This window comes from Agrobacterium fabrum str. C58, assembly GCF_000092025.1.
Classification (GTDB): Bacteria; Pseudomonadota; Alphaproteobacteria; order Rhizobiales; family Rhizobiaceae; genus Agrobacterium; species Agrobacterium fabrum.
In genome coordinates this window covers 343,914-796,314 of sequence record NC_003062.2, presented here as the reverse complement: position 1 = coordinate 796,314, position 452,401 = coordinate 343,914, and the positions used below count along the sequence as shown (strand labels likewise).

Here is a 452,401-nt window from a genome sequence, read left to right as displayed (position 1 = left end):
CCGCCCGCTTTCTGAAGGCTTCGGTGATCAGAGCAGCTTGTCGATGACAGCCGACATGGTTTCAACCGACATGTCTCCTGCGTATTTCTTGCCGTTGATGATGAAAGTCGGCGTGGAGTTGACGCCGAATTCCGTCGCACCGCGTTGCATGGTTGCGTTCACATCATCCAGAAGTTTCTGGTTCGTCAAGCAGGCCTCGAAAGACTCCTGTGAGAAACCGGCCATTTTCGACATTTGCAGCAGGGCGGCACGCGCATCCTGGGCGACAGCCCAGCTCTGCTGCTGTTTGAACAGCATGGAAACGAAGGGGAAATACTGACCTTCCGGCGCGCAGCGCGCCAGCATGAAGGCGGCAGCGGCGCGCGGATCGAACGGGAATTCGCGCAGCACGAAATAGACCTTGCCGGTATCGATGTACTTCTTCTTGATTTCTTCGAAGGTCTTGTTGTGGAAGTTGGCGCAGTGCGGGCAGGTCATCGACATATATTCGACGATCTTGACGGGTGCGTTGGCATCGCCGAGCGCTGCTTCCGGCAGCGGGCCGGGCTTCATCACCGCAGCCATATCCACGTCACCGGTGGATTCAGGCAGTTCCTGCGCTTCGGCAATGCCGGGCGTGAAGGCAAACGGCAGGGCCGTGGCAATGGCGGCAAGAGCAACACCGCCGAGAAGGCTGCGACGGGAAATGGTCAGTTCGGGAAAATGCATGAAAGCACCTGTTGGTAATAGACTCTATTGTCCGTTGATTCCGATATAGCGACGGCCTGTTCATCACAAGCGGAGTTCTGGACTCTTCTTGTCAAAGAATTGTGACCAGTCAAGGACAACCGCACCGATCAAATGCTTCGGCCACGCGGCTTCTTCTGCAAGACCGCCGTGCCAAGCCGTTCCACCGCCTTGCGCAATGCCTCGCTCTCGAGGCCTTCCATCATGTCATCGAGACGTTTTGCCGCATCACCACGCAGGGGCTGCGGTTTGCGACGGCGGGTGATGGCCTGCGACACCGGCTTCTGCACGATCCTGATCTGGCGCACGGCCGGAAAGCCGAAAAAGCCGTTGATGCGGGCGATGAGTTCGCCCTGGGCATGGGTGAGAAACAGGGCGCGCGCGCCTTCGCAGGCGATCGTCAGCACGCCGGGCTGGTAACCGCCGCGATCCGGGCCCTCGTCGCGGCGCGGCCAGGTGATCTTTTCCGGCCGGGTGCAATCGGCAAAGTCATCACCTGCGATCTCATCCCAGGAGCCGAGCAGCGCCGTGTTGATGCCCGCCCGCTTCGACAGCACGGGGTCCATGATGCCATTGGCGACCTCGGCGATCTGGACGACGCCCTTCCTCTGTACAACGCCCTTCTGGGGATAACGCATGTTTCACTCACGTTTTGGGAGCCGGCGAATCCACATGTTCTTGATCGCCTGCTTCTTATGTCCCAACTATAGGCCAAATCGAACAGAAACGGCAAACCATGCTTCAAAAAACCGCCCCGTCGTCTTATGCGCAGATGCTGCTCGCATGGTACGACCGGCATCATCGCGAACTGCCGTGGCGCACCTCCCCGGCCATGGCGGCACGAGGAAAACGTGCCGATCCCTACCACGTCTGGCTTTCAGAAGTGATGCTGCAGCAGACGACGGTGCAAGCGGTAAAGCCCTATTTCCTGAAGTTTCTTGCCGCCTGGCCACGTGTTGACGATCTGGCGACGGCACCGGTCGAGGATGTCATGGCCGCCTGGGCGGGACTTGGCTACTACGCCCGCGCCCGCAACCTTAAAAAATGCGCGGAAGCCGTGGCGCGCGAGCATGGTGGCGTCTTTCCGGACACGGAAGAAGGTCTGAAGCAGTTGCCCGGCATCGGCGATTATACGTCCGCCGCCGTCGCGGCCATCGCCTTCAACCGGCAGGCTGCTGTCATGGACGGCAATGTCGAGCGCGTGATTTCGCGGCTCTTTGCCATCGACGCGCCCCTGCCCGGCTCCAAACCGGCGATGAAGGCGAAGGTGGCGGAATTGACCCCTGCCGAGAGGCCAGGGGATTTTGCGCAGGCGATGATGGATCTCGGCGCAACGATCTGCACGCCGAAACGGCCGGCCTGCGCGCTCTGTCCCTTCAATGGCGCCTGTCTGGCGCTTACCCGTGACGAGCCGGAACGTTTTCCGGTGAAAGCCGCAAAAAAGGCAAAGCCGGTGCGGCTCGGGGCTGCTTTCGTCGCAGTGAATACAGAGGGCGAGATTCTGCTGCGGCGGCGCATCGACAGCGGGCTCCTCGGCGGCATGACCGAGGTGCCGACAACGGCGTGGACTGCGCGGATGGATGGCGGCACGGAGGTGAGCCATGCACCCTTTGCTGCCGGCTGGCAGATGGCGGGCGTGATCGGGCATGTCTTCACCCATTTCGAACTGCGTCTGACCGTCTATCGCGCGCAGGTTCCGGATGGCCTTCAAACCGGACCGGATGACGGATGGTGGGAGCCGGTTACAAATCTTGACGCGCAGGCGCTGCCAACGGTGATGAAAAAAGTCATTGCAGAGGCTATTCCATCCGCATTCGATAAAAGCAGGAAGTTTCGATGACCAAGATTGACCATATCGTATTCGACATCGGCAAGGTGCTGATCCATTACGATCCGCATATTCCCTATAGCCGCCTCATTCCCGATGCCGATGAGCGCCAATGGTTCTTCGAGAATGTCTGCACCCATGACTGGAACCTCGAACAGGATCGCGGCCGCCGCTGGGAAGATGCCGAGGCGCTGCTGCTTGAGCGGTTTCCCGAACGGGAAGAGCACATCCGCGCCTTCCGCAAGTTCTGGCACGAGATGGTCTCGCACTCCTATGATGACAGCGTCGCGATCATGGTTGCCCTGATCGACAGCGGCCATGATGTGACGATGCTGACCAACTTCGCCTCCGACACTTTTCGCGAAGCGCAGAAGATGTTCCCCTTCCTCACCCTGCCGCGCGGCGTAACGGTCTCCGGCGACGTGAAGCTTTTGAAGCCGGATGTGGCGATCTACCATCTGCACGCCAAAGAATTCGGCCTCAATCCGGCCACCAGCCTCTTCATCGACGATACGCTCGCCAATGTCGAAGGCGCCAAGGCCGCCGGCTGGCAGGCCGTGCATTTTACCGGCGCGGAAAAGCTGAAGCAGGATTTGCGGGCCTATGGGGTGGAGGTGTAAAGACATTCGTAGTCTCTACACCCATCGGCTGTAACTTGAGGGCTGGCCATGTCTGCGATATCGCGACATATTATTGATCGAGGTGATGGCGCGGCCGTTGAACTTTTCCAGGCTCAAACCGCATTTCCACCGAAGGGAGCGATACTGTTTGTTCATGGCAATCAGGGCGGGCTTCTTCTGGGGGCGAAAGAGGCTGTCGATAACGGAATGCTGCTCCGTTTCTCATCCCGCCTGAACGTCACGGCGGCGGCGGTTTCGCAGCCCGGATTTGGCGCATCCGAAGGCCCCACAGACTTTTGCGGTCCAACCACCCAGCAGGCGATTATAGCTGCCTTGGGTTTTCTTCAGAAGCAATCTTTAATCGATCCCGAACGAATCATTCTTTACGGCAATAGTCGCGGGGCAGTCGCGTCGGCGATGGTTGCCACCCAGATGCCCGATCTGCGCGCTGTCATTCTATCGAGTGGCGTTTACGATCTCAAACGAGCTTATCAAAGCAGTCCGCGGGGTTTGCAGTTGGCAATTGAGAAAGAGGCTGGACTTACGAATACAGCTTTCTTGGATCGTTCTGCTCTGTTTCATTCACACAAAATTCGCGCAGAAACACTTCTCTTGCATGGTAAACATGACGATCGTGCACCGGTGGATCAAGCCGAGAGATTCGCAAATGCGATTTCGGAAGCAGGACTATCCGTCGACCTTCAGACTTTTGAATGTGGGCATCGTATCGCGGGCGAGCTTACCGCTCCAGTCCTGCGCAATTTCCTGACGAGGATACTTGCCCCTGCTGCCACTTTTCACTGATCTTATAACCGTTAAGCCGAAGCGAACAAGGCCTCCTGCGAGCGATCGCCAATGCCGCTCTGCATCTCCTATGAAGACAGCGTGCAGAATTTGGCAAGGTTTTTCAAAACGGATGGGGAAAAGAAATTGGCGCAGGCGGAAATGGCGGTCTCCGGCCTGCGCCAGTCCTGCCGCAAGCGGCATCGGACGCAATGTTTTTGTGAGCTTTCCGAACCGGATTTTCACAACCACTGCTCTGATTTGAGACAGTACTGCGCGTCTCTTGCGCGAAACTTGTCTAGCTAAAGTTTTATATTCGAAAATACCAACGCCCGACACCAGGGTGCCGGGCGTTGGTCGTTTCTCTATCCGGGACTGAAGGTACTAAACCGGACAGAGACGTATTCTGACAAGGGCGGGCGGTGGATCGTCCGTCTCCAGCCTCTACGGCTCTCGACTATTCAGCCTTTGCCATTTCACTGCGGATGATGGTTCTGAGATCATCGATCGGCTTCAGCGCGTCGCCGTCCTCGAAATGCCAGAACGTCCATCCATTGCATGCATCGAGACCCTGCACCTTCGCGCCGAGGCGGTGAATGGAGCCGGCGGTCCCGCCGGATGCGAGCGTACCATCGGCACGAATAATGGCGCTATAGCGACGTCGTGCATCCGTCAGCACCTGGCCGGGGCGGACGAGGCCGCTTTCCACCAGCGTGTTAAAGGCCACGCGCGGCTCGGCCTTCTTGCCGGTCATGACGGTCAGTTCCGCCTTGCCGAGCGGCTCGACGGCGGTGATGCGGGCGGATGCCGCATCGATATAATCCTGTTCGCGCTCGATGCCGACGAAATGGCGGCCAAGGCGTTTTGCAACGGCACCCGTGGTGCCGGAACCGAAGAACGGGTCAAGCACGATATCGCCCGGCTTGGTCGATGCCATGATGATGCGCGCCAGCAGGGCTTCCGGCTTCTGTGTGGGATGCACCTTCTTGCCGTCGTCGCCTTTCAGCCGCTCATGGCCGCTGCAAATCGGGAACAGCCAGTCCGAGCGCATCTGGACATCGTCGTTGGAGGCCTTCAGCGCGTCGTAGTTGAAGGTATAGCTCTTGGCTTTCGGATCGCGACTTGCCCAGATCATCGTCTCATGGGCGTTCTGGAAACGGCGGCCCTTGAAATTGGGCATGGGGTTGGTCTTGCGCCAGACGATATCGTTGAGGATCCAGAAATCGAGGTTCTGGAGCATGGCGCCGACGCGGAAGATATTGTGATAGGAGCCGATGACCCAGATGGTGCCGTTCGGTTTCAGCACACGGCGGCAGGCGAGCAGCCAGGCGCGGGTGAAGGCGTCATAGGCGTCGAAGGAGGCGAACTGGTCCCATTCGTCATCAACGGCATCGACCAGCGACTGATCGGGCCGGTGCAGCGTGCCGCCAAGCTGGAGATTATAGGGCGGATCGGCGAAAATCGCATCCACCGACTGGCTCGGGAGGGCATCCAAGGCAGCGACACAATCACCTTTGATGATGCTGTCTTTCCAGGCGTCACTCTCGCCCGCACGATCAAAACCGGCACGCCGAAAATCGGCCAGCGGAAAAACTGCTGCCATTGGTACTCGCTCCATACGCTTACTCTCTACTGACGCTTATGGTTACCGAAGATGGTTATCAAAGCCTGAACAAGTCACGGAAAATGCGAAATAAATGGCTGTTGCAGCGCGCCGGCCGGATTTACGGCGGCAGGCGGGGAACCTGAAGTGCGGCAAAAACGTTGTGCACAACGGGTTCTCCTGTTCCGCGAATTGCGAGCTGCGGGAGCAACGATTCTGGCAGGGGGTAATCCGCAATGGGGTCCGTGATGAAAATGGCTTGTTTTTCCATGAATGTCGTCTGTGCCGCTTTTTTCGCAACGGCGCTACCGGCGCTGTCGCAGGAACCGGCTCCGACCCCGCAGTATAACGTCGTTACCGACGCGGTGCTGTTCGACGGCGGCCCCTCGCTTGGCAACAGCGACAAGGTGCGTTGGGATTTTTACAAGGCCGACCGAACCGGCGCACGCACCGAGACCAATGCCGGCGGTTCCTATGACGCCACCTTCGAAGCAAAATTGCCGGCCGGCAGATATGTCGGCGTGGCGGCGCTCGGCAATGTGACCCGCGACGTGCCCTTCGAGGTGAAGGACGGAAGCATCGCGCGGCCGAAGGTGAATTTCGACGCGGCGGAACTGACTGTGGTGCCGAAGCGTAGCGCCGGCGGCGAGGTAGAAACCCAGGCGAAAACCGAAATCACCAAGGGCGATTTCAAGGACAGCGTCTATGGGCAGAATACGGTCTTCGTGCCGGCTGGCGAGATTGTCCTCACCGGCAGCATAGGGCCGGCGCGGGCGCAGGAAACGCTTGCCATCAAGGCCGGCGAAAAGATCAGCCACGAGTTGGTCATTCCGAGCGGCGTTGTCGTCGCCAAGGCGGTTTATGCGCAAGGCGGCAAGGCTGTCGAGACGGACGACATCCGTTTCGAGGCGATGTCGGCCAAGGAAACACTGGATGGCACGCGCCAGACCATCAGCGGCGTTTACGGCACCGGCAAGATGATGGAAATGCCCGCAGGCGATTTCGTGATGCGCGCCCGTCTCGGCAAGGTGACGGCGGAACAGCCATTCACGGTAACCGCCGGACAACGCTCGGAAATTACCCTCAATCTCGATGCCGGCGTTCTTGCCATCACCGCCCCCGGCGCGGAACGGATCGATATTGTTGAAACGACCAAGGACCTTCAGGGCACGCAGAAGGAGATTTCCGGCCGTTACGGCACGAAACATCAGGAAACCCTGCATCCCGGCGATTATTCGGTGAAGGTAAGCTACGACAAGAAGTCCGGCCGCGACCCGAAGGAGATCACGGCGACCGTCAAGGCGGCGGAGCGGACCGAGACGACTGTGGCGGAGTAATTGCCACGGGGCGGTTGTTCCCCGCATCCTCATTCCTCCTGCCCCTCCCTCATTCCTGTGCTTGTCACAGGAATCTAGCCAGCCCAAGTCCTTGGGCTGAAAGGAGTCTCCCCGTCGCGTGGACGCGCGCCGGCTGGATCCCTGTGACAAGCACAGGGATGAGGGCCGGCGGAATTTAGAACATCACAATTTCCGGCCGGACGGCCCATATTTGGGCCTGAGCATCGGATGGCGCGTTGCATCCTTCGGCACCACCTGTGACGGCACGCCGATTTTCACGCCGGCAAATCCCGAAGCCGCGATACGGTCGCACAGCTTGATCCACTGGCAGCCGCGACAGGCCTGCCGGATGTCTCCGGCGGCGAAAGCCAAGCGCATCTTGGCGAGAAAATCCGGCGTCACCCGCAGCCTTTTACCGGCAATCAATGTTTCGCCAAGAAGCGTCGAAACCGACAGACGGGCCGTCTCGTCCCGTTGCACAATACCGTCGTTGAAACAGTGGGCGTGGCTTTCGCAGAGCAGACCTTCGCAGACGTCGTCCGCCCCCTCCACCAGCTCGATATCTTCGCCCGCATTCAGCCGGAAGGCAACGCGGTCGTAATTTTCCACGAAGCCCGATGTGTAGCCCTTGCCGATATAGGTCAGCATACAGAGAAGGTGGTGGGGCCGCAGGCGGACGGTCACGGCTCCGCCCTATCCAACGATGGCGAAGGCGTCACGCACCGAGCCGGACGAGGTGCGGATCGCCTTGCGGCCAATCCATTGCACATGTCCATCGAGAATGCGCACCGCCTCCTCGGCGCGGCCGCCACGAAGCGCATCCAAGATTGCGCGGTGATCGGTATCGGTGCGGCGTTCCCAGCCGGCCCGCCAGGCGGAGAACAGGAAACGGGCGCTCGCCGCATGCAACCCATCGATGGCCTCCATCAGGCGCGGCATGTTGCAGGGCGCGGTGATGAGGCGGTGGAAACGACGATTGGCCTCCTCCCAATGCTGAACATCGACGGCGCTATCGCCTTCAAGGGTGGCCGCTTCCGCCTGATCGAGAATGGCAGGGGTCATGTTGGGAATAGCGTGGCGCAGCGCCAGCACCTCGAGGGCCGCGCGCATTTCCGCAACCTCGCGCACATCGTCGAGCCCGAAATCCGCGACCCGCACACCCCGGCGCGGAATGCTGGCGGCCAGCCCCTGCGCTTCCAGCCGGCGGAAGGCCTCGCGCACCGGCACATGCGAAGCGCCGAATTCGGCGGCGATATGATCCTGCCGCAGACGTTCGCCCGGCGACAGCTCACCACGAACGATGCGCTCGGCCAGAGTGCGGCTGATGCGTGCGGCGATGGTGTCTTCGGGCGTGGTTTTTTCTGGCTTGGGCATATTATCCCTTAACGCAAATGCCGCGGCCCTGTGTAGCGGTTTTTAGGGACGTCAAACCGAATATTCGAAGCCCGGCAGCCGCTAACCCATTCCTCGCCAAGCTATGAGCCCGGCGGGACCGACCCTTGCGGGCGAACCGGTTGAGCTTGGCGCGGACATGGTCTAAAAGCCCGGCATCATTTTCTTCCGAGCAAATCCGATAAAGGGAGCGCCCATGAGCGGCTTCGACCTCATTATTTTCGACTGCGACGGCGTTCTGGTCGACTCCGAAATCATCGCCGCCCAGGTGGAATCCCGCCTTTTGACCGAGGCCGGTTACCCGATCTCCGTCGAGGAAATGGGCGAGCGCTTCGCTGGCATGACCTGGAAGAACATCCTCCTGCAGGTGGAAAGCGAAGCCAGCATTCCGCTCTCCGCATCGCTGCTCGACAAGTCTGAAAAGCTGCTCGACATGCGGCTGGAACGCGACGTGAAGATCATCGACGGCGTAAAGTTCGCGCTCTCGCGCCTGACGACGCCGCGCTGCATCTGCTCGAACTCCTCGAGCCACCGCCTCGACATGATGCTGACGAAGGTGGGCCTGAAACCCTATTTCGCGCCGCATATCTATTCCGCCAAGGATCTCGGCGCCGACCGCGTGAAGCCGAAGCCGGATATCTTCCTGCATGGCGCGGCGCAATTTGGCGTCTCGCCCGATCGGGTCGTCGTGGTCGAGGATTCCGTGCACGGCATTCACGGCGCGAGAGCCGCCGGCATGCGCGTCATCGGCTTCACCGGCGCATCCCACACCTATCCGAGCCACGCCGACCGGCTGACGGATGCGGGTGCGGAAACGGTGATCTCGCGCATGCAGGACCTGCCGGCCGTGATCGCGGCGATGGCGGAGTGGGAAGGCGCTTTTTGAGGAGGTAAATGTGGTCACATCCCAGACGCAAAAGGAATTCCGACCCGGCTGTGGTTATACCGAAGCGGACTGGGATGCGATCGACTTTCCTGAGATGACGGATGACGAGTTGGACAATTTGCGTCCTGCCAGGGACGTTTTGCCGCCTGCCTTTTTTATAGCCATGGACGAGTATCGAGAGGCCCGGCGTCGCTGATGGCTGCTTACCAACCGTGGCAGAACAGCCGATGAAACGCAAAACCCTCCCCTGCGTCATGTGCTCGGGGCTGTCCCGAGCATCTGCAACCGATTGATTTTATTCGACGTAATTAGATCCTCGGCACAGGGCCGAGGATGACGTCGCGGATGGGTAGCGGTTTGTAGTCCACTTGAGCCAAAGCATGCAAAAAGAGGCTCCGGCTCGCCAAATCACCGGCGCTTGGTCTTGGCCTTCGCACCCTGCTCGGCAAATCCGATATAGACGCTGACAGACCGCGCCGCGCCGCCCGGTCCGTTGGGAATGGCGACGTGGTCGTTGTTGAAGATGAACTGTGTGCCCGCTCCGCCTGCCGAAACGTCGATGGCGAAATTGGTCGTTTCGCCGAAAATCTCGCCGTCGCCGTCCTTCACCGTCACGCGGATCGGTACGGTGACGCGGCCGGGCTTGGCCATCGGTCCGGGAACGAGGCGGCCCTGCGCCAGGACGTTCACCGTCAGCGTCGATTCATTGGCGGAGCAGGACCGTGTCGTATCTGACAGCGACACCTGATAGGCGAGTTTCTGCGGATCGTCCTTGGCGCCACCGGCGTAAACGCGATGCACGGCATTGGCGTCGAGAACCGTCACCGTCGGGCAGTTGGCCTGCACCACCGGGGTGACGGCATTGGCCTGCGCGGCCGGAGGATTGACGGCAAGCGAGTCCGACGGATTGGAGGAATTACATCCTGCAACGACGGCCAGAAGCGACATCGCGGCGGACAAACGCAAGAAATTCCCTGACACTCTTCTAATTCCCTCTCCATTGTCCCGGAACCGAACCGGAGACGCTGTTTATTGACCTTTCACGCAGGTTGGCGATGGTCTATAGCAGCGACGCCGGAAAAAATCGATTGGCATGTTCGGTTTTGCTTGAATTTTCAAAAAAGCCCTTCATTACCTCGCCAATCGCCTCATTCCGGCGGGATGCTGCTGATAAAGAGCCGGTAACGGCACGGACAGACCGGTTAAGGACAAGGGACTATCTCGTGAAATATGTATCGACCAGGGGTGCGGCCCCTTCGCTTGGTTTCTGCGACGCGCTGCTGGCAGGCCTTGGCCGTGACGGCGGGCTTTACGTGCCGCGCGAGTGGCCTTCCATGTCGAAGAAGGAAATCCGCAACCTGCGCGGAAAATCCTATCAGGACGTCGCCTTCGAGGTTCTCTACCGTTTCACCGGCGGCGAAATTCCGGCCGACAAGTTCAAGGCGATGATCGACGACGCCTATTCGACGTTCCGTCACCCTGCCGTCGTGCCACTGACGCAGACCGGCCCGAACACCTTCGTGCTGGAGCTTTTCCATGGCACCACGCTCGCCTTCAAGGATGTGGCGATGCAGCTTCTCGCCCGCCTGATGGACTATACGCTGACGGAACGCGGCGAGCGCGCCGCCATTGTCGGCGCCACATCGGGCGACACCGGCGGTGCGGCGATCGATGCCTTTGCCGGGCGCGAACGCACCGATATCTTCATCCTTTTCCCGAACGGCAAGGTCTCGCCGGTGCAGCAGCGCCAGATGACGACATCCACCGCTTCCAACGTGTATGCGCTGGCGATCAACGGCAATTTCGACGATTGCCAGACGCTGGTCAAAGAGATGTTCAACGACGTGAAGTTCCGCGACGGCGTGAAGCTTTCCGGCGTCAACTCCATCAACTGGGCGCGCATCATGGCGCAGGTGGTGTATTATTTCACCGCCTCGCTGTCGCTCGGCGGCCCGGACCGGAAGATTTCCTTCACCGTTCCGACAGGCAATTTCGGCGATATCTTCGCCGGTTACGTCGCCAAGAAGATGGGGCTGCCGATCGACAAGCTGGTCATCGCCACCAATGACAACGACATTCTGGCACGCACGCTGAAGACCGGCCGTTACGAGATGCGCGGCGTCAAGCCCACCACCTCGCCTTCGATGGATATCCAGATTTCGTCCAACTTCGAACGCCTGCTGTTTGAAGCCTATGATCGCGATTCCGCTGCGGTGAAGGCGTCCATGGATGGCCTGAAGCAGTCCGGCGCGTTTGAAATTCCGCCGAAGGCACTGAAATTCATCAAAAAGGATTTCCGTGCCGGCCGCGCCACCGAAAAGCAGGTTGCGGCGACCATTCGCGACACACTTGAAAAGACCGGATACCTGATCGACCCGCATACGGCGACCGGCGTTTTCGTGGCTGAGAAGCACGAAAAAGCGGGAAGCCCGATGGTGGTTCTGTCGACCGCCCACCCGGCTAAATTCCCGGCCGCTGTAAAATCCGCTTGCGCAATCGAGCCTGCGCTTCCAGTATGGCTAGCTGACATTATGAACCGGGAGGAGCGTTTCGACATTCTGGACGCAGAGCTGAAAGCCGTGGAAACCTTCATCGGCCAACATGCACGCGCCGGCAAATAGAGACGCGGAAAGACGTTGAGTATGAGAGTTAATGTGACCCGGCTTTCGTCCGGGTTGACCGTTGTTACGGAAAGAATGCCACATCTCGAAAGCGTTGCTCTTGGGGTGTGGATCAAATCCGGGTCCCGCAACGAGACGACTGCCGAGCACGGCATCGCCCATCTTCTCGAACATATGGCCTTCAAGGGTACGGCGCGCCGCACCGCCCGGCAGATCGCCGAAGAGATCGAAAACGTCGGTGGCGAAGTCAACGCCGCAACATCGACGGAAACAACCTCCTATTATGCCCGCGTCCTGAAAGACCATGTTCCTCTCGCGGTCGATATCCTTGCTGATATCCTGACGGAATCGCTGTTCGACGAAGACGAGCTGGAGCGCGAGAAAAACGTCATTCTCCAGGAAATCGGCGCTGCGACCGATACGCCTGACGACGTGATCTTCGACAATTTCTCCGGCGTCGCCTATCGCGACCAGACCATTGGCCGGCCGATCCTCGGCACGCCCGACACCGTGCAATCCTTCACGAGCGGTGAGATCAGGCATTATCTCGCCCGCAATTACACGACGGACCGGATTTTCGTCGTCGCCGCCGGCGCGGTCGATCACGAAAGCTTTGTGAAGCAGGTGGAAGAGCGTTTTGCCTCGCTGCCGCTCGTGCCGGCGGCACCGCCCGTCATGGAAAAGGCGATCTATACCGGCGGGGAAATCCGCGAGACCCGCGACCTGATGGATGCGCAGGTGCTGCTCGGTTTCGAGGGCAAGGCCTATCACGCCCGCGACTTCTATTGCTCACAGATTCTCGCCAATATTCTCGGCGGCGGCATGTCATCGCGTCTCTTCCAGGAAGTGCGCGAGGCGCGCGGCCTGTGTTATTCCGTTTATGCCTTCCATTGGGGTTTTTCCGATACCGGCATTTTCGGCGTGCATGCGGCGACCGGCGGCAATGACCTGCCGGAACTGATACCCGTCATCGTCGATGAATTGCGCAAGTCTTCTGAGACTATCCATCAGGACGAAATCAACCGCGCCCGCGCACAGATTCGGGCGCAATTGCTGATGGGACAGGAAAGCCCGGCTGCCCGCGCCGGCCAGATTGCCCGGCAGATGATGCTTTACGGCCGCCCCATCCCCAATGAAGAAATGATGACGCGCCTCGAGGACATCACCCGGGAGCGCCTGACCGATCTTGCAGGCCGGCTATTTTTCGATACAGTTCCGACATTGTCTGCCATTGGCCCGCTGGAACAGCTGCCGCCGCTTTCAGACATCACTGCCGCGCTGTCCGCGCAGCAGCCTGCAAGGATAAAGGCGAACGGATAAACCACTATGAGAGCGGGACTTAAAGGCGAAGACCGCTCATCTTTTTCGCCGTCCCGCTTGCGGATGGCGATATCTGCCGCCCAGGGATCGTGAATGCTGCGTTTTCTTTCCCGACATAACGACACGCCGGAACTGCGCAGCGCCGATCATCTCCTCAGACTGCCGCGTTACAGCGATTTCAAGCAATGGCATGTGCTACGCTCGGAAAGCCGGCAGTTTCTTCAGCCCTGGGAGCCGACCTGGCGCCCGGATGAGCTGACCGAAGGCGCCTTCCGCATGCGCGTGGTGCGCAACGGCCAGGAATTTTCCTCCGGCACCGCCGTCTCGTTTCTGCTGTTCGAAAAAGAAACCCTGCTCGTCGGCGGCATCACCATCGGTTACATCCGCCGGGGCGCCGCACAAAGCTGCATGATCGGCTACTGGACAGGCGAACGGCACGCGGCACGAGGCCATATGTCTGCCGCATTAAAATTGGTAATACCCTACATCTTTAACGGACTTCAGTTGCACCGTATCGAGGCAGCCTGTATTCCGGAAAACTTCAAAAGCATCCGGCTTCTCGAAAATGCCGGGTTCCAGCGGGAAGGCCTCTTGCGGGAATATCTGAAAATCAATGGCCAATGGCGGGATCATATGATGTTTTCCCTTCTTGCCGACAAGCAAAGCTCCGGCGGAACGAAGTACGATACATGACCTACAATCACACTGCGCCGTGCCTGTCGAAACGTCTGGCGGCAATCGCACTGGCTGTGCCGTTTTTCCTTCTTTTCGTGCTTTTTGCCTCTCATTCCTACGCTTTCGAACCGGTGAAGATTTCCCGTGACGACACGGCGCTCGATCTCACCGCAACGACCGATATCTATGCCAATCAGGGCGAAGCCTTTCAGGTCTCGACCGCACCCGGCCCTGACGGCATCCGCCGCCGTATCGAAGTGCGCGCCAGTTCCGAAGACCATCAGGGTGACTGGGCTGTCTTTGCGCTCGCCAACGTCTCCGAGGAGCAGCTGGAGCGGGTGATCGTCGCGCCGCATTTCCGTCTCGTCAATTCCAAGCTGTTCTGGCCCGATCTCGGCTCGCAGCGCATCATCGCCATCACCCCGAGCGAAGGCTTCGCACTCGACCGGCAGCCGAGCCCGGATGCCGACGTGTTCCGCATCACGCTCAATCCCGGCTCCGTCATCACATTCGTCGCCGAGCTTTCCACGCCGCAGTTGCCGCAGATCTATCTCTGGGAACCGGAAGCCTACAAGGACACGATCAACGCCTTCACGCTCTATCGCGGCATCGTGCTCGGCATTGCCGGCCTGCTGGCCGTGCTTCTGACCATCCTTTTCGTGGTCAAGGGCACCTCGGTCCTGCCGGCATCGGCCGCACTGGCATGGGCGGTGCTCGCTTATATCTGCGTCGATTTCGGTTTCCTCGAAAAACTCATCACCGTCACCTCAAGCGATCAACGAATATGGCGGGCGGGCGCCGAAGTGGCGCTCGCCTCCAGCTTCGTGGTCTTCCTCTTCACCTATCTCAACCTGAACCGATGGCACGCGCATCTGGGCTACGCGACGTTTGCGTGGGTGGTGGGTCTGGCGCTGCTGTTTGGCGTGGCGATCTACGATCCTTCGGTCGCCTCGGGTATCGCCCGCGTCTCCTTTGCGCTGACGGCGACGGCCGGTATCGCGCTCATTATCTATCTCGGCTTCAACCGTTACGACCGGGCGATTTTGCTCGTGCCCTCCTGGGCACTCATTCTCGTCTGGCTGTTCGGCAGCTGGCTGACGGTAACGGGACAATTGGACAACGACATCGTGCAGCCCGCACTTGGCGGCGGGCTGGTGCTGATCGTGCTGCTGATCGGCTTCACCGTCATTCAGCATGCCTTTGCCGGCAGCGCCTATCAGCAGGGCCTGTTCTCCGATCTCGAGCGCCAATCGCTGGCGCTGACGGGCAGTGGCGACACCGTGTGGGACTGGGACGTGACACGTGACCGCATCGTCACCACGCCTGACATTTCCAACCGACTGGGGCTGGAACCTGGCACCATGCATGGCGCGGCCCGTAACTGGCTGCCACGTCTGCATCCGGACGACCGCGACCGGTTCAAGGCGACGCTTGACGTGCTGCTCGATCACCGCAAAGGCCGCCTCAACCACGAATTCCGCATTCGCGCCGAAGACGGCCATTTCCACTGGCTGCAAATCCGCGCCCGTCCGGTGCTTGGCTCCAACGGCGAAATCATCCGCTGCGTCGGCACCATCACCGATATCACCGAACAGAAAAATTCGGTCGAGCGGCTGTTGCAGGATGCGATGAACGACAATCTGACCGGGCTTCCGAACCGTCAGGTCTTCCTCGACCGCCTGCAATCGATCCTCAACCTGTCCCCCGATAGCGAGGGCGTGCGGCCGACCGTGATGGCGATCGATATCGACCGTTACAAGCTGGTCAATGACACACTCGGCATTGCCGCCGGCGACAATATTCTGATTGCGCTCACCCGGCGCCTGCGCCGCCTGCTGAAACCGCAGGATACGCTAGCGCGTCTCGGTGGTGATGAATTCGGCCTGATCCTGACCTCCGAGCGCGATCCGCAGCGGGTTGCCGATTTCGCCGATGCGGTGAACAAGGCGATCATGGTGCCGATCAATTTCGCCAATCGCGAAATCATCCTCACCGCCTCCATCGGCCTCGTCTCGTGGATCGACCAGCAGGAAAGTGCGGCCGGGCTGCTGAGCGACGCCGAACTGGCCATGTATCGCGCCAAGCGCGCCGGCGGAAACCGCGTCGAGCCGTTCCGCCCCGCCTTCCGCACGTCCGGCACCGACCGCCTGCAGATGGAAAGCGACCTTCGCCGCGCCATCGAGCGCAAGGAGCTGTCCCTCGCCTATCAGCCGATCGTCAAGCTTGACGATGGCGCGCTGGCCGGTTTCGAGGCCCTGATGCGCTGGGAACATCCCAAGCGCGGCAATATTCCGCCGAGCGAGTTCATTCCGATTGCGGAGGCTTCCGGCCTGATCGAGCCTCTCGGCATGTTCGCACTGGAACGGGCGGCGACCGACCTGATGGACTGGCAGCATGCCATCGACAAGATGCCGATCTTCATTTCTGTCAATATTTCCAGCGCGCAATTGCTGAACAACGAATTGTACAACGATGTGCGCGGCATGCTGACCCGCACCCGCTGCAATCCGCAACAGCTGAAGCTGGAACTGACCGAATCCGTCGTGATGGAAAACCCGGAACAGGCGCGGCTTGTGCTTTCCAAACTCAAGGAAACGGGCCTCAGCCTCGCCATGGATGATTTTGGCACCGGCTATTCGTCGCTCGCCTATCTCACCCGCTTCCCCTTCGACACCATCAAGCTCGACAAGGCGCTGGTGGCCAATACCAGCGACAAGCGCAACGTGCTCCTGCGCTCGGTCATCGCCATGGCGCGCGCGCTCGATATGCAGGTGGTGGCGGAAGGCATCGAAACGCCCGAGGATGCGGCGGAACTGGCGCGCATGAACTGCCATTTCGGCCAGAGCTTCATGTTCGGCACCCCGGTTTCCGGCGATGCAGCGCTGAAGCTGCTGCGGGAGCGGTTCCAGCCGACGAAGCGGGCGTCTTGAGCGAAGGGGTGCGGTGATGTGTCTGCCCTAGACGAGTACGACGTCATCCTCGGGCTCGTCCCGAGGATCTAATCACGCATCCTAAAATGACCATTGGCAGATCCTCGGGACAAGCCCGAGGATGACGGAGGAGAGATTATTCCTTCTCCTCAAAAGTCTTGGATTTCTCGCCAAACGATCACTGACCCATCGCCATCTGCGGCGCGTCCGCCGCCACCGTCCCATGCAGGAGGTCGTGAACGAACTCCATCTTCGCCACCACCGGCGGCGTCAGCACGAAGGGATAAAGGTCCGCCTCCCCCATGCTACGCTGAATGGAATTGATGGCGACGCTGAGCGGAATCCAGGCCTTGACCAGCTGTGCGGCACTGCGGGCCCTATAGGGATCGAAGGTCACCTCCGCCGCCATTTCCTCATGTCCGTCGGGGTCTATCGCCACACCGAAGGCGCGCGCCGTCTCCAGCGTATCGACGATATGCAGATAATGGGCAAAACATTCGGCGAAATCCTCCCATGGGTGGACCGAGGCATAGGAGCTGATGAAATTCTCCTGCCAGTCTGGTCGCGGCCCGCCCTCGTAATTGCGCTGCAGGGCGGCAGCGTAATCCTCGCGCTCGTCGCCGAAAACGGCGCGGCAGGCTTCCAGCCGGTTCGCGTCCCGCACCAGCTTGTTCCAGATAAAATGCCCGACCTCGTGGCGGAAATGGCCGAGCATGGTGCGATAGGGCTCATTCATATTGGCGCGTACCTGTTCGCGCGTCGCATCATCGGCCTCTGCGGCGCGAATGGCGATCAGGCCTTCGTCGTGACCGGTCATGGCGGGAATGATGGAGCCATCGGGTGCCACCTCATCCACCAGAAAGTCAAAAACGAGACCGCCGGCGGGATCAGCATCACGGTTGGGATGCGGCAGGCCAAGCTTCAGGATCGAATAAAACAGGTGCCGCTGGGCCTGGCTGATGCCGCGCCACTGCTCGATCCCCTCTTCCGTTGCAATGTCTGGCACCAGGCGATTATGGCTACAGGCCGGGCAAAAGGCGCTGGCGCTTTCCGCCGGCACCGACCAGTTGCAGATATCGTTCACCTCATTGGCGCAGAACCGCACCTGCCTATCCGGCTCCGCGATGATCTGCCAGTTCGGTTCACCCGCAGGTGCGAGCGCTTCCATGGACAGCCGTTCCGGCACGAAGGCCAGACGGTGGCCGCAGGCGACACAGAAGCGATTGTCGAAATGAACAGGTTGGCCGCAGGACGCGCAGGAGAAAAGCTTCACGGGTGACACCCTTGCAATGGTCGGAGGAGGAAAGGCAGACATAAGATACCGGCATGACGAACGTGTCAGCCTTGGCCCACGCACGACAAGAGCGCATGTGCCATAACACATGCGCTCCACGCGCCCTGTTGTGGGAGGGGCGCATCAATTCATGCAATATTACATGCGGTCGACGGCGCCCTTGACGGCATCCTTCGCCTTGCCGACAGAAGTCTGCACCTTGCCCTTGGTTTCCTGGGCGGCACCCTTGGCGCGCAATTCATTATTGCCCGTCGCTTCGCCGACGTTCTTCTTCACCTTGCCGGCAACTTCATTGGTTTTACCGGCGATCTTGTCAGATGTGCTACCCATTTTACTTCTCCCTAGTTAAGCCGTACTTTCTGTTCGGCTTTCCGGGTGAGTAACGTCAGGGATCAGGATTTGGTTCCAGCAAAAAACAATCGAGAACAAAATGGGCTCAGGCGTGCCCGGCATCCGTGGAGAGCATACGGGCATCGACGCCCATCAGGGCCAGCGCCCGCTCATATTTATTGTCCAGACCACGGTCGAAGATCAGCTCTTCCGCCGCCGGGCAATTCAGCCAGCCATTATTGGCGATCTCGTTTTCCAGCTGGCCCGGACCCCAGCCGGCATAACCGAGCATCATGGTCGCCTTTTGCGGGCCGCGGCCATTGGAGATGGCTCGGACGATATCGAGCGTCGCCGTCAGCGAAATATCATCGCTGACCGGAATGGAGGATTCGCTCAAATAATCATCCGAATGCAGCACGAAACCGCGGCCGGATTCGACCGGGCCGCCGCACTGGATCGGAAATTCGCGGGTGCGGTTGGGCAGCATGATCGCGTCGTTGCTATCCACCAGCTTCAGATGCAGCAGAATGTCCGTGAAGGTAATCTGCTGCGGGCGGTTGATGATGAAGCCCATGGCGCCGGCGTCCGAATGGGCGCAGATATAGATCACCGAACGGGCAAAATTGCCATCGTCCAGCCCCGGCATGGCGATCAGGAACTGGCTATCGAAAGAGCCACGTTCGCGTTTGTCCATCAGGGTTGAAAAGCTCACCGGCGCCTCCAGCAGACCGAATTCCATCCTTGCACGGAAAACGGCGTTCGCACTTCGACAGTGCGTAGGATGCGGCATAGCGCCCGATCAATCAACCGAAAATGATGAACCGCACGAATTCGTAACTGGTCCACTGGCCGATGTTGGGTTAGACGGGAAGCATGAGCGTCAGGATATTCTTTCGATTTTCACATCTTCGCCTCGCCGTCGTATTCGCCGCCCTTCTCGGTGGCGGGCAAGCCGCGCAGGCCGAAATTACCGACTGGGCAAGAAGCGAAGGCGGCCAGATGCGGGTGGCAAGCCTTGCCATGGATGCTGACGGCGTGGTGCGCGGCGTGCTGCAGATCGAGCCAAAGGACGGCTGGATAACCTATTGGCGCGAACCGGGCGAAGCCGGCATACCGCCGCAGATCACCCCCGATCCGGCAAGCGGCGTCAGCCTGACCACCATGGCCTATCCCGTCCCGAAACTGATCGAGAACGGCGATATCACCGATATCGGTTATGACCACGCCGTCAGCCTTCCCTTTCAGTTGAAAGCCACCGATCCGGCGGCAAGCGGGACGATCGACATCACCGCCTTCATCGGCGTGTGCCAGAATATCTGCATTCCCTTCGAGGCGAAATTTTCCATCAGCCGCGGCAATGCTGCCGATGATGACAGTGAGGAACGCCGCCTTCTCGAAGAGGCGCGCGAAACCCTGCCCGAAGCGGCTTCCGACGATTTCAAGGTCATCGATTTCCACATCACCCCTGACAAGACCATGCTTGGCGTGCAGCTGCAGCTCCCGGAAAATGCGCCCAAGGAGACCGAAATCTTCATCGCCGGCCCTTCCGGTTTTGCCTATTACGAACCGCAGAACCTGGTGCGCGACAAGCGCAAGCTCTCCTTCTACATGAACATCAAAGGCCTTCCGAAAACCTACCAGGTGCCGGGAAACAGCTGGCCCATCCTGGTCAAATCCGGCGACCGGGCGATGGAAACGGTGCTGAATTTTCCCAAGCCCTGAGCGGGTGTCTGGCATACGGCATTTCAAACGAAAACCGCATGACAGATTTCATGTCCCTGCTCTATAGTCGCGCGAACCGAACGACCAGAGGAGCACGGACATGACCATCAAGATCGGCGAAAAACTACCTTCCGCAACTTTTAAGGAAAAGACGGCCGATGGCCCGGTGGAAACCACCACCGACGCGCTTTTCGGCGGCAAGAAGGTGGTCCTCTTTGCCGTTCCCGGCGCCTTCACCCCCACCTGCTCGCTGAACCATCTGCCGGGCTATCTCGAAAATCGCGACGCCATTCTCGCCAAGGGCGTGGATGATATCGCGGTCGTCTCCGTCAATGACTGGCATGTAATGGGCGCCTGGGCGCAATCGTCGGGCGGCCAGGGCAAAATCCACTTCCTCGCCGACTGGGACGCTTCCTTCACCAAGGCGCTCGGCCTCGATGCCGATCTTTCCGGCGGTGGTCTTGGTGTGCGCTCTAAGCGTTATTCCATGCTGGTGGAAGACGGCGTGGTGAAGTCTCTGAACGTCGAAGAGAACCCCGGCCAGGCGACCGTTTCGGCAGCCGCGGCAATGATTGAGCAGCTTTAACAAGCCCATTCTTAAGTACACAACTTGATACATCAAATATTAATCAGGCCCGCGGACTTATCGTTCGCGGGCCTTGACGAATCACGAGCACTTCAGACAAATTACTCAAGAGATAAATCTTTATTTACTTATATATATACATTATTAAGTTATTTACATAAAAAATACTTAAATTTATCTACATAATAAACTATGAAGAACAGATAATCCATATTCAATACTTAAATTCATTCATTTATTCACAAATGGGCATGATGCGCCATCCACAAAATATTCCAGCCCTTAGTCCGCTGAACCCTGTCTAGGTTCGTCACAGGGTACGACACCGGAGAAAGGGTGGGTATGCGCAGCAACACGTCAACAATCTTCCAGCCTCACTCGATTTTCGTTTCACACAAAAACTTGATCGGAGCCTTAGCGCTGAACGCCCCGGTGCCGCGCCGCCCTGCGGCTCAGTCGTCGCGCCTGATGACGGGCTGGCTATCCCCGAAACCTCTGACATTTCTCTTCACCGTTCCAATGTTACTCGGACTGAACTGTGTCGCCACAGCAGGTGACATTCCGGGCTTCCCCTACGTTCGCTGGCTCGAAGGAGCAGGAACGAATTTCGTCAACGGCATCAGCGGAGACGGGTCTGTCGCGGTCGGATATTCGATTTCCAGCAATGGCCCGCGACCTTTTCGCTGGGAGGCGGCGACGGGAACGCTGCGCTATATAGATGGTGGGATTGAAGCAAATGGTGGCCGCCCCGAGAAGACAAATGTGGACGGCTCCGTGATCGTGGGCACCTCCAGTAGCGACCAGGCGTTCCGCTGGACCGCGAGAACCGGAATGAGGACACTTGGCACCCTACAGGGGATCGGCAAATCCTCCGCCACGGGCGTGAGTGGCGATGGGTCGATCATCATTGGTGTATCCGAAAATGCTGATGTGCAGCGAGCATTTCGCTGGTCAGCGGCCACCGGTGTCATGACAGCGATTGACATGCCCGCGGATGTAACCTCTTCCGTTGCCAATGACGTCAGCCTCGATGGAAGAGTTGTTGTCGGGGAATACTTTACCGCGGCGAACGTGCACGCCTTTCGTTGGACCGCAACAGATGGTGCTGTCGATATCGGAACACTTCCCGGTTCGTACGGTGCGCGTGCGTTAGCGACCAATACGGACGGCACGATTGTCGCGGGGGTCTCCAGATTCGTCGTGCAAGTGCCGATCGAAGTGTTGGAGGACAGGGCGGGAAAGTTCGACGGAACTGACATCAAAGACGGTCCCGTCAACCCCGACGTCAAAATGTTCATTGATGAATGGCATGCCTTCCGATGGAACGCTGCCACTGGATCAATGCAGCCGCTTGAGGTAATTCCGAACGGAAGTGGCTCTATACCCTATGCCATGAGCGCGGACGGTTCGGTCATTGTCGGGAATTGGCAATCCGCCAGCGGTCAGCGCGGCTTCCGCTGGACCGAACCTGGCGGAATGCTGTCCGTTGAGGACTGGTTGCGGAACAATGGTGTCCCTATCGCCAGCGACTTCACAAGTACCGCTACGGACGTAAGCGCCGATGGCAACATCGTTGTGGGCCGAACAAGAAATAACACATCTTACATCGCCCGAATCGTGCTTGCTGTCTCCGCCACAGCGGACCCGCGCACCAATCTTGACAATGTGGATACGGTGACACCTGCAGATCCCCGAAGTAGCGGAAGACAACCGCGAGGAATCGATCCCACCAATAGAGCGGTAACCTCAACTACTCCTTCGGCATCGTCCGGCACCACCTCCTCCTCTCCATCATCTACCTCATCTGCATCCGCCTCGCCCTCCGGCTCTTCCAATACTTCCACATCGCCCGCAACCACGACATCTGGCGCAGCGTCGACACCTACTGCATCTTCTGTTTCCTCACCCGGTTCCGCCGCCAAAACTGGCCATTCCATCCTTCCTGCGCGTTCGGGCATCATCGATCTGGATCAATATGCGGGGACGATTGCAGCAAGGCCGAATGCGGGTGTCGGCCTCAACATTGCCAATATCGTTCTCGACGGCGCGCATGGCATGCCGATGCGCAGCCTGCTGGAGCCGGGCCGTCAATCTTTTTCCATCGTCAGCGATGTTGGTCACAATGACGGCCGCGATGCGGCTGGCGCTTTTGGTATTGCCGATATCGGTTATGGTTTCGGGCTCGACGGTGGCGCGACGGCGCGCATCGCCTTTGGCGGCCTTTACGACCAACGCGATATCAATACCGGCGGAGACTTCATCCACAGCGGCTTCTACATCGCTCCCGAGATCAGCCTGCCGCTCACTGATGGCCTTTATGCCACCATTGGCGGTTATTATGCACCCGGCAGAATGTCGATCGAGCGGGGTTACCTCAATGGCGGCACGATGGATTATTCGCGCGGCGAGACCGATCTCAATGTCTGGGCAGCGAAACTGCGCTTTGACTGGCTGGATGCGCTCACAATCGGCGAATGGAACCTGACACCCTATGCCGGCGTGACCTATGCAAAAGCCGAGATGGGCGCTTATGCGGAAACCGGCGGGGCGTTTCCGGCCGGTTTCGATGCGAGCGGCGAGCAATCCACCATCATTCGCGCGGGTCTCGACGGCGTCACCAATTTCAGCGACTCGATCCGCTTTCTGGCAAGGGCCGAGGCGGCCTACCGGCTGGAAAAGAAAACAGCAACAACTACGGGCACCATTGATGACTTGATGGGGTTTTCCTTCGCCGGGCAGGATATAGACCGCTTCTGGCTGCGCGGTGGCCTCGGCGCGGAATTCGATATAGCGGGCGGGACGGCATCACTGAACGTCAACGTCACCACCGAGGGCAACGATCCCGGCCTATGGGTTCGGGCCGGCTGGAAGATCACTTTCTGACCGGCAACCAGCCTTTACACATTCATGTCGAACACCAGAAGCCCGGCGAGGCCGCCATCGGTCAGCGACACCAACCGTTCCCCCACTTCCACATGCTGGGGATGGGCGAGATAGCCATCGCGGGCTTCGGGGCTTTCCAGCGTGACGATGAAGCCATCGACAAAACCGCCATTCAGGCCTTCGGGCGAGATGTTCTGGCCGTATTTAACATCGACGATCCCCGGTATCTCGTCCTTCAGGGCCGCAATCGCCTCGAAAACAGCGTGTTTTTCAGAGGATGCCGTCGCAGCCTTGAACCTTAGAAATACACAATGCAGGATCATCCGAATGTCTCCTCCGCTGGAACGCCGCCCAAGCTGTTTGACGACAAGATAAGTCGGGTTTCAGTTTTCACAACCCCCAATCGGGCCGCAAATCGATCTCTCAATCGGACCCCCAATCGGGATTGAGCGTCGCGCCCGCCCAGAGCCAGTCACACCGACAAGACAGCAGGCCTGCGTTACCGGCGTTTGAAAGGCTCCATGCCCTTGCGCGCCAGCTCATCGGCACGCTCGTTTTCCGGGTGGCCGGCATGGCCCTTCACCCAATGCAGGGTGACCTTGTGGCGCTCCTGCGCCGCCTCCAGCGCCTGCCAAAGCTCGACATTCTTGACCGGCTTGTTATCGGCGGTTTTCCAGCCCTTCTTTTTCCAGCCGAAAATCCACTTGGTGATGCCGTCCTTCACATAGGCGCTGTCGGTATAAAGATCGACCTCGCAAGGGCTCTTCAGCGCGTTGAGCGCCGAGATCGCCGCCAGCAATTCCATGCGGTTGTTGGTGGTGTCGGCTTCGCCGCCGGAGAGTTCCTTTTCGGTCTCGCCATAACGCAGCACCGCACCCCAGCCGCCCGGCCCGGGATTGCCGGAGCAGGCGCCATCGGTGAAAATATCGACGTGTTTCATTCGCCCGCCAGCCCATATTCGGCGACATTGGCGATCGTGCGGTGGAAGCGCAGCTTGCGCAGATATTCCAGCGGATCCTTCTTCACCACCAGCGCGCCGGCCGGCGTCGTCAGCCAGTCGTAAAGCCGGGTCAGGAAGAAACGTAACGCCGAACCGCGTGACAGCAGCGGCAGCGCTTCCAGCTCCGCTTCGCTCAGCGGTCGAACCGACTGATAACCTTCCAGCAGCGCCTTGCCCTTGGTGACGTTGTAAGCGCCATCCTTTTCGAAGCACCAGGCGTTCAGGCAGATCGACACGTCATAAGCGAGCAGGTCGTTACAGGCGAAATAAAAATCGATCAGGCCGGAAAGCTCGTCTCCGAGGAAGAAGACATTGTCCTGAAACAGATCCGCATGGATGACGCCTGCCGGCAAATCTTTCGGCCAATGGGCGGCAAGATAATCGATCTCCGGGCGAATCTCTTCCCTCAACCCCTTCTCCACCTCATCGGCACGCTCTTCGGATTTGTCCCACAGCACTTTCCAGCCATCGACCGAGAGCGCATTGGGCCGCTTGATCTCGAACCCTTCGCTCGCCAGATGCATGGCGGCCAGCGCCTTGCCGACTTCCCGGCAATGTTTCGCTTCCGGTTTTCTCAGCCACATGCCTTCGAGGAAGGAAATGAGCGCTGCCGGCCGGCCCGACAATTCGCCCAGCAATTCGCCATCCTTGCGCGGCAGGGGCAAGGGGCAGGACAGACCCTTAGCGGCCAGATGCTGCATGAGGCCGAGGAAGAAGGGCAGATCGTTTTTCTCCACGCGCTTTTCATAAAGCGTGAGGATCAGCGGATCTTTGGTGGTGTGCAGCAGGAAATTGGAGTTTTCGACACCCTCGGCAATGCCCTTGTAGGAGGTGAGGCTGCCGACGTCATATTGCGTGAGGAAATTCCTCAGTTCGTCTTCGGTAATATCAGTATAAACTGCCAATTTTATATCTCTTGATGAAGGAAGGACTAGAAATCTAGGGGGAGCATGCCAAAGGTAGGACGAAAACCGCCCTTGCTCAGCGCCACCCCGCTTCAGATACCGGCGGTGGCTTTTGGCGGCAGCGCGTTGCTGGCATTGCCATTAACGAAGGCCATGTCATCCGTCGTCAACTCGATGCTGCGCAGCTCGCGGTTGACGAGGAAATGTTCCGTTTCCTCAACCGTCACGGCGAGATCGAGCGTGGTATCGAAACGTGCCTTGAAGGCCTCGATGATCTCATCAACGATGACCTCCGGCGCGGAAGCACCGGCCGAAAGGCCGACCGTGCGGATGTCGCCGATCTCATTCCAGTCGATTTCCGACGCCCGCTGCACCAGCACCGAGTGTTTGGCGCCGGCGCGCAGCGCCACTTCCACCAGCCGCTTTGAATTGGAGGAATTGGGGGCGCCAACGACGATGAAGAGATCGCAGCCGGGGGCTGCCTGCTTCACCGCATCCTGACGGTTGGTGGTTGCGTAACAGATGCTGTCGGCGGCAGGCGCCTGAATGGCGGGAAACCGTTCCTGAAGCCTGGCGATGACGCCGGCGGTATCATCGACCGACAGTGTCGTCTGCGTGACGAAACCGAGGTTTTCACGGTCGACCGGTTCGTAAACACCCGCATCTTCCACCGTCTCGACCAGCGAGACCGTACCTTCGGGCAGTTGGCCCATCGTGCCAATGACTTCGGGGTGACCGGCATGGCCGATCAGCACCACATGACGGCCGAGGCGCTGGTGGCGCATAGCCTGCTTATGGACCTTGGAGACCAGCGGGCAAGTCGCGTCGAGATAAAACAGGTTACGTGCCTGCGCGTCTTCAGGCACGGATTTCGGCACACCGTGGGCGGAAAAGACCACCGGCTGCTCGCGATGCTCGGCAGGAATCTCATGCAGTTCCTCGACGAAAATCGCGCCCTTGGCTTCCAGGCCTTCAACAACGTAACGATTATGCACGATTTCGTGGCGAACATAGACCGGTGCGCCATAGGCTTTCAGCGCCAGCACGACGATCTGAATCGCCCTATCCACGCCCGCGCAAAAGCCGCGCGGTCCGCACAGCCTTATCGTCAAAGGGGGTTTGGAAACGGCGATGTTCATTCGTGCTCCTTGGCGCGCTCCTTGGCCTTGCCCGGCAAGCTACCGGACGGCGCGCTCTTCATTCACCCTGCGCCTTACCGTTCCGGAAATAGGCAAAACCGGCGACGATGACAAGGGCCGCCGCCAGACCATACCACGTTATCGCATATTGCAGGTGATTGTTGGGCAAATCTATCAGCGTCACACCGCCCTGCGGCCAGCCGCCGGGATTGGGCGCATTGTCGGCATCCACAAAGAGTTTGACCAGCCGCTCGGGCGGCACCTCGGCGCTGGACGCCATCGCCGCCAGATCCTTCCAGTAGAAGATATTCTTGGCGATATCGTTGTCCGGCAACAGCGAGGATGGTTTTGCAACCAGCGGCGCGCGCGCCAACCCCGTTATCGTCACCTCGCCGCTCACCTGGCCATCGGGCCGTTTGGCCGCTTCCTTCATCTCGAAGGGCACGAAGCCACGATTGACGAAAAGAATGCGGCCATCGGCGAGTGTCAGCGGCGTATAGATATAATAACCGGTCTGGCCCTGATGGGTGGCGAAGAAATGCCGCTCGCGCGTGTGATCGAAAGTGCCTGATAGCCTGACCTTACGGTATTCTATCTCGCCGCCGCTTTTTACGATGGCCTCGATATCGGAGAGCGTGGCGGGACTTGCGTTGCGCCTTTCCTCGATATCGGCCATTAGGGCCTCTTTCCAGTAGAGCCGTTTCACCTGCCAGGTGCCGAGCCCGAGAAGAATGGCAAGCGCCAGCAGCACCAGCGGCGCGGCGAACCAGACCCGCCGTTGCGCCGCCTTCATGTGGGAAACGTCATTCACGATCAAGCCTGCCTTCGCTTGCATTGTTGCGGTATTGCAGCGCAATCATGATCCCTTTCAGCTTGCGCAGCAGCACGAGAGAGACAATCACCGTAAACGGCAACCAGAGCATGACATGCGCCCAGACGGGCGGGGCAAAACGCTGATCGACCCAAAGCGCCATCCCAACGACCAGAAAACCGACGATCAGCATGACAAAAACGGCCGGGCCATCCCCCGCATCGGCAAAGCCGTAATCCAGTCCGCAGGCGCTACAGGCGGGTTTCGGTGTCAAAAAACCATCGAACAGCCGGCCATTGCCGCAACGGGGGCAGCAGCCTTTCAAGCCTACCTTGATAGGATCGACAGGCGCGAAATTGCCGTTTGATGGTTCAGACATGAGGACCTCCCGCTCCCGCTGGCAAAAACCTCGAGAATACATAGCGCTTCGGGTAGTCGCATAGGCCCTCGGGGTTGCACCTTGTTTCTTCTCCCCGCCGGGGAGAAGGTGGCCCGAAGGGTCGGATGAGGGAGGTAAGGTCCCCGGATATCTCTACCCTTGCCGCCTCGTCCCGCTGCCGCGACCTTCTCCCCGGCGGGGAGAAGAAATACGTGGCGCTCGCTCATCTCAGAAGCAACGTGGTGGGCTACACGGCGTAAGTTAACCGTGCAGCGGTGCGCCCCAGCCACCCCAGATATAGATGGCGAAGAACAGGAACAGCCAGACGACGTCAACGAAGTGCCAATACCAGGCGGCCGCTTCGAAACCGAAATGCTGTTTGGGTGTGAAACCGCCGGCGATGGCGCGGAACAGGCAGACCAGCAGGAAGACAGTGCCGACGAAGACATGGAAACCGTGGAAACCGGTGGCCATGAAGAAGGTAGCGCCGTAGATCGAATTCTTGAAGTCGAATGGTGCGTGAATGTATTCGTAAACCTGCACGGTGGAGAACAGGACGCCGAGCGCGACGGTCAATGCCAGACCCGAGATCAGGCCCTTGCGATCATTATGCAGCAGGGCATGGTGCGCCCAGGTGACGCAGGTGCCCGAGAGAAGCAGGATGACGGTGTTGTAGAGCGGCAGATGCCAGGGATCGATGACCTCGATGCCCTTCGGTGGCCATTGACCGCCGGTATATTCGAGGCGCGACGCCTGAATGGCCTCATGCGGGAAGAGGCTGGCATCGAAATAGGCCCAGAACCAGGCGACAAAGAACATCACCTCGGAGGCGATGAACATGATCATGCCGTAACGCAGATGCAGCGAAACCACGCGGGTATGGCTGCCCTCATTGGCTTCCTTGATCGTGTCCGCCCACCAGGCGTACATGACGTAAAGCACGATGACGAGACCGATATAGAACAGCCAGGGGTTGGCCAGTTCCGCACCGAACAGCTTGAAGGAGCCGCCCGACAGGTAACGCATGTAGCAGACGCCGCCGAAAGTCATGATGAAGGCGCCGATGGAGGCCAGAAGCGGCCACGGGCTCGGGTCTATGATGTGGTAATCGTGGTTCTTCTGATGCGTGTCTGCCATTGCGACAATCCCCTGCTATCTCTTCCCTGATCCGGCCCCCTCAAAAGACCCGGATCTCCTCTTACAATTTGCTGTCGCCAGATTCTGTCTTTACCGGCAAGGACGCAACCGGTTTTTCGGTTTTGGCCGGATAAAACGTATAGGACAGCGTTAAAGTATGGACGCTCTTGGTTTCGCGCGCCGTGGCGATGTCAGGATCGACAAAAAACACCACCGGCATTTCCAGCGTTTCGCCCGGCTGCAGCGTCGTTTCGGTGAAGCAGAAACACTCCACCTTGTTGAAATAGGCACCGGCTTCCATCGGCGTGACGTTGAACACCGCCGTGCCCGTGGTCGCCACCGGTGAACGATTGGTCGCCTTGAAGGTCACCTTTATCGTTTCGCCGATCTTCGGCTTGACCATCTTGTCAACAGGGCGGAAATCCCAGTTGAGGCCGTTCGACGTATTGGCGTCGAAGGTGACGTTGATGGTCTTGTCGAGAATGACGTCGGAATATTGCTCCACACGCTGCGTCGTGCCGTTGTAACCGGTGACGCGGCAGAACAGGCTGTAGAGCGGCACAGCGGCATAGGCCATGCCGATCATGGCGCAGAAAAACACCAGACAGAGCACGAGGATGGAACGGTTGCTCACCCGCTGCGAGCCGGCCCGCGCTGTTTCTGCTTCCATATTCGCCATGTCCTCCCCTCCTCCTATGCTCAGACCGTCAATGCGAGCCGATCTTGATGATGGTGATGACGTAGAACAGCACCACCAGACCGGCGAGCAGGACGCCGAGTGCAATATTGCGCCCACGTCTCGATTTTTTCTGCGCCGCGCTCAGTTCCACCGTTTCCATTACAGGACTCCCGAAATCACGGCCTTCAGGGCCGGCGCGAAATGATCGGCCAGAAGGCCGGAGAAAATCGCGAAGAGATAAAGCACCGAATAGGCGAACATCTTCTTGGCGGGCAACATCTTCTCGTCGCCTTCAGGCATGCGCCGGACATCGAACGAACAGTAGACGAAGATCGCGCTCAGCACGGCGGCGAAAATGCCGTAACCGGCGCTCGCCAGACCCGTGAAAAAGGGCGCAACGGCGGCCGCCGCGGTCAGCACCGCATAAACGATCATCTGGTTCTTGGTGGAGCGCTCGCCCGCTACATTTGGCATCATCGGAATGCCGACCGCGCCGTAATCACGCATCTTGAACAGCGCCAGCGCCCAGAAATGCGCCGGCGTCCACAGGAAGATGATCAGGAACAGGATGACGCTATCAAGCGAAACGCCGCCGGTGACGCAGGCCCAGCCGAGCATGGGCGGGAAAGCGCCGGCAGCACCGCCGATGACGATGTTCTGCGGCGTCGAGCGCTTCAGCCACATCGTATAAACGACGGCATAAAAGAAGATGGTGAAGGCAAGCAGGCCGGCGGAGAACCAGTTGACCGCAAGGCCGAGGATGACGACCGAGAAGGCCGACAGTGTCAGGCCGAAGGCAAGAGCTTCGCGCGGCGCGATGCGGCCCGACGGGATCGGCCGCTTGGCGGTGCGGGTCATCACGGCATCGATATCGGCATCGTACCACATGTTGAGCGCACCGGACGCGCCGGCGCCGACCGCGATACAGAGAATGGCAATGAGCCCAAGAATAGGGTTGATTTCACCCGGCGCCAGCACGAGGCCGGCAAAGGCCGTGAAGACGACGAGCGACATGACGCGCGGCTTCAGCAACTCGAAATAATCGCGTGCGCCGGCTTCCGAAAGTTCGGAGCTTTCTGCGCCCATCATGTCGCGATCGTCGATAACGGTCATTTCCTGTCCTGTTTCCTTCAGATGCCGCCTGCCGCGACACCCCTTGCACCGGCCCGAAAAACGAAACGGATTTCTGGCATGCGCGATGCGTCAATTCATGGGTCCCGAACGTCCTGGCAGGCGCGGCACCGGACCAAACCGATGCCAGCATGTGCCGGCCAATCGCCGCGCCCTGCCGCCATTCGTCTGCGCTTGCTTTTCATAAAGGCCAGATTTGGCATTTATCATGTCCGGGCATGTATCACGTCGGACAGAAAGCATCGCTTGGACAAAATGTCACGCAGCAGGAGAAGCTGCCCGTTCGGGAAACGGCACGGACCCAACCGCGCCGTCCCTCTTTTTCAGCAGCCGGAATGCGCAAGCCGAGCCTGCGCCGTCCGGCCCGCGCATCAGCGGATGCGCGGAAGCTGTTCCCACTGGTGGTAAGGCGGCGGCGAAGACAGCTGCCATTCAAGCGTCGTCGCACCTTCACCCCAGGGATTGTTACCGGCGATGCGCTTCTTGGCGAAGGCTTCCCAGACGCCGAAGAGGAAGATGCCAACGGCAACGGCCGAGATATAGGAACCGTAGGACGATACCATGTTCCAGCCGGCGTAAGCATCGGGATAATCGATGTAGCGGCGCGGCATGCCGGCGAGACCAAGGAAGTGCTGCGGGAAGAAGATCAGGTTCACGCCGATGAACATGACCCAGAAATGCAGCTTGCCGATGAACTCGTTGTACATGTAGCCGGTGATCTTCGGGAACCAGTAATACCAGCCGGCGAAGATCGCAAAGACGGCGCCGAGCGACAGCACGTAGTGGAAGTGAGCCACGACGTAATAGGTGTCGTGCAGCGAACGGTCGAGACCGGCATTGGCGAGCTGCACACCGGTGACACCACCGACCGTGAACAGGAAGATAAAGCCGATTGCCCAGACCATCGGGGTCGAGAAGGTCAGCGAACCGCCCCACATCGTCGCGATCCACGAGAAGATCTTGATCCCCGTCGGCACCGCGATGACCATGGTGGCGAAAACGAAGTAGCGCTGTGCCTCGAGCGACAGGCCGACCGTGTACATGTGGTGGGCCCAGACGATGAAGCCGACCGCACCGATGGCGACCATGGCGTAAGCCATGCCGAGATAACCGAAGACCGGCTTCTTGGAGAAGGTGGACACGATGTGGCTGATGATGCCGAAACCGGGCAGGATCAGAATGTACACTTCCGGGTGACCGAAGAACCAGAACAGATGCTGGTAGAGGATCGGATCACCGCCGCCCTCCGGCGAGAAGAACGCCGTGCCGAAGTTACGGTCGGTCAGAAGCATGGTGATGCCACCTGCCAAAACCGGAAGCGAAAGCAGGAGCAGGAATGCGGTGACCAGAACCGACCAGGCAAACAGCGGCATCTTGTGCAGCGTCATGCCCGGCGCGCGCATGTTCAGGATGGTGGTGATGAAGTTGATGGCGCCGAGGATCGAGGATGCACCGGCGACGTGCAGCGAGAAGATCGCAAGATCCACCGCCGGCCCGGGCATGCCACTGGTCGACAGAGGCGGATACATGGTCCAGCCGCCACCCACGCCATAAGCACCCGCCGGACCTTCGACGAAGAGCGACAGGAGCAGCAGGATGAAGGCCGGAACGATGAGCCAGAAGGAAATATTGTTGAGGCGCGGGAAAGCCATGTCAGGCGCGCCGATCATGATCGGGATCATCCAGTTGGCAAAACCGCCGATCATCGCCGGCATGACCATGAAGAAGATCATGATCAGCGCGTGCGCTGTCGTGAACACGTTGAACATGTGCTTACCGCCGTCGATGGCGGCATCGCCCTCGAAGCCGTAGACCATGGAAGCCAGACCGTGGAAGATCTGGATGCCCGGCTCCTGCAGCTCCATACGCATGACGACCGAAAGCCCGCCGCCGATGATACCCGCCATGATGGCGAAGATCAGGTACAGCGTGCCGATGTCCTTGTGGTTGGTGGACAGGAACCAGCGGGCGAAAAAGCCCGGCTTATGGGAATGATCATGCGAATGATCGTCATGCGCATGCGCGTCATGTGCGGATTGACCATGCGAGTGATGATCGTCGTGTGCGGAAGGTCCAGCCATTGTCGTCACTCCAGGTCTCAGTTGGTTTCGTTGGCGGCAACGTCGACCGTGCGCGGAGCGCCATCGACGGAGGCCATCAACGCCCGGTTCGCGCCGTTCAGATCTGAAGCGGCGGCGGCGTGCCAGGTGTTGTACTGCTGTTCGGAAACCACCCGAATGGCGATCGGCATGAAAGCGTGGTCCTTGCCGCAAAGCTCGGAACATTGGCCGTAATACAGGCCTTCCTTCTCCGGCTTGAACCATGTTTCATTGAGGCGGCCCGGAACGGCATCGATCTTGACGCCGAAGGCGGGCATGGCGAAGGCGTGGATGACATCCGTCGGAGCCGCCGTCACCAGAAGGCGAACTGTCTTGCCGACGGGAACAACCATTTCATTGTCGACCGCGAGAAGGCGCGGATAGCGGGCCTTGTCTTCCTTGCCGGCAGCGGCGCGATCCTGATCCTTCAGCAGGTAGCTGTCGAAGGAGAGCGGCTCTGCGCCCTCGGCGGCCTTGTATTCATAGCTCCACAGCCACTGCGTGGCGGTCGCCTTCAGCGTCAGGTCCGGGTTTTCCGGCTGCGTCAGCTGCGCGTTCAGAAGATTGAACGAGGGGAAAGCGAGGAACAGGAGAATGAGCACCGGCGCCAGCGTCCACACCACCTCGATCGCCGTGTTATGGCTGGTCTTGGAAGCCACCGGATTTTTCGCGGCGTGGAACTTGACGGCAACGATGATGAGCAGCGCAAGAACGAAAAGCGTGACCGGAACAATGAACCACAGTGTATATTGTTCGAACCAGCGTATTTCGTGCATGATCGGCGTGGCGGCCTCCTGCATGCCCATTTGCCAATGCACCGGCTGATCGGCGTGGGCGCCGACAGCCGTGAGCAGACAGGTCATCCCCGCCAGTGCTGCGTAAATCCTATTCGTCACGGTACCCTCTCCCTCACGCGTCTGATCTAGATCAATCACAGACGCAGAATCCATGCTTATGGTACTAACTTAAAACCACAGTTTGCCCTCTGCCGCAATATGCGTCGGGACACGGATGCGCCCCAATTTTGCCATTGATCAATCCACGACCGACTTTCCCGCACCCTGTGTCCAAGCTGACCCGCTGAACGCGATTTCAAGCACCCCAAATGCGACAAAGCCCCGTCTTCCAGCCGGTTTGAATGCCGGATAACAAATGACGCGCCCGGCAAATCAGATGGCTATGCGTGCCAACAGGTCCTATTTCCGCCCAACTCCGCTGGAATTGAAAGCACTAGGCTTTTTTTTCCGGATTATGGCGTCAAAATAGCCGCACTGATTCGAATCCCAGAGGTATCCATGCGTCTTTCCCCGCTCGCGCGCACTTTTCTTGCCGCCGCCGGTCTTGCCATCATCGCCCCCGCTGCCGCGGCGCTGGCGCAACAGCAGCCGCCCGGCACGCCGAAGTCGACGCATGGCGCATGGTCGGTCATCTGCGACAAGCCGGCAGGCGCATCCGAAGAACAATGCGCGCTGATGCAAAACGTGATTGCCGACGACCGCCCGGAAGTCGGCCTTTCGGTTGTCATCCTGAAAACCGCCGACCGCAAGTCGCGTATCCTGCGCATCCTCGCACCGCTCGGCGTGCTTCTGAAGGACGGCATGGAGCTTTACATCGACAACAACAATATCGGCCGGGCCTATTTCACCCGCTGTTTCTCCGAAGGCTGCTATGTGGAAGTCGATATTGATGACGAGCTGCTGAAGGTGCTGCGTGCCGGCAAGAACGCCGTCTTCGCGCTGCGCGAATCCGTCGATCAGGACCGGGTGGGCATTCCGATCGAGCTTTCCGGCTTTGCCGAGGGCTACGACGCGCTTCCCTGAGGCATCGTCGTAACGGGCAGCCTTGCGTCTGCCCGTTCCAGTGCCTAAATCGGTCATGAACGATCATGACTGGAGCCTGAGATGACCGACGACCTTGTAAAACTCTTCGATTGCGATGAAACGCAATTGCGCAAGCTCGTCGGAGAGGCGCTTGCCGGTGCTGACGATGGCGAATTGTTCATCGAGCATGCCCAGGCCGAATCGTTGACCTTCGACAATGGCCGCCTGAAGGGTGGGTCCTTCAACACCGACCAGGGTTTTGGCCTGCGCGCCGTTGCCGGCGAGACGGTGGGTTACGCCCATGCAGGCGAGCTTTCCGAAGGGGCGCTGAAGCGCGCTTCGGACGCGGTCGGCGCTGTCACCCGGGGTTATTCCGGCTCCTATGCCGCCGCACCCCAGCGCACCAACAAGAAGCTCTACGGCGACGAAAACCCTATCGGCAGCCCGAGCTTTGAAGAGAAAGTGAAGCTGCTCACCGACATCGACGCCTATCTGCGCGACAGGGACGACAAGGTCCGGCAGGTGACGGCGACGATTTCCGCCAGCTGGCAGGTGGTGGATATTCTGCGTGCCGATGGCCATCGCGTCAGCGACATCCGCCCCATGACCCGCATCAACATCTCCGTGGTGGCGGGCGAAGGCGACCGGCAGGAGAGCGGCTCTTATGGCATTGGCGGGCGCGTCGGTTTCGGCGATTTCATCACCACGGAAAACTGGCAGCGCGGCGCAGATGAAGCGCTGCGGCAGGCGCTCGTCAACCTTACCGCCATCGATGCACCGGCCGGCACCATGGATGTCGTTCTCGGCTCAGGCTGGCCCGGCGTCATGCTGCACGAGGCGGTTGGCCATGGCCTTGAAGGCGATTTCAACCGCAAGAAGACCTCGGCCTTTGCCGGCCTGATGGGAGAAATGGTCGCCGCCCCCGGCGTGACGGTCGTGGATGACGGCACGATCGACAGCCGCCGCGGTTCGCTGACCATCGACGACGAAGGCACGCCCTCGGCTTATAATGTGCTGATCGAAAATGGCAGGCTCGTCGGATATATGCAGGACCGCCAGAACGCCCGGCTGATGGGCGCGAAGGCGACCGGCAACGGCCGCCGGCAGGGTTATGCCTATGTGCCGATGCCGCGCATGACAAATACCTACATGCTCTCCGGCGACAAGACGCCGGAAGAAATCATCTCCTCCGTGAAGAAGGGCATCTACGCCGTTTCCTTCGGCGGGGGCCAGGTGGATATCACCTCAGGCAAATTCGTGTTCGGCTGCACCGAGGCCTACCTTATCGAGAATGGCAAGATCGGCGCGCCGGTGAAGGGCGCGATGCTGATCGGCAACGGGCCGGATGCGATGAAGCGCGTCTCAATGATCGGCAATGATTCCAAGCTCGATACCGGCATCGGCAATTGCGGCAAGGCCGGGCAATGGGTGCCGGTTGGTGTCGGCCAGCCGCATCTGCGCATGGACCAGATCACCGTGGGTGGCACGAAGGCGTAGGTCAACGGCGCAGGCGCGGCAACGGAAGCAGCGACAATTCTCACCCGCAGCGTCGCAGCCACCTACCAGCCCATAGCCTCACACATGGCTGCCATGATGAGGTTTCCTCTGGTGTGCAGACCGGAAGACGATAAGATCATCGTTTATGGCAGGCCATCCTCCCATCGCCCGGCCTGCGCGACAAAGGAGACCCTGACCATCATACGAAATGCCCTCGTTCCCGAGCTTGCCGTCAGCGACTGGCAGAAGAGCCGCGCATTTTATTGCGATCTGATCGGTTTTCATGTGGTTTATGAGCGGCCCGAAGAGGGGTTTGCCTATCTGGCGCTGGGCGATGCGCAGCTGATGATCGACCAGATTGGTGCCACCCGGACCTTTGTTTCGGGCAATGCTTCGCTCGAGCCGCCGTTTGGCCGCGGCATGAACCTGCAGCTCGCCGTTCCTTCCCTGCAGCCCATTCTTTTCCGGCTCGAACGGGCCCTGATCGGTCTTGTGCTCGAGCCTGAGGAAAAATGGTACAGGCGCGGCACGGTCGAAGTGGGCAACCGGCAATTCATCGTCGCCGATCCGGATGGGTATCTGATCCGCCCGTTCGAAAGCCTCGGCGAACGTGCCTTCCGGTTCGGTTGAGCGACCATGCTGCCTTTTCTGCCGCATGCCGTGGTCTTCGACATGGACGGATTGCTGATCGAAAGCGAGACGCTCTATCGCGATTCGTTTCTGGCGGCCTCTGAGGAAGGCGGCCATGGCATGAAGGTCGAGACCTATCAGAAGGTTTGCGGCAGCCCGTGGGATGTCATCACCGGCACCATCTTTGCCGATTATGGCGCGGATTTTCCGATGGCGACCTTCCGTGACGCCTGGCTCCGGCATCTCGGCCTGATGATGGCGGACGGCGTAGCGCTGAAACCCGGCGTCGTCGAAATCCTCGATCTTCTCGACCGGCTCGATATCCGCCGCGCCATCGCCACCTCGTCGCGGCACGATTCGGTGACGCGCCATCTCGGCCCTTACGATCTTCTCAGACGTTTCGACACCATCGTCGCGCGTGGCGATTATACCGAGCCGAAGCCTGCGCCCATGCCCTATCTCACCGCCGCACGACGGCTAAGGCTCGATCCGGGCCGTTGCCTTGCGCTCGAGGATTCCTATTCCGGCGTCCGCTCCGCGACATCGGCGGGCATGATGACGATCATGGTGCCCGATGTCGCACCGCCGACCGAGGAAATGCGGAAAAAGTGCGTTGCCGTCGCAAGCGACCTTCACGACGTGGCGGCCATGTTGGAAAAGCTGGAGCCTTCACGGTTTTGACGGCGCAAAGCGCCACTTGCGCTCGATCGCTCCTTCAATATCGAGACCGTTATAATGGGCCAGTAACAGCACATGGCCGAGGAGATCGGCGGTTTCGTCGGCGAGATCCCGCTTCATCTCTTCTTTGCTCCTACCCTTTATGCGCCCCCGTCCCGTCAGCCGGTTCCAGGCCTGTGTCACCTCGCCAACTTCTTCTTGAAGCTTCAGCATGTACCAGTCCGGGTCGCGGAATATTCCGTTTTCAGCGGCATATTTTTGCGAGGCCTCTTCAAACCGAGGCATCATGTCAGCAAACATTTGTTCATCCTTTGTTCCTGCCCTACAACTCTAATCATGATTCTCTGACCGCGTCGACCTGTCAGGCGTCACGCAGCCACGAACCGAAATTTCCGCGACATGCGCCCGCAAGCGAGATAGGGAAAAGATATTCGAACAAACGTGCCATCACCCATGTCCCATCTCGACTTCCTGTCGTCGCTCATCACCGCGCATAGTCCCATGCTGCTTGCCATGTTTGCCGGGGCCGCGTGCCTTGCCGGCCTTGCCCGCGGTTTTTCCGGTTTTGGTGCGGCGCTCATCTTCATTCCGCTTGCGAGCGCCATTGTCGGCCCGCGCATCGCCTCGGCGGTGCTGCTGGTGGTTGACGGCGTCCTGACGCTCGGCATGATCCCGCCCGCCTTTCGCATGGCGGACCGGCGCGAGGTTTTCATCATGGCCGCCGGCGCTTTTGTCGGCGTGCCCATTGGAACCCTACTGCTTTCAAAGGGTGATCCGCTGACTCTGCGCTGGCTCATCTCCGGCGTGGTCGTGGTGCTGCTGGTGTTTCTGGTGTCCGGCTGGCGTTACAGCGGCCGGCCGAAAACGCCGCTCACCCTCTTCACCGGGCTTCTGGCCGGGCTGTTTTCGGGGGCCGCGCAGCTGGGCGGCCCGCCGGTTGTCGCCTATTGGCTGGGTGGTGCGCTGAAAGGCGCTTTTGTGCGCGCCAATGTCATTCTTTATTTCGCGGTTTCGACAGTCTTCTCCATCGCCAGCTATTTTGTCAGTGGCCTGTTCACCGTCGATGTCTTCGTGTTTTTCCTGCTGGCCCTGCCCTTTTATGCGGTGGGCCTTTATGCCGGCGCGCGATTGCATGGGCTTGCCGATGAAGCGGCGTTCCGGCGCATCTGCTACGGTCTGATCGCCATTTCCGCGGTGATCGGCCTGCCGCTGTTTGATTCGCTGCTGAAATAGGCAGGCCGCGATGGCCTGCCCTGATGGCGTTCAGGGATACATGCGGACCTTGGACCAGGCACCGTCGGGCGTCTCGCGACGGAATTCGATGCGGTCGTGCAGGCGAAACTTGCGGTCGTGCCAGAATTCGATGCTGACGGGGCGGATGCGGAAACCGGACCAATGGGACGGGCGCGGAATTTCGCCGATCGCATATCTGGCGGTATATTCGGCCACCGCTTTTTCCAGCGCGAAACGGCCTTCCAGCGGCCGCGACTGTTTGGAAGCCCAGGCGCCTATGCGGCTGCCGCGCGGGCGCGAGGCGTAATAGGCATCCGCCTCCTCGTCGCTCACGATCTCCACCTCACCGCGCAGACGCACCTGCCGGCGAAGGCTTTTCCAGTGGAAACACATGGCCGCTTTTTTCTGGCCGAGAATCTCTTGGCCCTTCTGGCTTTCGAAATTCGTGTAGAAAACAAAGCCGCGGTCATCGACACCTTTCAGCAGCACCATGCGCACATTCGGCAGGCCATTTTCGTCCACGGTCGCGAGCGCCACCGCGTTCGGATCGTTGATTTCAGAAGCCGTCGCATCCTTCAGCCATTCGGCAAAAAGCGCAAAAGGTTCATTTTCTTCCGTGAAGTCACTGGATGTTAACCCCGTTTCCGACATATTGACTAAAATGCTCCCGAGCTGATTTGGACCCCAGAGATGATCTCTGGCGATAGATGGTGACCGTCATAGCAAAGTCGAACAGTCGAACAAAGAGCCTCCTTTCGTCGGTAGCGGAAGTTTCCGCCGTCGTGTCGATGCTTGTGGTGCTGAGCGGTTGCGTCAGCCTTGACCTGTTCGGCGGCGACAAGGTCGACCGCTCGCTTTCCACCGCCTCCGTTCCCAACCAGCAGAATGGCAGTGTCCAGACCGACGACGTGACCATCCGCAACGCGGTCACATCGGCCGATCTTGCCAAGCTTGCCGACCAGCCGCTGCCCTGGGCCAATGCCGCCACCGGCAGCGCCGGCGTCGTCACCACTATTCATGAAGACAAATCCAGCGGTTTCGTCTGCCGCAATTTCAAGACGACACGCCACTCCTTCGAGGGCGTGGCAGCTTATTCCGGACAGGCCTGCCTATCGGAAACCGGCGAATGGTTGATGACCCGCTTCGAGCAGAAATAATCTGTTTACCCTTCCATATGGAATAAAACCGGCCCTGCCCCGGCACACTCCTTCCGTAAAGGAGTGATTAGCAACTTATTGCAACAGTCGGCGTTGATTAAACCGAGGGCGTGCAGGCGAATGATCGCAGGCATCCCTTTTCGGAGGGGTTAGTTTCAGGATTGCGCCATGAGCGGCGGCAGACTGAGCCAACGTAACTGGTGTTTCGCATGCGCGATCCTTATTCTATCCTCGGTGTGAAACGTGACGCCCGTCACGAGGACATCAAGGCCGCCTGGCGCACGAAGGCGAAAACCGTCCATCCGGACGCCAATCGCGACGATCCCGATGCTTCGGCGCGATTCGCCGAGATCGGACAGGCCTACGATCTTCTGAAAGATTCGAAAAAGCGCGATCTCTACGATCAGGCCCGACAGGCGGCTGAGAAGAAAAAGCGCGGCGAAACCATCATGCAGCAGCGGGAAGCCGCGCGTGAAGCGGCAGAGCGCGCCAAGGCCGCCGAAAAGCTGATGGAAGAACTGGCCCGCGCGGATGCCCGCAACCGGGCGCAGACCGGCCAGAAAACCGACGCCAAGCCGGAAACCGCCGAAGATATCGTCGAGCGGATCTTTGGGGCGGACGCCCAGAACGACCCTAAGGTGCAGCAGGCTGCGGAAGCGGCGAAGGCTGCGGCAAGTGCCGCGAAAGGCGACATACCCGCCGCCGGTGACACTGCCCAGTCTGCCGCCGGCGATGACAGGACCGCGCCCGCCTCACTGGCCGTCAATCTCTTCAACGCCCTCGTGCGCCGTTTCCGCCCCGCGCAGCCGGCCGCGGAAAAGGTGCCCGATATCACGGCGGAAGCCACCGTTACGGTCGCCGATCTTCTGGAACACAAGTGGGTCACCCTGCAGCTTGCCGACGAACGCGAAATCCGCTTCCAGCTCGAGGCCGGCATGGCGGATGGGCATATCGTGCGGCTGAAGGGACAGGGACTGAAGCTTCCCAACCTGGCGCGCGGCGATCTTGCCGTGACATTGCTGGCCGCCCGGGATGACGCCTTTTCCCTGCGTGGCTTCGACATCCATACGACCTTGCCGATCTCGCTCAGCGACGCGGTTCTCGGCTGCGAAGCGAAAGTCGCGACACCGCTCGGCGAAGAAAATATCACCATTCCGGCATGGTCCGGCTCGGACCGCGTGCTGAGGCTTGCCGGCAAAGGCCTTGCCGATGGCAAGGGCGGTTCGGGCGATCTGGTCATAGAATTGCGCATCGTCCTGCTCGAAAAGCCGGACGAGAAGGTAACCGACCTGATGCGTCACATGCGCGAAGGCCTGTATTTGTGAAAGTTTTGCGAATAGCCGGGACAAAGCACCCTTTGTTACGCTCCCTAACAGTTGATGATCTTTGGCAATCTTGAACAGGATTGCAGCCTATGCCATAGGCAGGACCGATCAAAAGTATTAGGGAGCACAAAATGGCTCAGGCATCCGGCCTCATGGCTGGCAAACGCGGCCTCATCATGGGCGTCGCCAATAACCGTTCAATCGCTTGGGGCATTGCAAAGGCCTGCGCGGATGCAGGTGCGGAACTCGCACTCACCTGGCAGGGTGACGCATTGAAGAAGCGCGTCGAGCCTCTCGCGCAGGAACTCGGCGCTTTCATGGCCGGCCATTGCGACGTGACCGATCTCGAGACGATCGACTCCGTTTTTGCCTCGCTGGAACAGCATTGGGGCAAGATCGACTTCGTCGTGCACGCCATTGCGTTCTCCGACAAAGACGAGCTGACCGGCCGTTATCTCGATACCAGCCGCGACAACTTCAACCGCACCATGGATATTTCCGTGTTCTCGCTGGCCGCCGTTGCAAAGCGCGCAGAGCCCATCATGAATGACGGCGGTTCGATCATCACGCTTACCTATTACGGCGCCGAAAAGGTCATGCCGAATTACAACGTGATGGGCGTGGCCAAGGCCGCTCTTGAAGCCAGCGTGCGTTATCTCGCCGTCGACCTCGGTAATCGCGGCATCCGCGTCAACGCCGTTTCCGCCGGCCCGATCAAGACGCTTGCGGCTTCCGGCATCGGCGATTTCCGTTACATTCTGAAGTGGAACGAATATAATGCGCCGCTGAAGCGCACCGTTACCATCGAGGAAGTCGGCAAGTCGGCGCTCTACCTGTTGTCCGACCTTTCGACGGCCGTGACCGGTGAAATCCACCATGTCGATTCCGGCTATCACACCATCGGCATGAAGGCAGTGGATGCGCCTGACATTTCGGTCGTTAAGGACTAAGCCTGCGACGTTTGAAAACGGGGTATCGCCTTGCTCGTCTATGTGATCCGACACGGACAAACGGACTGGAATGCGATACGCCGGCTTCAGGGCCAGAAAGACATTCCGCTCAATGATTTCGGCCGCCAGCAGGCGGTCGGCAATGGCAGGATTCTCGCCCGCCTTTTGGGTGAACGGGCCACGGATTTCGATTATGTGGCAAGCCCGCTCGGGCGCACGCGCGAGACCATGGAACTGATGCGCGGCGCGATGGGTCTTGACCCTCTCGCCTACCGCACCGACGACCGTTTGATCGAAGTCTCCTTCGGCGACTGGGAGGGGCAGACCCTGCCCGACCTCAAGAAGGAATTCCCCGACCGGGTGAAGGCGCGCAAGGCCAATAAATGGGATTTCATTCCCCCCGGCCAGGATGCTGAAAGCTATGAAATCCTCTCCTGGCGCATCGGCGCATGGCTTTCCTCCGTGGAGGTGCCGACGATATGCGTCTGCCATGGCGGCGTCATCCGCTCGATCTTCCGGCTTGTTTCAGGCATGGATAAGGACGAGGCGTCGAGGACGCAAATTCCGCAGGACCGGATTTTGAAGGTCGAGATGGACCGAAACAGTGCGGAATGGATTTAGTGAGGGCTCAAGAAGCATAACCCTCGGCATTATCATCCCTGAGACGCTTTTATTTGGCTGAACGCCGCCGCTTCTTTCTTCTCCCCGGCGGGGAGAAGAAACGGATGATATCGCTCGTTTCTCAACGGCGTTTTAACGTCATGACTGAGTAAGAGGGCGCAGCTTACTCAACGACCTGGAGATCGTCGACCACGCGTTTCCCATCCACTTCCGTGTAGAAAACCACGACTTTCACGCCCGCTTTCAGACCTTCGAAATTGAACTCTTCCGGTACGCGATAGGTCTTGCCGTCATTGAGCGTAATGCTCAGCCCATTCGCATCGATCTTGCTGATCGTGCCTTCCACGTCGACGCTCTGGGCGAAGCTGTTGATGGGCATCAGGAGGTTGGCGGTGGCCAGAAGGGCGGCAATCATCATACGCATCGATCTAGCTTTCGTGAATTTGCGTGAAAACCTTACATGCATGAAGAATTGCCTTTCGAATGTGGCGGAAATTGCCCGCAACCATGACATTTTCGGCCCAATTGATGAACGGATTTCAAATCCTGTTCAAGCCGTTAGTGATTTTTACACCGCATTTTCCGGCAATATTGGAAAACTCGGGTTTAAGGTGGAAAACCTCGGCTCTTTTACAATTTCGTCACCTCGGAAAATCCGTCGACACCGTCGAATCGCTTTCCACCGCCCATGTCTGAGACTGTCGTTTTTCGTCGTTTCCCAAGTCGTGAACGGTACGTCACCTTCTTATCCCGTTTGCGATGAAAGAAAGGCTTTTGCCTTGCCCAGATTTTCCACTAAGACAAATCCGCTTGTTTTAAACGGCGCCGTCCACAGGCGCCCTGTTTCCGGTCTTGAGAACTATGTCGCATAACAGTTTCGGTCATCTTTTTCGCGTTACTACCTGGGGTGAAAGCCACGGGCCGTCACTTGGCTGTGTGGTGGATGGTTGCCCGCCCGGCATCCGCTTTACCCTTGCCGAGGTGCAGCACTGGATGGACAAGCGCAAGCCCGGCCAGAGCCGCTTCGTGACCCAGCGCCGCGAGGATGACATCGTGAAGGTTCTGTCCGGCGTGATGCTGGACGAGGACGGCGAGACGATGACGACGACAGGCACGCCGATTTCCATGCTGATCGAAAATACCGACCAGCGCTCCAAGGATTACGGTGAGATTGCCAGGCGTTTCCGCCCGGGCCATGCGGATTTCACCTATGACCTGAAATATGGCATTCGCGATTATCGCGGCGGCGGGCGTTCTTCTGCGCGCGAGACGGCGGCGCGTGTCGCCGCCGGCGCAATCGCCCGCAAGGTGGTGCCAAGCCTCAATGTGCGTGGCGCGCTGGTGCAGATCGGCAAACACAAGATCAACCGCGACAATTGGGATTGGGATCAGGTCGACCAGAACCCGTTCTTCTGCCCTGATCCCGAGATGGTGCCCGTCTGGGAAGAGTATCTCGATGGTATCCGCAAGTCCGGCTCCTCCATCGGCGCGGTGGTCGAAGTGGTGGCGGAAGGGGTTCCGGCCGGCATCGGCGCGCCGATCTATGCCAAGCTCGATCAGGATATCGCCTCCAGCCTGATGTCGATCAACGCCGTCAAGGGCGTGGAGATCGGCGAAGGTTTTGCCTCGGCCGAGCTTTCCGGCGAGGAAAATGCCGACCAGATGCGCATGGGCAATGACGGCAAGCCGATTTTCCTCTCCAACCATGCCGGCGGCATTCTGGGCGGCATCGCGACCGGTGAGCCTGTTATCGCCCGCTTCGCCATCAAGCCCACCTCCTCCATCCTGACGGAGCGCCTGTCCATCGATACCGATGGCAACAATGTCGATGTGCGCACCAAGGGCCGCCACGACCCCTGCGTCGGCATCCGCGCCGTTCCGATCGGTGAAGCGATGATCGCCTGCACCGTTGCCGACCATTACCTGAGAGACCGCGGCCAGACCGGCCGACTGAAATAAGGGGATATCGCCATGGCCTATGACCAGAAACGCGTTGTCGACGCCATCCGCGCATTCGAAGCCGGCGAAATCGTTGTCGTGACCGATGATGACGACCGCGAGAACGAAGGCGATCTGATCATTTCGGCGGTTCACTGCACGCCGGAAAAAATGGCGCTGATCGTGCGCCATACATCCGGCATCGTCTGCGCGCCGATGCCGCGCGAAGAAGCGAAGCGTCTGAACCTCAACGCCATGGTGGCGGAAAACGACAGCGCCCACACGACGGCCTTCACCGTCAGCGTCGATTTCAAGCACGGCACAACGACCGGCATTTCCGCCGATGACCGCACCCTAACGGTGCGCAATCTTGCCAATCCCAATGTCGGCGCTTCCGACTTCACCCGGCCGGGCCATATTTTCCCGCTGATTTCCCGCGAAGGCGGCGTGTTGATGCGTTCCGGCCACACCGAAGCGGCCGTCGATCTCTGCCGGCTCGCCGGCCTGCCGCCCATCGGTGTCATCAGCGAGCTTGTGAATGATGATGGCAGCGTGATGCGCGGCCCGCAGGTTCTGGATTTCGCCGACAAACACGGCATGAAACATGTGTCGGTTGCCGACCTCATCGCCTATCGCCAGCGCAAGGAAACACTGGTGGAGATGGAATCCTCCTTCACCATCGAGACGCCCTTCGGGCCGGCCATGGCGCAGACCTATTCCCTGCCCTGGGACCCGATGCAGCATATGGCGGTGATTTTCGGCGACATCAGGGACGGCGTCGACATTCCCGTTCGCCTGCATACGGAAAATGTCGCCGACGACGTATTCGGCGACCGTCAGCCAGTGCGGCATTACATGCAGAAGATCGCTGAAGAAGGCCGCGGCGTCATCGTCTATCTGCGCGAGGGCTCCGTCGGCGTCGGCCAGGTCGCCGGACGCCGCAAGGCGCGTGATCCCGATGAAGCGCATGCGCAGGCCCGCTCTCGCGAGAATGAATGGCTGGAAATCGGCCTTGGCGCACAAATTCTCAAAGACCTCGGCATCAGCTCCATCAAGCTGCTGACAACCCGCGAACGCCATTATGTCGGGCTTGAAGGGTTCGGCATCCAGATTTCGGCGACGGATATCTGCTGATTTTAAGCTTCACTGACGCTGAGCATCAATTCGCCCATCGGTGAATATGGAGCGGGCGGATATCGCTTGTTTCTTCTCCCCGGCGGGAGAAGAAATATGCCGCAACCGAAAATGCAGCATTACGGATTGGTAACCTTGTGTCAGGGAGGCACCCGCCTCGCAATCATCCGTGTGAAAACCTCAGCTTTCCCCCCGCCATCCCTCAAGATAATTCACGCTCTCCACCCCTGTAAACCGCGCCAGCCTCACCAGTTCCGCATCGAGCTTCTCCAGTCGCCCGGCCGAAGCGCGCACACCGGGTTCGAGCCACAGGCGGCGTACATCCAGCGTGCTGCGCTTGCGATCTGCCTTCATGTCGATGCGTCCAATAACACGGTCGCCCTCCAGAAGCGGGAAGACATAATAGCCATATTGCCGCTTCGGCTCCGGTACGAAGACCTCGATACGGTAATAAAAGCCGAATAGCCGTTCGGTGCGATTGCGGTCGCGCAGCAGCGGATCGAAGGGGCTCAAGACCCGGACGCGGGAAGACGGTTCCGGCACATCCGTCAGGTCAGCTGTGAAATCGGCGAAGGCAAAAGACGGGCGGGCAGTTTCGCCATCGCTGGAGAAAAGCGAGACCTCACACAATTCGTCGCGATGGCTTTTGACCCAGTCCCTCGCCTCCTGCGGGGTGACGAGATCGAAAAAGGCGGCGATTTCGCCGTGAGTGGCGAAACCCAGCCGCTTCAGCGCCTGACGGCAGGCCCAGTCGACGAATTCGGCGTGCTCCACCTCGGTTTCGTGATGCTCGCCGGGAATGACCCGTTCGGCCAGATCATAGACCTTCTGGAAATTCACGCGGCCGGCAATTGCGAGCTTGCCGGTGTGCCAGAGATATTCGAGGGCGGTCTTGGAGGGATGCCAGTTCCACCAGCCGCCGGACTGGTGCCCCTCCTCTTTCAGCTCCCGCGCCAGAACCGGACCGGTTGCCGCAATGCGCTCCAGCGTTTCGCCGAAAGCCGCATCAAAGCCCTCACCGTGCCATTTGCGCCAGCGCTCCTGAATGATCGGTTCGCGGCGGCGGAAGCGATGTTTCCAATAGGGATAAAATTCCGTCGGCACGATGGAGGCATCATGCGTCCAGTGCTCGAAAAGCGCGCGGTCCTTTTCCAGCAGCGTGGTCAGATGGTCGCGCCGGTAGGTCTGGTTGCGGGAGAAAATAATCTGGTGGTGGGCGCGCTCCACCGTGCCGATGCTATCCACCTGCACAAAACCGATATCGGTTATGAGCTGCAACAGGTCGCTCTTGGAAAGCGCCTTGCCGGGCGGCGAGGAAAGCCCCTGCCGCGCCAGAAAAATTCGTCTTGCCGCTTCGTTCGAAACCTTGATCACCATGGTGGCGAAGGTAGAACGGCTTTTTCAGGATTGCAATGTTCTTTTTTTGTTCCTTGTTTCACTTCTGTTGATGACGGGGTATAGAACCGGAAACGAGCGCGAGGATAAAAGCTTGGAAATCCGTTTCGACGCCGCCGGTGTCGCTTTCGAGGGCCGGCAGGCCCTGCAGCCGCTGTCCTTGACATTGATCGAACGGCGTATCGGCGTGATCGGCCTCAACGGCTCGGGCAAGACGACCTTTGCGCGGCTGATCAACGGGCTGAACAAGCCAAGCCAAGGCAAGGTTTTGGTGAACGGTCTCGATACCGTGGCGGACGCCAAAGCGATCTTGCAGATGGTCGGCTTCATCTTCCAGAATCCACAGAACCAGATCATCCTGCCGATCGTACGCGACGATGTCGCCTTCGGTCTCAAGCGGCTCGGTCTCGGCAAAACGGAAATCGAAAACCGGGTGAAGGCCGTTCTCGCCCGGCTCGCTGTTTCCCATCTTGAGGAACGGCGCGCGCATGAGCTTTCCGGCGGGGAGTTGCAGCTTGCGGCGCTGGCCGCGCTGCTGGTCACCGAACCGCAAATCCTCATCCTCGACGAGCCGACCAACCAGCTTGATCTCAAAAACCGGGCTATCGTGGAAAAGACCATGGCGGCGCTGTCGCAGTCCTTGATCGTCATCACCCACGACCTGCCGCTGCTTCAAGGCTTCGACCGTGTGCTTGTTTTCCATGGTGGCGCGCTGGTTGCCGATGCCGGCCCCGAAGAGGCGGTGGCACGCTATCTGGAGGTGGCGGCGCAATGAAATCGCTGCATGTGGAAGGCACGGGATGGTTCTACCGCGTCTCGCCGCGCCTCAAACTCCTGACGCTCATGGGCTTCAGCATCGCGCTGTTCCTCACCCGCGACCTCGTTCTGTTGGGATGCGCCGCTATTCTGGCCGCCGTAATCCTGCGCGAAACGCGGCTGCCGTTCCGGGAAATCGGCGTGCGGTTGCGGCCGGTGATGCTGACCATTTTCCTTGTCGCGGCCTTCAGCTATCTGCTGCTGCCGGCGCAGGATGCGAGCGTCAATCTCCTGCGGCTGACGGCGCTGGCGCTGCTTGCCACAGCCGTCACCATCACCGTGAGCATTTCAGCGTTCATGGATGAGATTACACTTGCCACCGCGCCGCTGGAAAGGCTGGGGCTGGTGAAGGCTGCCGATATCGGGCTTGCGGTCGGGCTCGTCGTGCGGTTTGTGCCTGAGATCGTCAACCGTTACCATGCGGTGCGTGATGCGCATCGCGCGCGCGGCCTGCCCGTGCGGATGGCGACCATCATCGTGCCACTGGTGATTATGACGTTGAAGGATGCCGATGCCATTGCCGACGCCATTGACGCGCGTGGTTTCAGAGGCCAAAGCTTTCGGCCAGACAACCATCCGGAGTTTTGAGCGCCATGACGACCCGCGACCTTGTGCTGATTTCGCTGTTTTCCGCCATCATCATCGCACTTGGGCTGCTGCCGCCGATCACGCTCGGTTTCATTCCGGTGCCCATCACCGCGCAGTCGCTTGGCGTCATGCTTGCGGGCGTCGTGCTGGGGGCAAAACGCGGCACGCTCGCGGTTCTACTGACGATCCTGATTGCCGGCATCGGCCTTCCTGTCCTTTCCGGTGGACGCGGCGGCCTTTCCATCTTCACCACCCCGACGACAGGCTTCCTGATCGGCTGGATCGCAGCCGTATTCGTCACCGGTTTCCTCTCGGAGAAATTTGTCCATAGCGGCCAGTCGGCCCTGGCGCAGGGCGTCGGCTTCTTCGTCGCCAGCCTGATCGGTGGCGTGGTGGTGCTTTATGCTTTCGGCATCACCTATCTGGCGCTGGTCGTCGGGCTTGGTTTCGAAAAGGCCTTCATTGGCTCGCTCCTCTTCATTCCGGGCGATGCGCTGAAGGCCGTTCTTGCCGCACTGGCCGGCCGCGCCGTCATGGCCGGTTATCCGCTGCTGCCGCAGCGCGCCTGATCGAGCTTTCTCCGGGAGGACAAGAATGGCGACCCGCCTATACGAACATCCGATCTTCCTTGAGCATATCACGCCCGAAGGCCACCCCGAGCGGCCGGACCGTCTGCGGTCGCTGAACATCGCGCTTGAACATCCGAATTTCGAGCGGCTGGACCGGAAGGAAGCGCCGCAGGCCAATGAGGATGCGGTGCTTCTGGCGCATCCGGAAGAGCATCTCCTTGCCGTCATGCGACAGGTGCCGGAAGAAGATGGCGAGATCAACCGCATCGAGTCCGACACCTATCTCTCCCCGAAAAGCCTGCAGGCGGCGCTGACAGGCATCGGCGCTGCCATGGCAGCGGTGGATGACGTGTTTAGCGGTGCGGCCGACAATGTCTTCGTCGCTGCCCGCCCACCCGGCCACCACGCGGAAACCGCCAAGGCCATGGGTTTCTGTCTCTTCAACAATGTGGCGATTGCCGCCCGCCATGCGCAAAAGGCGCACGGTGCAGAGCGCATTGCCATCATCGACTGGGACGTGCATCACGGCAACGGCACGCAGGATATCTTTTGGAACGACATATCCGTGCTGTTTTGTTCCACACATCAGATGCCGCTTTACCCGTGGAGCGGCGATAAAAACGAAACCGGCGTAAAGAACAACATCGTCAACGCGCCGCTTTCGCCCAATACCGGCAGCGACCATTTTCGCGAAGCGTTCAAATCGCGGGTTCTGCCGGCAATCGCCGATTTTTCGCCTGACCTCATCCTCATCTCCGCCGGTTTTGACGCGCATCACCGCGATCCGCTGGCGCAGATCAATCTGGTGGGCGAGGATTTTGACTGGGCAACCGGCCGGCTTCTGGAAATGGCCGATAAATACGCCTCCAACCGGGTCGTCAGCCTGCTGGAAGGTGGTTATGATCTGGAAGGGCTGGCGGAATCGGCAGCCATGCATATTTTGAGAATGATGAAGGGTTGAACATGACGGAAAATGCCAACACAGCCGATGTCAGCGGTTATTCTTTCGAAAAAGCCGTCGCCGAGCTGGAAAGCATTGTCGCACGTCTGGAACGCGGCGACGTGGCGCTGGACGAATCCATCGCCATCTACGAGCGCGGCGAAGCCCTGAAGAAACATTGCGAAACGCTGCTGAACGCCGCCGAGAAGCGGATCGAGAAAATCCGTCTCGATCGTGCGGGCAAGCCGCAGGGCGTGGAGCCGCTGGACGGGGAGTGACTGGCCCTTCCCTCATTCCTGTGCCTGTCACAGGAATCTAGCCAGACCAAGTCCTTGGGCTGAAAAGACTCTTCCCGCCGCGCAGACGCGCGTCGGCTGGATTCCTGTGACAAGCACAGGAATGAGGGAGGTTGGGAGGAGACGATCAATTACCGCCCTCGCATCCAGTGACAATGCACAAACACAGCGTTCGACATCCCGACACTCCCCCTCGCCGTCCGTTATGATAAACTCCCGCCTGACGATACGAGGAGCTGACCATGTCCTTCTTTCCCGGTAACGATCCCGTCGCGGGTGATGCCTTTGCCTGCGATGCCATCGAGAACCTCATCATTCCCCGTACCAGCGATATTGGCGGCTTTGCCGTGCGGCGTGCGCTGCCAACGCGGCAGCGGCGGCTTGTCGGGCCGTTCATCTTTTTCGACCGCATGGGTCCGGCGATCCTGAAGGCCGGTGAGGCGCTGGATGTGAAGCCGCATCCGCATATCGGGCTTTCTACCGTCACCTATCTGTTCGACGGCGAAATCAAGCATCGCGACAGTCTCGGTACCGAGCTCGTCATCCGCCCCGGCGATATCAACCTGATGACGGCCGGGCGTGGCATCGTGCATTCGGAACGCACGCCGGAAAACCTGCGTGGTCATCCACTGTCCATGTCCGGCCTGCAGACCTGGCTTGCGCTTCCCGACCATATGGAAGAAATCGCCCCGGCCTTTGCTCACACGGCGAAAGAAGACATGCCGCTGATCGATATCAAAGGTGCGTCGGGCCGGGTGGTGATCGGCGAATTCGAAGGGCTCACCTCCCCCGTTTCGGCCTTTACCGATACGCTTTATGTCGATCTTTCGCTGGAGCCGGGGGTAAAATTCCCCTTCTCTGCCGATCATGAGGAGCGGGCGATCTATATTCTGTCCGGTTCACTGGATGTGGCCGGGGATATCTTCGCAGCCGATCAGCTGCTTGTCTTCCGGCCGGGCGACGACATCACGCTGCAGGCCGGCAGCAATGGCTGTCACATCATGATTTTTGGCGGGGCAGCACTCAATCAGCGCCGTTACATCTGGTGGAACTTCGTTTCGTCATCAAAAGAACGCATAGAACAGGCCAAACAGGAGTGGAGAACCGGACGCTTCGATATCGTTCCCGGCGACGAAGAAGAGTTTGTCCCTTTGCCGGAAGGTTGAAATTCTATAGAAGTATACGACATGCAGGGCTCACCCGCCGGCTTTCGTGATAGAGGGCACCCTGCGGACCACCAGAAAAGGCCGAACGATTGACCGGAATGCCACAGACACCATTGCTCGACCGGGTGAATTTTCCCTCCGATCTCAAGGAGATCGATGATCGCGACCTGCCGGAACTGGCACGGGAACTGCGCGACGAGATGATTGACGCGGTGTCGAAGACCGGTGGCCATCTGGGTGCCGGCCTCGGTGTGGTGGAACTGACGATTGCCATTCACAAGGTGTTCAACACGCCGGAAGACCGGCTGATCTTCGATGTCGGCCACCAATGTTATCCGCACAAAATCCTGACCGGCCGGCGTGACCGCATCCGCACGCTTCGACAGGAAGACGGGCTTTCCGGTTTCACGCGGCGGGCCGAAAGCGAATATGACGATTTTGGCGCCGGCCATTCCTCCACCTCCATTTCCGCCGGTCTCGGCATGGCGGTGGCGGCGGGGCTCGATGGCAGCGACCGCAAGGTCATCGCCGTGATCGGCGACGGTTCAATGTCGGCCGGCATGGCGTTCGAAGCGCTCAACAATGCCGGTGCACTCGATGCGCGGCTGATCGTCATCCTCAACGATAACGACATGTCGATTGCGCCGCCGACGGGTGCGATGAGCGCCTATCTGGCGCGGCTGGCCTCCGGCCGCACCTATATGGGCTTTCGCGATTTCGGCAAGAAACTGACCGCCTATCTCGGCAAGACCATCGATCGCGCCATTACCCGCGCCGTGACCCATGCCCGCGGTTATGTGACCGGCGGCACGCTGTTCGAGGAGCTTGGTTTCTATCACATCGGCCCGATCGACGGTCATTCCTTCGATCACCTTTTGCCGGTGCTTCGCAATGTGCGCGACAACCAGAAAGGCCCTGTCCTGATCCATGTGGTGACGCAGAAGGGCAAGGGTTACGCCCCGGCGGAAGCGGCAGCGGACAAATATCACGGCGTCAACAAGTTCGACGTCATCACCGGCGCGCAGGCGAAAGCCAAGCCAAATGCGCCGAGCTATACCAGCGTGTTTGCCGAAGCGCTGATCCAGGAAGCGACCCTCGACGAGAAGATCATCGGTGTCACCGCTGCCATGCCGAATGGTACCGGGCTGGACAAGATGGCCGAGCTTTTCCCGTCCCGCACCTTCGATGTCGGCATTGCCGAGCAACACGCAGTCACCTTCGCGGCGGGACTTGCGGCCGATGGTTACAAGCCGTTCTGCGCGCTTTATTCCACCTTCCTGCAACGCGGTTACGACCAGCTGGTGCATGATGTGGCGATCCAGAGCTTGCCCGTGCGTTTCCCCATCGATCGCGCCGGCTTCGTCGGCGCCGACGGACCGACCCATGCCGGCTCCTTCGACACGACGTTCCTCGCCACCCTGCCCGGCATGGTGGTGATGGCGGCGGCCGACGAGGCGGAGCTAAAACATATGGTCCGCACGGCGGCGGCTTACGATGAAGGCCCGATTTCATTCCGTTATCCGCGCGGCGAAGGTGTCGGCGTCGAAATGCCGGCACGCGGTGAGATTCTCCAGATCGGCAAAGGCCGCATCATCAAGGAAGGCACCAAGGTTGCCCTCCTCTCCTTCGGAACGCGGCTTGCGGAATGCCTTGCGGCCGCCGAAGATCTCGATGCCGCGGGCCTTTCGACTACGGTTGCCGATGCGCGCTTCGCCAAGCCGCTCGATCTCGATCTCATCCGCCAGCTTGCCGCCCATCACGAGGTTCTGGTAACGATCGAGGAAGGTTCTGTCGGCGGTTTTGGTGCGCATGTGCTGCATTTCATGGCCAGCGCCGGCCTACTCGACCATGGCCCGAAGGTTCGGACCCTGACCCTGCCCGACCAGTGGGTGGAGCAGGCCAAGCCTGAGACCATGTATGCCAATGCCGGCCTCGACCGCGCCGGCATCGTTTCCACCGTGTTTAATGCGCTCGGCCAGCGTCAGGCCGGCGTCGGTTTCGCCGGCTGACAAGATTGCCGGGACAGGAGGCGGGACTATCCCGCCTCTTTCTCAGGATACAGCGCCATCGAGAAAACCGACGACATTGTCGATCCGTCCCTCGGTATTGAGGCTGACGACATCGGTACCACCCGCAACATCATCCCCATCAGGCGAAATGAGCCGCCATGAGAAACGGGTGAAGTTGCCGTGGCCATCCGGGGTGCCGGCAAGAACGAAACGATATCCCGGAAATTTCTGCCGCGCCGCCTCGATCATCGCGGCAATCCCCTGCTGGCCTTCGCCCTGCATCAGCGGATCGACATAGCGCGTATTTTCTGCCCATGCCTGACCGACGAGATGCCTGCGGCGTTCATTGTCCTCTTCGTTCCAGGCTGCGAGATAGGTCTGGGCGATTGTGAGATGTTGCGTCATGGTTGCGCTCCTTCTGGTTGACGGCCCAAACATGCCGGCGGTCGGGAAGCGGAACAATTACCTCAGAGGTAATCGCATTGGCGATGTCTTCTGCTAGGCTGCGGGACATGACACATCATCGCGAACATGTCGGCCAGGTGCTGAAAGAATGGCGAGCCCGCCGCAGGCTGAGCCAGCTCGATCTGGCGATAGAGGCGGACATATCGGCGCGCCATCTGAGCTTCGTGGAAAGCGGGCGTTCATCCCCCAGCCGCGAGATGCTCGCGAAACTGGCGGAGCAGCTTTCCATGCCCGCCCGCGCCGCCAACCGGCTGATGCTGGCGGCGGGTTATGCACCTGTTCATTCTGAACGGTCACTGGATGCACCTGACATGGCGGCAGCCCGGCAAGCCGTCGAAACCGTGGTGCATGGGCACATGCCCTTCCCCGCCCTTGCCGTCGACCGGCACTGGAACGTGGTTCTCGCCAATGATGCGATCACATCGCTGCTCGCCGGCGTTTCCGCCGAGCTGCTTCAGTCGCCGCTCAATGCCTTGCGGCTGAGCCTACATCCCGACGGCCTGAGTTCCCGCATCGTCAACCTTGCCGAATGGCGGCACCACCTGCTGGAGCGGTTGAAACGCCAGGTGGAAGAAACCGGAGACGACGTGCTTTCCCGCGTGTATGCGGAGCTTGCGTCCTATCCCGCACCGAAGCTTTCTGCCCATGCCGACGGGGCCGATCCGCTGGCGATACCGCTCCAGCTTCGTGATCCGTCTTCGGGCGCTACCCTCAGCTTCATTTCAACCACCACGGTTTTCGGTACCGCGACCGATGTCACACTGTCCGAACTGGTGCTGGAATGTTTCTACCCCGCCGATGCGGCAACCCGCGCGGCCCTGATGCAAGGCACCCAGGAGTAAGACCCGTGCACACCACCTATCTCATCGGCTTTCAGGTGCGCCCCGGCCAGCGCGAGCGTTTTCTCGAATTGCTGAACGCGCTGCTCGACGCCATGCGACACGAAAAGACCTTCGTGAACGCAACCCTGCACCGCGATGGTGAAAACGAGAACCGCTTCCTGCTGCACGAAACCTGGAGCGACCATCAGGACGTCATCGACGTTCAGATCAACCGCCCGTATCGACAGGCATGGCACGATGCCCTGCCCGATCTTCTGGATGCGCCGCGGGATATTTCCGTCTGGCATCCCATGCGGGCCGACTACGCCACATAACGAAATGGACCGTGAAGAAGCCCCGCGCACGAGACGCGGGTCCTCTGCGCATGCTAGGATTTTTGCGACACTATCCGCGGCTCGCCGATCTTGAACCAAGCCTTGGCGATCCTGCCGTTTTCGACTTCATAGATGCAGGCAACGTCGACCTCTCCCTTTCCTTCCGGAAAGTTCCGCGTGACGGTCTCATGGTCGATGACGACATTTCCAACAATAACGCGCGTCAGCAGTTCCCCGTATAAATCCGGCTCCTTGAAGCGCTCGATGTGGCGCACTCGTATCTCGGCCGCGTTTCCTGCCAGAAGCGTCGCCGGGAACGCATAATACTGACAATCATCCGCCCACCAGGCCATGAATGCATCGATGTCGCGGGCATTATAGGCCTCCAGCTGCTTTTGCACCGGGAGTTCGATTTCACTGTTCAAAACGCACCTCTTTTAGAAAAGCCGTCGTGGCGAAATAGATTTTTAAAGGAGTGAATGCCCTGCATTTGCCAGCAGGTCGGCTGTTTTCTCCAGATCATTGGATCTCACCAGCAGGTGGTCACCGTCGAAAGTCGAAACCACGAATATTCCTATTCCATTGGTCGACAACGGCGAGATGACCGACAGAACGATGCCGGTCTCATCAAAGGCAAACGGACCCTGAAACTTGAAACACGACCAACCGGGATCAACCCGCACATCCTGCGGTATACGATCTATCAGGCAGACGATGGAAAGTTCGTCATCGGTCCGGGTGATGCTGACAAAGCCGCCACCATCGGCCCATGCCGGAATGGCCTCGGACGCGGAAAGCCGGGCTATCCCGTAGGAACCATTCAGGATTTTCAGTTTAATGCGAGGCGCCATCTGGAAATTACCTTTCTGAAAAACCGCGACGGTTCCGGTTAAAGCCGGATCGCCGTTTCTTCTTTCGCCGTCTTGATGACGACCATGGTGAAGAAGCGCGCGACATTGTGCTGGTCGCGGAAAAGCCGGTCACACAGGGCGTCGAATTCCTCCATATCGCGCAGCCGCAGCATCAGCACGACATCGGTTGCGCCGGTGACCGCATAGGCGTGGGATACGGCCTCTTCGGCGCTCGCAATGTCCAGAAAGCGGCGCATATGCTGCTCGCCGTGCAGTTTCAGCTCCACCGTCACCAGCGCCTTGAGGACGCGTCCCGCCTTGGCGGGGTTAAGGATCGCGACAATGCGGTCGATCACGCCGGATGCGCACAGGCGCTGGAGGCGGCGCAGGCAGCTGGAAGGAGACAACCCCACCTCATCGGCCATATCCACATTGGTGCGCGAGGCATCGCCCTGCAGAATGTTCAGTAGTTTCCGGTCGATCCCATCCATGTTGGCAGCTTAGCTCTCTTGAGTTCATTTGCAATAAAATTGCAAGAGAATGCAATCTTTGACCACAAATGCGAAAGGCTTCGGCCTAGAGAAGAGGGGCGATCTTCAGGGAGCCTCAAATGCCATTTTCAACAACCGTCCGGCAGAAAACGCGGGAAACGCTCGGAATTTACTGGGTACTCGTCCGGATTACCGTTCCGATCGCCATATTGACCGAAGTTCTATCGAGAATGGGGGCAATCGAGGCGGCTGCACCGGCCTTTGCGCCCGTCATGAACCTCATCGGACTTCCCCCGGAACTCGGTCTTGCCTGGCTGACGGCGATGCTGGTCGGCATATGGGGGGCGGTGCCGCTCATCTTCACACTCGTCCCAGCATCATCATTGAGCGCTGCGGATATTACCGTTTTTTCGGCGCTTATCCTCTTTGCCCACGGTCTGCCTGTCGAGCAGAAGATCATTGAAAAGGCAGGACCGGGCATGCTCGTTTCCACGGTGCTGCGCATCGGCGGCGGGCTGCTTTATGCGTTTCTGCTGCACCAGCTTCTGGAGGCGACTGGATGGTTGTCTGCACCGGTGAACCCTGCCCGGATTGCGATGAGCACTACGCCTGAATGGACCGGCTATTTCCTCGGTCTCGGGGAAACCATGGTCTGGATGTTTGTCATCCTCCTTGCCCTGTCGTTCGGACTTGAAATCCTTCGCGTCACCGGTCTGCTGGCGCTGATGATGAAGGCGCTTTCTCCGCTCCTGCGTCTTGCCGGCATTCGCGGCGAGGCGGAACATCTCACCGCCATCGGTCTGTTCCTGGGGATTTCCTATGGTGCGGGTTTCCTGATCCGCGAAGCGCAGTCGGGGACGATCTCACCACGCCAGGTGTTTCTATCCTGCGTGTTCATGGGTTTTGCCCATAGCGTGATTGAAGACACGCTGGTGGTGATGTCGCTCGGCGCCGATGTCTATGGCGTTCTCATCGGGCGGCTTGTTTTCGCCATTGCGGCGACCGCCGTCATTGCCGCCCTGCTGCACCGACTGTCCGATGAGCAGTTTTTTGCCCGGATGTTCCGAGTGCAGGGAACATGATATCTCAAGTGATGATGCAAAAACGGGGCCCTGCGGCCCCGTTTTCCGTTATTCAATCTGAAAACGGTCTCAGAATTCCGTCCAGTCCTGATCCTTGGCAGCCGGTGCTTCGGCAGCGCCGCCGAAGGCGCGGGCGAGGCTCTGGCCAAGCGCGCGGGCGGGAGAAGCGACCGGCCGTGCGGCTGCGGAAGCCGACTTGACCGGGGCCTTGCGAACCGGTGCGGCGGGCGCGGGCTGGAAGGCGGGCTTGGCGGAAGACTGGCGCGGCGCGGAATATCCGCCGGCACCGGCGACGGCGGCGCGCGTGCCGCCCATCCGGAACTGGCCAAGCAGGCTGTTCAGCGCTTCCGCTTCGCGGGCCAGAGAATGGCTGGCGGCGGTCTGCTGTTCCACCATGGCGGCATTCTGCTGGGTGCCCTGATCCATCGTGTTCACGGCCGTGTTGATTTCCTGCAGGCCGGTTGCCTGTTCGCGGGCGGCAACGACGATGGCGCTGACATGGGCGTTGATCTCTTCGACTTCCGACACGATGAGTTCCAGAGCCTTGCCGGTCTCATCGACCAGATTGACACCGTTTTCCACCTGCTGGCTGGACGCGCCGATCAGCGTCTTGATTTCCTTGGCAGCATTGGCGGAGCGCTGGGCGAGTTCGCGAACTTCCTGTGCGACAACAGCAAAACCCTTGCCGGCATCACCGGCGCGGGCCGCTTCCACACCGGCATTCAGCGCCAAGAGGTTGGTCTGGAAGGCGATATCGTCGATGACGCCGATGATATTGCCGATTTCACCCGAGGATTTCTCGATCTCGCGCATGGCGGCAACCGCCTTGCGGACCACGACGCCCGACTTCTCCGCACCGGCGCGGGCGCGCTGGACCAGATTGCCGGCATCCTCCGCACCGCGGGCGCTATCACGCACCGTGGTGGTGACTTCTTCCAGAGCCGCAGCGGTTTCTTCGATGGAGGCCGCCTGCTGTTCGGTGCGGCGCGACAGGTCGTCGGCGGCAGAGAGCATTTCCGAAGCGCCGGCATTGATGGCGGCGGCGTTTTCACCCACCGTGCGCAGCGCCTGCTGCAGCTTTTCGACCGCGCTGTTGAAATTCACGCGAACCGGATCGATGGCAGGCACAAAAGGCGTTTCGATGCGATAGGAAAGATCGCCGTCGGCGAGAGCGGCAAGGCCCTTGCCAAGCTCGGCGCTGGCGAAGGCGCTGGCGGCTTCGTCGCGCGCCTTTTCTTCCTCGTTGCGGCGGCGTTCGGCGTCCGTTGCGGAGCGCATGCGGTCAGTCTCCCCGGCAAGGCGGGATTTTTCGAGACCGGCTTCCTTGAAGACCAGAACGGCCTTCGCCATCTTGCCGACTTCGTCGCCACGATCCGTGGCGGGAACTTCCGTCGTCAGGTCGCCATCAGCAAGCCGGCTCATGGCCGCCGTCATGCCGACGATCGGCGTGACGATGGAGCGCGACAGCGCCCAGATCAGGAGAACGGCGAGAAGGCCGGCGACGGCACCGCCGCCCAGAAGCGCGTATTCCAGATTGCGGGCGGCAGCCTGCTGTTCAGCAGCGTAGACGGTGGACAGGCCGTTCAGCTGTTCCTTGATCTTGGCGGCGGCAGCGCGGAAGCCATCAAGCTGACCTTTCGCCTGGTTGCGGCCGATCTCGATGATTTCAGAAATCGGCGCTTCCGTCGTCTTGCGGGCGGCGATCTGCGGCTCTGCCAGTTCCTTGAAGAACACGGTGGCGGATTTTTCCATATCGTCGATGGACTTCAGGATATCAGGCTGGCCGGCGGCCAGGGCGCGGGCGTCGCTGAGCTTCTTCAGCATCAGTTCGCGCTGTGCGAAGACATCATTATAGGTGCTGTCGCTGCGGAACAGCAGGAAACCGCGCTGGTTGACGGCCTGTTCCAGCATGGCCGCCGTCGCACCATCCACAGCCTGGATGATGTCCTTGGTGCGGTTGTTTTCAATCGTGACACGCTCGCTCCCCCGGGTCTGCCAGAACACAACCGCAGACGCGAGCAGACACACGCCCATCAAGGCACAGAAGGTGGCTATGAGCTTCAGGTTAATGGGGAGATTTTTCAGCGACATCGCAAACTCTCTCGGCGACCCGATGCCACGGAGCAAACGTCTGCGCTGCAACGGCCGCAATTTCTGGAAAATGGGGGAGACGCCGTCATGGCAGGTTCCGACCGGCCACACGGGCCTTGCGGACAAAGTGCATTACAAGACTTTATATTGGATTAATCTCATATGTCGTTTTCATGATACCCGCGGCATATTTCTTATGCCTTCCGGAGGGCCTGTGGGGTGGTTCCAGCGATAAATCGCTTGCATCTGCGGGGTTTGGCGGTCATTGACACGGGATCATGTCCAAAACATCTGAAAATGAACGGCTAGACCAGCTTCTTGTGTCGCGTGGCCACTTTGCCAGCCGCTCGCGTGCGCGCGACGCGGTTTCGCGCGGCACCGTGAGCGTGAACGGCAAAATCGTCACCAAACCGAGCCAGACCGTTGCTGCGAACGTCAAGATCGCCATCACCGATCCGGCGCAGGCTTACGTCTCGCGCGCCGCCCTGAAGCTCACAGCCGCGCTCGATCATTTCAAGCTTGATCCGAGGGGCCTTGACTGCCTCGACGTTGGCGCATCGACGGGCGGCTTTACCGAGGTGCTGCTGCATCGCGGCGCGAAACATGTCGTCGCCATCGATGTCGGCCACGGGCAGATCCATCCAAGGATCGAGAACGATCCGCGCGTCACCAGCCTGGAAGGGCTGAATGCGCGCTTCCTCACCACTGATGATATCGATGAACGACCCATCGGCTTCATCGTTTCCGATGTGTCCTTCATTTCGCTGAAGCTTGCGCTTGCCCCGGCGCTCGAGCTTGCGGAACCGGGTGCTCTGGCGGTTCTGCTCGTCAAGCCGCAATTCGAGGCGGGGCGTGATGCCATCAGCAAGGCAGGCCTTCTGAAGGAGCCGGAAACGGCGCCTGCCGTGGCGGCCGAGCTGGAACGCTGGCTGACCGAGGACATGGGCTGGAAAAGCCTCGGCCTCATTCCCTCGCCAATTTCCGGCGGTGACGGCAATGTCGAATTTCTTCTCGGAGGCGAAAAGCCATGAGCACACAGACCGTCACCATCAAGAGCCTTGGCGCGCAGGGCGATGGCATCGCACACTGTCCCGACGGCCCGGTCTATGTGCCTTTCGCGCTGCCCGGCGAAACGGTCGCGATTGCCAAGGTCAAGGATCAGGGCACGGTCATGTCGATAACGGAAGCTTCGGCTGACCGCCGTGACCCCGTCTGTCGCCACTTCGGTCCCGAAGGCATCAACGGCACCTGCGGCGGCTGTTCGTTGCAGCATCTGGCTGATCAACCCTACCACGCCTTCAAGCGGGAACTGGTGGTTTCGGCACTGAGATCGAAGGGCCTGACCCCGCCAGTGGACGATCTCGTCATCTGTCGCCCCGGCGAGCGCCGCCGTGCGGTGTTTGCCGCCCGCAAGACGGAAAAGGGTCTGCTGCTAGGCTTCAGCCAGGCGAACAGCCATCACATCGTCGCCATCGAGGAATGTCCCGTTACCTCGCCGGGCATTGTCTCACGGTTCGATGCCATCCGCGCCATCGGGCTTTCCATGGTGGCGAATGCCGAGCCGTTCCGCATCACCGTTCTCGAAACGCTCTCCGGTCTCGATATTTCCGTCGAGGGCATCAAGTCGGTCAACGACAAGCAGCGGCGCACGCTCACGGAAACGGTGCTGGCCATGCGCGGCATTGCCCGCGTTTCGCTGTCGGGTGAAATCCTGATCGAACCGCAAAAGCCGATCATCGAATTCGGCGGCATTCCGGTTTCGCCGCCGGCCGGCGGTTTCACGCAGGCGACGAAGCAGGCCGAAGATGCCATGGCGGAGCTGATGCTTGCCCATGTCGGCAAATCCAAACGCATTGCCGATCTGTTCTGCGGTTCCGGAACGTTTGCACTCAGGCTCGCGCGCATCGGCAGGGTGCATGCGGTGGAGGCCGAAGACAAAGCGCTGAAGGCACTGGATTTCGCCGCCCGCAACACGCAGGGCCTGAAACCGGTCAGCGTCGAAAAGCGCGATCTCTTCCGCCGGCCGCTGATGACAAGCGAACTCAAGAATTACGATGCCGTCGTGTTCGATCCGCCGCGCGCCGGTGCGGAAGTCCAGTGCAAGGAACTTGCCCGCAGCACGGTGAAGAAGATCGTTGCGGTGAGCTGCAATCCGCTGACACTCGCACGCGATCTCGCCATCCTCACGGAAGGCGGCTACCGCGTCACCCGCGTCACGCCGGTCGACCAGTTCCTGTGGTCGCCGCATGTGGAAGCAGTGGCGGTACTGGAGAAATAAGCAGTCTGGACGCTGGGTCGTTCACGCGAAGCTGACGCAACGGTTCATAGGCCCGCAAGCCCAAAGGCCCTCATTCCTGTGCTTGTCACGGGAATCCAGTCGACGCGTGTCTGCGCGGCGAGAGGAAATCTTTTCAGCCCAAGGACTTGGGCTGGCTGGATTCCTGTGGCAAGCACAGGAATGAAAGCGGGGGGACGCCTGAAAGTTCTTACCAGGCCGTATCGACAGTGCCGCTGCCGACCACACCCGAGCAGCGGCAGGAGCCACCGACTCGCCCGCGCTCCAGCGGGCAGATATAAGGACGACGGCGATTGGCGCTGTCCGGCGGGGTGATGACGCAGATAAATTGGGCGCGGCGCTGGCGGTCGCGATTATTGCGGGAATAAAAGTTCGGGCTGTCCTCGTCCGAAGACTGCGCCAGAATGACGTCGTTACCCGTAGCCGGCAAGGGCGTGATCGCTGCTGCCTGTGTTACAGTCGTGACGGAGATGAGGACGAACAGGGCAAAACCGAATTGACGCATGCGGGTGGCCTTCCAAAGGGTGGACGGTGCATGATTTAACACAGCGCGTATTGCCCGGCACTTAACCGCAACTATTTCCTGCTGGAACGCTTAACGGCGCATGAAGGCTTCGAAGGCAGCGCGGGCTTCCGCACTCTGCAGCTGCGCGATGAAGTGGCGGCCTTCCTCTTCGATGCGGGCAAGTATGTCCTGCGGGTTACCGCGAACCAGATCACGCGCGATCTTCAGCGCCTGCTGCGGTTTGGCGGCAAGGCGGGTGGCGAGCGCCAGCGTTTCGGTTTCTACGTGTTCCGGAGCGACAACCTTCCAGATCAGCCCGGCCTGCATCGCCTGTTCAGCGGAAAAACCCTCGCCCATGGCAAGCAGCGCAAAGGCGCGCTGATGGCCAATGAGTTTTGGCACAAGCAGGCTGGAGGCCGCTTCCGGCACCAGTGCCAGATCCACGAAGGGCGTCTTGAACAGGCTGCGGCTGGAGGCGACCGTCAGGTCACAATGCAGGTTCAGCGTCGTGCCGATGCCGATGGCGAGCCCGTCCACGCCCGAAACCAGCGGCTTTTCGAAGGCGACGAGCGCTTTCAGAAATTCGAGTGCCGCAAGCTTGCCCTTGCCGCCCGACATGGCGAAGGCGAGGAAATCGGCCATGTCATTACCGGCGGAAAAGCAGCCTTCCGTGCCGAGAAATGCGACCACCCGAATTTCGGTGTTCGCATTGGCGGCATGCAGGGCTTCGGCCATGCGCAGATACATGGCATCGGTGATGGCATTTTTCTTCTCCGGCCGGTTGAAGCGGATGGTCACAACCTCAGGCGCATGACCAACCGGCTCAACAAGAATATGATCGTCCGACATCTGAAACTCCTCAAGCCAACAGGGTGCGGGCGGCGGCAAGGCTTGCCGCCCCTGATATAACGCGATCCTTCAGCGCCGCCGTTTCCGCCAGCAGGTTTTCCGCCGTGAACCGGCAAAGTGCTGCGCGATGCCCGCTCCGGCCATCATCGACGGAGACCAATGCGCCCTTGGCGAGATAGGCACCGGTGAGCGCCAGACCGAAGAGCCGCTGATAGGCCGTGGCACCAGCAAGCGCGGTTTCGGTTTCGCCCGCCTTGATGCGGGAGAGCAACCAGTCGGTCGTCGTTTCCAGATCGTTGAGGCTGGCTTCAAGATAACGGGCGGTCTCGCCAAGATCATCGCGGTTAGACGCGGCCGTCCGGGCGGCAATCTCACGCAGCTCAGCGATGAAACCGCGCACCTGCGCGCCCTCGGAGAGCGGCAGCTTGCGCAGCACCAGATCGATGGCCTGAATGCCGTTGGTACCCTCGTAGATCGGCGCGATACGGGCATCGCGCAGATAACGCGCAGCACCTGTCTCCTCGATGAAGCCCATGCCGCCATGCACCTGAATGCCCATGGAGGCGACATCGACACCGGCATCGGTGGAGAAGGATTTGGCAATCGGTGTCAAAAGGGCAGCTCGTTCCTGCCAGTGAGCGCGCTGGGAGGCGTCTTCGGTCGCATGCGCCATGTCGATGGCATGGGCGCAGCTGAAGGAAATCGCCCGCGATCCTTGCGTCAGCGCCTTCATGGTCAGAAGCGTCCTGGCGATGTCAGGATGTTCGATGATCGGGCTCATGCCGGAACCCTGCCAGCCGGGCGCCTTGCCCTGCGTGCGCTCTTTCGCGTATTCGATCGCCTTCTGGGTCGCCGCTTCGCAGATCGCCACGCCCTGCATGCCGACCGCAAGGCGGGCGTTGTTCATCATGGTGAACATGCAGGCGAGGCCCTTGTTTTCCTCGCCGATCAGCCAGCCGAGAGCGCCCTTTTCGTCACCGAATTTGCCGTCGCCGAAGATCATCGTGCAGGTGGGTGAGCCGTGAATGCCGAGCTTGTGCTCCAGCGAATGGCAGAACAGGTCGTTGCGGCTGCCCGGTGCGCCGTTTTCATCGGGCAGGAATTTCGGCACCAGGAACAGCGAGATGCCGCGCGTACCGGTCGGCGCATCCGGCAGACGGGCGAGAACGAGGTGGATGATATTATCCGCCGCGTCGTGTTCGCCCCAGGTGATGAAAATCTTCTGGCCGAAGATGCGGTAGGTGCCGTCACCATTACGCTCCGCCCGGGTCTTCAACACGCCCAGGTCCGATCCCGCATGGGGTTCGGTGAGGTTCATGGTGCCGGTCCACTCGCCGGATACGAGTTTCGGCAGATAGATGCGCTTCAGATCATTGCTGCCGTGGGTAACGATGGCTTCCACCGCGCCCATGGTGAGCGTCGGCGCCAGCGCAAAGGCCATGGAGCCGGAATTCCACATTTCGAGTGCCGCGACATTCAGCATGTGCGGCAGGTTCTGGCCGCCGAATTCTTCGGGCGCGGTCAGGCTGTTCCAGCCCGCTTCCGCCCAGCGGCGGTAAAGATCGGCCCAGCCATCCGGCGTCGTGACCTTGCCGTCTGCGAGCTTCGCGCCCTGACGGTCGCCAATATCGGCGAGCGGGGCTACCTCTCCGGTGGCGAAACGGCCGGCTTCCTCAAGAATGGCATCAACGAGATCTTCGCTCAGGTCTCCCAGCACACCCTGTGAGAGCGCGTCTTCAAGACCCGCCACATGCTTGAGTGTAAAGGCGATATCATCCACCGGCGCGCTATACATGCTGCCTCCTCCCGAAGCTCTTGCATCTTGCTAATGCCCTCGGGCTAAATGATTTTTACGTAAACGTCAATTTGAAAATTCCCACGATTTCGACAGGTTTGTTATAAAACTGTCATGTGAATTTGCTCAGCATGCGCAGACATGCGCCTCGCCGCTGCGGAACGACGGACGCCTCCCCTCCTCCCATCCCGCCGGTCAGGACTGCCACGATGGATCTCATAACGCCCACCATTCCCGGCCTTGTCTGGGCCTATCATTTTCATCCGGGCACAGCCCCGTGCCGCCGGCTGGCGCCCGATGCTGGTTTCGAGGACATGGCAGGATATGAGGGGTTCTACTGGCTGCATCTCAATCTCGCCGACCAGCGGGTTGCCGGCTTCCTCGAAACAATCGTCGGCCTCGATCCGGCGGCGCGGGCAAGCCTCACCACCCATGAGACGCATCCTTCCATCGTGGTCGATGAAAAATCGCTCTACGGCACGCTGGTCGATTTCCAGCGGGAATTCGACAAGGAAACGCGCGATTTCGGCTGGCTGCATTTTGCGGTGGGCGACCGCTTCATCATCACCACCCGCCTGCAGCCGCTGCATTCGGTGGACCGGCTGAAGGCGGCAGTCGACAAGAATTCCAACCGCTACCTCACGCCATCGCATGTCTTCGAAGGTCTCGTTGCTGAATTCCAGCGCTCGCTCATCAATCTGGTGATGGAGACGACGGAAGAACTCAATGCCATCGAGGATATGGTTTATGACAGCGAAAACCGCGACGAGCGGCGCCGCCTTGCACCGCTACGCCGCACTGTCGTGCGCCTGCACCGGCACTTGCGCACCGTACTCACCCTGATGCGGCGTGCATCGGCCGCCGATGACGACGAGATGCCTGACGGTTTCGAGGATGTCGCTTCGCGCCTGATGGGACGGCTCGAAGCCGTCGATCACGACGTCTATGCGCTGCAGGAGCGCGCAAGGCTGCTGCATGAAGAAATCGATTCCAAACTCTCGTCCGAAACCAACCGGCACCTTTATATCCTGTCGCTGATGACGGCATTCCTGCTGCCGCCATCGCTGGTGACCGGTTTCTTCGGCATGAATACGGATGAGTTGCCGTTCACCGTCGGCACTGGCGGCACCATGGCAGCCAGCATCTTCATCGTGATTTCGGTAGCGCTTGCCTGGTTCGTGCTGAAGCGCGCGCGTATCTTGTGACAGCAAAAAGCCGTCCGGTGGTGACCGGACGGCTCTGTCGATCTCAGCCTGTTATGTCTATCAGCCGTATGGCGAATAGCACTGCTGGCGCGGGCCGTTATAAGGTTGGAACGTGTTGCTATAGGCATCGTAGGAACGATAGCGGCCATAGCACCAGTTCACATGCGCCTGGCTCATACCCCCACGGCGGACTGGGCGGTATTCGCGATACACGGGACGCGGACGATATTCCGGAACCGGGCGATAGACTTCACGTGGCTGCGAGAGAGCGCCACCGATGATCGCACCCGTCGCAAAGGCTGCGAGCGGGAACCAGTAGCCGTCATGATGACGATAGCCCGGGCGGTAATCACGATAACCGCGATGGCCGCCATACCAGCCGCGACGGTCGCCCCAGTCGCCACGACCACCGCGGTCGCGCCAGTATTGAACATTCACGACATTGTTGCTGGCATCATTGCCTGCGGTCTCAACACTCTTCGGCGCGGCCGGCAATGGCATTGCGGCTTCTGCCGGAACAATCGCTCCCGCAACCACGATCGCAGAAAGACCGACAGCCATGATATTCTTGATATAGCTTTTCATCTGACTTCCTCCATTCACGACGGTCAACAGGCCGTTCTCCGTGAATAATAACACTTTTTTCTTCTCATTCGGCCAGTTTTTCAGTCTGGCTGGACATTCCAGGTTGCAGGCTAGGCGTTTTCGCCTGAACCCAGCATTAACAATCCCATCACGCTTCGTTTACCCGATCCGGCAGCTGGAAAACGAAAGCCCGGATCGAAATCCGGGCTTTCAAAATTACTGTTAGCGGCTGTAGGGCGAGACGCAGATGCGACGCGGACCGCTGTTCGGCTGATAGGTGTTGTCATAGGCGCGATACGAACGCCAGCGGTTCTGACACCAGGAAACATGGCTGCCGCCATAGGCTGGACGCGGCTGCTGCATGGCACCGCCGATGATGGCGCCGGTGGCAAAAGCGGCAAGCGGGAACCAGTAACCGTTGTGATAACGGTAACCCGCGCGACGGTCACGGTAGCCGCGGTGGCCGTTGTAAAAGCCGTCGCGGTGCGGGGGCGGACGACGCATGTGACGACCATCCCAATTGCGGCGGCGATCCCACTCGCGGTATTGTACAGGCACGACGTTTTCGGTCGCTACCGCCGGCTTGGTGATAGGCACCGGCGCTTGAAACGCCTGAGATGGCGTGAAGCTAGTGAAGAACACGATAATCGCTGTAGCGACACTCGTTGTCCGGAAATTCAGCATGATCTTCCTCCATTTGCTCTGACGCCTTTAACAGCGCCTTTCACCGTGCTCTTGTCGGAGGTCAGGGCAGCCCCTCGCCCGAAAAGAATTCGATGACGTGCAAACGAGTTTGCTAAAATTTAGTTCCAGACAGCTATTCGGCGAAGGAAAATTAGAACGTGACGCCGTTGGACGTCACGCCTCCACCTTGATGTCGGTCAATGGCCGTGAGCAGCAGGCAAGAATATAGCCTTCCTCGATTTCCTCATCGAGAATGCCGCCATTGTGGTTCATCTCCACCTCGCCGGAAAGCTTCAGCACCCGGCAGGTGCCGCAGATACCGGATTCGCAGGCGGCGCCGATGCGGACGCCGGCAGCACGCGCCGTCATCAGAACCGTCTGGCCTGGCTGGCAGGGCAGCTCTTTTCCAGAAAGAGTGAAGCCCACCATGGACAACGCTTCGCCGTCGGCACCGGTGAGAACTGTTTCACCCACGCTGACCGGAGCGGCCGGCGCAAAGCTTTCCTGATGATAGCGGCTCATATCGAAGCCGGATGCGTCGAGCATGGAGCGGACGGCGGCCATGAACGGCTCCGGACCGCAACAGAAGACGGTGCGATCCATGAAATCATGCGCGAGCAGCGCGATCTTGGCCTTGTCGACCATGCCCCTCAGTCCGGACCAGAGATCGGTACGACCGCATTTCTCGACAATGAAGCCGAGCGACAGGTTAGGCATGAAACGGGCGAGATATTCCAGCTCGTGACGGAAGACGATATCGCCGGGGGTGCGTGAACAGTTGATGAAGGTGATGTCGCTCTGCGGCGCGCGGTCGCTCATGTCGCGCACCATCGACATCATCGGCGTGACGCCGGAGCCTGCCGAGATGAACAGATATTTGTCGCCGGGATGTTTGACGTAGGAGAAGTCGCCGAGCGGTCCGAGCGCCCGGACTTTCATGCCGGGCTTCAGATTATCGAACATCCAGCGCGTGCCGATGCTGGTGGCCTGCGCCTTGACCGTGACCGACAGCGCATAGGGCCGCGACGGGCTGGAGGACAGTGTGTAGGTGCGGTAAATCGGCTCCGAACCCACGGGCAATTCCAGCGTGACGAACTGGCCCGGCAGATAACGGAACCAGTTCTGGTCCTCGGAGCGGAACAGGAAGGTCATCACGTCCGATGTCTCGGGCGTCACTGAAATGCATTCCAGCAGCTGGAGCTTGTCGCTCCACGGCTTCATCTCGTCTATGTGCTTGTAGGTCACAACCATATTCATCTTCGCATCACGCTACGGCCGAGAGCCGGGCCTTGTCGCCGGAGAGGCGATCGACCATGAAATCGGAATACCAGTTGACGAACTGCATCACGCCACCTTCGTCTTCCATGGAATAGGGACCGGGCTGATAGGCCGGCGAGCGAATGCCGAAGGCATTTTCCTCGACGATGCGACGGTCCTGGTCGTTGGTCTCGTTCCAGACGTGGGTGAGGTCTTCGAGATCGTAATCCACGCCTTCGACGGCATCCTTGTGCACCAGCCATTTGGTGGTGACCATGGTCTCGTTGGCGTTGAGCGGCAGCACCCGGAAAGAAATAGTGTGGTCGCCGAGGAAATGGTTCCAGGTCGTCGGGTAGTGGAACAGAAGCAGCGCGCCGATATGGCTGATGCTGACATCCTCCGACAGCGGCCGGCGCACGGCGCGTTTGCCCGACATGGTGTAGCTTTCCGCCTCGCCGATCAGCGGCATCCGGGCAACACGGAACTGGCCCTTCGGATCGATCTTGAAGCGGCTCGGCAGGCCGGCCGCCTCGCAGCGCGCCCAGTGACCGCCGATCTCGGGATCGCTCGCGCCGCCATCCGTTCCCGTCACGCTCGGGTTTTCGGGATAGGTGCGGCAGAGTTCGGGGTGGTTGGCGGCGCAATGGTAGCACTCGCGGTTGTTTTCCCAGACGAGCTTCCAGTTGCCCTTTTCGATGATGGTGCTTTCATGCGCGACCTTGGCTTCCCAGATGCGGTGCGGGGCCATGTAGCTTTCGACCTCGGCGCGCATCGGCGCGAAATCGGCGGGCTGGTCGGCAAGGCAGATGAAGACGTAACCGGCAACGGTCTCGCAGGCGACCGGCTTCAGGCCAAATTCCGCCTTGTCGAATTCCTCGCCCATATGGCGTGCGAACAGCAGCTTGCCATCCAGATCATAGGTCCACTGGTGATAGGGACAGACGAGACGGGCGGCCTGGCCCTTCTGCGCGCTGCAGACGCGCGAACCGCGATGGCGGCAGGAATTTTGCAGGGCGCGGATCTGCCCGTCGCGTCCGCGAACGATGACGACCGAGTATGCGCCGACCTGAACGGTCATGTAGTTGCCGGACTTGGGCACCTCGCAATCATGGCCGACGAACAGCCAGTCGCGATACCAGATCGTCTCCATATCCAGCTTGAAATAATCCGGGTCCGTGTAGAACGGCTGCTCCAGGCTGAAGCCTTCGCGGCGGTTTTTTAGCTGGCGCAATACGGTGTCACGCAATTCCATGGCCAAATCCTCGATCAAACCGCCCGCCCGGCACCATTTGCGGGGTTGCGGAAGCATGTCCTCATCTAAACACCGGCGGTCATTTGCGGCAGCACAAACAGCGACATTGGCTTCCGCATTGGCGACAAATTGCGACATGCGCAATTCGCCCTCGCTGCCCATTCCGCTGGGAAATCCAACGGCTATTCAGCGCCGGACGTGACGTCGCAATATGACGCATGATAGCGCTTGCCCTCCTCTCCACCCATTAAAAAACGGGAGGTGCGGCGCAACGGAGTTTTAACGTGCCCTAAACTATATTGAAGGAACGACAGCAACGGAGGCGCTCCTGGTGGAGAAGGCGACACGCATACGCTATTTCGATGCGGCAAGGCACTCGGTCACGCCGATACGATCGAAGACCGCGCATTCCGACTTCCTGCGCACGGGCCGTATCAGCCGTTATGAAGAGCGCTGGCTGCCCAGGGAACGTGTCTATTACAGCCATGACGATGTGGCTGCGCTGACCGGGCGGAAGCTGGAAGCCGCCGCCGATGCCACCCACAGCCGTCTCAACACCTTTCACCAGTCCATCCGTTTCCCGAAGATGGTTTTTCACCATCTGCTCAATGACCGACCGCATCTTGGCTATTGCCATGTCACGGCGGCGAGAACCAGTTTCGATGCCGAGCGCCATGTGATGTGGTCGTTTTACTTCGCGAATTTCTTCGCCGAGCTGAGCGGGGCCGAAAACTTCTTCGAAAATATCGATGCGCGTTACTCGCGCATGTATTTCGCCGTCGCCATCAATGCGCTTCCCGATCGGGAGGTCGCCATCGACACCTCCTTCCATCGCGGCGGCCTGCTATTCCAGACGCACGATCCGCGCGTGGCGCTGAAAAACGTGCTCTTGCTCGGCGCGCGCTCGGCGGAGATGCGCAAGATCATCAGGGCGATATAAAGCGCGATAGCACTTTCCATCCCCGCCTGAAATACGCTATTGACCGCCCTGAAAGGCAGCATCATGGCGCGTCATATCAACATTGAAACCGAGCGGGAAACAGCCCTGCAGGCATCCGTGGCCGAGCTTGCGGACGGCAGGCCCATCGCGCTGCCGACGGAAACCGTCTATGGCCTTGCCGCCGACGCCACCAATCCCGCTGCCATCACCCGTATTTACGAGACCAAGGGCCGGCCGCAATTCAACCCGCTGATCTGCCATATGGCCGATATCGCCATGGCCGAGCGTTACGCGGTTTTCGACCCGATATCGCGGAAACTCGCAGAGGCCTTCTGGCCCGGCCCACTGACATTGGTTCTGCCGCTGAAACCGGAAAGCGACATTCATTCGCTGGCGACGGCCGGGCTCGATACCGTCGGCATTCGCGTGCCGCAGGGTTTTGCCAGCGATCTTATCCGCCGGTTCGGCAAACCGCTCGCCGCCCCCAGCGCCAATAGTTCCGGCAAGATCAGCCCGACAAGTGCGGCCCATGTGGAAGCCGATCTCGGGCAGAAGATCAATCTCGTTCTCGATGGCGGTGCCGCCGCCGTGGGTGTCGAATCCACCATCGTCAAGGTGGAGCAGGATGGCCGGGTGCGGCTGCTTCGCCCCGGCGGCATCGTCACCGAGGAAATCGAGCGCCTAGCCGGCGTCAGGCTCGAACGACCGAAAAAAGCCTCCGCCGCCATCGAGGCGCCGGGAATGCTGGCCTCGCATTATGCGCCGGGCGCCACTGTCCGCCTCGGCGCCACGTCGGTTCTGCCTGATGAAGCGCTGATCCGATTTGGTGGCATCGCCATATCAGGCGAAGAGACCGCGCGCACCATTCTCGACCTCAGCCCTTCCGGCGATCTTGCCGAGGCCGCCGCCAACCTCTTCGATTACCTGAAAGCTGCCGATGCGAGCGGTGCGGACACCATCGCCATCACCGCAATTCCCACCCATGGTCTTGGAGAGGCGATCAACGACCGCCTTTCCCGCGCCGCCGCGCCGCGAGGCTGACGGCACTCAACCCTTTCGCCCATGTTTCAAAAGACAGCGAGACGCCGCCCATGACGCCCATGACCGCCATCCCCTCCTCCGATATCCTTGACCGCTTCACCGCCATCGTTGGCGAAAAAAATGCGGTGCGCGACCTGGCGGAAATGGCACCGCGCCTGGTGGAAAATCGCGGACTTTATCGCGGCGCTTCCCCCCTGCTCCTCAAGCCCGGTTCCGTCGAGGAGGTTGCCGCCATCCTGAAGCTCGCCAGCGAGACCGGCACGCCCATCGTGCCGCAAACCGGCAATACCGGCCTTGTGGGCGGCCAGACGCCGCGCGCTGACGGCACCGATATCATCCTATCGCTGGAGCGCATGAACCGCATCCGCGACATCGATCCCGTTGCCAATATCATCGTCGCCGATGCCGGCTGCATTCTTGACGACATTCACAAGGCCGCCAGCTCCGTGGAGCGCATGTTCCCGCTATCGCTCGGTTCTCAAGGCTCCTGCCGCATCGGTGGCAATCTCGCCACCAATGCAGGCGGAACGGCGGTGCTTGCCTATGGCAATATGCGCCAGCTGTGCCTCGGGCTCGAAGTGGTCCTGCCAACCGGCGAAATCTGGAACGGGCTGCGCCGGCTGAAAAAGGACAATACGGGTTACGATCTGCGCGATCTCTTCATCGGCTCCGAGGGCACGCTCGGTGTCATCACCGGCGCGGTGCTGAAGCTTTTCCCCAAGCCGCTCGGCCATCAGGTCGCTTTTGCCGGTCTTGCCTCCACCGAGGATGCCCTGAAACTGTTCGAAATGGCCTCCAACCTCTGCGGCACGGCGCTGACCGGCTTTGAACTCATGCCACGAATCGGCGTCGAGTTCACCGCCAGGCACATTCCCGGCGTGCGCGACCCTCTGGGGCAGCCGCATGACTGGTACGCGCTCATCGATATCTCCACCTCCGATTCGGCCGAGACGGCGGACACGATGATGCAATCGCTGCTGGAGCGTGGTTTTGAGGCCGGGCTGGTCGAGGATGCGGTGATCGCCTCATCGGAAGCGCAGCGTCAGGCGCTGTGGCACATGCGTGAAAGCATGTCGGACGCGCAGAAGCCGGAGGGCGGATCGATCAAGCATGACGTTTCCGTTCCGGTGTCGAAAATACCGGAATTCATGACTACTGCGGAAAAGGCCGTGCTCGCCGCCATTCCCGGCGCCCGCATCTGCGCCTTCGGCCATCTCGGCGACGGCAACATCCACTACAATATCTCCCAGCCAGTCGGTGCCGACAAGGCCGAATTCCTCGGCCGCTGGCGAGACATGAACGAGATCGTGCACGGTATCGTGCTGTCGCTCGGCGGCTCGATTTCGGCCGAACATGGTATCGGCCAGCTGAAGCGCGACGAACTGGCCGCCATCCGGCCCGGCATTGAAATGGAGTTGATGCATCGCATCAAGCACGCCTTCGACCCTGCGGGTATCATGAACCCCGGCAAGGTTTTGGTGGGGTAAGATTGCCGGCCTCAGGCCGGCGTTCGCAAAGCCCAGGCCGGCACCATTTCCGCATTCAAGCGGCGCGGCTTTTGCCCGCCAACCAGCTCCTTAAGGCTCATGCCCGATTTTGCGATTGCAAGGGCCTGTGTCTTTGGCAGGAGGTATCCGTGTTCCAGCGGCGGTGCGCGGTGCACCATGCGGCTGAAGATATTCCGCCGGTGATAACGCGAGGGCGAAAAACGTGCGGGATCAGGGCAGATCGCGACATATTCGAGGATTTCGTCGATCCAGCCCGCCTGCGGGCGCGCACCGGGCTCGATCAACAACAGCCAGCCGCCACGCGCGGATTGCAGGATTTCCTGAATGTCCCACTGCCCATAAAAGCGGCAACCGGCGGCATCGGCCACGCGCGACGATCCATCGCGCGAACCGTGATCGAGAATCACCACATCGCTCACAAGCCCTTCCACTGCACCGGTCACAAGCGCGGACAGCGTGTGCGCCAGTTCCGGTTCCTGATCCCGGCATTCCATTAAGACTGTCAACATAGGCATAGCTCTAACGCATCGCACAATAAATTGCCACTGGCCTCTTTGCGATGGAGAATAGCCCGATGCGTGCGGCACATTGCACCGGCGTCGATAGCCATCCGGCTTCCGCCGTTTGTGCCGCAGGCCGGCGACCCAGTCGTAATCTCATAATTTTGTTCTTGTATTGTTCTCATTCCTGATGTAGGAATTTAATCATTCGGACGGCGAGCAAACGCCGCTCCAGATGGAAACGGTTTAGGGCGTTGAGCGTGCCTTGATGGCGTGCGGCGCTCTGGGAGCATCCAGATGAGAAACCATACGCTTGACGGGCAGGCCACCTTTCAGCCGAGCCATATGCCTGATATTGCCAATGCGCTTGCCGATGCATCCGGCCTGCGCATCGAGATCGACCGTCGTCGCGGGCGGGGCGCCGGGTTGAACCCGGACGGGCGCTTCGAGGCCTTGCAGCGCGAGGTTTTCGACGATGGCTGGCAGACGCTTGAGGATATGCCGGAATTCCGCACCGAGGTGCAGGTCGAAAAGCCGCGCAGCATTATAACTCACAACGAATCTCCAGATATCCCGTTCGACCGTTCCATCAATCCCTATCGCGGTTGCGAACATGGCTGCATCTATTGTTTCGCAAGGCCTAGCCACAGCTATATGGGGCTTTCGGCCGGGCTCGATTTCGAGTCGAAGCTTTTCGCCAAGCCGGATGCTGCAAAGCTGCTCGAACGGGAATTGGCGAAACCGGGCTACAAGCCGCGGGTGATCGCCATCGGCACCAATACCGATCCTTATCAGCCGATAGAGCGCGAATGGCGTATCATGCGGCAGATACTGGAAGTGCTGGCCAAGGCCGATCACCCCGTCGCCATCGTCACCAAATCGGCGCTGATCAGGCGGGACATCGACATTCTGGCGCCAATGGCTAAAAAGGGTCTCGCCAAGGTCGGCATTTCCGTAACCACGCTGGACCGCAAGCTCGCGCGCAACATGGAACCGCGCGCTGCCACGCCGGAGAAACGGCTGGAGGCAGTGAAGGCATTGACGGAGGCTGGCGTTCCGGTTGCCGTGATGATGGCGCCCGTCATTCCGGCCCTCAACGATCATGAGATCGAACGTATTCTCGAGGCCGGCAAGGCAGCGGGGGCGACCGAGGCTTCTTATGTGCTGCTGCGTCTGCCACTGGAGGTGAGCCCACTGTTTCGCGACTGGTTGTTGCGCAACTATCCGGACCGTTATCGCCATGTCATGTCGCTGGTGCGCTCCATGCGTGACGGCAAGGATTACGACGCGGAATTCGGCAAGCGCATGAAGGGCGCCGGTCCCTACGCCTGGCAGATCGGCCGGCGTTTCGAGATGGCGACGAAAAGGCTTGGCCTTATCCGCCGTGGCATTCATCTGCGCGACGATCTCTTCGTGCCGCCGGGGGGTGCCGGGGTCCAATTGTCACTGCTTTGAAACCGGCGCTGAAAGCGTCGCTGTTGATTACGGCTGTCTTACCGACGTGCCGATATCAGGAAGAATATTATTTGGAGCGCCGGTCCTTCGTTTAACCGGCATGCTCCTGACGAAATGCCCGGCGGGTTTTCCCTGGCCTGCCGGACATTGCCCCCGGAACCCGCCGCCTCGCGTGCGATCGTTTTTCCTCCGCCGCCCCGCTGGAGGATCAAAGGTCATGACGACCTAAGGGGCACGGTGAGCCACGCCCCTCGACCCCGGCTCACCGCGCCTGTCATCGCCCGCTTCCGGGGGCTTGCAGGAGATCGGGTGTGTATGCGAGTTTCGCCGCATGAAACGCACCGCCACACCCGATTCTCCTGCTCTTTTCGACCTTGTCGATACCGGCCCGGACTTCGCGTTCGAACTGGAAGCCAAAAAGAAGGGCTTCTGGCCCGTGGCCGGCACGGATGAGGCAGGCCGGGGGCCACTTGCCGGCCCGGTGGTTGCGGCGGCCGTCATTCTCGATCCGGATAATATTCCCAAAGGCATGGACGATTCCAAGAAGCTGACCAGGCAGAAACGGGAAAGCCTTTTTGTGCAGATCATGGAAACCTCGATCGTGTCGGTCGCCTCCTCCGGCCCCGGCCTGATCGACAGCGTGAATATCCTGCGTGCCAGCCTCGACGCCATGCGCCGCGCCGTGCTCGGCCTCGAAATCCCCCCCGCCCTCGTGCTGGCCGACGGCCGCGACAGGCCACCGGGCATCCCCTGCGAAGCCAAGGCCGTCATCAAGGGCGATTCCCGCTCCCTCTCCATCGCCGCCGCCTCGATCATCGCCAAGGTGACCCGCGACCGGATGATGGAACGGGCCGGCGTGGTGCACACCTCCTACGGCTTCGAAGGGCATGCCGGTTACGGCACGCCGGCCCATCTGCGCGCCATCGAAAGCCATGGGCCTTGCGCGCTGCACCGGATGAGCTTTCGGCCGCTGAAGCGGGATTGAGCGGCGAATACGGGACTTTTAATCTTCTCCGCTTTCAAAGCGGGTAGTTAAAAATGTTGCGTTTCTATTGAACCAATCTGAGCGCGGCAATATCGCCGCTATCAAGCGCCCCTAGATTGGCCTCGATTTTATCGATCGGCCAGTCCCACCAGGCAAGATGAAGTAGTTCGCTGACAACTTCGCTGGAGTAACGCATTCGGATGATGGATGCCGGGTTTCCTCCGACGACTGCGTAGGGTGGAACATCGCGAGCAACAACCGATGCAGCGGCGACAATCGCACCGTGGCCTATGCGAACCCCCGGCATGATTGCCGCGTTCTGGCCAATCCATACATCGTGATCAACAATCGTGTCCTTAACGGGCAGGTCTTTGTAACCAAAGGTCTCTGGTTTGAAGATGCGAAACGGATAGGTCGTGAAGCCAGTCATCGGATGGTTTGCCGAACTCGTTATGAAGTAACTGCCTCTCGCGATTTGGACAAATTTGCCGATCACCAATCGCTCGCGAACGCTATGCCCCAGATAAGGCGCAAGGATCACCGCTGTATCTTCTAGTCTTCCAGAATGCGTGTAATAGGTGAAATCACCTATCTCCATGCGTGGATGATCCACAACGTTCTTCAGATATACCGTATCCCGATACAAGCAACCGTCGGGTAAAGTAATCGGATAAACCGCATTCCTGTCGAGAAGAGCCATGATGAACCTTTTTAAGTGCATCGCTAGCTAGGCTGATGAGATGCAGCATTCTGCAAAACCCTGCGGGCGACTGTGTTGCGACGAGACTAATGTCACACAGCATGGAAATCCATTGCGGCCCACGTATCGTTCCAATGAAGATTTTTGATATCAAAGCGTCTAGACAGGCTGGACCCCATAGGTCGCATAAGCGCTCTGCATTCTCTCATTCTCGCTGCGCTCGGGAAACAGCTTGTAGCTCGGTGCCCATATGCGGGAAACGCTTTCGATTTTGACAGCAATAATATTCCGTATCGGAAAATCCGCGCCCGCCATATGCAGTAGGTCGGCACCGAACGCCTGAAAATCCGCGTTGCCGGGTGCCAATATTCTGGCATTGCCGGTGAGTTTGAATCCCTTCTGTCGAAATACATCAACGAAGCTGACGCAGACTTTCGGGCGGGCGATGGCGTTGTGGACGCTGTGTGACGAAGCAATGTCAGCGATGACAATATGTTCCTCGCCGTAGCTGGTGAATATCTCCTTCGGTGTCACACTGGGAGTGCCATCATCATCGACGGTCGCAAGCCAGCAGAGTACCGAGTTTTCCATATCGGCCCTGATCGCGTCGTTGATCTTCATAATGTTCCTCCCTTTCAATCCAGCGCCGACGTGAGCCGATCTTTTGCAACTCAATCAATCATTTCCGCCACCCCATACACCAACCTTCCGGCGAAGCTATCGCTGAACCTCAATATGTTGCAACCATTATTGGCGGTGGAGAGATACTTGTCTGAAGTGGAAGGGAGCCATACGGCGCCCGTTCAAAGGCGAAGCCGCCTTACAGGCAGAAAGAAAAAACCCCTCACAGCGGACTGGAGGGGTTTCAGATTACAAGACCACGGAAGGTCTGATGTAAAATCTCAGTTCAGCTTCGACTTCACTTCGCCGATCGTGGCAGCGAAAAGCTTGGCCTTTGCGGCGGCCGTGGTCTTTTCCGCCAGCAGCTTCTCGGAAGCGGCGATGGCAATGTCGACGGCGGCGGCGCGGACGGCGCCGATGGCGTCTTCTTCGGCCTGCTTGATTTTCTGTTCCGAAAGGGCCGTGCGGCGGGCGACGAATTCTTCCGTCTTCTGCTTGGCTTCTTCGGTGAGTGCGGCTGCCTCGCGTTCGGCGGCGGCAACGATGCCGGCGGCTTCCGCTTCAGCTTCCTTGCGCTTACGCTGATATTCGGCCAGCAGATGCTGGGCCTCTTCGCGCAGACGCTTGGCTTCGGCCAACTCGTCCTGAATGTTCTGTGCGCGCTCGTCCAGAGACTTGGAGAGCATGCCCGGAACCTTGAGATAGGCGATCAGGACAAAGAAAAGGACGAGACCGACGAGAGCGAAAAATGATGCATCAAATGCCATGTCAGGCTCCCTTCACGGCAGAAGCGGCGGCAATGGCGGCCTTGACGTCGGTATCCTTGACCTTGGCGCCAACCAGCTGGTCGACGATTGCGGTCGCGGTTTCCTCGGCGATTGCGCCAACATCCGCGAATGCATGATCCCTGATACCCGCAATGCGCTTTTCGGCGGCGGCGAGCTTCTCAGCAAGACCGGCTTCGATTGCGGCGCGGTCGGCATCGGCCTTCGCCTTGGCGGCGTCACGTGCCGAGGCGCCGATCGAGCTTGCCTTGGCGCGGGCTGCCGCGAGTTCTTTTTCATAGGTTTCGACGGCTGTGTCGGCTTCGGCTTTCAGCCGCGCCGCTTCGTCGAGATCCTGTGCGATGCGTCCGTGACGGTTTTCGAGAATGCCGCCGACGCGCGGAACGATGACCTTCTGCATGAGCAGGTAGAAAAGGCCGAACGTGATCGCGAGCCACAGGACCTGCGATGCATAAGTAGACTGGTCGAACGGCGGGAAAACGCCGGAAGCACCGTGTTCGGCGCCATGCGCTACACCGGTTTCCGTGTGCGTGGCTTCCGGTTGCGGCTGGCCGACGGCCGGAGTTTCCGTATGCGTTTCACCTACGGTCGGTGCTGACTGGGCATAAGCCTCGGTCACGAACATGCTCACCTCCAGGGGGACTGCAAATGCGAAGGATCACGGCACGCCATTTGCGGGCCGTGATCCAGACCTGATGCCGTTATCAGACAGCGAACAGGAGAAGGAGAGCAACGAGCAGCGAGAAGATGCCCAGAGCTTCCGTAACGGCGAAGCCGAATACCAGACGGCCGAACTGGCTGTCGGCAGCAGAGGGGTTGCGCAGTGCGCCGGAGAGGTAATCACCGAAGATACGGCCGAGTGCGAGGGACGTACCAGCCATGCCGAGGCATGCGAGACCTGCGCCGATGTACTTTGCTGCTTCCGCTTCCATGTGAGACTCCTTGAGATATAGGTTGTTGCGGCTATCTTTTGGCGCCCGTTGCCGGGGCCAGCGACTTTACTTCTCAGTGACCACCATGCACGGCATCGTTCAGGTACATGCAAGTCAGTACCGCGAACACATAAGCCTGCAGGAAGGCAACGAGAAATTCGAGAGCGGTCATTGCGACCGTCATGATGAGAGGCAGGACAGCGCCGCCGACGCCGAGTGCGCCGAGCGCACCCATGGAGGCGACGAAGCCTGCGAAAACCTTGAGCGTGATGTGGCCAGCCAGCATGTTCGCGAAAAGACGAACCGAAAGGCTGATGGGGCGCGACAGGAACGAGATCATTTCAATCGACGCGACAAGCGGCAAAAGCGCCTTCGGAACGCCTGACGGGGCGAAGATGCCGAAGAAATGCAGGCCATGCTTGTAAAAACCGTAAACGATGACCGTGCCGATGACGAGGCAGGCAAGCGCGAATGTGACGATGATCTGGCTGGTCACCGTGAAGAAATACGGGAACATGCCGAGAAGGTTTGCCGTCAGCACGAACATGAACAGCGAGAAAACGAATGGGAAGAACACCATACCCTTCTTGCCGGCGCCTTCGCGCAGCATGGAGGCGATGAACTCATAGGACATTTCAGCAACGGACTGCATGCGGGTCGGGATCAGACCGCGGTTCGACGTTGCGAAATAAAGAAAACCGGACGCAGCAGCCACGGTCGCAACCATGAACAGCGACGCATTGGTGAAGGAAAAATCGACGCCGCCAATTTCGATCGGAATGATCGGCTGCACCAAGAACTGATGGGTCGGATCGTTTGCCACCGGCTGCCCTCTTTACCTGTCGCCGCGCATCGCGGCATCTCAACTGCAAGAAAAAACAGCTTAAGCGCCGCCTTTTCCACCCTCGTCCTGTCTGTCCGCCTTCTCCAGCAGCGGCGGCTTGGCCACCGCGCCCGTCGAGCGCAACACATTCAATACGCCTGCGCAGAAACCGAGAAGAAGAAGAACGATCATCCCCCACGGCGTCGTGCCGACAAAATAGTCCAGAAGATAACCCAGCATAGCGCCGACCACGATGGCCGAAATGAACTCCGATGAGAGCTTGACCGCCATCGCAAAACCTTTCCGGTTTTCCGCAGCGTTGGTCTCCGCCCTCACGTCCGCCTCATCCTCCGCCTTCACCTTTGCCAACTCATCAGCAAGGCGCTTGCGACGCTCGTCCAGACTATCGTCACGGTTGCCAGTCATCTTAAAATCCCACCCATTTTCTCCGTTCCAGCCATGCCAGAACCCTTTGGAGTTGTAAACGGTGACGGATTAAGCCTGTTCCAGCCCGCTCTGAAGTCGCGCGCAACATAGTTTTAGGGGCTTCGCTAGTCAAGGCACTGGCGCAGCTTGTTTCGATACAAATTTATTTTTTTATAACAATAACTTAATGCCAAATCACGGTTTGGCGGCGATGTTTCGCCAGGGAATCGGCATTTTTGACACGCAAAATGCGACAAATTGGCGGTGGTATCAGCTCCAGCCGCCACCATAGGTACGATAAAAGACGTGCAGGCCGATCCTGCCGACCTTCTTCATGGATTTTCCCCAGGCGGGGCGAACATAAACGGCATGATAATGAGTCGCAGAGCCGACTTCCGTCAGCCAGATCTTGCCGGCGGTGGTGGCCATGGCCACTTCGCGCGCCATTTTCCAGTGACGTTCGGAATTCACCCGGTCCTTGATATTGTCGCAGGCGAAGGAAAACTGGCAGCGGTTGCGCCAATCCTTGTTCTGATAGACCACACCGCAGATGGTTTTCGGATAGGCGGGGTTGCGCACGCGGTTGAGGATGACCTGCGCCACCGCCGCCTGGCCTTTCACCGATTCACCGCGTGCCTCGAAATAGATGCCGGAGGCGAGGCACTGCTGCTCGGCTGCGGAGAAGACTTCGGCCGGCAGCGGGGTCGCCGCCCAGGCATGATCGTCCGCACTGATCTGCGGCACGAAACGGCCGGCCTCCGGCTTTTTGAGAATGGCGTCGAAAGGCGATTCTCGGGCGAAATCGGGGGCAGCCGGCGCATAGGCCGTGGCGAGAATGTCCGGAGTACGGTTGGTGACGAGTTCCGCCAGCATCGGCGAGACGCTCTTATCCGCCTTCTTTTCGTCGCGGCGGAAATAGAAGGAGGCGAGTTCGACGTCCTTGCCGCGTTTCGGCTTGACGAAGGCCGTGCGGTCCTTGCGCTTCAGCGGTTCGATATCCAGCATGCTCGTGCGTTGGAGGACGGAACCGGCAGTGAAGGCCTTGGGCGGTTGCATGATTTCGGTTGCGACGATGCGGCCTTTCTTGGCGGCGCGGTTGACACGCTCGCTATCCGGCGTCGTTGCCTCACCCTTCTTGTTGGTGACGAAAGCGACCTTGCTGCCATTTGGCAGGGTCATGCCGCTGCCATGCAGCGCCGCATCGCCTGCCGCGTCATTGAAGGTGAGCGAGGCATTGTGCACCGAACCTGCCGGAGACGCGGTCAGCACCATGCGCCATTGCTCACCGCCATTGTCCAGCCCCGCCAGAAGCGAGGCCAGATCCGCACGGGCGGCAAGAGAAGGAAAGACGAGCCAGGCGGCAAGGCCGAAGACGACGGGCGAGGTCCATTTTGACGCCCACCCCTCTCGGGACATGGCGGACCGACGACGCATTACACTTTTCGAACGCAAAACCAGCACTCCGAACACCGACAACCGAATTTTCTACAGGTGTTCAAGAATCTCTTATTAACCTTGATGCTTGGTTAACGCCGCGCAGGAAGGTGCCTTCACGTTAGTGTGTGAACATATCCTAATTGGCGTGGCGGGTGCATCGGGTTTGCATATGCCGGCTATAATTGTCCCACAGGGCATCTCCCACATCCGTCATTTCGGCCTCGAGCCGGAATCGAGCCGACGCGCGTCTGCGCGGGGGAAGACTCCCTTCAGCCCAAGGACTTGGGCCGGCCGGATACCGTCTCGAGGCCGGCATGACGGAGAAAACAGGAACCGGCGCGCCGCCGGATGGCTCCATCAGACGACGACGTGAGAGCCGAGTTCCACCACACGGTTTGCAGGCAGGCGGAAATAGTCGGAGGGATCGGCAGCGGTTTCGGCAAGCGCGATGAACAGACGGTTCTGCCAGCCCGGCATGCCGGATTTCGGATCCGGCACCAGCTTGCGGCGGCCGAGGTAAAACGAGGTCGACATGATGTCGAACTTGTAGCCGGTGCGTCTCAGATAGCCCAGCGCCTGTGTAACGTTCTGGGTTTCCATGAAGCCGAAATGCAGCTCGACCACGGCAAAACGATCGCTGAGTTTCGTCAGCGTGTATCTGTCCTCCGGACGAACGCGCGGCTGGTCCTCGGTGCGGATCGTCAGGATGACGTTCTTGTCGTGCAGGACATGGTTATGCTTGAGATTGTGCAACAATGCCGCCGGTGCTGCCTCCGGATCGCCGGTGAGGAAAATCGCGGTGCCGGGCACACGCACCGGCGCATGGGCGCTTTCTTTTTCCACCGAAGCGACGAAGGCCTTCAGCGGCACATCCCCGCGGCGGGTCTTGGCGAAAAGGATTCTCGAGCCGCGCTGCCAAGTGGTCATGATGACGGTGAAGGCGATCGCCAGCAGCACCGGCACGTAACCACCATCGTGGATCTTGAGCAGGTTCGCGCCAAGGAAGATCAGCTCCAGCAGCAGAAGCGGGGTCAGCACAGCAAGCGCCAGCCAAATCGACCATTGCCAGCGTTTGCGCACGAATTCGAAGAACATCAGGCTGGTGACGACCATCGCGCCGGTAACCGAGATACCGTAGGCGGTGGCCAGCGCATCCGAACTTTTGAAGGTGAGCACCAGTGCCACGACGCCGAACAAAAGGATGGTATTGACGGCCGGCAGATAGATCTGCCCGGTATTGGTTTCCGAGGTGAAGAGGATTTCCATACGCGGCAGGTAGCCAAGATGGATCGCCTGACGAACCAGCGAAAACGCGCCTGTTATCACCGCCTGGCTGGCGATGATGGTAGCGGCGGTCGCCAGAATGACGGCCGGCAGGATCGCCCATTGCGGGAACATCAGGTAGAACGGATTGGACATGGCTGCCGGGTCTTTCAGGACCAGCGCGCCCTGCCCGAGATAATTCAGCGTCAAAGCCGGGAAAACCAGACAGAACCACGCCCACTGGATGGGGCGGCGGCCGAAATGGCCAAGGTCTGCATAAAGTGCTTCAGCACCTGTTATCGTCAGGAAGACCGCACCGAGCACGACGACGCCGTAAAAGCCTTCATTGGCCAGAAACTCCACCGCATGCCAGGGATTGAAGGCAAAAAGAATGCCGAAATCATCGGCTATATGAATAAGGCCGGCCCCGCCCATCACGAGAAACCAGACCGCCGTGATCGGGCCGAAGAACTTCGCCACCGTGCCGGTGCCATGCGACTGGATTGCGAAGAGGCCGATGAGGATGCAGACGGATATCGGAATGATGAAGTCGTCCATGGCAGGCGTGACGAGCTTCAGACCTTCCACCGCCGAAAGCACCGATAGCGCCGGCGTGATCATCGCGTCACCCAGGAACAGGGCGGCGCCGATGAGACCGAGCACGATGAGAACGCTGCGATGCGTGCCCGCCGTCTTCATAAGCAGCGCCAGAAGCGACAGCGTGCCGCCTTCGCCGTCATTGTCGGCACGCAGCAGAAGCGTGATATATTTGAAGGTCACGATGATCGTCAGCGACCAGATCATCAGCGATGTGAGACCAATGACCTCCTCCCGCGTCACGCCATCATAGGCGATCGGCTTCAGGGCTTCGCGAAAGGCATAAAGCGGACTGGTGCCGATATCACCGTAAACGACCCCGATGGAACCAAGGATGGCAGCATAAAGCCCCTTGTTCTTGTGCGAGTCATCGGCATCCGGTTTCTCGGCAACGTCCTTGTCTGCGATTTGAGACATGATGATCCTGGCTCTTCAGAGCCAGCCCTTCCAGCGGAAAAAGAGAAACGGGATGATGGCGGACATCAGCATGACGACCAGCGCAAGGGGATAACCAAATGTCCAGTTCAACTCCGGCATGAGCTGAAAGTTCATTCCATAAACCGAAGCCACCAACGTTGGCGGCAAAAACACCACCGAAGCGATCGAGAAAATCTTGATGATGCCGTTCTGCTCGATGTTGATGATGCCGAGAGAGGCGTCGAGCAGAAATGTCAGATTGCCGGAAACGAAGGAGGCATGTTCGTTCAGCGATTGTATATCGCGCCCGACAGACTTACCCTGTTCCTTTGCCCCCTTGTCCTCGCGCGCTTGGTCGCTGGTGGACAGGAAGGTCTGCAGCCGCGCCAGCGATGCGAGGCTGACGCGAAGCTTCGAGATCAGCCGGTGATAGGCGGCGATGTTGGTCAGGCGATCTTCGAGATAACGGGGTGCCTTGCGCTTGCTGCGCGCCTGACTGCCGAGAATGTCGGCGGCGAGATTGTCGATGCCCGTAACTGAATTTTCGAGAATTTCCGCGGTCCGGTCGACGATGGTTTCCAGCAGTTTCAACAGCAGCGCCGTGCCGCTGCGCATCTCGTGCGGCGCGCGGGTGATGGCGGCGATGAAAAGATGGAATGATTTCGGCTCGGCATAACGGATCGTCACCAGACGCTTGCCGATCAGAATGAAGGCGATATCGGTCAGGCGCGGATCGTCCGAATCCGCCTTCCACACCAGAGAAGCGGTCATGAAGACATTGCCGTCTTCCATATAGAGGCGGCTGGAAGGCTCGATATCCTTGAGGTCTTCGCGCGTCGGCAGTTCAACGCCCAGCAGCTTTTCCACACGCTGCTCTTCCGCCCTGTCGGGATTGACGAGATCGATCCAGACGATGTCGTCGGGAATCGGTCCGGAGCCGTCGTCTGTCGACAGGCTGATCGCCTCGCAATTGGCGCGATAGGCTTTTATCAATCCGTTTCTCCGCTCCACATCGCAGGCATCAGCCGCAATGCTGCTTAACATATCCTGTTTGCGGTCGGCAAACCTCTGGACGACACTTCGAGAGTACTCCGGAACGCGCAGGACAGACTATCCCACCAGCCCGACGGACCAAGAGCCAAACGGCGCAGGCGTATGCGCCCAAAGCGGGATGCAATCAAGCAATATTTTTTCTCGACAGCATTGCAGGCGAAGCATCTCTGGAGTTCAAACCCCGAAAACATGCCCGATACTGGCGATTAATCTTCTGTTTTAAAAGGACTATTCGGAGCCCGCCGACGCACATCCATTTGCACCGGGGGCATACCGCTCTATTCGAAAACGATCTTCGGCGCGGCTTTTCTCTCGTCAGCACCCATCCGCGCCCAGACTTTTTCCGCGATCTCGCGGTAGATCGCGGCCTGCGGGCCATCCGGCTCGGCGACGACGACCGGGGTTCCGGCATCCGACATTTCACGGATGGAGATGGTGAGCGGCACTTCGCCGAGAAACGGCACGCCGATCCTCTCCGCTTCCGCCTTGGCGCCGCCATGGCCGAAAATATCGTAGCGCGCACCAGTATCCGGTGCGATGAAATAGCTCATATTCTCGATGACGCCGAGCAGCGGCACCTCCACCTTCCGGAACATGGTGATACCCTTGCGCGCATCGAGCAGCGCCAGGTCCTGCGGCGTGGAGACGATGACCGCACCGGCAAGCGGCACCTGCTGGGCGATGGTAAGCTGGGCATCGCCCGTGCCGGGCGGCATGTCGAGCACCAGCACATCGAGTTCACCCCAGGCCACCTCGCGCAACATCTGCATCAGGGCAGACTGCACCATCGGCCCGCGCCAGATCATCGCAGCTTCCTCATCCACCAGAAAGCCCATGGACATGACCTTCAGTCCGTAATTCTCCATGGGAAGGATGATGCGATCTTCCTGCTGCTTCGGACGGCCGGAGATTTTCAAGAGCCGCGGCAGCGAGGGGCCGTAAATATCGGCATCGAGCATGCCGACCTTGAGGCCGAGCGCCTGCAGACCAAGCGCCAGATTGACGGCCGTCGTTGATTTGCCGACGCCACCCTTGCCCGACGCCACGGCGATGATGGCGCGGACGCCCGGCACGCCCACCTTGGACGAGCCCGGCTGCGGTGTCGGCCGACCGGGCGCGGCGGCGGGCCGGCCGGTTGCTGCGGCGGGACGCGCGGGGGTGGGACCTGCGGGGGCGGGCTGCTGCTGGCCGGGTTTGCGATCGGCCGTCAGCGCAACGACCGCGCCGGCAATGCCTTCCACGCTTTTGGCCGCCCGTTCGGCTGCAAGCCGCAGAGGTTCCATTTCAGAGGCCTTGTCGGCCGGAACGGTGATGGAGAAATAGGCCTTCGCGTCGGCGATGAAGATTTCCGAGACCATGCCGAGCGCGACGATGTTCTTGCCGCTGCCGGGATAGATCACCGTTTCCAGCGCCTTTTCGACCTGGTTCTTGCTGACCTCTGCCATGTTCATCCTCCGCTACATCATTCCAGGGTATTGCGTGCATCCATAGCCAAGCCGGAGCGCTTCGCCAATGCCAAAGCGCAGGCGGCAGGTATTCGCGACGATTTAACGCTGCGGTTTCAGATTTCGTCGTCCATCTCGAGCGTTTCCGGGTCGAAGACACGGCCGTCGAAAAAACAGTCGGGGCCAAGGACGAGGCCGGTGCGCGAGGCGCCGACATGGACAGGTTCCTTCAGCGTGCCTTCAAGCTTCAGATTGGCGCCCGGCACGGGTACGAAAAGCGGCTTCATGGCCTTGCGGAAAATATCCGGCCGATAGGCATTGCGCGCCGCCTCCGCCATCGTTGGTTCCAGCCGTCGCTCAGCGGGAACTTCGCCCCAGCGCAGCATCTGGCTGAAGAACCATAGCGCCTGGCTCTGCCATGGAAAATTGGCCGCCTTGGCGCTCGTCACGAAGAATTCCTGAAAACGCTGCATGTCCCGTTGCGAAGTGGAAATATAGCCGGTCAGCGCCGGCAGCAGGAATTCACCGTTTTCATCGATGTATTGAGGGGCGGCGAGAATGCCGGCCAGCTCCTCGATATTGGCGTCGTTCGCACACCATTCGCCGGCACGGTAGAGCGCCCGCAGCAATCCTTCCAGCAAAGTGGCATTTTCCTCCGCCCAGCCTTTTTTCACGGCCAGTATCTTTTCCGGCGCATTATGCCAGATCAGGGCGCCCGTGGTGACGATCCGCCCGGCGCCGCCGAGCACCACGGCGCTGCCGGCCGGTTCGGCGGTACAGAGTGCATCGACTTTGCCGCTTTCCAGAAGTGCGGGCATTGCTTTCGGCAGGGCCTCGATGATTTCCATGTCCCGGCCGAGCAGGACGCCGCAGCTTCCGAGCAGATAACGCAAGGTATAAAAGGGCGTGGAGACAATATCCTCCACAGCAAAGACCGGCGGATTTTTGCCCGCCGCCCGCCGCGCGGCGCAGACGCGGGCCATGGCCCGCCCGAAGGCAGCCGGATCGGGCAGCTTCATCCCTTCGCGGTAAAGCTCATCGTAAAATCCATGGGAAACCGCCGTTGCCGATCCGCCGAGGGAAAGCGTGAAAACGCCGACAATATCGGCCGGCAGATCATCGAGGCCGACAGCGGAGCCGACCGGAACCGGTGCGGGCAGATGCCCTATGTGAATGTCATCCCCGCCAAGTGCGGCGAGAACGGCGCGCGCAGACTGCTCTCTGAAAAGTTCCAGTTCTATGCCTTCATCGGCAGCAAAACCTTTTTCGGCAGCGGCTATCAACACGGCGCAATCGATAGTCGGAGAAAATCCCGCTTTAACCTTATGCCGTTCCGGCAAACGATTTCTCCTTTCCGGTGATTCGAAAGGAGGATCGCCCAGGTAGCGGTTTATCACAATGATAAAATTATGATTTCGCTATTTTATCAGGCCGACCCGCAGCGCTTTCGCGACAGCCTGGGTGCGGTTGACCGTGTCGAGTTTTTTGGTCGCGCGGTTCAGGTAGTGATTGATGGTATGTTCCGAGAGCATCATGATCTCAGCGATTTCAGCGCTCGTCTTGCCAGCGGCGGTCCAGTTCAGACAGTCGATCTCCCGCTCGCTCAGTGTTTCGGGAACCCTGAGGTCCAGGCGGCGGATTTCAGATAGCCGGGCAAAGACATGGCAGGAAATATACAAAAGTTCGGCAAGCCGGGTGGTTGGCAGAACCGCCTTATTGCCTGAAAAGGATATGGCGCCGCGCCTCATGGTGACGTCGTGAACGGGAAACCAGACCGAATTCACCATCTCGAAGCGCTCGAACAGACCTATCACCGTTTTATTAGCGATATGCTCCTCGCCGTTGACCAGAAAATCCATGGAGACGGAGAAGGGTATGGTCGATTTTTTCAGCTGCGCCATCACCCGGCTGTTCTGCAGCATGCCCTCTTCATCATAACGCTGCAAAAGCTCGGCCGGCCAGCTGGTGATAACAGTATATTGCGACAATTCGCTCGCCAGTTCCGACGACAGGTCGAGCACCATGAAGGCGCGAAACTCCCAGACCTCCGTCAGCCGTTTCAGGAAGCGGAATATATCGAATTGCGTGTTGAGACCGGCGATCTCGCGAACGCAATCCACACCAATCGACTGAACGGCGGCCGTTTCTGTTTTCTGCATCAAAGCTGTTCTTCGAGAATGAGAAAATGCCGCCGCAAAAGCCCCGCCCCTGCCCGGAATTGTGGGGGATGTTACTCAGCAAATCGATTCATGCAAACAAAAGTTGAAAGTTTAATTCCGAATAGTCGAAAATAATTACTAACACACATGTATGAGTGTCCTCACGGCCAATTCTGGCGGAGAAACCCGACGGGGCGCGCCGTTTTTCTCTCAATCATCCGCAACCGGGGATAATCTGCAGGCGAGTTCCGCAGAGATTTTATCGGCCGTTTCGCGCACCAGCGGCGCCCAGTTGCGCAGCTGTTCCGCATCCACCCGGTAGGCGGGACCGGTGACCGAGATCGCCGCCACAAAATTGCGGCCCCGCGCCCGGACCGGTGCGGCGACGCAATGAATTCCGATTTCATGTTCCTGAAGATCGAAACCGTAACCATTGTCGCAGATGGCGGCGACATCGGCCATCAGGGCTTCCGGCGTTATCAGCGTCGCCTCCGTGAAACGGTGAAACTCCATTCCTGCGGCAAGTTCCGCCAGCTCATCGACGGGCAGCAGCGACAGCGCCGCCTTGCCCACCCCCGTGCAATAGGCCGGCGAGGTTTTGCCGACCTGCGAATGCATGCGCAATGTATGGCGACCCTCCATCTTGTCGAGATAGGTGACCTGCCCGCCGTTCAGAACGGCGAGATGCACGGATTCCTGCGTCGCTTCCTGCAAGGCCGAAAGATGAGGTGCTGCGACGTTGCGCAGATCATTGCCGCTCCAGGCCTTCGCCGCCAGTTGCAGGAGCCTCAGCCCCACCGCATAGGTCTGATCGGCGGCATGATCCACCAGGCCCTCGGCAACCAGATGCGCGAGCTGGCGGTGAACCGTGCCGCGAGGCTGACCGCTTGCCTCGACGACATCGGTAAAACGCATCGGCTTTTCGGCAAGGGCGATCAGTTCCAGCAGCGAGACGACCTTGCCGAGCGTGCCGGTGGCGTTTTCGGTTTTCTGGTGTGAGGGCGGAACCGCATCGGGCTTTCCGCCATTGGCTTTTTTATCATCAGGCATGCGCCATCCACCGTCATCGGTCTTGACATCATCGAGACGCCAAGAGAATAATTCCACTTAGTAAAATTTAGTTCCAAATAATGGAACAATCAAGCCTTTCATGAACGAGATGACGCCAATGATGCAAGCCCAATTTCCAGACCTCAAGGATGCGGGCGTGCTCGTTACCGGCGGCGGTTCGGGCATCGGGGCATCGCTGGTCGAAGCCTTCGCGATGCAGGGGGCGAAGGTTTCGTTCATCGACATCGCCGAACAGCCGAGCATAGCGCTTGTCGAGCGGCTTGCGGCGACGGTGCCTCACCCGGTCCATTATTTCAGGGCCGACCTCAGTGATATCGACGCGATCAAGCGTACGGTGGATATGGCCGCCTCCGCCACCGGCGGCATCAAGGTGCTGGTCAACAATGCCGCCTGGGACGACCGTCACGACATCGACAGCGTCACAGAGGCCTATTGGGACGCCAACCAGGCGGTCAATCTCAAGCAGATGTTCTTCACGGTTCAGGCTGCCCTTCCCCATCTGCGACAGGCGAAGGATGCCTCGATCGTCAATTTTTCGTCTATCTCGTTTTTGCTGAACATGGGCGAGTTGCCTTCCTATGCAGCGGCGAAAGCCGGCATTATCGGTCTCACCAAGAGCCTTGCCGGCAGGCTGGGGCCGGAAAATATCCGCGTCAACACGCTCCTGCCGGGCATGATCGTGACGGAGCGGCAGAAGGAACTGTGGCTGACGGATGAGGGCATTACGGCCACCACGGCGCGGCAGTGCCTGAAGCGCACGCTCGTCGCTGCCGATCTTTCCGGGCCGTGCCTGTTTCTCGCATCATCGGCATCGAGCGCCATCACGGCGCAATCCATTATCGTAGACGGAGGCCTGTTATAATGTCCGAACCCGCTTTCATCGCCGTTGACTGGGGCACGACCAGTTTCCGGCTCTGGCTTCTCAGCCGATCGGGCGCGGTGCTTGCCGAACGGCGCAGCGCGGAAGGCATGACCACCGCCATGCGGACCGGTTTTGCCGACGTATTGCAGGCGCATCTCGACGCCATCGGCGCACCCGCGGATTTGCCGGTTCTCGTCTGCGGCATGGCGGGCGCACGGCAGGGCTGGGTCGAGGCGGGTTATATCGACGTGCCGGCCTCGCTTTCGGCGGTTCTGGAAGGTGCTGTCCGCGTGCCGGGTCAGACACGGGATGTGCGCATCCTGCCGGGTCTCGCACAGCGGGACAAAGGCGCGCCCGACGTGATGCGCGGCGAAGAAACGCAATTGCTCGGCGCTCTGTCTTCGGGAGATAGTGGAGAGAAACTCGTCTGCATGCCCGGCACCCATTCCAAATGGGTGACCGTCAAGGATGGCGGCGTGACACGCTTCGCCACCTTCATGACCGGCGAACTCTTTGAGGCGATCTCCAAACAGACCATTCTGTCACACGCGGTGGCGGAGGCCGAAGCCTTCACCGGCGAGCACGAGGCTTTCACGGCAGCCGTGCGCGATATCTACGCCCATCCCGAGCTTGCGACCAATCGCCTTTTCACCCTGCGATCCGGCCAATTGCTGCACGGGCTTGCCGCGACCGACGCCAAGGCGAGGCTTTCCGGCATCATGATCGGGCTGGAAATCGCCGGCGCTCATTCGCAGGCAAAGCGCGAGACGCCGGTGGTGCTCATCGGCTCCGGCGCACTCGGCGCGCTTTATGAAGGTGCCTTCACCGCCCTTGATATCCACTATACGGTCATCGACGCCGACGACGCCGTGCGGCGCGGATTGCTGGCCGCTGCAAATGCCATCTGGCCATAGGAAGAAAGATCGACCATGCGTATTCCCTTCCCTTCCATCAAATATCCGCTGATCGCCATTCTGCGCGGTCTGAAACCCGAGGAAACCGAAGGCGTCGTCGGCGCGCTGATCGAGACCGGCTTCCGCGCCATCGAAATTCCGCTCAACTCGCCCGATCCGTTCCGCTCGATCGAGATCGCCGCCAGGATGGCCCCGGCCGATTGCCTGATTGGCGCCGGCACCGTGCTCAGCGTGGAAGACGTGGCATCGCTGGATGCGGCAGGCGGCAAGCTGATGGTGAGCCCCAATGCCGATGCCGAGGTCATTACCGCCGCGCGTGAAAAAGGCATGGTAACGATGCCGGGTGTTCTCACCCCCACCGAAGCGCTGGTGGCCGCAAAGGCCGGAGCGACGGGGCTGAAGTTTTTCCCCGCCAGCATCATCGGCCCTTCCGGCATCAATGCCATCAGGACGATCCTGCCGAAGGAGCTGATCATCGCCGCCGTCGGCGGTGTCTCGGACAAGAATTTTTCCGACTATACCTCGGCCGGCATTCGGGCTTTCGGTCTCGGGACCAGCCTTTACAAGCCCGGCATGACGGCGGCGGAGGTGCGTGAACGCGCCACTGTCACACTCGCGGCCTATGATGCAGCCATCGGAGGATAAGAGCTTGGCGACCGTTTTTCCCTTTGCAGGACGTGTTCTGGACGAAACGCCGATGCTGCTTGGCGAAGGCCCGACCTTCGACCCCGCCAGCGGCACCGCCTGGTGGTTCAATATTCTCGAGCGCGAACTGCATGAGCTGCATCTCGCCTCCGGCCGCAAGACCGTACATGCCCTGCCCTTCATGGGCAGCGCGCTCGCCAAGATCAGCGACAGCAAGCAGCTGATCGCCTCCGATGACGGGCTTTTCCTGCGCGACACCGCGACCGGCGTGCTGACATTGCATGCGGAGCTGGAAAGCGACCTGCCTGGCAACCGTTCCAATGACGGGCGCATGCACCCATCCGGCGCGCTGTGGATCGGCACCATGGGTCGCAAGGCCGAAACCGGCGCCGGCAGCATCTATCATGTCGCCAAAGGCAAGGTGACGAAGCTTTTCGCGGATATCAGCATTCCGAATTCGATCTGCTTCTCCCCCGACGGCACAACGGGTTATTTCGTCGATACCAAGGTGAACAGGCTGATGCGGGTGCCGCTCGATGCGCGGACCGGTCTTCCCACCGGCAAGGCCGAAGTCTTCATCGATTCCACCGGTATCAAGGGCGGTATGGACGGATCGGTCTGCGATGCCGAAGGGCATATCTGGAATGCCCGTTGGGGTGAAGGTGCGGTTGATCGTTACGATACCGATGGCAATCACATCGCCCGATACGAGGTGCCCGGCAAACAGACGACCTGCCCGGCCTTCATCGGCCCCGACGCTTCGCGCCTGCTCGTCACCTCCGCCCGCGAACATCTCGATGACGACGCCATTACCGCAAATCCGCAGCATGGTCTGACATTCGAACTCGGTATCGAGGTGAAGGGCAGGTTCGAGCCGCTTTACAGGCTCTGAGGCGCGGCAGCGGCCTGCCGCAATAACAGCGCCTGGGGCGCCTTTCAGGTAAGGGCGCTATAGCCCACCTCCCTCATTCCTGTGCTTGTCACAGGAATCCAGTCAGCCCAAGTCCTTGGGCTATAGGGACTCTTTCGCCGCGCAGACGCGCGTCGGCTGGATTCCTGTGACAAGCACAGGAATGAGGGTTGGGGATGTGCCGGCACATATAGTGCTCGGCTTGGCTAGACAACGCAACGGAATGATCAGCAAACGTTGCGGCAAAGCTATGTTACATCAGGAAATATCCGACAATATCTCGCGATAATTCTCGTGCAGGTAACGCTGGGTTGCCGCAGCGTCGACGGGGCGGCCGTAGAAATAGCCCTGCCCCATGGCGCAGCCAAGCGCACGCAGTTTTTCTTCTTCCACCCGCTCCTCGATCCCCTCGGCCACAACCTCGAGATCAAGCCCCTCGCACATGGCGACGATGGCCTTGATGATGTGTTCGGAGGGGCGGTCGCTGCTGATGCGCGAGACGAAGGCGCGGTCGATCTTCACCTTGTCGAAGGTGAAGTCACGCAGGCGGCCGAGGCTCGACTGGCCGGTGCCGAAATCGTCGAGCGAGATGCGAACGCCGGCACTCTGCAATTCGCTGATGATGCGCTGCGCGGTATCGGCTGACGTCATGACCGCCGTTTCGGTGATTTCCAGCTCCAGCCGGTGCGGATCGAGGCCGACACGCGAGAGAATGGAGAGAATATTGTCCGATGTGCTCGGGTCCATCAATTGCGCGGAAGACAGGTTGAAGGACAGGAACAGCTCACGCGGCCAGAACAGGGCCGCTTCCGCCGCTTTGCGCAGCAGGGCTTCCGACAGCGCATCGATGAAACCGCGCTCTTCGGCTAGCGGCACGAAGACTGCGGGCGACACGAAGCCGAGATCGGGATCGTTCCAGCGGGCGAGCGCCTCGAAACCGATGACCTTCGCCTCCTCCAGCCGAACGATCGGCTGGAAATGCACGTCGATCGCATCGGTGATGATCGCGTTTCTGAGCGCCTGTTCCAGCTGCGTGGCGCGCTTCATTTCCTGCGCGATCTCACGCGAATAGACGGTGATCTGGCCGCGGCCGCGACGCTTCGAGCGGTAAAGCGCGGTCTCGGCGCTTTTCAGCAGATCCTCGTATTCATCACCGGCGAAGGGATAAATGGCGAAACCGAAAGAGGAGGACAGGCGGACATTGCGATCGCCGAGATCGTAAGGGGCCGACAGCACGTCCTTGATCATGTTGCCAATGCGCTCCGCGCCGATGCGCTCGAAAATCAGCGGCAGCACGAAGGCGAATTCGTCGCCGTCATGGCGCGTCACGATGGCGCCATCGGGAATGCAGGCCTTCAGCCGGTGCGCCACCTGGCACAGGATTTCGTCACCCGCCTGGACGCCGAAGAGATCGTTGATGGGTTTGAAACCGTCGATATTGGCAATGCCGACCGTAAAGGGTGCCGGATCGCTGGATCGTTCACTGGCGAGCATGCGAATCTTGTCCCGCAGACGGTAGCGGTTGCCGAGCCCCGTCAGCGGATCACTGTAGGCCATCGCCTGCAGCTCGTTCTGGCTGACCTGCAACGATTGCGGCTCTGCCCGTTTCATTCCTGCATCTCGTGAATCCTGTGTCGACCGCGCTCACAATGCAGGGCAAGTATTAAAAAAGCCATAGCCTCCCGACAATGGAAATTTCAGGCCTGCAGCCGCAGGACATCCTTGCCGATAAGCCGCAGGAAAACCGCCTCGACCATGTCAGGGCTTACGGGTTTCAGCAGCATGTCGTCCATGCCGGACGCCAGGCATTTGTCGAGATCGCCCTCGAAGGCATGGGTGATGACACCGACGATGGGAATATGTTTGTCGCCGGCGAGATCGCGCATGCGTTGGGCGACCTCGAAACCGTCGATATCCCCGAGCGTCGTATCGAGAAGGACGACGGATGGCGACTGTTCGACAAAAAGGCGCAAGGCCTCCTCGCCGGAGGTGGCGAGCCGCCAGGAAAGTCCCAGCCCCTCGAGGATTTGCGAAAAGACGATCTGGTTGACCCTGTTGTCCTCAACGAGAAGGATATCGCAGACGCTGCCGGTTCTGAGCATTTCCGGCAGGTCGTCGGTCATGATCTCCCAGTCCTCGTCCTCGGCTTTCTCCTTCGGTGAGGATTTCAGCCCGACGGCGAGATAATGCATGAGCGATGCATCGATCTCCTCTTCCTCGATGGTGACGACGGGCAGGCCGTGGGCGGCGGCAATATCAAGGCATGCGACGCTCATCTGGGCGTCGACGACGACCACGTCGATGCCCACACCGGCGGAGGCAGCGACATCGATGAAGGCGCGCTGTTCGTCCTCGCTCATCACCGCCGCATGATCCATGCCGCCGGCAGCCAGCCGCTGGCCGGCGGCCTCCGCAAAACGTGTGTTTTCGGAGACGATCAGCACCGCCTTGCTCTTCAAAAGCCCGCTGCGGCCGTCCGTTTCCTCATCCTTGCCATAGGTGGAGGCCACGAAGGGAACATGTTCGAGCGAGGGGATGACAGGCATGCCGTTCGCATCGATGGTGGCGAGAGCGGTCACGTCCTCCATCGTCGTTACCAGAAAATATCGGCCGGGCCTGCCCACGCGCTGCTTGCGGGTGATCGTCAGAACCTCTTCGCCATTCAGGCGTCTCACTCTTTCAGGAATGATGCTCGGCGTGCCGCTATCCAGGACCATGCGGTCCGCGGCATCGATCCGGCGGGCGACCTTGCGCGAATGCAGATCAAAAACGGTGCGGCCGAGAATGCTCTCGGCGCTGGTTTCAACCATGGTGCAGGCGGCTTTGTTGACGGCCGCATAAGCGAGGTTTCGATCCTTGACGAGAACCGGAAACGGCAGATTGTCGAGAATGTCCTCAATGAGCTGGACACGCTCGAGGTCGAGGCGCCATTGCTCTTCGCGTTTCTTCTGTTCGGAAATATCGGCAACCACGCTGATGCCGAGACCAGACGGCAGACGGTTCATGACGAAGCGCAGGAAGCGCTCTCCCTTCAGCCGCTCGGTCTTTTCCGACCGTTCCTTCCAGTGCAGCGCCAGCCGCTCGCCGATCCATTCCTCCCGGCCGAGCTGGCGGGCATTGCTGGAGAGACTTTCCGCCTCCAGCAGATAACAATCGTAAAGCGCGCTCAGATAGTCGCGCAGGCGCGCGCCCGGACTGGCGACGGCCTCTTCCAGCGGGAAAAAGCTCAGGAGTTTCCGGCTTGCGAAAATAATGTGATCGTTTCGGTCGTAAACGACGATCGCCGCGCCAAGCGCGTCGCAAAGGGCATCAAGCATCACCGTATGAACGCCCGCGCCAGAGGACGCCAAATCACTCAACTGCAAACTCCCACCTGTTTTTCTGGATCAGGCTTATGTTTCTATTGGAATCGTCCAGGGCAGATGCCGGGATGAAACGACAAATTCCGAAAAAGAGACATCAGGGTTCGCCACTTGAAGCAGTCGTGAGGAGAAGATGACGCTCACCCATAGTCGACGTCACACACCACCCGGCGAAGGGGGCCTCGTTTCTGCGGTCATTTCAAGCTGCCCCACCATATTCATGGCCGATTAAAGGCGGATTAACGCTTAGCCGTCTCTTGACCGAAATGATCAAATGCCCGGAAACCTGCAAAACATGTGCAAATGTCCGCCACCCCGGTTTTTTGCTTTCGAAGCTGCAGCGAATCCGCGAAAATGACGATCATGGCCATCAAGCAGCTTTCAGAAACCCTCATCAACCAGATCGCCGCCGGCGAGGTCATCGAAAGACCGTCCAGCGCCACGAAGGAGCTTGTCGAAAACGCCATCGACGCGGGCGCTACGCGGATCGAGATCGCCACGGCGGGCGGTGGCAAGGGGCTGGTGCGGATTACCGATAACGGCTCCGGCATGTCACCCGCCGATCTGGAGCTTGCGGTCAGGCGTCATTGCACCTCGAAAATTTCTACGACGCTGGATGACATCCGCACGCTCGGATTTCGCGGCGAGGCCCTGCCCTCCATCGGCTCGGTCGCAAAGCTGACGATCACCAGCCGGCAACAGGGGGCAGAACAGGGTTCGGTGATTTCGGTTACCGGCGGCAAGGTGTCTGACGTGCGACCGGCAGCTTCGAATGCCGGCACCATCGTCGAGGTGCGCGACCTGTTCTTCGCCACACCGGCGCGGCTGAAATTCCTGAAGACGGAACGGGCGGAAGCGGCCGCCATCACCGAAGTCGTCAAACGGATGGCGATCGCCTTTCCGCATATCCGCTTCGTGCTCTCGGGCACCGACCGTTCGACGCTCGAAATTCCCTCGACCGGCGACGACCACCTTGCCCGCATGGCGCAAATTCTCGGCGCGGAGTTCAAGGATAACGCGATCGAAATCGATGCCGGGCGCGAGGACGTGACGCTGACAGGCTTTGCCGGCGTGCCGACCTTCAACCGTGGCAACTCGTCGCATCAATATGTCTTCGTTAATGGCCGCCCGGTGCAGGACAAGCTGCTTTTATCGGCCATTCGCGGCGCCTATGCCGAGACCGTGCCGCATGGGCGCTATCCGGTCGCGGTGCTGTCCATCACGCTCGACCCTGCCTTTGTTGATGTAAATGTGCATCCGGCGAAATCCGACGTGCGGTTTCGCGATCCCGGACTCATTCGCGGGCTGATCGTCGGCGCGATCCGCCAGGCGCTGACGCGTGACGGCGACAGGGCGGCAACGACGGGCGCCAGCCAGATGATGAACGCCTTCCGCCCCGGCTACAGCCCGTCCGGTCTAAGACCCTCCCCCTCCGCGACATGGTCCGCCGCCACCTCGCCGTCGCGGCCGCTCGCCGTTTCCGGGGACATGCAATTTGCCGAAGCGGCGCAATCGCGCTTCTCCGACATCACCATGCCGACCGCACGGGCGGAACCTCGCGAGGCTTATGAAGCTTCCCAGAGCCCTTCGCCGGAACCGGTGCTTTATCCGCTTGGAGCGGCACGGGCGCAACTGCACGAGAACTACATCATCGCGCAGACGGAAAACGGCCTCGTCATCGTCGACCAGCATGCCGCGCATGAGCGGCTGGTGTTCGAGGAAATGCGCAATGCCCTGCATTCGAGGCGTCCGCCCTCACAGGTGCTGCTCATCCCTGAAATCATCGACCTGCCCGAGGAAGATTGCGACCGGTTGATGGATCACGCAGCCGGTTTCGACGCGCTTGGCCTCGTCATCGAACGTTTCGGGCCGGGCGCAATCGCGGTGCGGGAAACGCCGGCCATGCTCGGCGAAGTCAACGTGCAGGGGCTGGTGCGCCAGCTAGCCGATGAGATCGCCGAATGGGACGCCGCTTCCACGCTTGCCAACAAGCTGGAATATGTGGCTGCGACCATGGCCTGCCACGGCTCGGTGCGCTCCGGCCGGCGCATGCGGCCGGAGGAGATGAACGCGCTTCTGCGGCAGATGGAAAACACGCCGGGTTCGGGCCAATGCAATCACGGCCGACCGACCTATATCGAACTGAAACTTTCCGATATAGAACGGCTCTTCGGCCGCAGCTGACGCCTACATTGAATGGCAAGGCAGGCGGGGGTGGCCTTGCGCCGCGCCGAGCTATATAAATTTGGGACATTGGAGCATCCGGATTGTTCAGGAAAACGCTACGCCGTTTCGGACTGGGTGCCCTTGCAGGACAGAGCAGGAGACGAAAACGGATGAACAGATTTGAAGGAGGCGGCAACCGCCTCGCCGTCATCGAATATCTCGACGGGGACTTCCGCATCGTCCAGACCGGCTCGCATGTCCTCTGCGCCGTCACGGGAAAGACTATTCCGCTCGATGAGCTGCGCTACTGGAGCGTGGCGCGTCAGGAGGCCTATGTGGACGCGGCGGCTTCGCTGGAGGCGGAGCGGAAGGCTGGCGATTTGCCGGCCTCAGTCGGGCTCTAAGTTGACGACCGTGCGTTGTCCCGCAGCAGGCGCGCGCGGCAGTTCACCACCGCCGTCTCGATAACAGTTCCGGCCGCATTGGGATCGTCGAATACCATGTCGATTTCGATCACCTGACTGTTCCACAGCAGCTCTTCCGCCCGGCCGTGATGTCCGTTGAGCCGCACCGCATCCTTGGCGGTCGTCACCAGCTGCAAATTCTCCTTGCGGGCATCCTTGAGGAGATCGTCGATTTCATCATCGCTGAAATGATGATGATCCGGAAAGGAGCGGCTCAGCACGATGTCGCCGCCAAGCGCCTCGACGGTGCGATAGAATTTCGCCGGATCGGCGATACCGGCGAAAGCCAGCACGCGCTTTCCCCTGAAATCCTCCGGCTCCTGCGGCATGATCGCGGCGACGAAGACGGGTTTGGCGGCCTTTGCCGCCTGCCTCACCAGCGGATCGGCCGCGTGGCCCTTGCCGACCTTCAGCAGTCCGGTCATCTGCCGCATCTGTTCTGCCAGCGGCGCCCTCACCGGGCCGCCGGGCACGAGATGGCCATTGCCGATGCCGCGCACCGTATCAATAACAACGAGCGCGTAATCCAGCGTCAGGCGGGCGCTCTGGAACCCGTCATCCATGATGATGAGATTGACGCCTTCCTTTACCAGCCGGTGTGCGCCCTCCACGCGTCTGCGCGAAATGACCGTTACCGCCTCGCGCGCCAGGAGAAGAGGTTCATCTCCGACAGCGGCGGCGCGATGGTGCTGCGCATCCACAAGAGTGGTGACGTCAAGCGTGCCGCCATAACCGCGGCTGAGGAAGCCGGGCTTCATTCCCCGTGCGACGGCGGCTCTGGCGATGGCTATCGCCGTCGGTGTCTTGCCTGCCCCGCCGACCGTGAAATTGCCGATGCAGATGACCGGAACGGGAACGTTTGCCCGTTTTGCCGTGCGCATGCGCCGGCCGGCGACCTTGCCATAAAGAAGCGAAAAAGGTGACAGGAGCCATGCCTGCCAACCTGCTTTCTGCCACCAGAAGGGCGGCGCTTCAGAAACCATCTATTCCTGCTCCCGGCCGCGTCGCCCACGGCATTCCGTTCGCTATTCACATCTGGGAGGTTGTTTGCCAGAAAAAACCGTAAATTGCAAAAATGGAATAAACGGCTTTCCACGTCTTGCGGCGGGAAGGACTCTTTTTTCAGCAAAGGACTTGGGCGGGCTGGATTCCGGCACAAGCCCGGAATGACGGAAGCTGAGCTCTTCTTAGACCGCCCGTTCCGGCAAAAGGGCCTCAAGTCCGGTGATGTCGTCGAAACAATAATGCGCATCCGCACCAAGGCTTTCGCGCGAGCCGGTCCCCGTCAGAACGGCGATCCGCAGACCGGCGCCGGCATTTTTGGCCATGTGCAGATCGTGATTATTATCCCCGACAACAGCCACGCGTTCCGGCGGGAAACCGATCGCCTCGCAGAAACCGAGAACCATGCCGGGCTGCGGTTTGGTGCCGTAACCGCTGTCATAACCCGCTACAAAATCGATATCTTCTTCGAAACCGAAGCGGATGGCCGTCTGGCGGATGGAATTTTCATTGTCGCTGGAGGCGATGCCGAGCTTGTAGCCGCGCGCCTTGAGCCTTGCGAAAAAGGCCTTGAGATCAGTGACCGGCACGGATTTATCCGCGGCCTCGGTGAACAGCCGGTCGAGGCGTTGCGTCAGTTCGACAACATCGCAGGATGAACCGGCGGCGACCAGGCCGGCGGCGATTTCCGCCGTGTTGCCGGCGGCGAGCAGGCTGTCCGGCACCACATGGCCGGTGACGGGGTCCATGCCGCAGGCTGCGAGAAGCCGGTCGGCGAGTGCTGCGTCACCCTTGGCGGCAATCGACGCGAGTTCGCGGTTTACCGGTCCCCAGCTCGCGTCGTAACCTAACAGCGTGCCGTCCTTGTCGAAGAGCACAGCGGCGATCGACTGTGCCGCATCAAGTTCGATATCCGCTACCATGAACCGATGGCGCTCCGCGGTTGCAGCTTGGCCGAAACGGTGAGCGGGTTGATATAGGGCTCCAGCGCCTTGACGGTGGAGGAGAGCGCGCCGCGCATATCCTGAATGACCCGGTTGCCGGCGTCGATCATCTTGTACCGCTCATTGTCGTTGACCAAGAGATAATGCACCGCCTTGGCCAGCATCTCGACATCACGGATGATGCGACCACCGCCGGCGCGAATCAGCTTCTGATAGGCCTCGCGGAAATTCTGCACATGGGCACCCGACAATACGGCGCAGCCGAGCATGGCCGGCTCCAGCGGGTTCTGCCCGCCCTCGGCCGTCAGCGAGCGGCCGACAAAGGCAAGTTCGGTCAGCCGCAGGTAAAGCCCCATTTCGCCGATGGAATCGCCGAGGAAAATATCGGTTCCCGGGGTGATCACATCATTGCGGCTGCGGCGGGCGACGGAAAGGTTCATGCCCTTCAGCATGGCCTCCACATCATCGCCACGCTCAGGATGGCGCGGCACGATGATGGTCAGCTGGCCGTTGCGCGACTTGATCGCCGCGTGAACTGTAGCGGCTGCCTTCTCCTCGCCGTCGAAAGTGGAGATCGCCGCCCATGTCTTGCGATTGCCGACCTGTTTGCGATAGCTCTCCAGTAGCGCCTCGTCGCAGGGCGGCGGGTCGGTGTCACCCTTGAGGTTGCCCGAAATCACCACCGGCCAGGAGCCGAGATCGCGGAAACGTTCGGCATCGAGATCGGACTGCGCGACCACCAGCGCCAGCTTGGAAAACAGCGATTCCGCAATGTCGTGGCGGGCTTTCCAGCGGTCGAAGGAACGATCGGAAAGGCGCGCATTGACCCTTATCTGCGGGATGTGCCGACGCTCCAGTTCCATCATCGTCACCGGCCAGATTTCCGATTCCGCCGTTATGGCCGCATCCGGCGCCCAATAGGTCAGGAAACGGTTGACCGCGATCTTGATGTCGAGCGGCACATATTGGTGGATCACGTCGTCGCCAAGCCGGGTGCGGGTCAGTTCAGCGGAGGTGACGGTGCCGGTGGTCAGAAGCACGAAGATATCGCGCTTGCGGATTTCGCGGATCAGCGGGATGAGGGCAAGGGTTTCGCCAACACTTGCAGCATGGAACCAGACGAGCGGGCCACGCGGGCGCTCGGCGCTGGCGTAACCGAAACGTTCAAGCCGGCGGCGCTTGTCTTCCTTGCCTTTTGCCGCCCGATAAGAAAGGTAGGGTCTGGCAAAGGGATAGGCGGCGATACCGGCGATCCGGTAACCCGAAAGAGCGAAGCGTGCGAGACGGCTGCTCATGACATTCTGTCCTTGATCATTCCGCGCAATGCCTGCCCCTGTTCTTGTTGTTGTCGCCGCCTACTTCTTCTTAAATTGCGTCATTTTTTGTCATGGCAAATGAAAGCGCGATCACATTTTCTCGCTCCGTTATTCCCGGCCTGCGCCTCTTGCGCAGGAATCACGGGAAAAACCGCCTTCACCCAATAGTATTACAACGCAAGGGGAAAAGGACTCAAATTTTGTCGTCAGGATTGAGAAGACGGTGCATATGCACGATAAAATAACGCATATGGGCGTTATCAACCGTCATCTGCGCCTTGGACTTCCATGCGGTCAGCGCGGAAGCGTAATCCGGATAGATGCCGACGATATCGAGCGCGTTCAAATCCCGGAACTGAACATCCTGAAGGTTTTCAAGTTCGCCGCCGAAGACGAGGTGCAGCAGCTGTTTCGGTTTGCCAGTTTCCGTCATGTCTTTATCTCTTTCTTAAACGCTGAGAGAGGCCTTCATCTGCGGGATTTCCCGGCAAACGTCAACCGTCAGACAGATGTGAAAACGCTTTCAAAAGTGCAGGCAGCGCATAATCTGCTGCGGCGCACAATGCGGGGTGGTTCACCTCGCGGCGATTATACATCAGAGGTTTGCCATCGAGGCCGACAAGCTGGCCGCCGGACCGCTCAAGGATGAGATCGGCGGCGGCGAGATCCCACTCATGCGAGTTCGCCTTGACCAGCGTTCCATCGATGCGGCCATCCGCTACCATCGCCAGCCGGTAGGCAAGCGAAGGGACGTGCGGAATGCGCTCGACGGTGTTGCGCAACGCTTCCGGCAGGTGCGCGATCGCTTCCGCCGCTGCGGCAAGATGGAAGGTTCCGCCATTGTCACGGGTTGCCGAGATGGCGGCTCCGTTCTTCAACGCCATGCCGCCTTCCACCGCGGTGAACTCCTCCGCCAGCGCCGGCGCGACGAGCACGCCGACGACCGGCCGACCCTCATGGACCACCGCAACGCTGACGCACCAGGTATCCCGACCGCCGATGAAGGCGCGGGTTCCGTCAATGGGATCGACGACGAAGACGGTGGAGCGCGACAGCCTCTCCGTATCGTCATCCGTCTCCTCGGAAAGCCAGCCATAGTCAGGCCGGGCGGAGCGAAGAATGGTTGCGAGAATGTCGTTGGCGGCATAATCCGCCGCGCTGACCGGCGAAAGCCCGCCATTCTTCCACCAGACCTCGGGGTCCTTGCGGAAGAAACCCAGCGCCGTCTCGCCCGCCTTGCGGGCGGCTCCGAGAACCAGCCTCAAATCGGAGGCCCAGCGGGCCTCAGCCATATCGTTCATTTTGCCGTCTTTTCCGCGCGCCTCAAACGGCGCGCCCGTTTTTCTCTTCGCACTTGCACATAAAGTGCCCGCGAAAACAACCCGCAGGCCGCATCACTTGCCGGCGATCGTCATGCCTTCGATGGCGAGCGTCGGTGCCGCGACACCATATTTGCGGTCGATATCATTGGCAGGCGTCACCCGCATGAACATGTCCTTCAGGTTGGACGCGATGGTGACTTCGGACACGGGGAAGGATTTTTCACCGTTCTCGATCCAGAAACCGCTGGCACCGCAGCTATACTCACCTGTCAGCATGTTGGCGCCGTGACCAATCAGTTCGGTGACGTAAAAACCGGTTCCGATCTGCACCAGCAATTCTTCCGGTGAGAGATCGCCCGGCTCCAGCGCCAGGTTGGTGGAGGCAGGCGAGACCGAGGTGCCGCCGCGCACGCCGCGGCCATTGGTTTCAAGGCCAAGCTCGCGCGCCGCCGAGGTGGAGAGGAACCAGTGTTTCAAAACACCATCCTCGATCATCGTCATCTTCTCACCCCTGATACCCTCGCCGTCAAAGGGACGGGAGGACGGGCCGCGCACGATCTGGGGATCGTCGGTGAGATAAAGGCCTTTTTTCAGAATCTGCTGGCCCATCTTGTCGCGCAGGAAGCTGGTCTTGCGGGCAACCGAAGCACCATTGATCGCACCGGCAATGGCGCCGACGAAACCGCGGGCGATACGGGGATCGAACACCACAGTGATATTGCTGCCGGTATCGACCTGACGCGGGCCGACGCGCCGCACCACTTTTTCCCCGGCGCGGCGACCGATCTCTTCGGCTGTATCCAGATCAGCATAATAAAGGCGGCTATCGTAATCGTAGTCGCGCTCCATCTTCGTGCCTTCGCCGGCGATGACGCTGACGGAGCGGCCGAAGCGGCTGCCCATATAGCTGCCGGAAAAACCGTGTGAGGTGACGAGCACGAGCCCGCCCATGCCGCTCGATGCGCCGGCACCGGAGGAATTGCTGACGCCCTTGACCGCCAGCGCCGCCTCTTCCGAGGCAAGTGCCGCTTCCCGAAGCTGATCCGCCGAGACTTCCGTCGCGTCGAAAAGCTGGAGATCGTCATAGGATGTCGCCAGCCGTTGCTTGTCCGCAAGGCAGGCAAAGGGGTCTTCGGGGGAAACCTTCGCCATGGCGACGGCCCGTTCGGCAAGGGTCTTCAGATCAAAACCCGGATTGGCCGAAACGCTTGCCACCCGGCGGCCAACGAAGACACGCAGGGAAAAATCATCGCTTTCGGAGGATTCGGTGCTTTCCACCTTGCCAAGCCGCACGCCGACCGATTGCGAACGGGAGCGCACGACAACGGCATCCGCCTCATCCGCACCGGCGGCACGGGCGAGATCGACAAGCTGGCTGGCGCGATCGAGAAGTTTGGAAGAATCTATTTCTGAGGACATGAGTTGGCCTTTCATTCCTGTTCCATTTATTGTGCCAGCAACCCTGCATCAAGGGCGAAACGCCGCTTTCTCCATTCAGACGGCTCCATCGCCACCCTATTTGAAAGTCCGCCCGCATGACCGAGCACGACGCTCTCTTTTCCGAACCATTGCTGCTTCTGGCCGGCGCGGTCATCGCGGCCTCCGTTTTCCGCAAGCTAGGTCTTGGCACCGTGCTCGGTTATCTGGTGGCCGGCATCATCATCGGGCCGTTCCTGCATCTCGTCACGGATGCGAAGGACATCTTCAATGTCTCGGAACTCGGCGTGGTTTTCCTGCTCTTCATCATCGGGCTGGAACTGAAACCCTCGCGCATCTGGCAGATGCGGCGCGATATTTTGGGCCTCGGGCTGGCGCAGGTGCTGGTGACGGGTAGCGCGCTGGCGGCGATTGCCTGGTGGGCGGGGCTGATCGACGCGCGGGGAAGCGTGGTTGCGGGTTTCGGCCTTGCGCTTTCCTCCACCGCTTTTGCGCTGCAGATTCTGGAAGACGACGGCGACATGAATACGCGCCACGGCAACCGTTCCTTCTCGATCCTGCTGTTTCAGGATCTTGCCATCGTGCCGCTTCTGGCGCTCGTGACCATTCTCTCCAACCGGCCGGATGTGCCGACGGATTCGATGGCTTACGATCTCGTCGCCTCGGTCGTTGCGGTGGCAGGCATGGTGCTGGCCGGACGCTTCCTGCTGACGCCGATGTTCCAGATCATCGCCCGCACGGGTGCGCGCGAAGTGATGATCGCGGCCGCCCTTTTTGTCGTCATCGGCGCGGCCGCCATTATGGAGATGGTGGGCCTGTCGATGGGCATGGGTGCGCTGCTGGCAGGGCTGATGCTGTCGGAATCCTCTTACCGGCATGAGCTGGAGGCCGATATCGAGCCGTTTCGCGGGTTGTTCCTGGCGCTGTTCTTCATGGCCGTCGGCATGTCGCTGCATATCAATATCGTCTACGAGCACATCGTCCTCATCCTCATCGCCGTGCCTGTCATGATGGCGGTGAAGGCGGCCCTGATCTATGGTCTTTGCCGCATTGCCGGTTCGTCGCGTTATGCGTCGAGCCGCATCGCGCTGCTTCTGGCGCAGGGCGGCGAATTCGGTTTCGTGCTTTTCACCACGGCCGCCGCGTCCGGCCTGTTTCCGCAGGCCACGGCCTCGATCCTCGTCGCCGTCGTCACGCTCTCCATGGCGCTGACGCCGGTTCTGGCAGTGATTTCGCGGCGGCTGACCGCGGAGGATGCGGAAGAGGACAAGCTGGAAGAGGATTTCGACGGGGCGGGTGCGGATGTGCTGATGATCGGCTTTTCCCGCTTCGGCCAGATCGCCTCGCAGATCCTTCTTGCTGGCGGCCGCGACGTGACTGTCATCGACAGTTCGGCCGACCGTGTGCGTCAGGCCGCCCGTTTCGGGTTCCGCATCTTTTTCGGCGATGGCACCCGCAAGGATGTGCTGATCGCAGCCGGTATCGAACGCGCCGATCTGGTGGCGGTCTGCACCCACAAGAAGGAGGTCACCGACCGTATCATCGACATGATCCAGTCGGAATTTCCAAGCGTGCGCATCTATGCCCGCTCCTATGACCGCATTCATTCCCTCGACCTCAGGAAAAAGGGCGTGGAATATGAAATCCGAGAGACGCTGGAATCCGGCCTGCTGTTCGGCAGGCGCATTCTGGAAGGGCTGGATATGGACGCTGAAAGGGCACTTGCCATTTCCGACGACATCCGCGAACGCGACGAACAGCGACTGGAGCTTCAGGCCGTCGAAGGCCTCGCGGCCGGACGGCAGATGCTGCACAACAAACCCGTGCGCGAAGTGAAGCCGGAACCGCTGATGAAGCCGAAGAACAAGGCGGAGAAGCGGGAGGAGGAAGAAGAGGATATGGAGGAAAGCGAGACGGAAGTTTTACTGTAGTGTCAAATAAGCGGCCCCCGCTCGGCTTCCTATTCAGGGTGTAACGCTCAAGCCTCCACGCCCTGCCCGCGGTGAAACAACTCCACCTGCATCTCGATCTGGCGTTTCAGATCATCCTTGATGCTGGCCGACGCATTGAGCACCTCCTCCGACTTCAAAAAATCCAGCACGCCGAAACGGTGCACCGGTGGGCGCAGGAAAATGTGCGGCGGGCGCAGCCTCAGTTTTAGAGCAATCGCCGCCTGCATCATCAGCTGGCTGGCGCCGAACAGGCTATCCAGCCGGTTCGGCATGGTGCTGCCATCGCCTTCCGGGCCGCCGACCACATCGACACCGATGACGATATCGGCGTGTTCAAGCAGATGCTCATAAGGGACCGGATTGAAAATGCCGCCATCAATCATGATACGGCCATCGATACGAACAGGCATGAACAGCGCCGGTATGGCGGCGGATGCGGCGAGTGCCTGGATGATCTCGCCGCTTTCCACCACCACTTCGGTCTGGGCGTAATAATCTGTCGTTATCACCTTCAGCGGGATGGCAAGCTGCGAAAAATCCTTCGGCAGGGCCTGCGGCATCAGGGCATGAAGGATGAGTTCGAGATTGAACTGGCCGAGGCGAAAACCGTGGGCCGCATGGCGCATCGATGCCGGGCCGAGGCTCCAGAGCCGGTGTGCCACCGAGCCCTTCCGGCCCATGAGTTCAAGCGTATATTCGCGGATTTCGCGGCCCGACATGCCGGCTGCCATGCCCGCACCAATGATGGAGCCGATGGAGGAACCGGAGAGCATCACCGGCCGGATGCCGAGTTCATCCAGCGCCTCGACGATGTTGATGTGGCAGATGCCGCGGGCACCGCCACCGCCGAGCGCCAGTCCGAATGTCGGCTCGTGGCCGCTGCCGCCAGCGCCCTTGAGGACGTCCTCCCCCGCGCGGACGATCGTGACGCTGTCGTTGCCAGCCTGCTCCATGCGAAACACCCTAAAAGATTACCACGGCAAAGGCTCTGCCTATTGCGCAAACAAGACAAGACCGTGGCGTGACGGGAAGGCTCCCGTCAGGGCTCGTAGCGGTAGAAATGCATCTTGGTATCACCGAAAATCCGGCTTTCGAGCAGCTTGAATACCGGCTCGACCGTGACCGTCACATCGCCGCGCTCTTCCAGAATGGCGAGCGCGCCTGATGTCAGCCAGCCGCCGGCATGGGCTGCAGCGAAAGCCTTCTCGCCATGGCCATGGCCATAGGGCGGATCGGCGAAGAGAAGATCGAAGGGCTCGATATTGTTGACGCCACCGAGCTTGGTGGCGTCACGCCGCAGGATACGGGCGCGGCCATGCAGGCCGAGCGCATCGATGTTTTCCCAGAGCAGTCCCCTGCCCTCGACGCCGTTTTCGACGAAGAGCGCCACCCGACAGCCGCGCGACAGGGCTTCCAGCCCCACCGCGCCGGTTCCGGCAAAAACGTCCAGCACGCGCGTACCGTCAAGACTTTCCGGATAGGCGTGGCTCAGGATGTTAAAGAGGCTTTCCCGCGTCCTGTCGATGGTTGGACGAATGGAATTCGATTTCGGCGCGGCCAGTGTCCGGCCGCGGAACTCACCGCCTACGATCCGCATTACGTGTCATTCCCCTGCCACCAGAAGGTTTGCCACCCGGGCCTTTGCCGCCCGGCTTGCCGCCGCCGGGGCCATTGCCACCGGGGCCTTTACCCTTGCCCGAAAAACCGGAGCGTTCGCCACGCTCGCCGGATTTGCCGAAGGACGGCTTGCCCGATGCGGGCCTGCCGCCGGGTTTACCGCCTCTGGGCTTGTCGCCGAAAGGCCGGTCACCGCGCGGACGATCACTGCCGGGACGATCTCCCTCTTCGCGGGGCTTGTCACGGAACGGGCGTTCGCTGAATGGCTTTTCGCCACGCGCGGTACGATCGCCAAAACTCTTCTCGCCACGCGGACGGTCGCTGCGTGGGCGATCGCCGTCTTCGCGAGGCCGGTCACGGAACGGACGGTCACCGAAGGGTTTGTCGCCGCGTGCGGGGCGATCACCGAAGCTCTTTGTTCCGCGTGCAGGTCGATCCCCACGGGGGCGATCGCCGTCTTCGCGGGGGCGATCCCGGAATGGCCGGTCGCCGGAGGGTCTGTCGCCAAAAGGTTTGCCGCCGCGTCCACCGCGATCGCCAAAGCTCTTTTCGCCGCGGCCAGGACGGTCACCGCGTCCGCGGCCACCTTCTTCTTCACGGGGGGAGTCCGAACGAATCCACTCGCCTTCGGCGTCAGCATGCCGCACGACGTTACGGCGGGCTTCATCCTGCGCAGACGGCTTCTTGAACAGGCTTTCAGCTTCAGCGCGGGCTGACGACTTGCGTTCCTTGCCATCGCGGGTGGGCTTTGCGCCAGGTGCCATCCAGACATTGGCGGTGCGGCTGGTGCCGGCGGGCGGGCGGGGGCGACGATCATCGCCCTCGTCGTCATTGCGGCCCTTGCCACCGAATTTTCCGGCAGGCTTGGCGCCAAACTTGCCAGCGGGCTTGTCGCTGCGCTTGGTATCCAGACGGCCGAGCGCCTTTTCGCGGCGGTCTTCCGGCTTGCCGGCTGCTTTTTCAAAACGCGGCTTGCCCTCAGGCGCGTCGCTCTTTGCCCATTCGGACTTGGCGCGCTTAGCCGGCGCCTCTTCCTCATCGTCGACAGATGTATTGTAGATCGGCGCGTCGAAATTGGCGCCGGCCTCTTCGATCAGGCGCGGGCCAAGCTGGTCACGCAGCATGCGGCCGCGCACTTCCAGCACCTTGCCCTCGGGCAGATCACCCAGCTGGAACGGGCCATAGGAAATGCGGATCAGGCGGTTAACCTCAAGACCGAGCGCGCCGAGCACGTTCTTGATTTCGCGGTTCTTGCCTTCGCGCAGACCCATGGTGATCCAGACATTGTGGCCCTGGGTACGGTCGAGCGTTGCGTCGATCGCGCCATAAAGCACGCCGTCAACGGCAATGCCGTCCTTCAGCTTGTCCAGTGCTGCCTGATCGACCTCGCCATGGGCGCGCACGCGGTAACGGCGCAGCCAGCCGGTGGTCGGCAGTTCCAGCACGCGGGAAAGGCCGCCATCATTGGTGAGCAGCAGCAGGCCTTCTGTATTGATATCGAGGCGGCCGATGGAGAGCACGCGCGGCAGTTCACCCGGCAGATTATCGAAAACGGTCGGGCGGCCTTCCGGGTCGGAATTGGTCGTCACCAGGCCGGCGGGCTTGTGGTAGAGCCAGAGGCGGGTGCGCTCCGCACCGCGAATCGGCATGCCGTCCACTTCGATCTTGTCGGAGAGCGTGGCGTTGACCACCGGCGTATCCAGCAAGACGCCGTTCAGCGACACGCGGCCTTCCATGATCATGCGCTCGACATCGCGGCGCGAGGCAACGCCGGCGCGCGCCATGATTTTCGAGATACGCTCGGGCTTGCCGGCACCAACCACTTCGGCCGTGGCGGCAGAAGCGGGCGCAGCCTTGGCTTGCGCCGGTTTCTTTTCACGCTCTGCAGCGGGTTTGCCGGGGCCTTTCGGCTTCCTGTCGCCGCCAAAAGTTTTGCCGCCGTCACGCTTCGGCTTGTCTTTAAAAGTCATTTGCTATTTGCCTGTTGTTTGGGCTGTCCTATCAGGTCCAAGCACAAGGGTTAAGAGGAAATTGAACCGCAATGGCCGAAAGGACGCATTTCATGGAACTGGCGCTTGTCGAAGCCCGTTCCGCCGGCGAGCGGGATGAGGTTCCGATCGGCGCCGTGCTTGTTCTGGATGGCCGCGTCATTGCCCGTTCCGGCAACCGCACCCGTGAATTGAACGATGTGACCGCGCATGCCGAAATCGCTGTGATCCGCATGGCCTGCGAAGCGCTGGGACAGGAACGCCTGCCCGGTGCCGATCTTTACGTTACGCTGGAGCCCTGCACCATGTGCGCGGCGGCGATTTCATTTGCCCGTATCCGCCGCCTTTATTACGGCGCGCAAGACCCGAAGGGCGGCGCTGTGGAGAGTGGCGTGCGCTTCTTCAGCCAGCCAACCTGCCACCATGCACCGGATGTCTATTCAGGACTGGCGGAAAGCGAAAGTGCTGAAATCCTGCGGCAATTCTTCCGCGAGAAACGTCTCGACGACTAAGCGGCCGGCGGGAGGCACAAGCTTTCCCGCAGGCCCATCAGCCCGTCATTTTTCTCAGAAGGGGTTCCACCAGCTCTTGCCGGTGTTGGCGACAGCCGCTTCTTTCTTGCGGCGCTTTTCCTTTTTCTGTTCCGGCTCACCGAGATCGGTCAGCTGATCCTGCGGAACGCTGCGATATTCAGCCGGCGGATCGGTCAGGAACTTGCGCTGGGCATTAACGACGGAACCGCCCTGGGCATCGGCCTTGGCCTTGCGGAAGGCTTCCCACTTCTGGCTTTCGGTCATCTGGCCGGCGGTGCCGTTGCCGGCGAGCAGCGGCGAGCGGTAATGCGGGTTGTTCTTGTTGGCATCCGCCTCATCGCGCAGACGTTCGCGGGTTTCTTCCGGCGATTCGACCCATTGCGGGTTGTTTTCGCGGTTGGCCATGTTCTGCTGCGGCGTGGTCAGCTGTTCGGCACGGGCCTGGGCGGGAACGACGAGACCCGGGCGGGGGCCGTATTTCAGGTTGCGCTTGCTCTGGTCGCCGGTGATCGAGGTCGCGTTGCCGAGATCGTCGACGAGCTGTTCGGCAGCCGTCTTGCCCGTACCGTAGGTCGGGCTGGTGCAGGCGCCCAGCAGCACGCCTATCGTCGTGACGCCAACAACCGTGCGAAACATGCCCAAACCCTGCGCATTACCCTGCATCGTCTTCATTGAAACCCTTCCAGCCGTCCGTCCCACTTCGCCAGACATCGTCTTTCGGCAGGCGGCAGCCCGCATTGCCGTGCAAATCCGGCCATTTTCAGGCAGGTGTACCGGATGAAGAGGCAAAGCGCAATTCATCCGGCCATTTTCATTACTTGAGTGCGGCAAGCTCCCGCAGTGCCGCCGCATCGCGGGCCGATACGTCGGGATATTGCGGATCGGAGCCGACATCGGTGGTGATGCGCCACGAACGGGCGCATTTCACGCCTTCCGCCAGCTTCTGCTCGACCACGACCTTCGCCACTTCCTGCAAGCGGAAGCCATCGGCCGGGCCCTCATCGCCCACCACCGTGATGGCGGAGGTGATGCAGATTTCGGCAAAGTCCTGTCCTGACAGCGCCGCCAGAAGATCGGAATCGGCAATGTGGACGACCGGGGCTGCCTCCAGCGAGGAGCCGATACGCTTTTCGCGGCGCTCGACTTCCAGCGCGCCCGTCACGACGGTGCGGACCTTCCGGATTTTTTCCCACTTGGCTTCCAACGCGTCGTTCTTCCACTCCGCCGGGATTTCCGGGAACTGGGCAAGATGCACCGATTCCGCATCCGGATAGCGCGACAGCCATGCTTCTTCAGTTGTGAAGGGCAGCATGGGTGCGAGCCATGTGACGAGGCAATCGAACAGCTTGGCGATGACCGACAGCGATGCGCGACGCTTCAGCGACGACGGCGCGTCGCAATAAAGCGTGTCCTTGCGGATATCGAAATAGAACGCCGACAGCTCGACATTGGCGAAATCGATCAGGGCGCGGGTGATCTTCTTGAAGTCGAAGGCGTCGTACCCATCGCGCACAACCTTATCCAACTCGGACAGGCGGTGCAGCACCAGCTTTTCCAGCTCCGGCAGATCGGCATAGGCGATCTCCTCGCCATTGTCGTGCGCGAGCGTGCCGAGCATCCAGCGCACCGTGTTACGCAGCTTGCGGTAGGCATCGATGTTGGTCTGGATGATGGCCTTACCCAGACGCTGGTCTTCCCAGTAGTCGGTCGTCATGACCCACAGGCGCAGAATATCCGCGCCGGACTCTTTCATCACGTCCTGTGGTGCAACCACGTTGCCGAGAGACTTGGACTGCTTGCGGCCCTGCTCGTCCATGGTGAAACCATGGGTGACGACGGCGTTATAGGGCGCGCGGCCACGCGTCGCGCAGCTTTCCAGCAGCGACGAATGGAACCAGCCGCGATGCTGGTCGGAGCCTTCCAGATAGACATCCGCCGGCCACTTCATGTCCGGGCGGTCTTCCAGCGTGAAGGTATGGGTGCAGCCGCTGTCGAACCACACATCGAGGATGTCCATGACCTGCTGCCATTTGGCATGGTCGTGGTCGTTGCCGAGGAAACGTTCCTTGGCACCTTCGGCAAACCAGGCATCCGCACCTTCGGCCTCGAAGGCCTCGAGGATGCGGGCGTTGACGGCTTCGTCCACCAGAACCTCGCCCTGCTCGTCGGCAAAAACGGCGATCGGCACGCCCCAGCTGCGCTGGCGCGACAGAACCCAGTCGGGCCGGCCTTCGATCATGGCGCGCAGACGGTTCTGGCCGGAAGCCGGAACGAAGCGGGTCTGGTCGATGGCATCGAGCGAACGCGAACGCAACGTCGTGCCGTCGCCGAGTTCCTTGTCCATGTAGACGAACCACTGCGGCGTGTTGCGGAAGATCACCGGCTTCTTGGAGCGCCAGCTATGCGGATAGCTGTGCTTCAGACGACCCCGCGCAAACAGGTTGTTGGCCGCGATCAGCGCCTTGATGACGCGCTCGTTGGCATCGCCCTTCTTGCCGTTGTCGTCCATGACGCGGGCCGCACCACCTTCGGCCGACGGGCCGAAACCGGGGGCGTCTTCGGTGTAGAAACCGGCGTCATCGACCGGGAACGGGATTTTGGTATCGATCCCGCGTGCTTCAAGGGTGCGGACGCTATTCGTCCAGGCATCAAAGTCCTCGCGGCCATGGCTTGGCGCGGTGTGCACGAAACCCGTACCGGCATCGTCGGTGACGTGATCGCCATCGAGAAGCGGAACCGGGAAATCGTAGCCGAGTGATGCCAAAGGATGGGCGCAGGTGATGGCCGCCAGTTCTTCGCTTTTCACATCGCGAACGAACTTGAAGGTCAGCTTCGCCTTGGCTGCGGCCTCGTCAGCAAGTTTCCTGGCGAAGATCAGCTTTTCGCCCGTCTGCGGGCCAAAATCATTCTGCGCGCTTTCGACTTCGAAAAGGCCATATTCGACCCGCGAAGAGAACGCGATGGCGCGATTGCCGGGGATGGTCCACGGCGTGGTCGTCCAGATGACGACGGAGACGCCGGAAAGAGCGGGCGCAGCATCCTTCACCGGGAATTTCACCCAGATCATGTCGCTCTCGACATCGTGGTATTCGACTTCGGCTTCCGCCAGCGCCGTGCGCTCGACCACCGACCACATGATGGGCTTGGAACCGCGATAAAGCTGGCCGCTCCGGGCGATCTTCAGGAGTTCACCGGCGATGCGGGCTTCGGCGTGGAAGTTCATCGTCGTATAGGGGTTTTCGAAGTCGCCCTCGATGCCGAGACGCTTGAACTCTTCCGACTGAACCTTGATCCAGCCGGCCGCGAAGTCACGGCATTCCTTACGGAATTCGTTGACCGGAACCTCGTCCTTGTTTTTGCCCCTGGCGCGGTAGGCTTCCTCGATCTTCCATTCGATCGGCAGGCCGTGGCAATCCCAGCCGGGCACGTAATTGGCGTCGAAACCGCGCATCTGGAACGAGCGGGTGATGACGTCCTTCAGGATTTTGTTCAGCGCATGGCCGATGTGGATGTTGCCGTTGGCATAGGGCGGGCCGTCATGCAGCACGAATTTCTCGCGGCCGGCGGCGGAAGCGCGCAGCTTCTTGTAGAGGCCCATATCCTGCCAGCGCTTCACCGTTTCCGGTTCTTTCTGCGGCAGGCCGGCACGCATCGGAAAATCCGTCTGCGGCAGATAGAGGGTGGTGGAATAGTCCAGTTTTTCTGCGGTGTCGCTCATAATCGTACCGTTGTTGCGCGCCGTATCAGTCGCGCCATCTCAATTGCAAAGAGGGCAAATTCGGAAAGCGCCATGCCATATGTCACATGTCATGTAAGCGCCAAAATCCCGGACCTTCCGGCTCTCTCAGAGCGGGCGGAAGGCCGGGCCAATAATTCGGCCAATCTGAATTGCAAATTTCAACCGGTATTGGGACATGGACGGTTGTTTATGCGGTTTCCCAGCAAAAAGGAAGAGAAAAGCGACGGCAAGGCGCAGCCGGACGAACACGATCAGAACGCGATCTTCGCGTCCAGCTGGCTGAGCGGACGCACGCCTGATAGCATCGCCCTCGCCTCCTCTTCATCACGCCTGATCTGGGCGACAAGCGGATCGAGCCCGTCGAACTTCAGCTCGTCGCGCAGGTGCCCGAAGAAGGACACCGAACACACTTCCCCATAAAGATCGCCCGAAAAATCGAACAGGAAGGTTTCGAGCAGCGCCGCACCGTTCTCCGTCACCGTCGGGCGGTAGCCGAAACTCGCGACGCCATCGTGGATCGAACCATCGAGGCGACGGAACCGCACGGCATAGATGCCCGCCTTCAGCTCCGTCTCCGGCGCCAGCGCCATGTTGGCAGTGGGGTATCCCAATGTGCGGCCGAGCTTCTGGCCGCCGATGACCTCGCTCTCCACGGTAAAGCGATAACCGAGCAGACCGGCGGCACCCGCCACATCGCCCTCACACAGAAGCGAGCGGATACGGCTGGAGGAAACGACATCCGACCCCTCGTCGCGGAAGGCATCCACCAGCGTCACGTCGAAGCCGTGACGTTTGCCGGCTGCCATCAGGAATGCCGGACCGCCCTCGCGGCCCTTGCCGAAATGGAAATCAAAACCGGTAACGACAGCGCTGGCACCCAGCCAGTCGACCAATATGGACTGGACGAATTCGTCCGCCGAACGCTGCGAGAACTCCCGGTCGAAGGGATATTCGATGACGGAGCGGAAACCGATCGCCTCGAGAATGCGGGCTTTCAACGGCGCGGGCGTCAGACGAAAGACAGGTGTATCAGGACGGAAGACGGACCGGGGATGCGGCTCGAAGGTCAGGACCAGGGCGGGAACACCGCGGGCTTCCGCCAGTTCCAGAGCACGGTCCAGCACGGCGCGGTGGCCACGATGCACACCATCGAAATTGCCGATCGCGATAACGCCACCGCGAAGAGCTTCCGGCAACGGCTCTTTTTTTTCATTGCGATGAAAGACGGTCATGGCAGTCGATCCAATTTTTACGCCAGCTTAGGCGAGACGTTCTTAGGCAAGACTTTCTTAGGCAAGACGGGGCATCCACCAGCCGGGAGCAGCACCCTGCCCCTTCAGATAGGCATTCAGAAGCGCCTCGTCCGTCTGGCCGTTCAGCGTATATTCAGCGGCGTGAATGCCGCCGCTGATATAAAGAAGGTTGAGGCCACTCGCGATCGCACCCTTCACATCCGTCGGCATGCCGTCGCCGATGGCCAGCACACGATCCTTGGCGAAGGCGCCGCGCACGTCTTTGGCCGCCGCAAGGCAGGCTTCATAGATCGGCGCATGCGGCTTGCCGGCAATGCGGACTTCGCCGCCCAGCTGTTCGTAATAGGCCGCCATTGCGCCGGCGCAGGGGATGATGCGCTCGCCGCGCTCCACCACCAGGTCGGGGTTGGCGCAGATCATCGGCACCTTGCGGGCGATGAAGCCCTTCAGCATTTCCGTATAATCTTCGGGCGTTTCCGTCTCGTCATCAAAGAAGCCGGTGCAGACCACGGATTGCGCCTCAGCCTCGCCGACCCGCTCGACATCGAGACCTTCCAGCAGCGGCATGTCCCGCTCGGGACCGAGCAGGAAGACTTTTTTCGGGCCTTCGGCGATCAGGCCGCGGGTGACATCACCTGAGGTGATGATACGGTCATAGGCCTCGTCAGGCACGCCGAGAACACGCAGCTGGGCGATGACGCCGGGGGCCGGGCGCGGCGAATTGGTGATGAGCACCACCGTCTTGCCCGCCTTGCGCGCTTCATGCAGCGCAACAGCCGCATCCGGAAAGGCGCTGACGCCATTGTGCAGCACGCCCCAGACATCCGAAAGAACAACGTCGAACCCATCAGTGATTTCGCCGAGGGTGAGAATGCGATGGGCCATGATGTGCTTTCCGGGTGCGAAAAAAGAGTGTGCGTCACATCGCAAAGCGGGACGCCGATGGCAAGGAAAAAAGCGGTGCCAGGCCTGCCTGCGGCCTACCGGCCACCATCCGACCATAAAACCCCGCTATGCCGAAAACGAAGACTGCCCGCAAAGAGCGGTTTGCCCGCACCTCGTCAGCGCGTGGAAATTTTCTGTCATGGAACGCTGGTAACCATAGGCCGTGAAATTTTTCCGGCAGCGCGTTCTTGACTCCGGGAGAGCGCCTCCTTATCTCGGCTCTGCTGGCACTCCAACAAGGGGAGTGCTAACACCCATCACGGGGACCTTCAAAAGGTTCCTGAAGTCATTTGATCGAGGGATTAGGCAATGACAAGCACCAATTTCCGTCCGCTTCATGATCGCGTCGTCGTTCGTCGCGTTGAGTCCGAAGCAAAGACCAAGGGCGGCATCATCATTCCCGATACCGCCAAGGAAAAGCCGCAGGAAGGCGAAATCGTCGCCGTCGGTTCCGGCGCGCGCGATGAGGCCGGCAAGGTCGTCGCTCTCGACGTCAAGGTTGGCGATCGCGTTCTGTTCGGCAAGTGGTCGGGCACTGAAGTCAAGCTCGACGGCGAAGACCTTCTGATCATGAAGGAAGCCGACATCATGGGTATCATCGGCTGATTTTGCCGAACCCATCGTTTCCTTAAATTTCAAGCCGGATCAGTTCCGGCCGTTCGAAACCAGGAGTTTTGAAAAATGGCAGCTAAAGAAGTCAAATTCGGCCGCTCAGCGCGCGAAAAGATGCTCAAGGGCGTCGACATTCTTGCCGATGCAGTGAAAGTAACCCTCGGCCCGAAGGGCCGTAACGTCGTTATCGACAAGTCCTTCGGCGCTCCGCGCATCACCAAGGACGGCGTTTCCGTCGCCAAGGAAATCGAACTGGAAGACAAGTTCGAGAACATGGGCGCACAGCTCGTTCGCGAAGTTGCCTCCAAGACCAACGACATCGCCGGTGACGGCACCACCACCGCAACGGTTCTGGCCCAGGCCATCGTTCGCGAAGGTGCAAAGGCAGTTGCTGCCGGCATGAACCCGATGGACCTCAAGCGCGGTATCGATCTGGCCGTTGCTGAAGTCGTCAAGGACCTTCAGGCCAAGGCCAAGAAGATCAACACGTCTGAAGAAGTTGCACAGGTCGGCACGATCTCTGCAAACGGCGAGCGTCAGATCGGTCTCGACATTGCTGAAGCAATGCAGCGCGTCGGCAACGAAGGCGTCATCACCGTTGAAGAAGCCAAGACTGCTGAAACCGAACTCGAAGTCGTCGAAGGCATGCAGTTCGACCGCGGCTACCTGTCGCCTTACTTCGTAACCAACCCGGAAAAGATGGTTGCGGACCTCGAAGACGCTTACATCCTTCTGCACGAAAAGAAGCTCTCGAACCTTCAGGCCATGCTGCCTGTTCTCGAAGCCGTCGTTCAGACCGGCAAGCCGCTCGTCATCATCGCTGAAGACGTCGAAGGCGAAGCTCTTGCAACGCTCGTCGTCAACAAGCTGCGTGGCGGCCTCAAGATCGCTGCCGTCAAGGCTCCTGGCTTCGGCGATCGCCGCAAGGCCATGCTGGAAGACATCGCCATCCTGACCGGTGGTACCGTCATTTCCGAAGACCTCGGCATCAAGCTCGAAAGCGTTACCCTCGACATGCTCGGCAAGTCGAAGAAGGTTTCGATCTCCAAGGAAAACACCACGATCGTTGACGGTGCCGGCCAGAAGTCCGACATCGAAGGCCGCGTTGCCCAGATCAAGGCACAGATCGAGGAAACCACTTCCGACTACGACCGCGAAAAGCTGCAGGAACGTCTTGCCAAGCTCGCTGGCGGCGTTGCCGTGATCCGCGTTGGCGGTTCGACGGAAGTTGAAGTGAAGGAAAAGAAGGACCGCATCGACGACGCTCTCAACGCGACGCGCGCTGCTGTTCAGGAAGGCATCGTACCGGGCGGCGGCGTTGCCCTGCTGCGTTCTTCCACGAAGATCACCGTCAAGGGTGTGAACGACGATCAGGAAGCCGGCATCAACATCGTGCGCAAGGCTCTGCAGTCTCTGGTTCGCCAGATCGCAGAAAACGCTGGTGATGAAGCTTCCATCGTTGTTGGCAAGATCCTCGACAAGAACGAAGACAACTACGGCTACAACGCCCAGACCGGCGAATATGGCGATCTGATCGCTCTCGGCATCGTCGACCCGGTCAAGGTTGTACGTACCGCTCTGCAGAACGCAGCTTCGGTTGCTTCGCTGCTGATCACCACCGAAGCGATGATCGCCGAGCTTCCTAAGAAGGAATCGGCAATGCCGCAGATGCCCGGCGGCGGCATGGGCGGCATGGACTTCTAATCAGTCCTGTCACCGGAATACGAAAGGGCGATCTTCGGATCGCCCTTTTTTCATTGCCGCCCATGCCTTTTTGCGGGTCCGGCGTCGCAAGCGCACCAGACGGGCGGCATGGACTTCCAATCAGTCCTGCCTCTGGAATACGAAAGAGCGGTCTTCGGATCGCCCTTTTCTCGTTGCCGCCCATGCAATCCCGGCGGCCCTGCACCGAAACCAACGGGCCAAATATTGTTTCTTTTTGGGACACTGATAACTTTACCCGGCTTGTGCTGGGCAAACCGTGCAATAATGACATCACGATAGGCGAATCACAGCGCCGCGAGGCGGTCGATTCCCATTTTTCCTTACTTATAAGTGCGCTATTTAGTTGTGCTTTTTCATATCTCTCGCGATTTTGAAGAAGGAATACATAATATTTTTGATTTTCTCCCCGACTGGTTGTTGTCGGTAGGAAAAAATAAACTATAAGTCAGCCCCCGTAAGGGTTCCGCGACGGGACGGCGAGCATTGAAGGGGTTCGATGCTGGGCAAACACGTTCGACTGCGGATGGCGGTAAAGGTTAAACCTGGCAGGGTCGCTAGAAATGGTGGCACTGGCATGTGTTCATGCGGGGGCGCGATTTGTTTGAAATATCAAGACGCAACGATGCTCTGCCGGCGGCGGTGACGACCACGCCCGATCCCCGCACCCTGTCTCATTTCTTCATTTCGGAGGAATGGAGCAGCGAACTTTCCAGCGGTGTCATCCGGCTCGGCGAACACACTTCCTTCATGCACGGCCTGCCACCGGGCGAATGTGGGCTGCTCAGCCTTGTCCGCTGTTACGACCGTGGTGACCATGCCCGCGTGCTGGAGCTTTTCGAGCAGGTCTCTACCGAACCCTCACGGTTCTGTTTCTCGACAAGCGTCTCCATCTTGCCGGCGATGCGGCAACCGGTCATCTGCATGGGTGAATCGTCCGGTTTTGAAGATGGGCAGCAGGGGCGTATATCCGGGCTTTTCCTGTTCCCGCGTTTCGAAGATATTCGCTTCGCCGCCTAAGATTACGCACCGACACTCGCTTATCGTTCACAAAATGAAGACAATTTGTCGTCTGCCGTTCATCTTTCTGGATTAGTGATTTTCAGCCATTAGTATCTCCAGACATTGCCATGCAGCTCATCGGCGACACGCCGATCACTTACCGGAGATACTCCATGTCCAGCAGCCAGAACGCTCTCGTTCTTATCGCCCGCATTCTGCTTTCCTTCATCTTCATCTATTCCGGCTTCGGCAAACTCACCGATCCGGCCGGCACCGCCGGCATGATCGCGGGCGCCGGCATGCCTGCCGCAACCGCGCTTGCCTATCTCGCAGGTCTCTTCGAACTGGTGGCCGGTCTTGCCATCCTCGCCGGTTTCCAGACCAAAATTGCCGCCTGGGCGCTTGCCGTCTTCTGCGTCTTTACCGGTCTCGTTTTCCACAGCGGCACCGTTGCCGTTCCCGGCTGGCCTGAGCCTGCTCTCGGCTGGATCAACACGCTGAACGGCATCATGATGATGAAGAACATCACCCTTGCCGGCGCCTATATCCTGCTCGCAACCTTCGGCGCAGGTGCCTACTCGGTCGACGCGAAGCGCGGCTTTGTTGCCGCTCGCGCCTGAGTAAACAGGCTGTCCGACAAAAAAGCCGCCGGAGCGATCCGGCGGCTTTTTTTCTTTTGTGTTTTCAGACGGCCGCTTTTATCCGCGACGCGATTTCCTGAATCGCTGCATCGCCTTCATGCTCCGGTTTGCGGGCGCGCACGAAGCAGGCTTCCGAGCGAACGATGATGCCGTCGGAGAGGATTTTCAGGTGATTGGCCTTCAGCGTCGAGCCGGTGGAGGTGATATCGACGATGATATCCGCCTGCCCTGCCGCAGGCGCGCCCTCAGTGGCGCCAAGGCTTTCGACGATGCGGTAAAGCTGAATGCCGTGCTGGCGTGAAAAGAACTGCTGCGTCAGCCGCCAATATTTGGTGGCGATCGCCAGTCTCCGGCCATGGCGGGCGCGGAATTCGGATGCCACATCGCCCAGATCGGCCATGCTGTCCACATCGAGCCAGATTTCCGGCACCGCGACCACGACATCGGCATGGCCGAAACCGAGGCGGGCGCAGAACTCCACCTGCGCGTCGGCATTGGTCAACCCCTCGCGCACCAGGTCTTCCCCGGTCACGCCGAAATCCACCGTGCCGGCGCCAATCTCGCGGGCGATCTCGGAGGCCGACAGATAGGCGACCTCGATATCGTCACGTCCTTCGATGCGACCGCGATAGGAGCGGTCGTTACCGACTGACGCAACCTTCAGCCCGGCGCGTTCCAGAACGGCGGAGGCGTCTTCCTTCATCCGGCCTTTTGAGGGCAATGCGATGGTGATCATGGTTTGTCGCTCCCACGCACCGCTTTGATGCGATCCAGCCAGAGCGAGAAGCCCACGGCCGGTATTTTTTCCTGTGCGCCGAGAAGCGTAAGCAGCCGGTCGTAACGGCCGCCGCCGGCCAGAACGCTGTCGCTGCCCGCCTCCACCACCTCGAAAACGAGGCCAGTATAATAATCGAGCGGGCGGCCAAAGGCGGCACCATAGGTGACGGTTTCAAGATCGACACCGGCATTGGCAAGGGCCGCAACGCGTTTATCGAAAGCGGAAAGCGCGCCGTCCAGCTTCAGCTTCGCCCTTGCGGCGAAATCGCCAAGAACCTGCGAGGCCTGCGGCAGGGGCGCCTGCAAGGCCAGGAACTGTTTGAGCAGTTCGAAGCTCTCATCCGGCAGGCGCGTCGCCGCGAGCGCGAGCTTCTCCCGCAGACGGCGGGCGATTTCGAGCGGTGAGCGGCTGGCATTGGTGGAATAGCCGGTTTCCTGCATCACCGTATCGAGATAATCGACCAGCACCGCCTCGTCGCCCGTCGCCAGAAGGCCGGCGACCCGGGCGTCCAGCCCCGTCATCGGCTTGGGATGCACGAGGCTTTCCAGCAGCGCGTCGAGCTGCGCCATGTCGCCGAAAGCCTGCACCAGCCGTTTCTGCCAGCCGAGCGGCAGGCCAAGCGCTGCGACAACGGCTTCAAACACCTGCTGGTCGCCCAGCGTGACGGCAAGCGAGCGGCCGGGCAGCAGACGCTGCAGAATGGCGGTCGCGTCGATGACGACACGGGCATCGGCGGCGGCAATATCGGTATCGCCGAGGTCTTCGATGCCGGCCTGATAAAACTCGCTCGCACCCTCACGGCGCTGGCGGAAGACTTCACCGAGATAGGAATAACGCTTCGGCGTGCCGGTCGCGGTCTCGATATGGCGCAGGCAGACGGGGATGGTGAATTCGGGGCGCAGGCAGAGGCTCTCACCCGTTTCGCTCTCCGTCATGAAGATACGGCGGCGCAAATCCTCGCCGGCCATATCCAGAAACGGTTCGGCGGGCTGGATCACAGGCGTGTTCACGCGGCTTGTGCGGCGCGCGGCGAATTCTTCCAGTAGCTCTCCGGCAAATTCCGGCATGTCGATCAGGGGCATGGAACGTTACTTTTCGTCACGGTTCGAGCGGCTGCATCATTTCGATGCGGTTTCCGAAGGGATCATGGACATAAAACCGGTGATATCCTTCAAGCGGCTCATCCTCAACCACATGGCAGCCCGCTGTTTCAAGTGTTTTTCGCAGGCTCACCAGATCATCGACCAGAAAGGCCGGATGGGCTTTCCGCGCCGGGCGGAAATCCTGCTCGACGCCAAGATGCAGTTTCATCAGGCCGCAGATGAACCAGCAGCCGCCGCGCATGGCTAGATTTGCGGGTTTTGCCTGCTCCGCGAAACCGAGCAGGTCACCGTAAAACCGGCGCGCTTCTTCTTCGCGGCCCGCCGGCATCGCCAGTTGAACATGATCGAGCGCGAGGATCGCCATGGCTTCAGCGCCCTTCGGCGGCGCGGCGAACGTCCTCTGCCTGATGCTCCAGAATCTCGCGGACCTTCGCCACCAGCTCGGCTTCCGGCACGCTGACCTGTGCCACACGCGCCTCGCGCCAGCTCGCATTGTCCTCGATTTCGCCGGAGAGGCGCTTGCCTTCGATCAGATCCTTGATCTGCACGACGCCTTCGGCGCGCTCGTCACCGCCCTGGATGATGGCGATGGGAGAGCCGAGGCGATCGGCATATTTCAGCTGGTTGCCGAATTTCTTCCAGTTGCCCTGGTACATTTCGGCGCGGATGCCCTCGGCGCGCAGCGCCTGGGTGAAGCGCTGGTAACGGCCCATGCTCTCCACATCGCCGTCCATGACGGTGATGAGGACGGGTGCGAGCGGCTTGACCTGCCCAAGCTTGCCGAGGTTCTTCAGCGCCGTCATCAGGCGCGAGACACCGATGGAGAAGCCCGTGGCTGGAACCGGCTGACCCATGAAGCGCGAGACGAGACCATCGTAACGACCGCCACCGCCGACCGAGCCGAACACGACCTTTTCGCCCTTTTCATTGGTGACGTCGAAGGTCAGCTCAGCCTCATAGACCGGGCCGGTGTAATATTCGAGACCGCGAACGACAGAGGGATCGATCTTGATGCGTGTTGCGTCATAACCGGCACCGGAAACCAGAGCGCCTATGGTGTTCAGTTCATCAACGCCTTCCTCGCCTTTGGATGTGCCCGCAACCAGTTTTGCGAGATCATCAGCGCTTGCCGCATAATCCTTGATACCAACGAAGAACAGCACTTTTTCGATCTGTTCATCGCCAAGACCCGCACCCTTGGTGAAATCACCGGATTCATCCTTGCGGCCAGGCCCGAGCAGCAGCTTCACGCCTTCCGGGCCGAACTTGTCGAGCTTGTCGATGGCGCGCAGCACATTCAGGCGGCGACCGGCATTGTCCTCTCCGCCGAGACCGATGGCTTCCATGACGCCGTCGAGCACCTTGCGGTTGTTGACGCGGATGACATAGTCGCCGCGCGCGATACCGAGCGCTTCCATGGTATCGGCCATCATCATGCACATTTCGGCATCGGCCTGCACACCGGCAGCACCCACCGTATCGGCATCGAACTGCATGAATTGCCGGAAGCGGCCGGGGCCGGGCTTTTCATTGCGGAAGACGTAACCGGCGCGATAGGTGCGGTAGGGCAGCTGTATTTCGTTGAAATTTTCCGCAACATGACGGGCGAGCGGCGCGGTCAGATCGTACCGCAGGCTCATCCATTGGTCGTCGTCGTCCTGCAGCGAAAACACGCCTTCGTTCGGGCGGTCGCTATCGGGCAGGAACTTGCCGAGCGCATCGGTATATTCGAACAGAGGGGTCTCGATCGGATCGAAGCCGTAAAGCTCGTAGACCCTACGGATCTTGTCGACCATCTCATTGGTGGCATGGATATCGGCAGCCGAACGATCCACGAAGCCGCGCGGCAGGCGGGCTTTCAGTTTCTGAGGCTTTTTTGCTTTTTCGCTCATGATGCCGATCCGATATTTTCCTGAAATTATGCCGGTGTATTAGAGGATGAAGCCCTGTGCGGCAAGCCGCAAAGGCTTTGGTTTTACTGGCAGCGCAGGGCAAGCCATGCTATATGGGATGCATGTATCCCATTTTAGTCGGAAAGGACGCAAGCAATGAGCAAACAGACGGCCATTCGCCTGCCGGACGAGACCTATGAGCGGCTGAAGGCGCTGTCTGAGCGGACCGGCCGCACATCCGCCTATTATATCCGCGAGGCGATCGAGAAGCATATCGAGGATATGGAAGACCTCTATCTTGCCGAAGAGGCGACGCGGCGCATTCAGCGCGGAGAATCGAAGATTATAAGCGCCGAGGAGTTCTGGCGTGATCTGGACAATTGAATATCACACGCTTGTGCAGAAAGAGATGCGCAAAATAAATCCGGAAGTGCGCCGGCGCATCCGCAGTTTTCTCCATGAAAGGCTGGCCGCACTGGACGACCCGCGCCAGATCGGCGCTACACTGCAAGGTTCCGAACTCGGAAATTTCTGGCGTTACCGGGTGGGCGATTACCGCATCATCTGCGATATACAGGACCAAAAGCTGGTCGTTCTGGTGGTCGAAATCGGCCATCGCCGTGAAATTTACCGTTAGGCATTCATGATCCTCGAAGCCCTGCAATATGCCGCCACCCGTGCGGTCACGCCGAAAGAATTCCGGCCGCATGTCCGCTATTCCGTCAACCTCTGGGCGCGCGCCAATCGGTGCGCGAAAGCCTGGGCGGAGCATGAGAACAACAGCCGGCAATTCGTGCTGCAATCGGCGAAAAAGCTGAAGCAGCGACGGACGGCTGTCGTGCTGGGGTCCGGCCTGTTGCGGGATGTGCCCCATGATGCGCTGGTGGCGATGTTCGATACCGTCGTTATGGTCGATCTGGTGCACCTTGCCAGCGTGCAGGCGAAGCTGCGGCTCAATGCCAAAAAGAACGTCCGCATCGCCAATCGCGACCTTTCCGGCTTCGATGACCTTTTGGCCGGCCGGCCCGCGGAACCGCTCGATTTCCTGCGGCGCGTGCCCTATCTCGATTTCGTTGTCTCGGCCAACCTCCTGTCGCAGATCGGCACCGGGGCACAGCATCGGCTGGAACGGGAGAAAATTGCGAATGTGCCTGGTGATCTTTTGCCAAAACTCATTCAGACACATCTCGATGCGCTGGCCGGCCTGCCCTGCAAGGTCTGTCTGGTGACGGACACCGCCTTCGACGTCATTGGCAAGGATGGTAGCGTGCAGCAGCATGAAGACCTGCTGCATGGCATCGAGATTGCCTCGCCTGCCGCCGCATGGGACTGGCCGCTCGCGCCCTTCGGGGAGGAAAGCCGGGATTATCGCATCGTGCATCACGTCATTGCGCGGGAAATGACGTGATCGTCACGCGCCTTGCGTCTTCGGCCTACAACCCCGCAAGACCCGCCTTGTAATCCTCCGACGCCGCCCGGCTGAGGCGCTCCAGTTCCATCGCCGCGCGGCTGGTATGGCGCTCCTTGTGGCGCAACAGAGCAAAATTGCGTGCCGGCAGATCGATGCCGGCGCGGACCAGCAGGCCCTGCCGCAGAAAAAGCGACGCAACGGAAGCGGAGACGGCGGTGGCAGCGCCACCGGAGCGGGCCGCCATCACCACCGCCTCATTGGATGGCAATTCGAGCATGACGGACAGCTCAGCCGGATCCACCCCCATCTGCCGCACCGCTGCTTCGAAGGCGGAACGCGTGCCGGAGCCCTGTTCGCGCAGAACCCAGGATGTGCCGTAAAGCATATCGAGCGCGGTCAGATAACGGCCGTCAGCGAAAGGATGGGCCGAACCGGTGACGACCAGAAGCTTGTCTGACACGACCGGCTGCACCATCAATGCCGGCTCGTCAATCTTGCCTTCGATGAAACCAACCTCCGCCAGACCATCCAGCACCGCCTGCGTTACCGTCTTGGTATTGCCGATATCCAGCCGGACCGTCACGCCGGGATAGAGTTTCTTGAACTGCATCAGGATCGGCGGCAGCCAGTAGCTTGCAATGGTCTGGCTGGCGCACACGGTAATTTCGCCGCGCGTCAGGCCGCCCATCTCAGAGAGAATCAATTCGGCATTGCGCACACGCGCCAGCGTCGCCTTGGCCTCGCCCAGAAAGGCCCGGCCGCTTTCGGTCAACTCGATGTTGCGGCCGACGCGGTGGAACAGCTCGACATTATAAAAGGCCTCGAGATTCTTGATGGCGGAACTGACGGCGGAAGCCGTGAGGCCGATGGCTTCGGCGGCGCGGGTCAGATGTTCGCGTTCGGCGACGGCGATGAAAATACGGAGTTGTTCGAAGGTCATTGCGTTTCATTCGATTTTATCGAACGATATATGCCATATTATTTGATAGAATAAAACAGGCGACTACGGCATTGTCGGCCCATGGCACAACATCGCACCCTCGCTCATCCGTTTCAGTTTTCGCTCCGCTGGCTCAGCCCGCTTCTGCCGGGCATTCTCATCTGCGCGGCAGTTAGCTGCGCCGCCATTCTGGCAGAGCGTTTTCAGGTGCGGATTGCGGGTCACGCCTGGCTTGGCGATCTGGTGCTTGCCATCCTGATCGGTACGCTTTTGCGTTCGTTGGTGTCGCTGCCTGTAGTCGCGTCGGCGGGTATAAAGTTCAGTGCCAAGACCCTGCTTGAAATCGCGGTGGCGCTTCTCGGCGCATCCTTGAGTCTTTCCATTCTCAAGGGCGCTGGCGGCTTACTGATTGGCGGCATCGCGCTGATCGTGGCGCTGTCGCTGGTCTTCAGCTATGCCGCCGGGCGGATGCTAGGCCTGCCGCCCAAGCTTGCGACGCTGATCGCCTGCGGCAATTCCATCTGCGGCAATTCCGCCATTGCTGCTGCTGCGCCCGCCATCGGCGCCAAGCCGGAAGATGTCGCCGCCTCGATCGCCTTCACCGCGGTTCTCGGCGTTGTCGCCGTGTTGCTGATGCCTTTTCTACCGCAGCTGCTTGGCCTTGATGCGACCCAATATGGCATCTTCGCCGGCCTCACGGTCTATGCCGTGCCCCAAGTTCTGGCCGCCACCGCACCGCTTGGAGCCGTGGCCGTGCAGACGGGCACCATCGTCAAGCTCATCCGCGTGCTGATGCTGGGTCCGGTCATCGCCACTCTCTCCGTCATCCACGGTCAGTCCGGCAAGGGACGCCTGAAGCTGCAACAGATGGTTCCGTGGTTCATCATCGGTTTCGTGCTGATGATCATGGCGCGCTCCTTCGGCCTCATCCCCGAGGCGCTGCTTTCCCCCGTAGCCTCGCTCTCCAACATCCTCACCATCATGTCGATGGCGGCTCTCGGACTATCGGTCGATATTCGCAGTCTTCGCCATGCCGGTGGCAAGGTCATCATTGCCGCCAGCCTGTCGCTCGTGTTGCTGGGTGTTCTGAGCTTCGGCCTGATCCTGCTGACGCAGGCGGCCTGAGCAGCCTAGGTCTTGCTGCTGAGCTTTATTTACCGGTGCTGACCGTCAATATGTAATGCGCGCCGAGCCCACGCCGCGGAGAACCCAGGATCAACGTCGGGCGGATCAGCCACTCCGTATCCGCCTTCGGCGTCAGGGTTGCAACCTTGCCCTGGGAATCGCTGAAGAAGATCGCGTCCTCATCCGGCGTCGAAAAATCGAAGACAGCCATCAGCACAAATTCGCTGGAGGCTGCAAGCTCGATCTTCACCGTCTGCCCCGCCTTCACCTTCAGCCGATAGACATCGCCACGCCCGCGCCGCGTCCAGCCATCCAGCGTCAGCGGTCCCGCCGGAGGCAGGGCCACTTCCTTCAGGCTTTCACCGTCATCGAGCCAGATGCCATCGACATTGCGGCTTTCCGCCAAGGATGGATGCGGCACGGCGGCGGCGGCCATGGTGAGCGCCAGAAGAAGGGAGGTTACCTTCATGGACGTACAAACTCCCGCCGCATGACCTCTATCGGCTGGCGGCAATGACAGCCTTCGATATGGTCGTTGACCATACCCATGGCCTGCATGAATGCATAGACGGTCGTCGGGCCGACGAAGGTCCAGCCCCGCTTTTTTAAATCCTTGGAAAGGCGGATGGAGGCGGCGCTGGTGGGGTTGGCCCTTAACGTCGCATAGTCCAGCCTTTGCGGCCTTTCTGCGGCGGCGGGTTCGAAACCCCAGAAATAACGCGCGAGCGAACCGAATTCATCGCGTAGCGCCATGGCACGGCGGGCATTATTGATGGTGGAAACGATCTTGCCGCGATGGCGGATGATGCCCTTGTCGGCAAGGCAGCGCTCGATATCGGCGTCACCGAACTCCGCCACTTTTTCGAATTCGAAATTGGCAAAGGCAAGCCGGAACGCCTCGCGCTTGCGCAGGACAGTGAGCCAGGAAAGCCCGGACTGGAAACCTTCGAGGCAAATCTTCTCGAACAGGCGGCGATCATCGGTCACGGGATAACCCCATTCCTCATCGTGATAGCGGCTGTAGTCGTCCAGCCCCTGCTGCCAGAAACACCGCACGCGGCCATCCGCACCCGTCTCAAGTCCCGCTTCAATCATTCCCGCGACCACCCTTTTCCACTTCTGCCCGCAACCGGTTTGAACAACGCGCTTACCACTCATTCACCACGTTTCAAAACCGGGCGCTAACCTTAAATCCAGCTTTCCTTAACCAAGCGCTTTTTAATGAACAGCCATTTACGATTCGCTGGCGTGGAGGTGCGAACGTATCCGGCAAAGCGGGTGAATGATCCCGCGATTTCCATTGTTGCGACATCCCGCAGAGAGAGTCCACCCGATGCCGATGAAGTCCGTTTTTCTGGCGCTGAGCCTCGTTTCCACCCTCGCCGTCCCGGCCGCGATGGCCAATGAGCGGTATCGCGAGCGCCCGCCCGTCGTCGTCAGCCCGGACCTTTCCGCCCCCTGGGTTACCCAGCTTGGCGGCCGCAGCAATGTGCGCCCCGTGGTTTATCCGCGCGCGCCTGCCGCCCGCCAGCCGCTGTTCCAGCAGCGTCAGGTCGCCATGCCGCAGCGCCCCAGTTCCGGCGTCACATCGCAGCGTCCGGCGCGGGTGCAGAATGCCGCCGTGCGCCCCAACGCACCGATGCGCACTCAGATCGCGCCGCAATTCCTGCCGCAGATCGTCAGCTATCAGACCGCCGAAAAACCCGGCACCATCGTCATCGATACGCCGAACCGCTTCCTCTATCTCGTCCTCGCCGATGGCAAGGCCCGGCGTTACGGCGTCGGCGTCGGCAAGCCCGGCTTTGAATGGGCCGGAACCCACAAAGTGACCCGCAAGGCAGAATGGCCAAGCTGGACCCCACCGAAGGAAATGATCAGCCGCGAGGCGACCAAGGGACACTACCTGCCGGCCTTCATGGAAGGCGGCCCGGCCAACCCCATGGGCGCACGCGCCATGTATCTCGGCTCGACGCTTTACCGCATCCACGGCACCAACCAGCCCTGGACGATCGGCAGCAACAATTCCTCCGGCTGCATCCGCATGCGCAACGAGGATGTCACCGATCTTTACGAGCGCGTCAACGTCGGAACCAGGGTCATAGTGATATGACAGCAACGGTTCGGCCATTCCGGACGTAGTAAGGCCGGCATAAGGTCTTATCCGCTTGAATTGCTGTCTCGCAGCGGTACAATCCTCACTTGAATTAAACGAACTTGGCGGGGGACGCCAGGCGCCGGACCTCTCCGGGGGGATGATGGAACGGCCTTAAGACGGGTGGTCAGCTGACCGCCCGTTTTTCGTTTCTGTCATTCAACTGTTATCAAAAAACGGTTTGGTGCATTTCTGATATCAATTCGGATTCTCTTAAATGTCGCGCCATACTTTACTTGTTTGCGCCCTGCTCTTCAGCGGCGTCTCCTTCTCCGCCGCAACCGCAGGCGAATTTGAAATTTCCGGTTATGGCGGCTGGCAAAGCGCGCCACACAGCGATGTGACGGTGTCCGACGGGCCGGATTTCCGCGCCGGATGGGAAGGCAAGTCCTTCTCCAACCCGCCCTATTGGGGCGTGCGTGGCACCTACTGGTTCGATGAGGGCCAGCTGCGGAATTTCGGTATCTCGCTCGATTTCACCCATGACAAGGTCTATGCGGACGACGAGACGCTTGCCCGTTCCGGCTGGTCGCATTTCGAATTTACCGACGGCCTGAACCTTCTGACGCTGAATGCACTCTATCGCTTCCCGCTGGAATCCCTGCCGATCACCCCTTATGTGGGCGCCGGCGTCGGCATTAACGTGCCGCATGTGGAAGTGTACCGCCCGTCAGGCAAGACCTTCGAATACCAGTTCGGCGGCGCCACCCTGCAGGCACAGGCCGGGCTCAGCTACCGCATCACCGACAGCTGGTCGACCTTCGTGGAATATAAGGGCACCTATTCCTTTATCGACGTGGATATCGACAATGGCGGCTCGTTGAAGACCGACGTCATCACCAATGCGGTGAATTTCGGCGTGGCGTATAAGTTTTAAACCAAAAGCCTCGCCGGCTTCGGCCCGCCATAAGCCCAGTCCAGCAGTTCCACCGTGTGCAGGATCGGCATATCCGTACCGGTTCCGATCTGCGTGATGCAGCCGATATTGCCTGTCGCAATGACATCCGCCCTTGTGGCTTCGATATTTTTCACCTTGCGCGCCTTGAGCTTGCTCGAAATTTCCGGCTGCAGGATGTTGTAGGTTCCAGCCGAGCCGCAGCACAGATGCCCTTCCGCCGGATCACGCACCGTGAAACCTGCCGCTTTCAAGAGCTGTTTCGGCGCCAGCGTAATCTTCTGGCCATGCTGCATGGAGCAGGCGGAATGATAGGCGACCGTCAGCCCTTGGCTCTGCCTTTGCGGCAGATCGAGGCTGGCGAGATATTCGGTGATGTCCTTCGCAAGCGCCGAGACACGCGCGGCTTTTTCGGCATAGGCTGGATCGAGCCGCAGCATATGGCCATAATCCTTGATGGTGGTGCCGCAGCCGGACGCGGTGATGATGATGGCGTCGAGACCGCCCTCTTCCATCTCCCGCATCCAGACATCGACATTCCGCCGGGCGGAGGCGAGTGCCTCTTCCTCACGGCCCATGTGATGCACCAGCGAACCGCAGCAGCCCTCGCCTCTTGGCACCACGACCTCGATGCCGAGCCGGGCGAGCAGACGCAGCGTCGCCTCGTTGATTCCAGGGTCGAGCACCGGCTGGGCGCAGCCGGTGAGGAGGGCAACGCGCCCGCGCTTTTCGCCTTCCGCTGGGCGTGCGCCCGGACGGGCGGATGCGGAGGCCGGCGGCACCGCAGCGGGGGCAAGAGCGAGCATGGATTGCAGCGGCTTCAGCGCCGGAGACTTGGCAAGCAGACCCGAGAAGGGCCGCGCCAGCCTTGCCAGATGCAGAGCCAGCCGGAAGCGGCCGGGATGCGGCAGGACGGCAACCAGAAGATTGCGGATCAGCCGGTCCATGGAGGGGCGCTTGTATGTCTGTTCGATGTGGGCGCGCGCGTGATCCACCAGATGCATATAATCCACGCCGGAGGGACAGGTAGTGGTGCAGGCAAGGCAGGAGAGACAGCGGTCGATATGGGTGACCACTTCGCGGTCGGCCGGGCGGCTGTTTTCCAGCATGTCCTTGATGAGGTAGATGCGGCCGCGCGGGCTGTCCAGCTCATTGCCAAGCGTGACATAGGTGGGACAGGTGGCAGTGCAGAAACCGCAATGCACACATTTGCGCAGGATTTTTTCGGATTCCGCCACATGCGGATCGGCCAGCTGTTCTGATGTGAAGGATGTTTGCATGGTTCAGACCGCCCCTTATACCGTTACAGCCATCTTGCCGGGGTTGAAGATGCCCGCCGGATCGAGCTTCTCCCTGATACGCGCCGAAAGCAGCGCTTCTGCCGCAGGCCGCGGTTCGAAAGCGGCGACCGAGGCGCGCACGGCGTCGCTCGCCCTCAACAAGGTTGCATGGCCACCGCCCAGCGCCCGGATAGCACCGCGCAGCAAATCCGCCTCGGGGTCCGCTTCCATCTGCATCCAGACGAGGCCGCCCTGCCAGTCGTAAAAGGCGTCGATGCCCGCTTCCATGCGCAGCGCCGCGACCAGCCGGTGGCCGGCGGCGGGTGCGACCGAGACTTTCCAGAGCGGTTTGGCACCCTGCCCGGCATAGGGTGCGACGTCACGCACCTGCCGCCACAAAAGCCTGCTGTCCTCGCCCTCCAGCAAAGTCCATGGACCGACCCGATCCATGACCGACAGAAGTTTGGCCGCGCGCGCTTCCACCGAGGCGGCGAGCCCTTCCAGCCGCAGAATGGTTGCCGGGCCTTCCGGCAGGGCGCCATCGATGAAGTGGGAACGCACGCTTTCCGGCAGGTGCGCCGCGCCAGAGACCTCGACGCTCATCGCCATCGCCGCCGCCATGATGCGTGTCGCCGCCTCGTCATCCAGCCCGGATACGACGACGGTTTTTTCCGCCGGCGGTTTCGGCAATACGCGGAAGGTCACTTCGGTGAGGAAACCGAGCGTGCCGAAGGAACCAGCGAGGAACTTCGAAAGGTCGAGACCGGTGACATTCTTCATCACCCGGCCGCCGGCCTTGATGATCTCGCCGCTGCCATTGACGAAACGGATACCGAGCAGGCTGTCACGCGCCGCACCGGCCACGTAGCGGCGCGGACCGGAAACATTCGCGGCAAAGACACCGCCGATGGTCGGCTCGCCTTCGGTTGCCATGATCGGACGGTGGTCCATCGGCTCGAACGCCATCATCTGCCGGTTTTCCGCCAGCGCCGCCTCGACAGCGGCGAGCGGTGTGCCGGCCCTGACGGTCATGACCATTTCGGCCGCGTTGTAGGCGACGATGCCAGCCATTGCGCGGGAGGAGAGCGCTTCAGCTGCGGCCACCGCATTGCCGAAACCGGAGCGGGTGTTGCCGCCGATGATTTTCAGCGGGGTTTTTCGGGTCGCGTGGTCGCGGATGATGTCGGCGACCTGGATTTCTGCGTAGGGGGTCAGCATGGGGTGCGCTCCGAGCAAGAGATAGCGAGGTTTGCGCAAGCGATACCCCCCTCTGCCCTGCCGGGCATCTCCCCCACAGGTGGGGAGATCGACTCGCGGCGACGCCGCGCGTTTCTCTGCGGTCGAGATAGAGCGACGCGAGCGCATCTTGCCGATCTCCCTCCTTGTGGGGGAGATGCCCGGCAGGGCAGAGGGGGGTAAGCCACACCCGCAAGCGTCACAAATCCCACTCCCATCACCCTCTCCCCTCCAGCGGAAACACCTTGGAAGGGTTCATCAGCCAGCCCTCGTCAAAGGCCGCCCGCACCGCCATCTGCTGGGCAAGATCGGCCTCGCCATATTGGTGGCGCATCAGGTCGCGTTTTTCGATGCCTACACCGTGTTCACCGGTGAGACAGCCGCCGGCATCGACGCAGAGCTTCAATATTTCATTGCCAGCCTCTTCCGCGCGGGCCGCATCGTCAGGGTCATTGGCGTTGAACAGGATGAGCGGGTGCATGTTGCCATCGCCGGCATGGAAGACATTGGCAACGCGCAGGCCGAGACGGTCGGTAATTTCGCTGGTCTTTTTCAGCACATAGGAAAGCTGGGAAAGCGGCACCGTGCCATCCATGCAGATGTAATCCGCGATACGGCCGGTTGCGCCGAAGGCGGATTTGCGGCCCTTCCAGATGGCCGCAGCCTCCATAGCCGACTGACATTCTTTCACCGTCTTCACACCGTGTTTTCTGGCAATGGTGACGATATCGGCCAGCATGGCGTCCATTTCCGCCTCGGAGCCTTCGACCTCGATGATCAGAAGCGCACCGACGTCAAGTGGATAGCCCGCCTTGGCGAAGGCCTCGCAAATCTCGATGGCCGGTTTGTCCATGAATTCGATTGCAACAGGGATGATGCCGGCGCCGATGATATCGGCTACGCAGGAGCCCGCTTCTTCAGAGGTCTCGAAACCGAACAGCACGGGCCGCGCCCCTTCCGGCCTGGCGATCAGCCGCACCGTCGCTTCCGTGACGATGCCGAGCTGGCCTTCCGAACCGCAGACGAGAGCGAGAAGATCGTAGCCTGCGGCATCGAGGTGATTGCCGCCCAGTTCCAGCACCGTGCCATCCACCAGCACCATTTTCACGCCAAGCAGATTATTGGTGGTGACACCATATTTCAGACAATGCGCACCACCGGAATTCATGCCGATATTGCCGCCAATGGTGCAGGCGAGCTGCGAGCTGGGATCGGGCGCATAAAAAAAACCCTCAGCCCCGGCCGCATCGGAAATGGAAAGATTGGTGACACCCGCCTGCACCCGCGCCGTGCGATTGTAAAAATCAAGATCGAGGATCGCGCTCATCTTCGAGAGGCCGATCACGACAGCATCCTCTTGCGGAATAGCGCCACCGGACAGCGAGGTGCCGGCGCCGCGCGGCACGACGGGAATGCCGTAACGGTGGCAATATCTCATCACTGCCGCCACTTCTTCCGTCGTTTTCGGCAGTGCTACGGCCAGCGGCAGGCGGCGATAGGAGACGAAGGCATCGGTTTCGAAAGGCACGAGCTCGCGCGGCTCGTGCACAAGACAGTCCTCCGGCAGGATATCCTTAAGGTCGGCGATGATGCGGTCGCGGCTCGCGACGACCTTGGCGCGCGGCTCCAGAAACTTGATCGGCTGAGTCACCGCCCCTCCTCCATGCACGTTCCTCCAACTGGTATTCTTTCTTTACCACTTTGAAACGGCGCAATCAAATGTTATGGATTTTTTCCATTCTGGAAATAATCGGAGGCAACTATGGCAAATCTGGGTGATCTGGAAGTCTTCGCAAGCGTTGCCGCCTCCGGCAGCATGTCGCTGGCCGCCAAGGAGCTTGGCTATTCGCCCGCCGTGATTTCCAAACGCATCAAGCGGCTGGAAGAAAAGCTCGGCGCACGGCTTTTCCAGCGCACAACGCGGCAAATCTCTTTGACCGAAGCCGGGCAGGGATTTTACGAGCGGGTGCTGGCCGTGCTGGCGGGGCTTGAAGAAGCCGAGGACTTTGTGTCCGGCCGGGCCAACACCGTCAACGGCACGCTGAAGGTTTCCGCCCCCACCTCCTTCGGGCGCATGCATATCGCGCCACATCTGAAGGGTTTCATGGAGCGGCATCCTGACCTCTCGGTCAATCTGGTGCTCAGCGACGAGTTCATCGATATTATCGAAGGCGGTTACGATCTGGCGATCCGCATTGCCGATCTCAATTCCTCAAGCCTCGTCGCCCGCAGGCTGGCGCCGGTGCGGCGTGTGCTCTGCGCCTCGGCTGATTATGTTGTCGCGCACGGTATGCCCGCGACAATCGAGGATCTGAAGAAACACCGCTGCCTGCCGGCGCACAATAATGACATCTGGCGACTGGAGGGACCGGGCGGCGCGCTCAGCATTCGCCCGGAGGGCATGCTGGTCACCAATTCGAGCGAGGTGATCCGCGAGGCGGTGATATCAGGGCTTGGTATCGCGCTGCGTTCGACATGGGATATCGGCCATGAATTGCGCAGCGGGAAACTGGTACAGGTGCTGCCCGGTTATGAGGGGTCGCGCAACGTGACGCTGTCTGCGGTCTATCCGAGCCGGCAGTTCCTGCCTGCCAAGGTGCGGTTGTTCATCGATTATCTCGCCGGGCTTTATGGGCCGTCGCCCTACTGGGAACAGGGCTAAGGCGGTTAAGTCGCGCCGTCACCACCAATCTTCCCTCATCCCTGTGCTCGTCACAGGGATCCAGCCAGCCCAAGTCCTTGGGCTGAAAAGAGTCTTCCCTCTGCGCAGACGCGCGTCGACTGGTTTCCTGTGACAAGCACAGGAATGAGGGAGGTAGGGCGTCGTTCAATGTCCACCTTCCGCATGGGAGCGGCGGATGCGGCGCACGACCCACCAGACACCAAGCACCGCGAAGGGAACGGAAATGCCGGTGACGACGGCCGGATCGACCGGCAGCACGTCATGGCTGATCGCCTTGGTGAGATAACCGATGAGCCCGACGACATAATAGGAGATCGCCGCGACTGACAGGCCTTCCACCGTCTGTTGCAGGCGAAGCTGCATGGCGGCGCGCTTGTTCATGGTGTTGAGCAGCACGGTATTCTGCCGCTCCAGTTCCACGTCGATCCAGCTTCTGACGAGCGCAGTGGCGCGATAGAGCTTGCGCGACAGGTTGGCCTGCCGCTCCTCCACCGACTGGCAGGTGCGCATGGCCGGCGCCATGCGCCGTTCCAGAAAGCTGCCCATGGTCTCATGGCCCTGAACGGGCGTTTCCGCGAGCGCCCGGATGCGTTCGCGCACGATGCCGTCATAAGCGCGGCTCGCGCCGAAACGATAAAGGCTGAGCGCGGCATTGGCCTCCAGCTCGGCGGCGAGCCGGGTCATTTCGGCCAGCAGCGCATCCGCCTCGTCGCGCGCGTCGCTCTTCATTCGCTGGGTGATGCCGGTGAGGCCATCTTCGATGCGGCGAATTTCCGGCGACAGCGTCTGCGCCATCGGCAGGCCGAGCATGGCGAGCGTGCGATAGGTCTCGATATCGAGCAGCCGCTGCACCAGCGCGCCGCGGCTGTAATCACTCAAGCCCCGGTCGATCACCAATATCTGCGTCAGCCCATCGCGATCCTGACGGAAATCGGTGAGGATCGCCGCCTGCCCATCGCGCACATCGCTATGACAGAGGCTGGTCGGCTCGAACATCGCCTGCGCCTGGGAGGTGACACCGTTTTCCGGGCGGATTTCCAGCCGTACCCCCGAGATCAGCGAGCCCGGCGGCGAAAAGCTGTCGCCGAAAGGGTCGCCGGCAATCTCGCCGCCAAACTTTTCCGGCGCGGGGCCGTCCCAGAACCAGGTCGAGAATTCCGTGTGCCGCTCCCAGCGCAGCGTCCCCTGCCCCCAGGGCATGGCGTGGTGGCGGGCATCACGTTCCGGCGGCGCGACACCGCGGCTGCGCGACATTTCCGCAATGACCGAATGGTGCACGGCCGAGCCGCCATCCATCATGAAGGCAAGCTGGACGATGATGCGCGACGGGGCAAGCAGCACGGTCGGCCGCGCATGAACCTCGCCCAGAGCCAGCGATCTCTCCGGCGCGCTCGCGAATGCAAATCTACCCTTGGCCATTGCGATACCGTCCCCGCTATTGTCGCCGGATTTCTAAAACATCGATTGCAATGAAAACATCGCAATCGAAGCCGATGTAATTGTTTTGATCCACCTGGCAGAAAAATCCACCATCATCACCCTGTCCGACTCTGCTTTAACAAAAGCCAATTCGAAAAGGCAGATGCCGCGTTGCCGCAGGCACGGCACCAAGCGAGGGGGAACTGGATAGAATAATTGACCAGTACGATGCTTCGCTGATAATTTGCCGCTCATCACATACGGGGCGGCATTTCGCCGGAGAGTTCTGCGATGGACGAAACGCTTTTTGCGCGCATCGAACACAGCCGCACATCGCGGGAGGTGATCTTACGTTTCGAGGAACTGATCCTCGACGGCATATTGCGCGATGGCGACCGGTTGCCTGGCGAGCGGGAACTGGCGCAGAAGCTGGATGTATCACGCCCGATCCTTCGGGAAGCGCTGAAGGAACTCGAAAACCGCGGTCTTCTCACCAGCCGGCATGGCGGCGGCACCTATGTGGCCGATATTGTCGGCCCGGTGTTTTCCGACCCATTAAGTGCACTGATCACCCGCCACAGCCGGGCGACGCGGGATTTTCTCGAATACCGCCGCTACATTGAAGGCATGACCGCCGAACTCGCCGCCCAGCGGGCAACGGAACCGGACAGGCGCAACCTTGCGGCCATCGTCGAGAGAATGCGCGAAGCGCATGAGGCGGGCCGCTTCGAAGAGGAGCTCTCGGGCGATGTGGAATTCCACAACGCCATCGGCGAGGCGGCGCATAATATCGTGCTGATGCATACGCTACGATCCTGCTACCGGCTCCTGAGCGACGACATCTTCTATAATCGTCACCTCATTTTCACCATCGCCGGCGCCCATGATGAGGTGTTGCGGCAGCACATCGCCATCCATGACGCCATCGCCACCGGCGATCCGGCAGCGGCAAGGGCGGCGGCGGAAGCCCATATCGACTTCATCATGGAGACGACATCGAGAGCGCATCAGGCGCGCGAATGGGACCGGATTTCCCGCCTGCGACAGCAGCAACGCAGCAGCTGAAAACGCCCTCCGGCGAAATCTGCAATCCATTTTATTCCGGTTTTTATGGAACCTTTTGTGCTCTTCGGTCTTTTTACCGGGTTAATTGGAAAAATTTACCAAGATGGGACCCATGACAACCACGAGCGAAACTGAACGCTATCCGCGGATAGCTCTCATATCGACGCATGGCTATGTCGCCGCACACCCGCCCCTGGGCGCTGCCGATACCGGGGGGCAGGTGGTTTATGTGCTTGAGCTTGCACGAAAACTCGGCCAACTCGGTTATACCGTCGATCTTTACACCCGACGCTTCGAAGACCAGCCGGAATTCGACGAGGTCGATGAGCGCGTCCGTGTGGTGCGCATTCCCTGCGGCGGGCGCGATTTCATTCCCAAGGAATATCTGCACCGGCACCTGATGGAATGGTGCGAGAACGCGCTACGCTTCATCAAAAAAAACGACCTCAATTACTCCTTCATCAACAGCCACTACTGGGATGCCGGCGTGGCCGGGCAGCGGCTCTCCGAAGCACTGAAAATCCCCCATCTGCACACGCCGCACTCGCTCGGCATCTGGAAGAAGCGCCAGATGGAGACCGATTATCCGGAAAAGGCCGATACGTTCGAGCTTGAGTTCAACTTCAAGGAGCGCATCCAGCACGAGCTGATCATCTATCGCAGCTGCGACATGGTGATCGCCACCACGCCGGTGCAGCTGGACGTGCTGATCGAAGATTATGGCCTGAAGCGCAAACATATCCACATGATCCCGCCGGGTTATGACGACAACCGCTTCTTCCCCGTCTCGGATGCGACGCGTCAGATGATCCGGCAGCGTTTCGGTTTTGAAGGCAAAGTGGTGCTGGCACTCGGTCGGCTCGCCACCAACAAGGGCTACGACCTGCTGATCGACGGCTTTTCCGTGCTTGCCGAGCGCGAGCCGGAAGCCCGCCTGCATCTGGCCGTCGGCGGCGAGAATATGGACGAGCAGGAAACCACCATTCTCAACCAGCTGAAGGAGCGGGTGAAATCGCTCGGGCTGGAAGACAAGGTGGCTTTCTCTGGTTATGTCGCGGACGAGGATTTGCCGGATATCTATCGGGCTGCCGATCTCTTCGTGCTTTCCAGCCGCTACGAGCCCTTCGGCATGACCGCCATCGAGGCCATGGCGAGCGGCACGCCGACCGTCGTCACCATCCATGGCGGGCTGTTCCGCGCCATCAGCTATGGGCGACATGCGCTGTTTGCCGATCCTTTCGACAAGGAAGATCTCGGCATTACCATGATGAAGCCGTTCAAGCATGAACGGCTCTACGGGCGGCTTTCGCGCATGGGAGCCCACAAGGCACGCAGCCTGTTCACATGGACCGGAATTGCCCAGCAACTTCTCGCGCTCGTGGAAGGCAGGACCATGATGCCGGTTCTGGAAGAAGCCGACTGGGCCGAACCATGGAATGACGGCGATTGAAACCGCTTCGTCTTCTTTCCACCGATCTTGACGGAACCGTCGTCGGCGATAATGACGCCACGCGGCGGTTCCGCGATTTCTGGCACGCACTGCCGGATGATCTTCGCCCGGTTCTGGTCTTCAACAGCGGCCGGTTGATCGACGATCAGCTTGCCCTTTTGGAAGAGGTGCCGCTGCCGCAGCCGGACTACATCATCGGCGGTGTCGGCACCATGCTGCATGCAAAAAAACGCAGCGAACTGGAAACCGCCTATACACAGTCGCTCGGCACCGGTTTTGACCCGCGGAAGATTGCCGATGTCATGAACCGCATTGCGGGCGTGACGATGCAGGAGGAGCGTTATCAGCACGGCCTGAAATCGAGCTGGTTCCTGCATGACGCCGATGCCGCCGCGCTCGGCGAGATCGAGGCCGCGCTTCTGGCCGCCGATATTGACGCTCGTATCGTTTATTCCAGCGATCGCGACCTCGACATATTGCCGAAGGCCGCCGACAAAGGCGCGGCACTTGCATGGTTGTGTGGACAATTGCGCATCGGCCTCGACGAATCAGTGGTCTCGGGTGATACTGGCAATGACCGTGCGATGTTTGAGTTGAAGACTATCCGCGGCGTGATCGTGGGCAATGCCCTGCCTGAGCTTGTCTCGCTGGCGCATCAGGACAATCGCTTTTTTCACTCGACCGCGAAAGAAGCGGATGGCGTGATCGAAGGCCTGCGGCACTGGGGACTGAACCCCCGCTAAAGCAGTACCGGCCATAATTCATAGCGGATTTGCATTCTGAATGGCTTGAAGGCAGGCAGAGAGCGCGTTACCGCATCGGGCTGTCCGGCCGGGGAACCACCCGGTCGCAACTTTGTTCGCAAATCGCCCACATCCCTTGCCCAAATGCTTCATCAGCATGAAGACAGTAGTGGGTTATGGGTAAAGGGGGATTGGCGTAACTTGCAGCGTCTCTATATTAGCAATTATCACTACCCGACGAAGAGGATTTATTCGGATTGAAGATTTTGAATCGATTGGCGACAGATGTTGGCTTGATGTTGCGCAGACCGCCGCGACAGCAATATGCGGCGCTGTGCTATCGATTGTCCAAGAGCAATCCGGAGCCGGAAGTGCTGCTGCTGACCAGCCGTGACACCGGACGGTGGGTCATTCCCAAGGGCTGGCCGATGGCCAACAAAAAGGCCCATGCGGTGGCCGAACAGGAAGCCTATGAAGAAGCCGGTGTCAAAGGCACGGTTGAAAAGGCGCCTTTCGGTTATTACGAATATGAGAAGAAGCTGAACAGCGGCATCAACGTGCCATGCAAGGTTCAGGTGCATCTGCTCGAAGTTTCGGAAATGCGCGACAGCTTTCCGGAAAAGGACGCGCGACGGCTGGAATGGGTCAGTCCCAGGGAAGCCGGAAAACGCGTCAACGAGCCGGAACTGAAAGCGCTGATGCTCGCTTTCGACAAGCGGATGGCGCATTCGCAATAGCGCCGTCGCCCGAAGAGTGGCAATGTGGAGTTTGGTTCTCCGACATCTGCTCTTCCCGTCTTTTCTTTTGGAAAGATGTGCGCGATGTAACAGTCTTTCTGTAAATTGCCTTCAACCTGCGACGCTGCCGGACGAAAGGGAATGCTGGCAAACGAGGTGTGAATGGCAACGAAGCCGCCATCGAACATGAAGCCGACGCTCGACAAGGATCTCGACAAGATTACCCGTGTCGAAGAAGCGACGCTGCATGTCACGCAGCAGCTTGCCGGCCTTGGCGCGGGGTTCATGTTCGTTGTGCTCGCGGCCGTCTTCGCCGGTGCTTTCGTCACCGGCACCGCGGGCTCGGTAATCATCATCGCGGCCGTTGCCCTTGGCGCCTATATGGCCATCAACATCGGCGCAAATGACGTGACGAACAATGTCGGCCCTGCGGTCGGCGCCAAGGCGATGCCGCTAGCGGTCGCGCTCATCGTCGCCGCCATCTGCGAGATCGCCGGCGCGCTGATCACCGGCGGCAATGTCGTCGAGACGATTTCGAGCGGCATCATCAACGTTGAGACTATTCCCGACAGGACTGCATTTTCCTGGGCGATGCTTTCGGCGCTTCTTGCTGCCGGCCTTCTCGTCAACATATCGACCTGGACCCGGGCGCCGATTTCCACCACGCACACGGTGGTCGGCGGGGTTGCCGGGGCGGGCATGGCCGCCTATGGGGCAAAAGCGGTCGAATGGCTGTCGCTGGGCAGTATCGCCTTTGCCTGGGTGCTCGCGCCCTTCATCAGTGCCGCCATCGCCATCGCCATCCTTACTTTCATCAAGGAATTCATCGTTTACCGCGACGACAAGATCGACGCCGCGCGACGGTGGGTTCCGGTTCTCATTGGCCTGATGGCTGGCGTTTTCATGGCCTATCTCATCTGGGTCGGATTGCGCCAGCTGATGCATGTCTCGCTTGGTCATGCCAGTATCATAGGGCTGGTGACCGGCCTTCTCGCCTGGCGGCTCTGCGTGCCGATCATCCGCAAACAGTCGGAAGGACTGGAAAACCGCAACCAGTCGCTTCGGATACTGTTCCAGTGGCCGCTCGTTCTCGCCGCCGGCCTGATGTCCTTTGCCCATGGGGCAAATGACGTGTCGAACGCCATCGGTCCTGTCGTCGCCATCGTGCGGGCCCTGCACGATGAAGCGGTGCAGACATCCGCGCGCGCGCCGCTCTGGGTGATGCTTGTCGGTGCCTTCGGGCTGTCCTGCGGCATTCTTCTCTATGGCCCGCGCCTCATCCGCCTTGTCGGTGAACAGATCACCAAGCTCAATCCGATGCGCGCCTTTTGCGTTTCCGTGGCAACGGCGCTGACCGTTCTCGTCGCCTCGCGTTTTGGTCTGCCTGTTAGCACCACCCATACGGCAATCGGCGCGGTGTTCGGCGTCGGCTTCTTCCGCGAATGGTACACACAGGCGTCAAGGCGGCGGCAGGAACTCGTCCAGTCAGGCACGGGCGAACCCCGCCGCACCCCTAGATATCTGGACAATCCCTCCGAGGTGCGCCGCCGTTATCTTGTCCGGCGCTCGCATTTCATGACGATCATCGCCGCCTGGGTGGTCACCGTTCCCGCAAGCGCAACACTTGCGGCGCTGCTCTACTGGCTCCTGTCCTTCCTTTTCCTCTGACGCTGAAACCGAAATCCCATGCGCGCAAATTTCCGGATGCAACGCCTGTTCATCGAAGCCTCCCTTTCCGAGGGTGTGGCGCAGGAGGCGACGGGCGAACAGTTCAACTATCTCGCCAATGTGCTGCGCATGACCGACGGCGCGGAAATCCTGCTGTTCAACGGCCGCGACGGCGAATGGAAAGCGAAGCTCTCCTTTCCGAGCCGCAAGAAGATTAGCCTCGTTCCGCTCGAACAGACGCGGCCGCAACCGGATGCCGCGGAGCTGCATTATCTCTTCGCCCCGCTGAAAGTCGGGCGCATGGATTATCTGGTGCAGAAGGCGGTGGAGATGGGTGCTGGCCTGTTGCAGCCGGTGATGACGCAGCATGTTCAGGGCAAGATCCACAATAGCGAAAAACTGCGCGCCAATGCCATCGAGGCCGCCGAACAATGCGGCATTCTGTCCCTGCCCGAAGTGGCAGAGCCGGTGAAGCTGAAAGAGATGCTGGAGACCTGGCCGGAAGACCGTCGCATCATCTATTGCGACGAAGGCGATGCGGGCCAAAATCCGCTGCCGATCCTGCAGGCCGTCAAGGAACGCAAAATCGCGCTGCTGGTCGGCCCGGAAGGCGGTTTTTCCGAGGAGGAACGGGCGTTGCTGCGCAGCCTTGCCTTCGTCACCCCGATCCCGCTCGGGCCGCGCATATTGCGGGCCGACACGGCCGCCGTCGCCGCACTCGCCGTCATTCAGGCTGTTATCGGCGACTGGAACTGAGGGGCACCATTGCGCTTCATGCATCTTTAAAAGAAATTCATTTGCCACCGGATACGATCCGGCCCTATCTGCCAATCATATGCCTCGCGGCAACATTGACGTCATAACAAGGTAAGCCATGGCACGCGACACGACCGACCAGACACCCCTCTCCTCCGTCACGGAGCTTACCGACTATCTGGCGGCCGGTTGCAGGGCTGAAGCGGATTTCCGCATCGGCACCGAACATGAGAAATTCGCCTTTTTCCGCAAGGATAACAGCCCTGTTCCCTATTTCGGCGAGGCCAGCATTTCGGCACTGCTGAAGGGCATGCAGGAAAAGCTCGGCTGGGAGCCGATCATGGACGGTGAAAACATCATCGGCCTTGGCGAACAGCACGGCATGGGCGCCATCTCCATCGAGCCGGGCGGCCAGTTCGAACTGTCTGGCGCGCCGCTCGAAAACCTGCACCAGACCTGCAAGGAATCCAACCAGCATCTGGCAACCCTGCGGGAAGTGGCCGAGCCGATGGGCATCCGTTTCCTCGGCATCGGCGGCAGCCCGCTGTGGACTTCCGACGAGACCCCGCGCATGCCGAAATCGCGCTACGCGATCATGACGCGCTACATGCCGAAAGTCGGGACCAAGGGTCTCGACATGATGTACCGCACCTGCACCATCCAGGTTAACCTCGACTTCTCCTCCGAAGCGGACATGCGCCAGAAGATGCGCGTTTCCATGAAGTTGCAATCGCTGGCGACGGCGCTCTTTGCCTCTTCGCCCTTTACCGAGGGCAAGCCTAACGGTCTTCTGTCCTGGCGCGGCGATATCTGGCGCGATACCGACAATCGCCGCTCCGGCGTGCTGCCCTTCACCTTCAGTGACGATTTCGGCTTCAAGGATTATGTCGAATGGGCGCTTGATGTGCCGATGTATTTCATCGTGCGCGACGGCAAATATCACGATTGCACCCATGTCACCTTCCGCCAGTTCATGAACGGGGCGCTGAAGGGTGAAATCGCCGCATGGGAACCGACCATGGGCGACTGGACGAACCACCTCTCCACGCTGTTCCCCGATGTGCGCCTGAAGCGTTTCCTCGAAATGCGCGGCGCCGATGGCGGCCCGTGGCGGCGCATCTGCGCCCTGCCCGCCTTCTGGGTCGGCCTTCTCTATAATCAGGAGGCCCTCGACGCTGCCGATGCGCTGACCGCCGATTGGAGCTTCGATGAGGTGATCGCACTGCGCAACGCCGTGCCAGCGAAGGGGCTGGCGGCCGAGATTGCCGGCAAGCCGCTTCTCGGCATTGCCCGCCAGGTGCTCGACATTTCCCGTACCGGCCTGAAAAACCGCAAGCGGCTGAATGGCGAAGGTCAGGACGAGACCGTGTTCCTGTCATCGCTAGACGAGGTTCTGGCCAAGAAGACCACGCTCGCCGAAGACCTGCTTGCACTTTATAACGGCCGCTGGGGCGGTTCGGTGGTGCCGGTGTTCGAGGAATATCAGTATTGAGGCATTGCCGGTAAGCTGCGCCGGTGAGGTAAAGCCGGGCCATAAAAAAGCCCGGCGCGGCCGAGGGGCCTGACACCGGGCAAAGGCAGGGCTATTGGCAAATCACCCTGCGGGGAAAACCTTGCGGCTGGAAGCCACGTCCGGCAGCTGGAGGTCTACCGGAGGCGGAATTTCAAAGCGTCTTGAAACGCGTGACCGCGCGTTTGCGCGCAGCGCGGGTGAGATGGGACGTCGGATCTTCCAACAGGCCGGTATTGAGAGCATCGCTGACGTCAGACCGCACCAGACCGATATCGGCAAGAAGGCGGTCATCAAGTTCCGTGAGACCATTGGCCACGATACGATTGTAGATGCGCTGCACGAACGTTTTAACGCCGGATACACCCAGTACAGCGGCGCGACGCCAGGCGTCCCCCGGCCGTGCGGTTACAAGTTCCAGTTCCATTCTCCGTTCTGCCGTGCGCATGATACTTATCCTTCCGTAACGGCACGATGCGGCACCGCCCCCGACGCACCGCGCGCGAGAAGCTGCCTTGGGTTGGTGGCCCGACGTCTCGTCGGCCCAGGTTGATACTGATTTGCTTGGTGTCAAAATGTCGCAAGACTATTGATCAGTCCAACGAATGTTTCTAATGTGAGACATCAATCATTCTGATGGATGACACTCCATGTCCGCACCTCTCGACATCGACCAGCTGCATACCTTCATCGCCATCATCGATACGGGCAGCTTTACCAAAGCCGCTGACCGCGTTTTCAAGACGCAATCCGCCGTCTCCATGCAGATGCGGCGACTTGAAGAACGCATCGGCAAACAGCTCTTTGCAAAAGACGGCCGAGGCAATCGCCTGACCGCGGAGGGCGAAAAGCTGATGAATTATGCCCGCCGCATCATCCGCCTCAACAATGAGGCGATCGCCGCCTTCGATGACAACCGGCTGGAAGGCACGCTGCGCATCGGCACCCCTGATGACTATGCCGACCGCTACATGCCTGAAATCATCGGGCGTTTCGCCAAGACCCATCCGAATGTCGAGCTTTATATCGTCTGCGAACCTTCGGTCAGCCTTGCCGAAAAAATGGCGCGCGGCGAACTGGATATCGCGCTCGTTACCCATAATCCCCGTGCACGCTCCTCCGATGTGGTGCGAACCGAGCCGCTCTGCTGGGTCGCCTCCGCCAACCATCCGCTGAAGGACGACGCGCCGGTGCCGCTCGCCGTCGGGCGGCGCGATTGCCACTGGCGCCAGCTTGCCTGTTCGGCGCTCGATGCCGACGGGCGGGATTATCAGGTTCTGTTCACAAGCTGGTCTTCCACCGTGGTCGCCGCCGCGGTGCTGGCGGGCATGGCCGTTTCGGTGCTGCCGGAATCGGCGCTGCGCACCGGCATGAAGGTGCTGACCGCCGCCGATGGTTTCCCACCGCTGCCGCCGGTGCAGATCGGCCTGATGAAGCGCCCCGGTCTCTCGCCTTCGCTGGTGAACGCCATTACCGACCACATCACCGCCTGCCTCGATAATATCTCGCCGATGAGCGTTGTCGACGAGATGGACAGTGATGTGAAGACCTACCCCAAGATGCCGCGCCTGCGCGCCGGGCATATGCTGCCGGGATGGTGAGATGCCTAAGGCCGGATAGCCCGGCCTTTCTGTTGTCGGCTTATCGTGCCCGCAACGTTGCGACCGCCAGCAGCGTGTCGCCGCTGATACCCGCCGAGCCGCTGCCATTAAACAGCGTCATGATCGGATCGGCGACGTTCTGCTTGTTGTCATACATGATGGTGAAACGGGCAATCAGCTTCTTGACCTTATCCGGATCCTGAAAATCCTTGATATCGAAGTATTTCTTCATCATAGCCACCTGCGTATCGACATTGGCGTTGCCGAGTTCGTCCGGAATACCGAAGGTGGTCTTGATGAAGTTCTGGATCGCGGTATCGGCAAGGATCGAATAATAGGACGTCGTCCCGGCCGCCATGCGCTTGAAATAGAGCGCCAGTCGCACACCGGCGTTTTCTTCGCCGGCCTGCGATTCCAGGGTCTGGGTCAGATAATTGTCGAGCGTTTCATAGAGACCGCGCCGGGTCTGGATCGCACTGCGGTCTTCATGAAGGAGCTTGCCTTCCGTGTCGAAATTGAAGGCGGTGACAAGGCGACGGAAGACCGGGTCCATCTCCTTGTTGACGTAGCTGTTCTTGTCATCAAGGTTCGAGGTGAAGATTTTCTGCAGCTGCTCTTTGGTGACGCTCTTGGGGTCGATACCGAGCGATTCCATCGCGAATTTGGTCAGGCGGTCATTGGCCAGAAATTCACTGAGCGTCTTGATCTTCTGCATCTCGCCTGAGAAATACTTCGCCTCAGTCTGGGCGGCTTCTTTGTCCTTTTCGGTACCGAAAGCCGATTTCTTCTTGATGTAGTCGGCCGACATGGTCTGCAGCTCGATTTCCGACTGCGCCAGAATGGGTGAACCTACCGAACCGTCCTTCGTGAAGTTGAAGAGTTCGGCGAGCTTCACGTATCGGTCGTCCTTCAGCGTATAAACATAGCTCTTTTTATCCTGCAGGTCGCTGGTCAGCACTCTCTGGATATCGGAGATGTTGACCTTGGCGGGATCGAGACCGACGGCTCTCAGCGCATAGGTATAGACGGCGTTGGTTCCGAGGAAATCATTGACGCTCGTGACCTTGCTTATGCTGCTCTTGAACAGTGAAAGCGCCTTTGCGTCTGCAGCGTCGTCCGCATCGTTGTAATGGGTCATGTAACCGCTGGTGGTCGTGGCGGTCTGGGTCGTCGTCTGCGGCGTCGTGCCGGCCGCAAGCGTTCCATCTGGGAGAAAATTGAATGCGTTTTTCAGGGCGAGGTAACGTTTGTCGTTCTTGCCCATGGTCGCGATGTAATTGTTCGGATCGCTGAGATCGCTGGTGAGGATGTTCTTGATCGTTGCGGGCACGATAGTGAGGTCATTCAGGTCGAAGGCCGTTCTGACATAATTGAGAAGCCGCGCGTCCGACATCAGTTCCTCTACCGTCGTGATGGAACCAATCTTCGATTCGAAATAATCGCGGTTCAGCGTGGCGACGGTCGGTGTCACACGCGGTGCGCTGCCAATATAGGAGTCCGTGATGGCTTTCAGTTTGTCCGCCGTCTGCGCCCCGCCGGCATCCACCGTACCGTCATTCTTGAATTCGAAAGCATTGGCGATCTGCGCCATCTTGTTATATTGCGTGACGGCGTTCGACAGCGTTGTCTGCTCCGCCTTGATCGCCGCGAGCTTCGCGTCCCATTGATCCTTTGGCGGCAGAACGGCCTCAAGCTGGGTCAGCTGGTTCTGGCGGGTCACCTTTTCCGCCTCGAGCTTCGTGCGCTCCTCGGCCGTCAGACCGGTGCCGGCAAGGTCGGTATCAATCGCCGTAATGCGGGCCGTGACCTGCGCATGCAGTTCGATATTGCCCTTCATCGTCAGCTTTTCGACCGCGTCATTATAGGCCGCGCCGTAGTTCTGGTTGATGTAGCTATTGGGATCGTTGACGTCACTCGTCATCAATCCCTTGATATGGGCGTAGGAATAGGTCTTCTCATCGATGTTGAAGACCTGGAAGATATAGGCGCGCGTCCGATCGTTGCGCAGCAGCTGATCGGCATTCGTCACCGTGCCAATGATCGCCTTGTAATAACGCGTCTCTTCCGCAAGGCTGCCGTTCAAATTGGTGATCGACGTATCATAAAGACCGATCATCTTGTCGAGCTGCGCATCCGTCTGGACCGTCTTCGTCGACGCCGTGAAGTTGAAGGAGGCGGCAAATTCGCGATACCGTTCGTCGGTCAGCTTGTTGGCGAAACTGTTCTGGTCGTTCAGATCGCTTTCCAGCACCTTTTTCATGAAGGCCTTGGCATAGGTCATCTCGCCGAGACCGAAGGCATCCATGGCATAGGAATAGAGCTGGTAGTTACCGAGGAACTCATCGACGCTTTTCACATTGCCGATGTTCTCCTTGTAATATTTCGTCTGCCGCTCCACGAGCCCCTGCTGCGACACGCGCGAAATGCTTGATTTCATATCGCGGTTGATGAGGTCGTAGCTGAGAAAAGTCGATACCATCCTAATGCCCCCTGGAGCGCCGCGTATCCCCTCGGGACACCAGAAGCTCCGGTTTTAAATCCACCTCGCGCGCGCCCATCCGGACACACGGCAAGCCTTGGCAGGACTATGCATGACGCGCCTTGCCCGTAGCTTGAAAGAGCACAGTTTTGACGGCGATAAAAATCGCATTGTCTCGATCTGCTTTACCTAAGCGAAACCATGCCAAAGTGGGTTTTGCTAACCATTTGGGAATGCAAAGTTTTCTTAACCGCGATTTTTAAGCAGTCTCGAACAGGCGGCAGATATTCTCCTGACATCAGAGGACGAAAAGTCCCAATGAGAAGACCGGAAACCGGCTCTCAGGTAAAACAAGGGTAGAATAAACATGACCAAGACCGTTCTGAAGCCCGACTGGGCCGTCGCCACACTCAGGTTAGACCCGGCACGTTTTCCGCAACAGGTCACCTATGGAAAAGCCAATGGCGCGACTGATGTCGCCGTCACTCTCGATGAACGGGGCGCCGTTCTGAGAAAGGTTCTCACCTCTTCCGGCCTGCCTTTATCCTTCGCTTTGCCAGCCCGCGCCTTCAAGGGTGTTGCCGCCCGCGCCATCGACCATGGCGACGGTCAGGTCACCGTGACGCTGGAACTGCACCATGACGATCCGGACCTCTGCGTTCCGCTGCTGGTCGCTCATGATCTCTACGATATCGCCGCCGACTGGCGCAGCTGGTCCGAGGCCTACCGCATTCCCATGCTGATGGTGGAAGCCGATGGCGTTGCCCGCCCGCTGGAAGAACATCTCGGCAAGGTACGAACCCAGAATACCCGCCCGCGCCGTCGCCATTCCTATTTCGCGGATCGCCGCCCGCGCTTCCTCGTTCGCCGCTCCACCGGCTCGCTCGGCATGAGCATGAAGATCGAGGGCAAGGAAATCATCGCCCGCAGCTGATCTTCTTCAGTCCAGAACATAAAAGCCCGGTGCGGATGACGCGACCGGGCTTTTTCGTATTCCCTATTCCCGCAACTTACGCCAGCAGCAGCGGCAGGATGAGACCGGCAAAAATCAGCACGCCGACACGGTTGTTGGATTTGAACAGCACGAGGCATTGGTCGACGTTGTCGATATCGAGCACCCAGACCTGCCGGAACAGCATGATGGCGGCAGCGGCAAGGCCACTATAGGCAATAATGTTAACACCCGCCGTCCAGAACGACAGGAAAATCATGACAAGGGCTGTGCCATAAAGGACAACCAGCCAGCGATGTGTGTTTTCTCCAAACAGCAGCGCGGTCGAGCCGATGCCCACGGCCGTGTCGTCTTCCTTGTCCTGATGGGCGTAGATTGTATCATAACCGATCGTCCAGGCGATGGAACCGACATAAAGCAGGACAGCCGGCCAGGCGAGAGAACCGAACTGCCCGGCCCAGCCCATCAGCGCACCCCAGGAAAATGCGAGCCCGAGGAAAAATTGCGGCCAGTTGGTAAAGCGCTTGGCGAAGGGATAGATCGCCACGAAGACCAGCGAGGCTATGCCGGTGATAACAGCGAAACCGTTGAACTGCAAAAGCACAACCAGCCCGGCAAGCGCCTGCAGCACGATGAAGAGCTTGGCCTGCCCGCGGCTCACCCGGCCCGATGGCAGCGGCCGCGAGCGGGTGCGCGCCACGGCCATGTCGATCTTGTGGTCGGCGAGATCATTATAGGTGCAGCCCGCGCCGCGCATCGCCACCGATCCGATGAAGAACAGCACGAGATGCCAGATCAACGTGCCCCAGGAAAAGCCGCCAGTCGCCACTGCCGCATTGGCCGCGAGGGCTGCGGCCCAGAAACACGGCCACATCAGTAATTGCCAGCCAATGGGACGATCCCACCGTGCCAGCTGCGCATAAGGCCAGAGGGGCCTCGGCAAAATCCGATAGACCCAGTTGTTGGATGGCGCGTCGGAAACGCGGTCTGACAAATCGCTGTGGTGAACCATGCGATGGTTCTACAGCATTGGCAAAAAAATCGGAATGGATTTCAGCACCCCGCCCGCATGCAAAAAAGCCCCGCAGCGGCTTCGCAACGGGGCTTCACATGTGGTTATCGCCCGTCCCCTCAGGGCAGCGAGAAATTGAACTTGTAGCTGGCCTGAACGCCGACGATGAACTGGTTCTTCGAACCGCGTTCGCGCACCAGCGAGCTGTCGGCGGCATCGCCCATCAGGCGGCGATATTCCGCGAACGAGCCAACTTCCGCGTTTTCGGTGACCTTCCAGGTGATGGCTGCGCCAACGCCGGCGGAATGCAGGCCGCCGCCCGGGCTATAGGGCGAAGGCGCACCAGCCGCCGTCTGGGCGGCGCTGACGCCATAATAGCGCTCGTTATATTTGCTGCTGACCCAGGTCGCGCGCGGGCCGACGGACACCTGAATACCGGGAGCGATATCGGTGAAGACATCGGCGTTGAGATCCGCCACCACGCCGCTGTGGCTGCGGATGCCCTGACGGGCTTCGCCGCGAATGCGCAGCCAGTCGGTCGGATAGGCTTCGGCGAAACCGCCCAGCTCCCCGCCGCGCTTGATGCGGGTCATGCCCTTCAGGTCGGCCGAATCGCCTTCGTCGCGCGGGGAAACCAGCTTGCCGGCCAGACCCATGCTGATCGGGCCATTGTCCAGAAGCGAGATCGAGGCGCTGTCGTTGCGCGAGGTGAAACGTGCACCCTGCCCCTGACGGCCAAGCGAAATGATGGGCGAAAAGCCGAATTCATTCTTGTTGTCGCCCTGATATTTCGGTGCGGTGAAACCCGCGCCGCCGAGCTTCAGATACCAGTCGCCGGAAAACCAGCCTTCAGCATGGGCATTACCCACAGCAAAAAGCGACAGGACACAGGCGGCAACGGCCGCTGATGGCTTGAACATGAAAGAACCCCAGAAACGCAATACAGACAGGTGCCCGTAGAATTAGAGGGATTGTCTTTCCATTCCATTAACCAGCGTGGGGAGAAACGTACAGCGCTCCCCTCCGTCCTACCGGCCTTGAGCCGGTAGGACGGAGGGGAATACCTCCAGCGTCAGAAGGAAACCTTCTCCAGTGGCGGGCGCGTCTTTTCGAACTCCAGCAGCTTTGCCTCGTTCTGCGCGATATAATCGCGATTATGCGGCACGGCATCGCGGTCCTTGGCGAGCTGAATCTGGAAAATATGGAAGTTTTCGTGGGTGAAGGCCATTTCCGAGCCTGCCAGATAAAACTCCCACATGCGAAAGAACCGTTCGTCGTAAAGCGCGACCGCCTCTGCCTTGCGCGCCACGAAACGTTCCCGCCAATGCCGCAGCGTATGCGCATAATGCATCGGCAGGATTTCGATATCCTTCACCAGCAGCCCGGACTTCTGGATCGCCGGCAGCACCTCGGCGAGCGAAGGAATATAGCCGCCGGGGAAAATATATTTTTCGATGAAGGGGTTGGTCGCCAGCGCCGGATAGGGTTGGCCGATGGAATGCAGCACCATCACGCCCTTGTCGTCCAGCACCTCCGCTACCTTGTCGAAATAATCGCGATAATGGGTCGGCCCGACATGTTCAAACATGCCGACGGAGACGATGCGGTCATATTTCTTCGAGGCCGGCAGGTAACGGTAGTCCTGCAATTCGAAGCGAACATTGCCGGCAAGCCCACGCTTTGCCGCGCGGTCGCGCGAGACGCGCAGCTGTTCTTCGCTGAGCGTGATGCCGGTCACATCAGCACCGGCGCTTTCGGCGATATACATCGCCATGCCACCCCAGCCGGAGCCGATTTCCAGAACGCTCTGGCCCGGTTCGGTCATCAGCTTGGCGGCAATGTGCCGCTTTTTCGCAACCTGCGCCTCATAGAGGCCGATATCAGGCGGATTGAAATAGGCACAGGAATATTGCCAGTCCTCGTCGAGGAAGAGATCGAACAGCTTGGCGCTCAGATCGTAGTGATGGGCGACATTGCTCTTGTTGTGATTGACCGGCAGACGCATCTTGATGCGGGCGGCGATGATGCGGGCCATGCCACGCCAGATCATGCCGAAGGACAACGCCTCGCTCAGCGTATTGCCCTTCACCAGCGCCAGGAAATCGTAAATGTCGCCTTTCGCGACCTTCGCCCGGCCTTCCATGTACATTTCAGCGAGCTTGAGCGCCGGATCGGCGGCAATCTCCTGCATGGCGGCTTCGTCAGTAAAATTCAGAACCACTTTTTTTCCCGTGCCGTCGCCAAATGTGCGGCTACCGCCCGGGCTGTTGACGGTGAGATCACCGATCTTGATTATCTTTTCGAGAAGAACATGCAGAGACGACGCCATGGCACCCCCAATTGCTAAGTCTCACTTATCAATTTTGCTGACCGTATTCCTTTCAGCACAAGTTTCAAGATAGTCTTATTTCAAAAAAATTGAACGATTTCATCAAGCAAAAAGCCCCGCCGGCGTGTCCGGCGGGGCTTTTTGGTCAAAAAACAATTCAACCAGAGGTCAGCGTCGCTTCATGGCTTCGGCCAAAGCGGCGGCGAGAGCACCACCGGATTGCGACCCCTCGTTGCGTTCTTTCGGCTTGGCTGTCGCGTGGCGCATGGCGCCCGCATTGTTCTTTTCACGCATCGGCTGCGGCACTGCCTCACCGCCATCCTTACGCATGGTCAGCCCGATGCGCTTACGCTTCACATCCACTTCCACGACTCGCACCTTGACGACGTCGCCCGCCTTGACGACCTCATGCGGGTCCTTCACGAAACGGTCGGCGAGCTGCGAGACATGCACGAGGCCATCCTGATGCACGCCGATATCCACGAAAGCGCCGAAAGCGGCGACATTGGTGACGGTGCCCTCCAGAAGCATGCCAGGTTTCAGATCGGTGATCTCATCCACACCATCTGCAAAGGTCGCGGTCTTGAAGCTCGGGCGCGGGTCGCGACCGGGTTTTTCCAGTTCGGCGATGATGTCTTTGACGGTCGGCAGGCCGAACTGCTCGTCGATGAAGCGCTTGGGGTCAAGCGCTTTCAGCGCGGCGCTATCCCCCATCAGCGAACGCAGATCACGGCCGCAGGCGGCCACGATCTTCTTTGCAACGCCATAGGCTTCCGGGTGCACCGAAGAGGAATCCAGTGGTTCCTTGCCGTTCGGAATACGCAGGAAGCCGGCGCATTGTTCGAAGGTGCGCTGGCCAAGCCGCGGCACTTTCAGCAATTCCTTGCGGCTTGCGAAAGGGCCGGTCTGGTCACGATGGGCAACGATGGCATCGGCAATGGAGCTGCCAAGACCGGAGACCCTCGCCAGAAGCGGCGACGATGCCGTGTTGAGATCGACGCCGACGGCATTCACCGCATCTTCCACCACGGCATCAAGCGAGCGGCTGAGGCGGCCCTGATCGACATCGTGCTGATATTGTCCGACGCCGATGGATTTCGGCTCGATCTTCACCAGTTCCGCCAACGGGTCCTGAAGACGCCGGGCGATGGAGACGGCGCCGCGCAAGGAAACATCGAGATTGGGGAATTCGGCTGCTGCCCGTTCCGAAGCGGAATAGACGGATGCGCCGGCTTCCGAGACGATAACCTTGGTGGGCTTTGCGCCGGAAGCGGAAGCCGGCAGCTGGGCCAGAAGATCGGCCACCAGCTTTTCGGTTTCACGGCTGCCCGTGCCGTTGCCGATGGCGATGAGTTCGACATTGTGTTTGCGGATCAGCGAGGCGAGTTCGGCCTGCGTGCCGCGAACATCGTTCTTGGGCGGGAAGGGATAGACCGTGCTGGTATCCAGCAGCTTGCCGGTACCATCCACGATCGCGACCTTCACGCCGGTGCGGATGCCGGGGTCGAGACCCATGGTGGCGCGGGATCCGGCGGGGGCGGCCAGCAGCAGATCCTTCAGATTGCGGGCAAAGACATTGATCGCCTCTTCTTCCGCCCGCTCGCGCAACTCGCGCATCAGATCGAGCGACAGCGACATGGAAAGCTTAACGCGCCAGGTCCAGCCCGCCACCTCCATCAGCCACTGATCGGCAGGTCCGGCGCTGCGGATATCGAAAGCGGCAGCAATGGTGCGCTGCGACGGCTTCACCGGCGAGGGATCATCCGCATCGACATCGATCGTCAATGTCAGCACTTCCTCGTTCCAGCCGCGCAGCATGGCGAGCGCCCGGTGGCCCGGCACCGTTGCCCAGCGCTCGGAATGGTCGAAATAATCGGAAAACTTCTCGCCCGTCGCCTGTTTGCCATCCACGACCTTGGCGCGAAAGGTGGCGTTCCGGCGCATGTAATCACGCAGGCGGCCGAGAAGATCGGCGTTTTCCGTCATGGTCTCGGCAACGATGTCGCGCGCGCCCTCGAGCGCCGCCTTCACATCGGCCACCTCACCCTTGACATAGGCCTCCGCCAGTTTCGCCGGATCGGCAGCGCGGTTTTCCCAGATGGCTTCGGCGAGCGGGCCGAGACCGCGTTCGCGGGCGATTTCCGCGCGGGTGCGGCGCTTCGGCTTATAGGGCAGATAGAGGTCTTCCAGCTCAGCCTTGGTGCCCGCCTGCATGATCTTGACCATCAACTCGTCGGTCATCTTGCCTTGGCCGGTGATGGAATCGACGATGGAGGCGCGGCGCGCATTGAGTTCGCGCAGATAGACGAGGCGTTCCGCCAGCGTTCGAAGCTGGGTGTCATCGAGACCGCCGGTCACTTCCTTGCGGTAGCGGGCGATGAAGGGCACGGTCGCGCCCTCGTCCAGCAAGGCCACCGCCGCCTTTACCTGATCGGGGCGGGCATTGATTTCGGAGGCTATGAGCGAGGCGAGGCGGGCATTGTCTGCGGTCATGGGGTTCTCTGCTGTGGCGTCTGGAGCGGCGAACATAATGTCTGATTGTGGCGTGACAACAAGAGGTATCCACGATTCCACAGGAAAGGCTGAGTTCAAGGGAAAGACAGGCATTTGCGGCGCTTTCTCCTTGACCTTTCGCCCCCCTGCCCTTAACGCCCGTGCCACAAGGTTACTGGCGAATTTGCAGGGGTATTGACCATGAAAGTTCTGTTGATCGGTTCCGGCGGACGCGAACATGCGCTGGCGTGGAAAATCGCCCAGTCTCCCCTCATCGACGCGCTTTATGCCGCACCCGGCAATCCCGGCATCGCCGACCATGCGACACTCGTTTCGCTCGACGTGGAAGACCACGCCGCCGTCATCGCTTTCGCGAAGGAAAAAGCAATCGACTTCGTCGTCATCGGCCCGGAAGCACCGCTGGTCGCGGGTTTGGCGGACGATCTGCGCGCCGCCGGCATCGCCACTTTCGGACCTTCGAAGGCCGCCGCCCAGCTTGAGGGTTCCAAGGGCTTCACGAAGGACCTTTGCGCCCGTTACGATATTCCGACCGGGGCTTATGAGCGTTTCAAGGCGGCCGAACCTGCCAAGGACTATGTCCGTGCACAGGGCGCGCCGATCGTTATCAAGGCGGATGGGCTTGCCGCCGGCAAGGGCGTGACCGTGGCCATGACCGAAGCCGAAGCGCTTGCCGCCATAGATGACTGTTTCGACGGTGCTTTCGGCACGGCCGGCACTGAGGTGGTGGTGGAAGCCTTCCTCGACGGCGAGGAAGCGAGCTTCTTCTGCCTTTCGGATGGTAAAACGGCGCTGGCGCTCGCCACCGCGCAGGATCACAAGCGTGTCGGCGATGGCGATACCGGCCCGAATACCGGCGGCATGGGTGCTTACTCTCCCGCCCCTGTCATGACACCAGCCATGGTGGAGCGCACCATGAAGGAGATCATCGAGCCGACGATCTCAGGCATGGCCAAGGATGGGAATCCTTTCTCCGGCGTATTCTTCGCCGGCCTGATGATTACCGCCAAGGGTCCGGAACTGATCGAATACAATGTTCGCTTCGGCGATCCCGAATGCCAGGTGCTGATGATGCGCCTCAAGAGTGACCTTTTGCCGATCCTCTACGCCACGGCCACCGGAACGCTGGACAAGGTGCAGGCGGAATGGCGCGACGATGCGGCGCTGACCGTGGTTCTCGCTTCCAAGGGTTATCCCGGCGCTTATGACAAGAACACGCCGATTGCCCATATTCCCGAGGCCAGCGAAGAAGCCAAGGTGTTCCATGCCGGGACTGCGCTGAAGGATGGCAAACTCGTTGCGACCGGCGGCCGTGTGCTCAATGTCACCGCCTTTGGCAGAAACGTGACGGAAGCGCAGGCGCGCGCCTATGCGCTGGCCGACAAGGTTGAATGGGAAAACGGCTTCTGCCGCCGCGATATCGGCTGGCAGGCCATTGCCCGCGAAAAGGCCTGATCCTTAAAGCAGATGGGCTCAGCAGCGACTATTTCGTTCAATTTTTACCAAGTTTGCTGACCCGATGGAAACGAAAGACCGGTAATACTTGCCCCATTATTGCATGGCGCATTGTGTCTCGATTGCGAGGCCGCGCCGTCATTTCGGGGGTTTCGATGCAGCGTCTTTTTCTGACAGCGATTGTCGTGCTGACCAGCGGGTCGGCGATGGCGTCCTCCATCGAATATATCAATGACGTGCAAGTCACCAATGGCAGCTTCGTTCGCCTGAATTGCGCCGGCTGCCAGCCGCTGAAAAACAAACCCGCGGCGCAGGGTTATGCCGTTCCATCCATCGAGCCAGGCACGCAGCACACTGAAATGCACGAGGTCGATGGCAAACGCACGCTGGTGCGCACCGAAGCCTGGCTTGGCGGTGCGCCGGTCACCTTCGTCAGCACCAATCCCGCATGGATGACGGACCCCTCCGGCACCGTCATCGCAACCTATGACGACGCGGCACCCGAGGCACATCCCGCTGAAACGGCGTCAACGCCGGCCGGCATCGACGTGACGGCGACCACGGCAGCCGTCAACGCAATCTCCAGCGACAATGCATCCAAGCCGGCCAACGCCTCGGTGATCGACACGCCCCAGTTCCCGGATTTCCAGTTGCGCGGCAACTGATCCGCCAGCGGCGCTTTTGACGACAAACGTCAAATAATCGCGCTTTCGCTGCATTCTCCAAGAAATGCCGCAACCATGCGGGGAATATTACTTTCTCCGCCGCTTATTCAGTCAGCCCAACCTGATAAAGCCTTCGCTAATTAAATATTTATTCAAATTTTTGGCCGCTAAGTGGATTTATAGTGCAATGCAGCACAGAAAGAGGCCATAGCGCGTGCAGTCGCTTCGGCCCTTTCATCGCGCATCATGCGCCTCTCCCCTCTCCGAAACATCGGTACCGCGCGGCGTTTTTACGACGCGCGATCCCAAACCTTGCGAGCGCCCATGAAGAACCTTTCCATTTCCCGTCAACTGATCGTTCTCGTGGTGGCCCTGATGGCCGCCTTCGGCGCGGCGACCTTCTACCAGCTGAAATCCGCCACCGATGCGATCTATGAGGAACGCTACGGCATGCTGCGGACGCAGGTGCAATCCGCAATCTCCATCCTGCAATCCTTCCATGACAAGGAAAAGGCCGGGACGCTTTCGCGCGACGAGGCCATGAAACAGGCTTACGCGACCGTCAGCGCCATGCGCTTCACTCCCGATGGCTATCTTTTCGGTTACGACTACGACGTGACGATGAAATTCCATCCCGATACAAAACGGGTCGGGGAAAACTACAAGGGTAAGCCCGACAGCAAGGGCTTTGCCTATCGTGACGAACTGGTGCGGCTTGGTCGCAATGGCGGCGGGCAGACGGATTTCTACGGTCCGAAGCCTGGCATGGAAGGCAATGATTACGCCAAGAGCTCCTACGCGCTGGCCTTCGAGCCCTGGCAGGTGGTGGTCGTGACCGGCGTTTACATCGACGATCTGAATGCGCAGGTTCGTGGTGAGGTGATGAAAGCGCTGTCCATTGGCGCGCTCATCTTCGTGCTGGCGCTTGCCGCCGCCTTCTACGTCATCCGCGGCATTTCGAAACCGCTCGGCGACATTCACCGCGCGCTCGGCGAAGTGGCCAATGAGAACGTTTCGCTCGCCATTCCCCACACCGGCCTGACCAACGAAGTGGGCATGATGGCCAAGGCCACCGCCTCGCTGCAGGACAAGGTGCGCGAGCGCCATGCCATGCAGCGCCGTGAGGAAGAGCAGCAGCAGCAGCTCGATGCCGAGCGCCAGAACAATCTCGACATGCAGCGCGACGAGGCCGCATTGCAGGCGCGGGTCGTCGCCACGATCGGCGAAGCGCTGGAGAAGCTGGCCGGTGGTGATCTGACCGTGCGCTGCGGCGATCTCGGCAACCGTTATGCGGCGCTGCGCGACAATTTCAACGAGGCTCTGACGCATCTCGATGCCGCCATGGCCAAGGTGAACACCAAGAGCATCGATATTGGCGGCTCGAAGGACGAAATCCGCAAGGCTTCGAACGAGCTTTCGCAGCGCACCGAACGGCAGGCCGCAAATCTGGAGGAAACCTCCGCGGCTCTCGATGAACTGACGGTTGCGGTGCGCCAGACGGCGGAAGGTGCAGCTGACGCCGCCAAGCGCGTCACCACCGTCAGCTCGGAAGCGACGCGCAGCGACCGGGTGGTGGAAGAGGCGATCACGGCGATGAGCGGTATCGAACAATCCTCCGACCAGATTTCCAACATTATCGGCGTGATCGACGTCATCGCCTTCCAGACCAACCTTCTGGCGCTGAATGCCGGCGTGGAAGCAGCCCGTGCGGGCGAAGCCGGCAAGGGTTTTGCCGTGGTGGCGCAGGAAGTGCGCGAACTGGCGCAGAAATCCGCCGCCGCCGCCAAGGAGATCAAGGACCAGATCGCCCGCTCTTCGGCCCAGGTGGAAAACGGCGTGCGCCTTGTCGGCGAGGCTGGCGACGCGCTGAAACGCATCTCGGACCAGATCAAATCCGCCAACGAGATCGTCAGCAAGATCGCCCATTCGGCCGCCGAACAGGATACGACCCTGCGTTCGATCTCCACGTCGCTGAACCAACTCGATGTCGCCACCCAGCACAATGCGGCGATGGCGGAAGAGACCACGGCTTCGGCGGAAGCGCTGGCGGTGGATACTGAAGAGCTGCTGAACCTCATCCGCGGCTTCCGCGTCTCCTCCGGCCATCAGCTGCACGGCATGGCGCGCGAGATGCGCATGGCGGGGTGATACGCTCCGAGGCTATCAACAACGGCGCCGGGGGAAACTCCGGCGCTTTTGTTTCAACTGGTTAGCGCATCGAGCCGATCGATATCGGCCGGGGAAAAGACCGCAATACCGGCTTTTTCGAGCAGCGCCGCCGTCACGCCATTGCCTGCGTGTTTGATGCCGGAGAACGAGCCATCGTAAATCGCAACCGATCCGCAGGACGGACTGCCGTCGATCAGCAGCGCGTGGGTGCAGCCATTGGCCTCAGCAAGGGCCAGCGCCTTTTCCGCACCGGCAATAAATTCCGCCGTGACATCGCCGCCGCTCACTTCCAGCACCCGGGCGCGGCCTTCCAGCACATCGAGACCGGAGGCCCCCTTCTCGATTTCCGCCGGCGGGCGCGGCACGGGCATGCCGCCCGCCATTTCCGGACAGATAGTCACCAGCCTGCCCTCCTTCCGCCAGCGTTCGATTGCCGGGTGGGGTAGAGGTTTGCCTTTGCCGTCATAGCGGACGGGCTGGCCGAGGAGGCAGGCGCTGATGAGGATTTTGGGAGGTGTGTGGGTCATTCTAAAACGAGGCCGGCAAGCGTGGAAGCCGAAATACCCCCCTCTGCCCTGCCGGGCATCTCCCCCACAAGGGGGGAGATCGGCAAGCGGGACACTCCCCGCCAAATCCTTAACGTTGAAGATGATCGAACGGTAGCAACGATCCGATCTCCCCCCTTGTGGGGGAGATGTCCGGCAGGACAGAGGGGGGTGAAACCCAGCATTCTGCAATGCCCGTTTACCCCCAAACCCCTCACCCCGTGATCTTCGAGAAATCCGCAACCGTGCCGGTCGCCTCGCGAATGGCCTTCAACAGCGCCAGACGATTGGCGCGGATGGCCGCATCTTCGTCATTCACGAGCACATCCTCGAAGAACTTGTCGACGGGCGCGCGCAGCGTCGAAAGCGCCTGCATGGCGGAGCGGAAATCCTCACCCTCGACGGCCTTTGCGGCATCGGCAGAGGCGGTCTTGATCGCGGCGTAAAGCGCCTTTTCGGCGTCGAGCTTCAAGAGCTCTTCCGAGACGCCATCGGCCACCACGGTGCCCTTCTTTTCCTCGGCGGCCAGAAGCTGCGTGGCGCGCTTGGCGCCTGCCAGAAGGTTCCTGCCATCTTCACCGGTAATAAAGGCGGTGAGCGCCTCGACCCGGCGGGCGATCATCAGCAGATCATCGGATTCCGGTGTGAGGACGGCGTCGATCAGGTCATAACGGGCGCCGAGATCGCGCAGGTAGACCTTCAGGCGGTCGTGGAAGAAGGAGAGAAGGTCTGAATCCCGCGCAACGCTCAGCAGCGGCAGGCGGACGTTCTTCTCGAGCAGAATACGCACCACACCCAGCGCCGCGCGCCGCAGAGCGAAGGGGTCCTTCGAACCGGTCGGCTTCTCATCGATGGCCCAAAAACCGACGAGCGTATCGAGCTTGTCGGCGAGAGCAACAGTGATCGCCACCTTGTCGGCTGGCAGGCGGTCGGAGGGACCCTGCGGCTTATAGTGGTCTTCAATGGCGGCGGCGACGCTTTCGTTTTCGCCCTGCAGCACCGCATATTTGCGGCCCATCAGGCCCTGAAGCTCGGGGAATTCTCCGACTGCCTCCGTGCGCAGGTCGGCTTTCGCCAGCACCACCGCACGGTCTACCAGCGCTCCATCGGCCCCGACGACAGGGGCTAGTGCCTTTGCCAGTTCGCGGATGCGGGCCACACGTTCACCCTGCGTGCCGAGCTTGGCATGGAAGGTAACGTTCAGCGCATCCAGCTTTGCCATGCGCTGGTCGAGCGGCTTTTTCAGATCGAGGTCGAATTTTGCGGCCGAATCTTTGAGTGTTTCCAGATCGGGCAGATCGCCCTGATCGCGGTTCCAGAAATGGCGGGCATCCGAAAGACGCGCGCGCACGACCTTGCCGTTGCCATGGATGATTTCCTTGCCGCCGTCGCTTGCCTCGATGTTCGAGATCAGGATGAAGCGGTTGGAAAGACCCTCTTCCGCACCCTGATTGCGGGTAACGAAACACTTCTGGTTGGTCTTAATGGTCAGCCGGATGATTTCCGCCGGGATTTGCAGATAATCCTCCTCGAAAGTGCCCATCAGCACCTGCGGCCATTCGACGAGGCCAGAGACTTCTTCCAGCAGGCCTTCGTCTTCCACCAGCTCAAGACCGTTGGCGAAGGCTAGATCCTTGGCATCGTGCAGGATGATATCCTTGCGGCGATCGGCATCGAGAATGACCTTCGCCTTTTCAAGGTTCGAGACATAATCCTCGAAACGGCGCACGGTGATCGGGCCGGGCGCGTGGAAACGGTGACCATAGGTGATGTTGCCCGCGACGATGCCATCGATCACGAAGGGAATGACCTGGGTTTCGTCATGTTCGGGGCCGAACAGGCAGACGATGGATTGCAGCGGACGCACCCAGCGCAGGCTTTCCGAGCCCTTGCCCTCGATGCCGGCATAGCTTGAACCCTTCGGCATGGAAGCCGGGCCGGAGCGCATGGATTTCGGCCAGGGGAAGGAGCGGATGATGCCGGGCATCACCTCGGCGATGATCTCTTCCGCCGGGCGGCCGGGCTTGTTGATGATGGCGATGTAGAAATCGCCCTTCTTCGGATCGGAAACGACCTGCGCTTCCGAGATATCGTTCAGGCCGGCACCGCGCAGAAAGCCCTCGATGGCCTTTTCATTGGCATCGGTGCGCGGGCCCTTCTTTTCCTCGCGCACATCGGCGGAGCGGGCGTTGAGGCCACGAATATCCAGCGTGAGGCGGCGCGGCGTCCAATATTCGCGCGCCCCCTCATAGGTCAGCCCTCTCTCCACCAGAGCGTCGGTGACGAGTTTCTTCAGATCGCCCGCCGCCTTGCGCTGCATGCGGGCGGGGATTTCCTCGGAGCGGAGTTCAAGCAGAAGATCGGGCATGGGATCAGGACTTTATCTGTTGTCGGACGATTGCGGTCGGCTTAGCAAGCAACGCGGCAAAAGTCACCAATGCATTCGGTTAAATTACCGCCGGCGCGCATCACCAGCCGCCGCCGCCACCACCGCCGCCACCCGAGCCGGAAGAACCGCCGCCGCCACCGCCCGAAAAGCTGGAGCCGGAGGAACTGACCGGCTGGGGAATGGTGGAGGCGATGGTACTGGCCATGGAGGTGGAAAAGCCGCCGATCCTGTCGCCAAAGCTGCCGTAATTGCTGCCCGCATACCAGCCGGGCGCGTAACTTGCCACGGCGGCACCAGCGGCGGCCGTCGCAAGCCAGGTTTCGAAGGTGCGGCTCCACGGTTTTTCAACGCCAAGCGCCACGGCATAGGGCAGCAATGTTTCAAAATGCTGCGGCGACATGGCCGGCGCACCCGCCATATTCATCCGGTCCTTTTCCGCCAGCGTCAGATAGGTTCTGAGGCCTTCGATGCCGTCCATCAGCTTGCGGCCGAGCGGCGTCGGCGCGCCCATCAGGAACAGGAACAGCGCATTGGTGAGCACGATGCCGCCGATGGCCGCCAGTGCCAGCGACTTGGTGTCGTGTGTTACATCCAGCAGGATCTGCGTGGCGATGCCGCCAATGACTGAAAAAGCCACAAAACCGGCAAAGGCCAGCATGACGATGCCGCCGATGCGCTTGCTCAACGACGCGCCGCGCGAGAACTGCCGGCCGATGCCGATCGACAAAACGCTGAAGAAGAAACCAAAGAAGCCGAATACCATGACGGCGACAATGGCATTTTCATCGAGGTCGCCAAACACCAGCGTCGCGACGATGATGGCGATGCTGAGGAGGATGCCGAAAACGATGTAACCGGCATTGCTGCGATAATATTTGCCGCGGTGCTCTTTCTCTATCGCTGCACGAAACTGCTTGCCGACCTTTTCGACTTCCGTTCCATGCGCCTTGTCGATGGTGAGCGTCTCGCCCGGACTACCGATGGAGGACAACAGCGTCTTTTGCCCGCTGGGCAACTCGGCCCCCGCCTGCTTTTGCGTGCGGCGGATGACGATGGAGTTCTTCAGATCCTCCAGAACGACATAACCCTTGACTGCCAGATCAAGTGCGGAGGCGGAGAGCGCCGTCCAACCCGCGCCGGAAAAACCGCGGTTATCGACATAATTGACCAGAGCCGGTGAAAGACCCTCCGGCGCATCCCAGCGTGGCACGACCACGCCTTTGGCCGGATCGCGGCCCACCGCGAACCAGGCCCTGAGGTAATAAAGCAGCACGACAAAAAGCCCGCCGCCCGAAAGCAGGATGGCGAGATTATCCCGCAGCCACCAGCCCGCCTCCTGCGAGGTATCAGGGGCAGCGATGGCTCCTTTGGGCAGCTTGACCGCAACCGTCATGCCCTCACCCACCGAAAACGGGCGGGTGGTGGCGAAAAAGACTTCATTGCCTTCGCTAAGGATCCGGGCATCCCTGCCTTTCGCGCCCAGCGGACCGGTAAAGACGGCGGTATCGGTGGCCTTGACGCCCCGCGGCAGCGTGATGGTCGCGGAAATCTCGCCCATCGGAAACTGCCAGCCATTGCCGGTGACGTTCCAGGTCAGCTCGTCATAATCGCTGAAAAAACGGATTTGCCGGGCGGTGGTATAGGTGATCTGGAAGATGTGTTCGCCGGTTGGCAGAAAATGCTCGGCGCTGCCCGTATAGATGCGGATGCCGCCGTCGATATTTTCGGTGCGCCAGTTCTCCGGCGCACCATCGCGCTCCACGGATACGACGTTGAAATCCACCCGGGTGCGGCGGTTATTCGCATCAAGCGCATAAAGCGGGAAATCGCGGAAGATGCCGCGCTTGATGTTCTGGCCTTCGGCACGGGCGGTGATGGTTTCCGTCACCGTCAGCTTGCCATCCGCCGCCACCTCGACGACGGAGTGGTAGGAGCGGATGAATTCCTCGGCAAAGGCCGGGAAGGCGACGCCCAGGAAGACGAACAGCGCGAGAAGTCTTGCGGCGATGGTCTTCACGGGTGATCCCTCCCTAATGGCTTCAGTGCTGCGGCTCGGCAGCGCTTTCCTTTTCGGTATAGTCGACGCCGAGCGAGGCAAGCGCTTTCCAGTAGCCCGGATAGGTCTTGGCCACGCAGGCGGGATTCTGGATGGCGATGCCTCCGATCTTGAGCGCCGCCAGTGCAAAACTCATGGCGATGCGGTGATCGGCAAAGGTATCGATGGAGGCATCGACCGTCTGCCCGGCGAGCGACGGATCGGCATGTACGATCAGGTCGTCACCCTCTTCATGCGCCAGACCCTCGCGGATTTCGTTGAGGCCGAGCGAGACGGCGCGGATGCGGTCGCATTCCTTGACGCGCAGATTGGCGATGCCGACGAAACGCACCGGCGTCTCGTTGAAGGCGGCGATAACCGCGATGGTTGGAATGGCGTCCTGCATCTGCGAACCGTCGATTTCGGCGGGCAGATGCGGAAACTGCGCCATGACCTCATAAGCCTTGGCATCCGGCTGAGTGAATTTGTCAGCGGGCGTGCCGATATCGATAGCACCGCCGGTCAGAAGCTCCGCGCCCCAGAGATAGGTGGCGGCGGAGGCATCCGGCTCGATGTGGAAATCGGTTGCCGTGTAACCGGTCGGATGCACGCGCCAGATGGCGTTGCTGACCCGCTCCACCTTCGCTCCGAAGGCTTCCATGGCGGATGTGGTGAGGTCGATATAGCCCTTCGCGCCGATTTCCTCACCCTTCAGGATGATATCCACGGGCTTGTCACCGCAGGCGGCGGCCATCAACAGTGCCGACACATACTGGCTGGAGAGATTGGCGTCGATGGTGACGCTGCCCTTTGGAAAACCCATACCCTTGCCACGGACGGTGACAGGCGGGCAGCCGGTTGGCGCATCCGCTTCCACGCCGAGAGCCCGCAGCGCCTGCACCAGCGGCAGTATCGGGCGTTTGCGCATATGTTCGTCCCCATCGATGATGACGGCGCCATCGACAAGTGCCCCGGCGGCAGTCAGGAACCGCGTGGCGGTGCCGGCATTGCCGAGGAACAGCGGCTTTTCCGGCTGCTGCAGCACGCCCGTTCCCTCCACCACGAAGGTGGTGGCGTCAGGCTCGGTGACCTTCACGCCCATCTCCCGCAGAGCTTCGGCCATATAAAGCGTATCGTCGCTTTTCAGGGCGCCTGACAAGTGGCTTTTGCCCTTGGCGAGGCCGGCCAAGAGAAGCGCGCGGTTGGTGATGGATTTGGAGCCGGGCGGCTCCACCTTGCCGGAAAGCGGGTGGCCGGGCGGGGTGATGGTCAGTTCGATCATGATCGTCGTCTTGTCAAAGAATGCGGCACGGAGCCGGGCTATCGGAATATCGGCGGGAGATTGGGAGCCGGTGCTTAGAATTTCACGGTCGGCACGGCGCGGTCGGCCGGGTTGTCGATCTCGAAATACGGCGCCTTGGCAAACCCGAACTGGCCGGCAACCAGATTGGACGGGAAGCTCTCCACCTTGACGTTGAGATCGCGGGCGGCACCATTGTAATAACGGCGCGACATCTGGAGTTCGCCTTCGATGGTTTCCAGCGACCGCTGCAATTCCAGAAAGTTCGTGTTGGCTTTCAGATCGGGATAGGCTTCAGCAAGCGCAAAGAGCTTGCCGAGCGCCTGCGACAGCAGGCCTTCCGCCTGGGCACGGCCTTCAACATCACCCGCCGGCACGGCCTGCGCCCGGTTGCGCATGGCGATCACCTCCTCGAAGGTGGTTTTTTCATGCGCGGCATAACCTTTGACGGTCTCGATGAGGTTGGGAATGAGATCGGCGCGGCGTTTCAGCTGCACGTCGATGCCCGACCACGCCTCTTCCTTCATCTGCCGCGCCTTGACGAGGCCGTTATAGATGAAGACGACATAAAGCGCGATTGCCGCGATGATTGCCAGCGTGATGAACATGAATTGCGATTCCCAGCTTCGATGCGCGCACGATAGCGGCTCATCGCCGCAAAGTCATGGGGCTTCGGTCATTCTCTCCCTTTTTGCGAGGAAGAGAAAACCGCACCAGCGCGCCACGTCATTTATTGTAGACGGCGCAATATAATCGCAGACCGGATGTCTTCCTTACAAAAACGGTGTGAGAGGCAAGCGTTTAGCCGCGTTCCGCCCAATAGTCCTTGTTCTCCTGCAGATGGTTCCAGCCGTCTATTCTCCAGTCGAGCATCTTCGTGTTACGCGTGTAGTGCATGCGGACGAGCGCGCTATCGACATCAAGCGATCGCTGGCCGCTGTCCTTGCAATCCATACGAGTAACGATCATCCCGAACGTCCGCAGCTTATCTGCTCGCGGAAATGCATCCTTGCCGCTCATCCATTCGGTTGTTTCGGCAGCCGCCGCGTTACTAAGAAGACATCCGAGCATCAATACGGGCAAAAAGCGTAAGCTTCTAATATTCATAATCAAATCCATGCTGATTTTTCCCTGGAACAATCAACACAAAATAAAAGGCCGTCAAGAACGGCCTTTCAAATTTATTGAAACTTTGGCGTGAAACTGCCCTCGAAAATCAGGCGGCCCTGTTCCAGTTCAGCCCGCCGGCATCCGTCAGCAGGAAGGCTTCGCCGCAGGCTTTCGCCAAGTCACGTACCCGCGCGATATACCTCTCACGCTCCGTGACCGAGATCACGCCCCGAGCATTGAGAAGATTAAAAATGTGGCTGGCCTTGATGCACTGGTCATAGGCCGGAAACACGCATTTGTGCAGGCGCTGATTATCATTGTCACCAGGCGCGCCGGCAGCGAGAAGCGCCAGGCATTCCTTTTCCGCATCGATGAAATGGCGATGCAGCATTGATGTATCGGCAAATTCGAAGTTGTGACGGGAATATTCCTGCTCGGCCTGTAGGAAGACGTCGCCATAGGAAATCTTCTCTTCGCCCTCGCGACCGTTGAAGTTCAAGTCGTAGACATTGTCGACGCCCTGAACATACATGGCCAGACGCTCCAGACCATAGGTCAGCTCGCCCGCGACCGGCGAGCATTCGATGCCGCAGACCTGCTGGAAATAGGTGAATTGCGACACTTCCATGCCGTCGCACCAGCATTCCCAGCCAAGACCCCAGGCGCCGAGTGTCGGGCTTTCCCAGTCGTCCTCAACGAAGCGCACATCATGCAGCAGTGGATCGAGGCCGATCGCCTTCAGCGAGCCGAGATAGAGTTCCTGCAGGTTGGACGGGTTGGGCTTCAGAATGACCTGATACTGGTAATAGTGCTGCAACCGGTTGGGGTTTTCCCCGTAACGACCGTCAGAAGGACGACGCGACGGCTGCACATAGGCGGCCTTCCACGGCTTGGGGCCCAGCGCGCGCAGCGTCGTGGCCGGATGAAACGTGCCCGCACCCACTTCCATATCGTAGGGCTGCAGCACCGCGCAGCCCTTGTCGGCCCAGTAATTGTGCAGCGTCAGGATCAGTGCCTGAAAGGAACGCTTCGGGTTCATATGGTCGGGAATATCGGTCATTTCAGTCATCGCGGCGTTAGGAGGACAAGTAAGCAGTGACTTACTTCGGATGCGGACTGGTGCCACGGCATGGCGTGGGGGTCAAGGTTTTATGCGTAAAGCCGCAGCCTTACGCCTCATCCTCGCGCTTCACCCGGTATTCGCCGGTATCCGGGTCCTTGATCAGCGTGCCGATGGCGCCGGTCTCGCGTTCCTTTTCGCGCTGTTTCGATTTCGCCGACAGCTTTTCCGCATCGCGAACAAAGCGGCGATAGAGGATGATGGACCCCACCAGCAGAAGAAGAATTGTAATGAGCTGCGCCATAAGGCCTTATTCCTGCGACATCATAGACCGAAACGCGACCACAATGCCTTTTCTTCGGCAACCTCCGCAAGACCCGAGACGGCGCCTGCCGCGAGCCTTTCAGCATTGAGGCCGAGCGCCATATTCACGCCAGGCACTTTTTTGCCGAACAGCGAACGCCCGCCGCTGATGAGTTGAAGCTTGACCTTTGTCCCGTAACGGCGGCGCAAAACCTCGCGCATGTCGCCCAGCCCGTCAATCAGGCCGAGGTCGAGGCCACGCATGCCGGTCCAGAACAGGCCGGAAAAGAGTGCGTCGTCGCCCTTCAGCTTCGAGCCCCGGCGCATCTTGACCATATCAATGAAGACATTGTGGATTTCGACCTGCAAGGACTTCAGGTAATCGATATCGCCTTCCTTTTCCGGCTGGAACGGATCGAGGATGACCTTGTTTTCGCCAGCGGTATAGACGCGGCGCTCCACGCCGATCTTCCGCAGCATTTCCGGAAAACCGAAGCCGCCGGATACGACGCCGATCGAACCGACGATGGAGGTGGGGTCGGCGATGATCTCATCGCCAGCAAGCGCAATCATGTAGCCGCCGGAGGCAGCCACGTCTTCCACGAAGATCAGAACCTTCTTGTCCTTTTCCTCGGCAAGCTGGCGGATACGATTATAGATCATCCGCGCCTGCACCGGCGAGCCGCCTGGCGAATTCAGCGAGATGGCAACCGCCGGGGCGTCCTTGACGGCGAAGGCCTTTTCAAGCAGCGGCGCGTAGGAGGCGAGATTGAGGGCGGGGCGGAACTGGTTGCCGCCGGCCATGATCGCGCCCTGCATGCGCACGACGGGTATGACGAGCTCTTTTTTGCGAAAGCGTTTCGGCACCAGATGCTTCAGAAAACCCACCAATCAATCCTCGCGTCAATTATCTTGTTGTCACGGATGTATGTATCGCCCGGCAAAACGCAATGGTTTGCGAATGGCGCTGCAACGATATTTATGACGCCGTCCGGATCGCCCTTACATTGCGCGCATAGGCGGCGCGGCCATTATTGAGGTCATCCACGAAGGGCGTGAAGGCATGGCTGCCGGTCTCGTGCATGATGAGCGGCGCGCGGAAAGTGAGCCGTGCGCGCGATCCCTTGATGGCCGTGACAAGCATGCGCACCGCATCCTCGCCGGGGCGGGGATGGATGAGAGTGATCTCGAGGCCGCCAAACCGACTGCCGCAGGCGGCGATTATCTCCGCCACCGATTGCGGCCGTGAAATCAGGGAAAGCTGTCCGCCTGAAACCATGATCGCGCTCGCGGTCCTGATCCAGTCCTCGAACAGGCCCTCCGTCATGGCGTGCGCCTCGGCCTTCAGGGCATCCGGCGTGCGGCGGTCGCCCGCGTCATTATAGGGCGGGTTCATGATGACGTGATGGAAATGCTCATCGGGCAATCCGGCTTCGACACGGGCTTTCGCCCGCAGCGTCACATCGGCTTCGAGAACCTCGATGCGGGCCGAAAAAGCGGCATTGTCAGGCAATTCGAGACTGCGGCGGGCAAATTCCGCCATTTCCTGGGAGCGCTCATAGAGTGTCACCTCGGCCTTTTCGAGCCGCGCCGCCACCGCCATGCCGGCGGCACCGGCACCAGCGCCGAGATCGGCGATCCGGCAGGCGCGGTCATCCGCCACCAACGACGCCAGAAGCATGGCGTCCATGCCCGCCCGGTGCCCCCTGCCCTTCGGCTGGATGATGTGAAACCGACCCCGGTGAAAGGCGTCGATCGTTTCGGAAATACCGTCGCCCACCGCCGCTCAAGCCTCTTCGTTGCGCAACTCGTCCCCCAGCCCGGCATCGACGAGAATGCGGCGGGCCTCACCGGCGCGATCTTCTTCCACCAGGAACCGTCGCGGCAAAAGGCCGAGCGATCCCTCCAGAATGCTCATCGCCTGATCAGCTATGAGGCAATGGATGCCGGCGTCCTTCATCAGGCTTTCAGCGAAGGAAAGAAGCACGGCATCGTTGGTACGGATCAGTTCACGCATGGATAGACCTAAATTCCCATCTTTTTGAATGGCTAGCGGCAATTCGCCCCTTGCCGCACAAGGCATCAGTTTTTATTGTCGAGTTCAAATTCGAATTGGAGTCCTGTCCCTTGGGCGTCGTCATACCGCTTGAAGAAAGCAAAAACAAACTCGCATCCGTCAAGCCGCTTGTCGACCTGACCCGTCCCGACATGGAACGGGTGAACCAGCTCATCCTTTCCAGGGCCGGTTCCGATGTCCAGATGATACCCGAGGTGGCCAACCATCTTATCTCCTCCGGCGGCAAACGCCTGCGGCCGATGCTGACGCTCGCCTCGGCCTCGATGTTCGGTTATGAGGGAGATAACCACATCAAGCTCGCCACCAGCGTGGAGTTCATGCATACGGCGACGCTTCTGCACGACGATGTGGTGGATGAAAGCGATCTGCGTCGCGGCAAATCCACCGCCCGCACCATCTGGGGCAACCAGGCGAGCGTTCTCGTCGGCGACTTCCTGCTCGGCCAGGCTTTCCGCATGATGGTGGATGTCGGTTCGCTGGATGCGCTGGATGTGCTCTCCACCGCCGCTTCCGTCATCGCCGAGGGCGAGGTGCTGCAGCTTTCGGTCGCCAAGAACATGGAAACGACCGAGGACGATTACCTGCAGGTGATTCGCGCCAAGACGGCCGCCCTCTTTGCCGCCGCGGCCGAAGTCGGCCCCATTGTCGCCAAGACGGACAAGGCGAGCCGCAGCGCGCTGAAATCCTATGGCATGAATCTCGGCCTCGCTTTCCAGCTGGTCGACGACGTGCTGGACTATGGCGGCAAGTCCGCCGATCTCGGCAAGAACACCGGTGACGATTTCCGCGAGGGCAAGATCACGCTGCCGGTCATCCTGTCTTATCGCCGCGGCACGCAGGATGAGCGCGCCTTCTGGCGCAACGCCATCGAAAAGGGCGAAAGCAGCGACGAGAACCTGGAAAAGGCTCTTGGTCTGATCACCAAGTATAACGGCTTGGGCGACACGATCGGTCGCGCCACACATTACGGCACGATTGCCCGTGACGCGCTTGCGCCGTTGCCGCAGAGCCCATGGAAAAATGCACTTCTCGAGGTCATCGACTTCTGCATCGAGCGTCTCAACTGACGCTCAAGCCCTAGGCATAAGGCGGATGGACAGGCCCATCCGCCCGACGTTCCGGGATGGTTTCTCCGCAAGGCGTGATTGTGGCACGGGCCATAATTTCTTGCGGGGTTGCTTCAAAAAAGCCATTCTATCGTGACCAAACAATGGAAACTGATTTTTCCGTGCATTCGCACAAAGGCAAAGGTTCCCTCATGCGGCGTAAACCAGCACTTCGTCTTCTCTGCAGCGCGGCTCTTGCCGCCGCTCTCGCAATCGGCGCGGGTGCAAGCCCCGGCTTTGCGGAGACAAAGGCGAAACCGGAAGATAAAGCCGTTACCTTCGATCCCGGCAAGGTCAACACCTTCTCCGGCGCTTTCCTCGCCGGGCGCAACGCCGATGTCGATCAGGATTATCCGACTGCGATTTCGCTCTACAAGAAGGCGCTGGAATATGATCCGGCCAATTCGGAAATCCGCCAGCGGCTGATGATTGCCGAACTTCTGAGCGGCAACTTCGAGGCCGGCGCGAAAATTGCCGATTCCATGAAGGACGATACGTCGGTGGAGCGCGTCACGACCATCGTGCGCGGTCTCGACGCCATCAAGGACAAGGAATTCACCAAGGCCGAGAAGATCCTGAAATACACCGGTCCGAACGATCTCGACCGCATGGTCAACACGCTTTTGACCGCCTGGGCGCGTGCCGGTTCCGGCAAGCCGAAGGAAGCGCTGGCGCTCGTCAATAATATGAAGGGTCCCGGCTGGATTTCGATCTTCCAGAAATACAATGCCGCGGCCATCGCCCTGGTGTCCGGCAATACCGAAGCCGCGCGCAAGAGCCTGAACGAAGCCGTGACGGACCGTGAAGGCGGGGCCACGGCCTCCGATACCTATATGCGCGCGGTCATGGCGCTTGCGCGGCTGGAAGCTTCCGCCGGTAACAAGCAGAAGGCGCTGGATGCGATCGCCGTCGGTGATACTTTCGCACCGAATTACGCGCCGCTGAAAGCGCTTCGTGAAGCGATAGAAAAGGGTGAAAAGCCGGAGCAGCAGATCACCAATGCCGTGGAAGGTGCGGCCAGCGTTATGTTCTCGATTGCCGGCGCGTTGAACCGCGAAGGCGCCGAAGAGATCGTGACCCTTTATCTGCAAACCTCGCGTGCCCTTGACCCGAAGAGCCCGGACACGCTCATTCTTCTCGGCGGCCTTGCCGAAGCGATGAAACAGCCTGAGCGCGCCATCACCTTCTATCGCGAAGTGCCGAAGGATTCGCCGATGCACCGCATCTCCGAGCTGCAGCTCGGACTGACGCTCGCGCAGACCGGCAAGGTGGAAGAGTCGCGCAAGCATCTTCTGTCGCTGCTCGAATCCGACCCGAAGGACATCCGTTCCTATCTCGCCTATGGCAGCGTGCTTTCCGACGCCAAGGACTACAAGGCGATGGCCGAGAACTACGACAAGGCGGTTGAAGTCATCGGCGCGGTGCCGCAGAAGTCCGACTGGTCCGTCTTCTTCCAGCGCGGCATTGCCTATGAGCGGCTGAAGCAATGGGACAAGGCTGAGCCAAATTTCAAGCGGGCGCTGGAACTGAACCCCGAGCAGCCGCAGGTTCTGAACTATCTGGGTTATTCCTGGGTGGACAAGGGCATCAATCTCGATGAAGGCATGAAGATGATCAGCCGCGCCGTCGAGCTTCGCCCGAATGACGGCTATATCGTCGATTCGCTCGGCTGGGCGCATTATCGCCTCGGCGACTTCGATCAATCCGTGACGGAACTGGAGCGCGCCATCGAGCTCAAGGCTGGCGATCCCACCATCAACGACCATCTGGGCGATGCCTATTGGCGCGTGGGCCGCAAGATCGAGGCGGTTTATCAGTGGAACCGCGCGCTCATCGGCGACAATGACGATGTGGACAAGGCCAAGGTGAAGGAAAAAATCGCCAACGGCCTGCCGCCTGTCGAAAAGGACGCTGAAAACACCGCCAAGAAGGACGTGGCGCCGCAACCGCCGGCCCCTCCGGCACCGGCGACACCTACGCCGGACAAGAAATCCTGACGCGGCATGCGCCTGCATGAGGTTTCCGGGGCCACCGAAACAGTCGAGGCGGCCCCGGCCAAGATCAATCTGGCGCTGCATGTCACCGGTCAGCGGGCGGATGGCTACCATCTGCTTGAAACGCTGGTGACATTCACCGCAGCCGGCGACATGATCCGCATTCGCGACGCCGCCACCGACAGTTTTTCCATTTCCGGCCCCTTCGGCGATCTTCTAAGTGCCGGCGATAGCGGCGATAACCTCGTCACCCGCGCCCGAGACATCTTGCGCGATGCTCTTGCGTCGACAGGCCAGCCCGCCCGCCCGGTCGACATTCACTTGGAAAAGAACCTGCCGGTTGCTTCGGGCATCGGTGGCGGCTCGGCGGATGCCGCTGCAACGCTGCGGGGGCTTCTGCGGCACTGGGATGCCGCGATTGCACCGGAAAAGCTTAAGTCTCTCGCACTGAAACTGGGCGCGGATGTACCGATGTGCCTTGCAAGCCGGCCGCTGATTGCGCGCGGCATCGGTGAGGACATCGAAGCCCTCACCGACCTGCCGGAACTCTCCATGGTTCTGGCCAATCCGCTGAAGGCTGTCTCAACACCGGAGATTTTCCGGCGATTGCAGAACAAGGTCAATCCGCACCTGCCCACACCTTCGACGATTGGCTGGGCGACAACTGGCTGGATGGATTTTCTCGCCCAAAGCCGCAACGATCTGCAGCCGCCGGCTCAGGCGCTGCTGCCTGAAATCGGGGAGATAACCGGGTTGCTGTCTGAGGAAGGGGCCACCCTTGTCCGCATGTCCGGTTCCGGGGCAACCTGTTTCGGGATTTTTCATTCCTTCGATGCCGCCAAAAACGCGGAAACATCACTTAGGAAAAAACGTCCCGGCTGGTATTTTCACGCAACGCGGACCATTTGAGGGCCGGATATTTCGAGGATAAGGCCATAGCAGGCGATAGACCCTTCATTCCCCTTGGCATTGCGGTTCTGACCGTTTCGGACAGCCGCACGCTGGAGAACGACAAGTCCGGCGACACGCTCGTCGCAAGGCTGGAAGAAGCAGGCCACAGGCTCGCCGCCCGCGCCATCGTGCCGGACGACAAGGCGGCGATCGCAGAGACGGTGCGCGAATGGACGCTGTCTGAAGGCGTGGATGTTGTCATCACCACCGGCGGCACCGGCTTTACCGGCCGCGACGTGACACCCGAGGCGCTGGAGCCGCTGTTCGAAAAGCGCATGGACGGGTTTTCCGCGCTTTTCCATCGCATTTCCTATGACAAGATCGGCACCGCCACCATCCAGTCACGCGCGACCGGCGGAGTGGCCAATGCCACCTTCATCTTCGTGCTGCCCGGCTCTCCCGGCGCCTGCAAGGATGCCTGGGATGGTATCCTCAAGGCCCAGCTCGACTATCGCCACCTGCCCTGCAACTTCGTGGAAATCATGCCGCGGCTCGATGAGCATCTGAAGCGCGGCAAAAGCTGAATAGTCGCCTTGCCGCATGGGATGACCCACTCTTCTGCGCACTCATAAGCTCGGCGGTCGCTGACCGCCGAGCTTGACATCGTCACGGCGGTTAACGGCGATTTCTATCGCGAAGCACGGCCGTCGGGTCGACGTACGTCGTCGTGTCGAAACGGCTGTTCGTGCGTTCGACCATGCCGTTTTTCAGGACACGGTAGGTCACCTCCGGGTTGGAGACGGAGACCGCGGTATCGCCCGGCTTGCCGTGGTTTTCGGTGATTTTGGCGACGGGCGGAGCAGAGTCGCTGAGAAGGCCGTTTGCAGAAGCGACCGAGGTTGCGGCGACTAGGGCGAAGGCGGCGATGGCGATATTTTTGATCATTGTCTTGATCCTCGTAACAGGTAACACTGCGACTTGCAGCACGGTGAAAGTAAAACGCCGGTTTTTCAGCCGCCTGTCGCCGACTATACAAATTTGTAAACCCGCCAATGCCTTAACTGCCGCAAGAAAGCCCGATTTGCGGCGTGAGCAGAAGCGGTGTGATCTTTAAGAACTGTATTTAAGACAACGTCATCGCCCATGAAAATACTTCTTGTAGAAGACGATAATACAACCGGGAACTATGTTACAAAGGGACTTGCCTCCGCCGGCCACATAGTTGACTGGGTAAAGGACGGGCGTGAGGCGCTGGCTGCCGGCCTCGACGGAGGATACGACGTCGCCATCGTGGACCGCATGATCCCCGGACTCGACGGCCTTAATCTGGTCAAGAGCCTGCGCGCGGCCTCGATACGCATACCCATCCTTTTTCTGACAGCGATGAGCGGTGTGGATGACCGTGTCGAAGGGCTGGAAGCCGGCGGTGACGACTATCTGGTAAAGCCCTTCGCTTTTTCTGAACTGACGGCGAGAATCAATGCTCTCGTCCGTCGACCGCCCATCACCACGGAGAAGACGCGCCTGCGTGTCGGCGACCTCGAAATGAACCTTGTCACCAGAACAACATCGCGCGGAGGACAGCGGATTGATCTGCTGCCACGCGAGTTCTCGCTTCTGGAACTGCTCATGCGTAACGAAGGTCGAATCCTGACGAAAACGATGTTTCTCGAGAAAATCTGGAACTTCAATTTCGATCCGCAGAGCTCCGTCGTGGAAACGCACATCAGCCGGCTGAGGGCGAAAATCGACAAACCGTTTGATCAGCCACTTCTGCATACCGTCAAAAACACGGGCTATACGCTTCATGCCCGGCGCTAGCTTTCTGAAGAGCACTGCCGTCAGACTGGCGATCATCTACATCGTCCTGTTTGTAACCGCATCGCTTGGCGCGAACATCACGGCCTATCAGATGGTCGTGCGCTTCCTTGATGAACGCCTGAACGCCAATGTCCAGGAGCGTTACCGCGAGATCGCATCGGCCTTCGAAGCACGCGGCCTTCAGGGCGCCGTGGACATGATCGACAATCACGGCCTCGCCATCAGGGGGCAGGAGACCATCTACGCCTTGCGCAACCCCGCCGGACAACTGCTTGCGGGCAGCAATCGATTTTCGAACGTCCCATCCGGCTATTCGATCCTTGAACCTGACGACCATCACGGCAGTGCGTCCCACTACAAGCTTTTCAGCGGTCCTTTGGGGCCGAACACTCTCGTGGTGGGGATCAATTCCGGGGACACGGATGAACTGGCCCGTATCGTTCTCATCAGTTTCGGATGTGCGACCGCGATCGTTCTTTCCGTAGGCATGGCGGGAGCCGCCATATTGGCGTATCGAACGCGCCACCGTATCTCGTCGCTGGCGCAAATCGCCCACGCTATCGGACATGGCGAGCTTTCGCGACGACTTCCGGTGTCATCGCGCATGGATGAAATCGACATATTGTCAGCGGAAATCAATGTGGCACTGGCAAGACTGGACTCCAGCGTCGCGGCATTGAAGCAGGTGACGATCGACGTCGCCCATGACCTCAAGACCCCAATCGGCCGCACATTCCTGGTACTGGAAGACGCGCTCAATGCGCACACGGTTGACGAAATGAGGATCGGAGTCGAAACCGCGCTTGAAGAACTGCAATCCATTGCAAATACGTTCGATGCTCTTCTACGGATCGCCCAGATCGAAGCGCGGAGCAGGACCGCCCGCTTCATCGCCTTCGATCTATGCGACGTCGTCGGCGACATCTACGAAACCTATGAGGTTATTGCGGAAGAGGAGGGCTATGAGCTGTCGATGCGCGGTGCCGCGAGCGGCTGCCGGATCAATGGTGATCCTGATCTCATTCGCCAATTGCTGGCGAACCTGTTGTCCAACGCCATGCGGCACACCCCCGCCGGGTCAAGCATTTCGCTCGGCGTATCGCGCCAGGATGGACGGATCTTGCTAGATATCGCCGATAACGGACCAGGCATATCAGATGAAGACCGGGCGCAGGTGTTCGACCGGTTCTATCGCGTTGAGAAAAGTAGAACCACGGCGGGATCCGGGCTCGGCCTGAGCCTTGTCAAAGCCATAGCGGAATTACACGGTGCCATCGTAACGCTTGCGGACAACAATCCCGGTTTGCGCGTGGTCGTTCAGTTTCAGGAATTGCGCGTCTGAGGCAGGCTTTGGTTTGCTTCACCCCGAAAGCTGGCGCAAACCGTAATGCCATGTTTGGCCCATGGTGAACCTTTCCATTTCCGGAAAAGCTGTCCCATGGAAGGCTGAACCTGAAGATTTACGCCAGATATTTTTTGAAGAAATCCGTCGTCCGGCCCCAGGCGAGATCAGCAGCGGCCTTGTCGTAGCGCGCCGATGACGTATCGTTATTGAAAGCATGGTTGACGCCGTCATAAACGAAGATTTCGAAGGTTTTGCCGTTTGCCTCCAGCGCCTTCTTATAGGCGTCGATCCCGGCATTGATGCGCTCGTCGAGACCGGCATAGTGCAAAAGCAATGGCGCCTTGATATCACGAACGTCGGCCACGGGCGGTTGCTGGCCGTAATAGGCGACACCGGCATTGAGGCCGGCCGATTTGGTGGCGAAACGATTGACCAGCCCGCCGCCCCAGCAGAAACCGACCGCACCGACCTTGCCATTCGCGCCCTGCCTTGCCGCGAGCCACACCCGGCCCGCTTCGGCATTGGCAACGGTTGCCTCCATGTCGAGCCCGCTGAACATTTCTCGTGCCTTATCCTCATCAGAGGGCGTTCCGCCCTGCGGCGAAAGGAAATCGACCGCCAGCGCCCGGAAACCGGCAAGCGCCACGCGCCTTGCCACATCGCGGATATGGTCGTTCAGACCTCGGTTTTCATGGATGACGATGACGGAACCGATCGGGCCAGACACCGATTTCGGTGTGACGAGATAGCCTTTCATCTCACCGCCTGGTGCTGGATAGGTCACGTCCTCCGCAACAATGCCCGCATCGTCAGGCGCGACGATGGCCGCGCGGGCGCTGTTGGCCGAAAGCAGCGGTGCGATTGCCGCCGCGGCCGCACCGGAGCCGGCAAGCAGGCTGAGCTTTTCCATGAACTTGCGGCGGTCGAGGCTGAGATGGGTATATTCATCGTAAGCGTCGATCATGGCCTGCGTAATCTTGGGCTTGTCCATCGCTCTTTCCTCCTTGAACCCGGATGCGAAAGGAGGATAACGCAGATCGCCCTTCGCGGAACAAGGCGGGCGGAAGCGGCGCCACACATTTGCGTGAGCGCCGCAACCGGGTTTGACGTCAGGCGGCGAGATCCACGACGATACGGCCGTCGATCTTGCCCTCTTCCATGCGATGGAAGATATCATTGATGTTTTCGAGCTTGTCCCACGAGAAGTGGGCGGCCACCTTGCCTTCACCGGCGAAGGTCAACGCCTCCTCCAGATCCTGCCGCGTGCCGACGATGGAGCCACGCACCGTGATGCGCTTCAGCACCGTGTCGAACACCGGAATGGAGATGAAGCCCGGCGGCAGACCGACAAGCGCCATCGTGCCCTTGGAGCGCAGGAAGCCATAAGCCTGCTCCATGGCCTTCGGTGAAACCGCCGTCACCAGCGCGCCATGGACGCCGCCGGTTGCCTTTTGCACTTGCTCCACCGCGTCAGGCGCGCGGCCGTTGACGACGACGTCGGCTCCGAGCTTTTTGGCAAGCGCCAGCTTGTCGTCGAAAATATCGGCGGCAACCACATGCATGCCCATGGCTTTCGCATATTGCACGGCCATGTGGCCAAGCCCGCCAATGCCTGAAATGACCACCCATTCACCGGGCCTGACTTCGGTTTCCTTCAGGCCCTTATAGACTGTAACGCCGGCGCAGAGCACGGGTGCGGCTGGGCCGAAATCGAGATTGTCAGGCAGGCGGCCGACGAATTTCGGATCGGCAAGGCCATATTCGGCAAAGCTGCCGTTGACGGAATAACCTGAGTTCTTCTGGCTCGGGCACAGGGTTTCCCAGCCGGTACGGCAGGGAATGCAGCATCCGCAGGCGGTGTAGAGCCAGGGCGTGCCGGCGCGGTCGCCCTCCTTGATGCCGGTGACGCCAGCGCCGATCTTGGCGACGTAACCTGCACCTTCATGTCCGGGAATGAAGGGCGGGTTGGGCTTGACCGGCCAATCCCCCGTTGCGGCGTGCAGGTCGGTGTGGCAAACGCCCGTCGCCTTGTAGTTGATGAGAATTTCACCGGGGCCGGGATCCGGTATTGCCACTTCCTCGATGGTCAGCGGTTTTCCAAATGCGCGGACAACCGCCGCCTTCATTGTTTTAGTCATGACATACTCCCTAATCTCTGCTCGCCTGAAATCCTCGACGGCAGGCAGAGATTAACGGGGATGGAGCGTCATGGAATTGACCCATCGCAAATCGAAGCATTTTGCGATGCTGGATTGTCTCACTTATGAAGCAACCTGACGGTGCCGCTTTACTCGAGCGCCAACCATATGGCGAGCCAACCCCACAGGCAGACCAGCAGCGCAAAGCCGATGCCGAACAGCGGCGCACGATAGCGCAGCCGGTTGCTGGTCACATGCACATAGGAATGCGCATAACGGGAGATCACAAAAAGCCAGGCCAGAACGACGGTCACCACATTGTCCGCGTCGGTGATGTAAAGCAGCAGGCAGATGGCGTGAAAGAGAACTGGAAGCTCGAACTGATTGGCGATGTTCCTGTTGACGAGGTAGCTGGCCTGCCCCTCCTCGCCTCTTTCGCGGTACTGGGTCACCGCCTCTCTGCTGGTGAGCGTGTGGTTTTTGCGCCGGTGTAAAAGCAGCGCATAAAGAATGAACACGAGAAAGGCATGGGCGATCATCGGCCAGAACATTGCGGTCGTCGGTGACATGCTTTCCCCCCATCATGAAAACGCTCCCCGATCCGGCTTGAGATCGGGGAGCGCCAAATATCTAGCCTATCTTTTTACGGATTCGGCTCGAAAGATCAAACCGCGCCCGGATAGTTCGGGCTTTCACGCGTGATTGTCACGTCATGGGCGTGGCTTTCCCGCAGGCCGGCGCTGGAAATGCGCACGAAGGTGGCGCGCTCCTGGAATTCCTTGATGTTGCTGCCACCGACATAACCCATGGCAGCCTTGAGGCCGCCGGCCAGCTGGTGCAGGACGCCGGAGACTGGGCCCTTATAGGGCACCTGACCTTCGATACCCTCAGGCACGAGCTTCAGCGTATCGCGCACTTCCGCCTGGAAATAACGGTCAGCGGAACCGCGCGCCATGGCGCCAACGGAACCCATGCCGCGATAGGCCTTGAAGGAACGGCCCTGATACAGGAACACTTCGCCCGGGCTTTCATCCGTACCGGCGAGCAGCGAGCCGATCATGACGGCGGAAGCGCCGGCGGCGATCGCCTTGGCCAGATCGCCCGAGAACTTGATGCCGCCATCGGCGATGACAGGAATATCGGCGAGGCTGGCCGCTTCGACTGCGGCCATGACTGCGGCAAGCTGCGGAACGCCAACGCCGGCGACGATACGGGTGGTGCAGATGGAGCCGGGGCCGATACCGACCTTGACGGCGTCCGCACCGGCATCGATCAGCGCCTTGGTGCCGTCGGCAGTGGCGACATTGCCGGCGATGATGCGAACCGAGTTCGACATCTTCTTGACCTGCGCCACGGCATCGAGAACCCGCTGCGAATGGCCATGCGCGGTATCAACGACCAGAAGGTCAACGCCGGCATCGATGAGGCGTTCGGCGCGCTCGATGGCATCAGCACCCACGCTGATGGCGGCGGCGGCGCGAAGGCGGCCCTGCGCATCCTTGGTGGCATTGGGGTTTAGCTGCGACTTCTCAATATCCTTAACGGTGATGAGACCGACGCAATTGCCCTTTCCGTCCACAACCAGCAGCTTTTCAATGCGGTGCTTGTGCAGCAGGCGGCGCGCTTCCTGCTGATCGACGCTGCTTTCCTTGACCGTGACCAGATTTTCGCGGGTCATCAGTTCGTAGATCTTCTGCTGCGGATCGGAGGCGAAGCGCACGTCGCGGTTAGTGAGAATGCCGACGAGGCGGCCATTCTTGTGGCCGCCGGCACCGCCGTTTTCGACCACCGGAATGCCGGAAATGCCGTGCGCCTTCATCAATGCCTGCGCTTCGGCAAGCGTCGCGTCGGGGCCGATGGTGACCGGATTGACGACCATGCCGCTTTCGAACTTCTTCACCTGCCGCACTTCTTCGGCCTGCTCGATGGGGGTAAGGTTACGGTGAATGACACCGATGCCGCCGGCCTGGGCCATGGCGATGGCGAGGCGGCCTTCGGTGACCGTATCCATGGCGGAAGAGAGGATCGGCAGGTTCAGATCGATATCGCGGGCAATGCGGGTGGCGATATTTGTCTGTCCCGGCATGACTTCGGAATGTCCGGGTTGCAGCAACACATCGTCAAATGTGAGAGCGTCCAAACCAGTGGGTGTTTGAATGATGCGTGCCATGACCAAATTCCTTCATAATGAAAATGCGTGGCCGTTCCGGAACAAAAAGTTCACCCCGGCGCCCTGCAAGGATTGCTTGGAAGTTGGCGAGGGCTGGTAACACGTTCATGACAGGAAGGGAATAGAAAAAACCCGGAATGACCTTCCGGGCTTTCGCTGTTGCTGCATTGCAGCAGAGATCAGATGTCGAACTGGTAGGACTTCGGCACGAAACGGTAACCCGTATCCAGCTTCTCCGCGTAACCGACAGAAGGGAAAGGCATGTGATAGCCGAGGAATGGCAACCGGTCGGTGGCGATCATGTCATAGACCTTCTTGCGGGTCGCAGCGGCCGCCGCCTTGTCCATGTCGAATTTCACCTCCCAGTCCGGCTTCTGCAGCGACAGGACGAAATGGTTGGCGGTATCTGCCGTCAGGATCAGCTGTTTGCCTTCCGATTCGACACGGAAGATCATATGTCCGGGCGAGTGGCCAAAGGCTGCGATGCCGGTGATGCCGGAGACGACATTGGCGCCGTCACCAATGAAGGTCGCCTTTTCCGCCAGCGGTTTGACATTGGCGAGAACGCCCTTCTGCCCACCTTCGGCAGGGGTGCCTGCGCGCTTCTCATCCGTCCAGAAATCATATTCCGCTTGGCCGAACACGTAACGCGCTTTCGAAAAAGCCGGTGCACCCTTTTCCATGAGGCCGCCAATATGGTCGCCGTGCATATGGGTCAGCACCACCACGGTCACGTCCTCGGGCGTATAACCGGCCGCAGCCATGCCTTCGGTCAGGCGGCCATTACCGGCACCGCGGCCAGCCTCGCCGAAACCGGTATCAAACAGCACGAGATCGGAGCCGGTATTGATGAGAACCGGCGAGAAGGAATTGACGAACTGATCCTTCGGCAGAAAATTGTCTTCCAGCAATTTGCCCACGGTCTCCGCCGACTGGTCCGTGCCGAAGGTTTCACCCGGATTGGGCGCGGCGCGCGCGCCGTCCTTGACGACCAGCACCTCGAAATTGCCGAGCTTGAAGCGATTGGTTTCCGGCGGCATGGCGTGTTTTATCTCCATGGAGGTCTGCGGCTGGTTGGTCTGGGCGTTCGCGCCGCGCGCCATCAACAGCGGCGCGCCGAGGACACTGGCGCCAGCCGCACCGATGAGGCCGCGTCTGCTCATGCTCAAGGATTGGGTCATTATCTTTCTCCCGATATCGCCAACTGGCCATGATCGCCAACTGAACTCACCCAACGGACAATAGAGCGAGAAAGTTGCAAGAAAACCGGCCTCACGCAGGTTTGATCGCAAGTTGAGAAATTGATAATTAACGTGTTGGCAAGCCCGCCTATCAGGCGTAGGAGGAACGGCGATATCCCTTGTCGCAGCGGAAAGCCGCAGGCAGTCCCATGAATCGCATCATTCCCCTGATCCTTGCAGTCGCTCTTTTCATGGAGCAGATGGACTCCACCGTCATCGCCACCTCGCTCCCGGCGATTGCAAAAGACCTCCATGTCGGCCCGATCACGCTCAAACTGGCGCTAACGGCCTATATGGTGGCGCTGGCGATCTTCATCCCCATCAGCGGCTGGATGGCCGATAAATACGGCGCGAAGAAAATCTTCCGCATCGCCATCGGCGTTTTCGTTGTGGGGTCGATCTGCTGCGCGGTCTCGTCGTCGGTGTTCGAATTCGTGCTGTCGCGTTTCCTGCAGGGCATGGGCGGGGCAATGATGACGCCAGTTGGCCGTCTGGTGCTGCTGCGCACGACCAAGCGCAGCGAACTGGTCTCCGCCATGGCGCTACTGACGATACCAGGGCTTGTCGGACCGCTCACCGGCCCGCCGATCGGCGGCTTCATCACCACCTATTTTTCATGGCACTGGATTTTCCTGATCAACGTGCCCATCGGCATTATCGGCATCTGGCTCTCGACCATCTTCCTGCCGGAAATCGAAACCACTAACCCACCGCCGATGGACGGCAAGGGCTTCATTCTGTCAGGCATCGCCGCCTCCGGTGTGGTGTTCGGCGTGTCGGTGGTCAGCCTTCCCGCCCTGCCGCCCGCCATCGGCATCGCCTCGACGGTCATCGGGTTTATCTGCGGTTTTCTTTACATGCGCCACGCCGCGCGTCACCCTGCCCCCATTCTGGATTTCCGCATTTTCCAGAACGCGACCTTCCGGGCGGCCTCCGTCGGCGGCACCGTTTTCCGCATTTCCACGGGCGCAATCCCCTTCCTGATGCCGCTGATGTTGCAGATCGGTTTCGGCCTCAACCCGTTCCAGTCGGGCATGATCACCTTCGCCGGCGCGATCGGGGCGATCACCACGAAATTCATGGCCAAGCGCGTGTTTGCGGCAACGGGGTTCCGCTCGACACTGATCGGGGCCGGTATCGTCGGTGCGTTCACGACGCTTGCCAACAGCTTTTTCACGCCTGAAACGCCCTATCCGCTGATCATGATCTTTCTGGTCACGGCGGGATTTGCGCGGTCGTTCTTCTTCACCGGATCGAACGCGCTCAGCTACTCCGATATCGAGGACAGCCAGGCCAGTCAGGCGACCTCGATGGCCTCGGTGCTGCAACAGATCAGCCTGGCACTGGGCGTGGCTTTCGCCGCCTCCATTCTGGAAGTCAGCAGCATGATGTCAGGCACACATTTACAACTTGCCGATTTCCACATCGCCTTCACCATCGTCGCGCTGGTATCGTTGTTCGCGATCGTGCCGATCATCCGCATGGACGCGCAGGCCGGGGCGGCCGTTTCCGGCCACCGCGGCAAGGTTTCGCAACCGGCGGAGTGATCAGTCCTCAGTCGACTCTTCGGCGTCGGCATCGATGGCCGGTTCGTGTCTGCGACCCTTGAAGTGCTTGGCAAGCAGGAACATTTCGACCGATTCCGAGCGTGACGACGCCGGCTTGATATGCAGAACCTGCTTGAAGTTCTTCTTCAGCATATCAAGCAATGCCTTTTCCGTGCCGCCCTGGAAGGTCTTGGCAAGGAAATGGCCGCCTTCCGCCAGCACCTGAACCGCGAAATCGGCTGCGACTTCGCACAGATGCATGGTGCGGATGTGGTCGGTCTTCTGGTGGCCCGTGGTGGGCGCGGCCATATCCGACAAGACCAGATCGGGCGTGCCGCCAACGGCTTCCATCAGCTGGTCGGGTGCGGTCGGGTCGAGGAAGTCGAGTTGCAGGATCTTCACGCCGGGGATCGGATCGATTTCGAGGAAATCGATGGCAGCGACGCGGATATCATCCTCCGTGGAATCCGTCACCTTGGAGGCGATCTGCGACCAGCTTCCGGGTGCGGCACCAAGGTCGATGATGCGGGTCGCACCCTTCAAAATCTGGTGCTTGTCGTTGATTTCCAGCAGCTTGAAGGCGGCGCGGGCGCGATAGCCTTCCAGCTTGGCGCGCTGCACATAGGGGTCATTGATATGACGCTCCAGCCAGCGGCGCGACGAGGCCTTGAGCTTGGTCTTCTTGACCTTCTGGCCGATCTTGCGGCCGGTGCGATTGGTGCTTGTCGGCGCCTTGCTCATGTCAAACCTTCCGTTCTGTCCTGCCGTACCATCTGCATGCGCCTTATGCGGTTGCGCCGCCATGCGCCGTCATCGGCCATCATATCCGTCAAGAGGCCTTCGCGCAGGCCGCGATCTGCCACCCGCATGCGGCGTGCCGGCCAGCGGCGGCGAATGGCCTCGAGAATGGCGCAACCGGCCAGAACCAGATCGGCCCGGTCAGGCCCGATGCAGGCATTGGCGGCGCGGCCAGCGAAATCCCAGGCCAGCAACTTGTCCTGCATGGCCGTCACCTCGACATCGGAAAGCCAGAGGCCATCCACCTTGCGGCGATCATAACGCGGCAGATCGAGATGGACTCCCGCAAGCGTCGTGACCGTGCCCGAGGTGCCGATCAGATGGAAATCCTCATGGTGCAATTGCGGCGCGAGCGGCGGGCAATGGAAGGCATCGAGCAGGCCTTCGACCTCCCGCACCATCGCCGCAAAGACATCCGGCGTCACATCGCGGCCGCCATGGCGTTCCGAAAGCGTGACGACGCCGACCGGCAGCGAGGTCCAGTGGGTGATGTGGTTGGCGAGCCGGTTCGAGCGGTTTTCACCGACCTTGATGACCGCGATTTCCGACGATCCGCCGCCAATATCGAACAGCACGACAGAGCGTGCCTCGCGCCCGACAAGCGACGCGCAGCCGGAGACCGCAAGCCGGGCTTCCGTCTCGCGGCTGATGATCTCGAGCTTCAGCCCCGTTTCCCGCGTGACACGCTCCAAAAATTCCTCGCCATTGGAGGCTGCACGGCAGGCCTCGGTGGCGATCAGCCGCATGCGCCTGATTGGTCGTCCGGCAAGTTTCGAGGAGCAGACCTTGAGCGCTTCCACGGCGCGATCCATCGCATCATCGGAGAGCCGGCCGCTCGATATCAGTCCCTCGCCCAGCCGGACGATGCGCGAAAAGGCATCGACGACGCGGAACTGGCCCGGCCGTGTCGGCTGCGCGATCAGCAGGCGGCAATTATTGGTGCCGAGATCGAGCGCCGCATACATGTCCGCCGGCGGCTCCTGACCATGCTCATGCTGGCGGCCTGCGTGGCGGGCGGAGATTTCGGATTGCGACCGGTGCGCTTCCTGCGCAGAGCCATTGGCACGACCGTTCTGCTTGCCGCCATGTTTGGGTGCGTGGCTGGGAACCAGTGGACGGCCCTGCGGGTCACGACCGCGCGGATCGCGGTGGCCGCGTTTGCGGTTACGCGATTTTCGCGCGCCAATAGGCGGCACGGAGGATGAATTTGCGCCATCGGGTGCGGCTGGAGCCTGCACTTCTCCGTTGACAGCGGCAGCAGCCTGCTGAGACGTGCCTTTGCCGCGAGAACGCCTGCGACGCTTTCTCTTGCGCGGCTCCGCATCCGGCTCGAGAGCCGATACATAGGAGGAACCGGCCGGAACATCCGCGGCAACATCATGCGACAGCACAACAGCGTCACGGGGCTTACCGTCACGCTTGTGTTTCTTGCCACGACGGGATCGCTTCGCTTTCCCTTTGTTCGCCACCGACGCCCCTTGTTCCGACGGCTTTGGGCCGTTTCCGGGGTCGATCACTGTCTTGTCCATTTCGCCGCGCACAAGCGTAGACGCTATGCTGCTGGCTTTCATAAGGTTTCGTTGGGTGGACAATACCAGCGCAGGCGATTTTAGCCAAATGGTTTTTGGCAGGCTGTACATGGGATGGTCTGATGCCGCGCCGAGGCTGGATACGGATCGTCATGATCGCGGCAATGATTTCCGTGGATTTTCGAAACCGGCAGGCAGGTATGCACGGCGCCGAGACCTGCGCGAACATCCGCAAGTGATGAACAGGTGTTAATAGGGAGAGAATATTCCCCTCTCCCGGTAAGTCATTGTGACATATAAACTTACTGGGAGAGGGGAATGGTACGGTTGAGTGGGGTCGAACCACCGACCTCAGGTGCCACAAACCTGCGCTCTAACCAACTGAGCTACAACCGCACATGAAACGCCAAAGCGGCGTCACGGGGGGTGACATAAAAGGTGTTTCCCCCATTTGCAAGTGCCTCTTCGAATTTTGCGAAAAAAGGCTGCGAAAGGCAAGTGCTTTTCGATAGGGTGACTTTTGAAGGCGAAGCGGCAACGGGCCTGTTGATGTTAACTCTATTTGGCGATTCATCCACCGGGCGGTGGACCCGGCCGCGCTGTGAAGTTATTTAAAATTCTGTTAACGTGATGCCTGGCGGGTTTACGTTTGGCGGCTTCATGAGGAAGCCGAGGAGCCCGCAAGGTCCGGTAGTGCCAGAATAGGTTTCGACATGCCCGCCGTCCAATATCCCTTTATCGATATAGCAGTGCATGAACGGGTGCGCGAAGGTTTTGGGCGCGGCGAGGCCATGGCGCTGTTTTCGCTCGATCTTCAGAATGTGCTCTGGGCCAATGGGCGCGGCGCGGCGCTGTTCGGCACGCCGATCGTTTACGATTTTCTGGAGCAGGGTCCCAAACGGCAGGATGTGACCTTCCGGCAATTGGCGGCCACGGCGGCCCGGCTTTCGAAAGCCGGCGACAGCCTGCCGTTTACCATTCGCATCACTTCGGGTTTCCGCAGCCTTGCCGTCACCGCCCGCGCGGAGATCATCGAGGCGGAACCCGGCCACCCGGCTATCCTGTTTTCCGCCCTCACCGATCAGGCAGCGCCCGACGTGGCCGAATGCGCCCGGCGCATGATCGAAGGGTTTGACGATCCGGATATTCATATGGCGGTGCTGAATGGCGACAATGAGATCATTGCCGCCTCGTCAGGCTTTTCGTCGCTCGGCATCACGCCGCATACCGCGCGCACGCTCATCAAAATGGCCGCCGGCCAGTCCGGTCATCTCGTCAAACGCCCGGTTCCAACCGGCAAGGGTTATCTGCCCGCCGCCACCGGCCAGATCACGACATCGCCCGAACTGAACCTGCTGTTCGTGGTGGAAACCGCGCTCGGGACGCTCGATCCCGTCAATGGTTTTGCCGAAGACAGGGGGTTTTCCGAAGATAGGGATGTTGCCGAAGACAGAAATGTTGCCGAAAGCAGGCCGCAGGAAATCCCGGCGGCCGCCGAGCCTGCCCTGCCGATAGCGGAGGCGGCACCCGTTATCGCAGCAACCACCTCTTTCGATTCCGTGCTCGACGCCGTTGCCGGCATAGAGGATGTGGAGGATATTCAGGAACTGCCGTCCGATTTCGAAGAGGACGTGGCAGCCGAACAGGATGAAGACGGCCTTCTGTCAATGCCTGACGACAAGGTGGAGACACCGGCAGAGCCTCCCGTGTTGGATGCTGACGCCGCCGCCGATATGGCGATGACCGACGACATTGAGGACCTCTTCGAACTCGACGCTGATGAAACGGTGGCTCCCTCGATCGAGCGAACGGTCACGGAGGATCATACGCTAGAGGCACAGGCCGAGGAAAACACTTTCGCGGACGATGAAATCGCTGAAACGGAGGCGGAAGAAGCTACTACTGCGGCGGACGACGAGCTAACGACGGAGACGGAAACGGCAAACATCGGCACTGGCGAAGAAGCACGGCCTTTTGTCTTTAATGCCGGTGCACGCGCCTCACGTTTCGTCTGGAAAATCGACGCCGAAGGGCGTTTCAGCTCGATTTCGCACGAATTTGCAGAAGCCGTGGGCGCCAAGGCGGCCGCCGTGGAAGGCATGGGCTTTGCCGATGTCGCGGCCCTGTTCAATCTCGATCCCGACGGCAAGATCCGCGAGCTTCTCGGCCGGCGCGACACCTGGTCGGGCAAGACGATCTACTGGCCGGTGGAAGGCACCTCGTTGATGGTGCCGATCGATCTCGCCGCCCTGCCGACCTATACGCGTGCCCGCGAATTTGACGGTTTCCGCGGTTTCGGCATCGTGCGCCTCGCCGATGCCACCGAAGACCCACATGCCACCGGGCTGACCTTCCTGAATAGTGAAGAGACGGAGCCCGCAGAGGTTTTGCCGCAGCAGGCCGTCGAAGATGAAAGCCATGAATTGCTGGCTTTTGTCGATGAAGACACGGAAACGGACGACAATCCTCACCCAGCGCTGCCTGATGAACCGGCGGTAGACATCGATATTGCAGGCGATGCAGCAGACGGGGTTTTGACGGAAGAACAGCTTGATGATGAGACCTCACCGGAAGTCGAATCGCCAATAGAAGCGCCAGCGCCCGAACCCTCCTATTCCGACAAGGTCGTGCATCTGGAGGACCGCCGTTCGCGCTCCCGCGAGGGACTGACCGCAGGCGAACAGGCAGCCTTCCGCGAGATCGGCCGGGCGCTTGCGCCATCCGATATGGCGTCGGAGGAAAAACACGAGGCGGATGCCGAAGGGATTTCGGCCGAGCCGGTCGTTCAGGATATCCAGCAAGACATCGCGGCGGAGACCGCAAAAGACGCGTCCTCCGACACTGGCAACGACGCAGAGACAACTGAACCGGTGGAAGAAGACGATCTTTTTGCCGATTATGTTCGCGGTGAACAGCCAGCGCCCGTTCGTGCACCCACCGATGAACCCACTTCTGCAGAAAAGCAGGTGGTCACCACCGACGAGAAGCCGGTTGCTGACATTGCCGCCTCCATGGTCAGCCCGCCCGTTCGCACCCCCAGTGCGCTGACGGCCGAGACGCTGGATCAGATGCCTGTGGCGCTTCTGGTCCATGCCGGGGACAGGCTGATCCACGCCAATCCCGATTTCCTGCGACTGACGGGCTATACCTCTCTGACTGAACTGGAAGAGGTGGGCGGGCTGGAAGCACTGCTGCAGCGGCAGGAGCTGGAGAACATGCCTGACAATGAGGGCGGCATGGTCGTCGTCAGCGCTGAAAATGACATCATTCCGGTCAAGGCGCGGCTGCAATCCATCCGCTGGGAAGAAACGAAGGCGCTGATGCTGTCGCTGGTTCCGCTGGAAGAAAAGCCGGCGGCGGTTATGGCGGCCAATGAAAACACCGCGGAAAATGCCGAGGCAGGCAGCAACCTCTCCCTGTTGCAGGGCGAAATGGAAGAGCTGCATTCCATCCTGGAAACAGCCACCGATGGTGTGGTGCTTCTGGGCGACGACGGCGAAATCCGCTCGCTCAACCGTTCCGCCAGCGCGCTGTTCAATTATGATAATGGCGAAATCGCCGGCAAGCCCTTCGTGACGCTCTTTGCCCATGAGAGCCAGCGCGCCGTGCTGGATTATCTCTCCGGCCTTGCCAATAATGGTGTCGCCAGCGTGCTGAATGACGGCCGCGAAGTGATCGGCCGCGAGGCCTCCGGCGGTTTCCTGCCGTTATTCATGACCATTGGACGGCTGAAATCCTCGCACGGCTATTGCGCCGTGATCCGCGACATCACCCAATGGAAGCGCACCGAAGAAGAGTTGCGCAACGCCAAGCGCGCGGCGGAAACCGCCAATGCACACAAGACGGACTTTCTGGCCCGCGTCAGCCACGAAATCCGCACGCCGCTCAACGCCATCATCGGTTTCTCCGACATGATGGCGACCGAACGTTTCGGGCCGATCGGCAATCCGCGTTATGTGGAATATGCCAATGATATCGGCCGTTCCGGCCGGCATGTGCTCGATATCGTCAATGATCTCCTCGATATTTCCAAGATCGAGGCCGGGCAGATGGATGTGGATTTTATCGCCGTGCCGCTGAACGAGACGGTGGCCGAGGCGGTCTCGCTGGTGCAGCCGCAGGCCAACAATCAGCGCGTCATCATTCGCACCGCGCTGGCACAATCCGTGCCGCAGATCGTCGCCGACCTGCGCTCGATCAAGCAGATCGTGCTGAACATCCTGTCGAACGCCATCCGTTTCACCCCATCCGGCGGCCAGATCGTTGTCTCCACCGCCTATGAAGCCAATGGCAGCGTGTCGCTGCGCATCCGCGACACCGGCATCGGCATGACGCGGGCGGAACTGGAACAGGCGATGAAGCCGTTCCGGCAGGTGGCATCGTCAGGCAAGCGCGTGCGCGGTGACGGCACCGGGCTTGGCCTGCCGCTGACGAAAGCCATGGTCGACGCCAACCGAGCGAATTTCTCCATCACCTCCACGCCGAATGAAGGCACGCTGGTGGAAATCACCTTTCCATCGCAGCGGGTTCTTGCCAACTAAGGCCATGCGGGCGTAGCAATGCGACGGTAGGAAGCGGGTGGTTTTCCGAAGATACCATCTCTCCCTCATTCCTGTGCTCGTCACAGGAATCTAGCCAGCCCAAGTCCTTGGGCTGAAAAGACTCTTCTCGCCACGCAGACGCGCGTCGGCTGGATTCCTGTGACAAGCACAGGAATGAGGGAAATGCTGATGCGAGAGCATAAGAATTCGTTAGGTCATACAGTGTGCCGCGGGATGCATGGCACGTTGTGGCTTTCGCAAGACAGCAGGCCCGCATGCCCATGACCGTTTCCCCTCCAGCGACAAGGCGCGTTTCAGTGCTGCCGATGACGGCAGTCGTTATCGCGGCCATTGCCGCCATGCCCATTCTGGCGATCTTCTGGCTGGCCCTGACCGGCAGCACGGAGGGGTGGCAACATCTTCTTGCCAATGTTCTGCCACGCGCCGGGTTCCGCACCTTCATATTGCTGGGACTGACGGCCGCGACAACGGCCTTCTTCGGGATCGTCTGCGCCTGGCTCGTCACCACCTTCGAATTTCCGTTGCGGCGGATATTGTCCGCGGCTCTTGTGCTGCCGCTCGCCATTCCGTCCTATCTGGCGGCCTATGCGTTTGGCGAGTTTCTCGATTTCACCGGGCCGGTGCAGAGTGCCGTTCGCGCCGCCTTCGGTTACCACAGCATTCGTGACTACTGGTTTCCCGACATCCGCTCGCTCGGCGGTGCGGTGATCGTCCTGAGTTCGGTGCTTTACCCTTATGTCTATCTTTCGGCCCGCGCCGCTCTTTCCATGCAGGGGCGGTTTGCGGCCGAAGCGGCCCGCACGCTCGGTGCAAAGCCGTTGAATGTGTTCTTCTCCGTGCAATTGCCGATGGCGCGGCCGGCCATCGCCATCGGGCTGTCGCTGGTCTTGATGGAGACACTGAACGATATTGGCGCCGTGGAATATCTCGGCGTCCAGACGCTCACCTTCACCATCTACGAGACCTGGCTCAATCGCGGCAATCTTGCCAATGCGACCCAGATCGCCGCCGTCATCCTCATCATTGTCAGTGCCCTGATCGTCATTGAGCGCAATGCCCGGGAAAAACAGCGCTTTGGCGCGCCGAAAGCGACGAGCATGGCCCAGCGCCACCGCTTGAAGGCGCTGGCCGGCTGGCGGCGCTGGTGCGCAAGCCTGTTCTGCTTCCTGCCCGTGGCGAGCGGCTTTTTCATCCCGGTCATCGTGCTTGGCGGTTATGCCGCGAAAAGGCTGGATGCGCTGTTTCAACCGAAGCTTTTGAAAGCGCTCGGGCACAGCCTCGAAGTCTCGCTTTCCGCTGCCTTCCTGACACTGATTGCGGCTTTCGTGTTCTCCTATGCCATCCGCACCGAGCGCTCGCGCCTCTCAAAAGTGGCGGCGCGTCTCGGCTCCATGGGTTATGGAGTGCCGGGAACCGTGCTTGCCATCGGCGTCCTCATTCCGCTGGCAAGTCTCGATAATGGCGTTGACGGGTTCATCCGTTCCCATTTCGGCTTTTCCAGCGGGCTGCTTCTATCCGGCACCGCCTTTGCCATCATCTATGCCCATGCCGTGCGTTTCATGACCATGGCGGAAGGCACGCTCGATGCCGGTTTCCATAAGCTCTCGCCGCATATCGACATGGCCTCACGCAGCCTTGGACGCAACCGGGCGCAGACGCTGTTCAAGGTGCTTTTGCCGAATATGCGGCCGGCGGCGCTCACCGCCTTTCTTCTGGTCCTGATCGAATCCATGAAGGAGTTGCCGGCCACCATCCTGCTGCGGCCCTTCGGTTTCAACACGCTCGCCACGCTGGTTTATGAGGATGCGTCCCGCTCCAGGGTGCAGGATGCCGCCGTGCCGGCGATCATCATCATCATGGCCGGGCTTATTCCCGTGCTGCTCGTCTCGAAATCGATGGATCATCCGGAACATCACTGAGGCATCGGCGGCATCAGCAAAAAGAAAGGCGGCCTTACGGCCGCCTGTATGAGTTGTGCTTTTCAACGAGAGAAAGGGGGGACAATCTCGCCACTTGGAAATTATCAATCCCGGCCATCAGACATATGACGGCCCTGCGTTGGATTTACTTTCCGCCAACTCCCATTAACAAGGAGTTAAAACCAAAATCGATCAATTACCCGCGAAAATTCCTATTCTGAGACCGTAAAGAGCCAAAACTAAATTACAGCTTCCTGATTTTATCGCGATTTCAATAGTAACGCGAAGAAATCGGGACGGCGTTTATTCAGTTTCGCGCAGCCGCATGTTCGTCGCGCATCCGCTGCAATTCGGTGCGCTTGGAGGCGACGGAAGCGGCAATGACGCCGATGGTCACGAGACCGATCAGGATGGTGCAGATGGCGTTGATTTCCGGCGTCACGCCCAAACGAACCTGCGAATAAATCTTGATCGGCAGCGTCGTCGCACCCGGGCCGGTGGCAAAGCTGGCGATCACGAGATCGTCGAGCGACAGGGTGAAAGCGAGCATCCAGCCGGCAATCACGGCCGGGAAAATCAGCGGCAGGGTGATGCGGAAGAAGGTCTTGACCGGCGGGCAACCAAGATCGAGCGCCGCCTCCTCAAGACTGCGGTCGAAGGTCAGGAGGCGCGACTGTACGACGATTGCCACATAACACATGGTGAAGGTCGTATGGGCGATGACGACAGTCCAGAAACCACGATCCACCCCAACGGCCACGAACAAAAGCAGCAACGACAGGCCGGTGATGACCTCGGGCATGACGAGCGGCGCATAGATCATGCCGGAAAACAGCACCCGGCCCGGGAAACGGGCAAAACGGGTGAGAGACAGAGCCGCCAGCGTTCCGAGGATGGTGCCGATGGTGGCGCTGAGGATACCGACACGCAGCGTCACCCAGGCCGCATCCATCAGCCCCTGGTTCGACCACATGGACTTATACCATTGCAGCGAAAAGCCGCCCCAGACGGTGACGAGCTTGGAGGCATTGAAGGAATAAATGATCAGGATGATGATCGGGATATAGAGAAAGGCAAAACCGAGCGTCAGGACCGTGATGTCGAATTTTCCGCGCTTCATGGCCTCACCCCACCTTCTTCTGCTGGTTCTGGAAGATGGCGATGGGCACCACCAGCAGGATCAGCAACAGCACGGCGACAGCGGATGCCAAGGGCCAGTCGCGATTGCCGAAGAATTCCGTCCACAGCGTCTTGCCGATCATCAGCGTCTGGGCGCCGCCCAGCAGATCGGGAATGACGAACTCGCCTGTTATCGGGATGAAGCAGATCATCGCCCCGGCGACCACGCCCGGCAGGGAGAGCGGGAAAGTGATTTTCCAGAAGGCCTTCCAGGGCGGGCAACCGAGATCGGCGGCCGCCTCAAGCAGCGTATTGTCGAGTTTTTCCAGCGCCGAATAAAGCGGCAGGACCATGAAGGGCAGATAGGAATAAACGATGCCGATGAAGATCGCCGTCTCGGTGCGGAAGATATTGACCTGCTGGTCTGGTCCGAGAAACCCAAGCCACTGAAACAGCACCGTCAACAGGCCTTCCGGCTTCAGAATGCCGATCCAGGCGTAAACGCGGATCAGGAACGAGGTCCAGAACGGCAGGATCACCAGCATCACCAGCGTCGGGCGCACGGAAGACGGTGCGCGCGCCATGGCCAGCGCCATGGGATAACCGATCAGCAGCAGTAGGAAGGTAGAGATGAAGGCGATGCGCAGCGACGACAGATAGGCTTCAATGTAGAGCGGGTCTTCCGTCAGGAAGAGATAATTCTCGAAATCCAGCTGCGAGAAAAATTCGCCGAGCTTCGAAAACCCTTCGAAGACAGGCGTATAGGGCGGCATGGAGATCGCCGTATCCGACAGCGAAATCTTGACGATGATGAGAAAGGGTGCGGCGAAAAACAGCAGCAGCCAGAAATAGGGAACCGCAACGACCAGCCAGCGCCAGGGGCTTTGCCGGTTCTCGGGAGTGGTGATCGCCATCGAAGCCTCCCTCAGCGTGTCAGGACAAGCCCTGAATCCGGTTTCCAGTTCAGCCACACCATATCGCCGAAAGTGATGGGGCGATCGACGAGACGCGAGACGTTCGCCTGCGCGGCGCGGATGACGCGACCATCGGCCAGCTTGACGATGAATACCGAAAAATCACCGAGATAACCGATGTCCCAGACTTCGCCATAGGCGGAATTGATGCTGCTGTCGGCGGGCTGGTCGAGCGAGATGCGGACCTTTTCCGGGCGAATGGCGTAAGCCACCTGGCTGCCGGCGGCGGCGGCACACTCCTGTTCCACTGAAACTTTCAGACCGTCGCAGTCCATCGTCACCAGACCGGGCTTGCCGATATCGGAGGCGTTGGCCACGACGTGGGCGTCGAAAATATTGATGTCGCCGATGAAGTCGGCCACATAACGGGTATTCGGCGCTTCATAGATCTCGGCCGGCGTCGCCACCTGCACGACGTTGCCCTTGTCCATGACCGCGATGCGGTCCGACACCGTCATCGCCTCTTCCTGATCATGGGTGACGATGAGGAAGGTGAGACCGAGATTGGTCTGGATATCCATCAGCTCGAACTGCGTTTCTTCGCGCAGCTTCTTGTCGAGCGCGCCGAGCGGTTCGTCCAGCAGCAGCACCTTCGGCCGCTTGGCAAGCGAACGGGCGAGCGCCACGCGCTGGCGCTGGCCACCGGAAAGCTGGCTTGGCTTGCGCTTGGCAAACTCCGTGAGCTTGACGAGCCGCAGCATTTCCTCGACGCGGGCAGCGATATCCGCCTTGGGAAGGCCATCCTGCTCGAGGCCGAAGGCGACGTTCTTTTCCACCGACATATGCGGGAAAAGCGCATAGGACTGGAACATCATGTTGGTGGGGCGCTTATAGGGCGGCACGCCGGAAATATCCTTGCCTTGCAGCAGGATACGACCCTCGGTCGGTTCCTCGAAACCGGCCAGCATGCGCATCAGCGTGGTCTTGCCGCAACCGGAAGGACCAAGCAGCGAGAAGAATTCGCGCTCGTAAATATCGAGCGTCAGATTGTTGACGGCGACAAAATCGCCAAAGCGCTTGGTGACGTTTTCAAATCGGATGAAAGGCACCGCATCGGGATTGTCCCAAGGGCTGAATTTGCGTTTGACCGGTCCGAGTGTCTTTGCCATGCCCGCCCCATTTCACCCAAGAATCCATCGTCGACATCAAGGAGAAAGAGGGTGGACAGCGCCACCCTCTCCCAAGTCCGATCAGGTGCCGGTCTTTATCTGCGTCCAGACGCGGTTCAACACACGCTGCTCCTTCGGTCCGTAGGGCGAAATGGTGAAGAGCTTCTTCATCGTTTCCGGATCGGGATAGACCCCCGGGTTCTTCGCGACCGACGGATCCATCAGCGCCTGCGAGGGAAGGTTGCCGTTGGCGTATTGCACGTAGTCGGAAGCCTTGGCGGCGACTTCAGGCTTCATCATGTAGTTGATGAAGGCATGGGCCTCATCGACATTCTTGGCATCAGCCGGAATGGCAAAGCTATCCATCCAGATATAGGTGCCTTCCTTGGGGATGACATAATTCACCTCAACGCCGTTCTTGGCTTCCTCGGCGCGCGTTTTTGCCTGAAGAATATCGCCGGACCAGCCGATGGAGATGCAAGTGTCGCCATTGGCGAGATCATTGATATAGGGCGATGAATTGAAGGTCTTCACATAGGGGCGAATCTTCGAATAGACCTCGCCGCCCGCTTCCAGGTCGGCCGTTTCCTTACTGTCGGGATTCTTGCCGAGATAGTTCATCGCAATCGCGAAAGTCTCGTCCGACGCGTCGAGAATGTTGATACCACAGGATTTCAGCTTCTCGGCATTTTCCGGCTTGAACAACACGTCCCAGCTATCAACAGGCACATCGCCGAGCGCGGCCTTCACCTTGGCGACATTGTAGCCGATGCCGGTGGTGCCCCACATGTAGTTGACGGCATATTCGTTGCCGGGGTCATATTTCGCCAGGCGTTCGGTAATGTCCGGCCACGCATTCTTGAGGTTCGGCAGCTTGGACTTGTCCAGCTTCTGGTAGACACCGGCCTTGATCTGCCGCGCCAGGAAAGGCGATGTCGGCGCCACGACGTCATAACCCGAGCTGCCGGCCAAAAGCTTGGTCTCCAGCACTTCGTTGCCGTCATACACGTCGTAGACCACCTTTATCCCGGTTTCCTTGGTAAAATCTTCAAGGATGACGGGATCGATATAGTCCGACCAGTTATAGACGTGGACGACCTTCTCCTGGGCCATTGCCGAGCCTGCTGCAACGAGCGCGGTGGTGAGAGCCAAGGTCAGGCGGAGAGAACGGTTTTTCATGATGTCTCCTGTTAACGCATCCTCACGACGGAAGCGTGATCCCCTTTTTTAGCGAGACTAGAAAGGAAAACAAAAGGGAGCAAGCGGGAAATGTGCAGCACAGCATTTTCAACCAAATGTGTTCCGGCCAGAAAAAATTGCATCGAAACGCCTACTGGAAGTCGAAAACACTAAGGCCGGTGACCATTTCATCCAACCCGAGCGGGCGCGTGAGCGGCGCTTCGGCCCGTGACAGGCAGCCCTGTCTTTCGCACAGCCGGCACGAGGGGCCGATGGCGACGGGTGCAGCACCAGAGGCGGCCGGGCCATAGACCGTTTCCCCCGCCTGGCCGAGATCGCAGCCTAAAAGCACGGCCGTGCGCCTCACCCTTTCGCCGAAACCCGCCTGCGGACCTTCCAGCGTGCGCGAAACGGTGAGGAAAGCATCACCGTCAGGCATTTCCACCGATTCCACCAGCACCTGCCCCGGCTGGGCGAAGGCGGCATGGATATTGAGCCGCGGACAGAGACCGCCGAATCGCGCCCTCGGGAAACCGCCCGCCCCTGCGAGGCGGAAACGGTTGCCGGCATTGTCGATCTCCATCAGGAAAAACGGGATCGCCGCGGTCGTTGGCCGTTGCAGGCTGACGAGCCGGTTGGCGGCCTGTTCGAACGAGACGTTGAAGCGCGACCGCAGAACATCGAGGTCATATTTCGCGCGCTGGGCGGCGGCAAGGAACGCACCATAGGGCATCATCAGCGCATGGGCGGCATAACGTGCCAGTTCGAAACGGGCGATGCGCCGCGCCTCCTCGCCTTTCAGGCCCAGCGCCTCCAGTTCCGTCCCTATCTCTTCGCGAAGCGCCAGAAGACAGGTCTCCATCGCCATTTCCCGGAGTTGATCCGGCTGGGAGAGGCGCTCGGACAAAAACAGCCGCATGGAATGGCGATCATAACGCCGTCTCAGATTCGGCATGGCGTGCACCGGCAGGGTTCTGACGACGATGCCATGATTTTTCTGTAGCCAGGCGCGCAAACCCGAGGCGAGATCATCGCCCGTCGATAATTGTTTATGCAGTTCTTCTGCTGCCGCATCGATGGCATGGAAATAAGCCGGCCGGTTTTCAAAGACGTGCCGCACCTCGTCGATCGGCAGACGGGTGGAGGACAGCGCCGTCTCATGCCCTTCCCGCGCCAGAAGATCGGAGAGGTCGGAAAGGCGCTGCGCCTGTTCCCGATAGGCCCGGTAAAGCTTGAGGACACCGCTTGCCGCATTGGGCGCGGCATCGGCAACCTCGATCAGTTCCTGCGGTGATGGCACCTCACCCACCAGCAGCGGATCGGCAAAGACCTCACGCAACTGCCCGGCGGAACCGGCGCTTTCGCCCTGAAGGTCGTCCAGATCGACCTTGTAGACCGAGGCGAGCTTCAAAAGCAGTTGCACGGTCAGCGGCCGCTGGTTGCGCTCGATGAGGTTGAGGTAAGACGGCGAGATCGCCAGCGCCTCGGCCATGGCCGTCTGCGTCAATGCGAGACCGTTACGAATACGGCGCACGCGCGGCCCGGCAAAAATCTTGTTTTCCGACACGTCCTCTCCTCAACCCGTCACTCATACAAGTCTGTTACAAACTCGTCAGGCCACAGTCTTTTACAAAATTTACAAATTTACAGCTCCACCCTGTCACGCACCCTACAGAATAACCTCTTTCAAGTCACTGTTTTTATGTTTATTCTGGCGCTTAAATCTCCAAAAATGTAAATGTAGTCACATCAAACGGTGCTTCATAAATTGAAAGCAAGCCGTTTCCGAAACCGCATTTATCATGGGAGAGAGAAGTATGACGGATTTTTACAAACTCGTTCCGGGCGCCCCGAAGGGACGTTTCGACGGCATCGAGCGCACCTACACCGCCGCCGACGTAGCGCGGCTGCGCGGCTCCGTCGAAATCCGCCATTCGCTGGCCGAGATGGGCGCGAACCGGCTGTGGAAGCTCATCAACGAGGAGAATTTCGTCAACGCGCTCGGCGCGCTTTCCGGCAACCAAGCCATGCAGATGGTTCGCGCAGGATTGAAGGCAATTTATCTTTCCGGCTGGCAGGTCGCCGCGGACGCCAACACGGCATCGGCCATGTATCCGGACCAGTCGCTTTATCCGGCCAATGCGGCACCGGAGCTGGCCAAGCGCATCAACCGCACCTTGCAGCGCGCCGACCAGATCGAGACGGCAGAGGGCAAGGGTCTTTCGGTCGACACCTGGTTTGCGCCGATCGTTGCCGATGCGGAGGCCGGGTTCGGCGGCCCACTCAACGCCTTCGAGATCATGAAGGCCTTTATCGAAGCGGGTGCGGCGGGTGTTCACTATGAAGACCAGCTGGCATCGGAAAAGAAGTGCGGCCATCTCGGCGGCAAGGTTCTGATCCCGACGGCGGCGCATATTCGCAACCTGACGGCAGCGCGGCTTGCTGCTGATGTCATGGGTGTTCCAACGCTGGTTATCGCCCGCACCGATGCGGAGGCCGCCAAGCTGCTGACATCCGATATCGACGAGCGCGACCAGCCCTTTGTGGATTACGATGCCGGCCGCACCGTCGAAGGTTTCTATCAGGTCAAGAACGGTCTTGAACCCTGCATCGCCCGCGCGGTGGCCTATGCACCCTATTGCGACCTGATCTGGTGCGAAACGTCAAAGCCGGATCTCGAACAGGCACGCAGGTTTGCGGAAGGCGTGCACAAGGTGCATCCCGGCAAGAAGCTGGCTTACAATTGCTCGCCGTCGTTCAACTGGAAAAAGAACCTCGACGACGCGACGATTGCCAAGTTCCAGCGTGAACTGGGCGCGATGGGTTACAAGTTCCAGTTCATCACGCTTGCCGGTTTCCACCAGCTGAATTTCGGCATGTTCGAACTGGCGCGCGGTTACAAGGACCGGCAGATGGCGGCCTATTCCGAGCTTCAGGAAGCGGAATTTGCAGCCGAGGTCAACGGTTACACCGCCACCAAACACCAGCGCGAAGTCGGCACCGGCTATTTCGACGCCGTGTCGCTCGCCATTTCCGGCGGCACGTCCTCGACCACCGCGATGAAGGAATCCACCGAGCACGACCAGTTCCGCCCGGCGGCGGAATAAATCGAGAAAACCGCCCTTCCCACTACAGGGAAGGGCTTGCAAACCGGATCAAAAACCCCTGACAATAATGAGAGGAGAAATGCCATGAATGCCCACAACCCCATCAAGACCCACGTCAAGGAACGCGCCGAGGAGCAATCCTCTGCCATGACGCAGGATCAGCAGGCTGCCATCCGCATGCTGGCCAATGATCTTCACCGCCTCAATCAGGCCGTCATGAAAGCCGTCGAGGCCGGTGTTTCCGTCGAGCTTGTCCGCTCGGCCCGCCACCATGGCGGCGGCGGCAACTGGGGCGATCTCCTGATCCCCGTTATCGTCGCGCAGGGAAGTGCCGCCGCCTGACCGGCAGCCATTCTTTCATGCCGGACGGCTCTTGCGTCCGGCGTAAAGATCGGAATGTCCCTTGATGAGACGGGTCATCCGATCCGCCACCGTCCTGATATCGCGGCGGTGGCGATCGTCATTGTTCATGACGATCCATTGATTGTGGCGAAGTGGTTCGATTTCGCCGCCCTCGCGAAGAAGCCGTGCATCGGCATCGCCCACGAAACAGGGAAGCACGGCGACCCCGGCCCCGGCCAGCACCAGATCGAGCAGCGCTACCGGCCGGTTAACCGTCACTGCAATATCGCTGCGGCGGTTTTCATGCGGCCAGCGCAGATAGGTGGAAATGGCGCTCTCTTCTGCCACCGCCAGCCAGCGGTCGGCAACGGCGGCGGCAACATTGCGCAGCCTGTAGGGCGCATAGGCCACCTCCCCCGTCTTGATGGCGGCAAGGTTCTTTTCCTGCGGCTCGAAAGCGCGAATGCCGATGTCGTTTTCGCGGTGGGCCAGAGACGCCCTCTGTTCGGCAATGAAAAGATCGATGCGGAAATCATCGCGGTCGGTGCAGATGGCGGAGAAGTTGCCGGTCAGCAGCCAGGCATTCCAGGTGCCGACGGCAATGCGCACGGTCGAAGAGGCCAACGAAGCCTTCTGCCATCCCTCGATATCCTTGGCCGCATTTTCCATTGCCTGAAGCCGGTCGAACAGCGCCCGTCCGTCCGCCGTCAGGGCGTATCCGGTCTGGCTGCGTAAGAAGAGGGCCTTGCCGATGCGTTCCTCCAGCTCGACCATGCGCCGCCCGACGGTCGCGGGGCTCAAACCGGTCAGCGCGGCAGCACCCGTCAGGCCGCCGCTGCGTGACACATCGAGGAAAAGCTGATAGGAATCCCAGGTGACGTTTTTCATCGGTGAAAAACGTAGCGCATTTTCTTGCGCAGATAAATCAAAAAACGGCGCGCATCATGGCCCTCCGCATTCAGAAGGAGAGCGAACATGCATGCGATTTTTGCAGCACAGGCTATCATTGACAATCAGAAGCCGCGCACGCGACGCGAAGCCATTCTGCAGGAAGAGAAGTTCTATGCTGACATGGCGGAAGCGTCCCGGGCATGGCGGCTTTTCAGCGCGCTTGCCGGTTTGATAAACGTGACGAGCCGCCGATCAATAAAAGAGAGCGATCAGGGCTGCGACGGCACCGGCTGCGATGATGCTGAGGTAGAAGGCCAGCTGCCGGCTCTCGCTTTCGGCGCGGGCGATGGCAATGGCGCGAGGGCGGCGATGTGCAGATCTGTTCATGCGCGGGCTCCTGACGAAAAACTCAACCGACCCATGCCCTGTTAAGAGCCTCCAGCAGGACATCATGTGCAGCGGGATCACTGGGTGATCCTGCCTTGCTGGCATTTGATCAGGATGACTCCATGCACCTTAACAAGGTGTTAAGGCAGGCGCTTTCAGGCGAATTCGCCTGCCGCCTGCCCGGAGGCCCAGGCCCACTGGAAATTATAACCGCCGAGCCAGCCGGTCACGTCAACACATTCGCCAATGAAATAGAGGCCTGGCACGGATTTCGCCGCCATGCTGCGGGAATCGAGGCCCGTGGTGTCCACACCGCCGAGCGTGACTTCCGCCGTGCGGTAACCCTCTGAACCGGCGGGCTTGATCTGCCAGTCCTGCACCTGCGCCGCCAGCTTTGCGAGAACCTTCTCGGACATATCGGCGAGATTGCCGGTGATGCCGGTTTGTTCGACCACATGTTGGGCGAGCCGCTTCGGCAGGATTTCGGAAAGAGCCGTTTGAGCCGACTGGCGGCCGTTCTTCTGTTTTGCTTGCCTCAGCAGCGAAACGATATCGCGTGCCGGCTCCAGTTTCAGCCGGATCGCATCACCCTCCCGCCAATAGGACGAGATTTGCAGAATGGAGGGGCCACTCAAACCGCGATGGGTGAACAGCAGCGCTTCCTCAAACGAGGTCTTGCCATGGGAAACCTCGGCCGGAACCGCGACGCCGGCAAGCGGGCTCAGCTTTTCAAGGGCTGCAGGATCGAGCGTCAACGGCACGAGGCCGGGGCGCGGCTCGATGAGCTTGAGACCGAATTGTTCGGCGATCTGATAGGCAAAACCGGTCGCGCCCATTTTCGGGATCGACTTGCCGCCCGTTGCCACGACAAGGCTTTCCGCCTCGATGACGCCGCCTGAGGTCGTGACGCGAAAACGGCCACCATCATGAGTGACGGCCGAGACTGATGTTTCGAGCCGCAGTTTCGCATTCACCGCCTGCATTTCAGCCAGCAGCATGCGGATGATGTCCTTGGCGCTGTCATCGCAGAAGAGCTGGCCGAGCGTCTTTTCATGCCAGGCGATGCGATGTTTTTCGACAAGGGCAATGAAATCGTGCGGCGTATAACGGGCGAGAGCGGATTTGGCGAAATGCGGGTTGGAGGAGAGATAATTCTTCGGTCCGGCATGGATATTGGTGAAGTTGCAGCGGCCGCCGCCGGAAATACGGATCTTTTCGCCCGGTGCCCTGGCATGGTCGAGAATGATGACGGAGCGGCCACGCTTTCCGGCGCGGATGGCGCCCATCATGCCGGCGGCGCCCGCCCCCAAAATCAGCACGTCACATTTCTCTGTCATCATTCCATCCGATCCGTTTCCTTTCCTCTTTTCCAAGTGCCGCCGCTTGTCAATGGCGCTTTCCCCCTCGCCAATTGTCAAACTACGGTTATGATGGCTCCACCAGAAACACAGACCCGGTGATACATGCCCGCCAAAAAAACCATGCTCCGCCCGAAGAAACAGGCAACCATGGCAAAGAAGTCTCCTCCCCTCGATCTCTCCTCCACCCGTGGCGTTTCCTCCTGGCGCGAAGCCGCGCAATGGCTGCGCGTGCGCGGGATCGAAGACATAGAATGCATCACGCCCGACCTTGCCGGGGTTGCGCGCGGAAAGATGATGCCGACGGCGAAATTCACGGGCGATACCTCGCTCGCGCTGCCGTCCGCGCTCTACCGCCACACGATATCAGGCGAATATCCTGATGAGACGGCGAACTTCCGTTACGAGCCGCGCGACAGCGACCTGAAACTAGTGCCGGATCTTTCGACGCTGTCCGTCGTGCCGTGGGAGAGCGACCCAACCGCGCAGGTGATCTGCGACGTTGTGGATGCCGAGGGTAATTTCGTTCCCTACACGCCGCGCAACGTGCTGAAGAACGTGCTTTCGCTCTATACCGAAAAGGGCTGGAAGCCGGTCGTAGCACCCGAAATCGAATTTTATCTCGTCGCCATGAATGACGATCCGGATTATCCGCTGCATCCGCCGAAGGGCCGCTCCGGCCGCTCCATCGTTGGCGGTCAGAGCTATTCCATCGCCGGCATCAACGAATTCGACGAGCTGATCGACGACATCTACCATTTCTCGGAAAAACAGGGTCTCGAGATCGATACGCTGATCCACGAGGAAGGCCCGGCGCAGCTGGAAATCAACCTGCGCCACGGCGACCCGATCGAACTTGCCGACCAGGTGTTTCTTTTCAAGCGCACCATTCGCGAGGCCGCGCTGAAACACGGCATCTACGCCACCTTCATGGCAAAGCCGATGCAGGGCCAGCCAGGTTCGGCCATGCATATCCATCAGTCGGTGGTGGAAATCGATGGCGGACGCAATATCTTCTCCAATGCCGATGGCAGTCCTTCGAAGGTATTCTTCTCCTTCGTCGGCGGCATGCAGCGTTATGTTCCAAACGCACTCGTCATGCTGGCGCCCTATGTGAATTCCTATCGCCGCCTGACGCCCGACATGGCCTGCCCGGTCAACAATGCCTGGGGTTACGACAACCGCACCACGGCTTTCCGGGTGCCGATTTCCAGCCCGCAGGCGCGTCGCGTCGAAAACCGCCTGCCGAGTTCGGACGCCAATCCGTACCTGGCGCTTGCCGCTTCGCTCGGCTGCGGCTGGCTTGGCATCGTCAACAATATCGAGCCGACCGAACCCACCGCCGATACGGCCAATGAAGGCTCCATCGAACTGCCGCGTGGTCTCCTTGAGGCCGTGGCGCTGCTGGAAGGCGAGGAACAGTTCGACCGGGTGTTCGGCCATGAATTCGTGGGCCTTTATGCCGGCCTGAAACGCGGGGAATTCGAGACCTTCATGCAGGTCATCAGCCCCTGGGAGCGCGAGTTCCTGCTTCTCAACGTGTGAGGAACCACGAGCATGACATGGCAAAGCCCGATTGCGCCGGGACTATCCTGGTATCAGGCAACCGTCGGCGAGCGGCCGGACTATCCCGCTCTCGACGGGTCGAAGCAGGTTGATGTCGCGATCATCGGCGGCGGTTATACCGGCCTTCAGGCCGCCTGTAACCTCGCCGAAAACGGCGTCTCGGTCGCTCTGATCGAGGCGCATCGTTTTGGCGATGGTGCTTCCGGCCGCAATGGCGGCCAGTTCGGCACCGGCCAGCGCTCCTTTCCCGACGAGATGGAAGGCGAGATCGGCTTCGAGCAATCCAAGCTGCTGTTCGACATTGCCGAGGACGCCAAGAACTACGTGCGTGATTTCGCCAGCAGCCGCGGCATCGACATGGACTATCTGCCGGGGCAGCTTTATGTGGCGCACAAGGCCGCCTACGAGGATGATTATCGCAGAAGCGTCGACGCGATGAACAACCGCTATGGCTACCCGCATATTTCCTATATGGAACGCGGAGAAGCGCGCAAACGTGTCGGCTCCACCCATTATTTCGGTGGCACGCGCGATACCGGCACCGGCCATATCCACCCGCTGAAACTGCTGGTCGGGCTTGCAAAAGCGGCGAAGGCCGCAGGCGCCGACATCTATGAAATGACGCCGGCGAAATCCATCCGGCAAATTGGCGGCAAGACCATCATCAAAACCCCCTTCGGCACCATCAGCGCGCCACGGGTGCTGATCGCCACCAATGCCTATATCGGCAATCTGGAACCGGTAACGGCCGCGCATATCATGCCGATCCGTTCCTTCATCGGTGCCACCGCACCGCTCGACGCCTATCCGGACATCATCCCCGGCAAGGAAGCGGTGGCCGACTCCCGTTTCGTGGTGCGTTATTTCCGCAAGACCACCGACAACCGGCTGCTATTTGGCGGGCGCGAGGCCTATACGGCCGATGCGCCGCGCGATATTTCCAGCCATATCCGCCGGCAGATCGCCGAAATCTATCCCGAACTGAAGGCCGTCGAAATCACCCATTCCTGGGGCGGCTCCGTTGGCATTACCCTGCCACGCAAAGTCTTCGTGCGCGAGGTCATGCCCGGCGTCACCTCCATCGGCGGTTACTCCGGCCACGGCGTGATGCTGTCGAATTATTGCGGCAAGCTTTATGCCGATCTCGTTCTCGGTAAAAAGGACATGCTGGCGCCCTTCGCGCGGCTGAAGGTGCCCGCCTTCCCCGGCGGGGCTTCACTGCGCGCGCCGCTGCTTTTCATGGCGCTCTCATGGTTTGCGTTGCGAGACAGGTTTTAGACCAATGTTTACAGACCCTTGCCGGCGGCAGACAAGTTGGCGGAAGCAAAACTCATAATTTCACATAACTGAGTCTGGCATTTTTAAATCGATTAGATTATTGATGCCCCAACCTTTGAAGATCGAGAGAATCGATATGAGCAGTCAGATCATTCCTGTTGAACCTTTTGATTGTGTCGTTTTCGGCGGCACGGGCGATCTTGCCGAGCGCAAGCTTCTGCCGGCCCTTTATCACCGGCAGGTCGAAGGCCAGTTCACGGAGCCGACCCGCATCATCGGCGCGTCGCGTTCGGTCATGACCCATGAGGAATATCGCAAATTCGCGCAGGACGCCCTGAAGGAACACCTGAAGGCCGGCGAATATGACGATGCGCAGGTGACCCTGTTCCTCAACCGGCTTTTCTACGTGCCCGTCGATGCCAAGTCCGGCAATGGCTGGGACGTGCTGAAGAAACTGCTCGATGAGGGCAAGGAACGCATCCGCGCGTTTTATCTGGCCGTCGCACCCGGCATTTTCGGCGACATCGCCGACAAGATCCGTGAGCACAAGCTGATCACCCGCTCGACCCGCATCGTCGTTGAAAAGCCGATCGGCCGGGATCTCGCATCCGCGCAGGAACTGAACGACACCATCGGTCACGTCTTCAAGGAAGAGCAGATCTTCCGCATCGACCACTATCTCGGCAAGGAGACGGTGCAGAACCTGATGGCGCTGCGTTTCGCCAATGCGCTTTACGAGCCGCTGTGGAATTCCGCCCATATCGACCACGTTCAGATCACCGTTGCCGAAGCGGTGGGTCTTGAAGGTCGCGCCGGTTATTACGACAAGGCCGGTGCGCTGCGCGACATGGTGCAGAACCACATTCTCCAGCTGCTTTGCCTCGTTGCCATGGAGCCGCCCGCTTCCATGAAATCGGAGGCAGTGCGCGACGAAAAGCTCAAGGTACTGCGCTCGCTGAAGCCAATCGATACCAGCAATGTCGAAAAGCTGACGGTACGCGGCCAGTACCGCGCCGGCGCTTCCGCAGGCGGCCCCGTCAAGGGTTATCTGGAAGAGCTGGAAGGCGGCGTTTCCAACACCGAAACCTTCGTCGCCATCAAGGCTGAAATCGCCAACTGGCGCTGGGCCGGCGTTCCCTTCTACATCCGCACCGGCAAACGCCTCGCGACCCGTGTTTCGGAAATCGTCGTCACCTTCAAGCAGATCCCGCACTCGATCTTCGACGATGCGGCTGGCAAGATCGAAGCCAACAAGCTGGTCATTCGCCTGCAGCCGGATGAAGGCGTCAAGCAGTCGCTCCTCATCAAGGATCCCGGTCCAGGCGGCATGCGCCTGCGTCAGGTCTCGCTGGACATGAGCTTTGCCGAAGCCTTCAACGTGCGCAGCCCCGATGCCTATGAGCGGCTGTTGATGGACACCATTCGTTCCAACCAGACATTGTTCATGCGCCGCGACGAGGTCGAGGCCGCGTGGGACTGGATCGACCCCATCTTGAAGAGCTGGGAAGAGCTGGGACAGAGCGTACAGGGTTACACTGCCGGCACCTGGGGCCCGAGCGGTTCGATCGCACTGATCGAGCGCGACGGCCGCACCTGGCACGATGCCGACTGAGGGCCGGGCGATGAGCGAAACGATCCACGTCTTCGACACCGCCGCCGCGCTGGCCACCGCACTTGCGGCGGAGGTTGCCAAACGCCTTGATGCGGCGACCAAGGAACGGGGGACCGCCAGCATTGCGGTCTCAGGCGGCTCGACACCGAAGCTGTTTTTTCAGGCGCTTTCCAGACACGATCTCGACTGGCCCAATATCAGCGTGACGCTGGTGGACGAGCGTTTCGTGCCGCCGGAAAGCGACCGTTCGAACCATCGCCTCGTCGCGGACAATCTTTTGCAGGACAAGGCGAAGGCGGCCTATTTCGTGCCGCTGTTCCAGCCGGCTGCCTCGCCGGAGGATGCGGCCACACTGGCGACCGTCAAGACCGAAGCGATCTGCGATCCTTTCGACGTCGTCATTCTCGGCATGGGAACGGATGGCCACACCGCATCGTTCTTCCCAGGTGGCGACAATCTCTACGAAGCGCTCGATCTCGATGAGCCGCGTGGCGTGTTGACCATGGCAGCGGAGAATGCGGGGGAAGAGCGGTTGACCTTCAACTTCTCCAGCCTGCACGATGCCGATTTTCTGGTGCTGCATATCGAAGGTGCGGCCAAGAAGGCGACGCTGGAGAAGGCACAATCGGGCGAGGATGAGGACGAAATGCCTGTTCGCGCCGTGCTGAACCGGGCCGAAACGCCCGTGGATATATACTGGGCGCCATAAGCTAACGCGGTTGCCGCCTCTGCGGCCCGCGACAAGCGCCCGAAGACATGAAGACTGAAACACGACAACCGGCCGCTCACCTCCCGGAACGCTGGTTGCCGACCAACGAACAGGATGAACGCCCATGTCCGCCGATTCCCGCATTCAGGCCATTACCGCCCGCATCGTCGAACGTTCCAAGCCCTACCGCGAGACCTATCTCGAGCGGCTGCGGCTGCAGGTTTCGAAGGGCGTTCACCGTTCCGTTCTGTCCTGCGGCAATCTTGCGCATGGATTTGCCGTCTGTTCCCCCGCCGACAAGGACATCCTTGCCGGCGACCGGGTTCCCAATCTCGGCATTATCACCGCCTATAACGACATGCTGTCGGCGCACCAGCCCTACGAGACCTTCCCGGCGATCATCCGTGATGCGGCGAAGGAAGCGGGCGGCATCGCGCAGGTAGCGGGCGCGGTTCCCGCCATGTGCGACGGCGTGACCCAGGGCCAGCCCGGCATGGAGCTTTCGCTGTTTTCCCGCGATGCCATTGCCATGGCAGCCGGCATAGGCCTGTCGCACAACATGTTCGACGCCGCCGTCTATCTCGGCGTTTGTGACAAGATCGTGCCCGGCCTCGTCATCGCCGCGCTCGCCTTTGGCCACCTGCCCGCCGTCTTCGTTCCCGCCGGTCCAATGACATCTGGCCTGCCGAATGACGAAAAATCCCGCATTCGCCAGCTTTATGCCGAAGGCAAGGTCGGCCGCGCCGAGCTGCTGGAGGCGGAATCCAAGTCCTATCACGGCCCCGGCACCTGCACCTTCTACGGCACCGCCAATTCGAACCAGATGCTGATGGAGATCATGGGTTTCCATATGCCCGGTTCGTCCTTCATCAATCCCGGCACACCGCTGCGTGATGCACTCACCCGTGAAGCAGCCAACCGCGCGCTGGCGATCACCGCGCAGGGCAATGAATTCACGCCGGCGGGCGAGATGATCGACGAAAGATCCGTCGTCAACGGCGTCGTCGGCCTGCATGCGACGGGTGGCTCCACCAACCACACCATGCACCTGATCGCCATGGCGCGCGCCGCCGGCATCATTCTCACCTGGCAGGATATTTCCGATCTTTCCGACATCGTGCCGCTGCTCGCCCGCGTTTATCCCAACGGGCTTGCCGATGTGAACCATTTCCATGCCGCCGGCGGTATGGGCTTCCTCATCAAGCAGCTGCTGAAGCAGGGCTTCGTGCATGATGATGTGCGAACCGTCTTCGGACAGGGGCTTTCGGCCTACACCGTCGATGCCATGCTTGACGAGAAGGGTGCAGTCACCCGCCAGCCCTCCCCCGAACAGAGCCATGACCCGAAGGTTCTGTCCAGCATCGAAACGCCGTTCCAGTCGACCGGCGGCCTGAAGATGCTGACCGGCAATCTCGGCAAATCGGTGATCAAGATTTCGGCCGTCAAGCCGGAACGCCACATCATCGAAGCACCGGCGATCGTTTTCCATGATCAGCAGGAACTTCAAGACGCGTTCAAGGACGGCAAGCTTAACCGTGACTTCATTGCGGTTGTCCGCTTCCAGGGGCCGAAGGCCAATGGCATGCCGGAACTGCACCGCCTGACGCCGCCGCTCGGCGTGCTGCAGGACCGCGGCTTCAAGGTGGCGCTGGTGACTGACGGGCGTATGTCTGGCGCATCCGGCAAGGTGCCGGCTGCCATCCATGTCACGCCGGAAGCCTCCGATTGCGGCCCGATCTCGCTTATCCGCGATGGCGACATCATCCGTCTCGACGCCATTTCCGGAACGCTGGAAGTGCTGGTTTCCGCCGCCGAGCTGGCAAAACGTGAACCGGCGCGTGCCGATCTTTCCGGTAATGAATGGGGCATGGGCCGCGAACTTTTCGCCCCCTTCCGCCGCAATGCCGGCCCGGCCGATCAGGGCGCCAGCGTTCTCTTCCATTGACATCCTGAAAGGCGAAGACCGATGCGGTTTTCGCCTTTCAACCCTGTTTTGCGCATCGTCCGACTGCTCTTTCTTGCCCCTGACGATCCGGTGCGGAAACCGCTTTATTTCTCATTTCTGAAACGCCAAACTTGTCATGCGGCTGTGATGATTGCCCATTAGGGCCTTCTCAGCCAGCAGGGGCGCCGCGGCGCAGTTTTGGATAATGGGGCAAGGACATGATTTTCTCGAGCAAACGCCGCGATGTGCTGAAGCTTATGGCAGGCACCGCCATGCTGCCGCTGTTGCTGACAGCCACGCCTGTTATGGCGCAGGACGTGGCGCTGCGTGCGATCATCATCTCCGACCTGCATTCGGCCTATGAACGCATCGGCCAGCTCCTCGCGGCAATAGAAACCCGCATCGCCACCGACAGGGTGCCCCATATCATTCTCCTGAACGGGGACCTGTTCGAGATCGGCAACGCAGTGGCCGCCCGTTCGGCCGGCGAAATCGAGTGGACATTCCTCACGGCGCTCGCCAGGCTCGCGCCCACAGTCATCAATATCGGCAATCATGAGCCTGATATCGATAATGACCTCGCCAATTTTGTTACCCGTGCCCAGGCGCTTGGCATCACCGTGCTTTCCAACATCATCGACAAGCGCAGCGGCAAACCCTATGCGCCTGACAGGGCCGAGGTGAAGGTTGGCGACCGGAAGGTCATCCTCGCGGGCCTCGCCACCAACGCCATCAACACCTATCCCAAGGCCACACGCGAGATGCTCGACATTCCGCAGCCGGTGGAATGGGCCAAAGTCAATCTGCCTGAAATCGTCAAAGCCGATGCGATCAATATCGTTCTGAGCCACGCAGGCGTCGTTGCCGACCGCGATATTCTGCCGCTGCTGCCTGACGGTACGCTGCTGGTGGGCGGCCATGATCACCTGAACTTCGTGCATGAACAGGGCGCGACGCGTTATGTCCATACCGGTTCCTGGTGCACGTCCATGACGGTTGCGACCATCGCCGGTCCCGGCAAGGCCGCTGCCATCGAAACGGTCACCATCGATCGTGATGCTCCTGCCTCCCCTGCCCTCAAGACCCTGATCGAACAGACGCTTGAAAAACACCTCACTGCGGAAGAGCGGGAAGTCGTCGGCAAGTCCGTCAAGGCGATGACCGTCGATGAGGCCGGCCGCCATGTGGCGCAGCTCATCGCTGCAAAGACCGGTGCCGATGTCGGCTTCGTCGCCCACACCTCCTTCGGTGCGGGCCTGCCGAACGGCGACATTCGCCGTTATGACTTCAACGCCTCGCTACGCTTCGACGGCAAGCTGATGGTGACGGAGGTGGATGGCGAGGCGCTTGCGCAAATCCTCAAACGCTGCAATCAGGACGGCGACATTCCGCTTACCGAGCGTACCGGCGACTATCTCTATGCCATGCCGGAGAAGCCGGAACAGAAAGGGCGCTACAAGCTCGTCTGCAACGACTGGTCGGCCACCAACCAGAAATCCTATTTCGGCCGTGGCGACCTGACCTTTACCGAGGTGGCGGATGTGAAGCTGAAGCAGACGGTTCTGGGCGGGCTTTCTTAAGACCCTTCGACAGCTTGGATAGGTCTCAGAACGACCGGATATCCAGCTTCCGGTCCTTGTGGGCCGGGTGCGTGCTGAACACGAAGATGCGGTCCAGTTCCTTCTGCGTCAGCATGCGCAGGAAGCGGACGTGGATGGTGTTGTTGGCGTTGACGCGCAATATCACGCAGCCAATCTTGCTGATGCGGGCGTCGGGAATATCGAGATAGAACTGGTTGGGCAGGTTATATTTCGTCAGCAGCGCCAGCACCGCTTCGGTCTGGGAAATGCGGATGACGTCGCAACGGCGCGCCGCCATGTGCATGACGGCCTTTTCAGTATATTCGATGCGCGCCGCATTCATGGTATCTTCCATGCGAAACCGGCTTTCGCGGTCATACATGAAGGATTCTTCCTTGCTCAGGTAATGGTTCCTGATCACACCCGCCCCGCTCTGCACGCCCATACTCCCATGCTCAATCGATGGGTCGAGACTAGGCCATAGTCTTTAACAATTCATATCAGGGCGCTCTTAAACAGGCCGGAAGCGGGACATTTCCGATGGTTTTCCACAGGAGGCAAAAAAGCCATAAAAACCCCGGAACAGGGATGTTCCGGGGTTTTTATTTCGGTCCCTTATGGGCGGTAAGTCTTGCCCGCGGCATCAAAGAGGTGAAGCTTTTCCTGGGGCGCGGCAAACCGCAATGTTTCTCCCTTGCCGACGGAAACAATGCCCGGCACCTTGACGATGATCGGCTCCTGCCCCTTGGGCGCTTCGAGATAAAGCAGGGTCACTTCACCCAAAGCCTCGACGATCGCGACCTTGCCTTCGAAAAGATAGTCATCGCCGGTGACAATGCTCAGATCTTCCGGCCGAACCCCGAAGCTTGCAGCCTTGCCCTGCTCGGTCGCGGGTGTCGGAACATCGACGGCCAGCGTCTTGCCACCGGCCAGTTCGATCGAGGTGCGTTCGCCGGTTCCGACAATCTTTGCCGCGATGATGTTCATGGCGGGCGAGCCGATGAACTTCGCCACGAAAAGATTGGCGGGCCTTTCGTAAAGTTCGAGCGGCGGGCCGACCTGTTCCACACGGCCCGCATTCAAAACGACGATGCGGTCCGCCAGCGTCATCGCCTCCACCTGGTCGTGGGTGACGTAGATCATCGTCGTATCGGCCATCTGTTCGTTGAGCTTGGCGATCTCGATGCGGGTGGCAACGCGCAGCGCCGCGTCGAGGTTCGACAGAGGCTCATCGAACAGGAAGACCTTGGGATTCCGGCAGATGGCGCGGCCGATGGCGACACGCTGGCGCTGGCCACCGGAAAGCGCCTTGGGCAGACGCTCCAGATATTGCGTCAGCTGCAGGATTTCGGCAGCGGCGCGAACGCGGCGGTCGATCTCCTGCTTGTTTTCCTTGGCGATCTTCATGCCGAAGGCCATGTTGTCGTAGACAGTCATGTGCGGATAAAGCGCATAGGACTGGAACACCATGGCGATGCCCCGCCGCGAGGGCGGAATTTCGTTGACCAGCTGGCCGTCGATGAACATCTCGCCGCCGGTGATTTCCTCCAGACCGGCGATCATGCGCAGCAACGTCGATTTTCCGCAGCCCGAAGGCCCGACGAAAACGATGAATTCGCCCTGTTCGATCTGCAGGTCGATGCCGTGCAGGACCTTCACCTGCCCGTAGGATTTGCGGATATCCTTGAGAACGAGACTTGTCATGGGTTGTTCCTCCCTGCTCTATCAGGCGTAACGGGCGAAGAAAGCGCCCCATGCCGGAAGTTCTACGCTTGTGCCTTCAAGGCCGCTTGCAAAGCCATGGCCTTCGAGAACCTCCCAGTTCCCTTTCGGCAGCGTGGCATTTGCCGGCGTTGCGGACAGATTGAAAAGGCACAGAATGGTTTCGTTGCCCAGCTTGCGGGTGTAGCTCAGCACGTCTCCCTCAAGCGGCTGGAATTCGATGCCGCCCTTGGCGAAAGCCGGGTGCTGTTTGCGGAAGGCGAGGAAGCGGCGGTAATGCTCCAGCACCGACGCCTCGTTGCCCTGCTGGGCGCTGACGGCGCGCTGCTTGTGCTCGGCCGGAATGGGCAGCCAGATCTTGTCCGAAGTCGAAAAGCCGGCCTGCGCATGGCCCGCATCCCACACCATCGGCGTGCGGCAACCATCGCGACCCTTGAATTCCGGCCAGAACTGGATGCCATAGGGGTCCTGTAAGTCCTCGAAAGCAATATCGGCTTCAGTGAGGCCCAGTTCCTCGCCCTCATAGATGCAGACGGAGCCTCGCTGCGTCATCAGCAGTGCCGACAGCAGCTTCGCGAAGGCATCCTTGTCCTCGACATGCTCGCCCCAGCGGCTGACATGGCGCACGACATCATGGTTGGAGAAGGCCCAGCAGGCCCAGCCCTCTGGTGCTGCGCGCGCAAAATCCGCCTGCACATCGGCAACGCGCTGGGGGGTGAGCGCATCGGGTGCGAGGAATTCGAAGGCATAGCACATCTGCATCTTGTCATCGCCGGAGGTGTATTCACCGACGATTTCGAGACCGCGCTGGCTGTCGCCCACTTCGCCAACGGCGGCGATATCGGGGAATTCGTCCAGCACCGCGCGGAAGCGCTTCAGGAAGGCGATGTTTTCCGGGCGGTTCTTATCGTAGAGATGTTCCTGGAAATTGTAGGGATTGACTGCAGGCGCGGTCGAGGCATTGCGGCGCTCCGGTGCCAGCGCCGGGTTGTCTCGTAATTCCAGATCATGGAAATAGAAGTTGATAGTGTCGAGGCGGAAACCATCGACGCCGCGCTTCAGCCAGAAGCGGGTGATATTAAGCAGTTCCTCCTGCACTTCAGGGTTATGCAGGTTGAGGTCCGGTTGCGAGGTCAGGAAGTTGTGCATGTAATATTGCATGCGGGTGGGATCCCACTGCCAGCCGGAACCGCCGAAGATCGACAGCCAGTTGTTAGGCGGTGTGCCATCGGGCTTCGCTTCCGACCAGACATACCAGTCCGATTTCGGATTGTTGCGGCTGGCGCGGCTTTCCACGAACCACGGATGCTGGTCAGACGTGTGCGACAGAACGAGGTCGATCATCACGCGGATGCCAAGCCGGTGGGCTTCGGCAATCAGCCCGTCGAAATCGGCAAGCGTGCCGAACATCGGATCGACATCGACATAGTTCGAGACGTCGTAGCCGAAATCCTTCATCGGCGAGGTGAAAAAGGGCGAAATCCAGATCGCATCGGCACCGAGACCGGCGATGTGATGCAGACGGTCGGTAATGCCCTTGAGATCGCCGATGCCGTCGCCATTGGAGTCCTGATAGGAGCGCGGGTAGATCTGATAGATCACCGCACCACGCCACCAGTCCTTGTTAGGCGTCAAAGCGGAAGTCACCGAAGCGGTCATGGAAGTGTCCTGTCTGGTATGGGCGTTCATGGAATGATCAGCCTCCCTTGACGGAGCCCGCGAGCAGGCCACGCACGAGATAACGTTGAAGGGCGAAGAAGACGCCAAGCGGCACGATGATGGTGACAAAGGCCGAGGCGGTGAGGATCTCCCAATTGCCGCCGCGCGAGCCAAGCAGCGCGTTGAGCGCACCCGTCAGCACCAGCTCGTCCTTCTGCGTGCCGAGGAAAACCATGGCGACGAGCAGGTCGTTCCACGTCCAGAGGAACTGGAAGATGGCGAAGGAGGCGAGCGCCGGGAAGGACAGCGGCAGGATGATCTTGACGAAGATTTCGAAATCACTCGCGCCATCGACACGGGCACTTTCGATGATCTCTTTCGGCAGGCCGGAAATGTAGTTGCGCAGCAGATAGATGGCGAGCGGCAGGCCAAAGGCGGTATGCGCCAGCCAGATACCGGCATAGGTCTTGGACGGCACGCCGAAGATGGTGCCGATTTCGTTATAAAGCCGCAGAAGCGGGATGAGCGACATCTGCAATGGCACGACAATGAGGCCCACCACCATGGCGATCAGCAGATTACGGCCGGAAAAGTTCATCCATGACAGGGCATAGGCGGCGAAGGCGGCGATGAGGATCGGGATGACGGTTGCCGGAACCGCCACGGTCAGCGAGTTGACGAAGGACTGGCCGATGCCTTCCGAGGTCAGGACCGTGCGATAATTATCGAGCGTGAAGACGGGTGGCGTCGCGACGGAAATATAGACACGCTTGCCGCGCGAACCCTCGAAGCTTACAGCCTTGCTGTATTCGTAGGTGCCGTCTGAATTGACGAGAAGTGTCTCGCCATCACCGATATCGGCAGCCTCCCCGGCTTTGAAGGCCGTCGGCTCCTGTACGCGGACGCCGAACGCGGCTACCTTGCCACCCTGCCCGTTTTCGAAAACGTTGCCAGCTATGACATAGCGGCTGCCGTCCTGCTTCTGCACGGAAGCATCGGCAAGGCGAACCGCCGCCGTCTGTTCCGAGCTGGAGAAAGCCGTCCACCAGCCGGATACGGTGATTTGGTCCTTGTCGCGCAGCGAGCTGACGAGAATGCCGAGGGTGGGCAGCAGCCAGAGAAGCACGACGAGCAGAACACTGGCGTGGACGATGAGGCGCGGCAAGCCGACGCGGCGAAGACGTTTGATTATGTTCATCTCAGCGGCCCTCCATCTCGCGGTTTGCCTGGCGGATGTTCCAGACCATGATCGGGGTAACGGCCGCCATGATGATGAGCGCGATCACAGCACTTCGGCCGCTATCGCCTCCACCGCGGAACATCCAGTCGAACATGAGATTGGCGAGAACCATGGTGTTCCATTGGCCGTTGGTCATGGTCAGCACGATATCGAAGACCTTGAGCACGAGGATGGTAATGGTCGTCCAGACGACGGCGATGGTGCCCCAGATCTGTGGAACCATGATCTTCCAGAAAATCTGCCAGCCATTGGCGCCATCGATGACGGCCGCCTCGATGGTTTCTTCCGGAATGCCGCGCAACGCCGCCGACAGGATGACCATGGCGAAACCGGTCTGGATCCAGATGAGGATCACCATCAGGAAGAAATTGTTCCAGAAGGGCATGGAAATCCAAACCTCCGGGCTGCCGCCGAAAAATTCGACGACGGCGTTGAGGAGGCCGATCTGCACCTGGCCCTCGGCGCGGTATTCGTAGATGAACTTCCAGATGACCGACGCGCCGACAAAGGAGATCGCCATCGGCATGAAGACGATGGATTTGGCGATGTTGCCCCACCAGATGCGGTCGGTCATAACGGCAATGACGAGGCCGAAGAAGGTGCAGGCGGCCGGCACGACGGCCAGCCAGAGGATATTGTTGAAGATCGACTGGCGGAAACCGGCATCGAAGAAGGCCCAGCGATAATTGGCAAGGCCGACGAATTCAGCGCCGGTCCTATCATAGAAGGACAGGATCAGCGTGGCGATGACGGGATAGACCAGATAAACGAGCAGCAGGATCAGCGCCGGGCCGATGAAAAGCCACGGCCGAACGGCGGCACGTCGGTTGAGGTTGCGGGATGCGTGAATGACGTCTCCCGAGCGGACGGGAAAGATCATCTGCAACGCCTTATCGGATAGCCAATAATAGGCAGCGCAGGCAAAAACGCCGGCTACCATGACGCCGATGGCGGACACGAGTTGTTGAGCCATGTTCCCTCCCTTGATCCTCTCCGCGCCGCGCTGATTTATGCGGTCGTCGGGGCAGTTCCTTCAATGAGGCCCGGCAGCAAGCCGCCGGGCCTTTTTACCGCAGATCTTGATCGAAAAACCGCAGAACGGTTTTCCGGAATTTGCCTGGCCGATGGTTACTTCAGGCCGTCCCAAGCCTTCTGGATATCGGCGGCGACCTGATCGGCGGATTTGCCGCCGACGAAATCGATCATGCCGGTCCAGAATGCGCCAGCGCCGATCTTGCCGGGCATCAGGTCGGAGCCATCAAAACCGAAGGTCGTCGCCGTGGTCAGGATTTCACCCTGACGCTTCATCTGCTCATTGGCATAGGTGTCGACATTCACACCCTTATACGGTGTCAGGAAGCTGGACTGCGCCATCCACACTTCATGGGCAATCGGGGTTTTCAGGAATTCGACGAATGCCTTGGCAGCCGGCGCTTCCTTGGTGACGGTGACCAGAGTACCCGCGCCGAGAACCGGCTTGCCGAGTTCGGGCTTGGATGCGTAAGTCGGCATGTAGAAGAAATCCGCATCCGTCCCAACCTTGGTACCCTCAGGGAAGAAGGACGGGATGAACGATGCCTGATGGTGCAGGTAGCACTTCGGCGGAATGTCGAAGAGGCCCTTCGGGCTGTCGCGGAAGTCAGTGGAGGCCACGGCCGCAACGCCGCCGCTCACATATTTCTCGTTCTTGGCGAATTTGCCGAATTCGTTGATCGCCGCAACCACGGCCGGATCGGTGAATTTCACCTCGTTGGTCGTCCACTTCTGGTAGACATCAAGCGGCTGCGTGCGCAGCATCAGGTCTTCCACCCAGTCGGTTGCCGGCCAGCCGGTCGCGCCGCCGGAGCCAAGACCGATGCACCACGGCGTGCCGCCATCGGCGACGATCTGGTCCGTCAGCTTGAGCAGATCTTCCATGCTCTCGGGCACCTTGTAGCCCGCTTCCTCGAAGTTCTCAGGCACATACCAGACGAGCGACTTCACGTCGGCCTTAAAGGGGAAAGCGAAATAGGCCTTGTTGCCGTCCTTGCCCTTGTAGCTGCCGAGATCGACCCAGGATTTGCCAGCGCCGTAATTTTCCTCAACCCATTTGGCAGTGTCGTCGCCTAGCGGCACAAGGAAACCCTTGGCGGCGAGATCGGCCAGAAGGCCGGGCTGCGGCAGGATGGCGATATTGGGCGGGGAACCGGCCTGCGTATCGATGACGATCTGCTGCTCGTAATTTTCCGATGAAGAATAACGGACATTCACGCCCGTCGCATCGGCGAAATAGGCGAGCACCGACTGGAATAGCGCCTCGTCCTCGCCACGCCAGGGCCCGAAAATCGTCAGCGTCTGGCCTTTCAGGTCGGCATGGGCCGCCTTGAAGTCCTCGTAGCTTTTCCAGTTGAACTTGGCATCTGCGCCGGGTGCGAATTTCAGATCGGCAGCAAAGACCGAACCCGACAGCAGCACCATAGAGGCCGCCGTCGCCAAAAGAGTCTTCCGCATGTGATTTACCTCCCATCACATAAAAGGCTCAAAGCGTCCTCTTCCAATCAAAGCGCTTTGGCTACCTATTCATCTCATTGTCTTCGAGATGGAGTCAAGAGGCTCTTTTGGCAGAAACGCTGTGGCGCTGCGGTAAAAGTCGTATTTATTTCGAAAGGCGGCTATCATTTTCGATTGAGAAAAGCGGATGGGACTGGTAAAAATCTAAAGCGCTTTGGGAATGTGAGGAGTGGCTTTTAGCCTTTTCCTGAGCGCGCGCATGGAGGAAATGACAGACATGAACCTGAAACAGTTGTCGCAACTGCTGGGGATTTCGCAGACGACCATCAGCCGGGCGCTCAATGGCTATCCCGAGGTCAGCGCGGAAACCCGCCGCCGCGTCATGGAAGCGGCCGAAAAGACCGGTTATCGCCCGAACGCAGCGGCGCAGCGGCTGGCAACGGGCAAGGTCGGTTCCATCGGTCTTGTCATGCCCATCGGCGAGCACCACCGCTCCGACGTGCATTTCGGTGAGTTTCTGAGCGGTCTCGGCGAGGAAGCCTCGCGCAGCGGCTTTCATCTCGTCATCATGCCGACCGAACCCGAAAATGAGCGGGACGCGCTCCGGGGTCTGGCGGCGAGCGGCAGCGTCGACGGCATCTATCTCGCCTACATGAAAAATAACGACCCCCGCATCGCCATGATGCAGTCGCTCTCGCTGCCCTTCCTCGTGCATGGCCGCTCCGTCGGCGTGGAGGAGGATTATCCCTATCTCGACGTGGACAATGAAGGCGCCTTTCACGATGCGACCCAGCTTCTCCTGCAGCTTGGCCATACGCGCATCGGACTACTGAATGGCCCGGAAGGTTATGATTTCACCTACCGGCGCTGTCTCGGGGTGGAAAAGGCGCTGGCGGCCAATGGGCTTTCCCTGCACCCGGATAATAAACGGCATAGCAGCATGACGGATGAAGAAGGTTATCTCGGCATGGAGGCGCTGCTGTCACGCCCGGAAAAACCGACCGCCATTCTCTGCGCCAGTACGGCGCTGGCGCTCGGGGCAATCCGTTCGCTCAATCAGCGGGGGTTAAAGCCCGGCAGGGATATTTCGCTGATCGCCCATGACGACGTGCTGCCGCTTTTGAAGCCCGATAATTTTTCGGTGCCGCTGACCACCACACGCTCGTCGCTGAGGGCAGCCGGGGTGCGCGTGGGTCAGCGCCTGATCAATCGCATCAAGCTCAACCAGACGGAACCGCATCAGGAACTCTGGAAGGCGGAACTCGTGGTGCGCGCTTCGACGGGGCCGGCTCCGAAGGCGTAGCCGGCCGGTCAATTCAATCAGAACTTCGGCGCGGTCTTGCCGAGCGCACGATGGGCAGCGATGACGGTGTTGGCCATCAGCATGGCGATCGTCATCGGGCCGACACCGCCAGGCACCGGCGTGATGGCGGCGGCAACAGCGCTTGCCTCGTCAAAGGCGACATCGCCCACCAGTTTCGATTTGCCTTCGCCCTTTTCCGGTGCGGCAATGCGGTTGATGCCGACATCGATGACGGTTGCGCCGGGCTTTACCCAGTCGCCCTTCACCATCGCCGCGCGCCCGACCGCAGCCACGAGAATATCGGCCGTCTTGCAGACGGTGACAAGATCTTTGGTGCGCGAATGCGCCATGGTCACCGTGGCGTTGGCGTTCAGCAGGAGCTGGCCCATGGGCTTGCCGAACAGGTTCGAGCGGCCGATGACAACGGCGTTGAGGCCGGAAAGGTCATCACCGTGAATGCCACGCACAAGCAGCATGGCGCCAGCTGGCGTGCAGGAAATGAGACCGGTGGCGAGATCGCCGGTAGCGAGCTTGCCGGCATTCAGGACGCTGAGGCCATCGACATCCTTCTCGGGCAGGATCGACTGGATGATCTCATCCGAATTGAAATGTTTCGGCAGGGGCAGTTGTACCAGAATGCCGTGGATGGACGCATCGGTGTTCAGTTCGCCGACCAGCTTCAAGAGTGCCGCCTGCGTCGTTTCTTCCGGCAGCGTGTGCTGGATGGAGTTGAAACCGCATTGCTTCGCCATCTTGCTCTTGGAGTTCACGTAAGCGTGGCTGGCCGGATCATTTCCGACGATGACAACCGCGAGGCCGGGCTTCACGCCCTTCTCCGCCTCGAGCGCTTCTGCCGATTTGCGGACCGCCTCCGTTACCGAAGCCGCCTTCGCCTTCCCGTCAATCACAACTGCCATGCGTCCTGCTCCTGCTGGGTTACGTAGGCTCCGTATGGTGCCCTCTTGGCAGGAATGCAAGCTAAAATGCGGCGTTTTCAGGCTGTTTTGCGGTAGTCTTCCCGGTGATCCGCGTAATCGGCGAGACGCTCTCTCAGGAACGCCAATTCCCGTCGCAATTCCATCAGCTCCTCGGCTTCGGCCTGCGCATGATCGAAGCGTCCCGCAAGGGCTTCGGCCAGCAGCGGCGGCAGCCCTGATGATGCGGGGTCGACCGTTCTGACGGTGCGATTGCCCATCAGCACCTGCCGCACGCGTTCGTCCAGCGGCATATCGTCGGCATCATTGGCGGCTCCGCCGTAATAGTCGGCGAAGCTGTCCTCCTCCGCCTCGACAGTCGTTTCCGCAGCGACAGGCTGCAGGTCGTCAAATACGGCCGGTTCGATCTGTTCGAATTCGGAAAATTGTGGCGCTGCGACGGAGGGTGCCGGTTCCTTGCCGGTTTCGGCGGCCGAAACAGCCTCCTCCTCCTCGTCATGACGGCGATAGCTGAGCAGATAAAGGCTGCCCAGCAGGCCGAGCAACGCGCCGCCGCCCGCCAGCATGGCGGCCTGGGTCAGGTCGCGGGACAATTCGCCCGGTGCGGCCTTCTTCGCCAGGCGGGTTTCGAGGGCAGGCGTTGCCGAGGCGGTCAGGTCGCGGCGTTCGCTTGCCTCCAGATAGGTATTTCGCGCCGTTTCCAGCTCACTCTGCAATCTCGAGAATTCACCGGGCGCGACGCCGAGGGCATTCAGGCGGTCGAGATATGCCTTCTGCTCGCCCGTGGCGGTGGCGATCTCCTGATTGAGGCGCTTTTCATCCGCCCGCAGCCCGTCGAGCAACTGGCGCAGTGCCGGGGCGGCAAGTGCCTGCGCGGCATCAACGGCGTTCTGGGCGGCGATGCGGCGGGGGTGTTTCGGGCCGTAATCCACGGAAACACCGGCAAGCGCCATGCTGGCACTCGCCTGTTTTTGCCTGACATCCTCAAGTGCCGAAAACGCCGCGCCAGCTGGCAGCGGTTTGGAATACACGTCATTCGGCTTCAGGGCCAAAGCTGACGCCAGATCGGCCTGGAGGGATTGCTGTTGCCGGGTGGCGCGCGCCAGACTGTCGTTGACGTCACGCAATTGCTGTTCGAGCTGCTGCGCCTCGGTCATGACGGCGTCGCCATGGCGCATCTGGAAACCGTTTAGAGCCGCTTCCGCCTCGTCCAGCTTTTTCCGTGCTCTTTCCATCTCTCGCATCGCCGGTGTCATGGTACCGGCCTTGCCATCCGCCATCACGCGCATCGAAAGATAATCCGTCAGCCGCATAGCCATGTCAGGCGTCGCAGCCTTGGCGGTCACAACAAGCATATTTTCATCGGGGGTCAGTTCCAGCCGGATCGCTTCGCCCACGGCGCCATTCAGCGCCTCACGCGGGGAGACCACGCGCGCATGCGCACCCGTCAGGAGATCAACAAGCAGGCCAAGCTCGCCCTGATTACGAACGCCGATCATATCGGCGGGTTTCAGCTTCAGATCGGCGGTTACCCGCTCAAGCCCGGAGGGCGAAAGCAGGGTCCGCCGCGCCATTGCCAGAAAACGGGACGCATCCGGGGCGTCGTATCCAGTCTGGGTAACCTCGATCCGGGCCTGCGACACATAACCGCGAAAACCGGAATCGATGAGCAGCAGCGGAATAGCAGCGCCGGCGAACGTTGCCGCCGCGACGCAGCCTGCCGTCAGCAACCGCAGACAATGCCTGCGCCACTGCGACACGGGCGCAGAGACATCATCCCCCTCGGGGCGGATCGCGATCATATCCGGATTGTCATCAACCATCTGAAGCCGTCTGCCGCCATCGGTGCCGCCCGCAACGGGCGACTGTCAAAACCTTACGAGAGGTTAAAGGATCGTGGCAAACAAATGGTTAACACGCCGCTTCAAGGCATGATATCGGCCCTTGATATCAGCTCTTGCCGAGCGCGATGTGCCAGGGTTCGGCACAAAGGCTGTAGAGCCAGCTCATATGCAGCTTGCGGAAAATGTCCGGCATACCCGCCACTTCTGAGGACAGGACCTTGAACAGGGGCCCGACTGCAATGGTGACACGCGCATCCTCACGGCTGACGCTGCGGTGCAGCCATGTCTCCTGATTTTCCTTGAGCATTCCTGCCAGGAGCACATCCACCTTCACGCCGGCCGCGTCCCGGTTCAGCATGACGAAGTCGTGCCATGGCGCATGGGCACGCAGCCGGGCAAGCACTTCACCGATCTGCGCCGCATCGTCGCCCGCCACGCCGATGCGTTTCGGCACAGCCATGTAGGTCAGAAGCGCCATGGTGAAGGCAACGCCATCGATGGTGGCGGGCAGAGGCTCGCCATGTTCGGCCCGCGCGGCGGCTTTCATGCCCTTGCCCTGCGGCAGAAGCAGGCAGCTTTCCAGAATTTGCCGATAGGCATTATCCTTGAGTGACAACTTTGTCTTCTCGATGGTCAGGAAGGAGAGCATCGTGTGCCCTTCACAGGCCGAAGCCTTGCCGCTGACCAGTTCCAGCGCGCCATTCCAGTCGAGATCACAGACGCGCAGCCCGTGGATATTCCGTTGCAATCCCCGGCGCGTAACACCTGACGCGAAATTCATTGCCGACCCCCAAATGCCAAACCGATCGCCACCGGCCCGGCGGATGGCCTGCGGGGCGGTGGTTCATGAGTTTGTTATACAGGTGCAGGTTGAATTTAACTTGAAAGCAATCTCTCGAATGCTCGTGAATGGAGCAAGAGATGATTAACCAGAGCGTGCCGTTTCGCCGCCGCTCCCTCTCCGTCAGTGGCTGGGTGCCGCAGCCTCTCCTGCTTCGGCTTTCTCGCCCTCGACGAGTTTGACAGAGTGGGGCGAACCATTGCCCTTCTGCTCGCGGATGTCGGCTTTCGACAGGTAATCGAGCTGCTCGATCAGCACGTCCTCGACGACCTCGTCATCGAGCCTCTTGTTCAACCCTTCGCGGATGCGCTGCTTGAAGGCTTCGGGATCGAAGGTGGAGATATTGGCAATGTTGACCATGGAAGAACCCGCCAGAAGCGTGAACAGTTCATCGGTCATCAGCTGTGTTGCCGGCAGTTCGATCTTCGCCATCTTGGCCTTGTCGACGCGCAGCGAAATCCGGCTGAGGAAATAGCCGTTCACTCCACCATCATTGATGACGGGGATCGTGATGCTTTCGCCCTTGACCAGTTGCAGATCAGCCTTTTTTGCCCCCGCCTCATCCGGCGCCGGCGCCGTCGCCATCTGGACGGAGAAATACACCGCGCCGAGCGTGACGGCGCAAACCCAGACGCCGGTGAGAAGAAGCTTCAACATCAGGAGGCTGCGCCGTAAAGGAATTGTTCCTGGGAATAGGTGCCGTCCGTATCGGCTTCCTGAATAGCGTTCTTGAGCAGATCCGCGACAGCGCGAACCGCGTTCAGATGCGCCTCGACGCGGGTGGCATTGGTGGCGAGCTTGGACTTGATGCCCTTCACCTGCTCCATGTAACCGGCGGCGATATCTTCGTGCGGTGTATCGCGGACCAGCATCGTCAGTTCATAAAGGCAACGGCTCTTATGGGCATTGGAGACCTTGAAGTCGAACTGCGGGTCCTTACCGATATTGTCGTTCTCATTGTCGATGATCATCTCGAGGCGGCCGAGAACGGATTGGATACGGTGGTCGTTCGACATAAGGTCCATGCTTGTCTCCTCGTTAAGGTTTTTCATTCTCAAGCCTCGTCCGTTTTATCATTGGAAACGCCGAGGACCTGCCGCTCGAACTCCGCCACCATCCGAATTGCAGCATTGTGGTCTTTGTCATTCATCGACACGTCGGTAATGCCTTTGCTTTCGGCTTTCCGCAGCGCATCCTTGTAAGCCTGCTCCGCAATGCCGACGCCGCCATTTCTGGAAATAGTGTCGGCAAACTGTTCCGCCATCATGCTCTTCCAGATTTCGCCGGCATTACCCTTGCCGTAAACTTCCTCGCTGTCTTTCGGCAGCATGTTGGCAACGAAGGTCTGGAGAACCGAGGCTTCATATTTGCGATATGTTTCGGGAATCTCGGTGCGTGCCGAGCGAATATTGGTATCGCCAAGGCCGGCCTTCGAGGAGGCACCGTCAAGCATATCGACGGCAGCACCAAAGCCCTTGCCGGCATCGGCCAGACTGGTTGCGGCAAAAGCCGCCTTGTTTGCCTTCAGTTTTTCCTGGGCAACCTGCACTTCCTGCGGGTCCGCCGCACGAACCACATCCATCACCAGATCGCTTATAACCGATATCGCCACGTCCCGAACTCCCGAGCTGACGAACGTGCCGGAGGAAAGCCGACGCGTTCACTCAATCAAGAAGCATCGCGAACGGTGTATTTCAGACGCCCGCGATGCAACAACGGGAAGACTATGGATCGCCAACCTTGCTGGAGGCTGGTGTGTGGGAAACATTCGTAATTTCTAACAAATCGTAGATTGCATTATCACCCGCCTCGCGATCCTCGAGATCGCGGGCAATATGCATCCTGTCCTCCAGCCTGTCAGCCTTGGTCTTTTCCTTCAGAACCTTGTTTTCCTGAAACTGCTGAACGCCTTCGAGCTGGCGGTCCTGGACGACCAGGCGGCTGTAGCGGTCCGAATAATGCTTGGAGAAGGTCTGATGCACCGGTTCCATGGAACTCATGGCCTCAAACGTGCTCTCCATGGATTGCGCCACTTCGCTGCGCACGCGAGTGGTATCGGCCAGTTCCACCTCGGCCATTTTTTCCATATGCCGCTGGACCGTTACCAGACGCTTGAGCTTTTCCGAGCGCTTGTCCGAAGCCATGGCGTTTCCTCCCGATCAAAAGCCGATAAAGACCGGGCCGAACCCATCCACGAATTGCCGGATGAGGGCCGCGACCGACAAATAAAGCATGAAAAGACCACCCGCCAGAACGAAGGGTGTCGATATGAAGAAGACCGGGATTTGCGGCGCCAGCTTGTTGATGAGACCGACCGCGACGTTGAACATCAGGCCGTAAATAACAAAGGGGCTCGCCAGCCGCAGCATGATCGAAAAGGACGCCCTGAGCGTATCCGTCAGCGTGATCAGCATCTTCTGTCCGCTGATGAGCGCACCGACCGGTGTGGCGCTATAGGAATCGACCAGCGCCTTCAGGACGATGTGGTGGAAATCCATCATGAACAGCACCAGCAGGCCACCGAAGGTGATGAAATTGGCGATCTGGTTTTCCTGCACGTCTTCGATGGGATCGGCACCGCCGGGCGCACTGAGGCCGATGGAAGCGCCGATGAGCGCACCGGTGAACTGGAAACCGAGCGTATAGAAACGGGCGATCAGCCCATACATTGCGCCGATGAGAACCTCGGAGAAGATGAGGCCAACGACCGCGCCCTGGCTCGCACCGGAAACCTTTGGGTAGATGGTGTCCCACAGGACGGGCAGAAGCGCCATGGATACCGCTACACAGAGAAGCATGCGAATCTGCGGCGAGATGCGCGAACTTGAAAAGCCCGGCATGGTCATGAAGCAGGCGCCTATGCGGCAGATGGCAAGGAACAATGCAATGATTGTTCCCTGCGGGTCGGTTATCATGAAATGGCGCCCAGAATCTTGATCTCGAGACCCTTGGCCAGTTCCACATGTGAAAGAACCGGCAGGGTCGCAAAGAGTCGCTCGATAATCATGCGCACATAGGACCGCGTTTCCGGCGAGGTTACAAGGACAAAGGGCAGCCCGCGATCCATGAATTCACGGATAACTTTCGATGCCTGCTCGGAAAACTCCTCGAGATGGCGCGGATCGATGTCAAATTCGACGATTTCGCCCTTCTGGTCGCGTTTCAGCGCCTGATGGAAGACCATGTCCCACTTGTTGCCGAGTCGCAGGACGCGCAGCACGCCATTGTCGGCAAGGTCGCCGCAGAGCTGCTGCGACATGCGAACGCGGACATGTTCGACGATCTGCTCGGTCTTGCGCACATGCGGTGCGAGTTCTGCCACCGCTTCCAAAATGAGATGCAGGTTGCGGATCGATACGCGCTCGGCCAGCAGCAACTTCAGCACCGCCTGCAGGCCGGAATAGGACATGTGCGACGAACAAATCTCGTCAGCCAGCTTCTTGTATTCGGGATCAAGCCTGTCGATGAGGATCTTGACGTCCTTGTAGGACAGAAGCTGCGGCAGATTGTTGCGGATAACCTCGCTCAGATGCGTCAGCACGACAGAGACGTTATCGATCGGGTGGAAGCCTTCGCGCTTCAGATCCTCGGTAAAGGTCTCGAGGATCGAGACGGCCGGCATGCCGAAAGCGGGTTCGCGGATTTCATCACCTGGGATGCTCGGCTTGCGCCCTGCCCCCGTCACGACCAGCACATCGCCGACGCGCAGGTTGCTGGACGCGATCGTCGTGCCGTGGACGCGGATCTGATAGGCCTTTTCCGGGATCATGATGTCGTCGGAGACCTTGATCTCCGGCACCACAAAGCCATATTGCGTGGCGAATTTCTTGCGCATCTTGCCGACGCGGAAGGCCAGTTCCTGATGCGCGCCGAGAAGGCGGGTGGAAACCTGCTTGCCGAGCGCGAGCTCGATCTCGGCGGTCTTCAGCACCTGCTTGACGGAATCCTTTTCCGCCTCGGTGGTCTGGAGAACCTTGTTTTCCTCTTCCTGGCGGCGAAGCGCGCTTTCGGCTTCGGCCTGGCGCGGAATATACCAGCTGCCAAAGGCCATGATGCCGCCGAGGAAAATGAAGGGCACGAAGGGAAGGCCCGGAATGACGGCGAGCAGACCCATCAGCATGGCCGAGACCATCAAAGCGCGGGGATAACCGCTCAGCTGATTGATGACGGCCTGATCCGTCGATCCGGCTGTGCCACCGCGCGACACCAGAAGGCCGGCCGCCAGCGATACGATCAGGGCCGGGATCTGCGAGACGATACCATCACCGACCGAAAGCTTGACGAAAACATCGGCCGCTTCGCCGATCGGCATGCCGTGGCGGAAATAACCGATGATGATGCCGCCGAAAACGTTGATCGCGGTGATGATGAGGCCGGCGATCGCGTCGCCGCGGACGAATTTCGAGGCACCGTCCATCGAACCGAAGAAAGAGCTTTCTTCTTCCAGTTCCCGGCGGCGACGCTGCGCTTCCTTTTCATCGATGATGCCGGCGGACAGATCCGCATCGATCGACATCTGCTTGCCGGGGATGGCGTCTAGGGTGAAGCGCGCGCCGACTTCGGCGATACGCGTCGCACCCTTGGTGATGACGATGAAGTTGACCGTGATCAGGATCAGGAAGACGATGAGACCGATGACGAAGTCACCGGACATGACGAGGCTGGAGAAACCCGCGATCACGCCACCTGCCGCCGTCGGCCCCTCGTTACCATGCGAAAGGATGACACGCGTCGTCGCAATGTTCAGCGACAGACGGATCATTGTGGCAATCAGCAGCACGGTCGGGAATGACGAGAAGTCCAGCGGGCGCTGGATCCAGAGCGCCACCATGAGGATGAGGACCGAAAGCGCAATCGAGAACGCCAGACCGATGTCCACCAGCATGACCGGAATAGGCAGAAACAGAACGCAAAGGATCGAAATGATGCCCAATGCGAAACCGATATCCCGCATGCTCGGACTGACCTTGGGCAAGGAGATGACTGGTGGCTGCGCCATGAATTCGTCCTGTCTCTTCATGAGAAGGGCGACGGAAAAGCCGTCGCACGGTTCCGGGCATCGGTTTTCGAAAAGCGAACGCAATTCGGGCCGATGCCTTCAGCCTATCCCTAGCCGCTGAAGCTTGCGCGAGGATGGCATCCGAAGAAAACGGGGGTCAGAAGCCCGACTGGATACGGGAAAAGACGAGGTTGGAAAAAAGCACGATCTGCGCGCCCACAAAGGGGGCGGCGACACCGAGGACGATCATGATCGTCACAATCTTTGGAACGAAGGTCAGCGTCATTTCCTGAACCTGAGTCAGGGCCTGAATGAAGGCGATGGCGACACCGACGATCATGGCGGCCAGAACCGCCGGACCGGCCGCGACGAGAACAGTCCAGACTGCCGCCTGCATGATATCAAGCGCATCGGCCTCGTTCATCGTCGCATCCTTGTTTTATAGAGGCGGCATCATGCCGCCTCACTATCAGGAACCGGCCGAGTTGTTCGAATCAGCCGTCGTTTCGTCAGATTTAGTCGTGATTGGGCCGTTGGAGAAGACCACGCCGGCCTGTAGCAGCACTTTATCACCGGCTTCCGTCACGGCGACGATGCCGTCGGAGAAGACCTGCACTTCCTTCACCACGCCGGTGACCTTGTCATCGGCGCTCATGACGGTCTTGCCGACAAGATCGGACGCGCGCGTCAGGGCTTCCGCCTGCAGCATGCTCTTCAGGTGGGTGTTGGTCTTGATCGTCTGCTCGACCTGCGAGAAGCTTGCCAGCTGCGACATCTGCTGGCCCGCATCCATCGGGCTGGTTGGGTCCTGGTTCTTCATCTGGGCGATGAGGAGCTTCAGGAAGCTGTCATAGTTCAGCGAGGCCGCATTCTTGTCACTGCTGCTCGCCCCGGCATTGGCCCAGGGGTTAGCGGCTGCCGAGTTGACTGCATCTACCGCCATGGTGCGATCTCCTTACGAATCTGTTCGATCGTTGCCGGGGTCATTTCCTGATTGCTGAGGATTTTTTCCTCGATCGTGTAGAGACCGCGAATGGCCTTCAGCGCTTCGAAAGCCTTGCCGGAGGCAACCAGCCCGTCGATCCGCTTCAGTTCCGCCAGAATCTCGTCATGCTGGAAGCAATTGAGCAGCATGCTCACGGACTTGCGGAACATGTTGGTGGATTGCTCGCGCCCTTCCGGGTTGATGAGGATCATCTGCGCGATGAAATAAAGCTGCCGGAGCGGCGTCGTCGCCTGGTCGGGCTGCAGAACGTGGTTTTCAAGCAGGAACGTGACATCGTTCAGGAATTCCAGCGCCACCTTGCGATCCACACGCAGAACCGCGCCGTTGATGAAAATCTTTTCGCCCGATTTCAGCGAGATTCGAAGTGTACTTTTCATTTCAGTCCATCCCTGATGATGGTTGTCACGTCAATTATGCCCTGGAAATTCGTCGACTGACGTTTCCGGATCAGTTCGCACTCTTTCAAAATCCAGATCGCGATGGAAATCAGATTGGCTCTCAGTTCCATGGCCAGCTGGTTGTCGGGTTGCTTGAGATCCTCAATGAAGCGGATCCAGACCCGTCGAGTGTAAAAAAGTGCTTCGATCGAGTGGCGCTGCGAAGAGGAGTCCCTTGCCTCCACCAGAAGGTCGATCGATTTTGTCAACGCCTGCCGCTCGCGATCTTTCGCGTTGGCGACACCATCCTCCATGATTTCGGCGTAGGAAAACTGGTACATTCATGTATCCTTTATCTGCCGCCACCCCTGTTCATCAGAGGTAGTTTACCAGACTCATTTTTTGCAGACGCGACGTCAGGCTGTATGCTATCTCAATCTGCTGCTGCAGCAGGTCGAGACGGGTTTTCGCCTCGTAGGTATCGATCCCCTCAATATCCAGCAGATGTGTTTCGATGATCTTCTTCTGGGCCTCCAGCGAATCATTGGCTTTTGAAACACGGCTTTCGGAAAGACCGAGCTGGCTTTGCTGCTGGTTCAGACCATTGATGGCGGTGCCGATATTCGTCACCGACTTCATGGCGACCATTTCGCGGATGCCGCTGTCCACCTTCGGATCAAGGAACGTCATCGACGTCATCGCGGTCAGTGCGAAATAGCGCATACCCTGCGAGTTGCTGTTGCTGGACGTTTCCACGATCTCGTTCTGGCTGATACGGCTCGTCATGTTGGTGTTGCTCGCTTTCGAACCGAAGGTCGTCCAGAAATCGTAGTTCTGGCCGGCCGTCAGGCTGGTGTGCGGCGGGTTCGTGACGGTGGTCGTGCCTTTAAAGACGCCTTCGATATGCGTCATGAAGCCTTCGACCTGCGTTTTCGACAGGCTTGCGAAATCGCCGACCGGCGGCGTCTGCGCCGCCATGAACGCGTTCAGTTCCGTCTCATAGGCCGCTTTCAGCGGAGAACCATCCGCGAAATAGTCATCGACGGGCTTCACATCCGTATTGATGCCGGAAAACAGAAACTCGCCATTGACCGCCGTATTGGCGAAGCTGGTGAAGTTGTTGAACGCATTCGAGATGGTCTGGGAGACCGTCGTCAGCGTCGGTGCTTCACTGCTGGTGTTGGGGACCAGCACCTTCTGGATTTCCTGCGCGGCTTTCGCCATGCCGTCCAGCGCCGTCTGCGAGGACTTGAGGCGTTGCGTCGCAATCGAATTGACGCTGACCAGCGAGGAGATGCGGTCGATGTCGCGATTGAGATCGAGGCTGCGGGCGGTATTGGCGCCCAGCGTCAGACCGAGATCGGCATGCTTGCCCGTCGTCAGCTCGGTATTGAGATTGGTCATCTCAAGCTGAGCCTTCAGGATGGTGCTGCGCATGCTGTTCTGCATTGCCAGCGATGAAATGAAGGACGTTTTCATCGTTTACCTCACCATGTCCATCAGCGACTTGAGCATCTCGTCGACGGTGGTCACAAGTTTCGTGGCGGCCTTGTAGGATTGTTCGATATCCATGAGCAGCGACAGCTCCTCATCCAGGCTGACCGCCGTATTATTCGAGTAAGACTTGGCGGAGCGCTCATAAAGCGCGCCTTTTGCTTCGTTTGCCGAAGTCGCACCGGAACGTTCCTGTTCAAGCCACCCCATCGAGTTGGTGCCGTATTTCAGGATGCTGGTATTCGTATCGATACGTGTCGACGCGGCAAAATTCATGGGCGCGTCAAAAGCAGTGACATAGCTGCGGATCAGGGCGGAAAAACCGGTTCCCCCCGAAGTTGCGGTGTTTATGACGTAATCGGTACCGTTGATGCCGCCATCACGCAACAATTCCGGATTGCCACCTTTGGAAATAATTAACGCCGGGTTGACGGTAATGCTGGCTGCGAGCCCGGGAGAGACAACTCCGTCTGGCGGAATGGTCGTCGCGGCCGGCGAGCCGTAGGTGAACAAGCCCGGCATGTTCGGCAGGCCGCTGGTCGGGTCTGCCGGCTTTTCCGCAAACATGGTGATGAGACCACGCGCGATTTCGTCGAGCTGGCTCTGCATCGTCGGCGCCAGATCGTCGCGAACCTGCATCAGGCCCTGCAGCGAACCCGCAGCCGTGGTATTGGTGCCAGTGCCGGCCTTCAGCGCCACGCCATCGATGTAAATCGCGTTGCCCGTGGTCGTTGCGTCGTAACCCGGCTGCGTCTTGAAGGTCACGCTGCGCGGCACAATCTCGAACAGCGTCGCGCCGTCAGTCGTGTAAAGCGCGACATCGTTGTTGGGGCGATTGACGACATTGATGCCGACGATGGAGGAAATGTCCTTCAGAAGCGTCTCGCGCTGATCGAGCGCATCGCTCGCATCACCGCCGATCGCTGTCTGCGCCTTGACCTCGTTGTTGGCTTCTTCGAACTTCGCAAGCAGTCCGTTCAGCTTGTCGACCTGGAGGGACATCTCCTTGTCGGCGCGCAGGCGCATCCCCTGCAGTTCGGACGAAGCGTTGTTGAGCGAACTGGCGACATCCGAAGCCGAAGTAACGGCCGTCGCTGCCAGCGCCGCATCACTCGGCTTTGCCGCGTAGCCGTCCAGGCTCTTGAGCAGTTCTTTCATATAGTTGGCTGGCGAACTCTCGTAATTGTTGCCGCCAAAAATGCTCTTTATTTCCTCGAGACCGCTCAGAACGGAGCTCTGGCCGGAAGCAAGAGAAGAGCTGGAGATAGTCTGTCGAAGAAGACTTTCATTCTGGGCACGGCCATTGGAGACGATACTCGCTCCGGCCATGGTCGTGCCGAGAATGGCGGTTCGCTTGACGTAGTTCGCATTACCGACATTGGCAATGTTTTTCGAAGTAACGTCGGTCTGCTTACCTGTGTTATTGAAAATCGATTGCGCAGTATTCATTGCTGACGTGAGCGACATTCATCTGTCCTCGTGAGAAGTATTATCTCTTCAGATTGATCAGGACGTCCATCAAATCCGATCCAGTCTGGAAGACTTTCGAATTCGCTGTGTATATACGCTGGGATTCAATCATATCGGTGAGTTCGCTGGCGATATCGACGTTCGAACCTTCCAGCGCACCCTTCTGGATGTAACCAAAGCTGCCCGATTGCGGGAAGCCAATGGTAACGACACCCGAGTCGTTGCTCGGCAGATAGACGTTGCCGTTCTGCGGGGTCAGATTGTCGACGCTCGGCACCGTGGCCAGCGCCAGCTGGTAGATGTTGCGGCGACCGCCATCCTGATAGACCGCCGTCACCAGACCATCCTTGCCGATCTCGACATCCTTGATCTGGCTCGGACCGTTACCGTTCAGCACCGCGGTGCCGGGCGTGAACTTTGCCGAGAACTGCGTCATCTGCGACAGGTCGATATTGATCGCTTGCGGCACGCCGCTGACCTGATCGTCAATGGTGATCGACTTGGGAGACGCAGTCGTGAGCTTGTTGGTGGCAGGATCGAATTCCAAGTCCACCTTTGTCTGAACAAGATTAGCTGCAGGGGTTGCCGTGTAAGGGAAACCGCCATTCGTCGACTGATCCTGACGATAAACCGCTACTTCCCAGGTATTGTCGCCGGTCTTGGTGTAGTAGAAATCGTAGAGTACCTTTGCGCCGCCGCTGTCGAATGCCGTCAACGACGTCTTGTTGCCAAACGCCGCAGTCGCGGAGTTTCCGCTCGGAAGCGGTGCCGTTGCGGCCTTATCATCGCGATTAAGATTGGCCGGGAAGCTGCCCTGTGTGGAGGGCGACGCTGTCAGGCCGAAATTATTGACATTAATGGCTTCAAGACCCGTGAAGCCATTGACGACGGCCGCAGGCGGGTTGGAACCGTAGGGGTAGCCCATCAGCTGGAAGCCAGCAGCGTTCTCCAGATAACCTTCCGAATTTTTCTGGAAGGAACCGGCGCGGGTGAGATAAGGCGTGCCCGACCCATCCTGAACCACGAAGAAACCGTTGCCCTGAATGGCAAGGTCCGTGCTCGAGGTGGTGTAGGAGAGGTTGCCCTGCTCCGAAATGCTGTAGCGAACGTTGGACTGCACGCCGCCGGAAGCATAGCTGCCCGACGACGAGGGCAGAACGAGCGAAGAGAACGACGTCGATGCGCGCTTGTAGCCGGTGGTGCTTGCGTTGGCGATGTTGTCGCCCACAGTGCCCAGCTTGTTCGCCTGCGCATTCATGCCGGACACACCGGTTCGCATAGTGCCGAAAATACTCATTCAAAAACCCTCGTGGTCATCTTTCAGGGAGAAGGTAAAGCGTTTGGCTTGCGTGAAGCTGTCTGAAATACCGCGTTTGAAAAAGACCACGCGGGTCAATGAAAATCATTGCCAATCAATGCTGTAGCCGAGGAACCGCTTGGAATCGACCGGATCGTAGCCAAGCTTCTTGCGCAGCTTCTTGCGCAGCTTGCTGATGTGGCTTTCAACGACGTTTTCTTCGACGTCATCATCGAAGATGCCGTAGATGGCATTGAAAATCTGCGACTTGGAAACGCGACGTCCGCGATTGGCAATCAGATATTCAAGGATGCGACGCTCGCGGCGCGGCAAGGCAAAGACTTCGCCGCAAACTTCAGGATCGCGACCATCGGAGAAAACCCGGATCGGTCCTGCATCGGTGAAGTTCGAGATGACCTGCAGCCGGCGGCGGATGGCCGCCGCACGCGCAAGGATTTCACGGGGGTGAACCGGCTTGCGCACGACATCATCGACGCCGCTGTCGAACAGCGCGAGCGTTGCTTCCAGCGAGGGCTGGTCGCTGACCGCGATGACAGGTGCCGTCGTGCGATCCCTGATCGCCTTCGGCAACGAAAAGCTCCGGTCGCCCTGGCCGATCAGGAAGGCCTCCACGGCCGCCAGATCGCTGTCTGCCGCCGTCGAGACCCATTCCCCGAACTCAACCGGATCGAACCCGGTCGAGGGGATGCCCTCACGCCCAAATAGAGATGTATAGCCGTCTTTAACGAGCTCGCGCTCATCAACCACTACGATCATTCGTCCGCCTCCGAATCAGTGTGGTGTTTTCCAATGAGGCATTGGTACGAATCGGGGGATTCACGAACAACTGTAGGAAATCATCGATAGTTATTAATAATTGATTAACTATTTGGTGCCGATTTGATCTATATATAGTGGGTATTAACCATATGTGGTACAAAATTTTTGTGTAAAAATTTTAAAAACCCAAAAAAACAGCTTGCGGCGCCTTTTTTCGATCAATCTATCGCCACATTTCAAATTACGAGTCCTGCGACCTTGAAAGACAATTTCAGGTTGCTATCCGTCGCAAAAGTTTTTCGCGTTGGCAGTCCATTTCCCGTACCCCGTCGCCACGAGATTGGCGATGACGCGGCAGACATATTTCTTCTGCGCGGGGTCATTATTCGGGCCGGCGTGATAGCGCGCGACTGCCATTGTCCAGGTTTCATGCCTGTTGTGGAGATTGCGCAGGAACATGGCGGCATATTCGACATTGCGGCGCGGATCGAACATTTCCCGCGCGGAGGTGAAGTTTTCGCCGTGGAAATAATGGTTTATTTGCATGCATCCGAGGTCGATCAGCTTGGCGCCGTTGCGTTTCGCCGCCTCGAAAGTCACCATCGCCTCCTCCGTAGAGGCCGCAAATACCGGTTTTCCCTCAATATTCATGGCATTGGGGTCGAGACGCCCCTTGCGGCCCGTCTCGGTCAGGCCGACGGAATAGAGAATTCCTTCCGGCACGCCATATTTGCGGGCGGCCGACTGGATCTCTCTTTCACAGACACCTGATGTTGCCGAAGCCGACGCGTTTTCAGAGGTAGACGCCATTGTCAGCAGAAGAACGGCCAGAGCCGAGAGCGCCATCCATGCCTTCATTATGCACCCCCAAATTATCACCATTGCCTTGCCGGCCATCCCGTGCGCCGGACTCGTCACGGTTGCGCCCAGCGGAGGCCTGCTGGCCCTGCTGCTGCGCCTGCTGATTTTGCTGATTGTTGCCTTGTGTGCCCGTTTGGTCACTCTTGTCGGAAGAAGCGATGCTGATGGTGATGTTGTCGACCGTCAGACCCTGCGCCTTGAGACCTTCAAGGATGCTCTTGCTGTCGTCCTGGAGCTTTTTATAGGCCGCCATGCTCTCCACCGTCATGTGAACGGCAAGCTCATCACCCGCAAGGCGCAGCGACATCGTCACCGATCCGAGTTCGATCGGCGTCATGTGCAGCTTCAGTGTATGCACGACTTTGCCCGTGCTGCTCTGGGCCGCCGCATTGGACAGCGAAGAACCCGGCTGCATGGCGCTGACCCATTCCGGATCATTGACGATGAGGCCGGTCAGAGCCGAAGCATTGGTCGAAGGCGCCAGGCCGATGAACCGCCGCGAATCGACAACAGTGACGTTATCGGCCACTTTGCCGCTGCTGTCCCGGACATCGAACTCGACACGGCCTTCACGCTGAACCGTGCCCATATCAAGCGCGCGGGCCGTGCCCGAGCGGGAGGAGGAGAAACGGAAGGCCGAGGCATCGTTGCCGCCTTCCGCGCCGGTGTCCGTCTCGTTTTTGGCGAGTTCCATCTTCGTGGGCATATCCTTCAGCGAAGGTTCCGCCTTGCCGTGCACGGGTTCGGCCCTGTCGGATTTCACCGAATCCACCTTGCCGGCAATCGCCTGCGCAATTTCCTCAAGCGGCGACTTGGCTGTCGCAATATCGCCGGCACCGATCATGACGGTCTTGAGCTCCGCGAGCTTCGGATCAATCGTGTCCGCCGCCGTCTCGGCATCCCTGTCCGTCTCATCCTTGAGCTTCTTGCCGGTTTTGCCGTTGTCAGCCGAGGTGCGCACCGTTTTCAGAGCGTTCTGAAACTCGGCCACCGTCTCGTGGTTACGGGGTTCGCCGGCATGGTCGCGAGCGATCGCATTCAGAAAAGTTGGGGGGCGTTTGACCGGAGCATCCGTCTTTTCAGGCTCGTCATCGGGTTTTGCGTGCTGCTCCTTGGCCGAACCCGCATCCTGATGCCGCGATTGCGGCGAGCGTTCGTCCCGGACCGTGGAAAGTGCATCGCCGAAGCTGCCGCCCTTGGCGTCGTCCCTTGCATTTGCGCCGCTAGCGCGGGCGTCGGGTGGTGGCGCGTTCACTATCGCGTTGATGGTTGCGTCGATCATGGTGCCCCCTCGCCTTTCTTCAACAGGCTGTCGATTTCATCGAGCTTGCTGCGGCCACTCGTCACGAGTTGCCGGACATTTTCGCCCGCATCGTCCGCCTTCTGGGTTTCAACCCGCCATATGCTTTTTGTATCGGCAGCAACCGCCGCCTCTTTTGCAGGTGCTGTGCCGCCGGGCTCGTTCGTCGCCGCAGCCTTGGCCTCGACGCCGGTCTCTGCGGAAGGGGGACGCACGACCTGGTCGGCAATCGCCCTTGCCGCATCGCGCAGGGCCCTGTCGCGATCCGACAGCTGCGCTTCGGGAATTTGGCCGATCGCCTCTATCGCGCTCACCACATCGGGCGTGCCAATGTTGGAGAGACTTTCATAGAGGTTGGCCTGAACTTCCGGTGTGCCCGGCAAAGCCGGAGAAAGCGTCTTCGCCTTCACCGCCGCCATGCGCGCCAGCGAATCCTTGCCGCTGATCGCCGCGAGGCGGGAAAGGCGCAGATAAGCTTCCTTCTGCCTCTCCGCATCCATCATGGCGAAGGTTTCCTGTATCGCCTCCTCGCCGATGGAATCGGCGCGCTTGACCACCAGCGAGACCAGAAGATCCGCAAACTGGCTGGCATAGGGCGAATGCAGGAACCGCCGCGCATAACGCTGCGCATAGTCGACACCCTTTGTCGCATCGCCGTCTTCCACCGCAATCGCGAGCGAGCGGCGCAGCGCCGCCTCCTCCACGATGGTACCGGGCGCTTCAAGCCGGGCGATGTCGTAAAAGGTAAGCGCCGCCAGCGGATCGCGGGGGATCGTCACATTGCCGCCAATCAGCGCCAGATAGGCGCCAATCCGCGTGCCGCGATATTCCGGAACCATGGCGGCGATACTCTGCGCCACCAGCGTTCCCTTGCCTGACAGGTATTTACGCAGGATATCAGCGACTCGGCTGTCGAAATTGCCGTCGACATCGCGCGCCACCAGCAGTTCCAGCGTGGCCGGGTTGCCGCCGCTCATCGCATAGATCAGCGCCGCATCGACATTGCGCGGATCCTTGAAGATGGCCGAAGGCGCGCTCTTCAGCCGTTCATCGATTGTCTGCAGCAGAAAGCGCTGCATTTCGGAGGCGGAATGATCTCCCATGGCGACCGAATCCTGCACGAATTGCAGCGACCGCAACATGGCATATGGCATAAGATTGTCTTGCGACTGCGAAAACGCCTTGCTCGGCTCGGAGCCGAGACCGCAAAGCGTCGCCGCAAGAAGAAGCCAGCGTTTCGAGGTTTTCGTCACACTCACCCCCGATCAGCCTCAAGCAGGATTTCGATACGGCGATTGGCATCCGCGAGAGGGTTCGACGGCACCTGCAATCTGCGGTCCGCAAAACCCGAAACCTGTTTCACCCGTTCTTCCGAGAGGCCGCCGCGCACCAGCATGTAATAGGCGCTATGGGCACGATCCATGGAAAGACGCCAGTTGTCATTGGCCTCACCCTTGAACTGCCGGCCATCGGTATGGCCGCGGATCACCACGCTACCGCCGCGCTCCTGCAGCAACTTGCCGATCTTTTCCATGGCCAGAACCAGCTCACCCCGGGGAACGGCCGATCCGATATTGAACATCGGCGTCTCCGCCTGGTCGGAAATGGTCAGCAGCAATCCGCCTTCGGCCGGCGTCACCACCAGTCCCTCGGAAAGCTTGCCGGTGATGCCGGATATCTGCTTCTCGATTTCTTCGCGCAGTGTATCGGCCTTTTCCCATTCGGCATCGCTGGCTTTGCTTGCCTGGTCCGGATTGGGCTTGGCAAGCGCGGCCTGCTCGGCGGCATCCGGGCGCTGCTGCGGCACCACCGCCGCGATTTCCATCGACTTGCCATCTTCCGCCTTGTCGGCGGGCTTACCGGCCTGCACGAGAGTAACTGCCTCAGCGCTCTTATCGGCCTCCTTGGCCGCCACATCCTGCTGTTTGCCATCGGCAGCCTGCGCGGCCTCTGAGGGAACCTGCTTCTGATCGGCGCGGGTGATTTTCACCTGCTGCGTCCAGAAATCCGGATCGAAGGGATCGCGATAGGCTTCGCCGCCGCTTGCACCGGTCGCCGGGCCGGAATCGGCCGCACCGCCCTCGCCCTTGGCGCTGACATTGGCCTGCTGCCCGACCTGCTGGGCGATTTCCGCCAACACGGAATAGGGGTTTTCGAAAAAGTCGGCCTCGGAGAAATTCGACTGTTCGCCCGTCTGCGATGTCAGATCTTCGCCCGTCGCCGCGGCGGAGCCCTTGGTCACCTTCTCCGCCTGGATGTTGGACTGGTCCTTCTTCTGGACGCCCTCTTCCTTATCGGCAGGCTTTTCCAGTCCCTTGGACGAGGGTTTCTCGTCGGACAGCTTTATCGGGTTGAAATAGCTGGCGACCGAGGCCTTGGTCTCCTCATTGGCGGCATTGACCAGCCACATGACGAGGAAGAACGCCATCATCGCCGTCATGAAGTCGGCATAGGCGATCTTCCAGGCGCCGCCATGGGCGCCATCGTGCCCGCCCTTGTGGCGCTTGACGATGATGATCTCGTTCTTGCCGTGGTGGTGATTTTCGCCTTCACTCATTTCATCACCTTGCGAAGACTGGATGCCCAGGCGGACATGCGCGTCACGAACACGCTTTCACCCAACTCGATCGAAAGATCGATATCGGCGGTCTCGGTAAATTTCATCGTCTCTTCTTCAAAACCCGGCTGGGTCTTCAACTGCTCGAACAGGTTTTTCGGGCCTTTCACGACAAGCGTGACCGCCTCACCATCCGGCATGGAGGCGCGCACGACATCCGCCAGCGACGACACCGCCTTGAGCGACAGCTTTTCCGTCAGAAGCGGCGCAAGAATATTGGCGGTCTGTTCGCTGAGATTGGCCGCGATTGCATCGATACCTTCACGCAGACGGCGCGAGAGAAAAACGGCTGTCTCCTCAAGATAGACAGAACGCAGTTCCTCCAGCTCGGCCGCGTGGGCGGCGAGCAGCTCTTCCCGCTCGGCCTGCATCTTTTCGGTGATCTCGCGGGTCGCATCCTCGTAACCACGGGCATAGGCCGCCTGTTTTTCCCCTTCCGCATCGACGGGTGTCAAATCGTCGAAACCGGAGGTGATATCGGCAAAACCAGAGGCGAAATCGGTATCGGCATCCGCCAACCCGTCGCCGAAGGCCGGTGAAGCCGGTTGAGCCTCACCGAAATCCTTGAGAAATCGTGCAATCGACGCGCTCATGCCTGCCCCCGGCAAAACTGGCCAACAGGGAGAGAAAGCCGTATTTCCAGACGGAAAACCGGCGTCCACTCTTCCTGGAAATGCTCTAAGCCGTTTGGCGGCACCACCGTCATCCTTGCTACCCTGCCCGTCTCTTCCATGATTCCCGGCCGGATCGCGCCATGCGATCCACCCGATCTTGCCCCGACGTTAGGTGTTCAAACTTGTGCGAGGATGAAGGCGGGCCTCATCAGGCAACCCGCGCCCATTCATCCGCTCGCCCGCGCCGGCCGAAACCCGTTACTTGAAGAGCTGGAGGATATTTTCCGCATTGGCATTGGCGATGGAGAGTGCCTGGATGCCGAGCTGCTGCTGCGTCTGCAAGGCTTTCAGCCTGGTCGATTCCTCGTTCATGTCAGCATCGACGAGACGGCCGACACCCTTGTCGATCACATCCATCAAGCTCGAAACGAAGTTTTCCTGCATGCTGATACGGCTCTGCAGCGAACCGAGGCTGGAAGCCGTGCTGGTCATTGCCTCGAGCTGCTTGTCGACGAAAGACATCATCATGTCGATGGCGTCTGCGCCGGTATAGGTCGTGCCGCCGCCAGCAAAGCCACCCATGGCTGCAGCGACGACATCGAGATTGCCGAGATCAAGGGTGGATACGGAAAAACCGAGGGAACGATTGGCAGAAGCCGTACCAGCGCTGACATCATAGAACCAGTCAGTGCTGCCGGTGTCGCGATAAGCAGGGGAAACGGTCGTGCCGCCGCTAGACGGGTTCGTCGCCGTGGCCTTGACCCAGACGTTTTCCGCAAGGCGGAGATAGTTGTCCGTGCCATTGCTATAGAGATTGGGATCCGTGTTCGTATCTGTCGTCGTGGCATTGAGCGCGCCGATCTGCGCGTCGCTCAGCTTCTCAACCACATAACCCGCTTGCGACGTCTTACCGGCCGTCGTCGAGGTCTGCATGACCTCTGTCTCCGTTTTACTGACAAAAACGGCGTTCTTATCGAGAATCCCAAGCTTCCCGCCGCTCAGGTCAAAAAGCACCGTGCTGCTGTCGAGCGTATAATCGACGGTGGTGACCCCCACATTGCCGGAGCCGGTCCTGGTGAAGGATGCGACGACTTTTTTCGTGATCGATTCCGCAACCGGCGGCGTACCGCTGTTGCTGATGCTGGCCTGCAGCCAGTTCTCGCCCGAGAAGGAAGCCGATTCGGAGATGCTCTTCAGCTGTTCCTGAAGCTGCTTGATTTCATCCTGGATTTTACCGCGGTCGGCACCCACGCCATAGGCGGCGACAAGCTTGGCCTTGATCTGCTTGACGACCTCGATGGTGCTTTCAAGCGCGTCATAGGCGGTGTCGACCTTGGCCGCGCCCAGGCCCAACGCGTCCTGCACGGCCGAAAGTGCGCTATTGTCGGAGCGCATCGTCGTCGCAATGGACCAGTAGGCCGCATTGTCCGCCGCAGTCTCGACACGAAAGCCCGATGACACGCGCGCCTGCGTCGTCTCGAGGTTCTTGTCGATCATACGCAGGGTTTGCAGCGCGGCCATCGCCGCCGCATTGGTCAAAATGCTTGTCATGGGGTCCACCCAACTCAAAATTTCAGAAAAAATCCGGCGCGGTGCCGACAACGAGCAGGAGCATCATGCGTATCGACAATGGCCTGAAACAGCCACCGCGACCTGCCGTTCGTTAACAAATCGTTAATACGATAGGTAACAAACAACGAGACTGATTTGCAAGGCGTTCCTGTCTCTCGCAGCCGGGTTTCGCATAAACCGGCAGGCTTCGGGCAAGCCCGGGCCAAAACGCGCCGGAAAAACGTCGTTGCGCCCGTGATTCAACGAGCGCAACGGACATGATGGAAATTTGTGGCGGCTGATCCGGTTAAGCCGCTTCGCCCTGACGAGAGGCCACGAATCGGGCGGCTGTCAGGCTGCGTTGGAGAAACTCGGTATTTTCATCCGGGTTTTCGGAAGGGTTCTGAAACGAGACATGATTGATCTCGACCGCCGCATGCCTGTCGGCGAGAATCAATCGCGCATAGACCGTCGCGCCCTTCGGCTTGAGTTCGAGATCGAGGACGATCTCCGGCACGCCTTCCCATTCGAGCTTATATTCGCCGCCGGCGCCGAAATTGATCGTGCCTGGATGATAATAAAGCTCCGCCGCCGACGAAACGAGATCGGCGATACTGCCATAGCACTCGAATCGGAGCAGTGAAATCAGGTCGGCCGGGTCGAGCAAGCGTAATTCAGTGGCGATCGGGTTGATCGCCTCTGCGACGATCATTTCCCGCTGTTCGGAATAGGCGGATTTTTTCATTGGTTTTATTGAACCCGTATTTTCGATGACGTCCGGGCGTAAACCCGATGAACGAGCTCCGCCACAGCCTTGTAAAAGACTGGTGGAATCACACTATCTACCGAGACTTGCGCAAACATGGAGCGTGCAAGCGGAGGGTCTTCAAAAACGGGGATGTTGTTTTCTTCCGCAATCTGGCGGATTTTCAATGCGATAAGGTCCTGGCCCTTGGCGACGACGACAGGGGCGTCACCCTCTTCGCGCACGTAACGCAGCGCTACCGCAAAGTGTGTCGGGTTGGCGATGACGAGCGTCGCACGCGGCACGTTGTTGATCATGCGGCGGCGGGCACGGTCGCGGGCGATCGAGCGCTGGCGGGATTTGACCACCGGGTCACCCTGCGACTGCTTATATTCTTCCTTCACCTCATGCTTCGTCATTTTCAGCTGGCTGAACCAGTGATGTCGTGTCCATAAGACGTCCACGGCGGCGAGCAGCGCGGTCGAGAGCAAGATGACGACCATCATTTTTTTGACGATCTCGACCACGCGCACGAAAATCACCTGCGGATCGGAAAACATCAGATCGATGAGGCTGTAGAAATCACCGCGAAGCGCAAAGAACATGATGATCGAAACGATCATAATCTTGAACACCGATTTGGCGAACTCCACGAAACCCTGCTTGCTGTAGATGCGCGTGAAACCCTTTGCCGGCGAAATGCGTGACCATTGCGGACGCACCCGTTCAAGCACAGGCGACGGCAGGTTCTGAAGAAATGACGAGGCAAGGCCGAAGACGATGAACATGATCATGGCCGGCATGAGTAGGTAAGCGACGGATGTGCCGAGAAAATAGAGCAGCGCCAGGGCATCCGGCCGGGTGCTGAGGTTCCACTGTTCGGGCTGGCCGAACAGGTCCTTCAAGGTGACCCCGAGACGGCCGGCACCCTCGGGCAGGAAGAAAACCAGATAGCAGTAAAAGGCGAGCGACGACGCAAAGATCGGCACTTCGCGAGAAAATGGCAGATTGCCCTTTTCCGCCGCATCACGGAGTTTTTTCTCCGTTGGGTCTTCTGTTTTACTGTCCTTGTCCTGATCGTCTGCCAAGGCACGTTCCCGAAATAAGAAAGGCCCGCCGATCCCGGCAGGCCGTCATTTCGAAACTAGCGTTCGTGGCCGGCCATCGCAATGGCCCGCTTCGCCCTGGGGGCGGGTTATCAACCGGCTTCCGCTTAAGCGGCGGCCGACTGTTCTTCCGCGGCGACGTCCTTCAGCTGGATCTGGCCGGAATTGGCGAGCCGGATCGCCTCCTGCGCCACCGCGCGGCGGGCAATAGCCACTTCGCGGGTGTTGAGCGAGGCCTGCGGGACCGCAAGGTCCGATTCGATCATACGACGCTGGCGCGGGCTGATGCTGGAGAGCACACATTCCTTGATTTCCACCGTGGCGCCACGCAGCGCCATGGTCAGAACATCCGCCGAAACATCGTTGAGCAGCAGGACGCGGCTGCGCTGCGGCATGAACATAAGGTCGTCGAAGAGGAAGATCTTCGGTTTGACCTTGTTGGCGGCTTCCTTGCTGAGCGTTTCGAGCGAACTCAGCAACGTGTCGACCTGCGGCTTGTCCAGTTCGTTCATCAGATCGGCAACCTTTGTGGAACCGCCGGCATTGCGCTCGGCCTCGATCTCGTTGATGAGGTTGACCACGCGCTTCTCGATGATCTGCGCGGCGGTCGGGCTGACTTCCTTCATGTTCACCGTACGGTTCATGATATCGGCGCGCTGTTCTTCCGGAATGGTCAGGAGAACCTTGGCGCCGAAGGAAGAAGGCAGCATGGAGAGAATATAGGCGATGGTCTGCGGATGCTCGCGCAGCAGGAACTTGCCGACGAATTCCGGCTCGGCTTCCTGCAGACGGTCCCAGATCGACGCTTCATAGGCCTGGAAGGCCGCGCGGCGACCGAGAAGGCTATCGACCTCTTCAGGCGTCAGCCCCTCTTCGAGAATACTTTCGATTGCCTTGGCATTGTCCATCAGGCCCGTTCCTTCGGTGAACAGGTCTTCGAATTCCGCCACGATCTGCGCGAGTTCATCCGGAGGAATGACGCGCAGCGTCTGAGCCGAGGAAATGATCATCTGCAATTCGTGCTGCGTGAAAAATTTCAGCAGCTTGCCGGCGACGCCCTTGCCCATGGCAAGAAGCACCGCGGCCGCCTTGTCGGCCTGAGACAACGGCTTGCCCGCAAGGGGATTACCGAAATCCTCGAAGTCCATCATGGTCTTTCCTCTCCGTCCCCACAGGGATCAGGCTTTTCGCGTACTCAGTACTTCAATCAATTTTACGCCGAAGCGCGTATCGTCGTCTTCCAGAACCGTTATTTCACCGCGCGCAATACGGCGGCCATTCACCATGATTTCGACGGGCTCGCCAATCTTGCGATCAAGCGCGATCGTCGCACCCTCTTCGAGGCTCATCAGCCCCGAAACGAGCATTCTGCTGGTGCCGAGAACGATCTGGACATCGATCGGGATGTCCATGATCATTTCCATATTTTCGGACAAGCCGCTGCCAAGCGGTGCCTTCACGCCCGCGACCTGCGGGGCGGCGGCAAAATCGTCCATCGCAAAATCCGCCGCTCCGCCACCGAAGGCGGAAAGGTCATTGTCTGTCGAAACCTCGTCCGTGCTTCCGAAATCGCCGAAGTCGCCAAAATCGGAGAGCGAACCTTCCGCATCCGTCTTGAGGACGCCACGCAGATCGCCGATAGCCTGGTCGAGGTCGACGCCGTCTTCAAACGACGGCAACGCCGCATCATCGGTCACAGGTGTTTTCTTCGTAGCCATGCGCTGATTATTCCCTTTGAAACTTGCGTCAGCCTGCCCAAAACCCAAAAGGCCGGGCAGGATTTAACCCATCAAATGTCGTAAGATCTCGTCGTCCGTGCTGACATTGTTCTTCACCCGAACCATGTAGCGGTCGCCTGACTTGCCGAATTCGCAATTATAGAGCTTGGAGCCGTTGGCGCTGACCTCGACGCCGATATCATCCTGCTTCAGATCCTGAAACGGAATGACATCGCCAGCCACCAGCCTGGAAATCGTCCGCAGCGTCAGCGTTTCGAGCTTGATGCGCGCCTCAAGCGTGACCTGCGATCTCTTCACCTGCTGCGAGATCATATCCATCCATTCCTCCTGCTTCTTCAGCGCCTGGGCTGAAGCCTTGGGGGCGACGATGGAGGTCTTGAGCAGCGGCCGCTGCGGCACGATGAGAGAAAATTCCGAGGATACCTTGCCGATATCGATCTTCATGCGGATGGTCACGCCGTAAAGGCCGGCGATCATCTCGTCGAAGGCGCTTTTTCCATTGGCATTGAACGGCGGATCGATCGTCGCTTCGAAGCCACCCGGCGCATTGACACCGGAGCGCAGGACACCGGCGATACGGCCGAGAACCATCGCCGCGAGATCGAGCTCGATATGGGACAGGTTGCGCTCGTCCGGGTCGCCGATACTATCGGGCGACGCACCCAGCATGCGCTCCATCAGCGCAATGACGAAGCCGTTGCCGACCGCCATCATGAAATTGGGGCACCAGTTGCGCAGCGAACAATCGGCAACCGCAACATTCTGCCCGACATTGGCGATGAGATCGGTCATCAGCCCCGATTCGGAACCGATATATTCGACGTCGATCGCAATGCCGGTCTCGCTGTGAAAGGTATCCGGCAGGAATTCGCTATAGAGATGGCCGATGTCCGCACCGATCTTCGCGATCGTCTTGCGGTCGGTGAGCCCTCCCGTAAGTTTCGCGAGCAGGGCGGTGTCGATGGTGGGGGCGGAGGCTTTCTGCGCTGCAGCTTTTGCCATGATCATGCCGCCTTGTTTTCGCCGCCGGGATTCATCATCTCCTGCTCGACGGCATCGATGGACGGCCGTTCATAGTTGGAGATGGTCTTGCGGCCATATTCAAGCGCAACCTGCGGCACCGAGCCGTTCATGTAGGCGATCAGCGTCTGCTTGACGATGATGTAGAGGCGGTGCTGCTTGGTGCGGACGATCTTGACCTGCGAAGCGAGCGGGTTGCAGATCGAATAGGACAGGATGATGCCGAGCATGGTGCCGACGAGTGCTGCGCCGATCAGACCGCCGAGCACTTCCGGCGATTCGTTGATCTTGCCCATGGCCTTGATGACGCCGAGGACCGCCGCGACGATACCGATGGCGGGGAAGGAATCGCCCATGGTGGTGATCGCGTGGTAAGGCTTCAGCTTGTCGTGCAGGATGGTCTCGATTTCCTCATCCATCAGCGCCTCGATTTCGTGGCTGCGGGCATTGCCGATGATGATGAGACGGACATAATCACAGATGAAGGAGGTGAGTTCCTTGTTCTTCAGGACCGACGGCGCGCTCTGGAAGATCGAGGATTCTTCCGGATTATCGATGTGCGCTTCGATCTCGTTGCGCGACTTCGTACGCAGGTCGCGCATCAGCGAATACAGCACGCCGAGCACGTCGAGATAGTTGCGCTCCTTCGGAACCGAATGCTTGAAGGCCTCGCCGAGCGCCTTGCCCGAATCCTTCACGACCTTCATCGGGTTCGCCATGATGAAGCCGCCGAGACCGGCGCCTCCGATGATCATCAATTCGAACGGCTGAACCAGCACGTTCAAATGACCGCCCATCGCCATATAGCCGCCGATGATGCAGCCGAAGGTGATTATAAGTCCAATTACAATATTCATTGATCGACCACGCCCGAACAGTGTTCCATGGCGCCATGTCTAGAAAATGTGGCTTGCGTGAACCTGTCCGCAATGCCTCCTGCCCCGCCCTCACCTCAGCCAGTTTCGCACAAGCAAGCCGCGACATTATGCCGACAAGGGCGGACGTGCGCCTTGAAATCGGGATCAAACGAGAGCGGCGGTTCAGTGACTTCCACCTATACCAGCTACAGACTGATCAGTCAGGATATCGGCAAATCGCTCGAGCGGGTCTCGAAGCAGCCAGACGTGGCACGCGAGACCGAATATTACCGTGAAAAGATCGGCAGCGTGAAATCCATCGACGATTTCATGGCCGATACACGTCTTTACAATTACGCGCTGAAAGCCCACGGCCTGGAAGACATGGCCTATGCAAAAGCCTTCATCCGCAAGGTGTTGACGGAAGGGGCGAGCGATAAGAACGCCTTCGCCAACAAGCTCTCCGACAATCGTTATGCCGAGCTTGCAAAGTCGCTGGATTTCGCGGGCCTGGGTGCGGCGGCAACCGCGACCGAGGCGGCCAAATCAGGTGTCATCGGCAACTACGCCCGCCAGACGCTGGAACAGGAAGCGGGCGACGACAATAACGGCGTCCGGCTCGCCCTTTATTTCGAGCGCAAGGCACCGACAATCAAATCCGGCCTCGATTTTCTGGCCGACGACGCGCTTGCGCAGGTCTTCCGCACAACGTTCAACCTGCCTGACGCATTTGCTGCTGCTGATGTCGACAAGCAGGCCGCCCTCATCGAAAAGAGCATCAATATCAAGGATCTGCAGGATCCTGAAAAGGTCGGCAAGTTGCTCGAGCGTTTCACCATCATGTGGGAAATGCAAAACCCCTCGACGACCTACGATCCCCTGGCCGTTTTCGGCTCCTCCAGCGGCTACGGCATTTCCCCCGACCTGCTGATTTCCATCAACTCCCTGAAACTCGGAGGCAAATGATATGCAATCCGGACTATATGTCGCCCTGTCCTCGCAGATCGCGCTGGAGCGCCGTCTCACCACCATTTCTGACAATATGGCGAATGTGAACACGGTCGGCTTCCGCGGCTCCGAGGTAAAATTCGACGAAATGGTCGCCAAGAACCACAATGACATGAATGCCAAGGTGGCTTTCGTGTCGCAGGGCAACGACTATCTCTCCACACGCCAGGGCGCTTTCGAGCAGACCGGCAATTCCTTCGATTTCGCCATCAAGGGCGACGCCTGGTTTGCGCTGGATACGCCGGATGGCCAGATCCTGACGCGCGACGGCCGTTTCACCATGCGCCCGGACGGCGCATTGATTTCGTCCAGCGGTTATCCCGTCCTCGACGCGGGCGGCGGCCCGATCAGGCTCAATCCGAATGGCGGCCCGATCACCGTCGGCCTCGACGGCGCCATCAGGCAGAACGACACCATCGCCGCCTCGCTCGGCATCTTCCAGGCGGATTTTTCAAAGGGCTTCCTGCGTCACCCCAATAGCGGCGTGAAGCCCGTGGCCCAGCCCGTTCCGGTCGTCAACAATCATGAGGTCGGCGTCGTTCAGGGTTATCTCGAGCAGTCGAACGTCAACGGCATTTCCCAGATGACGCAGCTCATCCAGGTCAACCGCGCCTTTGAGAGCATTTCCTCGATGATGCGCGATACCGAATCGACCTTCGGCGAGGGCATCAAGACGCTCGGCGGCGCGCGTTGAGGAACTGACGGATGACAATGCCGGAATCCATGCTCTCGGAATCCAAGCTCTCGGGCTGGGCCATTTCGCCGAAGCTCGCCCAGCTCGCCAGCCTTGCCGGGCACTATGCCGATCCGGAGTTCTCGGTGGCGCATGGCGGCCATGTCCGCACCATCGCCGCCGGGCACTATACGGTGTCCGGCCTGTCGCGGCATGTGCGGCTCGGCGAATTCGTTGCCCATCGCAGCGCAACCGGCATTCATCTCGGCGAAGTCGTGCGCGTGGAACCGGATATCTGCTATGTCTGCCCTATCGAGCCCGGCGAGCCGATCGGCATCCACGACACCGTCATCCGCAAGGGTGCCTTCCGCGTCTCGCCCGACGAGAGCTGGTGCGGGCGCACCATCAATGCGCTTGGCGAGCCGATCGACGGCCAGGGGCCGCTTGCTTCCGGCATCGTGCGCCGTTCGATTTCCAACAATGCGCCGCCCTCGATGACCCGTAAAAGGGTGGAGACACCGTTCAAGACGGGCGTGCGGGCTATCGATATTTTCTCACCGCTCTGCCTTGGGCAGCGTCTCGGTATTTTCGCCGGTTCGGGCGTGGGCAAATCCACGCTGCTGTCGATGCTCGCCAAAGCCGATGCCTTCGACAAGGTGGTGATTGCGCTTGTCGGCGAACGTGGCCGCGAAGTGCGCGAATTCATCGAAGACACGATGGGCGATAATATGAGCAAGTCCGTCGCCGTCGTCGCGACGAGCGACGAGAGCCCGATGCTGCGCAAGATGGCCCCGCTTTCCGCCGTCACCATTGCCGAGCATTTCCGCGATCAGGGCGACAATGTCCTTCTCATCATCGACAGCGTGACGCGATTTGCCCATGCGATCCGCGAAGTGGCGGTCGCTTCGGGCGAACCGCCCGTCGCACGCGGTTATCCCGCCTCGGTCTTCACCGAACTGCCGCGGCTGCTGGAACGGGCAGGACCGGGCGCGGAAGGCACCGGCACCATCACCGCCATCGTCTCCATCCTCGTGGATGGTGACAATCACAACGATCCGATTGCCGATTCGACCCGTGGTATTCTCGACGGCCATATCGTGCTGGATCGCAGCCTTGCCGAAGAGGGCCGCTATCCGCCGATCAATCCGCTCGCCTCGATCTCGCGTCTTGCCAAGAAGGCGTGGACGCCGGATCAGGAAAAGCTGGTCTCGCGCCTGAAGGCGCTGGTGCATCGTTTCGAGGAAACGCGGGATCTTCGCCTCATCGGCGGTTACCGGCCCGGAACCGACCCCGATCTCGACATGGCGGTGAAGCAGGTTCCGATCATCTATGAAACGCTGAAACAGCTACCGGACGAACCGGCGGCACAGGATGCCTATGCCGATCTGGCGACCGCACTACGCGGTGGAGCACAGAATGGCCAGCCCCAGGTCAATCCGAGAATGAGAGGCTGACCCCGTGAACAACAAGCGGAACGACAATAGCCACGATGAAGACGTGCTGTCCAAGCCGATCTTCTTTACGCCCGACCGCATTCTCGCATGGACGGGCATCGCGCTTGCCGCTGCAGCAGCCTTTTTCCCCTGGTACGTCTTCTTCAACGAGGAGAAATTCGGCATGAAGGTGGCGGGCGGCGATCGCACCCGCGATCTGCCTCATACCGGACCGCGGGAAGTCTTCAGTGTCTCGCCCATGGCCATGACCAACCGTAACAAGGAAGACACCCCGCCAGCGGCGGAGCTGCCCGACATGCTGACGACGGCGACCGTCAACGCTGGCGGCAAGGAGAGACAGAACAATGTGGCAGCCGGGATCGAAGACCAGCCCTTCCCCGGCCAGACATCGTTCCGTCTGCTACATGTCTCCAATGGCCGCGCCCTGATCGAAGACAGTTCGGGCATGTATATGGTGCGGGTCGGTTCCACATTGCCTGACAATGCCTTGCTGACGAAGATCGAGCAGCGCAATGGCGAATGGCTGATCGAGACATCCTCCGGAAAAACCTATCATCCGGAAAAATGAGAGAATTTCTCCCCGCTAAAAAGGCGCGCCACACATCCGGCGCGCTTTTTTGTTTGTGAGGGACACGCAAGCAATGCGTCTGTTTCCATTGTTCCACCCCTTCATCCTTCTCCGCAAGTCTGACGCAAGATTAACCCCGTAGGTTCGGGCCATACGAGATGGAGAAGTCTATGCAACCGATTCAACTGTTCGAACTGGCATCCCGCCAAGCGGAATGGCTGAGCGTGCGGCAGGAAGTCGTGGCGACCAACATCGCCAACGCCAACACACCCAAGTTCCACGCCAAAGATGTCAGTCCCTTCGAAGCGGTCATGCAGGCCACCAGCCAGCAGGTCGGCATGGCCAGGACAAACCCTGCCCACCTCGGTGAAAGCACACTCAGCGAGAATATCGCGGTGCGGGACAACCCGGTCAACAACGAGATCGGCATGCAGGAATCGGGCAATTCGGTCGGGCTTGCGGAAGAAATGACCAAGACCGGCGAGATCAAGCGGCAGTACGACCTGAACGCCAGTCTCGTCAAATCCTTCCATCGCATGATGCTGATGACGGTTAAGAGGTAAACCATGGATCCCTTGAGTGCGGCAAGCAAGATAGCCGGCAGCGGCCTGGAGGTGCAGTCCACACGACTGCGCATCGTCTCCGAAAACATCGCCAACGCCCGATCGACCGGCGATACGCCCGGTGCCGATCCCTATCGTCGCAAGACCGTCACCTTCGGCTCCGAGCTGGACCACGTCAGCGGCGTCGAGCGCGTGAAGGTAAAGAAGCTCGGTGTCGACCGTGGCGATTTCGTCCACGAATACGACCCCGGCAATCCGGCGGCCGATACCAACGGCATGGTCAAGATGCCGAACGTCAACGTCCTGATCGAAATGGCCGACATGCGCGAAGCAAACCGCAGCTATGACGCCAATCTTCAGGTCATCCGCCAGACACGCGACCTCGTCGCCTCCACAATCGACCTTCTGAAGGCATCGCAATGATCGACGGTATCAAGCAACTCGGTTCTCTTTCGCTCACCCGCGGCGCAAGCGGCGTCTCCTCGCTGACGGAAAGCCTTTTCGGCGGCGAGCAGCAGTCAACACCCGCCCAGCAGACGGGCGCAAGCTTCGCCAGCGTTCTCGGCAACGTATCAATGGATGCGATGAACAATCTGAAGAAGGCGGAAGTTGCTTCCTTCGAAGGCATTCAGGGCAAGGCGAATACCCGCGAAGTGGTCGATGCCGTGCTTTCGGCCGAACAGTCGCTGCAAACCGCCATCGCGCTGCGCGACAAGATCGTGTCGGCCTATCTCGACATTACCAAGATGCAGATCTAGCCCAGCAGGAATATTGACATGAGAGCTCTTGCCATCGCTGCCACCGGTATGGACGCCCAGCAGACCAATCTGGAAGTCATCGCCAACAACATCGCCAACATCAACACCACCGGCTACAAGCGCGCGCGCGCGGAGTTCACCGATCTTCTTTACCAGACCGAGCGCATGCAGGGCGTGCCGAACCGCGCCAACCAGGCCATCGTGCCTGAGGGCGCCAATATCGGTCTCGGCGTGCAGACATCCGCCGTGCGCAACATCCACACCCAGGGCAACCTGATCGAAACCGGCAACAAGCTCGATGTCGCGATCATCGGTCAGGGCTGGTTCCAGATCGAGGCAGCCGATGGTTCGACGCTCTACAGCCGCGCCGGCGCCTTCAACAAGAATGCCGACGGCAACCTGGTGACGGTCGATGGCTACAATGTCATTCCGAACATCAATATCCCGACCGACGCGCAGGACATCACCATTACCCGCACGGGTCAGGTGACGGCGCGTATCGGCAACGCTGCGGACTTCACGCAGCTCGGCCAGTTGACCATCGCCAACTTCGCCAACGAAGCGGGTCTGAAGCCGCTCGGCGACAACCTCTTTTCCCAGACGCCGGCCTCCGGCGCCCCGGTTGTCGGCGTGCCTGACGATCCGAGCTATGGCTACGTCAAACAATCCTACCTCGAAGGCTCGAACGTCGACGCCGTCAAGGAAATCACCGACCTCATCACGGCGCAGCGCGCCTATGAGATGAATTCCAAGGTCATCACCACCGCTGACGAAATGGCTTCGATTGTCAGCAAGAACCTGAAGTAAGAACGGAAAGGCAGGCGAACATGAGGTTTGGCCGGAACAATAGCAGCTGCAGAACGGCACTCGTCCGTATGTGTCTCGCGTCTGCCTTTTCACTGGGCGCCCTGGCGCCCGCTCTTGCGCAGGCGCCAATGGCGCTGGTTCCCGTGCGCACCATCTATCCGGGCGAGGCGATCTCGCCCGAACAGGTGAAGTCGGTGGAAGTGACCAACCCGAATATTTCCGCTGGTTATGCGAGCGATATCAGCGAAGTGGAAGGCATGATCTCCAAGCAGACATTGCTTCCCGGCCGCACGATCCCCATTGCGGCGCTTCGCGAACCATCACTGGTGGTGCGCGGTACAAGCGTCAAACTCGTTTTCCACATTGGCAACATGACGCTGATGGCTTCCGGAACGCCAATGAGCGACGGCTCGCTCGGCGAGGTCGTCAGGGTACGCAACATCGATTCCGGCGTGATGGTCAGCGGCACGGTCATGAAGGACGGAACCATTCAGGTGATGGCGAAATGAGAGTGCTTCGTATCATAGCCGCGGCTTTGGTCTTTTCGGCCCTGCCCTTCCTCTCCACGCCGCCCGCGCAGGCCGACACGTCGCGAATCAAGGATATCGCATCCCTGCAGGCCGGACGTGATAACCAGCTGATCGGTTACGGTCTCGTCGTGGGTCTGCAGGGTACCGGCGACAGCCTGCGCTCCTCGCCTTTCACCGAACAGTCCATGCGCGCCATGCTGCAGAACCTCGGCATCACCACGCAGGGTGGCCAGTCCAACGCCAAGAACATCGCCGCCGTGATGGTGACGGCCAACCTGCCGCCATTCGCCAGCCCCGGCAGCCGTGTGGACGTCACGGTCAGCTCGCTTGGCGACGCCACCTCGCTTCGTGGCGGCAACCTCATTATGACTTCGCTTTCCGGCGCGGACGGGCAGATTTACGCCGTCGCGCAAGGGGCGCTGATCGTCAACGGTTTTTCGGCCCAGGGCGATGCCGCGACGCTGACGCAGGGCGTCACCACGTCGGCGCGCGTGCCGAACGGCGCGATCATCGAGCGGGAACTGCCGTCGAAGTTCAAGGATTCGGTCAATCTGGTCCTTCAGCTGCGCAACCCGGATTTTTCGACAGCCGTGCGTGTGGCTGATGTCGTCAACGCCTTTGCCCGCGCCCGTTATGGCGACCCGATCGCCGAACCGCGCGATTCGCAGGAAATCGCGGTGCAGAAACCCCGCGTCGCAGACCTCACCCGGCTGATGGCGGAAATCGAAAATCTGACGGTCGAGACGGATACGCCTGCCAAGGTCGTGATCAACGAGCGCACCGGCACGATCGTCATCGGAGCGGATGTGCGCATTTCCCGCGTCGCCGTCAGCTATGGAACGCTCACCGTGCAGGTGACGGAATCGCCGCAGGTCATTCAGCCCGCACCCTTCTCGCGCGGCCAGACGGCAGTGCAGCCGCAGACGGATATCATGGCCATGCAGGAAGGTAGCAAGGTCGCCATCGTCGAAGGCCCGGACCTTCGCACGCTGGTTGCCGGTCTCAACAGCATCGGGCTCAAGGCGGACGGCATCATCGCCATCCTGCAAGGCATCAAATCCGCCGGCGCCCTTCAGGCGGAGCTCGTGCTGCAATGATGGAACGTCAGACCAAAAATCCGCTCTCAAATGGCCTCGTCCGCTTTGCGGCCGTCGCGTCGCTGCTGTTCCTGTTGCCGGTTGCCGGCGCCGAAAGCCAGCAGAACGTGGTGTCTGAACTCAGCACGCAGGACGAAATCCAGAAATTCTGCACCAATATTGCCGATGCGGCCCGCGACCAGCGTTACCTCATGCAGAAGCAGGACCTTGAAAAGCTTCAGGCCGACGTCAATGAGCGTATTTCCGTGCTGGAAAACCGCAAGGCGGAATATGAGGACTGGCTGGCGCGCCGCGAACATTTCCTCAATCAGGCCAAAAGCAACCTCGTCGACATCTACAAGACGATGAAGGCGGACGCCGCAGCTCCCCAGCTAGAAAAGATGCATGTGGAAATCGCGGCCGCCATCATCATGCAGCTGCCACCGCGCCAATCGGGCCTCATCCTCAGCGAAATGGATGCGCAGAAAGCCGCAACCGTCGCCGGCATCATGTCGCAGGCAATCGACAAAAACACTTCGAAGGATCCTTCATGAGCACGCGTCGTCTTCCGGCCCTCCTCCTGCCGCTCGCTCTCCTGGCCGGCTGCCAGAATAACCAGACCCTGAAGGAAATCGGCAACGCACCCGCGATGAGCCCGATCGGCAGCGGCCTGCAATTCAGCCAGACACCGCAGATGGGCATGTATCCCAAGCAGCCGAAACACATGGCAAGCGGCTATTCGCTGTGGAGCGACAGCCAGGGTGCGCTGTTCAAGGATCTGCGCGCACTCAATATCGGCGACATCCTGACCGTTAACATCCAGATCAACGACAAGGCCGATTTCGACAACGAGACCGAGCGTAACCGCACCAATGCCAGTGGCCTGAACTGGAAGGCAAAAGCCCAGATCCTGGGCTGGACGCCGGATGCGGATTCCAGCATCAAATACGGCTCCGACACCGACACACAGGCCAAGGGCAAGACCAAGCGCTCCGAAAAGCTGACGCTGCTGGTGGCTGCCGTCGTGACCGGCATTCTGGAAAACGGCAACCTCATCATCAGCGGCTCGCAGGAAGTGCGTGTGAACCACGAAATCCGCATCCTCAACGTCGGCGGTATCGTCCGTCCGCAGGATGTCGATGCCCAGAACATCATCTCCTACGAGCGCATCGCCGAAGCACGCATCTCCTACGGCGGTCGTGGCCGTCTGACGGAAGTGCAGCAGCCCCCGGTCGGGCAGCAGGTCGTTGACCTGTTCTCGCCGCTCTGACGCCGCACACGGGAACGGACTGACCCATGGAAAACGAACAGGCTGAGGGCAAAAAAAAATCCTCCCCTCTGGTCATGACCATCGCAGGCGTTGTGATCCTCACCCTGCTCGGTGCGGGCGGCGGCTGGCTCGTGGGCGGCATGATCGCCCCGAAAGTTGCCGCAACGGAGGCCCATGCCACCGCTGCGGCCGGCGGCCATGGCGAGAAGAAGGGCGAAGGCCTCGATAAAATCGACGCCGAAGCGAACGGCATCGTCCAGCTCGATCCCATCACCACCAATCTCGCCTACCCTTCGACCAACTGGGTGCGGCTGGAAGTGGCGCTGATGTTCAAGGGGCCGGTGGAAGTCGGGCTGGCGGAGGATATCCACCAGGACATCATGGCCTATGTCCGGACCGTTTCCCTCCAGCAGCTGGAAGGCCCGCGCGGCTTTCAATATCTTAAGGATGACATTCAGGAACGAGTTGACCTGCGCTCTCAAGGGCGCGTATCCAAGGTCATGTTCCGGACCTTTGTCATCGAATGATTCGATTTCTTGTAACCATCGCCGTCCTCCTCGCTTTGCCGGGCCTTGCCAATGCCCAGCAATTTCCGTCCGATCTGTTCAACACGCAGATCGACGGCTCCGTCGCGGCATGGATCATCCGCACCTTCGGCCTGTTGACGGTTCTCTCCGTCGCGCCCGGCATCCTGATCATGGTCACGAGCTTTCCGCGCTTCGTGATCGCCTTTTCGATCCTGCGCTCCGGCATGGGACTTGCGTCGACACCGTCGAACATGATCCTGCTGTCGATGGCGATGTTCATGACCTTTTACGTCATGTCCCCCACCTTCGACAAAGCCTGGACGGATGGCGTGCAGCCGTTGCTGCAGAACCAGATCAACGAACAGCAGGCCGTGCAACGCATTGCCGAACCCTTCCGCACCTTCATGAACGCCAATACGCGTGACAAGGACCTGAAGCTGTTCGTTGACATCGCCCGCGAGCGCGGACAGGTGGTCATGACCGACAATGTCGTGGACTATCGCGTACTGGTTCCTGCCTTCATGCTCTCGGAAATCCGGCGCGGTTTTGAAATTGGTTTCCTCATCATCCTGCCGTTCCTCGTCATCGATCTGATCGTCGCCACCATTACCATGGCGATGGGCATGATGATGCTGCCGCCCACCTCGATTTCGCTGCCGTTCAAGATCCTGTTTTTCGTGCTGATCGACGGCTGGAACCTGCTCGTGGGAAGCCTCGTCAGATCGTTCAACTGACGGCCCTTATACCCCGCTGATACAGATTAACCCTGTTTTTTAACCCCGCACGCCCAAGGCCGCGGGGTTTTCGCATTTTAGTGCTTTGGTTACCATTTTCACTAGCGACTGGGTAACTATATTTTTAAATAAAAAAGTTACTATTAAGCTAAATCAAAAAGTAACCATAAGTATTTTACAGTATTTCTTAACGCTCAAATTAATGATTGCGCAATTATTCGCTGCGAAATTCTTCCCACACGCAGCGGGTTTGGTTTCTGGAACTAAGCGTTTCTGAACCGAGTGGCATGAAGCCGAAACGTTGCGACCGGTAATATCCAACCCGGTATGTCCCCACTCCGTATCTCGTAAAAACAAGGGACACATTTATTATGGCAAGCATTCTGACCAACAACAACGCAATGGCCGCTCTCTCGACCCTGCGTTCCATCGCTTCCGACCTGTCGACCACGCAGGACCGTATTTCTTCCGGCCTGAAGGTTGGCTCGGCTTCGGACAACGCTGCTTACTGGTCGATCGCGACCACCATGCGCTCCGACAACAAGGCTCTCGGCGCAGTTTCTGACGCGCTGGGCATGGGCGCTGCCAAGGTTGACACCGCTTCCGCCGGTATGGACGCCGCCATCAAGGTCGTGACCGACATCAAGGCAAAGGTCGTTGCCGCCAAGGAACAGGGCGTTGACAAGACCAAGGTTCAGGAAGAAGTTTCTCAGCTTCTCGATCAGCTGAAGTCGATCGGCACGAGCGCGTCTTTCAACGGTGAAAACTGGCTCGTTTCCAGCGCCAATGCTACCAAGACCGTTGTATCCGGCTTTGTTCGTGACGCTGGCGGCACCGTTAGCGTCAAGACGACGGACTACGCGCTGGACGCCAACTCCATGCTTTACACGGAAGGTACACCGGGCACGATCGACGCAAACTCCGGTATCCTGAACGCGACCGGTGCAACGACCACCGTCGGCGCCAAGACCTACACACAGATCTCCGTGCTCGACATGAACGTCGGCACCGACGACCTCGACAACGCTCTCTACTCCGTTGAAACCGCTCTGACGAAGATGACCAGCGCTGGCGCCAAGCTCGGTTCGCTGTCTGCACGTATCGACCTGCAGAGCGGCTTCGCCGACAAGCTGTCCGACACCATCGAAAAGGGTGTAGGCCGTCTCGTCGACGCTGACATGAACGAAGAGTCCACCAAGCTGAAGGCTCTGCAGACGCAGCAGCAGCTGGCAATCCAGGCTCTGTCGATCGCCAACAGCGACTCGCAGAACATCCTGTCGCTCTTCCGCTAAGAGCCGAGCTTCTCATAGCCCTTCGGGGCTGGGGGATCCATTTCTTCCCACAAGCAATCGGGGGCTGACCGAACGCAGATTGGGATAGAAAGCATAAAGGTCCGAAAGGCTGAATCGGACTGAATGCATCCACGAGGCCGCATCCGGAAACGGATGCGGCCTTATCTTTTTTTTAAACTTTTGCAGATACGCGCGCGTGCGCGTGAGGGTTGCAATTTTAATTTTGCCGGGAATGAATTTCTTTCCGCGCTTATCAATTCATTAACCAAACCCGCGTTACCTAATGCTCATCGAAACGGCGAGCTAACGTTAAAAATCAGCCAGTTAGCAGGCATGATGCTGTGCGCCGTTCCCGGTGAAACCGGAATGTCCCTTCTTTAATCAGCCATTCAAGGGGCACACTACTATGACGAGCATTATCACGAATGTCGCAGCAATGTCTGCGCTCCAGACCCTGCGCTCTATCGGCCAGAACATGGAATCCACCCAGGCACGCGTCTCCTCCGGCCTTCGCGTCGGCGATGCTTCCGACAACGCTGCCTACTGGTCGATCGCAACCACCATGCGCTCCGACAACATGGCTCTCTCTTCCGTTTCCGACGCTCTCGGCCTCGGCGCCGCAAAGGTGGACACTGCTTCCGCCGGTATGAGCTCGGCAATTGACGTCGTTAAGGAAATCAAGGCAAAGCTGGTCACCGCGACTGAAGAAGGCGTCGACCGCACCAAGGTTCAGGAAGAAATCGGCCAGCTGCAGAAGCAGCTCGCATCGATCTCGCAGGGCGCTTCCTTCTACGGCGAAAACTGGCTCGTCGGCGTCTCGACGCTCGGCGCAGCAACGCCCGGCACTGACCCGGACAAGTCTGTCGTCGCCGGCTTCGTCCGCGCTTCCGGCGGTGCAGTTAGCGTTACGACCACGAAATACGCCCTCGACAACACCGCTACCGGCAACGTTCTGTTCGGTTCGGTCGACGGTACCGGCACTCCCGACGCATCCGGCATTCTCGGCACTGTTGGCACGTTCACGACGGTCGCTGCCCAGTCTGTCTACACACTGGATATCACCCAGTACGCCGCCGCAGACCGCGCCACCAACATGGCAGAAGCCCTGACGCTGGTTGAAAACTCGCTTAAGGCAATGACCAGCGCCGCTGCAAAGCTCGGCTCGCTCTCCATGCGTATCGGCCTGCAGGAAGACTTCGCTTCCAAGCTGTCCGACTCCGTCGAAAAGGGCATCGGCCGCCTCGTGGACGCTGACATGAACGAAGAGTCCACCCGCCTCAAGGCTCTGCAGACACAGCAGCAGCTCGGCGTTCAGGCTCTCTCGATCGCCAACAGCAACTCCGAAAGCATCCTGTCGCTCTTCCGTTAATCGAAAGCTGCAGCCGAAAACATCAACCGCGCCGAAAGGCGCGGTTTTTGTTTGTGCTCTTACCTGCGAAATTCACGAGATTTTTTGATTAAGAGTTCATTAACCAAATCACGGCTAAATCAGCGCATCGAAACGACTCGTTAACCAAGACGAAAAAGAGGTTAACAGGCATCAAGCCGCTCAGTCGTTTCCGGCGATCCCGGAATGTCCCTTCCCATTTAGCCAGCTCAGAGGGGCAATTATGACAAGTATTCTGACGAACACCGCCGCCATGTCGGCGCTCCAGACCTTGCGCGCAATCAGCGGCCAGCTCGAAGACACACAATCCAGAGTTTCTTCTGGATTACGCGTAAAATCGGCCTCCGATAACGCCGCCTATTGGTCGATCGCGACGACCATGCGTTCCGACAACATGGCTCTCTCCGCCGTTCAGGATGCATTGGGTCTCGGCGCGGCCAAGGTCGACGTCGCTTATTCCGCGATGGAAAGTACCGTCGAAGTCGTCAAGGAAATCAAGTCGAAAATCGTCGCGGCAACCGAAGAGGGTGTCGACAAGACCAAAATCCAGGAAGAAATCGACCAGCTGAAAAAACAGCTTGAATCGATTGCACAAGGTGCATCTTTCAGTGGCGAGAACTGGCTGCTGGGCACGGGCGCCAAGACCGTCGTTTCCGGTTTTGTGCGCGATGGCGGCGGCACCGTCAGCGTTACGAAAACGGACTATACGCTTATCGACACCACCGCCGGCACAACAACCGCCAACGTGCTTTTCGGCCTGACCGGCTCGCCCGCAACGCTTGACACAACAAAGGGTATCATCGGCCAGCCCGGCACGGCTTCCGGCATTTCCGTATGGGATATCGATCTCAAGCTGTTCAATTCTGCAACGCCGCCGACCTACACCATCGGGAACCTTCTCACCGATGTCGAAACGGCATTTCAGTCGATCAGCAGTGCATCCGCCGCTCTCGGTTCGATCAAGATGCGCATTGGCCTGCAGGAAGACTTCGTCTCGAAACTCACCGACTCCATCGACAAGGGCATCGGCCGTCTCGTCGATGCGGACATGAACGAAGAATCCACCAAGCTCAAGGCTCTTCAGACACAGCAGCAGCTGGGTATCCAGTCGCTCTCCATCGCCAATACCAGTTCCGAAAATATCCTGTCGCTATTCCGCCAGTAAGCGGCGCCCGTTGGCTACGGGCGGTTTCGTCCCGCTCTGGCAGCAACAGAATATTCGGATATGGAGACCGCGCTTCGCAAGAGGCGCGGTTTTCCATTTGACGCGGCCTGATGCAACGCGTGCGAACCGAAGCGCGACGACGCCTTCGGCGTTTGCGATTATCTAAGTATCTGTTTTATGGGAGAAAATGGTGCTGCTAGAGAGATTTGAACTCTCGGCCTCTCCCTTACCAAGGGAGTGCTCTACCCCTGAGCTATAGCAGCATCCGGTGCCGAAGCGTCTGCTTCAGCATCAAGCGTGGCGGCCTATTGCCATAGGTTTTTGACGAGCGCAAGTCGCAAAACGATATTCTTCATCCAGTGGGGCAAAAAAGCGTGCCCCCTGTTGAAAAACGCATTTTTCAGATATTGCTGAATCTATGAACGAACAACATGACAAACAGGCGAAGGCGGCGGTTTCCGTGGACATTTCGAAGGAACCGTCGGCCGTAGTGGCAAACGGCAACACGCAGGCCGGCCCCGGTGAAAAGGCGCGCCAGCGTGAGGCGGAGCGCAAGGCGCGGGCGGCGAAGAAGCTTCGTGAAAATCTTCTGAAGCGCAAACAGCAGGTTCGGGCACGCCGCGCAGGTGAAGAAGACCAGACGATTGGCCTGCCTGCCGCAAAAACGGACGAATCATCCTCATAGACAATTCACCAGCATAAAATTGAAACGCCGCGGAAATTCGTCTAAGGACGCGTCTTTCCGCAAGGCATGATAAGAAAGGCGGGCACAGGCCCGTAGGGACGCATGGATCGCATCAGAATTACGGGTGGCAACAAGCTCAACGGCGTCATCCCCATCTCCGGCGCCAAAAACGCCGCCTTGCCGTTGATGATCGCTTCGCTTCTGACCAGCGACACGCTGACGCTCGAAAACGTCCCGCATTTGGCTGACGTGGAGCAGCTCATCCGCATTCTCGGCAATCATGGCGTCGATATTTCCGTCAATGGTCGTCGCGAAAGCCAGGGCGAGGCCTATTCCCGCACCGTACATTTCACCTGCCGTACCATTGTTGACACGACAGCCCCTTACGAGCTGGTCTCCAAGATGCGCGCGAGCTTCTGGGTCATCGGCCCGCTTCTGGCGCGTGAGGGCCGCGCCCGCGTTTCCCTGCCCGGCGGCTGCGCCATCGGCACGCGCCCGGTCGACCTTTTCATCGAGGGCCTGCAGGCGCTTGGTGCGACGATGGAGATCGATGGCGGCTACATCAATGCCAGCGCCCCCAAGGGTGGCCTCATCGGCGCTGTCTACACCTTCCCGAAAGTGTCAGTCGGCGCGACGCATGTGATGCTGATGGCAGCAAGCCTTGCCCGCGGCACCACCGTCATCCACAACGCTGCCCGCGAGCCGGAAGTGGTCGATCTCGCGCACTGCCTGATCGCCATGGGCGCCAAGATCGAAGGCGCCGGCACCTCCACCATCACCATTGAGGGCGTCACTTCGCTCTCCGGCGCGCGCCACCGGGTTCTGCCCGATCGTATCGAAACCGGCACCTATGCCATGGCGGTCGCCATGGCCGGAGGTGACGTGGTGCTGGAAGGCACGCGCGCATCGCTGCTCGACAATGCGCTCGACACGCTGCGGCTGGCAGGCGTCACGATCAGTGACACCGATACAGGACTGCGCGTCGTGCGCAACGGCAACGGCATTCAACCGGTCGATATCGTCACCGAGCCCTTCCCCGGCTTCCCGACCGATCTGCAGGCGCAGTTCATGGCGCTGATGACGCGTTCGCAGGGCGTCTCGCACATTACCGAGACCATCTTCGAAAACCGCTTCATGCATGTGCAGGAACTGGCCCGTCTCGGCGCCAAAATTTCGCTCTCCGGCCAGATGGCTCGCATCGAAGGCGTTACCCGCCTCAAGGGTGCGCCGGTCATGGCGACCGATCTGCGCGCCTCGGTGTCGCTGGTCATTGCGGGCCTCGTGGCAGAAGGCGAGACCATGGTTTCGCGCGTCTATCACCTCGACCGCGGTTTCGAACGCCTCGAAGAAAAGCTTACCCGTTGCGGCGCACTGGTTGAACGCGTCAGCGATTGATACCTTCATTGCCGCTCTTCGATTTTCCACCCGTTGCACAGCGGGCCGCGACTGCTTATTTCCAGTACAAGAAATAGACATTGCGGCCCGTGTCCGCGGAAAAGGAAGAAATGATGAGCGGCCTGAAATTGCTGGCGCTGGATACCGAAGATCTCTCGATCATCTCGACACACATGCAGGACAGCGTCTTCAAGCTCAAGGATGTTGCCTTCGAACCGAGGCAGGGGCAGTTTACCCTTTCCGCCAACCGTTTCGTTTGGGAAAGCGCCAGCAAAAAGAATTTGCCCCCCGAGCGCTGCCGCAGCGTGATTTTCCTGAAGCGTGTGTCTGCCGTCCGTTCGCAGTCCATCAACTTGGCCGACAGGGAGCAGGTGCTTTCGCTTCTGGCAATACGCTTTACCCCTGATGGTGAAGGGCCGGATGGTGTCGTTGAACTGGCGCTTTCGGGCGGTGGTACCATTGCACTCGATGTCGAATGCATCGAGGCGCAGCTGACCGACGTGAGCGGCGCCTGGGAAACCGCCGCCAAACCGCATCATCCCGACAGCGAATAAACGTTGCGAGCCCTCGCAACGGTTGCCTTTCCTTGCCGTTTCGATTTATGCCACTTACCAGAGCCGTGATTATTGCGCGGCAAGTTCGTATACCTCGCGGGATCGCCCGCGGGGACAATGAAAGGGTAATGGCGTGGCAATCTGGCTGGAGCGGGCATCGGCTGATTTCGAACAGAAATTCGCTGCCTTCCTGACAACCAAGAGAGAAGTTTCCGAAGACGTCAACGCGACGGTTCGCGACATCATCAACGATGTCCGTCATCGCGGCGATGCGGCCCTTGCCCATTATTCCCAGAAATTCGACGGCATTGATTTTACCAGGGTTTCGATGCGCGTGACGGCGGATGAAATCGACGCCGCGTTTTCGGCAGTCGACAGGGCCGTCATCGAGGCGCTTGAACTCGCAGCCCGGCGTATCGAAAAACACCATGCGCGGCAGATGCCGAAGGATGACATCTACGAGGACGATATCGGCGTGGGCCTCGGCTCGCGCTGGACCGCCATCGAGGCCGTGGGGCTTTATGTACCCGGCGGCACGGCGAGCTACCCGAGCTCGGTGCTGATGAATGCCGTACCGGCAAAGGTCGCCGGCGTGGAGCGTATCGTCATGGTCGTGCCGGCCAATGGCGGTGCGGTCAATCCCGCGGTACTCGCTGCGGCACGTATTGCAGGCGTCGAGGAAATCTACCGTATTGGTGGCGCACAGGCTGTCGCCGCACTTGCCTATGGCACGGAGACCATCGCGCCGGTCGCCAAGATCGTCGGCCCGGGCAATGCCTATGTGGCGGCCGCCAAGCGGCAGGTCTTCGGCACTGTCGGTATCGATATGATCGCCGGACCTTCCGAAGTGCTTGTTATTGCCGACAAGGACAATGATCCCGACTGGCTGGCCGCCGATCTTCTGGCGCAGGCGGAGCATGATCGCGGTGCCCAATCCATTCTCATCACCGATAATGCCGACCTCGGCAAGGCGGTGGGGGCAGCCGTCGAGCGGCAGCTGAAGCTTCTTTCGCGTTCCGAGACGGCGGCGGCCAGCTGGGCCGATTTCGGCGCGATCATTCTGGTCGAAAAACTCACCGACGCCATTCCGCTCGCCAACCGCATTGCCGCCGAGCATCTGGAGCTTGCCGTCGATGACCCGGATGCCTTGATGGCCCACATCCGCAATGCCGGGGCGATTTTCGTCGGGCGTCATACCCCTGAGGTGATCGGCGATTATGTCGGCGGTTCCAACCACGTTTTGCCGACGGCACGCTCGGCTCGCTTCTCCTCCGGCCTTTCGGTGCTGGATTTCGTCAAGCGCACGTCGATCCTGCGGCTCGGGCCCGAGCAGTTGCGCCAGCTTGCGCCGGCGGCGATCACCCTTGCCCACTCGGAGGGGCTGGACGCGCATGCGCGCTCGGTCTCCATTCGCCTCAATCCGGAAAGTTAAGCGATGGCTTCAGGCGATTTCCGGCTCTGCGACGTGGTACTGGACGACAGCATCGGCCGGTCCACGCCTGATGTGGAGCATGAACGCGCCGTCGCCATTTTCGACCTGATCGAAGAAAACACCTTCGAGCCTGCCGGGCATGACGGCGGGCCGTACCGGCTGCACATATCGCTCGTCGATGCCAAGCTGGTCTTCGCGATCAAGACCGAGGACGACAAGGATGTCTCCACCCACATCCTCTCGCTGACGCCGTTCCGCCGCATCATCAAGGATTATTTCCTGATCTGCGAAAGCTATTACGAGGCAATCCGCTCCTCGACGCCAAGCCAGATCGAGGCGATCGACATGGGCCGGCGGGGTATCCACAATGATGGTTCGCAGACCCTGATGGACCGGCTATCGGGCAAGATCAAGGTGGATTTCGATACGGCGCGCCGCCTCTTCACCCTTGTCTGTGTGCTTTATTGGCGGGGTTAGAGATGAGCGATCCTGCCGCAGCGCCAAACGAGGGACGAGCACCGAAATCGGTCCTCTTTATGTGCGGTATGAATTCCATCCGCTCCCCCATGGCGGAGGTCATCGCCAAACGGCTGGTGGCATCAGGCATCTACATACAGTCGGCCGGCGTGCGGGCGGGCGAACGCGATCCCTTCGTGGATGCGGTGCTGGAAGAGCAGGGTTTTTCGCTCGGCAAACACAAACCGCGCACCCTAGACGAGATTGAGGATGATTTTTTCGATCTGATCATTACATTAACACCCGAAGCCCATCACGCCGCACTGGAGCTGACGCGCTCGAATTCTCTCGATGTGGTCTATTGGCCAACGATGGATCCGACGGTCATTACAGGTACGCGGGAGCAGATACTCGACGCCTATCGCGAGGTGCGGGATCATCTTGCAAAACTGATTGCCGAACGCCTGCCAAAGCGGCAGCAGCCGGTGGCGGATGCGCTTTCAAAAGACTGAAAACTGCCCTTACATCGGGAAAATCGGTACTGATTTTTAAGCCGATGCTTTAGAGGTTCACAAATGTGCCGGGATTGTGTAGTTTCCGCGCAATTTTCCCGGACAGGACACGTCCGGCACTATCAACAGGAAGAAAACCCTTACATGACAAAAGAAGAAGTCCTTGAATTCCCGGGCATCGTAACCGAATTGCTGCCGAACGCAACGTTCCGCGTGAAGCTTGAGAACGAACACGAGATCATCGCCCACACGGCGGGCCGCATGCGCAAGAACCGTATCCGCGTTCTGGCGGGCGACAAGGTGCTGGTCGAAATGACGCCTTACGACCTGACCAAGGGCCGCATCACCTATCGCTTCAAGTAATCCACCTTTCGCATCGGACGCCCGGGCCGCGCAATGACCAATTCAAAACAAAAGCTCGTTCTGGCATCCGGTTCGCCGCGGCGTCTGGAGCTGTTGCATCAGATCGGTATCGAACCGGCACGTCTGATGCCGATGGATATTGACGAGACACCCGTAAAGCTCGAGCATCCACGCACGCTCTGCCGTCGTCTGTCGCAACAGAAGGCGGAAGCCGCGCAGGCGGCGCTGAAGAGCGAGCAGGCGTGGAAAGACGCCTATGTTCTGGGCTCCGATACGGTGGTCGCCGTTGGTCGCCGCATCGTCGGCAAGGCGGAATACACGGAAGAAGCCTCGGCGGCGCTGCACCTACTCTCGGGGCGCAGCCATTGGGTCTATACCGGCATCTGCCTGGTGACGCCTGACGGAAAAATCCGTCAGAAGGTGGCGGAGACCAAGGTGCGTTTCAAGCGCCTCTCCACGCGCGAGATCGACGCTTACATCGCTTCCGGCCAATGGCGCGGCAAGGCGGGAGCCTATGGCATTCAGGGTATTGCCGGCGCATTCGTGCAGAAACTGACCGGTTCCTACACCAATGTCGTGGGATTGCCGCTTTATGAGACCATGTCGCTTCTGTCCGGTGAAGGGTTTGAGGTGACGTCGGGCTGGCTCGAAGGATAGTCCCATGGCAAAACCCTCCACAGAAGGCGCCGGAAAGGTCACCCCACTTCGCAAAACCCAGCCATGCCCGGAATGTCGCCGGCCGTCGACGCGGGAAAACTATCCCTTTTGTTCGGATCGCTGCCGCTCGCTCGATCTTGCCCGCTGGCTGAACGGCTCCTACGCCATTCCCGTTGCGGACGACGAAAGCAGCGCCGGTGGGCAGGACGGCGGCAAAAACAACTCCGAGTAAGAACCCGCATCGCCGGAAATTTCGGCGGTAAATTGCAAAAGATTTTTCAGAGCCTCTGCTCACACCTTATATTCACCGGGCTGCCCCCAGCCCGAAAAGCCATATCAGAATCGGCTGAGGTCTTTCTCCGAGCCCCCTTAAGGTCTTGCGATGGACGCAGGCTTGCAAAAGAGAGTGAGCTCTGGCGCACTGCTGTTTGCGGTGTTGGCCGTCTGTTTTGCCATAGGGGCGACGGTGCTGCTTGCCAATGACAAGAAGCATCTCAAGAGCCTGCTGACCTATCTCAATCTGGCGCCCGCCACACGCTTTGCCGAACCGCCACCAAAGATGAAGCACGCCAAGCGACAGAAGCTTGCAGCCAGAACGGTTTACCTGCCGCCGCACCTGCTGAAATTCGAACGGGCTGGCGATAGGCCATCTTTCGCCCGGGACTTCGTTATTTCCGGCAAAGACCTTTGCGACCGCTTCACCGCCGCCGGTTTTTCCAACCCGAAGGGATGGCAGGCCAGCCCGGTCAGCATCCGCAACTTCGAGTGCATGGCCGACCTTGCCGCGGTAAAGGCGGAAGACCCGGCACAGCGCGCATCGCTTTTCATTGACATCAGGGGAGAGGCTTCCGGCGACATTCGCTCCATCAGAATAAAGGCGGTTGCCCCGGAGACGCCTGACGGCGCCGCCATTTTAACGAAGCTTGAGAAAACGCTCACTTTGGTCATCGCGCAAACCCACTGGACTGATCTTGCCAGCATGCTTGAACCGGCTCGCAGGATGCAGGCCTATCAAGCGCAGCACTTCGGTATCTCAGTTTCCATCAAACCGGAACCAACCGCACCGCACCGGCTGAACGTGATTTTACTGGCGAGCGAGGAACCGCCGGGGGTGAAGCTGACACGCGCATTTTTCGACCGGGACCGTTGGCTTCGCCCGGCCGCACTTTCGGATCGGCCGATACCGCATCCTTCCGTCACGAAAAGCCACGTCCCGTGACATAAAGACGGCTCAGCCTATCGCTGCCAGCTTGCGCCGCATCGGCGGTATTCTGCCGCTTTGCTGGGCCTGACGCTTGGCTTCCCATTGAAGCGCAGTGCGAACGATGGTCGCCAGATCGTTGAAGCGAGGACGCCAGCCTAATTCCGACTGGATACGCGACGAATCCGCCACCATGGCCGCAATGTCACCCGGACGGCGGGGACAATGGATGACCGCGAATTCACATGCGGATTCGCGCTGTACGGCCTGGAGGACGTCCAGAACCGAATAACCGACACCATAACCGCAGTTCAGGGTTCGTGTACCGCCGCCGGCGCGCAGATGCGCCATGGCCAGCATATGCGCATCAATCAGATCGCTGACATGAATATAGTCGCGAACGCCGGTTCCATCGGCGGTCGGGTAATCCGTCCCGTAAACCTCCACCCGGTCGCGGCGGCCGGTCGCGGCTTCGCATGCAACCTTGATAAGGTTTGCAACGCCCGTCGGCGAAGGCCCGGCGCGGCCCTGCGGGTCGGCTCCGGCAACGTTGAAATAACGCAGCGCCACATAGTTGAAATCATGCGCCTGCACGACATCGCGCAGCATGATTTCGGACGCGAGTTTCGACAGGCCGTAGGGATTTTCCGGGCTCAGGATCGCCGTTTCAGGAACGGGACCATCAAAGGGCTGGTTTCCATAGACGGCGGCTGTCGAGGAGAAGATGAAATTGCGGATGCCGCTGCGAACCGCCGCGGCAACAAGCGCGCGGGTCGTGCCGGTATTGTTTTCGTAATATTCCAGCGGCTGGCTGATCGACTCGGGAACGCTGACGGACCCGGCGAAGTGGAAGATGGTCTCGATGTGGTTTTCTTCAAAAACCTGATCGAGCAAGGCGCGGTCGGCCGCATCTCCAAGATAAAAACGCGCCGCTGGCGCGACTGCCCAGCGCGACCCCGTGGAAAGCCGGTCGACGACAACGACCTCTTCCCCGGCATCGAGCAAAGCCCACACCATGTGGCTTCCTATATAACCGGCCCCACCCGTGACCAGAACAGCCATGACATTACTTCCCTGTTTGCTTTTCTTGAGCCTATCAAAGCCAATAATTCTTCATCATTGATTACTTGCACAGCGAATACACAACCGATCCCCCACCCCATTAAAAAGGTGGCTTACGATTGGTTAGCGCAATGAGTTTCTTTTTAGTGATTAGATGAAAATGTTCTCATATATGGAACAAGAAGCGCATATCACAGAAAATCCCCCACGTCGATGGTTACGCCGTGGGGTTGCAGTTTCAGGTCTCTACTGTGATTTTGTTGCCGATTTCCCTACTTCGGCGCGATGCCCTGCCCGTCAGGGGAAACCCGTTGCAGGGACGATCGAGGCTTACCTGCCGAGAATGTAAGATGCCAGCCGATCGGCCGCATCTTCTATCTGCCTGGGGTTGCGCAGGAAGCAGGCGCGCAGGAACAGTTCTCCGCCTGGGCCGAAGGCCGTGCCGGGCGCAAGGCCAACGCCGGTCTTGTCGACGATATCGAGCGCGGTGGCGCGGCTGTCGGTGACGCCGTCGATCTTGAGGAAGGCATAAAGGGCGCCATCCGGTTTCAGGGTTTCCACACGGTTGGTGGCGATCAGCGCATCACAGAGAATGTCGCGGGAGGTCAAAGCGCGTTCGTAGTTCTCGCGGATGAAACCATCACCGTGATCAAGGGCGGCGACGGCACCGCGCTGCATGAACTGCGCCACGCCTGACGTTGAATATTGAATGAGGTTTTCGATCACCTGACCGATGGCCGGCGGTGCAACAAGCCAGCCGACGCGCCAGCCGGTCATCGACCAGTTCTTCGAGAAGGAGTTGGCAAAGACGATCTTGTCGTCCGGCTCCATCACATCCAGGAAGGACGGCGCGCGGCTGCCGGCATAGTGATAAAGCGCATAGATTTCGTCCGCGACGATCCACAGATCGTGTTTGCGGGCGAGCGCCAGAACGTCACGAAGATTGTCGCGTGTTGCCGTCCATCCGGTGGGGTTGGAGGGCGTGTTGATGAAGAGCGCCTTCGTCTTGCCGGTAATCGCGCTTTCCAGCCTGTTGATATCGAGATCCCAACGACCATCGCGGAAATCGATGCCGACCGGAACCGCCTTTGCGCCGGCCACACCGATGGCTGCGACGATATTGGGCCATGTAGGCGAAAGATACACCATCTCGTCACCCGGCGAGGTCAGTGCCTGCACGGCAAGCACGATCGCCTGCATGCCGGAACCGGTGGCGTAAAAATGCTCCGGCGGCAGCGACGCCGCGAAATGCCGCTCGTAATAGTGGCTCAGCGCCTGCCGCAATTCCGGAATGCCGCGCTGCCAGGTATAGAAGGTTTCACCATTGTTCAGCCCATCGATGGCGGCCTGATTGATGAAGTCGGGGCTCGGCAGATCGCCTTCACCAACCCAGAGCGGCAGGAGATTGTCCCGCCCCCGGGCATAATTCACGACTTCGACAATACCGCTCTCGGGCGCTGCCAGAGAGCGCGCACTCAGACTGTTCAAAATGGACATTAAAGACACTCCGTTTGGTGCCTTCTTATCGCATCGGACCAGCCATGTGCATGATATTCCGTGAGGCGATCATGGATTTTCTTTATGGATCATCCCCGGCAGGAACCCGCCGACCGCACAGGCAGGCAGATCAGGCCGGGGACTGATCCGGGTCTTATCGAGTTTTCAGCAGATCGCGGATTTCGGTGAGGAGCTTGACGTCTTCCGGCGGCGGAGCTGCGTCCGGCTTTTCTTCAATCTTCTTGCGGTCAACCGAATCGCGGAGCTTGTTGACACCCTTGACCATCAGGAAAATGATCCAGGCCAGGATGAGGAAGTTAATAAGAACCGTCAGGAAGTTACCATAGGCGAAGACGGCACCCTGTTCGCGGGCGGCAGCGAGCGAGGTGGCGTTGACGTTGGAGCTCAGCGGCAGGAAGTAGTTCGAGAAGTCGAACCCGCCGAAGATTGCGCCAACGATCGGCATGATGAGATCGTTGACAACGGAATCGACGATCTTGCTGAAAGCCGCACCGATAATAACACCCACGGCCAGGTCCATGACATTGCCGCGGGCAATGAAGGTTTTAAATTCGTTAAGCATTCAGATTGTCCCTCTCTCCTGCTTCGCGAGCTGAAGCTATGTGACTGTCCCTACGTCTTCAACCATACAGATTCCCTTACACATTTGGAATTCGTCAAGATTGCATTTATTAGCTTTTTTGCACCCTCTTGCGTGTCCGGTGAAACGGCATCGGCGGACGTGCTTCAGCGCTCTTTTTCCTCGCATTTTCCGGACGTAAAACCGCCATGCATCTTTGCGGGACATGCTTTCATCTTCAACTTTATGATCAGACCGCACTCATTCTCAACGGTGCGGAATTCGCCTATGCTCATTCAAGGGAATTCCTGCATGGGGAGGATGTGTGCTTCCTGGGTGGATCATATTCGGCTCGGCCTTCGCTTATATCCTCTTGCTGTTTGCGGTCGCGAGCTACGGGGACAGGAAAAGCCGTGACAGACACGCGCCAAAAAAGGGGCGTCCGTTCGTCTATGCGCTCAGCCTGGCGATATATTGCACCTCCTGGACCTATTTCGGCGGCGTGGGGCTTGCAGCCGATAAAGGTCTAGAATTCCTCGGCATCTATACCGGTCCCATCCTTGCCTTTACCCTCGGCATGCCGATCATCCGCCGCATCGTCGATCTCGCCAAGACGGAAAAGCTGACCTCGGTTGCGGATTTCATCGCCGCCCGTTACGGCAAGAACTCCACCGTGGCGATGATCGTCGCCATCATCGCGCTGGTCGGTGCCATTCCCTATATCGCGCTGCAGTTGAAAGCGGTGTCCAGCTCCGTGGCAACAATGGTCGATCCCGGCGATTACGGTATCGGCAGCGGCAATCTCTATTTCCTCGATCTGCCGCTTGTCGTCACCCTCGTCATGGCCGGATTCGCCGTCATGTTCGGCACCCGCCACACGGATGCCACCGAACATCAGGACGGGCTTATTCTGGCAATTTCGATGGAATCGCTGGTGAAGCTGGTCGCCATGTGCACGGTCGGCTTTTACGTGCTTTTCGTGCTTTTCGATGGCCCCGCACATCTGTGGCAGCTGGCGACTGATAATGAGCAGGCCATGCGGGCCATCTCCTATCACACGCCCATCAGCCGCTGGATCGTGATGACGTTGCTCTCCGGCTTTGCCATCATCCTGCTGCCGCGTCAGTTCCACGTCACCGTGGTCGAAAATCGCACGCCGGAAGAGCTGCGCATGGCGGGGTTCCTGCTGCCGCTCTATCTCATCGCCATCAACATCTTCGTGCTGCCGATCGCGCTCGCGGGTATCCTGACGCTGGGCGCCAATGGCGATGCCGATCTCTACGTGTTGCAACTGCCGCTCAATCATCAGATGCCTGTTGTCTCGCTGATCACCTTCATCGGCGGTTTTTCTGCGGCGACGGCAATGGTGATCGTCGCTTCGGTGGCGCTGTCGATCATGATTTCCAACGATATCGTCATGCCGATCTTCCTGCGGCAGAAGCTACTCAACCGCTCGCCGCACCGGGACGACTTCGCCAAGACGCTGCTCAACATCCGCAGGACGGCGATCTTTGCGGTGATGCTTTTGGGTTACGGTTATTACCGCGCCGCCGACAGCGCCACGGGCCTTGCCTCCATCGGCCTTCTGGCTTTCGCCGCCATCGCCCAGATGGCCCCTGCCCTCTTCGGCGGGCTGTTCTGGCGTCGCGCCAATGCCCGTGGCGCAATCGCGGGTCTCAGTTCGGGCTTCTTCGTCTGGGCCTATCTGCTGTTCCTGCCGAGCTTCGGCGGGCCGGACAATTCCGAAGTCGCGGCCAATATTCTCGGCTTCCTGTTTTCCGGCAGCACGGTGTTTAACGGTCCCGAAGCCGATCCTTTCGTGAATGCGGTCATCCTCAGCCTGCTCGTCAACAGCCTCGCATTCGTGCTGGGTTCGCTCTCGCGCAATCCGCGGCCGGTGGAGCGCATCCAGTCCGGTATCTTCGTCAAGCGCCATTCGAAATCGCAATTCGCCACGCGCGGCTGGAAAACCCGTGTCAGCGTCGGCGACCTCAAAAGCGCGATTGCCCGTTATCTTGGCGAAGAGCGCATGCTGCGCTCGCTTGCGACCTATGAGAAAACGGCGGGCAGGAAACTCAATGACGACCAGCCGGCGGATATGGCGCTGATCCATTTCTCTGAGCAATTGCTGGGCAGCGCCATCGGCTCCTCCTCCGCCCGCCTCGTGCTTTCGATCATTCTCCAGAAGGCGGAAGATACCAGCGCGGATACGGCCTGGCTGCTCGATCAGGCGAGCGAGGCGCTGCAGTATAATCAGGACATGTTGCAGACGGCGCTGGCGCAGATGGATCAGGGCATTGCCGTTTTCGACAGTTCGCAGCAGCTGACCATCTGGAACCGGCGGTTCCGCACCCTGCTGGACCTGCCAGAACAATTCGGCCAGGTGGGCGTGCCGCTGACCGAAATCGTGACCATGCTGCAGGAGCGCGGCGACATGCCGCCCGGCGATACGGATGAGCTAATCACCAGTTTCCTGACCATGGACCTGCCCTTCTCGCTGGTGCTGGCGGGCGGCGAGCGCATCATCGAGGTGCGCTCCAACACCATGCCGGACAAGGGCATCGTCGCCACCTTCACCGATATCACCCAGCGGGTGGCGAGCGACCAGGCACTGAAACAGGCGAATGAAACGCTGGAGCAGCGCGTGGAGGAACGCACCGTGGAGCTGACCCGCGTCAACCGCGCGCTGGCAGAGGCGAGAGCGTCGGCCGACGAAGCCAATATCGGCAAGACGCGGTTTTTCGCTGCCGCCGGTCACGATATTCTTCAGCCGTTGAATGCCGCCCGCCTCTATTCCTCCTCGCTGGTTGAACGACTTGGCGCTTCTGGCGAAAGCGATCTCGTTCACAATATCGATTCGGCGCTGGAATCGGTGGAAACCATTCTCGGTGCGGTTCTCGATATTTCCCGCCTCGACACGGGCTCGATGAAGGCGCGGATGACATCGGTGCCACTCAATGAGCTATTGAAACGCATCGAGACCGATTTCGCGCCGATGGCACAGGAGAAGAACCTCGATCTTGTTGTCATGCCCACGTCGCTCACGGTCCGCTCCGACCCGAATCTGCTGCGGCGGCTGATACAGAACCTCGTCTCCAACGCCATCAAATATACGCTTGAGGGCAAGGTGGTCGTCGGCGCGCGTCGTCGGGGCGGCGAGGTCGTCATCCAGGTGACGGATTCGGGCATCGGTATACCCGCCTCGAAATTCCGCACGGTTTTCAAGGAATTCGCCCGGCTGGACGAAGGGGCAAAAACGGCGTCTGGCCTTGGGCTCGGCCTTTCCATCGTCGATCGGCTATCACGCATGCTGCACCATCCGGTGCAGCTCATTTCCACCCCCGGCAAAGGCACGACCTTCCGCATCCATCTGCCGCGTGAGGCGGATCGTCTTGCTCCTGCCAAGACGGAGGGCGGGACAACCAGTCCCGCAGCAAGCGACCGTCTTCATGGCATTCGGGTGCTGTGCATCGACAACGAGCCGAAAATCCTCGAGGGCATGACGCTGCTTTTGACGGGATGGGGTTGCGATGTCTTGCCCGCAGGTTCCGTGGCGGCGCTGGAAGAACCCTTCCTCACTCTGGCCGCGGCCCCGGATGTCATCATCGCCGACTATCATCTAGATGATGGTGACGGTATCAGCGCCATCCGCCTCATCAGGACATTTTACGGCAAGACGATCCCTGCCCTGCTGGTAACGGCGGATCGCAGCCCGGAAGTGCGCAGCGATGCGGAGAAATACGGGATCTCCGTGCAGCACAAACCGGTTAAGCCTGCGGCGTTGCGTGCCTATATCAACCAGATATCCGGTACGGCGCGGGCAGCGGCCGAATAAAAACTCCCGGACCTTGCGATCCGGGAGCTGCATTGACTTTCAAAAATGGAGAGATCAGGCCGCCCGGTTCAATCGACCCGAACCGGCAGCAGACCCCTGCTCCATCTGGAACCGCTGTACCAGATCGAGCAGCGCCTCCACTTCGCCGGAAAGTACCCGGCTGGCCGCGCTCGACTGTTCGGCCAGCGCTGCATTCTGCTGCGTCATCTGGTCCATCTGGTTAACGGAGCCGTTGACGTTGTGAAGGGCTGAGGACTGGTCCTGCGTCGCCGTCGCGATGGTTTCGACATGCTGGCTGACAGTCACGATCTGCCGGCTGATGGCGGAGAGAACGGTGCCCGCCTCCTGCACCAGCTTCGAACCGGAGCTGACCTCATGGGTCGACTGGTTGATGAGCTGCTTGATTTCACGGGCTGCGTCGGCAGAGCGCTGGGCAAGTTCGCGCACTTCCTGCGCCACGACGGCAAAACCCTTGCCCGCCTCACCCGCGCGCGCCGCTTCAATGCCGGCATTGAGAGCGAGAAGATTGGTCTGGAAGGCGATGTCGTCGATGACCTCGATGATCTGCTCGATCTTGCGCGAGGCGCCTTCGATACGGCTCATGGCGTCGACGGCATTGCTGACAACCGAACCGGAACTGTCGGCGCTCTGCTTGGTGACGCGTACGGCCTCATTTGCCTCCCGTGCCCGCTCGGCCGACGATCTCACGGTAGCGGTGATCTCCTCCACGGCAGCGGCGGTCTCCTCCAGCGAGGCGGCCTGATTTTCCGTGCGTTTCGACAGATCGACCGAAGACTGTTCGATTTCGATGCCACTATTCTGAATGATGAGCGTGCGCTCACGGATCTGCCCCAGCGCATCGCGAAGGTTGAGCAAGGATTCGTTGAAATCCGTGCGCAGCCGGTCGAGGCGGCCTGCAAAGGGCGTCTCGATCGTGCGGCTCAGATCGCCACGCGAAAGCCTGCCGAGGCCGGAGGCGATCTCGCCCACTGCAAACTCGATCTGGCCGTCCAGTTCCTGCTTCTCGGCATCGTTGCGGTGTCGCTCGGACTCGGCCGCGGAGCGTTCCTGCGCACTTTTGCCCTCGATCGCCAGCTTCTCAATCGCATTCTCGCGGAAAATCACCAGAGCGCGGGCGATATTGCCGAATTCATTGGTGTTGGTGGCGTAGGGGATCGGCGTTTCGAGATCGCCGTCCGAAAGCGATTTCACGGCATCTGTCAGCTTGCTAAGCGGTTGAAGCGTGCGCTTTATGACGAAATAGGCGAGTAATCCAACGCCAAGCATGGCAAGCGCGCCGCAAACCACCATCATATCACGCAGGCTGTATATCTGCGCATTGTAGAAATCCATGGGCACACCCACGAACAGGATGCCGACGGTTGCGCCGGTCTTGTTCGTGACCGGCATATAACCGGTCATGTAGCTGGTGCCGAACAGCGTGGCAGTGCCGAAATAGGCCTCGCCCTTGGAGACTTTTTCGAAAGCCGGATGATCGGTGGCAAGCTTGGTGCCTGCCGCTCTCTCACCCTTTTCATTCTTCAGATTGGTGGTCAGTCGAATGAATTCGCCGGCCTTGGCTTCGAAAACCGTGGCGATACCGCCGTTGCCCGCAGCCGTGCGGTCTACGAGATCGTTGTCGCGCATCGTGCCGATGCTGGCACGGCCTACACTCTTCAGGTCACCATCCACCATTTCGAGGGCAACGCCGCCAACCTTCATCTCGTAAAGGATGGCCATGCCCCGCATCGCGCCGTGCGTATCACGCAGCGCGGTGGTGATGATGTTGTCCTTCAAGCGAATGTAGGTCGAAAAACCAACTGCCGCCACGCTGAGCGTGATCAGGCCGATCGTCAGCGCGACGACCTTGCCAGCAACGGACTTAAAGAGCCGGTTGTGCATGAAACAGTTCCCCAAAGCCAAACTTATAAAAAGTTCTAATTGGCAACTGTTAAAAAAACGCGAAGTGCCGATGGCGCCTTTTAGCGGAGTGCAAAAGCCCAGCCGGGCGTTTGACCGGCTTAAGGGGACGGGAGAACCCCGTCCGCCATCAATGGATGTAACCGAGCCTGATGGCCTTGGCGATCGCCTGGATGCGGTTGACGGAATCGAGCTTGATCGTTGCCGAACCGAGATAGGCATTGACGGTGTGCACGGAAAGGCCGAGCTTGACCGCAATCTCTTCGCTGATACGACCATCCCCCGCCAGCTGCAGGCAGGCAATTTCCCTCTCGCTCAGGGCTTCCGAAGGGGCAACCTTGCGCTCATCGAGCGCCAGCATGTCCACCATGATTTCACAGCACTTGATATGCTGCTCGATCACGACCTCATTGTCGAGAATGAGATTGGTGCCGCAGAACACGATGTAGCCGTTGCCGATGGTGCCGAGCCGCACCGGCAGAGCCAGCCCCGCATAGGGCAATGTATCGTTCTCGATACGGCGCAGAAGCGCCGGCACATCGGGAAGATCGGCAAAGCCACCGGCATTCTTGTTGCGCCAGATGACCGGCAAAAGCGACGTCTCGATATGGTCGAGCAGAATGTCGCCGACAGCGCGGATGAACTGCGCGCTCTGTTCTGCGGCATTCATGCCCCAGTTTTCCAGCTCGCAGGTCATCTTCTTCTTGTTGGGGAAGCCGGAAGCGGCAGCCTTCGTGACAACGAAGTTGCGCGCGCCGACCAGCTTCTGCATGGCGACAAGCTTCGGAAACAAATCCGACCGGCTCGTCACGACAGGGCTGCGGTAAAACATGCCCATTCGACCTGTACCCTCATTGTCTTTCGTCTGTACCATCCGTCCGACCATTATACGAGGTTGTTGCGCACGGCGTAGGCAATTGCCTCCGAGCGGGTTTTTGTCGCGGTTTTACGCATCACGCTTGTGATGTAATTATTGATCGTATTGCGTGAAATGCCAAGGATCATCGCAATTTCATCACTTGTCTTGCCTTCCGCGATCCAGAACAGGCACTCGAGCTCACGCTCGGTGAGATCGATATCGCGCACGGTCTTTGCTTCGCTGGCGATGCCGAAGCTGACGCAATACCCCGTCAGCAGGGCGATTTCCCGCAGGCGCTCCGGTGACGGAACCGCTTCTTCCGGAAACAGCAGCAAAAGGGAAAGGCGGATGCGGCCCACACAAAAGGAGAGTGCCGAATATTGCCTGTCTATGCCATAGGGCACGGAAACATCGTCGGGAAGGAGAAGCAATCGCGGCTGAAGCAGCGAAAGGCACTTCTCCATTTCGCTCGACCGGTTCTGGCTGTTGGTGAGTTCAATGCCGAGCCTGCGGACCAGATCGAAAGGCCAGTCGGATGTGACGATGAATTTCAGCCCGGTTTCTTCGAGAAGATCATCTCGCGCCAGCAAATAATGCGAGGCGCCAGCATAGGTTACGAGCAGATCCAGTGCGCCTGCAACGTTACCGGCAGCAGCCGTGGCTGCGACGTTTTTAGCAAGCTGATCGCGCGGCAAGGGCTTACCCATGCCCTCCAGAGGCTTGGCAGACAGCCTGCGGATATCAACATCGACTTTCAATCGCCTACGCCCTCTTGCTCCCAGCGGGAGATTATACCTCGGGATGGAATCATTCCATTCAAGAAGCTTACCAAAACGGAATGGCGCGCCCCCGGAGACCGAATCACTTCATTTTATGGAACCGACCGGAGTTTGCCATTACCTGGCAACAGCCTTTCCACGTATTTCCCAGTTCGTCTATTGCTAAAAAAACATACTGAAAAGCTGTTCAATCCATAAACGGCATTCTCAGCCAATTCCCAGCAAACTGTATCGTTGCTGAATTTTTTGTAAACACTGTCCCGAAACGAGATTGCCACGATGTGCCCGCCAAGCATAGCAAAAACCCCAGAAACGGAAAAAAGGCCGGGTAAAACCGGCCTTTTTGTCATTATGCTGCTTTTTCCACCGCCCATTTGCGCAGGATCTTGGCGGCTCTCTCCTCGCTGATTTCCACCATGCGGGAGAGCCTGCGTTCGGGTCCTTCGCGAACCCGGCGGTTGAATGTGCCTTCGCCATCGCCGCCAGCCAGAAGATCGTCGGTGCTGTCGAAACCGAAATCCGCCCCGAAACCTTCCATGAGACCACCTGCACCCGCCTCCATGCCCGGAGAGAAGTCCGGCAATTCGAGACCGGCGGACTCCTGGCTGAGCTGAGCCGCAGCCGAACCGTTGGCAGTGACCGTGCGGACCAGAGGGCGTACACCGAGCCAGACTACGAGGAAGGCGACGGCGACGAAGGCGAGTGAGTTGATGATGCCGGCGGAATTTCGGCTCAGCACTTCCATGACACCCGGCCCACTGGCAGCCTCGTCAAGCAGCTGCGTTTCGAGGAAGTCCATCGCCGTCAGGGTGACAATGTCGCCACGATCGGAAGAAATGCCTGCGGCCGAGGTGACGATCTTCTGCATTTCCGCAAGATAGGCGTCGATCTTGGCCTGATCGGCCGGTTCGCCGACCATCTTGGCAATACGGCCCTTGTTGACGACCACGGCAACCGAAATCTTTTCGAGGGTATAGCCGTTCTTGACCGTGGCAACCGTCTTGGAATTGATCTCGTAGTTGGTCTGCTCTTCCTTCTTTGCCGACTGATCGGAAGACTGCGGGCCACCACCGCCGCCCTGGGGCGCGGCCTGCGGCACGTTCTGCTCCACGGTCGCGGCCGTATCCGGCTGCGTTTCCTGGGATTTCTGGTCTTCCTTCACCGTGCGAACGGAGCGTTCCACGCGCGATTCCGGGTCGTAAACGGTCTCCTGGACCTGGCGGCTGTCAGTATTGATCTGCGCCGTCACACTCGAGCGGAAATTGTCTATGCCGAGGAAAGGCGCCAGCGCCTTGTCGATATTGGTCGTAATTTCCTGCTGAACATTTTGGGCCAGCGTCAGCGACCGGTTCATCGCGGCGTTGGTGACATCATCGCCGGAGGCCAGAAGCTGGCCGGTCGAATCGAGCAGTGTCACGTCATCGACTTCGAGACCGGGAACGGCCGAGGCGACGAGATGGCGAATGGAGGCGGAGGCCTTGCGGCCTGCGGATGCGCTCGCGCGGATCATCACCGATGCCGTGGGTTTCTGTTCGCCACGGCGGAAATTGCCGACGTCAGGCAGGACGATATGAACGCGGGCAGCGGAAACGCCATCGATCTGCTGGATGGAGCGGCCGATCTCGCCCTCAAGGGCACGAACGCGCGTCACTTCCTGCATGAAGGACGTCAGGCCGAGGGAGCCGACATTGTCAAAAAGCTCATAACCCGCATTGGCACTGTCGGGTAGGCCGCGTTCAGCCAGAAGCAGCCGTGCCTTGCTGGTGAGCCCGACCGGAACCTGAAGGCTGGAACCATCGGTCCCGACCTGAAAGTCCAGACCCGATTCGGCGAGTGCAATGCTGATCTTGTTGAGGTCACTTTTTTCAAGACCCACATAGAGGGTCTCGTAAGCAGGACGGTTCACATAAAGCGCTGCAGCCAGGATGATGGCCATGGACAATACGCCCACGCCGCCCAGCATCAGCAGCCGCGTCTGGCCCAGCGCCGCGACATTCTTCAAGACCTGAGGGATTTGATTTAACAGATTCATTCTGTTCCGCACCGTCATTCATAGAGTCCGAGACCTTTTGGCCCCGTCGTGACAATAGGGTGCGAAGCTTGCGCGAGCGTTGCCTTCCTCCGCATTCAGCGAAGGAAGGAACGGCCGGAATATGTTCTAGAAGAGGTCGAAGTCGCCGGAAGCCTTGTCGAGCGGCTGGGAATGGCCGTGGCGGAAGGCCGCGCCGAGCGCCTTTTGCATTTCGGCAAGCTTGACGAGGCTGAGTGCGGTGGAGACATCCACGAACCAGTCTGCGGGGATGGAGCCGGTGATGGTATCGATGAATTCGGCAAGGCCACGGGTTTTCTGGACGGCAAGGTCGATGCCCTGCAACAGCTTGACGCCTTCGGCGGACAATTGACCGCTGGTCACATCAAGCAATTGCGGCTCGATGCGCTCGATGAGATAGGCGACGTCGTGCAGTTCCGATACCACCCGCATCAGTACATCCGGCAGGGCTTCTTCGAACGGAGTGGTGGCGGTGTGCTCTGCAAGCTGCATTGGAAACTCCGTGACTAGAAAAATTCGATGTCGTTGGCGACGGGTTTGGGTGCCGGCACCGGACGTGTTTCCATGGCAACCGTCTTCTGGGTTTCCGCACCGCTGAGCGGATGCTGACGCGCGCGTCCAGAGACCGGCCAGAACTCGATCTTGCGGCCATGATCCCCGCCCGTGGAGGAGCTGATGACCGGAATGCCTTCGTCCTTCAGGAACTGCATGGCAAAGATGGCGTTCTGCTCGCCGACATTCGAGAAGCTGGCGATCGTCTTGGCGCCGCCGAAAACCTTGGCTTCCAGCCGGTCGCGGCGGGCGCCCTGCTTCAAGAGACCGTTGATCAGCAGCTCCATGAGATGCACGCCATAACGCGTCGCATCTCCGCCGGTCACATTGCCCGTTCCCGGCAGCAGGAAGTGGTTCATTCCTCCGAGGCCGGCAACGGGGTCTCTCAGACAGGCGGCCACGCACGAACCGAGTATCGTCGTCATCACCACGTCGGGATCGCTGACAACCTTATACTCGCCCTGAATGATATGTACGCGCTTGGCCGCAGCTTCCATCATTTCAGCGATCCGAAAACCGCTTCGATGGCCGCGCGCATCTTGTCGATGGTGAAGGGCTTGGCCAGCACGTTGTTGGCGCCGAGCTGGGCTGCCTTCTGCACCAGCGCGCGGTCACCCTGCGCGGTGAGAATGATGAAGGCGGCCTTCTTGGTGGTCGGGTTGGCCCGCACCGCGTGCAGGAAACCGAGGCCGTCCATCTTCGGCATGTTGAAGTCGGAGATGACGAGATGATGGGGCTGCTGCTCCATGATCTTCAATCCCTGCTCGCCGTCGCCAGCGGAGGTGATCTGCTTGAAGCCCAGCTGTGTCAGCGCATCGCTGAGGAGCAGCCGGCTGGTCACCTGATCGTCAACGATCAGAACTTTGATCTTTTCTGCGAGAGACATTAGTCAGCACCTTCTTTGCGGGCAGTGGTTAGTTTCAGGATTTCTTCGCCGATGGAGGCCAACGGCAATTGCTGTTCCACCGCGCCAAGCTCATAGGCCACGCGGGGCATGCCATAGACGACACATGTTTTTTCGTTCTGGCCAACGGTGCGCGCACCGGCATGGCGCATTTTCAAAAGCCCGGCCGCGCCATCGCGGCCCATGCCGGTCAAGATGACACCGACGGCGTTGCGTCCGGCAAGCTCGGCCACCGAATCGAACAGCACATCGACGGAGGGGCGATGGCCATTGACGGGGTCGCGGTCCAGAAGCCGGCAGCAGGGTGCGGACCGGTTGGCGATCTGTAAATGACGCTCACCGCCCGGCGCGAGGTAGATCTTGCCGGTCTGCAGGCGCGCGCCGTCCGTCGCCTCTTCCACCACGGGGGCGCAGATGCGGTTCAGCCTCTCCGCGAAACTCTTGGTGAAGGTCGGCGGCATGTGCTGGGTAATGACTGTCGGCGGGCAATTGGCCGGGAATTTCTGCAGCACCGCGATTAGCGCTTCGACGCCGCCGGTGGAGGAGCCGATGGCGACGACCTTACGACCCGCCCGATATTCGCTCATCGGAACCGGCTGCGGTGCGGCAGCGGTTTCCGGCCGGGTGGCGCGGTAGGCGGCATGTTGCGAACGGGCGGCGGCCTTCACCTTGTCGGCCAGATCGCCGAAGGGGCGCGCGTCACCGGGAGCCGGCTTGCCGACACAGTCGAAAGCGCCGATTTCAAGCGCGGCAAGCGATGCATCCGCGCCGCGATGGGTCAGTGACGAGACCATGATGACCGGCATGGGGCGCAGGCGCATGATCTTTTCGAGAAATTCGAGGCCATTCATCTCGGGCATCTCGATGTCGAGCGTCACAACATCGGGATTGAGCTGCTTGATGGCGGCACGTGCTTCCATGGCATTGCCGGCCTGGCCGACCACCTCGACTTCCGGATCGGCCTTGAGGACGGCCGAAATCAGGCCGCGCATGGTGGGGGAGTCGTCAACGACGAGGACCCGTGCGAGTGCGCTCATGCCTTCCTCCCGGATGCGTGACCGATGAAGCGGTAGGTGGTGATGCCGGTATTGTCGAACACGTTCTTGGCGTCACCGGACACACGTTCGGAATGGCCGATATAGAGGTGGCCGCCTTCCGGCAGCAGGCCCGCGAAACGCGACCAGATGCGCACCTGCGTCGGCTCGTCGAAATAGATGACGACGTTGCGGCAGAAGATGACGTCGAAATTGCCTTTGAAGGGCCATTGCGTCATCAGGTTCAGCTCGTTGAAGGTGATGAGACGCTTGACCTTGTCATCGATGCGGAACTTGCGGCGACCGCCGGCATCGACCTCGGTGAACCATTGCTTGCGCATGGCAGGAGACACGGTTTCAAGCGCGTTGTCATCGTAAACGCCGGCACGGGCCTGCGCCAGAATCTTGGGATCGATATCGGTGGCCAGAATCTTGAAATCGTAATCGGCCGCATTCGGGAACATGGCCAGTACGGTCAGCGCAATCGAATAGGGTTCCTGCCCGTCGGAGCAGGCCGCCGACCAGATGCGGACACGCCCGCCACTCTTGGCACGAGCGATGAGGCCCGGCAGGACCTCGTCACGCAGATGTTCGAAATGATGGTTCTCGCGGAAGAAGCGGGTGAAATTTGTCGTCAGGTGCGACAGCATTTCCCGGCGCGGCTGTGCACCTTCGGACGAAGACACCAGTGCGCAATATTCGCGAAAGCCGGAAAGACCGAGATTGCGGATATGTTTCGAGAGGCGGGAATAGACCAGCGACGCCTTGGTGTCGTTGAGATAGATGCCCGCATCGGCATAGATCATCGCAGCGATCTCCGACAAATCGCGCCGTGTCAGCGGATATTCGCCGCTGGCAAGAACGTCATCGGGAGACTGTCGCTGATCGCTGAGATTAAGTGCTGCCATTGGATATCCGCCTTCAACCCGTCGCCGCGAGTGACATTTCCTGTTTCAGTGGCTGTCCGCGCGAGGCGCTGACGATGGCATCGACATCCAGAATGAGCGCTACACGTCCGTCACCGAGAATGGTGGCGGCGGCGATGCCCGGAACATGGGTATAGTTGGCTTCCAAAGATTTGATGACGACCTGGCGCTGGCCCTGGATCGCATCGACCATCAGAGCACGTTGGCCGCCGCCTTCCGATTCCACCAGAAGCGCCACACCTTCGACAGGATCGGCCTGGGTCGGACGGAAGTTCAGGACACGACCGACATCCACCAGCGGGCAGAAGGAGTTGCGGATGGAGATCAGCCGCTGGTTGGAACCGAAGGAGTGGATGTTCTTCGCTTCCGGCTGCAGGGTTTCGACGATTGCCGTCAGAGGAACGACGAGCGTCTGACCGGCCACGGTCACCACCATACCGTCGAGAACGGCAAGCGTCAGCGGCAGGCTCATGGTGAAGGTCGAGCCGAGGCCCGGACGCGACGAGATGCTGATGCGGCCGCCGAGCGCCTGAATGGAACGCTTGACCACATCCATGCCCACACCGCGGCCGGAAATGTCGGAAATCTTGTCTGCCGTCGAGAAGCCCGGCGCGAAGATCAGATTGTCGATCTCCTCGTCGGTCAGGTTCGCATCGGCGGCAATCAGATCGTTGTCGATCGCCTTCTGGCGGACGCGCTCACGGTTGATGCCGGCGCCATCGTCCTGAAGCTCGATGAGGATACGGCCCGAACGGTGCTTGGCCGAAAGCTTGATGGTGCCTTCCGGGTTCTTGCCCGCGGCTTCGCGCTTTTCCGGCGTCTCGATGCCATGGTCGACGGCATTGCGGATCATGTGGGTCAGGGGTTCGGCCAGCTTGTCGATGACCGTCTTGTCGACTTCCGTGTTCTCACCTTCGGTGACGAGGCGGATCTGCTTGCCGATCATGTCGGCGACTTCGCGGACGATACGCGACATGCGCTGGAAGACGGGCTTCACCGGCTGCGCGCGGATGGCCATGACGCTGTCCTGGATTTCGCGCGTCAGCTGCTGCAGCTCGTCCAGACCCATATTAACGGCGGAGGTGCCGCTCGCATCGTTTTCGATGACGCTCTGCGACAGCATCGCCTGATTGATGACAAGCTCGCCGACGAGATTGATCAGGCGGTCGACGCGATCGAGGTCGACGCGGATGGTCTGGCCGGCACTCGCATTGGCGGCGGCATTGGCGTTCGCCTGCGCTGCGGCCGGCGCTGCCGCCGCCTCGCGCTTTTCGATAGCGGCATTGACGCTCTGGGCGATCTGCGTCGTCGCGACGGCAGCTTCGACGGTTGCGGCAACGTAGGCATCTTCCATCGCGGGGGTCGCGACGGCGGGTTCGTCCTGCGCATCACCATCGAGAGCAGACAGATCGAACGGAACCGGGATCATCGGCAGTTCTTCTTCGTCCGCGGACGCGTCCGAAACAACTGCGGTGATTTCGAGATCGCAATCCCATTCGGCGAATTCGAAGACGCTGCGGATTCCTTCCTCACCCTTTTCGGTGGCGATGGAAACCGTCCAGGAGAGATAGGAGGCTTCGGGATCGAGCTTGTCGAGCGCCGGCAGGTCGGACATGTCGCAATTGACGCTCATGTCGCCGATGCGCGAGAGATCACGTAGCAGAAGTGCCGCCTCATTGCCCTTGGAATAAAGCGAGGCGTGCGGCTTGAACGTAATCTGGAAGGTCGGCACCTCCATCAGCGGCGTCGTCTCGTCGGCAAAATCGGAGAAAGAGAACGGGATCGGCTCGAAACCGCTTTCATCCGTCGGCTTCGGTGCTGCGGGCGCCTTGACGGGTTCCGGCGCCTTAACAGCGACAGGAGCCGGCGCGGATGCCGGAACGGCTTCGCCATTGGCCAGCGCTTCCAGTTCCTTGACGAGGCCACGGGTGCGGCTTTCATCGACGCTGCCGCCGTCTCTGGCCGCGTTGGTCAGATCCGCCAGCACATCGGCGGAGCGCAGCATGACTTTTAGAACGTCCTGTGTCGGTTCCAGCTTGTTGGAGCGAACGCAGTCGAGGGTCGTTTCAAAAACGTGGGCGAAGGCCACGAGATCATCGAGACCAAAGGCACCGGCCCCGCCCTTGATGGAATGAACGGCACGGAAAACGGCGTTGACGGTTTCCGGATCACGGTCCCCGTCATTCAATTTAAGAAGCCCCGATTCCAGTTCAGCGAGCTGTTCCTCGCACTCCTGGAAAAAGATTTCCTTGATTTCGTTCATATCCATCGTGAAATGTCCCGTATCAGGCGGTTACGCGCTCAATGGCATCGATGAGTTTTGCAGGGTCGAACGGCTTGACGATCCAGCCGGTCGCACCGGCCTGGCGGGCGCGGTTCTTCTTTTCCGCATCGCTTTCGGTCGTCAGAACGAGGATCGGGATCGCACGGTATTTTTCGTTGCGCCGCACGCCCTCGATGAAGCCGAAACCGTCGAGACGCGGCATGTTGATGTCGGTTACGATGACATCCGGGTTGCTCTGTTCCAGCACTTCGAGACCCTCGATGCCGTCTTCGGCCTGAATGGTTTCGAAACCGGCATTGTTGAGCGTGACCAGGAGCATGTTCCTGATCGTTCTGGAATCATCCACGGTAAGAACTTTTTTCTTCACTTTTGCATCTCCTTAGGGAGCAAATGGTCGATATCGACGCCTATCAGTTTCATGGTCTTGTCGAATGCATCGGAAACCCTTGCGAAACCGAAGGGCTTGCCATCCTCTTCCCAGGATTTCGCGCCGGCCATGAGGACCTGGGCGCAAAGCGCGCCAATGCGCTCCACCTCGGACGCATCGACCGACAAAGGTGCTCCTCTCAGCGTCATCAGCTTGCCGTGCAGAGCCGATGCTTCGTTGAGATCCAGCACCGGTGACAGTTTCAGCGTCGCCTCAGCTGCTTTTCTGGCTGCCATTACATGACTCCCTGACGTCTGAATTGTTGGTAATTCTGGCTGTTATCCGTGCGGTTATCCCCACGGGCCATAAATGATGAGTGCTGCCAGTCCGCACCGGCGGCGGCAGCGAAATGTTCCTGGCGGGCAATACGGAACGCGCGCACGGTGCGGCCGAGTTCCAGAATGACGGTGTGCAGCGCATCGGCCTCGGAGGCGCTGGCGCCCATGTCGGCGACATTCCGCCCGGCCTGCCGTTGCTGTTCGTCTATATCACCGGCGACCGATTGCAATTCTCCGGCGTGGTCGGCGGTGTGCCGCGAAACCTCGGCGATCATGTCGTTGATCCCGGATACCTGCCGGACGACCCCGCCAATGGCCTCCTGCGTGCGGTTCACCATGCGCACCCCACCCTCGACCTGCGTTTTGGTGGAGCCGACAAGGCTCTTGATCTCTCTTGCGGCATCGGCGGAACGCTGGGCCAATGCCCGGACTTCCTGCGCAACGACGGCGAAACCGCGTCCGCTGTCGCCGGCCCGTGCCGCCTCGATGCCGGCATTGAGGGCGAGAAGGTTGGTCTGGAAGGCGATCTCGTCGATGGTGCCGATGATCCGTCCGATCTGTTCGGCTGATTGTTCGATATCCGACATGGCGTCGATCGCCTCGCCGATCGCCCTCCCGCTTTCGACGGCCGCGTCGCGGGCGCTGGAAACCGCCTTTTCCGTCGCCGATATACGGGCGCCGTTTTCAGCCACATGCGCAATCATCACCTGGAGTGCACGGGAGGTCTCGGTAAGCGCTTCGGCCTGCTGGCGTGAACGCTCCGCAATCGAGCGGCCGATATCGGCAAAGCGGGCGCTCAGCGCCTCGGCCTCGCCTACACCGTTCTGGGCGGCTATCAGCGACGCGCCGATCGTCTCGAGCGCCGTGTTGAAGGTGGCTGCGACGTCCCTGTAAGCGTCGGGCACATCGTCCCCGATGCGGGCCTGCAAATTGCCCGCGGCAAAGGCGGTCAGGGCCGTGCCCAGCAAATTCGCCGCTTCCGAGCGGTCATTCTCGCGCTGTTCCTGGAGTTCGCGGCCATGGCGCAGGCGCAGTTCGTTGAAGCGCAGCGACACGGCAATCTCGGTATCGACCATCACCAGCCGGACGACGTTCTTCACGGCGTCCGCCAGTTCGCGGCTCTTTTTACGGTTGCCGGGCAGGATGGAGCGGGGCGCGTGTTCAGCCACCAGCCCGCCGAGCAGATGCTCCAGAACGACGGCGTGGCTAGCGATCTGCCAGCGCGGATCGAGACCCATGCGACCGGCATTATCGGAAAGAACCTTCACCCGCTCGGCATAAAGCGCATCGAAACGCGCATCCGTCAGGACGCTCCAGTGCGAGGATTGCAGATCGTGCAGGCGATCGAGTTGGTTTTCGCTTTCGAAGGACGGCGAACAGTCCGGCATGGACTGGAAACGGGTCATCACGTCGCGCAGGCCGGCCTTGACGTAAGGCTCCAGCATGCCGCGATAATTGCGCAGGAAATCGGATTGCATCTCATCAAGGCCGGCAAAGCGCAACCGTCCTGCCAGGCTTCCGCCTGCCGATCTACGCGCTTGATCTGATGGCAAATCGTGCCCCAACCGACGTCCCCAACAACATGATGGCCGGTAAAACCCGGCCAATTGGCCAAGGTTCAAAACGCCAGCACCCTCCAGGGATTTTTGAACGAACATACCCATCGTGGACGATGAGGCATCGACGCTTGCCAGACCTTCTTGAACCAAGAAACGAAAATACCGGATCGAGCCCGGTACGGCAGTGCGGCGTCATGCCTGGAAGGGGAGGAACCCCATTCCGCCGTGGAAATACCACCAATCTTTATGGTTAATTCCTTGCTTGAAAGTTAAGAAACATAAGCACCGGCCTCAAACGGTAAAATTTGTAAAAGCTTTTAGCCATTGTCGCCCTTACTTTGCCGCAAACGGGCAAAAACGAAAAGGAATCGGACGCTCCGGCCGGTTTTTCCGGCCTGCGCGCTGGACAAGCGCGTGCGGGTTCCCCTAAAACAAATCAACGGGATATTCGCTCAGCGGTGATGCTTTAGAGAGACCTTTTCGACCAAGGAGATGCCAACTTGCCACGGATGGAGAAAGGCCGCAGTTCAAGGCGCCATCCGCAAGTGCTCATCGGTCTCGTGGTCGCGAGTCTGCTTGTCATGATCGGCTTTCAGGTACCCTCGGGCGTCAAGGCACTCTCCAAGGCTAGCCGCCTCGAGCGGTTACAGACCGTCGATCTCAGCCGTTCGCTTTCCCTTCGCGATAAGGATTGCGATAGCGGCAACGATTACACCTGCCGGAGCAGCGATACCGGCCGAGGGTTCCAGCACGGGGAGTTCCCCTCACCCGCGCTCAGCATTACCGAAAATACCAAGGCCTCCCTTGTTGCTGTTGCCATCGTGCCACAAGCTTTCCGAGACTTTGCCAGCGTGGTTCCCCGCGCGCCTCCGCATATTATGTATTAGTCATCCGGCGGTCATCATCATTGGGTTCATTGTGAACCTTGAGGGATCGGAGTCGTCGGAAACCCGCCGTAGGCTCCCATTCCAGAAAGAAAACCGCCGCCGCATATGACACTTGCAACCCTTCTCCCATTTATTGTCGCATTGCCGTTTGTCGGCGCTTTCCTCACGGCCTTCATGCCGCGCGATGGTGCGGCCGCCGGTCCGGCCTCCGTCGCGGGCGGCGTCGCCCTCTTCGGCCTCGTCAGCAGCATGTTTTTATATTCCACCATCAGCGGCGGCGGCGTGCTGAAATATGATGTGGAATGGCTTCCGCAGCTCGGCCTCAATTTTACCCTGCGGCTGGACGGTTTTGCCTGGATTTTCGCGATCCTCATTACCGGCATAGGCCTGCTCGTCGTGCTTTATGCCCGCTATTACATGTCCTCCAAGGATCCGATCCCGCGGTTTTTTGCCTTCTTTCTCGCCTTCATGGGCTCGATGCTCGGCGTTGTCCTGTCCGGCAACGTCATCCTGCTGTCGATCTTCTGGGAGATGACCAGCATCTTCTCCTTCCTGTTGATCGGCTACTGGCACCAGAATGCCGGCGCGCGTGATGGCGCCCGCATGGCGCTGACCGTGACCGGCATCGGCGGTTTCAGCCTTTTGGCCGGACTTCTCATCCTCGGCCACATGGCGGGAAGCTACGATCTCGACAAGATCATCGAGGCTGGTGCTGCCATCCGTGCCCATTCCCTCTATCTGCCCGCGCTTATCCTCATTCTCGGCGGCGCGCTGACGAAGAGCGCGCAGTTCCCGTTCCATTTCTGGCTGCCCAATGCCATGGCGGCACCGACCCCCGTATCCGCCTATCTGCATTCCGCAACCATGGTGAAAGCCGGAGTTTTCCTGCTCGCACGGTTCTGGCCGGTGCTCGCAGGTACACCGGAATGGTTCTGGCTGGTGGGCGTGGCAGGTGTCATCACCCTGCTGCTCGGCGCCTATTTCGCCATGTTCCAGCAGGATCTGAAGGGGCTTCTGGCCTATTCGACGATCAGCCATCTCGGCCTCATCACCACGCTGCTCAGCCTCGGCAGCCCGCTGGCGGCGGTCGCGGCCATATTCCACATGGTCAACCACGCCACCTTCAAGGCTTCGCTTTTCATGGCAGCGGGCATCATCGACCATGAAACCGGCACCCGCGACATGCGGCGATTAAGCGGGCTTTATACCTATATGCCCGCGACCGCGACGCTTGCCATGGCGGCGAGTGCAGCAATGGCCGGCGTGCCGCTGTTCAACGGCTTCCTGTCCAAGGAAATGTTCTTTGCCGAAGCGGTCGAGACCCACGCGGATTCGCTCCTGGACCGGGCTTTGCCCTATGTCGCAACGCTGTCGGGCGCCTTTGCCGTCGCCTATTCGCTGCGCTTCATCCACACGGTGTTCTTCGGGCCCAAGCCCGTCGATCTGCCGAACCCAAATCCGCACGAGCCGCCGCGGTGGATGCGCTTCCCGATCGAGTTTCTGGTTTTCGCCTGCCTGATCGTCGGCATCGTTCCGAGCCTGTCGATCGGCCCGTTCCTGCATTCCGCCGTACTGTCCGTTCTCGGTGCGCAGACACCCGTCTACAGCCTGTCGATCTGGCACGGTTTCAACCTGCCGCTGATCATGAGTATCGCGGCGCTGATCGGCGGTGTGACAATCTATGCCCTGCTTGGCGGCTATTTCTCGCGCTGCGACGACGGCCCGCCGATCTTCCGGCATTTGCGGGGCCAGCGCATCTTCGAGCGCATTCTCGTAACCGTGTCCTGGAAATGGGCGCGGTGGCTGGAAAGCACGCTCGGCACGCGACGTCTGCAGCCGCAGCTGAGGCTTCTCATTCTCGTGGCGCTTCTCGCCGGTTTCTCGCCTCTGTTCCTTTCGGAATTTTCCCTGTCGCTGCCGCGCGTGACGACCTTCGATCCGATCTTCGCCATCCTGTGGCTGATCGGCATGATCGCGGCCATGGGCGCCGCCTGGCAGGCGAAATATCATCGCCTCGCCGCCCTCATCATGCTCGGCGTGTCCGGGCTTGTCACTTGCCTCACCTTCGTCTGGCTGTCCGCGCCGGATCTCGCCATCACCCAGCTTCTGGTGGAAATCGTCACCACGGTTCTCATCCTGCTCGGCCTCAGATGGCTGCCGAAACGCTTCGAAAAGGTCGATAGCAGCGACGAGCTGCCGGCGCAGCTTCGCCGCGCCCGGGACTTCCTGCTGGCCGCCGCCAGCGGTATCGGCATGTCCGTCATCGCCTATGCCGTGATGACGCTGCCGGTGCCGAATGCGATTGCCACCTATTTCCTGGAACGCGCCTATACGGAAGGCGGCGGCACCAATGTCGTCAACGTCATCCTGGTCGATTTCCGCGGCTTCGACACATTCGGTGAAATCGCGGTGCTGGCCATCGTCGCGCTCACCGTCTTCGCTCTTCTCCGCCGTTTCCGCCCAGCCCATGAAAGCATCGGGGTGCCGGAACAGCAGCAGATGCAGAACGCCTTCGATGCAGAACGGCCCGACCGCAGCAAGGGCGATACGGTGCGCGACTATCTCTACGTGCCATCCATCGTGATGCAGTGGATGTTCCCGGTCATCGTCACCTTCTCGATCTTCCTGTTCATACGCGGCCACGACATGCCCGGCGGCGGCTTTGCGGCCGGCATCACCATGGCGATTGCCTTCCTGCTGCAATATCTCGCCGGCGGCGCGCGCTGGGCAGAAGATCGTATCCGTATCCTGCCGCTGCGCTGGATGGGCTTCGGCCTGCTGATGGCGGCGGCGACGGGTATCGGTTCCTGGTACTTCGGCTATCCGTTCCTGACCACCTATTTCCAGTATACCGACATACCCTATATCGGCAAAATGCCGACGGCATCCGCCCTGCTGTTCGACCTCGGCGTCTTCGCGACGGTCGTTGGCTCCACCGTTCTTATCCTGATAGCACTGGCACACCAATCGTTGCGTAACTACCGCGTTCGCACGCCTGAAGCCGCAAAAGCGGAGGACGTGTAATGGAACTCATTCTTGCCATCGGCATCGGCATCATGACGGGCTCCGGCGTCTGGCTCATCCTGCGCCCGCGCACCTATCAGGTCATTGTCGGGCTCTCTTTGCTGTCCTATGCCGTCAATCTCTTCATCTTCGGCGTCGGCGGCATCAAGACCAATGCGCCGCCGGTGCTGGTGAACGGCGTGGATAGCTCAACGCTGGCCGACCCTGTGCCGCAGGCGCTCGTGCTGACCGCGATCGTCATCGGCTTTGCGACGACGGCGCTGTTCCTCGTTGTGCTGCTTGCTGCCCGCGGGCTCACCGGTACTGACCATGTGGACGGGAGGGAATCGAAATGATGTCATTCCCCTTCCACATCGTTGTCGCCCCGATTCTGCTGCCGCTGATCACCGCCGCCCTGCTGCTGTTCTTCGATGAGCGCCAGCGCGTCGCAAAGGCCGCCATCAGCTTCACCTCCACCGTGCTGTTGCTGATCGTCGCGATCCTGCTGTTCCGCGAGGTGAATTCGACAGTTAATACCGAGATCGCGGCAGTTGTCTCGAGCGGCGTCTACCTGCTCGGCAACTGGCCGGCTCCTTTCGGCATCGTGCTCGTAGCAGACCGCCTGTCCGGCCTGATGGTGCTTCTGACCGCGCTGCTCGCCATTCCCTCGCTGATCTATTCAATGGCGAAATGGCACAAGTCCGGCGCGCATTTCCATTCGCTGTTCCAGATGATGCTGATGGGCGTCAATGGCGCCTTCCTGACCGGCGACCTCTTCAATCTCTTCGTTTTCTTCGAAGTGATGCTGGCCGCCTCCTATGGCCTGCTGCTGCATGGCTCCGGCCAGCAGCGCGTGAAAGCGGGACTGCATTACATCGCGATCAATCTGGTCGCCGCGCTGTTCTTCCTGATCGGCGTCAGCCTCATCTATGGCGTGACAGGCACGCTGAACATGGGCGATCTTGCCCACCGCATCGAGGGCCTCAACCCCGACCAGCGCATGCTGCTGGAAACCGGTGCGGCCATCCTCGGCATCGCATTTCTGGTGAAGGCGGGCATGTGGCCGCTGAATTTCTGGCTGCCTTCGGCCTATGGCGCGGCTTCGGCCCCGGTGGGCGGTCTGTTCGCGATCATGAGCAAGGTCGGCATCTATGTCATTGCCCGCCTGTCATTCCTGCTCTTCGGGCAGACGGCCGGTGAATCCGCGGGCTTCGGCCATGATGCCCTGCTGGTCGGTGGCATCGCCACCATCATCTTCGGCGCCATCGGGGTTCTGGCGTCGCAGGCGCTCGGGCGGCTGGCCGGTTTTTCGGTTCTGGTGTCATCGGGAACGCTTCTCGCCGCCATGGGCACCGGCAATCCGACGGTCGCGGCCGGTGCGCTCTATTACATGGTCAGCTCCACCCTCACCATCAGCGCCTTCTTCATGCTGATCGAGCTCGTCGAGCGCGGACAGGATGCGGGCGCAAACGTTCTGGCCGTCACCATGGAGGCCTATGGCGAGGGCGAGGAAGAAGACGAGGAAGAAGAAGTGGGGGTGACCATGCCCGCCACCATTGCGGTGCTCGGCGCCTGTTTTGCCGCCTGCGGCATTCTTCTGGCCGGTCTGCCGCCGCTTTCCGGCTTCATTGCCAAATTCTCGATGCTGACCGCCATTCTCAACCCTTCCGGGCTTGGCGCCAATGACAGCGTTTCTACGCTTTCCTGGTGGCTGGTTTTCCTGATCGTGTTCGCCGGCTTCGCCTCGCTGGTCTCGATGACCCGCGCCGGCATCCGCACCTTCTGGGCCTCGATCGAAGGAACGGTGCCACGCGTTCTCGTTATCGAAATCGCGCCCATCATGCTGTTGCTCGGACTGACGCTCGCCATGACCATACAAGCGGGACCGGTGATGCGATACATGCAGGAGACGGCGCGTATTCTCGACCTGCCGGCGAGCTATATTCAGGGCGTCATTTCCGCGCCGCGAGCGGGCAGCAATCCGGAGGCAGAGCCATGATGAGCCGTCTCCTCCCCTACCCGCTCCTGACGGTTTCGTTGATCTTCTTTTGGCTGACGATTAACAGCTTTTCGGCGGGGCACCTGCTGCTCGGCACCGGCGTCGCCCTCATTGCGTCCTGGGCGATGGCGTCGCTGAGGCCCGCCAAGCCGCGCATCCGCAACTGGCACAGGCTCGTGCAGCTGATCCTGATCGTGCTTTACGATATCGTCAGATCCAATCTCTCGGTCGCGAAGATCATCCTGTTTCAGCGCGAAAGGGACCGCAAATCCGGCTTTCTAGCGGTGCCGCTCGAGATTCGCGACCCGATGGCGCTCGCCGTTCTGGCAACGATTCTCACCTCGACACCGGGCAGCGCCTGGCTCGAATATAATTCCAGCCAGGGCACGCTTCTCCTCCATGTCCTAGATGATGTGGATGAGGCGGCGTGGATAAGCCTCATCAAGAACCGTTATGAAAAACTACTGATGGAGATATTCGAATGAGTTCGATTATCCTTTTCTGGTCCTTTTCGCTGGCGCAGCTGATGCTCGCCATTGCAATGACAATATCAGTCTATCGCATCGCCATCGGCCCGCGCGCCCAGGACCGCGTGCTTGGTATGGACACGCTTTATGTCAACGCCATGCTGCTTTTGCTGACCTTTGGCCTGCGTACCGGCAACGACATCTATTTCGAGGCATCGCTGCTGATCGCCATCCTCGGCTTCGTCTCCACCGTTGCCCTTTCCAAATTCATGATGCGCGGCGAGGTGATCGAATGAACAATGCTGCAGAATTTCCGCTCTGGGCCGCCATTCTCGTGGCCTTCTTTGTGCTGCTCGGCGCTTCGCTGACGCTGACCGGCACCATCGGCTTTGCCAAGCTCAACAGCTTCTATGAGCGCCTGCATGCGCCCACACTCGGCACTAGCTGGGGCACCGGCGGCATTGTCATGGCCTCGATCATCTATTTCTCCGTTTCCGGCGACCGCTTCGCCTTCCACGAAATCTTCATCGGCATCTTCATGACGGTGACAACGCCGGTCTCCCTGATGCTGCTGGGACGGGCAGCACTCTATCGGGACCGGGCGGAGCAGAATTCGGATAATCGGGAGCATTTATGATTGCCCTGATCAGGGCCGTTTCAAACCCAGGACCTTGCGGAACGTGAGGGAAATCCTTCTGCTTCGGGCGGTCTTTACCCCGTTAACAATATCTGATTTGCGAGCCGGGATTTCATGAGTCCAATCGTAGCGGCTGGAGCCCCTGAGCAGTACGCCTGAACGAGGATGCAGAACGCTGCGTATGCCCGGTCCGCGCAAATCGCGGAAAACCATCTCGCATGCGGATAAAAGGCTTATCGATACGATCGTATCGTCAAAACAGGGGACACAATCGACATGCGCGCTGATCCCCTGCCCCAGAAGATACTCGTTCGCAATAACTTGATCCGGCACTGTCCGGCAGTAGCCATCCGCCACTAATCGTTCGGCGAACAAGCCCAGCCAGGGCGGCAAAGGCCCGAGATAGGCATCTGGCGTAACAGCGCGCACTTTATAGTCATAACGATAACCGAAATGCTGCACACGACGCTTCAGCTCCGTGCTCCACTCGCCAGCATCCAATCTGTCCGCAACGAAGGCCTCGTCCTCTGAAGAGAGAAAGCCATCAAAATACATGATGTCGTGCGGTAGAAGAGTTGGATTAGCGACGCAATCCAATTCCGGCTTGTTCTCCTCAGATAAGGCAAACAGGCTTAGCATATCGTCACCGTCAAAAGCATATGGAAGAGACGACGGCTGATCAGAATTTGCGCACCGCTAATAGCGGCACAGAAACCAAGCGACGAATTCATCAAGAAGGTAACTTGAAAGAAATGGTGCCCGGAGGCGGATTTGAACCACCGACACGCGGATTTTCAATCCGCTGCTCTACCAACTGAGCTATCCGGGCACTTCAGGTCCTTGAAGAACCTCCGCTTTTGGCGGTCAGGGCTGTTTTGGTGCCCCGAAAGTGAGCGGGGTTATAACATCTTGTTCGGACATGGCAAGCGCCATCGCGAAGTTTTTTGACAGTTTTTTCACGGCGCCTGTGGATGGCTGAAATGCGCGCCCGGCGAAAGCCGGATTGCAAGGGACTCCACCCTCGGGCATCAGCCGGAGCTGACACATCCGGTCGCCGCAGGGATCCCGCAAGGCTGCTCCGATTGAACGGAGGCTGCCGTCGCCGGCGGCGGCTATGACCCTTCGCTGCGCCGGGCGGCAAGGCCAAGCGCGAACGGCACCACGGCCACCAGCGCCGCCATGACGGGCGAAGACGCAAAGATGCGGCTGGCGAGCGAGGTGACGGCGACGGAGCGCACCACCGTCATCAGGCGGGAATTCTCGCGGTCACGCTCATGGTGCAGCTGTGCGGGCCTGTGGCGGGGATACTGCGCGGCCTCCAGCCGTTTGACGTCGCGGCGGATCTTGTCGAGCTGTTTGCGAAGCTCCTCCAGTTCGGCGCGCAGCGACGGATCGATGGCATGGGAAGCACGCGTCCTCTTGACCGCGGTTTTTTCCGTCTTTGCTTCCGCAGCTATCGCCTCAGCCTCTTCGTCCAGTTCGGCCAGATGGTCATCGAGGTCCGAGGGCTTGTCGAAACCGTGGGATCGCAGTGGTGCTTTCATCGCTGTCTCCTGAGGCGTACTGATTGTGTGGCAGCGGGCGTTTTGCCCGGTCACGCTTTTCAACGCCTCAGCCCGGCAAAGGATGCACGAAAAGCGATGGCATCCACATAATAAAACAGGCCCCGAAGGGCCTGTTCGATGATCTGGCTTGGTGCCTTATGCCGCCTTCGCGGCGCTGGCATAGGGGTCGAAGCGACCGTAGAAGGTCTCGCCCTTGGCCGCCATGTCCTTCAGGAGCGGCGTCGGCTGGAAGCGCGGGCCATAGGCTTCGCTGAGCTTCTCGGCCAGAGCGACGAAATTCTTCACGCCCATGCCGTCGATGTAGGACAGCGCACCGCCGGTATAGGGCGCGAAGCCGAAACCGAGGATGGAGCCGACATCCGCCTCACGCGGATCGGTGACGATGCCTTCTTCCACCGTGCGGGCGGCTTCGAGCGCCACGGTGACGAGGAAGCGCTGTTTCAGCACATCCATATCCACGTCTTCAGGCTTCTGCTGCGGATAGAGGTCCTTCAGGCCGGGCCAGAGGGATTTCTTGGCGGGCTTTGGCGGGTAGTCGTAAAAGCCCTTGGCGTTCTTGCGGCCAAAGCGGCCGTCGCCTTCCACCAGCTTCTTCACCAGTTCCATATGACGCGGATCGACGGCCTTTTCGCCGAGATCGGCGACAGTGGCTTTCAGGATCTTGTAGGAAAGATCGATCGCCACCTCGTCATTCAGCGCCAGTGGACCGACCGGCATGCCGGCAAATTTCGCGGCATTTTCGATCATGGCGGCGGGCACGCCTTCGATCAGCATGTCGTAGCTTTCCGCCATATAGCGCAGCACGCAGCGATTGACGAAGAAACCGCGCGTATCGTTGACCACGATCGGCGTTTTCCTGATCTTCGCCACGTAATCCAGCGCGACGGCCAGCGCCTTGTCACCGGTTTCCTTGCCGAGGATCACTTCCGTCAGCATCATCTTCTCGACCGGCGAGAAGAAATGGATGCCGATGAAATCCGCCGGGCGCTTCGAGTTCTTCGCGAGGCCCGTGATTGGCAAAGTGGAGGTGTTGGAGGCAAAGATCGCACCTTCGGGCAACACGGCTTCCACGGCCTCGATGACGGCCTTCTTCACGTCACGATCCTCGAAGACGGCTTCGATGACGAGATCGGCATCGGCGAGTGTGGCGTAATCGGATGTCGGGGTAACGAGGTCGAGCAGGGCCTTACCCTCTTCCTGCGTCAGCCTGCCCTTGCCGATGGCGGCCTTCACACTCTCCTCGCAATGGCCCTTGCCCTTGTCGGCCGCGTCCTGGTCACGATCCACCAGCGTCACGGGAATGCCGGCTGCGGCGGTGACGTAAGCCACGGCAGCGCCCATGAAGCCCGCGCCGACGACGCCGACCTTCTTGAACTCCGTCTTCGGCTGGCCTGCCGGGCGGCGCGCACCCTTGTTCAGTTCCTGCATGGAAATGAACAGCGAGCGGATCATGCCGAAGGCTTCCTTCGAGCGAAGGATTTCGGTGAAATAACGCTGCTCCACCTTCAACGCCGTGTCGAAGGGCAATTGCAGGCCTTCATAAACACATTTCAGGATGGCAAGTGCAGCCGGGTAGTTGCCGGCGCTTTCGCGGCGCAGGATGGCGGGAGCGGCAGGCCAGAGCTGGGCTGCGGCCGGCGTCCAGATGCCGCCGCCGGGGGCCTTGAAGCCCTTCTCATCCCAGGGTGCCACCGGCTTCAGGCCGTCCTTGATCATCTGCTTTGCGGTTGCGACCAGTTGATCCGGCTCGACCACCTGGTGCACCAGCCCCATGGCCTTGGCGCGCGCGCCGGTCAGGGATTGCCCTGTCGTCATCATCTGCAACGCCGATTGCGCGTCGGTCAGGCGCGATACGCGTTGGGTACCGCCGGCACCGGGGAAGATGCCGACCTTGACTTCCGGCAGTGCGATCTTGAGGCTCTTGGCACTGGAGGCCACGCGGCCATGGCAGGCAAGCGAAAGCTCAAATGCGCCACCCATGCAGGTGCCGTTGATGGCCGAGACCCACGGCTTGCCATTGGTCTCGATCTTGCGGAACAGGCCCGTCATGCGACCGACGAGTTCGAACAGCTTCGCCGCGGCAGCGTCGGGGCTTTTCGCCTTTTCGTCATTATAAAGGGCGAACATGGACTTCAGCATCGACAGATCGGCACCGCCGGAAAAGCTGCTTTTGCCCGAAGTGAAGACGACACCCTTAACCGCGCCATCGGCAACGGTGGCATCGACAATGGCGTTCAGTTCCTCAAGAACCTCTGCCGTGAAGACGTTCATGGATTTTTCCGGCATGTCCCAGGTGACGAGGGCAATGCCGTCTGCGTCCGTCTCGATGGTGAAATTGGTATAAGTGCTCATTTGGGATTCCTCTTCCCTGAATTTCGTTTCGTCGGGCTTCCCGATCCCTCATTCCTGTGCTCGTCACAGGAATCCAGTCAGCCCAAGTCTTTGGGCTAGAAGACTCTTTCGCGCCGCAGACGCGACGCTGCTGGATCCCTGTGACAAGCACAGGGATGAGGAGGTTGGGTTGCCCTCCGCAAATTCAAACGCGCTCGATAACCGTCGCCGTGCCCATGCCCGCGCCGATGCAGAGCGTGACGAGCGCGGTGTTCAGATCGCGCCGCTCCAGCTCATCCAGTACCGTGCCGAGGATCATCGCCCCGGTGGCACCCAGCGGATGGCCCATGGCGATGGCGCCGCCATTGACGTTCATCCGGTCGTGGCTGATGTCGAAAGCCTGCATGTAACGCAGGACCACGGCGGCGAAGGCTTCGTTGAGTTCGAAAAGATCGATATCGGCAATCGACATGCCGGTCTTTTTCAGAAGCTTCTCGGTCACATCCACCGGGCCGGTCAGCATCAGCGCCGGGTCGGAGCCGATATTGGCGAAAGCCTTGATGCGGGCACGCGGTTTCACGCCCATCGCCTCGCCGCCCGCCTTGGAGCCGACCAGCACGGCGGCAGCGCCATCGACGATGCCGGACGAGTTGCCCGCATGGTGCACGTAGTTGATACGCTCCACTTCCGGATGCGCCATGATGCCAACGGCTTCGAAACCGCCCATTTCGCCCGGCATCTGGAAGGAAGGGTTGAGCGAAGCCAACGCCTGCATGTCCGTGCCGGGGCGCATATGCTCGTCGCGGTCGAGGATCGTCAGCCCGTTCTGGTCCTTCACCGGAATCACGGACTTGTTGAAATAGCCGTTTTCCCAGGCATGCGCCGCACGCTTCTGGCTTTCGACAGCATAGGCGTCGACGTCGTCACGCGAGAAACCATATTTGGTGGCGATGAGATCAGCCGAAACGCCCTGCGGCATGAAGAAGGCGGGGAAGTTCACCGAGGGATCCATGTACCAAGCGCCGCCCGACATGCCCATGCCGACGCGCGACATGCTTTCCACGCCACCGGCAATGACGATATCGTCCGAGCCCGCCTTGACCTTGCCGGCCGCGAAATTGATGGCGTCGAGACCCGAGGCGCAGAAGCGCGAGATCTGCATGCCCGGGGCCCTGTTGGAGTAACCGGCCTCGAAGGCGGCAGCCTTCGGGATCACCGCACCGGCATCCATGACGGGATCGACGCAGCCCATGATGATGTCATCGACAGCAGAGGTGTCGAGCCCGTTACGATCGCGGATGGCTTCCAGCGTTTTGGCGGCCAGGCGAACGGAAGGCACCTCATGCAGGCTGCCATCCTTCTTGCCGCGTCCGCGCGGAGTGCGGACATGGTCGTAAATGTAAACGTCGGTCATAAACTCTCTCCCTGTGGCGCTCGTAAGCGCCAGATGTCTCAGAACGCTTCCGCAGCCAGTTCCATCATGGTGTCCGCGCCGGTTTCGATGCGGGCCTTGCGCAGCGCCGTTTCCGGCATGATGCGCTCCATGTAAAACTTCGCCGTGACAAGCTTGGTCTTGAGGAAATCCTCATCCGAAGTGCTGCCTGCCGCAAGGGCTTCGCTCGCAGCTTTCGCCATGAGCGCCTGCATGTAACCCAGCACCACGATGCCGAAGAGATGCATGTAGTCGGTCGAACCGGCACCGGCATTGTCGGGCTTGGCCATGGCATTCTGCATGAACCACATGGTTGCGGCCTGCAGGTCGTTCAAGCCCTTCTTCAGGCCCTTTGTGTAAAGGCTGAGCTTTTCATCAGCGCGGTTTTCCTCGCAGAAATCGCCGATTTCCTTGAACAGCGCCATGACAGCGCGGCCGCCATTCATGCCGAGCTTGCGGCCGACGAGATCGAGCGCCTGAATGCCGTTCGCGCCTTCATAGATCATGGTGATACGCGCATCGCGGACATATTGGCTCATACCGTGTTCTTCGATGTAGCCATGGCCGCCGAAGACCTGCTGCGCCATCACGGCGTGGTCGAAGCCCTTGTCGGTCAACACGCCTTTCAGGATCGGCGTGACGAGGCCGAGCAGATCATCCGCCGCCTGGCGCTGTTTCTCGTCAGCCGCGCGGTGGGCGATATCGGATTGCAGAGCGGTCCACAGCAGGAAGGCGCGGCCAGCCTCGTTATAGGCCTTGATGGTCATCAGCGTGCGGCGGATGTCGGGGTGCACGATAATCGGATCGGCCTTCTTGTCGGGGAATTTGGCACCGGACAGCGAGCGGCCCTGAATACGATCGCGCGCATATTCGACGGCGTTCTGATAGGCGATCTCGCCGACCGAAAGACCTTGCAGGCCAACGCCGAGGCGGGCCTCGTTCATCATCACGAACATGGCCGAAAGGCCCTTGTTCTCCGCGCCCAGGAGATAACCCGTCGCATCGTCATAGTTCATAACGCAGGTGGCGTTGCCGTGAATGCCCATCTTGTGCTCAATCGCGCCACAGGTAACACCGTTGCGCTCACCAAGCGTACCGTCTTCCTTCACCAGGAACTTCGGCACGATGAACAGCGAAATGCCCTTGGTGCCTTCAGGCGCGCCTTCGATGCGGGCAATCACCAGATGGACGATATTATCAGTCATGGAATGTTCGCCGGCAGAGATGAAGATCTTTTGGCCGGATATTTTATAGCTGCCGTCGCCCTGCGGCACAGCCTTGGTGCGCAGCAGGCCGAGATCGGTGCCGCAATGGGGTTCGGTGAGGTTCATGGTGCCGGACCATGTGCCTTCCACCATCTTCGGCAGATAGGTTTCCTTCTGTTCCTGTGTGCCATGCACGAGAACGGCAGCAATCGCGCCCTGCGTCAGGCCGGGATACATCATCAGCGACAGGTTGGCGGACGACATATATTCGCCGATCGCCGCATGCAACGTATAGGGAAGCCCCTGCCCGCCAAATTCGGAAGGCACGGCAAGGCCGATCCAGCCGCCTTCGCAATAGGCGTCATAGGCAGCCTTGAAACCGTCAGGCACGGAAACCGAACCATCATCGGCGCGCTTGCAGCCCTGCTGGTCACCGGAAAGGTTGAGCGGGAAAAGCCGTTCCTCTGCAAGCTTTGCGGCTTCGCCGGTGATCGCTTCGATCATGTCGGGGGTTGCATCCTCGAAGCCGGGCAGGTTGTTGTACCGCTCGAGGCCAAGAACGTCGTTCAGGATAAAAAGCGTGTCTTTGACTGGGGCCTTGTAAACAGGCATTACCGATGTTCCTCCGCATCGTGGGCGCCGGAGCCAATCCGGCTGATTGGCATGACAATATTTGACGTGCGCGTAAACGTCAAACAAATTTCCGCTGAATATCGCCCTCCCTTTTGGCCCCCACTGACACCTTGCCCGACGTAAGCGCGCCCTCAGCCGTAAAAGTTAAAAAATTCCAACCATAGTTAACCACTTCTTTACCACGTTTCGTGAATTCTCCGACAAGAGGTAACTGCTTCGTTCAGCGGCGCATTTTCCTCCAAGGGGGCAAATACCGGCTCTGGAATTGCGACATGTTGCGGCGACAGCCTGTCGAGACAGGCAACGTCGCGACAGAAAACCGGGCACGGCGGGCGGAAGCGAAGCGAGCGAAAAGATGAACGGATTGCGATCGAAAACCCAACAGCCAAGCGACAGATCGTCTCTTGATGCGCTCAATCGCACCATTGAAGGCCTTGAAGCCCGTATTGAAGGGCTGATGAGCCAGAAGTTTCCGCGTGAGCCGCGCGCTGCGAGCTCTCAGCCGGAACCGAAAAACGAGGCCTATGCTGCGCCGCGCGAGCCCCGCGCCGCCGTCACACCGCCGCAGCTCGATCCCGTCAACGAAATCCGGCAGCGCCAGCGTCTTCTCGAAGCGAGCTTCCAGCGTCCGCAGGAACCCGTTGCCCGCCCGGAACGGACGATTACCCGGCCGCTCGCACCGGAATATGGTTCAAGGGACACGCAGCAAACGGCCGCTCCCGCGCCGCGTGCCCGCGCCATTCCGCCCTATCAGGAACAGCAGCGCAATGATGCAGCCCTGCAGGAGATCGCGCAGGCGCTGGTCAACCTTCGCCATGAGCTGAAACACGATATTGCCGAGGGCGTTGCCCGCGAAGCGCAGGGGCTGCGTGCCGAAATCCGCAATATTCGCGCGGTGGCGGAAGACCAGCAATTCATCGGCGATCTGCGCGACGACATCGCACGTCTTGCCGGCAGCATCGACCAGCTCGGCAATCTGGCATCTCCTGACGCCTACGGGTTGCGTAACGAATTCGAAGACCTGCGCCTGACGATCGACCAGCTTGCGCGCGAAGACAGCGTGCACCGGATCGAAAGCCGCTGGAACAATGTGGAGGACACGCTGCGCGGTTTCGATGCGGCCTCGCTGCAGGATGAGATCGTTTCACTCGCCTATCGTCTCGATGACATCAAGACGCAACTTGGCGGTATGAGCAACAATCCCGCCGTGCGCGTGCTTGAGGAAAAGCTCATCACCATTGCCAGCGCCGTGGAGCAGCTTGGCAAGCACATGCAGCCCAACGAGGCCGCCTTTACCGAACAGTTTTCCGGTCTCGACCAGCGGCTGGACGAAATTAGCCGCGCCATTGCCGCAACCGGCACCCGCGCCAACGCTCAGGCCACGGACAACGCGCTGGCGCAGCGGCTGGAAACCCGGCTGAACGGCCTTGCCGAACAGCTCGGCGACATCAACCGCCTCGCCGCCATCAAGCCGGAACCGGCGCCCGACCTTACCGCCCGCCTCGAAGCGCTCTCCGGCAAGATCGATGAGCTGAGCACCGCGCGCGACGCCGCGCAACTGCATGACCGGCTGGACCAGCTTTCCTTGCTGCTGGAACGGTCGCAGCGCCCCACGCAGCAGGCGGAACTGACATCTTTCCTCAGCGATATCTCCCGCAAGATCGATGCGCTGGATCACGGCGCTATCAATGACGGCCTCGCCGAACGGCTCGACCTGCTCTCCCGGCGGATAGAAGATCTCGATTATCGCTACAGCCAGCCGCAACCGGCTTCGGGTCTCAGCGACAGCGCTTTTTCCCGTCTGGAAGAACGGCTCGGCACGATCGCCGCCCGCCTGGACGAGACCGCCCATGCCGCTCCTGCCGATAGCCGCGCTCTGGCAAGCCTCGAAAACCAGATCGCCCATCTGTCGACGCTGATCAGCCAGCCGGTGCAGGTGCAGGCGGCCGGCATATCTCCGGAACTCGACGTCCGCATGGCGGCGATCGAAGACTACATGGCGTCGAACGACGAATATATCATCGAAGCGGCGCGGCAGGCAGCCGAGGCCGTTCTCGACGCCTATACCCGCAACAATCTCTCGGCCGGCGCAAACCTCGCCGACATGACGATGCTGACCGATCTCGCCACCGATCTGCGCAGTCTCGAAGCCTTGAGCCGCAACACCGAAGAGCGCACGCACCGCACCTTCGAGGCGCTGCACGAGACGCTGGTGCAGATTGCCGGCCGTCTGGACAATCTCGACAGCGCGCCCGCCTATCGCCAAGACGCTCCCCGTAACGTCGCGCAGCACATGGTTGCCGCCAGCCGCGAAGACGCGGCCATGCCGGCCGCCGTTTTCCCGGCAGACGGCTATATCGCCGAAGAGCAGGCCATTCTCGATGATGTCAGCGAAAACGATGCGACCGCGATCGTACCGCCGGCTGCCGCCAAGCCCGCAAAAGCGGAACGGAAGAGCCTGCTCGCCGGCCTGACGAAGCGTTTCAAGACAAGCACGGCGAAGCCCGCAAAGGCCAAGGAAGAACCCGTATCGGCCTCCTCCGCCCGCACGCAGGTTGAGCCCGCCCCGTCGCTCGATCCGATCGACGTTCTGCCTGCTGGCCAGGAGAATGAACTTCTGGAACCGGGCTCGGGTGCGCCCGATATCAAGAAAATCCTCGAACGTGTGCGTGCCAGCCAGGTCGCAGGCGCCGGCAAGGCCGCGGATGCGGAAGGACGGACGGATTTCATCGCCGCCGCCCGCCGCGCCGCCCAGGCCGCCGCCATGGAGACATCGCCGGAGAAGCTGGATACCGGCAAGAAGAGCCGCAAGGCCGACACGTCGGCACTTTCGCGTTATCGTCGGCCGCTGCTGCTCGGCATCGGCGCCATTCTTCTGGCGATGATGGCCATGCCGCTCGTCAAGACGCTGATCGGCGGCGCTGAAGCGCCGGCACCGGTCATAGAGCAGAAGACGGACCAGGGCCCGGTCTCCGCGCTTCCCGAAACCGACGATAAGGCCGTGACCATTCCCTCCGGTCTTGCCATCGATCCGGAACAGGCTGCCTCGGCAGACAGCATCGAAAACGCCGCACCGGCGCAGAACATCATTGACAATCGCACCATCGGCGGCGCGCCGTTGCCGGACGAGCCGCCGGTTGCCGATGTTCCCGCCGTGGACCCCGCAAAGTCCGACACCGTCGCGCAGAACGAAGGACCGAAACCGACTGAGGTCGCCACCACGACTATTCCTGCGCAGGACACCATTGTGGTTCCGGCCGGCATCGAGCCCGCATCGCTTGCCGAAGCGGCCGCCAAGGGCGACACGCAGGCGCTGTTCGAGATTGCGGCACGCTACACCGACGGCCGCGGCGTAACCGCCGACCGTGCGGAAGCAGCAAAGTGGTACAAGATGGCGGCCGATCGTGGCCTTGCCCCCGCGCAATATCGTCTCGCCAATCTTTACGAGAAGGCGAATGGCGTCGAGCGCAATCTTGTCGAAGCGAAGCGCTATTACACGCTGGCTGCCGAACAGGGTAATGCCGGCGCCATGCACAATCTCGCAGTCCTGCTCGCCTCAGACGCGGCCGGCCAGCCGGATTTCGCCACCTCTGCACAATGGTTCATCAAGGCGTCCGAACTCGGCGTTCGTGACAGCCAGTTCAACCTCGCCATTCTCTACGCCCGTGGCAGCGGCGTGAAGCAGGATATCGAGGAATCCTACAAGTGGTTCGCCATTGCCGCCAAGGATGGCGATGCTGATGCCGCCCAGAAGCGCGACGAGGTTGCAGGCGCGATGAGCCCGCAGCAGCTGCAGAGCGCCAAGGCCAAGGTCGATGCTTGGAAGGTGAAGCCGCTCTCGGACGACGCCAACAGCGTCAACCCGCCTGAGGAATGGGCCGGCAAAGAGGGCGTGAAGACCGCCTCCGTGGACATGGAAAAGGCGATCCGCAACATTCAGGCGATCCTGAACAAGAACGGTTTCGATGCCGGCCAGCCGGATGGCAAGCTTGGCAAGAACACGGTGACGGCCATCAGGGACTTCCAGAAATCCGTGGGCCAGACGCCGGACGGGCGTATCACCAACGACTTGGTGACCGCGCTGCTCGCCCGCAACAAATAAGCCTTGAAGAACCGCTGAAGCGGCCGCCTTGGCCGCTTTCGCCGCACCCGGCGCGGTAATGTGGCCCCTTGCCGACACACAGCCGCTATCTTTCCTAATTATCAACGTATTTACCGTTGAATGTTGACAGGTCAGGCCCTCGCGGGCATGACGGATGAAGGCCGGGCATGCCCGGTCTTTTCAGACAGAAAGTGTAAATCGCGGCGCGGCCCCCTCACCCGGACAGGCCCTGTCGCCCGGAACCATTTGCCCGAGGTCCGAGCCGTGACTGTCTATCTGCCGATCGCAGAACTGTCGGTGAATATTTTCATCATTCTCGGCATGGGCGCGGCCGTCGGTTTTCTGTCCGGCATGTTCGGCGTGGGCGGCGGCTTTCTGATCACCCCGCTGCTGATCTTCTACAATATTCCGCCCGTGGTCGCCGTCGCGACCGGCGCAAACCAGGTGGTTGCCTCCTCCGTTTCAGGCTCGATCACGCATTTCCGGCGTGGAACGCTTGATATAAAGCTCGGCACCGTGCTGCTCGTGGGCGGTCTCGTGGGCGCCACGGTCGGCGTGTGGATATTCTCCTTCCTACGCAGCATCGGCCAGCTCGATCTCATCGTTTCGCTGCTTTACGTCATCCTGCTCGGCACCGTCGGCACGCTGATGCTGAAGGAAAGCATTTCGGCGCTTCGCCGCGCCGCTCGCAATGAAACCGTGACGCTGCGTCGGCCGGGCCATCACAACTGGGTTCATCGCCTGCCGCTGAAAATGCGGTTCAAGAAATCGAAAATCTATCTCAGCATCATTCCCATCGTTGCGCTTGGCTTCGGCATCGGCATCCTTACCTCGATCATGGGTGTGGGCGGCGGCTTCATCATGGTGCCGGCGATGATCTATCTGCTGCGCATCCCCACCAGCGTGGTTGTCGGCACCTCGCTGTTCCAGATCATCTTCGTGACCGCCTATACGACCGTCGTTCAGGCCGCGACCAACTATTCCGTCGATGTGGTGCTTGCCTTCATCCTGATGGTGGCTGGCGTCATCGGCGCGCAATATGGCGTGCGCGTGGGCCAGAAACTGCGCGGTGAACAGCTGCGCGCGCTGCTTGCCCTTCTCGTCCTTGCCGTCGCGCTTCGCCTTGCCGTCTCGCTGGTGGTGCGGCCGGAAGACCTGTTTTCGGTGGCCGTGGGGGGGCTCGGCTATTGACCTTCCGCCCGCTGCTCGCCGCTATTCTTCTGTTGCCCTTCCTTGCCTTTGGCGAAACGGCCTCGGCGCAGACGCCGCCGCTTGCCCTGCCGCCCGGGCCGCAACAGCGGCCGCTGCAGGAAAATATCGAAATCGGTGCATCGACGACCGAAATACCCATCGCATCCGATTTTCGCGGTGCGGACTTCACCCTCTTCGGCGCGCTCAACAATACCGACCAGCTGCTGCTGGCCATCGGGCAGTATGATATCGTCGTGACGCTGGAAGGGCCGAGCGACTATATGACCGTGCGCAAGAAGCAGCGTGTGGCAGGCATCTGGATCAATACCAGTGCCATTACCTTCACGCCGCTGCCGGAATCCTACTCCATGGCCAGCACGCGCAATATCAACGACGTCGCCTCGCCCGGAACGTTGCGCGCCATGGGGCTCGGCGTCGACCATCTGTCGCTCAAAAGTGCCGTTTTCTCCGGCGTGCCCGACAATGTCTTCGATTTCCAGGAGGCCTATCGTCGGCTCAAGCTTTCGAGCGGGATCTATCGCAACGACACGACCGGGGTGCGGCTGGAACGTACCGGCCTGTTCTGGGCGACGCTGCGCCTGCCTGCCAACGTGCCGAACGGGGTGCACACCGCCCGCGCCTATCTCTTCAAGAGCGGCAAATTCATCGCCCAGCGCGAATTGAAGCTGCGTGTCGTCAAGACCGGCATGGAACAGGCGATCACCGATGCGGCGCATCAGACGCCGCTTGCCTATGGCGCACTCTGCGTTCTCCTGGCGGTCGTGACGGGCTGGGGCGCCAGCATCATCTTCCGCAAGGACTGATCGGTTCCTCTCGCAAAATCGGGCGCACGCTGCCCTTTCCGCCAAAGATAGCATTCGCTTCCGCCATCGGTTTGCGGTAAAATTCAAGGCGTTACAACCGCGCGCGCCGATCATGGCAATGAGCGCGGTTGTGACCGGGATGAAAAGGAGAAATGTCATGTTCAAGCACATTCTCATTCCCACCGATGGCTCGCCGCTGGCGCAGATCGCAATCGACCAAGGGTTCGCTCTCGCCAGAGAGGCAGGCGCAAAGGTGACCGTCGTGACGGTATCGGAACCCTTTCATGTAATTGCGAGCGACGTCGAAGACATTGCCGCCATTGCCGAAGAAGAATTCCACCGCTGCGAAGAGGCGGAGCATCTGCTGCGCGATACGCAGGCGCATGCCGCCGCCATGGGGCTGGATTGCGAGGCCCTGCTGGCAAGGGCGGGACGGCCGGATGAGGCGATCATCGAAATCGCCGACAGGACCGGCTGCGACCTCATTGCCATGGCCTCGCATCGGCGCAGGAGCTTTATCGAGATGCTGCTCGGCAGCGTCACGGCAAAGGTGCTGAAGAACTCGAAGATACCGGTGCTGGTCTACCGCCAATAGGCGGCGGCTGGACGACATACGCTCAGCCGAGCAGATTTGAAAACCGCACCGAATAGATGCGATCCCTCCCCATCAGATGCGCAACGAGTGCCGTGTGATCGAAGAGACCACGCATGGCCTGGTGCCGCAGATCCAGCCCGCCGCTCATGACCCCGAAAGCGGGCATCAAAAGCCGTGAACCGTCGGTGGCGAAACAGGGCCGCCGCACCGTCTTCTCACGACGGCGAACCGTGGCGGACGGATGCAGGTGACCTGCAATTTCGCCGGCTGCCTCTCCCACTTTCGGCTCGTGGCGGAAGACGAGATTACCGTAAAACATCTCATCCACCGACGAGCCCGGCAAGTCGACCGTACCATCGGGATCGTGATTGCCGTTGATCCATATCCATTCGCGGCCGCGGGCCATTTCGCGGATGAGTTCACGCAGCGGCAGCGGCAGATGCTGCGAGCCGACGCGATCATGGAAATTGTCACCGAGGCTGACGACGATCTTCGGATCATAGCGGCTGACGAGCGAGGACAGGATTTTAAGCGTGGCAATGGTGTCGTAGGGCGGCAGCATGCGGCCGCGCCGGGCGAAAGCAGCCCCCTTCTCCAGATGCAGGTCGGAGACGACGAGCAGTGACAGGTCCGGCAGGTAGAGCCCGCCCAAAGGATCGCACCAGGCGGCGACACCATGGATGGCGGTTTCGCTGCCGAGGCATTCGAAGCCATTTGAAAACCTGTCGCTCAATGTCAGCCGGCTCAGCACTTGTGTGGTCGTTCCTTCATTCCAATTTCATGCTTCAGGACATGGCTTCCGCGATCAGCTCGTCGGCGGCTTCGGCCAGCACATCGTCCATCGCTTCACCTGCCACCGTCTCGCGGCCGATTTCCAGCATCACCGGAACGGCAAGCGGCGAGACATGCTCCAGCGCGCGATGGGTGGTGTGGCCCTTGATTCGCTTCAGCATATCGCCAAGACGGCCAATGTCCAAAAGTCCCGCCGCCGCATCCCGCCGCGTCGCTTCCAGCAGGATATGATCCGGCTCATGGCTGCGAAGAACGTCATAAATAAGATCGGCTGAGACCGTGACCTGCCGGCCGGTCTTTTCCTTGCCCGGATGGCGACGTTCGATGAGGCCAGAGATGACGGCGCAATTGCGAAACGTGCGTTTCAGCATGAAGGACTCATCCAGCCACGCCTCCAGATCGTCGCCCAGCATGTCCTCGTCGAGAAGGTCCGCCAGCGACAGGCGGCGGGATTTCAGCCGCATGCCGATATCCTCCATGGCCCATATGGCGAGCGAGTAATCGGTGGCGACGAAACCCATCGGTTTTGCGCCCGCGCGCTCCAGCCGCCGCGTCAGAAGCATGCCGAGCGTCTGGTGCGCCAGCCGTCCCTCGAAGGGATACATGACCATGAAGAAGCGTTTGCGGAACGGGAAGGTCTCGACGAGCAACTCGTCGCGCTTGGGAATGATCGACTTTTCCTTCTGGATTTCCAGCCAGTCGCGGACCTGATCCGGCAGCGCCTGCCAGCGGGCGGGATCGGCAAGCATGGAGCGCACCTGATCCGCCAAATAGGTGGAAAGCGGAAACTTGCCGCCAGCATAGGAGGGTATTTTCGGGTCCATGGAAAAGGCTTGCGACACCAGGCATTCATTCTCGCGGATGCCTTCGAAGCGCAGAACCTTGCCGGCGAACAGGAATGTATCGCCCTGCACCAGTTGCTCCAAGAAATATTCCTCGACCTTGCCGAGCGACATGCCGCCGCGTCCGACCGTGCCCTTGGCATTGCGCTTGACCATGCGGACATTGAGTTCCGCCGCCTCGACGATGGTGCCGAGGTTCAGGCGATATTGCTGGGCGACAGCCGGATTGGAAACGCGCCAGCGGCCATCCTTCATCTGGCGGATGCGGGCATAACGCTCATAGGTGCGTAGCGCGTAACCGCCTGTCGCGGTGAAATCCACCACCCGGTCGAAGGTAGCGCGCGGCAGGTTGGCATAGGGCGAGGCGCTGGTGACTTCGCGATAAAGTTCATCCGCATCGAAGGGTTCGGCGCAGGCCATACCGAGCACATGCTGGGCGAGAACATCTAGCGCGCCTTCGGCGATAGGCGGGGTATCCTGCGCGCCGATGTAATTGGCATCCAGCGCTGCCCGGCACTCCATCACCTCGAAACGGTTGGCGGGAACGAGGATCGCCTTTGACGGCTCGTCCATGCGGTGATTGGAACGGCCGATGCGCTGGGCAAGGCGGCTAGCCCCTTTAGGCGCGCCGACATGCACGACGAGGTCGACATCGCCCCAGTCTATGCCGAGATCAAGCGTCGAGGTGGCAACGACGGCGCGCAACTTGTTCTCCGCCATGGCCGCCTCCACCCTGCGGCGCTGGCCGGCATCCAGCGAGCCGTGATGCAGCGCAATCGGCAGATTGTCGTCATTGACGGTCCACAGTTCCTGGAAGACCCGTTCGGCCTGTGAGCGCGTGTTGACGAAGACCAGTGTCGTCTGATGCTGCTTCAACGCCTCGTATAAGTCCTTGCCGGCATAACGCGCGGAGTGGCCAGACCATGGAATGCGTTCTTCCGTGTGCAAAATGGAAATGTCCGGTTTTGCTCCACCCTCCACCGTGATGAGGCCGGCCGGCGGCTCACCTTGCCCCTGTGGCGCAAGGTAACGACGCAGATCCATCGGCTCCGCCACCGTGGCCGAAAGGCCGATGAAGCGCACGTCAGGAGCGTGCCGACGCACCCGTGCGAGCGCCAGCGACAGCAGGTGGCCGCGTTTGGAAGTGACGAGGGAATGCAGTTCGTCAAGAACCACATATTTCAGATCGCGGAAAAAGCGCTCGGCTTCCTTATTGGCAAGCAGCAGCGAGACCTGCTCCGGTGTTGTCAGCAGTATATCGGGTGGCTTCACCTTCTGGCGCTGGCGTTTGGCCTGCGGCGTATCGCCCGTGCGGGTTTCGATCACAATCGGCAGGCCCATTTCGGAAACGGGTCTCGTGAGATTGCGCTCGATATCCACTGCAAGCGCCTTCAGAGGCGAGATATAGAGCGTGTGCACGCCGACAAAACCGGAGCCGGGCGGCACCTTGCCGCGCTCCGCCAGATCGGTGAGCGACGCCATGAAACCGCCGAGCGTCTTGCCGGCGCCCGTTGGCGCGATCAACAGCATGTTTTCACCGCCCCGCGCCCGCGCCATCAGTTCCAGCTGATGGGCGCGCGGAGACCATCCCTTTTCTGCAAACCATTTCTGGAATGGAAGGGGCAAGGTGCCGACATGCGTGCCGGACGTGGGGGGCTCGATATGGTTCACCGCTTCAAGGTAGTGAAAAAGCTGCAAAAAAGAAGAGCGCAACGCGTCGGCTTGACAGGAAAACATAATCATGGATAAATAATATCCACGATAACAAGACAACAATGCGAGAAGACCGATGAAACTCGGAGACGGCGTCGAACAGGCCATTCACAGCGTGAGCATGCTGGCGGGACTTTCCGAAGGCGGCGTGCTTTCGGCGGCGGCGCTCGCGGAATTCCACGGCGTTTCCACGAGCTATCTGCTGAAGCACCTGCAGTCGCTATCCAACGCCGGCATCGTCACCACCGTGCCGGGACCGAAGGGCGGTTATCGTCTGGCCCGGACAACCGACAAGATTACCCTGCTTGATATTGTTCTGGCCGTGGAGGGACCACAGCCTGCCTTTCGCTGCGCAGAAATTCGCCAGCGCGGGCCGAACCCCTTGCCGGGACGTTATTTCACCAAGCCCTGCGGCATCAACGCCGCGATGCTGAAGGCGGAAAAGGTCTACCGGGCGGAACTCGCTAAAACCAGCATTGCCGACATTCTGGGTGATCTTGCCGCCAATGACGATGGTGGAATTGCCGCGCGCGGCTGCGCCTTCCTCGACATGAACGAGCGCAAGACGACGACGCGCTGAACTCTAAACAGGACCCGAATAACCACCAATCACGTTCCCGGACAGCCTTACCGCTTTCCGGACCGATGACGCATGACTTCAACCTATCCCAACCAATGGAGAGACGCATGAAAACCCGTATCAACTATGCCAAGGCATCCCCCGAAGCCTTCAAAGCCGTCATGGCTCTGGAAAACTACGTTCAGAGCAGCGGCCTTGAGCACCGCTTCATTCACCTCATCAAGCTCCGTGCCTCGATCATCAATGGCTGCGCTTTCTGCGTGGACATGCATGTGAAGGAAAGCCGCCATGACGGGCTTTCAGAGCAATGGATCAACCTGATGAGCGTGTGGCGGGAATCCCCTGTTTATACCGAGCAGGAACGGGCGCTGCTCGGGTGGGTGGATGCGGTGACGAAGATTGCCGAAACCGGCGCGCCGGATGACGCCTTCGAGACGCTGAGGGCGCATTTTTCCGATGAGGAGATCGTGAAGATCACGGTTGCCATCGGCGCGATCAACACCTGGAACCGCATCGCCGTCGGCTTCCGCTCACAGCATCCGGTCGAAGCCGCCGCAAAGGCAGCCTGAACCACCCTGACCGCAACGGCCGACCGCTACATGGCGATGTAGCGGTCGTTTCTGTGATTGACGGCAAGCGTGAGGTTCATGACCAGCGCGCCGAGAATGGAGCAGAGGATGACAAAAGGTGTGGCGACGAAGAAGGAGCAGCCGAGCACCATGCCATCAAAAGCGAGCTGGACGAGGCCGGCGCGCCAGCCGAAACGATCCTGAAGATAGAGCGCCAATATGCCGAAACCGCCGAGGCTGGTGCGGTGGCGAAACAGCGCCAGCATGCCGGCGGCGACCGTCAGTCCCCCGAAGAGTGCAGCGGCAATCGGGTTGATGCTCTCAAAAGCGAAAAAGCCCGGCATATATTCCGACAGCAGCGCCGTCGTGGCGATGGCGCAGAAGGTCTTCACCGTGAAGGCGAGGCCGAGACGGCGGAAGGCCAGATAATAAAACGGCAGGTTGGCAAGAAAAAAGACCGCACCGAAGCTGAACCCACTGGCGTAATGCGCCAGAAACGCAAGACCCACCACACCGCCGGTGAGAAGGCCTGCGGCGGAAAACAGCGTGACACCGAGTGAAATCAGCATGCTGCCCGCCAGAATAGCCTGTGCATCTTCCAGCAGCGAGTGACGATCGGGCGCGGAGGTCCAAAGATTCAATCGCCTGCGCGCACTGGTATCGTCCATGCATCTTCCCCTGACTTGCCCGATCTGGCCCGACCTTGCCCAGCTATTGCGCCCAAGCCTGACAAATTTCAAGCGGTCAGGCTTAACGCACGACGATGTATCTGTCCGAGCGATGGTTGATGGCGAGGAATATGTTGAGGACGAAAGCGCCGACAATCGAATAGGCAACGGTTGCGGGATCGATGACGAGGAAGGCGCACAGCATGACGCAGGCATCAAAGGCCAACTGGATGAGACCGGCGCGGATGCCGAAACGATCCTGAATATAGATGGCCAGAATGCCGATGCCGCCGAGGCTGGCGCGGTGGCGATAAAGCGCCAGCAATCCGTAACCCAGAAGCAGACCACCGAGCAGAGCCGCCCAGAGCGGGTTGATGCTGTCGATGACCATCCAGCGCGCTTCCACTTCCGTCAGCACCGAAACAAGGCCGATGGCGATGAAGGTCTTGCATGAAAAGGCGAGACCGAGGCGGCGGAACGACAGATAATAGAAGGGCAGGTTGACGAGGAAGAACAGCAGGCCAAAGCTGATGCCGAAGGCATAATGAAGGAGAAAGGCAACACCAGCCGTGCCGCCGGTCAAAAGACCGACCTTGGCCAAGAGATAAAAGCCGAGCGCCGAGACGATGGCACCGGTGACGATGCCCTGCACGTCTTCCACCGGCGCATGTCTGGCCGGATCGGAACTCCACATCCCGTAAACGCTTCTCGTTGTGCTCACGCTTTTTCCCTCAGGTTTCCGGCACATTTTGCACTGCAAAAAACACCTGATCAAGATGGATACGTAAGCAAGCCTGACCTATCGTAAAAAAGGCAAGAAACGGAATGTTCAGGCTTTGGCACGGGCAAGAAAAAGAATGCCGGAAAGGGGTTTTCCGGCATCCTTGCGAATGGTGGTTTTGCGGATTTCCATGGGGGAAAAGCCCGACCGTTCAAGGAGATCGATCACGTAGCTCTTGGAATGCGCGTAACGAAGGGATTCCCGCAGGACGAAACCTTGCTCATCGCCCGCATCCTCCACCGAGAAGGCGAAAAAGCCTGATGGTTTGAGCAGGGCGGAAACGAGCGGCATGACGGTTTCAAGACTCCCGAGATACATCATCACATCGGCAGCGGCGACGAGATCGGCGCGGTGCTGCGTGAGTACCGGCGTAAAGAGCCCCGAAGCCTCCGCGTCGAGCGAAAGATCGGCTTGTCCGAGATGGTCGTAAAGACTCTTTTCATCGGCCTTGGCAAGCATGTTCTGGGAGATATCAAAACCCTCGAGCCGTTTTGCCAGAGAGCGGATTTCGATGCCAAGGAGACCGGTGCCGCAACCGATATCGACAATGGTGTCAAAGGCGTCGCCTGTCGCCGCTTTGCCGATCAGCTCCGCCAGTTTCTGCGGCACGCTGTAATCCAGCTTCTCGACAAGCGAGGTTTCAAAACGGTCGGCGTAGTCGTCGAACAACCCTTCCACGTAGCGGCTCGGCGGTTGTTCGGGTGTTTCCGCGGCGCCGAGAACCGCGAGTTTCAGTTCGGCTGCAAACAGACCTTCCGCATCCAGCTCGGCGACTTTCTCGTAAGCCGCCACCGCCTTTGCGGTCTCCCCCGCCTTTTCGTGATACTCCCCGAAGCGAAACCAGCCCGCCGTCCACCGTGGCGCCAGTTCAAGCGCCTGTTCCATAAGTTCGGCGGCGGCGGGATAATCACCGCTCTCCGCCAACATGCGGGCATAGTCCGCCCGGCGGTCGGCAATGACGTCACCGGAAGAAAACTGGTTTGGGGCCATCAATTATTTCCTGAGAAGATGCCGGCTGTCATTTATCAAGACATAAAAAAACTCAAGTCCTATTTCATGGCACCCGCGTGGAATTGGCTGATATGGCGCGATATAGTGCGTGAAAACTTGCATCGAAGCGGTGCGCCCCATATGTCAGGACAAAACAGGAGACTTGCTGATGGCCGGTGAGGTCAACAAAATGCTGGGTGATACGGTGGCCCGCACCGTGGTGAAGCTGCTCGTCGTTTCATTGCTCGTCGGCTTTCTGATGGCGATCTTCGGATTGACGCCATGGAACATTATCTACAGCGCGCGCGATTTCGTCGTCGATCTGTGGCGGAGCGGTTTCCATGCGCTGGGCGCGATCGGCGACTATCTGCTCCTCGGGGCCACGATCGTCATTCCCGTTTTCATCATCCTGCGCCTTCTGAGCTACCGCCGCTGACATGACCGATACATCACTTCAGACGCTCACCCGGCGCGGCTTCGTGCTTATTTCCGCCGGCTCCGTTCTTTCCGCCTGCGTTTCCATGCCGACCAACAAGGGTCTGCCTTCGGGCACCCGCGATGAGACGGCAGCGGCACTGCCGATGGTCAATGATCTGCGCCGTTCGAAGGGGCTTGCGCCACTCGCCATCAATGGGGCGGCCAGCGGTGCCGCTGCCTATCAGGCCGGCCGCATGGTCAAGGCGCAGAAGATGGCGCATCTGATCGGCCTGACAGACAGTTTCCTCATCCGCATGAAGGACGGCAAGGTGCCGCTTCCGGCAGCGGAAAACGTGGCAGCCGGACAGGACAGCGTGGAACGGGTGGTCAAGGCCTGGATCGGCTCGCAACACCATCTCGAAAACATGCTCGGGCCTTATAATGGTCTCGGCGTCGCGGTTGCCTATGATGCCGCCAGCCGCAACCGGCCCTATTGGGCGATGGTGCTTTGCGCCTGAATTCAGGGGCGGGAGATCACCCCGCTCCTTCGCTCTTCAGCCGAGCTTACGGTCAGCCCAGCGGTCGACCGCGCTGTCGCGCAGGTCACGGATGGTCTCCACGCCCTCGCGGGCGACGAGCTTCGACATGCCCTTGACGATGGCCGAGGGCAGGCCCGGACCTTCATAGACCATGCAGGAATAGAGCTGCACGAGATCGGCCCCTGCCCGCACCTTTTCCAAAGCCGTTTCCGCAGATGAAACACCACCAACGCCGATGATCGGCAGATTGGCGCCAACGCGACGGCGCATCTTGGCGAGAACCGTGGTGGAAAGCTCAAAGAGCGGCTTGCCCGAAAGCCCGCCGGCCTCGCCCCTGTGGGGACCAGGGCGCAGGCCTTCGCGTGAGAGCGTGGTGTTCGAGACGATCAGGCCATCGAGATCGTGGGCGAGCGCCTCTTCGGCAACATCGTCCAGTCCTTCCTCAGTCAGATCGGGCGCGATCTTGAGGAAGATCGGGATGCGTTTGCCGAGGCGCTCCGCTTCCGTCTTGCGGCGTTCCAGCACGGCCGTGAGAAGGGCCGCAAGGCTTTCACGCGCCTGCAGATCACGAAGGCCGGGTGTGTTGGGTGAAGAAATATTGACGGTGAAATAGGATGCGACCGCATAAAACGCCTCGATGCCCTGCACATAGTCGGCGATGCGGTCTTCGCTATCCTTGTTGGCGCCGATATTGACACCGACGATGCCGCGCAGACGCGCCTGTGTCAGACGCTCCAGCGCTGCGGCATGGCCTTCATTGTTGAAGCCGAGACGGTTGATGACGCCCTCATCCTCGACCAGGCGGAAAATGCGTGGCTTGGGATTGCCGGATTGTGCCCGCGGCGTGACGGTGCCGATTTCGGTGAAGCCGAAACCGAGCCTCAGAAGCGGTCCCGGTACTTCCGCATTCTTGTCGTAACCCGCCGCCATGCCGAGCGGATTGGGGAAGACAAGGCCCGCCACCGTCTGCTGCAGGCGCGGATCATGCGGCACCATGCAGGTGGGCAGGAAGCCGCTTTTCAGCGCCGCAACGGAGAGCCCGTGCGCCTTTTCCGGATCGATGAGAAACAGGCCCTTGCGGCCGACAGAGGAAAATAATCCGCTCATCACAAAATCTCCGGGAACTGGTGCTGGCCATCATGATCAAGCGAGAGCGGCGTTTCCCAAAGGACCGCGCTGAAGGGAAGCGGGGCGTAAAGATGCGGGAAAAGATCACCACCCCGGGACGGTTCATAGACCAGCTTGTCGCCAAGTGCTGCACCGTCGACCGCGATCAGAAGCAGATCCACCTGGCCGGAAAAATGCCGCGCGGCTGTCTCTGCCACCTGCTTTGCAGTCGAAAAATGAATGAAACCGTCGGTCAAGTCGATGGCCGCACCTTCGAACATGCCTTCTGCCCTGGCTGCAGTCCACAACGTCTCCGGCACGATTTTATAGATGATCGCGGGCGTTTCCTGCATAAGGCTCTCCAAGGCTTTCCAGCGCTTTCCTGTCCGGGCGGTTTGCCGCAAAGCAGGAAGATTGTCCACAGTTTCCACGGCATTTTTATTACGGAGGCCCTCAAAGACCGCCTGTCCACAAGCTTTTCCTTGTAATGCCGGAGTGATTGGAGCAACCTTTGGCGGAGGAGCCGGGCGTGTTTCGACCACCGGCAAAGGGAGTAAGCCAATAGCTGCGAAAGAACCGCATAACGCCCTTGGGAGGGGGCCAGAATGTCGGAACTTGTCATTATCATTGCAGATGACCACCCGCTTTTTCGCGGTGCCCTGAAACAGGCCGTAGCCGGTCTCGACGGGCAACAGACCATCATCGAGGCCGGGGATTTCGAGGCTGCCCGACATGCAGCCACAACGCGCAACGATGCCGATCTCATGCTTCTCGATCTCGCCATGCCGGGGGTCAGCGGATTTTCCGGCCTGATGGCGCTGAGAGCGGAATTTTCCAGCCTGCCGATCGTCATCGTTTCGGCAACGGATGATGCGACCACCGTTCGCCGGTCGATTGAACTCGGTGCTTCCGGTTTCATTTCCAAATCCTCTGGTATTGACGATATCAGGGACGGCATCCGCGCGGTTCTGGAAGGCGATGTCTGGATACCGTCGGGCCATCAGGGTGAGAAGGAGCAGGATCCTGACGTGGCCGATCTGATCGGCCGGCTCAGAACGCTGACGCCACAGCAAAGCCGGGTTCTGGGCATGCTGGCCGAAGGGCTGCTGAACAAGCAGATCGCCTATGAGCTCAATGTTTCCGAAGCCACCATCAAGGCGCATGTCTCGGCAATTCTGCTGAAGCTCAAGGTCGACAGCCGCACACAGGCGGTCATCCAGCTCGCCAAGATAAACACATCGGCAATGGTGGCCTAGAGCAAGGATTTTATTCCTTTCCTTTCTTTACTCCTGACCGGATTTGGTCTAGATTCCGGTCAGTAAACGACAGGAGCTTTCCGCTATCGGCTCCACTTGCGGGCTTTCTATCATGCTGTCACACGAGACGATCTGGAGCGCCATCGATACGCTTGCCGAACGCCATCAGCTGACGCCTTCGGCATTGGCGAAGCGCGCCGGCCTCGATCCCACATCGTTCAATAAATCGAAACGCTTCGGACCGGATGGCCGCAAACGCTGGCCCTCGACCGAATCCGTCTCCAAGGTGCTGGAAGCGACGGGCGCAAGTGTCGACCAGTTTTTCGGTTATGCTTTCGGCAGGGCGCAGACAATGCAGCCTTCCGGTGCCGACAACGCCATTCCCCTGCTCGGTTTTGCGCAGGCCGGTTCCGGCGGTTTTTTCGATGATGGCGGTTTTCCGGCAGGTCAAGGCTGGGATGTGGTGGAGTTTCCCTCTTCTCCCGAGCGCAAACAGGGCGTCTACGCCCTGGAAGTGCAGGGCGAGAGCATGATGCCGCTCTACCGTGATGGCGACATCCTCATCGTGGAGCCGGGTGCGCCGGTGCGGCGCGGCGACCGCGTGGTGCTGAAAAGCCGCGATGGCGAAGTGATGGCCAAGGTGCTGGCGCGGCAAAGCCCTAAAAACATCGAGCTTCTTTCGCTAAACCCCGAACATCCCAATCGCAGCTTCGACATGGCGGATGTGGAGTGGATTGCCCGCATCATCTGGGCCAGCCAATAGGTTCGCAATTGCGGACAGAGGTTTCCGCAATATCGCCCGAGTACGCGCTGAGAATATTTCTTTACAGGCCGAGTGTCCTTGCCGCGGCATCGACCGTCATGATCTTCGCACCGCCGGACGCCGCCTTGCGGACGAGGCCCTGAAATCTGTCTTCCGGGCAGCCGTAAAAGCTTGGTGTCGGTGAAACATCATGGGTGAAGATGATGAGCCAGCCGCCTTTTTGCAAAACATCCTCAAGCCAGCGGTCGGCCGCATCGAGGTAGCTCTGATCCGCACGCAACTCGACTGCGGCAAGATTATGCGGGTCGACACTGTCCCGGTTGATGCCGGGCATGATGCCGCGTGTCGTCCTGAACCGGCGCCGCAGCAGGGGCTGCATGACCGGTGAGGCCATGCCGAAAGGAACGGAGAAATTTCGGCTGTGCCGATTTTCGTCGAACGCACCCAAAACGCTGTCATTGCGCTCGAGATCTTCTTCAAGCGCCCGTCGTGAAAAGCTCGAGAGTTTGCGATGGGAAAAGGTGTGGCAGGCAAGCTCATGGCCGGCCGCTGCCAGTTCCGAACAGCCTTTGGCGGAAATCATCTCCTGCTGTCCGTCGTGCCTGTCGATAAAGGTGCCGGCGATGTAAAACGTTCCGCAAACGCCCTCGTTTTCCAGGATGCGCGCGCCCTTCGTCCAGGCGGTGGCCGGTACATCGTCGAATGTGAAGGACACGATCGGTTCGGATTTTTCGATCCGCACCGCCGGTCCCGGAAAATACCGCACCAGCCGGTTGTTGATCCGGTCTACAAAAGTCCCGATTTTTTGCGTCATACAAAGCCCCCCGGCCTGTCTGCAAATTACTGCCCCTGTTCAAGTATGTCGTGCGCCTGATGCCTCAAACAATAGACCGCGATCAGCAGAGAAGACCAAATAGGCCCGGTTCCGGTAAAGAAATTACTCTCAAGACACGAAGAAAGTAGCGCATACACCCAAATTCGTGCAAAAAGTCGGGTCAGTCCCGGGTCCGTGCCCTTGTCCACCGCCGTGTGGAAATCATTTGCGGGTATGATGACCAGCCATATGACGGTGAGAATGAAAGCCGGCAAGCCGCCATTCAGCAGGCTTTCGACATAACCATTATGGGCATGGAAGGCCGTGACCGCCCAGGTGCCGGCAATATCGGCCTGCGACAGCAGACGGTCGCTCGTCCAGAATGCCTGGAACCCCTGCCCGAAGATCGGCGATTGCGCAAAGGTGTCGAAGGACAGGCGCCATATGTCCGTCCGGCCGGTGAACGTGGAATCGATCCCCAGGCTTTCGACAAAATTCTGTATGCTCGGGAAATAGGTGGAGCCGACGGCGACGATGTTGAGAAAGGCTAGAAGACCGCCGATCATCAGCAAGGTGCGGTGCGCATGCCTTTCCATGATCCAGACCAGCGCCAGGGTGACGGGCAAAAGCATGGCCGCGGTTTTTCCATTGGTCTTCCAGAGAAAGAACCCGGCCAGCAGCGTAATCGCGATGCCGCCCAGCGTCGACCAGGCGTTGCGCAGGTAAAGCCCGATCATGAAAAGAATAATCATGGCGGGGGCGGCGGCGTTCTTGTGATTGAAGATGCCGCGCCAATCACCCGCAAGCGCCTTTTCATCAAGGTCAAAGGGCTGATGGACCGAGCGCGACCGCAGGAAGATCACTCCCAGATAACAGAGCGCCAGCAGAATGAGGGCGAAGATGGCCATCATCCGGTCGAACTGCCGCCGATCCCTTGGCATGACGACGAGAACGCTGGTGATGAAACATAAAAGCGCGGTGAAGACCAGGCGCTGCAGCGAGGTACCGGGTTGGGTGCCTATCACGGAGCAGATCACCAGCCAGAAAAACAAAAGCAGGATGGGCAGGCGCGGCCTCAGCAAAAGCCCCGTCAGCCGGTGGCGCAGTGCGAAAACAGCCAGGATCAACGCAATCACAAGGCCGGTCAGCTGGTTTGCGGCGGCGCGCGGCACAGGCGGCGCTGCGAGATTTTCGAAGGGCGCCACGGAAATCCAGATATAAAGCATGGTGGCGACGAAAAAAAACGCGTCGCGCCGGCCGCCGGCAAGAGATATGGCGCTATCTTGCGCAGTGATGGGCTGTGTATCAGCCAAACGCGGCATGGTCGCGTGCACCGGAACTGGACAATCGGATCATGGGCCTGCCTTGTGACGAACAACGAAACCCTTCTGAAACAGGGCCATGTCCAAATAACCATAAACAGTCATTATCGTCATTATTATGCAATTGCTTTAACCCTCTCTTACCTCAAGAAGGATAAGACAGGATAAACTGCAATCCATTCGGGTTGCGGGCTTTCATAATATTGGCCGGTTGCGGCTTTTCAGTTCGCGGATTTTTAGAAAAGAAGCGCAGTCGTTGTTGGATTTGTCCGGCAATGCCGGAAAAAATGGAGAATGAGGTGTCGTTCAACACGCCGCGGTTCGGCCATCTAGTCAGACTGGGATTGACCTATATGGCGTCCGGCGGGGCGCTGCTGATGTCCAGCGCTGCCCAGCTCCTGACCTTCGCGCTGCTTGCCCGCCATCTCGGAGTCGAACAATTCGCGCTTTACGCTTCGATCACGGCCGTCACCAATCTCGGCGTGCAGATCTGCGGCATCGGCTCGCAGGAATCGCTGATCCGCCGCGTCGCACAGGATCGTAGCATGTTTCCCGTCATGCTCGGCCACAGCTATCTCCTAAGTGCTGCGACGGGCGTGGTGCTGACAATCATCGGCATGGTGACGATCCCGGTGTTTTTCCCGACCTCGGAAACATTGCTGCACACGCTGATCACCACCTTCCTGATCCTGTTCACCAACCTCGTTCTCCTGAAGGTCATCTCACTTTCCACTCAGAGTTTTATCGCCCATTCCAACTTCGCTTCGGCCAACAAGCTGGAAGTGATGTTCGCCGTCACCCGCACCATTGCCGCGGTGGTCGCCTGCCTCATCTTCAAGGTGGAAACGGTTGAGGCCTGGGCACTGTGGAACCTCGCCGCCCACGCCGTTGCGGCCGTGATTTCCGTCAAGGCGACCGGCAGGCTCGGTCGGCCGATTTTCCGGATCGTGCGCGAGGAAATCCGCATCGGCATCCTGTTTTCCACCCAGTTCCTGTTCAAGGCCGTGCGCGGCAATGCTGATATTCTCGTTCTCGGCGCCATTGCCAGCGCCGAGGTGCTGGGCAGCTATTCGATCGCCCGGCGCATTCTCGACAGTTCCTATCTTTCCGTCGAGGCGCTCAACCGGCTGATCTATCCGGGCTCCGCCTCCGCCGCCCTGCAGGGCATCACCAAGACCATAGGGCGCGCTTATAATGTGCTGAAGGCAGCACTTTTCATCGCAACCGGCAGCGCGTTGGTGATCTTCATCATCGCCCCTTTCCTGCCGCTGCTGTTCGGCGACGAATATGTCTCTCTGCCCATCATTACCCGCGTGCTTTGCTGGGTGGTTCTGCCGATGGCCGTTGCCGCCACCGCACTCGAGGCGCTTGGCGCCTCCGGGAGGCAGGATATTCGCGCGAAGATATGGAACAGCGGCAATCTCCTCGGCTCCGTCATCGTTGCCTTCTTTACCTGGTCCTTCAGCATTTCGGGAACGATCGGCAGCTATTTCCTGGTGGAAACCGCCATCGCCGCCGCCGTATGGATCGCGCTCCTACGTTTGCGGCGCGATGAACAGGTTTTCGCGCCAGCCAAATAGGACTGTCGCGACGGTCGATCAGGATTTCTAATAAAGCCCGTAAGGGAAATAACGCCGGTAAATCTCTTCCAGCCGGCCATTTCGCGAAAGGGCGGCCAGCGCCTGATCGAAAGCCGGCACCAGTATATTATCCGGATCGACCGCCATGATGGACAGGCCTTCGCCGAGAAACCGGTCGGACATATAAGGACCGCCGAAGAGCGCGCAGCAGCTTTCGGAAGCACCTCCAGAAACCCAGAAAGGCAGGCGCAGACCGTCGGCGAAGATGGCGTCCACCTTGCCTGTCTTCAACGCCTCATACATCGGCTCATAGCCATCGAACCCTTCGACCCTGGCTTTTGGAAAAAACGCTTTCAGCATCTGTTCGTGCCGCGAATTGCCAACCACACCCACCTTCTTTCCCGAAAGCGCATCCGCTCCGGAGCCGGTGAATTTCCCCGCCTTGTTCACCGCCAGCCGGGCGGGCAACAGCAGATAGGGCCGCGAGAAGGTGAAGCTCTTGCGCAGATCGGCCGTGGTGGCGAGACCGGAAATCACCGCTTCGCCCTCGCCCATTTCGAGCGCCGCTTCCAGCTCGTCGAAGGGTAGCGCCTGCACCTGGCATTTGCTTTCCACCTTCAGCTGGGCGCAGATTTCCCGCACCAGATCGACATGGAAGCCCGCAAGCCGGCCCTCCTGATCGGTGAAATTGAAGGGCGGGAAATCCACCGACATCAGAAACCTGATGCGGGGAACGGAGGAAAGATCGCCACCCGGAAACCGCTCCTGCGCGTCGAACAGCACCGGCATGCGGTTTCCATCCGACAGACCTTCGGCCTGCGTTTCACTAAAATAACCAACAAATTGTAAAGCGAAAACTAAAGTAAAATAGAGGGCTATATTCCGCGTTACATTCGCTATTCTCATCTATACTATCCGTGACAGGAAATGGGTGTTACCATGACGGCGGCGGCGATGCATGGATTGTTTCAGTCAATATACACGAGATTCGTTTCGCACGACCCCGGCAGAAGCAAAAATTGCATTTTCCCATACCGATGAAAATCCGCTTCGGGACTCTGCCGAACAAAGCCGGGCCGGACAGACCCGTTTTCTCCGTTCGCTGGGAGTGGACAAGTCGCATATTGCAGCATTCAAACAGCGGGCGCTGGAAAACGGCTCCACTGTAGACGAAGAATTGCTGATGAGCGGACTTGTCACGGCGGACGTGTATTTCAGCGCCTTCGCAGAATATCTACGATTGCCGTTTCTCCCGGAAATCGCGTCGGAACGGGTAGCGAATTTAGATAATCTCGATCTTCAGCTCACAGAGCCGAGGTTGCTGCGGCTGATCCCACAGGACGGCAAAATGGGGTTGCTGATCGTGCCGGAGCTGGCGCGGCTGGATCTGCTCACAAACATATTGGATGAGCTTCCGCATCTTTTTGACGAACTTGCCGTGACCACCCCGCAGGCCATGCGCGACGCGATCTGGAAAGCCGGCGAGGCCCGTCGCCTGGCGGAAACCCGGCAGCGGCTTTTCAACGCCGCGCCCCAGCATTCCGCCAAAATCACACTGCATGGCCAGCAGGGTTTTTATGGCGGCGTCCTCGCCACCCTGCTCGTCCTTTCGCTGCTGACTTATTCTGAAATAGCCCTAGCCTGGCTTCACGCCACCCTGTCGATGCTCTACCTCAACACCCTGCTGTTCCGGCTCTTTGCCCTCATCCATATACCCCGGGAAACCGACGTGGAAACGGCCTTGTCTCTTCGGCACGAAAACGAACTGCCGGTTTATACAATTCTGGTGGCGCTTTACCGCGAAGAGGCTGTCATCGAGCAGCTCGTCAGTGCTTTGGAGCGTCTGGACTGGCCCCGCTCGCGGCTCGATATCAAGCTCGTCTGCGAGGCCGACGATGGCGCGACGATCGAAGCGATCCGGCGGATAAATCCCGGTCCGCACATGGAGATCGTCCAGGTACCACCTTCCGAGCCGCGCACCAAACCCAAAGCCCTCACCTACGCACTTTCCGGTGCGCGCGGTACATTCGTTGTCGTTTATGATGCCGAGGACCGGCCCCATCCGCAGCAATTGCGCGAAGCCTATGCCGCCTTCCGCAACCAGCCGGAGGATATGGCCTGCGTACAGGCGCCGCTTATCATCAGCAACGCCTCTTCTTCCTGGCTCAGCGCCTGTTTCGCACTGGAATACGCAGGCCTGTTCCGCTGCATGCTGCCCGCCCTCGCCACCCATGGGCTGCCGCTGCCGCTTGGCGGCACCTCCAATCATTTCCGGACTGCCGCGCTGCGGCGGGCCGGCGCCTGGGATCCCTACAATGTCACGGAAGATGCCGATCTTGGCCTCAGGCTGCATCGGCTCGGCTATCGCTGCGGCGTCATCCGGCGCCAGACTCTGGAGGATGCACCGACATCTCTGCCCGTGTGGCTGAACCAGCGAACACGCTGGTTCAAGGGCTGGCTGCAAAGTTGGCTGGTGATGACCCGTACACCTTTTGCAACCGCGCGTACCATGGGATGGTTTGCCTATATGACCTTTCAGCTGCTGATCGGCGGCATGCTTCTGTCGTCTCTGACGCATCCCTTGCTCTTCGTTTCCCTGGTATTCATGGCCATAGCCATCCGGGAAAACGGTGTCGACCTGCTCTTCAGATGGCAGGGGGCGCTGTTTTTTATCGATGCGCTGAATATCGTCGGAAGTTACACGATCTTCGTACTGATGGGCCGCAGCAGAATGATAGCTTATGAAAGACGGCAGGTCGGAAGGCGATGGCTGGCGATGCCCTTATATTGGCTGATGCTATCCGTCGCGGCCTGGCGGGCTGTGGTGGAGCTTAAAACCAGACCTTTCGTCTGGAACAAGACGCCGCATGTGCCGGTCGCCAAAGACAAGACCTGACGCGCATTCGCGACAGAGGCCAAACGGCATAACGCATCTCTCGGTCAGCAAAAAAGGCATCCCGCCGTTTTAGCCGATGATAACCGAACACGAAGCCCGTTCGAACTCCGCGCCGCCACTGCCATCAATGCGTGTAACATCAACCCACCTTGCCGAACGAAGCTCTTCCTCCGGCAAGGTCCGTCATTTTATCTAAAGGCGGCTCAATCGCCTATTTGGCCACAAGCTTGTTCTTGATCAGGCCGACGATGATCTGGACGATCAGACCGCCGACACCGCCGCCAACGAGCTGGCCGGCAAGAGCGCCGATATCCACGCCGCCAGCGGCCGCAGTGCCCGCAGTGCCGAGCAGCGATCCAAGTACGGTTCCGCCGCCGATCCCGCCAATGGCGCCGGCAATCAGATTACCGAGCGAGCCAAGATCGGAATCCTTCAGTATCTTTCCACCAGCCGTGCCGCCCACCGCACCGCCGACAATCTGGGCCAATATCGAAGTAAGATCCATGCCATCCTCCTCAGTCGTTTCCCCGACCATTCGGGGAAACAAAGCCTCTTATTCACGTCTTCGCGGGTTGAACCGAGCCGGCATGGCCAGCCTTTTCTTCCTCGCCGAAAATTTTCCAGACCACGGCGCCAATGGCACCGCCCAAAATTGGGGCAAGCCAGAACAACCAGAGCTGCTGCAGCGCCCACCCGCCAACGAACAGGGCCTGCCCGGTCGAGCGGGCCGGATTGACGGATGTGTTGGTGACCGGAATGGAAATCAGATGAATAAGGGTGAGTGCAAGACCGATGGCGACAGGTGCGAAACCGACCGGCACCCTGCCATGCGTCGACCCCAATATGACAACCAGGAAAAACGCCGTCAGGATGATCTCGATCAGCAGCGCCGACAGGAGAGAATATCCGCCCGGCGAATGCTCGCCATAACCATTGGCGGCAAAACCGCCGATTTCGGCACCCGCCTTGCCGGTGAGAATAACATAAAGCGCCGCAGCCGCGACGACCGCCCCCAGAACCTGCGCCACGATGTAAGGCACGAGGTTCGCCGCCGGGAATTTGCCGGCAACGGTGAGGCCGACGGAAACCGCCGGATTGAAGTGACCGCCGGAAATGCCGCCAACCGCATAGGCCATGGTCAGAACCGTCAAGCCAAAAGCGAAAGCAACACCAAGGAAGCCGATGCCGAGTTCAGGAAAAGCGGCGGCAAAAACCGCACTGCCGCAACCTCCGAACACGAGCCAAAAAGTACCCAAAAATTCCGAGATAAACTTGCGACTCATAACACTTCCCCATTCATGTTACGACTGCATCAACTATTACGTGCAATTTAATCGTAGTCAAGCTAAATTGCATATACACTCGGAGAGCGGCTTGATCACGAACCTGCCCAAAGGGAGCGCGCTCCTCTTATGCCATTCAATATGCTGGCAAATAATGGCCTCAGCCTTCCAGCCAATCTGCCGATGTGATGCGACTGCGTGACGTCGATGTGTTGCCATTGGCGACTAAACCAGGCCGCAATTCTCCATAACGACGTCACACCAGTTTTCAACGAGGCATTCGCGCCAGCCCCTTCGCCAGAATTGGCCCGGTCGGTCTGCCCGTCGGCGATCCACCTGCCTGCTCGAGGGTGATCTCATAAAGCTGGTCGTTTCGCGGCTTCGGCAGCGTCGGTCCTTCGAGACTGGCCGAACGAACGCCTTCAATCAAACCAAGCGAAACAGGCCCGACCTCTCTGGAGGGCAATGTCCACACCTGTATGGTCTTATCCTGCGGTACGGCAAAATCAGCCAGCATCCGCACTGTTGCCTTTTCGTTTCCGAAATCCTCGACGACCGCCTGCACCTCTCCAGCTTCATTGACGAGAACTGCGATCACCAGCGGCTCCGTTGTGCGTGTCAGGCTGAAGGTCAGCCCCGCGGCAAGAACGAGGGTTGCGGCAATTGCGGAAACGGCGATCGACCGCCATCCGTTTTTTCTATTGTCGTTTGCGGTGCGGGTAGACTTATTGGCCGTGAATTTCGCCTGCGGCGGCAACCGGCTTTCGATATTGCTCCATAATTCACTGTTGACGGCTGCGGGCGCAACGCTGGTATCAAGCGGTAGAAAACGCTCGCGGCTTGCCGCGATTGCCGCCCGTAATTCGCCGTCCCGCTCCGTTGCCGTTTCGATAGCAGCAGCCTCGGACGCCTCGAGCAGCCCCAATACATAGTCATCGGCAATGGCGGGAATGTCTTTTTGATCATATGTCATGCCATGCACTCCCGAAGAGCGGAAAGCCCGCGCCTTATCCAGGATTTCGTCGTGCCAAGCGGAACGCGCAACCGGCCGGCGATTTCGCCATGGGAATATCCGGCGACATAAGCCATCAAAATACCCTGCCGTTTGGTCTCGTCGAGCGCGCCCAGACATTCATAAAGACGTGAATTCCTGTCGAGCTTCTGCCAGGCGGCGACCACTTCATCCGCCTGTTCGCTGTCACGCAGCGTTTCGACATCCTGCACGGTAAGTTCGCGGCTCCCGTCCCGCAGAAGATTAAGCGCCCGGTTCCTGACAATGGCGTAAATCCAGCCACGCGCCGAACCGTGGTCGGCTCGATATTGGGGCGCGTGCGTCCAGATGCGCACGAAACTCTCCTGCACAACCTCTTCTGCCAGTTCCCTGCGTTTGACGATCCGCTCGGCCACCGCGATCAGTCGCCCTGCCTCGCGCTCGAAAATAACCCGCAATGCGTTTCGGTCGCCTCTCGCGCAGGCGGCGAGCGCCCTGTCGAGATCATCAGGCGCGGAGCCCATACGCATACGAAACCTTTCAAGTTTGGACCGCAGGCACGGTCGGAATTGGTATAATACCCATCGCGGAACGAAATGGATGCATAAGCAGATATTTTTTTGCTGCCTGCATCCAAACCCACCTCCCCGCGTGTCTTCATTGATGGAAGCGTCAAAAACCAAGGGTTGGACGACTTCCAAACGGATCAACGCACGGGAGAAAGACATGAAGACTATCCAGATCACTCTGATCGCCTCCGCCGCCTTCGTGGCGACCGCAAGCGCCGCCGTTTCCGCCCCTGTCCTCGGACTGACCGGAGACAAGACGCTGGTGATGTTCGACACCGAGAAGCCGGCCGTTAGCAAGAGCATGGATGTGACCGGTGTCGACAAGCTTGTCGGCATCGATTTTCGCCCGGGTAACAAAACAGTCATCGGTGTAACGCCCGATCATCGCATCGTCACCATCAACCTTGAAACGGGCGCGGCAACCGATGTGGCTAAAATGGACAAGATGCTGACCTTGACGGAAGCTCCCGTCGTGGTCGATTTCAACCCGATGGCGGATCGTCTGCGCTTCATGACCGGCACGACCAATCACCGCGTCCACCCCGATACCGGCGCCGTGACGGTTGATGGTGCACTCGCTTACGAAGACGCCGACATGCACAAGGGAGAAACGCCCGATATCGTTGCTGCCGCCTATACCAACTCCATCGGCAAGCCCGAAAAAACGGCCATGTACAATATTGATGCCACCATCGGCGCACTGGTCCAGCAGACGAAGCCGAATGACGGCACGTTGAAAGCCATCGGCAAGCTCGGCCTGAAGGACAAGCCGGCGAGCTATGCATTCGATATCCACGGTGAGGATGGTGGCAAGAATACCGCCTATCTGGCAGCGGGCGCTACCCTCTACACCGTCAATCTCGAAACCGGCGCTGCAACCGAGGTCGGTCCGATCACCGGCGCCGATAACGGCCTTCGCGATATCACGGTGCTTCCCAAAATGTGACGCGATCTCGGGTTAAATCCCGGTGTCAGAAAATAAGGCTGGTCCCGTTCACGGGCCAGCCTTTTTATTGGACCAATCCTGTGGCCAATTACATCTTCGGTAGCAGAACCTTGTCGATGACGTGAATAACGCCATTCGACTGCTTGACATCGGCAATCGTGACATGCGCCACGCCGCCCATTTCGTCTGTCAGCGTGATCTTGTCCATGCTTTCTTTGGCCTTGAGAATGCAGCCGCCGACAGTTTTGACATCATGGGTGCCCTTGTCGTCCTTGATCATCTTTTCGATGGTCTTGGACATGGCATCGGCTTCGACGACATGGCAGGTGAGAACCTTGGTAAGCTGGGCCTTGTTTTCCGGCTTCAGCAGGTTTTCGACCGTGCCTTTGGGCAACGCCGCAAAGGCTTCATTGGTGGGTGCAAAGACAGTAAAAGGGCCCTTCCCCTGCAGCGTTTCAACCAGACCAGCGGCCTTGACGGCAGCCACCAGTGTGGTGTGGTCTTTTGAGTTCATCGCATTTTCGACGATGTTCTTGTTTTCATACATGGCAGCACCGCCCACCTTTGGATTGGCGGCAAATGCGCTGGCGGAGATGGCGGACACGATTGTTGCGAGCGCAAGCGTGCGTATAGCGGACTTGATCATCGTAAATTCCTTTTCCTCGATTGCCCCGACGCTCGATGCGCGCCTCCTCGGGCTGGCGCTCCACGATCGGAGCAGAAGAAGATACGAGACGGTCACGAAAAGAGTTTCAGCAAATGTGAAACGCTAAAGCGGTGCAGGGCAAATAAGACCCGAGACTATCAACGACGCTTATAAATCAACGCTTATTGCAGGTCATTGATCTTGTTGGAAAGGTCGCTGGAGCGGGTGAAGGGAATCGAACCCTCGTATTCAGCTTGGGAAGCTCGGTCTATGATAGGGATATCAATGCCTTGCGGGTAAAACTGCGTTTCTCGTGACGAAAATCCATCAACGTTTTCAATAGCGCTGTAAAACTTTACCGCCCCTAAACATGGCGGAAACACACCATATTGACTCTCTCCCAAAATGAGAACATCTATAGAACAGACGAGAGAGCAAGAAATATGTCTGACGCCGAAAAGATCATCGTGGTGCAGTTCAAAAAGGGGCGCTATGGGATAGTGCCGGGCGATATGCGACCCGCAACCAATGCGGCATCTGCCGAGAAAATGGCGAATGCAATGGCGCCTCGCCACATCGGCGTTGCGGCATACGCCGTCACCGTGGACGAGGAAAGCGGCAGCATGGCAAACCCGCGCCTGCTTGTCTCGCACGGCCAAATTGCCGACCTTATGCCCGACTGATTTACCGGCGCGCGAGCCTTTTCATGACAAGGAATATTTGAGCACCTGAAACAAGGGAACGATGGTAAAGGGCGAAACGATACGCCGTTAGGTCAATTTATCTGAAATCTCTGGCATTCAGCATATAAATAGATTGATAGCCACGCGCGTAAGCTTTTTTTGCCGCTTCGAGAATCGAACCGCGTGCTGCATCGAATGCCAACAGGCACTCAGAACTGATGTTCGATGAGCTTGATTGCACGAGTGCGGCAGCCTCAATGAAAAAACGTACCTCTAGTATGCCGTCATACCCCAAAAACCGAACGGCGTTTCTGGTGTCGTCGTAACTTCGACTGCGATTTGGAAAGATTAGAGTCATGGCTGAGCTTTTTACCTACTGGTGCAGCCGACTGGTGGCAGTCGGCCTTGGGAAATCAATTCGGCAGATGGGCTGATCTGGACGATGACGAAATCCGCTGGACGCAAGGAAGGTAGCCTTTCCACCTTCAGCGCGCCCTATCGGTCCTCCTAGTTCGTTGCGGCGCTCCCTAATTCGGCGTCTTTCCGTAGCGCATCGTCAATCTCCGCCGAGGACACTTGCAAGAACTGCCGTTTGACCGTTTGAGCGGAAATTGCAGGTATCTCAAGGTGGGTCGCCACTCGCCTGTAGGCCGAAAAACTCAGGCCCTCAATGAGTTCTTCGTCTACGACGAGACGATACGTGCCTGCGTCTAAAGGTGCCACGAGGCTACTTAGTACAAACGGATGCGCGAAAGTGATCTCGCTGTTTGTTGTTCTCTCTATCATGTCTCCGGTATCCTCTGTTCTATTGAGTCGCCTCTCGCTGAAAGGCGCAATGGATAATGGGACTGCCCACGCTCTTCCTGATCAAAACAGTTGTGGACGGTGATGGGGATGACCAAGGGGACGGCGTACTGCGCCGCCTTCATTTTCCCAAGACTGCTCCTCCGCTTCAATTGATCGGGCAGAGCCTTTACGGGAGAATTGAAGGACATACCTCATGTTGCGGGGCAGTCCACGAATGGCATAAGGCGCAAGCGCCGACTGGTAGGAGGGTCTATGGAAACTCGCCCTCCCAAGACGGCGTTTCAGTTGGGCTGCGAGCGCATCTGCGGATTTCTCGCCCGCGAGAAACAGGCTCATTACAAGAAATGCGGCCGTGTTGAATTGTCGCTGATCATCACCCAGCAACGCGGCGTTATAACCAGCGCTCTTCAAGACTGACTGAATTATCTCCATTTCCTCAGGAGAGATCTCAGAAAAATTGGAATCGGAAGACATCTCGTCCTCCTCTTATTGGGGCTAGGGTAACGCGCCCTAAATCAGTAGCGCCCTTGACGTGTCTACCGATAACTTAACACTGCGCCTGAATGACACCCAACGCAAGTGAATAAGGATTTCAGTTAATAATCGCGCAACACCCGGGGCGTGAATGCCGGTCCGACATTCCAACCTCTTACGTTTAGATTTCATGACCACAAAAAGGCGTTGGGCAAGGGTTGGCAGTCGAGCATCAATAGCGATCTGCGAAAGCTATCTGGTCTTCGCTGGCGACCGAAACGCAAAAAGCCGCCCGGCGCGGCACGGGCGGCTTTTTTGATAGCGAAAAATAACGTATCGATGGGGAGGCATTAAAAATATGGCCATCGAAATCAGCCGCTTACAAAATTTCATAGTCCACTAACGCCCTTGTTAATTGACCATTCATCACTAGATAGGTATCACCATGATACATAAAGCGGTCTAGACCGGTCGGAGGATGTGTGAAGAGTAATGATCCTTGGCTGCCTAATGTGGCAACCGACAAATTGAGGGCAATAGCCCGAGACCCGAAATTCACCATCGCCTACAAATTACATGCCAAAGAGCGACTTGCAGAGCGCAACCTTATCGCGTCTGACGTATTGTACGCTTTGAAATACGGGTTCGTCTACGAACAGGCGATCCCGGCGACTAGGCAAGGATTCTTCCGCTATCGCGTCGAGTGCAAAACTCCGAATAGCGGGAGCCGAGCCATAGGCGTTGTTGTTATACCCAACCACGTCGGCTGTTACATGAAGATTGTAACGGTCATGTGGATTGATGAATTCGAGCGCAGGGACGGCTCGATAATTGGAGAATGAAAATGAGTGTTGTTGAGCATCACTACACAGAATGTGGCTTGATGAACGTGTTCATCAGCGGAATCGAGGTCCAGACCGACGATGACGGCGATGAGGTAATCATCGTTCCGGCTGTGAACGAGCTTCATCACGTCATTGCTACGGGCATCGTCAATCACCCGAAGGGCATCAGCGGTGATGAATTGCGCTTTCTGCGCACCGAAATGGGTCTGACACAGTCCGAATTGTCTGGTCTCGTTCACCGAGACAAGCAGTCGATTGGCCGATGGGAACGCGGCGAAGTCGAAATCGACAGCCCGTCCGAAACGTTGATCCGCCGCCTTGCCATCGAAAAGCTTGGCTTGCAGGAAGTGGCGATTGAGGAACTGTCCAAGCGCAGCATTCCTACTGCGGAAACGCAGACAATCTCGATCCGTAAAGTCGAGAACAACAATGAGCCTTACGAACTCATTGCTGCGTAACGTACCTTTATAGAGATGGAAAAGCCCGCGTTGCGGGCTTTTTTTGTGCGTCAACCGGCCATACGCCGGTCAAACCACTTATGGAAGAGCGCTTCAACACCACGCGGCCCGAGATAGGCCAGAAGCGCAATCAGCCCGGTTGATGCAGGCTGACCAAGATCGGCGTAGGCGGCAGCACTTTCGCCGATGACCGCCATGCCGAGCGCGACAGGCAGTTCCCAAAACAGTTCAATGCCGAAGAACTTACGGCGACCTTTCCGCGCCTCATTGCCGTGCCACATGAAGCGGCCAAGCAGGGAGGCGATAATGGTGGTGAACGCACCACCAACCCACGCATTCATCAGTTCGATGAAAGAGGTGTATTTTTCCGGCATCACTCGGGCTTTCCGCAATAGAGGGCATAACGTCCGCGATGCCGGGCAATATCAACGGCGGCGGTCCGGTCGTGGGTGACAAGGTAGGTGTTTGTTTCCGGGCGCGGATTGATCGGCACAAGCAAATCGCAAGGCTCAATCGCCTTCACGGTCGGGCTGCACGCAGCCGCCGAGAAGCCCGCACAAATCAAAATCGTCAGCTTGCAGAGCGCCTTCATCGATCTTCTGTCCGTCTTTGAGAATGGTGATACGGTCATCCTGGAGTCCGACCGCGACTTCGGCTTTTCCTGCCCCCTTGCCGACAAAGTAGGCGGGCGCAGCCATGAGAGCGGCACCGATAACGATGCCGCCCCCGATCAATGCAGCGTCAAAAATCCGCATCAGAGTTTCCGCCACGCAAGATAGACGGAGATACCGACGATGAAGACGGCGATTGCCATTCGCGCCCATTCCCCGGAGGAAAGCTCGCCCTGCTGCGCCGAGACGACCTCAACAGCCTTCGTCAAAGGTTCCTGTCCAACCGGAACGGCGGTGCTGACGCCACCGCCCAAGATCGCCAGCGCCTTGGACTTGGCCTGCGTCTCGGTTTCGGCGGTATATTTCTTGCCAGCGACAGGCCCCGCCGAAGGGTATTGTTTCCACGGCAACTGGAAGTGGGGGCCATCCTTAAAGGACTTCCAGTCACCGCCCCATTCCAGCGGAATGCCGAGTTCCTTTGCCGCCTGTTTCATGGCCTTCGCGAGCTTGGCATAAAGCGGCCAGTCCCAAACCACGCTTCCGCCGACCAGCGCCGCCAGATCGACCGCATGACTGTAACCGTTCGCAGCCTTCAAATGTCGGCTGTTCATGGTCTTGGAAGCGCCGCGCGCAACCATGTCCTTCTGTTTTTCCAACGTCCGCACACCTTCGGTCACCACGAAATCAATCTCGGTGATCTGGATGGCGCGCCGGACAACACGCACGAGGTCAGGATGCACGCCGTCAAGGCGCGCAAGGCTGCGTTGGGAAAGCACGTAACCCATTATAGTCTCCAAGTTTTCAGGGGGATTGTCGGCAGGAAGCCGGTTAGTTCTCGTCCGTCCGCCCGAAGCGGCGCGGGGTCAGGAAAGAGGATGGCGTGGCGGGCGTACCGGGCGCGCTGTTTGGGGCAACCTTGCCGGTTGCTTTCGAGGCGTCCGGGGTGGCGCTGGAACCGCTGCTTTCCGTGCCGGCCGATTTTTCGGTTGCGGATTTGCCATCGTAGAGCCTGCCTGAAACCGCCACTTCAAGAGCACCGGTTTTTGTGTAGGACGTTTTGGCCGTCTTGATGATGTAGGGCACACCGTCAACGCCGGGGCGGACATCCGCGAACAGCAGCGGCAAGCCTGCGTCGATACCTGCATCGCCAATGACTGTGACAGAAACCGAGCCTTCGCCGCGCTGCAATTCCTTGGCCTTGGCCTGCGCTGCCTTGTCGGCTTCTGCGGGCGACGCATAAGGTTCCGGCAGACGATAAACGCTATCGCCGTCCGCATCTGCATCCGCATCGATTTCCACGCGTTCCGCCTTGTCGGAATCCTGATAGTAGGCCACGACCTTGCTGTATTTCGTGCGGTCGTTAATCTCGACTTTCAGGCTTCCAACCTTGATTTTCTCGGGCGTCAGGATGATCGAACCGAGCGGCGCGCCGGATGCAGACAACCCGGAACCAAGCCGCGTGAAGATCAGTCGCCTTTGTTTGACCGCGAACAGGCCGTTATGCCGCTCCGCCAGCCGCCGCAGGAAATTGATGTTGCTTTCGTCCTGTTGCGCCAGCCAGTCATATTCAAAGTCCGCAAGGTCATCATCAACGGCAGGGGTTAGCCCGCTTTCGCTGGCGATCTGTGACAGGATATCGCCGAGCTTCGATTTATCCCATGACCTTTCCTGCCGCTCTTTCAGCTTTCCGCTGCGAAGGTCCGCAGCCTTGCCGGAGATCGACATTTTATAGGGCAGGCAATCGAGATTGACTTTGTCCGCGGTGAAAACACCTTTCGGCACAAGATCGTCACCGAAACCCATCTTGACCGAAATGATGGCCCCCTTACGCGGGATTGCCAGAAAGTTCGGCGGACCGTCATTCAGTTCGATATCCACCGTGTCGGATTTCATTCCCTCTTCGTCAGTGACGGTAAGGGAAAGCAAACGCTCATAGAAATGGCCTGCCACTGGCACGCCGTCGATACTAACTTCCACGCGCGGTTTCATAGTCAGTCCCAAAGGCTGGTTAACGGCTTGGCCGTGCTGGTGGAAGGAATGTCCGGCATGGTAATTTTTGTGCCGAGCGGAAGGACAGGCCCGAGCGCGGCAAGGCCGGGATTAGCATCAATCACAGCTTCGACCACCTTGGCCGTGCGCCCATAAAAAGCGAGGCAGGCGAGGTCAACCGTCTCGCCCTGCCGTGTTGTGTAGATTGTCGCCATGTGGTCACCGGAAAAGTTCGGACAGGAAGGATGCAGCCCGATCCACCAGACCGCCCGCACTTGGCAACGTGCCAGAACCGGAGCGTTTGAGCGTGATAGAATAGGCGTTGCGCCCTGCCTCGCCCCGGCGGTTAATGTAGCTGCGATCCTCTTCGACGCTTTGGACCGTAAACATTCCTTGTATGACGCCCTGCGCGGCATCGCCGGTCACAAGCATCATTTCGGTTCCAGCCATCGACGCAGCAATAATACCGTCAAGCTGCGATTGCCCGCCGAACTCTTCGGGGAAAAGCACCCCCGAGATTGTCACTTCGTCGGACGTGGGGCCGGTCCATTGCTGCTGGTTGAGGGTTTGCCCAACAGGTATATCCACCCAAGGCGTGTTCACCTTGCGTTTGACACCCTGATATCCAAAGCCCAAACCCTCGAAGGCGAAGCCTCCGAGCATCATTGACGTTACGCCGGTCATGATCTACCTAAATTTAACGTTGGGGGACGCGGAATGACTGAGAGCCAGACGGAAACACCAGCAGCAAACGAATGGCCGAAGCGCATCATATGGGTAGCAATTATCGCAGGAGCGATATACGCCTACAGCAATTGGGATTCGGTTTCCGTCCAACTTTTTGGTGCAACGGCTTACACCTGCAAAAGCCTAGTGCCCGATGTTGTGAAAATCTCTGCCGAGAACACGAACGCTTTTCAGGTCAAGGTTGTCGGCGTTATCGATCCCAAACAGGTTTCAAAAACTGATACCCGCTTGGAATGCGAAGGCACAGGGATGCTTGCCAACGGTCAGAAAGCCCCGATCAGCTACCGCGCATACGAAGAGGGCGAACAGTGGTGGGTGGTTTACGAAGCTAAACCTTAATCACTGAATGAACCTTCGAGGTTCGGAGCTAGTGCATTCGAAATCTCGCTGATTGCCGCAGACGCAGCGGCACGCGGATCGACGACCCCTGTTATCGTAATCGGCGCATGGATCGTGATATCCGGGCGCTGCGGATTAACTACCCGCACGTCTTGCGTGCCGGAGGGCCGGTCCATTTGGGCGAGAGATGACGAGTCAATCCGAACCGTTCGAATGCCTAAATCATCCATAGTTTTGCCCGGCAGGTTGTCGGTAGACCCGCCAAAGCCCGCAGCCCGAGCCGAACGCGCTGCATCCAACGACAACTGCGCCGATGCAGAAGCTGGAAGCGCGGTTGAAGGCGGGGATGACGCGAAATAACTTCCGACCGCGTGAAGCAAGTCTTCCGGGCCGGGGAGCCACGCTTTTCCCTGCTTGTAAAAGGTGTCACCAGTATAGGTGGCCTTGCCCATTTCCCAAAGGCCAGCGCCAGCGGTTCCATAGGTGCCTATGCGGGCTAGGCCGGTAATGATCGAACCCCATCGCCCGAGCAAACCAGCCGTCGCCGCTCCACCTGCCGCCGCACCCGCCGAACCAGTTCCAGCCCCCGCAGCGGCACCACCCGCTACAGCGCCGCCGCCAACAATGGCCGCGATTGAACCGACAGTTTTCAACGCCCCAAGCAAGGTGCTCGCCCCAGAAAGCACAAACAGCGCCGCCGCGAGCTTGCGAATGGTGCCAGCCAACATGGAAATACCCATGCCCCACGCAAAAAGCTGGAAGCCGTAACCGGACATTTCCGCAAAAAACTTGGCGATAGGATTGTCCTTTATCGCATCGTTCAATTCGCGGATCGATGCGCCCCACTCTTTCGCCCGCATGAAAATTGCCCCAATGCGGTCGGCGGCGTTCGGATCGACAGGACCAAGCAACAGGTCGCCGAGATCGTTCATGAATTCCTTCATGCCGCCGGTATAGGCGATCGTGCGCGCAACACCGTCGATGGTGCGAATAATCTTGTTCGAGACCGAACCGGAGAAGCCTTCCGCCGATGCCACCACGCGGGAACGGACGCCAGCGAAGACAGGTGCCACCGGCTTCGTCACCGGAACCCCGTTTACGTTCTTGATCGTCTTCGGATCGATGATCAGGATGCGCCCGCCATTGACGGTTTTGCGGAACCGCAATGCTTCCGCATCGGTCGTATTCGGTCCAGTGATGTAAGCGCGAGCGCGGATTTTCGGGGTGATGGCGTTGAGCGCCGAAACGAACGGGTTCGCCACGTCGCCGACATTGGCAGTGGCGGCAGGCAGAACCTTACCCGCATCGGCTCCGCCACCCGTGAAGGTCAAGAGCGGAGCCGCCGACATTTTCTTACCGGGAGCGACGACCTCAACTCCAACCACCTTCTTGGCGTTCGGGCCGGTCCCCATAATTGCCTTAAGTGTCGGCAATACCTTGCCGGGGTCAGCGCCGCCACCCGTCGCCGTCACGTCAGGCACCTCCGTCAGATTGTCGCCTTCGGAAGTCAGAGATACCGAAACCACGCCGCCCTCAATCCATGCGCCTGTATCGCCTGCGGTAATAAGGACGCGGGGCTGGTAGCTCGTAATCGCCTTAGCGCGAAGCGCCGCATACAGGCCAGTTCTAGCCACAGGATCGCCGATAAGGTTATTCTGCAGGGTTGCGGCATCGGCGCTTTCGGGGACGCGGTTGACGATGCACCACGAACCGCCCTCGTTGAAAATGGTGGTCACATCTTCCAACAGGGTGCCAGCCGCGCCGAGCGCCGCCGCCTGCGGCAATGACCGAACGATGGTAGGATAATTCAGCGGAAACGCGGCGGGGTCGGCGTCGGGCGCAGTTCCGTTTACGAACGTGATGCCGCTGCGCTGGCCGCAGCGCCGAGCGTGTAGGTTGAAAGATATGTCCGGCGCGACGGCACTTGCGGATCGACAGTAACGACCGTCGCATCAGGGCTTACAACCGTGTCGCCCACCATGATGGCGGGGGTGAAGGTGTGTCGCACCGGATCGAAGCTATCCAGCGTGTATTGCGTCTGGACATGCGTGGTGGGAAAACCGAACGGCAAGCTCTTGCTGACTGCCCGCATCGTGCTGCGATTACGGGCCACGCGCGAAATCGCCTTGTCGTCGAGCTGGATCATCGGCTGCAAATCAGCCGTGCCCATCATGACCATGCGCAATTCCACCGAGGCCGGAAGCCCGACAAGCGGATTTGTCGCCGGGTCGCCATCGTCCAGTTCTGTCCAGATAGCCGAGCCGGAAGGGCGGATTTCCCATCCAAGCTGGCAACCACCCGGCACCCAACCGGCAAACAGCATGTCAATTTGTGTCATGCCATCCGCGAGGTTCAGCGCCTGCATCGGAATAACCGTGCGCGGACTGCGATAGCGTGCCGCATTCAGCTTGAAGCAAATATCGGTTTCCATCGACCCTTGCGCAAATGCGCCGTCTGTCGTGAGAAACTGCGTTCCGCCCGTGTACTTGTTCGAAGCCGAGATATGCAGCGCATGCGCACCGGTCGTCACGGTCACAAACGCATAGCGCTTCCCGCTTTCCAGCAGCGTGATCGGCAGTTCAACCTTATTCCAGCCGACCTTGATATCGGCGTGTTTCAGGATGCCTTTTGCCAGCACCGCATCAAAACGCGGAACGCCGCCTGTCGTGGTTTCCACGATCAGGACGTGCACATCACCGTCATTGCCGACACGGGCAAATGACAGTTCAAGGCTGGTCGCCTGCATGGGCTGGGCAACGAGGAAGGTCTGTCCATAAATCGAGCCGTTTAGGCCGATTTGTTCGGTGACGTACTCCCAATAGACCTCGTTATAGGACTCATATCGGATTTGCCGGACGCCATAGGTTTGATGGCCGGGACCGCCGTTGGCGCGGATATCGACAATCTGGAATTCCTCGCCGCCGATGTTGAATATCTGTCCGACACGCGCATCGCCGCCGAGAGCCGACCAGCCAGCCTGATTTTCGCAAGCCCATTGCGTCGGACCATACGTGACGCGAACGCGAGAGGCTTCCTTGCGGATGGCGGTAATCTCGGTATGCACCAACTGCGAAATCAGCAGCGTCGAATCCAAAGAGGTATTCGCGATGCGGGTCACTTCGTCAAAGGCTGGCACCATGCGCCGACCACGAAAATAAATCTTCGGATCATCTTCCGCCTGGACTTCAAGCCGGGCCTGCGCTTCGGCGGCAAAGCCAAAGCGAATACCCTCTTCAATACGGGCAAGCCAGTCAACATGCGTCATGTCCCAACGGTCAGGGATCAAGCCATTATCGAACACGTAGGCGCGTGCCTCGTCCGGCAGATCGACTTTCAGGCGAGCCGCACCAATGTCGCGCTGCATCTGGCGAATAATGACCGGACGCGGGATTTCCGTCAGCTTGGCCTTGATGTTGACGATCTGCGTTTCAATCGTCTCGGTCCGCATAAAGAGCGCGTCCAGATCGACTTCCAGCGCCGTTACGCGGCCCTCCACTTCATAGAGGGTTTTTACACGGTCGCTGTTGCCCGGCTCGATAGCGTCAATGCCCGAAGAGGTCAGCAGTACGAAGGCAATACATGCATCGGTGGAGGCAACTACCGGCTTGACCGGGACCGGGTTTGCATCGCCCGGCTGCACGATGAGTTCAACGACCCGGCGGATTGTCTTCGGCGTGGTGCGGTTCACGATAACGCTGGTTTCGGGATCATCGGAAGTTTCAAAAGGCCGGTTTGCCGTGTCCGTCACTTCCTTGCCGCGAAGCAGGACCGCAACCCAACGCTGGTCGGAAGCAGCCAACGGGATATGAAGCTGAAGGTTCATATCGGTGGGGGCTTCCTGCGCAAAGACGATTTCCCCGGCGACATAACGGCCAGCCGAAACCGTGATTTCCTGCGCCGATTTACGCGCGACGGTAAATGCGGCCCAATGGGCAGGATAGCCGATGGCATCCAGCCAAAGACCATCTGTTGCGGCCTGCGCCTGCAAGCCGATGGCTTCGAAATCTGCATGATCGGCGATTTCAGCTTCTGCAAAGGAAGTGCGCTGCATGTGTCGTTACCCTCAATCCAGCCGCTTGCGATCCATGTAACCGCCGATGGCATGGCTTCCGTCGATGAAAATGTTGTCGTTAAAGGTGATGCCGCGCCGCCATGCGAAGGAAACCGAATAGATCGTTTCCGGCGTCTTGGCGGTCTTCATGGCGTGTTTGGCGCGGCGAATAGGCTCAAGGTCGATGGCCGTCATTGCCGCCCGCCCGAAGGCGCTGCGGCCAATCTGAAAGCGGTTCTTCGGCGCTGTCAGCGTGACGCGGACAAGGTAATGCGCCACGAATGGCTGATGCGCTATCGGGGTTCGTCCGATCACCGCCCGCCCGAAGGTGAAGCGGTTCGGATGCGCAATGCGATCCACGATTTCCGCATCAACGAACGCAAGGTAGCGTTTCAGCCCGGCAAGCGTGCCTTTCAGCGCGCCCAAGGGAGACGCGGGATAGAGCGTCGAAACCCCGGCGCACTGCGCAATCATCTCCCGCTTGCGCTCTTCGGTCCAATCATCAAACCAGAGATCGACCGAATGATGCACGGCCAGCCACGGCAGAAACCGTGCGGGCGTCTGGTAGGGGTCCATCAGAACCGCGTAAGGTATCGGCAGGTCATCCGACATACCGGCGGCAAGCGCCTTTTCGAATGGCTCCGCCGATGACGGCAGCAACACACCTACGTCGCTCAATCATTCAGCGGTGCGCCGGTCTGGCCGTTTACGCCGGTTGAGCTTGCCATGGGCGCTATCCTCTTTTTCAGGGAGAACGACATTGCCGAAGGGCGGCGCAAGCTCGCGGGCTTCGTCGTCGGTCAGGGGGATGATTTCGCCAGCCGACCGCCAGCGCCCGGCGATTTCGCAGCCGGTTCGAACCTTGTAATTTTTCATGGGGCGTTCCTCAGTCCACCGCGAAGACGTGTTCCGAGCCTTCGACAATCGGCCACTTGCCCGATGAAGAACCGGACATGACATGTACAAGGTCGCCGATCCGGGCGACACGCTTGCCGCCGTCGCCGCCGAGCTGCACGTTCGGCGATTCAACAATCACCTTTGGCGACGTGACTTTCGCCTGTCCCGCTGATGCTTCAATGACGGTATCGCCGATCTTGATATGAAACGGCGTGTCACTGTTCTCGCGCGCGTTGTCGTCGCTATAGGTGGAAAAATCTATCTGGGCATCGGTCATTTCGCCGTTTTCGGAAACAACATCCACCTGTTCGCCGACGCTGTAGAGGACATCAACCTTGACGCCACCGGCAGCAAGCGTCCGCGCCTTGATCCAAGGTGTCAGATAGGGCTTTCCCGCCTGTTCGGACAGCTTCACGCGGTACTTGGATTTGTCGTCGCTGACTTCCGCAATCGTACCCTTGCGCCGCCGGTTGCGGTTCCGGCGCTCAAGTTCGGCCATCCGTACATAAAGGTCCGTGATCTGGTCCACCAAACTGGCCATCAGGGCGACCCCTCGTAAGGTGTGATCAACATGGCGTCGGCCTCGTCATAGATAAGACCGTAGCGCCGCATGGCCGTCTGCAATTCGTTGGCATCGCCTGAAAGCTGCGCTCGAATAAGGGCGATCTTTTCCGCCATGGACGGATCATTCGGAGCAAGATCACTTTCGCACTTCGCAACGAATTTGGCGAAAGGAGAGCCGGGATTGAGCGGTTGCCCGCACAACGGTTCGGCCACCATATTGGCAGTGATTTTCAGTTGGTGCGCAGCAAGCCGCACGCCGTTCGTATCGCCGCTGATGCGCGAGCGCGATGCGGATTGAAACGACGAACAGAGAGAGCGGAAGATTTCCGCCCATTCGTTCTCCGAGTCATTGAGAGCATCGCCGGTCTGACGAAGCGCCATATCAAGGTGAAACTCAAACGTCGCGTCGGTCGCGGGCATTCCGAGAATAACGCTTTCGTCCGTCTCGGTATCGGTGACGGCGTGCGCCGTGGTCACGCCAGCTTCAAAAACGATATCGAGTTGCCCCGGCGATGCCAGCGAGCGAAGCTCAAGGCCCTCTATCAATTTCGAGCCGTCCGTGTAGACGGAGATGAAAGGCTTATCTTTATCCGTCCGCAAGGAGCCATCGGCAGCGATATCAAGCACGCCGATTTCGCTGTCCAGCACGTTGGAACCGACAACCGTGTTTCCCTTGATCGCCTCCACGGCGCAGATGCGGGCAGCAAACCGGATGAAGGACATGGAGGAGGCTCCTAAATCTCTTTCAGGGCGACAGCGATAAGGTTGCTATGCCGGTCGCTGACAAAATCAACCGACCAAGCCGGTTCGCCAGCCCGGTCCATCGCGCGCACCCGGTCACCGGATTGAAGCACCGGGCCTTGGTATGTCGAGCGATCAATGAACAGAACGGCATCCGCCGCAGCGAAGCGAACGCGATGAGGGCCGCTGACGGCATTGCCTGCCGGTCGCGTTGTGTCGTCTTCCGTGTGAAGGGCCTCGCAGCGGATGACGATCTGCGGGCGGTCCGGGGCCGCCCTGCCGTTCGACATGAACGACAAGCGGACCGTTTCGCCAAAAGCGCCGCCAACCTTCCGGTCAACGGCGGCTTCCAGTTTTCGCCAGTCCACCATCTTACTGATGCAAGATGAGGTCGCCGGTCGCCGACGGATTGGCGGCGACGGCGGCGGCGTAACCGACCTTGGTATTTGCGCCAGCATTATCGGCGGTGGTCAGCTTGGTACCATCCCAATAAAGGACTGCGCCTTCGGCCCATGCCTGCGCGTTCGTCTTGGGCAGGGCGAAAATGCCCGAGCGGGAAATATTGACGCGCTGACCAGCCTTGGCGGAAAACTCCGCTACGCCGAACAGCTTGCCAACAAGAACGCCGTCGCCGGAATTGACATCGGCGGGCGCGGTGACTTCCACCGTGTCGGCGGGGCCTCGATAGTTTTTCATGGTGATCTTCCTTGCGATCAACGTGACGAAGAAAGGGAGAGCCGGGCGGCTCCCCCAACGAAGTCAGGCAGGCGGCTTACGCTTGGCCGGGGTTGTGATAGCCGAAGCGGAAATCGGTCGCACCGCAACCGAAGTCGTGTTCCACCGACATGCTGAAGCCGACGCGGACCGGCTTGACCAGCGTTACCCGCTCAATCGCGCTATCGCCAATGGCGTCGGCGATTTCACGCTGCGGGGGCCACAGCCGAACCTTGCCGGTCAGCGATGAAACGCCCTCCGGCAAATGGACGGTATGTTCAATCCAATCCGACAGCCGAAGTTTCGGCGGCGGCAACAGGCTGTCCCATACCGCTCGCCGCAATGTCGCCAGCGCCGTTGTCATCGTCCTCGTCACCAAGTTCGGTAAGCGCCGACCGGATTTCTTCACCGATCAGGTCCACATCGTAGGTCGTGAGATGCGGGAGCATCTGCCGACAGCGCGAAGGCACAGACAGAACGGCGTTGCGGATGCGTCGGCCTATCGAAACCCATTCGTTGCGCACGTCTGTCATCGAAATCAGTTCGCCGCGCATGGCTGCGTTTTTCATGGCCGTCTGGTCGGCCTGTTCGCGCGCCAGTCGGGCGCGTTCAGCAGTCAGAACATCCGCGCCGTCACCGCCACGACCGGCGGCAACACCACGCAAATGCTCACAGTAAAGCTGGATGGACTGGCGAAGATCGAAGCGATTCCGTTCTGTCTTCACCACGATTCCACGCTCTACGAAATCAGATACCGCCCGCTTCGAAACCTTCAGCAGTTCCGCCAGTTCGGACGCGGTGATTTCGATATCGAGCGAGGGCTTTTCCGGTTCGGCAGGTGCTGTTTCGTTAAGCAGCGGGAGGCTTTCGCCAGCTTCCGCATGTTTCTTGTGCGATTTGGCCGCGAAACTCGGGCTGACGTTGAACTTTGCCGCCGCTTCCCGAACCGTATGGCCCTCGTCCATGAAGGCCACAACCTGTTCACGCAACTCGTCAGGATAGCTCTTTGCCATCTGATTCCGATTCCACTGAAAGGGCGGTGGAACCCCCCTATAATTTTCTTCACAGAGCGAAATCCCGCAGTCGCCCACACCCGCTACTTGGCCTCTTTTGGGGGAGGACCCGACCGAGGGGGGTATGGGGCGGGTCAAGGGCGAGGGTCGGGGTGGCCAGTCAGGGGACCAGCTTGGCAAGGGCGGCTTCGACCCGCTCTTTCAGCAAGGGCGCTGCAATGCGCTGGAATGCTGCGGCTGTCGCACCGCTGGTCATTTCCTTCGGGATGAAGACCCCCGAGCGGGCGAAGGTGATCTTCGTGCCGGAGCGGTTGAGCCGGTAATAGGCATGGCCGTTAAACTGCGCCACCAGCTTACGGTCGGGGAACTGTCCACCACGCAGGAACGCGCCGGGATAGAGCATCGGCTTGCCGAATGGTCGCGCCACGACGCCGGCTTCGGTTTCCTTCGGGCGCAGATATTTAAGGCGAATGTTGCCGCCCCGCGTGGTCATGTCATAGACGAACCGGCCCGGCTTTGCGGTTGCCGGATTGCCGATGGCCTTTACGATGGTGGCGCGCGGCAATCCCGTCTGTTTCGTCAATTCGCGGATGACAACGGTTTTCGTCCTGTTGCCGACCTGATTGACGATGCGCGGCAGAACTGTCGGGAAGCGCCGTTTGAGTTCCGCTATACGGTCGCCGTACTCCGCAAGATTGCGGTCGGCCCATTTCATGGACAGAACAGCCATCGTCAGATTTTCCCGGAAGTTGCCTACACCCTATGCAAACGAAAAAGGCGACCGGGTTAGGGTCGCCTTTGCTCAAGTCCGCCGATGATATAGCTGTCGCACTGGCCTTGAATCGGTCTCTCTGGCGAGAGGGTCAAGACAGGGTCCGCCCCGGCTTACCAGCGTGGAGGTTTTGGAACCCCACTCGCCGGTCGAAACCGGCGCGCCTGCACAGGATCAGCAGATCATCCTGCGCTATGCATAGTCACAACTGTTCGAGCAATGCAAGAGGGGCTTCGATGGTCGAAACCTTGCCGAACACGTCCACCGCCACCACAGCGCCGGTAGCAACGCGCTCGCCGTCAACGGCCCGATCCTTGCGCAATTTCAGGATGTTGCCGCCGAAACTCGCGAAGGGGCCAAGCACGAAACGAACCTTATCGCCGCGCTTGAACTGTTCGCAGTGCTTCACGTCAGGCGCAGTCTCGTCATCGCCGAAAGCCTTGAAACGATTCATTTCCTCGTCTGATACACGATGAGGGTGAACCATCCCGCCAACGAAGCCCGCGACACCTTCCAGCCGGGCAATACCGCAGACTGCGGCGGGAGAATAGACGATGTTGACCAGTACATATCCCGGCAGAAGAGGACGCGAGACAGCAGGGATAATGCGACCGCGAACGACCGTTTCACCGATGGTTTCGAGCGGGAGAAAAACTTTCACGCCAGCTTTCCGAAGGGCGTCTTCAACAGCTTTTTCCGCCTTATGCTTCGTCTCCACCACGAACCATTCGTGTTTCCCCGGCTGATTCTCCGCCGCCATAGAAAGCATTGTGACGTTGAGTCGCTTCGTGTTCTGCATCTGGTCGAACAGAGACGCAAAACGCGACAGGTCATAAAGCTCCGGGTTGACCGGCTTGCTGGCGGCATAAATCTTCACGTTATGCATCATTGTTGCGTCCCTCGCTGATGGTGGAAAGAAATTTGGAAAGCGCGGCATCAACCGCCGCTTCAAGATCGTCAGCCCCGTCATCGACCGGGGGGAAGTAGACCCATTCGGGCGGATGTTCGATGAAAGGCCAGCCGTTGCGCTCATGCAGGTGCTTCCAAGCCGCGAACACATCGCTGTCGCGGTGCACCTGCCGGAAGCCCTGCACCAAGGGGAGAAGCGAGAGCGAGGTGTTGAAAGGCTCGCGGCGACGGGCGAGGTCTCGCATGGTGTTGACGAGTGGCCAGCCATTGTCACGGCGCTTTTCGAACATAAGCTGTTCGCGGGAAATCATGCCCTTGGCGATACGGGTTTCGTCAAAGCTGGTCACATACAGCAGGCCGGTCGGCTCTTTCGACAACGCCTCAAAACGCGTTCCCATCCAGAGCTTGCCGCAAACCTTGGCAATGCCATGGGCGTTGATCGGCTCCGCAAGAACATGTTCCGGCAGGTCGCGCCAGTGACGGTTTTTGAGGTAGACCGCTGCGGCCATCAGATCGGCAGGCTTGGCCCAACGAAGATAGGCAGGCGTCCGCTCCACGCACTCGGTCCGATCTTCCGGGGAAAGAGCGAACCACGCGTTGCGGGCATATTCGACATCACCCTTTTTCCACATCGCGAACCACAGCGTGAAAGCGTGCTCTATCTTTTTTCGATCAACCTTTTTCAAAACTCCCTCTTCCGCGCCAGCGGCTGGAGAGTTTTCTGGAATGTTAGTTGGAAGATTCTTATCTTGGTGGAACTCCTCCACCACCTTCCGGTCGTCATTTCCACCACCTTCGGGAACGATTTCCACCGCCTTGGCGACGGAACGCGGTGGAGGATTTCCACCGCCTTCGTTATCTTCGGTGCTGGCGGCATTGCCGGAAAGGTCGCGCCCCGGCCAGCGCGCAACATATTCGTTCCGCTTCCATTTCTGGCCGCGAAATCCGTGTTGCGTGACGACAATCCAACCGCTTTCTTCGGCGATTTCGAGGTGTTTCAGGACGGTTTTCTTGTCGAGGCCCGTCAGGTCCACCAGTTCCGAAATCGGCGGATAGCAGGAACCACCGGTCGCATCCATTTTCAGGCCAAGCGTATGCAGCACAAGGCGCGTGATCGGCGGAAGGCCGGATTTACCGACCGCGTGACGCCATGACCATGCGCGCGACATTGCGCCGTGATCCGGTTCCATCACTGTGCACCGCCTTTCCGCACCACGTCGCGCAGGAATGAGCGCACAGCATGGACGCCGAGAACAACCGTATGCGGCAATCCGCCATCCGGCAGGCGTGTGGCGTTGATGGCTGCAAATTCTACGTCCAGCGCGTCCACGCCGAGCGTGAAATGCGCCTCCTGCAAAACCCGGCGGATAGTGGTGTGGTCGCGGTAGATGACGCCCTGCGGCGCGCGCAAAAGCCAGTCCGCGCGCGCCGCGTCCGTCTGGCAGTCCGCCAGAATTTCAACGATGGGCATGAGGTCGGTCATCGGCTGATTTCCCGCTCAACCTTGCGCGCGAGAACGCGGTAGCTGTCCATCGCCTTGCAAAGATCGCCATGCGCCCGGCGCTGGTCAGCAGCGGCTTTTTCGGCGCGCGCGGTCGCTTCCTCGCAGGCAAGGAACGCACCTTCCACCAGCTTCGTCTCTTTCAAGAACTCGTCATAAAGCGGGTTCGAGCCAGCCGGGCCGAAGAACTGGTCGCGGACCTGCGCCACCCAATCGCGCGGCACGCCCAAATCCTTTGCCACGGCAGAATCCGTCCAGGGGGATTTATAGGCGTCCTTGGCGTAAACCTCGTCCAGCTTGTCATTGATAATGCGCCGGTCCTCGCGGCTCATTTCACGGGGCTTGTCTGCAATCGTCGCTACCGTGTCCACCATGGCTTTTTGTCCTTTACGCTTGGCAGGGGCGGCGTGGATCGGGCAGAAATCCTTGCGCGGATTGCCGCCGACCACCCATCCCTTGTTCTGGAAATGTTGTGTTGCCGCGATTGGCGGCTTGCGATTGACCCCGGTTTGATGCGGGAAATAGGCGACAGCACCGCAGCAGGCGCATGTGATCTGCATGGCCTTCGTGGACTTGTCGCCGTAGGGGATGGAAACTTCTGGAAAGATGCGGTCGCTCACCGGGAACTCCCTCTTTTCCACGCTTCGAAGTCCTTCCGAAAATGAAGGAAGGCGGCTTGCGCGCGCGGGTCGTTGTCGATTTCTTTTTTGCTGGAAATGGCGAGGATGCTTTTCAAACGCGTGTGGGCCTGCGCCTTGTCGCGCACCGGCCCGCCCGCGCCCTTGATTTCAAGGAAGCGCTGGAAGGTGCGGTCTGAAAGCAGGATTGCAGCCTGCGCCGCGTACTTTTTCCGCACGGCGGCGGTTTGCTGCGCCTCCAGCTGCTTTTTCAGGTTCCGAACGGCATCAGACGCCCGACCGATAAGGCCCAAGAGAAAGGCGAGATTTTCCGCCGCCCCGCAAATCAGGTCGCGTTCGTCCGGCAGGGCGTCGGCATGCAGCGTGCAGATAAGCGCCTCATCACCCGTCGAACGGCGGGCGATGACTGCGATATTGTTCCCGCGTGGCTCGAAAGCCCATACGTCGCCGTCGATGCGCGCCGAAAGGTAGCGGAGGCGATCAACGGCTTTTTGCTCGCGAGCGCGGGCAGGATCGACAAGCTTATTCATCGTTCAGCCCGCCATCATCGCCAGATACATCATGCTGGCACCGAGTGCGCCAACAGCGAAGCAGATCGACCCACTGACCAGATCAAGGCGGCATTCGTTGAAACGGACGCCCGCGCAAAGGCAGGTCAACAAACCGACTATGAAGAAAGCGATGGTCATCATGCCGCCTCGCTTTCCGCCGTGACGGCGGTTTCCTGCGGCTGGAAATCCTTCCAATCCACACGGCGGACCACGGTGGCGCTGCCGTAATTTCCGGACTCGTCACGCTCCCAAACAAACCACGCCGTATTCATGCGGCTGCTGGCTTTGTTTCCTTCCCATCCGTCGCGGTGCATCATCGGGAGACGGCGCTTGAAAACGTAGACGCGTGCGGGCGGGCAATCGTCCATAACGAAATTGCGGTCGTCGTCCGCGAACCCGCAGAGGAAATTCAGATTGAGCAAAAGCGCCATCTTGCGCGGCTGGTAAATCCGCAGGGCGTGGGCGACGAAGGCGTTCAGCACGTCGCCGTAGGGCGGATTGGTGACGATATCGTACGAACCCGGTTCGTCCGGCTGCGAGGTCAAGAAATCCTGCACCGCCTGCAATTCGCCGTTGCTATCCGCCGTACCGTAATCGTTGATATCGGCCAACACGACGCCGTAGTGAAACGCTTCCAGCATGCGCGAGATGGCACCGCGTCCGCAGGCGGGTTCCAGCACGCATGCGGAAAATTCTTCCAGCGCCAACAGCGTAAACATCGCTTCCGGCGGCGTCTCGTAGAGGTTCGCCCCGCGCTCTTCCTTCGTGGCGCTGGCCGTGCCGACCGCCGCACGAAGGTTAGCCTTCGTCGGTTCCAGCCCGGCGGCAAGACGCGCCTGAATTGCACGCTCTACAATGCCGGGTTCACGATGTTCCGCCGCAGCGAGCTTGCGGGCCTCAACAAGTTCCTTACTTGAGAGTCCCGTGTCAGCAACGAAAAAACCACTTCCATCGGAAGTGGTTTTCGGCCTGCCGCCGGAAGATGCAGTTCCCGCCGCTTTCGCCTCATCCCATTTGTCGGCAATGAGGATTTTCGCGCGGGCTTCGATCAAAAGCGCGTCGGCCTGCATGCGCCGAGCCTTGGCGACCAGCTTTTCGGTTGCGCCGATCTGTTCGGCGAATTGCGCGGCGGTCTTCGCCTGATTATAGGCGACCGATGCGACGATGCGGGCGTTCATAACGTCGCCTTCGTCCAGCAGCGCACGCGCCCGCTCTACCGTGGCGACCAATCCGGAAGCGTCCACGACCGGCACCACGGCGGTTTCCGTTTCGCGTTCCGGCATGTCGCCCGGCTCCGCAATGCCTTCCAGCATCGCCAGCATTTCGCGGGCGCGGTCGGTCGGGTAATAGGTCTTGGCGTCTTTCTTGTCCCGCGTCAGGTAACCGTTGCTGACGGACTTATTCGCGCTGATACCCTGCTGCTGCGATTCGACCGTCACTACACCATCGCGAACGGCTGTGGTAATGATCGCAAGAGCGTTCGGGCCGGGCTTGGGAAGCTTGACTTGCTTGTAAGGGGCCATCAGTGCGACCTCATCAAACGATCAAGGTACGCCTGCCCCAAGCCGGTAAGCTTCGCAGTCTCTCCATCGGCGGCAATGTGGAGATAGCCGCAGTTGCGGCATTCTTCGGCGACGATATGGTAAGCGAGGCCAAGAGCGGACAAATCCAACTTGCCGCCCTCGCATTTCACATGCCGCAAAAAGCCCCTTGCACGTTCGGACAAGGGGCGCTTCATCAGTTCGGTGATAGCCGGATCGGTCTGGCGCTTCATTCCGCACCCCCGACAACGCTAAGCCCGACCTTGTGACCGCCCTTGGCTTTCACACTGGCGAGCGCCTTGCGAAATGCGGCCAGACCGGCTCCCAGTTCCGCCGCGTCACGGTCCATTTTGGTCGCTTCGGCTGGCGTCACAACCATGTCGGCAATAGCAACTGCGCCGCCGGAAATCAGATCGCCAGCCTTGCGCACCATTTCGGAATAGGTGACGACGACGCACTGTTCGGCGGCGCGCTCATTTTCCGGGTCGGCCAGCCGCCGCCCGTTAAGTTCCGCCATCGCAGAGGTGACGACCGGCACGCCGCATTCGCTTTCCAGCGCATAGACAGCGTGCAGCGGCATCAATTCCGGGTCGGTCGCATTGTTCATGCGCCCGATGTGGCTTTTCGAGATCGAGGAAATTTCCGCAGCACGCTCGATACCGCCCACGAGGCGGATAAGGTCACGTTGCGCGGCTTTGATGCGGTGAAACCATGCGTTTGAAATCATGAGACAATACCTTTCCCGCGCCGGGAAAATCCCGGCGTTTTTCCCGTGGTGGGAATTGATTGGAGATGAGAGTTTCAGGGCGTCAGGAAGTTACGGAGGCCCACATGCAAAACGAGAGTTGCCCGCGCCGGGCGAGAAGAAGGAAAGCGCACCGGCGCGGGTCGCAGCAGGCCGGGAGGATTGGCCGCGCGAAACGGAAAAGACGCCGCTCATTCTGCGGCCTCCAACTCAGCGGGTCCGAACACGTCCGCGCGCTGAATATGGCGGGAAACACCGAAGGCTTTTTCGAGCTTAAGGACATGCTCTGGCGGAATTGCCTTCCACTGCGCCACCGCTTGCGGGGTTACCCCAATCGCGCGCGCAATCGCGCTAGCGCCGCCTGCGGCACCTTTTACTGCGATTAACCCATTCTGATTGAGGTTCGTTTCCATGAGCGCGATTAAAAGCACAGCTTTAAAATCGATGCAAGCTATACTTAAATGGACGAAAGATGAAAGTTCCCCTTTCATCGCGGCCATGGATCACATCGAACTTAGAAAAAAAATTGGCCAAGCCATTAGAACCGCACGTATTCGGCGCGGCTTGGTTATGCGCGATCTAGCCGAAGCGGGTGGCGTCAGCACTGGCGCAGTCGGCAACTGGGAACGCGGCGCGAATGCTATTGCCATGGAGCATCTGCAAGCCATCTCGCAAAAGCTGCGAATCGATCCTGTTGCGCTCAGCAACGGTTCGCTGCGGTATCTTGATGAAGAGGAAGCCCTCGCCGACGCCGAACAGGTCACAGATTTCGGACCTGCGCCGACAGGCCCTATGGACGTTGAGGTCTTGGGGGTAGCTGTCGGCGGAGATGACGGAGATTTCACCTTGAACGGCGAAGTGTCCGGGTATGTTCGAAGACCCCCAGGAATTGCGCATCTTAGGAAAGTCTTCGCACTCCACGTACTCAGTGACAGCATGATTCCAAGATACGACCCCGGCGAACTCATCTATGTCGGCGGGCGCGAGGCTGTAGCAGGGGATCACGTGGTTATTGAAATGTTCCCAGACGAGGGCGCGACAGTCGGCAAGGCATATGTGAAGAAGCTCAAAGGGCGGACGAAGGGCGCTATAGTCTGCGAACAATACAATCCGCCAAAGGAACTACAGTTTGACCAGTATGCCATCAAGAACATGTGGCGCATCATCCCGCTTCGCGAACTGCTTGGCTATTAATGCGCCAAGCCTCCGCCCGGATGCGGTCCGTTTCAAACGAAAATGCTGCTTGGATCGAAATATTTCGGCCATCCGATCCTTCTGATTGGCAGGCTGAGCAAACCAATCGACTGCCCAATTCCGCAATCTGCGTAGATGGGGTCACCCCGCGCAATCGGTAAAGTTCCTGCGGCTTCCGCCAGCGCATACGGCCACAATCCCCACACTCAATAGAAAGCGAAAGCACTTGGTTTAGTGTCGCACCGGCACCCGATTGCATCCTTTTCTCTCCGTTTGTTCTCTTTGTGTTCCAATAATTGATTCTTTTTCCGACCTTGTCGAATCGTTTTTTAGCGCTTTCATTTTAAAGTATGGCTTGCAAGCATTTTAAAGCTGTGCTTACTATCGCCGCCATCCGAGCCGCTAAACCTCTCTGCGGCGCGGCAGACTGCCGGGCGGCGCACCCTCGAAATGTGAACATGCCGCCCGGCTCCCTCAACGAAAGAAGGATGAAGCCTTATGCTTGCAATGTTCAAAAGCCTCGTCGGAGACAAGGCAAAGAAGTTTTCCGGCAAGACCGATTTTCTGGAAGCGGTTTGCGCCGCGTCCGCCCTCGTCGCCACCGCTGACGGCGAGCTTGACGATAAGGAGCTTCTGGCCGCCGTCGCCGCCGTGAAGTCCAACGCCGCCCTTTCTGGCGCGTTCGATGCCCGCGCCATCGAAACGACGATGGACAAAATGTGCAGCCGCGCCGTGGGCCGCGTTGGCAAGGCCGGTCTTTTCAAGGAAATCGAAGACATCAAGGCCGACCACGACATGAGCGAAACCGTGCTTCTGGTCGCGCTGGACGTGGCGGACAGTGGCGGCATTTCCGACGACGAAAAAGCAGTGCTTGCGAAAATCGCGTCCACTGTTGAGCTTGATCTGGCCAAGTACCTCTAACCATGGCGACCGCGAAGAATATCGCCTTGGCAACGGCGGCGGGCCTTCTCGTTACGATGCAGGCCCTCTTCTTTTCCTTCGCCATGGACCTCGTTTCCAGCGTCCTGCTGGTCGCAATCGGCTTCGTCGCAGGCCGCTTGTCCCGCTGAAAAGCCCTCCTGAGCATGAGGAAAAAGGCTCGCCCCACCCAATCAGGAGATACCGGAATGCGCATTAATACCGTGAACGACACCGAACTGACGCAGGCAATGGCGGACGCCATCCAGCGCGTGGGCGAAGGCTGCACGAAAGCCGACCTTCGGGAATGGTTCACCGCTGACGAAATCCACCGCTGCGGCGATGCAGCTATTGCCCGCTTCCATGACATGCGCGTTCAGGACGCACGCGAGGCCGCCTGATGCCGTTCGGCGATGGCCTTCGGGCCATCATCCAACCGCATCACCGGAGAGCAAAATGGATACCGATGTAAAGAAGATTCGGCAGCGCGCCTTGTATCTGCGTCATTGTGCAGAAGTCGCGGAACGCAACTTTGTCCCACCGACCATCACCGAAGATGAAGATGAGGACGAAACTCCGAAGCCGTTGCATGCGCGCCTGCGCGAAGCTGCGAACGAGGCGATTGCGGCGGCAAGCGCCCTCGAAATGGCGAATGACCTTTGGCAGTACGCCGACGAGTTGAACCGCGCCACAATGGACGAAGCCAAGAAGCTCGATTGGTACGACGACGCCTTCACAGGCTTCTGTGACGGCATGGCCGCAGCCTGAAACGTCCGCTCCGGTTTCCGCCTCCCGCGAGGCGGTTTCCCGAACGGATGGAGGTAGCTTTGATCCAGATTTCCCCGATGTACCCGCTTAACCGCCAGCAGCTTGGCACATTCCGCAAGGAACGCGAGCAACCCTATTGCCGCTTCTTTCTGGCCTGCGTCGCTGCGGTTCTCATCCTTTCGATCATCGGCGGCGCGGCGCTTTGCGCCACCCGGCTCGCCGAAATCGAACGCTATCACGCCGCCGCCGCGCGCGTGTGACCTTCCTCCAAACCACAAGGAACCATCCGCATGAAGAAAATACACGATGCCTCCACCATCATCGGCATGCTGGAAAACGGGCAGCTAAACCCCGCCTTTTCCGCCGAGATCGGCCAGACGCTGGAAAAGCTTTCGGACATGTCCGAAGCCAACCCCATGCAGAGCTTCAAGGGTTCAGTGACCTTGAAACTGTCCCTGTCCGTCAAGGACGGCATGGTGACGATTGCCGCCGACATGGAATCCAAGACCCCGAAGCTGCCGCGCAAGAATTCGGTCTTTTGGGTTGTCGAAGACGGCGCGCTTTCGACCGAGCATCCCCGCCAGCACGACATGTTCACGCCGCGCGAAGTCTCCGCAAGCTGATTTCCCAACTTTAGCAACCGCGACCGGCCAGTGACCGGCGCACCAACAGAGGAACTGAAATGGACCAACTCACCCAAACCGCCGTCGCCGAAATCGCAAAGCTCGCGGCTTTGACCAACGCCGCGATTGTGCAGGTTCCGGCACCTGCCGACGCCAAGGGCATTCCCTCCACCGTCCCGGCGCTGCTGGACCCGACCAGCGGCAGGCTGGCGGACGTGTCCGCGATCTTCGCACCGTGGCGCACCCGCCCGGAGCGCAAGCAGGGCACCGCCTATGCCGAGACGCTGGAATCCTTCGTCCAGCTTGTCGAGCGCCACCAGACGGAAAACAGCGTCATCTTTGCGGTGACGGACTGGCGCGACCCCACGTTCACCGCCGTCATCGACTATCACGGCGACGACCCGGACAACGGCAAGCACCGCGTGCACTATGCGTTCCCGCTTTCCGAAGAATGGAAAGCTTGGCAGAGCATCAATGGCAAGGCCCTGACGCAGAACGAGTTTGCGGAATTCATCGAAGACCATATCGCCGAACTGGCCTCGCCGGACTCTGACGAGGTGAAAGACCTCGAATTGCTGTTCAAGGCCAAAGTGGCCTATCCGAATGAACTGGTAGTGCTGTCGCAGGGCTTGCAGATCAACGCCGAAACCCGCGTCAAGACGGCTGTGAAATTGCAAACCGGTGAAAGCCAGATCGTTTTCGAGGAAGACCACAAGAACGCCAACGGCGACCCGATCACCGTGCCGGGCGTCTTCGTCCTCAATATCGCGCCGTTTTTCCAGGGTGAAAGCATTCGCTTGCCCGTGCGCCTGCGCTACCGCCTTCGCGAAGGCAAGCTTTCGTGGACCTGCATGCTTTACCGGCCCGATACCCACATCACCAAGGCCGTGACCTTCGCCCTGCACGAAACCGCCGCAGAACTTGGCCTGCCGAAGTTCGCGGGCAAGCCGGAAATGTCGGCCTGATTTCAGCCAAAGCGCGGGCGGGTGTCGCCCGCGCTCGCAATCAAAGTCACTGAGAACGGTACAACATGACCGCCGCCATACCAGCCGCTCACAGAAAACAACGTCGCCCTACCCTCCGAGTTCGCGACGTGACCGCTACGCTTGAGGCCTTGAAAAAGAACGGCATGACGCCGACCGCGCTGGACACATTGCCAGACGGCACATTTCGATGGCATTTTACGCCTCCGGCACAGAACGACGAAGACGATTTGGACCGCGAACTTGCGGAGTTTGATAAGAAGCATGGTTACAGTTGAGCTAAAGGGCATCCACACCGTAAAGGCCAAGGGCAATGTTTACTATTACGCTTGGCGCGGTGGCCCAAGGCTCGACGGCCACCCGGGAACGGCTGCTTTCATGGCATCCTATAACGAAGCCATTGCAAACCGCATGGAACCGGAAAGCGGACGCTTCCGCTCAATCATCACCCACTACAAAGCAACAGAGTTTAAGAAGCTCGCCGATTCGACGAAGCGCGTGTGGTCGCCTTGGATTGATCGCATTTCCGAACACTTCGGTAATCTGAGCATTGCGCAATTCAACCGCACTGACAAAATTCGCCCCCGCATCCGGCAATGGCGCGGCCAGTATAGCGACACACCCCGGGCTGCAGACACGGGCATGCAGGTTTTATCCCGCATCCTATCCCATGGCGTTGATCCGATGGGAAAGCTGAGTGCAAATCCAGCCGAAGGCATCAAGCATCTATATAGCTCCGACCGCTCAGAAATCATCTGGACGGACGCCGACATTGCGCAAGTCAAAGCAGAATGCTCTGACGAGGTGAAATGGGTGATTGACCTTGCCGCCCACACCGGCTTGCGCGTCAGCGATCTACTTAAGCTTTCATGGTCGCATGTCGGACCCGATGCCATCATAATTTCGACCGGCAAAAGTAGGCACAAGCGCGAAGCGATCATACCGCGTTATGATGCACTGAATGAAATTCTTGAGCGCATCCCAAAGCGCTCGCCCGTCATCCTTACCAGCTCCAAAAAGAAGCCATGGAAGCCTAGCGGATTGAATACGATGTTTTGGCGGGCGAAAGAGAAAGCGAAAATGCTCGAACGCGATCTCCACTTCCACGACCTACGAGGTACAGCCGCGACAAAATTCTATAACGCAGGCCTTTCGGTGCGCGTGATCGCCGAAATCATGGCGTGGGAGGAGGAGACAGTCGGAAAAATTATCCGCCGGTATGTGGGCCGCAATTCAGCGACATTGGAACATATCAACATGCTCAACAGTAAAAGCAAAGATAAATCTGGATGATTCACGGCGTGGGCCTGATCCAACCAAAATGAAAAAATCCTTGTTCCAATGGAAGGATTGTTCTTGGCTCGCGAAATCTAGACTGCCCATGCACCTGATGGTCCCAAAACTCTGCATAGTAGAACTTGAGGAGGAAAGAAAAAAACTCGTCCACACTAATCGGCGAGACCAGTGGAATACGACAACTGCCAATACCTATATGGATGTGCGCATCAGGATGTTCCCCAGGAGGTCTTCGGTCCTGCTCGCGCTTAGGTGGCTCAAAGTCGAACCGCATGAAGCCAAGCCGAGGCGCGTCTAGCGCCCCTGCAAGACAGGCGTCGTCGACAATGTCATAAATCGTTTCATCAGCAGTTGACCGCAAATCGAGCTTGGCGGGGCACGGAAAATAGAGATATCTATGATTGGTTATTCGCCCTTCACAGGTGCTATATTTTAGCTGCACGAGTGATCCATCAAACAATATACAGGAGTATTTTGCCTGCCGTAGACACGCGAGGTAATGGATTGTGCTTCCCTCCGCGATATCTGCGCCAGTTTCATCGCCAGAAATCTTTGATGTGTCGCCCACCTCTATAGTAGTTATGTTTGTCGTTCTTGTTGGAACGACTTGTCTGAATTCGTTAACAAACCCGACTTCTGCCAGCGTTCCTAGATATGAGGTCAAGGCCAGATGGTTCATTATTGGATGTTCCGGAAGACCGCTTGTATTTCAGGGGACAATGATGATGCGCTGATTTGCCCGCTCTTTAGTAGCAACAAAATTCTCTCAACTGCTGCTTGGTCTTGACGAAGACCATCGATCTCGTCCTGCGGCCGGTCTCTATGCAGAAGCCGTATTTTCTTCAGGTCCTCTTGGGTTGGATAAATGAAATTCAGTTCGAAGTTCGATTGCCGGATTCGGTTGAATTCCGCGATTAGGTTAGCCATTGAAGGACCAGTCCCCGTGACCCTCACCCAAGCTCTCGAGCGCGTCATAGCTGTGAAGAGCATATTTCTCTTCCGCGCTAGGCCGAAGCCCTGAGAACACGACTCAGCACCTAAGACGTAGACAAAAGGGGCTTCATTGCCTTTTGCTCTGTAGATCGACGTTATCGCCACGCTGTTGGAGGTGAAAACCTCATCAAGCGAACTGGTCACGCCGACGAGATGCCCCCCAATTCCTCGGGCACCTAAACTCTTTATAAGCTTTCCACCGATCGATCGCGAAGTGTACGGATCGGGTATGACAACTAGGATATCATCAAGTTCAAGCTCATCTTCATTTACATTCGAGGCGATCTGGTTAGCGACCCATTCAACCTCATCCCCCAATGTGTCGAACTGAATGAACCTCAAGCTTTCCTCTGGACTCAAAAGCTCGGAAAAAAATGCCGGTGTCGAAGCCTCATCACGACGGAGCCGGACATGCGATCCAGCCGTCAGCGGGCCCTGCACTATAGAATAGCCAATATCGGTCCAGAGTTCAGATCCATCGAAGAGTTGGATAAGGTTGCTCGGTTCATTCGGTGCTTGTTCGCGCGCCGTACCGAAACCGAGGCCGTGTGCGGCTGTCAGATTCCAAGGCGAGTTTCTATAGCATATCGGCAAGACAATATCGCTTCTTGCCCTGCCGGGTTCGTTTCGCAATTCAACGTTCGGTGTGCCATCTGGCCGAACGCCAAATAGGCTCTCTGCCGGGAGCATGTCGAAGTCAGACAGGTTTTGAAGTTCATCGTAGGCGTATACGATTCGCTTGGGGTCTTTCGTATATAGAAAAACCAGTTCAAAAAACTCTGCGGGGAAATCTTGGGCTTCGTCTATAAGAATTACATCGTAAATTGGACGAATCTCGCCACCAGCTTTCGATGCCTGTAGCAATTCGCTGCACGCCCCTCTAAATGCGCCATTCTGACCATATTTGCTGGACGCCTCAGAGAACGTCATTTTTTTAAGCGATGCAGCTTCCGCGAAGCTGGTGTAGAGGCCCGGTGTCGTCGCGCCACCCCAAGCATGCATCACTAAAAGCTTGGACCAGTCAGGTTCGCTTTTCGAGAACTCAAAACAGAACTGACGCACTAGCCTGCGGAATTGCTGATAAAGAGTTCTAGTCTGAAAGGTTATTACAATCTGCCAGTCGGGGTTTTTCGTGTGTAAAAAAGCAGCCTTCAATGCCAGTACGATGGTCTTACCGGAACCTGCTAAGCCACGAATGCGCTGAACGCCGGACGGAATTTCTATCGCAGCCTTTTTCTGAAAAGCATCGAGGTTAGCAATTTTCTTTTCGATCTCTTTGATTATCGCTCCACGCGATCCGGTTTTGCTGACAGCCGCCCTTTGTTTTTTAGGTCGGATAGTTGCTGTTCGCTCGATTACCGAGCACAGGCGCTCATAATACGCTCGGGGAATCTCGACACCTTGCTGCAGTGCGCTATTAACTTGGTCGATAGTTAGAAAGCGTACGTATTCGTCATCAAAAGATTGATCTACTGATAGCGTTATGACGTTGACAGGCACCTGTAGCTTGGAGCGCTTAACGAGGCCATCGTCCTCCAATAGTTTTGAATGAAGTGCGTTGTAGAGACGCTCGGTAGAGGATTCGATTTCTTCGAACTCCTCCTGTTTCCCCGGGTCATTGTTCCCGTGCTCCAAATCGAATGCCCAAACTCCGTGAAAGGGAGACACATAGAGCGCGTCAACCTTAACGTTGCCCTGTGCGTTCAGTAGTATTGGGTAACCGAGATACAGAGTGCCCGGTACGTTGCCCGCGCCAAAAACTTCAACGAGCTGGCGTTGCGCCATCGACACATGCTGATCGCCGTAGATAATCTCAGCCACGTCACTCTCCAGTCTCTGCATTCAACATCTGGATTGTCTATTTGGGAACAAGGCACCTTGCAAGCGCTGGCCACATTTACCGAACCTTTATGGGCATGTTTGAAAAGAGATTTCGAAGCCAATTTACACTACTTAAAACCTACCATCGAAGCACAAAGACAATAGGTAAAGAGGTCAAACGGTGAACACCGTGTGTAAAACAACCTGTAAAATTCGCAGCTTCTTCAACAATCATAATCGGCTAGAAGCCCTGAGAAATAAGGTGGAGCGGGTGAAGGGAATCGAACCCTCGTATTCAGCTTGGGAAGCTGCTGCTCTACCATTGAGCTACACCCGCGCAGGCTAAGACATCGGACAGTTCGCGGCGGGTGTCAAGCGGCCCGCCGGGGTTCATTATTCGGCGCGGAAATGTTTGGAGAGCTTCAGCCCCTGCGCCTGATAGTTTGAGCCGAGGCCGGTGCCATAGAGGCCTTCCGGTTTTTCCAGCATGTGTTCGTAAACCAGCCGGCCGACGATCTGGCCGTGTTCCAGGATGAAGGGCACCTCGTGGCTGCGGACTTCAAGTACGGCGCGGCTGCCGGTGCCGCCGGCCTGCGCATGGCCGAAGCCAGGATCGAAGAAACCGGCGTAATGCACGCGGAATTCGCCCACCAACGGGTCGAAAGGCGTCATTTCGGCTGCATAAAGCGGTGGCACATGCACGGCTTCGCGTGAAACGAGGATATAGAATTCATCCGGATCGAGGATCAGTTCCGCACGCCCGCGCGCGAAGAGCGGTTCCCAGAAATCGAGGACATCGTGCTGGGCCTTCTTGTCGACATCCACCACCGCCGTATGATGTTTGCCGCGGTAACCGATCAGCCCGTTCTCACCGAAACCCTTGAGGTCGATCGACAGCGCAATGCCGCCGCCCGTCACGTTCGGGTTTTCGCTAGCTACCAGCGTTTCCGTCTCGTGCAGCTTCAGCACTTCACTTTCATTGAGAAGTGCGTGGCCGATGCGGAAGCGAATCTGCGACAGGCGCGAGCCGCGGCGCACCACGATGGGGAAAGTGCGCGGGCTGATTTCCAGATAAAGCGGACCAGTATAGCCAGCCGGAATCTTGTCAAATTCCTGGGCATTGTCGGTCATCACGCGGGTGAATATATCAAGCCGGCCGGTCGAGCTTTTCGGATTGGCTGAGGCCGACATGTCCGCCGGCAGAGCAAGGCTTTCCATCAAGGGAACGATATAGACACAGCCGGTTTCCAGCACCGCACCCTGGCTGAGATCGACCTCGTGCAGGCTGAAGCGGTTGAGCTTGTCGATGACGCGGGTTCCGGGGCCAGGCATGAAGCTGGCGCGGACGCGGTAAGCTTTCGAGCCGAGCCGCAGATCGAGGCTGGCGGGCTGCACCTGGTCGACATCGAGATCGGCCTCGCTTTTCAGCTTGTCGCCCGCAAACAGCGCCCGGATTGCGCCATCCGCCAAAATGCCCGTGGTTCTCGTCCCCGTGGTTCTCGTCATGGTCATCATTCCTTTTTACGGCGACAAAACCAAAAGGAAAGCATTGACGCAAGCCGGTAACGGCAGTATGGCAAGCTTATCCCGTGGTGATTTGGCCGGTCGGCTTGCAGCCACGTTAAACAAGTGGCTAAAAAGACCGGGTGCTAGGAACCGGTCTGCTTTTGCGGCCGGTTTTTTTGTTTTGAAGGTGATCACATGAGCAATAAATGGCGCCCGGCAACCCAGCTCGTTCACGGCGGTACGCTACGCTCACCCTATGGTGAAACGTCGGAAGCGATCTATCTGACCCAGGGTTTCGTTTACGAAAACTCCGAAGCCGCCGAAGCCCGCTTCAAGGGCGAAACGGATGGCTTCATCTACGCCCGCTACGCCAGCCCGACCAATGACATGTTCGAAAAGCGCATGTGCCTGCTGGAAGGCGCGGAAGACGCGCGCGCGCTTGCCTCCGGCATGGCCGCCGTCACCGCCGCCATCATGTGCCAGCTGCGCGCCGGCGATCACATCGTTGCCGCACGAGCCCTTTTCGGCTCCTGCCGCTGGGTGGTGGAAACGCTCGCACCGAAATACGGCATCGAATGCACGCTGATCGACGGACGTGATCTCGACAATTGGGAAAAGGCGATCCAGCCGAACACCAAGCTGTTCTTCCTTGAAAGCCCGACCAACCCGACGCTCGAAGTGGTTGATATTGCCGGTGTGGCGAAGCTCGCCAACCAGATCGGCGCGAAAGTGGTGGTCGATAACGTCTTTGCGACGCCGCTTTTCCAGAAGCCGCTCGAACTCGGCGCCCATATCGTGGTTTATTCGGCCACCAAACATATTGACGGCCAGGGCCGCTGCCTGGGTGGCGTGATCCTCTCCGACAAGAAGTGGATCGAAGAAGAGCTGCAGGACTATTTCCGCCATACGGGCCCGGCCATGTCGCCGTTCAACGCCTGGACGCTTCTGAAGGGCATCGAGACCCTGCCGCTTCGCGTCAAGCAGCAGACGGAGAATGCCGCGAAGATCGCCGATTTCCTCGCCGATAGCGGCAAGGTCGCCAAGGTCATCTATCCCGGCCGCGCCGATCATCCGCAGGCGGATATCATCGCACGGCAGATGTCCGGAGGCTCCACTTTGGTGGCCTTCGAACTGAAGGGCGGCAAGGACGCAGCCTTCAAGTTGCAGAACGCGCTTGAGATCGTGAAGATTTCCAACAATCTCGGCGATGCCAAGAGCCTCATCACCCATCCCGGTACGACGACACACAAGAACCTCTCCGACGAGGCGCGTGCCGAACTCGGCATTTCCGGAGGCACCCTGCGCCTTTCCTGCGGCATCGAGGATACCGACGATCTGCTGGAAGATCTCGCAAAGGGTCTTGCGGCCGTTTCCGCCTGAAAATTCAATCGGCAAATCGCCATGGCCCGACCCAGGTGTCGGGCCATGGTTTGCCTGATCGGCCGCAAAAGTCCGCAACAAGCAACCCATATTTACCTTTATTGTTATCCCTAACGCTGGAAAACAGCGCAACAGGAGATGCCTCCTGCCCGTCAAGTCATTCATTTTCTTGACGATAGCCAGAGCCTATAGTGTAGGATGTGGCGGCAGGCATAATATTGAGGTGTGGCGCGTATGTATCGTGCTCTGACAAGGGATATCGAGGTGACGGTCGATCCGTATTATCTCGAGGAACAATCCGACCCGGATGACGATCGTTACGTCTGGGGCTATAAAGTCGTGATCGCGAACAATTCCGATGTCCCCGTAAAACTCGTCAACCGTTATTGGCATATCACCGATCAGAACGGACAGGTGGACGAGGTCTACGGGCCGGGCGTCGTGGGTGAACAGCCGCAGCTCAAACCAGGCGACAGCTATGAATATTCCTCGGGCTGCCCGCTGGATACGCCTTCAGGCCTGATGTTCGGCCATTATGAGATGGAAACGGAAAATGGCGAGGTGTTCAATGTCACCATACCCGCCTTTTCGCTGGATTCACCCGGCCTGATGCGCGTCCTGAACTGACGACATCCGCCCGGCAAAGGAAAAGCCGCGCCTGTTAGAGCGCGACTTTCGATTCAGGCATTCTCAAAAGATTCAGGCATTCTCAAATTCGCTGACATCGTAGCGATAGGTGGTGGAGCAGAACTCGCAGGTTACGGCGATGGCGCCGTCTTCCTCGCTCGCCTTGATCTCCTCGGCGGTGAAGCCGGAGAGCACACCCTTGATCTTGTCTCGCGAGCAGCTGCAACGGTCGAAAATGGCCTGCGGATCATAGATGCGCACGCCGCTTTCGTGGAAAAGCCTGTAGAGCAGGCGTTCCACCGGCACCTGCGGATCGGTCAGCTCATCGGTATCGATCGTGTTCAGCAGCGTCACGGCTTCGGTCCAGGCATCGTCCTCCTGCACCTCGTGGCCACCTTCGTCACCATCGCCACCATGCAGATCGCGCATGCGCAACCGCTCGGGGGCCTGCGGCAGGAACTGCGCGATCAAGCCACCTGCACGCCAGCCGTGGCGCGGCTTGCCTTCACTGTCGCGGTCGAAGAACTCCGCGACGCCAAGGCGCACGCGGGTGGGAAGCTGTTCCGACTGGCGGAAATAGACCCCGGCAATGTCTTCCAGCGAGGAGCCATCGAGCGGCACGATACCCTGATAGGGCTGCATGCCCGCGCCCTGATCGATGGTGAAGGCGAGAATACCATTGCCCAGCAATTGCTCCGGCGAGGTTTCACCGGCCGCAACCGCTTCCGCCAGCCGCTCCTCATCAAAACGGGCGTAAGCGCGCATGCTGTCCGGCGCGGAGAAATCCGCGACCAGCAGGTCAACCGGGCCGTCGCCCTTGGTCTGGACGGTCAGCTTGCCGGAAAACTTGAGCGAGGTGCCGATCAGCGCCGTGAGGACCGTCGCTTCCGCCAGCAAGCGGGCAACCACGGCGGGATAGTCATGCCGTTCGAGGATGGCGTTCAGCAGCGGCCCGACCTGCACGCCGCGGCCGCGTACATCCAGACCTTCGACCTGAAAAGGCACAACCTTGTCGTCGCCAGCAAAATTGAGATCGTCCAGTTCAACCGTTACATCTGCCATGTTGATACTCCTTGGCGCAGCCGTGGCGCCGCTACCGTCCAAAAGTCCGGCTTTCAAATGTGGTTTTTGCTTGTCGCACAGAGACCCGGGAAGCGAAACCGCCTCCGGAGAAAAACGTGCAATTGTGATGATGGCCCGCCAGCAAACCGACGCGTCTCTTCGAAGCCCCACAGATGGTAATCGATGCGTGTCAGTTCAAGCACCCGGCCCGAAGACGATCAGGACGGGTGAATTTCTCAGATCACGCCCATGCACCATGCGATGACGGATTTCTGCGCGTGGAGACGGTTCTCCGCCTCATCGAAGACCACCGATTGCGGGCCGTCGATCACGGCGTCCGTCACTTCTTCACCGCGATGCGCCGGCAGGCAGTGCATGAACAGCGCGTCCTTCTGCGCCTTGGCCATCAGGGCCTCATTGACCTGATAGGGCTGGAAGATGTTGTGGCCGCGCGCCTTGTGCTCCTGGTTCATGGACACCCAGGTATCGGTGACGACACAATCCGCACCCGCGACCGCCTTGTCCGCATCATGATACAGCGCGATCTCGCCGCCATTGTTGCGGGCCCAGTTCATGAACTTGTCATGCGGTTCGGAACCCATCGGCACCGCCATCGTCATGCGGTAACCGAAACGTGCGGAGCCCTCGACGAAAGAGTGCAGCACGTTGTTGCCGTCGCCCGTCCAGGCAATGGTCTTGCCTTTGACCGGACCACGATGTTCCTCGAACGTCATGATGTCGGCCATGATCTGGCAGGGATGGGTATCATCGGTCAGGCCGTTGATAACAGGCACCGTCGCGTGTTCGGCAAGCTCGAGCAGGCGCGAATGATCCGTGGTACGGATCATGATGGCATCCACATAACGCGACAGCACCTTGGCGGTATCGCCGATCGTTTCCGCACGACCGAGCTGCATTTCAGTGCCCGACAGGAAAAGGGTCTCGCCGCCGAGCTGGCGCATGCCCACATCGAAGGAAACGCGGGTGCGGGTGGACGGCTTTTCGAAGATCATGGCCAGCATCTTGCCGGCCAGCGGCTTTTCCGCCGTTCCCGCCTTCGTGGCGACCTTGCGCGCGCGCGCATCGTCAAGAATTGTCCGCAGGTCCTGCGGGCCAACGGCCGACAGGTCGAGAAAATGTTTAGGTGAAGCCATTTCAAACTATCCCATGCTCGCGAGCCTCCAGGAAGAGGCCCGCTTTTATTGTTTCCTCAGGCGATTTTCGCCTGCTTGGCGGTCAGGGATGCGGCTGCCGCTTCCACGCGTGCCAACCCTTCGCGAGCCTCTTCCGCCGTCGTAACGAGTGGCGGCAGAAGGCGGATGACGTTGTCTCCCGCCGGTACGCCGAGCAGATGTTCCGCACGCATGGCCTGCAGCAGCTCACCCGAGGGAACTCTGGCCTTGATGCCAAGCAGCAGGCCTTCGCCGCGAATTTCCTCGATGACATCGGGATAACGATCCTTCAGCGAGGCAAGCCCCTGGCGGAAAACCAGTGCGACATCACGGACCTTTTCGAGAAAGCCGTCAGCGAGAACGACGTCGAGCACGGCATTGCCGACCGCCATGGCCAGCGGATTGCCGCCATAGGTGGTGCCGTGCACGCCGGCCGTCATGCCGGAAGCGGCATCCGCCGTTGCAAGGCACGCGCCGAGCGGGAAACCGCCGCCGATACCCTTGGCAACCGCCATGATGTCAGGCGCGACACCAGTCTGCTCATAGGCAAAAAATTTGCCCGTGCGGCCAACGCCGGTCTGGACCTCATCGAAAATCAGGAGCAGGTCGTGCTCATCACAAAGCGACCGCAGCAGCTGCAGGAATTCCTTGGCCGGCGCGCGGATGCCGCCCTCGCCCTGAATGGGCTCGATCAGAAGTGCGGCCGTCTCGGCCGTGATGGCAGCCTTCAGCGCATCGACATCACCGAACGGCACCTGGTCAAAACCTTCGACCTTGGGACCGAAACCTTCGAGATATTTCTGCTGGCCGCCGGCGGCGATCGTCGCCAGCGTGCGGCCATGGAAGGCGCCTTCAAATGTGATGATGCGGAACTTTTCCGGATGTCCCTTGGAATAATGGTAACGGCGCGCGGTCTTGATCGCGCATTCCAGCGCTTCCGCGCCGGAATTGGTGAAAAAGACCTTGTCCGCAAATGTCGCTTCCGTCAGTCGCTTTGCAAGCTTTTCCTGTCCGGGCACTTCATAGAGGTTGGAGACGTGCCAGACCTTCTCGGCCTGGGTCTTGATCGCTTCCACGAGGTGCGGGTGGGCGTGGCCCAGCGAGTTGACCGCAACGCCGGCCGCAAAATCCAGATATCGCTCGCCGCTTTCCGTGAAAAGCCAGACGCCCTCGCCTCGCTCAAAGCGCAGGGGGGCTCTTGCAAACGTATCGAACAATGGCGCGGCGGCTTCGGCCATGGCTGTATCACTCCTTGCGCGGACGCGCTGTCAGACGGTTGTCAATAGGCTCTGAGGGTTATCCCTCGCCTGAAAATCAAAAATGCCGCCTTGCGGCGGCACCGGCACTATTGTCAGTTCGCCTGCCGATGTCAACAAAAGTCCGCATTTGCCGGGCGTCTCAAGCAGTAGTAGATGGAAGCTTTCGAGGCCCAAGGTGTTGCCTTTCAGACTCAACTCACCAGCAAGTTGGGGAAAACCGGAAAATCGATTCCAGATGATTCCCCCGACTCTTGCCACGGAGTCGGGCTGGCACTAGGTTAATCGCTAATTACTAGACTGCATTGCGGCGGAACTAGTCACCGAAAATCTGGCGGAAACCACGCTTGCGGCACGCCCGCGGGGCGGAGAGGGATTCTGCCGACAATACACGCGAAAAGCGGAGAAGCGGCATGAACTGGACAGACGAGCGAGTCGAGAAACTCAAGAAATTGTGGGCCGAGGGACTTAGCGCCAGCCAGATAGCAGCGCAGCTGGGCGGTGTCAGCCGTAATGCCGTTATCGGCAAGGTTCACCGTCTCAATCTGCCGGGACGCGTCAAGGCCGGCGGTCCGGTCACTTCGGCGCGTTCCGCGCCCAAGCGCGCCGCCGCCCCTGCCCCGCGCGCGACGAATTTCGCCGGTCGTGTCGGCACGGCACCGGCCCGGATCCTGACGCGTTCCAACGCGGCAACGGCTCTTCAGGAAGAGATCGGCGTCGAGACTGCAGAAGTTCTCGATTACGTTCCTTCCAGAAACGTCGTCACCCCGATTTCCCGTCGCCTGACGCTGACGGAACTGACGGAGCGCACCTGCAAGTGGCCGGTCGGCGACCCCTTGAAAGATGATTTCCATTTCTGCGGTTGTGAAGCGCTGGAATCTTCGCCCTATTGCAAGTTCCATGCGAAGCTCGCCTACCAGCCGGTTAGCGAGCGCCGTAAGGCTTGAGTGTTGCGGCACGCATTTGACACTCAAAAACTACGGGCTTTCGGGCCCGTTTTTTTGTGACAAAAGTATCGCGCTTCCCGGTCAGCGACAGCAGAGCGTCAAGGCTTTCCTCACCGCCGTCGGGTTTCGCCCGGCAATCCGGATTTCTGCGAGCCATCGGCAAGTTGTCAAAGGGATGATGCTGTCGTCTTTGCGGAAGGTTCAAAATGAAAAGGCCCGACACCATTCCGGTTTCGGGCCTTTCGATTTTGGAGTATGTCGCGCTGAAAGGAACCGTCAGTTCGGTTCCTCTCAGGCTTCCATCGAATATCCGGCACCACGCACGGTGCGGATGACATCCTGCATATGGGAGAAATTGAGCGCCTTGCGCAGGCGTCCGACATGCACGTCAACGGTACGCTCGTCGACGTAGATATCGTGGCCCCAGACGCCATCCAGCAATTGCGAGCGGGAGAACACCCGGCCCGGCGAGGTCATCAGGAACTCCAGCAGGCGGAATTCCGTCGGGCCGAGGCGCACTTCGCGGCTTTTGCGGTGAACGCGATGGGTCTCGCGATCCAGTTCGATATCACCACATTTCAGCACCGAAGACAGAACCTCGGGACGCGCCCGGCGCAGCATGGCCTTGACGCGGGCCATGAGTTCCGGCGTCGAGAACGGCTTGACGACATAATCGTCGGCGCCGGTGGCAAGGCCACGAACGCGCTCGCTCTCTTCGCCACGCGCCGTCAGCATGATGATGGGCAGGCGTTCCGTTTCCGGCCGCATTCTGAGCCTCCGGCAAAGTTCGATGCCGGAGACGCCAGGCAGCATCCAGTCCAGGATGAGAAGATCCGGAATACGCTCCTGCAACCTGATTTCCGCCTCGTCGCCACGGGGTATCGTGTCGACGTCGTATCCCTCAGCCTCGAGATTGTAACGAAGCAGGACGCTCAGCGCTTCCTCGTCTTCCACAACTGCAATCTTCGGCACCATATGCTAACTCCGCACAAGCCTCTGCCTGTCTGTTACTCGGTCACCGAACCGAGCGTGTTGGAACTGTCGTCCTTCGGACGCTCGCCCTCCGGCTGGCTGCCGGTGGCCATGTAATAGATCGTCTCGGCGATATTGGTGGCGTGGTCGCCGATACGCTCGATGTTCTTGGCGCAGAACAGAAGATGCGTGCAGGTGGTGATATTGCGCGGATCTTCCATCATGTAGGTCAGAAGCTCACGGAAGAGCGACGTATACATGGCGTCGATTTCCTCGTCGCGCTCGCGGATGGCATTGGCCTTCTCGGCGGATCGGGTGGAATAGACGTCAAGCACTTCCTTGAGCTGCACCAGCGCCAGTTCCGACAGATGCTCGATGCCACGGGCGAGCTTGCGCGGAACGCCGGTTCCGGCAACCGCAATGACGCGCTTGGCGGTATTCTTGCCGAGATCACCGACGCGCTCCAGGTCAGCGGCAATACGCAGGGTGCCGATGATTTCGCGAAGGTCAGCCGCCATCGGCTGGCGTCTGGCGATGGTGACAATCGCCTTGTCGCCGATTTCGCGCTCAGCGTGGTCAAGAATGGTATCGTCCGAAATGACTTTCTGCGCGAGCGCAGCATCGGAATTCACGAGCGCACGCACGGCGTCGCCGCACATCTGCTCGGCAAGACCGCCCATTTCGGCGATACGACGCGTCAGAAACTTCAGTTCATCATCATAGGCAGACAGAATATGCGAATGGGTCGTTGTCTGTGTCATGGTCTAGTCCTCCGGCTTGGCCTGCATGCGCGTGCCCGGAAGCGGGCACGGCAGAGGCACCAGTCTTGTTCGGTTTCGAGAAAGCGCCGGCCAGGATCAGCCGAAGCGGCCCATGATGTAGTCCTGCGTGCGCTGGTCGTCCGGATTGGTGAACATCTTGTCGGTTTCGTTTTCTTCGACAAGGTGACCAAGGTGGAACATGGCCGTGCGCTGGGAAACACGCGCCGCCTGCTGCATGGAGTGCGTGACGATGACGATCGTGTAATTGGTGCGCAGTTCGTGGATCAGTTCCTCGACCTTGGCGGTCGCGATCGGGTCCAGCGCCGAGCACGGCTCGTCCATCAGGATCACTTCGGGGCTGACGGCAACTGCGCGGGCGATGCACAGACGCTGCTGCTGACCGCCGGAAAGGCCGGTGCCGGATTCCAGCAGACGGTCCTTCACTTCGTTCCAGAGACCGGCCTTCTGCAGGCTATGCTCGACGATCTGGTCCATATCCGCCTTGTTGCGGGCGAGACCGTGGATACGCGGACCATAGGCGATGTTTTCGTAAATCGTCTTCGGGAAGGGGTTCGGCTTCTGGAACACCATGCCGACGCGGGCACGAAGTTCCACGACATCGATCTGCTGATCGTAGATATCGTCGGTGTCGAGCGTGATCTTGCCGGTTACCCGGCAACCGTCGATCGTGTCGTTCATGCGGTTCAAGGTGCGCAGGAAAGTGGATTTACCGCAACCGGACGGGCCGATAAGTGCAGTCACCGTGTTTTCGCGGACATTGAGGTTCACGTCGTAAAGCGCACGCTTTTCGCCGTAATAAACCGAAACGTCCTTGCCGATCATCTTGTATGAGACTTCATTCATTTTCTTGTCCAGCGCCTTTTCAACTGCTGCTTCCGACAACATGTTCATTGCTCAATCTCCCTCTACCAGCGCCGTTCGAAGCGGCGACGCAACAGGATTGCGCCAACATTCATGACGATGAGGAACAGAAGCAGGATGATGATAGCGCCAGATGTCCTTTCGACAAAGGCGCGCTCGGCTTCGTTCGCCCACATGTAAATCTGCACCGGCAGGGCCGTGGACGGATCCATCGGCGTTGTCGGATAATTCGCAACGAATGCCACCATGCCGATCAGCAGCAGCGGCGCCGTTTCACCCAGAGCGTGGGCGAGACCGATGATGGTGCCGGTCAGGATGCCGGGCATGGCGAGCGGCAGCACATGATGGAAGATCGTCTGCATCTTGGAAGCGCCAAGCCCGAGGGCTGCGGCACGGATCGACGGCGGCACGGCCTTGAGGGCAGCACGCGTCGCGATGATGATCGTCGGCAAGGTCATCAGCGTCAGGACGAGACCGCCGACCAGCGAGGCCGAGCGCGGAAAGCCCATGAAGTTGATGAAGACGGAAAGCCCGAGCAGACCGTAAACGATCGAGGGAACAGCCGCGAGATTGTTGATATTCACCTCGATGAGATCCGTCAGGCGGTTCTTCGGGGCGAATTCCTCGAGATAGATGGAGGCCGCAACACCGATGGGCAACGCCAGCACCAGCACGATCAGCATCATGTAGAAAGAACCGATCAGCGCCACGCCGACACCCGCCGCTTCCGGACGGCTCGAGGCGCCGTTGATGAAGATGCCGGTGTTGAAATGTTTGCCGAGCTGCCCGCTTTCGGCGAGCTGGTTCATCCAGCCGAGCTGCTGGTTCGAGATGCGGCGATTGGCTTCATCTGCCGTGAGATCGACCTGGCCCTTGAAGGCGCTGTCGACATCGCCCGACGCCAGAAGCGTAACGGTACGGGTGGTGCCGATGACGGCCGGATCGGCGACGACGATGTCACGCAGCTGCGTGCGCACGCTGTCGGAGATCAGGAGGTTGACGGCACGAAGACCGGCACGGTCCGTCGGCGCAATGCCGAGAACCTTAGCGACCGCATCGCGGGCAACGACGGGATAATTGGCCGTCATCAGCTTCGCCGGGTTGGTGGCGCGCTCATTCTTCGGATCGATGATCTGTTCGGAAAACTCGACCGGAACGGTAATCATCGTCTGCTGGAAAGCGGTGTAACCCTTGGAAACAACCGAAAAGAGCAGCAGGAAGAGGAAGAGAAGGCCAAAAGAAATCGCTGCCATTCCGTAGGCACGGAAGCGACGTTCGGCGGCATAGCGGCGCTTGATGCCGATATCACGGCGCGTGGCTTTGTTCACGGCGCTACCGCCGGCTGCGGGAGAGACGATGTCGGTCATTCATATTGCTCCCGGTATTTGCGCACAATGTATAGCGCGTAGATATTCAGGCAAAGCGTGATGGCGAAAAGCGTGATGCCGAGCGCGAAGGCGACCAGCGTCTGGGGCGAGGTAAATTCAAGGTCACCGGTCAGCTGGCTGACGATCTTCACCGTCACCGTTGTCATGGGCTCGAAAGGATTGAGCTGCAGGCGGGCAGCAACGCCGGCCGCCAGAACCACGATCATGGTTTCGCCGATGGCGCGCGAGGCCGTCATCAGCACGGCGCCGACGATGCCGGGAAGAGCGGCGGGAACGATGACCTTCTTGATGGTTTCGGACCGTGTGGCGCCGAGACCCAGCGAACCGTCACGCAGCGAGCGCGGAACGGCGGTGATGATGTCATCCGACAGCGACGAGACATAGGGGATCAACATGATGCCCATGACGAAGCCGGCGGTGATGACGCTCTGCGCCTGAATGAAATTGGCGTAGTTGCCCGTCGCCAGACCGTTGATCTGCGTGGAAATGTCTCTGAGGAAAGGACCGACCGTCGTCAGCGCGAAGAAGCCGTAGACGATGGTGGGGATGCCCGCGAGCACTTCGAGCAGCGGCTTTACCACCGAGCGAAGGCGTGGCGTTGCATATTCCGACATGTAGATCGCCGAAAACAGCCCGACCGGCACGGCGACCAGCATGGCGACGAAACCGATATAGAGCGTGCCGGCGAGCAGCGGGATCAGGCCGAACTGGCCGGAAGAGTCCGTCGCGCCGGCCGCGGCAAAACGCGGATCCCAAACCGTTCCGAAGAAGAACTGGTGCGCCGGAACCATGGTGAAGAACTGGATCGCTTCCGTGAGCATCGAAAGGACGATGCCGATGGTCGTGAGGATGGCGATGGACGACGCGACGACCAGAGCCGCGAGAATGACCCTCTCCACCCTGTTGCGCGCCCGAAAACGCGGCGCGATTGAACGCAGTGCATAAGCGGCACCGGCGAATGCGACCAGCAGCACGGTGGCGATCATACCCAGGCGGCTGGTGGAGGTCATCGCGTTCAGCGTCTGGGCCGCGTCGACCATGAAACGCTGCGGTTCACCGGCGATCGCGACACCTTTCGATGCCAGAAGCGGCCGGACCGCTGCCGTGTCGGCCTCAACCTGCGCGGTTTCTTCCGGCGCCAGCCGTTGGAGGCCACGGGCAATGGAGGTCACCATGCCATAGGTGAGGCTCTGCTGTGCCTCGGATTGCGCCCGGACATCCTCCGGAAAATCACCGCGCACCGCGGAAGTGACGAGCAGCGGGCTGATGACCAGCCAGGCACAGAGAATGAACGCCGCGGGCAAAACAGCCCAGACGACCGCGTAAGAGCCGTGATAACCGGCACGGGAATGCATGCTGGAGGGACGGCCACCAGACAGGACAACAGCGCGGCGGCGGCCGAGCAGATAACTGCCGATGCCGATGAGCGCCAGTATCAGCAAAAGGATCGATGTGTTCATTAGAGTTCCCTCGGCGTGCCTCAAGAGCACGGTGCGATATCGGGCAAATCAAAAAGTCATCAAAACGAGACCGCTGGACCATCCGGAGATGCTTGCCGCCTGACTGTAATAAAGTCTGGCAAGCGTCAAGGTTGATACATCCTATCCATCTGTAATCCATCAATAATCATGTGGATGGCGATGAATGGGAAATGTCAACCGGAGACAATCACCGAGACGAATGGCGCCGAGGCGGAATGGCACCGAAGCGGAACGAGGGGCGCGGCAGGCAGCACCCCTCTTTCTTTATTACATCGAAGCGCCGGCGGCGAACTTGGAGCGGATTTCTTCGCGCTCTTTGTCCGGAGCGGCAACGAGGCCATAGTTTGCGAGCGGGGAGTCAGGGCCGATCATTTCGTCAGAAACGAAGAACTCGACATATTCCTTGAGGCCCGGGATAACGCCCAGGTGAGCCTTCTTCACGTAGAAGAACAGCGGGCGGGAAACCGGGTACTTGCCGCTGGCAACGGTTTCGGTGGACGGAACGACGCCGGAAACAGTCGCAACCTTCAGGCGGTCAGCGTTGTTTTCATAGAAAGCGAGGCCGAAAACGCCGAGGCCGGTCTTGTTGGCATCGATACGAGCAAGCGTTTCGGTGTAGTCGCCGTCGATGTCGACTGCAGCGCCGTCCTTACGGACTGCAACGCACTTGGCAGCAGCCTGCTTGGCATCGGTGATCAGCGCCTTGATGGCGTCGGTCGCCTTGGCTTCCTTGCAGCCGTCAGCCATGATCTTCTCTTCGAAGACTTCGCGTGTGCCGTGCTTGGAACCCGGGATGTAAGCAGCGATCGCGACGTCAGGCAGTTCCTTGTTGATTTCCGACCACTTCTTGTAGGGGTTGGCAACGAGCTTGCCGTCCTTGACGATTTCAGCGGCGAGCGCAAGGTACAGATCCTTCGGCTCGAGCTTGATGTCCTTGTTGGAAGAGTCCATTGCGAAGACGATACCGTCGTAACCGATCTTCACTTCCTGAACGTCGGCAACGCCAGCAGCCTTACAGGCGGCCAGTTCGTCGCTCTTGATCGGACGCGAAGCATTGGCGATGTCGATGGTGCCTTCGCCGACGCCGGAGCAGAATGCCTTCAGACCGCCGCCCGTACCGCCGGACTCAACAACCGGAGCCTTGAAGTTCGGGAAAGTCTCGGCAAAAGTCTCAGCAACGATCTTGGCGTAAGGCAGAACCGTGGACGAACCAGCAACCTGGATCTGGTCGCGAGCAGCGGCGGCGCCAGCAAAGGCGACAGAAGCCACCAAGGCTGCTGCGGAAAATTTAACGAAGTTCATTTGTCTCTCCCGTCGTGGGCTTGTTTGTGGACGCAGCCGATAGCGGCACTCGCTCTAAGCATGCGCTCGGCGACCTTTTCTTAACCACCGTAGCCACATCCTTTTATGTCACTTTGACGAAAGATTTGTGACAAACTAAATTATTGATTTAATTTATATATTTCTGCAATGTTTAAAAACGGCCAGTCGTTCATGTCAAAATCTGACGGTGAAGTCCGTGCCGCTGCCCATTTCCGATTTAATAATGAGCCTGGCGCGGTGGCGGGTGAGGATGTGCTTAACGATGGCAAGCCCGAGACCCGTGCCCTTTTTCGAACGGCTGTCGGCCACGCTGACGCGATAAAAACGCTCGGTCAGCCGCGGCACGTGTTCGGCGGGAATGCCCGGCCCCTTGTCGATGATGCTGACCTCCACCGGCTTGCCGGGTTCGGCGCGCAGCCAGACATCCACGACCTTGCCTTCCTGCCCATATTTGCAAGCGTTTTCAACGAGGTTCTGGAATACCTGCACCAGCTCGTCGCGGTCTCCCTGCACTTCCGCCGGCCGGTCGGGCAGATGCAGCGTGATGGTTACATCAAGCTCATCGGCAAGCGGCAACAAGGCATCACGCACATGGCCGATGACGGGCACGAGATCGACCTTCTGGTCCGGCGCGATGTTTGCCCGCAGCTCCAGCCGTGAAAGGGACATTAGATCGTCCACCAGCCTGCTCATGCGGGTTGCCTGATCCAGCATGATGGCAAGGAAGCGCTCTTGCGCCTTGGGGTCGTTGCGCGCCGGCCCCTGCATGGTTTCGATGAAACCGCGCAGTGAGGCGAGCGGCGTGCGCAACTCATGGCTCGCATTGGCGACGAAATCGCTGCGCATACGGTCGATGCGGCGGAGCTCCGAGACGTCGCGGAAGGACAGGATGTAGAATGGCGGGCTGGCGCCCTCGCCCACATCCGCACGGGCGATGCGGACGATGAAGACCCGTTCGGAAGGGAAGCGTTCGGAATGTTCGACCTGATTGGGCTGGCCGGTGGTGATGGTTTCGCGAATGACATCAAGCAAGCCGGGCGAGCGCAGCCTTGCGGAAATATGCGCACCGGCGGGAAGCTGGCCGAAGGCGCGCTCGGCTGCACCGTTCTGAAACAGCACGCTGGCATTCTTGTCGAGAATGAAAACGGGCGTATCCAGTACTGCAAGGCCCGCCCTTACGCCGGAAATGACGTTTTCACCCGGCACATCCGGCTCATCCACATCCGCGGCTGTCTCTTTATCCTTTTCGGGCGCCGCCGGTTTTTCCCGAACGGCAAGAATGGCGATGATCGCACAGAGCCAAAGAGCCGCGGGCATATAGGGCGTGTGCAGCTCGGTAACGGCCACCACGGCAAGCATGCTGACGATGAGAACGGGCAACCAGTTCCGGCCGAGCTTCTTCCCCAAAAGCCTCAATCCACTCTCGCCTTCCCTCACTGCCATTTCAGCCTGCTCTCCACTTTCATCTGACAGCACATCGAAATCTCATAGGCCAGCTTCATGACAGAGATTCATCATCGCGCATTTTCCACAACGTATATGCGCGAAATCCGCGCCGCAATCGTCAGCGCCGTCGCAGCCCGGCTCGCCGGTCCTGTTTCACTTGAATTCCGGCAATGGATGTGAACTCATTGGCGGCGAGTTGCCTTTACACAACAACATCCGGAGGAAACCATGGGCGAAGAAAAAAAGAAGCGGACGGTCGAGATCACCATTGGCGGCAAGTTGCGCAGCTTCGACATCGATGACCCGGTTCTTCCCGATTGGGTGGAGGAAAAGAAGCTTTCCGCCGGCAATTTTCCCTATGACAAGAAGATGAAGCGGGAGGATTACGACGCCACGCTGGAAGCGCTGCAGGTGGAACTGGTCAAGGTGCAATTCTGGCTGCAGGCGACCGGCAAAAGGGTCATGGCTGTTTTTGAAGGCCGTGACGCGGCGGGCAAGGGCGGCGCGATCTTTGCGACGCACGCTTATCTGAACCCCCGTTATGCCCGCGTGGTGGCGCTGACCAAACCAACGGAAACCGAGCGCGGCCAATGGTATTTCCAGCGCTATATCTCCCATTTTCCGACCGCTGGCGAATTCGTTCTCTTCGACCGTTCCTGGTATAACCGCGCCGGCGTGGAACCGGTCATGGGTTTCTGCACCCCGGACGAACACAAACGCTTCCTCAAGGAAACGCCGCGTCTGGAAAAGATGCTCGTTCACGACGACATTCACCTTTTCAAATTCTGGCTCGACATCGGCCGCGAAACGCAGATCGAACGCTTCCATGACCGTCGCCAAAGCCCGCTGAAATGCTGGAAGCTTTCCGACATGGACATCGCTGCACTGACGAAATGGGACGATTACACGCAAAAGCGTGACGAGATGCTGGAAAAAACCCACACCGATGCCGCGCCCTGGACGGTGGTGCGCGCCAATGACAAGCGCCGCGCACGGGTGAACCTCATTCGCCATATTCTTCTTGCGCTCGATTATGAGGGCAAGGACAGACAGGCCATCGGCGAGATCGACGACAAGATATTGGGATCAGGACCAGATTTTCTCAAATAAGACCGGGAGACGATCACAAGCGCCCCATCCGAGGCGCTTGTGCTTTCCCTTATTGACCCGGCAGAATGCGCACCGAATAAAGATTGATCGGGCGGCCGCTGCCATCAATATCGCTGTTGATGAAAATCTTGCCCGGCGCATTGGGAGCGAGAGACCGCTCGAATGTCGTGTTCAGCAGCATATCTGCACGCTCGGCCGTCGCGGTGAAGCGGTGGCGGGAACAATCGCCCAGCGTGGCGAAATCGCAGGAGACGGACACCTGTGTCTGGCGATCACTGGAGGATTGCAGCGTGATCGATATGGTCGAGGACTTGCCCGCCATGTCCCGCATTACCTCCACCGGAACCTCGACGCTGACGGCGCCATCCTGCGCCACACTTTTCGAGGTCACCCGTATTACCTTGCCGGCGGGCGTGGCAACGTTTTCAACATTGGCGCGCGGGCCGGCCGAAACACCGGAGCTGCCGCGCTCCGCATTAAAGACCTCGACCCAGTCATCGGAAAAGCCGCGGCCGGCAGAAAGGCTGGGCGCGGGCTCCGTGCCGTTGAAATCTTCCGCCTGCACCTGTGCGGGCGGATTGGGCACGCTGGTATCGCGCTGTTCCGGCGACAGCAGCAGGCCGGAAGAATAGACCCACCAGGCGCCGAAGCCGATAAAGGCCAGCAGCGTCACATAGATGAAAAGCCGGGCAAACAGCCCGCGGCGCTTGCGGCGGCCAACCGCGCCCTCCGGGCGGAAAGCAAGTGACGCATCGGCCGCGCTGGAGCTCCGCTTCGATGGCTTTCCGTTGCGCTGCCCCGCGCTCGACGTCTCCGGAGCAATGGCAGCAGCACCCGGCCGCACATCGCGCGTTTCCCCGCGCAGCTCCGGCTCGACTGCCATATGGTCGTGATGGGCTGGCTGCGAAACAGGATCAACCCCGTGATCATGTTCCACCGGACTTTCAGACGCAGGCGGGCGCAATTGCTGCTCCACCCTGTCCAGGAGACGGTTGCGCTCTTCATTTTCAATGAGATGAATGAGGCTCTCGAGCCGCTGACGCTGCTGGGCAACGACTTGCGGATCGTCTATGCCCTGCTTGCGAAGGCCAGCTTCCAAGGCCTGACGGGAAGATTGGTAAATCCGTGCACGAACTTCGGCGTTCGATCTGTCCGATTTTTCCAGAGCATTTCTGATTGCCGTTTCCAGTCCGCTCACGACCGATCCTTGTTCTATTGCGCTGTGCAAAAATATGCGGCGCTGCGCCATGTCTTCACGATTCGGTAACGGCTATGCCGCCCCTCCGCAAGCATCGTTTATGATAAAGACCGGATTGCCTTGAGGAAAATCGATCCATTGTGGCGTTACAAACGCAGGTTCGGCAGGTCAATGCCGCGCTGTTTTCGCTTTCAATCCGTGGCCGAACGCGTTATTGACTTACGTGCGCGTAAACGTAATCCGTGGGAGGAGACATGCTACCGTCCGTGCTGAAAGACAATCTGCGTCTTCCGGTCATAGCATCACCGCTATTCATCATTTCGCATCCGCAACTGACGCTGGCGCAATGCAAGGCCGGCGTCATCGGCGCTTTCCCGGCATTAAACGCGCGACCTGAAAGCCAGCTCGACGAATGGCTGGCGATGATCACCGAAGAGCTAGCAGCGTATAACCGGGCCAATCCCGAGCGTCCGGCGGCACCCTTCGCGGTCAATCAGATCGTACACATGTCCAATCGCCGGTTGGAACATGATCTCGGCCTTTGCGTGAAATACAAGGTGCCGGTGGTAATTTCGTCGCTCGGCGCCGTGCCGGAGGTCAATGCCGCCGTGCATTCCTATGGCGGCATCGTGCTGCACGACGTCATCAACGATCGCCACGCCCGCTCCGCCATCCGCAAGGGTGCCGACGGGTTGATCGCGGTGGCGGCGGGTGCGGGCGGACATGCGGGCACGCTTTCGCCCTTCGCCCTCATTCAGGAAATCCGTGAATGGTTCGACGGTCCGCTGCTTCTGGCCGGCGCCATCGCCAATGGCGGCTCCATCCTCGCGGCACAGGCCATGGGCGCTGACATGGCCTATATCGGCTCGCCCTTCATCGCCACCGAAGAGGCGCGTGCTTCCGACGGTTATAAACAGGCGCTCGTCGACGCGCAGGCGAAGGACATCGTCTATTCGAATTATTTCACCGGCGTGCACGGCAACTATCTGAAAAGCTCAATCGTTGCCTCCGGCATGGACCCCGACAACCTGCCCGAAGCCGACCCTTCAAAAATGGATTTTGAGACCGCCACCGGCGGTGCCAAGGCCTGGAAGGACATATGGGGCGCGGGCCAGGGCATCGGCGCCATCAAGGCGGTGGAACCGGTGGCCGCACTCGTCGATCGGTTGGCCGCGGAATATGAAGCAGCGAAAGGCCGGATTTGCGCCAAGGCCTGACGCCTTGTAAACAATGGACAGGCAAAGCTTTTTGCGGAAATTTCAAAACCAGCACATTCAAGGCTTGAAATCCGTCAGCATTGCCTGTATCAGCCCGCCAAGAAGCTGATCCGCAACAAGCGGGTCATAATCGGGCCGCTTTAGCTCAGTTGGTAGAGCACGTCATTCGTAATGACGGGGTCACGTGTTCGAGTCACGTAAGCGGCACCATTTCGTCTTCCCAAGTTGCAATGACTCCTCGATCAACGCCTCCACGCGATTGATCTTCGCATTGCAACGACCTTGCCGGTCAAAGCGAGATTTGAAACCAAATTGTGGTTATACACGTTGACTGTCCAGTTATCGCAAACTGGAAAGCCAATCATCGTGGACGTCATTCGTATCCTCATCGCCATCATCCTCCCGCCCGTTGGCGTGTTTCTTCAGGTCGGCCTCGGGCTGCAGTTCTGGCTGAATATTCTTCTGACGCTGTGCGGTTATGTTCCCGGCATCATTCACGCCATCTGGGTTATCTTGCGCAGATAACATCCGCCGATCATCTGCGATCAGGCGTCTGCAATATTTTAGTACGTGATTAAATTATCAACGGCTTCTGGAACCCGACCTTCTCCTTCACGTTATGGTGATGACATAGCCAAGGAGAAAATCATGAACCAGATCATCTATATTGTCGGCCTCGTCGTCATCGTTCTCGCGATCCTGTCGTTTTTTGGCTTTCGTTGATCCCCGTTGTCAATTCGATTGCTTGCGCATATCCTAAGCAACAGTGACACACGACTGCGTTCATGGGTTACTTCGCTGTCGGGTGTATTTCGGGATCGCGTTGCTCTGGGAGGTGCACGATGAAGAACGAGAGATGGACAGAACCTGTCGAGGTCAATCTTGAGGCGAAGGGCAAGAGTGTCGTCGCCGGCCCCTTTGAAGCGCTGACATTGTTGACCGAAGGCTGGCCCAGGACTGGCGGATTGAGCTTCGTGAAAGCCAGAAGCGCCTGCCGCGCCGCCCTTGACGGGCGCAAATCGCCGGAGGAAGCGCGCAAATGCTTCACCGATGCGGTTTCCGAGATGCAGAAAAATCCGCACTGACAAGCCCAACAGAAAACGGCTCCCAAAAGGGAGCCGTTCTTTTTGGCTGGCGCTTGCGATGATAGAATGGCCGGAAGCGCCTTTTCAGACCCTTACATCCAATAGGGTGCAACGCCGTAGTAGTCGTAGACCTTGCGGTCCTTGGCGTAGAGCAGGTCGTCATCATCGAGATTGGTGAAGTGCGGCGCGTTCTCGATCTGCTCCTTGGTGAGATCGATACGGTAACCGTCGAGCTCTTCGTCATAGTGAAGCTTTTCCCAGGGCAGCGGGTAATAATCGTCGCCAATGCCGAGAAAGCCGCCGAAGCTCAATACCGCGTAAGCCACACGACCGCCGCGTTTTTCCAGGATGATGCGTTGGATCGAACCGATATGCTTGCCGTCGGCACCATAAACGCGGGTACCTTCCACCTTATCGCTGGCGATGAGGCTCGGCGTGTCCTTGACATAGGGGTCCTGTCCGGCGCGGGGTTCCTGATGCAACATGATAGTTTCCTCCATCGATTTCTTCGTTGGTGTCACGTCTGGTAAACCCCGGCACCCAGCAAATCGTTCCGAAGGATTTCCGGCTCCGTGACCGGAATTTTTTTAAAGCAGGATGGAACGAAACCGTGCCTATTGGCGGTTTTTTTGCCAGACGGACGGGGAAACGCCGACCATCTTGCGGAAGACGCGGGAAAAATGCGCCTGATCTGAAAAACCGGCGGCGATGGCGATATCGGTCAGCGCCATGTCTGGCCGCATCATCAGTTCCTTGACGCGATCGATGCGTGCCTGCATCTGCCATTGGTGCGGCGGCACACCGGTTGACGCCTTGAAGGCGTGGCTGAAATGGGATTGCGACAGGTTAGTGAGTTCCGCCAGTTCCTCCAGCCGGATCGACCGCAGGCAATGTTCACGGATATAATCGGTCGCCGCCCGCAATTGCCAGGCGGCAAGCTTGCTGCGTTTCCTGACCGGTTCCCGTTTCACCTTGAGGAAGTCCGTCAAGAGTGCCAGGACGAGGCTTTCGCCGTAGAGGTCATGCAGCGGATCCGGATTATCGCATTCCGCGGCGATCAGCCGCGCGAGCGCCAGCAGCCGTTCATCCTCGAACATCAGATGCGGATCGAGAAGCGCGTGCGGATCGAAGCCCTGCACCAGCCGCGCACCCAGCAACCCCGCATCGAAATGCAGATCCAGATGGCGCACGAAGGAGACATTGCTGAGTTCGGCATGTACATCGATATCGGCGGGCACGAAGGAAATCCGGTTCGCCCTGGACGAGCCGCAAGTGTCGCGGCGGCAGCGGTTCATCATGAAACGGCCGTCATCCGTCCCCTCCATGTCCAGCAGGAAAACGAACCGTGGATCCTTGCCGACATAACGGCCGCCCGCCTTCGGCGCGCAACGCACATCCCAGAGATCGGCAACGATGCCGTTCCACACCCGTGAGCGCGGGCCGCCGATAACGGCGAAACCCTCGATCTCATTTTCCATCCGAACGCGGAAAGCCATGGCCTCTCGATCCCGCAAAGCGCCATGGCGCCACTATAAACATGATAAATCTATTCATGTTTATAGTGGCAAACTATATTTCCCGCAACTGCCGGCCATAGGCCCGGTGTCACCACTTCTTGGAAAGCTTGAGGGTGATGGTGCGACTATCGCCCCAGCCGCAGACGGAGACCCCGGCGCAGCTCTTGACATATTCCTTGTCGAAGACATTCGCGACGTTGACTGAGGCCGTCCAGTCGTTCTTCTCATAGCGGATCGCGGCATCGAAGACCGCAGCGTCTGAAACACGCAGCGTGTTTGCCGCATCCGCCCAGGACTTGCCCTGATAACGCACGCCGCCGCCAATGCTGAGGCCTTCAAACGTCTCATCGGTGAAGGCGTAGTCTACCCATAGCGACGCGGTGTGAGCGGGCACGATCCACGGCGATTTGCCGATCAGGTTGGGATTGGCATCCTTCGTGATATCGAGATCAGTATAGGAATAGGAGGCGAGCGCCTTCCAGTTCTCGTCGAGATTGGCCTTGGCTTCCAGCTCGAAGCCGGTGGATTCCACCTGCCCGAACTGACCACTCGTGGTCACGCCGCCCGCCGTATAGGAAACGATGGCATTGTCCTTGACCAGCTTGAAGACGGAAGCCGTGATGCTGCCGTCGAAGAAGCTCGGCTCGTATTTGATGCCCGCCTCGAACTGGTGTCCTTCCTCCGGGGAAGCCGGGGTGCCGTCGGCAAGCGTATCAATAAGCGGATTGAAGAAGGTGGCGGCCGAAACATAAGGGGTCAGGCCATTGTCGAACTCATAGGCCAGACCGGCGCGGCCGCTCAGCGCGTCATCATTGGAGCGGCGCGAGACGCCCGCCGGCAGCCGGTTGTTCAGCTCCGTATCGACATAGTCATAACGCCCATTCAGCGTGACCAGCCAGCCATCGCCAAACCGCAGCTGATCCTGGGCATAGATGCCGATCTGCTGCTGGGTGACGATATTGTCGGCATAAACGAAGTTCGTTCCCTGCGTCGAGCCATAGACCGGCTTCAGCGCGCCGATCGCATTCGATCCGCAGCAGGCCTGCACCTGATCCAGCCGGTAATATTTATAATCGAGGCCGAACAGCGGCGAATGGTTGACCGCGCCGGTATCGAACTGGCCTTCGATGCGGTTGTCGACGCCGAAGCTGTCCACCTTCGACAAACCGTCATAACCGAAGCGGGTCAGCATATAGTCGTTGGTGATCGGATCGAGGATCGGCTGGCCGTTGGCATCGGCATTGGCCCAGCCGCCCGGATAGGGCCCAGTCTCGTGCTTGTAGAGATGGCCGTAACGGGCATTCTGGCTGATCTTCCAGCCATTGTCGAATTCGTGGCTGACGTCGTAGCCCACCATCGACTGATAGACACGGCCATTATCAATGTCCGGTTCGCCATAAAAGGCCTTGCGATCAAGCTTGCCGAACGGTGCGTCGACCACGGTGCCGACATAGGGCAGGAAACCGTTGCCAACATGGACCTGATCGAGTGCCGAGAAATAACCGTAGAGCGTGGCGCTCGTCTGGGCATCGGGCTCGAAGGTGATCTGCGGCATGATGAAACCGCGCAGATCCTCGGAATAGTCAGTGTAATTATCGCCGCCCGAGACCTTGCCGGTGACGCGATATTTCCACACGCCCTCGGCGTCGACCTTGTCGCCGAGATCGAAACCGAAGAACGCATTGCCGAAATTGTTGATGCCGATTTCCGTTTCGCGGACCGGGGTATCCTGCGCGCGCTTGCTGACCATCTGCACGATGCCACCCGGATTGGCACCGCCATAGAGCACCGAGGCGGGGCCTTTGAGAACCTCCACCCGCTCCAGACCGTAGGCATCCATCTGGAAACCGCCGAAACCGTAGCTGAACAGGTTCAGCCCATCCAGGAACACGCCGGTCTGGGTGGCCTGGAAACCACGGATGTAAAACCAGTCCGTGTCAGGGTCTGTGCCGAAGGGTTCCGCCGTCACGCCGGGCGTATAACGCAACACCTCGTCGATTTTGGTCACCGCACCGCGGTCGTCCATTTCCTGACGGCCGACGACCGATACGGACTGGGGAATGGCTTTCGTTTCCGTCTCGGTTTTCGAACCCGTCGCGCTTTTCTTCGCGACATACCCCCGAACCGGTCCCGTCGCGTTTTCCGCGCCCTGTCCTTCAACGGTAATCTGCTTCAGGACGGTCGTTTCCTGTGCGTGGCCCATCACAGGCCCCATCAGAACAACGGCAGCCGTTCCCAAAGCCAGACGACTCAAAAACATCCCATGCAAATTTTTCAAAATATGCCCCGAAACAGATAGCGGCTGATGTTCATATCCGACAGGCCGCAGCACCTCAATTAAGATGAGTGTTTACATCAGGATTAAGACAGGATGCTTGTCGTTTTCGGGGCGGATTTGAAGCTTATTGGCTTCTCGCACAGTTTCAGACCCGTCATTTGTGAGGGCGGAAGTGGATATCAGCCCTTGCGCCGGCCGATCCTCGCAAGCAACACCACGGGAAGCATGCCGATGACGACAATCGCCAGTGCTGCGATAGACGCCTCCTCATAGGTGCCGCGCGCCGCTTCGCCATAAAGATGGGTGGCGAAGGTTTCGAAATTGAGCGGGCGAAGGAGAAGCGTGGCGGGAAGTTCCTTGACGCAATCAACGAAGATCAGCAGTGCCGCCGCCGCCAGCGAGGCCTTGGAAAGCGGCAGGTGAATCTGGCGGAAGGTCTGGGTCGCGGATCGCCCAAGCGTGCGTGAGGCATGATCGAAGGAATGCGGGATGCGGCTGAGCCCCGCATCGACACCGCCTGCGGCTATGGTGAGGAAACGGGCGGAATAGGCATAGATGAGGGCCGCACCACTGCCGATGAAGATGAGGCCGGTGGAAATGCCGAACCAGTCACGCATGGTCTGGTCGACGAAACGGTCGAAACCGCCAAGCGCTATCAATACGCCGATGGCGATCACCGTGCCGGGGGCCGCATAACCGACCGTCGAGAGGCGGTAAGACCAGAGCGACAGACGCCCCGGCGCAAGGCGCATGGCATAAGCGACCGCAAGGCCGAGGATCAGGGTGATCAGCGTCGCCAGCCCGGCAAAGACGATGGTGTTCACTGCTTCATCAGCAAAACGGACCGACAGACCACTGAAACGGAACCGCTTCCATGCCTCGATGACGAGATAACTCGCCGGCCCCACAAAGCCGATCAGGACCGGCAGGCTTCCGAGCGTAAAGGCGGCCCAGCCCCTAGGGCCAGTCAACCGCAGCGGCTCCAGCTCCCTGCTTTTCTGCGCGGAAACCGAATAACGCTGCTTGCGCCGCGCCCAACGCTCCAGCGCCACAAGCGCGACGACGATGAACAGCATGGAAAGAGCGATCTGCGCCGCCCCCGGCAGGTCCGATTTCGTGACCCAGGTCGTGTAGACCGAAACCGTGAGGGTGCGCACGCCCAAAAATTCCGAAGCGCCGATATCGTTCAGCGCCTCCATCAGCGCGAGACTGACACCAACGGCGATTGCCGGGCGCGCCAGCGGCACCGCGACCTTGAAAAAAGCCGCACGCCGGGAAACGCCGAGCGTGCGAGCCACTTCCAGCAGGTTCCCCGCCTGCGTCAGGAACATGGCGCGCACGGGAATATAGACATAGGGAAACAGCACGAAGCCGAGAAGGACAATGCAGCCCACCGTCGACCTTATGTCCGGCAGCCGGAATTCGCGCGGGCTGGAATAACCGAGCAGCCACCGTATCGCGCCCTGCACCGGCCCGATCGGATGCAGAATATCGAGATAGGCGTAAGCGACAATATAGGTGGGCATGGCCAGCGGCAGCAGCAGCGCCCATTCCAGCACTCTGCGCCCGGGAAAATCATAGGCGGTGACCAGCCAGGCGGCAGAGGTTCCGACCACACCCGCCAGCAGCCCGACGCCGGCAAGAAGGATGGCCGTATCCGGCAGGGCCGTCCAGAGCACGGTCGCGCCGAGATGATCCCACAGGCCTTCCGAGCCCTGCACCGCCTGCGAAACAAGCGCCAGAACCGGCACCATGGCGCCACAGACCGCCAACAAAGAAAGGCCCAGCCACCAGAAGGTGGAGGAAAACCTGGCTCTCGTCCGGGGGGGCAATGGCTGGATGGTGTCTGGATTCATGTGCTTCTGGAAAATACGCGGAAAGGCGTCCGCAGGTGCGAACGCCTTCCACCTTGTTATCGTCGACTGGACTTACTTGTCGAAACCGACCTTGTCGACCAGTTCGCTCGCCTGCTTGCGGTGCGAGACGATTTCCGTGAGCGGCTTGTTGTCGATCTTCAGTGTGCCGAAGGAAGCGACGATCTCGTTGAGAGCCGCACCCTGCTTGACCGGATATTCATAGTTGGCTTCGGCATAGATCTTCTGGGCTTCGTCAGAGACGAGATATTCCAGAAGTTTGACGGCTTCCGCCTTGTTCGGCGCGTTCTTGGCCACGGCCGCGCCGCTGATATTGACCTGCGTGCCGCCATTCTTGAAGGTCGGCAGAACCACCTTGATAGCATCGCCCCACTTCACCTGCTCTTCGCCGCCCTTGCCCGAGCGCATCAGGCCGACATAATAGGAGTTGGCAATACCGATATCGCAAATGCCGCCGAGAATATCCTTGGCAACGTCACGGTCGCCGCCGCCGGCCTTGCGAGCAAGGTTTTCCTTGACGCCAGCAAGCCACTTTTCGGTGTCCGCCGCGCCGTAATGGGCGATGTAGTCGGCAAACAGCGCCGTGTTATAGGGATGCTGGCCGGCGCGAATGCAGACCTTGCCCTTCCACTTCGCATCCGCCAGATCTTCATAATTGAAGGAAGCGAGATCGAGGTCCTTCGCCGCATAAAGGACGCGGGCGCGCATGGAGAGCGCGAACCAGTGACCCTTGGCATCGCGAAGCTCAGCGGGAACAGCCTTGGTCAGCGTCTCGGATTCGACCGCCTGGGTGACACCCTTTTCGGCGAGATCAACGAGATTACCGGCATCGACAGTCATCAGAACGTCGGCAGGAGAGCTGGCACCCTCGCTCAGAACACGCTCAGCAAGACCATCCTTGAGGAAAACGGTGTTGACCTTGACGCCACTCGAAGCGGTGAAGGATTCCAGCAGGGGCTGGATCAGGCCCGGCTCGCGGGTCGTGTAGATGTTGAGCTCAGCGGCGCTCACCGTTCCGGCGGCAAAGGCAACCGTGCTGGCAAGCAGGGCAAATCGAGTAAATTTCGTCATATAGTGTTCCCTCTCCGATAGCGGCAATAAGGGGAGCAAACATCATACATGACGGCGCAAATCAAGTTTTATTTCTCGGTTTTTTACGCGTCTTGGATCACCAAGAGTTGAAAACAGGGCGGGTAATAAAAACAACAATCCGCTAATTCAACTTCAGGTAAATATGAGGACCCCCTTGGGATCGATGCCAAAACGCACGGCCTTGGTTCTGGCGGGCGTGCGCTGCATCGTCCTGACGCGCAGATCGGAGGGCAGTCCGGGCACGGCTATGCCAAGCTGCTCGATCTCGCCGAGGAAGACACGGCTCGATATTTCGCCGGCAATGCCTTCTCTCGCGGCGCCATCCTCGATGATCGAAATCGCATTGGGGCGAACATAGGCGATCGCGGCGAGGCCATCAGGCAGATCGGAGGCATCGCCCAGCAGCCCAAGCGGCGTTTCGACCCGGCCCTGTTTCACCCGGCCTTCGATCTTGTTGAAGGCGCAGAAAAAATCGGCGGCATAGCGGCTTTTGGGATTGTCATGGATTTCGTAACCCGTACCGCTCTGGACGATGCGCCCGCGCTGCATCAGCACTACACGGTCACCTGCCGATAGCGCCTCTTCCGGGTCATGGGTAACCATGATCGCCGTGGTGCCCAGTTGCCGCAGAAGGCCGAGTGTTTCCTCACGCACATTGTCGCGTAATCCGCGGTCCAGGTTGGAAAAGGGCTCATCCATCAGCAGCAGGCCGGGCTGCGGGGCGAGCGCGCGGGCGAGTGCCACGCGCTGCTGCTCACCGCCCGAAAGTGTGTGCGGATAACGTTTAGCCAGATCCTGCAGATGAACATGTTCGATCATTTCCGCTGCACGGCGACGCGCCTCTGCCTTCGGCAGCGCCCGGAGGCCGAACATGACATTCTGCTCCACGGTCAGATGCGGGAACAAAGCGTAATCCTGAAAGACAAAACCGATATTGCGCTTTTCCGGCTCGACAAAGGCGGCGGGCCCGGCAACAACATTGCCATTGAGGGAGACGCTGCCGCGATCCGGCGTCTCCACGCCGGCCACGATACGCAGCAAAGTCGATTTTCCACAGCCTGAACGTCCAACGAGGCAAATAATTTCGCCACGCTCAACGGAAAGATCAATATCGGACAGAACATCCGTATCGCCGAATCTTTTTCCCACCGATTTCAGTTCAAGCGCTGCGCTGCCTGCCATTTCCAATCCTGCCCTGCTTTGCGAATTATGTTGATCGCTCAAATCAGGATTAAAGTCAAAAGCTGCGCCGGATACGGTTTCCATTCACGACGTTGCGAGATGTGCGGCAGCAATATTGACGTTTACGTTAGAGTTAAATAGGCTTTGCCGATGCGATGGACGTCAAGGGATTACGCGTCTATCATTCGTCACCGGGGAGCGAGAGGAGCGGTCGATCCGGTGACGCCACATGAAGTTCCCTCAGCCCGGTCGGATATGCCGGTTGATGCGGGAGCCTCGTGAATATCAGGCAGCACAAAGCGCCTCTTCGCGTTTTAATGGAACGCGCGGCGCGATAAAGACTCTGGGAGGAGCAACATGAGTGAATTGTCCCTGGGACATCCGGAAAATGTCAGCGTTGCCAAGCGCTGGCTGGCATCCTATCCGCCGGGCGTGCCTTCAGAGATTCCCGCCTCGGCAAATGCCTCCCTCATTGACCTTCTCGAAAAGAGCTGCAAGCAATTTGCCGACCGCAAGGCCTTTTCCAGCATGGGAAAATCCCTGACCTACCGGGAACTCGACGCTGACACCCGTGCGGTCGCCGCATGGCTGCAATCCAGAGGACTGGAAAAAGGCGACCGGGTTGCGGTGATGATGCCGAACATCCTGCAAAATCCCGTCGCGGTTTATGGGATTCTGCGGGCGGGCATGGTCGTGGTCAATGTCAACCCGCTCTATACCCCGCGCGAACTGGAGCACCAGCTCAAGGACTCCGGCGCGAAAGCCCTGTTCGTGCTGGAGAACTTCGCCCATGTGGCGCAGCAGGCTGTACCGAAAACCGCCGTCCGGCATGTGGTCGTCGCAGCAATGGGCGATCTTCTCGGCCTCAAGGGACATATCGTCAATCTGGTGGTGCGCAAGGTCAAGAAGCTGGTGCCCGCCCATGCCATTCCCGGCTCGATCAGCTTCAAGGCCATGCTGAAGGAAGGCCAGGGGGTTTCCCTGAAACCGGTCGGCCTTACGGCGCAGGACATCGCCTTCCTGCAATATACCGGTGGGACGACGGGCGTATCCAAGGGCGCCGTCCTCACCCATGCCAATCTCCTTGCCAACAAGGCGCAGATCAGCCTGTGGCTCGACGCTGCCTTCAACGGCCGCAAGGACCGCCCCGAGGTTCTCAACTTCATCTGCGCGCTGCCGCTCTACCATATCTTCGCACTGACGGTGAATTCACTGATGGGCATTGCGCTGGGCGGCCATAATCTGCTGATCGCCAATCCGCGCGACATTCCCGGCTTCGTAAAAGAGCTTTCGCATTACCAGCCGCATATCTTCCCTGGCCTCACCACGCTTTTCAACGCGTTGATGAACAATGAAGAGTTCCGCAAACTTGACCTGTCGTCGCTCATCTTCGTACTCGGCGGTGGCATGGCAGTGCAGAGGCCGGTGGCCGAACGCTGGGTTTCCGTGGTCGGCTGCCCTATCACCGAAGGTTACGGGCTGTCGGAAACCTCGCCCGTCGCCACCGTCAATCGGCTCGATGCTGCGGAATTCAGCGGCACCATCGGCCTGCCCATCTCCTCCACCGAAATCGATATTCGCGATGAGGACGGCAACAGTCTGCCAACAGGCGAAGTCGGCGAGATTTGCATTCGCGGGCCGCAGGTCATGGCCGGTTACTGGCAGAGGCCGGATGAAACCGCGAAGGCGATAACGGCAGACGGCTTCTTCCGTTCCGGCGATATGGGCTTCATGGACGAACGCGGTTACACCAAGATCGTTGACCGCAAGAAGGACATGATCCTTGTTTCCGGATTCAACGTCTATCCGAACGAGGTGGAAGAAGTGGCCGCCAGCCATCCTGGTGTCCTCGAATGCGCCGCGATCGGCGTTCCGGACGAACATTCCGGCGAAACCGTCAAGCTTTTCGTGGTCAAGAAGGACCAGTCCCTGACGGAAGCGGAGCTCAAGGCCTTCTGTGCCAAGAACCTGACGAATTACAAACGGCCGAAAATCATCGAGTTCCGCACCGACCTGCCGAAATCGAATGTCGGCAAGATTTTGCGGCGCGAATTGCGCAATCTGAACTGAACGAAGAGAGAGCCGGGCGACCGGCTCTTTTCTTTTCTCCCGGCCCTTTTCTTTTATCGAAGTCGCCTTGATTTGGCCGCCGGAAAAAGAATAGTTTCCTCATCCTTCCACGGAAGCCGAGGAGCATAAGATGCAGGCCACCATCGAAAAACTGAAAGCAACGGCAAGCAGCACAGCCGCAACCGATCTGCGCGCCGCTTTTGCGGCCGACGACCAGAGATTCAGCCGTTTCAGCGTCAAATTCGATGACCTGCTGATGGATTACTCCAAATGTGCCGTCAACGAAGAGATCGTCACGCTTCTCGAACAGCTCGCGCGCGAAGGCGGTGTCGAGGCCAAGCGCGAGGAGATGTTCTCCGGCAAGGCCATCAACTTCACCGAAGACCGCGCCGTGCTGCATACCGCCCTGCGCAATCGTTCCAACACGCCCGTTCTCGTTGATGACAAGGACGTGATGCCTGATGTGAACGGCGTTCTGGCAGCCATGGGCAAGTTTGCCGATGCGATCCGTTCCGGCTCCCTGAAAGGTGCGACCGGGAAAAAGATTACCGACGTCGTCAATATTGGTATTGGCGGTTCCGATCTCGGCCCTGTTATGGCGACGCTGGCGCTTGCGCCCTTCCATGACGGCCCGCGTGCGCATTTCGTTTCCAATATCGACGGCGCGCATATTGCCGATACGCTGAAGCTTCTCGATCCGGAAACCTCTCTCTTCATCATCGCATCGAAGACCTTCACCACCATCGAGACGATGACGAATGCCGCCACCGCGCGCCGTTTCATCGCCGAAAAGCTGGGCGAAGGCGCCGTCAAGCATCACTTCGCCGCCGTCTCCACCGCGCTGGACAAGGTCGCCGCCTTCGGTATCGAAAGCGACCGCATCTTCGGTTTCTGGGACTGGGTGGGCGGACGTTATTCGATCTGGTCGGCCATCGGCCTGCCGCTGATGATCGCCATCGGGCCTGACAATTTCGGCAAGTTCCTGGATGGCGCGCATGCCATGGATCGCCACTTCCGCGAGGCGCCGATCCGCGAAAACCTGCCGATGCTACTCGGCCTCATCGGCTTCTATAACCGTAACGTGCTGGACTATCCGACACGCGCGATCCTGCCCTATGACCAGCGCCTGTCGCGTTTCCCGGCCTATCTTCAGCAGCTCGACATGGAATCGAACGGCAAGGGTGTGACCATCGACGGCACGCCGGTCGAAGGCCAGTCCGGTCCGGTCGTCTGGGGCGAGCCCGGCACCAATGGCCAGCACGCCTTCTACCAGCTGATCCATCAGGGCACGAGCGTCATTCCGGCCGAATTCATGATCGCCGCCAATGGCTTTGAGCCCGAACTGCGCCATCAGCACCAGCTTCTTATCGCTAATTGCCTGGCGCAGTCGGAAGCGCTGATGAAGGGACGTACGCTTGCCGAAGCGAAGGCCCAGCTCACCTCCAAGGGCATGGAAGACAGCCAAGCCGATTTCATCGCGCCGCACCGTGTCTTCACCGGCAATCGCCCCTCCATCACCTTCGTTTACGACAAGCTGACGCCCTTTGCGCTCGGCCGGCTCATCGCGCTCTATGAACATCGCGTTTTCGTGGAAGGTGTGCTGTTCCGCATCAACTCCTTTGATCAGTGGGGCGTGGAGCTTGGCAAGGAACTGGCCACCGGCCTGCTTCCCGTCGTGGAAGGCAAGGAGAGCGCCGCCGGCCATGACAGCTCGACACAAGGGCTGGTGAAGGCGCTGGCGGGTCTCGCCGGCTGAGGCTATCCTTTAAAAAAAAGCCGGAGCTGTCTCCGGCTTTTTTAATGCGCTTCGCTCAAATATAAAGTGCCGCCATCTTCCGCCACGCACCGGCACGATGGGCACGCCCTTCCCAGACATGCATCTGATGGCCCACCTGCTTGTCTGAAAGCAGACGGCTCAGATGTTGGTTGTTGTCGAGAAACGGGTCGGCATCGCCGATGGTGAAGACCATGTCGATGCGGCGCAGCTGTTCCAGCCGGAAGGGGCAGGCAAGGCCGGGCAGAAAATGGCTCGGCATGTGGAAATAGACGTCGTCGTCATAATAGCCGTCGAACAGATCGCCGAAGGATTCCACCCTCATCGTCAGGTCGTAGCGGCCGGAAAAGGCGACAAGCTTGGTGAAGAGATGTGGGTGGCGGAAAACGAGGCTGGCGGCCTGAAAGGCACCGAGGCTGCAGCCCTGCACAATGGTGCTGCCATCGGGATTTTTCTCGGCCATCAGCGGCAGCACTTCGTTGAGAATATAGGCCTCAAGTGCGGCGTGGCGGCGCACACGGTCGGCGGGGTGGTGATGGCCCGCGTAAAAACTTTCCCGTGCCAGACCCTCGATACAATAAAGCTGGAGGTGGCCGGCCTCCAGCTTGTCGGAAAGGCTCGCGACGATGCCCAATTCCTCATATTCGAAGAAGCGTCCGTCGCGTGTCGGGAACATCAGCACCTTCGCACCGGCATGACCAAATATCAGGAGTTCCATGTCGCGATGGAGCCTGTGACTGTACCAGCGGAGATATTCGCGTTTCATGGCACCTTTAAAAACCGTCTGATCTTGTCCTTATGGACCGCATCTTGCGATGCGCTGTCAGGGTATTCGAAATGGCCCGCGTCTAGGATGAAGATTTCATTAAATTTTGATTGCGGCACGGCATTGGCCACCGCGAACTGGCAGGGCGGCGCCACTGCCGGATCAAAAAGCGCGGGCGCGACGAGCATTGGCACCTTTATGCGGGCGGCGGCGCAGGCGGCATCGAACAGGCGCAGGGTTTCGAGCACCTTGGCGTGGGTCTTCTGATAGGTCTGAACCGCATCCGCGCTGCCAACGGTGGGCAGCGTCAACCAGAACGGCCGGTGGCCGAAGGTCGGCACGACAAGATGACCGCGGTCGATGCGCGCGTCGAAGGGGATGGCCAGGGCACCGATGCCGCCGCCGAAGCTGATGCCGCTATAGCCCACCTGCCCTTCCAGCCAGGGATAAAGGCTGACGAGCGTCGAGACGGCGACCCACAGATCATCAACGCAACCGCCGATGATGTAGTCATCCTTCCTGTCGATATTGTAGAGAACATGCAGGGTCGGATCGGACGAGATCGGCGGGCAGGCACTGAGTGAAAGCCCACGAAAACAGGGAAAAAGCACGGCTGTCTCTTCCACGGGCAAATCGAAATCGGGCTCTCCGCGTCCGCCATAACCATGGCCAACGACGAGACCGCGCCGCACCTGTCCCTCCCGCGGCAAAAGCAGCCACCCGCCGATACGGAAACCGTCAGTGGATGTATAGGTCACATCGAGGACCTGCCAGCGGGGGTGGGTTAACTTGCTCCGGCGCAGCACCGGTCGCGGATCTGTCGCAAGCGCACGGCGATAGCGTTTCTTCCAGAAATCATCAAAACCCGGCGGCGCTTCCGGCGGGGTAATGGCGAGCAATTGCTCTCGCTGCATGCCATAAGTGGGGTCGAAATCGAAAGGATGGGTTTTAGGAATGCTCATGCGACGCTTGTTTCGTGAAAGAACAGCGGAGACAAGCTTGATAATCGCGAAATTACGGTTTTTTACGGCTCTAGCGCCGGGAAGAGTGTTGAACCACCTTTTCAAAATGGCTCAACCGTGCCCTTCACAAACCGATTTCATGCGCGAAAGGCGGATTTGCGCCAGCCCGCGAGACAGTGACCGCAGCGGCTTTCGCGCCAAGCGCCAAAGCTTTTCTGATCTGCTCTTCGCTCAGCGAAGCCACCTGCGCTTTGGTCAGCAGGCCCTGCATTTTCAGCGAAGCAAGAATGCCGGCATCGAACGTATCGCCGGCGCCGACCGTATCGACCACTTCGACGCGCTCGGAGGCCACTTCCACCTTGAGATTGGCGCTGTAACCCACGGCACCCTTGGCGCCACGGGTGACAACGACGAGTTTTGCACCGTGGTGCAGCCAGTGGCGGGCAAGCGTGTCCTCGTCGCCTTCCAGACCGAACCACGCCAGGTCCTCATCCGAGAACTTGACGATGTCAGACATCGCCGCCATGCGGCGGATGCGGGCCATGTGCGACTGCTTGTTCTGGATGAAGCCGGGACGAATGTTCGGATCGAGCGAGATGACGCGGGTCTCATGCTCGCGCGTCATCAGCGCCTCATAGGTGCTGCCGCAGGGTTCGGGAATAAGGCTGATGGCGCCGAAATGCAGCGCTTCGCAATCCGCTCCCAAGGCCGGAAGTTCGGCCTCGGTGATCATCCGGCCGGCGGTGTTCTCGTCGTAAAAAGCGTAGGTCGCATGGCCATCAACCAGCTTAACGAACGCAATGGTGGTGGGGCGCGACAGGGTGGCGCAATAGCTGAAATCCACCTTGCTGGCCCGCAGGGTCTCCCGCAGGATATCGCCCATCATGTCGTCGGAAAGACCGGTAAAAAAGGCTGAAGGGACGCCAAGACGCCCCAGCGCAATTGCCGTGTTGAAGACCGCTCCGCCTGCGTAAGGGGCAAAGCCCGCCTCACCCAGCGTCGTCTGCCGGGGCAGCATGTCGATCAGGGCTTCACCACAACACAGGATCATTACGGTCCTCCTCAAAACAGCAAATCAAATGAACTTAAATCGATTTAGACGAAGATCGATCGGAAGGCCAGCCACAAGCTGGACTGGCCGCATCCGAAATCACGATTGCGGCAATTCGCTGACACCGCCGTGCTTCGCCGACCAGGGCAGCGGATTATCGAGGAAGGCTTCAACCCCCGACAGCGTCTTTTCATCGAACAGTTTTTCAGCCCGGGCGACAGCCAGAACATCGCGCCAGGTCGTCAGATAGTGCAGCTTGACATTGCCGTTGGCGAAACGCGCTTCGGCTTCTTCAAAGATGCCGTAATAGAAGAGCGCGATACCATGATCGACAATGCCGCCAGCCGCGCGGATGGCGTCGATGAAGGTGAACATCGAGCCGCCAGCCGTCGTCAGATCCTCGATAACGAGAACGCGAGCACCATCAGGCATATGGCCTTCGATCTGGGCGTTGCGGCCGTGACCTTTCGGCTTTTTGCGGCAATAGATCATCGGCAGGCCAAGACGCTCGGCAAGGAAAGCGGCGAAGGGAATGCCGGCCGTTTCACCACCGGCCACACAGTCGAATTTCTCGAAACCGGCCTCCCGCATGACAGCCGCTGCCGCAAAATCCATGGCTGCGGAGCGGATGCGCGGGAAGGAGATGAGCTTGCGCATGTCGATATAAACGGGGCTCTTCATGCCCGAAGCGAAGGTGTAGGGGCTTTCGGAATTGAAATGGACCGCCTTGATTTCCCACAACATCTTCGCAACCAGTTCCGCGACGACGGTGCGGTCAGTGAATGTGAAATGGTTCATAGGCGTTCTCCTTTTTCGGCCTTGGTTTATCGCTCCGAAACCCGCATCGGTGTTCGGAAAGCACGACATCTTTGTTTGGTATTTCGTACCCCCGCAGGCCAATGCCCGTGGATCATAACAAAACCGCCGGCAGTGCCGGCGGTCATAAAAATCAGTTTACATCCCAATGAAGCGGGAACATCGGATCGAATACGGTCACCGGCCCGGCGCCCGTTTCGATCTTTTCGGGAAACGCCACCGCTTCCTCGCGCTTGACCAGCGTGATCGTCTCGTCGTTCGGCGCAAGACCATACCAGGCCGGGCCGTTGAGCGAGGCGAAGGCCTCCAGCTTATCGAGGGCATTCTCATCCTCGAAGACATGGGCAAGGCAGCTCATGGTGTTGATGGAAGTATAGATGCCAGCACAGCCGCAGGCGCATTCTTTCAGCGGGTCCACATGTGGGGCGGAATCCGTGCCGAGGAAGAAGCGGGCATCACCCGACGTCGCAGCAGCCCGCAGCGCCAGACGATGCTCCTCGCGCTTGGCGACGGGCAGGCAATAATAATGCGGCTTGATACCGCCGACCAGAATGGCGTTGCGGTTGATGATGAGGTGGTGCGTGGTGATGGAGCCGGCCAGATTGGCATTGGAAGACTTGATGTAGTCCACGCCATCGCGGGTGGTGATGTGTTCCATCGTCACCTTCAACTCTGGCAGGCGCTGGCGCAGGGGCTCCAGAACCGTATCGATGAAGGCCTTCTCGCGGTCGAAAATATCGACGTCTGGCGTCGTCACCTCGCCATGCACGCAGAGCGGCAGGCCGATCTTTGCCATGCGTTCCAGCACCGGCATCGCCTTGTTGAAATCGCGCACGCCGCCATGAGAATTGGTGGTCGCACCCGCAGGATAGAGCTTTACGGCGGTGATGAGGCCGCTTTTTTTGCCCTCTTCCACGTCATCAGCAACAGTATCCTCAGTGAGGTAGAGGGTCATCAGCGGCTCGAAGCGGTCACCCTCCGGGATCGCCTTGAGGATGCGTTCTCGATAGGCGCTGGCATCGGCCGTGGTGACGACGGGCGGCACCAGATTCGGCATGATGATGGCGCGGGCGAAATGGCGGCTCGTATCCCCGATCACCCCTTCCAGCATGGCGCCATCACGAAGATGCAGGTGCCAGTCATCAGGGCGGCGCAGGGTGAGCGACTTCATCGGGATACCTCGGAACATGATGGAATTGCGCCCGCTTAGCATCTTTTGTCGCGGGAAAACAGCCGCCAGAGACCATCCGGCAGCTGTAAATGTCATTTTTTTGAAGCGTGCGTCAGATGTTGCCCGCTTCCGGACCCCAGACATCGGTCATGGCGAAACCATCGCCCAGCGGGTCGAAGGGATCGAGGCCAACCTGATGCAGACCGAAGGTGAAGCCGCGCCCGGCAATGGTGGGAATGACGGCCGGACGGCCGGCCACTTCGGTAACGGCGGAAAGGCCGACATCGAATTCCGACCCGATGATCGAGCGGGATTTATATTCGTCTCCCACCTTCACCTTGCCGCGCGCATAAAGCGTGGCAAGATTGGCGGAATTGCCGGTGCCACAGGGCGAGCGATCCGCGCGGCCCGGCCACATGGTCGTGCAGGTGCGGATCGAGCCGTCGGCATCAACATCCCGGAACATGACATAAGCGACGCCTGATATGGCAGGGATTTCCGGATGAACGACCGTCATTTCACGGTTGACGAGGTCCTTCAGAGTCATACCGGCGGCAACGAGTTTCGCAGCATTGGCCTTCTCAATGGTGAGACCGATCTGACGGACATCGACGAGTGCGTAAAAAATGCCGCCATAGGAAATGTCCATCGTCACCCTGCCCCATTCGGGCGTATCGATGCTGACATCCAGCTCATGCACGAAGGACGGCACCATGGTCAGCTTGACCTTTTCGCAGCGTCCGTCCCGGCAGGTGGCCGTCGCTTTGACGAGGCCGGCGGCCGTTTCCAGAATAATGACGGTTTCCGGCTCCTGCATCTCGACCATGCCGCTTTCCAGAAGCGCGGTCGTCGCGCAAATGGAATTCGAACCCGAACTGGCATGCGCCTGATCCGGCTGCAGAATGACGAAGGCGGCATGCGCATCCGGATGTTTCGGCGGCAGGAGGAGATCGACCGACCCCATGGGCGTGCCGCGCGGCTCCAGCGTCAGGAAGCGGCGCAAGGCTTCTCCTTGCGGATCGGTGTTCATCCAATGCAATTGCTCGGCCACCGTGTTGCCGGGTATTTTCGGTGCGCCGCCGGTGACGACACGGCCGATTTCGCCTTCGCAATGAACATCGAGAAGCTGGAGGGTGCGTTTCCAACGCATGGGGGTCTACTCCGGAAGTTGGGTTGAAGGCCCGACCATACAGATAAAAATACAAGCTGTATACAAATCTGCGGAAGGGCAATGACAAAAACGCCTGACGTTCCGCTACCCTCAGCCGCATCATGGCTTTAGCGACTGCGGCACTCCACCCGGTTTCGATTGGCGACGGCATCGCAGTTGACCCTTGACGACTGAAGCGCCTGATCGTCCACTACGGAACCGGCCGTATCACCCACCGACCCGACAGTGTTTTCGACGGAACGCCCAAGCCGCTCCACCTGCCTGCCATAATTTTCCCGCGTGCGTGGATCGAACACCGCAATCGGCGCGCTGACCACCACGCTGGCCGCTGTTCCAACCGTTTGCGCCGCGCCGATGCTGACAGCACCCAGCGCTTCGCCCAGACCGACGTCGGAATCCGTCACCGTCTGGCCGGCAATGAGACGGTCGCCGATCAGGCGGACGACCTCGGGGCTCTCGGCAAATTTACCGTGGTTCAGACGATCACCGGATTGCAGCTTGGTGAGATCGAGAACCGTTATCCCGGCCTTTTCCAGCTGGCTGCGATAGGGCTCGACGGATGGGTCGATCTGGCCCAGCCGATCGACATTGCCGGAAATGCGGCGCGACAGGCTGAGCGCACGGTCATCCTGTGAGACGAAGAGCGTGAATTTAGGCGGCGTCTTGCCGAGGCTGGTGAACTGCCGGCTGAACACATCCACATCGAGATCAGGCGCAGCCAGAATGACATTACCGATCTTCGGATCAACGCGGCCGTTGCGGATCGCCATCTGGCGCAACGCCTCAACCGCAAGCCAGGTGCCCATGGAATGCGCCATCACGGTGACCTCACCGATCGACTTGTCTCGTGCGAGGCGGGTCAACATTTCCTCAAGCGCATCGCGCGAGTAATTGGTGCTTTCCTTGTCGTAATTATAATCGAAAATACTGGCTCGCGACGGCCAGGTGAACACCACAGGTACGACATCCGAGCCGGAATCATAGACGATCTGGGCAAAGCGATAGACGGATTCCTCGTAACGATTATTAAAACCGTGTACGAAGACCAGCACGCGGCGGTCCTTCTTGATATGTTTGCTGATCCAGCTTTTCGTCTCCGCTTCGGAACGAATAGGCTCTACGGCAACCGTGGTGAAATCCTTCAGCGGGTTGGGCGGCAGCTTCTTCGGCCATTGCACCTGTCCGACCTTGCGGTTGGCCTTGGGCGGAATGGAGATCGTGACGGCATCGACTTTCAGGCCCGTTCCGCGCTCGCCGCCAAAAAGTACGGCGGCATTTTCCGATGGCGCACGCGTGGTGGCAACGAGAAGATTGACCGGCGTTGTACCCGCCACCGTCTGCCCCGTCGGCGTCATGACCCCGATGGGACGCCCGCCGCAGCCCGCAAGCAGGGCGACAATAGCGATTACGGCCACGAAACGAATGGGCATCACATCACTCTCCTACAACCCAGAGGCAGCCGGATAGCGGCCAGGGGGAGAGGATTTTCTACCGGAGGCGGAACTGCCGCGCCAGCAACCAACGCGGATCAGCGACACTTTCCGCCCCGGTGTGTCCGAACGGACCCAATTGCCGGGCGACAGGCCGGAAAACGCCCGCCTATCGCTGCGGCAGCATGGTGCCTCTTTCCCGAAGCGCATTGTGCCATGACAGCGCTTCTTCGATGAGATGCGGCGTGTGCCCGCCCCGCGCCGCTGCTCGCTGGTAATAATCCGTCAGCGCATCGCGATAGCTGGGATGCACGCAGTTTGCGATGATGACCGCTGCGCGCTCGCGCGGGGCCAGACCGCGCAGATCGGCTAGGCCCGTTTCTGTGACGAGAATATCGACATCGTGTTCGGTATGGTCGACATGGCTGACCATGGGCACGACGCTGGAAATGGCACCGCCCTTGGCGATGGATTTCGTCACGAAGATGGACATGTAAGCGTTGCGGGCAAAATCACCCGAACCGCCGATGCCGTTCATCATGTGAGTGCCACCGACATGAGTGGAATTGACATTTCCGTAAATATCGAATTCCAGAGCTGTGTTGATGCCGATGATGCCGAGGCGGCGGATGACTTCCGGATGGTTGCTGACCTCCTGCGGGCGAAGGATCAGTCTGCTCTTATACTCGGACAATCGTGGCATGACCTGCTCGTTCATGGCGGAGGAGAGCGTGATTGACGAACCGGAGGCGAAGGTCAGCTTGCCCGCATCGAACAGTTCGAAGGTCGAATCCTGCAGGACCTCCGAATACATTTTGAGATCGTGAAACGGCGTATCGATGAACCCGTGCATCACGGCATTGGCGATGGTGCCGATGCCTGCCTGCAACGGCTGGAGTTCATGCGTCATGCGGCCATGACGGACCTCATTCAGCAGGAATTCGGTGAGATGGCCGGCAATCGCCTTCGTCTCGTCATCCGGCGGCAGCACTGTCGAAAAACTGTCGCTCTTGTCGCTCAGCACAATGGCAGCGATCTTTTCCGGCGGCACCGGAATGAAAGGCAGGCCGACACGGCTATCCGTCGCCACGACGGGGATGGGCATACGGGTCGGGCGCTTGGCGGGAATGAAGATATCATGCAGCCCTTCCAGCACCTCGGGCTGCGACAGGTTGATCTCGACGATGACCTTATCGGCCAGAATGGCGAAACTTGCGGAATTACCAACCGAGGTGGTGGGTACGATGCCGCCTTCCGCCGTGATTGCCACCGCCTCGACAATGGCGATATCAACGCCATGGATCTGACCGCCGCGCAATTGCTCGACCGTTTCGGAAAGATGCTGATCGATGAACATCACCCTGCCGTCATTGATCGCCTTGCGCAAAGCCGGATCGGACTGGAACGGCATGCGGCGCGCCAGCATGCCGGCCTCGACCATGGTCTTGTCGAGATCGTTGCCGAGGGAGGCGCCGGTCATCAGGGTGATTTTCATGGGGTTGGTCTTGGCGCGCTCGGCCAGCGCCAGCGGCACTGCCTTGGCTTCACCGGCGCGCGTAAAACCGCTCATGCCCACCGTCATGCCATCCTGAATGAGACTGGCGGCCTCTTCGGCGCTGACGATCCTGTTCAAGAGGGACGCGTTGCGGATACGCTTTTCAAGCATGCACTTCTCCATGATCTGTCATCACGATGGCACGGCATTCGGTTGGCCACCTCTCGGGCGACTATGGCGTGCAGTTTGATCGATGAAACTGACATAGATCAAGGGTGTGAACGCAACTATGGCTTTCGCACATAAATCCCGTTCAACACATCGCAAGTGGCGCATCGGCGCGACAGGCTGAGAGGTCTTCAGACAGTCGCAGCCTCCTGATCGGCGCAAGACTTCCGCCAAGCCTCGCCATCGCCGACAAGCAACAAGGCGGAGGCGCCTCATCGCTGCCGGTAAAATCGCCCTGCGTCAGGGGCCTTCGCAGACCGGCGTCTGGCCCAGAACGGGCTGCCCAACTTCCGCATCATAGGCGCGCAGACCGAATGCACCGAGGCTTATGACCCGGTAGCAGGGATTACCGCCCGTCCACAGTGGATCGACAACATCGATATCGGTGATGAAACGATGCGCGCAGGCCTGACCGGAACTATAGGCAATGCCCTCCGCCGTCGTGCCTGCCATCGGCACATGGATATGGCCAAAAACAATATGGCGTATGCCGGCCGGGTGTGCTGCGAGGCGGCGCATGATGGCGCCATCATCATGCATGCCGATATGTTCGAAATGCCGGATGCCGCAATCCATCGGCGGATGATGAACGAACACCGTTATTGGCAGATCGCCCGCACTTTCCAGCGCATTCTCCAGCCATGTCAGACGATCTGCGCCATAGATGCCGCCGATGACATCGGCTTCGTGGCTGTCGAGAAACAGCAGGCGGCCGAATTCGGTATCGATGAAGGACTGGATATAGCCATTGTCGTCGCGCGGCTGCTCCGGGAATGCCGCCACGAATTCAGGACGGCGATCATGATTACCGAGCATCAACCGTGTGGGAATGGAGACGGGCGCGAGGATATCGCGCAGCAGCTCGTAGGCTTCCGGCTCGCCGTAATTGCAAAGATCGCCCGTCATGACAAGAAGATCGGCGTCAGCGTGTTTTTCGACGATATCGGCCACTGCCGCGCGCAGCTGATTTTCCGGGTCCACGCCGTTTATCGCGATGCCGGGCGGCAGAAGATGGGTGTCGGTGATCTGGATGATCTTCATTATCATTTTCCTACGCAAAATGGCTGCGGGAACGGATTTCCCCGCAGCTTCTTTTTTGTTCTGCTTATTTCAGCAGGGCGTTGGTCTGCTCGACGATCTGCTTGAGACCGGCTTCCGGCGTCACTTCACCGCGCATGACGGTGCCGATGATGTCGCGCTGCGTGCGCCAGATGCGAACGGAATCGCCGCCCGGATAACCAGCCCAGGGCAGAGAACGATCGGCCTGAAGCGAAGCGGTCTTCACATTCGGGTTCTCGACATAATAAGGAGCGAGGAAGTCCGGGCCGGTTGCCAGCTTGTTGGTCGGCAGGTAGCCGGTGATGCGAACGATGGTGTTCTGCGCTTCTGGACCGGTGATCCACTTCAGGTATTTCCACGCAGCATCCTGCTTGGCTTTTTCCTGCGTCAGGATGACGGCAGAGTTGCCGCCGGTCGGCACGCCGCCCTTTTCCTTGTTATCGAGCGGGAAGGTCGCCGTCTTCAGCTTGAAGCGGTCGCCAACCAGACCCTGGATCGTCTGAACGTGAGCGGGCGTCGAGAAGATGAAGCCGGTGAGGCCTGCGCCGAACTGCTGGCGCGACTGGTCCCAGTCGAGCAGGTTCTGACCACCTTCGGTAACGAACTGGCGGGTCATCTTCAGGGCGTTGAGGCCGATCTCGTTGTCGAAGGCAACGGTCTTGGTCTTGTCGTCGACGAGCTTGCCGCCCTGTTCGACAACGAGCGCCTGCCACAACCAGTCATCCGGCCAGCCGTTGATATCGTAGCTCATGCCAGCGAATTTCGGGTCGAGAGCCTTGATCTTCTTGGCGAGAGCGATGAGCTCCGGGAAGGTCGTCGGCATCTTGTCCGGGTCGCCGCCAGCCTTGGTGACGAGGTCGGAGTTGATGTAGATGATCGGCGAAGAAGCATTGACCGGCAGGCCGTATTGCTTGCCATCGATCTGGCCGAGTGCGGCCATCTTGGGGCTGTAGTTCTTGTCGAGGAAGGCCTGACCGCCTTCAGCCTGAATGAACGGGCCGAGATCGGTGATCTGGTTGCGCGGTGCAAGCGTGTGGACCAGTTCCGCCGTCAGATTGTAGCCCGAGAAATAAACGTCCGGCAGATTGCCCGTGACGGCAGAGCGCAGAACCTGCTGCTGGCCTTCGTTGTAACCGGCGGCCGGAGCGAGGAAGTTGATCTTCACGTCAGGGTTCTTCTTCATGAATTCATCTGCCAGCGGCTGATGGAATTTCGTGAAGCCCGGCAGGTTGTAAAGAACGTTGAGCGTGATTTCGTTGGCCAGAACCGGCTGTGCGAGGCCAGCAAAAGCCATGCCAAGAGCCAGACCGCCCATCACGGCGCGTCGGTTGAGTTTCATGTCAGTCTCCAGAAAGGTTGGGAGGAGGAAGTCTGAACGGCATCACTTGACGCCGGTCATGGTAATACCGGCGATGAAGTGCCGCCGTGCGAGGAGGAAGCACAGCACCATCGGCGCGGTAATCAGTGTGGCGCCCGCCATCAGCGCACCGTAATTCGCGCCGGATTCGACATCGGCGAAAAGCATCATGCCAAGCGGCGGCGGGGCGAGATTGGTGTCGGAGATGACGATCATCGGCCAGTAGAGATCGTTCCAGTGGGCAACGAGCGAAAAGATCGAGAAAGCCGCAAGCGACGGCAAAGAGCCGCGAAGCACCAGCCCCCAGCAAATCTCCATTTCCGAGAAACCATCCATACGGGCAGCCTCGATGATTTCATCGGGGTAGCTGCGGAAGGACTGGTTGAACAGGAAGATGGCGAAGACCGAAAGAAAGAACGGCATCATCATCGCGAAATAAGTATTCAAAAGCTGCGTCTTGGCCAGACCGACGAAGAGCGGCAACGCCAGCGCCTGGATGGGCACGCAGAGCGCTGCGATGACGAGACCCAGCAGCAGCTTGCGTCCCGGGAAGCGGAGTTTTGCCAGAGCATAGGCCGCCGGAACCGATGTGAGGATTTGCACGACGAGAATGCCGACGCAGACGATGACGCCGTTCAGCATGAAGCGTGCCATCGGCACCTGACCTGCCGCCCGGGCGTAATTGTCGGCCGCGTCGAATTTCTGCGGAATGGGCCAGAGCGAGACGTCGAATATTTCCGCCGGCGAGCGGATAGACGTCAGCGCCATCCAATAGAACGGCAGGAGCATCACGAAAGCGCCCAGCGCAAGGACGAGATGCGGGAAATATTTGCGGAATACGGCCATCAGTAATGCACCTTCCGGTCCATATGCAGCGTCTGGCCAATCGACAGGATCAGCACGATGACGAGGAAGATAATCGTCAGCGCGGCGGCATAACCGGTGTTGGAATATTCGAAACCTTCGAGATAAAGATCGAACAGCAGTGTTTCCGACCCGGAGCGGCCCTTGGTCAGCACGGCGACCGTCTCAAACACCTTGAAGGCAGAGATGGAGGTGGTGACGACCACGAACATGGTGGTCGGTCCGAGCATCGGCCATGTCACCGTCAGGAACCGGTCAACCGGGTTCTTTGCACCATCGAGCCGCGCCGCCTCGTGCAGATCCTTCGAGATGGCGGTGAGGCCGGCGAGGAAGAGCACCATGTTGAAGCCCAGAACCTGCCAGATGCCCATCAACGCCATGGTGGGGATGAGGAGAACGGGATTGGAGAGAAAAGCGACGGGCTCGAAACCCAGCCATTTGATCGCCGCGTTCACGGGACCAAGCGAAGGGTGCAGGAGAAACTGCCACACGGTCGCCATGGCGACGAGGGTTGCGGTGACGGGAAGGAAATAGGCCACTTCCCAAAAGGTGCGGCTGCGCTTGCGGTTATAGACCAGCAGAGCCACCCCGAGCGCGAGAAACACGCCGAAGGGAATGACGATGATCGCATAGAGGGCGGTGTTCGCCAGCGCGCGCAGGAAAACCGGATCCTGAAACGCCTTCACGAAATTGCCGAGGCCAATGAAGCGGGTGGAGAGCGCCCCAAGCCGGTAATCCGTGACGGAAAAACCGGCAAGAACGAACATCGGAACGATATAGATGGCCAGCAGCAGCAGGCCTGCGGGCGCTGCAAACATCAGGCCGCGCCACATCATCCGCCGGTCCGCCTTCGGCGGGCGCAAGCGAGACTTGGCACGCAGGGGCGTAGAGATATCGACAACCGTCATGCCGGCACCCGCTCACGCACCGTCACCTTGCGGCGCAGGCCATCGGCCGCGAAAAGATGCGCGCGTTCCGGTGCAAAGCCCAGGTTCATCATGCCATCTGCATCGGCGCCCAGCACCTCATCCGCGCCTTGACGCAGGGTCATGGAGACGGTCTCATCGCTCAGCAGGCGGCAGCTCACGAAGCGGTCGGCACCGTGGGTTTCGCTGCGCACCACACGGACGGTGAAACCTTCTTCGCCCGGCCGCAGGTCCTCGGCGCGAAGGCCGAGCGTCGCCGGGCCGGCATCACGGCCCGCACCCTCGATGCCAAGATCGCGTCCAAAAGCCGTGATCCTGCCCTGCGCATCGATTTCGACCGGCAGCAGGTTGATCGATGGCGTGCCGATAAACCGTGCGACGGTCAGTGTCGCGGGCTTACGGTAAAGCTCGTCCGGCGTACCGAGCTGTTCGATGCGGCCTTCCGACATCAGCGCAATGCGGTCAGACATGGTCATGGCTTCGATCTGGTCATGGGTGACATAGATGAAGGTCGCGCCAAGCCGGCGGTGCAGGCCCGCCAGTTCCTCGCGCATATGGGCGCGGAGCTTGGCATCGAGGTTAGAAAGCGGCTCATCCATCAGGAAGGCTGCGGGCGAGCGTACCAGTGCCCGGGCAAGCGCCACACGCTGGCGCTGGCCACCGGAAAGCTGCGCCGGCTTGCGATCCAGCAGATGCGCGATCTGCAGCGTCTCGGCAGCCTGTTCGACAGCGGCATCAATCTGCTTCAACGTTTCCGCGGGCGCTGCAAACCGGCCGATCAGCGGCAGGCGGGCAGCGAAAGGCAGGCGCCGCATGCGCAGCGGCGTCGCAATGTTCTGGCGCACGCTCATATGCGGATAAAGCGCATAGGACTGGAACACCATCGCCAGATTGCGATCGCTCGGATCGATCTCCGTCACATCCTGCCCGCCGATCGAAACCGAACCGCGATCCGGCGATTCCAGGCCCGCAATGATGCGCAGCAGCGTGGACTTGCCGCAACCAGACATGCCGACGAGCGACAGGAATTCCCCTGGGCGAATGGAAAGATCGATCTCTTTCAGAACATCGTCAGCCCCGAAGCCCTTGCCGATTCCTGAAAGTTCAAGTGATTGTGGCGTCATTCTGCGCTCCTTTTCTGGAGCGCATATGCTTATATTGTATGACAATATGACGAAGGTTTGGGGAAAGTTCTATGACACTCGAAAGCCCGATAATCTCGGGCAATCGGAAAACGTTACGGTATAGACCTCCACCTAAAGCCACTAATATTTAGGGGGATATTCCGACGTGTTTTCAGCACGCCTCCATCGGCTGGAAAACCGGGTCGGTGGCTCCGATCTACACGGCGGCGAGAATCACATGAGCCTTAATCTTGGCTGCCACCTCGCCCTTACCATGCCGGGCTTCAATCGCGGCAGCGGCACAATCAGTCGCTGCATTGAGCTTCCCCGGTGCCCTCGCCTCTATTTCCGTCCGCAGAACCGTTCCCTGACAATAGGCGACGGCCGGAATGCGCGGTGACGGGGCGCGGCTTTGCGCCGCCACCGTCTCGACGGTCACACGGGAAAAACCGGCATTCTCCAACTCGCGGCGTATCAACACCGTATCATGATAACCGTGTGGGGTGCGGGCCATGAAGCGCGGGGGATCATCGGGGAAAAGCCCGGCAAGGGCGTTCGTCACATCATCCGCGAAGTGATTTTCCTCGATGCGATCCCATACGTTGAATAAATAGTGCCCGCCGGGCTTCAACACCCGCTTTGCCTCACGATAGGCGGACAGGCGATCGTTAAAGAACATTGCACCGAACTGACAGAAAACCAGATCGAAAACAGCATTTTCAAAAGGCAGAAGCTGAGCATCCGCCTGTCGCCATTTTATGCGGTTGTCGGGTGCCTGTTGCGCTGCTGCAAAATCGAGCATCGGCTGATTGAGGTCGGTCACCACGTAATGTGCCGCTGGCAATAATCGGGGAATCATTTCCCGCGTGACGGCCCCGGTGCCCGCGGCGATTTCCAGAACGTCAATCGGCATCAAGGCAGCCGCGCGCCGCGCCAGATCAGCAGCGAATGGCGCAAAGATCAACGGCACCATATAGCGGTCGTAATTCTCCGGAATCGAACCCGCAAACACCTTGTCCGCTTCCAACATGGCTTTCACTCCGGGCCATCTGATGAGCGGAAGACTTTAACATATATTCGGGATGATCGGAATTCATTCGGCCTTACGGGGCTTCGACATCAACGCAGGCGGAGCAGCATTTGAAGACACCGATAGGCGGTCGCCACAACCAGCGACACGTCTCGGAAACTGTTTTTAAGGGAAAAGAAATGGCGCACCCGAAGAGATTCGAACTCCTGACCCCCAGATTCGTAGTCTGGTGCTCTATCCAGCTGAGCTACGGGTGCGTGCCGTTCCGGTCGTTTCCGGTGGCGTGGCGATCCTCTAAAACGTCCTCATTCCGAATGCAAGCGATTTCGTTTCGAAATTGTCATTTTTCCGCAGCAATTCGCGTATCACATTGATTATATTGTAAATTCCATCCAAGCTGTTTTTCGCGGGCCTGATCGGGCCTTGATTCCGCCGGAGATAATGGCTTTCCGAACCTGCAGCCGGGCGGGTTTTTCAGGCGGTTCTGGCTGCCTGTATGGAGGCGGCGCGGTCGGCGATTTCGATACGGAACTGCGTGCCGGGACCGGGCTTTTCGACAAGCGCGATCGTACCGCCGTGGGCAAGCACAAGTTCACGGGCAATGACCAGCCCGAGGCCCGTGCCGCCGGAACGGGCCGATCCCCTGAAAGCGGAGAACAGGTTCTCCTTGGCCTTGCGCGGCATTCCCGGCCCATTGTCGTCTATGACGATGCTGACGACGCTGCCGGCCCTCTGGGCCGAGATGGAAAGATGCCTTGGTGCCGAATTCGCCACGTCGGATTGCAGGGCCTGGACGGCATTGCGACAGAGATTGTGGATCACCCGGAAAAGCTGTTCGGAATCCGCATCCACCGTCAGATCGGGGGGGACGCTGTCGTGAAACTCGATGCCGCTATCGGGATCGAGGGCCAGAATATCGCGCACATCCCGCACCAGCAGGCTCAATGGCACTATCTTGCGTTTTGGCGCCCCCTCCGTCGCCTGACCATAGGCCAGAACCTCACCCGTATAGGCCACGGCACGGTCGATGGTGCGCAGCAGTTTCGGCGCGAAGCTCCTGACCATCGGGTCCTTGGCATCGACCAGACGGTCTGACATGAGCTGGGCGGAGGAGAGGATATTGCGCATGTCATGGTTGATCTTCGACACGGCAAGGCCAAGATCCACAAGGTTCTTCTGCTGCCGCAGCGTTTTCTGCAGTTCCGTCTGCATGTCGGCGAGATGGCGGCCCGCAACCGACAGTTCGTCGGTTCCCTCCTCCGGCACGAAAATCCGCTCGGGATTGCCCGGATCTTCCGAAAAATTCTGCATGCCGAGCGTCAGCCGGCGTATCGGCCGGATCATGATGCGGTTGATGGAGATGAAGATCAGGCCCGCGGTGACCAGCGACAGGACGATGGAAATCAGGAAAACGTTGCGAGCATAGGCAAGCATCGCCGCCCGCAGCTTGTTTTCGCCCAGTACGAGCTCGATGATCGTGTCGCTGTCTCCCACCACATCGAAGACGCGGATGACGCGGTTGCCGCCGAACAGCAGGGTGGAAAAGGCGTCCCGCACCGCCGCCGCCTGCGAAACATCGGAAAGATCATATTGCTCGTCGACGCCGGGCGGCGTTTCCGCTACGGCCAGCAGGCGCGACGTACCATCCTTGCGCAGGGCGATTAGCTTCGCTCCGGTTGCCATCAGCGTGTCGTTCTGCACGCTTCGCGGCAGTTCGGCCTGCAGGCCATCGATGACAGCACCGGCAGCGGCGGCCGTGTTCAGACGGTCACGCAGCCAGGAAAGACGCATATTGGCAACCGATGGCACGAAGATCAGCACCTCGGCGATCATCACGAAAATCACGGTCAGCAGCAGCAGCCGCCCGGAAAGGCCGGCGGTCAATCCCGGCATGCAATGCACCGGATCGTCTTGCGTGCGGTCCAAGCTGTCTACGCCTTTAGAAAACACCGGGCCATGATCCTGTATGCGCGCCGCTGCTTGCGTGGAACGGCTCGGTTTATATGCAGCAACGATAATAGGACCTAATGGATATTTTTCCAATGCGCTGCAAAACAAACGTCTTCAGTGCCGGAAAAACGAACGCCGCCCGAAAAGGGGCGGCGCTTGAGGCTAAGCCGGTTTGAGGCAAAACGGTAGGTCGTCTAGAATTCCTGCCAGTCGCCATGCGCCGGGGCTGCGGCGGGCTGGGCATTGAGCGCACGGCTGACGCTGTTCATCAGCTTACGCGCCGGAGACGACACGGCCGCCGTCCTGCCGGAGACGGCAACCGGCCCGGTGGATGCCGTCATCGGCCGTAAAGATTGCTCGATACGATGGCTGCGCTGCGCCGTCTCGGTGCCGACATTGAAGCGCGTCACCAGTGTTACGAGATGGTCCGCCTCGCTGCTCAGCTTATGGGTCGCGGCCGAGGTCTCCTCCACCATGGCGGCGTTGCGCTGCGTCACCTCGTCCATCTGGTTGATGGCAGTATTCACCTCGTGCAGACCGGTGGACTGCTCCCTGGCGGCCGTGGCGATCGAATGGATATGCTCGTTGATGGCGAGAACGCGGGTCTCGATCTCGCTCAACGCGCTGCCCGTTCTCTGCACCAGCGACACACCGCGGCCAACCTCCTCGCCGGATTTGGTGATCAGCGCCTTGATGTCCTTCGCCGCGGTTGCGGAACGCTGCGCCAGTTCGCGCACTTCCTGGGCGACGACGGCAAAGCCCTTGCCAGCCTCGCCCGCACGCGCCGCTTCCACACCGGCATTCAGCGCCAGCAGGTTGGTCTGGAAGGCGATCTCATCGATTACGTTGATGATCTGGCTGATTTCGCGCGAGGCGTGCTCGATGCGATCCATGGCGGAGACGGCATCACGCACGACACTGGCGGATTCTTCCGTCTTCTGTTTGGTTTCGGCAACCATGGCGCTGGCTTCCTGCGCACGATCGGTGGAATTACGCACAACGGCGGTGATTTCGTCCAGCGCGGCGGAGGTTTCCTCCAGTGCGGCGGCCTGCTGTTCCGTCCGCTTCGACAGGTCGTCGGCGGCCGAGCGCAGCTCGTTGGCGTTGCCGCTGATGCCTTCCGTGCTGCCGCGCACTTCACGCATCGTTTCCCGCAGCTTGGTCAGCGTCTGGTTGACGTTCTCCTTGAGTTCGGCGAAGACGCCGCGGAAGTCGCCGTCCATCTTTTCTGTCAGGTCACCACGCGCCAGACCTTCGATGACGCGGCTGGTCTCGGAGACGCCGTTGTCTACCCCGATGAGCAATGCATTGATCGTTGTTGCGAAACGGTTGAGGTTGTCGTCGCCATAATCCTTGTTGATACGGCGGCTGAAATCACCCCCTGCCGCAGCATCGACGACAACAGCCATGCCGGCCTGAAGATCGTCGCTCTTGGCGCGCATGGCTGTTTCCTGAGCGTTCATGCGGCGTACTTCGCGGCCGTTCTTTTTGAAGACTTCAACAGCCGCCGCCATTTCACCGATCTCGTCGTTCTGGCCGAGATAGGGCACATCCGCGTCCAGATTTCCGTCAGCCACGGCGTTCATCACTTCCGAAACCCTGCGGATCGGCGCACTCAATTGCCGTGCTCCAATATAAAGACCGAAGGCCGCGCCGGCCAATATGCCACTGCCGGTGACGGTGATGACCAGCCAGAATGTTGTCGTTACAAAACCGTCGATGCCGGCCTTGACGGCCTCAAGCTCGGCAATGTCGTTCTTCACGACGGCGTCGATTTCCGCCTGATAGGCTTTGCGGTTGGCCCGGTTCGCCTCGTTGTTGCCCTGCTGGTTGGCCGCCTGCGGGCCAGCTTCACGGGCAAGCCGCGCGGTCTCAAGGCGGAAGGTCTTGAACTCCTTGAAGCGGCTGGAGAGATTATCGAAGGTTGCCTTCTGTTCCGCCGGAACGAGAGGGGTCCATGTGGCGATCAGCTTCTCCATGGCATCGAGGTTCTTGACGATGCCGTCCGCAAAGGGCGCCGCCTTTTCGATATCGGCAGCGGCATAGACCCCGCGCGCCTCCATCACGACCGCGGTAACCAAGCGGTTGAGCGCCTCGCCCTTATAGGCGCGCTCCGCCGCCTTTTCATATTCGACCGTGCGGACCCGGAATTCGCTGACCGCATAGATGGACAGTCCACCGATGGTACAGGCCACAAGGCTCATCAGCCCGACAAGTAGATTGATACGACCGCGAATTCTCAATTTCGTTCCCCCAACAAAAACCAGCGCCAAGATGAAAATGGGACGCTGGCATAACTTTTCGCGTCACAAGATTTATCAATGCCGCGTTAAGAAAGAATTTCGTATTTTATCGGTTACGCATGGAAATGCGTGCGCACGACCCGCCGAGGAAGCGAACCTCATGCGCTTTTCCGCAAAAGGTGAAGTGCTAAAACCCCTCCGGCAATTGACTTTGCTCGGCCTATGCCCTTATAAGCCGCGCACGCTCGGCCATAGAAAGCTCGCCCAGGCGGGGTTAGCCGTGCAAAAAACGAAACGCTGTTGCAAATAATTGCAAATTCAAGAAGGGCCGCACACCGCGGTATTAAATAAATGTCTAAGCGTACTTTCCAACCGTCCAAGCTTGTTCGCAAGCGTCGTCATGGTTTCCGTGCCCGCATGGCTACTGCCGGCGGCCGCAAGGTTCTCGCAGCCCGCCGTGCGCGCGGCCGCGCACGTCTGTCGGCTTAATTGCCGAGCCTGTGGCCCGATGAAAGTCGCGGGCACATGAGCGAGACTAAAAAACAACCCGGCCGGCTTAAAAACCGGTCGGAGTTTCTTGCCGTTCAGGCGGGGGAAAAACGGCGGGGAAGCACCTTTCTTGTGGAAGTGCTTGACCGGAGAGCCCCGGAAACCGAGCCTCGCGTCGGTTTTACCGTAACAAAAAGACAAGGCAACGCGGTCGAGCGAAATCGCATGCGCCGCCGTCTCAAGGAAGCCGTCAGGCTTTCTGCCGGGGTCGCAATGAAGCCCGGTCATGACTATGTGATTGTCGCCCGCAGGGACGTACTCGATACCGCCTTCCCGAAACTTCAGTCTCTCCTTATCGAGCGCATTGAAGGAACGGCGAAACCGAAACGGTCCCAGGAGACCCGCTCCAGGAAAGAATGATGGAAAAGAACCGCAATTACTTCATCGCGATAGCCCTTTCGGTTGTCATCGTCCTCGCCTGGCAATTCCTTTACATGAATCCGCGCATCGAGCAGCAGCGCCGCGCCGAAGAGGCCCGCCAGGCGCAGCAGCAGACGACGCAGCAACAGCCGGCACCGGGTGCCGCACCCGGCGCGACCGTCGAAGGTGCACCGCCCGCCTCCTCCACGCAGGCCGCCGCCACGGCGACACGGGAAGAAGCGATCGCCAGGACCCAGCGCGTTGCTATCGACACCAACGCCATTGCCGGCTCGATCAACCTGACCGGCGCCCGTTTCGATGACATCCGGCTCAAGGGCTATCATGAGACCGTCGATGACTCGAGCCCGATCATCACGCTGTTTTCGCCTGCCGACACCAAGGACGGTTACTTCACCGAACTCGGTTACGTTGCAGCACAGGAAGTCGGCGGCGTTCCCGGTCCGACGACCGTCTGGACGCTTGCAAGCGGCGACAAGCTGACGGAAACCACCCCGGTCACCCTGACCTACACCAATTCCAAGGGTGTCGTTTTCTCGCGTACGGTTTCGATCGACGAGCATTACATGCTCTCGATCGCCGACAAGGTCGAGAACCCCGGTCAGGCGGCGATTTCCTTCGCGACCTACGGCCGCGTGACGCGCAACAACAAGCCGGTAATTCCCCCTGTATTCGTTATTCATGAGGGTTTTCTTGGCGTTTCCGGCAAGGACGGCAGCCTGACGGAAAAGAAATATAAAGACGTCGAAGAGGAGCCGGTAACGGTTGCCAAGGCGACCGGCGGCTGGCTCGGCATCACCGACAAATATTGGGCCGCGGCCATTGTTCCGCCGCAGACGACGCCGTTCGAAACCCGCTATTCCCACATCACCGGCAATCAGCCGAGCTATCAGGCCGATTTCAAGAGCGACTCGATGACGGTCGAAGCCGGCCAGTCCATCGAACTGAAGAGCCTCGTCTTCGCCGGTGCCAAGGAAGTGCCGCTGGTCGATCGTTACGAGACCGAATATTCCGTTCCGAAGTTCGACCTTCTGATCGACTGGGGCTGGTTCTACTTCATCACCAAGCCGATGTTCAAAATGATGGACTTCTTCTTCCGTTATTTTGGCAATTTCGGCGTGGCCATCCTGCTCACAACCATTGTCGTCAAGGCGCTCTTCTTCCCGCTCGCCAGCAAGCAATACGCATCCATGGCGAACATGAAGCGCATGCAGCCGAAGATGGAAGAGCTGAAGGCCAAACATGGCGATGACCGTATGGCCATGCAGCAGGCGATGATGCAGCTCTACAAGGAAGAGAAGATCAACCCGGTTGCCGGTTGCTGGCCGATGCTGCTGCAGATTCCGGTCTTCTTCGCGCTCTACAAGGTCATCTATGTCACCATCGAAATGCGGCATGCACCGTTCTTCGGCTGGATTCACGACCTTTCCGCGCCCGATCCGACCTCGCTGTTCAATCTGTTCGGCCTTCTGCCCTACGACGTGCCGCATTTCCTGATGATCGGCGTCTGGCCGCTCGTCATGGGCATCACGATGTTCCTGCAGATGCGCATGAACCCGACGCCGCCCGATCCGACACAGGCGATGATCTTCACCTGGATGCCGCTGATCTTCACCTTCATGCTGGCCTCCTTCCCGGCTGGTCTGGTCATCTACTGGGCGTGGAACAACACGCTCTCCATCAGCCAGCAGGCCCTCATCATGAAGCGTCACGGCGCCAAGATCGAACTGTTCGATAATATAAAAGGGCTGTTCAAACGAAAGCCGGTGCAATCGAAATGAGTGAGACCGGCACGGCAACCGAAAAGCCCCTGTTCGGGCGACCCTGGATTTTCATTCGCGGCGTTCCCGCGATGAAATTCCTGCCGCCTGAGGGCCCGCCGGAGATTGCATTTGCCGGTCGCTCGAACGTCGGCAAGTCCTCGCTCATCAACGCATTGGTGGGTCACAAGGGACTTGCACGCACCTCCAACACCCCCGGACGCACCCAGGAACTGAACTATTTCGTTCCCGAAGGTTATTCCGGCGAGCCGGGCGACCTGCCGCCGATGGCGCTGGTCGACATGCCGGGTTACGGTTATGCGCAGGCACCCAAGGATCATGTCGATGCCTGGACGAAACTTGTCTTCGATTATCTGCGTGGCCGCGCGACGCTGAAGCGCGTTTACGTGCTGATCGATTCCCGCCATGGCATCAAGAAGAACGACGAAGAGGTCCTGAGCCTGCTCGACAAGGCGGCCGTGTCCTATCAGGTCGTGCTGACGAAGACGGACAAGATCAAGGACGTTGGCGTTCCCCGGCTGATTGGCGAAACGCTGGAGAAAATCCGCAAGCGTCCCGCTGCCTATCCCGAAGTTCTTGCCACCTCGTCGGAAAAATCCTTCGGGCTGGACGATCTGCGGGCTGAGATCGTCAGAACGGTTTTGCTCTAAAGCGTTTTCGCGTCAGGCGATGGTGAAAAGCAGAACGGCGGTCCAGAGCATCGCCGTCAGCGCCAGAAGCCGCCAGAAGCGCACGGAATTCCAGACTTCCGAAAACATGGCGGCGAACACGCTGCCGCCGCGCAGCGGCTGACTTCTGAAAGGCAGGCCGGGTCTGGCCGGGTCCCTTTCAAGCAAAACGGCCATCGTCGCTTTTTCCCGATATTCCGTTTCGGCGAGATTTTCCCGCCAGCGCCTGACCATGGCGGCAAATTGGCGATCGCGCTTCACGCGCTTTGTAAGCTCCGCCATGCTTTCCGGCGGCAGGGCACCCAGCACATATTCGCCGGCGAGCACTTCGTCCCGCAAACCGCTCTGCTTGTCTCGATCCGGTGCCGTCATGGGTCTTCAAACTCCTCGGTCGTTCAGGCCAGCATCGTTTCACGACGCGCGACATGTCCGTCGCCCTGCTGAATAACCCCTCCCCTGCTTCCAACAAAGCTGGTCCGATTGGTGCTTTATGTCAATCTTATTACGCAGCTGACGCCGTCCAAAAACAGAATTTTACTATGGGCCGACACAATAAGGCCCGGAGGTTATTTCATTCGTCAAAAGCGGAGATTCGCCTGTCCTTGCAAACGCGGCGACATGTCGAATCCATGCATCCTGCACCGCAAAAATCGATTCCGATTTTCGCGCCGATGCTGTAGAGCGATGAAAGGCTCTTCCGGCCGCCACCATAGACCGAGGTTTTTCGATGACTTCTTCCGAAAGCGAAATTCAGGCACGGCTGCTCGCGCAGGCTTTGCCCTTTATGCAGAAATACGAAAACAAGACAATCGTGGTGAAATATGGCGGTCACGCCATGGGCGATTCCACGCTTGGCAAGGCTTTCGCGGAAGATATCGCCCTGTTGAAGCAGTCCGGCATCAACCCCATCGTCGTCCATGGCGGCGGCCCGCAGATCGGTGCGATGCTGTCGAAGATGGGCATTGAATCGAAATTCGAGGGCGGCCTGCGCGTCACCGATGCCAAGACAGTCGAAATTGTTGAAATGGTTCTGGCCGGCTCGATCAACAAGGAAATCGTCGCCCTCATCAACCAGACAGGCGAATGGGCCATTGGGCTGTGTGGCAAGGACGGCAACATGGTCTTCGCGGAAAAGGCGAAAAAGACCGTTATCGATCCCGACAGCAATATAGAGCGCGTGCTCGATCTCGGTTTCGTCGGTGAAGTCGTGGAAGTCGACCGCACCTTGCTCGATCTGCTTGCCAAATCGGAGATGATCCCGGTCATCGCGCCCGTCGCTCCCGGCCGTGACGGCGCCACCTACAACATCAATGCCGATACTTTCGCCGGCGCCATTGCCGGTGCGCTTCACGCCACGCGCCTTCTGTTCCTCACGGATGTGCCTGGTGTTCTCGACAAAAACAAGGAACTCATCAAGGAACTGACCGTGTCTGAGGCGCGTGCGCTCATCAAGGACGGCACGATTTCCGGCGGCATGATCCCGAAGGTCGAGACCTGCATCGATGCCATCAAGGCCGGTGTGCAGGGTGTGGTGATCCTCAACGGCAAGACGCCGCACTCCGTGCTTCTGGAAATCTTCACGGAAGGTGCCGGCACGCTCATCGTGCCCTGATGCATTTCAGTGGCGGATGGCAAGCCTGTCCGCCATATCCGGCATTCAGCCGAATGCCAGAAGCGACAGAACACCCACCACAATCAGCATGCAGCCGGACAGTTCGAGCCGGTTGATCTTCTCCTTGAAGAAAAGCACGGTCGAGGCAAAGGCGAACAACATCTCCACCTGCGCCAGCGCCTTCACCACCGCGGCCTGCTGCAGGGTCATCGCCGTGAACCAGCCGAATGAGGCCGTGGCGCCCACGAAACCGACGGCGAGCGACGGTTTCCAGACCTTGGCGATACGCGGCAATTCTTCCCTCTCGCGCCAGATGATCCAGAGGAACATCGACACCGTCTGCATGACGATGACGACAACGAGGGTGAAGCCCGCCTGCATCATCGCATCCGGGGCAGGCAGGCTCGGCGCAAGCGCCAGCGATGCCGATCGGTAGGCAACCGAGGACAGGCCGAAGAATGCTCCCGAGGCAAGGCCGATACCCGCTGTCCGGCTGAAAATCGAGGTCAGGAAAGAAGCGGGCGTCACTTGCGTGCGCGCCACGGAAATCAGCATGACGCCGGCGACTGAAATCGCAATGGCCGCCAATGTGCCGCCAGTGATGCTTTCGCCGATGAAGATAAGGGCAAACAGCGCCGCCTGCGCCGGCTCGGTGCGGGAATAGGCCGTGCCAACAGCAAAATTGCGGAAAGAGAACAGATGCACCAGCAGGAAAGTGGCGGCGATCTGCGCCATGGCTCCGACGGTTGCCCACCCAGCGAAGGACATGTTCGGCACCGGCAGCGGCCGACCGAGCCCGAGATGCAGGAATGCAAGATAGGCGAGTGCGAAGGGCATACCGAACACGAAGCGCACAAAGGTTGCGCCTGTCGTGCCCATCATGCCCTTGAGGTGTTTTTGCAACGTCGAGCGCAGGTTCTGCAGGAACGCGCTTGCGAAAGTAATGCCTATCCAGAGTTCCATAGCCTTGGCGGTATCATGCGCGCAAGGCCGCAGCCAAGCCCGATTTTCCGATCAATCGTCGTCTTTTCGATTTTCTTCGCCGTTCGAAACAGGCATAAAGCAGCCCATGGACACAAAGCCGAAAAACCTGCCCGACGCCGCCGATTTCGCCCATGTCAGCGAATGGGTCTTCGATCTCGACAACACGCTCTATCCGCATCACGTCAATCTGTTTTCCCAGATCGATCGTAACATGACAGCCTATGTGGCCGAGCTTCTGAAGCTCGACCCCGAAGAGGCGCGCGTGCTGCAGAAGCGCTATTATCACGACCATGGCACCACGCTGCAGGGCCTGATGATCAATTACGGCATCAGCCCGGACGAGTTTCTGGAACGTGCCCATGCCATCGACTATTCAGCACTGAAACCACATCCGGAACTCGGCGAAGCGATCAAAGCTCTGCCGGGCCGCAAGTTCATTCTGACCAATGGCAGCGTCAAACATGCGCAGGCCGCAGCAGGTGCGCTCGGCATTCTCGATCATTTCGAGGATATCTTCGATATTGTCGCCGCCAACTATCTGCCGAAGCCGGCCAGCGCGACCTACGAGAAGTTCGCAGCACTTGCGAAGCTCGACACAAAAAAAGCCGCCATGTTCGAGGATTTGCCGCGCAATCTTGCGGCTCCCAAGGCGCTTGGGATGAAGACCGTGCTGCTCGTGCCTTCGAACCTTGAGGGCGTGATCATGGAACGCTGGGAAATCCCTGATGTGACGGATGAGCATATCGACTATATCACCGACGACCTGACCGGGTTCCTGGCGAAAACCATCGCCCGCTGAGCAGCGAACATTACCGAAGCTTCATGCACCTTACGGATGTTTAAGTGGTGTGCCTTGGTCGACGTCACTATCTTTTCTTCAGGGACACCAAAGAAAAGGTAATGACGATGACCACACGCAAAATCGCCCTCTCTGCTCTTGGCGCAGCCCTTGTGCTCAGCACGGCCGCAACGGCCAGTTTCGCCGCGCCCGGAAAAGGCCACAAGGATCGCATGCCGATCCGGCCGGAAGCGGCTTTCGTGCACCTCTTGAAGGTGGCCGATACCAATAAGGACGGCAAGATTTCCAAGGAGGAATTCACCGCCCGCCAGGATGCGCTTTTCACCGAGATCGACATGGACAAGGACGGCTCGATCACGCCGAAGGAAATGCGCGAGTATCGCAAGGCGAAGATGGAAGCTTTCCGAGCCGCCAACCCGCGCCCCGAGCGGGAAGACGCCAAGGCGGATGAGGCCAAGGGCCCCGAGGGCAAACGCGCAGAGCGCGACCACGGAGGCCGTTCCGGCCATCAGGGCTGGGGCAGGCACGGCGGCAAGGGTGGCGGCTTGGGAATGATCCGCTGGGCCGATACCGACGAGAACGGTCAGGTCAGCAAAGCCGAGTTCACGGCCGCCGGCGAAAAGATGTTCGAGCGGCTCGACCGGAACAAGGACGGCGTTATTTCCATCGACGATATGCCGGACCGCCCGTTCCTCTGATCCCGCAAATATAAAGCCCGCTCAATCGGCGGGCTTTTTCTTTCAATGGAGACTGACGGTTTTCAGATCGTCTTCCGCCGCCTTGAAAAAGGTACTGGAACGATTGTCTGTCAGGAGGATAGGCGTACCATCCGCGCCGAACAGTGCCCACAGATCCAGCTGCGGATCGAGATCGGGTGCTTCCGGGAAACAGCGGCTTACTTCTTCCGCACGGATCTTGCGGATATATCCCACTTCTCCTTCACCGATATGGGCGAGCTGGGACTGGGTGAGACGCGCATGCGCTTCTTTTAAGAGCATATTTCAGCCTCCTTCTTCACGCCGAGCGATTCATGTCCGATTCCAGCGTTCATGGTCTACTCTGAGACGGAAATATTAATTTTCTTTACCACGTTTGAAATTTCCGGCCGGACCAGATCGATGGAAAGAAGGCCGTTGCGCAAGCGCGCCTCGCGAACCTGCATACCATCGGCAAGCACGAAGACCCGCTGGAACTGCCGCGCTGCAATGCCGCGATAGAGAAAATCGCGTTTTTCCTGTTCCTGCTGGCGGCCGCGAATGACAAGCTGGTTGTCGGCGGTCGTCACATCCAGATCGTCCTGCGAAAAACCGGCAACGGCAATGGTGATGCGCAGACGCTCCGGCACATCCTCTCCGCCAGGCAGACGCTCGATATTATAGGGAGGGTAGCCGTCATTGGCCTTCGCCATACGCTCCAGCGTTTTTTCCATGGCATCAAAACCCAGCAAAAGAGGGTGGGTGAATGGCGTCATGCGGCTCATATCTCTTCTGTCCTTGCAACCAAGCGACGTTTCGCGGTCCCGCTTCCGGCAACCTTGCCGGTCAATCGCACCGGCTCAAGCAATATGGGAAGCCGAACCACGATGCGCAAGACGAAACGCGGGCAAAGGCAGGAGGGAGGAATGAGGCTTGACAAGTGAGCACCCGCCGCTCGAAAAAAGCGCTCATCTCAACGGCGGGCAAGACATGGCAGAACGCAGAAAAATCATCATCGACACCGATCCGGGCCAGGACGACGCGGCGGCAATCATGCTCGCCTTTGGAAGTCCTGAGGAAATCGACATTCTCGGACTGTGCGCCGTTGCCGGCAACGTTCCGCTGAAGCTGACCAGCCGCAACATCCGCATCATCTGCGAATTGTGCGGCCGCACCGATATTCCCGTCTATGAGGGCGCGGAGAAGCCGCTGGTGCGCAAGCCCATCACCGCCGAGCATGTTCACGGCAGCACCGGCCTTAACGGCCCGGTTCTCGATGAACCGACCATGGAGGCGCAAAAGCAGCATGCGGTCGATTTCATCATCGAAACGCTGATGCGGGAACCCGCCGGCACCGTAACGCTCTGCACGCTTGGCGCGCTGACCAATGTGGCGCTGGCTCTCCTCAAGGCGCCGGAAATTGCCGATCGCGTCAAGGAACTGGTGATGATGGGCGGCGGCTTCTTCGAAGGTGGAAACATCACGCCGGCGGCGGAATTCAACATCTATGTCGACCCGCAGGCCGCCGACATCGTTTTCCGTTCCGGCATGCCTGTCGTCATGATGCCGCTCGACGTCACCCACAAGCTGCTGACCACCAAGGCGCGCGTCAACCGCATTCGTGACATTGGCACGCGCCCTGCCATCGCCATGGCGGAAATGCTGGAATTCTTCGAGCGTTTTGACATCGAGAAATACGGTTCGGATGGCGGCCCGCTGCATGATCCGAGCGTCATTGCCTATCTCCTCAAGCCCGAACTGTTCGAGGGCCGCGAGTGCAATGTCGAAATCGAGGTCATTTCCGAACTGACCATGGGCATGACTGTCGTGGACTGGTGGCGGGTGACTGACCGTCCCGCCAATGCCCGCGTGATGCGCAATGTGGATGCCGACGGCTTCTTTGAATTGCTGACCGAACGTTTCGCCCGGCTCTGATCCGGACAGGAACAAAAAAAGGCCGCTGGAAAAGCCAGCGGCCCTTTTATTTTCAGCGGGAATGGCGGATCAGAATTCCGTCCAGTCATCCTGCGCCAGCGCGTTTGCGCCGCTGGTTCTCGGACGGGCACGAGGAGCCGCGGCCTGCGCCCTTGCCGGAGCGGCCGGTGCACGCATTGTCGCTGCCGTGGCGCGCAATTGCTGGCTCGCATGGCCGCCGGACACCGCGAAACCGGCAACGAGCGATTTCAGGGTTTCGGCTTCGCTGTTCAGCGTCACGCTAGCTGCAGTGGTTTCCTCCACCATCGCCGCATTCTGCTGGGTGACCTGATCCATCTGGGTCACGGCGGAGTTGATTTCCTTCAGTCCTACCGCCTGCTCGCTGGCCGAGGCGGAGATCTGCCGTATCAGCTGGTTGATCTGCAGAACCTGATCGGCGATCTTTTTCATTGTCTCGCCGGCCTTGCCGACCAGCTGGACACCCTCGCCCACCTGCGTGGCCGACGTGTTTATCAGGCCCTTGATTTCCTTGGCGGCAGTGGCGGAGCGTTGCGCGAGTTCACGCACTTCCTGCGCGACGACCGCAAAGCCCTTGCCCGCATCGCCTGCGCGAGCCGCTTCAACACCGGCATTCAGCGCCAGCAGATTGGTCTGGAAGGCGATCTCGTCGATCACCCCGATGATACGGGAGATTTCCGCCGAGGATTGCGCGATGCCCTGCATGGAGTTCACGGCCTGCTGCACGACCTCGCCTGACTTGCCGGCGTCATCGCAGGCATGGCTGACGGCACCGGCCGCCTCTGCGGCGTTTTCCGCGCTGGAATTGACCTGTGCGGTCAACTCGTTGAGGGCCGCGGCGGTTTCCTCCAGACTTGCAGCCTGCTGTTCCGTGCGATGCGAGAGATCGCTGGCGGCGCGGGTGATCTCGCCGGTACCATTGCCGATACTGACGACGGTGGCGTTGACGGTTGACACCGTTTCCTCGAGGCTTTCGAGCGCCGAGTTGAAATCAGCGCGCAGCTTTGCATATTCGCCTGGGAATTCATCCTCGATACGGTAGGTCAGATTGCCTTGCGAAAGCGCATTGAGGCCGGCACCAAGCACGCCGACAATGTGCTGCTGCATGCGGCTATTCTCGCTACGCTCGAACTCCGATCGCTGGCGTTCCGTCTCCGCATGGCCACGCTGGGCGGCGGCTTCAGCTTCCATCTCGCGGATGCCGGCAAGCTTTGCGCGGAAACCTTCGAGAGCAGACGCCACGGCTCCAGTTTCGTCCTGACGTTCCTGACCGGACACCGGCACATCGTAGCGACCCTCACTGAGCGTCCTGACATCGGCAACAAGGGACGCGAGCGGGTTGCGAACGAAATAGCGAACCGCAAAATAAAGCGCGGCAATAACGGCGGCGAGAATGACGATCGCACCGATGATCATCATAAAGGTCTGCTCCTGTACCGGAGCATTCAACGCCTGATGGGGGATATCCACCAGAACGACCCACGTCGCGTTGAGGCCTGGAACGGCGAAGGGATAAACGAGACGGTTATAGGGCGCGTCGGTGTCGAGGCCGAGATTTTCGATGAGGCCCTGTTTGCCGGAGGTGATGGCAGCCTGAACGGTGCTTGCGCCTTCTCCGTCGTAAGCCTTCATATTCTGCTCGGGGGTCGGCGGCACCAGCCACTGCCCACCCTGGGAAACGAGCGTCACGCGGCCGGTTTCAAAAGGATGCAGAGCCTGCAGTTTCTGGGTGAGCGAGGCGAGCGAAATATCGACACCTGCCACGCCGATCATCTTGCCATCCGACATGACGGGATAGGCGAGCGAGGTCATGGTGGTGGGCACTTCCGTGCCCTGGGCGAGGTAAGGCTGGGTGATGGCTCCCTTGCCGGATTTGGAGGCTAGCGCGTACCATTCGGCCGCATAGTCGTTGTCGAAGGTCGAAAACTGGATATCGCCCTTCTGGGTCTTTGACCAATAAGGGGCAAAAGCACCGCTTTTATTGGTGCCGAGATCGAGCCGGTTAGCGATCTCCGTCGACTGGCCGTCAAAAAGGCCGAGCTGCTCGCAGAACCAGCTGCCGAAGGCGAACGTATTCTGCTCGACATTCGCTTTGAGGATATTGACGATACCAGGCCGGTCCATCGACTTAGCCTGATGCGCACGGCCGATGACACCGGCCATTGAGCGCGCCGCGCTGCCGAGTTCGCCGACATCGGCGGCAATGACGTTGGCGATGGCGCGCGCCTCGGTATTGGCCTGATCCATGGTCAGGGCATGGACACGTTCACTGGTCTGGGAAATGAGGAAGGAATTCGATGCGATAAGAACCGTGGTGATGGCGCAGCCGGTCACGAGGATGAGCTTCGTCGCAAGCGACTTCACTTTGAAATTGAACATCTTGGCCCCAATGGAAATTGTCAACCCGAAAGAGCTGACGTCAACGGATGACAATCTCCGTCATGGAGGCCCGTCCGCATGGGACAGTGCGCTGCAGCGCGACGACGCAAAATTAGAATATGATTGCTAATTAAGCCCTAATATTACTTCGCCGCGCTAAGAATAATCAGTGCTCGTAGTATTCGGAGATAATCTTCCAGGCATCATCCGCCGTCTCGGCAAAGTGCAGCAAATCCATATCCTCGGGAGCGATGGTGCCGAAATTCGCCAGGAACTCGAAGTTGACGACGGATCGCCAGAAGTTTTCACCAAAAAGAATGAGGGGGATAGGTGCCATACGTTTGGTCTGGATCAGCGTCAGTGCCTCAAAAAGCTCATCCAGCGTACCAAAGCCACCGGGGAAAACCACGACGGCCTTCGCCCGCATCAGGAAGTGCATTTTCCGGATGGCGAAATAGTGGAAATTGAAGCTCAGCTCCGGCGTGACATAGGGGTTGGGCGCCTGCTCGTGCGGCAGAACGATATTGAGGCCGATCGACGGGCCTCCCACATCGGCAGCACCACGATTGCCCGCTTCCATGACGCCGGGACCACCGCCGGTGACCACGACATATTCCAGATGGCCGGACTTCGCGCCATAGTCGGTGCAGAGGCGAGCAAACTTGCGCGCCTCCTCGTAATAAATCGAGGATTGTTCCAGATTGCGCTTCTGCGTTTCGTTGCGTGCCGCCCAGGCGTCGCCGCCCGGTTCGGGAATGCGGGCGCCGCCGAACATCACGACGGTGGAATTGATCCCGCGCTCGGTAAGCGCCATTTCCGTCTTCAGAAGTTCCAGCTGCAGCCTGATCGGGCGCAATTCCTCACGGCAGAGAAAGTCCGTATCCACATAGGCCAGCCGATAGGACGGGGAATCCGACTGCGGCGTTTTGACGACGACCTCGGCCTGCTGCTTGTCCACAGCACTGCGCTTCAACGGGTCCCATGCCCCGTCCTTGCGCCGCAATTTGCCGTTTTTCAGTCGTGTCATTTCCATGCCTTTCGTCTGGCGCGCCAAATCACCCAAATCACATTGACGCCTTTCCAACACTCCCTTAGATCAAATGGCCAGAGCCTTCCAGCGGCGCGGGCCTTCCGTGACCGGACCACACGCGACATTCAAGGAATTTTCCATGAGCCTTACGGATCTTACCTCCCTCGAAACCATCATCGAAACCGCCTTCGACAACCGCGATGGTGTGAACGTATCGACGAAGGGCGAGGTTCGCGACGCGGTGAACACATCTCTTCAACTTCTCGACAGCGGCAAGGTTCGCGTCGCCGAGAAGCAGGCGGACGGGAACTGGAAGGTGAATCAATGGCTGAAAAAGGCCGTGCTTCTATCCTTCCGGCTGAACGACATGGAAATCGTCACCGGTGGCCCCGGTGAATCGACTTGGTGGGACAAGGTGCCATCGAAGTTCGAGAACTGGGGTGAAAACCAGTTTCGCGCCGCCGGCTTCCGCGCCGTGCCGAACGCCGTCGTGCGCCGCTCGGCTTACGTGGCCAAGAACGTCGTTCTGATGCCTTCCTTCGTCAACCTCGGTGCCTATGTCGATGAAGGCACGATGGTCGACACCTGGGCAACCGTCGGCTCCTGCGCGCAGATCGGCAAGAACGTGCATCTGTCCGGTGGCGTCGGCATCGGCGGCGTTCTGGAGCCGCTTCAGGCTGGCCCGACCATCATCGAGGATAATTGCTTCATCGGCGCCCGTTCAGAAGTCGTCGAAGGCTGCATCGTGCGTGAAGGCGCCGTTCTCGGCATGGGCGTGTTCATCGGCAAGTCGACCAAGATCGTCGATCGCGCCACCGGCGAGATCACCTATGGCGAAGTGCCGCCCTATTCCGTCGTTGTTGCCGGCACCATGCCGGGCAAACCTTTCCCGAACGGTGAACCGGGCCCGAGCCTTTATTGCGCCGTCATCGTCAAGCGCGTCGATGAAAAGACCCGCTCCAAGACCGGCATCAACGAGCTTCTGCGCGACTGATAAAAGCTGATACCATGACCACGACCGATCCCGTTGCCAATCTCGCCGCCCTCATCCGTTGCCCGTCGGTAACGCCTGCGGAAGGCGGCGCGCTTTCCCTGCTCGACACCCTGCTTTCACCGCTTGGTTTTGCGGTGGAGCGCGTGATGGCGACAGAGGACGGCACGCCTGATGTGGAGAACCTCTACGCCCGGCTCGGCACCGAAGGTCCGCATCTGATGTTTGCGGGCCATACGGATGTCGTTCCCGTCGGCGACGAGGCCGCATGGAGCCATCCGCCCTTTTCGGCAGACATCGCCGGTGGCGAAATGTACGGTCGCGGCGCGGTGGACATGAAGGGCGGCATTGCCTGTTTCGTCGCCGCCATCGCCCGCCATATCGGAAAACATGGCAAACCGCAGGGCTCGGTTTCCTTCCTGATCACCGGAGACGAGGAAGGCCCGTCGATCAACGGCACCTCCAAGCTTCTGGAATGGGCTGCCGCAAAGGGAGAGACGTGGGACGCCTGTGTCGTCGGCGAGCCTACCAATCCCGACCAGCTGGGCGACATGATCAAGATCGGCCGCCGGGGATCGCTCTCGGGCCGGATCACCGTCCAAGGCGTTCAAGGCCACGCCGCCTATCCACATCTCGCCGACAACCCCATTCGTGGTCTGCTGCAGCTCACCCATGCGCTGATGCATCCAGCCTTCGACCACGGCACGGATGATTTCCAGCCATCCAATCTGGAAGTAACGACCGTCGACACCGGCAATGCCGCGACCAACGTCATTCCGGCGCGGGCGACGGCAGCCTTCAACATTCGTTTCAACGATAGCTGGACGGCAGAGAGCCTGCGGGCGGAGATCATCCGCCGCCTCGATGCAGCGGCAAATGAGGGCGAGCTTCGCCCCGACCGGGCTCCGGTCAAATACGAGATCGTCTGGGCGGACCGTCCGAGCCATGTCTTCTTGACCCGCAACAATGCGCTCATCTCGTCGCTGTCAGGCGCGATTGAAACCGTAACCGGCAAGGAGCCAAAGCTTTCGACCACCGGCGGCACCTCGGATGCACGCTTCATCAAGGATTATTGCCCTGTCGTGGAATTCGGTCTCGTCGGGCAGACCATGCACATGGTCGATGAACGCGTGGCAGTTGCCGATCTCGAGACGCTGACGCGCATTTACGAGACCTTCATCGAACGCTGGTTCGCCCATGCCGACGGCAAGTGAAGTAAGGCTCTATCTGACAGGGCTGTGGCTGCTGCTGCTCGGCGACCATAATGGCGCGCGGTATCTGGATCTTTCCGAGCGCGGAATGTGGCGATCCTTCTATTCCGCGTTGTGGTGCCTGCCGGCCATGCTGGTTTCCTGGCTTTGGCTGCGCGCCGCCTTTCTGGCCAGCGTTCCACCTGGAGCCGAAACCGGCTTCCTCTTCTTCTTCCGCCTGGCCATGGTCGAGGCCATCTGCTGGATCGTGCCGCTGCTGTTGATCGGCATGCTGCTCTACGCCTTTGGCGCCCGGGAAAAATTCGCGCCGCTCGTCACCACCGTGAACTGGCTGTCGTTGCCCTTTTCCTATGCCTATGCGGTCCTGATCCTGATCGCATTCTTTCTGCCGCCTCTGCAGGGGCTGATCGCCATTCTGTGGCTGGCACTGCTTCTGTCGCTGGTCTTCGCCTTTTCGCGGATCGTCAGATTTTTCATCCGCGACCAGTCGCTGCTCGTCTCGGCAGTGGTCATGACGCTGCTGGTGCCCGCCATGTTGCTGTCAGAGGCATTGCAGCGTTTTCTCGGCGTCTATCCCGCCTGAGAGGCGGCGGGGCCTTCGATCAGTCCGCGTCTTCCGTCATTTCAATTTCAGGGCGGCGGCGCGGCGGAATGACATCGGGATAATCGACCTGCATGAAATAAAGACCGTCCGGCGGTGCAACGGGGCCGCAGGCCTTGCGATCCCGCGCCTCCAATGCGGCGCGCACATCGTCCGGGGTCATGCCGCCTTCGCCCGCCAATTTCAACGTCCCGGCAAAAGAACGGATTTGGTTGTGCAGAAAACTCTGCGCGGTGGCGCGTATCTCGATGAGATCGCCGTTGCGCGTCACATCCAGCCGGTCGAGCGTGCGGACCGGGCTGTTCGCCTGACAATGGACAGAGCGGAAGGTGGTGAAATCATGCCGGCCGACGAGCATCTGCGCGGCTTCATGCATGCGCTCGTGGTCCAAGTCCTTCGATACCCACCATGCCCGCTTGTGCTCCAGCGCCAGCCGGGATTTGCGACAAATGATGCGGTAGAGATAATGGCGGCGCAGCGCTGAAAAACGCGCGTCGAAATCCTCGGTCACCGCGGCGGCATCGAGCACGGCCACGGCCTCACCCGCCATGGCCAGGTGTGCGTTCAAGGCATTGCGGAGCTTGTAGGGTTCCCAATCGCGGGAAAGATCGATATGGGCGACCTGTCCCACGGCATGCACACCGGAATCTGTGCGGCCTGCGCCACGAATGGAAACGCTCTCCCCGGTCAGCGACCGCACGGCAGCCTCCAGCGCGCCCTGAACGGAGGGGCCGTTTTCCTGTCTCTGCCAGCCGTAATAGGGCGTGCCGTCATATTCGACGGTCATGCGGAAACGTGGCATCAGCCGAGCCTCGTTGTGGCTGGAACCGGCGTACCACGCACGAAATCGGCCGCCGACATGGGCTTGCCGCCCGCCTTCTGCAAGCGTGTGAGCCGCACGGCATCGCTGCCGCAGGCAATGGTGAGCGCGTCATCGAGAGCGCTGCCCGCTTCGCCCATGCCGCTGGCCAGTTCCGAAGCCAGCACCTTGACGCGCTCTGGCTTGCCGCCGATATCCATCTCCAACCATGCGCCGGGAAACGGCGAAAGACCACGGATGTGGTTATGGACATCCTGTGCGGGCCTTGAAAAATCGATACGGGTCTCACCCTTGTCGATCTTCGCGGCGTAGAGCACGCCCTCTTCCGCCTGCGTGACGAGGGGCAGGTCGTCGGCCTCCAGCTTGGCCATCGCCTGCCGCATCAGCCGCGCACCTGCCAGCATCAGGCTGTCGTGCAGTTCGCCAGCCGTCATATTCTCGTCGATCGCGACCTTCGCGGTAAGCGCGACGGGGCCGGTATCGAGCCCCTTTTCCATTTTCATGACCATCATGCCGGTTTCGGCATCGCCGGCCATGATCGCCCGCTGGATGGGGGCTGCCCCGCGCCAGCGCGGCAGCAGCGAGGCGTGACCATTGTAACAGCCAAGACGCGTGCCGGACAGGATCGCTTCAGGCAGCAGCAGGCCGTAAGCCACGACGACCGCCACATCGGCGTTGAAATCCCGGAACTGCTGGCGATCTTCCTCCGCCTTGAAATTCACGGGCGTCAGTACAGGCAGCCCGAGCAATTCGGCCACCTGATGGACCGGCGACTTCTGCAAATCGAGACCACGGCGGCCGCCGGGACGCGGCGGCTGGGTGTAGACGGCAACGATCTCGTGGCCCGCCTCCACCAATGCACGCAATGTGGGAACGGAGAAATCCGGCGTGCCCATAAAAATGATGCGAAGAGACATCGTAGCCCCCTGCCCTGTCGTCCGTTCCGGCCCAAAAGGACGGATCAGATCTTTGCGCGGGCCGCTTTCGTGAATTTCTTGATGACCATGTCGCGCTTCAGCCGCGAAATATGGTCGATGAAGAGAACGCCGTTGAGGTGGTCGATCTCATGCTGCAGGCAGGTCGCGAGCAGACCATCCGCTTCGACCGTCTGCTGCTTGCCGTCACGCCCGACATATTGCACCGTGAGCGACGCGGGACGCTCCACTTCGGCATAATAGTCGGGAATGGAGAGGCAGCCTTCCTCATAGGTCGAGATATCGTCCGACACTTTGAGGATTTCCGGATTGATGAAAACGACCGGGGTCTTTTCTTCACCTTCGCGTGCCACGTCGATCACCAGCATGCGGCGCGGCACGCCGATCTGAATAGCGGCGAGGCCGATACCGGGCGCATCATACATGGTTTCGAGCATGTCGTCGGCAAGGCGCAGCACTTCGGCGTCCACCTGTTCGATGAGCTTCGATTGCTGGCGCAGCACGGGATCGGGCAAAATGATAAGCGGTTTGATGGTCATGGCTTCCCATAACGTATCTCTCGCGCGGAGGAAATAAAAAACACGAAGGAGAAAACCGCCTCCTGCATCGACCCTGCCCGACTCATTTCCGCCGCAGAAGTGTTCTTGTTTTGATCTTCCGAATCACTGGAAATCTGCTAGATTTAATCATGAACATAGATTTCTCCGTTCTCCTTAATCCCGCGCTGCGGGCCGGCTCCGTCGATATCAGCTTCGGCGCGCTGCTTGTGGCCCTGGTTTTAGGCCTGACCATCACATGGCTGGTCACGACAAACCGCACAAGAAAAGCGGGAGCCGACAGTGAAATCTCCGACCTTTTGAAAACACAGTCCGAATTGCACGGGCGGATCGCGGCCATGGCGGAAACGCTTGGCACACGCCAGACAGAGATGAGCCAGACGCTGAACCAGCGCCTTGACGGCATGTCGCAGCGCCTTGGTGAAACGCTGACGGAGCAGACCCGGTCGACCCATGAGAATCTGAGCCGCCTGCAGGAGCGCCTGGCCGTCATCGATGCCGCGCAGGGCAATATTCAGGATCTGGCGAAGGACGTGGTGGGATTGCAGGCGATCCTTTCCAACAAGCAGACGCGCGGCGCTTTCGGACAGGCGCGCATGGAAACGCTGATCGCCGACGCCCTTCCCGCCGGGGCGTTCCAGCTTCAGCCGACGCTTTCCAACGGTTACCGGCCCGACTGCATCATCAAGATGCCGAACAATGCGCCAGCACTGGTCATCGATGCCAAGTTTCCCCTGGAGGCGTGGAACGCGATCAAGGCGGATGAGACGCCGGAAACCAAACGCGCCGCCGTGCAGCAGTTCCGCCGCGACATGGAAGTGCATATTCGCGACGTGGCCGAGAAATATCTCATTCGCGGCGAAACGCAGGATACGGCCTTTATCTTCGTGCCCTCCGAATCGATCTTTGCCGACATCCACCAGCATTTCGAATATCTCGTGCAGCGCGCCCACCGCGCCCGCGTCGTCATCGTCTCACCCTCGCTTCTGATGCTGTCGGTGCAGGTCATCCAGTCTGTTTTGAAAGACCAGCGCATGCGCGAGCAGGCGCATCTCATCCAGGGCGAAGTGGCGCTGCTCATGGACGATGTGCGGCGGCTGGACGATAGGACGCGCAAGCTGCAAGCCCATTTCGGGCTGGCGCAGAAGGATGTCGACATGATGCTGATCTCCTCCGATAAGGTGCTGGCGCGCGGCCAGAAGATCGAAGGTCTTGATTTTTCGCCGACGGAAAAAGAGGCTTCACATGGCGAAATCGAGCAGACCCGTCGCTTTGCGGAAAACCGAGCCGGCGCGGCCAAATTGCGGGTAGTTGACGACGAGTGATCGTCTCGGGCAAAGTCGCCGCCTTGCTCAAATTTCATACGGACCCAGCGCCCCATGATTACTGTTTTCGGCTCCATCAACATGGACCTCGTCGCCACCGCCAAACGCCTGCCCAAGCCCGGTGAAACCGTGACCGGAGACACCTTCTCCACGGCCGCCGGCGGCAAGGGAGCCAATCAGGCGCTGGCCGCACGGCGTGCAGGTGTTACGGTGAAGATGGCCGGCGCTACGGGTGATGATACCTTTGCCGCGCCGGCGCTGACCTTGCTGCGCGACGCGGGTACCGATCTGTCATTGGTGAAAACCGCGCCCGGCCCGACGGGAACGGCAGTGATCCTCATCGGTGAAGGCGGAGAGAACATGATCTCGGTCATTCCCGCAGCAAATGGCGAAGTCTCCGCATTCGACGCGACAAAGGTCGTGGGCGAGATGGACGCAGGCGATATTCTGATGCTGCAGTTCGAAATACCGGCTGCAGCCATCGAAGCGGCGCTGACGGCTGCAAAGGCAAAGCGCATCACCACCGTCATCAATACCGCACCGCTGACTGCAGATGGTCCCCGCCTTGCCGGCCTTGCCGATATCGTCATCGCCAACGAAACCGAGTTTGAGTTGCTGATCGGCAAGAACGGCCTCTCCAGTGGCGAACGAGAGAGCGAACTCAAGGCCCTTCACGACAGGACCGGCCAGACTTTGATCGTCACGCTTGGTGCAGATGGCGTGATCGCCATGCGCAACGGCAAGGTTTTCAGTGCTTCCGGCCTGAAGATCGAGCCGGTCGACACGGTTGGTGCGGGCGATACCTTCTGTGGTTATCTTGCCGCCAGCCTTGATCAGGGAATGGATTTCGAAAAGGCGCTGAAGCGCGCCGCCGTTGCAGGTTCACTCGCCTGCACGCGCGCCGGCGCCCAGCCTTCCATTCCGCAGGCAGCGGAAGTGGATGCGGCGCTCTGAGGGATCAGGCTGCCGGCGCATTTTCCGGGCGTAAAACCGCTACGCAGTTTTACCGGAAATGCTTTAGCGACGGATGAAGGTGAGATAGGCCGAGCTGCGGCCTTCTCGTTTCGCCTTGTTCTCGTAGCGCGTGCCTGGCCAGTTGGCATAGGGCGTGCGCCAATCGTCAGCGCTTGTTGCCGTCCACTCAAAACCGCCATGGCGGGCACAATGCTGCAGCGTCCAGTTGACGTAAGTATCTATATCCGACGCAAAGCAGAACTTGCCGCCGGGTTTCAACACACGATGGAAACGGGCGAGATTGACGTCGGAAACGAAGCGGCGCTTCCAGTGCTTCTTCTTCGGCCACGGGTCGGGATAAAGCAGATCGATGTGATCGATCGACCCCTCGGGCAACCAGTCGAGCAGCTGCGTCGCATCATCGTCGTAAAGGCGGATATTCATCAGTTCGCGTTCGCGGACCGTCGCGAGCAGTTTGGCCATGGAATTCACGAAAGGCTCGACGCCGATGAAGCCCGTCTCGGGGTTTTCGACCGCGCGGTGGGCGAGATGCTCGCCACCGCCGAAACCGATTTCCAGGCGGATCGACCGTACATCCGCCGGAAAGAGAGCGACCAGATTTTGCGGGGGCACGCTTTCCAGATCGATTTTCAGCAGAGGCAGCAGGTTCTCGATCGTATCGACCTGCTGATTGCGCAGGGGCTTGCCCTTGCGTCTGCCAAAAAACGCTTCCGTTGCGCGCGAACGCCGTTCTTCCGTCATCTCATACTCTCAACAACAAATAGACTTAACCCGCACAGCGCCACATGGGGCACTGTGCGGGTTACAAAAGTTGTAGACGGTATCTCTCAATCACCGCCAAATAACAAGGCTTAGAAAAAGCCTCCGCATTCTCCGGACGTAAAACCGCTACGCAGTTTTACTGGAAATGCTTCAAGCGCTCAAAGCTTCCTTGAGCGGCTTCACCAGATCGAGCTTCTCCCAGGAGAAGGAACCGTCACGACCAGCCTTGCGGCCGAAGTGACCGTAAGAAGACGTCTTGGCGTAGATCGGCTTGTTGAGATCGAGATGACGGCGGATGCCCGACGGCGACAGGTCCATGACCTTGCGGATCGCGGCTTCGACCTGATCTTCGCTGACCTTGCCCGTGCCGTGCAGATCGACATAGATCGACAGCGGCTGGGCAACGCCGATCGCATAGGCGATCTGGATCGTGCAGCGCTCGGCAAGGCCGGCAGCCACGACGTTCTTGGCGAGATAGCGGGCGGCATAAGCGGCCGAACGGTCGACCTTGGTCGTGTCCTTGCCGGAGAATGCGCCACCACCATGGGGGGCAGCACCGCCATAGGTGTCGACGATGATCTTGCGGCCGGTCAGGCCGGCATCGCCATCGGGACCGCCGATGACGAACTTGCCCGTCGGGTTGATATACCACTGGCAATCGTCAGCGATCTTCAACTCGCCCAGAGCCTCGCGAATATAGGGTTCGACGACCTCACGGACCTTCTTCGAGTCCCAGCTGGCATCGAGGTGCTGCGTGGACAGAACGATGGATACGGCTTCCGAAGCCTTGCCGTCGACGTAACGAACCGTCACCTGGCTCTTGGCATCGGGGCCGAGCTTCGCCGCTTCGCCTTCGCCGCTCTTGCGGGCGGTGGCCAGCAGCTGCAGGATGCGGTGAGAATAATAGATCGGCGCCGGCATCAGGTCCGGCGTTTCCTTGCAAGCGTAACCGAACATGATGCCCTGGTCGCCAGCGCCCTCGTCACCCTGCTTGTCGGAGGCATTATCCACGCCCTGCGCGATATCGGCCGACTGCGGATGCAGCAGAACGTCGATCTTGGCGGTCTTCCAGTGGAAACCATCCTGTTCGTAGCCGATGTCGCGGATCGCCTTTCGGGCGGCGGACTTGAACTTGGAAGGGTTGATGACCGGGTGGCCGGCGGCGTCCTTGACGACCTTGCCGTCCTTGTCCTTCTTCAGAAGCGTGTCGGGAACCCGAACCTCACCGGCGATAACAACGCGGTTGGTCGTCGCAAGCGTTTCGCATGCGATGCGCACGGTCCATGGGTCAACGCCCGTCTTGGCCGCCTCACGGTAAATAAGATCCACGATTTCATCGGAAATACGATCACAAACCTTGTCCGGATGACCCTCGGCCACGGACTCGCTGGTGAACAGGTAATTGGCACGCATGCGGGATTCCCCTCAAAGAATGGTCTTGGAGTTTGTTAGTCATTTCGGCCGCGAAAAACAAGGACACAACCACATAAATATATCTTTATGTGAGAATTCCTTTCTAATCGGACACAAAAAAACGGTCCTTGCGGACCGTTGAGTGCCCGGCATCCCGTGCCGGAAATTTTGCGCTGCGCAGGCTGCTTACTCGGCGTCGCCTTCGGCGGCGAGCGCCTTGACGAGATCGACCAGGCGACGGCGAACCTTCGGGTCGGCGATCTTCACGAAAGCCCGGTTCAGCTGCAAACCTTCAGCCGAGGACAGAAAGTCGACCACATAATTGGAACTTGAGGCTTCGGCCATGCCAGAGGTGCCGCCGACCTGATCACCAGGCGCATCCTCGAAGAAAAAGGAAACGGGCACATTGAGGATCCCGGAAATATTCTGGAGGCGACTGGCGCCAACGCGGTTCGTGCCTTTTTCATATTTCTGGATTTGCTGAAAGGTAATTCCGAGACTTTCCCCCAGCTTCTCCTGGCTCATTCCGAGCATGGTTCTACGAAGGCGAATTCGGCTTCCGACATGAATGTCGATGGGGTTAGGCTTTTTCTTATTCTCGGTCATCATGCGGTCCTGACACTCGGAAAGGGTTGATATCTCGTTTCACTACTATTCGAAGAAATGAGTCGGCAATTCGACAGCGTCTAAACTTGTTTTACGACTGACGTATTCACTATGCAATTACAGGGGTTCCCGGTCAATTCTGGCGCCGAGCAAAACTCAAGGCGGGAAATACCGCAACGATCATCAAGATTGAAAAAATCAACCAGAAATACGTCCGATGTGTGTCGTAAGTAAATGCGTCATTAGACCCACCACTCAAAGTGGCGTCAAGAATTCCCACCCGACCATAGTCCAGCCCGGCAATAATGCGGCCATAGGGGTCTATGACGGCGGAAATTCCGGTATTGGCGCCGCGAATCACCGGCACGCCCGTCTCAACGGCGCGTACCCGTGCCTGCAGAAAATGCTGGTAGGGACCGGGTGTATCACCAAACCAGCCGTCATTCGTCACATTTAGGATCGCCGCCGCCCCCTGAAGGCCCGGCGTCATCTCACCCGGGAAAATGATCTCGTAACAGATCAGGGGATAGAAAGTCTTGCCTGAAGGGAGCGTGAGCGGCGTGCGCGACGAGGCGGCGGAAAAGCCACCCGGCAGGGCAATGACATTGTCGATGCCGAATTCCCGCAGGATGCCTTCAAAGGGAACGTATTCGCCAAAGGGCGTCAGATGCACCTTGTCGGTCGCGCCGATGATCTCGCCCTGGCTGTCGATCGCATAGACCGAATTGTAATAACGGGGCGGCCGGCCGGCTCCCTGATCTTCCATCCTGACGGCGCCGGTGAACAGCACCTGGCCATCCTCGAGCGTACTGGCGATTTCCGCGAGCGCATCCGGATTTTGCGTCAGGATGAACGGCACGGAGGTTTCCGGCCAGACGATGATGTCGGGGCGTTTTTTCCCTTCGCCCGGCGGCAGGGCCGACAACCGCAGGTGCTCTGCGAAAATCTCGGCACGGTCAGTATTCAGCATCTTGCGGGATTGATCGATGGCCGGCTGCACGATGCGGACGGTCAGGGCGTCTGCCGGCGTCTCCGCTGGTGTCTGCAGGCGGTAAAAGCCATAACCGAAGTGGGCCGCAAGCAATAGGCCTGCCAGCGCCAGTCCTGGTCCCATGCCTTTTTTCGTACCGATCAGCGCTGGTGAAGCGAAAATGAAAACCGCCAGCGTCGTGATGCTGAGAAGACCGAGCAAGTGCGCAGACTGCATCATGATCGGGATGGGCATGATGCCATAGCCGATGGCGTTCCAGGGAAAGCCGGTCGCGAGGAAACTGCGCAACCATTCCGAAACGCCGAAGGCGGCGGCAAGCGCCGCAATGCGACCAAGGCCGTCCGACCAGAGGAGATTGGCGGCCGCGACGGCAAAACCGTAAAACAGCGCCAGCAGTGCCGGCAGACCGAGGATGGCGAGCGGCAAGGCCCAGGCGAATTCATCCGCTTCCAGTAGAAGAGCATTGCCCAGCCACCACAGGCCTGCCACGAAATAACCAAACCCGAAACACCAGCCGATGCCGAAAGCCGGCAGAATGCGGCTGAAGAGACCACCACCCGGCTTGCCGGTGCAGCCGTCCACGAGCCAGACAAGCAAGGTGAAAGAGAAAAAAAGCGCTGCGAAAAAGCCGAATGGAGGCAAAGCGAGCGCCCCGACAGCACCCGCAGCAATCGCCATCACTGCGCGGCTCATGCCGCCGGCCAGCATTACCCTGCCTGCAAGACGCTCCATGCCATCTCCGTTTATGCGCGTCTGGAAAAGCCCGCTCCCGGCAAGGCCGCGCCACGGAATTTCCCCTCAAACCCGGCGTAAAGGAAAAAAGATTCGCAGTCCACAGGTGGGATCGCGGCGGCGGTCTCCTGCGGCCTTTTGGTCGTTCCAACCTGCCGAATCTCCGTCTTGAGATAAAGGTGACGGGGGCTCCCCTGTCACCTTTTCTAGTCGGCGTTCTGCTGGTGCGTGATCAGGCGAACATCGGGCGCGGGCAGTGCGATAACCCCGTCGGCTTCGCCGGGAGCCTGGTCGTCCTGCCCTTCCGAGCCATGATCACGAACGATACGGACGCCCTTGATACGCCGGCTATCCGCGTCGAGAATCTGAAACTCGAAACCGGGCACAGCCCTGACCACCTCGCCCTTGGCCGGAATGCGGCCGAGCGCGAAAAAGATGAGGCCGCCGAGCGTATCGATTTCTTCCAGATGTTCGCGCACGTCGAATTCGGGCCCGATCACCTCGGCAAGTTCGGTGAGTTCCGCGCGGGCATCCGCGACAAGCACATCGGCGGAGAGACGCGAAAACATCGCCTCGTCCTTGTCGTGCTCGTCATCGATATCGCCCACGACCATCTCGACGATATCCTCGTGGCTGACGAGACCGTCCGTGCCGCCATATTCGTCGATGACCAGGGCCAGCTGCGTTCTCTGTGCCTGCATCGTCTTCAAGAGGTCGGAGGCAAGCATCGAGGGTGGTGCGAAGAGAATTTTGCGCACGAGGCCGGCATCGGCGACCGTCTGCTCGAGATCGACCCGCGCCAGATCGAAATTCGGACGTGGTGAGCGCGTTGTTGCCTTCACCTCGCCATAAGCGACGCTGCGCGAACCCGCGCGGCGTTTGTTACGGGCCTGCTTGGCGACATAGGCCAGCAGATCGCGGATATGGATCATGCCCTTGGGATTATCCAGCGTCTCATCGTAAACAGGCATGCGGGAGCGCCCGGTTTCTTCAAACAGGATCAGCGCTTCGCCGATCGTCATGTTCTGGTCGAGACCGTCGATATCGACCCGTGGGATCATGATATCTTCGACCCGAACTTCCCGGAAACGCAGGATATTGTTGAGCATCGCCCGCTCTTCAGGCGAAAAGGCGGCACCGATTTCGGTGTCAGCCATCAGCGCGTCGGTCAGATCCTCACGCAGGCGCTCGCCCTGTGACGGTTTCAGCAACCGCCCTATGCGCGACCAGATCGTCGATCTCGGCTTTGCATGAGAGTCGTTCCGTAAGTGACTACTGCCCTCCTCCGAAGAGGACTGCTCGCCGTTTTCTCTGCCCTCATTGGCAGGTCGTGCAGAATGTTCGTTCATGGCTCCAGACAATATTTAAAGCGGCTCCTGACCCGCGTAGGGATCAGATAGGCCAAGCACCGCCAAAATGCGAGTCTCAAGCGACTCCATTTCTTCCGCTTCTTCCTCGTCCATGTGGTCATAACCAAACAAATGCAGGAACCCATGAACGAGAAGATGGGTCAGATGATCCTCGAAACTCTTGTCAAGTTCAAGAGCCTCGCGTTCAACCGTCTCGCGAGCGATGACGATATCGCCCAGCATCGGGCCGGGCATTCCGCCCGGCTCCAGCGGAAAAGCGGGGAAAGACAAGACATTGGTCGCCTTGTCCTTGTCGCGCCATTCGGCGTTGATTTCCCGGATATTTTCGTCATCGGTGAAGACCAGCGACAGTTCGACCGGCATTTTCGGGAAGGGTTGCTCCTCTTCCCGTTTCAGAAAATCGACCGCCGCATTCAGCACCTTGGTGGCAAAGGCAGCCAAGTTCTCTTCCGAGGACCAGCCTTCGGCCTCAACGCTGATTTGAATATCCAGAGCCGCCATTGTCTTTACGTCAGTTGCCCTTCGGAAGGCTCTCATCCGGCACCGCCGTGTGGGATTCGTAAGCCCGCACGATGCGCGCCACCATCGGATGGCGCACGACGTCGACATCCTTGAAGCGCACGACGGACACACCTTCCACCTCGGGGAGGATTTGCAGGGCCTCGACAAGACCGGACTTCACGCCACGCGGAAGATCCACCTGGCTCGGGTCACCGGTCACGATCATGCGGCCGTTCTCACCAAGACGGGTGAGGAACATCTTCATCTGCATGGTCGTGGTATTCTGGGCTTCGTCCAGAATGACGGCGGCGTTGGCAAGGGTACGACCACGCATGAAGGCCAGCGGCGCGATTTCGATGACGCCCGCCTGAATGGCACGCTCCACCTTGTCGCCCGGCATCATGTCATACAGCGCGTCGTAAAGCGGGCGCAGATACGGATCGACCTTTTCCTTCATGTCGCCGGGCAGGAAGCCAAGACGCTCGCCCGCTTCGACGGCGGGGCGTGAGAGGATGATACGGTCGACCGCGCCACGTTCCAGAAGCTGTGCGGCATGGGCCACGGCCAGATAGGTCTTGCCAGTGCCGGCGGGGCCGACGCCGAAAACCAGTTCGGACTGCTCCAGCGCCCGCATATAGACATCCTGCGTCGGCGTGCGGGCAGCGATGGTCTTCTTGCGAGTGGAAATCTGCGCCATGGAAATCTTGGCCTTGCGCTCCATCGTCGGCAAGGTCAGTTGGTCGTCAGCGGCCATTGCCATTCGGATAGCACCTTCCACGTCGGAGGCCTCGGCGGTTCCGCCCTTGAGCAGACGTTCATAGAGGAAATCCAGCGCACGGCGGGCCTGATTGGTGGCGACAACATCGCCAGTGATGGCGACGGAGTTGCCGCGCGGGCGGGCGTCGATATTGAGGCGCTGCTCCAACAGCTTCAGGTTCTGATCGAACTGACCGAATAGCTCTCCCGCTATCCTGTTATTCTCGAACGTGAGGACGAAGTGATTGGCGTCGGTCGCGGCTTGGCGTGGCTGGCGCGATGGATTTGATACCAATTCGTGTGCGTTCAAGCGGTCAGGCTCCTGTCCCAATCAGTGTCGGCTCCTCACTCTAACTCCCTGCCACCTCGGCAAACAAGCTGTTTGGACCCGTTGCGGTGATTCGTACATTAACAATGTCACCGATTTTCAACGTCTTTGCATCAAGATTCACGGATTGCAGCCACGGAGAGCGACCTATCAACTGCTCAGGCATGCGGCCGGGCTTTTCCAGCAACACATCCATGGTTTTTCCAACGAGCGATTCCGCAAATTCCTTCTGCTGCCGCAGCAACAGGGCCTGCAATCGTTCCAGCCGCTCGGCCTTCACGTCTTCCGCCACCTGGTCCGTCAGGTCCGCCCCCGGCGTGCCGGGACGAGTGGAATATTTGAACGAAAAGGCCTGTGCGTATTTCACCGTCTCGACCATCGCCATCGTATCTTCGAAATCGCGATCAGTCTCACCGGGGAAGCCGACAATAAAATCCCCCGACATGGCAATATCAGGGCGGGCGGAGCGGATTTTCTCGATCAGCTGGATATATTCCTCACCCGTATGGCGACGGTTCATCGCTTTCAGGATGCGATCCGAGCCGGACTGCACCGGTAGGTGCAGATAGGGCATCAGGATACGCAGGTCGCGATGGGCGCCGATCAGGCGGTCATCCATGTCGCGCGGGTGGCTGGTGGTGTAGCGCAACCGTGCAAGGCCCGGAATTTCGGCCAGCCTGTAGAGCAGTTCGGCCAGACCCCATTTTTCGCCCTTGGGGCCTTCGCCCTGCCAGGCATTGACGTTCTGGCCAAGCAGCGTGATCTCGCGCACGCCGGCATCCACCAGTTTCATCGCTTCATCGACGATCTGGCGAACGGGGCGCGACACTTCAGAACCGCGTGTATAGGGTACGACACAGAAGGTGCAGAACTTGTCGCAACCTTCCTGCACCGTCAAAAACGCCGTGACGCCACGCGAGCGCAGCGTCGCCTTTTCGGCAACCGGTAGATGCTCGAACTTGTCCTCGACCGCATATTCGGTCTCGATGACGCGCTCACCGCGGCGCACGCGCTTCAGGGCGTCAGGCAGGCGGTGATAGGTCTGCGGGCCGATCACGACATCGACGGCGGGCGCACGGCGAAGAATTTCCTCGCCTTCCGCCTGCGCCACGCAGCCGGCAACGCCGATCATGAATTCGCGGCCCTGCTCTTCGCGCGACTTTTTCATGTCACGCAGGCGGCCAAGCGCGGAATAAACCTTCTCCGCGGCCTTCTCGCGGATGTGACAGGTGTTGAGGAGAACCAGATCCGCCTCGCCCATGTCTTCCGTCTGAACGTAACCATCCTTCGCCAGCGCATCGCTCATGCGCACGGAATCGTAGACGTTCATCTGGCAGCCATAGGTCTTGATAAAGACTTTTCGACTGTTAGAGCCTTCGCGGGCGATCATTTGTGGGGCGTCAAGGCCAAGTGTTTCCTGGGTCATGGCGGCTATCTAGTGTTTTTCATAGCCAGATTAAACAGAAAAATGCCGGAAAAGCGAGGATGCCAGAGCAACGGAGCAATTCCGTTGCTCTTGATTTCAGCTTACGCATCCGATTTCCCGAAAACCGCGCACAGTTTTCGGTCCGATGCTCTATTTCCGCCAGCCGCCGCGCAGGCTGAAGGCCAGCATCGAGCGGATGGCAGCGGCAATATCGGTCGCAAGACGCTTGCGATTGTCCGCGCTGTGAAATGGAACGCTGTCGCCAAACGTCACGTCGACATCAATCGCGCCCGCCTTGATGACACCGAGCAGATGCGGCACCAGCGTGATGCTGCCCGGCCAGGCGGCAATGATCCGATGGTAGCGGCCCATGGCCATGCCCTGCACCCGCGTATAGGCGATGGCGACGGGCTGCACGTAAACCAGTTTGCCCGGAACCTGCTCGGCGGCAGTGGAGGCGGCACCGAACAGAGAGGATTTGACGGCCAGCATGCGGTTGCCGTCCGAAGTCGTGCCTTCGGGGAAAAGGACGACGATCTCACCGTCGGCCATGCGGCTGGCGATCTCACCCACCTGCTGGCCCGTGCTGCGCTTCTGCTCTCGCTGGACGAAGATGCTTTTCTGAAGGCGGGCGAGCCAGCCGAAGACCGGCCAGTCACGTACCTCGGTCTTGGCGATGAACACCACGTCGGCAATGCTGCCGAGAACGAGGATATCCTTCCACGAAGCGTGATTGACCGCCAGCATCAGCGGTTTTGCCCGCTCCACCTCTCCATGAACATGGACGCGGATGCCGAGAACGTGACAGGCAATGCGATGCCAGATGCGCGGAATGCGCCGGCGCAGCCGCCAGTCGAAGGCGAGACCCAGAAGTTGCAACGGCAGCAATATGAGCGTCACGATCAGAAGAACGATCGCGATATAGGCTGTCCGAAGCCACATCATGATGGGAACGCCCGCTTGTTCACCGGCGTCTCAGCGTTCTTCGGGTTTCAACGGCACGCCATAAAGTTCCAGTCGATGATCGACGAGCTTGAAGCCGTGCTCGCGGGCGATCTTTTCCTGAAGCGCCTCGATCTCGGGCGAATGGAATTCGATGACCACGCTGTTCTTCAGATCGATCAGGTGATCGTGGTGTTCTTCAGGCACGGTCTCATAACGCGAGCGGCCATCGCGAAAATCGTGACGTTCGATGATGCCAGCGTCCTCGAACAGCTTCACCGTTCTGTAGACCGTTGAAATAGAGATGCGCGGATCCACGGCGGAAGAACGGCGATAGAGTTCCTCGACATCGGGATGATCGGCTGATTCCTGAAGGACGCGGGCAATCACACGGCGCTGGTCCGTCATCCGCATGCCGCGTTCGGCACAAAGCTCCTCCAGCGTTTTCGAAAGGTCTATCACGTCTTCTGGCCTTTTGAGTATTCCGGTTGAATTTCGCAGCTTTCGCCAAAAAATGCCTGTCGCAGGGAACTAGCGAAGATCGCGGCGCATGACAAGCGCCGTCGACTTTGATCCATTCTTGGCCGTGTAATAGGCCTTGCGTTCCGCGACCGTCTTGAAGCCGAGCTTTTTATAAAGCCCCAGCGCAGAGGCATTGTTATTGTCCACCTCGAGGAACATGGTTTCGGCACCGCGCATCATCGCCTCGCGAATGGCCGACTGCATCAGACGCCAGCCGAGACCGGCGCGCGAGAATTTGTCGGACACCGCGACAGTGAGAATTTCCGCCTCACCAGCCACTTCCCGCGCCAGAACGAAACCGCCGAGCGGCTTGCTGAAAAAGGCGTTGGTCTGGCGGGCGACGGCTCCGAAAACCGACCCTTGCGTGAGCAGGCCCGAAAACTCCCCGTCATTCCAAGGACGTGGGAAGCGCAAGGCATGCAAGTCCGCCACCGCGGCGCAATCCTCATGCTGCATCGGCACGATCTCGAAATAGGGTTTCCAGCTCAGGTAATCGTCAAACATCGCAAATATCAGGAATCAGAAACAAGCACTCATGCATGCCGTATCAGGCAACGTCCTGACGTGCCAGCGCAAAACCTGTCTGTGGCCGGGCATCCGGCCCGCGCAGATAAAGCGGCGCGGGTTTTGGTTGGCCTGCCGACTTGCGCGCTCCGGCGCGCGCGACGAAGGCAATCGGGAAATGGTCCGGCCCGGAGCCGGTTTCCTCTCCCGCAAACAGCGGCGCGGCGGAGCCGATGACGGCACCGTCAAAACCGGAAAGGGCATCTTTGGCGTCATCCAGAGACAGAAGCGCCGCCTCGTTGAGTGGTGATCCATCCGTGCCGAATATCTGGAGATAGGTTTCGCCGCGTTTCGCATCGAGCCCGACGGCCACAGGCCGGCCTGGATTTTCGGCCAGATGATGCAGGGCAAGCGTCTCGAGCGTGGTAACGCCGACGGCCTCGACGCCGAGCGACAGGGCAAAACCGCGCGCCGCGGCAACGCCGACCCGAATGCCCGTGAAGGACCCCGGACCGATGGTCACCGCAATCCGCTCGACCTTCTGGAGCGGCAATTGTGCCTGCTGCAGGGCACCGTCGATCACCGCCATCAGCCTTTCGGCATGGCCCTTGCCGATCGTCTCGCAGACCTCGCCGAGCACAGTGTCAGAGGCGTTGTCATAGATACAGGCGGAACAATCCACCCCTGACGTGTCGAGTGCGAGAACAATCATGGTCTGGCTGACAGCATCAAACCGCTTCGACTTCGCGCACTTCGGGCACGAAATGGCGAAGCAGGTTCTGAACCCCGTGCTTAAGCGTGGCAGTTGAAGACGGGCAACCCGAGCAGGCACCCTTCATGTTCAGGAACACCGTACCATCGCGAAAACCGCGGAAGGTGATGTCGCCGCCATCCTGCGCCACGGCCGGGCGAACGCGGGTATCAAGCAATTCCTTAATGGTGGCGACGATGGTTTCGTCACCCTCTTCAAAAAACTCGCCTTCCTCGTCCGAGACTTCGGCAGCAATGGCCGTGCCCATGATCGGCCGGCCGGACATGAAGTGCTCCATGATCGAGCCGAGGATGGCAGGCTTCAGATGCTGCCATTCGGCATCATCCTTGGTGACGGTGATGAAATCAAAACCGAAATAGACACCGGTAACGCCCGGAATCGTGAAGAGGCGCTCCGCCAGGGGCGAAGCCTGCGCCTGCGACGCATTGAGGAACTCCACTGTCCCGCTTTCCAGCACCACCTTGCCCGGCAGGAATTTCAGCGTGGCGGGGTTGGGCGTGGCTTCCGTCTGAATGAACATCGTCGTCTCCTTCGAGGTCGCGGTTCACGCCCCGTAATTTAGAATTCTTCCAAAAATACGCCCGGCGAAGCCACACTTCAAGCCCTGACATGATAATTACATTCAAGAAATCGTCAGTCTTTAAAACCCGTCCGAAACCGGATCAGCAGAGCGCGTCGATTTCCTCATCCGTCAGTGTATCCGGCAAGACGGTGACCGGGATCGGGAAGGCCGCGCCGCGTCCGGCGATGGAGGAGACCAGCGGTCCCGGCCCTTCTTTCGTCGATCCGGCAGCCAGCACGAGAATGGCGATATCGCGGTCTTCCTCGATCAACCCGTGTATCTGCTCGGTGGCGCTGCCTTCTCGAATGACGGATTCCGGCTCAATGCCGATTGTTTCGCGCACCTTCTGGGCGACCTTGGCGAGCGTCGCTTCCGCTTCCTCACGCGCCTCGGCCCGCATGATCTGCTCGACACCCAGCCATTGCTGGAAATCGCCTTCCGGGATCATGTAGAGCAGCACCAGTCCGCCATTGGAGTTCTTGGCGCGACGACCGGCATAATGCACGGCCCTTTCGCATTCCGGTGTGTCATCGATTACAGCGAGAAACTTGCGGCGATGCCCTTCCAGACGCGACAGCCGTGTTGAAACCATTCTGCACTCCCAAAATCCGCCGTGATCCGAAAAACCGCCCGACGGTTCGGGCGGAGATTATATCAAATCACGGCAGGCGCAAACCGCCCGCCGCATTCGCGTGGCAACGGCCTGTCAGCGCAAGAAACCGATGATATCGCGCACCTCGTTCATCGTCTTTTCAGCGATAGTCCGTGCCCGCTCGCCGCCCTGGCTGAGGATGGCGTCAATATGGGTCGGATCATCGAGAAGACGGCGCATCTCGTTGTTTACCGGCGCCAGCACATTGACGGCAAGCTCCACGAGGGCCGGCTTGAAGGTGGAGAACTGCTGACCGCCGAATTCGGCAAGAACATCCGCCTTGGTCTTGTCGGAGAGCGCAGCATAGATACCGACGAGGTTTTCGGCCTCGGGGCGGCCCTTCAGGCCTTCCACTTCGCTCGGCAGCGCGTCCGGATCGGTCTTCGCCTTCTTGATCTTCTTAGAGATCGCGTCGACATCGTCCATCAGATTGATGCGCGACAGATCGGAAGGGTCGGACTTCGACATCTTCTTGGTGCCGTCCTTCAGCGACATGACGCGCGGCGCCGGGCCACCGATCAGCGGCTCCACCATCGGGAAATAAGCGTGCACCGGCTCATCGCCAACCGTGATATTAACGCCCAGACCGGCGTTGCGAATATGGCCGCCGAAATCGATGTTGAATTTCTGGGCGATATCGCGGGCGAGTTCGAGGTGCTGTTTCTGGTCATCGCCGACGGGAACATGCGTGGCGCGATAGACGAGAATGTCGGCAGCCATCAGGCTCGGATAGGCGAGCAGGCCGAGCGAGACCTGTTCGGCATTCTTGCCGGACTTGTCCTTGAACTGGGTCATGCGCTCCATCCAGCCGATGCGCGCCACACAGTTGAAGACCCATGCCAGTTCCGCATGCTGCGGCACCGCGGACTGGTTGAAGACGATATGCTTCACGGGATCGATGCCGGCTGCGATGAAGGCGGCCGCAATCGAGCGGGTCTGCGCCTTCAGGTCCGAGTGAACGAGCTGGGCGGTGATGGCGTGCATGTCGACGACGCAATAGATGCAGTCGTTATCTTCCTGCAGCGCCACGAATTTGCGGATCGCGCCGAGATAATTGCCGAGATGCAGATTGCCGGTCGGCTGGACGCCCGAGAAAACCAGCGGCTTGAATGCGTTCATTGTCGTCCTCGAAAAGGCTTGTGGAGGGCCCCGCCCCGTGTTTGCAATTGCACGCGCGCTTATGCACCCACAGCCCCTCGCAATCAAGCGGTTTCAAGGGCCGTCAACCGCGCGGCTGAAGAAGGTCCCAGCGATTTCCGTAAGGGTCGGCAAAGACCGCGACCGAACCATAAACCTCATGGCGCGGCTCTTCCAGAAAGTGCACGCCGCGGGCAATCATGGTTTCATAGTCGCGAGCAAAATCGTCGGTATGCAGGAAAAATCCGACACGGCCGCCGGTCTGGTTGCCGATGGCAAGCCGTTGCTGTTCGCCATCCGCCTCGGCGAGCAGCAGGGCACCACCCTCGGCGCCTTGCGGCTTGACCACAACCCACCTTTTGCCGTCGTCAAGCGGCTTATCGGAGAGGCACTCGAAGCCGAGAACATCGCAGTAAAACGCCTTTGCCCGATCATAGTTATCCACGACAAGCGTGACCAGCGCGATGCGGCGGTTTTCAGAAAAGGACATCAGCCCACCTCCGTCTCGGCGGTCTTTTTACCGCGCTTGCGCACGGCTCTCTTGACCATGCCGATATCGGCACCGCCAGAAACGAAAGCCAGCACGAAATAGACCAGCATGGCCGTAAAGACGAGGCCCATGATGGTTCCTGCCCGGA

At 59.5% G+C, this 452,401-nt stretch carries 451 protein-coding genes, 6 tRNA genes, 2 pseudogenes and 1 riboswitch (1 of these 460 running past the window's edge); of the genes and pseudogenes, 180 read left to right on the top strand and 279 right to left on the bottom strand.

Annotated features, from left to right (window positions below):
* Positions 1–27: 27 nt before the first annotated feature.
* Complete coding sequence (locus ATU_RS03940; protein WP_006309853.1) at positions 28–708, bottom strand: DsbA family protein; 681 nt, start codon at positions 706–708, stop codon at positions 28–30.
* A 128-nt stretch (positions 709–836) separates the two neighbouring features.
* Positions 837–1,364, bottom strand: coding sequence for a DUF721 domain-containing protein (locus ATU_RS03935; RefSeq protein WP_010972643.1), 528 nt, complete (start codon positions 1,362–1,364; stop codon positions 837–839).
* 98 nt (positions 1,365–1,462) lie between these two features.
* Here ATU_RS03935 and mutY point away from each other — a divergent pair, with 98 nt between their 5' ends.
* From mutY to ATU_RS03920, 3 genes are read left to right on the top strand one after another with little or no spacing between them, the layout of a single operon-like run.
* Positions 1,463–2,566, top strand: coding sequence for an A/G-specific adenine glycosylase (gene mutY, locus ATU_RS03930; protein ID WP_010971157.1), 1,104 nt, complete (start codon positions 1,463–1,465; stop codon positions 2,564–2,566).
* Positions 2,563–3,174 (top strand): HAD family hydrolase, encoded by a 612-nt coding sequence (locus ATU_RS03925; protein WP_010971156.1) that lies wholly within the window; start codon positions 2,563–2,565, stop codon positions 3,172–3,174. Before mutY ends, ATU_RS03925 begins: the two co-directional genes overlap by 4 nt.
* Positions 3,175–3,222: 48 nt before the next feature.
* The gene (locus ATU_RS03920) at positions 3,223–3,978 is read left to right on the top strand and encodes an alpha/beta hydrolase family protein (protein ID WP_010971155.1); all 756 of its coding nucleotides are present in this window, start codon (positions 3,223–3,225) and stop codon (positions 3,976–3,978) included.
* Positions 3,979–4,414: 436 nt separating this feature from the next.
* On the opposite strand, the gene ATU_RS03915 is transcribed toward ATU_RS03920, so the two are convergent.
* A complete protein-coding gene (locus ATU_RS03915; protein WP_010971153.1) occupies positions 4,415–5,560 on the bottom strand; it encodes a site-specific DNA-methyltransferase in 1,146 nt (381 codons plus the stop codon).
* 236 nt (positions 5,561–5,796) lie between these two features.
* Between ATU_RS03915 and ATU_RS03910 the strand changes: the two genes are divergently transcribed.
* A complete protein-coding gene (locus tag ATU_RS03910) occupies positions 5,797–6,897 on the top strand; it encodes a hypothetical protein (protein ID WP_010972642.1) in 1,101 nt (366 codons plus the stop codon).
* A 183-nt stretch (positions 6,898–7,080) separates the two neighbouring features.
* Here the strand turns inward: ATU_RS03910 and ATU_RS03905 are convergent, their stop codons facing one another.
* Positions 7,081–7,545 carry a DUF1284 domain-containing protein gene (locus tag ATU_RS03905; protein WP_010971152.1) on the bottom strand — a complete coding sequence of 155 codons (465 nt, stop codon included), beginning with the start codon at positions 7,543–7,545 and terminating at the stop codon, positions 7,081–7,083.
* A 45-nt stretch (positions 7,546–7,590) separates the two neighbouring features.
* On the bottom strand, positions 7,591–8,271 hold the full coding sequence (locus ATU_RS03900; RefSeq protein ID WP_010971151.1) for a GntR family transcriptional regulator: 681 nt from the start codon (positions 8,269–8,271) through the stop codon (positions 7,591–7,593).
* A 214-nt stretch (positions 8,272–8,485) separates the two neighbouring features.
* Here ATU_RS03900 and ATU_RS03895 point away from each other — a divergent pair, with 214 nt between their 5' ends.
* The gene (locus tag ATU_RS03895) at positions 8,486–9,175 is read left to right on the top strand and encodes an HAD family hydrolase (protein ID WP_010971150.1); all 690 of its coding nucleotides are present in this window, start codon (positions 8,486–8,488) and stop codon (positions 9,173–9,175) included.
* A gap of 408 nt (positions 9,176–9,583) precedes the next feature.
* Here the strand turns inward: ATU_RS03895 and ATU_RS03890 are convergent, their stop codons facing one another.
* Positions 9,584–10,123, bottom strand: coding sequence for a PilZ domain-containing protein (locus ATU_RS03890; RefSeq protein WP_035256727.1), 540 nt, complete (start codon positions 10,121–10,123; stop codon positions 9,584–9,586).
* Positions 10,124–10,398: 275 nt separating this feature from the next.
* On the opposite strand from ATU_RS03890, the gene thrC reads away from it, so the two are divergent.
* The 4 genes from thrC (at position 10,399) to ATU_RS03870 (ending at position 16,721) form a co-directional block, all read left to right on the top strand.
* Positions 10,399–11,796: a threonine synthase gene (gene thrC, locus ATU_RS03885; RefSeq protein ID WP_035256339.1), complete on the top strand. Its 1,398-nt coding sequence runs from the start codon at positions 10,399–10,401 to the stop codon at positions 11,794–11,796.
* A gap of 21 nt (positions 11,797–11,817) precedes the next feature.
* Entirely contained in the window at positions 11,818–13,116 is a 1,299-nt protein-coding gene (locus ATU_RS03880) for a M16 family metallopeptidase (protein WP_010971146.1), read from the top strand.
* Positions 13,117–13,209: 93 nt separating this feature from the next.
* Complete coding sequence (locus ATU_RS03875) at positions 13,210–13,809, top strand: GNAT family N-acetyltransferase (RefSeq protein ID WP_006309836.1); 600 nt, start codon at positions 13,210–13,212, stop codon at positions 13,807–13,809.
* Positions 13,806–16,721, top strand: coding sequence for an EAL domain-containing protein (locus ATU_RS03870; protein WP_006309835.1), 2,916 nt, complete (start codon positions 13,806–13,808; stop codon positions 16,719–16,721). Before ATU_RS03875 ends, ATU_RS03870 begins: the two co-directional genes overlap by 4 nt.
* 178 nt (positions 16,722–16,899) lie before the next feature.
* Here ATU_RS03870 and ATU_RS03865 read toward each other — a convergent pair whose 3' ends face one another.
* The 3 genes from ATU_RS03865 to ATU_RS03855 form a co-directional block, all read right to left on the bottom strand.
* Positions 16,900–17,994: a zinc-binding metallopeptidase family protein gene (locus ATU_RS03865; protein WP_035256337.1), complete on the bottom strand. Its 1,095-nt coding sequence runs from the start codon at positions 17,992–17,994 to the stop codon at positions 16,900–16,902.
* A gap of 159 nt (positions 17,995–18,153) precedes the next feature.
* The gene (locus tag ATU_RS03860) at positions 18,154–18,345 is read right to left on the bottom strand and encodes a CsbD family protein (RefSeq protein WP_006309833.1); all 192 of its coding nucleotides are present in this window, start codon (positions 18,343–18,345) and stop codon (positions 18,154–18,156) included.
* Between the two features lie 106 nt (positions 18,346–18,451).
* On the bottom strand, positions 18,452–19,057 hold the full coding sequence (locus ATU_RS03855; RefSeq protein ID WP_010971144.1) for a YqgE/AlgH family protein: 606 nt from the start codon (positions 19,055–19,057) through the stop codon (positions 18,452–18,454).
* Between the two features lie 161 nt (positions 19,058–19,218).
* Between ATU_RS03855 and ATU_RS03850 the strand changes: the two genes are divergently transcribed.
* The 3 genes from ATU_RS03850 to ATU_RS03840 all read left to right on the top strand — a co-directional run bounded on the left by ATU_RS03850 (position 19,219) and on the right by ATU_RS03840 (position 23,536).
* Positions 19,219–20,067, top strand: coding sequence for a protein-disulfide reductase DsbD domain-containing protein (locus tag ATU_RS03850; RefSeq protein WP_006309831.1), 849 nt, complete (start codon positions 19,219–19,221; stop codon positions 20,065–20,067).
* 100 nt (positions 20,068–20,167) lie between these two features.
* Complete coding sequence (locus ATU_RS03845; RefSeq protein WP_010971143.1) at positions 20,168–20,653, top strand: peroxiredoxin; 486 nt, start codon at positions 20,168–20,170, stop codon at positions 20,651–20,653.
* Between the two features lie 402 nt (positions 20,654–21,055).
* Positions 21,056–23,536 carry an autotransporter domain-containing protein gene (locus tag ATU_RS03840; RefSeq protein WP_244423874.1) on the top strand — a complete coding sequence of 827 codons (2,481 nt, stop codon included), beginning with the start codon at positions 21,056–21,058 and terminating at the stop codon, positions 23,534–23,536.
* 14 nt (positions 23,537–23,550) lie between these two features.
* On the opposite strand, the gene ATU_RS03835 is transcribed toward ATU_RS03840, so the two are convergent.
* The 12 genes from ATU_RS03835 to coxB all read right to left on the bottom strand — a co-directional run bounded on the left by ATU_RS03835 (position 23,551) and on the right by coxB (position 33,679).
* Complete coding sequence (locus ATU_RS03835) at positions 23,551–23,859, bottom strand: Dabb family protein (RefSeq protein WP_006309828.1); 309 nt, start codon at positions 23,857–23,859, stop codon at positions 23,551–23,553.
* 176 nt (positions 23,860–24,035) lie between these two features.
* A complete protein-coding gene (gene rnhA / locus ATU_RS03830; RefSeq protein WP_003511799.1) occupies positions 24,036–24,476 on the bottom strand; it encodes a ribonuclease HI in 441 nt (146 codons plus the stop codon).
* On the bottom strand, positions 24,473–25,441 hold the full coding sequence (locus ATU_RS03825) for a homoserine kinase (protein WP_010971141.1): 969 nt from the start codon (positions 25,439–25,441) through the stop codon (positions 24,473–24,475). Before ATU_RS03825 ends, rnhA begins: the two co-directional genes overlap by 4 nt.
* 92 nt (positions 25,442–25,533) lie before the next feature.
* A complete protein-coding gene (gene ispH / locus ATU_RS03820) occupies positions 25,534–26,580 on the bottom strand; it encodes a 4-hydroxy-3-methylbut-2-enyl diphosphate reductase (protein ID WP_010971140.1) in 1,047 nt (348 codons plus the stop codon).
* Positions 26,581–26,638: 58 nt separating this feature from the next.
* Complete coding sequence (locus ATU_RS03815) at positions 26,639–27,373, bottom strand: SURF1 family protein (protein WP_010971139.1); 735 nt, start codon at positions 27,371–27,373, stop codon at positions 26,639–26,641.
* A gap of 10 nt (positions 27,374–27,383) precedes the next feature.
* Complete coding sequence (locus ATU_RS03810; protein WP_010971138.1) at positions 27,384–27,770, bottom strand: DUF983 domain-containing protein; 387 nt, start codon at positions 27,768–27,770, stop codon at positions 27,384–27,386.
* 261 nt (positions 27,771–28,031) lie between these two features.
* Positions 28,032–28,907: a cytochrome c oxidase subunit 3 gene (locus ATU_RS03805; protein ID WP_006309823.1), complete on the bottom strand. Its 876-nt coding sequence runs from the start codon at positions 28,905–28,907 to the stop codon at positions 28,032–28,034.
* A gap of 61 nt (positions 28,908–28,968) precedes the next feature.
* Positions 28,969–29,586: a cytochrome c oxidase assembly protein gene (locus tag ATU_RS03800; protein ID WP_006309822.1), complete on the bottom strand. Its 618-nt coding sequence runs from the start codon at positions 29,584–29,586 to the stop codon at positions 28,969–28,971.
* Positions 29,587–29,614: 28 nt separating this feature from the next.
* The gene (locus ATU_RS26880) at positions 29,615–29,746 is read right to left on the bottom strand and encodes a hypothetical protein (RefSeq protein WP_003509137.1); all 132 of its coding nucleotides are present in this window, start codon (positions 29,744–29,746) and stop codon (positions 29,615–29,617) included.
* On the bottom strand, positions 29,746–30,699 hold the full coding sequence (locus ATU_RS03795; RefSeq protein WP_010971137.1) for a heme o synthase: 954 nt from the start codon (positions 30,697–30,699) through the stop codon (positions 29,746–29,748). The genes ATU_RS26880 and ATU_RS03795 overlap by 1 nt, the downstream gene beginning before the upstream one ends.
* A gap of 389 nt (positions 30,700–31,088) precedes the next feature.
* Entirely contained in the window at positions 31,089–32,798 is a 1,710-nt protein-coding gene (gene ctaD / locus ATU_RS03790; RefSeq protein ID WP_010971136.1) for a cytochrome c oxidase subunit I, read from the bottom strand.
* 17 nt (positions 32,799–32,815) lie between these two features.
* Positions 32,816–33,679: a cytochrome c oxidase subunit II gene (gene coxB, locus ATU_RS03785; RefSeq protein WP_010971135.1), complete on the bottom strand. Its 864-nt coding sequence runs from the start codon at positions 33,677–33,679 to the stop codon at positions 32,816–32,818.
* Between the two features lie 432 nt (positions 33,680–34,111).
* On the opposite strand from coxB, the gene ATU_RS03780 reads away from it, so the two are divergent.
* The 4 genes from ATU_RS03780 (at position 34,112) to ATU_RS03765 (ending at position 37,444) form a co-directional block, all read left to right on the top strand.
* A complete protein-coding gene (locus ATU_RS03780) occupies positions 34,112–34,636 on the top strand; it encodes an invasion associated locus B family protein (RefSeq protein WP_010971134.1) in 525 nt (174 codons plus the stop codon).
* 81 nt (positions 34,637–34,717) lie between these two features.
* A complete protein-coding gene (gene tldD / locus ATU_RS03775) occupies positions 34,718–36,133 on the top strand; it encodes a metalloprotease TldD (protein ID WP_006309817.1) in 1,416 nt (471 codons plus the stop codon).
* Between the two features lie 192 nt (positions 36,134–36,325).
* The gene (locus ATU_RS03770) at positions 36,326–36,763 is read left to right on the top strand and encodes a bleomycin resistance protein (RefSeq protein ID WP_010971133.1); all 438 of its coding nucleotides are present in this window, start codon (positions 36,326–36,328) and stop codon (positions 36,761–36,763) included.
* A 6-nt stretch (positions 36,764–36,769) separates the two neighbouring features.
* On the top strand, positions 36,770–37,444 hold the full coding sequence (locus tag ATU_RS03765; RefSeq protein ID WP_010971132.1) for an HAD family hydrolase: 675 nt from the start codon (positions 36,770–36,772) through the stop codon (positions 37,442–37,444).
* Here ATU_RS03765 and ATU_RS03760 read toward each other — a convergent pair.
* Positions 37,433–37,741, bottom strand: a complete 309-nt coding sequence (locus ATU_RS03760; RefSeq protein ID WP_010971131.1) for a pyrophosphohydrolase domain-containing protein — start codon at positions 37,739–37,741, stop codon at positions 37,433–37,435. The genes ATU_RS03765 and ATU_RS03760 overlap by 12 nt on opposite strands.
* 153 nt (positions 37,742–37,894) lie before the next feature.
* Here ATU_RS03760 and ATU_RS03755 point away from each other — a divergent pair, with 153 nt between their 5' ends.
* Complete coding sequence (locus ATU_RS03755) at positions 37,895–38,674, top strand: sulfite exporter TauE/SafE family protein (protein WP_006309813.1); 780 nt, start codon at positions 37,895–37,897, stop codon at positions 38,672–38,674.
* 30 nt (positions 38,675–38,704) lie between these two features.
* On the opposite strand, the gene pdxH is transcribed toward ATU_RS03755, so the two are convergent.
* Complete coding sequence (gene pdxH / locus ATU_RS03750; RefSeq protein ID WP_006309812.1) at positions 38,705–39,325, bottom strand: pyridoxamine 5'-phosphate oxidase; 621 nt, start codon at positions 39,323–39,325, stop codon at positions 38,705–38,707.
* Between the two features lie 56 nt (positions 39,326–39,381).
* Here pdxH and ATU_RS03745 point away from each other — a divergent pair, with 56 nt between their 5' ends.
* The 4 genes from ATU_RS03745 (at position 39,382) to ATU_RS03730 (ending at position 42,727) form a co-directional block, all read left to right on the top strand.
* Positions 39,382–39,831, top strand: a complete 450-nt coding sequence (locus ATU_RS03745) for an RT0821/Lpp0805 family surface protein (protein WP_010971129.1) — start codon at positions 39,382–39,384, stop codon at positions 39,829–39,831.
* A 209-nt stretch (positions 39,832–40,040) separates the two neighbouring features.
* Entirely contained in the window at positions 40,041–41,156 is a 1,116-nt protein-coding gene (locus ATU_RS03740) for a DnaJ C-terminal domain-containing protein (RefSeq protein ID WP_010971128.1), read from the top strand.
* Positions 41,157–41,287: 131 nt separating this feature from the next.
* A complete protein-coding gene (gene fabI, locus ATU_RS03735; RefSeq protein WP_010971127.1) occupies positions 41,288–42,106 on the top strand; it encodes an enoyl-ACP reductase FabI in 819 nt (272 codons plus the stop codon).
* Between the two features lie 30 nt (positions 42,107–42,136).
* Positions 42,137–42,727 (top strand): histidine phosphatase family protein, encoded by a 591-nt coding sequence (locus ATU_RS03730; RefSeq protein ID WP_010971126.1) that lies wholly within the window; start codon positions 42,137–42,139, stop codon positions 42,725–42,727.
* A 163-nt stretch (positions 42,728–42,890) separates the two neighbouring features.
* On the opposite strand, the gene ATU_RS03725 is transcribed toward ATU_RS03730, so the two are convergent.
* A complete protein-coding gene (locus ATU_RS03725) occupies positions 42,891–43,151 on the bottom strand; it encodes a DUF1344 domain-containing protein (protein ID WP_006309807.1) in 261 nt (86 codons plus the stop codon).
* Between the two features lie 40 nt (positions 43,152–43,191).
* Here ATU_RS03725 and ATU_RS03720 point away from each other — a divergent pair, with 40 nt between their 5' ends.
* Genes ATU_RS03720 through ribB form a run of 3 tightly spaced genes read left to right on the top strand, consistent with a single transcriptional unit; the run spans position 43,192 to position 45,799 of the window.
* Positions 43,192–43,599, top strand: coding sequence for a hypothetical protein (locus ATU_RS03720; RefSeq protein WP_162180285.1), 408 nt, complete (start codon positions 43,192–43,194; stop codon positions 43,597–43,599).
* Positions 43,589–44,686: a chorismate synthase gene (aroC, locus tag ATU_RS03715; RefSeq protein WP_010971124.1), complete on the top strand. Its 1,098-nt coding sequence runs from the start codon at positions 43,589–43,591 to the stop codon at positions 44,684–44,686. Before ATU_RS03720 ends, aroC begins: the two co-directional genes overlap by 11 nt.
* Before the next feature lie 12 nt (positions 44,687–44,698).
* Positions 44,699–45,799: a 3,4-dihydroxy-2-butanone-4-phosphate synthase gene (gene ribB / locus ATU_RS03710; RefSeq protein WP_010971123.1), complete on the top strand. Its 1,101-nt coding sequence runs from the start codon at positions 44,699–44,701 to the stop codon at positions 45,797–45,799.
* A gap of 180 nt (positions 45,800–45,979) precedes the next feature.
* Here the strand turns inward: ribB and ATU_RS03705 are convergent, their stop codons facing one another.
* Positions 45,980–47,176 (bottom strand): winged helix-turn-helix domain-containing protein, encoded by a 1,197-nt coding sequence (locus ATU_RS03705; protein WP_010971122.1) that lies wholly within the window; start codon positions 47,174–47,176, stop codon positions 45,980–45,982.
* Between the two features lie 112 nt (positions 47,177–47,288).
* On the opposite strand from ATU_RS03705, the gene ATU_RS03700 reads away from it, so the two are divergent.
* The 7 genes from ATU_RS03700 to dxs all read left to right on the top strand — a co-directional run bounded on the left by ATU_RS03700 (position 47,289) and on the right by dxs (position 53,578).
* A complete protein-coding gene (locus ATU_RS03700) occupies positions 47,289–47,969 on the top strand; it encodes an energy-coupling factor ABC transporter ATP-binding protein (protein ID WP_010971121.1) in 681 nt (226 codons plus the stop codon).
* On the top strand, positions 47,966–48,598 hold the full coding sequence (locus ATU_RS03695; RefSeq protein ID WP_010971120.1) for an energy-coupling factor transporter transmembrane component T family protein: 633 nt from the start codon (positions 47,966–47,968) through the stop codon (positions 48,596–48,598). Before ATU_RS03700 ends, ATU_RS03695 begins: the two co-directional genes overlap by 4 nt.
* Positions 48,599–48,603: 5 nt before the next feature.
* The gene (locus tag ATU_RS03690; protein WP_010971119.1) at positions 48,604–49,167 is read left to right on the top strand and encodes a biotin transporter BioY; all 564 of its coding nucleotides are present in this window, start codon (positions 48,604–48,606) and stop codon (positions 49,165–49,167) included.
* 25 nt (positions 49,168–49,192) lie between these two features.
* Positions 49,193–50,128 (top strand): histone deacetylase family protein, encoded by a 936-nt coding sequence (locus ATU_RS03685; protein ID WP_010971118.1) that lies wholly within the window; start codon positions 49,193–49,195, stop codon positions 50,126–50,128.
* 2 nt (positions 50,129–50,130) lie between these two features.
* Positions 50,131–50,385: an exodeoxyribonuclease VII small subunit gene (locus tag ATU_RS03680; RefSeq protein WP_003503059.1), complete on the top strand. Its 255-nt coding sequence runs from the start codon at positions 50,131–50,133 to the stop codon at positions 50,383–50,385.
* Between the two features lie 260 nt (positions 50,386–50,645).
* A complete protein-coding gene (locus ATU_RS03675) occupies positions 50,646–51,569 on the top strand; it encodes a pirin family protein (protein ID WP_006309798.1) in 924 nt (307 codons plus the stop codon).
* Between the two features lie 89 nt (positions 51,570–51,658).
* On the top strand, positions 51,659–53,578 hold the full coding sequence (gene dxs, locus ATU_RS03670) for a 1-deoxy-D-xylulose-5-phosphate synthase (RefSeq protein WP_010971117.1): 1,920 nt from the start codon (positions 51,659–51,661) through the stop codon (positions 53,576–53,578).
* 42 nt (positions 53,579–53,620) lie between these two features.
* Here the strand turns inward: dxs and ATU_RS03665 are convergent, their stop codons facing one another.
* Entirely contained in the window at positions 53,621–53,983 is a 363-nt protein-coding gene (locus ATU_RS03665; protein WP_010971116.1) for a nuclear transport factor 2 family protein, read from the bottom strand.
* Between the two features lie 107 nt (positions 53,984–54,090).
* Here ATU_RS03665 and ATU_RS03660 point away from each other — a divergent pair, with 107 nt between their 5' ends.
* Positions 54,091–54,885 (top strand): helix-turn-helix domain-containing protein, encoded by a 795-nt coding sequence (locus ATU_RS03660; RefSeq protein ID WP_010971115.1) that lies wholly within the window; start codon positions 54,091–54,093, stop codon positions 54,883–54,885.
* Positions 54,886–54,890: 5 nt separating this feature from the next.
* Positions 54,891–55,199: a putative quinol monooxygenase gene (locus ATU_RS03655; RefSeq protein WP_035256328.1), complete on the top strand. Its 309-nt coding sequence runs from the start codon at positions 54,891–54,893 to the stop codon at positions 55,197–55,199.
* 53 nt (positions 55,200–55,252) lie between these two features.
* Here the strand turns inward: ATU_RS03655 and ATU_RS03650 are convergent, their stop codons facing one another.
* Genes ATU_RS03650 through ATU_RS03640 form a run of 3 tightly spaced genes read right to left on the bottom strand, consistent with a single transcriptional unit; the run spans position 55,253 to position 56,541 of the window.
* Positions 55,253–55,624: a nuclear transport factor 2 family protein gene (locus ATU_RS03650; RefSeq protein ID WP_010971114.1), complete on the bottom strand. Its 372-nt coding sequence runs from the start codon at positions 55,622–55,624 to the stop codon at positions 55,253–55,255.
* 42 nt (positions 55,625–55,666) lie between these two features.
* The gene (locus ATU_RS03645; protein WP_010971113.1) at positions 55,667–56,050 is read right to left on the bottom strand and encodes an ACT domain-containing protein; all 384 of its coding nucleotides are present in this window, start codon (positions 56,048–56,050) and stop codon (positions 55,667–55,669) included.
* Positions 56,051–56,088: 38 nt separating this feature from the next.
* Positions 56,089–56,541, bottom strand: a complete 453-nt coding sequence (locus ATU_RS03640; protein ID WP_010971112.1) for an Lrp/AsnC family transcriptional regulator — start codon at positions 56,539–56,541, stop codon at positions 56,089–56,091.
* A 119-nt stretch (positions 56,542–56,660) separates the two neighbouring features.
* On the opposite strand from ATU_RS03640, the gene ATU_RS03635 reads away from it, so the two are divergent.
* Positions 56,661–57,623 (top strand): nucleoside recognition domain-containing protein, encoded by a 963-nt coding sequence (locus ATU_RS03635; protein WP_010971111.1) that lies wholly within the window; start codon positions 56,661–56,663, stop codon positions 57,621–57,623.
* A 69-nt stretch (positions 57,624–57,692) separates the two neighbouring features.
* Here ATU_RS03635 and ATU_RS03630 read toward each other — a convergent pair whose 3' ends face one another.
* The gene (locus ATU_RS03630; protein ID WP_010971110.1) at positions 57,693–59,714 is read right to left on the bottom strand and encodes a methyl-accepting chemotaxis protein; all 2,022 of its coding nucleotides are present in this window, start codon (positions 59,712–59,714) and stop codon (positions 57,693–57,695) included.
* 278 nt (positions 59,715–59,992) lie between these two features.
* On the opposite strand from ATU_RS03630, the gene ATU_RS03625 reads away from it, so the two are divergent.
* Together ATU_RS03625 and ATU_RS03620 are read left to right on the top strand one after the other, a co-directional pair.
* On the top strand, positions 59,993–60,745 hold the full coding sequence (locus tag ATU_RS03625; RefSeq protein WP_010971109.1) for a TlyA family rRNA (cytidine-2'-O)-methyltransferase: 753 nt from the start codon (positions 59,993–59,995) through the stop codon (positions 60,743–60,745).
* Positions 60,742–61,992 carry a class I SAM-dependent RNA methyltransferase gene (locus tag ATU_RS03620; protein ID WP_010971108.1) on the top strand — a complete coding sequence of 417 codons (1,251 nt, stop codon included), beginning with the start codon at positions 60,742–60,744 and terminating at the stop codon, positions 61,990–61,992. Before ATU_RS03625 ends, ATU_RS03620 begins: the two co-directional genes overlap by 4 nt.
* A 208-nt stretch (positions 61,993–62,200) precedes the next feature.
* On the opposite strand, the gene ATU_RS03615 is transcribed toward ATU_RS03620, so the two are convergent.
* The 3 genes from ATU_RS03615 to ATU_RS03605 form a co-directional block, all read right to left on the bottom strand.
* A complete protein-coding gene (locus ATU_RS03615; RefSeq protein ID WP_035256324.1) occupies positions 62,201–62,515 on the bottom strand; it encodes a hypothetical protein in 315 nt (104 codons plus the stop codon).
* Between the two features lie 90 nt (positions 62,516–62,605).
* Complete coding sequence (locus ATU_RS03610; protein ID WP_010971106.1) at positions 62,606–63,364, bottom strand: crotonase/enoyl-CoA hydratase family protein; 759 nt, start codon at positions 63,362–63,364, stop codon at positions 62,606–62,608.
* 10 nt (positions 63,365–63,374) lie between these two features.
* The gene (locus tag ATU_RS03605; protein ID WP_010971105.1) at positions 63,375–65,159 is read right to left on the bottom strand and encodes an acyl-CoA dehydrogenase family protein; all 1,785 of its coding nucleotides are present in this window, start codon (positions 65,157–65,159) and stop codon (positions 63,375–63,377) included.
* A gap of 209 nt (positions 65,160–65,368) precedes the next feature.
* On the opposite strand from ATU_RS03605, the gene ATU_RS03600 reads away from it, so the two are divergent.
* Positions 65,369–66,364 (top strand): transporter, encoded by a 996-nt coding sequence (locus ATU_RS03600; protein WP_006309783.1) that lies wholly within the window; start codon positions 65,369–65,371, stop codon positions 66,362–66,364.
* 60 nt (positions 66,365–66,424) lie between these two features.
* Here ATU_RS03600 and ATU_RS03595 read toward each other — a convergent pair whose 3' ends face one another.
* The 4 genes from ATU_RS03595 to ATU_RS03580 form a co-directional block, all read right to left on the bottom strand.
* Positions 66,425–66,949, bottom strand: coding sequence for a BA14K family protein (locus ATU_RS03595; RefSeq protein WP_010971104.1), 525 nt, complete (start codon positions 66,947–66,949; stop codon positions 66,425–66,427).
* A gap of 222 nt (positions 66,950–67,171) precedes the next feature.
* Positions 67,172–67,633 carry a BA14K family protein gene (locus ATU_RS03590; RefSeq protein WP_010971103.1) on the bottom strand — a complete coding sequence of 154 codons (462 nt, stop codon included), beginning with the start codon at positions 67,631–67,633 and terminating at the stop codon, positions 67,172–67,174.
* A 174-nt stretch (positions 67,634–67,807) separates the two neighbouring features.
* Positions 67,808–68,890, bottom strand: coding sequence for an FAD-binding oxidoreductase (locus ATU_RS03585; protein WP_035256321.1), 1,083 nt, complete (start codon positions 68,888–68,890; stop codon positions 67,808–67,810).
* 7 nt (positions 68,891–68,897) lie between these two features.
* On the bottom strand, positions 68,898–70,142 hold the full coding sequence (locus ATU_RS03580; RefSeq protein ID WP_010971101.1) for an aromatic ring-hydroxylating oxygenase subunit alpha: 1,245 nt from the start codon (positions 70,140–70,142) through the stop codon (positions 68,898–68,900).
* Positions 70,143–70,473: 331 nt separating this feature from the next.
* On the opposite strand from ATU_RS03580, the gene ATU_RS03575 reads away from it, so the two are divergent.
* From ATU_RS03575 to ATU_RS03565, 3 genes are all read left to right on the top strand, one after another.
* The gene (locus tag ATU_RS03575) at positions 70,474–71,082 is read left to right on the top strand and encodes a DUF6656 family protein (protein ID WP_035256317.1); all 609 of its coding nucleotides are present in this window, start codon (positions 70,474–70,476) and stop codon (positions 71,080–71,082) included.
* 63 nt (positions 71,083–71,145) lie between these two features.
* Positions 71,146–72,123: an L-threonylcarbamoyladenylate synthase gene (locus tag ATU_RS03570; protein ID WP_010971099.1), complete on the top strand. Its 978-nt coding sequence runs from the start codon at positions 71,146–71,148 to the stop codon at positions 72,121–72,123.
* A 50-nt stretch (positions 72,124–72,173) separates the two neighbouring features.
* On the top strand, positions 72,174–73,610 hold the full coding sequence (locus ATU_RS03565) for an FAD-binding oxidoreductase (protein WP_010971098.1): 1,437 nt from the start codon (positions 72,174–72,176) through the stop codon (positions 73,608–73,610).
* Positions 73,611–73,621: 11 nt separating this feature from the next.
* Here ATU_RS03565 and ATU_RS03560 read toward each other — a convergent pair whose 3' ends face one another.
* Complete coding sequence (locus ATU_RS03560) at positions 73,622–74,140, bottom strand: glycosyltransferase family protein (RefSeq protein ID WP_010971097.1); 519 nt, start codon at positions 74,138–74,140, stop codon at positions 73,622–73,624.
* A gap of 288 nt (positions 74,141–74,428) precedes the next feature.
* Here ATU_RS03560 and ATU_RS03555 point away from each other — a divergent pair, with 288 nt between their 5' ends.
* Both ATU_RS03555 and ATU_RS03550 read left to right on the top strand, forming a co-directional pair.
* On the top strand, positions 74,429–75,586 hold the full coding sequence (locus ATU_RS03555; protein ID WP_035256314.1) for a PA0069 family radical SAM protein: 1,158 nt from the start codon (positions 74,429–74,431) through the stop codon (positions 75,584–75,586).
* A 331-nt stretch (positions 75,587–75,917) separates the two neighbouring features.
* The gene (locus ATU_RS03550) at positions 75,918–76,571 is read left to right on the top strand and encodes a ribonuclease HII (protein ID WP_010971095.1); all 654 of its coding nucleotides are present in this window, start codon (positions 75,918–75,920) and stop codon (positions 76,569–76,571) included.
* A gap of 64 nt (positions 76,572–76,635) precedes the next feature.
* Here the strand turns inward: ATU_RS03550 and ATU_RS03545 are convergent, their stop codons facing one another.
* From ATU_RS03545 to ATU_RS03480, 14 genes are all read right to left on the bottom strand, one after another.
* Positions 76,636–77,271: a CatB-related O-acetyltransferase gene (locus ATU_RS03545; protein ID WP_010971094.1), complete on the bottom strand. Its 636-nt coding sequence runs from the start codon at positions 77,269–77,271 to the stop codon at positions 76,636–76,638.
* 159 nt (positions 77,272–77,430) lie between these two features.
* A complete protein-coding gene (locus tag ATU_RS03540) occupies positions 77,431–77,892 on the bottom strand; it encodes a pyridoxamine 5'-phosphate oxidase family protein (protein WP_010971093.1) in 462 nt (153 codons plus the stop codon).
* Between the two features lie 281 nt (positions 77,893–78,173).
* Positions 78,174–78,659, bottom strand: coding sequence for a F0F1 ATP synthase subunit B (locus ATU_RS03535; RefSeq protein ID WP_010971092.1), 486 nt, complete (start codon positions 78,657–78,659; stop codon positions 78,174–78,176).
* Position 78,660: 1 nt separating this feature from the next.
* Positions 78,661–79,302, bottom strand: coding sequence for a F0F1 ATP synthase subunit B (locus ATU_RS03530; RefSeq protein WP_010971091.1), 642 nt, complete (start codon positions 79,300–79,302; stop codon positions 78,661–78,663).
* 79 nt (positions 79,303–79,381) lie between these two features.
* Entirely contained in the window at positions 79,382–79,609 is a 228-nt protein-coding gene (locus tag ATU_RS03525) for a F0F1 ATP synthase subunit C (protein ID WP_003494147.1), read from the bottom strand.
* Positions 79,610–79,682: 73 nt separating this feature from the next.
* Positions 79,683–80,432: a F0F1 ATP synthase subunit A gene (locus tag ATU_RS03520; protein WP_006309767.1), complete on the bottom strand. Its 750-nt coding sequence runs from the start codon at positions 80,430–80,432 to the stop codon at positions 79,683–79,685.
* Positions 80,433–80,492: 60 nt separating this feature from the next.
* On the bottom strand, positions 80,493–80,858 hold the full coding sequence (locus ATU_RS03515; protein WP_006309766.1) for an AtpZ/AtpI family protein: 366 nt from the start codon (positions 80,856–80,858) through the stop codon (positions 80,493–80,495).
* A gap of 270 nt (positions 80,859–81,128) precedes the next feature.
* Positions 81,129–82,292 (bottom strand): cell wall hydrolase, encoded by a 1,164-nt coding sequence (locus ATU_RS03510; RefSeq protein ID WP_035256309.1) that lies wholly within the window; start codon positions 82,290–82,292, stop codon positions 81,129–81,131.
* A 360-nt stretch (positions 82,293–82,652) separates the two neighbouring features.
* Complete coding sequence (locus ATU_RS03505; protein ID WP_006309764.1) at positions 82,653–84,572, bottom strand: potassium transporter Kup; 1,920 nt, start codon at positions 84,570–84,572, stop codon at positions 82,653–82,655.
* A 15-nt stretch (positions 84,573–84,587) separates the two neighbouring features.
* Positions 84,588–85,565 (bottom strand): magnesium transporter CorA family protein, encoded by a 978-nt coding sequence (locus ATU_RS03500; RefSeq protein WP_035256305.1) that lies wholly within the window; start codon positions 85,563–85,565, stop codon positions 84,588–84,590.
* A 338-nt stretch (positions 85,566–85,903) separates the two neighbouring features.
* Complete coding sequence (locus tag ATU_RS03495; protein ID WP_010971088.1) at positions 85,904–87,070, bottom strand: Mrp/NBP35 family ATP-binding protein; 1,167 nt, start codon at positions 87,068–87,070, stop codon at positions 85,904–85,906.
* Between the two features lie 116 nt (positions 87,071–87,186).
* A complete protein-coding gene (locus ATU_RS03490; RefSeq protein WP_006313192.1) occupies positions 87,187–88,410 on the bottom strand; it encodes a CmpA/NrtA family ABC transporter substrate-binding protein in 1,224 nt (407 codons plus the stop codon).
* 78 nt (positions 88,411–88,488) lie between these two features.
* Entirely contained in the window at positions 88,489–89,229 is a 741-nt protein-coding gene (locus ATU_RS03485) for a helix-turn-helix transcriptional regulator (protein WP_035256302.1), read from the bottom strand.
* Positions 89,230–89,439: 210 nt separating this feature from the next.
* Complete coding sequence (locus tag ATU_RS03480; RefSeq protein ID WP_010971086.1) at positions 89,440–90,279, bottom strand: IclR family transcriptional regulator; 840 nt, start codon at positions 90,277–90,279, stop codon at positions 89,440–89,442.
* 100 nt (positions 90,280–90,379) lie between these two features.
* On the opposite strand from ATU_RS03480, the gene ATU_RS03475 reads away from it, so the two are divergent.
* From ATU_RS03475 to ATU_RS03460, 4 genes are read left to right on the top strand one after another with little or no spacing between them, the layout of a single operon-like run.
* On the top strand, positions 90,380–91,162 hold the full coding sequence (locus ATU_RS03475; RefSeq protein ID WP_035256297.1) for an SDR family NAD(P)-dependent oxidoreductase: 783 nt from the start codon (positions 90,380–90,382) through the stop codon (positions 91,160–91,162).
* Entirely contained in the window at positions 91,162–92,076 is a 915-nt protein-coding gene (locus ATU_RS03470) for a 2-dehydro-3-deoxygalactonokinase (protein WP_010971084.1), read from the top strand. The genes ATU_RS03475 and ATU_RS03470 overlap by 1 nt, the downstream gene beginning before the upstream one ends.
* A gap of 15 nt (positions 92,077–92,091) precedes the next feature.
* A complete protein-coding gene (locus tag ATU_RS03465) occupies positions 92,092–92,721 on the top strand; it encodes a 2-dehydro-3-deoxy-6-phosphogalactonate aldolase (RefSeq protein WP_010971083.1) in 630 nt (209 codons plus the stop codon).
* Positions 92,722–92,725: 4 nt separating this feature from the next.
* Positions 92,726–93,613 carry an SMP-30/gluconolactonase/LRE family protein gene (locus ATU_RS03460; RefSeq protein ID WP_010971082.1) on the top strand — a complete coding sequence of 296 codons (888 nt, stop codon included), beginning with the start codon at positions 92,726–92,728 and terminating at the stop codon, positions 93,611–93,613.
* A 276-nt stretch (positions 93,614–93,889) separates the two neighbouring features.
* Here the strand turns inward: ATU_RS03460 and ATU_RS03455 are convergent, their stop codons facing one another.
* On the bottom strand, positions 93,890–95,242 hold the full coding sequence (locus tag ATU_RS03455) for a putative bifunctional diguanylate cyclase/phosphodiesterase (RefSeq protein ID WP_006313185.1): 1,353 nt from the start codon (positions 95,240–95,242) through the stop codon (positions 93,890–93,892).
* A gap of 86 nt (positions 95,243–95,328) precedes the next feature.
* Positions 95,329–96,948 (bottom strand): response regulator, encoded by a 1,620-nt coding sequence (locus tag ATU_RS03450; protein ID WP_046033496.1) that lies wholly within the window; start codon positions 96,946–96,948, stop codon positions 95,329–95,331.
* 408 nt (positions 96,949–97,356) lie between these two features.
* Here ATU_RS03450 and mutL point away from each other — a divergent pair, with 408 nt between their 5' ends.
* Complete coding sequence (mutL, locus tag ATU_RS03445) at positions 97,357–99,177, top strand: DNA mismatch repair endonuclease MutL (RefSeq protein WP_006313182.1); 1,821 nt, start codon at positions 97,357–97,359, stop codon at positions 99,175–99,177.
* 152 nt (positions 99,178–99,329) lie between these two features.
* On the top strand, positions 99,330–99,563 hold the full coding sequence (locus tag ATU_RS03440; protein WP_010971080.1) for a DUF2093 domain-containing protein: 234 nt from the start codon (positions 99,330–99,332) through the stop codon (positions 99,561–99,563).
* Here ATU_RS03440 and lpxK read toward each other — a convergent pair.
* From lpxK to ATU_RS03410, 6 genes are all read right to left on the bottom strand, one after another.
* Entirely contained in the window at positions 99,560–100,606 is a 1,047-nt protein-coding gene (lpxK, locus tag ATU_RS03435) for a tetraacyldisaccharide 4'-kinase (RefSeq protein WP_010971079.1), read from the bottom strand. The genes ATU_RS03440 and lpxK overlap by 4 nt on opposite strands.
* A gap of 204 nt (positions 100,607–100,810) precedes the next feature.
* A complete protein-coding gene (locus ATU_RS03430; RefSeq protein WP_010971078.1) occupies positions 100,811–101,548 on the bottom strand; it encodes an HAD family hydrolase in 738 nt (245 codons plus the stop codon).
* Positions 101,542–102,864, bottom strand: a complete 1,323-nt coding sequence (waaA, locus tag ATU_RS03425; protein ID WP_010971077.1) for a lipid IV(A) 3-deoxy-D-manno-octulosonic acid transferase — start codon at positions 102,862–102,864, stop codon at positions 101,542–101,544. Before waaA ends, ATU_RS03430 begins: the two co-directional genes overlap by 7 nt.
* A gap of 214 nt (positions 102,865–103,078) precedes the next feature.
* A complete protein-coding gene (locus tag ATU_RS03420; protein WP_006313175.1) occupies positions 103,079–103,318 on the bottom strand; it encodes a DUF4170 domain-containing protein in 240 nt (79 codons plus the stop codon).
* Positions 103,319–103,379: 61 nt separating this feature from the next.
* Entirely contained in the window at positions 103,380–104,186 is an 807-nt protein-coding gene (locus tag ATU_RS03415; RefSeq protein WP_010971076.1) for a 3'(2'),5'-bisphosphate nucleotidase CysQ, read from the bottom strand.
* A 93-nt stretch (positions 104,187–104,279) separates the two neighbouring features.
* Positions 104,280–105,626, bottom strand: coding sequence for a TldD/PmbA family protein (locus tag ATU_RS03410; RefSeq protein ID WP_010971075.1), 1,347 nt, complete (start codon positions 105,624–105,626; stop codon positions 104,280–104,282).
* Between the two features lie 116 nt (positions 105,627–105,742).
* Here ATU_RS03410 and ATU_RS03405 point away from each other — a divergent pair, with 116 nt between their 5' ends.
* Positions 105,743–107,575, top strand: coding sequence for a monovalent cation:proton antiporter-2 (CPA2) family protein (locus ATU_RS03405; RefSeq protein ID WP_010971074.1), 1,833 nt, complete (start codon positions 105,743–105,745; stop codon positions 107,573–107,575).
* Positions 107,576–107,622: 47 nt separating this feature from the next.
* Here ATU_RS03405 and ATU_RS03400 read toward each other — a convergent pair whose 3' ends face one another.
* The 3 genes from ATU_RS03400 to ATU_RS03390 form a co-directional block, all read right to left on the bottom strand.
* Positions 107,623–108,549: a patatin-like phospholipase family protein gene (locus ATU_RS03400; RefSeq protein ID WP_010971073.1), complete on the bottom strand. Its 927-nt coding sequence runs from the start codon at positions 108,547–108,549 to the stop codon at positions 107,623–107,625.
* 86 nt (positions 108,550–108,635) lie between these two features.
* Positions 108,636–109,193 carry a 16S rRNA (guanine(966)-N(2))-methyltransferase RsmD gene (rsmD, locus tag ATU_RS03395; protein WP_010971072.1) on the bottom strand — a complete coding sequence of 186 codons (558 nt, stop codon included), beginning with the start codon at positions 109,191–109,193 and terminating at the stop codon, positions 108,636–108,638.
* Entirely contained in the window at positions 109,174–111,183 is a 2,010-nt protein-coding gene (locus tag ATU_RS03390; protein ID WP_010971071.1) for a pseudouridine synthase, read from the bottom strand. Before ATU_RS03390 ends, rsmD begins: the two co-directional genes overlap by 20 nt.
* A gap of 71 nt (positions 111,184–111,254) precedes the next feature.
* Between ATU_RS03390 and ATU_RS03385 the strand changes: the two genes are divergently transcribed.
* Positions 111,255–111,713, top strand: a complete 459-nt coding sequence (locus tag ATU_RS03385) for a nucleoside deaminase (protein WP_010971070.1) — start codon at positions 111,255–111,257, stop codon at positions 111,711–111,713.
* Positions 111,714–111,767: 54 nt separating this feature from the next.
* On the opposite strand, the gene ATU_RS03380 is transcribed toward ATU_RS03385, so the two are convergent.
* From ATU_RS03380 to ATU_RS03365, 4 genes are all read right to left on the bottom strand, one after another.
* Positions 111,768–112,406 (bottom strand): hypothetical protein, encoded by a 639-nt coding sequence (locus ATU_RS03380; protein WP_035256286.1) that lies wholly within the window; start codon positions 112,404–112,406, stop codon positions 111,768–111,770.
* 142 nt (positions 112,407–112,548) lie between these two features.
* Complete coding sequence (gene ileS, locus ATU_RS03375) at positions 112,549–115,452, bottom strand: isoleucine--tRNA ligase (RefSeq protein ID WP_010971068.1); 2,904 nt, start codon at positions 115,450–115,452, stop codon at positions 112,549–112,551.
* A gap of 272 nt (positions 115,453–115,724) precedes the next feature.
* Positions 115,725–116,705 (bottom strand): bifunctional riboflavin kinase/FAD synthetase, encoded by a 981-nt coding sequence (locus ATU_RS03370; RefSeq protein WP_010971067.1) that lies wholly within the window; start codon positions 116,703–116,705, stop codon positions 115,725–115,727.
* Between the two features lie 57 nt (positions 116,706–116,762).
* Complete coding sequence (locus ATU_RS03365; protein WP_006313164.1) at positions 116,763–117,611, bottom strand: TIGR01459 family HAD-type hydrolase; 849 nt, start codon at positions 117,609–117,611, stop codon at positions 116,763–116,765.
* 369 nt (positions 117,612–117,980) lie between these two features.
* Between ATU_RS03365 and groES the strand changes: the two genes are divergently transcribed.
* From groES to ATU_RS03345, 4 genes are all read left to right on the top strand, one after another.
* Positions 117,981–118,277 (top strand): co-chaperone GroES, encoded by a 297-nt coding sequence (groES, locus tag ATU_RS03360; RefSeq protein WP_003494080.1) that lies wholly within the window; start codon positions 117,981–117,983, stop codon positions 118,275–118,277.
* A gap of 75 nt (positions 118,278–118,352) precedes the next feature.
* A complete protein-coding gene (gene groL, locus ATU_RS03355; RefSeq protein WP_006313163.1) occupies positions 118,353–119,987 on the top strand; it encodes a chaperonin GroEL in 1,635 nt (544 codons plus the stop codon).
* A 603-nt stretch (positions 119,988–120,590) separates the two neighbouring features.
* The gene (locus tag ATU_RS03350) at positions 120,591–121,025 is read left to right on the top strand and encodes a hypothetical protein (protein ID WP_010971066.1); all 435 of its coding nucleotides are present in this window, start codon (positions 120,591–120,593) and stop codon (positions 121,023–121,025) included.
* A 155-nt stretch (positions 121,026–121,180) separates the two neighbouring features.
* Positions 121,181–121,627 carry a DoxX family protein gene (locus ATU_RS03345; protein ID WP_006313161.1) on the top strand — a complete coding sequence of 149 codons (447 nt, stop codon included), beginning with the start codon at positions 121,181–121,183 and terminating at the stop codon, positions 121,625–121,627.
* Between the two features lie 64 nt (positions 121,628–121,691).
* Here ATU_RS03345 and hisG read toward each other — a convergent pair whose 3' ends face one another.
* From hisG to hisS, 4 genes are read right to left on the bottom strand one after another with little or no spacing between them, the layout of a single operon-like run.
* Positions 121,692–122,384, bottom strand: a complete 693-nt coding sequence (gene hisG / locus ATU_RS03340; protein ID WP_010971064.1) for an ATP phosphoribosyltransferase — start codon at positions 122,382–122,384, stop codon at positions 121,692–121,694.
* A complete protein-coding gene (locus tag ATU_RS03335) occupies positions 122,381–123,508 on the bottom strand; it encodes an ATP phosphoribosyltransferase regulatory subunit (protein WP_010971063.1) in 1,128 nt (375 codons plus the stop codon). Before ATU_RS03335 ends, hisG begins: the two co-directional genes overlap by 4 nt.
* Before the next feature lie 16 nt (positions 123,509–123,524).
* Positions 123,525–123,893, bottom strand: coding sequence for a VOC family protein (locus ATU_RS03330; RefSeq protein WP_010971062.1), 369 nt, complete (start codon positions 123,891–123,893; stop codon positions 123,525–123,527).
* A 4-nt stretch (positions 123,894–123,897) separates the two neighbouring features.
* Complete coding sequence (gene hisS / locus ATU_RS03325; RefSeq protein WP_010971061.1) at positions 123,898–125,421, bottom strand: histidine--tRNA ligase; 1,524 nt, start codon at positions 125,419–125,421, stop codon at positions 123,898–123,900.
* Between the two features lie 156 nt (positions 125,422–125,577).
* Between hisS and relB the strand changes: the two genes are divergently transcribed.
* From relB to ATU_RS03310, 3 genes are read left to right on the top strand one after another with little or no spacing between them, the layout of a single operon-like run.
* Positions 125,578–125,805 (top strand): type II toxin-antitoxin system RelB family antitoxin, encoded by a 228-nt coding sequence (relB, locus tag ATU_RS03320; protein WP_010971060.1) that lies wholly within the window; start codon positions 125,578–125,580, stop codon positions 125,803–125,805.
* On the top strand, positions 125,789–126,058 hold the full coding sequence (locus ATU_RS03315) for a type II toxin-antitoxin system RelE family toxin (protein WP_010971059.1): 270 nt from the start codon (positions 125,789–125,791) through the stop codon (positions 126,056–126,058). The genes relB and ATU_RS03315 overlap by 17 nt, the downstream gene beginning before the upstream one ends.
* 6 nt (positions 126,059–126,064) lie before the next feature.
* A complete protein-coding gene (locus ATU_RS03310; RefSeq protein WP_010971058.1) occupies positions 126,065–126,829 on the top strand; it encodes a hypothetical protein in 765 nt (254 codons plus the stop codon).
* 25 nt (positions 126,830–126,854) lie between these two features.
* Here the strand turns inward: ATU_RS03310 and ATU_RS03305 are convergent, their stop codons facing one another.
* Positions 126,855–127,772, bottom strand: a complete 918-nt coding sequence (locus ATU_RS03305) for a LysR family transcriptional regulator (RefSeq protein WP_010971057.1) — start codon at positions 127,770–127,772, stop codon at positions 126,855–126,857.
* Between the two features lie 81 nt (positions 127,773–127,853).
* Here ATU_RS03305 and ATU_RS03300 point away from each other — a divergent pair, with 81 nt between their 5' ends.
* A complete protein-coding gene (locus tag ATU_RS03300) occupies positions 127,854–128,897 on the top strand; it encodes a YeiH family protein (RefSeq protein WP_035256280.1) in 1,044 nt (347 codons plus the stop codon).
* Positions 128,898–128,922: 25 nt separating this feature from the next.
* On the opposite strand, the gene ATU_RS03295 is transcribed toward ATU_RS03300, so the two are convergent.
* Together ATU_RS03295 and ATU_RS03290 are read right to left on the bottom strand one after the other, a co-directional pair.
* Entirely contained in the window at positions 128,923–129,366 is a 444-nt protein-coding gene (locus tag ATU_RS03295; RefSeq protein WP_010972617.1) for a hypothetical protein, read from the bottom strand.
* On the bottom strand, positions 129,363–129,992 hold the full coding sequence (locus tag ATU_RS03290; RefSeq protein ID WP_010971055.1) for a DNA-3-methyladenine glycosylase I: 630 nt from the start codon (positions 129,990–129,992) through the stop codon (positions 129,363–129,365). The genes ATU_RS03295 and ATU_RS03290 overlap by 4 nt, the downstream gene beginning before the upstream one ends.
* A 238-nt stretch (positions 129,993–130,230) precedes the next feature.
* Between ATU_RS03290 and ATU_RS03285 the strand changes: the two genes are divergently transcribed.
* The gene (locus ATU_RS03285; protein ID WP_010971054.1) at positions 130,231–131,007 is read left to right on the top strand and encodes a L,D-transpeptidase; all 777 of its coding nucleotides are present in this window, start codon (positions 130,231–130,233) and stop codon (positions 131,005–131,007) included.
* A gap of 259 nt (positions 131,008–131,266) precedes the next feature.
* On the top strand, positions 131,267–131,926 hold the full coding sequence (locus ATU_RS03280) for an outer membrane beta-barrel protein (protein ID WP_006313139.1): 660 nt from the start codon (positions 131,267–131,269) through the stop codon (positions 131,924–131,926).
* Here ATU_RS03280 and glcF read toward each other — a convergent pair.
* The 3 genes from glcF to ATU_RS03265 all read right to left on the bottom strand — a co-directional run bounded on the left by glcF (position 131,923) and on the right by ATU_RS03265 (position 136,111).
* The gene (glcF, locus tag ATU_RS03275; RefSeq protein ID WP_010971053.1) at positions 131,923–133,224 is read right to left on the bottom strand and encodes a glycolate oxidase subunit GlcF; all 1,302 of its coding nucleotides are present in this window, start codon (positions 133,222–133,224) and stop codon (positions 131,923–131,925) included. The two genes, ATU_RS03280 and glcF, sit on opposite strands and share 4 nt — an antisense overlap.
* A 15-nt stretch (positions 133,225–133,239) precedes the next feature.
* Positions 133,240–134,442, bottom strand: a complete 1,203-nt coding sequence (gene glcE, locus ATU_RS03270) for a glycolate oxidase subunit GlcE (protein ID WP_010971052.1) — start codon at positions 134,440–134,442, stop codon at positions 133,240–133,242.
* 235 nt (positions 134,443–134,677) lie between these two features.
* Positions 134,678–136,111 carry an FAD-linked oxidase C-terminal domain-containing protein gene (locus tag ATU_RS03265; protein ID WP_010971051.1) on the bottom strand — a complete coding sequence of 478 codons (1,434 nt, stop codon included), beginning with the start codon at positions 136,109–136,111 and terminating at the stop codon, positions 134,678–134,680.
* A 111-nt stretch (positions 136,112–136,222) separates the two neighbouring features.
* Here ATU_RS03265 and ATU_RS03260 point away from each other — a divergent pair, with 111 nt between their 5' ends.
* Positions 136,223–137,122, top strand: a complete 900-nt coding sequence (locus ATU_RS03260) for a LysR family transcriptional regulator (protein ID WP_006313134.1) — start codon at positions 136,223–136,225, stop codon at positions 137,120–137,122.
* Between the two features lie 165 nt (positions 137,123–137,287).
* Here the strand turns inward: ATU_RS03260 and ATU_RS03255 are convergent, their stop codons facing one another.
* Positions 137,288–138,562, bottom strand: a complete 1,275-nt coding sequence (locus ATU_RS03255; RefSeq protein ID WP_010971050.1) for a DUF3422 family protein — start codon at positions 138,560–138,562, stop codon at positions 137,288–137,290.
* A gap of 291 nt (positions 138,563–138,853) precedes the next feature.
* Here ATU_RS03255 and ATU_RS03250 point away from each other — a divergent pair, with 291 nt between their 5' ends.
* The 7 genes from ATU_RS03250 to ATU_RS03220 all read left to right on the top strand — a co-directional run bounded on the left by ATU_RS03250 (position 138,854) and on the right by ATU_RS03220 (position 146,473).
* Positions 138,854–139,627, top strand: coding sequence for a FadR/GntR family transcriptional regulator (locus ATU_RS03250; RefSeq protein ID WP_010971049.1), 774 nt, complete (start codon positions 138,854–138,856; stop codon positions 139,625–139,627).
* A gap of 103 nt (positions 139,628–139,730) precedes the next feature.
* Entirely contained in the window at positions 139,731–141,077 is a 1,347-nt protein-coding gene (locus tag ATU_RS03245) for a glycosyltransferase family 4 protein (protein ID WP_162180296.1), read from the top strand.
* On the top strand, positions 141,074–141,820 hold the full coding sequence (locus ATU_RS03240; protein WP_010971047.1) for an HAD family hydrolase: 747 nt from the start codon (positions 141,074–141,076) through the stop codon (positions 141,818–141,820). The genes ATU_RS03245 and ATU_RS03240 overlap by 4 nt, the downstream gene beginning before the upstream one ends.
* A 296-nt stretch (positions 141,821–142,116) precedes the next feature.
* Entirely contained in the window at positions 142,117–142,557 is a 441-nt protein-coding gene (locus ATU_RS03235) for an NUDIX hydrolase (protein WP_035256275.1), read from the top strand.
* 162 nt (positions 142,558–142,719) lie between these two features.
* Positions 142,720–144,225, top strand: a complete 1,506-nt coding sequence (locus ATU_RS03230) for an inorganic phosphate transporter (RefSeq protein ID WP_010971045.1) — start codon at positions 142,720–142,722, stop codon at positions 144,223–144,225.
* Positions 144,226–144,243: 18 nt separating this feature from the next.
* The gene (locus ATU_RS03225) at positions 144,244–144,981 is read left to right on the top strand and encodes a 16S rRNA (uracil(1498)-N(3))-methyltransferase (RefSeq protein ID WP_035256273.1); all 738 of its coding nucleotides are present in this window, start codon (positions 144,244–144,246) and stop codon (positions 144,979–144,981) included.
* A 118-nt stretch (positions 144,982–145,099) separates the two neighbouring features.
* A complete protein-coding gene (locus ATU_RS03220; protein ID WP_010971043.1) occupies positions 145,100–146,473 on the top strand; it encodes a glutamate--cysteine ligase in 1,374 nt (457 codons plus the stop codon).
* 172 nt (positions 146,474–146,645) lie between these two features.
* Here ATU_RS03220 and ATU_RS03215 read toward each other — a convergent pair whose 3' ends face one another.
* A complete protein-coding gene (locus ATU_RS03215; RefSeq protein WP_010972641.1) occupies positions 146,646–146,939 on the bottom strand; it encodes a YjiS-like domain-containing protein in 294 nt (97 codons plus the stop codon).
* A 202-nt stretch (positions 146,940–147,141) separates the two neighbouring features.
* Here ATU_RS03215 and ATU_RS03210 point away from each other — a divergent pair, with 202 nt between their 5' ends.
* Positions 147,142–148,092 carry a LysR substrate-binding domain-containing protein gene (locus ATU_RS03210; RefSeq protein ID WP_006313123.1) on the top strand — a complete coding sequence of 317 codons (951 nt, stop codon included), beginning with the start codon at positions 147,142–147,144 and terminating at the stop codon, positions 148,090–148,092.
* A 40-nt stretch (positions 148,093–148,132) separates the two neighbouring features.
* Here the strand turns inward: ATU_RS03210 and ATU_RS03205 are convergent, their stop codons facing one another.
* Positions 148,133–150,571, bottom strand: a complete 2,439-nt coding sequence (locus ATU_RS03205; RefSeq protein ID WP_010971042.1) for a DUF1217 domain-containing protein — start codon at positions 150,569–150,571, stop codon at positions 148,133–148,135.
* Positions 150,572–150,938: 367 nt separating this feature from the next.
* Between ATU_RS03205 and ATU_RS03200 the strand changes: the two genes are divergently transcribed.
* Positions 150,939–151,505, top strand: coding sequence for a DUF6101 family protein (locus ATU_RS03200; protein WP_010971041.1), 567 nt, complete (start codon positions 150,939–150,941; stop codon positions 151,503–151,505).
* A gap of 76 nt (positions 151,506–151,581) precedes the next feature.
* Here ATU_RS03200 and ubiA read toward each other — a convergent pair whose 3' ends face one another.
* From ubiA to ATU_RS03180, 4 genes are all read right to left on the bottom strand, one after another.
* Positions 151,582–152,535 carry a 4-hydroxybenzoate octaprenyltransferase gene (ubiA, locus tag ATU_RS03195; protein ID WP_010971040.1) on the bottom strand — a complete coding sequence of 318 codons (954 nt, stop codon included), beginning with the start codon at positions 152,533–152,535 and terminating at the stop codon, positions 151,582–151,584.
* 119 nt (positions 152,536–152,654) lie between these two features.
* Complete coding sequence (locus ATU_RS03190; protein WP_010971039.1) at positions 152,655–153,455, bottom strand: MipA/OmpV family protein; 801 nt, start codon at positions 153,453–153,455, stop codon at positions 152,655–152,657.
* 152 nt (positions 153,456–153,607) lie between these two features.
* Positions 153,608–154,864, bottom strand: coding sequence for a cyclopropane fatty acid synthase (locus tag ATU_RS03185; RefSeq protein WP_010971038.1), 1,257 nt, complete (start codon positions 154,862–154,864; stop codon positions 153,608–153,610).
* A 168-nt stretch (positions 154,865–155,032) separates the two neighbouring features.
* On the bottom strand, positions 155,033–157,357 hold the full coding sequence (locus ATU_RS03180) for a Tex family protein (protein WP_010971037.1): 2,325 nt from the start codon (positions 157,355–157,357) through the stop codon (positions 155,033–155,035).
* A 201-nt stretch (positions 157,358–157,558) separates the two neighbouring features.
* Here ATU_RS03180 and purD point away from each other — a divergent pair, with 201 nt between their 5' ends.
* The 3 genes from purD (at position 157,559) to ATU_RS03165 (ending at position 161,643) form a co-directional block, all read left to right on the top strand.
* A complete protein-coding gene (gene purD / locus ATU_RS03175; RefSeq protein WP_010971036.1) occupies positions 157,559–158,830 on the top strand; it encodes a phosphoribosylamine--glycine ligase in 1,272 nt (423 codons plus the stop codon).
* Positions 158,831–158,985: 155 nt separating this feature from the next.
* A complete protein-coding gene (locus ATU_RS03170; protein WP_010972616.1) occupies positions 158,986–159,495 on the top strand; it encodes a plant virulence effector HPE1-like domain-containing protein in 510 nt (169 codons plus the stop codon).
* Positions 159,496–159,819: 324 nt separating this feature from the next.
* Positions 159,820–161,643, top strand: a complete 1,824-nt coding sequence (locus ATU_RS03165; protein ID WP_010971035.1) for a methyl-accepting chemotaxis protein — start codon at positions 159,820–159,822, stop codon at positions 161,641–161,643.
* A gap of 53 nt (positions 161,644–161,696) precedes the next feature.
* Here the strand turns inward: ATU_RS03165 and ATU_RS03160 are convergent, their stop codons facing one another.
* From ATU_RS03160 to ATU_RS03110, 11 genes are all read right to left on the bottom strand, one after another.
* Entirely contained in the window at positions 161,697–162,191 is a 495-nt protein-coding gene (locus ATU_RS03160; protein WP_010971034.1) for a 2-thiouracil desulfurase family protein, read from the bottom strand.
* A gap of 232 nt (positions 162,192–162,423) precedes the next feature.
* Positions 162,424–164,577, bottom strand: a complete 2,154-nt coding sequence (gene glyS, locus ATU_RS03155; protein WP_010971033.1) for a glycine--tRNA ligase subunit beta — start codon at positions 164,575–164,577, stop codon at positions 162,424–162,426.
* Positions 164,578–164,677: 100 nt separating this feature from the next.
* Entirely contained in the window at positions 164,678–166,615 is a 1,938-nt protein-coding gene (locus ATU_RS03150; RefSeq protein WP_010971032.1) for a DUF2207 domain-containing protein, read from the bottom strand.
* Positions 166,616–166,637: 22 nt separating this feature from the next.
* Entirely contained in the window at positions 166,638–167,915 is a 1,278-nt protein-coding gene (aroA, locus tag ATU_RS03145) for a 3-phosphoshikimate 1-carboxyvinyltransferase (RefSeq protein ID WP_010971031.1), read from the bottom strand.
* Positions 167,916–167,989: 74 nt separating this feature from the next.
* Positions 167,990–168,541, bottom strand: a complete 552-nt coding sequence (locus ATU_RS03140; protein ID WP_006313108.1) for a LemA family protein — start codon at positions 168,539–168,541, stop codon at positions 167,990–167,992.
* A 193-nt stretch (positions 168,542–168,734) separates the two neighbouring features.
* Positions 168,735–168,902, bottom strand: a complete 168-nt coding sequence (locus ATU_RS26655; RefSeq protein WP_236762256.1) for a hypothetical protein — start codon at positions 168,900–168,902, stop codon at positions 168,735–168,737.
* Between the two features lie 247 nt (positions 168,903–169,149).
* Positions 169,150–170,112, bottom strand: coding sequence for a glycine--tRNA ligase subunit alpha (locus ATU_RS03130; RefSeq protein WP_006313104.1), 963 nt, complete (start codon positions 170,110–170,112; stop codon positions 169,150–169,152).
* Positions 170,113–170,212: 100 nt separating this feature from the next.
* Positions 170,213–170,407, bottom strand: a complete 195-nt coding sequence (locus ATU_RS03125) for an NfeD family protein (RefSeq protein WP_006313103.1) — start codon at positions 170,405–170,407, stop codon at positions 170,213–170,215.
* Positions 170,408–170,427: 20 nt separating this feature from the next.
* Positions 170,428–171,297 carry a S49 family peptidase gene (locus tag ATU_RS03120; RefSeq protein WP_035256271.1) on the bottom strand — a complete coding sequence of 290 codons (870 nt, stop codon included), beginning with the start codon at positions 171,295–171,297 and terminating at the stop codon, positions 170,428–170,430.
* 88 nt (positions 171,298–171,385) lie between these two features.
* Positions 171,386–172,186, bottom strand: coding sequence for a tRNA1(Val) (adenine(37)-N6)-methyltransferase (locus ATU_RS03115; RefSeq protein ID WP_035256269.1), 801 nt, complete (start codon positions 172,184–172,186; stop codon positions 171,386–171,388).
* A 6-nt stretch (positions 172,187–172,192) separates the two neighbouring features.
* Positions 172,193–172,423, bottom strand: coding sequence for a putative signal transducing protein (locus tag ATU_RS03110; RefSeq protein WP_006313100.1), 231 nt, complete (start codon positions 172,421–172,423; stop codon positions 172,193–172,195).
* Positions 172,424–172,533: 110 nt separating this feature from the next.
* Here ATU_RS03110 and ATU_RS03105 point away from each other — a divergent pair, with 110 nt between their 5' ends.
* From ATU_RS03105 to moaB, 4 genes are all read left to right on the top strand, one after another.
* A complete protein-coding gene (locus ATU_RS03105; protein ID WP_010971026.1) occupies positions 172,534–173,550 on the top strand; it encodes a polyprenyl synthetase family protein in 1,017 nt (338 codons plus the stop codon).
* A gap of 191 nt (positions 173,551–173,741) precedes the next feature.
* A complete protein-coding gene (locus tag ATU_RS03100) occupies positions 173,742–175,586 on the top strand; it encodes a tetratricopeptide repeat protein (RefSeq protein WP_010971025.1) in 1,845 nt (614 codons plus the stop codon).
* A 6-nt stretch (positions 175,587–175,592) separates the two neighbouring features.
* Positions 175,593–176,492 (top strand): 4-(cytidine 5'-diphospho)-2-C-methyl-D-erythritol kinase, encoded by a 900-nt coding sequence (locus ATU_RS03095; RefSeq protein WP_010971024.1) that lies wholly within the window; start codon positions 175,593–175,595, stop codon positions 176,490–176,492.
* Between the two features lie 26 nt (positions 176,493–176,518).
* A complete protein-coding gene (gene moaB / locus ATU_RS03090) occupies positions 176,519–177,058 on the top strand; it encodes a molybdenum cofactor biosynthesis protein B (protein ID WP_035256719.1) in 540 nt (179 codons plus the stop codon).
* A 91-nt stretch (positions 177,059–177,149) separates the two neighbouring features.
* Here the strand turns inward: moaB and ATU_RS03085 are convergent, their stop codons facing one another.
* Positions 177,150–177,419, bottom strand: a complete 270-nt coding sequence (locus ATU_RS03085; RefSeq protein WP_006313095.1) for a hypothetical protein — start codon at positions 177,417–177,419, stop codon at positions 177,150–177,152.
* Between the two features lie 198 nt (positions 177,420–177,617).
* Between ATU_RS03085 and ATU_RS03080 the strand changes: the two genes are divergently transcribed.
* Positions 177,618–178,295: a winged helix-turn-helix domain-containing protein gene (locus ATU_RS03080; RefSeq protein WP_006313094.1), complete on the top strand. Its 678-nt coding sequence runs from the start codon at positions 177,618–177,620 to the stop codon at positions 178,293–178,295.
* The gene (locus ATU_RS03075) at positions 178,282–179,637 is read left to right on the top strand and encodes a sensor histidine kinase (protein WP_010971022.1); all 1,356 of its coding nucleotides are present in this window, start codon (positions 178,282–178,284) and stop codon (positions 179,635–179,637) included. The genes ATU_RS03080 and ATU_RS03075 overlap by 14 nt, the downstream gene beginning before the upstream one ends.
* A gap of 118 nt (positions 179,638–179,755) precedes the next feature.
* On the opposite strand, the gene ATU_RS03070 is transcribed toward ATU_RS03075, so the two are convergent.
* The 5 genes from ATU_RS03070 to ATU_RS03050 all read right to left on the bottom strand — a co-directional run bounded on the left by ATU_RS03070 (position 179,756) and on the right by ATU_RS03050 (position 185,129).
* Positions 179,756–180,631, bottom strand: coding sequence for a dienelactone hydrolase family protein (locus ATU_RS03070; protein ID WP_010971021.1), 876 nt, complete (start codon positions 180,629–180,631; stop codon positions 179,756–179,758).
* A gap of 118 nt (positions 180,632–180,749) precedes the next feature.
* Entirely contained in the window at positions 180,750–181,778 is a 1,029-nt protein-coding gene (adhP, locus tag ATU_RS03065; RefSeq protein ID WP_006313091.1) for an alcohol dehydrogenase AdhP, read from the bottom strand.
* Between the two features lie 149 nt (positions 181,779–181,927).
* Positions 181,928–182,329 (bottom strand): MAPEG family protein, encoded by a 402-nt coding sequence (locus ATU_RS03060; RefSeq protein ID WP_006313090.1) that lies wholly within the window; start codon positions 182,327–182,329, stop codon positions 181,928–181,930.
* Between the two features lie 113 nt (positions 182,330–182,442).
* A complete protein-coding gene (gene guaB, locus ATU_RS03055) occupies positions 182,443–183,948 on the bottom strand; it encodes an IMP dehydrogenase (protein WP_035256267.1) in 1,506 nt (501 codons plus the stop codon).
* Between the two features lie 179 nt (positions 183,949–184,127).
* Positions 184,128–185,129 carry an MBL fold metallo-hydrolase gene (locus tag ATU_RS03050; RefSeq protein ID WP_035256265.1) on the bottom strand — a complete coding sequence of 334 codons (1,002 nt, stop codon included), beginning with the start codon at positions 185,127–185,129 and terminating at the stop codon, positions 184,128–184,130.
* Between the two features lie 209 nt (positions 185,130–185,338).
* Here ATU_RS03050 and ATU_RS03045 point away from each other — a divergent pair, with 209 nt between their 5' ends.
* Positions 185,339–186,736: an MDR family MFS transporter gene (locus ATU_RS03045; RefSeq protein WP_006313086.1), complete on the top strand. Its 1,398-nt coding sequence runs from the start codon at positions 185,339–185,341 to the stop codon at positions 186,734–186,736.
* Here the strand turns inward: ATU_RS03045 and ATU_RS03040 are convergent, their stop codons facing one another.
* The 3 genes from ATU_RS03040 to ATU_RS03030 form a co-directional block, all read right to left on the bottom strand.
* Complete coding sequence (locus ATU_RS03040; RefSeq protein WP_010971017.1) at positions 186,737–187,477, bottom strand: RlmE family RNA methyltransferase; 741 nt, start codon at positions 187,475–187,477, stop codon at positions 186,737–186,739.
* A complete protein-coding gene (locus tag ATU_RS03035) occupies positions 187,474–189,105 on the bottom strand; it encodes a Ppx/GppA phosphatase family protein (RefSeq protein WP_035256263.1) in 1,632 nt (543 codons plus the stop codon). Before ATU_RS03035 ends, ATU_RS03040 begins: the two co-directional genes overlap by 4 nt.
* A 277-nt stretch (positions 189,106–189,382) precedes the next feature.
* Positions 189,383–189,459, bottom strand: a tRNA-His gene (locus ATU_RS03030).
* A 317-nt stretch (positions 189,460–189,776) separates the two neighbouring features.
* Between ATU_RS03030 and pdhS1 the strand changes: the two genes are divergently transcribed.
* Together pdhS1 and ATU_RS03020 are read left to right on the top strand one after the other, a co-directional pair.
* Positions 189,777–193,604: a two-component system sensor histidine kinase PdhS1 gene (gene pdhS1, locus ATU_RS03025; protein WP_010971015.1), complete on the top strand. Its 3,828-nt coding sequence runs from the start codon at positions 189,777–189,779 to the stop codon at positions 193,602–193,604.
* Between the two features lie 275 nt (positions 193,605–193,879).
* A complete protein-coding gene (locus ATU_RS03020) occupies positions 193,880–195,544 on the top strand; it encodes an ABC transporter permease (RefSeq protein ID WP_035256258.1) in 1,665 nt (554 codons plus the stop codon).
* 307 nt (positions 195,545–195,851) lie between these two features.
* Here ATU_RS03020 and ATU_RS03015 read toward each other — a convergent pair whose 3' ends face one another.
* The 5 genes from ATU_RS03015 to ATU_RS02995 all read right to left on the bottom strand — a co-directional run bounded on the left by ATU_RS03015 (position 195,852) and on the right by ATU_RS02995 (position 201,492).
* On the bottom strand, positions 195,852–196,664 hold the full coding sequence (locus ATU_RS03015; protein ID WP_010971013.1) for an ABC transporter permease: 813 nt from the start codon (positions 196,662–196,664) through the stop codon (positions 195,852–195,854).
* A 4-nt stretch (positions 196,665–196,668) separates the two neighbouring features.
* Positions 196,669–197,577, bottom strand: a complete 909-nt coding sequence (locus ATU_RS03010) for an ABC transporter permease subunit (RefSeq protein ID WP_010971012.1) — start codon at positions 197,575–197,577, stop codon at positions 196,669–196,671.
* A gap of 11 nt (positions 197,578–197,588) precedes the next feature.
* Positions 197,589–198,746, bottom strand: a complete 1,158-nt coding sequence (locus tag ATU_RS03005) for an ABC transporter ATP-binding protein (protein WP_010971011.1) — start codon at positions 198,744–198,746, stop codon at positions 197,589–197,591.
* Between the two features lie 81 nt (positions 198,747–198,827).
* On the bottom strand, positions 198,828–199,925 hold the full coding sequence (locus ATU_RS03000; protein ID WP_010971010.1) for a polyamine ABC transporter substrate-binding protein: 1,098 nt from the start codon (positions 199,923–199,925) through the stop codon (positions 198,828–198,830).
* A 151-nt stretch (positions 199,926–200,076) separates the two neighbouring features.
* Positions 200,077–201,492, bottom strand: coding sequence for a helix-turn-helix domain-containing protein (locus tag ATU_RS02995; RefSeq protein WP_010971009.1), 1,416 nt, complete (start codon positions 201,490–201,492; stop codon positions 200,077–200,079).
* A gap of 250 nt (positions 201,493–201,742) precedes the next feature.
* Here ATU_RS02995 and aceA point away from each other — a divergent pair, with 250 nt between their 5' ends.
* Together aceA and ATU_RS02985 are read left to right on the top strand one after the other, a co-directional pair.
* On the top strand, positions 201,743–203,032 hold the full coding sequence (gene aceA / locus ATU_RS02990) for an isocitrate lyase (protein WP_010971008.1): 1,290 nt from the start codon (positions 201,743–201,745) through the stop codon (positions 203,030–203,032).
* Positions 203,033–203,116: 84 nt separating this feature from the next.
* A complete protein-coding gene (locus ATU_RS02985; RefSeq protein ID WP_003493954.1) occupies positions 203,117–203,374 on the top strand; it encodes an SMc00767 family acetate metabolism repressor in 258 nt (85 codons plus the stop codon).
* Positions 203,375–203,389: 15 nt separating this feature from the next.
* On the opposite strand, the gene ATU_RS02980 is transcribed toward ATU_RS02985, so the two are convergent.
* The gene (locus ATU_RS02980) at positions 203,390–204,262 is read right to left on the bottom strand and encodes a LysR family transcriptional regulator (protein ID WP_010971007.1); all 873 of its coding nucleotides are present in this window, start codon (positions 204,260–204,262) and stop codon (positions 203,390–203,392) included.
* Positions 204,263–204,349: 87 nt separating this feature from the next.
* Here ATU_RS02980 and ATU_RS02975 point away from each other — a divergent pair, with 87 nt between their 5' ends.
* Positions 204,350–204,697 carry a hypothetical protein gene (locus ATU_RS02975; protein WP_006313073.1) on the top strand — a complete coding sequence of 116 codons (348 nt, stop codon included), beginning with the start codon at positions 204,350–204,352 and terminating at the stop codon, positions 204,695–204,697.
* Between the two features lie 110 nt (positions 204,698–204,807).
* Here the strand turns inward: ATU_RS02975 and ATU_RS02970 are convergent, their stop codons facing one another.
* Positions 204,808–205,992, bottom strand: a complete 1,185-nt coding sequence (locus ATU_RS02970; RefSeq protein WP_010971006.1) for a BaiN/RdsA family NAD(P)/FAD-dependent oxidoreductase — start codon at positions 205,990–205,992, stop codon at positions 204,808–204,810.
* Between the two features lie 123 nt (positions 205,993–206,115).
* Here ATU_RS02970 and ATU_RS02965 point away from each other — a divergent pair, with 123 nt between their 5' ends.
* The 6 genes from ATU_RS02965 to ATU_RS02940 all read left to right on the top strand — a co-directional run bounded on the left by ATU_RS02965 (position 206,116) and on the right by ATU_RS02940 (position 214,700).
* Complete coding sequence (locus ATU_RS02965; protein ID WP_010971005.1) at positions 206,116–207,555, top strand: glutamine synthetase family protein; 1,440 nt, start codon at positions 206,116–206,118, stop codon at positions 207,553–207,555.
* A 12-nt stretch (positions 207,556–207,567) separates the two neighbouring features.
* Positions 207,568–208,854: an NAD(P)/FAD-dependent oxidoreductase gene (locus ATU_RS02960; protein WP_010971004.1), complete on the top strand. Its 1,287-nt coding sequence runs from the start codon at positions 207,568–207,570 to the stop codon at positions 208,852–208,854.
* 136 nt (positions 208,855–208,990) lie between these two features.
* Positions 208,991–210,466, top strand: a complete 1,476-nt coding sequence (gene zwf / locus ATU_RS02955; protein ID WP_010971003.1) for a glucose-6-phosphate dehydrogenase — start codon at positions 208,991–208,993, stop codon at positions 210,464–210,466.
* Positions 210,467–210,476: 10 nt separating this feature from the next.
* Positions 210,477–211,175 (top strand): 6-phosphogluconolactonase, encoded by a 699-nt coding sequence (gene pgl, locus ATU_RS02950; RefSeq protein ID WP_010971002.1) that lies wholly within the window; start codon positions 210,477–210,479, stop codon positions 211,173–211,175.
* Positions 211,176–211,299: 124 nt separating this feature from the next.
* Entirely contained in the window at positions 211,300–213,120 is a 1,821-nt protein-coding gene (gene edd / locus ATU_RS02945) for a phosphogluconate dehydratase (RefSeq protein WP_010971001.1), read from the top strand.
* Positions 213,121–213,338: 218 nt separating this feature from the next.
* Positions 213,339–214,700, top strand: a complete 1,362-nt coding sequence (locus ATU_RS02940; protein ID WP_010971000.1) for a metallophosphoesterase — start codon at positions 213,339–213,341, stop codon at positions 214,698–214,700.
* A gap of 25 nt (positions 214,701–214,725) precedes the next feature.
* On the opposite strand, the gene ATU_RS02935 is transcribed toward ATU_RS02940, so the two are convergent.
* The 6 genes from ATU_RS02935 to ATU_RS02910 form a co-directional block, all read right to left on the bottom strand.
* Positions 214,726–215,082 (bottom strand): hypothetical protein, encoded by a 357-nt coding sequence (locus tag ATU_RS02935; protein WP_035215402.1) that lies wholly within the window; start codon positions 215,080–215,082, stop codon positions 214,726–214,728.
* 233 nt (positions 215,083–215,315) lie between these two features.
* Positions 215,316–216,404: an ABC transporter ATP-binding protein gene (locus ATU_RS02930; protein WP_006313062.1), complete on the bottom strand. Its 1,089-nt coding sequence runs from the start codon at positions 216,402–216,404 to the stop codon at positions 215,316–215,318.
* A gap of 21 nt (positions 216,405–216,425) precedes the next feature.
* Positions 216,426–218,081, bottom strand: a complete 1,656-nt coding sequence (bglA, locus tag ATU_RS02925) for a beta-galactosidase BglA (protein ID WP_010970999.1) — start codon at positions 218,079–218,081, stop codon at positions 216,426–216,428.
* A 37-nt stretch (positions 218,082–218,118) separates the two neighbouring features.
* Positions 218,119–219,279 (bottom strand): carbohydrate ABC transporter permease, encoded by a 1,161-nt coding sequence (locus ATU_RS02920; RefSeq protein WP_010970998.1) that lies wholly within the window; start codon positions 219,277–219,279, stop codon positions 218,119–218,121.
* Position 219,280: 1 nt separating this feature from the next.
* On the bottom strand, positions 219,281–220,294 hold the full coding sequence (locus ATU_RS02915; RefSeq protein ID WP_035256252.1) for a carbohydrate ABC transporter permease: 1,014 nt from the start codon (positions 220,292–220,294) through the stop codon (positions 219,281–219,283).
* A 155-nt stretch (positions 220,295–220,449) separates the two neighbouring features.
* Positions 220,450–221,811: an ABC transporter substrate-binding protein gene (locus ATU_RS02910; protein ID WP_010970996.1), complete on the bottom strand. Its 1,362-nt coding sequence runs from the start codon at positions 221,809–221,811 to the stop codon at positions 220,450–220,452.
* Between the two features lie 277 nt (positions 221,812–222,088).
* Here ATU_RS02910 and ATU_RS02905 point away from each other — a divergent pair, with 277 nt between their 5' ends.
* Positions 222,089–223,114 (top strand): LacI family DNA-binding transcriptional regulator, encoded by a 1,026-nt coding sequence (locus tag ATU_RS02905; RefSeq protein WP_010970995.1) that lies wholly within the window; start codon positions 222,089–222,091, stop codon positions 223,112–223,114.
* 17 nt (positions 223,115–223,131) lie between these two features.
* On the opposite strand, the gene ATU_RS02900 is transcribed toward ATU_RS02905, so the two are convergent.
* The 29 genes from ATU_RS02900 to motA form a co-directional block, all read right to left on the bottom strand.
* Positions 223,132–224,031, bottom strand: coding sequence for a bifunctional methylenetetrahydrofolate dehydrogenase/methenyltetrahydrofolate cyclohydrolase (locus ATU_RS02900; RefSeq protein WP_010970994.1), 900 nt, complete (start codon positions 224,029–224,031; stop codon positions 223,132–223,134).
* Positions 224,032–224,108: 77 nt separating this feature from the next.
* Positions 224,109–225,872, bottom strand: coding sequence for a GumC domain-containing protein (locus ATU_RS02895; RefSeq protein ID WP_010970993.1), 1,764 nt, complete (start codon positions 225,870–225,872; stop codon positions 224,109–224,111).
* Between the two features lie 127 nt (positions 225,873–225,999).
* Positions 226,000–226,674: a WecB/TagA/CpsF family glycosyltransferase gene (locus ATU_RS02890; RefSeq protein ID WP_010970992.1), complete on the bottom strand. Its 675-nt coding sequence runs from the start codon at positions 226,672–226,674 to the stop codon at positions 226,000–226,002.
* Between the two features lie 183 nt (positions 226,675–226,857).
* A complete protein-coding gene (locus tag ATU_RS02885) occupies positions 226,858–227,391 on the bottom strand; it encodes a flagellar basal body-associated FliL family protein (protein ID WP_010972639.1) in 534 nt (177 codons plus the stop codon).
* Positions 227,391–227,759: a hypothetical protein gene (locus ATU_RS02880; protein WP_010970991.1), complete on the bottom strand. Its 369-nt coding sequence runs from the start codon at positions 227,757–227,759 to the stop codon at positions 227,391–227,393. Before ATU_RS02880 ends, ATU_RS02885 begins: the two co-directional genes overlap by 1 nt.
* Before the next feature lie 29 nt (positions 227,760–227,788).
* Positions 227,789–228,346, bottom strand: coding sequence for a rod-binding protein (locus ATU_RS02875; RefSeq protein ID WP_035256247.1), 558 nt, complete (start codon positions 228,344–228,346; stop codon positions 227,789–227,791).
* 112 nt (positions 228,347–228,458) lie between these two features.
* The gene (locus tag ATU_RS02870; RefSeq protein ID WP_010970989.1) at positions 228,459–228,878 is read right to left on the bottom strand and encodes a hypothetical protein; all 420 of its coding nucleotides are present in this window, start codon (positions 228,876–228,878) and stop codon (positions 228,459–228,461) included.
* Between the two features lie 15 nt (positions 228,879–228,893).
* Positions 228,894–229,649 (bottom strand): flagellar biosynthetic protein FliR, encoded by a 756-nt coding sequence (fliR, locus tag ATU_RS02865; RefSeq protein ID WP_035256244.1) that lies wholly within the window; start codon positions 229,647–229,649, stop codon positions 228,894–228,896.
* Positions 229,646–231,733 (bottom strand): flagellar biosynthesis protein FlhA, encoded by a 2,088-nt coding sequence (gene flhA / locus ATU_RS02860; protein WP_010970987.1) that lies wholly within the window; start codon positions 231,731–231,733, stop codon positions 229,646–229,648. The genes fliR and flhA overlap by 4 nt, the downstream gene beginning before the upstream one ends.
* Before the next feature lie 157 nt (positions 231,734–231,890).
* Positions 231,891–232,157, bottom strand: a complete 267-nt coding sequence (locus ATU_RS02855) for a flagellar biosynthetic protein FliQ (RefSeq protein WP_006313045.1) — start codon at positions 232,155–232,157, stop codon at positions 231,891–231,893.
* Positions 232,158–232,202: 45 nt separating this feature from the next.
* Entirely contained in the window at positions 232,203–232,676 is a 474-nt protein-coding gene (gene flgD / locus ATU_RS02850; RefSeq protein WP_006313044.1) for a flagellar hook assembly protein FlgD, read from the bottom strand.
* Positions 232,667–233,116, bottom strand: a complete 450-nt coding sequence (gene flbT / locus ATU_RS02845) for a flagellar biosynthesis repressor FlbT (protein ID WP_006313043.1) — start codon at positions 233,114–233,116, stop codon at positions 232,667–232,669. The genes flgD and flbT overlap by 10 nt, the downstream gene beginning before the upstream one ends.
* The gene (flaF, locus tag ATU_RS02840; protein WP_006313042.1) at positions 233,113–233,457 is read right to left on the bottom strand and encodes a flagellar biosynthesis regulator FlaF; all 345 of its coding nucleotides are present in this window, start codon (positions 233,455–233,457) and stop codon (positions 233,113–233,115) included. The genes flbT and flaF overlap by 4 nt, the downstream gene beginning before the upstream one ends.
* A gap of 34 nt (positions 233,458–233,491) precedes the next feature.
* A complete protein-coding gene (locus ATU_RS02835) occupies positions 233,492–234,595 on the bottom strand; it encodes a flagellar hook-associated family protein (RefSeq protein ID WP_006313041.1) in 1,104 nt (367 codons plus the stop codon).
* A gap of 3 nt (positions 234,596–234,598) precedes the next feature.
* Positions 234,599–236,077, bottom strand: coding sequence for a flagellar hook-associated protein FlgK (gene flgK / locus ATU_RS02830; protein ID WP_010970986.1), 1,479 nt, complete (start codon positions 236,075–236,077; stop codon positions 234,599–234,601).
* A gap of 22 nt (positions 236,078–236,099) precedes the next feature.
* Positions 236,100–237,377, bottom strand: coding sequence for a flagellar hook protein FlgE (locus ATU_RS02825; RefSeq protein WP_010970985.1), 1,278 nt, complete (start codon positions 237,375–237,377; stop codon positions 236,100–236,102).
* 105 nt (positions 237,378–237,482) lie between these two features.
* Positions 237,483–238,154 (bottom strand): transcriptional activator Rem, encoded by a 672-nt coding sequence (rem, locus tag ATU_RS02820; protein ID WP_006313038.1) that lies wholly within the window; start codon positions 238,152–238,154, stop codon positions 237,483–237,485.
* 282 nt (positions 238,155–238,436) lie between these two features.
* Positions 238,437–239,003 carry a lytic transglycosylase domain-containing protein gene (locus tag ATU_RS02815; protein WP_035256241.1) on the bottom strand — a complete coding sequence of 189 codons (567 nt, stop codon included), beginning with the start codon at positions 239,001–239,003 and terminating at the stop codon, positions 238,437–238,439.
* Positions 238,951–240,300, bottom strand: coding sequence for a flagellar hook-length control protein FliK (fliK, locus tag ATU_RS02810; protein ID WP_010970983.1), 1,350 nt, complete (start codon positions 240,298–240,300; stop codon positions 238,951–238,953). Before fliK ends, ATU_RS02815 begins: the two co-directional genes overlap by 53 nt.
* Positions 240,297–241,577, bottom strand: coding sequence for a chemotaxis protein MotC (motC, locus tag ATU_RS02805; RefSeq protein ID WP_010970982.1), 1,281 nt, complete (start codon positions 241,575–241,577; stop codon positions 240,297–240,299). Before motC ends, fliK begins: the two co-directional genes overlap by 4 nt.
* Positions 241,574–242,875 carry a MotB family protein gene (locus ATU_RS02800; RefSeq protein ID WP_010970981.1) on the bottom strand — a complete coding sequence of 434 codons (1,302 nt, stop codon included), beginning with the start codon at positions 242,873–242,875 and terminating at the stop codon, positions 241,574–241,576. The genes motC and ATU_RS02800 overlap by 4 nt, the downstream gene beginning before the upstream one ends.
* Complete coding sequence (locus tag ATU_RS02795) at positions 242,872–243,528, bottom strand: hypothetical protein (RefSeq protein ID WP_010970980.1); 657 nt, start codon at positions 243,526–243,528, stop codon at positions 242,872–242,874. The genes ATU_RS02800 and ATU_RS02795 overlap by 4 nt, the downstream gene beginning before the upstream one ends.
* Positions 243,529–243,807: 279 nt before the next feature.
* On the bottom strand, positions 243,808–245,100 hold the full coding sequence (locus ATU_RS02790) for a flagellin N-terminal helical domain-containing protein (protein ID WP_010970979.1): 1,293 nt from the start codon (positions 245,098–245,100) through the stop codon (positions 243,808–243,810).
* A gap of 307 nt (positions 245,101–245,407) precedes the next feature.
* Complete coding sequence (locus ATU_RS02785; RefSeq protein WP_006313030.1) at positions 245,408–245,845, bottom strand: hypothetical protein; 438 nt, start codon at positions 245,843–245,845, stop codon at positions 245,408–245,410.
* 5 nt (positions 245,846–245,850) lie between these two features.
* The gene (gene flhB / locus ATU_RS02780; RefSeq protein ID WP_006313029.1) at positions 245,851–246,933 is read right to left on the bottom strand and encodes a flagellar biosynthesis protein FlhB; all 1,083 of its coding nucleotides are present in this window, start codon (positions 246,931–246,933) and stop codon (positions 245,851–245,853) included.
* 125 nt (positions 246,934–247,058) lie between these two features.
* Entirely contained in the window at positions 247,059–248,102 is a 1,044-nt protein-coding gene (fliG, locus tag ATU_RS02775; RefSeq protein WP_006313028.1) for a flagellar motor switch protein FliG, read from the bottom strand.
* A gap of 27 nt (positions 248,103–248,129) precedes the next feature.
* On the bottom strand, positions 248,130–248,669 hold the full coding sequence (fliN, locus tag ATU_RS02770; RefSeq protein WP_006313027.1) for a flagellar motor switch protein FliN: 540 nt from the start codon (positions 248,667–248,669) through the stop codon (positions 248,130–248,132).
* Positions 248,670–248,732: 63 nt separating this feature from the next.
* Positions 248,733–249,698: a FliM/FliN family flagellar motor switch protein gene (locus tag ATU_RS02765; RefSeq protein WP_006313026.1), complete on the bottom strand. Its 966-nt coding sequence runs from the start codon at positions 249,696–249,698 to the stop codon at positions 248,733–248,735.
* The gene (gene motA / locus ATU_RS02760) at positions 249,695–250,567 is read right to left on the bottom strand and encodes a flagellar motor stator protein MotA (protein ID WP_006313025.1); all 873 of its coding nucleotides are present in this window, start codon (positions 250,565–250,567) and stop codon (positions 249,695–249,697) included. Before motA ends, ATU_RS02765 begins: the two co-directional genes overlap by 4 nt.
* A 186-nt stretch (positions 250,568–250,753) precedes the next feature.
* Here motA and ATU_RS02755 point away from each other — a divergent pair, with 186 nt between their 5' ends.
* The 18 genes from ATU_RS02755 (at position 250,754) to ATU_RS02670 (ending at position 264,379) form a co-directional block, all read left to right on the top strand.
* Positions 250,754–251,533 carry a DUF1217 domain-containing protein gene (locus ATU_RS02755; protein WP_035256237.1) on the top strand — a complete coding sequence of 260 codons (780 nt, stop codon included), beginning with the start codon at positions 250,754–250,756 and terminating at the stop codon, positions 251,531–251,533.
* 1 nt (position 251,534) lies between these two features.
* Positions 251,535–252,269 (top strand): flagellar basal-body rod protein FlgF, encoded by a 735-nt coding sequence (gene flgF / locus ATU_RS02750; protein WP_006313023.1) that lies wholly within the window; start codon positions 251,535–251,537, stop codon positions 252,267–252,269.
* An 11-nt stretch (positions 252,270–252,280) separates the two neighbouring features.
* Entirely contained in the window at positions 252,281–253,702 is a 1,422-nt protein-coding gene (gene fliI, locus ATU_RS02745) for a flagellar protein export ATPase FliI (RefSeq protein WP_010970975.1), read from the top strand.
* A 43-nt stretch (positions 253,703–253,745) separates the two neighbouring features.
* A complete protein-coding gene (locus ATU_RS02740; RefSeq protein ID WP_035215397.1) occupies positions 253,746–254,270 on the top strand; it encodes a hypothetical protein in 525 nt (174 codons plus the stop codon).
* A 170-nt stretch (positions 254,271–254,440) separates the two neighbouring features.
* Complete coding sequence (gene flgB / locus ATU_RS02735; protein WP_006313020.1) at positions 254,441–254,833, top strand: flagellar basal body rod protein FlgB; 393 nt, start codon at positions 254,441–254,443, stop codon at positions 254,831–254,833.
* A gap of 3 nt (positions 254,834–254,836) precedes the next feature.
* Positions 254,837–255,256: a flagellar basal body rod protein FlgC gene (gene flgC / locus ATU_RS02730; RefSeq protein ID WP_006313019.1), complete on the top strand. Its 420-nt coding sequence runs from the start codon at positions 254,837–254,839 to the stop codon at positions 255,254–255,256.
* Positions 255,253–255,591, top strand: a complete 339-nt coding sequence (gene fliE / locus ATU_RS02725) for a flagellar hook-basal body complex protein FliE (RefSeq protein WP_006313017.1) — start codon at positions 255,253–255,255, stop codon at positions 255,589–255,591. The genes flgC and fliE overlap by 4 nt, the downstream gene beginning before the upstream one ends.
* An 18-nt stretch (positions 255,592–255,609) precedes the next feature.
* Positions 255,610–256,398 (top strand): flagellar basal-body rod protein FlgG, encoded by a 789-nt coding sequence (flgG, locus tag ATU_RS02720; RefSeq protein WP_006313016.1) that lies wholly within the window; start codon positions 255,610–255,612, stop codon positions 256,396–256,398.
* 20 nt (positions 256,399–256,418) lie between these two features.
* Positions 256,419–256,907 carry a flagellar basal body P-ring formation chaperone FlgA gene (flgA, locus tag ATU_RS02715; RefSeq protein ID WP_010970973.1) on the top strand — a complete coding sequence of 163 codons (489 nt, stop codon included), beginning with the start codon at positions 256,419–256,421 and terminating at the stop codon, positions 256,905–256,907.
* Positions 256,904–258,025 carry a flagellar basal body P-ring protein FlgI gene (locus ATU_RS02710; protein WP_006313014.1) on the top strand — a complete coding sequence of 374 codons (1,122 nt, stop codon included), beginning with the start codon at positions 256,904–256,906 and terminating at the stop codon, positions 258,023–258,025. Before flgA ends, ATU_RS02710 begins: the two co-directional genes overlap by 4 nt.
* Positions 258,022–258,558 (top strand): MotE family protein, encoded by a 537-nt coding sequence (locus tag ATU_RS02705; protein ID WP_010970972.1) that lies wholly within the window; start codon positions 258,022–258,024, stop codon positions 258,556–258,558. Before ATU_RS02710 ends, ATU_RS02705 begins: the two co-directional genes overlap by 4 nt.
* A complete protein-coding gene (flgH, locus tag ATU_RS02700; RefSeq protein WP_006313011.1) occupies positions 258,555–259,274 on the top strand; it encodes a flagellar basal body L-ring protein FlgH in 720 nt (239 codons plus the stop codon). The genes ATU_RS02705 and flgH overlap by 4 nt, the downstream gene beginning before the upstream one ends.
* A gap of 26 nt (positions 259,275–259,300) precedes the next feature.
* Positions 259,301–259,801, top strand: a complete 501-nt coding sequence (locus ATU_RS02695; protein WP_006313009.1) for a flagellar basal body-associated FliL family protein — start codon at positions 259,301–259,303, stop codon at positions 259,799–259,801.
* Entirely contained in the window at positions 259,798–260,535 is a 738-nt protein-coding gene (fliP, locus tag ATU_RS02690) for a flagellar type III secretion system pore protein FliP (RefSeq protein ID WP_006313008.1), read from the top strand. Before ATU_RS02695 ends, fliP begins: the two co-directional genes overlap by 4 nt.
* A 371-nt stretch (positions 260,536–260,906) precedes the next feature.
* Entirely contained in the window at positions 260,907–261,827 is a 921-nt protein-coding gene (locus ATU_RS02685) for a flagellin N-terminal helical domain-containing protein (protein ID WP_006313007.1), read from the top strand.
* 153 nt (positions 261,828–261,980) lie between these two features.
* Positions 261,981–262,208, top strand: coding sequence for a hypothetical protein (locus ATU_RS02680; protein ID WP_162520653.1), 228 nt, complete (start codon positions 261,981–261,983; stop codon positions 262,206–262,208).
* Between the two features lie 25 nt (positions 262,209–262,233).
* Positions 262,234–263,196 (top strand): flagellin N-terminal helical domain-containing protein, encoded by a 963-nt coding sequence (locus ATU_RS02675; protein WP_010970970.1) that lies wholly within the window; start codon positions 262,234–262,236, stop codon positions 263,194–263,196.
* Positions 263,197–263,437: 241 nt separating this feature from the next.
* On the top strand, positions 263,438–264,379 hold the full coding sequence (locus ATU_RS02670; RefSeq protein WP_010970969.1) for a flagellin N-terminal helical domain-containing protein: 942 nt from the start codon (positions 263,438–263,440) through the stop codon (positions 264,377–264,379).
* Between the two features lie 188 nt (positions 264,380–264,567).
* Here the strand turns inward: ATU_RS02670 and ATU_RS02665 are convergent.
* A tRNA-Thr gene (locus ATU_RS02665) sits at positions 264,568–264,642 on the bottom strand.
* A gap of 197 nt (positions 264,643–264,839) precedes the next feature.
* Between ATU_RS02665 and ATU_RS02660 the strand changes: the two genes are divergently transcribed.
* The 10 genes from ATU_RS02660 (at position 264,840) to ATU_RS02615 (ending at position 271,652) form a co-directional block, all read left to right on the top strand.
* The gene (locus ATU_RS02660) at positions 264,840–265,064 is read left to right on the top strand and encodes a hypothetical protein (RefSeq protein ID WP_370363054.1); all 225 of its coding nucleotides are present in this window, start codon (positions 264,840–264,842) and stop codon (positions 265,062–265,064) included.
* Positions 265,065–265,166: 102 nt separating this feature from the next.
* Positions 265,167–266,459: a UDP-N-acetylglucosamine 1-carboxyvinyltransferase gene (gene murA / locus ATU_RS02655; protein ID WP_010970968.1), complete on the top strand. Its 1,293-nt coding sequence runs from the start codon at positions 265,167–265,169 to the stop codon at positions 266,457–266,459.
* Between the two features lie 113 nt (positions 266,460–266,572).
* Complete coding sequence (locus ATU_RS02650; protein ID WP_010970967.1) at positions 266,573–267,013, top strand: DUF2948 family protein; 441 nt, start codon at positions 266,573–266,575, stop codon at positions 267,011–267,013.
* A gap of 133 nt (positions 267,014–267,146) precedes the next feature.
* Positions 267,147–268,445: a histidinol dehydrogenase gene (gene hisD / locus ATU_RS02645; protein WP_010970966.1), complete on the top strand. Its 1,299-nt coding sequence runs from the start codon at positions 267,147–267,149 to the stop codon at positions 268,443–268,445.
* A 3-nt stretch (positions 268,446–268,448) separates the two neighbouring features.
* On the top strand, positions 268,449–268,922 hold the full coding sequence (locus ATU_RS02640) for a UPF0262 family protein (RefSeq protein WP_006312939.1): 474 nt from the start codon (positions 268,449–268,451) through the stop codon (positions 268,920–268,922).
* A 2-nt stretch (positions 268,923–268,924) separates the two neighbouring features.
* A complete protein-coding gene (locus ATU_RS02635; RefSeq protein ID WP_010970965.1) occupies positions 268,925–269,413 on the top strand; it encodes an arsenate-mycothiol transferase ArsC in 489 nt (162 codons plus the stop codon).
* 144 nt (positions 269,414–269,557) lie between these two features.
* Positions 269,558–269,776, top strand: coding sequence for a translation initiation factor IF-1 (infA, locus tag ATU_RS02630; RefSeq protein ID WP_004432473.1), 219 nt, complete (start codon positions 269,558–269,560; stop codon positions 269,774–269,776).
* 33 nt (positions 269,777–269,809) lie between these two features.
* On the top strand, positions 269,810–270,433 hold the full coding sequence (locus ATU_RS02625; RefSeq protein ID WP_010970963.1) for a Maf-like protein: 624 nt from the start codon (positions 269,810–269,812) through the stop codon (positions 270,431–270,433).
* 4 nt (positions 270,434–270,437) lie between these two features.
* Positions 270,438–270,665, top strand: coding sequence for a DNA gyrase inhibitor YacG (yacG, locus tag ATU_RS02620; RefSeq protein ID WP_006312936.1), 228 nt, complete (start codon positions 270,438–270,440; stop codon positions 270,663–270,665).
* A 150-nt stretch (positions 270,666–270,815) separates the two neighbouring features.
* Positions 270,816–271,652: a DUF6030 family protein gene (locus ATU_RS02615; protein WP_035215308.1), complete on the top strand. Its 837-nt coding sequence runs from the start codon at positions 270,816–270,818 to the stop codon at positions 271,650–271,652.
* A gap of 12 nt (positions 271,653–271,664) precedes the next feature.
* Here the strand turns inward: ATU_RS02615 and galE are convergent, their stop codons facing one another.
* The 3 genes from galE to mscL form a co-directional block, all read right to left on the bottom strand.
* Positions 271,665–272,696 (bottom strand): UDP-glucose 4-epimerase GalE, encoded by a 1,032-nt coding sequence (gene galE, locus ATU_RS02610; protein ID WP_010970960.1) that lies wholly within the window; start codon positions 272,694–272,696, stop codon positions 271,665–271,667.
* Between the two features lie 330 nt (positions 272,697–273,026).
* The gene (locus ATU_RS02605) at positions 273,027–274,193 is read right to left on the bottom strand and encodes a pyridoxal phosphate-dependent aminotransferase (protein ID WP_010970959.1); all 1,167 of its coding nucleotides are present in this window, start codon (positions 274,191–274,193) and stop codon (positions 273,027–273,029) included.
* Between the two features lie 154 nt (positions 274,194–274,347).
* On the bottom strand, positions 274,348–274,776 hold the full coding sequence (mscL, locus tag ATU_RS02600; RefSeq protein WP_010970958.1) for a large conductance mechanosensitive channel protein MscL: 429 nt from the start codon (positions 274,774–274,776) through the stop codon (positions 274,348–274,350).
* Positions 274,777–275,098: 322 nt separating this feature from the next.
* Between mscL and ATU_RS02595 the strand changes: the two are divergent.
* Positions 275,099–278,150 (top strand): annotated as a pseudogene (locus tag ATU_RS02595) (sensor histidine kinase); the annotation flags it as partial.
* Positions 278,151–278,224: 74 nt separating this feature from the next.
* Positions 278,225–278,608: pseudogene (locus ATU_RS26985) on the top strand (response regulator); the annotation flags it as partial.
* A 54-nt stretch (positions 278,609–278,662) separates the two neighbouring features.
* On the opposite strand, the gene ATU_RS02590 reads toward ATU_RS26985, so the two are convergent.
* The 13 genes from ATU_RS02590 to ATU_RS02530 form a co-directional block, all read right to left on the bottom strand.
* On the bottom strand, positions 278,663–280,510 hold the full coding sequence (locus tag ATU_RS02590; protein WP_010970956.1) for a methyl-accepting chemotaxis protein: 1,848 nt from the start codon (positions 280,508–280,510) through the stop codon (positions 278,663–278,665).
* A gap of 148 nt (positions 280,511–280,658) precedes the next feature.
* The gene (visR, locus tag ATU_RS02585) at positions 280,659–281,360 is read right to left on the bottom strand and encodes a transcriptional regulator VisR (RefSeq protein ID WP_046033492.1); all 702 of its coding nucleotides are present in this window, start codon (positions 281,358–281,360) and stop codon (positions 280,659–280,661) included.
* Between the two features lie 53 nt (positions 281,361–281,413).
* Positions 281,414–282,145, bottom strand: a complete 732-nt coding sequence (gene visN, locus ATU_RS02580) for a transcriptional regulator VisN (RefSeq protein WP_006312928.1) — start codon at positions 282,143–282,145, stop codon at positions 281,414–281,416.
* Positions 282,146–282,515: 370 nt separating this feature from the next.
* Complete coding sequence (gene fliF, locus ATU_RS02575) at positions 282,516–284,198, bottom strand: flagellar basal-body MS-ring/collar protein FliF (RefSeq protein WP_006312927.1); 1,683 nt, start codon at positions 284,196–284,198, stop codon at positions 282,516–282,518.
* A gap of 126 nt (positions 284,199–284,324) precedes the next feature.
* The gene (gene cheT, locus ATU_RS02570; RefSeq protein WP_006312926.1) at positions 284,325–284,708 is read right to left on the bottom strand and encodes a chemotaxis protein CheT; all 384 of its coding nucleotides are present in this window, start codon (positions 284,706–284,708) and stop codon (positions 284,325–284,327) included.
* A gap of 14 nt (positions 284,709–284,722) precedes the next feature.
* A complete protein-coding gene (gene cheD / locus ATU_RS02565) occupies positions 284,723–285,268 on the bottom strand; it encodes a chemoreceptor glutamine deamidase CheD (protein WP_006312925.1) in 546 nt (181 codons plus the stop codon).
* A complete protein-coding gene (gene cheY2, locus ATU_RS02560) occupies positions 285,265–285,654 on the bottom strand; it encodes a chemotaxis response regulator CheY2 (RefSeq protein ID WP_006312924.1) in 390 nt (129 codons plus the stop codon). Before cheY2 ends, cheD begins: the two co-directional genes overlap by 4 nt.
* Complete coding sequence (cheB, locus tag ATU_RS02555) at positions 285,654–286,709, bottom strand: protein-glutamate O-methylesterase CheB (RefSeq protein WP_010970952.1); 1,056 nt, start codon at positions 286,707–286,709, stop codon at positions 285,654–285,656. Before cheB ends, cheY2 begins: the two co-directional genes overlap by 1 nt.
* Positions 286,706–287,614 (bottom strand): protein-glutamate O-methyltransferase CheR, encoded by a 909-nt coding sequence (cheR, locus tag ATU_RS02550; RefSeq protein WP_010970951.1) that lies wholly within the window; start codon positions 287,612–287,614, stop codon positions 286,706–286,708. The genes cheB and cheR overlap by 4 nt, the downstream gene beginning before the upstream one ends.
* Before the next feature lie 13 nt (positions 287,615–287,627).
* Positions 287,628–289,901, bottom strand: coding sequence for a chemotaxis protein CheA (locus ATU_RS02545; RefSeq protein ID WP_035256227.1), 2,274 nt, complete (start codon positions 289,899–289,901; stop codon positions 287,628–287,630).
* 16 nt (positions 289,902–289,917) lie between these two features.
* Positions 289,918–290,283 carry a chemotaxis response regulator CheY1 gene (cheY1, locus tag ATU_RS02540; RefSeq protein WP_003493773.1) on the bottom strand — a complete coding sequence of 122 codons (366 nt, stop codon included), beginning with the start codon at positions 290,281–290,283 and terminating at the stop codon, positions 289,918–289,920.
* Positions 290,280–290,579, bottom strand: coding sequence for an STAS domain-containing protein (locus tag ATU_RS02535; protein ID WP_003503483.1), 300 nt, complete (start codon positions 290,577–290,579; stop codon positions 290,280–290,282). The genes cheY1 and ATU_RS02535 overlap by 4 nt, the downstream gene beginning before the upstream one ends.
* A complete protein-coding gene (locus tag ATU_RS02530) occupies positions 290,579–292,174 on the bottom strand; it encodes a globin-coupled sensor protein (RefSeq protein WP_289252527.1) in 1,596 nt (531 codons plus the stop codon). Before ATU_RS02530 ends, ATU_RS02535 begins: the two co-directional genes overlap by 1 nt.
* 515 nt (positions 292,175–292,689) lie before the next feature.
* On the opposite strand from ATU_RS02530, the gene ATU_RS02525 reads away from it, so the two are divergent.
* From ATU_RS02525 to mnhG, 7 genes are all read left to right on the top strand, one after another.
* On the top strand, positions 292,690–293,067 hold the full coding sequence (locus ATU_RS02525) for a hypothetical protein (protein WP_010970948.1): 378 nt from the start codon (positions 292,690–292,692) through the stop codon (positions 293,065–293,067).
* Between the two features lie 105 nt (positions 293,068–293,172).
* On the top strand, positions 293,173–296,091 hold the full coding sequence (locus ATU_RS02520) for a monovalent cation/H+ antiporter subunit A (protein WP_010972638.1): 2,919 nt from the start codon (positions 293,173–293,175) through the stop codon (positions 296,089–296,091).
* Positions 296,091–296,426: a Na+/H+ antiporter subunit C gene (locus ATU_RS02515; RefSeq protein WP_003493763.1), complete on the top strand. Its 336-nt coding sequence runs from the start codon at positions 296,091–296,093 to the stop codon at positions 296,424–296,426. Before ATU_RS02520 ends, ATU_RS02515 begins: the two co-directional genes overlap by 1 nt.
* Positions 296,423–298,069, top strand: a complete 1,647-nt coding sequence (locus ATU_RS02510; RefSeq protein WP_046033482.1) for a monovalent cation/H+ antiporter subunit D — start codon at positions 296,423–296,425, stop codon at positions 298,067–298,069. The genes ATU_RS02515 and ATU_RS02510 overlap by 4 nt, the downstream gene beginning before the upstream one ends.
* Positions 298,066–298,554: a Na+/H+ antiporter subunit E gene (locus ATU_RS02505; RefSeq protein ID WP_006313273.1), complete on the top strand. Its 489-nt coding sequence runs from the start codon at positions 298,066–298,068 to the stop codon at positions 298,552–298,554. Before ATU_RS02510 ends, ATU_RS02505 begins: the two co-directional genes overlap by 4 nt.
* Positions 298,551–298,832: a K+/H+ antiporter subunit F gene (locus tag ATU_RS02500; protein ID WP_006313274.1), complete on the top strand. Its 282-nt coding sequence runs from the start codon at positions 298,551–298,553 to the stop codon at positions 298,830–298,832. Before ATU_RS02505 ends, ATU_RS02500 begins: the two co-directional genes overlap by 4 nt.
* Complete coding sequence (gene mnhG, locus ATU_RS02495) at positions 298,829–299,173, top strand: monovalent cation/H(+) antiporter subunit G (protein WP_010970945.1); 345 nt, start codon at positions 298,829–298,831, stop codon at positions 299,171–299,173. The genes ATU_RS02500 and mnhG overlap by 4 nt, the downstream gene beginning before the upstream one ends.
* A 9-nt stretch (positions 299,174–299,182) precedes the next feature.
* Here the strand turns inward: mnhG and ATU_RS02490 are convergent, their stop codons facing one another.
* The 6 genes from ATU_RS02490 to ATU_RS02465 all read right to left on the bottom strand — a co-directional run bounded on the left by ATU_RS02490 (position 299,183) and on the right by ATU_RS02465 (position 306,318).
* A complete protein-coding gene (locus tag ATU_RS02490; RefSeq protein ID WP_162180293.1) occupies positions 299,183–299,812 on the bottom strand; it encodes an alpha-ketoglutarate-dependent dioxygenase AlkB in 630 nt (209 codons plus the stop codon).
* A gap of 114 nt (positions 299,813–299,926) precedes the next feature.
* A tRNA-Phe gene (locus tag ATU_RS02485) sits at positions 299,927–300,002 on the bottom strand.
* A gap of 283 nt (positions 300,003–300,285) precedes the next feature.
* Complete coding sequence (locus tag ATU_RS02480; RefSeq protein WP_010970943.1) at positions 300,286–300,717, bottom strand: BAR domain-containing protein; 432 nt, start codon at positions 300,715–300,717, stop codon at positions 300,286–300,288.
* Between the two features lie 156 nt (positions 300,718–300,873).
* The gene (locus tag ATU_RS02475; RefSeq protein ID WP_010970942.1) at positions 300,874–303,090 is read right to left on the bottom strand and encodes a 3-hydroxyacyl-CoA dehydrogenase NAD-binding domain-containing protein; all 2,217 of its coding nucleotides are present in this window, start codon (positions 303,088–303,090) and stop codon (positions 300,874–300,876) included.
* A gap of 184 nt (positions 303,091–303,274) precedes the next feature.
* The gene (locus tag ATU_RS02470; protein WP_010970941.1) at positions 303,275–304,483 is read right to left on the bottom strand and encodes an acetyl-CoA C-acetyltransferase; all 1,209 of its coding nucleotides are present in this window, start codon (positions 304,481–304,483) and stop codon (positions 303,275–303,277) included.
* A 38-nt stretch (positions 304,484–304,521) separates the two neighbouring features.
* A complete protein-coding gene (locus ATU_RS02465; RefSeq protein WP_010970940.1) occupies positions 304,522–306,318 on the bottom strand; it encodes an acyl-CoA dehydrogenase C-terminal domain-containing protein in 1,797 nt (598 codons plus the stop codon).
* A gap of 376 nt (positions 306,319–306,694) precedes the next feature.
* Here ATU_RS02465 and podJ point away from each other — a divergent pair, with 376 nt between their 5' ends.
* The 4 genes from podJ to ATU_RS02445 all read left to right on the top strand — a co-directional run bounded on the left by podJ (position 306,695) and on the right by ATU_RS02445 (position 313,051).
* Positions 306,695–310,441, top strand: a complete 3,747-nt coding sequence (gene podJ, locus ATU_RS02460) for a cell division protein PodJ (protein ID WP_010970938.1) — start codon at positions 306,695–306,697, stop codon at positions 310,439–310,441.
* 264 nt (positions 310,442–310,705) lie between these two features.
* Positions 310,706–311,632: a sulfite exporter TauE/SafE family protein gene (locus ATU_RS02455; protein WP_006313297.1), complete on the top strand. Its 927-nt coding sequence runs from the start codon at positions 310,706–310,708 to the stop codon at positions 311,630–311,632.
* Complete coding sequence (locus tag ATU_RS02450) at positions 311,629–312,456, top strand: TIGR02186 family protein (RefSeq protein ID WP_035256216.1); 828 nt, start codon at positions 311,629–311,631, stop codon at positions 312,454–312,456. Before ATU_RS02455 ends, ATU_RS02450 begins: the two co-directional genes overlap by 4 nt.
* 157 nt (positions 312,457–312,613) lie before the next feature.
* On the top strand, positions 312,614–313,051 hold the full coding sequence (locus ATU_RS02445) for a universal stress protein (RefSeq protein WP_006313302.1): 438 nt from the start codon (positions 312,614–312,616) through the stop codon (positions 313,049–313,051).
* A 22-nt stretch (positions 313,052–313,073) separates the two neighbouring features.
* Here ATU_RS02445 and pdeM read toward each other — a convergent pair whose 3' ends face one another.
* A complete protein-coding gene (pdeM, locus tag ATU_RS02440; RefSeq protein ID WP_010970937.1) occupies positions 313,074–313,802 on the bottom strand; it encodes a ligase-associated DNA damage response endonuclease PdeM in 729 nt (242 codons plus the stop codon).
* 34 nt (positions 313,803–313,836) lie between these two features.
* A complete protein-coding gene (locus tag ATU_RS02435; RefSeq protein ID WP_236762254.1) occupies positions 313,837–316,428 on the bottom strand; it encodes a ligase-associated DNA damage response DEXH box helicase in 2,592 nt (863 codons plus the stop codon).
* 46 nt (positions 316,429–316,474) lie between these two features.
* Between ATU_RS02435 and ATU_RS02430 the strand changes: the two genes are divergently transcribed.
* Both ATU_RS02430 and ATU_RS02425 read left to right on the top strand, forming a co-directional pair.
* On the top strand, positions 316,475–316,978 hold the full coding sequence (locus ATU_RS02430; RefSeq protein ID WP_010970935.1) for an RrF2 family transcriptional regulator: 504 nt from the start codon (positions 316,475–316,477) through the stop codon (positions 316,976–316,978).
* A 107-nt stretch (positions 316,979–317,085) separates the two neighbouring features.
* A complete protein-coding gene (locus ATU_RS02425) occupies positions 317,086–317,547 on the top strand; it encodes a carboxymuconolactone decarboxylase family protein (RefSeq protein ID WP_006313306.1) in 462 nt (153 codons plus the stop codon).
* A 26-nt stretch (positions 317,548–317,573) separates the two neighbouring features.
* On the opposite strand, the gene ATU_RS02420 is transcribed toward ATU_RS02425, so the two are convergent.
* The 3 genes from ATU_RS02420 to ATU_RS02410 form a co-directional block, all read right to left on the bottom strand.
* Complete coding sequence (locus ATU_RS02420) at positions 317,574–318,215, bottom strand: YitT family protein (RefSeq protein ID WP_010970934.1); 642 nt, start codon at positions 318,213–318,215, stop codon at positions 317,574–317,576.
* Positions 318,216–318,297: 82 nt separating this feature from the next.
* Entirely contained in the window at positions 318,298–318,909 is a 612-nt protein-coding gene (locus ATU_RS02415) for a YitT family protein (RefSeq protein ID WP_010970933.1), read from the bottom strand.
* Between the two features lie 135 nt (positions 318,910–319,044).
* Positions 319,045–319,986, bottom strand: a complete 942-nt coding sequence (locus tag ATU_RS02410) for a class I SAM-dependent methyltransferase (protein ID WP_035256212.1) — start codon at positions 319,984–319,986, stop codon at positions 319,045–319,047.
* 169 nt (positions 319,987–320,155) lie between these two features.
* On the opposite strand from ATU_RS02410, the gene ATU_RS02405 reads away from it, so the two are divergent.
* Positions 320,156–320,422 carry a DUF6460 domain-containing protein gene (locus tag ATU_RS02405; protein WP_006313314.1) on the top strand — a complete coding sequence of 89 codons (267 nt, stop codon included), beginning with the start codon at positions 320,156–320,158 and terminating at the stop codon, positions 320,420–320,422.
* Between the two features lies 1 nt (position 320,423).
* Positions 320,424–320,921, top strand: coding sequence for a CAP domain-containing protein (locus tag ATU_RS02400; protein ID WP_010972636.1), 498 nt, complete (start codon positions 320,424–320,426; stop codon positions 320,919–320,921).
* A gap of 36 nt (positions 320,922–320,957) precedes the next feature.
* Here the strand turns inward: ATU_RS02400 and ATU_RS02395 are convergent, their stop codons facing one another.
* A complete protein-coding gene (locus ATU_RS02395; RefSeq protein ID WP_010970931.1) occupies positions 320,958–322,049 on the bottom strand; it encodes a quinone-dependent dihydroorotate dehydrogenase in 1,092 nt (363 codons plus the stop codon).
* Positions 322,049–322,402, bottom strand: a complete 354-nt coding sequence (locus ATU_RS02390; RefSeq protein ID WP_010970930.1) for a DUF952 domain-containing protein — start codon at positions 322,400–322,402, stop codon at positions 322,049–322,051. The genes ATU_RS02395 and ATU_RS02390 overlap by 1 nt, the downstream gene beginning before the upstream one ends.
* Positions 322,403–322,654: 252 nt before the next feature.
* Between ATU_RS02390 and ATU_RS02385 the strand changes: the two genes are divergently transcribed.
* Positions 322,655–323,305: a response regulator gene (locus ATU_RS02385; protein WP_006313322.1), complete on the top strand. Its 651-nt coding sequence runs from the start codon at positions 322,655–322,657 to the stop codon at positions 323,303–323,305.
* Between the two features lie 112 nt (positions 323,306–323,417).
* Entirely contained in the window at positions 323,418–324,068 is a 651-nt protein-coding gene (locus ATU_RS02380) for a S24 family peptidase (RefSeq protein WP_010970929.1), read from the top strand.
* Between the two features lie 61 nt (positions 324,069–324,129).
* Here ATU_RS02380 and ATU_RS02375 read toward each other — a convergent pair whose 3' ends face one another.
* The 3 genes from ATU_RS02375 to ATU_RS02365 all read right to left on the bottom strand — a co-directional run bounded on the left by ATU_RS02375 (position 324,130) and on the right by ATU_RS02365 (position 326,517).
* Positions 324,130–324,882, bottom strand: coding sequence for a polysaccharide deacetylase family protein (locus ATU_RS02375; RefSeq protein ID WP_010970928.1), 753 nt, complete (start codon positions 324,880–324,882; stop codon positions 324,130–324,132).
* Between the two features lie 26 nt (positions 324,883–324,908).
* Positions 324,909–326,204, bottom strand: coding sequence for a Wzy-type polysaccharide biosynthesis protein UppY (uppY, locus tag ATU_RS02370; RefSeq protein ID WP_010970927.1), 1,296 nt, complete (start codon positions 326,202–326,204; stop codon positions 324,909–324,911).
* 145 nt (positions 326,205–326,349) lie between these two features.
* A complete protein-coding gene (locus ATU_RS02365) occupies positions 326,350–326,517 on the bottom strand; it encodes a hypothetical protein (protein WP_006313327.1) in 168 nt (55 codons plus the stop codon).
* On the opposite strand from ATU_RS02365, the gene uppX reads away from it, so the two are divergent.
* Complete coding sequence (uppX, locus tag ATU_RS02360; RefSeq protein WP_035256208.1) at positions 326,492–327,784, top strand: Wzx-type polysaccharide biosynthesis protein UppX; 1,293 nt, start codon at positions 326,492–326,494, stop codon at positions 327,782–327,784. The genes ATU_RS02365 and uppX overlap by 26 nt on opposite strands.
* A 27-nt stretch (positions 327,785–327,811) precedes the next feature.
* Here the strand turns inward: uppX and ATU_RS02355 are convergent, their stop codons facing one another.
* On the bottom strand, positions 327,812–328,573 hold the full coding sequence (locus tag ATU_RS02355; RefSeq protein WP_010970925.1) for a transporter substrate-binding domain-containing protein: 762 nt from the start codon (positions 328,571–328,573) through the stop codon (positions 327,812–327,814).
* A gap of 169 nt (positions 328,574–328,742) precedes the next feature.
* On the opposite strand from ATU_RS02355, the gene ATU_RS02350 reads away from it, so the two are divergent.
* On the top strand, positions 328,743–330,680 hold the full coding sequence (locus ATU_RS02350; protein WP_035256204.1) for a glycosyltransferase family 2 protein: 1,938 nt from the start codon (positions 328,743–328,745) through the stop codon (positions 330,678–330,680).
* Between the two features lie 211 nt (positions 330,681–330,891).
* Here the strand turns inward: ATU_RS02350 and ATU_RS02345 are convergent, their stop codons facing one another.
* The 4 genes from ATU_RS02345 to ATU_RS02330 form a co-directional block, all read right to left on the bottom strand.
* A complete protein-coding gene (locus ATU_RS02345; protein WP_035215513.1) occupies positions 330,892–331,185 on the bottom strand; it encodes a hypothetical protein in 294 nt (97 codons plus the stop codon).
* A 52-nt stretch (positions 331,186–331,237) separates the two neighbouring features.
* Positions 331,238–331,963, bottom strand: a complete 726-nt coding sequence (gene aqpZ / locus ATU_RS02340; protein ID WP_006313332.1) for an aquaporin Z — start codon at positions 331,961–331,963, stop codon at positions 331,238–331,240.
* A gap of 268 nt (positions 331,964–332,231) precedes the next feature.
* Positions 332,232–332,936, bottom strand: coding sequence for an anti-sigma factor (locus ATU_RS02335; RefSeq protein WP_010970923.1), 705 nt, complete (start codon positions 332,934–332,936; stop codon positions 332,232–332,234).
* Positions 332,933–333,478: a sigma-70 family RNA polymerase sigma factor gene (locus ATU_RS02330; protein ID WP_010970922.1), complete on the bottom strand. Its 546-nt coding sequence runs from the start codon at positions 333,476–333,478 to the stop codon at positions 332,933–332,935. The genes ATU_RS02335 and ATU_RS02330 overlap by 4 nt, the downstream gene beginning before the upstream one ends.
* A 202-nt stretch (positions 333,479–333,680) precedes the next feature.
* On the opposite strand from ATU_RS02330, the gene ATU_RS02325 reads away from it, so the two are divergent.
* Positions 333,681–334,469 carry a DUF4394 domain-containing protein gene (locus tag ATU_RS02325; protein WP_035256203.1) on the top strand — a complete coding sequence of 263 codons (789 nt, stop codon included), beginning with the start codon at positions 333,681–333,683 and terminating at the stop codon, positions 334,467–334,469.
* Positions 334,470–334,557: 88 nt separating this feature from the next.
* Here the strand turns inward: ATU_RS02325 and ATU_RS02320 are convergent, their stop codons facing one another.
* Positions 334,558–335,115, bottom strand: coding sequence for a fasciclin domain-containing protein (locus ATU_RS02320; RefSeq protein ID WP_010970920.1), 558 nt, complete (start codon positions 335,113–335,115; stop codon positions 334,558–334,560).
* 443 nt (positions 335,116–335,558) lie between these two features.
* On the opposite strand from ATU_RS02320, the gene ATU_RS02315 reads away from it, so the two are divergent.
* On the top strand, positions 335,559–335,798 hold the full coding sequence (locus ATU_RS02315) for a hypothetical protein (RefSeq protein WP_010970919.1): 240 nt from the start codon (positions 335,559–335,561) through the stop codon (positions 335,796–335,798).
* A gap of 97 nt (positions 335,799–335,895) precedes the next feature.
* Here the strand turns inward: ATU_RS02315 and ATU_RS02310 are convergent, their stop codons facing one another.
* From ATU_RS02310 to ATU_RS02305, 3 genes are all read right to left on the bottom strand, one after another.
* Positions 335,896–336,156, bottom strand: a complete 261-nt coding sequence (locus ATU_RS02310) for a DUF1488 family protein (protein WP_010970918.1) — start codon at positions 336,154–336,156, stop codon at positions 335,896–335,898.
* Positions 336,157–336,305: 149 nt separating this feature from the next.
* Positions 336,306–336,584, bottom strand: coding sequence for a hypothetical protein (locus ATU_RS26650; RefSeq protein ID WP_010970917.1), 279 nt, complete (start codon positions 336,582–336,584; stop codon positions 336,306–336,308).
* An 81-nt stretch (positions 336,585–336,665) separates the two neighbouring features.
* Positions 336,666–337,079: a hypothetical protein gene (locus ATU_RS02305; protein ID WP_010970916.1), complete on the bottom strand. Its 414-nt coding sequence runs from the start codon at positions 337,077–337,079 to the stop codon at positions 336,666–336,668.
* A gap of 482 nt (positions 337,080–337,561) precedes the next feature.
* Here ATU_RS02305 and ATU_RS02300 point away from each other — a divergent pair, with 482 nt between their 5' ends.
* Both ATU_RS02300 and ATU_RS02295 read left to right on the top strand, forming a co-directional pair.
* Entirely contained in the window at positions 337,562–337,921 is a 360-nt protein-coding gene (locus ATU_RS02300; protein WP_010970914.1) for a DUF4258 domain-containing protein, read from the top strand.
* Between the two features lie 2 nt (positions 337,922–337,923).
* Positions 337,924–338,382: a helix-turn-helix domain-containing protein gene (locus ATU_RS02295; RefSeq protein WP_010970913.1), complete on the top strand. Its 459-nt coding sequence runs from the start codon at positions 337,924–337,926 to the stop codon at positions 338,380–338,382.
* A 50-nt stretch (positions 338,383–338,432) separates the two neighbouring features.
* Here ATU_RS02295 and ATU_RS02290 read toward each other — a convergent pair whose 3' ends face one another.
* The 6 genes from ATU_RS02290 to ATU_RS02265 all read right to left on the bottom strand — a co-directional run bounded on the left by ATU_RS02290 (position 338,433) and on the right by ATU_RS02265 (position 341,666).
* Positions 338,433–338,756 (bottom strand): phage holin family protein, encoded by a 324-nt coding sequence (locus ATU_RS02290; RefSeq protein WP_010970912.1) that lies wholly within the window; start codon positions 338,754–338,756, stop codon positions 338,433–338,435.
* 135 nt (positions 338,757–338,891) lie between these two features.
* Positions 338,892–339,137, bottom strand: coding sequence for a hypothetical protein (locus tag ATU_RS02285; protein WP_035256200.1), 246 nt, complete (start codon positions 339,135–339,137; stop codon positions 338,892–338,894).
* Positions 339,137–339,778, bottom strand: a complete 642-nt coding sequence (locus ATU_RS02280) for a M15 family metallopeptidase (RefSeq protein WP_010970910.1) — start codon at positions 339,776–339,778, stop codon at positions 339,137–339,139. Before ATU_RS02280 ends, ATU_RS02285 begins: the two co-directional genes overlap by 1 nt.
* Before the next feature lie 43 nt (positions 339,779–339,821).
* Positions 339,822–340,982, bottom strand: coding sequence for a phage late control D family protein (locus tag ATU_RS02275; RefSeq protein ID WP_010970909.1), 1,161 nt, complete (start codon positions 340,980–340,982; stop codon positions 339,822–339,824).
* Between the two features lie 2 nt (positions 340,983–340,984).
* Entirely contained in the window at positions 340,985–341,197 is a 213-nt protein-coding gene (locus ATU_RS02270; protein WP_010970908.1) for a tail protein X, read from the bottom strand.
* 4 nt (positions 341,198–341,201) lie between these two features.
* Entirely contained in the window at positions 341,202–341,666 is a 465-nt protein-coding gene (locus tag ATU_RS02265) for a phage tail protein (RefSeq protein ID WP_010972635.1), read from the bottom strand.
* A 33-nt stretch (positions 341,667–341,699) separates the two neighbouring features.
* Between ATU_RS02265 and ATU_RS02260 the strand changes: the two genes are divergently transcribed.
* Entirely contained in the window at positions 341,700–342,068 is a 369-nt protein-coding gene (locus ATU_RS02260; RefSeq protein ID WP_010970907.1) for a hypothetical protein, read from the top strand.
* Here the strand turns inward: ATU_RS02260 and ATU_RS26645 are convergent.
* From ATU_RS26645 to ATU_RS02155, 21 genes are all read right to left on the bottom strand, one after another.
* Positions 342,065–343,804 (bottom strand): phage tail sheath family protein, encoded by a 1,740-nt coding sequence (locus ATU_RS26645; protein ID WP_010970906.1) that lies wholly within the window; start codon positions 343,802–343,804, stop codon positions 342,065–342,067. The genes ATU_RS02260 and ATU_RS26645 overlap by 4 nt on opposite strands.
* Positions 343,805–343,917: 113 nt before the next feature.
* A complete protein-coding gene (locus tag ATU_RS02250; RefSeq protein WP_010972634.1) occupies positions 343,918–346,119 on the bottom strand; it encodes a hypothetical protein in 2,202 nt (733 codons plus the stop codon).
* Between the two features lie 12 nt (positions 346,120–346,131).
* Positions 346,132–346,797, bottom strand: a complete 666-nt coding sequence (locus ATU_RS02245) for a phage tail protein I (RefSeq protein WP_010972633.1) — start codon at positions 346,795–346,797, stop codon at positions 346,132–346,134.
* A complete protein-coding gene (locus tag ATU_RS02240; RefSeq protein WP_035256191.1) occupies positions 346,798–346,995 on the bottom strand; it encodes a hypothetical protein in 198 nt (65 codons plus the stop codon).
* Positions 346,996–347,005: 10 nt separating this feature from the next.
* Entirely contained in the window at positions 347,006–347,557 is a 552-nt protein-coding gene (locus ATU_RS02235) for a phage baseplate assembly protein V (protein WP_010970905.1), read from the bottom strand.
* A complete protein-coding gene (locus ATU_RS02230; RefSeq protein ID WP_010970904.1) occupies positions 347,557–348,303 on the bottom strand; it encodes a hypothetical protein in 747 nt (248 codons plus the stop codon). The genes ATU_RS02235 and ATU_RS02230 overlap by 1 nt, the downstream gene beginning before the upstream one ends.
* 11 nt (positions 348,304–348,314) lie before the next feature.
* A complete protein-coding gene (locus tag ATU_RS02225) occupies positions 348,315–348,692 on the bottom strand; it encodes a hypothetical protein (RefSeq protein ID WP_035256189.1) in 378 nt (125 codons plus the stop codon).
* Between the two features lies 1 nt (position 348,693).
* Positions 348,694–349,017: a DUF2190 family protein gene (locus tag ATU_RS02220; RefSeq protein WP_035256187.1), complete on the bottom strand. Its 324-nt coding sequence runs from the start codon at positions 349,015–349,017 to the stop codon at positions 348,694–348,696.
* A 76-nt stretch (positions 349,018–349,093) separates the two neighbouring features.
* A complete protein-coding gene (locus ATU_RS02215) occupies positions 349,094–349,351 on the bottom strand; it encodes a phage terminase large subunit family protein (protein ID WP_236762252.1) in 258 nt (85 codons plus the stop codon).
* Positions 349,314–350,048 carry a MerR family transcriptional regulator gene (locus ATU_RS02210; protein WP_162180292.1) on the bottom strand — a complete coding sequence of 245 codons (735 nt, stop codon included), beginning with the start codon at positions 350,046–350,048 and terminating at the stop codon, positions 349,314–349,316. The genes ATU_RS02215 and ATU_RS02210 overlap by 38 nt, the downstream gene beginning before the upstream one ends.
* Before the next feature lie 160 nt (positions 350,049–350,208).
* Complete coding sequence (locus ATU_RS02205) at positions 350,209–350,778, bottom strand: hypothetical protein (RefSeq protein WP_010972632.1); 570 nt, start codon at positions 350,776–350,778, stop codon at positions 350,209–350,211.
* A gap of 244 nt (positions 350,779–351,022) precedes the next feature.
* The gene (gene nusG / locus ATU_RS02200) at positions 351,023–351,709 is read right to left on the bottom strand and encodes a transcription termination/antitermination protein NusG (RefSeq protein ID WP_035256184.1); all 687 of its coding nucleotides are present in this window, start codon (positions 351,707–351,709) and stop codon (positions 351,023–351,025) included.
* Positions 351,699–352,919 carry a helix-turn-helix domain-containing protein gene (locus tag ATU_RS02195; protein WP_010970901.1) on the bottom strand — a complete coding sequence of 407 codons (1,221 nt, stop codon included), beginning with the start codon at positions 352,917–352,919 and terminating at the stop codon, positions 351,699–351,701. The genes nusG and ATU_RS02195 overlap by 11 nt, the downstream gene beginning before the upstream one ends.
* Positions 352,919–353,212 carry a hypothetical protein gene (locus ATU_RS02190; protein WP_010970900.1) on the bottom strand — a complete coding sequence of 98 codons (294 nt, stop codon included), beginning with the start codon at positions 353,210–353,212 and terminating at the stop codon, positions 352,919–352,921. Before ATU_RS02190 ends, ATU_RS02195 begins: the two co-directional genes overlap by 1 nt.
* On the bottom strand, positions 353,209–353,850 hold the full coding sequence (locus ATU_RS02185) for a hypothetical protein (RefSeq protein ID WP_035256182.1): 642 nt from the start codon (positions 353,848–353,850) through the stop codon (positions 353,209–353,211). The genes ATU_RS02190 and ATU_RS02185 overlap by 4 nt, the downstream gene beginning before the upstream one ends.
* Positions 353,847–354,398: a hypothetical protein gene (locus ATU_RS02180; protein ID WP_010972614.1), complete on the bottom strand. Its 552-nt coding sequence runs from the start codon at positions 354,396–354,398 to the stop codon at positions 353,847–353,849. Before ATU_RS02180 ends, ATU_RS02185 begins: the two co-directional genes overlap by 4 nt.
* Positions 354,399–354,401: 3 nt before the next feature.
* The gene (locus ATU_RS02175) at positions 354,402–354,560 is read right to left on the bottom strand and encodes a hypothetical protein (RefSeq protein ID WP_155276034.1); all 159 of its coding nucleotides are present in this window, start codon (positions 354,558–354,560) and stop codon (positions 354,402–354,404) included.
* A complete protein-coding gene (locus ATU_RS02170) occupies positions 354,557–355,942 on the bottom strand; it encodes a class I SAM-dependent methyltransferase (RefSeq protein ID WP_035256180.1) in 1,386 nt (461 codons plus the stop codon). The genes ATU_RS02175 and ATU_RS02170 overlap by 4 nt, the downstream gene beginning before the upstream one ends.
* Positions 355,942–356,193, bottom strand: coding sequence for a hypothetical protein (locus ATU_RS02165; RefSeq protein ID WP_035256178.1), 252 nt, complete (start codon positions 356,191–356,193; stop codon positions 355,942–355,944). The genes ATU_RS02170 and ATU_RS02165 overlap by 1 nt, the downstream gene beginning before the upstream one ends.
* Entirely contained in the window at positions 356,190–356,687 is a 498-nt protein-coding gene (locus tag ATU_RS02160; protein WP_010970897.1) for a hypothetical protein, read from the bottom strand. The genes ATU_RS02165 and ATU_RS02160 overlap by 4 nt, the downstream gene beginning before the upstream one ends.
* A 209-nt stretch (positions 356,688–356,896) precedes the next feature.
* On the bottom strand, positions 356,897–357,205 hold the full coding sequence (locus ATU_RS02155; RefSeq protein ID WP_162180289.1) for a Cro/CI family transcriptional regulator: 309 nt from the start codon (positions 357,203–357,205) through the stop codon (positions 356,897–356,899).
* Here ATU_RS02155 and ATU_RS02150 point away from each other — a divergent pair.
* The 10 genes from ATU_RS02150 (at position 357,204) to ATU_RS02105 (ending at position 362,484) form a co-directional block, all read left to right on the top strand.
* A complete protein-coding gene (locus tag ATU_RS02150; RefSeq protein WP_010970895.1) occupies positions 357,204–357,899 on the top strand; it encodes an XRE family transcriptional regulator in 696 nt (231 codons plus the stop codon). The genes ATU_RS02155 and ATU_RS02150 overlap by 2 nt on opposite strands.
* Positions 357,900–358,397: 498 nt before the next feature.
* Positions 358,398–358,820 (top strand): tellurite resistance TerB family protein, encoded by a 423-nt coding sequence (locus tag ATU_RS02145; RefSeq protein WP_010972631.1) that lies wholly within the window; start codon positions 358,398–358,400, stop codon positions 358,818–358,820.
* A gap of 2 nt (positions 358,821–358,822) precedes the next feature.
* Complete coding sequence (locus ATU_RS02140; protein WP_155276033.1) at positions 358,823–358,969, top strand: hypothetical protein; 147 nt, start codon at positions 358,823–358,825, stop codon at positions 358,967–358,969.
* 57 nt (positions 358,970–359,026) lie between these two features.
* Complete coding sequence (locus tag ATU_RS02135; protein WP_035256176.1) at positions 359,027–359,218, top strand: hypothetical protein; 192 nt, start codon at positions 359,027–359,029, stop codon at positions 359,216–359,218.
* 55 nt (positions 359,219–359,273) lie between these two features.
* Entirely contained in the window at positions 359,274–359,585 is a 312-nt protein-coding gene (locus tag ATU_RS02130) for a hypothetical protein (protein WP_035256174.1), read from the top strand.
* A gap of 59 nt (positions 359,586–359,644) precedes the next feature.
* Complete coding sequence (locus tag ATU_RS02125) at positions 359,645–359,845, top strand: hypothetical protein (RefSeq protein WP_142794440.1); 201 nt, start codon at positions 359,645–359,647, stop codon at positions 359,843–359,845.
* Positions 359,846–359,875: 30 nt separating this feature from the next.
* Complete coding sequence (locus ATU_RS02120) at positions 359,876–360,208, top strand: hypothetical protein (protein WP_035256169.1); 333 nt, start codon at positions 359,876–359,878, stop codon at positions 360,206–360,208.
* 59 nt (positions 360,209–360,267) lie between these two features.
* Positions 360,268–361,173, top strand: coding sequence for a YfdQ family protein (locus tag ATU_RS02115; RefSeq protein WP_010972629.1), 906 nt, complete (start codon positions 360,268–360,270; stop codon positions 361,171–361,173).
* A 128-nt stretch (positions 361,174–361,301) separates the two neighbouring features.
* The gene (locus ATU_RS02110) at positions 361,302–361,469 is read left to right on the top strand and encodes a hypothetical protein (RefSeq protein WP_161597236.1); all 168 of its coding nucleotides are present in this window, start codon (positions 361,302–361,304) and stop codon (positions 361,467–361,469) included.
* Positions 361,456–362,484: a tyrosine-type recombinase/integrase gene (locus ATU_RS02105; RefSeq protein ID WP_010970894.1), complete on the top strand. Its 1,029-nt coding sequence runs from the start codon at positions 361,456–361,458 to the stop codon at positions 362,482–362,484. Before ATU_RS02110 ends, ATU_RS02105 begins: the two co-directional genes overlap by 14 nt.
* A 1-nt stretch (position 362,485) precedes the next feature.
* Here ATU_RS02105 and ATU_RS02100 read toward each other — a convergent pair whose 3' ends face one another.
* The 4 genes from ATU_RS02100 to ATU_RS02085 all read right to left on the bottom strand — a co-directional run bounded on the left by ATU_RS02100 (position 362,486) and on the right by ATU_RS02085 (position 366,807).
* Complete coding sequence (locus ATU_RS02100) at positions 362,486–363,166, bottom strand: DUF2290 domain-containing protein (protein WP_010970893.1); 681 nt, start codon at positions 363,164–363,166, stop codon at positions 362,486–362,488.
* Positions 363,166–365,301 (bottom strand): DEAD/DEAH box helicase, encoded by a 2,136-nt coding sequence (locus ATU_RS02095; RefSeq protein WP_051883810.1) that lies wholly within the window; start codon positions 365,299–365,301, stop codon positions 363,166–363,168. Before ATU_RS02095 ends, ATU_RS02100 begins: the two co-directional genes overlap by 1 nt.
* Positions 365,302–365,564: 263 nt before the next feature.
* Positions 365,565–365,638: transfer RNA gene (locus ATU_RS02090), tRNA-Gly, on the bottom strand.
* A gap of 56 nt (positions 365,639–365,694) precedes the next feature.
* Positions 365,695–366,807, bottom strand: a complete 1,113-nt coding sequence (locus ATU_RS02085; protein WP_010970891.1) for a 2'-deoxycytidine 5'-triphosphate deaminase — start codon at positions 366,805–366,807, stop codon at positions 365,695–365,697.
* A 73-nt stretch (positions 366,808–366,880) separates the two neighbouring features.
* A riboswitch (SAM riboswitch) is annotated at positions 366,881–366,959 on the top strand.
* 43 nt (positions 366,960–367,002) lie between these two features.
* On the opposite strand from ATU_RS02085, the gene ATU_RS02075 reads away from it, so the two are divergent.
* Both ATU_RS02075 and apaG read left to right on the top strand, forming a co-directional pair.
* Positions 367,003–368,187, top strand: a complete 1,185-nt coding sequence (locus ATU_RS02075) for an O-succinylhomoserine sulfhydrylase (RefSeq protein ID WP_006310686.1) — start codon at positions 367,003–367,005, stop codon at positions 368,185–368,187.
* 234 nt (positions 368,188–368,421) lie between these two features.
* Positions 368,422–368,814, top strand: coding sequence for a Co2+/Mg2+ efflux protein ApaG (gene apaG / locus ATU_RS02070; RefSeq protein WP_010970890.1), 393 nt, complete (start codon positions 368,422–368,424; stop codon positions 368,812–368,814).
* Positions 368,815–368,886: 72 nt separating this feature from the next.
* Here the strand turns inward: apaG and ATU_RS02065 are convergent, their stop codons facing one another.
* From ATU_RS02065 to ATU_RS02055, 3 genes are all read right to left on the bottom strand, one after another.
* Positions 368,887–369,876, bottom strand: coding sequence for an Hsp33 family molecular chaperone (locus tag ATU_RS02065; protein WP_006310684.1), 990 nt, complete (start codon positions 369,874–369,876; stop codon positions 368,887–368,889).
* A gap of 236 nt (positions 369,877–370,112) precedes the next feature.
* Positions 370,113–371,030, bottom strand: coding sequence for an ornithine carbamoyltransferase (gene argF / locus ATU_RS02060; protein ID WP_010970889.1), 918 nt, complete (start codon positions 371,028–371,030; stop codon positions 370,113–370,115).
* 56 nt (positions 371,031–371,086) lie between these two features.
* On the bottom strand, positions 371,087–372,286 hold the full coding sequence (locus tag ATU_RS02055) for an aspartate aminotransferase family protein (protein ID WP_010970888.1): 1,200 nt from the start codon (positions 372,284–372,286) through the stop codon (positions 371,087–371,089).
* A 431-nt stretch (positions 372,287–372,717) separates the two neighbouring features.
* Here ATU_RS02055 and ATU_RS02050 point away from each other — a divergent pair, with 431 nt between their 5' ends.
* Complete coding sequence (locus ATU_RS02050) at positions 372,718–373,251, top strand: GcrA family cell cycle regulator (RefSeq protein ID WP_006310679.1); 534 nt, start codon at positions 372,718–372,720, stop codon at positions 373,249–373,251.
* A 291-nt stretch (positions 373,252–373,542) separates the two neighbouring features.
* Here the strand turns inward: ATU_RS02050 and phoB are convergent, their stop codons facing one another.
* The 7 genes from phoB to phoR all read right to left on the bottom strand — a co-directional run bounded on the left by phoB (position 373,543) and on the right by phoR (position 381,501).
* Entirely contained in the window at positions 373,543–374,226 is a 684-nt protein-coding gene (gene phoB / locus ATU_RS02045; protein WP_003493692.1) for a phosphate regulon transcriptional regulator PhoB, read from the bottom strand.
* A gap of 32 nt (positions 374,227–374,258) precedes the next feature.
* The gene (phoU, locus tag ATU_RS02040) at positions 374,259–374,984 is read right to left on the bottom strand and encodes a phosphate signaling complex protein PhoU (RefSeq protein ID WP_006310677.1); all 726 of its coding nucleotides are present in this window, start codon (positions 374,982–374,984) and stop codon (positions 374,259–374,261) included.
* A gap of 96 nt (positions 374,985–375,080) precedes the next feature.
* The gene (pstB, locus tag ATU_RS02035; protein WP_003514913.1) at positions 375,081–375,896 is read right to left on the bottom strand and encodes a phosphate ABC transporter ATP-binding protein PstB; all 816 of its coding nucleotides are present in this window, start codon (positions 375,894–375,896) and stop codon (positions 375,081–375,083) included.
* A 14-nt stretch (positions 375,897–375,910) separates the two neighbouring features.
* Positions 375,911–377,233: a phosphate ABC transporter permease PstA gene (pstA, locus tag ATU_RS02030; protein WP_010970885.1), complete on the bottom strand. Its 1,323-nt coding sequence runs from the start codon at positions 377,231–377,233 to the stop codon at positions 375,911–375,913.
* The gene (gene pstC / locus ATU_RS02025) at positions 377,230–378,714 is read right to left on the bottom strand and encodes a phosphate ABC transporter permease subunit PstC (protein ID WP_010970884.1); all 1,485 of its coding nucleotides are present in this window, start codon (positions 378,712–378,714) and stop codon (positions 377,230–377,232) included. The genes pstA and pstC overlap by 4 nt, the downstream gene beginning before the upstream one ends.
* A gap of 288 nt (positions 378,715–379,002) precedes the next feature.
* Positions 379,003–380,037 carry a substrate-binding domain-containing protein gene (locus ATU_RS02020; RefSeq protein WP_010970883.1) on the bottom strand — a complete coding sequence of 345 codons (1,035 nt, stop codon included), beginning with the start codon at positions 380,035–380,037 and terminating at the stop codon, positions 379,003–379,005.
* A gap of 195 nt (positions 380,038–380,232) precedes the next feature.
* The gene (phoR, locus tag ATU_RS02015; protein WP_035256162.1) at positions 380,233–381,501 is read right to left on the bottom strand and encodes a phosphate regulon sensor histidine kinase PhoR; all 1,269 of its coding nucleotides are present in this window, start codon (positions 381,499–381,501) and stop codon (positions 380,233–380,235) included.
* 57 nt (positions 381,502–381,558) lie between these two features.
* Here phoR and ATU_RS26875 point away from each other — a divergent pair, with 57 nt between their 5' ends.
* Both ATU_RS26875 and ppk2 read left to right on the top strand, forming a co-directional pair.
* Positions 381,559–381,684 (top strand): hypothetical protein, encoded by a 126-nt coding sequence (locus ATU_RS26875; protein WP_006310671.1) that lies wholly within the window; start codon positions 381,559–381,561, stop codon positions 381,682–381,684.
* Between the two features lie 48 nt (positions 381,685–381,732).
* Positions 381,733–382,614, top strand: a complete 882-nt coding sequence (gene ppk2, locus ATU_RS02010; RefSeq protein WP_006310670.1) for a polyphosphate kinase 2 — start codon at positions 381,733–381,735, stop codon at positions 382,612–382,614.
* 49 nt (positions 382,615–382,663) lie between these two features.
* On the opposite strand, the gene ATU_RS02005 is transcribed toward ppk2, so the two are convergent.
* Positions 382,664–383,812, bottom strand: a complete 1,149-nt coding sequence (locus ATU_RS02005) for a hypothetical protein (RefSeq protein ID WP_035256681.1) — start codon at positions 383,810–383,812, stop codon at positions 382,664–382,666.
* Positions 383,813–384,066: 254 nt separating this feature from the next.
* On the opposite strand from ATU_RS02005, the gene ATU_RS02000 reads away from it, so the two are divergent.
* The 4 genes from ATU_RS02000 (at position 384,067) to ATU_RS01985 (ending at position 386,114) form a co-directional block, all read left to right on the top strand.
* The gene (locus tag ATU_RS02000; RefSeq protein ID WP_010970881.1) at positions 384,067–385,029 is read left to right on the top strand and encodes an NAD(P)H-dependent flavin oxidoreductase; all 963 of its coding nucleotides are present in this window, start codon (positions 384,067–384,069) and stop codon (positions 385,027–385,029) included.
* Between the two features lie 134 nt (positions 385,030–385,163).
* Positions 385,164–385,239: transfer RNA gene (locus ATU_RS01995), tRNA-Thr, on the top strand.
* A 156-nt stretch (positions 385,240–385,395) separates the two neighbouring features.
* Entirely contained in the window at positions 385,396–385,554 is a 159-nt protein-coding gene (locus tag ATU_RS01990) for a YqaE/Pmp3 family membrane protein (protein ID WP_006310667.1), read from the top strand.
* 317 nt (positions 385,555–385,871) lie between these two features.
* Complete coding sequence (locus ATU_RS01985) at positions 385,872–386,114, top strand: DUF982 domain-containing protein (protein ID WP_010972627.1); 243 nt, start codon at positions 385,872–385,874, stop codon at positions 386,112–386,114.
* A gap of 92 nt (positions 386,115–386,206) precedes the next feature.
* Here the strand turns inward: ATU_RS01985 and ATU_RS01980 are convergent, their stop codons facing one another.
* From ATU_RS01980 to ATU_RS01955, 6 genes are all read right to left on the bottom strand, one after another.
* Entirely contained in the window at positions 386,207–386,599 is a 393-nt protein-coding gene (locus ATU_RS01980) for a PRC-barrel domain-containing protein (RefSeq protein ID WP_035214685.1), read from the bottom strand.
* Positions 386,600–386,728: 129 nt separating this feature from the next.
* Entirely contained in the window at positions 386,729–387,610 is an 882-nt protein-coding gene (locus ATU_RS01975) for a helix-turn-helix domain-containing protein (protein WP_035256159.1), read from the bottom strand.
* 109 nt (positions 387,611–387,719) lie between these two features.
* On the bottom strand, positions 387,720–389,909 hold the full coding sequence (locus ATU_RS01970; RefSeq protein WP_010970879.1) for a TonB-dependent siderophore receptor: 2,190 nt from the start codon (positions 389,907–389,909) through the stop codon (positions 387,720–387,722).
* Positions 389,910–390,088: 179 nt separating this feature from the next.
* Positions 390,089–391,765, bottom strand: a complete 1,677-nt coding sequence (locus ATU_RS01965) for an ABC transporter permease (protein ID WP_010970878.1) — start codon at positions 391,763–391,765, stop codon at positions 390,089–390,091.
* Between the two features lie 72 nt (positions 391,766–391,837).
* Positions 391,838–392,854, bottom strand: a complete 1,017-nt coding sequence (locus ATU_RS01960; protein WP_010970877.1) for an extracellular solute-binding protein — start codon at positions 392,852–392,854, stop codon at positions 391,838–391,840.
* Positions 392,855–393,007: 153 nt separating this feature from the next.
* On the bottom strand, positions 393,008–394,057 hold the full coding sequence (locus tag ATU_RS01955) for an ABC transporter ATP-binding protein (RefSeq protein WP_010970876.1): 1,050 nt from the start codon (positions 394,055–394,057) through the stop codon (positions 393,008–393,010).
* Positions 394,058–394,414: 357 nt separating this feature from the next.
* On the opposite strand from ATU_RS01955, the gene ATU_RS01950 reads away from it, so the two are divergent.
* A complete protein-coding gene (locus tag ATU_RS01950; RefSeq protein ID WP_010970875.1) occupies positions 394,415–396,127 on the top strand; it encodes a long-chain fatty acid--CoA ligase in 1,713 nt (570 codons plus the stop codon).
* Between the two features lie 130 nt (positions 396,128–396,257).
* On the top strand, positions 396,258–397,883 hold the full coding sequence (pgi, locus tag ATU_RS01945; protein ID WP_010970874.1) for a glucose-6-phosphate isomerase: 1,626 nt from the start codon (positions 396,258–396,260) through the stop codon (positions 397,881–397,883).
* Positions 397,884–397,938: 55 nt separating this feature from the next.
* On the opposite strand, the gene ATU_RS01940 is transcribed toward pgi, so the two are convergent.
* The 17 genes from ATU_RS01940 to ATU_RS01860 all read right to left on the bottom strand — a co-directional run bounded on the left by ATU_RS01940 (position 397,939) and on the right by ATU_RS01860 (position 417,544).
* On the bottom strand, positions 397,939–398,667 hold the full coding sequence (locus tag ATU_RS01940) for an esterase family protein (protein WP_010970873.1): 729 nt from the start codon (positions 398,665–398,667) through the stop codon (positions 397,939–397,941).
* Positions 398,664–399,629 (bottom strand): acetylxylan esterase, encoded by a 966-nt coding sequence (locus ATU_RS01935; RefSeq protein ID WP_010970872.1) that lies wholly within the window; start codon positions 399,627–399,629, stop codon positions 398,664–398,666. The genes ATU_RS01940 and ATU_RS01935 overlap by 4 nt, the downstream gene beginning before the upstream one ends.
* A gap of 124 nt (positions 399,630–399,753) precedes the next feature.
* On the bottom strand, positions 399,754–400,680 hold the full coding sequence (locus ATU_RS01930) for a carbohydrate kinase family protein (protein ID WP_006310651.1): 927 nt from the start codon (positions 400,678–400,680) through the stop codon (positions 399,754–399,756).
* A 99-nt stretch (positions 400,681–400,779) separates the two neighbouring features.
* The gene (locus ATU_RS01925) at positions 400,780–401,478 is read right to left on the bottom strand and encodes an orotate phosphoribosyltransferase (RefSeq protein WP_010970871.1); all 699 of its coding nucleotides are present in this window, start codon (positions 401,476–401,478) and stop codon (positions 400,780–400,782) included.
* A 151-nt stretch (positions 401,479–401,629) separates the two neighbouring features.
* On the bottom strand, positions 401,630–402,667 hold the full coding sequence (gene pyrC / locus ATU_RS01920; protein WP_010970870.1) for a dihydroorotase: 1,038 nt from the start codon (positions 402,665–402,667) through the stop codon (positions 401,630–401,632).
* Between the two features lie 112 nt (positions 402,668–402,779).
* Positions 402,780–403,817 (bottom strand): 4-hydroxyproline epimerase, encoded by a 1,038-nt coding sequence (locus tag ATU_RS01915; RefSeq protein WP_010970869.1) that lies wholly within the window; start codon positions 403,815–403,817, stop codon positions 402,780–402,782.
* Positions 403,818–403,945: 128 nt separating this feature from the next.
* Entirely contained in the window at positions 403,946–405,268 is a 1,323-nt protein-coding gene (locus ATU_RS01910; RefSeq protein WP_010970868.1) for an alpha/beta hydrolase, read from the bottom strand.
* A 169-nt stretch (positions 405,269–405,437) separates the two neighbouring features.
* Positions 405,438–406,934: an acetyl-CoA hydrolase/transferase family protein gene (locus tag ATU_RS01905; RefSeq protein ID WP_010970867.1), complete on the bottom strand. Its 1,497-nt coding sequence runs from the start codon at positions 406,932–406,934 to the stop codon at positions 405,438–405,440.
* Between the two features lie 297 nt (positions 406,935–407,231).
* Positions 407,232–408,032, bottom strand: a complete 801-nt coding sequence (locus ATU_RS01900) for a phosphodiesterase (RefSeq protein ID WP_010970866.1) — start codon at positions 408,030–408,032, stop codon at positions 407,232–407,234.
* Between the two features lie 64 nt (positions 408,033–408,096).
* A complete protein-coding gene (locus ATU_RS01895) occupies positions 408,097–409,389 on the bottom strand; it encodes an ABC transporter substrate-binding protein (RefSeq protein ID WP_006310644.1) in 1,293 nt (430 codons plus the stop codon).
* A gap of 42 nt (positions 409,390–409,431) precedes the next feature.
* The gene (locus ATU_RS01890) at positions 409,432–410,253 is read right to left on the bottom strand and encodes a carbohydrate ABC transporter permease (protein WP_006310642.1); all 822 of its coding nucleotides are present in this window, start codon (positions 410,251–410,253) and stop codon (positions 409,432–409,434) included.
* Positions 410,253–411,179: a carbohydrate ABC transporter permease gene (locus ATU_RS01885; protein WP_010970865.1), complete on the bottom strand. Its 927-nt coding sequence runs from the start codon at positions 411,177–411,179 to the stop codon at positions 410,253–410,255. The genes ATU_RS01890 and ATU_RS01885 overlap by 1 nt, the downstream gene beginning before the upstream one ends.
* Positions 411,176–412,321, bottom strand: coding sequence for an ABC transporter ATP-binding protein (locus tag ATU_RS01880; RefSeq protein WP_035256149.1), 1,146 nt, complete (start codon positions 412,319–412,321; stop codon positions 411,176–411,178). The genes ATU_RS01885 and ATU_RS01880 overlap by 4 nt, the downstream gene beginning before the upstream one ends.
* A gap of 217 nt (positions 412,322–412,538) precedes the next feature.
* Positions 412,539–413,351 carry a class I SAM-dependent methyltransferase gene (locus ATU_RS01875; protein WP_010970863.1) on the bottom strand — a complete coding sequence of 271 codons (813 nt, stop codon included), beginning with the start codon at positions 413,349–413,351 and terminating at the stop codon, positions 412,539–412,541.
* 180 nt (positions 413,352–413,531) lie between these two features.
* Positions 413,532–413,608 (bottom strand) — tRNA-Arg (locus ATU_RS01870).
* A gap of 217 nt (positions 413,609–413,825) precedes the next feature.
* Positions 413,826–415,244, bottom strand: a complete 1,419-nt coding sequence (locus ATU_RS01865) for a sensor histidine kinase (protein WP_035256147.1) — start codon at positions 415,242–415,244, stop codon at positions 413,826–413,828.
* Positions 415,245–415,495: 251 nt separating this feature from the next.
* A complete protein-coding gene (locus ATU_RS01860) occupies positions 415,496–417,544 on the bottom strand; it encodes a methyl-accepting chemotaxis protein (protein WP_010970861.1) in 2,049 nt (682 codons plus the stop codon).
* Positions 417,545–417,895: 351 nt separating this feature from the next.
* Here ATU_RS01860 and rpmH point away from each other — a divergent pair, with 351 nt between their 5' ends.
* From rpmH to yihA, 4 genes are read left to right on the top strand one after another with little or no spacing between them, the layout of a single operon-like run.
* Positions 417,896–418,033 carry a 50S ribosomal protein L34 gene (rpmH, locus tag ATU_RS01855; RefSeq protein ID WP_010972613.1) on the top strand — a complete coding sequence of 46 codons (138 nt, stop codon included), beginning with the start codon at positions 417,896–417,898 and terminating at the stop codon, positions 418,031–418,033.
* A gap of 36 nt (positions 418,034–418,069) precedes the next feature.
* Complete coding sequence (rnpA, locus tag ATU_RS01850; protein ID WP_010970859.1) at positions 418,070–418,453, top strand: ribonuclease P protein component; 384 nt, start codon at positions 418,070–418,072, stop codon at positions 418,451–418,453.
* On the top strand, positions 418,453–420,252 hold the full coding sequence (yidC, locus tag ATU_RS01845) for a membrane protein insertase YidC (protein WP_006310230.1): 1,800 nt from the start codon (positions 418,453–418,455) through the stop codon (positions 420,250–420,252). Before rnpA ends, yidC begins: the two co-directional genes overlap by 1 nt.
* The gene (gene yihA, locus ATU_RS01840) at positions 420,249–420,902 is read left to right on the top strand and encodes a ribosome biogenesis GTP-binding protein YihA/YsxC (RefSeq protein WP_010970858.1); all 654 of its coding nucleotides are present in this window, start codon (positions 420,249–420,251) and stop codon (positions 420,900–420,902) included. Before yidC ends, yihA begins: the two co-directional genes overlap by 4 nt.
* A 12-nt stretch (positions 420,903–420,914) precedes the next feature.
* Here the strand turns inward: yihA and ATU_RS01835 are convergent, their stop codons facing one another.
* Positions 420,915–421,292 (bottom strand): hypothetical protein, encoded by a 378-nt coding sequence (locus ATU_RS01835; RefSeq protein WP_010970857.1) that lies wholly within the window; start codon positions 421,290–421,292, stop codon positions 420,915–420,917.
* Positions 421,293–421,647: 355 nt separating this feature from the next.
* On the opposite strand from ATU_RS01835, the gene argB reads away from it, so the two are divergent.
* Positions 421,648–422,532, top strand: a complete 885-nt coding sequence (argB, locus tag ATU_RS01830; protein WP_006310227.1) for an acetylglutamate kinase — start codon at positions 421,648–421,650, stop codon at positions 422,530–422,532.
* A 45-nt stretch (positions 422,533–422,577) separates the two neighbouring features.
* Here the strand turns inward: argB and ATU_RS01825 are convergent, their stop codons facing one another.
* Positions 422,578–423,495, bottom strand: coding sequence for a DMT family transporter (locus ATU_RS01825; protein WP_010970855.1), 918 nt, complete (start codon positions 423,493–423,495; stop codon positions 422,578–422,580).
* A gap of 106 nt (positions 423,496–423,601) precedes the next feature.
* Here ATU_RS01825 and ATU_RS01820 point away from each other — a divergent pair, with 106 nt between their 5' ends.
* Positions 423,602–424,315, top strand: a complete 714-nt coding sequence (locus tag ATU_RS01820; RefSeq protein WP_010970854.1) for a pyrimidine 5'-nucleotidase — start codon at positions 423,602–423,604, stop codon at positions 424,313–424,315.
* Between the two features lie 101 nt (positions 424,316–424,416).
* Positions 424,417–425,013 carry an EF-hand domain-containing protein gene (locus ATU_RS01815; RefSeq protein ID WP_010970853.1) on the top strand — a complete coding sequence of 199 codons (597 nt, stop codon included), beginning with the start codon at positions 424,417–424,419 and terminating at the stop codon, positions 425,011–425,013.
* Positions 425,014–425,055: 42 nt separating this feature from the next.
* Here the strand turns inward: ATU_RS01815 and ATU_RS01810 are convergent, their stop codons facing one another.
* Positions 425,056–425,313 (bottom strand): BQ00720 family protein, encoded by a 258-nt coding sequence (locus ATU_RS01810; protein WP_006310223.1) that lies wholly within the window; start codon positions 425,311–425,313, stop codon positions 425,056–425,058.
* A gap of 56 nt (positions 425,314–425,369) precedes the next feature.
* On the bottom strand, positions 425,370–425,795 hold the full coding sequence (locus ATU_RS01805) for an Hsp20 family protein (protein ID WP_010970852.1): 426 nt from the start codon (positions 425,793–425,795) through the stop codon (positions 425,370–425,372).
* 205 nt (positions 425,796–426,000) lie between these two features.
* Here ATU_RS01805 and ATU_RS01800 point away from each other — a divergent pair, with 205 nt between their 5' ends.
* Positions 426,001–426,945, top strand: a complete 945-nt coding sequence (locus ATU_RS01800; RefSeq protein ID WP_010970851.1) for a nucleoside hydrolase — start codon at positions 426,001–426,003, stop codon at positions 426,943–426,945.
* Positions 426,946–427,014: 69 nt separating this feature from the next.
* On the opposite strand, the gene ATU_RS01795 is transcribed toward ATU_RS01800, so the two are convergent.
* Positions 427,015–429,342: a methyl-accepting chemotaxis protein gene (locus ATU_RS01795; protein WP_010970850.1), complete on the bottom strand. Its 2,328-nt coding sequence runs from the start codon at positions 429,340–429,342 to the stop codon at positions 427,015–427,017.
* Positions 429,343–429,508: 166 nt separating this feature from the next.
* The gene (locus tag ATU_RS01790) at positions 429,509–430,375 is read right to left on the bottom strand and encodes an LOG family protein (RefSeq protein ID WP_373371955.1); all 867 of its coding nucleotides are present in this window, start codon (positions 430,373–430,375) and stop codon (positions 429,509–429,511) included.
* A gap of 136 nt (positions 430,376–430,511) precedes the next feature.
* Between ATU_RS01790 and dapD the strand changes: the two genes are divergently transcribed.
* The 3 genes from dapD to ATU_RS01775 are packed head-to-tail and all read left to right on the top strand — an operon-like array spanning position 430,512 to position 433,157.
* Positions 430,512–431,366 carry a 2,3,4,5-tetrahydropyridine-2,6-dicarboxylate N-succinyltransferase gene (dapD, locus tag ATU_RS01785; RefSeq protein WP_003493576.1) on the top strand — a complete coding sequence of 285 codons (855 nt, stop codon included), beginning with the start codon at positions 430,512–430,514 and terminating at the stop codon, positions 431,364–431,366.
* A gap of 14 nt (positions 431,367–431,380) precedes the next feature.
* Positions 431,381–432,577: a succinyl-diaminopimelate desuccinylase gene (gene dapE, locus ATU_RS01780; protein WP_010970848.1), complete on the top strand. Its 1,197-nt coding sequence runs from the start codon at positions 431,381–431,383 to the stop codon at positions 432,575–432,577.
* Positions 432,561–433,157 carry a hypothetical protein gene (locus ATU_RS01775; protein WP_010970847.1) on the top strand — a complete coding sequence of 199 codons (597 nt, stop codon included), beginning with the start codon at positions 432,561–432,563 and terminating at the stop codon, positions 433,155–433,157. Before dapE ends, ATU_RS01775 begins: the two co-directional genes overlap by 17 nt.
* Before the next feature lie 19 nt (positions 433,158–433,176).
* Here ATU_RS01775 and truA read toward each other — a convergent pair whose 3' ends face one another.
* From truA to def, 3 genes are read right to left on the bottom strand one after another with little or no spacing between them, the layout of a single operon-like run.
* Entirely contained in the window at positions 433,177–433,977 is an 801-nt protein-coding gene (gene truA / locus ATU_RS01770; protein WP_010970846.1) for a tRNA pseudouridine(38-40) synthase TruA, read from the bottom strand.
* Positions 433,977–434,912, bottom strand: coding sequence for a methionyl-tRNA formyltransferase (gene fmt, locus ATU_RS01765; protein ID WP_006310212.1), 936 nt, complete (start codon positions 434,910–434,912; stop codon positions 433,977–433,979). The genes truA and fmt overlap by 1 nt, the downstream gene beginning before the upstream one ends.
* A gap of 44 nt (positions 434,913–434,956) precedes the next feature.
* On the bottom strand, positions 434,957–435,469 hold the full coding sequence (gene def / locus ATU_RS01760; protein WP_006310211.1) for a peptide deformylase: 513 nt from the start codon (positions 435,467–435,469) through the stop codon (positions 434,957–434,959).
* A 149-nt stretch (positions 435,470–435,618) separates the two neighbouring features.
* Between def and ATU_RS01755 the strand changes: the two genes are divergently transcribed.
* Positions 435,619–436,812: a DNA recombination protein RmuC gene (locus ATU_RS01755; protein WP_035256142.1), complete on the top strand. Its 1,194-nt coding sequence runs from the start codon at positions 435,619–435,621 to the stop codon at positions 436,810–436,812.
* A 54-nt stretch (positions 436,813–436,866) separates the two neighbouring features.
* The gene (locus tag ATU_RS01750; protein WP_010970844.1) at positions 436,867–437,766 is read left to right on the top strand and encodes a ribokinase; all 900 of its coding nucleotides are present in this window, start codon (positions 436,867–436,869) and stop codon (positions 437,764–437,766) included.
* 63 nt (positions 437,767–437,829) lie between these two features.
* On the opposite strand, the gene trmB is transcribed toward ATU_RS01750, so the two are convergent.
* The 17 genes from trmB to murJ all read right to left on the bottom strand — a co-directional run.
* Entirely contained in the window at positions 437,830–438,528 is a 699-nt protein-coding gene (gene trmB / locus ATU_RS01745) for a tRNA (guanosine(46)-N7)-methyltransferase TrmB (protein ID WP_006310208.1), read from the bottom strand.
* A 171-nt stretch (positions 438,529–438,699) separates the two neighbouring features.
* Complete coding sequence (metK, locus tag ATU_RS01740; RefSeq protein ID WP_006310207.1) at positions 438,700–439,962, bottom strand: methionine adenosyltransferase; 1,263 nt, start codon at positions 439,960–439,962, stop codon at positions 438,700–438,702.
* A gap of 186 nt (positions 439,963–440,148) precedes the next feature.
* Positions 440,149–440,568: a helix-turn-helix domain-containing protein gene (locus ATU_RS01735; RefSeq protein ID WP_010970843.1), complete on the bottom strand. Its 420-nt coding sequence runs from the start codon at positions 440,566–440,568 to the stop codon at positions 440,149–440,151.
* 133 nt (positions 440,569–440,701) lie between these two features.
* On the bottom strand, positions 440,702–442,291 hold the full coding sequence (gene lnt, locus ATU_RS01730; protein WP_010970842.1) for an apolipoprotein N-acyltransferase: 1,590 nt from the start codon (positions 442,289–442,291) through the stop codon (positions 440,702–440,704).
* A 206-nt stretch (positions 442,292–442,497) separates the two neighbouring features.
* Complete coding sequence (locus ATU_RS01725; RefSeq protein ID WP_010970841.1) at positions 442,498–443,640, bottom strand: hemolysin family protein; 1,143 nt, start codon at positions 443,638–443,640, stop codon at positions 442,498–442,500.
* A gap of 15 nt (positions 443,641–443,655) precedes the next feature.
* On the bottom strand, positions 443,656–444,162 hold the full coding sequence (ybeY, locus tag ATU_RS01720; protein WP_010970840.1) for an rRNA maturation RNase YbeY: 507 nt from the start codon (positions 444,160–444,162) through the stop codon (positions 443,656–443,658).
* A 10-nt stretch (positions 444,163–444,172) separates the two neighbouring features.
* Positions 444,173–445,228 (bottom strand): PhoH family protein, encoded by a 1,056-nt coding sequence (locus ATU_RS01715; RefSeq protein ID WP_010970839.1) that lies wholly within the window; start codon positions 445,226–445,228, stop codon positions 444,173–444,175.
* A 40-nt stretch (positions 445,229–445,268) separates the two neighbouring features.
* Positions 445,269–446,672, bottom strand: coding sequence for a tRNA (N6-isopentenyl adenosine(37)-C2)-methylthiotransferase MiaB (gene miaB / locus ATU_RS01710; protein ID WP_006310201.1), 1,404 nt, complete (start codon positions 446,670–446,672; stop codon positions 445,269–445,271).
* Between the two features lie 150 nt (positions 446,673–446,822).
* Positions 446,823–447,617 (bottom strand): lyso-ornithine lipid O-acyltransferase, encoded by a 795-nt coding sequence (olsA, locus tag ATU_RS01705; RefSeq protein ID WP_006310200.1) that lies wholly within the window; start codon positions 447,615–447,617, stop codon positions 446,823–446,825.
* Positions 447,618–447,647: 30 nt separating this feature from the next.
* Positions 447,648–448,076 carry a Fur family transcriptional regulator gene (locus ATU_RS01700; protein WP_006310199.1) on the bottom strand — a complete coding sequence of 143 codons (429 nt, stop codon included), beginning with the start codon at positions 448,074–448,076 and terminating at the stop codon, positions 447,648–447,650.
* 69 nt (positions 448,077–448,145) lie between these two features.
* Complete coding sequence (locus tag ATU_RS01695) at positions 448,146–448,640, bottom strand: GNAT family N-acetyltransferase (protein ID WP_006310198.1); 495 nt, start codon at positions 448,638–448,640, stop codon at positions 448,146–448,148.
* A gap of 43 nt (positions 448,641–448,683) precedes the next feature.
* Entirely contained in the window at positions 448,684–449,352 is a 669-nt protein-coding gene (gene tsaB, locus ATU_RS01690) for a tRNA (adenosine(37)-N6)-threonylcarbamoyltransferase complex dimerization subunit type 1 TsaB (RefSeq protein ID WP_010970837.1), read from the bottom strand.
* A 16-nt stretch (positions 449,353–449,368) separates the two neighbouring features.
* Positions 449,369–449,932 carry a NifU family protein gene (locus tag ATU_RS01685; protein ID WP_006310196.1) on the bottom strand — a complete coding sequence of 188 codons (564 nt, stop codon included), beginning with the start codon at positions 449,930–449,932 and terminating at the stop codon, positions 449,369–449,371.
* Between the two features lie 142 nt (positions 449,933–450,074).
* Entirely contained in the window at positions 450,075–450,566 is a 492-nt protein-coding gene (locus tag ATU_RS01680; protein WP_006310195.1) for a universal stress protein, read from the bottom strand.
* 114 nt (positions 450,567–450,680) lie between these two features.
* Positions 450,681–451,745 (bottom strand): tryptophan--tRNA ligase, encoded by a 1,065-nt coding sequence (trpS, locus tag ATU_RS01675; protein WP_010970836.1) that lies wholly within the window; start codon positions 451,743–451,745, stop codon positions 450,681–450,683.
* A 103-nt stretch (positions 451,746–451,848) separates the two neighbouring features.
* Positions 451,849–452,253: a VOC family protein gene (locus ATU_RS01670; protein WP_010970835.1), complete on the bottom strand. Its 405-nt coding sequence runs from the start codon at positions 452,251–452,253 to the stop codon at positions 451,849–451,851.
* On the bottom strand, positions 452,253–452,401 hold the end of the coding sequence (gene murJ, locus ATU_RS01665; protein WP_006310192.1) for a murein biosynthesis integral membrane protein MurJ. Its footprint extends 1,441 nt past the window's final position; only the last 149 of its 1,590 coding nucleotides appear in the window; its start codon lies off the right edge, out of view — the gene reads right to left on this strand; it ends in the stop codon at positions 452,253–452,255. Before murJ ends, ATU_RS01670 begins: the two co-directional genes overlap by 1 nt.

Excerpts from the sequence above, each read along its gene's own strand:
- ATU_RS03940 (WP_006309853.1), bottom strand. The coding sequence starts at position 708 with ATGCATTTTCCCGAACTGACCATTTCCCGTCGCAGCCTTCTCGGCGGT.
- ATU_RS03935 (WP_010972643.1), bottom strand. The coding sequence starts at position 1,364 with ATGCGTTATCCCCAGAAGGGCGTTGTACAGAGGAAGGGCGTCGTCCAG.
- mutY (WP_010971157.1), top strand. The coding sequence starts at position 1,463 with ATGCTTCAAAAAACCGCCCCGTCGTCTTATGCGCAGATGCTGCTCGCA.
- ATU_RS03925 (WP_010971156.1), top strand. The coding sequence starts at position 2,563 with ATGACCAAGATTGACCATATCGTATTCGACATCGGCAAGGTGCTGATC.
- ATU_RS03920 (WP_010971155.1), top strand. The coding sequence starts at position 3,223 with ATGTCTGCGATATCGCGACATATTATTGATCGAGGTGATGGCGCGGCC.
- ATU_RS03915 (WP_010971153.1), bottom strand. The coding sequence starts at position 5,560 with ATGGCAGCAGTTTTTCCGCTGGCCGATTTTCGGCGTGCCGGTTTTGAT.
- ATU_RS03910 (WP_010972642.1), top strand. The coding sequence starts at position 5,797 with ATGGGGTCCGTGATGAAAATGGCTTGTTTTTCCATGAATGTCGTCTGT.
- ATU_RS03905 (WP_010971152.1), bottom strand. The coding sequence starts at position 7,545 with ATGCTGACCTATATCGGCAAGGGCTACACATCGGGCTTCGTGGAAAAT.
- ATU_RS03900 (WP_010971151.1), bottom strand. The coding sequence starts at position 8,271 with ATGCCCAAGCCAGAAAAAACCACGCCCGAAGACACCATCGCCGCACGC.
- ATU_RS03895 (WP_010971150.1), top strand. The coding sequence starts at position 8,486 with ATGAGCGGCTTCGACCTCATTATTTTCGACTGCGACGGCGTTCTGGTC.
- ATU_RS03890 (WP_035256727.1), bottom strand. The coding sequence starts at position 10,123 with ATGTCGCTTCTGGCCGTCGTTGCAGGATGTAATTCCTCCAATCCGTCG.
- ATU_RS03880 (WP_010971146.1), top strand. The coding sequence starts at position 11,818 with ATGAGAGTTAATGTGACCCGGCTTTCGTCCGGGTTGACCGTTGTTACG.
- ATU_RS03875 (WP_006309836.1), top strand. The coding sequence starts at position 13,210 with ATGCTGCGTTTTCTTTCCCGACATAACGACACGCCGGAACTGCGCAGC.
- ATU_RS03870 (WP_006309835.1), top strand. The coding sequence starts at position 13,806 with ATGACCTACAATCACACTGCGCCGTGCCTGTCGAAACGTCTGGCGGCA.
- ATU_RS03860 (WP_006309833.1), bottom strand. The coding sequence starts at position 18,345 with ATGGGTAGCACATCTGACAAGATCGCCGGTAAAACCAATGAAGTTGCC.
- ATU_RS03850 (WP_006309831.1), top strand. The coding sequence starts at position 19,219 with ATGAGCGTCAGGATATTCTTTCGATTTTCACATCTTCGCCTCGCCGTC.
- ATU_RS03845 (WP_010971143.1), top strand. The coding sequence starts at position 20,168 with ATGACCATCAAGATCGGCGAAAAACTACCTTCCGCAACTTTTAAGGAA.
- ATU_RS03835 (WP_006309828.1), bottom strand. The coding sequence starts at position 23,859 with ATGATCCTGCATTGTGTATTTCTAAGGTTCAAGGCTGCGACGGCATCC.
- rnhA (WP_003511799.1), bottom strand. The coding sequence starts at position 24,476 with ATGAAACACGTCGATATTTTCACCGATGGCGCCTGCTCCGGCAATCCC.
- ispH (WP_010971140.1), bottom strand. The coding sequence starts at position 26,580 with ATGAACATCGCCGTTTCCAAACCCCCTTTGACGATAAGGCTGTGCGGA.
- ATU_RS03815 (WP_010971139.1), bottom strand. The coding sequence starts at position 27,373 with ATGAAGGCGGCGCAACGGCGGGTCTGGTTCGCCGCGCCGCTGGTGCTG.
- ATU_RS03810 (WP_010971138.1), bottom strand. The coding sequence starts at position 27,770 with ATGTCTGAACCATCAAACGGCAATTTCGCGCCTGTCGATCCTATCAAG.
- ATU_RS03805 (WP_006309823.1), bottom strand. The coding sequence starts at position 28,907 with ATGGCAGACACGCATCAGAAGAACCACGATTACCACATCATAGACCCG.
- ATU_RS03800 (WP_006309822.1), bottom strand. The coding sequence starts at position 29,586 with ATGGCGAATATGGAAGCAGAAACAGCGCGGGCCGGCTCGCAGCGGGTG.
- ATU_RS26880 (WP_003509137.1), bottom strand. The coding sequence starts at position 29,746 with ATGGAAACGGTGGAACTGAGCGCGGCGCAGAAAAAATCGAGACGTGGG.
- ATU_RS03795 (WP_010971137.1), bottom strand. The coding sequence starts at position 30,699 with ATGACCGTTATCGACGATCGCGACATGATGGGCGCAGAAAGCTCCGAA.
- ctaD (WP_010971136.1), bottom strand. The coding sequence starts at position 32,798 with ATGGCTGGACCTTCCGCACACGACGATCATCACTCGCATGGTCAATCC.
- coxB (WP_010971135.1), bottom strand. The coding sequence starts at position 33,679 with ATGACCTGTCTGCTCACGGCTGTCGGCGCCCACGCCGATCAGCCGGTG.
- ATU_RS03780 (WP_010971134.1), top strand. The coding sequence starts at position 34,112 with ATGCGTCTTTCCCCGCTCGCGCGCACTTTTCTTGCCGCCGCCGGTCTT.
- tldD (WP_006309817.1), top strand. The coding sequence starts at position 34,718 with ATGACCGACGACCTTGTAAAACTCTTCGATTGCGATGAAACGCAATTG.
- ATU_RS03765 (WP_010971132.1), top strand. The coding sequence starts at position 36,770 with ATGCTGCCTTTTCTGCCGCATGCCGTGGTCTTCGACATGGACGGATTG.
- ATU_RS03760 (WP_010971131.1), bottom strand. The coding sequence starts at position 37,741 with ATGTTTGCTGACATGATGCCTCGGTTTGAAGAGGCCTCGCAAAAATAT.
- ATU_RS03755 (WP_006309813.1), top strand. The coding sequence starts at position 37,895 with ATGTCCCATCTCGACTTCCTGTCGTCGCTCATCACCGCGCATAGTCCC.
- pdxH (WP_006309812.1), bottom strand. The coding sequence starts at position 39,325 with ATGTCGGAAACGGGGTTAACATCCAGTGACTTCACGGAAGAAAATGAA.
- ATU_RS03745 (WP_010971129.1), top strand. The coding sequence starts at position 39,382 with ATGGTGACCGTCATAGCAAAGTCGAACAGTCGAACAAAGAGCCTCCTT.
- ATU_RS03740 (WP_010971128.1), top strand. The coding sequence starts at position 40,041 with ATGCGCGATCCTTATTCTATCCTCGGTGTGAAACGTGACGCCCGTCAC.
- fabI (WP_010971127.1), top strand. The coding sequence starts at position 41,288 with ATGGCTCAGGCATCCGGCCTCATGGCTGGCAAACGCGGCCTCATCATG.
- ATU_RS03725 (WP_006309807.1), bottom strand. The coding sequence starts at position 43,151 with ATGCGTATGATGATTGCCGCCCTTCTGGCCACCGCCAACCTCCTGATG.
- ATU_RS03720 (WP_162180285.1), top strand. The coding sequence starts at position 43,192 with ATGAAGAATTGCCTTTCGAATGTGGCGGAAATTGCCCGCAACCATGAC.
- aroC (WP_010971124.1), top strand. The coding sequence starts at position 43,589 with ATGTCGCATAACAGTTTCGGTCATCTTTTTCGCGTTACTACCTGGGGT.
- ribB (WP_010971123.1), top strand. The coding sequence starts at position 44,699 with ATGGCCTATGACCAGAAACGCGTTGTCGACGCCATCCGCGCATTCGAA.
- ATU_RS03705 (WP_010971122.1), bottom strand. The coding sequence starts at position 47,176 with ATGGTGATCAAGGTTTCGAACGAAGCGGCAAGACGAATTTTTCTGGCG.
- ATU_RS03695 (WP_010971120.1), top strand. The coding sequence starts at position 47,966 with ATGAAATCGCTGCATGTGGAAGGCACGGGATGGTTCTACCGCGTCTCG.
- ATU_RS03690 (WP_010971119.1), top strand. The coding sequence starts at position 48,604 with ATGACGACCCGCGACCTTGTGCTGATTTCGCTGTTTTCCGCCATCATC.
- ATU_RS03685 (WP_010971118.1), top strand. The coding sequence starts at position 49,193 with ATGGCGACCCGCCTATACGAACATCCGATCTTCCTTGAGCATATCACG.
- ATU_RS03680 (WP_003503059.1), top strand. The coding sequence starts at position 50,131 with ATGACGGAAAATGCCAACACAGCCGATGTCAGCGGTTATTCTTTCGAA.
- ATU_RS03675 (WP_006309798.1), top strand. The coding sequence starts at position 50,646 with ATGTCCTTCTTTCCCGGTAACGATCCCGTCGCGGGTGATGCCTTTGCC.
- ATU_RS03665 (WP_010971116.1), bottom strand. The coding sequence starts at position 53,983 with ATGACGCAACATCTCACAATCGCCCAGACCTATCTCGCAGCCTGGAAC.
- ATU_RS03660 (WP_010971115.1), top strand. The coding sequence starts at position 54,091 with ATGACACATCATCGCGAACATGTCGGCCAGGTGCTGAAAGAATGGCGA.
- ATU_RS03645 (WP_010971113.1), bottom strand. The coding sequence starts at position 56,050 with ATGGCGCCTCGCATTAAACTGAAAATCCTGAATGGTTCCTACGGGATA.
- ATU_RS03640 (WP_010971112.1), bottom strand. The coding sequence starts at position 56,541 with ATGGATGGGATCGACCGGAAACTACTGAACATTCTGCAGGGCGATGCC.
- ATU_RS03635 (WP_010971111.1), top strand. The coding sequence starts at position 56,661 with ATGCCATTTTCAACAACCGTCCGGCAGAAAACGCGGGAAACGCTCGGA.
- ATU_RS03630 (WP_010971110.1), bottom strand. The coding sequence starts at position 59,714 with ATGTCGCTGAAAAATCTCCCCATTAACCTGAAGCTCATAGCCACCTTC.
- ATU_RS03625 (WP_010971109.1), top strand. The coding sequence starts at position 59,993 with ATGTCCAAAACATCTGAAAATGAACGGCTAGACCAGCTTCTTGTGTCG.
- ATU_RS03620 (WP_010971108.1), top strand. The coding sequence starts at position 60,742 with ATGAGCACACAGACCGTCACCATCAAGAGCCTTGGCGCGCAGGGCGAT.
- ATU_RS03615 (WP_035256324.1), bottom strand. The coding sequence starts at position 62,515 with ATGCGTCAATTCGGTTTTGCCCTGTTCGTCCTCATCTCCGTCACGACT.
- ATU_RS03610 (WP_010971106.1), bottom strand. The coding sequence starts at position 63,364 with ATGTCGGACGATCATATTCTTGTTGAGCCGGTTGGTCATGCGCCTGAG.
- ATU_RS03605 (WP_010971105.1), bottom strand. The coding sequence starts at position 65,159 with ATGTATAGCGCGCCGGTGGATGATATCGCCTTTACACTCAAGCATGTG.
- ATU_RS03600 (WP_006309783.1), top strand. The coding sequence starts at position 65,369 with ATGGATCTCATAACGCCCACCATTCCCGGCCTTGTCTGGGCCTATCAT.
- ATU_RS03595 (WP_010971104.1), bottom strand. The coding sequence starts at position 66,949 with ATGAAAAGCTATATCAAGAATATCATGGCTGTCGGTCTTTCTGCGATC.
- ATU_RS03590 (WP_010971103.1), bottom strand. The coding sequence starts at position 67,633 with ATGCTGAATTTCCGGACAACGAGTGTCGCTACAGCGATTATCGTGTTC.
- ATU_RS03585 (WP_035256321.1), bottom strand. The coding sequence starts at position 68,890 with ATGAATATGGTTGTGACCTACAAGCACATAGACGAGATGAAGCCGTGG.
- ATU_RS03580 (WP_010971101.1), bottom strand. The coding sequence starts at position 70,142 with ATGGAATTGCGTGACACCGTATTGCGCCAGCTAAAAAACCGCCGCGAA.
- ATU_RS03570 (WP_010971099.1), top strand. The coding sequence starts at position 71,146 with ATGGCGCGTCATATCAACATTGAAACCGAGCGGGAAACAGCCCTGCAG.
- ATU_RS03565 (WP_010971098.1), top strand. The coding sequence starts at position 72,174 with ATGACGCCCATGACCGCCATCCCCTCCTCCGATATCCTTGACCGCTTC.
- ATU_RS03560 (WP_010971097.1), bottom strand. The coding sequence starts at position 74,140 with ATGTTGACAGTCTTAATGGAATGCCGGGATCAGGAACCGGAACTGGCG.
- ATU_RS03555 (WP_035256314.1), top strand. The coding sequence starts at position 74,429 with ATGAGAAACCATACGCTTGACGGGCAGGCCACCTTTCAGCCGAGCCAT.
- ATU_RS03550 (WP_010971095.1), top strand. The coding sequence starts at position 75,918 with ATGAAACGCACCGCCACACCCGATTCTCCTGCTCTTTTCGACCTTGTC.
- ATU_RS03545 (WP_010971094.1), bottom strand. The coding sequence starts at position 77,271 with ATGGCTCTTCTCGACAGGAATGCGGTTTATCCGATTACTTTACCCGAC.
- ATU_RS03540 (WP_010971093.1), bottom strand. The coding sequence starts at position 77,892 with ATGAAGATCAACGACGCGATCAGGGCCGATATGGAAAACTCGGTACTC.
- ATU_RS03535 (WP_010971092.1), bottom strand. The coding sequence starts at position 78,659 with ATGGCATTTGATGCATCATTTTTCGCTCTCGTCGGTCTCGTCCTTTTC.
- ATU_RS03530 (WP_010971091.1), bottom strand. The coding sequence starts at position 79,302 with ATGTTCGTGACCGAGGCTTATGCCCAGTCAGCACCGACCGTAGGTGAA.
- ATU_RS03525 (WP_003494147.1), bottom strand. The coding sequence starts at position 79,609 with ATGGAAGCGGAAGCAGCAAAGTACATCGGCGCAGGTCTCGCATGCCTC.
- ATU_RS03515 (WP_006309766.1), bottom strand. The coding sequence starts at position 80,858 with ATGACTGGCAACCGTGACGATAGTCTGGACGAGCGTCGCAAGCGCCTT.
- ATU_RS03510 (WP_035256309.1), bottom strand. The coding sequence starts at position 82,292 with ATGCGTCGTCGGTCCGCCATGTCCCGAGAGGGGTGGGCGTCAAAATGG.
- ATU_RS03505 (WP_006309764.1), bottom strand. The coding sequence starts at position 84,572 with ATGTCTCAAATCGCAGACAAGGACGTTGCCGAGAAACCGGATGCCGAT.
- ATU_RS03495 (WP_010971088.1), bottom strand. The coding sequence starts at position 87,070 with ATGGCAGAGGTCAGCAAGAACCAGGTCGAAAAGGCGCTGGAAACGGTG.
- ATU_RS03485 (WP_035256302.1), bottom strand. The coding sequence starts at position 89,229 with ATGCAGAAAACAGAAACGGCCGCCGTTCAGTCGATTGGTGTGGATTGC.
- ATU_RS03480 (WP_010971086.1), bottom strand. The coding sequence starts at position 90,279 with ATGCCTGATGATAAAAAAGCCAATGGCGGAAAGCCCGATGCGGTTCCG.
- ATU_RS03475 (WP_035256297.1), top strand. The coding sequence starts at position 90,380 with ATGAACGAGATGACGCCAATGATGCAAGCCCAATTTCCAGACCTCAAG.
- ATU_RS03470 (WP_010971084.1), top strand. The coding sequence starts at position 91,162 with ATGTCCGAACCCGCTTTCATCGCCGTTGACTGGGGCACGACCAGTTTC.
- ATU_RS03465 (WP_010971083.1), top strand. The coding sequence starts at position 92,092 with ATGCGTATTCCCTTCCCTTCCATCAAATATCCGCTGATCGCCATTCTG.
- ATU_RS03455 (WP_006313185.1), bottom strand. The coding sequence starts at position 95,242 with ATGAAACGGGCAGAGCCGCAATCGTTGCAGGTCAGCCAGAACGAGCTG.
- ATU_RS03450 (WP_046033496.1), bottom strand. The coding sequence starts at position 96,948 with ATGCTTGATGCCCTTTGCGACGCGCTTGGCGCGGCGATCGTCGTTTAC.
- mutL (WP_006313182.1), top strand. The coding sequence starts at position 97,357 with ATGGCCATCAAGCAGCTTTCAGAAACCCTCATCAACCAGATCGCCGCC.
- ATU_RS03440 (WP_010971080.1), top strand. The coding sequence starts at position 99,330 with ATGAACAGATTTGAAGGAGGCGGCAACCGCCTCGCCGTCATCGAATAT.
- lpxK (WP_010971079.1), bottom strand. The coding sequence starts at position 100,606 with ATGGTTTCTGAAGCGCCGCCCTTCTGGTGGCAGAAAGCAGGTTGGCAG.
- ATU_RS03430 (WP_010971078.1), bottom strand. The coding sequence starts at position 101,548 with ATGGTAGCGGATATCGAACTTGATGCGGCACAGTCGATCGCCGCTGTG.
- waaA (WP_010971077.1), bottom strand. The coding sequence starts at position 102,864 with ATGAGCAGCCGTCTCGCACGCTTCGCTCTTTCGGGTTACCGGATCGCC.
- ATU_RS03420 (WP_006313175.1), bottom strand. The coding sequence starts at position 103,318 with ATGACGGAAACTGGCAAACCGAAACAGCTGCTGCACCTCGTCTTCGGC.
- ATU_RS03415 (WP_010971076.1), bottom strand. The coding sequence starts at position 104,186 with ATGAACGATATGGCTGAGGCCCGCTGGGCCTCCGATTTGAGGCTGGTT.
- ATU_RS03410 (WP_010971075.1), bottom strand. The coding sequence starts at position 105,626 with ATGTCCTCAGAAATAGATTCTTCCAAACTTCTCGATCGCGCCAGCCAG.
- ATU_RS03405 (WP_010971074.1), top strand. The coding sequence starts at position 105,743 with ATGACCGAGCACGACGCTCTCTTTTCCGAACCATTGCTGCTTCTGGCC.
- ATU_RS03400 (WP_010971073.1), bottom strand. The coding sequence starts at position 108,549 with ATGGAGCAGGCTGGCAACGACAGCGTCACGATCGTCCGCGCGGGGGAG.
- rsmD (WP_010971072.1), bottom strand. The coding sequence starts at position 109,193 with ATGCGGATCGTAGGCGGTGAGTTCCGCGGCCGGACACTGGCCGCGCCG.
- ATU_RS03390 (WP_010971071.1), bottom strand. The coding sequence starts at position 111,183 with ATGACTTTTAAAGACAAGCCGAAGCGTGACGGCGGCAAAACTTTTGGC.
- ATU_RS03385 (WP_010971070.1), top strand. The coding sequence starts at position 111,255 with ATGGCCGAAAGGACGCATTTCATGGAACTGGCGCTTGTCGAAGCCCGT.
- ATU_RS03380 (WP_035256286.1), bottom strand. The coding sequence starts at position 112,406 with ATGAAGACGATGCAGGGTAATGCGCAGGGTTTGGGCATGTTTCGCACG.
- ileS (WP_010971068.1), bottom strand. The coding sequence starts at position 115,452 with ATGAGCGACACCGCAGAAAAACTGGACTATTCCACCACCCTCTATCTG.
- ATU_RS03370 (WP_010971067.1), bottom strand. The coding sequence starts at position 116,705 with ATGACCGTCTTTCATCGCAATGAAAAAAAAGAGCCGTTGCCGGAAGCT.
- ATU_RS03365 (WP_006313164.1), bottom strand. The coding sequence starts at position 117,611 with ATGGCCCATCGCATTCTCACCCTCGGCGAAATCACTGATGGGTTCGAC.
- groES (WP_003494080.1), top strand. The coding sequence starts at position 117,981 with ATGACAAGCACCAATTTCCGTCCGCTTCATGATCGCGTCGTCGTTCGT.
- groL (WP_006313163.1), top strand. The coding sequence starts at position 118,353 with ATGGCAGCTAAAGAAGTCAAATTCGGCCGCTCAGCGCGCGAAAAGATG.
- ATU_RS03350 (WP_010971066.1), top strand. The coding sequence starts at position 120,591 with ATGCGGGGGCGCGATTTGTTTGAAATATCAAGACGCAACGATGCTCTG.
- ATU_RS03345 (WP_006313161.1), top strand. The coding sequence starts at position 121,181 with ATGTCCAGCAGCCAGAACGCTCTCGTTCTTATCGCCCGCATTCTGCTT.
- hisG (WP_010971064.1), bottom strand. The coding sequence starts at position 122,384 with ATGATCACCATCGCATTGCCCTCAAAAGGCCGGATGAAGGAAGACGCC.
- ATU_RS03335 (WP_010971063.1), bottom strand. The coding sequence starts at position 123,508 with ATGCCCCTGATCGACATGCCGGAATTTGCCGGAGAGCTACTGGAAGAA.
- ATU_RS03330 (WP_010971062.1), bottom strand. The coding sequence starts at position 123,893 with ATGGCGATCCTCGCGCTCGATCATGTTCAACTGGCGATGCCGGCGGGC.
- hisS (WP_010971061.1), bottom strand. The coding sequence starts at position 125,421 with ATGAGCGAAAAAGCAAAAAAGCCTCAGAAACTGAAAGCCCGCCTGCCG.
- relB (WP_010971060.1), top strand. The coding sequence starts at position 125,578 with ATGAGCAAACAGACGGCCATTCGCCTGCCGGACGAGACCTATGAGCGG.
- ATU_RS03310 (WP_010971058.1), top strand. The coding sequence starts at position 126,065 with ATGATCCTCGAAGCCCTGCAATATGCCGCCACCCGTGCGGTCACGCCG.
- ATU_RS03305 (WP_010971057.1), bottom strand. The coding sequence starts at position 127,772 with ATGACCTTCGAACAACTCCGTATTTTCATCGCCGTCGCCGAACGCGAA.
- ATU_RS03300 (WP_035256280.1), top strand. The coding sequence starts at position 127,854 with ATGGCACAACATCGCACCCTCGCTCATCCGTTTCAGTTTTCGCTCCGC.
- ATU_RS03295 (WP_010972617.1), bottom strand. The coding sequence starts at position 129,366 with ATGAAGGTAACCTCCCTTCTTCTGGCGCTCACCATGGCCGCCGCCGCC.
- ATU_RS03290 (WP_010971055.1), bottom strand. The coding sequence starts at position 129,992 with ATGATTGAAGCGGGACTTGAGACGGGTGCGGATGGCCGCGTGCGGTGT.
- ATU_RS03285 (WP_010971054.1), top strand. The coding sequence starts at position 130,231 with ATGCCGATGAAGTCCGTTTTTCTGGCGCTGAGCCTCGTTTCCACCCTC.
- ATU_RS03280 (WP_006313139.1), top strand. The coding sequence starts at position 131,267 with ATGTCGCGCCATACTTTACTTGTTTGCGCCCTGCTCTTCAGCGGCGTC.
- glcF (WP_010971053.1), bottom strand. The coding sequence starts at position 133,224 with ATGCAAACATCCTTCACATCAGAACAGCTGGCCGATCCGCATGTGGCG.
- glcE (WP_010971052.1), bottom strand. The coding sequence starts at position 134,442 with ATGCTGACCCCCTACGCAGAAATCCAGGTCGCCGACATCATCCGCGAC.
- ATU_RS03260 (WP_006313134.1), top strand. The coding sequence starts at position 136,223 with ATGGCAAATCTGGGTGATCTGGAAGTCTTCGCAAGCGTTGCCGCCTCC.
- ATU_RS03255 (WP_010971050.1), bottom strand. The coding sequence starts at position 138,562 with ATGGCCAAGGGTAGATTTGCATTCGCGAGCGCGCCGGAGAGATCGCTG.
- ATU_RS03250 (WP_010971049.1), top strand. The coding sequence starts at position 138,854 with ATGGACGAAACGCTTTTTGCGCGCATCGAACACAGCCGCACATCGCGG.
- ATU_RS03245 (WP_162180296.1), top strand. The coding sequence starts at position 139,731 with ATGGGACCCATGACAACCACGAGCGAAACTGAACGCTATCCGCGGATA.
- ATU_RS03235 (WP_035256275.1), top strand. The coding sequence starts at position 142,117 with ATGTTGCGCAGACCGCCGCGACAGCAATATGCGGCGCTGTGCTATCGA.
- ATU_RS03230 (WP_010971045.1), top strand. The coding sequence starts at position 142,720 with ATGGCAACGAAGCCGCCATCGAACATGAAGCCGACGCTCGACAAGGAT.
- ATU_RS03225 (WP_035256273.1), top strand. The coding sequence starts at position 144,244 with ATGCGCGCAAATTTCCGGATGCAACGCCTGTTCATCGAAGCCTCCCTT.
- ATU_RS03220 (WP_010971043.1), top strand. The coding sequence starts at position 145,100 with ATGGCACGCGACACGACCGACCAGACACCCCTCTCCTCCGTCACGGAG.
- ATU_RS03215 (WP_010972641.1), bottom strand. The coding sequence starts at position 146,939 with ATGCGCACGGCAGAACGGAGAATGGAACTGGAACTTGTAACCGCACGG.
- ATU_RS03210 (WP_006313123.1), top strand. The coding sequence starts at position 147,142 with ATGTCCGCACCTCTCGACATCGACCAGCTGCATACCTTCATCGCCATC.
- ATU_RS03205 (WP_010971042.1), bottom strand. The coding sequence starts at position 150,571 with ATGGTATCGACTTTTCTCAGCTACGACCTCATCAACCGCGATATGAAA.
- ATU_RS03200 (WP_010971041.1), top strand. The coding sequence starts at position 150,939 with ATGACCAAGACCGTTCTGAAGCCCGACTGGGCCGTCGCCACACTCAGG.
- ubiA (WP_010971040.1), bottom strand. The coding sequence starts at position 152,535 with ATGGTTCACCACAGCGATTTGTCAGACCGCGTTTCCGACGCGCCATCC.
- ATU_RS03190 (WP_010971039.1), bottom strand. The coding sequence starts at position 153,455 with ATGTTCAAGCCATCAGCGGCCGTTGCCGCCTGTGTCCTGTCGCTTTTT.
- ATU_RS03185 (WP_010971038.1), bottom strand. The coding sequence starts at position 154,864 with ATGGCGTCGTCTCTGCATGTTCTTCTCGAAAAGATAATCAAGATCGGT.
- ATU_RS03180 (WP_010971037.1), bottom strand. The coding sequence starts at position 157,357 with ATGACCGCAGACAATGCCCGCCTCGCCTCGCTCATAGCCTCCGAAATC.
- purD (WP_010971036.1), top strand. The coding sequence starts at position 157,559 with ATGAAAGTTCTGTTGATCGGTTCCGGCGGACGCGAACATGCGCTGGCG.
- ATU_RS03170 (WP_010972616.1), top strand. The coding sequence starts at position 158,986 with ATGCAGCGTCTTTTTCTGACAGCGATTGTCGTGCTGACCAGCGGGTCG.
- ATU_RS03165 (WP_010971035.1), top strand. The coding sequence starts at position 159,820 with ATGAAGAACCTTTCCATTTCCCGTCAACTGATCGTTCTCGTGGTGGCC.
- ATU_RS03160 (WP_010971034.1), bottom strand. The coding sequence starts at position 162,191 with ATGACCCACACACCTCCCAAAATCCTCATCAGCGCCTGCCTCCTCGGC.
- glyS (WP_010971033.1), bottom strand. The coding sequence starts at position 164,577 with ATGCCCGATCTTCTGCTTGAACTCCGCTCCGAGGAAATCCCCGCCCGC.
- aroA (WP_010971031.1), bottom strand. The coding sequence starts at position 167,915 with ATGATCGAACTGACCATCACCCCGCCCGGCCACCCGCTTTCCGGCAAG.
- ATU_RS03140 (WP_006313108.1), bottom strand. The coding sequence starts at position 168,541 with ATGTTCATCACGCTGGCAATCATCGCGGCAATCGCGCTTTATGTCGTC.
- ATU_RS26655 (WP_236762256.1), bottom strand. The coding sequence starts at position 168,902 with ATGATCGTTACTCGTATGGATTGCAAGGACAGCGGCCAGCGATCGCTT.
- ATU_RS03130 (WP_006313104.1), bottom strand. The coding sequence starts at position 170,112 with ATGACTGAAATGACCGATATTCCCGACCATATGAACCCGAAGCGTTCC.
- ATU_RS03125 (WP_006313103.1), bottom strand. The coding sequence starts at position 170,407 with ATGGCGCAGCTCATTACAATTCTTCTTCTGCTGGTGGGGTCCATCATC.
- ATU_RS03110 (WP_006313100.1), bottom strand. The coding sequence starts at position 172,423 with ATGCGTGAACTGATCCGTACCAACGATGCCGTGCTTCTTTCCTTCGCT.
- ATU_RS03100 (WP_010971025.1), top strand. The coding sequence starts at position 173,742 with ATGCGGCGTAAACCAGCACTTCGTCTTCTCTGCAGCGCGGCTCTTGCC.
- ATU_RS03095 (WP_010971024.1), top strand. The coding sequence starts at position 175,593 with ATGCGCCTGCATGAGGTTTCCGGGGCCACCGAAACAGTCGAGGCGGCC.
- ATU_RS03085 (WP_006313095.1), bottom strand. The coding sequence starts at position 177,419 with ATGATCAAAAATATCGCCATCGCCGCCTTCGCCCTAGTCGCCGCAACC.
- ATU_RS03080 (WP_006313094.1), top strand. The coding sequence starts at position 177,618 with ATGAAAATACTTCTTGTAGAAGACGATAATACAACCGGGAACTATGTT.
- ATU_RS03075 (WP_010971022.1), top strand. The coding sequence starts at position 178,282 with ATGCCCGGCGCTAGCTTTCTGAAGAGCACTGCCGTCAGACTGGCGATC.
- ATU_RS03070 (WP_010971021.1), bottom strand. The coding sequence starts at position 180,631 with ATGGACAAGCCCAAGATTACGCAGGCCATGATCGACGCTTACGATGAA.
- adhP (WP_006313091.1), bottom strand. The coding sequence starts at position 181,778 with ATGACTAAAACAATGAAGGCGGCGGTTGTCCGCGCATTTGGAAAACCG.
- ATU_RS03060 (WP_006313090.1), bottom strand. The coding sequence starts at position 182,329 with ATGTTCTGGCCGATGATCGCCCATGCCTTTCTCGTGTTCATTCTTTAT.
- guaB (WP_035256267.1), bottom strand. The coding sequence starts at position 183,948 with ATGGCACGCATCATTCAAACACCCACTGGTTTGGACGCTCTCACATTT.
- ATU_RS03050 (WP_035256265.1), bottom strand. The coding sequence starts at position 185,129 with ATGACCCAATCCTTGAGCATGAGCAGACGCGGCCTCATCGGTGCGGCT.
- ATU_RS03045 (WP_006313086.1), top strand. The coding sequence starts at position 185,339 with ATGAATCGCATCATTCCCCTGATCCTTGCAGTCGCTCTTTTCATGGAG.
- ATU_RS03040 (WP_010971017.1), bottom strand. The coding sequence starts at position 187,477 with ATGAGCAAGGCGCCGACAAGCACCAATCGCACCGGCCGCAAGATCGGC.
- ATU_RS03035 (WP_035256263.1), bottom strand. The coding sequence starts at position 189,105 with ATGAAAGCCAGCAGCATAGCGTCTACGCTTGTGCGCGGCGAAATGGAC.
- pdhS1 (WP_010971015.1), top strand. The coding sequence starts at position 189,777 with ATGCCCGCCGTCCAATATCCCTTTATCGATATAGCAGTGCATGAACGG.
- ATU_RS03020 (WP_035256258.1), top strand. The coding sequence starts at position 193,880 with ATGCCCATGACCGTTTCCCCTCCAGCGACAAGGCGCGTTTCAGTGCTG.
- ATU_RS03015 (WP_010971013.1), bottom strand. The coding sequence starts at position 196,664 with ATGAAGCGCGGAAAATTCGACATCACGGTCCTGACGCTCGGTTTTGCC.
- ATU_RS03010 (WP_010971012.1), bottom strand. The coding sequence starts at position 197,577 with ATGGCGATCACCACTCCCGAGAACCGGCAAAGCCCCTGGCGCTGGCTG.
- ATU_RS03005 (WP_010971011.1), bottom strand. The coding sequence starts at position 198,746 with ATGGCAAAGACACTCGGACCGGTCAAACGCAAATTCAGCCCTTGGGAC.
- ATU_RS03000 (WP_010971010.1), bottom strand. The coding sequence starts at position 199,925 with ATGAAAAACCGTTCTCTCCGCCTGACCTTGGCTCTCACCACCGCGCTC.
- aceA (WP_010971008.1), top strand. The coding sequence starts at position 201,743 with ATGACGGATTTTTACAAACTCGTTCCGGGCGCCCCGAAGGGACGTTTC.
- ATU_RS02985 (WP_003493954.1), top strand. The coding sequence starts at position 203,117 with ATGAATGCCCACAACCCCATCAAGACCCACGTCAAGGAACGCGCCGAG.
- ATU_RS02980 (WP_010971007.1), bottom strand. The coding sequence starts at position 204,262 with ATGAAAAACGTCACCTGGGATTCCTATCAGCTTTTCCTCGATGTGTCA.
- ATU_RS02975 (WP_006313073.1), top strand. The coding sequence starts at position 204,350 with ATGCATGCGATTTTTGCAGCACAGGCTATCATTGACAATCAGAAGCCG.
- ATU_RS02970 (WP_010971006.1), bottom strand. The coding sequence starts at position 205,992 with ATGATGACAGAGAAATGTGACGTGCTGATTTTGGGGGCGGGCGCCGCC.
- ATU_RS02965 (WP_010971005.1), top strand. The coding sequence starts at position 206,116 with ATGCCCGCCAAAAAAACCATGCTCCGCCCGAAGAAACAGGCAACCATG.
- ATU_RS02960 (WP_010971004.1), top strand. The coding sequence starts at position 207,568 with ATGACATGGCAAAGCCCGATTGCGCCGGGACTATCCTGGTATCAGGCA.
- zwf (WP_010971003.1), top strand. The coding sequence starts at position 208,991 with ATGAGCAGTCAGATCATTCCTGTTGAACCTTTTGATTGTGTCGTTTTC.
- pgl (WP_010971002.1), top strand. The coding sequence starts at position 210,477 with ATGAGCGAAACGATCCACGTCTTCGACACCGCCGCCGCGCTGGCCACC.
- edd (WP_010971001.1), top strand. The coding sequence starts at position 211,300 with ATGTCCGCCGATTCCCGCATTCAGGCCATTACCGCCCGCATCGTCGAA.
- ATU_RS02940 (WP_010971000.1), top strand. The coding sequence starts at position 213,339 with ATGATTTTCTCGAGCAAACGCCGCGATGTGCTGAAGCTTATGGCAGGC.
- ATU_RS02935 (WP_035215402.1), bottom strand. The coding sequence starts at position 215,082 with ATGTATGACCGCGAAAGCCGGTTTCGCATGGAAGATACCATGAATGCG.
- ATU_RS02930 (WP_006313062.1), bottom strand. The coding sequence starts at position 216,404 with ATGACAAGTCTCGTTCTCAAGGATATCCGCAAATCCTACGGGCAGGTG.
- bglA (WP_010970999.1), bottom strand. The coding sequence starts at position 218,081 with ATGACCGCTTCGGTGACTTCCGCTTTGACGCCTAACAAGGACTGGTGG.
- ATU_RS02920 (WP_010970998.1), bottom strand. The coding sequence starts at position 219,279 with ATGAACATAATCAAACGTCTTCGCCGCGTCGGCTTGCCGCGCCTCATC.
- ATU_RS02915 (WP_035256252.1), bottom strand. The coding sequence starts at position 220,294 with ATGGCTCAACAACTCGTGTCCGCCATCGGCGTCATGGTAGCCGGCGTT.
- ATU_RS02910 (WP_010970996.1), bottom strand. The coding sequence starts at position 221,811 with ATGCGGAAGACTCTTTTGGCGACGGCGGCCTCTATGGTGCTGCTGTCG.
- ATU_RS02905 (WP_010970995.1), top strand. The coding sequence starts at position 222,089 with ATGAACCTGAAACAGTTGTCGCAACTGCTGGGGATTTCGCAGACGACC.
- ATU_RS02900 (WP_010970994.1), bottom strand. The coding sequence starts at position 224,031 with ATGGCAGTTGTGATTGACGGGAAGGCGAAGGCGGCTTCGGTAACGGAG.
- ATU_RS02895 (WP_010970993.1), bottom strand. The coding sequence starts at position 225,872 with ATGGTTGATGACAATCCGGATATGATCGCGATCCGCCCCGAGGGGGAT.
- ATU_RS02890 (WP_010970992.1), bottom strand. The coding sequence starts at position 226,674 with ATGAATTTCGCGTCAGGTGTTACGCGCCGGGGATTGCAACGGAATATC.
- ATU_RS02885 (WP_010972639.1), bottom strand. The coding sequence starts at position 227,391 with ATGTTGAAGCTTCTTCTCACCGGCGTCTGGGTTTGCGCCGTCACGCTC.
- ATU_RS02880 (WP_010970991.1), bottom strand. The coding sequence starts at position 227,759 with ATGGACCTTATGTCGAACGACCACCGTATCCAATCCGTTCTCGGCCGC.
- ATU_RS02870 (WP_010970989.1), bottom strand. The coding sequence starts at position 228,878 with ATGGCTTCGGACAAGCGCTCGGAAAAGCTCAAGCGTCTGGTAACGGTC.
- fliR (WP_035256244.1), bottom strand. The coding sequence starts at position 229,649 with ATGATAACCGACCCGCAGGGAACAATCATTGCATTGTTCCTTGCCATC.
- flhA (WP_010970987.1), bottom strand. The coding sequence starts at position 231,733 with ATGGCGCAGCCACCAGTCATCTCCTTGCCCAAGGTCAGTCCGAGCATG.
- ATU_RS02855 (WP_006313045.1), bottom strand. The coding sequence starts at position 232,157 with ATGAACGAGGCCGATGCGCTTGATATCATGCAGGCGGCAGTCTGGACT.
- flgD (WP_006313044.1), bottom strand. The coding sequence starts at position 232,676 with ATGGCGGTAGATGCAGTCAACTCGGCAGCCGCTAACCCCTGGGCCAAT.
- flbT (WP_006313043.1), bottom strand. The coding sequence starts at position 233,116 with ATGAAAAGTACACTTCGAATCTCGCTGAAATCGGGCGAAAAGATTTTC.
- flaF (WP_006313042.1), bottom strand. The coding sequence starts at position 233,457 with ATGTACCAGTTTTCCTACGCCGAAATCATGGAGGATGGTGTCGCCAAC.
- ATU_RS02835 (WP_006313041.1), bottom strand. The coding sequence starts at position 234,595 with ATGAAAACGTCCTTCATTTCATCGCTGGCAATGCAGAACAGCATGCGC.
- flgK (WP_010970986.1), bottom strand. The coding sequence starts at position 236,077 with ATGTCGCTCACGTCAGCAATGAATACTGCGCAATCGATTTTCAATAAC.
- ATU_RS02825 (WP_010970985.1), bottom strand. The coding sequence starts at position 237,377 with ATGAGTATTTTCGGCACTATGCGAACCGGTGTGTCCGGCATGAATGCG.
- rem (WP_006313038.1), bottom strand. The coding sequence starts at position 238,154 with ATGATCGTAGTGGTTGATGAGCGCGAGCTCGTTAAAGACGGCTATACA.
- ATU_RS02815 (WP_035256241.1), bottom strand. The coding sequence starts at position 239,003 with ATGGCGCTCTCGGCTCTGGCCGTTCTTCTGCTGACAATGGCGTCTACC.
- fliK (WP_010970983.1), bottom strand. The coding sequence starts at position 240,300 with ATGATCGACGCAACCATCAACGCGATAGTGAACGCGCCACCACCCGAC.
- ATU_RS02800 (WP_010970981.1), bottom strand. The coding sequence starts at position 242,875 with ATGAGTGAAGGCGAAAATCACCACCACGGCAAGAACGAGATCATCATC.
- ATU_RS02795 (WP_010970980.1), bottom strand. The coding sequence starts at position 243,528 with ATGAGCGCGTCGATTGCACGATTTCTCAAGGATTTCGGTGAGGCTCAA.
- ATU_RS02790 (WP_010970979.1), bottom strand. The coding sequence starts at position 245,100 with ATGACAAGCATTTTGACCAATGCGGCGGCGATGGCCGCGCTGCAAACC.
- ATU_RS02785 (WP_006313030.1), bottom strand. The coding sequence starts at position 245,845 with ATGAAAAAATCCGCCTATTCCGAACAGCGGGAAATGATCGTCGCAGAG.
- fliG (WP_006313028.1), bottom strand. The coding sequence starts at position 248,102 with ATGATGGACTTCGAGGATTTCGGTAATCCCCTTGCGGGCAAGCCGTTG.
- fliN (WP_006313027.1), bottom strand. The coding sequence starts at position 248,669 with ATGGCTACGAAGAAAACACCTGTGACCGATGATGCGGCGTTGCCGTCG.
- ATU_RS02765 (WP_006313026.1), bottom strand. The coding sequence starts at position 249,698 with ATGATCATGGCAAAAGCTGCAGCGCAGAAAGCCTCCGCCCCCACCATC.
- motA (WP_006313025.1), bottom strand. The coding sequence starts at position 250,567 with ATGAATATTGTAATTGGACTTATAATCACCTTCGGCTGCATCATCGGC.
- flgF (WP_006313023.1), top strand. The coding sequence starts at position 251,535 with ATGCAATCCGGACTATATGTCGCCCTGTCCTCGCAGATCGCGCTGGAG.
- fliI (WP_010970975.1), top strand. The coding sequence starts at position 252,281 with ATGACAATGCCGGAATCCATGCTCTCGGAATCCAAGCTCTCGGGCTGG.
- flgB (WP_006313020.1), top strand. The coding sequence starts at position 254,441 with ATGCAACCGATTCAACTGTTCGAACTGGCATCCCGCCAAGCGGAATGG.
- flgC (WP_006313019.1), top strand. The coding sequence starts at position 254,837 with ATGGATCCCTTGAGTGCGGCAAGCAAGATAGCCGGCAGCGGCCTGGAG.
- fliE (WP_006313017.1), top strand. The coding sequence starts at position 255,253 with ATGATCGACGGTATCAAGCAACTCGGTTCTCTTTCGCTCACCCGCGGC.
- flgG (WP_006313016.1), top strand. The coding sequence starts at position 255,610 with ATGAGAGCTCTTGCCATCGCTGCCACCGGTATGGACGCCCAGCAGACC.
- flgA (WP_010970973.1), top strand. The coding sequence starts at position 256,419 with ATGAGGTTTGGCCGGAACAATAGCAGCTGCAGAACGGCACTCGTCCGT.
- ATU_RS02710 (WP_006313014.1), top strand. The coding sequence starts at position 256,904 with ATGAGAGTGCTTCGTATCATAGCCGCGGCTTTGGTCTTTTCGGCCCTG.
- ATU_RS02705 (WP_010970972.1), top strand. The coding sequence starts at position 258,022 with ATGATGGAACGTCAGACCAAAAATCCGCTCTCAAATGGCCTCGTCCGC.
- flgH (WP_006313011.1), top strand. The coding sequence starts at position 258,555 with ATGAGCACGCGTCGTCTTCCGGCCCTCCTCCTGCCGCTCGCTCTCCTG.
- ATU_RS02695 (WP_006313009.1), top strand. The coding sequence starts at position 259,301 with ATGGAAAACGAACAGGCTGAGGGCAAAAAAAAATCCTCCCCTCTGGTC.
- fliP (WP_006313008.1), top strand. The coding sequence starts at position 259,798 with ATGATTCGATTTCTTGTAACCATCGCCGTCCTCCTCGCTTTGCCGGGC.
- ATU_RS02685 (WP_006313007.1), top strand. The coding sequence starts at position 260,907 with ATGGCAAGCATTCTGACCAACAACAACGCAATGGCCGCTCTCTCGACC.
- ATU_RS02680 (WP_162520653.1), top strand. The coding sequence starts at position 261,981 with ATGCGGCCTTATCTTTTTTTTAAACTTTTGCAGATACGCGCGCGTGCG.
- ATU_RS02675 (WP_010970970.1), top strand. The coding sequence starts at position 262,234 with ATGACGAGCATTATCACGAATGTCGCAGCAATGTCTGCGCTCCAGACC.
- ATU_RS02670 (WP_010970969.1), top strand. The coding sequence starts at position 263,438 with ATGACAAGTATTCTGACGAACACCGCCGCCATGTCGGCGCTCCAGACC.
- murA (WP_010970968.1), top strand. The coding sequence starts at position 265,167 with ATGGATCGCATCAGAATTACGGGTGGCAACAAGCTCAACGGCGTCATC.
- ATU_RS02650 (WP_010970967.1), top strand. The coding sequence starts at position 266,573 with ATGAGCGGCCTGAAATTGCTGGCGCTGGATACCGAAGATCTCTCGATC.
- ATU_RS02640 (WP_006312939.1), top strand. The coding sequence starts at position 268,449 with ATGGCTTCAGGCGATTTCCGGCTCTGCGACGTGGTACTGGACGACAGC.
- ATU_RS02635 (WP_010970965.1), top strand. The coding sequence starts at position 268,925 with ATGAGCGATCCTGCCGCAGCGCCAAACGAGGGACGAGCACCGAAATCG.
- infA (WP_004432473.1), top strand. The coding sequence starts at position 269,558 with ATGACAAAAGAAGAAGTCCTTGAATTCCCGGGCATCGTAACCGAATTG.
- ATU_RS02625 (WP_010970963.1), top strand. The coding sequence starts at position 269,810 with ATGACCAATTCAAAACAAAAGCTCGTTCTGGCATCCGGTTCGCCGCGG.
- yacG (WP_006312936.1), top strand. The coding sequence starts at position 270,438 with ATGGCAAAACCCTCCACAGAAGGCGCCGGAAAGGTCACCCCACTTCGC.
- ATU_RS02615 (WP_035215308.1), top strand. The coding sequence starts at position 270,816 with ATGGACGCAGGCTTGCAAAAGAGAGTGAGCTCTGGCGCACTGCTGTTT.
- galE (WP_010970960.1), bottom strand. The coding sequence starts at position 272,696 with ATGGCTGTTCTGGTCACGGGTGGGGCCGGTTATATAGGAAGCCACATG.
- ATU_RS02605 (WP_010970959.1), bottom strand. The coding sequence starts at position 274,193 with ATGTCCATTTTGAACAGTCTGAGTGCGCGCTCTCTGGCAGCGCCCGAG.
- mscL (WP_010970958.1), bottom strand. The coding sequence starts at position 274,776 with ATGCTTAACGAATTTAAAACCTTCATTGCCCGCGGCAATGTCATGGAC.
- ATU_RS02590 (WP_010970956.1), bottom strand. The coding sequence starts at position 280,510 with ATGCACAACCGGCTCTTTAAGTCCGTTGCTGGCAAGGTCGTCGCGCTG.
- visR (WP_046033492.1), bottom strand. The coding sequence starts at position 281,360 with ATGTTTTACCGCAGCCCTGTCGTGACGAGCCGGTCGGATTTGTTTCCG.
- fliF (WP_006312927.1), bottom strand. The coding sequence starts at position 284,198 with ATGAATCTGTTAAATCAAATCCCTCAGGTCTTGAAGAATGTCGCGGCG.
- cheT (WP_006312926.1), bottom strand. The coding sequence starts at position 284,708 with ATGCAGCTTGCAGAGCACACCGCCACCACTCCGTTCGAAGAAGCCCTG.
- cheD (WP_006312925.1), bottom strand. The coding sequence starts at position 285,268 with ATGATGGAAGCTGCGGCCAAGCGCGTACATATCATTCAGGGCGAGTAT.
- cheY2 (WP_006312924.1), bottom strand. The coding sequence starts at position 285,654 with ATGTCTCTCGCAGAAAAGATCAAAGTTCTGATCGTTGACGATCAGGTG.
- cheB (WP_010970952.1), bottom strand. The coding sequence starts at position 286,709 with ATGAGCGCACTCGCACGGGTCCTCGTCGTTGACGACTCCCCCACCATG.
- cheR (WP_010970951.1), bottom strand. The coding sequence starts at position 287,614 with ATGGCAGCACTTAATCTCAGCGATCAGCGACAGTCTCCCGATGACGTT.
- ATU_RS02545 (WP_035256227.1), bottom strand. The coding sequence starts at position 289,901 with ATGGATATGAACGAAATCAAGGAAATCTTTTTCCAGGAGTGCGAGGAA.
- ATU_RS02535 (WP_003503483.1), bottom strand. The coding sequence starts at position 290,579 with ATGGCAGCCAGAAAAGCAGCTGAGGCGACGCTGAAACTGTCACCGGTG.
- ATU_RS02525 (WP_010970948.1), top strand. The coding sequence starts at position 292,690 with ATGGAGAAAGGCCGCAGTTCAAGGCGCCATCCGCAAGTGCTCATCGGT.
- ATU_RS02520 (WP_010972638.1), top strand. The coding sequence starts at position 293,173 with ATGACACTTGCAACCCTTCTCCCATTTATTGTCGCATTGCCGTTTGTC.
- ATU_RS02515 (WP_003493763.1), top strand. The coding sequence starts at position 296,091 with ATGGAACTCATTCTTGCCATCGGCATCGGCATCATGACGGGCTCCGGC.
- ATU_RS02510 (WP_046033482.1), top strand. The coding sequence starts at position 296,423 with ATGATGTCATTCCCCTTCCACATCGTTGTCGCCCCGATTCTGCTGCCG.
- ATU_RS02505 (WP_006313273.1), top strand. The coding sequence starts at position 298,066 with ATGATGAGCCGTCTCCTCCCCTACCCGCTCCTGACGGTTTCGTTGATC.
- ATU_RS02500 (WP_006313274.1), top strand. The coding sequence starts at position 298,551 with ATGAGTTCGATTATCCTTTTCTGGTCCTTTTCGCTGGCGCAGCTGATG.
- mnhG (WP_010970945.1), top strand. The coding sequence starts at position 298,829 with ATGAACAATGCTGCAGAATTTCCGCTCTGGGCCGCCATTCTCGTGGCC.
- ATU_RS02490 (WP_162180293.1), bottom strand. The coding sequence starts at position 299,812 with ATGCTAAGCCTGTTTGCCTTATCTGAGGAGAACAAGCCGGAATTGGAT.
- ATU_RS02480 (WP_010970943.1), bottom strand. The coding sequence starts at position 300,717 with ATGAAAGCACCACTGCGATCCCACGGTTTCGACAAGCCCTCGGACCTC.
- ATU_RS02475 (WP_010970942.1), bottom strand. The coding sequence starts at position 303,090 with ATGAGCACTTATACCAATTTCACCATCGAGACGGACGCAGACGGCATT.
- ATU_RS02470 (WP_010970941.1), bottom strand. The coding sequence starts at position 304,483 with ATGACCGACGTTTACATTTACGACCATGTCCGCACTCCGCGCGGACGC.
- ATU_RS02465 (WP_010970940.1), bottom strand. The coding sequence starts at position 306,318 with ATGCCTGTTTACAAGGCCCCAGTCAAAGACACGCTTTTTATCCTGAAC.
- podJ (WP_010970938.1), top strand. The coding sequence starts at position 306,695 with ATGAACGGATTGCGATCGAAAACCCAACAGCCAAGCGACAGATCGTCT.
- ATU_RS02445 (WP_006313302.1), top strand. The coding sequence starts at position 312,614 with ATGTTCAAGCACATTCTCATTCCCACCGATGGCTCGCCGCTGGCGCAG.
- ATU_RS02435 (WP_236762254.1), bottom strand. The coding sequence starts at position 316,428 with ATGATTATGTTTTCCTGTCAAGCCGACGCGTTGCGCTCTTCTTTTTTG.
- ATU_RS02430 (WP_010970935.1), top strand. The coding sequence starts at position 316,475 with ATGAAACTCGGAGACGGCGTCGAACAGGCCATTCACAGCGTGAGCATG.
- ATU_RS02425 (WP_006313306.1), top strand. The coding sequence starts at position 317,086 with ATGAAAACCCGTATCAACTATGCCAAGGCATCCCCCGAAGCCTTCAAA.
- ATU_RS02420 (WP_010970934.1), bottom strand. The coding sequence starts at position 318,215 with ATGGACGATACCAGTGCGCGCAGGCGATTGAATCTTTGGACCTCCGCG.
- ATU_RS02415 (WP_010970933.1), bottom strand. The coding sequence starts at position 318,909 with ATGTGGAGTTCCGATCCGGCCAGACATGCGCCGGTGGAAGACGTGCAG.
- ATU_RS02410 (WP_035256212.1), bottom strand. The coding sequence starts at position 319,986 with ATGGCCCCAAACCAGTTTTCTTCCGGTGACGTCATTGCCGACCGCCGG.
- ATU_RS02405 (WP_006313314.1), top strand. The coding sequence starts at position 320,156 with ATGGCCGGTGAGGTCAACAAAATGCTGGGTGATACGGTGGCCCGCACC.
- ATU_RS02400 (WP_010972636.1), top strand. The coding sequence starts at position 320,424 with ATGACCGATACATCACTTCAGACGCTCACCCGGCGCGGCTTCGTGCTT.
- ATU_RS02395 (WP_010970931.1), bottom strand. The coding sequence starts at position 322,049 with ATGAGCGGATTATTTTCCTCTGTCGGCCGCAAGGGCCTGTTTCTCATC.
- ATU_RS02390 (WP_010970930.1), bottom strand. The coding sequence starts at position 322,402 with ATGCAGGAAACGCCCGCGATCATCTATAAAATCGTGCCGGAGACGTTG.
- ATU_RS02385 (WP_006313322.1), top strand. The coding sequence starts at position 322,655 with ATGTCGGAACTTGTCATTATCATTGCAGATGACCACCCGCTTTTTCGC.
- ATU_RS02380 (WP_010970929.1), top strand. The coding sequence starts at position 323,418 with ATGCTGTCACACGAGACGATCTGGAGCGCCATCGATACGCTTGCCGAA.
- ATU_RS02375 (WP_010970928.1), bottom strand. The coding sequence starts at position 324,882 with ATGACGCAAAAAATCGGGACTTTTGTAGACCGGATCAACAACCGGCTG.
- uppY (WP_010970927.1), bottom strand. The coding sequence starts at position 326,204 with ATGCCGCGTTTGGCTGATACACAGCCCATCACTGCGCAAGATAGCGCC.
- uppX (WP_035256208.1), top strand. The coding sequence starts at position 326,492 with ATGGAGAATGAGGTGTCGTTCAACACGCCGCGGTTCGGCCATCTAGTC.
- ATU_RS02355 (WP_010970925.1), bottom strand. The coding sequence starts at position 328,573 with ATGCCGGTGCTGTTCGACGCGCAGGAGCGGTTTCCGGGTGGCGATCTT.
- ATU_RS02350 (WP_035256204.1), top strand. The coding sequence starts at position 328,743 with ATGGATTGTTTCAGTCAATATACACGAGATTCGTTTCGCACGACCCCG.
- ATU_RS02345 (WP_035215513.1), bottom strand. The coding sequence starts at position 331,185 with ATGGATCTTACTTCGATATTGGCCCAGATTGTCGGCGGTGCGGTGGGC.
- aqpZ (WP_006313332.1), bottom strand. The coding sequence starts at position 331,963 with ATGAGTCGCAAGTTTATCTCGGAATTTTTGGGTACTTTTTGGCTCGTG.
- ATU_RS02335 (WP_010970923.1), bottom strand. The coding sequence starts at position 332,936 with ATGACATATGATCAAAAAGACATTCCCGCCATTGCCGATGACTATGTA.
- ATU_RS02330 (WP_010970922.1), bottom strand. The coding sequence starts at position 333,478 with ATGGGCTCCGCGCCTGATGATCTCGACAGGGCGCTCGCCGCCTGCGCG.
- ATU_RS02325 (WP_035256203.1), top strand. The coding sequence starts at position 333,681 with ATGAAGACTATCCAGATCACTCTGATCGCCTCCGCCGCCTTCGTGGCG.
- ATU_RS02320 (WP_010970920.1), bottom strand. The coding sequence starts at position 335,115 with ATGATCAAGTCCGCTATACGCACGCTTGCGCTCGCAACAATCGTGTCC.
- ATU_RS02315 (WP_010970919.1), top strand. The coding sequence starts at position 335,559 with ATGTCTGACGCCGAAAAGATCATCGTGGTGCAGTTCAAAAAGGGGCGC.
- ATU_RS02310 (WP_010970918.1), bottom strand. The coding sequence starts at position 336,156 with ATGACTCTAATCTTTCCAAATCGCAGTCGAAGTTACGACGACACCAGA.
- ATU_RS26650 (WP_010970917.1), bottom strand. The coding sequence starts at position 336,584 with ATGATAGAGAGAACAACAAACAGCGAGATCACTTTCGCGCATCCGTTT.
- ATU_RS02305 (WP_010970916.1), bottom strand. The coding sequence starts at position 337,079 with ATGTCTTCCGATTCCAATTTTTCTGAGATCTCTCCTGAGGAAATGGAG.
- ATU_RS02295 (WP_010970913.1), top strand. The coding sequence starts at position 337,924 with ATGAGTGTTGTTGAGCATCACTACACAGAATGTGGCTTGATGAACGTG.
- ATU_RS02290 (WP_010970912.1), bottom strand. The coding sequence starts at position 338,756 with ATGCCGGAAAAATACACCTCTTTCATCGAACTGATGAATGCGTGGGTT.
- ATU_RS02285 (WP_035256200.1), bottom strand. The coding sequence starts at position 339,137 with ATGCGGATTTTTGACGCTGCATTGATCGGGGGCGGCATCGTTATCGGT.
- ATU_RS02280 (WP_010970910.1), bottom strand. The coding sequence starts at position 339,778 with ATGGGTTACGTGCTTTCCCAACGCAGCCTTGCGCGCCTTGACGGCGTG.
- ATU_RS02275 (WP_010970909.1), bottom strand. The coding sequence starts at position 340,982 with ATGAAACCGCGCGTGGAAGTTAGTATCGACGGCGTGCCAGTGGCAGGC.
- ATU_RS02270 (WP_010970908.1), bottom strand. The coding sequence starts at position 341,197 with ATGGCGACAATCTACACAACACGGCAGGGCGAGACGGTTGACCTCGCC.
- ATU_RS02265 (WP_010972635.1), bottom strand. The coding sequence starts at position 341,666 with ATGACCGGCGTAACGTCAATGATGCTCGGAGGCTTCGCCTTCGAGGGT.
- ATU_RS02260 (WP_010970907.1), top strand. The coding sequence starts at position 341,700 with ATGACTGAGAGCCAGACGGAAACACCAGCAGCAAACGAATGGCCGAAG.
- ATU_RS02250 (WP_010972634.1), bottom strand. The coding sequence starts at position 346,119 with ATGCAGCGCACTTCCTTTGCAGAAGCTGAAATCGCCGATCATGCAGAT.
- ATU_RS02240 (WP_035256191.1), bottom strand. The coding sequence starts at position 346,995 with ATGAAAAATTACAAGGTTCGAACCGGCTGCGAAATCGCCGGGCGCTGG.
- ATU_RS02235 (WP_010970905.1), bottom strand. The coding sequence starts at position 347,557 with ATGGCCAGTTTGGTGGACCAGATCACGGACCTTTATGTACGGATGGCC.
- ATU_RS02230 (WP_010970904.1), bottom strand. The coding sequence starts at position 348,303 with ATGTCCTTCATCCGGTTTGCTGCCCGCATCTGCGCCGTGGAGGCGATC.
- ATU_RS02225 (WP_035256189.1), bottom strand. The coding sequence starts at position 348,692 with ATGGTGGACTGGCGAAAACTGGAAGCCGCCGTTGACCGGAAGGTTGGC.
- ATU_RS02220 (WP_035256187.1), bottom strand. The coding sequence starts at position 349,017 with ATGAAAAACTATCGAGGCCCCGCCGACACGGTGGAAGTCACCGCGCCC.
- ATU_RS02210 (WP_162180292.1), bottom strand. The coding sequence starts at position 350,048 with ATGGCAAAGAGCTATCCTGACGAGTTGCGTGAACAGGTTGTGGCCTTC.
- ATU_RS02205 (WP_010972632.1), bottom strand. The coding sequence starts at position 350,778 with ATGGCTGTTCTGTCCATGAAATGGGCCGACCGCAATCTTGCGGAGTAC.
- nusG (WP_035256184.1), bottom strand. The coding sequence starts at position 351,709 with ATGATGCATAACGTGAAGATTTATGCCGCCAGCAAGCCGGTCAACCCG.
- ATU_RS02195 (WP_010970901.1), bottom strand. The coding sequence starts at position 352,919 with ATGGAACCGGATCACGGCGCAATGTCGCGCGCATGGTCATGGCGTCAC.
- ATU_RS02190 (WP_010970900.1), bottom strand. The coding sequence starts at position 353,212 with ATGACCGACCTCATGCCCATCGTTGAAATTCTGGCGGACTGCCAGACG.
- ATU_RS02180 (WP_010972614.1), bottom strand. The coding sequence starts at position 354,398 with ATGAATAAGCTTGTCGATCCTGCCCGCGCTCGCGAGCAAAAAGCCGTT.
- ATU_RS02175 (WP_155276034.1), bottom strand. The coding sequence starts at position 354,560 with ATGATGACCATCGCTTTCTTCATAGTCGGTTTGTTGACCTGCCTTTGC.
- ATU_RS02170 (WP_035256180.1), bottom strand. The coding sequence starts at position 355,942 with ATGGCCCCTTACAAGCAAGTCAAGCTTCCCAAGCCCGGCCCGAACGCT.
- ATU_RS02165 (WP_035256178.1), bottom strand. The coding sequence starts at position 356,193 with ATGAAGCGCCAGACCGATCCGGCTATCACCGAACTGATGAAGCGCCCC.
- ATU_RS02160 (WP_010970897.1), bottom strand. The coding sequence starts at position 356,687 with ATGATTTCAAACGCATGGTTTCACCGCATCAAAGCCGCGCAACGTGAC.
- ATU_RS02150 (WP_010970895.1), top strand. The coding sequence starts at position 357,204 with ATGGATCACATCGAACTTAGAAAAAAAATTGGCCAAGCCATTAGAACC.
- ATU_RS02155 (WP_162180289.1), bottom strand. The coding sequence starts at position 357,205 with ATGGCCGCGATGAAAGGGGAACTTTCATCTTTCGTCCATTTAAGTATA.
- ATU_RS02145 (WP_010972631.1), top strand. The coding sequence starts at position 358,398 with ATGCTTGCAATGTTCAAAAGCCTCGTCGGAGACAAGGCAAAGAAGTTT.
- ATU_RS02140 (WP_155276033.1), top strand. The coding sequence starts at position 358,823 with ATGGCGACCGCGAAGAATATCGCCTTGGCAACGGCGGCGGGCCTTCTC.
- ATU_RS02135 (WP_035256176.1), top strand. The coding sequence starts at position 359,027 with ATGCGCATTAATACCGTGAACGACACCGAACTGACGCAGGCAATGGCG.
- ATU_RS02130 (WP_035256174.1), top strand. The coding sequence starts at position 359,274 with ATGGATACCGATGTAAAGAAGATTCGGCAGCGCGCCTTGTATCTGCGT.
- ATU_RS02120 (WP_035256169.1), top strand. The coding sequence starts at position 359,876 with ATGAAGAAAATACACGATGCCTCCACCATCATCGGCATGCTGGAAAAC.
- ATU_RS02115 (WP_010972629.1), top strand. The coding sequence starts at position 360,268 with ATGGACCAACTCACCCAAACCGCCGTCGCCGAAATCGCAAAGCTCGCG.
- ATU_RS02105 (WP_010970894.1), top strand. The coding sequence starts at position 361,456 with ATGGTTACAGTTGAGCTAAAGGGCATCCACACCGTAAAGGCCAAGGGC.
- ATU_RS02100 (WP_010970893.1), bottom strand. The coding sequence starts at position 363,166 with ATGAACCATCTGGCCTTGACCTCATATCTAGGAACGCTGGCAGAAGTC.
- ATU_RS02085 (WP_010970891.1), bottom strand. The coding sequence starts at position 366,807 with ATGACGAGAACCACGGGGACGAGAACCACGGGCATTTTGGCGGATGGC.
- ATU_RS02075 (WP_006310686.1), top strand. The coding sequence starts at position 367,003 with ATGAGCAATAAATGGCGCCCGGCAACCCAGCTCGTTCACGGCGGTACG.
- apaG (WP_010970890.1), top strand. The coding sequence starts at position 368,422 with ATGTATCGTGCTCTGACAAGGGATATCGAGGTGACGGTCGATCCGTAT.
- ATU_RS02065 (WP_006310684.1), bottom strand. The coding sequence starts at position 369,876 with ATGGCAGATGTAACGGTTGAACTGGACGATCTCAATTTTGCTGGCGAC.
- argF (WP_010970889.1), bottom strand. The coding sequence starts at position 371,030 with ATGGCTTCACCTAAACATTTTCTCGACCTGTCGGCCGTTGGCCCGCAG.
- ATU_RS02055 (WP_010970888.1), bottom strand. The coding sequence starts at position 372,286 with ATGGCCGAAGCCGCCGCGCCATTGTTCGATACGTTTGCAAGAGCCCCC.
- ATU_RS02050 (WP_006310679.1), top strand. The coding sequence starts at position 372,718 with ATGAACTGGACAGACGAGCGAGTCGAGAAACTCAAGAAATTGTGGGCC.
- phoB (WP_003493692.1), bottom strand. The coding sequence starts at position 374,226 with ATGGTGCCGAAGATTGCAGTTGTGGAAGACGAGGAAGCGCTGAGCGTC.
- phoU (WP_006310677.1), bottom strand. The coding sequence starts at position 374,984 with ATGACACAGACAACGACCCATTCGCATATTCTGTCTGCCTATGATGAT.
- pstB (WP_003514913.1), bottom strand. The coding sequence starts at position 375,896 with ATGAACATGTTGTCGGAAGCAGCAGTTGAAAAGGCGCTGGACAAGAAA.
- pstA (WP_010970885.1), bottom strand. The coding sequence starts at position 377,233 with ATGACCGACATCGTCTCTCCCGCAGCCGGCGGTAGCGCCGTGAACAAA.
- pstC (WP_010970884.1), bottom strand. The coding sequence starts at position 378,714 with ATGAACACATCGATCCTTTTGCTGATACTGGCGCTCATCGGCATCGGC.
- ATU_RS02020 (WP_010970883.1), bottom strand. The coding sequence starts at position 380,037 with ATGAACTTCGTTAAATTTTCCGCAGCAGCCTTGGTGGCTTCTGTCGCC.
- phoR (WP_035256162.1), bottom strand. The coding sequence starts at position 381,501 with ATGGCAGTGAGGGAAGGCGAGAGTGGATTGAGGCTTTTGGGGAAGAAG.
- ATU_RS26875 (WP_006310671.1), top strand. The coding sequence starts at position 381,559 with ATGACAGAGATTCATCATCGCGCATTTTCCACAACGTATATGCGCGAA.
- ppk2 (WP_006310670.1), top strand. The coding sequence starts at position 381,733 with ATGGGCGAAGAAAAAAAGAAGCGGACGGTCGAGATCACCATTGGCGGC.
- ATU_RS02000 (WP_010970881.1), top strand. The coding sequence starts at position 384,067 with ATGCTACCGTCCGTGCTGAAAGACAATCTGCGTCTTCCGGTCATAGCA.
- ATU_RS01985 (WP_010972627.1), top strand. The coding sequence starts at position 385,872 with ATGAAGAACGAGAGATGGACAGAACCTGTCGAGGTCAATCTTGAGGCG.
- ATU_RS01980 (WP_035214685.1), bottom strand. The coding sequence starts at position 386,599 with ATGTTGCATCAGGAACCCCGCGCCGGACAGGACCCCTATGTCAAGGAC.
- ATU_RS01975 (WP_035256159.1), bottom strand. The coding sequence starts at position 387,610 with ATGGCTTTCCGCGTTCGGATGGAAAATGAGATCGAGGGTTTCGCCGTT.
- ATU_RS01965 (WP_010970878.1), bottom strand. The coding sequence starts at position 391,765 with ATGAATCCAGACACCATCCAGCCATTGCCCCCCCGGACGAGAGCCAGG.
- ATU_RS01960 (WP_010970877.1), bottom strand. The coding sequence starts at position 392,854 with ATGACGAAATTTACTCGATTTGCCCTGCTTGCCAGCACGGTTGCCTTT.
- ATU_RS01955 (WP_010970876.1), bottom strand. The coding sequence starts at position 394,057 with ATGGCAGGCAGCGCAGCGCTTGAACTGAAATCGGTGGGAAAAAGATTC.
- ATU_RS01950 (WP_010970875.1), top strand. The coding sequence starts at position 394,415 with ATGAGTGAATTGTCCCTGGGACATCCGGAAAATGTCAGCGTTGCCAAG.
- pgi (WP_010970874.1), top strand. The coding sequence starts at position 396,258 with ATGCAGGCCACCATCGAAAAACTGAAAGCAACGGCAAGCAGCACAGCC.
- ATU_RS01940 (WP_010970873.1), bottom strand. The coding sequence starts at position 398,667 with ATGAAACGCGAATATCTCCGCTGGTACAGTCACAGGCTCCATCGCGAC.
- ATU_RS01935 (WP_010970872.1), bottom strand. The coding sequence starts at position 399,629 with ATGAGCATTCCTAAAACCCATCCTTTCGATTTCGACCCCACTTATGGC.
- ATU_RS01930 (WP_006310651.1), bottom strand. The coding sequence starts at position 400,680 with ATGATCCTGTGTTGTGGTGAAGCCCTGATCGACATGCTGCCCCGGCAG.
- ATU_RS01925 (WP_010970871.1), bottom strand. The coding sequence starts at position 401,478 with ATGAACCATTTCACATTCACTGACCGCACCGTCGTCGCGGAACTGGTT.
- pyrC (WP_010970870.1), bottom strand. The coding sequence starts at position 402,667 with ATGAAGTCGCTCACCCTGCGCCGCCCTGATGACTGGCACCTGCATCTT.
- ATU_RS01915 (WP_010970869.1), bottom strand. The coding sequence starts at position 403,817 with ATGCGTTGGAAACGCACCCTCCAGCTTCTCGATGTTCATTGCGAAGGC.
- ATU_RS01910 (WP_010970868.1), bottom strand. The coding sequence starts at position 405,268 with ATGCCCATTCGTTTCGTGGCCGTAATCGCTATTGTCGCCCTGCTTGCG.
- ATU_RS01905 (WP_010970867.1), bottom strand. The coding sequence starts at position 406,934 with ATGCTTGAAAAGCGTATCCGCAACGCGTCCCTCTTGAACAGGATCGTC.
- ATU_RS01900 (WP_010970866.1), bottom strand. The coding sequence starts at position 408,032 with ATGAAGATCATCCAGATCACCGACACCCATCTTCTGCCGCCCGGCATC.
- ATU_RS01895 (WP_006310644.1), bottom strand. The coding sequence starts at position 409,389 with ATGAAACTCAACCGACGCGCCGTGATGGGCGGTCTGGCTCTTGGCATG.
- ATU_RS01890 (WP_006310642.1), bottom strand. The coding sequence starts at position 410,253 with ATGGCCGTATTCCGCAAATATTTCCCGCATCTCGTCCTTGCGCTGGGC.
- ATU_RS01885 (WP_010970865.1), bottom strand. The coding sequence starts at position 411,179 with ATGACGGTTGTCGATATCTCTACGCCCCTGCGTGCCAAGTCTCGCTTG.
- ATU_RS01880 (WP_035256149.1), bottom strand. The coding sequence starts at position 412,321 with ATGACGCCACAATCACTTGAACTTTCAGGAATCGGCAAGGGCTTCGGG.
- ATU_RS01875 (WP_010970863.1), bottom strand. The coding sequence starts at position 413,351 with ATGTTGGAAGCGGACAAGGTGTTTGCGGGTTCGATTCCGGAGAATTAC.
- ATU_RS01865 (WP_035256147.1), bottom strand. The coding sequence starts at position 415,244 with ATGCCGGGATTGACCGCCGGCCTTTCCGGGCGGCTGCTGCTGCTGACC.
- rpmH (WP_010972613.1), top strand. The coding sequence starts at position 417,896 with ATGTCTAAGCGTACTTTCCAACCGTCCAAGCTTGTTCGCAAGCGTCGT.
- rnpA (WP_010970859.1), top strand. The coding sequence starts at position 418,070 with ATGAGCGAGACTAAAAAACAACCCGGCCGGCTTAAAAACCGGTCGGAG.
- yidC (WP_006310230.1), top strand. The coding sequence starts at position 418,453 with ATGGAAAAGAACCGCAATTACTTCATCGCGATAGCCCTTTCGGTTGTC.
- yihA (WP_010970858.1), top strand. The coding sequence starts at position 420,249 with ATGAGTGAGACCGGCACGGCAACCGAAAAGCCCCTGTTCGGGCGACCC.
- ATU_RS01835 (WP_010970857.1), bottom strand. The coding sequence starts at position 421,292 with ATGACGGCACCGGATCGAGACAAGCAGAGCGGTTTGCGGGACGAAGTG.
- argB (WP_006310227.1), top strand. The coding sequence starts at position 421,648 with ATGACTTCTTCCGAAAGCGAAATTCAGGCACGGCTGCTCGCGCAGGCT.
- ATU_RS01825 (WP_010970855.1), bottom strand. The coding sequence starts at position 423,495 with ATGGAACTCTGGATAGGCATTACTTTCGCAAGCGCGTTCCTGCAGAAC.
- ATU_RS01820 (WP_010970854.1), top strand. The coding sequence starts at position 423,602 with ATGGACACAAAGCCGAAAAACCTGCCCGACGCCGCCGATTTCGCCCAT.
- ATU_RS01815 (WP_010970853.1), top strand. The coding sequence starts at position 424,417 with ATGACGATGACCACACGCAAAATCGCCCTCTCTGCTCTTGGCGCAGCC.
- ATU_RS01810 (WP_006310223.1), bottom strand. The coding sequence starts at position 425,313 with ATGCTCTTAAAAGAAGCGCATGCGCGTCTCACCCAGTCCCAGCTCGCC.
- ATU_RS01805 (WP_010970852.1), bottom strand. The coding sequence starts at position 425,795 with ATGAGCCGCATGACGCCATTCACCCACCCTCTTTTGCTGGGTTTTGAT.
- ATU_RS01800 (WP_010970851.1), top strand. The coding sequence starts at position 426,001 with ATGGCAGAACGCAGAAAAATCATCATCGACACCGATCCGGGCCAGGAC.
- ATU_RS01795 (WP_010970850.1), bottom strand. The coding sequence starts at position 429,342 with ATGTTCAATTTCAAAGTGAAGTCGCTTGCGACGAAGCTCATCCTCGTG.
- ATU_RS01790 (WP_373371955.1), bottom strand. The coding sequence starts at position 430,375 with ATGGAAATGACACGACTGAAAAACGGCAAATTGCGGCGCAAGGACGGG.
- dapD (WP_003493576.1), top strand. The coding sequence starts at position 430,512 with ATGAGCCTTACGGATCTTACCTCCCTCGAAACCATCATCGAAACCGCC.
- dapE (WP_010970848.1), top strand. The coding sequence starts at position 431,381 with ATGACCACGACCGATCCCGTTGCCAATCTCGCCGCCCTCATCCGTTGC.
- ATU_RS01775 (WP_010970847.1), top strand. The coding sequence starts at position 432,561 with ATGCCGACGGCAAGTGAAGTAAGGCTCTATCTGACAGGGCTGTGGCTG.
- truA (WP_010970846.1), bottom strand. The coding sequence starts at position 433,977 with ATGCCACGTTTCCGCATGACCGTCGAATATGACGGCACGCCCTATTAC.
- fmt (WP_006310212.1), bottom strand. The coding sequence starts at position 434,912 with ATGTCTCTTCGCATCATTTTTATGGGCACGCCGGATTTCTCCGTTCCC.
- def (WP_006310211.1), bottom strand. The coding sequence starts at position 435,469 with ATGACCATCAAACCGCTTATCATTTTGCCCGATCCCGTGCTGCGCCAG.
- ATU_RS01755 (WP_035256142.1), top strand. The coding sequence starts at position 435,619 with ATGAACATAGATTTCTCCGTTCTCCTTAATCCCGCGCTGCGGGCCGGC.
- ATU_RS01750 (WP_010970844.1), top strand. The coding sequence starts at position 436,867 with ATGATTACTGTTTTCGGCTCCATCAACATGGACCTCGTCGCCACCGCC.
- trmB (WP_006310208.1), bottom strand. The coding sequence starts at position 438,528 with ATGACGGAAGAACGGCGTTCGCGCGCAACGGAAGCGTTTTTTGGCAGA.
- metK (WP_006310207.1), bottom strand. The coding sequence starts at position 439,962 with ATGCGTGCCAATTACCTGTTCACCAGCGAGTCCGTGGCCGAGGGTCAT.
- ATU_RS01735 (WP_010970843.1), bottom strand. The coding sequence starts at position 440,568 with ATGACCGAGAATAAGAAAAAGCCTAACCCCATCGACATTCATGTCGGA.
- lnt (WP_010970842.1), bottom strand. The coding sequence starts at position 442,291 with ATGGAGCGTCTTGCAGGCAGGGTAATGCTGGCCGGCGGCATGAGCCGC.
- ATU_RS01725 (WP_010970841.1), bottom strand. The coding sequence starts at position 443,640 with ATGAACGAACATTCTGCACGACCTGCCAATGAGGGCAGAGAAAACGGC.
- ybeY (WP_010970840.1), bottom strand. The coding sequence starts at position 444,162 with ATGGCGGCTCTGGATATTCAAATCAGCGTTGAGGCCGAAGGCTGGTCC.
- miaB (WP_006310201.1), bottom strand. The coding sequence starts at position 446,672 with ATGACCCAGGAAACACTTGGCCTTGACGCCCCACAAATGATCGCCCGC.
- olsA (WP_006310200.1), bottom strand. The coding sequence starts at position 447,617 with ATGATGTGGCTTCGGACAGCCTATATCGCGATCGTTCTTCTGATCGTG.
- ATU_RS01695 (WP_006310198.1), bottom strand. The coding sequence starts at position 448,640 with ATGTTTGACGATTACCTGAGCTGGAAACCCTATTTCGAGATCGTGCCG.
- tsaB (WP_010970837.1), bottom strand. The coding sequence starts at position 449,352 with ATGATTGTTCTCGCACTCGACACGTCAGGGGTGGATTGTTCCGCCTGT.
- ATU_RS01685 (WP_006310196.1), bottom strand. The coding sequence starts at position 449,932 with ATGTTCATTCAGACGGAAGCCACGCCCAACCCCGCCACGCTGAAATTC.
- ATU_RS01680 (WP_006310195.1), bottom strand. The coding sequence starts at position 450,566 with ATGGTTTCAACACGGCTGTCGCGTCTGGAAGGGCATCGCCGCAAGTTT.
- trpS (WP_010970836.1), bottom strand. The coding sequence starts at position 451,745 with ATGAACGCATTCAAGCCGCTGGTTTTCTCGGGCGTCCAGCCGACCGGC.
- ATU_RS01670 (WP_010970835.1), bottom strand. The coding sequence starts at position 452,253 with ATGTCCTTTTCTGAAAACCGCCGCATCGCGCTGGTCACGCTTGTCGTG.